Annotated in this window: 420 protein-coding genes, 5 tRNA genes, 1 other RNA gene, 5 pseudogenes and 1 riboswitch (2 of these 432 running past the window's edge); of the genes and pseudogenes, 243 read left to right on the plus strand and 188 right to left on the minus strand. The window is 72.3% G+C overall.

Going from position 1 to position 458,442, the window contains the following annotated elements:
• Positions 1-25 carry the final stretch of a sensor histidine kinase gene (locus ACQPZA_RS03600; RefSeq protein WP_169396065.1) on the plus strand. 1,001 nt of this gene lie to the left of the window's left edge, so 25 of the gene's 1,026 nt are visible here — the last part of the coding sequence; its start codon lies beyond the left edge, outside the window; its stop codon occupies positions 23-25.
• A 25-nt stretch (positions 26-50) separates the two neighbouring features.
• Here ACQPZA_RS03600 and ACQPZA_RS03605 read toward each other — a convergent pair whose 3' ends face one another.
• On the minus strand, positions 51-1,115 hold the full coding sequence (locus ACQPZA_RS03605; RefSeq protein ID WP_433278357.1) for an NAD-dependent epimerase/dehydratase family protein: 1,065 nt from the start codon (positions 1,113-1,115) through the stop codon (positions 51-53).
• 121 nt (positions 1,116-1,236) lie between these two features.
• Between ACQPZA_RS03605 and ACQPZA_RS03610 the strand changes: the two genes are divergently transcribed.
• Positions 1,237-1,725 (plus strand): MogA/MoaB family molybdenum cofactor biosynthesis protein, encoded by a 489-nt coding sequence (locus tag ACQPZA_RS03610; protein WP_407692205.1) that lies wholly within the window; start codon positions 1,237-1,239, stop codon positions 1,723-1,725.
• A gap of 33 nt (positions 1,726-1,758) precedes the next feature.
• On the opposite strand, the gene ACQPZA_RS03615 is transcribed toward ACQPZA_RS03610, so the two are convergent.
• A complete protein-coding gene (locus tag ACQPZA_RS03615; protein ID WP_433278359.1) occupies positions 1,759-2,241 on the minus strand; it encodes an Rv0909 family putative TA system antitoxin in 483 nt (160 codons plus the stop codon).
• Between the two features lie 36 nt (positions 2,242-2,277).
• Between ACQPZA_RS03615 and ACQPZA_RS03620 the strand changes: the two genes are divergently transcribed.
• Positions 2,278-2,439, plus strand: coding sequence for a hypothetical protein (locus ACQPZA_RS03620; protein WP_246266316.1), 162 nt, complete (start codon positions 2,278-2,280; stop codon positions 2,437-2,439).
• 9 nt (positions 2,440-2,448) lie between these two features.
• On the opposite strand, the gene mscL is transcribed toward ACQPZA_RS03620, so the two are convergent.
• The 4 genes from mscL to ACQPZA_RS03640 all read right to left on the minus strand — a co-directional run bounded on the left by mscL (position 2,449) and on the right by ACQPZA_RS03640 (position 4,641).
• Positions 2,449-2,847, minus strand: coding sequence for a large conductance mechanosensitive channel protein MscL (gene mscL, locus ACQPZA_RS03625; RefSeq protein ID WP_433278361.1), 399 nt, complete (start codon positions 2,845-2,847; stop codon positions 2,449-2,451).
• 1 nt (position 2,848) lies between these two features.
• On the minus strand, positions 2,849-3,487 hold the full coding sequence (locus ACQPZA_RS03630; RefSeq protein ID WP_433278363.1) for an SAF domain-containing protein: 639 nt from the start codon (positions 3,485-3,487) through the stop codon (positions 2,849-2,851).
• Between the two features lie 109 nt (positions 3,488-3,596).
• The gene (locus tag ACQPZA_RS03635) at positions 3,597-3,938 is read right to left on the minus strand and encodes an FmdB family zinc ribbon protein (protein ID WP_433278365.1); all 342 of its coding nucleotides are present in this window, start codon (positions 3,936-3,938) and stop codon (positions 3,597-3,599) included.
• A 70-nt stretch (positions 3,939-4,008) separates the two neighbouring features.
• Positions 4,009-4,641, minus strand: coding sequence for a 5-formyltetrahydrofolate cyclo-ligase (locus tag ACQPZA_RS03640; protein ID WP_433278367.1), 633 nt, complete (start codon positions 4,639-4,641; stop codon positions 4,009-4,011).
• 36 nt (positions 4,642-4,677) lie between these two features.
• Between ACQPZA_RS03640 and ACQPZA_RS03645 the strand changes: the two genes are divergently transcribed.
• From ACQPZA_RS03645 to ACQPZA_RS03670, 6 genes are all read left to right on the plus strand, one after another.
• Positions 4,678-5,592: a UTP--glucose-1-phosphate uridylyltransferase gene (locus ACQPZA_RS03645; protein ID WP_433278368.1), complete on the plus strand. Its 915-nt coding sequence runs from the start codon at positions 4,678-4,680 to the stop codon at positions 5,590-5,592.
• A gap of 6 nt (positions 5,593-5,598) precedes the next feature.
• On the plus strand, positions 5,599-6,825 hold the full coding sequence (gene glp, locus ACQPZA_RS03650) for a molybdotransferase-like divisome protein Glp (protein WP_169396056.1): 1,227 nt from the start codon (positions 5,599-5,601) through the stop codon (positions 6,823-6,825).
• Between the two features lie 7 nt (positions 6,826-6,832).
• Positions 6,833-7,498, plus strand: coding sequence for a GNAT family N-acetyltransferase (locus tag ACQPZA_RS03655; protein WP_433278370.1), 666 nt, complete (start codon positions 6,833-6,835; stop codon positions 7,496-7,498).
• Between the two features lie 209 nt (positions 7,499-7,707).
• Positions 7,708-8,700 carry a gephyrin-like molybdotransferase receptor GlpR gene (locus tag ACQPZA_RS03660; RefSeq protein ID WP_433278372.1) on the plus strand — a complete coding sequence of 331 codons (993 nt, stop codon included), beginning with the start codon at positions 7,708-7,710 and terminating at the stop codon, positions 8,698-8,700.
• Between the two features lie 43 nt (positions 8,701-8,743).
• Positions 8,744-8,816: transfer RNA gene (locus tag ACQPZA_RS03665), tRNA-Ala, on the plus strand.
• A gap of 128 nt (positions 8,817-8,944) precedes the next feature.
• Positions 8,945-9,514 carry a hypothetical protein gene (locus ACQPZA_RS03670; protein WP_169399088.1) on the plus strand — a complete coding sequence of 190 codons (570 nt, stop codon included), beginning with the start codon at positions 8,945-8,947 and terminating at the stop codon, positions 9,512-9,514.
• Here ACQPZA_RS03670 and ACQPZA_RS03675 read toward each other — a convergent pair whose 3' ends face one another.
• Positions 9,515-10,150 carry a helix-turn-helix domain-containing protein gene (locus ACQPZA_RS03675; RefSeq protein ID WP_211174978.1) on the minus strand — a complete coding sequence of 212 codons (636 nt, stop codon included), beginning with the start codon at positions 10,148-10,150 and terminating at the stop codon, positions 9,515-9,517.
• 109 nt (positions 10,151-10,259) lie between these two features.
• On the opposite strand from ACQPZA_RS03675, the gene ACQPZA_RS03680 reads away from it, so the two are divergent.
• Positions 10,260-11,156 (plus strand): EamA family transporter, encoded by an 897-nt coding sequence (locus tag ACQPZA_RS03680; protein WP_433278375.1) that lies wholly within the window; start codon positions 10,260-10,262, stop codon positions 11,154-11,156.
• 7 nt (positions 11,157-11,163) lie between these two features.
• On the opposite strand, the gene ACQPZA_RS03685 is transcribed toward ACQPZA_RS03680, so the two are convergent.
• Positions 11,164-12,699 (minus strand): dolichyl-phosphate-mannose--protein mannosyltransferase, encoded by a 1,536-nt coding sequence (locus tag ACQPZA_RS03685; protein ID WP_433282666.1) that lies wholly within the window; start codon positions 12,697-12,699, stop codon positions 11,164-11,166.
• A gap of 105 nt (positions 12,700-12,804) precedes the next feature.
• Between ACQPZA_RS03685 and rsmI the strand changes: the two genes are divergently transcribed.
• The 4 genes from rsmI (at position 12,805) to ACQPZA_RS03705 (ending at position 17,052) form a co-directional block, all read left to right on the plus strand.
• Positions 12,805-13,656, plus strand: coding sequence for a 16S rRNA (cytidine(1402)-2'-O)-methyltransferase (rsmI, locus tag ACQPZA_RS03690; RefSeq protein ID WP_433278378.1), 852 nt, complete (start codon positions 12,805-12,807; stop codon positions 13,654-13,656).
• An 84-nt stretch (positions 13,657-13,740) separates the two neighbouring features.
• Positions 13,741-14,844, plus strand: coding sequence for a hypothetical protein (locus tag ACQPZA_RS03695; protein WP_433278380.1), 1,104 nt, complete (start codon positions 13,741-13,743; stop codon positions 14,842-14,844).
• Entirely contained in the window at positions 14,841-16,457 is a 1,617-nt protein-coding gene (locus ACQPZA_RS03700) for an extracellular solute-binding protein (RefSeq protein WP_433278382.1), read from the plus strand. The genes ACQPZA_RS03695 and ACQPZA_RS03700 overlap by 4 nt, the downstream gene beginning before the upstream one ends.
• Positions 16,450-17,052: a hypothetical protein gene (locus ACQPZA_RS03705; RefSeq protein WP_433278384.1), complete on the plus strand. Its 603-nt coding sequence runs from the start codon at positions 16,450-16,452 to the stop codon at positions 17,050-17,052. The genes ACQPZA_RS03700 and ACQPZA_RS03705 overlap by 8 nt, the downstream gene beginning before the upstream one ends.
• A 91-nt stretch (positions 17,053-17,143) precedes the next feature.
• On the opposite strand, the gene ACQPZA_RS03710 is transcribed toward ACQPZA_RS03705, so the two are convergent.
• Both ACQPZA_RS03710 and ACQPZA_RS03715 read right to left on the minus strand, forming a co-directional pair.
• The gene (locus tag ACQPZA_RS03710) at positions 17,144-18,340 is read right to left on the minus strand and encodes a cation:proton antiporter (RefSeq protein ID WP_169399093.1); all 1,197 of its coding nucleotides are present in this window, start codon (positions 18,338-18,340) and stop codon (positions 17,144-17,146) included.
• Between the two features lie 6 nt (positions 18,341-18,346).
• A complete protein-coding gene (locus tag ACQPZA_RS03715) occupies positions 18,347-18,823 on the minus strand; it encodes a cation:proton antiporter regulatory subunit (protein ID WP_169399094.1) in 477 nt (158 codons plus the stop codon).
• 39 nt (positions 18,824-18,862) lie between these two features.
• Between ACQPZA_RS03715 and ACQPZA_RS03720 the strand changes: the two genes are divergently transcribed.
• The 8 genes from ACQPZA_RS03720 (at position 18,863) to ACQPZA_RS03755 (ending at position 29,319) form a co-directional block, all read left to right on the plus strand.
• On the plus strand, positions 18,863-19,417 hold the full coding sequence (locus tag ACQPZA_RS03720; protein WP_433278387.1) for a Uma2 family endonuclease: 555 nt from the start codon (positions 18,863-18,865) through the stop codon (positions 19,415-19,417).
• 43 nt (positions 19,418-19,460) lie between these two features.
• Complete coding sequence (gene metG / locus ACQPZA_RS03725) at positions 19,461-21,254, plus strand: methionine--tRNA ligase (protein ID WP_433278389.1); 1,794 nt, start codon at positions 19,461-19,463, stop codon at positions 21,252-21,254.
• A complete protein-coding gene (locus tag ACQPZA_RS03730; RefSeq protein WP_433278391.1) occupies positions 21,251-22,135 on the plus strand; it encodes a TatD family hydrolase in 885 nt (294 codons plus the stop codon). Before metG ends, ACQPZA_RS03730 begins: the two co-directional genes overlap by 4 nt.
• Positions 22,136-22,425: 290 nt before the next feature.
• Positions 22,426-24,021, plus strand: coding sequence for a transglycosylase family protein (locus ACQPZA_RS03735; RefSeq protein WP_433278393.1), 1,596 nt, complete (start codon positions 22,426-22,428; stop codon positions 24,019-24,021).
• A gap of 34 nt (positions 24,022-24,055) precedes the next feature.
• Positions 24,056-24,928: a 16S rRNA (adenine(1518)-N(6)/adenine(1519)-N(6))-dimethyltransferase RsmA gene (rsmA, locus tag ACQPZA_RS03740; protein ID WP_433278396.1), complete on the plus strand. Its 873-nt coding sequence runs from the start codon at positions 24,056-24,058 to the stop codon at positions 24,926-24,928.
• A gap of 36 nt (positions 24,929-24,964) precedes the next feature.
• Positions 24,965-25,924: a 4-(cytidine 5'-diphospho)-2-C-methyl-D-erythritol kinase gene (locus tag ACQPZA_RS03745; protein ID WP_169399100.1), complete on the plus strand. Its 960-nt coding sequence runs from the start codon at positions 24,965-24,967 to the stop codon at positions 25,922-25,924.
• Positions 25,924-27,729, plus strand: coding sequence for an ABC-F family ATP-binding cassette domain-containing protein (locus ACQPZA_RS03750; RefSeq protein WP_169399101.1), 1,806 nt, complete (start codon positions 25,924-25,926; stop codon positions 27,727-27,729). Before ACQPZA_RS03745 ends, ACQPZA_RS03750 begins: the two co-directional genes overlap by 1 nt.
• 99 nt (positions 27,730-27,828) lie before the next feature.
• On the plus strand, positions 27,829-29,319 hold the full coding sequence (locus ACQPZA_RS03755) for a glycosyltransferase family 39 protein (protein ID WP_169399102.1): 1,491 nt from the start codon (positions 27,829-27,831) through the stop codon (positions 29,317-29,319).
• 8 nt (positions 29,320-29,327) lie between these two features.
• Here the strand turns inward: ACQPZA_RS03755 and ACQPZA_RS03760 are convergent, their stop codons facing one another.
• Complete coding sequence (locus ACQPZA_RS03760) at positions 29,328-29,765, minus strand: nuclear transport factor 2 family protein (protein ID WP_433278399.1); 438 nt, start codon at positions 29,763-29,765, stop codon at positions 29,328-29,330.
• An 86-nt stretch (positions 29,766-29,851) separates the two neighbouring features.
• Between ACQPZA_RS03760 and ACQPZA_RS03765 the strand changes: the two genes are divergently transcribed.
• The 3 genes from ACQPZA_RS03765 to ACQPZA_RS03775 all read left to right on the plus strand — a co-directional run bounded on the left by ACQPZA_RS03765 (position 29,852) and on the right by ACQPZA_RS03775 (position 33,072).
• Positions 29,852-30,409, plus strand: coding sequence for a TetR/AcrR family transcriptional regulator (locus tag ACQPZA_RS03765; protein WP_312859434.1), 558 nt, complete (start codon positions 29,852-29,854; stop codon positions 30,407-30,409).
• An 855-nt stretch (positions 30,410-31,264) separates the two neighbouring features.
• A complete protein-coding gene (locus ACQPZA_RS03770) occupies positions 31,265-32,233 on the plus strand; it encodes an ATP-binding cassette domain-containing protein (RefSeq protein WP_433278401.1) in 969 nt (322 codons plus the stop codon).
• Positions 32,230-33,072 (plus strand): ABC transporter permease, encoded by an 843-nt coding sequence (locus ACQPZA_RS03775; RefSeq protein WP_169399328.1) that lies wholly within the window; start codon positions 32,230-32,232, stop codon positions 33,070-33,072. The genes ACQPZA_RS03770 and ACQPZA_RS03775 overlap by 4 nt, the downstream gene beginning before the upstream one ends.
• A gap of 55 nt (positions 33,073-33,127) precedes the next feature.
• Here ACQPZA_RS03775 and ACQPZA_RS03780 read toward each other — a convergent pair whose 3' ends face one another.
• The 4 genes from ACQPZA_RS03780 to ACQPZA_RS03795 form a co-directional block, all read right to left on the minus strand.
• The gene (locus ACQPZA_RS03780) at positions 33,128-36,376 is read right to left on the minus strand and encodes a BTAD domain-containing putative transcriptional regulator (RefSeq protein ID WP_433278403.1); all 3,249 of its coding nucleotides are present in this window, start codon (positions 36,374-36,376) and stop codon (positions 33,128-33,130) included.
• Positions 36,377-36,418: 42 nt separating this feature from the next.
• Complete coding sequence (locus ACQPZA_RS03785) at positions 36,419-37,789, minus strand: dipeptidase (RefSeq protein ID WP_433278405.1); 1,371 nt, start codon at positions 37,787-37,789, stop codon at positions 36,419-36,421.
• A 114-nt stretch (positions 37,790-37,903) separates the two neighbouring features.
• Positions 37,904-39,601, minus strand: a complete 1,698-nt coding sequence (locus ACQPZA_RS03790) for a class I adenylate-forming enzyme family protein (RefSeq protein WP_433278407.1) — start codon at positions 39,599-39,601, stop codon at positions 37,904-37,906.
• Complete coding sequence (locus ACQPZA_RS03795) at positions 39,598-40,575, minus strand: SMP-30/gluconolactonase/LRE family protein (protein ID WP_433278409.1); 978 nt, start codon at positions 40,573-40,575, stop codon at positions 39,598-39,600. Before ACQPZA_RS03795 ends, ACQPZA_RS03790 begins: the two co-directional genes overlap by 4 nt.
• A gap of 90 nt (positions 40,576-40,665) precedes the next feature.
• Here ACQPZA_RS03795 and ACQPZA_RS03800 point away from each other — a divergent pair, with 90 nt between their 5' ends.
• The gene (locus ACQPZA_RS03800) at positions 40,666-42,339 is read left to right on the plus strand and encodes a fatty acyl-AMP ligase (protein ID WP_433278412.1); all 1,674 of its coding nucleotides are present in this window, start codon (positions 40,666-40,668) and stop codon (positions 42,337-42,339) included.
• Positions 42,340-42,350: 11 nt separating this feature from the next.
• Here the strand turns inward: ACQPZA_RS03800 and pth are convergent, their stop codons facing one another.
• From pth to glmU, 4 genes are all read right to left on the minus strand, one after another.
• Positions 42,351-42,941, minus strand: coding sequence for an aminoacyl-tRNA hydrolase (pth, locus tag ACQPZA_RS03805; protein ID WP_169399332.1), 591 nt, complete (start codon positions 42,939-42,941; stop codon positions 42,351-42,353).
• A complete protein-coding gene (locus ACQPZA_RS03810) occupies positions 42,938-43,570 on the minus strand; it encodes a 50S ribosomal protein L25/general stress protein Ctc (RefSeq protein WP_433278414.1) in 633 nt (210 codons plus the stop codon). Before ACQPZA_RS03810 ends, pth begins: the two co-directional genes overlap by 4 nt.
• 214 nt (positions 43,571-43,784) lie before the next feature.
• A complete protein-coding gene (locus ACQPZA_RS03815; protein WP_211175040.1) occupies positions 43,785-44,756 on the minus strand; it encodes a ribose-phosphate diphosphokinase in 972 nt (323 codons plus the stop codon).
• A gap of 5 nt (positions 44,757-44,761) precedes the next feature.
• Entirely contained in the window at positions 44,762-46,270 is a 1,509-nt protein-coding gene (glmU, locus tag ACQPZA_RS03820) for a bifunctional UDP-N-acetylglucosamine diphosphorylase/glucosamine-1-phosphate N-acetyltransferase GlmU (RefSeq protein WP_433278416.1), read from the minus strand.
• A 418-nt stretch (positions 46,271-46,688) separates the two neighbouring features.
• Here glmU and ACQPZA_RS03825 point away from each other — a divergent pair, with 418 nt between their 5' ends.
• On the plus strand, positions 46,689-47,126 hold the full coding sequence (locus ACQPZA_RS03825) for an OsmC family protein (protein WP_169399320.1): 438 nt from the start codon (positions 46,689-46,691) through the stop codon (positions 47,124-47,126).
• 279 nt (positions 47,127-47,405) lie between these two features.
• Here ACQPZA_RS03825 and tsaA read toward each other — a convergent pair whose 3' ends face one another.
• Both tsaA and ACQPZA_RS03835 read right to left on the minus strand, forming a co-directional pair.
• Positions 47,406-47,819, minus strand: a complete 414-nt coding sequence (gene tsaA / locus ACQPZA_RS03830; protein WP_433278418.1) for a tRNA (N6-threonylcarbamoyladenosine(37)-N6)-methyltransferase TrmO — start codon at positions 47,817-47,819, stop codon at positions 47,406-47,408.
• 240 nt (positions 47,820-48,059) lie between these two features.
• A tRNA-Gln gene (locus ACQPZA_RS03835) sits at positions 48,060-48,130 on the minus strand.
• Positions 48,131-48,352: 222 nt separating this feature from the next.
• Here ACQPZA_RS03835 and ACQPZA_RS03840 point away from each other — a divergent pair.
• The 6 genes from ACQPZA_RS03840 (at position 48,353) to ACQPZA_RS03865 (ending at position 53,694) form a co-directional block, all read left to right on the plus strand.
• Positions 48,353-49,318: an acyl-CoA desaturase gene (locus tag ACQPZA_RS03840; RefSeq protein ID WP_433278420.1), complete on the plus strand. Its 966-nt coding sequence runs from the start codon at positions 48,353-48,355 to the stop codon at positions 49,316-49,318.
• Positions 49,319-49,529: 211 nt separating this feature from the next.
• The gene (locus ACQPZA_RS03845; protein ID WP_433282668.1) at positions 49,530-50,756 is read left to right on the plus strand and encodes a methyltransferase domain-containing protein; all 1,227 of its coding nucleotides are present in this window, start codon (positions 49,530-49,532) and stop codon (positions 50,754-50,756) included.
• Positions 50,753-51,589 (plus strand): glucose-1-phosphate cytidylyltransferase, encoded by an 837-nt coding sequence (locus ACQPZA_RS03850; RefSeq protein WP_433278422.1) that lies wholly within the window; start codon positions 50,753-50,755, stop codon positions 51,587-51,589. Before ACQPZA_RS03845 ends, ACQPZA_RS03850 begins: the two co-directional genes overlap by 4 nt.
• 4 nt (positions 51,590-51,593) lie before the next feature.
• Positions 51,594-52,265 (plus strand): PIG-L deacetylase family protein, encoded by a 672-nt coding sequence (locus ACQPZA_RS03855; RefSeq protein WP_169400468.1) that lies wholly within the window; start codon positions 51,594-51,596, stop codon positions 52,263-52,265.
• A 38-nt stretch (positions 52,266-52,303) separates the two neighbouring features.
• Complete coding sequence (locus ACQPZA_RS03860) at positions 52,304-53,329, plus strand: NAD-dependent epimerase/dehydratase family protein (protein ID WP_433278424.1); 1,026 nt, start codon at positions 52,304-52,306, stop codon at positions 53,327-53,329.
• A gap of 92 nt (positions 53,330-53,421) precedes the next feature.
• Positions 53,422-53,694 (plus strand): DUF2277 domain-containing protein, encoded by a 273-nt coding sequence (locus tag ACQPZA_RS03865; protein ID WP_169400465.1) that lies wholly within the window; start codon positions 53,422-53,424, stop codon positions 53,692-53,694.
• A gap of 99 nt (positions 53,695-53,793) precedes the next feature.
• Here the strand turns inward: ACQPZA_RS03865 and ACQPZA_RS03870 are convergent, their stop codons facing one another.
• Together ACQPZA_RS03870 and ACQPZA_RS03875 are read right to left on the minus strand one after the other, a co-directional pair.
• On the minus strand, positions 53,794-54,678 hold the full coding sequence (locus ACQPZA_RS03870; RefSeq protein ID WP_433278427.1) for a hypothetical protein: 885 nt from the start codon (positions 54,676-54,678) through the stop codon (positions 53,794-53,796).
• A gap of 137 nt (positions 54,679-54,815) precedes the next feature.
• On the minus strand, positions 54,816-56,075 hold the full coding sequence (locus ACQPZA_RS03875; RefSeq protein ID WP_433278429.1) for a PQQ-dependent sugar dehydrogenase: 1,260 nt from the start codon (positions 56,073-56,075) through the stop codon (positions 54,816-54,818).
• Between the two features lie 123 nt (positions 56,076-56,198).
• On the opposite strand from ACQPZA_RS03875, the gene ACQPZA_RS03880 reads away from it, so the two are divergent.
• Entirely contained in the window at positions 56,199-59,564 is a 3,366-nt protein-coding gene (locus tag ACQPZA_RS03880; RefSeq protein ID WP_433278431.1) for a S41 family peptidase, read from the plus strand.
• A gap of 7 nt (positions 59,565-59,571) precedes the next feature.
• Here ACQPZA_RS03880 and ACQPZA_RS03885 read toward each other — a convergent pair whose 3' ends face one another.
• Both ACQPZA_RS03885 and ACQPZA_RS03890 read right to left on the minus strand, forming a co-directional pair.
• Positions 59,572-61,086, minus strand: coding sequence for an amino acid permease (locus ACQPZA_RS03885; protein WP_433278433.1), 1,515 nt, complete (start codon positions 61,084-61,086; stop codon positions 59,572-59,574).
• Entirely contained in the window at positions 61,083-62,249 is a 1,167-nt protein-coding gene (locus tag ACQPZA_RS03890) for an agmatinase family protein (protein WP_433278435.1), read from the minus strand. Before ACQPZA_RS03890 ends, ACQPZA_RS03885 begins: the two co-directional genes overlap by 4 nt.
• Before the next feature lie 52 nt (positions 62,250-62,301).
• A riboswitch (guanidine-I (ykkC/yxkD leader) is annotated at positions 62,302-62,411 on the minus strand.
• A 200-nt stretch (positions 62,412-62,611) separates the two neighbouring features.
• Between ACQPZA_RS03890 and mfd the strand changes: the two genes are divergently transcribed.
• From mfd to ACQPZA_RS03915, 5 genes are all read left to right on the plus strand, one after another.
• Complete coding sequence (mfd, locus tag ACQPZA_RS03895; protein WP_433278437.1) at positions 62,612-66,190, plus strand: transcription-repair coupling factor; 3,579 nt, start codon at positions 62,612-62,614, stop codon at positions 66,188-66,190.
• A gap of 111 nt (positions 66,191-66,301) precedes the next feature.
• Positions 66,302-66,790 carry an RDD family protein gene (locus tag ACQPZA_RS03900; RefSeq protein ID WP_169396496.1) on the plus strand — a complete coding sequence of 163 codons (489 nt, stop codon included), beginning with the start codon at positions 66,302-66,304 and terminating at the stop codon, positions 66,788-66,790.
• An 89-nt stretch (positions 66,791-66,879) separates the two neighbouring features.
• Positions 66,880-67,812, plus strand: coding sequence for a SurA N-terminal domain-containing protein (locus tag ACQPZA_RS03905; RefSeq protein WP_433278439.1), 933 nt, complete (start codon positions 66,880-66,882; stop codon positions 67,810-67,812).
• A gap of 3 nt (positions 67,813-67,815) precedes the next feature.
• Positions 67,816-68,808 (plus strand): MazG family protein, encoded by a 993-nt coding sequence (locus tag ACQPZA_RS03910; protein ID WP_433278441.1) that lies wholly within the window; start codon positions 67,816-67,818, stop codon positions 68,806-68,808.
• Positions 68,809-68,826: 18 nt separating this feature from the next.
• Entirely contained in the window at positions 68,827-69,597 is a 771-nt protein-coding gene (locus ACQPZA_RS03915; protein ID WP_433278442.1) for a lytic murein transglycosylase, read from the plus strand.
• Positions 69,598-69,619: 22 nt separating this feature from the next.
• On the opposite strand, the gene efeB (ACQPZA_RS03920) is transcribed toward ACQPZA_RS03915, so the two are convergent.
• The 3 genes from efeB (ACQPZA_RS03920) to efeU (ACQPZA_RS03930) are packed head-to-tail and all read right to left on the minus strand — an operon-like array spanning position 69,620 to position 72,886.
• The gene (gene efeB / locus ACQPZA_RS03920; RefSeq protein WP_433278444.1) at positions 69,620-70,882 is read right to left on the minus strand and encodes an iron uptake transporter deferrochelatase/peroxidase subunit; all 1,263 of its coding nucleotides are present in this window, start codon (positions 70,880-70,882) and stop codon (positions 69,620-69,622) included.
• Positions 70,879-72,021, minus strand: a complete 1,143-nt coding sequence (gene efeO, locus ACQPZA_RS03925; RefSeq protein WP_433282670.1) for an iron uptake system protein EfeO — start codon at positions 72,019-72,021, stop codon at positions 70,879-70,881. The genes efeB (ACQPZA_RS03920) and efeO (ACQPZA_RS03925) overlap by 4 nt, the downstream gene beginning before the upstream one ends.
• A gap of 31 nt (positions 72,022-72,052) precedes the next feature.
• The gene (gene efeU, locus ACQPZA_RS03930; protein WP_433278446.1) at positions 72,053-72,886 is read right to left on the minus strand and encodes an iron uptake transporter permease EfeU; all 834 of its coding nucleotides are present in this window, start codon (positions 72,884-72,886) and stop codon (positions 72,053-72,055) included.
• A gap of 443 nt (positions 72,887-73,329) precedes the next feature.
• Here efeU (ACQPZA_RS03930) and efeU (ACQPZA_RS03935) point away from each other — a divergent pair, with 443 nt between their 5' ends.
• Genes efeU (ACQPZA_RS03935) through efeB (ACQPZA_RS03945) form a run of 3 tightly spaced genes read left to right on the plus strand, consistent with a single transcriptional unit; the run spans position 73,330 to position 76,625 of the window.
• On the plus strand, positions 73,330-74,187 hold the full coding sequence (gene efeU / locus ACQPZA_RS03935) for an iron uptake transporter permease EfeU (RefSeq protein WP_433278448.1): 858 nt from the start codon (positions 73,330-73,332) through the stop codon (positions 74,185-74,187).
• Positions 74,188-74,240: 53 nt separating this feature from the next.
• On the plus strand, positions 74,241-75,386 hold the full coding sequence (efeO, locus tag ACQPZA_RS03940) for an iron uptake system protein EfeO (protein ID WP_433278450.1): 1,146 nt from the start codon (positions 74,241-74,243) through the stop codon (positions 75,384-75,386).
• A gap of 3 nt (positions 75,387-75,389) precedes the next feature.
• Complete coding sequence (efeB, locus tag ACQPZA_RS03945) at positions 75,390-76,625, plus strand: iron uptake transporter deferrochelatase/peroxidase subunit (protein ID WP_169396488.1); 1,236 nt, start codon at positions 75,390-75,392, stop codon at positions 76,623-76,625.
• An 11-nt stretch (positions 76,626-76,636) separates the two neighbouring features.
• Here the strand turns inward: efeB (ACQPZA_RS03945) and ACQPZA_RS03950 are convergent, their stop codons facing one another.
• Positions 76,637-77,035 (minus strand): tetratricopeptide repeat protein, encoded by a 399-nt coding sequence (locus ACQPZA_RS03950; protein WP_169396487.1) that lies wholly within the window; start codon positions 77,033-77,035, stop codon positions 76,637-76,639.
• 205 nt (positions 77,036-77,240) lie between these two features.
• Here ACQPZA_RS03950 and eno point away from each other — a divergent pair, with 205 nt between their 5' ends.
• The 3 genes from eno (at position 77,241) to ACQPZA_RS03965 (ending at position 79,649) form a co-directional block, all read left to right on the plus strand.
• Positions 77,241-78,536: a phosphopyruvate hydratase gene (gene eno / locus ACQPZA_RS03955; RefSeq protein ID WP_433278453.1), complete on the plus strand. Its 1,296-nt coding sequence runs from the start codon at positions 77,241-77,243 to the stop codon at positions 78,534-78,536.
• 64 nt (positions 78,537-78,600) lie between these two features.
• Positions 78,601-79,122, plus strand: coding sequence for an FtsB family cell division protein (locus ACQPZA_RS03960; RefSeq protein WP_433278455.1), 522 nt, complete (start codon positions 78,601-78,603; stop codon positions 79,120-79,122).
• Positions 79,119-79,649: a DUF501 domain-containing protein gene (locus tag ACQPZA_RS03965; RefSeq protein WP_433278456.1), complete on the plus strand. Its 531-nt coding sequence runs from the start codon at positions 79,119-79,121 to the stop codon at positions 79,647-79,649. The genes ACQPZA_RS03960 and ACQPZA_RS03965 overlap by 4 nt, the downstream gene beginning before the upstream one ends.
• A 6-nt stretch (positions 79,650-79,655) precedes the next feature.
• Here the strand turns inward: ACQPZA_RS03965 and ACQPZA_RS03970 are convergent, their stop codons facing one another.
• Positions 79,656-81,314, minus strand: coding sequence for an acyl-CoA dehydrogenase family protein (locus tag ACQPZA_RS03970; protein ID WP_433278458.1), 1,659 nt, complete (start codon positions 81,312-81,314; stop codon positions 79,656-79,658).
• Positions 81,315-81,458: 144 nt separating this feature from the next.
• On the opposite strand from ACQPZA_RS03970, the gene ACQPZA_RS03975 reads away from it, so the two are divergent.
• Complete coding sequence (locus ACQPZA_RS03975) at positions 81,459-82,412, plus strand: exopolyphosphatase (RefSeq protein ID WP_433278460.1); 954 nt, start codon at positions 81,459-81,461, stop codon at positions 82,410-82,412.
• Between the two features lie 13 nt (positions 82,413-82,425).
• Here ACQPZA_RS03975 and ACQPZA_RS03980 read toward each other — a convergent pair whose 3' ends face one another.
• Complete coding sequence (locus ACQPZA_RS03980) at positions 82,426-83,877, minus strand: S10 family peptidase (protein ID WP_433278462.1); 1,452 nt, start codon at positions 83,875-83,877, stop codon at positions 82,426-82,428.
• 61 nt (positions 83,878-83,938) lie between these two features.
• Between ACQPZA_RS03980 and ACQPZA_RS03985 the strand changes: the two genes are divergently transcribed.
• From ACQPZA_RS03985 to ACQPZA_RS03995, 3 genes are all read left to right on the plus strand, one after another.
• The gene (locus tag ACQPZA_RS03985; RefSeq protein ID WP_433278464.1) at positions 83,939-84,610 is read left to right on the plus strand and encodes a uracil-DNA glycosylase; all 672 of its coding nucleotides are present in this window, start codon (positions 83,939-83,941) and stop codon (positions 84,608-84,610) included.
• Between the two features lie 29 nt (positions 84,611-84,639).
• Positions 84,640-86,076, plus strand: a complete 1,437-nt coding sequence (locus tag ACQPZA_RS03990; protein ID WP_169396482.1) for an NAD(P)/FAD-dependent oxidoreductase — start codon at positions 84,640-84,642, stop codon at positions 86,074-86,076.
• A 44-nt stretch (positions 86,077-86,120) separates the two neighbouring features.
• Positions 86,121-86,194: transfer RNA gene (locus tag ACQPZA_RS03995), tRNA-Leu, on the plus strand.
• A gap of 566 nt (positions 86,195-86,760) precedes the next feature.
• Here ACQPZA_RS03995 and ACQPZA_RS04000 read toward each other — a convergent pair.
• Positions 86,761-87,263, minus strand: a pseudogene (locus tag ACQPZA_RS04000) (replication initiator).
• Between the two features lie 740 nt (positions 87,264-88,003).
• On the opposite strand from ACQPZA_RS04000, the gene ACQPZA_RS04005 reads away from it, so the two are divergent.
• From ACQPZA_RS04005 to ACQPZA_RS04015, 3 genes are all read left to right on the plus strand, one after another.
• Positions 88,004-88,306, plus strand: coding sequence for a hypothetical protein (locus ACQPZA_RS04005; protein ID WP_433278466.1), 303 nt, complete (start codon positions 88,004-88,006; stop codon positions 88,304-88,306).
• A gap of 2 nt (positions 88,307-88,308) precedes the next feature.
• Positions 88,309-88,812, plus strand: coding sequence for a hypothetical protein (locus tag ACQPZA_RS04010; RefSeq protein ID WP_433278468.1), 504 nt, complete (start codon positions 88,309-88,311; stop codon positions 88,810-88,812).
• Between the two features lie 174 nt (positions 88,813-88,986).
• Complete coding sequence (locus ACQPZA_RS04015) at positions 88,987-92,052, plus strand: NACHT domain-containing protein (RefSeq protein WP_433278470.1); 3,066 nt, start codon at positions 88,987-88,989, stop codon at positions 92,050-92,052.
• 589 nt (positions 92,053-92,641) lie between these two features.
• Here the strand turns inward: ACQPZA_RS04015 and ACQPZA_RS04020 are convergent.
• A pseudogene (locus ACQPZA_RS04020) lies at positions 92,642-92,878 on the minus strand (helix-turn-helix domain-containing protein); the annotation flags it as partial.
• Positions 92,879-94,528: 1,650 nt separating this feature from the next.
• Between ACQPZA_RS04020 and ACQPZA_RS04025 the strand changes: the two are divergent.
• A complete protein-coding gene (locus ACQPZA_RS04025; RefSeq protein ID WP_433278472.1) occupies positions 94,529-95,002 on the plus strand; it encodes a hypothetical protein in 474 nt (157 codons plus the stop codon).
• Here the strand turns inward: ACQPZA_RS04025 and ACQPZA_RS04030 are convergent.
• From ACQPZA_RS04030 to ACQPZA_RS04045, 4 genes and pseudogenes are all read right to left on the minus strand, one after another.
• Complete coding sequence (locus ACQPZA_RS04030; RefSeq protein ID WP_433278474.1) at positions 94,999-95,469, minus strand: VOC family protein; 471 nt, start codon at positions 95,467-95,469, stop codon at positions 94,999-95,001. The two genes, ACQPZA_RS04025 and ACQPZA_RS04030, sit on opposite strands and share 4 nt — an antisense overlap.
• Before the next feature lie 103 nt (positions 95,470-95,572).
• Complete coding sequence (locus ACQPZA_RS04035; protein ID WP_433278476.1) at positions 95,573-96,391, minus strand: DDE-type integrase/transposase/recombinase; 819 nt, start codon at positions 96,389-96,391, stop codon at positions 95,573-95,575.
• A 14-nt stretch (positions 96,392-96,405) separates the two neighbouring features.
• Positions 96,406-96,555, minus strand: a pseudogene (locus ACQPZA_RS04040) (leucine zipper domain-containing protein); the annotation flags it as partial.
• A gap of 332 nt (positions 96,556-96,887) precedes the next feature.
• Entirely contained in the window at positions 96,888-98,219 is a 1,332-nt protein-coding gene (locus tag ACQPZA_RS04045; RefSeq protein WP_433278478.1) for a DUF222 domain-containing protein, read from the minus strand.
• A 144-nt stretch (positions 98,220-98,363) separates the two neighbouring features.
• Between ACQPZA_RS04045 and ACQPZA_RS04050 the strand changes: the two genes are divergently transcribed.
• The gene (locus ACQPZA_RS04050) at positions 98,364-98,618 is read left to right on the plus strand and encodes a hypothetical protein (RefSeq protein WP_433278481.1); all 255 of its coding nucleotides are present in this window, start codon (positions 98,364-98,366) and stop codon (positions 98,616-98,618) included.
• Here the strand turns inward: ACQPZA_RS04050 and ACQPZA_RS04055 are convergent.
• Complete coding sequence (locus ACQPZA_RS04055; RefSeq protein WP_433278483.1) at positions 98,615-99,004, minus strand: VOC family protein; 390 nt, start codon at positions 99,002-99,004, stop codon at positions 98,615-98,617. The genes ACQPZA_RS04050 and ACQPZA_RS04055 overlap by 4 nt on opposite strands.
• Positions 99,005-99,094: 90 nt before the next feature.
• Here ACQPZA_RS04055 and ACQPZA_RS04060 point away from each other — a divergent pair, with 90 nt between their 5' ends.
• The 4 genes from ACQPZA_RS04060 to ACQPZA_RS04075 all read left to right on the plus strand — a co-directional run bounded on the left by ACQPZA_RS04060 (position 99,095) and on the right by ACQPZA_RS04075 (position 102,349).
• Positions 99,095-99,538, plus strand: a complete 444-nt coding sequence (locus ACQPZA_RS04060; RefSeq protein WP_433278485.1) for a MarR family winged helix-turn-helix transcriptional regulator — start codon at positions 99,095-99,097, stop codon at positions 99,536-99,538.
• A gap of 73 nt (positions 99,539-99,611) precedes the next feature.
• Positions 99,612-100,103 carry a hypothetical protein gene (locus ACQPZA_RS04065; RefSeq protein WP_433278487.1) on the plus strand — a complete coding sequence of 164 codons (492 nt, stop codon included), beginning with the start codon at positions 99,612-99,614 and terminating at the stop codon, positions 100,101-100,103.
• Positions 100,104-100,284: 181 nt separating this feature from the next.
• Positions 100,285-101,592, plus strand: a complete 1,308-nt coding sequence (locus ACQPZA_RS04070; RefSeq protein WP_433278489.1) for a cytochrome P450 — start codon at positions 100,285-100,287, stop codon at positions 101,590-101,592.
• A gap of 55 nt (positions 101,593-101,647) precedes the next feature.
• Positions 101,648-102,349: a TetR/AcrR family transcriptional regulator gene (locus ACQPZA_RS04075; protein ID WP_433278491.1), complete on the plus strand. Its 702-nt coding sequence runs from the start codon at positions 101,648-101,650 to the stop codon at positions 102,347-102,349.
• 177 nt (positions 102,350-102,526) lie between these two features.
• Here ACQPZA_RS04075 and ACQPZA_RS04080 read toward each other — a convergent pair whose 3' ends face one another.
• Positions 102,527-103,612 carry an ice-binding family protein gene (locus ACQPZA_RS04080; RefSeq protein WP_433278493.1) on the minus strand — a complete coding sequence of 362 codons (1,086 nt, stop codon included), beginning with the start codon at positions 103,610-103,612 and terminating at the stop codon, positions 102,527-102,529.
• A gap of 611 nt (positions 103,613-104,223) precedes the next feature.
• Here ACQPZA_RS04080 and ACQPZA_RS04085 point away from each other — a divergent pair.
• On the plus strand, positions 104,224-105,051 hold the full coding sequence (locus ACQPZA_RS04085; RefSeq protein WP_433278495.1) for a putative protein N(5)-glutamine methyltransferase: 828 nt from the start codon (positions 104,224-104,226) through the stop codon (positions 105,049-105,051).
• 19 nt (positions 105,052-105,070) lie between these two features.
• Here ACQPZA_RS04085 and ACQPZA_RS04090 read toward each other — a convergent pair whose 3' ends face one another.
• The 5 genes from ACQPZA_RS04090 to ACQPZA_RS04110 are packed head-to-tail and all read right to left on the minus strand — an operon-like array spanning position 105,071 to position 110,000.
• Entirely contained in the window at positions 105,071-106,069 is a 999-nt protein-coding gene (locus ACQPZA_RS04090; RefSeq protein WP_433278497.1) for an acetamidase/formamidase family protein, read from the minus strand.
• An 11-nt stretch (positions 106,070-106,080) separates the two neighbouring features.
• A complete protein-coding gene (locus ACQPZA_RS04095; protein ID WP_433278499.1) occupies positions 106,081-107,289 on the minus strand; it encodes an amidase in 1,209 nt (402 codons plus the stop codon).
• A gap of 13 nt (positions 107,290-107,302) precedes the next feature.
• Positions 107,303-108,193 carry an ABC transporter permease gene (locus ACQPZA_RS04100; protein ID WP_433278501.1) on the minus strand — a complete coding sequence of 297 codons (891 nt, stop codon included), beginning with the start codon at positions 108,191-108,193 and terminating at the stop codon, positions 107,303-107,305.
• The gene (locus ACQPZA_RS04105; protein WP_433278503.1) at positions 108,190-108,945 is read right to left on the minus strand and encodes an ABC transporter ATP-binding protein; all 756 of its coding nucleotides are present in this window, start codon (positions 108,943-108,945) and stop codon (positions 108,190-108,192) included. Before ACQPZA_RS04105 ends, ACQPZA_RS04100 begins: the two co-directional genes overlap by 4 nt.
• Entirely contained in the window at positions 108,942-110,000 is a 1,059-nt protein-coding gene (locus ACQPZA_RS04110; protein WP_433278505.1) for an ABC transporter substrate-binding protein, read from the minus strand. Before ACQPZA_RS04110 ends, ACQPZA_RS04105 begins: the two co-directional genes overlap by 4 nt.
• 536 nt (positions 110,001-110,536) lie before the next feature.
• Between ACQPZA_RS04110 and ACQPZA_RS04115 the strand changes: the two genes are divergently transcribed.
• Complete coding sequence (locus ACQPZA_RS04115; RefSeq protein WP_433278507.1) at positions 110,537-111,121, plus strand: TetR/AcrR family transcriptional regulator; 585 nt, start codon at positions 110,537-110,539, stop codon at positions 111,119-111,121.
• Positions 111,118-112,389 carry an FAD-dependent oxidoreductase gene (locus ACQPZA_RS04120; RefSeq protein ID WP_433278509.1) on the plus strand — a complete coding sequence of 424 codons (1,272 nt, stop codon included), beginning with the start codon at positions 111,118-111,120 and terminating at the stop codon, positions 112,387-112,389. The genes ACQPZA_RS04115 and ACQPZA_RS04120 overlap by 4 nt, the downstream gene beginning before the upstream one ends.
• 18 nt (positions 112,390-112,407) lie before the next feature.
• Here the strand turns inward: ACQPZA_RS04120 and ACQPZA_RS04125 are convergent, their stop codons facing one another.
• The 7 genes from ACQPZA_RS04125 to ACQPZA_RS04155 form a co-directional block, all read right to left on the minus strand.
• Positions 112,408-112,791, minus strand: a complete 384-nt coding sequence (locus ACQPZA_RS04125) for a hypothetical protein (protein ID WP_433278511.1) — start codon at positions 112,789-112,791, stop codon at positions 112,408-112,410.
• A complete protein-coding gene (locus ACQPZA_RS04130) occupies positions 112,788-113,264 on the minus strand; it encodes an OsmC family protein (RefSeq protein ID WP_169396469.1) in 477 nt (158 codons plus the stop codon). The genes ACQPZA_RS04125 and ACQPZA_RS04130 overlap by 4 nt, the downstream gene beginning before the upstream one ends.
• A gap of 31 nt (positions 113,265-113,295) precedes the next feature.
• Positions 113,296-113,988, minus strand: a complete 693-nt coding sequence (locus ACQPZA_RS04135; RefSeq protein ID WP_433278513.1) for an alpha/beta fold hydrolase — start codon at positions 113,986-113,988, stop codon at positions 113,296-113,298.
• Positions 113,989-113,992: 4 nt separating this feature from the next.
• On the minus strand, positions 113,993-114,235 hold the full coding sequence (locus tag ACQPZA_RS04140) for a hypothetical protein (protein WP_433278515.1): 243 nt from the start codon (positions 114,233-114,235) through the stop codon (positions 113,993-113,995).
• Positions 114,236-114,351: 116 nt separating this feature from the next.
• Positions 114,352-115,194 carry a TIGR03621 family F420-dependent LLM class oxidoreductase gene (locus tag ACQPZA_RS04145; protein WP_433278517.1) on the minus strand — a complete coding sequence of 281 codons (843 nt, stop codon included), beginning with the start codon at positions 115,192-115,194 and terminating at the stop codon, positions 114,352-114,354.
• Between the two features lie 142 nt (positions 115,195-115,336).
• Positions 115,337-115,792 (minus strand): (2Fe-2S)-binding protein, encoded by a 456-nt coding sequence (locus ACQPZA_RS04150; protein ID WP_433278519.1) that lies wholly within the window; start codon positions 115,790-115,792, stop codon positions 115,337-115,339.
• 11 nt (positions 115,793-115,803) lie between these two features.
• Complete coding sequence (locus tag ACQPZA_RS04155; protein ID WP_433278521.1) at positions 115,804-118,077, minus strand: molybdopterin cofactor-binding domain-containing protein; 2,274 nt, start codon at positions 118,075-118,077, stop codon at positions 115,804-115,806.
• Between the two features lie 245 nt (positions 118,078-118,322).
• Here ACQPZA_RS04155 and ACQPZA_RS04160 point away from each other — a divergent pair, with 245 nt between their 5' ends.
• Together ACQPZA_RS04160 and ACQPZA_RS04165 are read left to right on the plus strand one after the other, a co-directional pair.
• Positions 118,323-118,745: a hypothetical protein gene (locus ACQPZA_RS04160; RefSeq protein ID WP_433278523.1), complete on the plus strand. Its 423-nt coding sequence runs from the start codon at positions 118,323-118,325 to the stop codon at positions 118,743-118,745.
• Positions 118,746-118,843: 98 nt separating this feature from the next.
• Entirely contained in the window at positions 118,844-119,665 is an 822-nt protein-coding gene (locus ACQPZA_RS04165; RefSeq protein ID WP_433278525.1) for a Bax inhibitor-1/YccA family protein, read from the plus strand.
• Between the two features lie 73 nt (positions 119,666-119,738).
• Here ACQPZA_RS04165 and ACQPZA_RS04170 read toward each other — a convergent pair whose 3' ends face one another.
• Positions 119,739-120,959, minus strand: coding sequence for an acetyl-CoA C-acetyltransferase (locus ACQPZA_RS04170; protein ID WP_169399768.1), 1,221 nt, complete (start codon positions 120,957-120,959; stop codon positions 119,739-119,741).
• A gap of 116 nt (positions 120,960-121,075) precedes the next feature.
• Between ACQPZA_RS04170 and ACQPZA_RS04175 the strand changes: the two genes are divergently transcribed.
• The 3 genes from ACQPZA_RS04175 to ACQPZA_RS04185 all read left to right on the plus strand — a co-directional run bounded on the left by ACQPZA_RS04175 (position 121,076) and on the right by ACQPZA_RS04185 (position 123,241).
• A complete protein-coding gene (locus ACQPZA_RS04175) occupies positions 121,076-121,531 on the plus strand; it encodes a pyridoxamine 5'-phosphate oxidase family protein (protein ID WP_169399769.1) in 456 nt (151 codons plus the stop codon).
• A gap of 103 nt (positions 121,532-121,634) precedes the next feature.
• Positions 121,635-121,994 (plus strand): YciI family protein, encoded by a 360-nt coding sequence (locus ACQPZA_RS04180; RefSeq protein ID WP_433278527.1) that lies wholly within the window; start codon positions 121,635-121,637, stop codon positions 121,992-121,994.
• Positions 121,991-123,241 carry an RNA polymerase sigma factor gene (locus tag ACQPZA_RS04185; protein WP_433278529.1) on the plus strand — a complete coding sequence of 417 codons (1,251 nt, stop codon included), beginning with the start codon at positions 121,991-121,993 and terminating at the stop codon, positions 123,239-123,241. Before ACQPZA_RS04180 ends, ACQPZA_RS04185 begins: the two co-directional genes overlap by 4 nt.
• 10 nt (positions 123,242-123,251) lie before the next feature.
• On the opposite strand, the gene shbA is transcribed toward ACQPZA_RS04185, so the two are convergent.
• Positions 123,252-123,884: an RNA polymerase sigma factor ShbA gene (gene shbA, locus ACQPZA_RS04190; protein ID WP_433278531.1), complete on the minus strand. Its 633-nt coding sequence runs from the start codon at positions 123,882-123,884 to the stop codon at positions 123,252-123,254.
• 302 nt (positions 123,885-124,186) lie between these two features.
• Here shbA and ACQPZA_RS04195 point away from each other — a divergent pair, with 302 nt between their 5' ends.
• A complete protein-coding gene (locus tag ACQPZA_RS04195; protein ID WP_433278533.1) occupies positions 124,187-125,551 on the plus strand; it encodes a cystathionine beta-synthase in 1,365 nt (454 codons plus the stop codon).
• Positions 125,552-125,671: 120 nt separating this feature from the next.
• Positions 125,672-126,820, plus strand: a complete 1,149-nt coding sequence (locus ACQPZA_RS04200) for a cystathionine gamma-synthase (RefSeq protein ID WP_433278535.1) — start codon at positions 125,672-125,674, stop codon at positions 126,818-126,820.
• A 9-nt stretch (positions 126,821-126,829) separates the two neighbouring features.
• Here ACQPZA_RS04200 and ACQPZA_RS04205 read toward each other — a convergent pair whose 3' ends face one another.
• Positions 126,830-127,057, minus strand: a complete 228-nt coding sequence (locus ACQPZA_RS04205; RefSeq protein WP_169399775.1) for a hypothetical protein — start codon at positions 127,055-127,057, stop codon at positions 126,830-126,832.
• A 102-nt stretch (positions 127,058-127,159) separates the two neighbouring features.
• Between ACQPZA_RS04205 and ilvA the strand changes: the two genes are divergently transcribed.
• Positions 127,160-128,404 carry a threonine ammonia-lyase gene (gene ilvA / locus ACQPZA_RS04210; RefSeq protein WP_433278537.1) on the plus strand — a complete coding sequence of 415 codons (1,245 nt, stop codon included), beginning with the start codon at positions 127,160-127,162 and terminating at the stop codon, positions 128,402-128,404.
• Between the two features lie 48 nt (positions 128,405-128,452).
• Here the strand turns inward: ilvA and greA are convergent, their stop codons facing one another.
• Positions 128,453-128,938, minus strand: a complete 486-nt coding sequence (gene greA / locus ACQPZA_RS04215; RefSeq protein WP_312859528.1) for a transcription elongation factor GreA — start codon at positions 128,936-128,938, stop codon at positions 128,453-128,455.
• 590 nt (positions 128,939-129,528) lie between these two features.
• On the opposite strand from greA, the gene mca reads away from it, so the two are divergent.
• From mca to ACQPZA_RS04235, 4 genes are all read left to right on the plus strand, one after another.
• Positions 129,529-130,401, plus strand: a complete 873-nt coding sequence (gene mca, locus ACQPZA_RS04220) for a mycothiol conjugate amidase Mca (protein WP_433278539.1) — start codon at positions 129,529-129,531, stop codon at positions 130,399-130,401.
• Between the two features lie 21 nt (positions 130,402-130,422).
• Complete coding sequence (locus ACQPZA_RS04225) at positions 130,423-130,800, plus strand: hypothetical protein (RefSeq protein WP_433278541.1); 378 nt, start codon at positions 130,423-130,425, stop codon at positions 130,798-130,800.
• A 12-nt stretch (positions 130,801-130,812) separates the two neighbouring features.
• Positions 130,813-132,831 (plus strand): thioredoxin domain-containing protein, encoded by a 2,019-nt coding sequence (locus ACQPZA_RS04230; RefSeq protein WP_433278543.1) that lies wholly within the window; start codon positions 130,813-130,815, stop codon positions 132,829-132,831.
• 218 nt (positions 132,832-133,049) lie between these two features.
• The gene (locus tag ACQPZA_RS04235) at positions 133,050-133,670 is read left to right on the plus strand and encodes a hypothetical protein (RefSeq protein ID WP_425563876.1); all 621 of its coding nucleotides are present in this window, start codon (positions 133,050-133,052) and stop codon (positions 133,668-133,670) included.
• Positions 133,671-133,805: 135 nt separating this feature from the next.
• On the opposite strand, the gene trhA is transcribed toward ACQPZA_RS04235, so the two are convergent.
• Entirely contained in the window at positions 133,806-134,477 is a 672-nt protein-coding gene (gene trhA / locus ACQPZA_RS04240) for a PAQR family membrane homeostasis protein TrhA (protein ID WP_433282672.1), read from the minus strand.
• A 148-nt stretch (positions 134,478-134,625) separates the two neighbouring features.
• On the opposite strand from trhA, the gene ACQPZA_RS04245 reads away from it, so the two are divergent.
• Together ACQPZA_RS04245 and ACQPZA_RS04250 are read left to right on the plus strand one after the other, a co-directional pair.
• Entirely contained in the window at positions 134,626-135,381 is a 756-nt protein-coding gene (locus ACQPZA_RS04245) for an isoprenyl transferase (RefSeq protein ID WP_211175213.1), read from the plus strand.
• 456 nt (positions 135,382-135,837) lie between these two features.
• Positions 135,838-137,175 carry a PhoH family protein gene (locus ACQPZA_RS04250; protein ID WP_312859538.1) on the plus strand — a complete coding sequence of 446 codons (1,338 nt, stop codon included), beginning with the start codon at positions 135,838-135,840 and terminating at the stop codon, positions 137,173-137,175.
• A 90-nt stretch (positions 137,176-137,265) separates the two neighbouring features.
• On the opposite strand, the gene ACQPZA_RS04255 is transcribed toward ACQPZA_RS04250, so the two are convergent.
• From ACQPZA_RS04255 to glpX, 10 genes are all read right to left on the minus strand, one after another.
• On the minus strand, positions 137,266-138,705 hold the full coding sequence (locus ACQPZA_RS04255) for a GuaB1 family IMP dehydrogenase-related protein (protein WP_433278546.1): 1,440 nt from the start codon (positions 138,703-138,705) through the stop codon (positions 137,266-137,268).
• Positions 138,706-138,717: 12 nt separating this feature from the next.
• A complete protein-coding gene (locus ACQPZA_RS04260; protein WP_433278548.1) occupies positions 138,718-140,226 on the minus strand; it encodes an ATP-dependent DNA ligase in 1,509 nt (502 codons plus the stop codon).
• A 127-nt stretch (positions 140,227-140,353) separates the two neighbouring features.
• Entirely contained in the window at positions 140,354-141,346 is a 993-nt protein-coding gene (locus ACQPZA_RS04265; protein ID WP_169399875.1) for an ABC transporter ATP-binding protein, read from the minus strand.
• Positions 141,343-142,134, minus strand: coding sequence for an ABC transporter permease (locus ACQPZA_RS04270; RefSeq protein WP_169399874.1), 792 nt, complete (start codon positions 142,132-142,134; stop codon positions 141,343-141,345). The genes ACQPZA_RS04265 and ACQPZA_RS04270 overlap by 4 nt, the downstream gene beginning before the upstream one ends.
• Positions 142,131-143,033, minus strand: a complete 903-nt coding sequence (locus ACQPZA_RS04275) for an ABC transporter permease (protein WP_169399873.1) — start codon at positions 143,031-143,033, stop codon at positions 142,131-142,133. The genes ACQPZA_RS04270 and ACQPZA_RS04275 overlap by 4 nt, the downstream gene beginning before the upstream one ends.
• A gap of 8 nt (positions 143,034-143,041) precedes the next feature.
• Positions 143,042-144,181: an ABC transporter substrate-binding protein gene (locus ACQPZA_RS04280; RefSeq protein WP_433278552.1), complete on the minus strand. Its 1,140-nt coding sequence runs from the start codon at positions 144,179-144,181 to the stop codon at positions 143,042-143,044.
• Positions 144,182-144,395: 214 nt separating this feature from the next.
• Positions 144,396-145,592, minus strand: coding sequence for an EAL domain-containing protein (locus ACQPZA_RS04285; RefSeq protein ID WP_433278554.1), 1,197 nt, complete (start codon positions 145,590-145,592; stop codon positions 144,396-144,398).
• A 128-nt stretch (positions 145,593-145,720) separates the two neighbouring features.
• Positions 145,721-147,127, minus strand: a complete 1,407-nt coding sequence (locus ACQPZA_RS04290; RefSeq protein WP_433278555.1) for a class II fumarate hydratase — start codon at positions 147,125-147,127, stop codon at positions 145,721-145,723.
• A 67-nt stretch (positions 147,128-147,194) separates the two neighbouring features.
• A complete protein-coding gene (locus ACQPZA_RS04295) occupies positions 147,195-147,839 on the minus strand; it encodes a L,D-transpeptidase (RefSeq protein ID WP_433278558.1) in 645 nt (214 codons plus the stop codon).
• A 159-nt stretch (positions 147,840-147,998) separates the two neighbouring features.
• Positions 147,999-149,075: a class II fructose-bisphosphatase gene (gene glpX / locus ACQPZA_RS04300; protein ID WP_433278560.1), complete on the minus strand. Its 1,077-nt coding sequence runs from the start codon at positions 149,073-149,075 to the stop codon at positions 147,999-148,001.
• Between the two features lie 155 nt (positions 149,076-149,230).
• On the opposite strand from glpX, the gene ACQPZA_RS04305 reads away from it, so the two are divergent.
• On the plus strand, positions 149,231-149,890 hold the full coding sequence (locus tag ACQPZA_RS04305) for a DUF4245 domain-containing protein (RefSeq protein ID WP_433278562.1): 660 nt from the start codon (positions 149,231-149,233) through the stop codon (positions 149,888-149,890).
• 57 nt (positions 149,891-149,947) lie between these two features.
• Here ACQPZA_RS04305 and ACQPZA_RS04310 read toward each other — a convergent pair whose 3' ends face one another.
• The 3 genes from ACQPZA_RS04310 to ACQPZA_RS04320 are packed head-to-tail and all read right to left on the minus strand — an operon-like array spanning position 149,948 to position 152,132.
• Positions 149,948-150,172, minus strand: a complete 225-nt coding sequence (locus ACQPZA_RS04310) for an exodeoxyribonuclease VII small subunit (RefSeq protein WP_433278564.1) — start codon at positions 150,170-150,172, stop codon at positions 149,948-149,950.
• Positions 150,169-151,509: an exodeoxyribonuclease VII large subunit gene (gene xseA, locus ACQPZA_RS04315; protein WP_433278566.1), complete on the minus strand. Its 1,341-nt coding sequence runs from the start codon at positions 151,507-151,509 to the stop codon at positions 150,169-150,171. The genes ACQPZA_RS04310 and xseA overlap by 4 nt, the downstream gene beginning before the upstream one ends.
• Entirely contained in the window at positions 151,506-152,132 is a 627-nt protein-coding gene (locus tag ACQPZA_RS04320) for a lipid droplet-associated protein (protein WP_433278568.1), read from the minus strand. Before ACQPZA_RS04320 ends, xseA begins: the two co-directional genes overlap by 4 nt.
• A 98-nt stretch (positions 152,133-152,230) precedes the next feature.
• Here ACQPZA_RS04320 and ACQPZA_RS04325 point away from each other — a divergent pair, with 98 nt between their 5' ends.
• A complete protein-coding gene (locus tag ACQPZA_RS04325; RefSeq protein ID WP_433278570.1) occupies positions 152,231-153,202 on the plus strand; it encodes a 4-hydroxy-3-methylbut-2-enyl diphosphate reductase in 972 nt (323 codons plus the stop codon).
• Here the strand turns inward: ACQPZA_RS04325 and ACQPZA_RS04330 are convergent.
• The 8 genes from ACQPZA_RS04330 to ACQPZA_RS04365 all read right to left on the minus strand — a co-directional run bounded on the left by ACQPZA_RS04330 (position 153,117) and on the right by ACQPZA_RS04365 (position 160,022).
• Positions 153,117-153,692: a DUF6542 domain-containing protein gene (locus tag ACQPZA_RS04330; protein WP_169400408.1), complete on the minus strand. Its 576-nt coding sequence runs from the start codon at positions 153,690-153,692 to the stop codon at positions 153,117-153,119. The genes ACQPZA_RS04325 and ACQPZA_RS04330 overlap by 86 nt on opposite strands.
• A complete protein-coding gene (locus tag ACQPZA_RS04335) occupies positions 153,689-155,215 on the minus strand; it encodes a DNA recombination protein RmuC (RefSeq protein ID WP_433278572.1) in 1,527 nt (508 codons plus the stop codon). The genes ACQPZA_RS04330 and ACQPZA_RS04335 overlap by 4 nt, the downstream gene beginning before the upstream one ends.
• A gap of 190 nt (positions 155,216-155,405) precedes the next feature.
• On the minus strand, positions 155,406-155,909 hold the full coding sequence (locus ACQPZA_RS04340) for a methylated-DNA--[protein]-cysteine S-methyltransferase (protein ID WP_433278574.1): 504 nt from the start codon (positions 155,907-155,909) through the stop codon (positions 155,406-155,408).
• A complete protein-coding gene (locus ACQPZA_RS04345; protein ID WP_433278576.1) occupies positions 155,906-157,435 on the minus strand; it encodes an AlkA N-terminal domain-containing protein in 1,530 nt (509 codons plus the stop codon). The genes ACQPZA_RS04340 and ACQPZA_RS04345 overlap by 4 nt, the downstream gene beginning before the upstream one ends.
• Before the next feature lie 78 nt (positions 157,436-157,513).
• On the minus strand, positions 157,514-158,032 hold the full coding sequence (locus tag ACQPZA_RS04350; protein WP_433278578.1) for a hypothetical protein: 519 nt from the start codon (positions 158,030-158,032) through the stop codon (positions 157,514-157,516).
• Between the two features lie 118 nt (positions 158,033-158,150).
• Positions 158,151-158,717, minus strand: a complete 567-nt coding sequence (locus ACQPZA_RS04355) for a hypothetical protein (protein WP_433278579.1) — start codon at positions 158,715-158,717, stop codon at positions 158,151-158,153.
• A 79-nt stretch (positions 158,718-158,796) separates the two neighbouring features.
• Entirely contained in the window at positions 158,797-159,432 is a 636-nt protein-coding gene (locus ACQPZA_RS04360) for a DedA family protein (protein WP_433278581.1), read from the minus strand.
• Positions 159,426-160,022, minus strand: coding sequence for a class I SAM-dependent methyltransferase (locus ACQPZA_RS04365; protein WP_433278583.1), 597 nt, complete (start codon positions 160,020-160,022; stop codon positions 159,426-159,428). The genes ACQPZA_RS04360 and ACQPZA_RS04365 overlap by 7 nt, the downstream gene beginning before the upstream one ends.
• 133 nt (positions 160,023-160,155) lie before the next feature.
• On the opposite strand from ACQPZA_RS04365, the gene ACQPZA_RS04370 reads away from it, so the two are divergent.
• Genes ACQPZA_RS04370 through ychF form a run of 3 tightly spaced genes read left to right on the plus strand, consistent with a single transcriptional unit; the run spans position 160,156 to position 163,082 of the window.
• Positions 160,156-161,379, plus strand: a complete 1,224-nt coding sequence (locus tag ACQPZA_RS04370) for a sensor histidine kinase (protein ID WP_433278585.1) — start codon at positions 160,156-160,158, stop codon at positions 161,377-161,379.
• The gene (locus tag ACQPZA_RS04375) at positions 161,310-161,984 is read left to right on the plus strand and encodes a LuxR C-terminal-related transcriptional regulator (protein ID WP_433278587.1); all 675 of its coding nucleotides are present in this window, start codon (positions 161,310-161,312) and stop codon (positions 161,982-161,984) included. Before ACQPZA_RS04370 ends, ACQPZA_RS04375 begins: the two co-directional genes overlap by 70 nt.
• A gap of 24 nt (positions 161,985-162,008) precedes the next feature.
• Entirely contained in the window at positions 162,009-163,082 is a 1,074-nt protein-coding gene (gene ychF, locus ACQPZA_RS04380) for a redox-regulated ATPase YchF (RefSeq protein WP_433278588.1), read from the plus strand.
• A 48-nt stretch (positions 163,083-163,130) separates the two neighbouring features.
• Here the strand turns inward: ychF and ACQPZA_RS04385 are convergent, their stop codons facing one another.
• The 9 genes from ACQPZA_RS04385 to ACQPZA_RS04425 form a co-directional block, all read right to left on the minus strand.
• Positions 163,131-163,964, minus strand: coding sequence for an SCO6745 family protein (locus ACQPZA_RS04385; protein WP_433278590.1), 834 nt, complete (start codon positions 163,962-163,964; stop codon positions 163,131-163,133).
• 84 nt (positions 163,965-164,048) lie between these two features.
• Positions 164,049-165,068: an LLM class flavin-dependent oxidoreductase gene (locus ACQPZA_RS04390; protein WP_433278591.1), complete on the minus strand. Its 1,020-nt coding sequence runs from the start codon at positions 165,066-165,068 to the stop codon at positions 164,049-164,051.
• A gap of 87 nt (positions 165,069-165,155) precedes the next feature.
• Entirely contained in the window at positions 165,156-165,539 is a 384-nt protein-coding gene (locus ACQPZA_RS04395) for a VOC family protein (RefSeq protein WP_433278593.1), read from the minus strand.
• A 289-nt stretch (positions 165,540-165,828) separates the two neighbouring features.
• Complete coding sequence (locus tag ACQPZA_RS04400) at positions 165,829-166,545, minus strand: hypothetical protein (protein ID WP_433278595.1); 717 nt, start codon at positions 166,543-166,545, stop codon at positions 165,829-165,831.
• 705 nt (positions 166,546-167,250) lie between these two features.
• A complete protein-coding gene (locus ACQPZA_RS04405) occupies positions 167,251-169,017 on the minus strand; it encodes an MOSC domain-containing protein (protein WP_433278596.1) in 1,767 nt (588 codons plus the stop codon).
• Between the two features lie 151 nt (positions 169,018-169,168).
• Positions 169,169-169,576: a rhodanese-like domain-containing protein gene (locus ACQPZA_RS04410; protein ID WP_433278598.1), complete on the minus strand. Its 408-nt coding sequence runs from the start codon at positions 169,574-169,576 to the stop codon at positions 169,169-169,171.
• Complete coding sequence (locus tag ACQPZA_RS04415; RefSeq protein WP_433278600.1) at positions 169,573-170,718, minus strand: LLM class flavin-dependent oxidoreductase; 1,146 nt, start codon at positions 170,716-170,718, stop codon at positions 169,573-169,575. The genes ACQPZA_RS04410 and ACQPZA_RS04415 overlap by 4 nt, the downstream gene beginning before the upstream one ends.
• Positions 170,715-172,100: an NtaA/DmoA family FMN-dependent monooxygenase gene (locus tag ACQPZA_RS04420; RefSeq protein WP_433278602.1), complete on the minus strand. Its 1,386-nt coding sequence runs from the start codon at positions 172,098-172,100 to the stop codon at positions 170,715-170,717. The genes ACQPZA_RS04415 and ACQPZA_RS04420 overlap by 4 nt, the downstream gene beginning before the upstream one ends.
• Before the next feature lie 26 nt (positions 172,101-172,126).
• A complete protein-coding gene (locus ACQPZA_RS04425) occupies positions 172,127-173,311 on the minus strand; it encodes an LLM class flavin-dependent oxidoreductase (protein WP_433278604.1) in 1,185 nt (394 codons plus the stop codon).
• A 433-nt stretch (positions 173,312-173,744) separates the two neighbouring features.
• On the opposite strand from ACQPZA_RS04425, the gene ACQPZA_RS04430 reads away from it, so the two are divergent.
• A complete protein-coding gene (locus ACQPZA_RS04430) occupies positions 173,745-174,353 on the plus strand; it encodes a DsbA family oxidoreductase (protein ID WP_433278606.1) in 609 nt (202 codons plus the stop codon).
• Here the strand turns inward: ACQPZA_RS04430 and ACQPZA_RS04435 are convergent.
• Together ACQPZA_RS04435 and ACQPZA_RS04440 are read right to left on the minus strand one after the other, a co-directional pair.
• A complete protein-coding gene (locus ACQPZA_RS04435) occupies positions 174,328-175,443 on the minus strand; it encodes a sensor histidine kinase (RefSeq protein WP_433278607.1) in 1,116 nt (371 codons plus the stop codon). The two genes, ACQPZA_RS04430 and ACQPZA_RS04435, sit on opposite strands and share 26 nt — an antisense overlap.
• A 32-nt stretch (positions 175,444-175,475) precedes the next feature.
• Positions 175,476-176,150, minus strand: coding sequence for a response regulator transcription factor (locus ACQPZA_RS04440; RefSeq protein WP_433278608.1), 675 nt, complete (start codon positions 176,148-176,150; stop codon positions 175,476-175,478).
• Between the two features lie 136 nt (positions 176,151-176,286).
• On the opposite strand from ACQPZA_RS04440, the gene ACQPZA_RS04445 reads away from it, so the two are divergent.
• The 4 genes and pseudogenes from ACQPZA_RS04445 to ACQPZA_RS04460 all read left to right on the plus strand — a co-directional run bounded on the left by ACQPZA_RS04445 (position 176,287) and on the right by ACQPZA_RS04460 (position 179,320).
• Positions 176,287-176,874, plus strand: coding sequence for a M15 family metallopeptidase (locus tag ACQPZA_RS04445; protein WP_433278610.1), 588 nt, complete (start codon positions 176,287-176,289; stop codon positions 176,872-176,874).
• 96 nt (positions 176,875-176,970) lie between these two features.
• Positions 176,971-177,669 (plus strand): alpha/beta fold hydrolase, encoded by a 699-nt coding sequence (locus tag ACQPZA_RS04450; protein ID WP_433278612.1) that lies wholly within the window; start codon positions 176,971-176,973, stop codon positions 177,667-177,669.
• 78 nt (positions 177,670-177,747) lie between these two features.
• The gene (locus ACQPZA_RS04455) at positions 177,748-178,083 is read left to right on the plus strand and encodes a YciI family protein (RefSeq protein WP_433278614.1); all 336 of its coding nucleotides are present in this window, start codon (positions 177,748-177,750) and stop codon (positions 178,081-178,083) included.
• A pseudogene (locus ACQPZA_RS04460) lies at positions 178,080-179,320 on the plus strand (RNA polymerase sigma factor). The gene ACQPZA_RS04455 and the pseudogene ACQPZA_RS04460 overlap by 4 nt, the downstream one beginning before the upstream one ends.
• Before the next feature lie 72 nt (positions 179,321-179,392).
• Here ACQPZA_RS04460 and ACQPZA_RS04465 read toward each other — a convergent pair.
• The gene (locus ACQPZA_RS04465; protein ID WP_169399307.1) at positions 179,393-180,451 is read right to left on the minus strand and encodes a 3-deoxy-7-phosphoheptulonate synthase; all 1,059 of its coding nucleotides are present in this window, start codon (positions 180,449-180,451) and stop codon (positions 179,393-179,395) included.
• Positions 180,452-180,607: 156 nt separating this feature from the next.
• A complete protein-coding gene (locus tag ACQPZA_RS04470; RefSeq protein ID WP_433282674.1) occupies positions 180,608-181,297 on the minus strand; it encodes a DUF2848 domain-containing protein in 690 nt (229 codons plus the stop codon).
• 104 nt (positions 181,298-181,401) lie between these two features.
• Between ACQPZA_RS04470 and ACQPZA_RS04475 the strand changes: the two genes are divergently transcribed.
• Positions 181,402-182,766, plus strand: coding sequence for an MFS transporter (locus tag ACQPZA_RS04475; RefSeq protein WP_169399306.1), 1,365 nt, complete (start codon positions 181,402-181,404; stop codon positions 182,764-182,766).
• On the opposite strand, the gene ACQPZA_RS04480 is transcribed toward ACQPZA_RS04475, so the two are convergent.
• Positions 182,738-183,397, minus strand: a complete 660-nt coding sequence (locus ACQPZA_RS04480; RefSeq protein ID WP_433278616.1) for a GntR family transcriptional regulator — start codon at positions 183,395-183,397, stop codon at positions 182,738-182,740. The genes ACQPZA_RS04475 and ACQPZA_RS04480 overlap by 29 nt on opposite strands.
• 31 nt (positions 183,398-183,428) lie before the next feature.
• Between ACQPZA_RS04480 and ACQPZA_RS04485 the strand changes: the two genes are divergently transcribed.
• Entirely contained in the window at positions 183,429-184,217 is a 789-nt protein-coding gene (locus ACQPZA_RS04485) for a carbon-nitrogen hydrolase family protein (RefSeq protein WP_433278617.1), read from the plus strand.
• 10 nt (positions 184,218-184,227) lie between these two features.
• Here the strand turns inward: ACQPZA_RS04485 and ppk2 are convergent, their stop codons facing one another.
• Together ppk2 and ACQPZA_RS04495 are read right to left on the minus strand one after the other, a co-directional pair.
• The gene (ppk2, locus tag ACQPZA_RS04490; protein WP_169399303.1) at positions 184,228-185,022 is read right to left on the minus strand and encodes a polyphosphate kinase 2; all 795 of its coding nucleotides are present in this window, start codon (positions 185,020-185,022) and stop codon (positions 184,228-184,230) included.
• A gap of 26 nt (positions 185,023-185,048) precedes the next feature.
• Positions 185,049-185,375 carry an ArsR/SmtB family transcription factor gene (locus tag ACQPZA_RS04495; RefSeq protein WP_433278619.1) on the minus strand — a complete coding sequence of 109 codons (327 nt, stop codon included), beginning with the start codon at positions 185,373-185,375 and terminating at the stop codon, positions 185,049-185,051.
• A gap of 89 nt (positions 185,376-185,464) precedes the next feature.
• On the opposite strand from ACQPZA_RS04495, the gene ACQPZA_RS04500 reads away from it, so the two are divergent.
• Entirely contained in the window at positions 185,465-186,652 is a 1,188-nt protein-coding gene (locus ACQPZA_RS04500; protein WP_433278621.1) for an MFS transporter, read from the plus strand.
• A 198-nt stretch (positions 186,653-186,850) separates the two neighbouring features.
• On the plus strand, positions 186,851-187,147 hold the full coding sequence (locus tag ACQPZA_RS04505) for a 4a-hydroxytetrahydrobiopterin dehydratase (protein WP_433278623.1): 297 nt from the start codon (positions 186,851-186,853) through the stop codon (positions 187,145-187,147).
• A gap of 186 nt (positions 187,148-187,333) precedes the next feature.
• Here ACQPZA_RS04505 and ACQPZA_RS04510 read toward each other — a convergent pair whose 3' ends face one another.
• The 3 genes from ACQPZA_RS04510 to ACQPZA_RS04520 are packed head-to-tail and all read right to left on the minus strand — an operon-like array spanning position 187,334 to position 190,256.
• Complete coding sequence (locus ACQPZA_RS04510; RefSeq protein WP_433278625.1) at positions 187,334-188,194, minus strand: ABC transporter permease subunit; 861 nt, start codon at positions 188,192-188,194, stop codon at positions 187,334-187,336.
• Complete coding sequence (locus tag ACQPZA_RS04515; RefSeq protein ID WP_433278627.1) at positions 188,191-189,174, minus strand: ABC transporter ATP-binding protein; 984 nt, start codon at positions 189,172-189,174, stop codon at positions 188,191-188,193. The genes ACQPZA_RS04510 and ACQPZA_RS04515 overlap by 4 nt, the downstream gene beginning before the upstream one ends.
• The gene (locus ACQPZA_RS04520) at positions 189,171-190,256 is read right to left on the minus strand and encodes a LolA family protein (protein WP_433278629.1); all 1,086 of its coding nucleotides are present in this window, start codon (positions 190,254-190,256) and stop codon (positions 189,171-189,173) included. Before ACQPZA_RS04520 ends, ACQPZA_RS04515 begins: the two co-directional genes overlap by 4 nt.
• Before the next feature lie 74 nt (positions 190,257-190,330).
• Between ACQPZA_RS04520 and ACQPZA_RS04525 the strand changes: the two genes are divergently transcribed.
• From ACQPZA_RS04525 to ACQPZA_RS04575, 11 genes are all read left to right on the plus strand, one after another.
• Entirely contained in the window at positions 190,331-191,014 is a 684-nt protein-coding gene (locus tag ACQPZA_RS04525) for a response regulator transcription factor (protein WP_433278631.1), read from the plus strand.
• Positions 191,015-191,030: 16 nt separating this feature from the next.
• Positions 191,031-192,455, plus strand: a complete 1,425-nt coding sequence (locus tag ACQPZA_RS04530; RefSeq protein WP_433278632.1) for a sensor histidine kinase — start codon at positions 191,031-191,033, stop codon at positions 192,453-192,455.
• A gap of 135 nt (positions 192,456-192,590) precedes the next feature.
• The gene (locus tag ACQPZA_RS04535; RefSeq protein ID WP_433278634.1) at positions 192,591-193,451 is read left to right on the plus strand and encodes an NUDIX domain-containing protein; all 861 of its coding nucleotides are present in this window, start codon (positions 192,591-192,593) and stop codon (positions 193,449-193,451) included.
• Positions 193,452-193,505: 54 nt separating this feature from the next.
• Positions 193,506-194,468 (plus strand): DUF559 domain-containing protein, encoded by a 963-nt coding sequence (locus ACQPZA_RS04540; RefSeq protein WP_433278635.1) that lies wholly within the window; start codon positions 193,506-193,508, stop codon positions 194,466-194,468.
• 474 nt (positions 194,469-194,942) lie between these two features.
• Positions 194,943-196,871 (plus strand): translational GTPase TypA, encoded by a 1,929-nt coding sequence (typA, locus tag ACQPZA_RS04545; RefSeq protein WP_169396810.1) that lies wholly within the window; start codon positions 194,943-194,945, stop codon positions 196,869-196,871.
• An 83-nt stretch (positions 196,872-196,954) separates the two neighbouring features.
• Complete coding sequence (locus ACQPZA_RS04550) at positions 196,955-198,835, plus strand: ABC transporter family substrate-binding protein (protein WP_433278637.1); 1,881 nt, start codon at positions 196,955-196,957, stop codon at positions 198,833-198,835.
• 227 nt (positions 198,836-199,062) lie between these two features.
• The gene (locus ACQPZA_RS04555) at positions 199,063-200,820 is read left to right on the plus strand and encodes an ABC transporter family substrate-binding protein (RefSeq protein WP_433278639.1); all 1,758 of its coding nucleotides are present in this window, start codon (positions 199,063-199,065) and stop codon (positions 200,818-200,820) included.
• A 141-nt stretch (positions 200,821-200,961) separates the two neighbouring features.
• Positions 200,962-201,942 carry an ABC transporter permease gene (locus ACQPZA_RS04560; RefSeq protein WP_433278642.1) on the plus strand — a complete coding sequence of 327 codons (981 nt, stop codon included), beginning with the start codon at positions 200,962-200,964 and terminating at the stop codon, positions 201,940-201,942.
• Positions 201,935-202,876: an ABC transporter permease gene (locus tag ACQPZA_RS04565; protein WP_433278644.1), complete on the plus strand. Its 942-nt coding sequence runs from the start codon at positions 201,935-201,937 to the stop codon at positions 202,874-202,876. The genes ACQPZA_RS04560 and ACQPZA_RS04565 overlap by 8 nt, the downstream gene beginning before the upstream one ends.
• Positions 202,873-203,991, plus strand: a complete 1,119-nt coding sequence (locus ACQPZA_RS04570) for an ABC transporter ATP-binding protein (RefSeq protein ID WP_433278646.1) — start codon at positions 202,873-202,875, stop codon at positions 203,989-203,991. Before ACQPZA_RS04565 ends, ACQPZA_RS04570 begins: the two co-directional genes overlap by 4 nt.
• Positions 203,992-204,002: 11 nt before the next feature.
• On the plus strand, positions 204,003-205,043 hold the full coding sequence (locus ACQPZA_RS04575; RefSeq protein ID WP_433282676.1) for an ABC transporter ATP-binding protein: 1,041 nt from the start codon (positions 204,003-204,005) through the stop codon (positions 205,041-205,043).
• A gap of 43 nt (positions 205,044-205,086) precedes the next feature.
• On the opposite strand, the gene ACQPZA_RS04580 is transcribed toward ACQPZA_RS04575, so the two are convergent.
• The 5 genes from ACQPZA_RS04580 to ACQPZA_RS04600 form a co-directional block, all read right to left on the minus strand.
• Positions 205,087-206,103, minus strand: a complete 1,017-nt coding sequence (locus ACQPZA_RS04580) for an ABC transporter ATP-binding protein (RefSeq protein WP_433278648.1) — start codon at positions 206,101-206,103, stop codon at positions 205,087-205,089.
• Entirely contained in the window at positions 206,100-207,101 is a 1,002-nt protein-coding gene (locus tag ACQPZA_RS04585; protein WP_433278650.1) for an ABC transporter ATP-binding protein, read from the minus strand. The genes ACQPZA_RS04580 and ACQPZA_RS04585 overlap by 4 nt, the downstream gene beginning before the upstream one ends.
• A complete protein-coding gene (locus tag ACQPZA_RS04590; protein WP_433278652.1) occupies positions 207,101-208,063 on the minus strand; it encodes an ABC transporter permease in 963 nt (320 codons plus the stop codon). Before ACQPZA_RS04590 ends, ACQPZA_RS04585 begins: the two co-directional genes overlap by 1 nt.
• Complete coding sequence (locus ACQPZA_RS04595; protein WP_169396819.1) at positions 208,056-208,982, minus strand: ABC transporter permease; 927 nt, start codon at positions 208,980-208,982, stop codon at positions 208,056-208,058. Before ACQPZA_RS04595 ends, ACQPZA_RS04590 begins: the two co-directional genes overlap by 8 nt.
• 101 nt (positions 208,983-209,083) lie before the next feature.
• Positions 209,084-210,685, minus strand: a complete 1,602-nt coding sequence (locus ACQPZA_RS04600; protein ID WP_433278654.1) for a peptide ABC transporter substrate-binding protein — start codon at positions 210,683-210,685, stop codon at positions 209,084-209,086.
• A gap of 247 nt (positions 210,686-210,932) precedes the next feature.
• Between ACQPZA_RS04600 and mshB the strand changes: the two genes are divergently transcribed.
• The 3 genes from mshB to ACQPZA_RS04615 are packed head-to-tail and all read left to right on the plus strand — an operon-like array spanning position 210,933 to position 212,959.
• A complete protein-coding gene (gene mshB, locus ACQPZA_RS04605) occupies positions 210,933-211,817 on the plus strand; it encodes an N-acetyl-1-D-myo-inositol-2-amino-2-deoxy-alpha-D-glucopyranoside deacetylase (protein ID WP_433278656.1) in 885 nt (294 codons plus the stop codon).
• The gene (locus ACQPZA_RS04610; RefSeq protein ID WP_433278658.1) at positions 211,801-212,199 is read left to right on the plus strand and encodes a hypothetical protein; all 399 of its coding nucleotides are present in this window, start codon (positions 211,801-211,803) and stop codon (positions 212,197-212,199) included. Before mshB ends, ACQPZA_RS04610 begins: the two co-directional genes overlap by 17 nt.
• Positions 212,192-212,959, plus strand: coding sequence for a hypothetical protein (locus tag ACQPZA_RS04615; RefSeq protein ID WP_433278660.1), 768 nt, complete (start codon positions 212,192-212,194; stop codon positions 212,957-212,959). Before ACQPZA_RS04610 ends, ACQPZA_RS04615 begins: the two co-directional genes overlap by 8 nt.
• A gap of 19 nt (positions 212,960-212,978) precedes the next feature.
• Here the strand turns inward: ACQPZA_RS04615 and ACQPZA_RS04620 are convergent, their stop codons facing one another.
• Complete coding sequence (locus ACQPZA_RS04620) at positions 212,979-213,941, minus strand: GNAT family N-acetyltransferase (protein ID WP_433278662.1); 963 nt, start codon at positions 213,939-213,941, stop codon at positions 212,979-212,981.
• A gap of 115 nt (positions 213,942-214,056) precedes the next feature.
• Here ACQPZA_RS04620 and fdxA point away from each other — a divergent pair, with 115 nt between their 5' ends.
• Genes fdxA through ACQPZA_RS04635 form a run of 3 tightly spaced genes read left to right on the plus strand, consistent with a single transcriptional unit; the run spans position 214,057 to position 216,713 of the window.
• Entirely contained in the window at positions 214,057-214,383 is a 327-nt protein-coding gene (fdxA, locus tag ACQPZA_RS04625; protein WP_169396823.1) for a ferredoxin, read from the plus strand.
• 30 nt (positions 214,384-214,413) lie between these two features.
• On the plus strand, positions 214,414-215,511 hold the full coding sequence (gene dapC, locus ACQPZA_RS04630; protein ID WP_433278664.1) for a succinyldiaminopimelate transaminase: 1,098 nt from the start codon (positions 214,414-214,416) through the stop codon (positions 215,509-215,511).
• 44 nt (positions 215,512-215,555) lie between these two features.
• A complete protein-coding gene (locus ACQPZA_RS04635; protein ID WP_433278666.1) occupies positions 215,556-216,713 on the plus strand; it encodes an MFS transporter in 1,158 nt (385 codons plus the stop codon).
• Between the two features lie 12 nt (positions 216,714-216,725).
• On the opposite strand, the gene dapD is transcribed toward ACQPZA_RS04635, so the two are convergent.
• Positions 216,726-217,676, minus strand: coding sequence for a 2,3,4,5-tetrahydropyridine-2,6-dicarboxylate N-succinyltransferase (dapD, locus tag ACQPZA_RS04640; RefSeq protein ID WP_433278668.1), 951 nt, complete (start codon positions 217,674-217,676; stop codon positions 216,726-216,728).
• Positions 217,677-217,846: 170 nt separating this feature from the next.
• On the opposite strand from dapD, the gene dapE reads away from it, so the two are divergent.
• From dapE to ACQPZA_RS04685, 9 genes are all read left to right on the plus strand, one after another.
• The gene (gene dapE, locus ACQPZA_RS04645; protein WP_312859190.1) at positions 217,847-218,920 is read left to right on the plus strand and encodes a succinyl-diaminopimelate desuccinylase; all 1,074 of its coding nucleotides are present in this window, start codon (positions 217,847-217,849) and stop codon (positions 218,918-218,920) included.
• Between the two features lie 97 nt (positions 218,921-219,017).
• Positions 219,018-219,797 (plus strand): TIGR00730 family Rossman fold protein, encoded by a 780-nt coding sequence (locus tag ACQPZA_RS04650; RefSeq protein ID WP_169396828.1) that lies wholly within the window; start codon positions 219,018-219,020, stop codon positions 219,795-219,797.
• Complete coding sequence (locus tag ACQPZA_RS04655) at positions 219,794-220,399, plus strand: TIGR00730 family Rossman fold protein (RefSeq protein ID WP_433278671.1); 606 nt, start codon at positions 219,794-219,796, stop codon at positions 220,397-220,399. The genes ACQPZA_RS04650 and ACQPZA_RS04655 overlap by 4 nt, the downstream gene beginning before the upstream one ends.
• Positions 220,400-220,461: 62 nt before the next feature.
• Positions 220,462-221,277: a dihydropteroate synthase gene (folP, locus tag ACQPZA_RS04660; RefSeq protein WP_433282678.1), complete on the plus strand. Its 816-nt coding sequence runs from the start codon at positions 220,462-220,464 to the stop codon at positions 221,275-221,277.
• A gap of 160 nt (positions 221,278-221,437) precedes the next feature.
• Positions 221,438-222,367, plus strand: coding sequence for a glucosyl-3-phosphoglycerate synthase (locus ACQPZA_RS04665; RefSeq protein ID WP_433278673.1), 930 nt, complete (start codon positions 221,438-221,440; stop codon positions 222,365-222,367).
• A 27-nt stretch (positions 222,368-222,394) separates the two neighbouring features.
• Positions 222,395-222,739: a DivIVA domain-containing protein gene (locus ACQPZA_RS04670; RefSeq protein ID WP_169396829.1), complete on the plus strand. Its 345-nt coding sequence runs from the start codon at positions 222,395-222,397 to the stop codon at positions 222,737-222,739.
• The gene (locus ACQPZA_RS04675; RefSeq protein WP_433278676.1) at positions 222,736-223,230 is read left to right on the plus strand and encodes an SRPBCC family protein; all 495 of its coding nucleotides are present in this window, start codon (positions 222,736-222,738) and stop codon (positions 223,228-223,230) included. The genes ACQPZA_RS04670 and ACQPZA_RS04675 overlap by 4 nt, the downstream gene beginning before the upstream one ends.
• A complete protein-coding gene (locus ACQPZA_RS04680) occupies positions 223,223-223,789 on the plus strand; it encodes a DNA-3-methyladenine glycosylase I (RefSeq protein WP_433278678.1) in 567 nt (188 codons plus the stop codon). The genes ACQPZA_RS04675 and ACQPZA_RS04680 overlap by 8 nt, the downstream gene beginning before the upstream one ends.
• A gap of 143 nt (positions 223,790-223,932) precedes the next feature.
• Complete coding sequence (locus ACQPZA_RS04685) at positions 223,933-224,100, plus strand: DUF3117 domain-containing protein (RefSeq protein WP_084211001.1); 168 nt, start codon at positions 223,933-223,935, stop codon at positions 224,098-224,100.
• A gap of 125 nt (positions 224,101-224,225) precedes the next feature.
• Here ACQPZA_RS04685 and ACQPZA_RS04690 read toward each other — a convergent pair whose 3' ends face one another.
• Positions 224,226-224,411 (minus strand): hypothetical protein, encoded by a 186-nt coding sequence (locus ACQPZA_RS04690; RefSeq protein WP_433278680.1) that lies wholly within the window; start codon positions 224,409-224,411, stop codon positions 224,226-224,228.
• Between the two features lie 76 nt (positions 224,412-224,487).
• Between ACQPZA_RS04690 and ACQPZA_RS04695 the strand changes: the two genes are divergently transcribed.
• On the plus strand, positions 224,488-225,057 hold the full coding sequence (locus ACQPZA_RS04695) for a CGNR zinc finger domain-containing protein (protein WP_169396832.1): 570 nt from the start codon (positions 224,488-224,490) through the stop codon (positions 225,055-225,057).
• Positions 225,058-225,062: 5 nt separating this feature from the next.
• On the opposite strand, the gene glgA is transcribed toward ACQPZA_RS04695, so the two are convergent.
• A complete protein-coding gene (gene glgA / locus ACQPZA_RS04700; protein WP_312859188.1) occupies positions 225,063-226,232 on the minus strand; it encodes a glycogen synthase in 1,170 nt (389 codons plus the stop codon).
• A gap of 188 nt (positions 226,233-226,420) precedes the next feature.
• Between glgA and glgC the strand changes: the two genes are divergently transcribed.
• Positions 226,421-227,671 (plus strand): glucose-1-phosphate adenylyltransferase, encoded by a 1,251-nt coding sequence (glgC, locus tag ACQPZA_RS04705; RefSeq protein ID WP_246266474.1) that lies wholly within the window; start codon positions 226,421-226,423, stop codon positions 227,669-227,671.
• A gap of 56 nt (positions 227,672-227,727) precedes the next feature.
• On the opposite strand, the gene ACQPZA_RS04710 is transcribed toward glgC, so the two are convergent.
• Positions 227,728-228,378 carry an O-methyltransferase gene (locus ACQPZA_RS04710; RefSeq protein ID WP_433278683.1) on the minus strand — a complete coding sequence of 217 codons (651 nt, stop codon included), beginning with the start codon at positions 228,376-228,378 and terminating at the stop codon, positions 227,728-227,730.
• Between the two features lie 242 nt (positions 228,379-228,620).
• Here ACQPZA_RS04710 and sigE point away from each other — a divergent pair, with 242 nt between their 5' ends.
• The 4 genes from sigE to tatB all read left to right on the plus strand — a co-directional run bounded on the left by sigE (position 228,621) and on the right by tatB (position 232,129).
• Positions 228,621-229,253 (plus strand): RNA polymerase sigma factor SigE, encoded by a 633-nt coding sequence (gene sigE / locus ACQPZA_RS04715; RefSeq protein ID WP_169396835.1) that lies wholly within the window; start codon positions 228,621-228,623, stop codon positions 229,251-229,253.
• Positions 229,250-230,011 carry an anti-sigma factor family protein gene (locus ACQPZA_RS04720; RefSeq protein ID WP_433278686.1) on the plus strand — a complete coding sequence of 254 codons (762 nt, stop codon included), beginning with the start codon at positions 229,250-229,252 and terminating at the stop codon, positions 230,009-230,011. The genes sigE and ACQPZA_RS04720 overlap by 4 nt, the downstream gene beginning before the upstream one ends.
• Positions 230,012-230,099: 88 nt before the next feature.
• A complete protein-coding gene (locus ACQPZA_RS04725; protein ID WP_433278688.1) occupies positions 230,100-231,620 on the plus strand; it encodes a S1C family serine protease in 1,521 nt (506 codons plus the stop codon).
• A gap of 101 nt (positions 231,621-231,721) precedes the next feature.
• Entirely contained in the window at positions 231,722-232,129 is a 408-nt protein-coding gene (gene tatB, locus ACQPZA_RS04730; protein ID WP_169396838.1) for a Sec-independent protein translocase protein TatB, read from the plus strand.
• A gap of 3 nt (positions 232,130-232,132) precedes the next feature.
• Here tatB and ACQPZA_RS04735 read toward each other — a convergent pair whose 3' ends face one another.
• Together ACQPZA_RS04735 and ACQPZA_RS04740 are read right to left on the minus strand one after the other, a co-directional pair.
• Positions 232,133-233,572 (minus strand): amidase, encoded by a 1,440-nt coding sequence (locus ACQPZA_RS04735; RefSeq protein WP_433278690.1) that lies wholly within the window; start codon positions 233,570-233,572, stop codon positions 232,133-232,135.
• Positions 233,569-234,528 carry a D-2-hydroxyacid dehydrogenase gene (locus ACQPZA_RS04740; RefSeq protein ID WP_433278692.1) on the minus strand — a complete coding sequence of 320 codons (960 nt, stop codon included), beginning with the start codon at positions 234,526-234,528 and terminating at the stop codon, positions 233,569-233,571. The genes ACQPZA_RS04735 and ACQPZA_RS04740 overlap by 4 nt, the downstream gene beginning before the upstream one ends.
• 105 nt (positions 234,529-234,633) lie before the next feature.
• Here ACQPZA_RS04740 and ACQPZA_RS04745 point away from each other — a divergent pair, with 105 nt between their 5' ends.
• The 6 genes from ACQPZA_RS04745 to ACQPZA_RS04770 all read left to right on the plus strand — a co-directional run bounded on the left by ACQPZA_RS04745 (position 234,634) and on the right by ACQPZA_RS04770 (position 239,201).
• Complete coding sequence (locus ACQPZA_RS04745; RefSeq protein ID WP_433278693.1) at positions 234,634-235,140, plus strand: DUF3830 family protein; 507 nt, start codon at positions 234,634-234,636, stop codon at positions 235,138-235,140.
• Between the two features lie 6 nt (positions 235,141-235,146).
• A complete protein-coding gene (locus ACQPZA_RS04750; protein WP_433278695.1) occupies positions 235,147-235,914 on the plus strand; it encodes a maleate cis-trans isomerase family protein in 768 nt (255 codons plus the stop codon).
• Positions 235,911-236,705: a maleate cis-trans isomerase family protein gene (locus ACQPZA_RS04755; RefSeq protein ID WP_433278697.1), complete on the plus strand. Its 795-nt coding sequence runs from the start codon at positions 235,911-235,913 to the stop codon at positions 236,703-236,705. Before ACQPZA_RS04750 ends, ACQPZA_RS04755 begins: the two co-directional genes overlap by 4 nt.
• Positions 236,696-237,385 carry a GntR family transcriptional regulator gene (locus tag ACQPZA_RS04760; protein ID WP_344016844.1) on the plus strand — a complete coding sequence of 230 codons (690 nt, stop codon included), beginning with the start codon at positions 236,696-236,698 and terminating at the stop codon, positions 237,383-237,385. The genes ACQPZA_RS04755 and ACQPZA_RS04760 overlap by 10 nt, the downstream gene beginning before the upstream one ends.
• Positions 237,386-237,505: 120 nt before the next feature.
• On the plus strand, positions 237,506-237,859 hold the full coding sequence (locus ACQPZA_RS04765) for a cupin domain-containing protein (RefSeq protein ID WP_433278700.1): 354 nt from the start codon (positions 237,506-237,508) through the stop codon (positions 237,857-237,859).
• A gap of 85 nt (positions 237,860-237,944) precedes the next feature.
• Positions 237,945-239,201 carry an aspartate aminotransferase family protein gene (locus ACQPZA_RS04770; RefSeq protein ID WP_433278702.1) on the plus strand — a complete coding sequence of 419 codons (1,257 nt, stop codon included), beginning with the start codon at positions 237,945-237,947 and terminating at the stop codon, positions 239,199-239,201.
• 140 nt (positions 239,202-239,341) lie between these two features.
• Here ACQPZA_RS04770 and ACQPZA_RS04775 read toward each other — a convergent pair whose 3' ends face one another.
• Positions 239,342-240,493: an Mrp/NBP35 family ATP-binding protein gene (locus ACQPZA_RS04775; RefSeq protein ID WP_169397425.1), complete on the minus strand. Its 1,152-nt coding sequence runs from the start codon at positions 240,491-240,493 to the stop codon at positions 239,342-239,344.
• A gap of 170 nt (positions 240,494-240,663) precedes the next feature.
• Here ACQPZA_RS04775 and ACQPZA_RS04780 point away from each other — a divergent pair, with 170 nt between their 5' ends.
• On the plus strand, positions 240,664-241,092 hold the full coding sequence (locus ACQPZA_RS04780) for a MarR family winged helix-turn-helix transcriptional regulator (protein WP_169397458.1): 429 nt from the start codon (positions 240,664-240,666) through the stop codon (positions 241,090-241,092).
• On the opposite strand, the gene ACQPZA_RS04785 is transcribed toward ACQPZA_RS04780, so the two are convergent.
• Positions 241,070-241,600 (minus strand): DUF1003 domain-containing protein, encoded by a 531-nt coding sequence (locus ACQPZA_RS04785; RefSeq protein ID WP_433278705.1) that lies wholly within the window; start codon positions 241,598-241,600, stop codon positions 241,070-241,072. The genes ACQPZA_RS04780 and ACQPZA_RS04785 overlap by 23 nt on opposite strands.
• Positions 241,593-242,885, minus strand: coding sequence for a magnesium transporter MgtE N-terminal domain-containing protein (locus ACQPZA_RS04790; protein WP_169397427.1), 1,293 nt, complete (start codon positions 242,883-242,885; stop codon positions 241,593-241,595). The genes ACQPZA_RS04785 and ACQPZA_RS04790 overlap by 8 nt, the downstream gene beginning before the upstream one ends.
• A 23-nt stretch (positions 242,886-242,908) precedes the next feature.
• On the opposite strand from ACQPZA_RS04790, the gene ACQPZA_RS04795 reads away from it, so the two are divergent.
• The 11 genes from ACQPZA_RS04795 to ACQPZA_RS04845 all read left to right on the plus strand — a co-directional run bounded on the left by ACQPZA_RS04795 (position 242,909) and on the right by ACQPZA_RS04845 (position 253,924).
• On the plus strand, positions 242,909-243,784 hold the full coding sequence (locus ACQPZA_RS04795; protein ID WP_433278707.1) for a PhzF family phenazine biosynthesis protein: 876 nt from the start codon (positions 242,909-242,911) through the stop codon (positions 243,782-243,784).
• Between the two features lie 94 nt (positions 243,785-243,878).
• On the plus strand, positions 243,879-244,886 hold the full coding sequence (locus ACQPZA_RS04800; RefSeq protein ID WP_407692220.1) for an HpcH/HpaI aldolase/citrate lyase family protein: 1,008 nt from the start codon (positions 243,879-243,881) through the stop codon (positions 244,884-244,886).
• 150 nt (positions 244,887-245,036) lie between these two features.
• On the plus strand, positions 245,037-246,230 hold the full coding sequence (locus ACQPZA_RS04805; RefSeq protein ID WP_433278709.1) for an acyl-CoA dehydrogenase family protein: 1,194 nt from the start codon (positions 245,037-245,039) through the stop codon (positions 246,228-246,230).
• Positions 246,231-246,435: 205 nt separating this feature from the next.
• Entirely contained in the window at positions 246,436-246,954 is a 519-nt protein-coding gene (locus tag ACQPZA_RS04810) for a general stress protein (RefSeq protein WP_169397430.1), read from the plus strand.
• Positions 246,955-247,195: 241 nt separating this feature from the next.
• Entirely contained in the window at positions 247,196-248,482 is a 1,287-nt protein-coding gene (locus tag ACQPZA_RS04815; protein WP_433278711.1) for an ABC transporter substrate-binding protein, read from the plus strand.
• The gene (locus ACQPZA_RS04820) at positions 248,479-249,441 is read left to right on the plus strand and encodes a carbohydrate ABC transporter permease (RefSeq protein ID WP_169397432.1); all 963 of its coding nucleotides are present in this window, start codon (positions 248,479-248,481) and stop codon (positions 249,439-249,441) included. Before ACQPZA_RS04815 ends, ACQPZA_RS04820 begins: the two co-directional genes overlap by 4 nt.
• A gap of 2 nt (positions 249,442-249,443) precedes the next feature.
• Positions 249,444-250,283, plus strand: coding sequence for a carbohydrate ABC transporter permease (locus ACQPZA_RS04825; RefSeq protein WP_169397433.1), 840 nt, complete (start codon positions 249,444-249,446; stop codon positions 250,281-250,283).
• 6 nt (positions 250,284-250,289) lie between these two features.
• Positions 250,290-251,507 carry an ABC transporter ATP-binding protein gene (locus tag ACQPZA_RS04830; RefSeq protein ID WP_433278714.1) on the plus strand — a complete coding sequence of 406 codons (1,218 nt, stop codon included), beginning with the start codon at positions 250,290-250,292 and terminating at the stop codon, positions 251,505-251,507.
• Positions 251,508-252,109: 602 nt separating this feature from the next.
• A complete protein-coding gene (locus tag ACQPZA_RS04835) occupies positions 252,110-252,535 on the plus strand; it encodes a catalase (RefSeq protein WP_433282679.1) in 426 nt (141 codons plus the stop codon).
• Positions 252,536-252,539: 4 nt separating this feature from the next.
• Positions 252,540-253,664: an anion permease gene (locus ACQPZA_RS04840; protein ID WP_433278716.1), complete on the plus strand. Its 1,125-nt coding sequence runs from the start codon at positions 252,540-252,542 to the stop codon at positions 253,662-253,664.
• Between the two features lie 23 nt (positions 253,665-253,687).
• Positions 253,688-253,924, plus strand: a complete 237-nt coding sequence (locus tag ACQPZA_RS04845; protein WP_433278718.1) for a hypothetical protein — start codon at positions 253,688-253,690, stop codon at positions 253,922-253,924.
• A 69-nt stretch (positions 253,925-253,993) separates the two neighbouring features.
• Here ACQPZA_RS04845 and ACQPZA_RS04850 read toward each other — a convergent pair whose 3' ends face one another.
• Positions 253,994-254,857: a ParB N-terminal domain-containing protein gene (locus tag ACQPZA_RS04850; protein WP_169397438.1), complete on the minus strand. Its 864-nt coding sequence runs from the start codon at positions 254,855-254,857 to the stop codon at positions 253,994-253,996.
• A gap of 130 nt (positions 254,858-254,987) precedes the next feature.
• Here ACQPZA_RS04850 and ACQPZA_RS04855 point away from each other — a divergent pair, with 130 nt between their 5' ends.
• From ACQPZA_RS04855 to ACQPZA_RS04865, 3 genes are all read left to right on the plus strand, one after another.
• Positions 254,988-255,857, plus strand: coding sequence for a class I SAM-dependent methyltransferase (locus ACQPZA_RS04855; protein WP_433278720.1), 870 nt, complete (start codon positions 254,988-254,990; stop codon positions 255,855-255,857).
• A gap of 231 nt (positions 255,858-256,088) precedes the next feature.
• Complete coding sequence (locus ACQPZA_RS04860) at positions 256,089-256,994, plus strand: DMT family transporter (RefSeq protein WP_433278722.1); 906 nt, start codon at positions 256,089-256,091, stop codon at positions 256,992-256,994.
• A gap of 119 nt (positions 256,995-257,113) precedes the next feature.
• A complete protein-coding gene (locus tag ACQPZA_RS04865) occupies positions 257,114-258,730 on the plus strand; it encodes an AMP-binding protein (RefSeq protein ID WP_433278724.1) in 1,617 nt (538 codons plus the stop codon).
• On the opposite strand, the gene ACQPZA_RS04870 is transcribed toward ACQPZA_RS04865, so the two are convergent.
• Both ACQPZA_RS04870 and corA read right to left on the minus strand, forming a co-directional pair.
• The gene (locus tag ACQPZA_RS04870) at positions 258,713-259,699 is read right to left on the minus strand and encodes a DUF5914 domain-containing protein (protein WP_433278726.1); all 987 of its coding nucleotides are present in this window, start codon (positions 259,697-259,699) and stop codon (positions 258,713-258,715) included. The genes ACQPZA_RS04865 and ACQPZA_RS04870 overlap by 18 nt on opposite strands.
• A 72-nt stretch (positions 259,700-259,771) precedes the next feature.
• Complete coding sequence (gene corA, locus ACQPZA_RS04875) at positions 259,772-260,866, minus strand: magnesium/cobalt transporter CorA (RefSeq protein ID WP_169397441.1); 1,095 nt, start codon at positions 260,864-260,866, stop codon at positions 259,772-259,774.
• A 279-nt stretch (positions 260,867-261,145) separates the two neighbouring features.
• Between corA and ACQPZA_RS04880 the strand changes: the two genes are divergently transcribed.
• Entirely contained in the window at positions 261,146-261,649 is a 504-nt protein-coding gene (locus ACQPZA_RS04880; protein ID WP_433278728.1) for a MaoC family dehydratase, read from the plus strand.
• Between the two features lie 18 nt (positions 261,650-261,667).
• On the opposite strand, the gene ACQPZA_RS04885 is transcribed toward ACQPZA_RS04880, so the two are convergent.
• Complete coding sequence (locus ACQPZA_RS04885; RefSeq protein WP_433278730.1) at positions 261,668-262,063, minus strand: NUDIX hydrolase; 396 nt, start codon at positions 262,061-262,063, stop codon at positions 261,668-261,670.
• A 92-nt stretch (positions 262,064-262,155) separates the two neighbouring features.
• On the opposite strand from ACQPZA_RS04885, the gene ACQPZA_RS04890 reads away from it, so the two are divergent.
• Genes ACQPZA_RS04890 through ACQPZA_RS04910 form a run of 5 tightly spaced genes read left to right on the plus strand, consistent with a single transcriptional unit; the run spans position 262,156 to position 264,972 of the window.
• Positions 262,156-262,326 carry a hypothetical protein gene (locus ACQPZA_RS04890; protein WP_433278732.1) on the plus strand — a complete coding sequence of 57 codons (171 nt, stop codon included), beginning with the start codon at positions 262,156-262,158 and terminating at the stop codon, positions 262,324-262,326.
• 4 nt (positions 262,327-262,330) lie between these two features.
• Positions 262,331-262,867 (plus strand): PH domain-containing protein, encoded by a 537-nt coding sequence (locus ACQPZA_RS04895; RefSeq protein ID WP_169397444.1) that lies wholly within the window; start codon positions 262,331-262,333, stop codon positions 262,865-262,867.
• 20 nt (positions 262,868-262,887) lie between these two features.
• On the plus strand, positions 262,888-263,760 hold the full coding sequence (locus ACQPZA_RS04900; protein WP_433278734.1) for a PHP domain-containing protein: 873 nt from the start codon (positions 262,888-262,890) through the stop codon (positions 263,758-263,760).
• A 34-nt stretch (positions 263,761-263,794) separates the two neighbouring features.
• A complete protein-coding gene (locus ACQPZA_RS04905; protein ID WP_433278736.1) occupies positions 263,795-264,685 on the plus strand; it encodes a RecB family exonuclease in 891 nt (296 codons plus the stop codon).
• On the plus strand, positions 264,682-264,972 hold the full coding sequence (locus ACQPZA_RS04910) for a hypothetical protein (RefSeq protein ID WP_433278738.1): 291 nt from the start codon (positions 264,682-264,684) through the stop codon (positions 264,970-264,972). Before ACQPZA_RS04905 ends, ACQPZA_RS04910 begins: the two co-directional genes overlap by 4 nt.
• Positions 264,973-264,976: 4 nt before the next feature.
• Here the strand turns inward: ACQPZA_RS04910 and ACQPZA_RS04915 are convergent, their stop codons facing one another.
• Entirely contained in the window at positions 264,977-266,296 is a 1,320-nt protein-coding gene (locus ACQPZA_RS04915; protein ID WP_433278740.1) for an Rv3212 family protein, read from the minus strand.
• Between the two features lie 10 nt (positions 266,297-266,306).
• Positions 266,307-268,175 carry a DEAD/DEAH box helicase gene (locus tag ACQPZA_RS04920; protein WP_433278742.1) on the minus strand — a complete coding sequence of 623 codons (1,869 nt, stop codon included), beginning with the start codon at positions 268,173-268,175 and terminating at the stop codon, positions 266,307-266,309.
• A 262-nt stretch (positions 268,176-268,437) separates the two neighbouring features.
• Here ACQPZA_RS04920 and ACQPZA_RS04925 point away from each other — a divergent pair, with 262 nt between their 5' ends.
• The gene (locus tag ACQPZA_RS04925) at positions 268,438-269,106 is read left to right on the plus strand and encodes a ferritin-like fold-containing protein (protein WP_169397450.1); all 669 of its coding nucleotides are present in this window, start codon (positions 268,438-268,440) and stop codon (positions 269,104-269,106) included.
• A gap of 96 nt (positions 269,107-269,202) precedes the next feature.
• A complete protein-coding gene (locus ACQPZA_RS04930; protein WP_169397451.1) occupies positions 269,203-269,430 on the plus strand; it encodes a DUF3107 domain-containing protein in 228 nt (75 codons plus the stop codon).
• A gap of 85 nt (positions 269,431-269,515) precedes the next feature.
• Here the strand turns inward: ACQPZA_RS04930 and ACQPZA_RS04935 are convergent, their stop codons facing one another.
• Entirely contained in the window at positions 269,516-269,848 is a 333-nt protein-coding gene (locus ACQPZA_RS04935) for a DUF4873 domain-containing protein (RefSeq protein ID WP_433278744.1), read from the minus strand.
• Positions 269,841-270,524 (minus strand): TetR family transcriptional regulator, encoded by a 684-nt coding sequence (locus tag ACQPZA_RS04940; RefSeq protein WP_433278746.1) that lies wholly within the window; start codon positions 270,522-270,524, stop codon positions 269,841-269,843. Before ACQPZA_RS04940 ends, ACQPZA_RS04935 begins: the two co-directional genes overlap by 8 nt.
• A gap of 63 nt (positions 270,525-270,587) precedes the next feature.
• On the opposite strand from ACQPZA_RS04940, the gene ACQPZA_RS04945 reads away from it, so the two are divergent.
• The 4 genes from ACQPZA_RS04945 (at position 270,588) to ACQPZA_RS04960 (ending at position 273,923) form a co-directional block, all read left to right on the plus strand.
• Positions 270,588-271,487, plus strand: a complete 900-nt coding sequence (locus ACQPZA_RS04945; protein ID WP_433278748.1) for an SDR family NAD(P)-dependent oxidoreductase — start codon at positions 270,588-270,590, stop codon at positions 271,485-271,487.
• 2 nt (positions 271,488-271,489) lie between these two features.
• Positions 271,490-272,377, plus strand: a complete 888-nt coding sequence (locus tag ACQPZA_RS04950) for an AurF N-oxygenase family protein (protein WP_433282682.1) — start codon at positions 271,490-271,492, stop codon at positions 272,375-272,377.
• Positions 272,377-273,270, plus strand: a complete 894-nt coding sequence (locus tag ACQPZA_RS04955; RefSeq protein ID WP_433278750.1) for an alpha/beta fold hydrolase — start codon at positions 272,377-272,379, stop codon at positions 273,268-273,270. Before ACQPZA_RS04950 ends, ACQPZA_RS04955 begins: the two co-directional genes overlap by 1 nt.
• Before the next feature lie 92 nt (positions 273,271-273,362).
• Positions 273,363-273,923, plus strand: coding sequence for a ClpP family protease (locus ACQPZA_RS04960; protein WP_433278753.1), 561 nt, complete (start codon positions 273,363-273,365; stop codon positions 273,921-273,923).
• A gap of 298 nt (positions 273,924-274,221) precedes the next feature.
• Here the strand turns inward: ACQPZA_RS04960 and ACQPZA_RS04965 are convergent, their stop codons facing one another.
• From ACQPZA_RS04965 to ACQPZA_RS04975, 3 genes are read right to left on the minus strand one after another with little or no spacing between them, the layout of a single operon-like run.
• Positions 274,222-274,845 carry a TetR/AcrR family transcriptional regulator gene (locus ACQPZA_RS04965; protein WP_433278756.1) on the minus strand — a complete coding sequence of 208 codons (624 nt, stop codon included), beginning with the start codon at positions 274,843-274,845 and terminating at the stop codon, positions 274,222-274,224.
• A gap of 45 nt (positions 274,846-274,890) precedes the next feature.
• Positions 274,891-277,248: a heavy metal translocating P-type ATPase gene (locus tag ACQPZA_RS04970; protein ID WP_433278758.1), complete on the minus strand. Its 2,358-nt coding sequence runs from the start codon at positions 277,246-277,248 to the stop codon at positions 274,891-274,893.
• Positions 277,245-278,183, minus strand: a complete 939-nt coding sequence (locus tag ACQPZA_RS04975) for a hypothetical protein (RefSeq protein WP_433278760.1) — start codon at positions 278,181-278,183, stop codon at positions 277,245-277,247. The genes ACQPZA_RS04970 and ACQPZA_RS04975 overlap by 4 nt, the downstream gene beginning before the upstream one ends.
• Before the next feature lie 175 nt (positions 278,184-278,358).
• On the opposite strand from ACQPZA_RS04975, the gene ACQPZA_RS04980 reads away from it, so the two are divergent.
• The 4 genes from ACQPZA_RS04980 (at position 278,359) to ACQPZA_RS04995 (ending at position 284,702) form a co-directional block, all read left to right on the plus strand.
• Positions 278,359-279,372, plus strand: coding sequence for an alpha/beta fold hydrolase (locus tag ACQPZA_RS04980; protein WP_312859608.1), 1,014 nt, complete (start codon positions 278,359-278,361; stop codon positions 279,370-279,372).
• A gap of 93 nt (positions 279,373-279,465) precedes the next feature.
• The gene (gene moeZ / locus ACQPZA_RS04985; protein ID WP_169400509.1) at positions 279,466-280,638 is read left to right on the plus strand and encodes an adenylyltransferase/sulfurtransferase MoeZ; all 1,173 of its coding nucleotides are present in this window, start codon (positions 279,466-279,468) and stop codon (positions 280,636-280,638) included.
• A gap of 452 nt (positions 280,639-281,090) precedes the next feature.
• A complete protein-coding gene (locus ACQPZA_RS04990; RefSeq protein WP_433278763.1) occupies positions 281,091-283,787 on the plus strand; it encodes a hypothetical protein in 2,697 nt (898 codons plus the stop codon).
• 84 nt (positions 283,788-283,871) lie between these two features.
• Positions 283,872-284,702, plus strand: a complete 831-nt coding sequence (locus ACQPZA_RS04995; protein WP_433278766.1) for a TIGR02569 family protein — start codon at positions 283,872-283,874, stop codon at positions 284,700-284,702.
• Positions 284,703-284,712: 10 nt separating this feature from the next.
• Here ACQPZA_RS04995 and ACQPZA_RS05000 read toward each other — a convergent pair whose 3' ends face one another.
• The gene (locus ACQPZA_RS05000) at positions 284,713-285,708 is read right to left on the minus strand and encodes a M28 family peptidase (RefSeq protein ID WP_433278768.1); all 996 of its coding nucleotides are present in this window, start codon (positions 285,706-285,708) and stop codon (positions 284,713-284,715) included.
• A gap of 257 nt (positions 285,709-285,965) precedes the next feature.
• Between ACQPZA_RS05000 and ACQPZA_RS05005 the strand changes: the two genes are divergently transcribed.
• The 7 genes from ACQPZA_RS05005 (at position 285,966) to ACQPZA_RS05035 (ending at position 295,886) form a co-directional block, all read left to right on the plus strand.
• On the plus strand, positions 285,966-287,345 hold the full coding sequence (locus ACQPZA_RS05005) for a nitrate/nitrite transporter (protein WP_433278770.1): 1,380 nt from the start codon (positions 285,966-285,968) through the stop codon (positions 287,343-287,345).
• Positions 287,342-289,438 (plus strand): molybdopterin oxidoreductase family protein, encoded by a 2,097-nt coding sequence (locus ACQPZA_RS05010; protein WP_433278772.1) that lies wholly within the window; start codon positions 287,342-287,344, stop codon positions 289,436-289,438. Before ACQPZA_RS05005 ends, ACQPZA_RS05010 begins: the two co-directional genes overlap by 4 nt.
• Positions 289,439-289,623: 185 nt before the next feature.
• Positions 289,624-291,090 carry an FAD-dependent oxidoreductase gene (locus ACQPZA_RS05015; protein ID WP_433278774.1) on the plus strand — a complete coding sequence of 489 codons (1,467 nt, stop codon included), beginning with the start codon at positions 289,624-289,626 and terminating at the stop codon, positions 291,088-291,090.
• Positions 291,087-293,621, plus strand: coding sequence for a nitrite reductase large subunit NirB (gene nirB, locus ACQPZA_RS05020; RefSeq protein WP_433278776.1), 2,535 nt, complete (start codon positions 291,087-291,089; stop codon positions 293,619-293,621). The genes ACQPZA_RS05015 and nirB overlap by 4 nt, the downstream gene beginning before the upstream one ends.
• Positions 293,618-294,004: a nitrite reductase small subunit NirD gene (nirD, locus tag ACQPZA_RS05025; RefSeq protein ID WP_433278778.1), complete on the plus strand. Its 387-nt coding sequence runs from the start codon at positions 293,618-293,620 to the stop codon at positions 294,002-294,004. The genes nirB and nirD overlap by 4 nt, the downstream gene beginning before the upstream one ends.
• An 8-nt stretch (positions 294,005-294,012) precedes the next feature.
• Positions 294,013-295,203, plus strand: coding sequence for a uroporphyrinogen-III synthase (locus tag ACQPZA_RS05030; protein WP_433278780.1), 1,191 nt, complete (start codon positions 294,013-294,015; stop codon positions 295,201-295,203).
• The gene (locus ACQPZA_RS05035) at positions 295,200-295,886 is read left to right on the plus strand and encodes a sirohydrochlorin chelatase (RefSeq protein WP_433278782.1); all 687 of its coding nucleotides are present in this window, start codon (positions 295,200-295,202) and stop codon (positions 295,884-295,886) included. The genes ACQPZA_RS05030 and ACQPZA_RS05035 overlap by 4 nt, the downstream gene beginning before the upstream one ends.
• Before the next feature lie 91 nt (positions 295,887-295,977).
• On the opposite strand, the gene ACQPZA_RS05040 is transcribed toward ACQPZA_RS05035, so the two are convergent.
• Together ACQPZA_RS05040 and ACQPZA_RS05045 are read right to left on the minus strand one after the other, a co-directional pair.
• Entirely contained in the window at positions 295,978-296,280 is a 303-nt protein-coding gene (locus ACQPZA_RS05040; protein WP_433278784.1) for an MGMT family protein, read from the minus strand.
• Positions 296,281-296,284: 4 nt separating this feature from the next.
• The gene (locus tag ACQPZA_RS05045) at positions 296,285-297,058 is read right to left on the minus strand and encodes an alpha/beta fold hydrolase (protein WP_433278787.1); all 774 of its coding nucleotides are present in this window, start codon (positions 297,056-297,058) and stop codon (positions 296,285-296,287) included.
• A 157-nt stretch (positions 297,059-297,215) separates the two neighbouring features.
• On the opposite strand from ACQPZA_RS05045, the gene ACQPZA_RS05050 reads away from it, so the two are divergent.
• The 3 genes from ACQPZA_RS05050 to ACQPZA_RS05060 all read left to right on the plus strand — a co-directional run bounded on the left by ACQPZA_RS05050 (position 297,216) and on the right by ACQPZA_RS05060 (position 305,106).
• Entirely contained in the window at positions 297,216-300,611 is a 3,396-nt protein-coding gene (locus ACQPZA_RS05050) for an ATP-dependent helicase (RefSeq protein WP_433278789.1), read from the plus strand.
• A gap of 179 nt (positions 300,612-300,790) precedes the next feature.
• Positions 300,791-301,729, plus strand: coding sequence for a glycoside hydrolase family 16 protein (locus ACQPZA_RS05055; protein WP_433278791.1), 939 nt, complete (start codon positions 300,791-300,793; stop codon positions 301,727-301,729).
• Positions 301,730-301,770: 41 nt separating this feature from the next.
• The gene (locus ACQPZA_RS05060) at positions 301,771-305,106 is read left to right on the plus strand and encodes a UvrD-helicase domain-containing protein (protein ID WP_433278793.1); all 3,336 of its coding nucleotides are present in this window, start codon (positions 301,771-301,773) and stop codon (positions 305,104-305,106) included.
• Positions 305,107-305,136: 30 nt separating this feature from the next.
• On the opposite strand, the gene ACQPZA_RS05065 is transcribed toward ACQPZA_RS05060, so the two are convergent.
• Complete coding sequence (locus ACQPZA_RS05065) at positions 305,137-305,670, minus strand: DUF1697 domain-containing protein (protein WP_433278795.1); 534 nt, start codon at positions 305,668-305,670, stop codon at positions 305,137-305,139.
• Between the two features lie 156 nt (positions 305,671-305,826).
• Between ACQPZA_RS05065 and ACQPZA_RS05070 the strand changes: the two genes are divergently transcribed.
• Complete coding sequence (locus ACQPZA_RS05070) at positions 305,827-306,936, plus strand: saccharopine dehydrogenase family protein (protein ID WP_433278797.1); 1,110 nt, start codon at positions 305,827-305,829, stop codon at positions 306,934-306,936.
• Between the two features lie 153 nt (positions 306,937-307,089).
• Here ACQPZA_RS05070 and ACQPZA_RS05075 read toward each other — a convergent pair whose 3' ends face one another.
• Positions 307,090-307,464: a DoxX family protein gene (locus tag ACQPZA_RS05075; RefSeq protein ID WP_433278799.1), complete on the minus strand. Its 375-nt coding sequence runs from the start codon at positions 307,462-307,464 to the stop codon at positions 307,090-307,092.
• Positions 307,465-307,608: 144 nt separating this feature from the next.
• On the opposite strand from ACQPZA_RS05075, the gene ACQPZA_RS05080 reads away from it, so the two are divergent.
• Entirely contained in the window at positions 307,609-308,607 is a 999-nt protein-coding gene (locus ACQPZA_RS05080; protein ID WP_169400557.1) for a potassium channel family protein, read from the plus strand.
• Between the two features lie 17 nt (positions 308,608-308,624).
• Here ACQPZA_RS05080 and ACQPZA_RS05085 read toward each other — a convergent pair whose 3' ends face one another.
• Together ACQPZA_RS05085 and ACQPZA_RS05090 are read right to left on the minus strand one after the other, a co-directional pair.
• Positions 308,625-310,037, minus strand: coding sequence for a HAMP domain-containing sensor histidine kinase (locus ACQPZA_RS05085; RefSeq protein ID WP_433278801.1), 1,413 nt, complete (start codon positions 310,035-310,037; stop codon positions 308,625-308,627).
• Positions 310,038-310,097: 60 nt separating this feature from the next.
• On the minus strand, positions 310,098-310,775 hold the full coding sequence (locus ACQPZA_RS05090; protein WP_433278803.1) for a response regulator transcription factor: 678 nt from the start codon (positions 310,773-310,775) through the stop codon (positions 310,098-310,100).
• Positions 310,776-310,903: 128 nt separating this feature from the next.
• Here ACQPZA_RS05090 and ACQPZA_RS05095 point away from each other — a divergent pair, with 128 nt between their 5' ends.
• Positions 310,904-311,668 (plus strand): hypothetical protein, encoded by a 765-nt coding sequence (locus ACQPZA_RS05095; RefSeq protein WP_433278805.1) that lies wholly within the window; start codon positions 310,904-310,906, stop codon positions 311,666-311,668.
• A 79-nt stretch (positions 311,669-311,747) separates the two neighbouring features.
• Here the strand turns inward: ACQPZA_RS05095 and ACQPZA_RS05100 are convergent, their stop codons facing one another.
• Genes ACQPZA_RS05100 through xylA form a run of 3 tightly spaced genes read right to left on the minus strand, consistent with a single transcriptional unit; the run spans position 311,748 to position 315,540 of the window.
• Positions 311,748-312,962, minus strand: a complete 1,215-nt coding sequence (locus ACQPZA_RS05100; protein WP_433278807.1) for an ROK family transcriptional regulator — start codon at positions 312,960-312,962, stop codon at positions 311,748-311,750.
• Complete coding sequence (gene xylB, locus ACQPZA_RS05105; RefSeq protein WP_433278809.1) at positions 312,959-314,356, minus strand: xylulokinase; 1,398 nt, start codon at positions 314,354-314,356, stop codon at positions 312,959-312,961. The genes ACQPZA_RS05100 and xylB overlap by 4 nt, the downstream gene beginning before the upstream one ends.
• The gene (xylA, locus tag ACQPZA_RS05110) at positions 314,353-315,540 is read right to left on the minus strand and encodes a xylose isomerase (RefSeq protein WP_169397705.1); all 1,188 of its coding nucleotides are present in this window, start codon (positions 315,538-315,540) and stop codon (positions 314,353-314,355) included. Before xylA ends, xylB begins: the two co-directional genes overlap by 4 nt.
• A 56-nt stretch (positions 315,541-315,596) precedes the next feature.
• Here xylA and ACQPZA_RS05115 point away from each other — a divergent pair, with 56 nt between their 5' ends.
• The 3 genes from ACQPZA_RS05115 to ACQPZA_RS05125 are packed head-to-tail and all read left to right on the plus strand — an operon-like array spanning position 315,597 to position 318,599.
• On the plus strand, positions 315,597-316,451 hold the full coding sequence (locus tag ACQPZA_RS05115; protein ID WP_433278813.1) for an exodeoxyribonuclease III: 855 nt from the start codon (positions 315,597-315,599) through the stop codon (positions 316,449-316,451).
• Positions 316,452-316,502: 51 nt separating this feature from the next.
• The gene (locus ACQPZA_RS05120) at positions 316,503-317,198 is read left to right on the plus strand and encodes a hypothetical protein (RefSeq protein WP_433278815.1); all 696 of its coding nucleotides are present in this window, start codon (positions 316,503-316,505) and stop codon (positions 317,196-317,198) included.
• 30 nt (positions 317,199-317,228) lie between these two features.
• Positions 317,229-318,599, plus strand: a complete 1,371-nt coding sequence (locus ACQPZA_RS05125) for an aldehyde dehydrogenase family protein (protein ID WP_433278817.1) — start codon at positions 317,229-317,231, stop codon at positions 318,597-318,599.
• Positions 318,600-318,679: 80 nt separating this feature from the next.
• Here ACQPZA_RS05125 and ACQPZA_RS05130 read toward each other — a convergent pair whose 3' ends face one another.
• On the minus strand, positions 318,680-320,041 hold the full coding sequence (locus ACQPZA_RS05130; RefSeq protein WP_433278819.1) for an MFS transporter: 1,362 nt from the start codon (positions 320,039-320,041) through the stop codon (positions 318,680-318,682).
• Positions 320,042-320,099: 58 nt separating this feature from the next.
• Between ACQPZA_RS05130 and ACQPZA_RS05135 the strand changes: the two genes are divergently transcribed.
• The 7 genes from ACQPZA_RS05135 (at position 320,100) to nudC (ending at position 328,437) form a co-directional block, all read left to right on the plus strand.
• Positions 320,100-321,224, plus strand: a complete 1,125-nt coding sequence (locus ACQPZA_RS05135) for a cobalamin-independent methionine synthase II family protein (protein WP_433278821.1) — start codon at positions 320,100-320,102, stop codon at positions 321,222-321,224.
• A 79-nt stretch (positions 321,225-321,303) separates the two neighbouring features.
• Positions 321,304-322,566: an aldehyde dehydrogenase family protein gene (locus ACQPZA_RS05140; protein WP_433278822.1), complete on the plus strand. Its 1,263-nt coding sequence runs from the start codon at positions 321,304-321,306 to the stop codon at positions 322,564-322,566.
• 140 nt (positions 322,567-322,706) lie between these two features.
• A complete protein-coding gene (locus tag ACQPZA_RS05145; RefSeq protein ID WP_433278824.1) occupies positions 322,707-323,552 on the plus strand; it encodes an SDR family NAD(P)-dependent oxidoreductase in 846 nt (281 codons plus the stop codon).
• A 57-nt stretch (positions 323,553-323,609) separates the two neighbouring features.
• On the plus strand, positions 323,610-324,716 hold the full coding sequence (locus tag ACQPZA_RS05150) for a hypothetical protein (protein ID WP_433278826.1): 1,107 nt from the start codon (positions 323,610-323,612) through the stop codon (positions 324,714-324,716).
• Positions 324,717-324,725: 9 nt separating this feature from the next.
• Complete coding sequence (locus tag ACQPZA_RS05155) at positions 324,726-326,018, plus strand: M16 family metallopeptidase (protein ID WP_433278828.1); 1,293 nt, start codon at positions 324,726-324,728, stop codon at positions 326,016-326,018.
• Positions 326,015-327,442: a M16 family metallopeptidase gene (locus ACQPZA_RS05160; protein WP_433278830.1), complete on the plus strand. Its 1,428-nt coding sequence runs from the start codon at positions 326,015-326,017 to the stop codon at positions 327,440-327,442. The genes ACQPZA_RS05155 and ACQPZA_RS05160 overlap by 4 nt, the downstream gene beginning before the upstream one ends.
• Positions 327,439-328,437: an NAD(+) diphosphatase gene (nudC, locus tag ACQPZA_RS05165; RefSeq protein ID WP_433278832.1), complete on the plus strand. Its 999-nt coding sequence runs from the start codon at positions 327,439-327,441 to the stop codon at positions 328,435-328,437. Before ACQPZA_RS05160 ends, nudC begins: the two co-directional genes overlap by 4 nt.
• 73 nt (positions 328,438-328,510) lie before the next feature.
• On the opposite strand, the gene ACQPZA_RS05170 is transcribed toward nudC, so the two are convergent.
• Positions 328,511-328,759 carry a mycoredoxin gene (locus ACQPZA_RS05170; RefSeq protein ID WP_169397714.1) on the minus strand — a complete coding sequence of 83 codons (249 nt, stop codon included), beginning with the start codon at positions 328,757-328,759 and terminating at the stop codon, positions 328,511-328,513.
• A 55-nt stretch (positions 328,760-328,814) separates the two neighbouring features.
• Here ACQPZA_RS05170 and ACQPZA_RS05175 point away from each other — a divergent pair, with 55 nt between their 5' ends.
• The 3 genes from ACQPZA_RS05175 to ACQPZA_RS05185 all read left to right on the plus strand — a co-directional run bounded on the left by ACQPZA_RS05175 (position 328,815) and on the right by ACQPZA_RS05185 (position 331,703).
• Positions 328,815-330,899: an ATP-dependent DNA helicase UvrD2 gene (locus ACQPZA_RS05175; RefSeq protein ID WP_433278834.1), complete on the plus strand. Its 2,085-nt coding sequence runs from the start codon at positions 328,815-328,817 to the stop codon at positions 330,897-330,899.
• Positions 330,900-331,014: 115 nt separating this feature from the next.
• A complete protein-coding gene (locus ACQPZA_RS05180; protein WP_169397716.1) occupies positions 331,015-331,221 on the plus strand; it encodes a hypothetical protein in 207 nt (68 codons plus the stop codon).
• 104 nt (positions 331,222-331,325) lie between these two features.
• Entirely contained in the window at positions 331,326-331,703 is a 378-nt protein-coding gene (locus tag ACQPZA_RS05185) for a WhiB family transcriptional regulator (RefSeq protein WP_407692225.1), read from the plus strand.
• Between the two features lie 493 nt (positions 331,704-332,196).
• Here ACQPZA_RS05185 and ACQPZA_RS05190 read toward each other — a convergent pair whose 3' ends face one another.
• The 3 genes from ACQPZA_RS05190 to ACQPZA_RS05200 all read right to left on the minus strand — a co-directional run bounded on the left by ACQPZA_RS05190 (position 332,197) and on the right by ACQPZA_RS05200 (position 336,591).
• Positions 332,197-333,537 (minus strand): ABC1 kinase family protein, encoded by a 1,341-nt coding sequence (locus ACQPZA_RS05190; RefSeq protein ID WP_169397717.1) that lies wholly within the window; start codon positions 333,535-333,537, stop codon positions 332,197-332,199.
• A 443-nt stretch (positions 333,538-333,980) separates the two neighbouring features.
• On the minus strand, positions 333,981-335,291 hold the full coding sequence (locus ACQPZA_RS05195) for a Ca2+-dependent phosphoinositide-specific phospholipase C (RefSeq protein ID WP_433278837.1): 1,311 nt from the start codon (positions 335,289-335,291) through the stop codon (positions 333,981-333,983).
• 271 nt (positions 335,292-335,562) lie between these two features.
• Positions 335,563-336,591 carry a TOMM precursor leader peptide-binding protein gene (locus ACQPZA_RS05200; protein WP_433278839.1) on the minus strand — a complete coding sequence of 343 codons (1,029 nt, stop codon included), beginning with the start codon at positions 336,589-336,591 and terminating at the stop codon, positions 335,563-335,565.
• 118 nt (positions 336,592-336,709) lie between these two features.
• Here ACQPZA_RS05200 and ACQPZA_RS05205 point away from each other — a divergent pair, with 118 nt between their 5' ends.
• The gene (locus ACQPZA_RS05205; protein ID WP_169397719.1) at positions 336,710-337,270 is read left to right on the plus strand and encodes a M48 metallopeptidase family protein; all 561 of its coding nucleotides are present in this window, start codon (positions 336,710-336,712) and stop codon (positions 337,268-337,270) included.
• Positions 337,271-337,335: 65 nt separating this feature from the next.
• Here the strand turns inward: ACQPZA_RS05205 and ACQPZA_RS05210 are convergent, their stop codons facing one another.
• Positions 337,336-338,850 (minus strand): zinc-dependent metalloprotease, encoded by a 1,515-nt coding sequence (locus ACQPZA_RS05210; RefSeq protein WP_433278841.1) that lies wholly within the window; start codon positions 338,848-338,850, stop codon positions 337,336-337,338.
• Between the two features lie 123 nt (positions 338,851-338,973).
• On the opposite strand from ACQPZA_RS05210, the gene ACQPZA_RS05215 reads away from it, so the two are divergent.
• From ACQPZA_RS05215 to ACQPZA_RS05230, 4 genes are all read left to right on the plus strand, one after another.
• Positions 338,974-340,002 (plus strand): YlbL family protein, encoded by a 1,029-nt coding sequence (locus ACQPZA_RS05215; protein ID WP_433278843.1) that lies wholly within the window; start codon positions 338,974-338,976, stop codon positions 340,000-340,002.
• 185 nt (positions 340,003-340,187) lie between these two features.
• On the plus strand, positions 340,188-343,163 hold the full coding sequence (locus ACQPZA_RS05220; protein WP_433278845.1) for a UPF0182 family protein: 2,976 nt from the start codon (positions 340,188-340,190) through the stop codon (positions 343,161-343,163).
• A gap of 132 nt (positions 343,164-343,295) precedes the next feature.
• Positions 343,296-343,372: transfer RNA gene (locus ACQPZA_RS05225), tRNA-Met, on the plus strand.
• 305 nt (positions 343,373-343,677) lie between these two features.
• Positions 343,678-344,265: a biotin transporter BioY gene (locus ACQPZA_RS05230; protein WP_433278847.1), complete on the plus strand. Its 588-nt coding sequence runs from the start codon at positions 343,678-343,680 to the stop codon at positions 344,263-344,265.
• A gap of 160 nt (positions 344,266-344,425) precedes the next feature.
• On the opposite strand, the gene ACQPZA_RS05235 is transcribed toward ACQPZA_RS05230, so the two are convergent.
• Both ACQPZA_RS05235 and ACQPZA_RS05240 read right to left on the minus strand, forming a co-directional pair.
• Entirely contained in the window at positions 344,426-345,184 is a 759-nt protein-coding gene (locus ACQPZA_RS05235) for an SDR family NAD(P)-dependent oxidoreductase (RefSeq protein WP_433278849.1), read from the minus strand.
• Positions 345,181-345,606 (minus strand): nitroreductase/quinone reductase family protein, encoded by a 426-nt coding sequence (locus ACQPZA_RS05240; protein ID WP_433278851.1) that lies wholly within the window; start codon positions 345,604-345,606, stop codon positions 345,181-345,183. Before ACQPZA_RS05240 ends, ACQPZA_RS05235 begins: the two co-directional genes overlap by 4 nt.
• Before the next feature lie 84 nt (positions 345,607-345,690).
• Here ACQPZA_RS05240 and ACQPZA_RS05245 point away from each other — a divergent pair, with 84 nt between their 5' ends.
• Positions 345,691-346,266 (plus strand): TetR family transcriptional regulator, encoded by a 576-nt coding sequence (locus tag ACQPZA_RS05245; RefSeq protein ID WP_433278853.1) that lies wholly within the window; start codon positions 345,691-345,693, stop codon positions 346,264-346,266.
• A 240-nt stretch (positions 346,267-346,506) separates the two neighbouring features.
• Here the strand turns inward: ACQPZA_RS05245 and ACQPZA_RS05250 are convergent, their stop codons facing one another.
• Positions 346,507-347,454: an aldo/keto reductase gene (locus ACQPZA_RS05250; protein ID WP_433278855.1), complete on the minus strand. Its 948-nt coding sequence runs from the start codon at positions 347,452-347,454 to the stop codon at positions 346,507-346,509.
• A gap of 456 nt (positions 347,455-347,910) precedes the next feature.
• On the opposite strand from ACQPZA_RS05250, the gene ACQPZA_RS05255 reads away from it, so the two are divergent.
• Positions 347,911-348,750 (plus strand): CPBP family glutamic-type intramembrane protease, encoded by an 840-nt coding sequence (locus ACQPZA_RS05255; protein WP_433278857.1) that lies wholly within the window; start codon positions 347,911-347,913, stop codon positions 348,748-348,750.
• Complete coding sequence (locus ACQPZA_RS05260) at positions 348,747-349,097, plus strand: winged helix-turn-helix transcriptional regulator (RefSeq protein ID WP_433278859.1); 351 nt, start codon at positions 348,747-348,749, stop codon at positions 349,095-349,097. Before ACQPZA_RS05255 ends, ACQPZA_RS05260 begins: the two co-directional genes overlap by 4 nt.
• Before the next feature lie 15 nt (positions 349,098-349,112).
• On the opposite strand, the gene ACQPZA_RS05265 is transcribed toward ACQPZA_RS05260, so the two are convergent.
• Together ACQPZA_RS05265 and ACQPZA_RS05270 are read right to left on the minus strand one after the other, a co-directional pair.
• Positions 349,113-349,871 (minus strand): SDR family oxidoreductase, encoded by a 759-nt coding sequence (locus ACQPZA_RS05265; RefSeq protein ID WP_433278861.1) that lies wholly within the window; start codon positions 349,869-349,871, stop codon positions 349,113-349,115.
• Positions 349,872-350,016: 145 nt separating this feature from the next.
• Positions 350,017-352,290, minus strand: coding sequence for a UvrD-helicase domain-containing protein (locus ACQPZA_RS05270; RefSeq protein WP_433278863.1), 2,274 nt, complete (start codon positions 352,288-352,290; stop codon positions 350,017-350,019).
• A 337-nt stretch (positions 352,291-352,627) separates the two neighbouring features.
• On the opposite strand from ACQPZA_RS05270, the gene ACQPZA_RS05275 reads away from it, so the two are divergent.
• On the plus strand, positions 352,628-353,857 hold the full coding sequence (locus tag ACQPZA_RS05275) for a glycosyltransferase (protein ID WP_433278865.1): 1,230 nt from the start codon (positions 352,628-352,630) through the stop codon (positions 353,855-353,857).
• Positions 353,858-353,881: 24 nt separating this feature from the next.
• Here ACQPZA_RS05275 and ACQPZA_RS05280 read toward each other — a convergent pair whose 3' ends face one another.
• From ACQPZA_RS05280 to ACQPZA_RS05295, 4 genes are read right to left on the minus strand one after another with little or no spacing between them, the layout of a single operon-like run.
• Positions 353,882-354,856, minus strand: a complete 975-nt coding sequence (locus tag ACQPZA_RS05280; protein ID WP_433278868.1) for a DMT family transporter — start codon at positions 354,854-354,856, stop codon at positions 353,882-353,884.
• Between the two features lie 60 nt (positions 354,857-354,916).
• Positions 354,917-355,123 (minus strand): hypothetical protein, encoded by a 207-nt coding sequence (locus ACQPZA_RS05285; protein ID WP_433278870.1) that lies wholly within the window; start codon positions 355,121-355,123, stop codon positions 354,917-354,919.
• Positions 355,120-355,326, minus strand: a complete 207-nt coding sequence (locus ACQPZA_RS05290) for a helix-turn-helix domain-containing protein (RefSeq protein ID WP_169397080.1) — start codon at positions 355,324-355,326, stop codon at positions 355,120-355,122. Before ACQPZA_RS05290 ends, ACQPZA_RS05285 begins: the two co-directional genes overlap by 4 nt.
• Positions 355,326-355,805: a DUF2975 domain-containing protein gene (locus ACQPZA_RS05295; RefSeq protein ID WP_433282684.1), complete on the minus strand. Its 480-nt coding sequence runs from the start codon at positions 355,803-355,805 to the stop codon at positions 355,326-355,328. The genes ACQPZA_RS05290 and ACQPZA_RS05295 overlap by 1 nt, the downstream gene beginning before the upstream one ends.
• Positions 355,806-355,950: 145 nt before the next feature.
• Here ACQPZA_RS05295 and ACQPZA_RS05300 point away from each other — a divergent pair, with 145 nt between their 5' ends.
• The gene (locus ACQPZA_RS05300; protein WP_433278872.1) at positions 355,951-356,328 is read left to right on the plus strand and encodes a VOC family protein; all 378 of its coding nucleotides are present in this window, start codon (positions 355,951-355,953) and stop codon (positions 356,326-356,328) included.
• 93 nt (positions 356,329-356,421) lie between these two features.
• Here ACQPZA_RS05300 and ACQPZA_RS05305 read toward each other — a convergent pair whose 3' ends face one another.
• Positions 356,422-356,850 (minus strand): Fur family transcriptional regulator, encoded by a 429-nt coding sequence (locus ACQPZA_RS05305; RefSeq protein ID WP_433278874.1) that lies wholly within the window; start codon positions 356,848-356,850, stop codon positions 356,422-356,424.
• A 57-nt stretch (positions 356,851-356,907) separates the two neighbouring features.
• Positions 356,908-357,546: a TetR/AcrR family transcriptional regulator gene (locus ACQPZA_RS05310; protein ID WP_433278876.1), complete on the minus strand. Its 639-nt coding sequence runs from the start codon at positions 357,544-357,546 to the stop codon at positions 356,908-356,910.
• Positions 357,547-357,646: 100 nt separating this feature from the next.
• Here ACQPZA_RS05310 and ACQPZA_RS05315 point away from each other — a divergent pair, with 100 nt between their 5' ends.
• Positions 357,647-359,236: an FAD-dependent monooxygenase gene (locus ACQPZA_RS05315; protein WP_433278878.1), complete on the plus strand. Its 1,590-nt coding sequence runs from the start codon at positions 357,647-357,649 to the stop codon at positions 359,234-359,236.
• Here the strand turns inward: ACQPZA_RS05315 and ACQPZA_RS05320 are convergent.
• On the minus strand, positions 359,157-360,404 hold the full coding sequence (locus ACQPZA_RS05320) for an MFS transporter (RefSeq protein WP_433278880.1): 1,248 nt from the start codon (positions 360,402-360,404) through the stop codon (positions 359,157-359,159). The genes ACQPZA_RS05315 and ACQPZA_RS05320 overlap by 80 nt on opposite strands.
• Before the next feature lie 121 nt (positions 360,405-360,525).
• On the opposite strand from ACQPZA_RS05320, the gene ACQPZA_RS05325 reads away from it, so the two are divergent.
• A complete protein-coding gene (locus tag ACQPZA_RS05325) occupies positions 360,526-361,488 on the plus strand; it encodes a LysR family transcriptional regulator (protein WP_433278882.1) in 963 nt (320 codons plus the stop codon).
• Between the two features lie 60 nt (positions 361,489-361,548).
• Here the strand turns inward: ACQPZA_RS05325 and ACQPZA_RS05330 are convergent, their stop codons facing one another.
• Both ACQPZA_RS05330 and ACQPZA_RS05335 read right to left on the minus strand, forming a co-directional pair.
• Positions 361,549-362,730 carry a hypothetical protein gene (locus ACQPZA_RS05330; protein WP_433278884.1) on the minus strand — a complete coding sequence of 394 codons (1,182 nt, stop codon included), beginning with the start codon at positions 362,728-362,730 and terminating at the stop codon, positions 361,549-361,551.
• On the minus strand, positions 362,727-363,098 hold the full coding sequence (locus ACQPZA_RS05335) for a hypothetical protein (protein ID WP_433278886.1): 372 nt from the start codon (positions 363,096-363,098) through the stop codon (positions 362,727-362,729). Before ACQPZA_RS05335 ends, ACQPZA_RS05330 begins: the two co-directional genes overlap by 4 nt.
• A gap of 70 nt (positions 363,099-363,168) precedes the next feature.
• On the opposite strand from ACQPZA_RS05335, the gene ACQPZA_RS05340 reads away from it, so the two are divergent.
• A complete protein-coding gene (locus ACQPZA_RS05340) occupies positions 363,169-363,693 on the plus strand; it encodes a helix-turn-helix domain-containing protein (RefSeq protein ID WP_433278887.1) in 525 nt (174 codons plus the stop codon).
• Positions 363,694-363,783: 90 nt separating this feature from the next.
• Positions 363,784-364,179, plus strand: coding sequence for a VOC family protein (locus ACQPZA_RS05345; protein WP_433278889.1), 396 nt, complete (start codon positions 363,784-363,786; stop codon positions 364,177-364,179).
• A gap of 29 nt (positions 364,180-364,208) precedes the next feature.
• Here the strand turns inward: ACQPZA_RS05345 and ACQPZA_RS05350 are convergent, their stop codons facing one another.
• Positions 364,209-364,991: an E3 ubiquitin ligase family protein gene (locus ACQPZA_RS05350; protein ID WP_433278891.1), complete on the minus strand. Its 783-nt coding sequence runs from the start codon at positions 364,989-364,991 to the stop codon at positions 364,209-364,211.
• Between the two features lie 327 nt (positions 364,992-365,318).
• Between ACQPZA_RS05350 and ACQPZA_RS05355 the strand changes: the two genes are divergently transcribed.
• From ACQPZA_RS05355 to ACQPZA_RS05370, 4 genes are all read left to right on the plus strand, one after another.
• Positions 365,319-366,023 carry a GntR family transcriptional regulator gene (locus ACQPZA_RS05355; protein WP_433278893.1) on the plus strand — a complete coding sequence of 235 codons (705 nt, stop codon included), beginning with the start codon at positions 365,319-365,321 and terminating at the stop codon, positions 366,021-366,023.
• Positions 366,024-366,063: 40 nt separating this feature from the next.
• Positions 366,064-367,071 (plus strand): 1-aminocyclopropane-1-carboxylate deaminase, encoded by a 1,008-nt coding sequence (locus tag ACQPZA_RS05360; RefSeq protein WP_433278895.1) that lies wholly within the window; start codon positions 366,064-366,066, stop codon positions 367,069-367,071.
• A gap of 143 nt (positions 367,072-367,214) precedes the next feature.
• A complete protein-coding gene (locus ACQPZA_RS05365) occupies positions 367,215-368,171 on the plus strand; it encodes an anti-sigma factor RsbA family regulatory protein (protein ID WP_433278896.1) in 957 nt (318 codons plus the stop codon).
• Positions 368,172-368,258: 87 nt separating this feature from the next.
• On the plus strand, positions 368,259-368,489 hold the full coding sequence (locus tag ACQPZA_RS05370) for an RNA-binding S4 domain-containing protein (protein ID WP_312859216.1): 231 nt from the start codon (positions 368,259-368,261) through the stop codon (positions 368,487-368,489).
• 59 nt (positions 368,490-368,548) lie between these two features.
• Here ACQPZA_RS05370 and ACQPZA_RS05375 read toward each other — a convergent pair whose 3' ends face one another.
• From ACQPZA_RS05375 to ACQPZA_RS05385, 3 genes are all read right to left on the minus strand, one after another.
• Positions 368,549-369,184 (minus strand): transglycosylase SLT domain-containing protein, encoded by a 636-nt coding sequence (locus ACQPZA_RS05375; RefSeq protein WP_433278899.1) that lies wholly within the window; start codon positions 369,182-369,184, stop codon positions 368,549-368,551.
• A 383-nt stretch (positions 369,185-369,567) separates the two neighbouring features.
• Positions 369,568-370,662: an S-adenosylmethionine:tRNA ribosyltransferase-isomerase gene (locus ACQPZA_RS05380; protein ID WP_433278901.1), complete on the minus strand. Its 1,095-nt coding sequence runs from the start codon at positions 370,660-370,662 to the stop codon at positions 369,568-369,570.
• On the minus strand, positions 370,659-371,390 hold the full coding sequence (locus ACQPZA_RS05385; RefSeq protein WP_433278903.1) for an SDR family NAD(P)-dependent oxidoreductase: 732 nt from the start codon (positions 371,388-371,390) through the stop codon (positions 370,659-370,661). Before ACQPZA_RS05385 ends, ACQPZA_RS05380 begins: the two co-directional genes overlap by 4 nt.
• 48 nt (positions 371,391-371,438) lie before the next feature.
• Here ACQPZA_RS05385 and soxR point away from each other — a divergent pair, with 48 nt between their 5' ends.
• Complete coding sequence (gene soxR / locus ACQPZA_RS05390) at positions 371,439-371,909, plus strand: redox-sensitive transcriptional activator SoxR (protein WP_169397098.1); 471 nt, start codon at positions 371,439-371,441, stop codon at positions 371,907-371,909.
• A gap of 23 nt (positions 371,910-371,932) precedes the next feature.
• Here soxR and ACQPZA_RS05395 read toward each other — a convergent pair whose 3' ends face one another.
• On the minus strand, positions 371,933-373,057 hold the full coding sequence (locus ACQPZA_RS05395; protein WP_169397099.1) for a polysaccharide pyruvyl transferase family protein: 1,125 nt from the start codon (positions 373,055-373,057) through the stop codon (positions 371,933-371,935).
• Between the two features lie 189 nt (positions 373,058-373,246).
• Between ACQPZA_RS05395 and ACQPZA_RS05400 the strand changes: the two genes are divergently transcribed.
• Positions 373,247-373,582, plus strand: coding sequence for an NIPSNAP family protein (locus ACQPZA_RS05400; RefSeq protein ID WP_433278906.1), 336 nt, complete (start codon positions 373,247-373,249; stop codon positions 373,580-373,582).
• A gap of 64 nt (positions 373,583-373,646) precedes the next feature.
• Positions 373,647-374,402, plus strand: coding sequence for a tyrosine-protein phosphatase (locus ACQPZA_RS05405; protein WP_433278909.1), 756 nt, complete (start codon positions 373,647-373,649; stop codon positions 374,400-374,402).
• A gap of 114 nt (positions 374,403-374,516) precedes the next feature.
• Here ACQPZA_RS05405 and ACQPZA_RS05410 read toward each other — a convergent pair whose 3' ends face one another.
• Both ACQPZA_RS05410 and ACQPZA_RS05415 read right to left on the minus strand, forming a co-directional pair.
• The gene (locus ACQPZA_RS05410) at positions 374,517-374,909 is read right to left on the minus strand and encodes a hypothetical protein (protein WP_169397102.1); all 393 of its coding nucleotides are present in this window, start codon (positions 374,907-374,909) and stop codon (positions 374,517-374,519) included.
• Positions 374,910-375,038: 129 nt separating this feature from the next.
• Positions 375,039-375,281: a hypothetical protein gene (locus ACQPZA_RS05415; RefSeq protein ID WP_169397103.1), complete on the minus strand. Its 243-nt coding sequence runs from the start codon at positions 375,279-375,281 to the stop codon at positions 375,039-375,041.
• A 222-nt stretch (positions 375,282-375,503) separates the two neighbouring features.
• Between ACQPZA_RS05415 and ACQPZA_RS05420 the strand changes: the two genes are divergently transcribed.
• Together ACQPZA_RS05420 and ACQPZA_RS05425 are read left to right on the plus strand one after the other, a co-directional pair.
• Positions 375,504-376,673, plus strand: coding sequence for an acyl-CoA dehydrogenase family protein (locus ACQPZA_RS05420; RefSeq protein ID WP_169394515.1), 1,170 nt, complete (start codon positions 375,504-375,506; stop codon positions 376,671-376,673).
• A 9-nt stretch (positions 376,674-376,682) separates the two neighbouring features.
• Entirely contained in the window at positions 376,683-377,702 is a 1,020-nt protein-coding gene (locus tag ACQPZA_RS05425; RefSeq protein WP_433278913.1) for an acyl-CoA dehydrogenase family protein, read from the plus strand.
• Positions 377,703-377,785: 83 nt separating this feature from the next.
• Here ACQPZA_RS05425 and tnpA read toward each other — a convergent pair whose 3' ends face one another.
• The gene (tnpA, locus tag ACQPZA_RS05430; protein ID WP_433278915.1) at positions 377,786-378,202 is read right to left on the minus strand and encodes an IS200/IS605 family transposase; all 417 of its coding nucleotides are present in this window, start codon (positions 378,200-378,202) and stop codon (positions 377,786-377,788) included.
• 25 nt (positions 378,203-378,227) lie between these two features.
• Here tnpA and ACQPZA_RS05435 point away from each other — a divergent pair, with 25 nt between their 5' ends.
• Positions 378,228-379,424 (plus strand): RNA-guided endonuclease InsQ/TnpB family protein, encoded by a 1,197-nt coding sequence (locus ACQPZA_RS05435; protein WP_433278917.1) that lies wholly within the window; start codon positions 378,228-378,230, stop codon positions 379,422-379,424.
• Positions 379,425-379,467: 43 nt separating this feature from the next.
• Here ACQPZA_RS05435 and ACQPZA_RS05440 read toward each other — a convergent pair whose 3' ends face one another.
• From ACQPZA_RS05440 to ACQPZA_RS05455, 4 genes are read right to left on the minus strand one after another with little or no spacing between them, the layout of a single operon-like run.
• A complete protein-coding gene (locus ACQPZA_RS05440; protein WP_433278919.1) occupies positions 379,468-381,141 on the minus strand; it encodes an ABC transporter family substrate-binding protein in 1,674 nt (557 codons plus the stop codon).
• Positions 381,142-381,172: 31 nt separating this feature from the next.
• Positions 381,173-383,245 (minus strand): dipeptide ABC transporter ATP-binding protein, encoded by a 2,073-nt coding sequence (locus ACQPZA_RS05445; RefSeq protein WP_433278921.1) that lies wholly within the window; start codon positions 383,243-383,245, stop codon positions 381,173-381,175.
• On the minus strand, positions 383,242-384,180 hold the full coding sequence (locus ACQPZA_RS05450; protein ID WP_433278923.1) for an ABC transporter permease: 939 nt from the start codon (positions 384,178-384,180) through the stop codon (positions 383,242-383,244). The genes ACQPZA_RS05445 and ACQPZA_RS05450 overlap by 4 nt, the downstream gene beginning before the upstream one ends.
• A complete protein-coding gene (locus tag ACQPZA_RS05455) occupies positions 384,177-385,124 on the minus strand; it encodes an ABC transporter permease (protein WP_433278925.1) in 948 nt (315 codons plus the stop codon). Before ACQPZA_RS05455 ends, ACQPZA_RS05450 begins: the two co-directional genes overlap by 4 nt.
• A 255-nt stretch (positions 385,125-385,379) precedes the next feature.
• Between ACQPZA_RS05455 and ACQPZA_RS05460 the strand changes: the two genes are divergently transcribed.
• The gene (locus ACQPZA_RS05460; protein WP_433278927.1) at positions 385,380-385,934 is read left to right on the plus strand and encodes a DUF2087 domain-containing protein; all 555 of its coding nucleotides are present in this window, start codon (positions 385,380-385,382) and stop codon (positions 385,932-385,934) included.
• 7 nt (positions 385,935-385,941) lie between these two features.
• On the opposite strand, the gene ACQPZA_RS05465 is transcribed toward ACQPZA_RS05460, so the two are convergent.
• The 5 genes from ACQPZA_RS05465 to ACQPZA_RS05485 all read right to left on the minus strand — a co-directional run bounded on the left by ACQPZA_RS05465 (position 385,942) and on the right by ACQPZA_RS05485 (position 392,861).
• On the minus strand, positions 385,942-386,907 hold the full coding sequence (locus ACQPZA_RS05465) for a hypothetical protein (RefSeq protein ID WP_433278929.1): 966 nt from the start codon (positions 386,905-386,907) through the stop codon (positions 385,942-385,944).
• Positions 386,908-386,927: 20 nt separating this feature from the next.
• Positions 386,928-388,622 (minus strand): ABC transporter family substrate-binding protein, encoded by a 1,695-nt coding sequence (locus tag ACQPZA_RS05470; protein ID WP_433278931.1) that lies wholly within the window; start codon positions 388,620-388,622, stop codon positions 386,928-386,930.
• A 93-nt stretch (positions 388,623-388,715) separates the two neighbouring features.
• Entirely contained in the window at positions 388,716-390,878 is a 2,163-nt protein-coding gene (locus tag ACQPZA_RS05475) for an ABC transporter ATP-binding protein (RefSeq protein WP_433278933.1), read from the minus strand.
• A complete protein-coding gene (locus tag ACQPZA_RS05480) occupies positions 390,875-391,864 on the minus strand; it encodes an ABC transporter permease (protein ID WP_433278935.1) in 990 nt (329 codons plus the stop codon). Before ACQPZA_RS05480 ends, ACQPZA_RS05475 begins: the two co-directional genes overlap by 4 nt.
• Positions 391,865-391,883: 19 nt before the next feature.
• A complete protein-coding gene (locus ACQPZA_RS05485; RefSeq protein WP_433278937.1) occupies positions 391,884-392,861 on the minus strand; it encodes an ABC transporter permease in 978 nt (325 codons plus the stop codon).
• Between the two features lie 918 nt (positions 392,862-393,779).
• Here ACQPZA_RS05485 and ACQPZA_RS05490 point away from each other — a divergent pair.
• The 8 genes from ACQPZA_RS05490 (at position 393,780) to ssrA (ending at position 400,417) form a co-directional block, all read left to right on the plus strand.
• Positions 393,780-394,295, plus strand: coding sequence for a PadR family transcriptional regulator (locus ACQPZA_RS05490; RefSeq protein ID WP_433278939.1), 516 nt, complete (start codon positions 393,780-393,782; stop codon positions 394,293-394,295).
• A 25-nt stretch (positions 394,296-394,320) separates the two neighbouring features.
• Complete coding sequence (gene prfB, locus ACQPZA_RS05495; protein WP_433278941.1) at positions 394,321-395,427, plus strand: peptide chain release factor 2; 1,107 nt, start codon at positions 394,321-394,323, stop codon at positions 395,425-395,427.
• 215 nt (positions 395,428-395,642) lie between these two features.
• Positions 395,643-396,332, plus strand: coding sequence for a cell division ATP-binding protein FtsE (ftsE, locus tag ACQPZA_RS05500; protein WP_169394502.1), 690 nt, complete (start codon positions 395,643-395,645; stop codon positions 396,330-396,332).
• A gap of 3 nt (positions 396,333-396,335) precedes the next feature.
• Complete coding sequence (ftsX, locus tag ACQPZA_RS05505; RefSeq protein ID WP_433278943.1) at positions 396,336-397,238, plus strand: permease-like cell division protein FtsX; 903 nt, start codon at positions 396,336-396,338, stop codon at positions 397,236-397,238.
• 67 nt (positions 397,239-397,305) lie between these two features.
• Positions 397,306-397,791 (plus strand): SsrA-binding protein SmpB, encoded by a 486-nt coding sequence (smpB, locus tag ACQPZA_RS05510; RefSeq protein ID WP_169394500.1) that lies wholly within the window; start codon positions 397,306-397,308, stop codon positions 397,789-397,791.
• Complete coding sequence (locus ACQPZA_RS05515; RefSeq protein ID WP_433278947.1) at positions 397,788-398,717, plus strand: amidohydrolase family protein; 930 nt, start codon at positions 397,788-397,790, stop codon at positions 398,715-398,717. Before smpB ends, ACQPZA_RS05515 begins: the two co-directional genes overlap by 4 nt.
• Before the next feature lie 43 nt (positions 398,718-398,760).
• Positions 398,761-399,975 (plus strand): hypothetical protein, encoded by a 1,215-nt coding sequence (locus ACQPZA_RS05520; RefSeq protein ID WP_433278949.1) that lies wholly within the window; start codon positions 398,761-398,763, stop codon positions 399,973-399,975.
• Positions 399,976-400,045: 70 nt separating this feature from the next.
• Positions 400,046-400,417, plus strand: a transfer-messenger RNA (tmRNA) gene (ssrA, locus tag ACQPZA_RS05525).
• Between the two features lie 219 nt (positions 400,418-400,636).
• On the opposite strand, the gene ACQPZA_RS05530 is transcribed toward ssrA, so the two are convergent.
• The 3 genes from ACQPZA_RS05530 to ACQPZA_RS05540 form a co-directional block, all read right to left on the minus strand.
• Positions 400,637-401,038: an SRPBCC family protein gene (locus ACQPZA_RS05530; RefSeq protein WP_433278951.1), complete on the minus strand. Its 402-nt coding sequence runs from the start codon at positions 401,036-401,038 to the stop codon at positions 400,637-400,639.
• A gap of 43 nt (positions 401,039-401,081) precedes the next feature.
• Positions 401,082-401,504, minus strand: coding sequence for an AtzH-like domain-containing protein (locus ACQPZA_RS05535; protein ID WP_246265807.1), 423 nt, complete (start codon positions 401,502-401,504; stop codon positions 401,082-401,084).
• 87 nt (positions 401,505-401,591) lie between these two features.
• The gene (locus tag ACQPZA_RS05540) at positions 401,592-402,323 is read right to left on the minus strand and encodes a VIT1/CCC1 transporter family protein (protein ID WP_169394497.1); all 732 of its coding nucleotides are present in this window, start codon (positions 402,321-402,323) and stop codon (positions 401,592-401,594) included.
• Positions 402,324-402,464: 141 nt separating this feature from the next.
• On the opposite strand from ACQPZA_RS05540, the gene ACQPZA_RS05545 reads away from it, so the two are divergent.
• The 3 genes from ACQPZA_RS05545 (at position 402,465) to ACQPZA_RS05555 (ending at position 404,199) form a co-directional block, all read left to right on the plus strand.
• On the plus strand, positions 402,465-402,890 hold the full coding sequence (locus tag ACQPZA_RS05545; RefSeq protein WP_433278954.1) for a VOC family protein: 426 nt from the start codon (positions 402,465-402,467) through the stop codon (positions 402,888-402,890).
• Positions 402,891-402,968: 78 nt separating this feature from the next.
• Positions 402,969-403,445 carry a MauE/DoxX family redox-associated membrane protein gene (locus ACQPZA_RS05550; protein ID WP_433278956.1) on the plus strand — a complete coding sequence of 159 codons (477 nt, stop codon included), beginning with the start codon at positions 402,969-402,971 and terminating at the stop codon, positions 403,443-403,445.
• A gap of 1 nt (position 403,446) precedes the next feature.
• Positions 403,447-404,199, plus strand: coding sequence for a DsbA family protein (locus ACQPZA_RS05555; protein ID WP_433278958.1), 753 nt, complete (start codon positions 403,447-403,449; stop codon positions 404,197-404,199).
• Positions 404,200-404,253: 54 nt separating this feature from the next.
• Here the strand turns inward: ACQPZA_RS05555 and ACQPZA_RS05560 are convergent, their stop codons facing one another.
• Positions 404,254-406,275: a prolyl oligopeptidase family serine peptidase gene (locus ACQPZA_RS05560; RefSeq protein WP_433278960.1), complete on the minus strand. Its 2,022-nt coding sequence runs from the start codon at positions 406,273-406,275 to the stop codon at positions 404,254-404,256.
• 83 nt (positions 406,276-406,358) lie between these two features.
• On the opposite strand from ACQPZA_RS05560, the gene ACQPZA_RS05565 reads away from it, so the two are divergent.
• Both ACQPZA_RS05565 and ACQPZA_RS05570 read left to right on the plus strand, forming a co-directional pair.
• A tRNA-Ala gene (locus ACQPZA_RS05565) sits at positions 406,359-406,431 on the plus strand.
• A 231-nt stretch (positions 406,432-406,662) separates the two neighbouring features.
• On the plus strand, positions 406,663-406,896 hold the full coding sequence (locus ACQPZA_RS05570) for a CGNR zinc finger domain-containing protein (protein ID WP_433278962.1): 234 nt from the start codon (positions 406,663-406,665) through the stop codon (positions 406,894-406,896).
• Positions 406,897-406,930: 34 nt separating this feature from the next.
• Here ACQPZA_RS05570 and ACQPZA_RS05575 read toward each other — a convergent pair whose 3' ends face one another.
• Both ACQPZA_RS05575 and ACQPZA_RS05580 read right to left on the minus strand, forming a co-directional pair.
• On the minus strand, positions 406,931-407,677 hold the full coding sequence (locus ACQPZA_RS05575) for a DUF4386 domain-containing protein (protein WP_433282686.1): 747 nt from the start codon (positions 407,675-407,677) through the stop codon (positions 406,931-406,933).
• 298 nt (positions 407,678-407,975) lie between these two features.
• Positions 407,976-408,569, minus strand: a complete 594-nt coding sequence (locus tag ACQPZA_RS05580) for a TetR/AcrR family transcriptional regulator (protein ID WP_433278964.1) — start codon at positions 408,567-408,569, stop codon at positions 407,976-407,978.
• Positions 408,570-408,664: 95 nt separating this feature from the next.
• On the opposite strand from ACQPZA_RS05580, the gene ACQPZA_RS05585 reads away from it, so the two are divergent.
• The 4 genes from ACQPZA_RS05585 (at position 408,665) to ACQPZA_RS05600 (ending at position 413,673) form a co-directional block, all read left to right on the plus strand.
• Positions 408,665-409,603: an ABC transporter ATP-binding protein gene (locus ACQPZA_RS05585; RefSeq protein WP_433278965.1), complete on the plus strand. Its 939-nt coding sequence runs from the start codon at positions 408,665-408,667 to the stop codon at positions 409,601-409,603.
• The gene (locus ACQPZA_RS05590) at positions 409,600-410,358 is read left to right on the plus strand and encodes an ABC transporter permease (RefSeq protein WP_433278967.1); all 759 of its coding nucleotides are present in this window, start codon (positions 409,600-409,602) and stop codon (positions 410,356-410,358) included. The genes ACQPZA_RS05585 and ACQPZA_RS05590 overlap by 4 nt, the downstream gene beginning before the upstream one ends.
• Positions 410,359-410,605: 247 nt before the next feature.
• Positions 410,606-412,183, plus strand: coding sequence for an FAD-dependent monooxygenase (locus tag ACQPZA_RS05595; RefSeq protein ID WP_433278968.1), 1,578 nt, complete (start codon positions 410,606-410,608; stop codon positions 412,181-412,183).
• A 5-nt stretch (positions 412,184-412,188) separates the two neighbouring features.
• Positions 412,189-413,673 (plus strand): MFS transporter, encoded by a 1,485-nt coding sequence (locus ACQPZA_RS05600; protein ID WP_433278970.1) that lies wholly within the window; start codon positions 412,189-412,191, stop codon positions 413,671-413,673.
• Positions 413,674-413,826: 153 nt separating this feature from the next.
• Here the strand turns inward: ACQPZA_RS05600 and ACQPZA_RS05605 are convergent, their stop codons facing one another.
• The 4 genes from ACQPZA_RS05605 to ACQPZA_RS05620 all read right to left on the minus strand — a co-directional run bounded on the left by ACQPZA_RS05605 (position 413,827) and on the right by ACQPZA_RS05620 (position 418,259).
• Entirely contained in the window at positions 413,827-414,741 is a 915-nt protein-coding gene (locus ACQPZA_RS05605) for a GNAT family N-acetyltransferase (protein ID WP_433278972.1), read from the minus strand.
• A 286-nt stretch (positions 414,742-415,027) separates the two neighbouring features.
• Positions 415,028-415,681: a response regulator gene (locus ACQPZA_RS05610; RefSeq protein WP_433278974.1), complete on the minus strand. Its 654-nt coding sequence runs from the start codon at positions 415,679-415,681 to the stop codon at positions 415,028-415,030.
• Complete coding sequence (locus tag ACQPZA_RS05615; protein WP_433278976.1) at positions 415,678-416,772, minus strand: sensor histidine kinase; 1,095 nt, start codon at positions 416,770-416,772, stop codon at positions 415,678-415,680. Before ACQPZA_RS05615 ends, ACQPZA_RS05610 begins: the two co-directional genes overlap by 4 nt.
• A gap of 32 nt (positions 416,773-416,804) precedes the next feature.
• On the minus strand, positions 416,805-418,259 hold the full coding sequence (locus ACQPZA_RS05620) for an alpha/beta hydrolase (RefSeq protein WP_433278978.1): 1,455 nt from the start codon (positions 418,257-418,259) through the stop codon (positions 416,805-416,807).
• 946 nt (positions 418,260-419,205) lie between these two features.
• Between ACQPZA_RS05620 and ACQPZA_RS05625 the strand changes: the two genes are divergently transcribed.
• Both ACQPZA_RS05625 and ACQPZA_RS05630 read left to right on the plus strand, forming a co-directional pair.
• Positions 419,206-419,772, plus strand: coding sequence for a CHRD domain-containing protein (locus ACQPZA_RS05625; RefSeq protein ID WP_433278980.1), 567 nt, complete (start codon positions 419,206-419,208; stop codon positions 419,770-419,772).
• Positions 419,773-420,039: 267 nt separating this feature from the next.
• Entirely contained in the window at positions 420,040-420,357 is a 318-nt protein-coding gene (locus ACQPZA_RS05630; RefSeq protein WP_433278982.1) for a hypothetical protein, read from the plus strand.
• A 94-nt stretch (positions 420,358-420,451) separates the two neighbouring features.
• On the opposite strand, the gene ACQPZA_RS05635 is transcribed toward ACQPZA_RS05630, so the two are convergent.
• Positions 420,452-420,634, minus strand: a complete 183-nt coding sequence (locus ACQPZA_RS05635) for a YegP family protein (protein WP_433278984.1) — start codon at positions 420,632-420,634, stop codon at positions 420,452-420,454.
• A 270-nt stretch (positions 420,635-420,904) separates the two neighbouring features.
• Between ACQPZA_RS05635 and ACQPZA_RS05640 the strand changes: the two are divergent.
• Both ACQPZA_RS05640 and ACQPZA_RS05645 read left to right on the plus strand, forming a co-directional pair.
• Positions 420,905-421,167, plus strand: a pseudogene (locus ACQPZA_RS05640) (thiamine pyrophosphate-dependent enzyme); the annotation flags it as partial.
• 105 nt (positions 421,168-421,272) lie between these two features.
• Entirely contained in the window at positions 421,273-421,743 is a 471-nt protein-coding gene (locus tag ACQPZA_RS05645) for an NUDIX hydrolase (RefSeq protein ID WP_433278986.1), read from the plus strand.
• A 64-nt stretch (positions 421,744-421,807) separates the two neighbouring features.
• On the opposite strand, the gene ACQPZA_RS05650 is transcribed toward ACQPZA_RS05645, so the two are convergent.
• Positions 421,808-421,984 carry a hypothetical protein gene (locus tag ACQPZA_RS05650; RefSeq protein ID WP_433278988.1) on the minus strand — a complete coding sequence of 59 codons (177 nt, stop codon included), beginning with the start codon at positions 421,982-421,984 and terminating at the stop codon, positions 421,808-421,810.
• A gap of 219 nt (positions 421,985-422,203) precedes the next feature.
• Between ACQPZA_RS05650 and ACQPZA_RS05655 the strand changes: the two genes are divergently transcribed.
• Together ACQPZA_RS05655 and ACQPZA_RS05660 are read left to right on the plus strand one after the other, a co-directional pair.
• The gene (locus tag ACQPZA_RS05655; RefSeq protein WP_433278990.1) at positions 422,204-423,697 is read left to right on the plus strand and encodes an SWIM zinc finger family protein; all 1,494 of its coding nucleotides are present in this window, start codon (positions 422,204-422,206) and stop codon (positions 423,695-423,697) included.
• Complete coding sequence (locus ACQPZA_RS05660; protein ID WP_433278992.1) at positions 423,694-426,144, plus strand: hypothetical protein; 2,451 nt, start codon at positions 423,694-423,696, stop codon at positions 426,142-426,144. Before ACQPZA_RS05655 ends, ACQPZA_RS05660 begins: the two co-directional genes overlap by 4 nt.
• A gap of 43 nt (positions 426,145-426,187) precedes the next feature.
• On the opposite strand, the gene ACQPZA_RS05665 is transcribed toward ACQPZA_RS05660, so the two are convergent.
• The 4 genes from ACQPZA_RS05665 to ACQPZA_RS05680 all read right to left on the minus strand — a co-directional run bounded on the left by ACQPZA_RS05665 (position 426,188) and on the right by ACQPZA_RS05680 (position 431,134).
• Entirely contained in the window at positions 426,188-427,531 is a 1,344-nt protein-coding gene (locus tag ACQPZA_RS05665; protein ID WP_433274076.1) for an IS30 family transposase, read from the minus strand.
• Positions 427,532-427,631: 100 nt separating this feature from the next.
• Positions 427,632-428,792: an NAD-dependent formate dehydrogenase gene (locus ACQPZA_RS05670; protein ID WP_433278993.1), complete on the minus strand. Its 1,161-nt coding sequence runs from the start codon at positions 428,790-428,792 to the stop codon at positions 427,632-427,634.
• 319 nt (positions 428,793-429,111) lie between these two features.
• Entirely contained in the window at positions 429,112-429,576 is a 465-nt protein-coding gene (gene cynS / locus ACQPZA_RS05675; protein WP_433278995.1) for a cyanase, read from the minus strand.
• Positions 429,577-430,126: 550 nt separating this feature from the next.
• Complete coding sequence (locus ACQPZA_RS05680) at positions 430,127-431,134, minus strand: methyltransferase (protein WP_433278999.1); 1,008 nt, start codon at positions 431,132-431,134, stop codon at positions 430,127-430,129.
• A 277-nt stretch (positions 431,135-431,411) separates the two neighbouring features.
• Between ACQPZA_RS05680 and ACQPZA_RS05685 the strand changes: the two genes are divergently transcribed.
• The 3 genes from ACQPZA_RS05685 (at position 431,412) to ACQPZA_RS05695 (ending at position 432,641) form a co-directional block, all read left to right on the plus strand.
• Positions 431,412-431,717, plus strand: a complete 306-nt coding sequence (locus ACQPZA_RS05685; RefSeq protein ID WP_433279003.1) for an RGCVC family protein — start codon at positions 431,412-431,414, stop codon at positions 431,715-431,717.
• Positions 431,718-431,949: 232 nt separating this feature from the next.
• The gene (locus tag ACQPZA_RS05690) at positions 431,950-432,486 is read left to right on the plus strand and encodes a DUF5994 family protein (protein ID WP_433279004.1); all 537 of its coding nucleotides are present in this window, start codon (positions 431,950-431,952) and stop codon (positions 432,484-432,486) included.
• Complete coding sequence (locus ACQPZA_RS05695) at positions 432,483-432,641, plus strand: DUF6307 family protein (RefSeq protein WP_169394461.1); 159 nt, start codon at positions 432,483-432,485, stop codon at positions 432,639-432,641. The genes ACQPZA_RS05690 and ACQPZA_RS05695 overlap by 4 nt, the downstream gene beginning before the upstream one ends.
• 11 nt (positions 432,642-432,652) lie before the next feature.
• Here ACQPZA_RS05695 and ACQPZA_RS05700 read toward each other — a convergent pair whose 3' ends face one another.
• The 3 genes from ACQPZA_RS05700 to hpf are packed head-to-tail and all read right to left on the minus strand — an operon-like array spanning position 432,653 to position 433,428.
• Positions 432,653-432,829: a hypothetical protein gene (locus ACQPZA_RS05700; protein WP_169394460.1), complete on the minus strand. Its 177-nt coding sequence runs from the start codon at positions 432,827-432,829 to the stop codon at positions 432,653-432,655.
• 36 nt (positions 432,830-432,865) lie between these two features.
• A complete protein-coding gene (locus tag ACQPZA_RS05705) occupies positions 432,866-433,069 on the minus strand; it encodes a hypothetical protein (protein ID WP_433279007.1) in 204 nt (67 codons plus the stop codon).
• Positions 433,066-433,428, minus strand: a complete 363-nt coding sequence (gene hpf / locus ACQPZA_RS05710; RefSeq protein ID WP_433279008.1) for a ribosome hibernation-promoting factor, HPF/YfiA family — start codon at positions 433,426-433,428, stop codon at positions 433,066-433,068. The genes ACQPZA_RS05705 and hpf overlap by 4 nt, the downstream gene beginning before the upstream one ends.
• 427 nt (positions 433,429-433,855) lie before the next feature.
• On the opposite strand from hpf, the gene ACQPZA_RS05715 reads away from it, so the two are divergent.
• From ACQPZA_RS05715 to ACQPZA_RS05750, 8 genes are all read left to right on the plus strand, one after another.
• A complete protein-coding gene (locus tag ACQPZA_RS05715; RefSeq protein ID WP_433279010.1) occupies positions 433,856-434,989 on the plus strand; it encodes a glycosyltransferase in 1,134 nt (377 codons plus the stop codon).
• The gene (locus ACQPZA_RS05720) at positions 434,986-437,106 is read left to right on the plus strand and encodes an amylo-alpha-1,6-glucosidase (RefSeq protein ID WP_433279012.1); all 2,121 of its coding nucleotides are present in this window, start codon (positions 434,986-434,988) and stop codon (positions 437,104-437,106) included. Before ACQPZA_RS05715 ends, ACQPZA_RS05720 begins: the two co-directional genes overlap by 4 nt.
• Positions 437,107-437,252: 146 nt before the next feature.
• On the plus strand, positions 437,253-438,617 hold the full coding sequence (locus ACQPZA_RS05725) for a lysine N(6)-hydroxylase/L-ornithine N(5)-oxygenase family protein (protein ID WP_433279014.1): 1,365 nt from the start codon (positions 437,253-437,255) through the stop codon (positions 438,615-438,617).
• Between the two features lie 40 nt (positions 438,618-438,657).
• Positions 438,658-438,894, plus strand: coding sequence for an MbtH family protein (locus tag ACQPZA_RS05730; protein ID WP_433279016.1), 237 nt, complete (start codon positions 438,658-438,660; stop codon positions 438,892-438,894).
• On the plus strand, positions 438,887-440,281 hold the full coding sequence (locus tag ACQPZA_RS05735) for a salicylate synthase (protein WP_433279018.1): 1,395 nt from the start codon (positions 438,887-438,889) through the stop codon (positions 440,279-440,281). Before ACQPZA_RS05730 ends, ACQPZA_RS05735 begins: the two co-directional genes overlap by 8 nt.
• Positions 440,278-443,805: an amino acid adenylation domain-containing protein gene (locus tag ACQPZA_RS05740; protein WP_433279019.1), complete on the plus strand. Its 3,528-nt coding sequence runs from the start codon at positions 440,278-440,280 to the stop codon at positions 443,803-443,805. The genes ACQPZA_RS05735 and ACQPZA_RS05740 overlap by 4 nt, the downstream gene beginning before the upstream one ends.
• Complete coding sequence (locus ACQPZA_RS05745) at positions 443,802-445,436, plus strand: (2,3-dihydroxybenzoyl)adenylate synthase (RefSeq protein ID WP_433279021.1); 1,635 nt, start codon at positions 443,802-443,804, stop codon at positions 445,434-445,436. Before ACQPZA_RS05740 ends, ACQPZA_RS05745 begins: the two co-directional genes overlap by 4 nt.
• A 50-nt stretch (positions 445,437-445,486) precedes the next feature.
• Positions 445,487-458,442 carry the 5' portion of a non-ribosomal peptide synthase/polyketide synthase gene (locus ACQPZA_RS05750; RefSeq protein WP_433279025.1) on the plus strand. It continues 8,491 nt past the right edge of the window, so 12,956 of the gene's 21,447 nt are visible here — the first part of the coding sequence; it begins with the start codon at positions 445,487-445,489; its stop codon lies beyond the right edge, outside the window.

Genomic DNA, 458,442 nt, shown 5'->3' on the forward strand with positions numbered 1-458,442 from the left:
GGCGTCGGTGGGCGGCGGCCGCTGACCGCGGCCGCCCCCCGCCGACGGCGTCAGGCAGGAGCGACGGAGCGCCGCAGCGGCTCGGCGGCGAACGCCCGCACGCCGTCGTCGAACGACACGGCGGCCCGGAAGCCCAGCAGGGCGCCGGCACGGGCCGGGTCGGCGACGACGTGCCGGACGTCACCGGGCCTGCTGCCCCCCGCGATGACCGGCGGGGGACCGTCCACGGCGGCGGACAGCGTCCTGGCCAGGTCACCGATGGTGTGCGGCTCGCCGGAGCACACGTTGACCGGCACCAGCACACCGGCGGCCGCCGGCCGCCCGAGAGCCAGCGCGTTGGCCGCGGCCACGTCGGTCACGTGCACGAAGTCGCGGCGCTGGCGGCCGTCCTCCAGCACCCGGGGTGCCTCCCCGCGCGCCAGCGCCGACCGGAAGATCGACGCGACGCCCGCGTAGGGGGTGTCGCGGGGCATCCGCGGCCCGTAGACGTTGTGGTAGCGCAGCGACCAGACGGAGCCGCCGGTCTGGCGGGCCCACGCGGCGGCGAGATGCTCCTGGGCGAGCTTGGTGGCCGCGTAGGTGGAGCGGGGGTCGAGCGGGGCGTCCTCGGGGACGAGACCGGGTGCGAGCGCTCGCCCGCACAGAGGGCAGGGGGGCTCGTACCGGCCGGCGTCCAGATCCTCGTTGCGTCGGGGGCCGGGGCGCACCGACCCGTGTTCGGGACACTCGTAGTGCCCCTCGCCGTACACCACCATCGACCCCGCCAGCACCAGCCGGGCGATCCCGGCCTCGTGCATGGCGGCGAGCAGCACCGCGGTGCCGTAGTCGTTGTGGCCGGCGTACGCAGGCGCATCCGACGGGTCGACGCCGTGTCCGACCATCGCCGCCTGGTGGCACACGGCGTCGACGCCGGGCAGCAGGCGGGCCAGCAGTGCGTCGTCGCGCACGTCACCGCGGACGAACTCGTGGTCGCGCGTCCACTCCGGTGCCTCCGACCCGCCGTGGGCCTGGGGGAGGAGTGCGTCGAGCAGGACGATGTCGTGCCCCTCGGCGGCGAGCAGGTCGGCGATGTGCGAGCCGATGAACCCGGCTCCGCCCGTGATCAGGATGCGCACCTGACGATGCTAGGTGGCTCGAGCCGCGCTCCCGGCCGTGTGCGTCCCCCCGTTCGCGGTCGGTAAGAAGACGGGGTGGCCGGGCGCTCCTGCGGGTCCCGCTACGGTGAGCGCCATGGAGATGGCGCCGCCCCAGATCGGTCGAGCTCTCGTGGTGATCGTGGACGACCGGGTGAGCCACGGGGAACGTGAGGATGCCATCGGACCGCTCGTCACCGAGCTGCTCGAGGAAGCCAAGCTCGTGGTCGACGCGGTGGTGGTCGTGCCGGGAGACCCGGTGGCGATCCGCAACGCGCTCAACACCGCGGTGATCGGCGGGGTCGACCTGGTGGTCACCGTCGGAGGCACCGGCGTGTCGCCGCGCGACGTCACCGCCGATGCCACCGCGGGCGTGCTCGACCGCCCGATCCCCGGCATCGCCGAGGCCATCCGCGCCTCCGGGCTCGCCGCGGGAGCGGTGGACGCGGGGCTGTCGCGCGGGCTCGTCGGCGTGTCGGGCAGCACCCTCGTGGTGAACCTCGCCCCGTCACGCGCGGCCGTCCGTGACGGGATGGCCACGCTCACCCCGCTCGTGGGACACGTGATCTCGGAGCTGTCCGGGCTCGGTTGAGCGCGCCCGCGCAACGGGAGCGTCGACCGGCGGTCAGCCGGTCGGGCCGGGGATGGTGCCGGGTCCACCGGTGCCGCGACCGTCGGTGTCGGTGGCCTCCGGGTTGGTGGCCGCCGGCGTGATCGGCCCGCCGGTGTGCCCGGTGACGTCGTCCGGCACGGGCGGCACGATCACAGGGCCGGGCGGCTCGGTGGCGCCGGTTCCGGGTGCGGTGGTTCCGGGCGCCGTGGTGCCGGGCGCTGTGGTGCCCGGCCGCCTGTCGAGCGACTCGCCCACCTTCGCGGTGACGCCCTCGATCTTCTCGTGGTAGCGGCCGCCGGTGGCCTTGTCCACCTTGGCGGCCGCGGTGTCGACGGCCCGGCCCGCCGCGTCGGCGGCGCGGTCGAGATAGCCGGGCGCCTTCTCCCGTGCCGCATCGGAGAGCTCGACGGCCTTGACGGCGGCCTTCTCCGAGTACACCCCCGCCTTCTCCAGAGCGACGTCCGCGAACTCCTTGGCCTTCTCCGTGAGTCCCATCCCCCCATGGTGGCATCACCGGTGCAGGATGGTGGGGTGGAGATGTCGGATCGGGCGCGACGCAGGCTCGACGAGGTGTTCGGGGACGTCCTGCCGTCCACCACCGCCGACGAGCGGGACGACCGCGACGAGCCGGCTGCTGCGGTCGCCGACGAGGAACTGCTCGTCAACCGGCCGCCGCACCACGACCGGGACTGACCTCGGCTCTCAGCTGCTGCGCTGCTGGGCGCGGAGCAGGTCGCGGATCTCGGTGAGCAGCTCGACGTCGGTGGGCGCGGCAGGCCCGGGCTCGATCCCGCGCCTGCGCCGTTCCTGCAGGGCCCGGAGCGGGTAGACGATCACGAAGTACACCACCGCGGCGACGATGAGGAAGTTGAGCGCCGCGCTGAGGACGGCCGCGAAGTCGATGTAGGTGCTCTCCTTGCCACCGACCAACTGGACCCCGAAGCCGGGGCTGCTCGGTGGCGTGACCGCGTTGATCAACGGCTGGATGATGCCGCTGGTGAAGGCGGTGACGATCGAGCCGAACGCGGCGCCGATCAGCACGGCAACGGCAAGGTCGACGACGTTGCCGCGCAGGACGAAGTCCTTGAAACCCTTGATCACGCTAGCGGAGGGTAACGGCGACCTGTTCGGTGAGCGAGGCGGCCGCCACTCGCGCCGCCTGCCCCGGTGGCGCGCCGACGAGCACCAGCCGCCCGGAGGATCCGCGGTCCTCCGGCAGCACGGCCAGCACCGTGGCGCCTGCGGCGAGCACGAGCGGCTCGTCGGTGTGCGCTCCGACGGTGACGACGTCGACGCGGTTGCCCGGCACGAGCACCGCAGCAACTCCGGCGTCGGCCAGCCGGACGGGCACGGCCGCTCCGCGATCGCCACCCGCGGCGATGCCCGCGCCGGCGAACCGCACGTCGGTGAGGGGCTCGCCCGGACGGGCGCCCCCGACGAGCACGCGGCCCTCGGCGTCCGACACGTCGCGAACCGAGCCTGTGGGGGCGAGCCCGGCGGGCCACTCGCGCACGGCGAGGTGCTCGGCCCGCAACGTGCTGCCGGCCGGGATGTCGGCCGTGGTGACCACCAGCGGGACGCCGCTCGCGCCGGTGCGGGGCGCGAGCGCCAGTACGAGCGCAGCGGCGGCGAGCACTGCCGCTGCGGTGCGGCGGAGCAGGGCCAGCCTGCGCCACCCCGGCCCGGCCGCCAATGCGCCCAGGCGATCATGCAGGCGCGGGGCGAGCCGGGCTCTGGTCATGGCACGACGCTAGAGCGCCGTCACTGCCGGACCCGGCCGATCACCGGACCTGTGGACAACAGGACCGGGATGTGGACAACCACCCGGCCGGACCGGTCAGAAGGCTGCGTCAGGAGGCTGCGGCGGCCGGAGCGCTGCTGGAGGACGAGCTGCTCGACGAGGAGCTCTCCTTGCTGCTGCTGCTGGACGCGCCGGAGCCGTTGGACTCGGACTTGGCCTCGGTCTTCGTCTCGGTCTTCGTGTCGCTCTTGGCCGACTCGGACGCGGTGGTGCCCGCCCGGCTGTCGGTGCGGTAGAAGCCGCTGCCCTTGAACACGATCCCGACGGACGAGAACACCTTGCGAAGGCGCCCGGTGCACACGGGGCAATCGGTCAGCGACGGGTCGCTGAAGGACTGCACTGCCTCGAACCGGTGGTCGCAGGCGGTGCAGGCGTACTGGTAGGTCGGCACGTGTCCCTCCGGACTGGCACTCGACGAGCTGGCACTCGAACGCACTGAGTGCCAGCATAACTCTCCCGGATCACTCCCTGTTCCCCAGAGGAGCCCCACCGAGCGGAGTGTGACCAGCGTCGGCGAGGAGCGCTGCCGTCACCAGCCGGTCGTGCGGTTCGGCGGGCAGCTCGGCCACCAGTTCCTCGTCGTTGAGCACCACCACGAGCGGGACCCCGGCGGTCGCCAGCGGCAGCGTGCGGTCGTAGTAGCCGCCACCCCGGCCGAGCCTGCGGCCGCTGCGGTCCGCGGCCAGCGCCGGCACCAGCACCAGGCGGGCCGCGGCGATCGCGACGACCCCGCGCCGCGGTCCGGTCGGCTCCCGCAGCCCGAGCGGGCCGGCGGCGATGCTCTCCGCGCCGTCGTACCGGGCCCAGTCGAGCGGTCCCGCCGCCGCGGGCACCACCGGGAGCAGCACCTCGTGGCCTGCCTCGTGCAGGGCGGCCACCAGCTCGGGCGAGCCGGGTTCGAGACCCACCGGCAGGTACGCGCAGACCGGGCCGCCCGTGATCGCGGCGAGCCCCACCGCCGCCTCGGCGAGCGCCACCGCCCGGGCGGCGCGCACCTCCGCCGGAAGAGCCCGGCGAGCCGCGACGATGCGGGTGCGCCAACGGTTCTTCTCCGCGACGACCGCCCGTTCGGTCCGATTCGCGCGTGCCGTCACGCGGCCACGCTACCGGCGCCGATAGGCTCGCCGACCATGGATGAGGCTACGACCGACCCTTCGGCACAGACCGCGCTGCCGTTCCGCTCGGCCGTGGTTCCGGCCGCGGGTCTGGGCACTCGGTTTCTGCCCACGACCAAGACCGTGCCCAAGGAACTGCTGCCCGTCGTCGACACGCCGGGCATCGAGCTGGTGGCGGCCGAGGCCGCCGAGGCCGGAGCCGAGCAGCTGCTGATCGTCATCTCCCCGGGCAAGGACGCGGTCGCCGCGCACTTCGCCGACTCCTCCGAGCTGGAGAAGGAGCTCCACGCGCGGGGCAAGGAGAAGCTGGTGGCGAAGGTCCGCCGCGCCCACGAGCTGATCGCTGTGCGCACGGTCACCCAGGACGAGCCGAAGGGCCTCGGCCACGCCGTCGGCTGCGCGCGCGACGCCATCGGCCCCGACGAGGAGGCCTTCGCGGTCCTGCTGCCCGACGACCTGGTCCTGCCCACGGGCGTGCTCGCGAAGATGGCGGAGGTGCGGGCGCAGTACGGCGGAAGCGTGCTCTGCGCGTTCGACGTCCCGCGCGAGCAGATCTCGGCGTACGGCGTGTTCGAGGTGACCGACACCGGCGACGACGACGTCAAGCGCGTGCACGGGATGGTGGAGAAGCCCGAGCCCGAGGAGGCACCCTCCACCTACGCCGCCGCCGGGCGCTACCTGCTGGACCGCGCAATCTTCGACGCCCTGGACCGCATCACCCCCGGTTCCGGCGGGGAGCTGCAGCTCACCGACGCGGTCGCACTGTTGATCTCCGAGGGGCACCCCGTGCACGTGGTGGTGCACCGCGGCGGCCGGCACGACCTGGGCAACCCGGGCGGCTACGCGCGGGCGTTCGTCGACTTCGCCCTGGACGACCCGGACTACGGTGCCGACCTCCGCGCCTGGCTGACCAGCCGCCTGAACGGCTGACCTCCCGTGCGATCGGTCGACGAGCAGCTCGAGCGGGTGCTGACGAGCGCGGTCAAGCCGGCTCCCGTGCGGGTGGCCATCTCCGAGGCGCACGGGCTGCGGTGTGCGGAAGAGGTCGTGGCGGCGCGACCGTTGCCCGGCTTCGACCAGGCGGCGATCGACGGCTACGCCGTGCGCAGCGTCGACCTCGCCGGAGCCACCGAGCACGACCCGGTCTCGGTGCCGGTGGTCGGGGAGATCCCGGCCGGGTCGCGCCAGCCCCTGCGGCTGCAGCCGAGGCAGGCGGTGCGGGTGGCGGCCGGGGCGCCGCTGCCGACGCTGGCCGACGCCGTCGTCCCGATCGGGTACACCGACGCGGGCAGCGCCCGCCTGTCGGTGCACCAGGGCGTGCCGTCGGCCGCGTTCGTCCGGCGGGTCGGTGAGGACGTGCAACCCGGCGACGTGGTGGTGCGCCGCGACTCGGTGATCGGCGCGGCGCAGGTGGCCATGCTCGCCGCGGCGGGCCGCGACAAGGTGCTCGTCCACCCGAAGCCGCGGGTGTCGGTGATCTCCGTGGGCGACGAGCTGGTGGACCTGGCGCGCACCCCCGGCGCCGGGCAGGTGGCCGACGTCTGCTCCCATGCGCTCACCGCCGCCGCCCGCGAGGCCGGAGCGGAGACGGCGAGGGCCGGTCTCGTCCGTGCCGACGCCCGCGACGTCAGCACCGCGATCCAGGGCAGGCTCCCGTTCAGCGACGTGATCGTCGTGTGCGGGTCCGTCGGCGGGGCAGCGGGCGCCGAGGTGCACGCCGCGTTCGCCGGGCTCGGCGACCTCGACATCACGCGCGTCGCGATGCACCCGGGGTCCACCCAGGGGTTCGGGCGGCTCGGCCCGGACGGCGTGCCGACCTTCCTGTTCCCCTCGTACCCGGCCACGGCCCTGCTCCTGTTCGAGGTGATGGTGCGTCCGCTGGTGCGGCTGGCGCTCGGTCGCAGCGACCCGCACCGGCGCACGCTGTCGGCCAGGCTCACCTCACCGGTCAGCTCCGTCGCGGGGCGCCGGGGGTACCTGCGCGGCAGGCTGCTGCGCGAGGAGGCCACCGGTGACTACCTCGTTCAGCCGCTCGGCACGTCCGGTACGCACCTGTTGTCGTCGATCTCCGATGCCAACGGGCTGATCATCTTGCCGGAGCACATCACCGAGGCCACAGTGGACGAGGTGGTCAGTGTGGCGTTCCTGCCGGCTCCGGCCTGAGCCTGCGATGGCGCATGCCTACCCGGCTCCGATCACCGGACGCCACCCCGGCTGGCCCGCGTCGTTCGGCGCCCTCCGGGTCCCCGCCGGGGTGGTGGCGCTGCGACCGGTACGGCTGCGCGACGCCGGGACGTGGTCGGAGATCCGGATCCGCGACGAGGGCTACCTCGCGCCGTGGGAGCCGACGACGCCGGGGGGCTGGGCCCAACGGCACGCCGTGAGCGAGTGGCCGGCGCGCTGGCTGCAGCTGCGGGGGGCGGGCAGGCGAGGCGCCGTGCTGCCGTTCGCGATCACGCTCGACGGGCGGTTCGTCGGGCAGGTGATGGTCGGCAACATCGTGCGCGAGCCGCTGCTCTCGGCCTACGTCGGATACTGGGTCGACTCCACCGTGGCGGGCCACGGCGTCACCACGGCCGCCGTGGCGCAGGTGGTGGACCACTGCTTCAGCCGGGTCGGCCTGCACCGGCTGGAGGCCACCGTCCGGCCGGAGAACGTCGCGAGCCTCCGCGTGCTGGCGAAGCTCGGGTTCCGCAGGGAAGGCCTCTTCCAGCGCTATCTGGACGTCGACGGCGCCTGGCGGGATCATTGCTGCTTCGCGCTGACGATCGAGGAGCTCGGGCCGGGCGGCCTCACGGCCCGGGTGGTCGCCTCCGGCCGGGCCGAACGGGTCTGACCACGCTCTGCGACCAACGCGTGGTCTTCATGTCCTCACAATGTTCACATCCGTCACAAGGACACCCTGCTGCACAGGAGTGAACCCGGCCGCCACGGCGCGTCGCCGCCCGTACCCCGCTCCGCCTCACTACCGTTGGACGTTGGGGAGCGATCTTGGTTGGGGAGACCGGGATCGTTACCGGACTGCGCCGTGGGGAGGAAGCAGCCGTGCCGAGCTCGATGATCTTCGCGAGCCTGGTTGTGCTCTGGTTGCTGATCCTCGTGCCCGCTGTCGCGCGAGCCCGCCAGGAGGTGGCGCGCCCTAGTGTGGCAGCGCTCTCCGGGCGGGTGCTCGAGCGGCCGCGGCAGCGTCACGGTCCGGATGTGAGCCGCGAACTGGAGGTGGACGTGGACGACGTGGACGAGGTGGAGGACGAGGACACCCCGACCGCCCGGACGGACCACGAGGACGCCGACGAGGACCGGGACGACGAGGCGTACGTCGACGACCGCGAGTGGGAGCGGCCGCCCCCGCGGTACCGGCCCGGCCGGGGCGGGTTCGACCCCGAGGCCGCTGCCCTCGCCGCGCGTGCCCGTTACGCGTTCCGGCAGCGGGTCGTGCTCACGATGCTGATCGTCGCGCTCGTCACCGGTGTGGTCGCCGCGATCTCCGTGCCGACGGTCTGGTGGCTGCACGGTGTGGTCGACGTCATGCTGATCGGGTACCTCGTCTACCTGCGCCGCCAGGTGCGTCTCGAGGAGGCGATCCGCGAGCGCCGGGCCGCGAGGATGGCGGGCACCCGGCGCCCGCAGTCCGCCGACGACCCCGAGCTGGACGAGTGGGCCCGCCGAGGGCGCGAGGCGATCCGGCGGCCGGCGCCCGACCGGCACGACGACGAGCACGACCGGTACGACGAGGACGGCTACCACACCGAGCACCACGAGTCCGATCCCGACGACATCGATCCCGGGCCCGACGCGGACGGACCGGGCTCGGAGCGGGTGCGCGGGGCGGGAGAACCGCTGGGCCGCCACGGCGACGCGGCCGACCCGCTCCCCGACCCCGTGGAGGGCGAACCCGCGCTGCCCCGCCTGCGCCCCGCTCCGCCCCCGCCGCTCCCGGCGGGAACGGCGCTGGTCGATGCCAGCGAGGCCGATCTCGAGCTGCACGACCTCGCCGGGCCGACCCGGCCCGACTACCGCCGTGCGGCGGGGGAGTGACCGGCTGATAGGGTTTTCTTCGTCCGGCGGAGACGGCGGACACGGGGCTGTGGCGCAGTTGGTAGCGCGACTCGTTCGCATCGAGTAGGTCAGGGGTTCGATTCCCCTCAGCTCCACCGAGTCGACCGAACCCGGCAGCGGAAGCTGCCGGGTTCTCTGCGTCGGCGGGGTGGCTGACCAGCCCTGCGCGCACGGCGCGGCATCTGCGAGGAGGCCCTCGGGTGCCGTCCGGGAGAATCATCCGGTGCCGAGATTCCGCCGTACCGTCATCCTTGCCGTGCTCGCCCTGATCGTGGGTGGGCTCGCCGCGCTGGCGGTCGCCGATCCGTTCCACCTGCGCCATGCGCGATGGTTCACGGCGGGGCTGGTGCTGCTCGCGCTGCTGCTGCTCACCTCGGCGTTCGCCGTGGCCGTCCGCCGTGGCCTGGCGCGCGTGCTCGTGCTGGCGGTGGGTGCGATCGCCGTACTCGGCTGGGCGACGGTGGTGTGGACGGCGTCGCAGGTGGCGGGGATCGACCAGACGGTGTCCGAGGTGGCCGACGGTGGCCGGCGCCTGGTGGTGGTGGAGGGGGCGCCCTACGCCATCGACCCCATCTACGCCGTGGTGATCCGCGCCGGCAGTGGGCCGTTCGAGCAGGAGTCGATCGTCTACCAGGGGGTCGAGGAGGCGCCGGCGCCCGCCGACGTCCGGTTCGTCGACTCCGACACCGTCGAGGTGCGCACCGCCGGCGGGTGCATGTACCGCTCGGAGGTGGAAGGGGTGACGCTCGCCGTCGACCCGGTGCACCGGCCGTTGCGGGCCGACGGCTGCTGATCACGGGAGTGGGATCTCGGCCTCCGCGATGCTCGTGGGCGGGACGAGGCCGGCATCGCCGGGTTGCAGGACGACCATGACGAACCGCACGGGGGCGGCGCCGGAGCCAGCAGGCGCCTCGTTGCTGTAGCGGTGCGGGGCGTGGGCCTGGAAGAGGACGGAGTCGCCCGCCTCCAGGTGCTGGACGGTGCTGCCGACGCGCACGGTCAGGCGGCCGGAGAACACCGAGAGGACCTCGCGGGTGCCCATCGGGTGTGCCTCGCCGTCGAAGCCGTCGCCGGGCTGCAGCGTCCAGTCCCACAGTTCGACCACGTCGGGTGGGTCGGTGCCGATCCGGAAGACGGCGTTGCTGCCCGCGGCGCTGCTCCACAGCCGGGCCGCCTCTGCCCCGCGGCGGACGACGACCCGCGGCTCGGCGTCCCCATCGACGAGCGAGGCCACCCCGACCCGCAACGCCGCGGCCAGCCCGACCAGGGTGGCGATGCTCGGGTTGCCCCGGGCCGTCTCGATCTGGATCACCGTGCCCCGGCTGACGCCCGCCGCGGCGGCGAGCGCGTCGATGGTCATCCGCCGCTGCTGGCGCAGGGAGCGGACGTTGCGGCCGACCGTGGTGGCCACGTCCTCGGGAGACTGCACGCCGGTCAGTATGCCGTACTGCGTCGGATAGTTAATTGTACTTCTCGCATTCTCGAACTACCGTCCAGTGTGTTGACCTGATGGGTACGTTCTACTGAACTGAGGTCCGATGTCCGTCCCTGTCGCGCTCCCGGCGGCGCTCTCCTACGGCGTGGCCGACTTCGCCGGCGGGCTCGCCGCCCGGCGCGCTCCCGTCCTCGTCGTGACGCTGGTGGCGCAGGCCGCCGGGCTGCTGACCCTGCTGCCGGCGGCGTGGCTGCTGCCCGGGCACCCGTCGGCCGCCGCGATCGGCCTGGGTGTGCTGGCCGCCATCGGCGGGACCAGCGGGTTGCTGCTCTACCTCCGCGCGCTCGCGGTCGGCCCGATGGGCGTGGTCGCGCCGCTGTCCTCGGTGGTCGGCGCCGGACTCCCGCTCGCGGTCGGCGTGCTGACCGGGGAGCGCCTCGGGACGCTCACGGTGGTGGCGATCGTCGTGGCGCTGGTGGCCATCCTGATGGCCACCGCGGGCACCCGGCGGGACGCCGCGGCGACCACGGGCATCCTGCTCGGGCTCGCCGCCGGCGTCGGCTTCGGCCTGTTCTTCGTCGGCCTCGGGTCGACACCGGACGACTCCGGGCTCTGGCCGCTGCTCGCGGGCCGGGTCGTCTCCGTGATGGTCGTGGGCGCGCTGGTGCTGCGGCACCGGCTGCCGCTGCGCCCGGGCGTCCGCCCGGTCGTCCGGCTCCGCCAGACGGTCGGCGCGGCCCGGCCGGTGACCGAGCAGGCGCCCGCGCCGTTGCCCGCGCGCTGGATGATCGTCAGTGGTGTCTTCGACAGCGCTGCCAATGTGCTGTTCCTGCTCTCCGCGCGGCTCGGCGACCTGGCCGTGAGCGCCGTGGTGGTGTCGCTCTACCCGGTGGTGGTCGTGCTGCTGGCGCGCGTGGTGCTCCGCGAACGGCTCACCGTGATGCAGCTGGTGAGCGCCGCGCTCGCGCTCGGGGCGAGCGTGCTGCTCGCGGTGGCATGACCGTCGGTCAGGCGCGCCAGGACGGCAGCCACAGCTGCGCGTCCCACATCTCCGCGGTGATCGGCTCGCCGACCAGGATCGGCCACAGCCAGATGAAGTTGGCGACGACCCCGCCCACCCACAGGCCGACGACCAGCAGGCCCGTCTGGCGGCGCTCGCGCGACGCGTTCGACCTGCCCAGGATCTCGCCCATCACCAGCGCCGTGCCGAGGATCAGGAACGGGACGACGGGGGTCATGTAGAAGAAGTACATCTGGCGGTTGATGTCGGCGAACCACGGCAGGATGCCGGCCGCGTAGCCCACCACCACGGCGCAGTAGCGCCAGTCGAAGCCGGTGAAGATGCGCCACAGCGACCACGCGAACACCCCGAGCGACGGCCACCACAACGCGGGCGTGCCGATCAGCATCACCGCGCTGATGCACGACGAGGCGCCGCAGCCCGTGATCTGGCTGCCCGAGGAGTAGTAGTAGAGCATCGGACGCAGGCCCATCGGCCAGGTCCACGGCTTGGACTCCCACGGGTGCACGCCGCTGGCCTGGGTGGTGAGGCCGGTGTGGAACTCCAGCACCTTGCCGCTGTAGTACCAGAGCCCGCGCAGCGCGTCGGGGACGAACGACCAGGGTCCGCCGGTCCCCACCTTCACGCCGACGGCGTACCGGTCTATGGAGGTCTCGCTGCCGAACCACGCCCACCACGCCGCCAGGTAGGCCACAACCGGGATCAGGGCCAGCGCCCAGAGCGCGGGCGCGAGGTCGCGCCGCAGCGTGCCCAGCCACGGCCGCTCGACGCCTGCGGCGCGCCGGGCCGCGAGGTCCCAGAACACGGCGAGCACGGCGAAGGCCGCGAGCCAGTACACGCCCGACCACTTGACCGCGCACCCCAGCCCGAGCAGCACGCCGGTGGCGAAGCGCCACCACCGCACGCCCAGCCGTGGACCGTACGGGGAGTCGTGCATCCGGCCCTCGGTGATCACGATCGCCAGCCGGGCCCGCACGTCGTCGCGGTCGCGCACGAGCGTGGTGAACGCCGCCAGCACGAACAGGGCCGAGAACACGTCGAGCATGCCCATCCGCGACTGCACGTGCGACAGCCCGTCGCAGATCAGCAGCACCCCGGCGATACCACCGAGCAGCGTGGAGCGGGTGAGCCTGCGCCCGACCCGCACGATCAGCAGCACCATCAGCGTGCCGGCCAGTGCCGCGGCCGCGCGCCAGCCGAACCCGTCGTAGCCGAAGAAGAACTCCCCGAGCGCGATGAGCTGCTTGCCCAGCGGCGGGTGCACCACAAGCTCGTACCCGGGGTTGTCCTCGACGCCGCCGTTGCGCAGCATCTGCCAGGCCTGCGGCACGTAGTGCTTCTCGTCGAAGACGGGGGTGCCGCCGTCGGTGGGGCGGCCCAGCCCGGCGAACCGCACCGCCCCGGCGACGAGCGCCAGGGTGATCGCGACGATCCAGCCGCGGAGCCGGTCGGTCGGTGGGGGCGCGCCCAGCCGGACCGCCGGGTCGGCCGGGTGCAGGCCGGGCGCGGGGGCGTCGCCGATCGGCCGGTTGCCCGTGGGGGCGTCGGCGGTGGCTCGGGTGGCTGTGCCAGCTCGCGAGCGGTCGTCGCTGCGGGTGGCCACGTCGCCGATCGTAGGCTGCCAGCCATGTCTGCTGACCCGGTGTCCGGCCGTCTCGTGCTCGCGGCCACCCCGTTGGGTGACGCCGGGGACGCGTCGGCGCGCCTGCTGACCGCGCTTGCCACGGCCGACGTGGTGGCCGCCGAGGACACCCGGCGCCTGCGTTCGCTCGCCGCAGCGCTCGGTGTGACGGTGTCGGGCCGGGTGCTGAGCCACTACGACGCGGTGGAGGCCGCCCGCCTGCCCGGGCTGCTCGACGACGTCCGCGCCGGACGCACCGTGCTGGTGGTGACCGACGCGGGGATGCCCGCGGTGTCCGACCCCGGCTACCGGCTGGTCGCGGCGGCGGCGGCCGAAGGGCTGCCCGTCACGTGCCTGCCCGGGCCGTCCGCGGTGACCACGGCGCTGGTGCTCTCCGGCCTGCCCTGCGAGCGGTTCTGCTTCGAGGGCTTCGCGCCCCGGCGCGCCGGCGAACGCCGGAGGTGGCTCACCACGCTGCTCACGGAGCCGAGGGCGATCGTGTTCTTCGAGTCGCCGCACCGGCTGGCCGAGACGCTCGCCGACGCGGTCGACGTGCTGGGGCCCGAGCGCGGCGCCGCCGTCTGCCGGGAGCTGACCAAGACCTACGAGGAGGTGCTCCGCGGCCCGCTCTCCGAGCTCGCGGAGTGGGCGGCCGAGGGACCCGTGCGCGGGGAGATCACGGTCGTGCTGGCCGGCGCCGCGCCCTCCGCCGCGCCGCCCGTCGAGTCGCTGGTGGGAGCCGTCGAGGAGCGGGTGGCCGACGGCGAGCGGCTCAAGGACGCGGTGGCGGTGGTGGCGCAGGCGGCAGGCGTGCCCAAGCGGGACCTCTACGAGGCCGCCCTCGCCGCCCGCTCCTGAAGCCGGCTGTCCGCACTGTCCATGGCGCCCGATTCGGGGCCTCGCGTTCACTGTGCGTTCAGACTCGAACGAGATCATCACACCATGACCGCTCCGAGCGGCCGGCGCTCCGGCAGGCGGGTTCTCAGCTGGCTGCTCGCGCTCGCCCTGCTGGGAGTGGTCGGGTTCGTCGTGATCCGCGACATCGGCGGCGACCAGCCGCAACCGGCGGCCCCGATCGTCGTCACCGGCGTGATCGGATCGGAGAAGCTGGCGTTCTTCGCCGACCAGCGCGTGCGCGACGTGTTCCGCTCCAACGGGCTCGATGTCCGCGTCGACCCCGCGGGTTCGCGCCAGATCGCCACCACCGTCCGGCTCGACGACTACGACTTCGCGTTCCCCTCCAGCTCCCCGGCGGCGGACAAACTGCTGGCCGAGCGCCCGGCCGCGCGTACGTACGCCCCGTTCTCCTCGCCGATGGCGGTGGCCACGTTCACCCCGATCGTCGACGTTCTCACACAGGCGGGCGTCGTCGCGCCGGGGACCTCGGCGTTCGACGTGCACCGCTTCCTGGCCCTCGCAGCCGCGGGCACCCGGTGGGACCAGCTGCCGGGCAACACGGCCTTCCCGGCGCGCAAGAACGTGCTGCTGTCGACGACGGCGCCGTGCCAGTCCAACTCCGCCGCCATGTACCTCGGGATCGCCTCCTACGCCGCCAACGCGGACTCCGTGGTCGCCGACCCGGCCGCGGCAGCGGCGGTGGTGCCCGCGGTCCAGCCGCTGTTCCGCGACCAGGGCTACCTGCCGCCGTCGACCGAAGTGCTCTTCGAGGACTACCTGTCGGCCGGGATGGGCCGAGTCCCGATGGCGCTGGTGTACGAGGCGCAGTACCTGGCGGAGGCGCTGTCGCCGGACCCGGTGCTCCCCGCCGACGCGCGCCTGCTCTACCCGAGGCCGACGATCTTCTCGCGGCACACGCTCGTGCCCCTCACGCCCGAGGGCGACCGGGTCGGCTCGTTGCTCACCACCGACGCGCAGCTCATCGCACTGGCCGCTGAGCACGGCTTCCGCCCCATCGACCCCAGGGCGTTCGCCGAGGCGGTGCGGAACCGCGGTCTGCCGGAGCCCCCCACGCTCGTCGACGTGGTGGAGCCGCCGTCGTACGACACATTGGAGGGGATGTTGACGAGCCTCGGGTGCACCCCGTGAGGCGGCTGACCGTGGCGGGCGCTGTGGTGGTCGCCCTGCTGGCCGGCTGCACGAGCGGGAGCCCGGCCGGCCCGGGGGCCGGACCGTCGGGCGAGCCGGTGACGCTGCGGGTACTCGCCGGGAGCGAGCTCGCGGACCTCGGCCCGGTGCTCGACGAGGCGGCCGCAGCCACGGGCGTGCGCGTCGCGCTCGACCCGGTCGGCACGCTGGACGGGGCGGAGGCCGTGGTGTCCGGAGCGGCGGCGGCCGGCCACGACGCGATCTGGTTCTCCTCCAACCGCTACCTGGCGTTGCAGCCCGAGGCGCAGGCCCGGCTCGGCACGGCCACCGACGTCATGTCCTCGCCCGTGGTGCTCGGTCTGCGGCGCTCGGTGGCCGAGCGCCTCGGCTGGGTGGGGCGGCCGGTGACCTGGGCGGAGATCGCCGCTGCTGCCGGTGCCGAGCAGTTCACCTACGGCATGACCGACCCGTCTGCGTCGAACTCGGGGTTCTCGGCCGTCGTGGCCGTGGCGACGGCGCTGGTCGGGGCCGGTTCGGCGCTCACCGCCCCGCAGGCGGCGTCGACTGCTCCGGCGCTGCGGGACTTCTTCGCCGCCCAGACGCTCGCCGCCGGGTCGTCCGGCTTCCTCCAGGACGCCTACGTCCGCCGCGCCACCGGTGCCGATCCGGGGGAGCCGGTGGACGGGCTGATCAACTACGAGTCGGTGCTGCTGGCGATGAACGCAGCGGGCGACCTCCCCGAGCCCCTCGAGCTGATCTACCCGGCCGACGGGGTCATCACGGCCGACTACCCGTTCACCGTGCTCGCCGGGGCCTCCGAGGAGGTGCGGGACGCGTACCGACGGCTGACCGAGTACCTGCGCACGCCGGATGTCCAACGCACGATCGCGAATCGCACGCACCGCAGGCCCGCCGTGCCGGGCGTCGCTCCAGCGCCGTCGTCGGCGCTCGTGGAGCTGCCGTTCCCCGGACAGGCCGACGTGGTCGACGCGCTGCTCACGAGCTACTTCGACAAGCTGCGGCGCCCGTCGCGCACCGTCTACGTCCTCGACACGTCGGGCTCCATGGAGCGCGAGGACCGCATCGGTGCGCTGCGGCGCTCGCTCGCGGGCCTGGCCGGGGCCGACCCGTCCCTCACCGCGCAGTACCGCCGGTTCCGGGGCCGCGAGGAGGTGACGCTGCTGCCGTTCAACAGCCTCGCGGGCAACCCGCAGACGTTCACCGTTGCCGAGGACGACCCGGGCCCGGACCGGCAGCAGATCGCGGACGCGGGCGCGGCGCTGCAGGCAGGCGGCGACACGGCGATCTACGACAGCCTGGAGAGCGCGTACCGGCTGGCGGAGCGACAGATCGCCGCCGACCCCGACCGGTTCACCTCGATCGTGCTGATGACCGACGGCGAGAACACGAGCGGCGCCGACATCGCAGCGTTCCGCGCCTACGTCGGCTCCCTCCCTGCGCAGCTGCGTGGCGTTCCGGTGTTCTGCGTGCTCTTCGGCGAGAGCAGCACGGCGGAGATGGAGGAGGTCGCGGAGCTGACCGGCGGCCGGACCTTCGACGCGCGCACGGTGCCGCTGGCGGAGGTCTTCCAGGAGATTCGCGGGTATGTCTGACCGTGCGGGTGGCGCGCGCCGCTACCTGGTGTCGCGGAAGAACATCGCCGGGATGGTCGGCGCGCTGGCCGGTGTGGGGCTGCACCTCGCCGGCGTGATCGGGGACGTCTGGCCGGTCGTGGCGGTCGGGCTGTACGGGGTGGGCGCGCTGGTCGGGCCCGCCGACCCGGCCGCGTCACCCCGGTTGACCGACGCGCTGCGCTACGACGCCGCGGCCCTCCTCACCCGCATCACGCCACGGTCCGAGGCCCTTCCGGCGGGCACGGTCCCCGCCGTCCGACGGATCGTCCAGGTCATGGGGCTCGTGCTCGACCGGCTCGACGAGGTGGGCGATCGGCCCGCCGACCGGGCGGCCGCTCCCGAGCGGCTCGCACTGGCGGCCGAGATCGTGCGGGTGGACCTGCCGATGTGCCTGGACACCTACCTGGGCCGCACGCCGTCGACGTCGGCGGAGCGGGCAGCCGGGGAGTTCGTGGCCCAGCTCCACCTGATCGCGGCGGCGGCCGACCGCCTCGCGGCCGAGGTCCCGGACATTCACGTCCAGCGCGCGGAAGACCTGACACGCGAGTTGCGCCGCCGTCACGGAGAACCGTGACGGGCGACCGCCCTCACCGCGACATGGTCACGTATCGCTGGTGAAAGGCCGACGAATCCGCGTCAGGTGACCATGTCGCGGAGGCTCGGGGTCAGTTGCCGGCCGAGGGGGCCGGCGCGGTGGACGGGCGCTTCGCGCGTGTCCAGCGCACCGCCGGCTCCACCACGCGGGCGGCCACCGGTCCGATCACCGCCATGAGCAGCACGTACGTGGTGGCGAGGGCGGCGAGGCGTTCGTCAACCGCCGCGTAGCCGACGGCCAGCCCGGCGATGACGATCGAGAACTCCCCGCGCGCCACCAGCGCCGCCCCGGCGCGGGCCCGGCCCAGTGACCCGATGCCCACCCGGCGCGCTGCCCACCACCCCGTGGCGAGCTTCGTCAGCGTGGTGGACACCGCGAGGACGACCGCCCAGCCGAGCACCGGCGGGATCGACGCCGGGTCGGTGTTGAGCCCGAACACCACGAAGAACACCGCGGCGAACAGGTCGCGCAGCGGCTCCAGCAGCTTGGTGGCGTTCTCCGCCGTGGAGCCGGAGATCGCGATGCCCAGCAGGAACGCTCCGACGGCTGCCGAGACCTGCATCGCGGAGGCGAAACCGGCCACCAGCAGCGCGGCACCGAGCACCTTGAGCAGGAAGACCTCACGGTCGGGGGAGTCGACGAGTGCGGACACGAACCGTCCGTAGCGCAGCGCCACCACGAGCACGACGGCGAGCACCGCGACCGAGATCCCGACCGCGGTCAGGCCGCCGACGAGGCTCACACCGATCAGCACCGCGGTGAGGATCGGCAGGTAGAGCGCCATCACGAGGTCCTCGAACACGAGGATCGACAGCACCACGGGCGTTTCGCGGTTGCCCAGCCGGCCCAGGTCCGAGAGGACCTTCGCGACGATCCCCGACGACGAGATGTAGGTGACGCCGGCCAGCACCAGCGCCCCGACCGGCCCCCAGCCCAGCGCGAGCGCCACGGCCGCCCCCGGCGCGGCGTTGAGGACGATGTCGAGGATCCCGGCCGTCCAGGACCGGCGCAGGCCGGTGACGAGCTCGGCTGCGGAGTACTCCAGCCCGAGCAGCAGGAGCAGGAGCACCACGCCGACCTCGCCCGCGAGGCTGGTGAAGCCTTCGATACCGCTGAGCGGGACGAGCCCGCCTGCGCCGAAGAAGAGCCCGCCGAGCAGGTAGAGCGGGATGGGGGACAGCCCGATCCGCCCGGCGAGGCGGCCCAGCAGTCCCAGTCCGAAGAAGACGGCCCCGAGTTCGATCAGTTCCAGCGCGGTGTGGTCCACCCGCGGTCAGCCCCGCTTGAGGATCTTGACAGCGTTGTCGAGCCCCTCCGACGTGCCGACCGTGACCATGAGGTCTCCGGCGGTCAGGGTGAAGTCCGGGGTGGGGCTCGGGTGCACCTGCCCGGCGCGCATCACGGCGACGACGGAGACGCCGGTGCGGGTGCGCAGGGCCGTGTCGCCCAGCGTGCGCCCGTCGAACGGGGGGCCGACGGGGATCTGGCGGGTGTGGATGCCGGGCAGGTCGCGGTGCTCCTCGGTGAGCTGGGCGACGAGCTGCGGGGCACCGAGCAGGTTGGCCAGGGCGCCGGCCTCGTCGACGGTGAGCGGCAGTTCCGCGAGGCAGGCGTCGGGGTCGTCCGACTTGGAGATGATCAGCTCGATCCTTCCGTCCCGGTGCGTGACCACGCCGATCCGTCTGCCGCCGCGGATCGCGAACTCCTTGCGCACACCGATTCCGGGCAGGGGCGTGACCTCAACGTTCACCCTGTCCACGGTAATGGAAGGGATCGCTACCCTGGGCACATGCGGGTCCTCATGCTCGACGCGCCCCAGGCGATGCTCGATGAGCGCCGCCGGTTGGGTCACGACGTGCGCGACGAGATGTGGGACGGGGTACTGCACATGGTTCCGCCCCCGGGTGGCGCTCACCAGCATTTCGGGGCCACCTTCCTGATGCTCGTCGGCCCGGTCGCGTTGGCACGGGGTCTGCGGGCCCAGTACGAGACGGGGCTCTTCCGCACCGCCACCGACTACCGGGTACCTGACCTCGTCTTCTTCCGCCCCGAACATTTCTCCGAGCGAGGGGTGGAGGGCGCCGACCTCGTGCTCGAGATCCGCTCCGAGGACGACGAGACCTACGACAAGATCGACTTCTATGGACGCGTCGGGGTCCGCGAGATGATCGTCGCCCACCCCCACGAGCGGCGGGTGGAGCTGTTCCGGGCCCTCGGCGGCCGGCTCGTCCCCGTACAGCCCGGTGCCGAGGGCGAGCTCACGAGCGAGGTGCTCGGGATCGTCCTGCGCACCGTCGACGGGAAGCTGGAGATCTCCTGGTCCGGGGGCTCGGCCACGGTCTGAGCGCCCGCGGAACCCGGTGGCGCGCTGGGCCTAGTCTTGACCCATGAGTTCCCCCGTGCTGACCGCCGTGGCCTGGCCCTACGCCAACGGCCCCCGGCACATCGGCCACGTCTCCGGTATCGGTGTGCCCTCCGACGTCTTCTCGCGCTACCAGCGGATGGTCGGCAACCGGGTTCTCATGGTCTCCGGCAGCGACGAGCACGGCACCCCGATCCTGGTGCAGGCCGAGAAGGAGGGCCTGACGCCGCAGCAGACCGTGGACAAGTACCACCGCGTCATCGCGGAGGACCTGCGCGGGCTCGGCGTCACCTACGACCTCTACACGCGCACCACCACGGGCAACCACGCCGACGTCGTGCAGCAGATCTTCCTGGCGCTGCACCGCAACGGCTACATCGTCCCGAGGACCACCACCGGCGCGATCAGCCCGTCCACCGGACGCACCCTGCCCGACCGCTACGTCGAGGGCACCTGCCCCATCTGCGGTTACCCCCAGGCCCGGGGCGACCAGTGCGACAACTGCGGCAACCAGCTCGACGCCGCCGAGCTGATCAACCCGCGGTCGCGGATCAACGGCGAGGTGCCGGCGTTCGTCGAGACCGAGCACCTGTTCCTCGACCTGCCCGCGTTCACCGAGGCCCTCGGCAAGTGGCTGTCCACGAAGACGGGGTGGCGCCCCAACGTCCTGAACTTCACCAGGAACCTCGTCGACGACATGAGGCCGCGGCCGATCACCCGGGACCTCGACTGGGGTGTGAAGATCCCGCTCGACGGCTGGCGTGACCAGCCGCTCAAGAAGTTCTACGTGTGGTTCGACGCGGTGATCGGCTACTTCTCCGCCAGCGTGGAGTGGGCCCGGCGCACCGGCGACGCCGACGCGTGGAAGGCGTGGTGGAACGACCCCGACGCCGAGCACGTCTACTTCATGGGCAAGGACAACATCACGTTCCACGCCCAGATCTGGCCCGCTCTGCTGCTCGGCCACAACGGCCAGGGCGACCACGGCGGCGAGCCCGGGCCCTACGGCGTGCTCGACCTGCCCACGGAGATCGCCTCGAGCGAGTTCCTCACGATGAGCGGTTCGAAGTTCTCCACCTCGCGGGGCACCGTGATCTACCTCGGCGACGTCCTGCGCGACTTCGGTCCCGACAGCCTGCGGTACTTCATCTCGGCGGCCGGGCCGGAGACCCAGGACGTCGACTTCACGTGGGACGAGTTCGTCCGCCGGGTCAACTTCGAGCTGGCCAACGAGTGGGGCAACCTCGTCAACCGGTCGATCTCGATGGCGCACAAGAACAACGGCGCGATCCCCGCGCCCACCCGGCCGGCGGCGGCCGACGCCGAACTGCTTGCGCTGTCGAAGGCCGCCTTCGACACCGTGGGCGCGCATCTGCGCCGTTCGCGGTTCCGGGCCGGGATCAGCGAGGCGATGCGGGTGGTCTCCGCGGCCAACCGCTACCTGTCGGAGCAGGAGCCGTGGAAGCTCAAGGACGACCCGGACCGGCGCGACGCCGTGCTGCACACCGCACTGCAGGTCGTGCAGGACGCCAACACGCTGCTCACGCCGTTCCTGCCGCACTCGGCGCAGAAGGTGCACGAGGCGCTGGGCGGCACCGGGGTGTGGGCCGCCCAGCCGGAGCTGCTGGACGTCCCCGACCTGGACATCCCGGGCCGGATCAACCCGATCCTCACCGGCGACTACACCCGCGAGCAGGCGCGCTGGCAGTCGGTGCCGATCGAGGTGGGCCGCCCGCTGGCCAAGCCCACGCCGATCTTCACCAAGCTCGACCCCGAGCTGGGTGAGACCGGCCCCGAGTGGGCGCCGATCCTGAAGTGAGCGGCGCGCACGGGCGGCGCGAGCGGCCGCCCGCCCCCGAGCCGCTGCCCGCTCCGACCGTCGACGCGCACACCCACCTCGACGCCTGCGGGTGCGAGGACGCCGCCGACGTGGTGGCGGCGATGGACCGGGCCGCCGCCGTCGGCGTCACGCGCGCCGTCACGATCGCCGATGACCTCGCGTCCGCGCGCTGGGCGGTGCAGGCGGCGCACTGGGACGAGCGGGTGACCGCCGCGGTCGCCCTGCACCCGACCCGGACGGCCGCCGTGCCGGAGGAGTGGTTCGCGGAGATCGAGCGCCTCGCCGGCGACCCGCGGGTGGTCGCCGTGGGGGAGACGGGCCTCGACTACTACTGGGACCACTCCCCGCCCGCCGCGCAGCAGGAGTGGTTCCGGCGGCACATCGACCTCGCCAAGCGGATCGGCAAGCCGCTGATGATCCACGACCGGGACGCCCACGAGGACGTGCTGCGGATCCTGCGCGAGGAGGGGCCGCCGGAGACCGTCGTGTTCCACTGCTTCTCCGGCGACGCGGCGATGGCGCAGGAGTGCGCGGCGGCCGGGTACGTCCTGTCGTTCGCCGGCCCTGTGACCTTCCGCAACGCCCGTGACCTGCAGGAAGCGGCGGTCGTCGTGCCCGAGGAGCAGCTGCTCGTGGAGACCGATGCCCCGTTCCTCACCCCGCACCCCCACCGCGGCCGGGCCAACGAGCCGTACTGCCTCCCGTGGACCGTGCGCGGTCTCGCGGCGTTGCGCGGGGTCACGGACGAGCGGCTCGCCACGAGCGCTCGGCGTAACGCCGAACGGATCTTCGGCCTCGCCGACGTGCCACCTGCTGCGCACCCGTGGACGGGCGGCACGGACGGTGCTCGTTCGGCGTAGGCAGCGGGCCATTCGGCGCTGGCAAGTCATTTCGGTGAGCCATCGACCGTGACCGCCCGTTACGGTTCCGTGATCGCTAAAGCCGGGGTGGGGAACGCTCCCCAGCACAGCGGTCACGGTGGTCCGGGGCGCTCCCCCTGATCCATGCCTCCGGGCCACCGTGACCGGTGATTCCTCCCCTGCCCGGTCCGAACGAGGTCTGGATGCCAGTGGTCGACGTCTCTACTCGCGCGCGGCACCGTGCCCCGCGTGCTCGTGGGGGTGAGAAGGTCACCGCACCCCCGGTCGCGGTGCCGACGGAAGACCCCTACGCCGATTGGTACGGCGGCGGGGACACCGGCACGTTCCCCGCGTCGCCTGCCGAGCTGCTCGAGCAGTCCCGCAAGCCGGTCGCCGCCCCTGGCGAGTCCGCCACGGAGCGCACCACCAGGATCGCGGCCAGGAGCGCCGCCGGGCGGCACCAGGCGCCCGTGATGACGCGCCCGGCGCCCGGCACCGGCACGATCGACGCCAGGGCCATCGACGCCGGTGCCGATCCGGCGACCGGCCCGTTCGCCGTGATCCCCGCGCAGGAGGTCACCAGCCGGATCCGGCCGATCGACGACGACGTGACCGGGCCGATCCCGGTGGTCCCGGCCGTCGCGTCCCGGGTCGAGGCCGAGCCCCTCACCCAGCCGTTCGCAGCGGTGGTCGCGCCGGAGGCCGTCCCGGCCGCGGCGCCCGCGCCCACCCGGGCCGGTCGGCGCCGGCAGGCGGCCGCCCCCCGGCGGGCCCCGGCCCGGCTGCTGGTCCGCGGCACCGTGCTGGCCGTGCTCGTCGCGCTGGTGGGTGGCAGCGCCACCGCGCTGGCCATGGACAAGACCGTCACGATCACGGTCGACGGCCACGACCGCACCGTCCACACGTTCGGGTCCGACGTCGCCGCGGCGCTGGAGTCGGCCGGGCTCACCCCCGCCCCGCAGGACCGCGTGGAGCCCGCGCTGCCCACCGGGCTGAGCAACGGCGACCACGTCATCCTCAGCCGGGCCCGCAAGCTCACCCTGGTGGAGGGCACCTCCGAGCGTGAGGTCTGGACCACCGCCGCATCGGTGGGCGACGCGCTGAAGGTGCTCGGCGTCGACGCCACCCCGATCCAGATGTCGGCCGCTCCCGCCACCAGCATCCCGCTGGCCGGTCTCGCGCTGAAGCTGAACGTGCCGCGTTCCGTGTCGATCACCGACGGCACCGGGGCTCCCGCGGACGTCACCACCACGGCGGGCACCGTGGCCGGCCTGCTCGCCGAGCGCGGCATCCAGCTCGGCCCGGACGACGTCAGCGTGCCGCCCGGCGACACGCCGCTCACCGACGGCACGTCGGTGCAGGTCGTGCGCAACGGTGTCGGTGAGGTCGTCGTGGTCCGCGACATCCCGCCGCCGGAGGAGCTGATCGAGGACCCCGACATGCCGCGGGGCAAGCGTGTGGTCGTCGACAGGGGCGAGTCCGGCGAGCAGACGGCGATCATGCGGGTCTACGTGCAGAACGGCAAGGAGGTCCGGCGCGAGCAGGTGCGGGCCGGGAGCAGCACCGCGCCGAAGCCCCGCGTCGTGAAGGTCGGCACCAACGACGACATCCCGCAGGCACCGGCCATCTCCGACGGCAGCGTGTGGGACAGGCTCGCCGACTGCGAGGCCACCGGCAACTGGGCGATCAACACCGGCAACGGCTACTACGGCGGTCTCCAGTTCGACGCCGGCACCTGGCGCGCCTACGGCGGCGACGACTACGCGCCGCTGCCCCACCAGGCCAGCCGCGAGGAGCAGATCGCCGTCGGCACCAAGGTCCGCGACGACCGCGGCGGCTACGGCGCCTGGCCGGCCTGTGCCAGCAAGCTCGGCCTGCCCCGATGACACGGGCCGGTGCGGCCCGGTGCACGCTCCGAGGGTGACGGACGAACAGTCGCGGTTGCTGGGGCCCGCCGAGGTGCGGGCTCTGGCCGGGGAGCTGGGGCTGCGGCCGACGAAGCGGCTCGGGCAGAACTTCGTGCATGATCCCAACACGGTGCGCCGCATCGTCCGGGCCGCCGACCTCACGCCCGACGACGTCGTGCTCGAGGTCGGGCCGGGCCTCGGGTCGTTGACGCTCGCCCTGCTGCCCGCCGTGCGCGCGGTGCACGCCGTGGAGATCGATCCCGTGCTCGCCGCGCGGTTGCCGATGACCGCCGCCGAGCGGGCTCCGGCGCTGGCCGACCGGCTCACCGTCACCACGGCCGACGCGCTGCACGTGCTGGCCACCGACCTGGCCGGTCCCGTGCCCACCGCGATCGTCGCGAACCTCCCGTACAACGTCGGTGTGCCCGTGGTCCTGCACCTGCTGTCCCAGCTGCCGCAGCTGCGGCGCGGGCTGGTGATGGTGCAGTCCGAGGTGGCCGAACGGCTCGCCGCGCCGCCCGGCAGCAAGGCCTACGGGGTGCCGAGCGCGAAGCTGGCCTGGTACGCCTCCGCTCGCCGGGCGGGTCCGGTGCCGCGCGCCGTGTTCTGGCCCGTCCCGAACGTCGACTCCGGGCTGCTGGCCTTCGACCGCCGGGACCCGCCACCCGGCGACCGGGCCGAGGTGTTCCGGCTGATCGACGCCGCTTTCGCACAGCGCCGCAAGTCACTCCGGTCGGCCCTCGCCGGCTGGGCCGGCTCTCCCGCCGCGGCGGAGGACGCACTCCGAGCAGCGGGGATCGACCCGTCGGCACGGGCCGAGACGCTGGGTGTCGAGGCGTTCGCGGGCCTCGCCGCCGCCCGTGCCCGATCGTCACAGGGGCACTGACGGCGCGCCGCCACGGCGCGCACGTAGTGTTGGCGGGTGCTCGCAGCCGTCCCTCCCCCGGTCACCGTGCGCGTACCTGCGAAGATCAACCTGCATCTCGCCGTAGGACCACTGCGGGACGACGGCTACCACGACCTCGTCACGGTGTTCCACGCCGTGAGCCTCTTCGACGAGGTGTCCCTCGCGCCCAGTGACGCCCCGGGCATCGAGGTGCACGGAGAGGGCGTCGCCGAGGTGCCCGCCGACGAGACGAACCTCGCGTGGCGGGCCGTCCAGCTCCTGGCCGAGCGCGCCGACCGGGATCCGGACGTGCGGCTGGTGCTGCGCAAGGGCATTCCCGTCGCCGGTGGCATGGCGGGCGGCAGCGCCGACGCGGCCGCCGCGCTCGTCGGGTTGTCGTCGCTGTGGAAGCTCGACCTCTCCCGCGACGAGCTCTCGGTGCTGGCGGCGGAGCTCGGCAGCGACGTCACCTTCGCCCTCTACGGCGGCACCGCGCTGGGCACCGGCCGCGGCGAGCGGATCGTGCCGGTCCTGTCCCGACACCCGCAGCACTGGGTGATCGCCCTGCACCGCGGAGGGCTCTCGACACCGAGCGTCTTCCGGGAGCTCGACCGGCTGCGCGGTGACGAACCGCCGCCGGACCGCCCGGTCGAGCCGGTGCTGGAGGCGCTCGCCGGTGGCGACCCCCGCCAGCTCGCCCTCAGCCTGGGCAACGACCTGCAGGCGGCCGCCGTCAGCATGGCTCCCGACCTGCGGCGGACGCTGCGCGCCGGGGTCACGGCGGGTGCGCTGGCCGGGCTCGTCTCGGGTTCCGGGCCGACGTGCGCGTTCCTCTGTACCAGTGCCGACGCGGCCATCGACGTGGCCACCGAGCTGGCCGGCGTCGGCGTCTGCCGCACCGTCCGGGTGGCTCACGGACCGGTTCCCGGCGCCCGCGTGGTCGACCTGCACGAACCGCCGGGCCCGCCCACGTCCTGGCCTCCGGTGCGCGCCTGATGGCCCCGCGCGTATCGGCCCAGAACCTGGTGAACCTCGAGTCGGTCACCGCCCACGTCCCCGGTGACGCCTCCCGGGTCCTGCTCGACGCCGTGTCGCTGGGCGTGGAGCGCGGGGAGCGGGTCGGTGTCGTCGGGCTCAACGGTGGCGGCAAGACCACGCTGCTCGACATCATCACCGGCGACCGAGCCCCCGACGGCGGGCGGGTCAGCCGCGTCGGCGGCCTGAATCTCGCCCACCTCGCGCAGGGCGACACCCTGCCGAAGGGCGCCCGCGTCCGTGACGTCGTGCTCTCCGCGTGGGACGGGGCAGCCGACCACGAGTGGGCTGCCGACGCCAAGGTCCGCGACGTGCTCGACGGACTGGGCATCGGCGACCTCGAACGCAGCGTCGAGGGACTGTCCGGAGGGGAGAAGCGGCGGGTGGCGCTGGCCGCGGCCCTCGTCGGCGACCCCGACCTCGTCGTGCTCGACGAGCCCACCAACCATCTCGACGTCGAGGGCATCGGGTGGCTCGCCGGGCACCTGCTGTCGCGCCGCTGCGGCGTCGTGGTCGTCACGCACGACCGGTGGTTCCTCGACGCGGTCTGCACCCGTACCTGGGAGGTCGCGAACGGGCGCGTGGAGAGCTACCTCGGCGGCTACGCCGACTGGGTCTACGCGCGCGCCGAGCGCTCCCGGCAGGCGGACGCGGCAGAGGCCCGCAGGCAGAACCTCGCCCGCAAGGAGCTGGCCTGGCTGCGCCGCGGCGCGCCCGCGCGCACGTCGAAGCCGCGGTTCCGGATCGAGGCGGCCGAGGCGCTGATCGCCGACGTCCCACCGCCCCGCAACTCCGTCGAGCTGCTCGGGTTCGCCACCAACCGGCTCGGCCGCACGGTGCTGGAGCTCGAGGACGCCACAGCCGAGATCGCCGGACGCACGCTGCTCGACCACGTCACCTGGCGCCTCGGGCCCGGCGACCGCGTCGGCATCGTCGGCGTCAACGGCTCCGGGAAGACCACCCTGCTGCGCACGCTCACCGGTGAACGTCCGTTGCAGGGCGGCAAGCTGGTCAAGGGCACCACGGTGCAGCTGGCGGAGCTCAGCCAGGAGCTCGTCGACCTGCCGAAGGACATGCGCGTGCTGGAGGCCACCGAGCAGGTGGCGAAGTACGTCCGGCTCGGCAAGCTGGAGCTGACGGCGTCGTCGGTGCTGGAGCGGCTCGGGTTCCCCGCGGCCCGGCAGTGGACGCCGGTCGGGCAGCTCTCCGGTGGCGAGCGCCGCCGCCTGCAGCTCACCCGGCTGCTCATGGCGGAGCCCAACGTCCTGCTCCTCGACGAGCCCACCAACGACCTCGACGTCGACACGCTCTCGCGGCTCGAGGACCTGCTCGACGGCTGGCCGGGCACGCTCGTCGTCGTCAGCCACGACCGCTACCTCGTGGAGCGGGCCTGTGACACGGTGGTCGCCCTGTTCGGCGACGGGAAGATCACGCACCTGCCCGGCGGGATCGAGGAGTACCTGCAGCGTCGCGCCGCGGCCGGCAAGCAGGCCACGGGCCTGTCCGCGGTCCCGGCCGGGTCGGCGCCTGCGAAGCCGGCGTCGAACGCCGCCGACCAGCGCGCCGCGCGCAAGGAGGCCTCCCGGCTGGAGCGCCGGATGACGGCGCTGAGCAAGCGCGAGAAGCAGCTGCACGAGGAGCTGGCCGCCGCCGCCACCGACCCGGCCCGGCTCCTCCAGCTCGACGCCGAGCTCAAGGCGGTGCTCGCCGAGCAGGAGACGGTCGAGCTCGACTGGCTGGCCGCTGCGGAGATCGCCGAGTCCTAGCGTCTCTCCGGTCCGGTTGATCCGGAGATCCGCCGATCGATCGATTCGGCCTGATGGGCCGCCCCCCTAGCGTCTGCCGTGGACCTTGGGGGGACGAAGATGACGACGATCACGAGCCCGGCACCCGCGCGGGCGCTACCGGCTTTTGCCCGCGGCCCGGTGCTGCTGGTGGCAGCCGCAGTCGGGGTGCTGCTCACCGCGGTGAGCGGCCGCTACGGCTACTTCGGCGACGAGCTGTACTTCATCGCGGCGGGGCACCACCTGGCCTGGGGCTACGCCGACCAGCCGCCGCTGCTGCCGCTGATCGCGCTGGCGATGGACACCATCGCTCCGGGGTCGGTCGCGGTGCTGCGCATCCCGGCCACCCTCGCGACAGTGGCCGGGGTCGTGCTCGCGGCACTGCTGGCCCGCGAGTTCGGGGGCGGCAGGCGCGCCCAGCTGCTCGCGGCAGGTGCCTACGCGCTGTCGCCGAACTTCCTGGCCACCGGGCACCTGCTGGCCACCTCGACGCTCGACCCGGCGCTGTGGACGGCGCTGACCTGGTTGCTCGTGCGGTGGGTGCGCACCAGGGCCGACGGGCTGTTGATCGCCGCCGCGCTCGTCACAGCGGTCGCGCTGCAGGTGAAGTTCCTCGTCGGGGCGTTCTGGGTCGTCGCGATCGTGGCCGTGCTCGTGTTCGGTCCGCGCGACCTGCTGCGCAGGCCCGCGCTCTGGCTGGGCGGTGCGGTCGCGGTGCTCACCACCGTGCCGACCCTCGTCTGGCAGGCGCAGAACGGATGGCCGCAGCTGGGCATGAGCCGTGCGGTGGCCGCCGAGAGCGTCTACGCCGGCGGGATGATCGGCTTCCTGCCGGTGGGGCTGCTCATGGTCGGGTTCCTGGTCGGCTCGGTGCTGGCCGTGCACGGAGTGGGACGGCTGCTCGCCGATCCGGCGTACCGGTTCCTCGGGGTCACGGCGCTCGGTGTCACCCTGATCTTCCTGGTGAGCGGCGGGCGCCCGTACTACATCGCCGGGATGTTCCCGGTGCTCTGGGCGGCGTCGGCGGCCGCGATCGAGCAGCGCAGGCCGGCCGTCTGGTGGCGGTGGGTGCCGACGTGGCCGGTCTACGCGGTGACGGCGGTCCTCGTCCTCGGAGTCCTCCATGTGCTGCCGATCAAGCCGGTCTCGGCCCACGCCGACCAGCCGCTGATGATCGGCAACTTCCAGCTCGACGAGATCGGCTGGCCGCAGACGGTGGACGACGTGGTGGCCGCGCACCGCGCGCTGCCCCCGGAGACCGCGCGGAACGCCGTGGTGGTCACCGGGGACTACTGGACGGTGTCGGCGATCCAGCACTACGCGCCGGACCTGCCCGCATACAGCGCGCACCGGGGCGCCGCGTGGTTCGGCACGCCGCCGGAGGACTCCGGCGCGGTGCTCGTCGTCGGTGACCCGACCTCACTGGCACCGGCCTTCGACCGCGTCACGCAGGTGGGCGCCATGGACAACGACGTGCGCGTCACCAACCTCGTGCAGGGGACTCCGATCTTCCTGCTCGAAGGGCGGAACCGCGCCTGGGCCGAGATCTGGCCGACGATCCGGCGGCTCTGAGCCCGTGGTCAGGCCGCCGAGAGCGCGGCCACCAGGTCGGGGGTGCGGCCGAGCAGCACGGCCGTCGCGATCGGGTCCATGTAGTCGTCGTAGCTGATGATCTCGCCGTCGCGCACCCGGATCACGCCGAGTGCGCGGAACCGGTACGGGCCGCCGGTGGCGTGCGAGTGCCCGTGGTGCTCGATCTCGGCCACCACGACCTCGGGGTCGTCGGTGTCGCGGACCACCACGTCGACGCCCTCGATCCGGAACATCTCCCGCCGCCCGGAGGCGGCGCCGTGATAGGCCCGGATCGCGTCCCGGCCGCGCAGCTCGCGCGGCATCCCGGGCGGGGCGAAGGGATAGGTGAGCACCCCGTCGGCGGCGAAGAGGTCGGCGAACACGACGCCCTCCCCGGCCACCATGCGACGTACCTGCTCGACGACTTCCCGAGGACTGCGGCTCATGACTCCTCCTAGAATCGGAACGGTGACCCCGCTTCGACGATACGGAACGTGCGCCCCGCTTCGCTACCCACCTGCGGCGTGCGGTCGTGGCTGACCGGCCGTTGCGCGCGGACGCCCGCCGCAACCGGGACCGGGTGCTCGCAGCCGCCGACGCGGCCTTCGGAGAGCGGGGGTTCGGCGTGCCGCTCGACGAGATCGCGGCAGCGGCTGGCGTCGGCCCGGGCACGGTCTACCGGCACTTCCCGACGAAGGAAGCGCTCTTCGAGGCCGTCTCCCTCGCCCGGGTGCAGGACCTCGTGGCGGACGCGCAGGCCCGCGCCACCGCCACCGATCCCGGGTCGGCCTTCGACGGTTTCCTCACCCGGCTCGCCGAGGAGGCCGACCGCAAGCGCGACCTGCCCGACGCGCTCGCCGGGGCCGGGGCGCGTGGAATGTCCGATGCCGTCGCCGAACTGCAGGCTGCGCTGGATGTACTGCTGGCGCGGGCCCAGACGGCCGGAGCCGTACGCGGCGACGTCACCGTCCCGGACCTGATCGCGCTGCTCAAAGGGCTGTTGCAGGTGGTCGGGACCGACTCGGATCCGGCGCTGGGTCGACGCGTCTTCGCAGTGGTGCGGGACGGGCTGAGACCTCAGCAGGGATGAGGATCAACCTTTCGACCGATCCGCGCCGAGGGGGACTGTCCTAACGTGACAGCGGTGCGGCCGGGTCGGGGGACCCGGAGGGGAGCACCGCACAGCACGACCGGCCCACCGCCGATCGACGGCGGCGGCGGGCCGGTCGGCACCCCCGCGGCACAGCCAGAAGAACCCCGCGGCGACGCGAGCCCCCACCCCCGCGAGTCGCCCGAAATCGGCGCGCGAGTCGCCCGAAACGAGCCCGCGAGTCGCCCGGAATCGTTCCGCGAGTCGCCCGGAACGGTCCCGCGAGTCGCCCGAAACGGGCCCGCGAGTCGCCCGGAACGGTCCCGCGAGTCGCCCATTCCTGCGGCGTTGGCATCTGCCCGAAGCAGCCGACCGACCCGCTGCGTGCCCATCCCGCTGGCGAGTCGTTCGGTGACGAGTGGGGCAGCGTGTGCGGTGGAAGGGCGACTCGGCCTCCCGATCGGGGCGACTCGCGGGTTCAGATGGCGGTGATCGATCCGAGATCCGACTCTTGGCCCTGTGGAGGGCGGATAGCCGGATCTCGCGACGATCATCGGGAGAAGGCCGCAGGATCGGGGCGACTCGGGCGCGAGAACTGGGCGACTCGCGGGTGCGGCGGGGCGAAGCGCGCGCCGGGACGGGATCCGGGCGACTCGCGGAACCAGACCGGGCGACTCGCGGTACCAGACCGGGCGACTCGCGGTACCAGACCGGGCGACTCGCGGGCTGGGATCGGGCGACTCGCGGGCTGGGATCGGGCGACTCGCGGGCGGGGGAGGGGTGAGGTCAGGGGGGTGTCAGGGGGTGTCAGGGTGGTGTGGGTGGCGTGTCAGCGGTCCGGCGCACTGTCACCGCATGGAATCCGTCATCCGGGTCGAGGGCCTGGTCAAGAGGTTCGGGGGAACGACGGCACTGGCCGGCGTCGACCTCGTCGCGAAACAGGGTGGTGTGCTCGGGCTGCTGGGACCCAACGGCTCCGGCAAGACCACCACCGTGCGGGTGCTGTCCACCCTGCTGCGGCCGGACGCGGGTCGCGCGAGTGTGCTCGGGCACGACGTCGTCGCCGAGGCGGCTGCCGTGCGCAGGCAGATCGGGCTGACCGGGCAGTACGCGGCGGTGGACGAGGCGCTGTCGGGTACGGACAACCTCGTGCTGGTCGCGCGTCTGCTCGACCTGCCCCGGCGGGTCGCCCGCGCCCGCGCCGCGGAACTGGTGGAGCGGTTCGGGCTGACCGAGGCGGCCGGCAGACGGGTCCGCACCTACTCGGGCGGTATGCGGCGCAGGCTCGACCTCGCTGTCAGCCTGATCGGCCGGCCGCGGGTCCTGTTCCTCGACGAGCCGACGACCGGCCTGGATCCGCGGCACCGCAACGAGGTGTGGGACAGCGTGCGGGCGCTCGCCGCCGAGGGCGTGACGGTGCTGCTGACCACGCAGTACCTCGAGGAAGCCGACCAGCTCGCCGACGACCTCGTCGTCCTCGACCGAGGCCGGGTGATCGCTGCGGGCACGCCCGCCACCTTGAAGGCGGAGGTCGGCGGGCAGCGCTTGCACGTGCGACCGATGCACCGGGCCGACCTGCCGCTCGTGACCGCGTTGATCGCCGAGCTGGCCCCCGGGCTCGAGCAGCCCACCGTCGATCCCGGCGGCGAGGTCATCGTGCCCGCGGGCGACCCCGGCCTGCTGCACCGCGTCGGAGCCCGGCTCGACGAGGCCGGTGTGACCGTCGCCGAGCTGGGTCTGCGGCTGCCCAGCCTCGACGACGTGTTCCTGACCCTGACCGGACGAGCCGCTGACGCGGCCGCCATCACCGAGGAGGCGGCATGAGCACCGCTACCACCGCTACCACCGCGCGACCGGCCCCGCCCCACCCGAGGGGCGACGTGGTCGAGACCCCGGTCCGCCATGTCCCCTCGGCGCTGCGCCACGGCGTGACACTCGCCTGGCGTGGTGTCGTCAAGACGATCCACTCGCCGGAGGCATTGCTCGACGTCACCCTGCAGCCGGTCATCTTCCTGCTGCTGTTCGTCTACGTCTTCGGCGGCGCGATCTCCGGCGACACCAGCACCTACCTGCAGTTCGCGTTGCCCGGCGTGCTCGTGCAGACCATCGTGTTCGCCTCAGCGGGCACGGGTGTGGCGCTCGCGGAGGACCTGCACACCGGCATCTTCGACCGGTTCCGCAGCCTGCCGATCTCGCGTACCGCGCCGTTGCTGGGTGCGATCGGCGCGGACCTGGTGCGCTACCTGACCTCGGGCGTGATCATGCTGGTCTTCGGTGTGATCCTAGGCTTCCGGTTCGGCACCGGGCCGGTTGCCGTGGTGGCCGCGCTCGGCCTGGTCATGGTGTTCGCCTTCGCGCTGTGCTGGGTGTTCACCGCGCTGGCGATGGTGGTCAAGTCGCCCCGGTCGGTGCAGGGTCTCGGCGCGCTGGTCATGCTGCCGATCACGTTCGGCAGCAACGTCTTCGTCCCGGCCTCGACGATGCCCTCCTGGCTGCGCTGGTTCGTCGAGCTCAACCCGGTCTCGAAGATCGCGGACGCCGTGCGGGGGCTGCTCGTCGGTGGCCCGGTCGCGGTCCCGGCGACGGCCGGGCTGGTCGCTGCCGCGGTCATCGTCGTGATCTTCGCGCCGCTCGCGGTGGCGCTCTACCAGCGCAGGACCTGACCGGCGCCTGGCCGTTCCGCCACGTCGAGGGGGCGTGGCGGGACGGCCGCACCGGTCACGGTCGGCGAGCCTCGACCTCGCTCCGGGCATCCCTGCGTTCCCCGCCCGTCTCCTCCGCGTGGTTCGACGACCCGAGGACGGCGGGCAGCCCCCGCAGCTCGGCCGCCCGGGCGACGACCTCCGTCAGGGCCGCCAGCCCGTCGGCGCGTGGCAGGTCCCGGCCGCGCCGCATCAGCTGGTCCGCGGCCTCCGGCCCCAACGCGTCACTGACGCCGTCCCGGACGGCCAGCACCTCGGGGTTGCCGCGGTCGATCGCCCCGCGCTGAGCGGCCGCGATCCCGAGCAACAAGCCGGCGCACTCGGCATCCCCGTCGGCCAGTACGACCTGCGCGGCGACCTCGGCCACCGCCGCGGCGACGGGGCCGTCGCGGCTCTCCACCGCCGCGGCGACGGCATCGCGGAGCGCTGCTCTGGACGCCTGCCGGTCACCGGCCGTGAGCTCGACGGCGGCCCGCGTCATCGCGAGGAACGCCCATCGCTGCGGTGCTCCGGGGCCCGCGGAGCCCATTTCGGTGGCGGCACCGGCGAGGTGTGCCCGTGCCGCGTCGAGGTCGCCTGCCAACCGTTCGACCTGCGCCGACGAGATCGCCAGGACACCTCCCAAGCCGAACGGCCCCTTGGTCAGCGCTCTCGCCTGCTCCAGCACCTTCCGCGCCGTGCCGAGGTCGCCGCGCCGGGCCGCGAGCGACGCACGCTTGGACATGAAATGGGGCAGGTCGTCGTCGTTGCCCAGCTCGGTTGCCAGCGCGATCGCCTCGTCGTACGCGCGGGCGGCGGCGTCGTGCTCGCCTGCGATGTCCTCCAGCTCGCCGAGCGAGTGGACGACCATGCCCAGCCCGAAGCGGTCTCCCGTACGGATGAACAGCTCGTGCGCAGCGCGGACGTAACGGCGCTGGTCGTCGAGCAGGCCATCGTTCTCGGCGATCTGGGCCCGCATCTGCAGCGCGAAGGCCCGCACCCACGGATCGGGGGAGACGGCGGAGAGTTGTTCGATCGGGGCGGCGTCGGCGCGGGAGAACAGCGTGGAGACCGGTCCGAGCAGCTCGAGCAGGGGTGGCAGTGGGCGGGGGAGCCCGGCGGCGAGCGCGAGCGCCGTCTCGACGGCCTGTGCCGCCGCAGGCAGGTTGCCCCGGCCCACCCGGACGAGCGCGAGGAACGCGGTGTTCATGGCTCGGGCCCGCAACGGGGCCGGGCCCGTGAGCAGCTGCACCGCCTCCACCCAGCGCTCGACCTCGTCGAACAGGCCGCGCTCGATCCACGACCACGCCATGGCCGCCACCAGCCGGTGGGCGGTGGCCGCGTCGGAGGCGGTCACGGCTCGCCGCAGCACGATGTCGATCTCGTCGGCCTCGGCCCGCAGCCGTACCAACCAGTGGAGCTGCTCGGCGCCGCGCAGGAGGGGCTCGGCCGCCTCCGCCAGCTCGAGCACGACGGCAGCATGGGTTGCCTGCGCGGCGGCGCGCTCGCCCGCCTCGTCGAGGCGCTCGCCCGCGTACTCCCGGATCGTCTCCAACATCCGGTAGCGCGTGTTCCCCTCGTTCTGCGGGACGGCGACGACCAGTGACTTGTCGACGAGCGCCGCGAGCAGCTCGAACACCTCGCCCGGAGCAGGGCCGGGCGCCCCGGAGCAGACCCGCTCGGCCGCGGTGACGGTGGCCCCGCCCGCGAAGACGGCCAGCCGGCGGGCCACCGCACGCTCCGGCTCGGTGAGCAGGTCCCAGCTCCAGTCGACCACCGCGCGCAGCGTCTGGTGGCGGGGCAGCGCCGTCCTCGAACCGGAGGTGAGCAACCGGAACCGGTCGTCGAGCCTGGTGGCGATCTCCGCAGGGGCCAGGGAGCGCAGCCGGGCCGCGGCCAGCTCGATGGGCAGCGGCTGCCCGTCGAGCCTGCGGCAGATCTCGACGACGGCCTCCTCGACGTCCGGGGTCAGGGCGAAGCCGGGACGCACCGCGGTCGCCCGGTCGACGAAGAGCCGGACGGCGTCGGAGGGGGCCAGCGCCTCGACGGGGTGCAGGACCTCTCCGGGAACTCCGAGCGGCTCCCGGCTGGTGGCCAGCACCCGCAACCGCGGGCACGCGTGTAGCAGCGTCTCGGCGAGTACCGCCACGCCGTCCACGAGGTGCTCGCAGTTGTCCAGGACGAGCACGAGGTCGCGGCCGCCGAGCACCGTGACGAGCCGGTCCGTGGTCGGCGGCCCGACGTCGTCCTGGGTGCGCAGCTGCAGCTCGGGGCCACCGGCCGCGGTGAGCACGGCGGCCGGGAGCTGGTCGGCGGTGGTCAGCGCGGCGAGCTCGGCGACCATCGAGCCGGAGGCACCGGAGGCGACGGCCTCCCGCGCGAGCCGCGTCTTCCCGGCGCCTCCCGGACCGGTGAGTGTCACCAGTCGTGTGGTGCGGAGCAGGTCGCGGATCCGGTCGACGTCGCGGCTCCGGCCGACGAAGCTGCTGATCGGGGCGGTCGGCTGGGGCGGTGGAGGTGCGGCGACCAGCGGTTTCCGCGCCGGGGTGGCATCGCCGCGCAGTACGGCGAGGCGGGCCGCCTCGAGCTCGGCGCCCGGATCGACGCCGAGCTCATCGGCGAGGCGGGACCGGGTGCCGTCCAGCACGGCGAGGGCGTCGGCCTGCCTCCCGTCGGCGTGCAGCGCGCGGGCCAGCAGCACCGCGGTGCTCTCGCGCAGCGGAGCGGCGTCGAGCTGGACGCGCAGGGCGTCGATCTCGGCGGCCGCGTTCCCGAGCCGCAGCCCGAGCCGCGCCCGCCGCTCGACGGCCACGGCTCGGCGCTCGGTCAGCCGGTGGGCCACCGGCCGGGCGAACGGCAGGTCGAGCACGTCGGCGAGCGCGGGCCCGTCCCACAGCGCGACGGCCTGTCCGAGAAGGGTGTGCGCCTCCGTCTCGCCTGCCGCGTCGGCCGCCGTGACCAGTGCCGTGAACCGCAGCGCGTCGACGGCGTCGGGTGGCACCCGCAGCCGGTAGCCGCGGGCCGCGGTGTCGACGAGGTCGGCCCCGATCGCGCGCCGCAGCCGGGACACGAGCGCCTGCAGCGCGTTGACCGCCGCATCGGGCGGGGTCTCGCCCCACAGGTCGTCCACGAGCTCGCTCGCCGCGACCGCTCGCCCGGCGTCGAGCGCGAGCCGGGCCAGCAACCCGCGCAGGCGCGGGCCGCCGAGCGGCACCGGCCCCGGATCGCCTCCGTGGTCGGTGCCGTCCGGCCACACCTCGACGGCGCCGAGCAGCGTGATCCGCACCCGATCAGTGTGCCTGGGCGGTTCCGGGCGGTTCGTTCCCGGTCAGGGGGTGTCGGGGGCGAGCTCGGCCAGCAGGAGGGCCTCGCCGAGCACCCCCTTGCCGAACATCGCCAGGTCCAGGCTCTCGTCGATGCCGTGCCAGCGGCTGGCCGGGTCGCCGACGCCGGTGACCAGCACGGTGGCGCCGGGGAAGGTGCGCGCGAACTCCGCGATGAACGGGATCGAGCCGCCGACTCCGGTCTCGACGACCTCGTTGCCGTACGCCGCCGCGAAGGCGCTGCGGGCGGCGTCGTAGGCGGTGCCGGTGGTGCTCAGCGAGTACGGCTCCGCGATGCCCGCCTCCGGCGTGATGGTGACCTGCGCGCCCCACGGCACGTTGGCCTGGAGGTGCTCGGTCAGCGCCGCCTGTGCCTTGAGGGCGTCGTCCCCCGGGGCGAGCCGCATGCTCACGAAGGCACGGGCGCGGGGGAGCAGCACGTTCGACGCGTCGTCGACGCGCGGCGCGTCGAGGCCGAGCACGGCGACCGCGGGCTTGTGCCAGAGCCGCTCCGGGATGCTGCCGGTGCCGAGGAGCTCGACGCCGTCGAGCAGCCCGGCGTCCGAGCGGAAGGTGGCCTCGTCGAGGTCGGGCGCCTCGGAGCTGCCGCGCGCGAGCCCGGGGACGGCCACGTCGCCGTTCTCGTCGTGCAGGGCGGCGAGCGCGTGGCAGAGCGCGGTGAGGGCGTCGCCGACGGGCCCGCCGTACATGCCGGAGTGCCCCGGCCGCTCGAGCATGGCGACCTCGACGATGACGCCCACGAGGCCGCGCAGGCTCGTGGTGACCGCGGGGACGTCGACGGACGGGTTGGCGGAGTCGGCGATCACGATCACGTCGCTGGTGAGCAGGTCGTGGTGCTCGCGCAGCAGCGCGGCGAGCGTGGGGGAGCCGGACTCCTCCTCGCCCTCGATGAACAACGTGACCCCGACCGGCGGCCTGCCGTCGTAGGCGCGGAGCACCGCGAGGTGGGTCATCACGCCGGCCTTGTCGTCGGCCGCGCCCCGGCCGTAGAGCCGGCCGTTCCGCTCGGTCGGCTCGAACGGCGGGCTCGTCCAGTGCTCGTCGCCGCCGGTGGGCTGGACGTCGTGGTGGGCGTAGAGCAACACGGTGGGCGCGCCGTCGGGGGCGGGCCAGTGCGCGACGACGGCGGGAGCGCCACCGTCGGCCGCGATGATCGTGACGTCGGCAGCGCCTGCGCCCCGCGCGAGCTCGGCGACGGCCTCGGCGCTGCGGCGGGTGTCGTCGGCATGGGCCGGGTCGGCCCAGATGCTCGGGATGCTGACCAGGCGCTCCAGGTCGGCGCGGGCGCCGGGGAGGGCTGCGGTCACGGCGGCGGTGACGGGCGTGGCGGGGAGGGCTACAGGCTGCTCGGGCACGGAGCCCGATGCTAGTTGCGGCGGATGGACCCGGCGAGGTCGACATCGGCGTGGTTCACGGGCGAAAACCACCACTCCCACGTCGATCTCGACGGCTCGCGACGGCCGTCGGCGTCAGCGGCCGGGGTGCTGCCGCAGCTCGCCCTTCAGCACCTTGCCCGTGGCGGTACGCGGCAGCGGCTCGGTTCGCCAGACCACCTGCGACGGCACCGCGAACGGGGGGAGCCGCGCTGCGCTGTGGGCGAGCAGGGCGGCGGTGTCCGCATCGGCGCCGGGCGCGGCGCGCACCACGGCCGTGACCTCCTCCCCGAGCGTCGGGTGCGCCACCCCCACCACGGCGGCCTCGGCGACGGCCGGGTGCTCGTGCAGCACGTCCTCCACCTCCACGCAGTAGACGTTCTCGCCGCCCCGCACGATCACGTCCTTCAGGCGGTCGACCACATGCACCCAGCCGTCCCGGCGGAAGCCCAGGTCACCGGTGCGGAACCAGCCGTCGACGAAGGCCGCCGCCGTCGCCTCCGGGTTGTTCCAGTACCCGCGCACGATGTTCGGTCCGCGGAACCACAGCTCGCCGATCTCACCGTCGGGCCGTTCGGCGCCCGATGCGGGATCGGCGATCCGCAGGTCCGTGCCCGGGGCGGGACGCCCGACGCTGTCGGGGTGTGCGGCGTAGTCGGGCCCGGTGTTGGCGCACACCGCCGACGTGGTCTCGGTGAGGCCGTAGCCGTTGGCGGCCGTCACGCGACCGCGCAGTTCGGTGGCGATCCGGGTGACGAGCACGGGCGGGATCGGGGCACCGCCCATGCCGATGCGGGTGAGCGAGGCCATGTCCTCGGGGTGGGCGATGGCCAGCTCGGCGACGTCCCGCATCACCGTGGGCACCCCGGCGGCCGTGGTGAGCCGCTCGCGGCGGACGAGCTCGCGGGCCTCCTCGACGTCCCAGCGGTACAGGGTGGCCAGCTTCGCGCCGGTGAGCACCGCGCCGTAGAGCGAGTTCAGGCCGGCGACGTGGAACAGCGGGTAGGCCAGCAGCGTGCCCGGCCGGCCCGCGTCCGGTCCGGGAGCGGGTGGCGGCCCGCCGTGGGCGAGCCACGCCGACGCGCGGGCCTGCAGCAGGACGTTCAGCGCGTTGGTGCAGTGGTTGCGGTGGCTGGCGACGGCGCCCTTCGACCGGCCGGTGGTCCCCGACGTGTAGAGGATCGTGGCGTCGTCGTCCGGGTGCGGTGCGACGTCGGGCAGCGCGGCTTCCGGGTCCAGCCCCGCCACCACGGTGGCCCACTCCTGCACGCCGGCGGGCGCCTCTCCTTCCCCGCGAACCCGGACGACCGGCGGCCGCTGCGCCTGCTCCATGGCCCGGACCCGCTGCCCGTCGGCGACGAGCAGGCGGGCGCCCGAGTCCCGCAGCGCCCACGCCAGCTGCGCGCCGGTCCACCAGGCGTTGAGCGGCACGACGACCAGGCCCGAGACCAGCGCCGCCCAGAACACCGGGCTCCACTCGGGGTAGTTGCGCATCGCGATGGCGACCCGGTCGCCGCGGGTCAGGCCGTGCTCGTCGCGCATCCACGCGGCGAGACCGGCGACGAGCCGCAGGTGCTCGGCGTAGCTGCGCCGCTCGTCCCGGTAGACGGAGAAGGTCGCGTCGCCGAACGCCGCGGAACCGGCGAGCAGGTCGCGCAGCGTGGCGGGCCCGCGCCGGTAGACGCGCATCGGGATGCCCCGCACCACCTCGTCGACCAGCTCGAACTCCGCGCCCGGCGCGGTCAGGGCGGCGACCACCGGACCCAGCCCGACGTCGTCGGCGTGCTCGGTCATGCCGTGAACTGCAGGGGCAGGCCCGGCCGGTCCCACTCCGCCGCGTACAGCACACCGCGGCCGGACGACGTCACGTACGCCGTGCGCAGGTCGGGGCCGCCGAAGCAGATGTTCGTGACCCAGATGTCGTGCTCCGGCGGCCGCACCACGTCGAGCAGCTCGCCGTCGGGGGAGACGACGCTGATCGCGCCCGTGTAGAGCGTGGCCACGCAGACGTTGCCCGCCGCGTCGACGGCGAGCGAGTCGAGCGTCTGGTAGCCGGGGAAGCCGTGCAGCAACGTGACGCCGTGCAGCGCCAGAGGCGGGTCCGGGTCGCGCCGCACCCGGCCGGGGCCCTCGATCTCCCAGTACCAGAGGCGTCCGGTGGAGGTCTCCGCCACGTACACGCGCGAACCGTCCGGGGACAGGCCGACGCCGTTCGCGGTGACCAGCGGGTGGACGACCTCGACGATCGACGACCCGTCCGCCGTCGCGTAGTAGAGGCCACCGTGGTCGATGTCGCGGGACCGGACCTTGCCCAGGTCGGTGAACCAGAAGCCGCCGTCGGCATCGAACACGATGTCGTTGGGACCGCGCAGCGGGTGCCCGTCGACCTCGGTGTAGAGATCGGTGACCTCGCCGTCGAGGGTCACCCGCTGGATGCGGCCGCCGATGTAGTCCGGTGGCTGGTGGCCGGGGGCGGTCAGCCCGCGCCGGGTACCCCACGTGAAGCCGCCGTTGTTGCAGACGTAGATCGCGCCGTCGGGGCCGACCGCCGCCCCGTTGGGACCACCCCCGCACTCGGCCACCACGGAGGTGGTGCCGTCAGGGGCGACCCGCGTCAACGTCCCGCGCTGGATCTCCACGACGAGCACGGAGCCGTCCGACAACGCGACCGGCCCCTCCGGGAACCGAAGGCCGCTGGTGATCTCCCGAAACCCGCCCGCCATCTGTGCGCCCCCTCTTCCGGGCACCGGCGCCCGGGCGAGATCCACCCTGCCACCTCCCGCTCGGCAGGTCCCGGATCAGCGTGATGGTCATGACCACATGGTCCTGGTTGCGGAGTTCGCCGTACGCTCCCGACCATGTCCCGGTTCCTGGCGATGTTGTTGGAGTCCGCCACCAGTTCCACGAAGGGGATGACCACCGGGGAGCCCGCAGGCGCTGTCCGGCGCGGCTGGCTCGAGGTGCACGCCTCCGCGCGACGCATTGCGGCCGCCTTGCAGCACGGCACCCCTGACGTGGCCGGGCTGCAGCGCGGCGCAGCCGTGGGCATCCTCGCGGGCGAGCCCGCGTCGATCGCGCCCGTCGCCCAGGCCGTCTGGTTCACCGGCGGCAGCGTCACGATGCTCCACCAGCCGACTGCGCGCACCGACCTGGCGGCGTGGGCCGAGGACACCGTGTCCGTCCTCCGCATGATCGACGCGAAGCTCGTGCTGCTCGGGGCCCCGTTCGACGCGCTCGCGCCGGTGCTCACCGAGCGCGGCATCGCGTTCCGCACCATCGACTCCCTCCACGCGGACGGTGAGGGCGTCGTCGCCGACGCCGCGGTGGCCGACGAGGACGACACCGCGCTGCTGCAGCTCACCAGCGGATCCACGGCAGAGCCCAAGGCGGTGCGGATCACGCACCGCAACCTGCACGCCAACATCGCCGGGATGGTCGTGGCCTCCGCGCTCGACGTCGAGCGGGACGTGATGGTGTCCTGGCTCCCGCTGTTCCACGACATGGGCATGGTCGGGTTCCTGACGGTGCCGATGACCACCGGGCTCGAGCTGGTCAGCGTCACCCCCAGCGACTTCCTCAGCCGCCCGCTGCTGTGGGCCGAGCTGATCTCGAAGTACGGCGGCACCGTCACGGCGGCGCCGAACTTCGCCTACGCCGTGCTGGGCAGGCAGCTCGTGCGCGCCGACGACGGGTCGCTGGACCTCTCGTCGCTGCGCATCGCCATGAACGGCGCCGAGCCGATCGACCCGGACGCCGTGGAGGCGTTCACGGCGGCGGGGGCCCGCTTCGGCCTGCGGCCGGAGTCGGTGGTCGCGGCCTACGGGATGGCGGAGACGGCGCTGGGGGTGTCCTTCGCGCCGGTCGGGACGGGCCTGGAGGTCGACCGGATCGACGCCGAGCAGCTCGAGTCGCACCGGCGCGCGGTGCCGGCTGTCGACGGGCCGTTCCGCCGGTTCCCGAAGCTGGGTCCGCCCCTGCCCGGCATCGAGGTCCGCGTGGTCGGTGACGACGGTGCGGTACTGGGCGAGCGGGAGGTCGGCGTCCTGCAGCTTCGCGGCGAGTCGGTGACCCCGGGCTACCTCACGGTCGACGGGCCGGTCTCCACCCTGGACGCCGACGGCTGGCTCGACACCGGCGACGAGGGGTACGTCGTCGACGGAGCCGTGGTGGTCTGCGGCCGTCGCAAGGACGTGATCATCATGGGGGGTCGCAACATCTACCCCACCGACATCGAGCGGGCCGCTGCCCAGGCCGCCGACGTGCGGGCCGGCAACGCGGTGGCCGTCCGGATGCTCAGCGGGACAGAGGGAGCCCGGCACCGCGAGTCGTTCTTCGTGGCCGTCGAGTCGCGCAAGGCGGGGGACCCGGAGGCCGAGCAGGTGATCCGCAAGGACGTCACCCGGCGCGTGGTCTCCGAGGTGGGGGTGCGCCCCGCCGAGGTCGTGGTGTTCGGTCCCGGCATCCTGCCCAAGACCCCGTCGGGCAAGCTGCGCCGGGCCGCCACGGGTGAGCTGCTGCGGGCCCGCGTCTGACGCGGCGGGGATCAGCCGGAGAGGGCGTGGAACTTGTTCTGCGCCGCCTCGAGGCCGTCGGCGAGCAGGGCCTCGGCGGCGTCGGCGGCGAGGTCGACGGCGAACTCCAGCTCCTTCTTCTCCGAGCCGGAGAAGCGCTTCAGCACGAAGTCGGCCGGGTCCTGCCGGCCAGGGGGACGGCCGATCCCGAACCGGACGCGCAGGTAGTCCTTCGTCCCGACGGCGGAGCTGATGGAGCGCAGCCCGTTGTGGCCGCCCTCGCCCCCGCCCCGCTTCAACCGGACGACGCCGAAGCCGAGGTCGAGGTCGTCGTGGACGACGACGAGATCCTCGACCGGCACCGAGAAGTACTTCGCGAGCCCGGCGACCGGGCCGCCGGAGACGTTCATGTACGTGCGCGGCTTGGCGAGCACGACCCGCCGGCCGGCGAGCCGGCCCTCGAGCACGTCGGCGTTGGTCCGGTGCCGGGAGAAGCGGCCTCCGCCGGCCCGCGCCGCGAGGAGCTCGACGACGCGGAAGCCGACGTTGTGCCGGGTCTCGGCGTAGTCCGGACCCGGGTTGCCGAGCCCGACCACCAGAGCGGGGCCCGGCGCCACGGTCAGCTCTCGGAAGGAGCGGCCGGGGTCTCCGGGGCGTCCTCGACGACGCCGGCACCCTCGGTGTCGATCTCGGCCTCCATCTGGGCCTCGGTCGGGGAGGCGACGATGTTGACCACGAGGATCTCGGGCTCGGCGCGCAGCGTGGTGCCCTCGGGCAGCGGCACGTCCGCGGCCTGGATCTGGGTGCCGACCGCGAGGCCCTCGACGGACACCTCGATCTGCTCCGGGATGTTCGAGACGTCGGCCTCGACCTCGATGGCGTTGAGCTCCTGCGTGACGAGGGTGCCCGGGGCGGCGTCGCCGACGACGACGATCTGGACCTCGACCGCCACCTTCTCGCCGCGGCTGATCACCAGCAGGTCGACGTGCTCGATGTAGGGCCGGATCGGGTGCGACACCACGGTCTTGGTCAGGGCGAGCTGCGGGGTGCCGCCGATGTTGAGCGTGAGGACAGCGTTACGCCCCTGCTCGCGGACGACCCGCTTGAACTCCAGCTCGGGGAGCGAGAGATGCTGCGGTTCGGTGCCGTGCCCATAGAGCACAGCGGGGATCTTGCCGGCGCGACGGGTGCGGCGGGCGGCGCCCTTGCCGAACTCCGTGCGGGTCTCGGCGTCGATACGGGCCTCGGCCACGGTACTTCTCCTCGATCAAAGCGTGCTGCGACATGGACGCGCGCGACGAGGCAGGCCGGCCGGGCCGGGGCTGCGTCGATCACGGCGGGCTAGAGACAACACCCGCCCTCGCCGCGGAACTGCCGTAGACGATACGCGACGCGTACCGGCGCCTGCGCCAGACCCTCGCCCTTCCGGGGGTCACCCGCCGGAGTGCTCCGTGCCCGCAGGTGTCCTACGCGTTGCCGTCGAAGAGGCTGGTGACCGAACCGTCGTCGAACACCTCGTGAATGGCGCGGGCCAGCAGCGGTGCGATGGAGAGCACCGACATCGACGGGAAGCGCTTCTCGTCCGGGATCGGGAGCGTGTCGGTGAAGATCACCTCGCGGGCCCCGCAGGTGGCGAGGCGCTCGGGCGCCGGCCCCGAGAGCACCCCGTGGGTGGCCGCGACGACGACGTCGGAGGCACCTTCCTTGAGGAGCACCTCGACGGTCTTGGCGACCGTGCCACCGGTGTCGATCATGTCGTCGATCACGACGCAGAGGCGGCCGTCCACCTCACCGACGACGCGGTTGGCGACGGCCTCGTTCGGCTTGCGCGGGTCGCGCGTCTTGTGGATGAACGCCAGCGGCGTGCCACCCAGGATCTCGGCCCAGCGCTCGGCCAGGCGGACCCGGCCGGAGTCGGGGGAGACGACGGCGAGCTCGTGGTCGGCGTAGGTGCGCTTGATGTGCTCGGCCAGCACCGGGAGCGCGAAGAGGTGGTCGACGGGCCCGTCGAAGAAGCCCTGGATCTGGGCGGTGTGCAGGTCGACGGTCATGATCCGGTCGGCGCCCGCGACCTTGAACATGTCGGCGACGAGACGGGCCGAGATCGGCTCCCGGCCGCGGTGCTTCTTGTCCTGGCGCGCGTAGCCCCAGAACGGCATGACGACGGTAATCCGTTTGGCCGAGGCCCGTTTGAGGGCGTCGACCATGATCAGCTGTTCCATGATCTGGTCGTTGATCGGCGCCGAGTGTGACTGCAGCACGAACGCGTCGCAGCCCCGTACCGACTCCTCGAACCGGACGAAGATCTCCCCGTTGGCGAACGAGTACGCCGACTGCGGGGTGATCGTCACGTCCAGGTGCTTGGCGACCTGCTCGGCCAGCTCGGGATGAGCTCTCCCCGAGAAGAGCATGAGGTTCTTCTTGGGGGTTGCCGACATCGCGCTCACCGTGGTGTGCCTCCATGACCGTCGTTCGCCGGGTCGTTCGCTCGTGCGGCGGCCTCGGCAGCGGGGGTGTCGGGTCGTTTCTTCTCGACCCATCCCTCGATCGTGCGCTGTGCTCCCGCCGACACCGCGAGCGCCCCCGGTGGGACGTCCTCGCGGACGACGGTGCCGGCGCCCGTGTAGGCACCGTCACCGATCTGCACCGGGGCGACGAAGGTGTTGTCCGAGCCGGTCTTGACGTGCGAGCCGACGACGCTGCGCTGCTTGCGCACGCCGTCGTAGTTGACGAACACCGAGGACGCGCCGATGTTGCTGTACTCGCCGATCGTGGCGTCCCCGACGTAGCTGAGGTGCGGCACCTTGCTGCCCGCCCCGATGTCGGCGTTCTTGACCTCGACGAACGTGCCGATCTTGCCGCGCTCACCGAGCCGGGCTCCCGGACGCAGGTAGGCGAACGGCCCGACCGACGCGCCCGCCCCGATGCTGGCGCCGGTGCCGTGCACCCGGATGACGCTGGCGCCTTCGCCGATCTCGCAGTCGGTGAGCGTGGTGTCGGGGCCGACCTCTGCTCCGCCCGCGACGGAGGTGGCGCCGTGCAGCTGGGTGCCCGGGTGCAGCACGACGTCGGGCGCCAGCCGGACCTGGACGTCGGTCCAGGTGGTGTTCGGGTCGACGACGGTGACGCCGCTGCGCATCCAGCGCTCGAGCAGCCGCCGGTTCAGCTCGGCGCGGATGGCGGCGAGCTGGACCTGGTCGTTGACGCCGCGCACCTGCCACCCGTCGGCGCACCGGACGGCGCGCACGTCGACATCGTCGTCGTGGGCGATCTTGACGAGGTCGGTGAGGTACAGCTCACCCTGGCTGTTGGTGGTGCGCAGCCTGCTGATCGCGGCCATGAGGTACTGGGCGTCGAACGCGTACACCCCGGAGTTGACCTCGGTGACGGCCCGCTGTTCCGGCGAGGCGTCGGCCTCCTCGACGATCCGGGTGACGGTGCCGTCCGACTCGCGCAGCACGCGGCCGTACCCGGTGGGGTCGGTGAGCTCGGTGGTGAGCAGCGTGAGCGCGGCCCCGGAGCGGGCGTGGGCGCCGAGCAGCGCGCCGAGGGTCTCCGGTTCGAGCAGGGGGACGTCGCCGTAGGTGACGAGGACGGGGCCGGTGATCGTGGCGGGCACGACGTCCAGCGCGCACCGGACGGCGTGCCCGGTGCCGAGCCGCTGCTCCTGCACGGCCGCGAGCACCGGCCTGGCCAGCTCGTCACCGAGTGCGGCGACGGCGTCACCGACCTGGCGGCGGCCGTGGCCGACGACCACGACGAGGTGCTCGGGCCGCAGTGCGGCCACCGCGTGCACGGCGTGGCCGAGGAGGCTGCGGCCGGCGATCGCGTGCAGCACCTTCGGCAGTGCCGAGCGCATCCGGGTGCCCTCGCCCGCGGCCAGCACGATCGCGGCGGCCGGCCGCACGGGTGCGGCGTCACCGGCGTATCCGGGCTCGTGACTGTCGACCATGGAGCCCACTCCCTGGTTCTACTGCTCGTGGTCAGCTCGGCGAGCGGACGGCGAGGCCGTACCGGCGCGTAGGAACGCTCCGATGTCGGCGTCGGGGACCCGGAAATCCTACGGGGTCCGCAGGTACCGCGCCGTAAGTCCCACTGGGCCGACCCCGTCACCTGCACCGATGCCGTCCGTCCCCGTGCGGACCCGCCGCCGTGGCCGGCACCGGATCTTCGATCCGCGTAACGGCGTCCCGATGTTCGACGACTTCCTGGCGAAGCAACCCCGGAGGTGGTGACTCCCCGATCGCGGACAGACCGTTCGCCGTCGATCCGCCACCGGTCGTCTCAGAGAACGCTCCCAGGTGAACGGTTTTCCTGTCTCAGGGGTTGTGCCAGACGGAAGATCACAACCCCGCTCTCCGGAGGCTCAGATGCCCACTCGCACCGCCCGCACGGCCTGGAACGGCACCCTGGAACAGGGAGCCGGCCAGGTCGAGCTCACGAGCAGCGGTGTCGGCACGTACGACGTCAGCTTCCCGAAGCGGACGGCGGACGAGGCGGGCGGCACCACCAGCCCGGAAGAGCTCATCGCGGCAGCGCACTCGTCCTGCTACGCGATGCAGCTGTCCGCGCTCATCGCCCAGGCGGGCGGCACTCCGCAGTCGCTGGACGTCACCGCCGCCGTGACCCTCGGACCGGACCCCAAGGGCGGGTTCGCGATCACGGGCATCACACTCACCGTCCGCGGCGAGGTCGAAGGCCTCGACGCGGAGGGGTTCGAGAAGGCCGCTCAGGCGGCCAAGGAAGGTTGCCCGGTCAGTAAGGCGCTGGCCGGCACGACGATCACTCTGGACGCCGGTCTGGAGTGATCGGGGATCCCGCGAACCCGCGGGATCCGAGGGGGAACGACGAACAGGGGAAAGCATGAGGTGCACGGGGAACGGGCGTCCGCCCGAGCCGCCGCCGCAGCCGCCGAACGGGCGCTAGCGGAGGCTCGCGAAGCGAGCATCCGCGGCTGAGCGGAGCTTGCGGAGCGAACAACGGAGTTCAGCGGAGCTTGCCGACCGAACACCAGTAACTGATCGACGACCCGGGGCGGTCCTGCTGAGGCGGGGCCGCCCCGGAGTCGTGTCCGGCCGCCGCCCGGCTCAGCGGTCGAAGGGGTGGAGCACCGGTTTGAGGTCGAGGACCGGAGTGCCGTCGAGTGCCTCGAGGTCGTGCACCTCGATGGTCGAGCCGGTGATCGCGCTGATCGTCACGCGGTGCAATCCGATGGGGTTCGGCCGATCGGCGGAGCGGGTGCTGAACACCCCTCGCTCGGGGTTGCTCCGGTCGTCGCGGGGATGGACGGCGAGCACGTCGCGCCGCGCGCGGTCGAGCCACGTCACCACGATGATCTCGGCACCGACCTGCAGGTCGCGCATCCCGTCGGCCACGGCGCCGTCGAGGACCAGCCGGGCGACGGGCGAGCCCTCGCTGCCCTGCTTCGGGGCGGCATCGCGATCGTCGAGGGGCGACTCGACGCGGCCGATCGGGCGCAGGACGTACCGGTCCTCGCTCACGAGATCCTCCCGGGAACAGCATCTGCGCCGGTCGGTAGGGTACCGGGCCTCCCGGCTCCGGTTCGTCCTGTTTCCCGCGGACGTGACGCCCGGATTTCATCGATGTGACGAAAACCGCTCCGGTGTCAGGTCGCCGCCCTGGTCGTCCCGGCTCCGGGCGGGTCCCGCCGGGCGGCCACCGCAGGCGCGGCGCGTCCGGCCGATGCCGGTATGGATCTCCATGGGGGCCTTGACCTGCTGCTCCGCCGCCAGGATTCGAACCTGGACCATCGGAACCAAAATCCGAGGTGCTGCCGTTACACCACGGCGGACAGACCTTCATCCTGTCACGCAGCGGGAACGGGGTTGCGCCGGACCGTGGCCGGGTACGCGGGGGAGGGCGTGGCGAACCGGGCGATTCGCCTGTTGTTCCCGTTGCGGGGGCTGTGTGGTCGGTCCCGATCACCTAGCCTCCGGGACGGGATGTGGTCCGCGGTCCGTCGCGCGGGTCGGTCCGGCCGTCACCCCCTGAACCCCCAGCCGCGAGGAGCCCCATGACCGCCACCGTCGAGGATGCCGACGCCGGTCGGCCGATATCGGACCCCAACCCGGTGATCTCCGGCCGGCGCACCGCGTTCCAGCACTCGATGATCTACGTGTTCGTCGCGATGCCGATGGTCGCGCTCGCGGCGGCCGTCCCCCTGGCCTGGGGCTGGGGCGTGGACTGGCACGATCTCGTCCTCCTCGGCGTGTTCTACGTCCCCGCGGTGCTGGGCGTCACGGTGGGCTTCCACCGCCACTTCACGCACAAGTCGTTCAAGGCCAAGCCGTGGCTGCGGGTCGCGCTGGCGATCACCGGTTCGCTGGCCGTGCAGGGCAACGTCCTGAACTGGGTGGCCGACCACCGCCGCCACCACGCCTTCTCCGACCGCGAGGGCGACCCGCACTCCCCGTGGCTGTTCGGCACGTCGCCCGCGGCCGTGGCCAAGGGCTTCCTGCACGCCCACATGACCTGGTTCTTCGACCGCAACGAGACCAACCACCGGCGGTTCATCCCCGACCTGCTCGCCGACCGGGCGATCGTCAGGGTCAGCCGCACGTTCGGGATCTGGGTGGCGGTGAGCCTGCTGCTGCCCGCCGTGCTCGGAGGGCTCATCTCGTGGTCGTGGGTCGGGGTGCTCACCGGGTTCTTCTGGGGCGGCCTGGTGCGCCTCGCGCTCTCCAACCACGTCACCTGGTCGATCAACTCGATCTGCCACATGATCGGCAAGCGCCCGTTCCGCTCGCGGGACAGGTCGCGCAACTTCTGGCCGCTCGCGGTGCTGTCCATGGGCGAGTCGTGGCACAACCTGCACCACGCCGACCCGACGTGCGCGCGGCACGGCGTCCTGCCCGGCCAGATCGACATCTCCGCCCGGCTGATCTGGATCTTCGAGAAGCTCGGCTGGGCGTACGACGTGCGCTGGCCCACCCCGAAGCGGCTCGCCCGGCTCAGCAGCCAGGAGACGGCGACTTCCTGACCACCCCTCCGGAAGGGGCCCGTTCCGGGGGTGGCGGCGCCTGCGCTGGCCCACGCGGGTGACCCACCCCCGGGGGAGGGCAGGGCTGTCGTGGAACACTGACCCCCGTGCGCAGACTGGAGAACGGTCGCCGGCGCGACACGATCGGGGGGGCGCCGCAGTGCTGACCGAGAACGCGGTCCAGGCGGGTGACGCGCCCCCGGCAGCCCCGCTGATCACCTGCCGGCTCTGCGGATCCGCGGAGCTCAGGAGCTTCCTCGACCTCGGCGCCACCCCGCCGTGCGAGCTGTTCCTCACGGCCGATGCGGCGGAGGGTCCCGAGGTCACCTACCCGCTGCACGTGCGGGTGTGCAACCAGTGCCTGCTCGCGCAGCTACCTCCGCTGATCACGCCGGAGGAGACCTTCACCGAGTACGCCTACTTCTCGTCGTTCTCCAGCTCCTGGGTGCAGCACGCGAAGCGCTTCGTCGACGACTCCGTCGAGCGGCTGGGTCTCGGGCCCGACTCGTTCGTCGTCGAGGTGGCGAGCAACGACGGCTACCTGCTCCAGCACGTGGTCGAGCGGGGCATCCGCTGCCTGGGCGTCGAGCCCTCGGTCAACGTGGGGGAGGCGGCCCGCGAGAAGGGGGTGCCGACCCTCACGGCGTTCCTCACCCCGGAGACCGGCGCGGCCGTGCGCGCCGAGCACGGTGGGGCCGACCTCGTCTGCCTGAACAACGTCTACGCCCACATCCCCGACGTCGTCGGGTTCACCCAGGGGCTGCGGGCGATGGTGGCCGACGACGGCTGGGTCTCGATCGAGGTGCAGCACCTGCTGACACTGGTGGAGCGCACCCAGTTCGACACGATCTACCACGAGCACTTCCAGTACTACACGCTGCTCACCGGGCAGCGCGCGCTCGCGTCGGGCGGCCTGACCCTCGTCGATGTCGAGCTGCTCGACACCCACGGCGGCTCGATCCGGATGTGGGCCCGGCCCAGCGAGATCGCCGGTGAGCCGTCCGAGCGGGTGCGTGCCGTGCTCGCCGCCGAGGAGGCCGCGGGGCTGCACACACCCGAGGGCCACGACGGCTTCGCCGTAGCGGTGTCGCGGGTGCGTGACGACCTCGTCGCGTTCCTCATCGAGGCACGCCGGGCCGGCAAGACGGTGGTCGGCTACGGGGCCCCCGGCAAGGGCAACACGCTGCTGAACTACTGCGGCATCCGCCCCGACCTGCTGGCGTACACGGTGGATCGCAACCCGTACAAGCACGGGCGGTTCACGCCCGGCACGCGGATTCCGGTGCTCCCGCCGGAACAGATCGCGAAGGACCGGCCGGACTACGTCCTGATCCTGCCGTGGAACCTGCGCGACGAGCTCATCGAGCAGCTGTCCTACGTCCGCGAGTGGGGCGGGCGGCTGGTCTTCCCGATTCCGGCGCTCGAGGTGGTCGCGTGAAGGTCGTGCTGTTCTGCGGTGGTTACGGGATGCGGATGCGGGACGGGGTCTCGGATCTGCCGAAGCCGATGCATCCGGTGGGGCCGCGGCCGCTGATCTGGCACGTGATGCGGTACTACGCGCACTTCGGGCACAAGGATTTCGTGTTGTGTCTGGGGTACGGGGCGCATCACATCAAGGACTTCTTCCTGAACTACTCCGAGACCGCGTCCAACGACTTCGTGCTCCGCGGGGGGAGTGTGGAGCTGCTGGGTTCGGACATTCAGGACTGGACGATCACGTTCGTGCACACGGGGTTGGACTCGCCGATCGGGGAGCGGTTGCGGCGGGTGCGGGCGTTGGTGGAGGGCGAGGAGATGTTCCTGGCCAACTATGCCGATGTGCTGACCGACCTGCCGTTGGACGACATGGTGGGCAAGTTCGCGGCCTCGGATGCGGTGGGGGCGTTGCTGGCGGTGCCGCCGCAGTCGGCGTTCCACTGTGTGGATGTGGCGGCTGATGATCGGATCTCGTCGATCACGACGTTGCAGCAGCTGCCGTTGTGGGAGAACGGGGGGTACTTCGTGTTGCGGCCGGAGATCTTCGACTACATCCCGGAGAACGGGGATCTGATCGAGGACGGGTGTGCGGTGCTGGCGAAGGAGGGCCGGATGATGGCGTTCCGGCATCGGGGGTTCTGGCAGCCGGCCGACACGGTCAAGGAGCGCACCGCCCTGGAGGCCGCCTACCAGAGCGGCACCCGCCCGTGGATGCTCTGGGAGGGCCCGGCCGCTGACCGCGACCCCTTGCAGGCAGCCATCGCGGCGATGAACGACGCCAACATCGAGCGATGAGATCGTGCTGAGCCTGCTGCCGGAACGCATCGACCGGATCCTGCTGCTCGGCGCCCATTGCGATGACATCGCGATCGGCGCAGGCGGGTCCCTCATCGAGCTCTGTCGCGCGCATCCCGGAGTGAGCGTCTCCGCGCTGGTGCTCACCGGCGGCGGCTCGCTGCGGGAGGAGGAGGAACGCGCCGCGCTGGCCGCCTTCTGCCCGGGTGCCCAGCTGGAGGTCGCCGTCCTCGACCTGCCCGACGGGCGCGTCCCCACGCGGTGGGAGCGCGCCAAGCTCGCCGTCGAGGAGCTGCGCACCCTCGGTGAGCCGGACATCATCTTCGCGCCGTCGCCGCACGACGCCCACCAGGACCACCGGACGCTCGCGAAGCTCGTGCCCACGGTCTTCCGCGACAACCTCACGCTGGGCTACGAGATCCTCAAGTGGGAGAGCGACCTCGCGCAGCCCACCGTGTACCTGCCGCTGGCCGAGCCGGTGCTGCGCGAGAAGGTCGCCAAGCTGCACGAGCACTACGGGTCGCAGCGCGACCGCAGCTGGTTCGACGCCGAGACGTTCGGCGGCCTGGCCCGCATCCGCGGTGTGCAGTGCCATGCGCGGTACGCCGAGGCGTTCCACACGTCGAAGCTCGTGCTCGGAGTCGCTCCCCTCACCGGGCTCGACCCGGTGGACTAGGTCCCACCCCGCCAGACGAACCACTCGAAGGGATCCCCGTGCGAGTTCTGCTGACCGGTCACCAGGGCTACCTGGGCACCGTGATGGCCCCGATCCTCACCGCGGCAGGCCACGAGGTGACCGGGCTCGACAGCGGCCTGTTCGCCGACTGCGTGCTCGGCTCGCTCGACACCCCGGACGTGCCCGGCCTCAGCACCGACCTGCGGGACGTCACCGTCGACCAGCTGCAGGGCTTCGACGCCGTCGTCCACATGGCGGCTCTCTCCAACGACCCCCTGGGTTCGCTCGCCCCCGAGATCACCTACGACATCAACCACCACGCGTCCACCCGCCTCGCGCGGCTGGCCAAGGAGGCGGGCGTCGCCCGCTTCGCCTACGCCTCCACCTGCTCCGTGTACGGCGCGCAGTCCGGCGACAACCTCGTCGACGAGGACGCGCCGCTCAAGCCCGTCACCCCGTACGCGATCTCCAAGGTGCGCGTCGAGGACGACCTGGCCGAGCTCGCCGACAGCGACTTCGTGCCGTTCTCGCTGCGCAACGCCACCGCGTTCGGGTTCTCGCCGCGGCTGCGTGCCGACATCGTGCTCAACAACCTCGTCGGCCGGGCCATCCTCACCGGCAAGGTCACCGTGCTCTCCGACGGCACGCCGTGGCGTCCGCTGGCACACGCCGAGGACATCGCCGGCGCCGTCGTGGCCGGGCTCGCGGCGCCCGCCGACGTCGTCCGGGCGCGGGCGTTCAACGTGGGTACCGAGAAGAACAACCGCACCGTCGCCGAGATCGCCCAGGCCGTGGTGGAGGCCGTGCCGGGAGCCGAGCTGGAGATCACCGGCGAGGCCGGCAACGACCCGCGCTCCTACCGCGTGGACTTCTCCCGGGCGCGCAAGGAGCTCGAGTTCGAGGCTGCGTGGAGCATCCCGGACGGCGCGGAGCAGCTCGCGAAGGAGTACCGCGCCCGCGGCCTCACGCAGGACGCGTTCGACAACGAGTTCACGCGCCTGGCAGTCCTGAACCGCCGCCAGAAGGCAGGGGAACTGGACGAAAGCATGCGGGTACAGGCCTGACGAGGTGACTGTGGAGCCGTAGTGCTGCTGGAGACCCCTCCGTAGCAGCATTCTGGCTCCGAAATGCGGCGGCCTGGGGCAGGATTGGGGGTATGTGTCGGAATATTCGGACTCTGCACAACTTCGAGCCGCCTGCCACGCGGGATGAGGTGCACGGCGCGGCTCTCCAGTACGTGCGCAAGATCAGTGGCAGCGCCACGCCCTCGCAGGCCAACGCGGAGGCGTTCGCCAGGGCCGTCGAGGCGGTCACCGCTGCCACGCACCGGCTGCTCGACGAACTGGTGACCGCGGCGCCGCCGAAGAACCGTGAGGTGGAGGCGGCGAAGGCCCGTGAGCGGGCCGCCGCGCGCTACGCCACCGGCTGAGGCCCGCGCACCGGGCCACCAGCGCTGCGCGACCGGTGGGGGTCGGCGGCCGCCACCGCGCGCTCGCCCCAGGGCGGCAGCGCGCGGCGGCGGGTGGTGCTACTGCGCGGCCGCCAGGGCGTCGGCGAACTCGTCGGCCTTGAGGGGGGCGAGGTCGGAGACGCGGAGGAAGTCGCCGAGGGTGGTGCCGGTGGCACCGCTGTCGACGTTGCGGGGGCCGCGGCCGGCGCGGACGTCGTCGATGTTGATGGTGCGCAGGTCGTAGGAGAAGCGGGTGACGCCCGAGAGGTTGGGCGCCGACGCGTGGAGGTGGTTCGAGGAGAACATCATCACGTCCCCGGCGCCACCGGCGATGCGGATCTCGCCGCGGGAGTCGATCTCCTCGAGCGGGAGCGGGTGGGGGCGGTCGTCGGTGGTGGTCTTCTCGGCGGCGGCGTGCCGGTGCTTGGCCACCCACTCGTCGTAGTCGTACTGGTTGGACCCGTTCTTGACGGGCTTGTCGAAGAAGTCGGTGTACATGCTCATGACGTTGTCACCGACGACGGGGAAAACTGGCACCCAGTAGTTGACCAGTTGCTGCGGGTGGCCGTACCACATGTCGCGGTGCGCCTTGTAGTTGTAGCTGACGCCGGCGGTGAGGTAGTTCTCGGCGGGAATCACGCGCAGCCGGGGGATATCGAAATAGGTGCGGTCGGGGTCGACCCCGAAGTCGACGGCGAACTGCTGGCACAGTTCTTTGGTGCGCTGTCCGTTGGTGAACTCGGACTTGAGCGGGCCGACCCGGGTGATGAACTCGTCGACACCCATCTCGAACTGGGCACGCTCGGGGTCGAGGTCGCCGAAGGTCTCGGCGATGAGGTTCTCCGCGTGCTTCACCAATGCAGCCGCGCCGGGCAGGCCGGTGTAGAGGTAGAAATCGCCGGAGAACAGCGATTCACGTCGGCGGTCGTCGGCGATCTGTCGGTTCAGGTAGAGCGTGATCACGCAATTCCTCACTTCTCCGGTCGATTGCCCTGCAACTTCGCGTATGGAGGTTACCGCACCAGCCGGACGACCAGCCCTACGAGGGAACATAGTAGGTCACAGCACTAACAATGGTAGTAGTTGCCGACCGGAAACGGTCAGACGGGATCTATCCGGAGCACGCGGTCGTCCGAGCCGTTGGACGTGGACACCAGCAGCGCGCCGTCCGGGGCGAGGCGCACGGCGCGGAGCCGCCCGTACGCGCCGTCGAGCGGGGGCGGGACCGTCACCTCGGTCACCGACCCGTCCGCCCCCACCCGCATGAGCAGGAGCTTCTCCCCGCGCAGCGCGCCCACCGCGAGTGCGCCGTCGAGATCACCCCACTGCGGCCCGGAGAGGAACGCCGCGCCGGACACCGCTTCCACGGGGCTGCCGGAGCTCCAGGCGGCGGGCACCGTGTCGGGGAAGCGCTTGAGGTCGGTCATCGGTACCGACTCGTCGTACCCGCCGACGGTGCCGCCCTGGGAGGGGTCCCAGCCGTAGTTGGCGCCCGGCCGCAGGAGGTTGACCTCGTCGTCGGTGGTGGGGCCGTGCTCGGCGGAGTACGCCCAGCCGGTGCTCGGCGAGACGGCCACGCCCTGGACGTTGCGGTGCCCGTAGCTCAGGACGAGCCGCTGCGCGGGGTTGCCGGCGTCGGCGAACGGGTTGCCCGGAGCCGGCCCGCCGGTGGCGAGGTCGATGCGGAGCACCTTGCCACCCAGCGACGTGAGGTCCTGGGGGATGGTGCCGCGCGCGGTGTCGCCGGTGCCCACGAGCAGCGCGCCGTCCGCGCCGACCGTCGGCCGGCAGCCCGAGTGACGGCCGGACTGATTGATCGGCATGCCCCCGACCAGCGGGTCCGCCACCCGCGACGCCGAGGTGCCGTCGGTGGAGAGCTGCCAGGTGACCAGCCGGACGTCGGTCGGCGTGCTGCCCTGCATGTGGGTCTGGCACGTGGTGAACCGGCGGGTCTGGGCGAAGTCGGGGTGCACGACCATGCCCATCATGCCGCCCTCGCCGCGGACGAACACGTCGGAGACGTCGGCGGTCACCCGCGTGACCGTGGCTCCGGGCCGGGCGCTCGACAGCAGCGCGATCCGGCCGTCGCGCTGGGTGACCAGCACGCGGCCGTCGGGGAGGACCCCCACGTCCCACACGTGCGACAGGCCCCCCGCGACCTCACTCACCTGCAACTGCGGGGTGCCGGTGCGGGCGGGGCCGACCGGGGCGGCCGCCGGTGGGCTCGGGGCGCCGCCCTCCACGGAGCCGGCCTCCGGTGCCGTGCATCCGGCCAGCCCGAGCATCGCGGCCGCGGTGGCGGCAACGGCGTATCGGATGGTCGTGGTCCGCCCGGTCGGTCGTGCCGTGCACCCCAGCATGAGCGGCATCCTGCCGCCGTCCGGGTGAGAGTGGCGTGTGCAACGCCCAAAGACGCAGGAAGACTCACTATTCGGACGATCTACGGGGTCCCTGCGCCGTCGGTGATCGCTACGGTCTCGACCATGCCCCGCAGTTACCTCCGCTTTCCGCACCTGCATGCCGACACCCTCGTGTTCGTGGCCGAGAACGACGTCTGGACCGCGCCGGTGTCCGGGGGGAGGGCCTACCGGCTCACGGCGGACGACGTACCGGTCGCCACACCTCGCCTCTCCCCGGACGGCACGCGGGTCGCGTGGACGTCGTGGCGCGACGGCGCTCCCGAGGTGTTCGTCAGCGACGTCGACGGCGGGGGTGGGCGCCGGCTGACCTACTGGGCCGACCCGCGGGCCCAGACGATCGGGTGGACGCCCGCGGGCGAGGTGCTCGCGGTGAGCACGGTGGGGCAGGCGTCGCCGCGCCGCGGGTGGGCCTACGCGATCCCGGCGACGGGCGGCACGCCGCGCAGGCTGGACCTCGGACCGGTCTCCGACGTCGCGCTGGCCGCGGACGACAGCCCGGCGGTGGTCGTCACCAGCGTCATGTCGCGGGAGGCGGCCTGGTGGAAGCGGTACCGGGGCGGCACGGCGGGCAAGCTCTGGTGGGACCCGACCGGGTCCGGCGAGTTCGTGCGGCTCGCCGGTGACCTCGACGGCCAGCTCGCGTCGCCGATGCTCGTCGGCACCGGCGACGGCCTGCGCATCGGCTTCATCTCCGACCACGAGGGCTGGGGCAACATCTACTCGCTCGGGGCCGACGGCACCGGGCTGCGGCGCCACACCGACCACGGTGGTCCCGACGCGCCCGCCTTCTACGTCCGGCACGCGAGCACCGACGGTGAGCGGGTGGTGTACGAGTCGGCGGGCGAGCTGTGGATCCTCGACTCGCTCGACGGTTCCGCCACCCCCCGGCGGCTCGACGTCCGGCTCGGCGGCCCGCGCACGGCCCGCGACCCGTTCCGCGTGCGCACGGCCGACGAGCTGGCCTGGGCCGCGCCCGACCGCACCGGGCGCACGAGCATCGCGCTGGTGCGCGGCACCGTCCACCGGCTCACCCACCGCGACGGGCCGGCGCGCACGCTGCTCGCCCAGCCGGGCGCCCGGGCCCGGCTGGCCCGCCCGCTGGGCGAGGACCGGGTGGTCTGGGTGGACGACGTCGAGGGGGAGGACGCGGTCTGCGTGGCCCCGCTGGACGAGCGGGCCGACGGCGCGCAGCCGCTGCGCCGCCACGGCGTGGGGGAGGTGGGCCGCGTGCTGGAACTGGCCGCCGCCCCCGACGGGTCGAAGGTGGCCCTGTCCGCGCACGACGGCCGGCTGCTGGTGCTCGAGCTCGCCGGGGACCGCGCCGGGGAGCTCCGCGAGCTGGCGCGGGGCGCCGACGGTGAGATCAGCGACCTCTGCTGGTCGCCCGACAGCGCGTGGCTGGCCTACTGCGACCCCGTGGAGTCCGGCCTCACGCGGATCATGATGGCCCGGCTCGCGGACGACACGCTGGTGGCCGTCACCGAGCCGCGCTTCGCCGACACCGACCCCACGTTCACCTCGGACGGAAAGTACTTGGCCTTCCTGTCCCGCCGCACCTTCGACCCGATCTACGACGAGCACTCCTTCGACCTCACCTTCGCGGCGTCGTGGCGACCGTTCGTGGTGCCCCTGGCCGCCCGCACGCCATCGCCGTTCGGGGCGAGCCCGGACGGGCGCCCCGTCTCGCCGAAGGAGGAGGGCCCCGAGGACCCGCCCGCCCCGGCCGACACGGACCCGTCCGCCGAGCCGGCCGCCGACGGCGAGGGCGTCACGGCGAAGCCGGAGAAGAAGACGGACGACGCCCCGCCGGAGGTGGTGGTCGATGTCGACGGCCTCGCGGCCCGCGTGGTGCCGGTGCCGGTCGTCGCGGCCCGCTACAGCGGGATGCAGGCCGGGAAGGACTGCCTGCTGTGGTACCGCAGCCCGGTCTCCGGGGTGCTGGGCGACACCCGCGCCGGCACCGCCGAGAAGGCCGAGCGGCCGGTGCTGGAGCGCTACGACCTGGTGCGCCGCAAGCTCGACGTGATCGCCGATCCCGTCACCTGGGCGGCCGTGAGCGGGGACGGGTCGCGGCTCGTCGTGCGGGACGGGGCGTCGCTGCGGGTGCTGCGCACCGACCGGCCCGGCTCCGCGGCGCCCGGTGAGGGCGACGGCGACGAGTTCGAGATCGACACGCGGCGCATCGTCGTCACGGTGGACCCCGCCGCCGAGTGGCGCCAGATGTTCGACGAGGCCGGCAGGCTGATGCGCGACCACTTCTGGAGCCCCGACATGGCGGGCGTGGACTGGGACGCGGAGATCGCCCGGTACCGCCCGCTCGTCGACGCCGTGGGCAGCCACGACGACCTCGTCGACCTGATGTGGGAGCTGCAGGGAGAGCTCGGCACGTCGCACGCGTACGTGGTGGGCCGTGGCGGCGGCGACCACACCGGCCAGCCGGGGCTGCTCGGCGCCGATCTCGAGCCGGCCGACGACGGGTGGCGGGTGGTGCGCGTGCTGCCCCCGGAGACGTCGGCGCCCGCCGCGCGGAGCCCGCTGTCGGGTCCGGGTGTGGACGTGCGGGCGGGTGACGTGATCCTCGAGGTCGGTGGCAAGCAGGTCGACCCCGAGTACGGGCCGGCGCCGCTGCTCGTCTCCCGGGCCGACGAGCTCGTGGAGCTCACCGTGCGTTCCGGGCCCGACCGCGAGGACGCGGGCGAGGTGCGCCGGGTCGTGGTGCGACCGCTGCGGTCCGAGGCCTCCCTGCGCTACCAGGACTGGGTGGCGGGCAGGCGGGCGTTCGTGGCCGACCGGTCCGACGGCAGGCTCGGCTACCTGCACGTGCCCGACATGATGGCGCCGGGCTGGGCGCAGCTGCACCGGGACCTGAGCCGGGAGACCAGCCGCGAGGGGCTGATCCTCGACGTCCGCGGCAACAGCGGCGGCCACACGTCCCAGCTGGTGGTGGAGAAGCTCGCACGCAAGGTGATCGCGTGGGACATGCCGCGGCACCGCCAGCCCACGACCTACCCCGAGGACGCCCCCCGCGGCCCCGTCGTGGCGCTGGCCGACGAGTTCTCCGGCTCCGACGGTGACATCGTCACCGCGGCGATCAAGCGCCTCGGCATCGGCCCGGTGGTCGGGGTGCGCACCTGGGGCGGGGTGATCGGCATCGACAGCCGCTACGCCCTCGTCGACGGCACCCGCGTGACGCAGCCGCGCTACGCGTTCTGGTTCGACGACACGCAGTGGGGGGTCGAGAACTACGGGGTCGACCCCGACGTCGAGGTGGTGATCGCGCCCCAGGACTGGGTGGCGGGGCGCGACCCCCAGCTGGAGCGGGCCGTCGACATGGCGCTGGAGGCGCTGGCCGAACGGCCCGCCGTGCGGCCGCCCGACGTCGCCACCCGGCCGAGCCGTCGCCGCCCGGAGCTCCCGCCCCGCCCCTGACCGGCGGTCAGCCCTGCGCCGGCTCGTGGCGTACCGGGCGCTGCCTGCGCATCCCCCGGTACGCCACGAGCCCGAGCGCCACCACGACCACCACCGACAGCGGCCCCGCGTACTGCAGCACCCAGCTGTGCCCGTCGGGGTCGAAGACCTCCTGCCGCGGCCAGCCCACGTTGACCAGCATGAACACGCCGAACACGACGGCCACCACGTTCACGGGCAGGCCCCAGCGGCCCAGGGTGAAGTAGGCGGGGTCGGGGACGTGGCCGGGGTTGCGCCGCAGCCGCTGCCACAGCAGCGGCACCGTCACGAACAGGTAGGCCAGGTAGACGATCACGACGGACACGCTCGTGACGGTGGCGAAGACGCTGGTCTGGCCCAGGTTGATCAGCAGCACCCCGATCGAGAGCACCCCGACGACGACGCCGGGCAGGATCGGGGTGTGCGTCCGCGGCGACACCGCGGACAGCGCTGCGGAGAAGGGCAGCCGCCCGTCTCGGGCCATCGAGAACATCACCCGGGTCGCCGACGCCGAGATGGCCAGCGCCGCCGAGAAGATCGAGATCGCGACCACCGCCAGCACGATCCGGCCGAGTACGTCGCCGAGCTGGGCCGTCACGACGTAGGAGATGCCCTCCGCCGACAGCTGCGGCGACATGATGTCGGGGGCCGCCATCAGGGTGGCGAGGATGAGCAGCCCGCCGCCCGCCCCGGAGATCAGCATGCAGCGCGTGATCGCCTTCGGCGCGGTGCGGCGGGGGTCGTTGGTCTCCTCCGACAGCTCCGCGGCGCTGTCGAAGCCGTACATCACGTACGCGGCCATGAGCATCGAGGCCAGGAACGGGAAGACGTAGGGCCCGTCGCCCTGCACCCCGTTGGTCTCGAACACCACGGACGGGCCGCGCTGGGCGTGCAGGAACAGCAGCACGATCACCAGCAGCACCCCGGCGATCTCGAACGTCACGCCGATCCGCGTGATCAGCGCCATCCTGGTGACGCCGAAGGACGCGATCGCGACGCACAGCGCGATGCAGACGGAGCCGAGGATGATCGCGTTCCGCGCCCCGTCGGGCGAGGTGGGGGAGGGGTCGGTGCCGACCAGCTGGAAGCCGCTCCACACCGCGGGCAGCACGGCCTGCAGCGCGATCGCGATCGCGGCGACGCTGATGATGTAGCCGATCTGCATCAGCCAGCCGGCCATCCAGCCCACCGGGTCGGTGGCGACGCGGCGCGACCACTGGTAGATCGCGCCGGCCACCGGGTAGCGGGCGGCGAGCTCGGCGAACACCAGGCACACGGCGAACTGCCCGACGAAGACGATCGGCCACGTCCAGATGTAGGCCGGGCCACCGAAACCGAAGCCGATGGTGAAGAGCTGGAACACCGTGGTCAGGATCGAGACGAACGAGAACCCCGACGCGAACGAGGAGAACGGGCCGAGCCCGCGGTGCAGTTGCTGGGAGTAGCCCAGCGCTGCCAGGTCGTCGGAGTCGGGACGCGCGGTGCCGGGCGCGACGGCGGTCACGAGTTGCGGTCCTTGCGGGCTGCCGGCAGGTGCCCCGAGCGCACGAGGCAGCCGAGGGTGTCGCAGATGACCCGGGTGGCGATCAGTGCCGTGATCTCGGCGTTGTCGTAGGGCGGGGAGCACTCGACGACCTCGATGCCGGCGAGCGGACGCGCGTCGGCGATGATCTGGATGAACTTCAGCACCTCGCGCGGCAGGAAACCGCCCGGCTCGGGCCAGCCGGTGCCGGGCACGAACGCCGCGTCGAGGCAGTCGACGTCGAACGAGAGCCAGACGGCGTCGGCGCCGTCCCACGCCACGTCGAGCGCGCGTTGCGCGGCGTCCTCGATGCCCATCTCGACGCAGTCGGTGACCGTCATGATCGTGGTGCCGCGCTCGCGGCCCACCTTCACACCGGGCCGTGGGGCCTGCCAGCCGCCGATGCCGATCTGCACCAGGTTCTTCGCCGGGACGTTCGGGAGATCCGTGGCGTGGAACCACGGCGTGGTGTGCATCCGCTCGTCGAGGTCGGTCTCCTGGGTGTCGACGTGGCGGTCGAAGTGGATGATCCCGAGATTGCCGCCGTTCAGGTGGGGTGCGACGCCGCGGGTGGTGGGGTAGCCGATCGAGTGGTCGCCGCCCAGCACCACCGGGAACGCGCCGCTCTCGTACACGTGCGACACGGCCTTGGTGATCTGGTCGAACGTCTTCTCGATGTTGCCGGGGATCGTGAAGATGTCGCCGAGGTCGCCGATGGTGATCGACTCCCGCAGGTCCACCCCGAGCTCGAAGCTGTACGGCCCGTAGAGCGCGGAGATCTTGCGGATGCCCTGCGGCCCGAAGCGGGTGCCGGAACGGTAGGTCGTGCCGCCGTCGAACGGGGCGCCGAGCACGGCGACGTCGTACTCGCCGCAGCGGCGCACGTCCTCGACGTAGGGCGCCTTGAGGAAGGTGTTGATTCCGGCGAAGTGCGGCAGCTCGCCACGGGAGAACGTGGGGATGCGCCGGTCGACGATGGAGTCGGCGCCCTGCAGCCCGAGCTCCAGGCCGCGGGCCACCTCCTCCTCCCACTTCGTGGAGGGCAGGCCCGCCTCGGCCTGGACGGCGAACGCCGCCTCGGGGCCGTAGTTGTCGTGGATCTGGCCGTCGGTGGTCCGATCGGGCTGCTGGGGGTGGTAGTGCACGACGCTCCTCACGGTGGGGGGAACCGACCGCGAGCAGCCGGTGCCACCAGCTGTCTCCCGGGCTTTTGTCCCGCCGTGGGGGCGGCCGCACCTGCCGCGACCGCCTGCGTCTCTCGGACCAGACCCCCCGTGACCGGGGGCGGAACCCTAGACGCGCCTCACGCGTGTGAGTCCCGACCAGTAGAGGCACGCCGTGTTGCCGACATGCGCCGCCACCGTTACCCGCTTGTGAATCCGATCTCCGGCCGGGGCTCGTGGGGGCGGGCGTAGGCTGAGGGCGTAGGCCCCGCCGGGGGCGATCGTCCCGGGTAGGGGTCTGTCTGCGTTGCCCACCTCCACCTCCGCGAGGGGTATCCCGAACCGTGGCCAAGCTCTCCGGTCTGCTCCGCTCCGCCCTGTCCGACCCCGATCTGCGCGCCGTGGTGGACGCCGCACGCGACGCCCGCACCACCACCGCCGAGGTGCCCGCCCTCCGGATCGAGGGCCCCGCAGCCTTGCGCCCCGTCCTCGCCGCCGCCTTCGGCACCGCGGCGGACGCGGGCGGCGCGGGCCGCACCGTCCTCGCCGTCACCGCCACCGACCGGGAGGCCGAGGACCTCGGCGCCGCCGCGGCCGACCTGCTCGACGCCGGTTCCGTTGCCGTCCTCCCGTCGTGGGAGACGCTGCCGCACGAGCGGCTCTCGCCCCGTCCGGACACGGTCGGCAGGCGGCTGTCGATCTTCCGCAGGCTGGCCCGCCCCGAGACCGCGCCCCGCGTGGTGGTCACCGCGGCCCGCAGCCTCATCCAGCCCATCGCGCCGGGCCTGGGCCGGCTCGACCCCGTCCAGCTGCGGGTGGGCGACACCGCCGACTTCGAGGCGCTGCTCGTCCGGCTCGTCGAGCTCGCCTACACGCGCGTCGAGATGGTCACCACCCGCGGCGAGTTCGCGGTGCGCGGCGGCATCATCGACATCTTCCCGCCCACGGCGGAGCACCCGGTCCGCGTCGAGTTCTGGGGCGACGAGGTGACCGAGCTTCGCTACTTCGCCGTGGCCGACCAGCGCTCCGTCGCGCCCGTCGAGGAGCTGCTCGCGCCGGGCTGTCGGGAGCTGCTGCTCACCGAGCCGGTGCGGGAGCGCGCCGCCGCGCTGGCTCGTGCCCACGAGAACAACCCGCAGCTGCGTGAGCTGCTGGAGCACCTGGCGCAGGGCATCCCGACGGAGGGCATGGAGTCGCTCGTCCCGGCGCTGGTCGGGGGCGAGCTGGAGCTGCTCACCGACCTGCTGCCGGCGGACGCGGTCGTGCTGCTCGCCGACCCGGAGCGGATCCGCACCCGCAGCGCCGACCTGGTCCGCACGGGGCAGGAGTTCCTGGAGGCGAGCTGGTTCGCCGCCGGTACGGGTGGCTCGGCGCCGATCGACGTCGGTGCGTCGGCCTACCGCGACCTCGACGACGTCCTCGACCACGCCACGGCCACCGGGCGCCCGGTGGTCACCCTCAGCCCGCTGCTGAGCGGGCGCGAGGACGCGCTCGCGCCCGCCGTCCACGAGGTGGAGTCCTACCGGGGCGACACCGACCGCGCGCTGGTCGACCTGCGGGCCCACGTGACGGCGGGCGGCACCGCCGTCCTCGTGGTCGGCGGCCAGGGCACCGCGCAGCGCTCACTGGAGCAGATGCGGGAGGCCGACGTCCCGGCCACGCTCGTCGACCGGCTGGCAGAGGCGCCCGAGGCCGGCCTGGTCACGGTCACCTGCGGACGGCTGACCGAGGGCTTCACGGCCACCGCGAGCTCGCTCGCCGTGCTCAGCGAGGCCGACCTCACCGGCAACCGCACCGGGCAGGCGGAGACCCGGAAGCTGCCGAGCAGGCGGCGGGTCACCGTCGACCTCGTGACGCTCAAGCCCGGTGACCACGTCGTGCACTCCCAGCACGGCATCGGCAAGTTCGTCGAGATGCGCGAGCGCACCGTCGGCGGCGCGACCCGCGAGTACCTCGTGCTCGAGTACGCGTCGTCCAAGCGGGGCCAGCCCGCCGACCGCCTCTTCGTCCCCACCGACTCCCTCGACGAGATCAGCCGCTACGTCGGCGGCGAGGTGCCCACGCTCAACAAGCTCGGCGGCGGCGACTGGGCCAAGACGAAGGGACGCGCCCGCAAGGCCGTCCGGCAGATCGCGGCGCAGCTGGTGCAGCTCTACGCCGCGCGGCAGTCCTCGCCCGGCCACGCGTTCGCCGGCGACACCCCGTGGCAGCGCGAGCTCGAGGACGCCTTCCCGTTCACCGAGACCCCCGACCAGCTCGCGGCGATCGAGGAGGTCAAGCAGGACATGGAGCGCCCGGTCCCGATGGACCGGGTGATCTCCGGCGACGTGGGCTTCGGCAAGACGGAGATCGCGGTCCGGGCGGCGTTCAAGGCCGTGCAGGACGGCAAGCAGGTGGCGGTGCTCGTGCCCACCACGCTGCTGGCCACCCAGCACCTGCAGACCTTCTCCGACCGGATGCGCGCCTTCCCGGTCACCGTGCGCGGTCTCTCGCGGTTCACCGACGCGGCCGAGGGGAAGCAGACGATCGAGGGCCTCGCCGACGGCACGGTCGACGTCGTGGTCGGCACCCACCGCCTGCTGCAGACCGGCATCCGATGGAAGGACCTCGGCCTCGTGATCGTCGACGAGGAGCAGCGCTTCGGCGTGGAGCACAAGGAGCACATCACCGCCCTGCGCACGTACGTCGACGTGCTCACCCTCAGCGCCACGCCCATCCCGCGCACGCTGGAGATGAGCCTCGCCGGCATCCGGGAGATGTCCACGATCACCACCCCGCCCGAGGACCGCCACCCCACGCTCACCTACGTCGGCGCCTACGACGACAAGCAGGTGGGCGCGGCGATCCGGCGTGAGCTGCTGCGCGACGGCCAGGTGTTCTACGTGCACAACCGCGTCTCCACGATCGACCGCGCCGCGCGGAAGATCCGCGAGCTGGTGCCGGAGGCGCGCATCGCCGTGGCGCACGGGCAGATGAACGAGGACCTGCTGGAGCGCACCGTCGCCGGGTTCTGGCACAACGAGTTCGACGTGCTCGTCTGCACCACGATCGTCGAGAACGGCCTCGACATCTCCAACGCCAACACGCTCATCGTCGAGCGGTCCGACACCCTCGGGCTCTCCCAGCTCCACCAGCTGCGCGGGCGCGTGGGGCGTGGCCGGGAACGCGGGTACGCGTACTTCCTCTTCCCCCCGGAGCACCCGCTCACCGAGACCGCGCACGACCGCCTCGCGACGATCGCCCAGCACAGCGAGCTCGGGGCCGGCACGGCGGTGGCGATGAAGGACCTGGAGATCCGCGGCGCGGGCAACATCCTGGGCGCCGAGCAGAGCGGCCACATCGCGGGCGTCGGGTTCGACCTCTACATCCGGCTGGTCGGCGAGGCCGTCGCCGCGTTCCGGCAGCAGGCGGGCGCGGGCGAGGGCGAGGACGTCGAGCAGCTCGCCGACGTGCGGGTGGACCTCCCGGTGGACGCGCACGTCCCGCACGACTACGTCACGGGCGAGCGGCTGCGGCTGGAGGTCTACCGCAAGATCGCCGAGGCCGGCGACGGCCAGGCGCTCGACGCGATCGTCGAGGAGCTCACCGACCGCTACGGGGAGCCGCCCGCGGCGGTGCGCAACCTGCTCGCCGTCGCGGCGTTCCGCCAGACCTGCCGATCGCTGGGCGTCGCGGAGGTGGCGGTGGCGGGCAACGGCATCCGCATCGGTCCGGTGGACCTGCCCGACTCGGCGCAGATGCGGCTCAAGCGGTTGCACCCGAAGGCCGTCTACCGCCCGGCCGCGCGGGCGGTCGTCGTGCCGAAGCCCGTGGAGAGCGGCCGGATCGGCGGAGCGCCCCTGCGCGACGTCGAGCTGTTGGAGTGGTGCGCGAAGCTCCTGCGCGACCTCTTGTCCCCGGCAAAGGTGCCGGCCGCCGTCTGACCTTTCCCGAACGGGGGACGGGCGGTAACGCCGGCCGTCTCCCGGGAGAGGTTCCAGACAGGAGCCCTCCTGGGAACGGCCCGGGGCAGGGCATGACATCCGGAGCGTCGCGTGTCCGTTCCCCACCCGGAGCCCCGGCCGTCCTCCGGCCCGATGCTCTCGCGTCGCGCCGTGCAGACCGGGGCCCCCGCCCTTGCCACCTACGGCCAGCGGGTGGGTGCGTTCCTCATCGACGTCGGCATCCCGACCGGCCTGCTGATCACCGTCCTGATCGCCGCGCTGCTCACCCGCGACCTGCGGATGATCACTGTCGTCTACGTCCTGGCCGCGGTCGTGTCGATCGTCTTCCTGCTGTGGAACAGCGGGTACCGCCAGGGCACCTCCGGGCAGAGCATCGGCAAGATGGCGCTCGGCGTGCGGCTCGTGGCGACGGACACCGGGCTGCCGGTGGGGTTCCGGCGCGCGGTCGGGCGCCAGTTCGCCCATCTGCTCGACGGGCTGCCGCTCGGCCTCGGCTACCTGTGGCCGCTCTGGGACGAGGAGCGGCAGACCTTCGCCGACAAGGTGTGCTCCACGCTGGTGGTCCAGGCCGACTTCTGACCCGTCCCGCCGCGTTGTGAGGTCACCGACGGGGCCGGACGGTACGGGCGCCGGTGGCCGGGGGTCGAGGCCGTGAAAGAGTGTGGCCCGTGCGCAGGCAGGTGGGGCGCGTCGCAGTGGCCGTAGCGGTCGTGGGCGCAGTGGTCAGTGGGTGCGGCGGGCCGGATCAGGCGGGGTCGGCGGTGATCGTCGGCAGTGATGCCGTGCCGCTCGGGCAGGTCCAGTCGCAGCTCGACACCGCGCTGGCCAAGACCGACCAGATCGCCCAGATCACCGCGCAGGGGGGCACGACGGCCGACCTCGCGCGCAGCATCGTCACCCGCGAGGTGCTGCACGACCTGCTGCAGCGGCGCGCCGCCGCCGAAGGCATCGTCGTGACCGACGCCCAGATCGACGCCGAGCTCGCCGGCAGCGGCGGCACGGACGCGGTCGTCGACGGGTCGCTCTACGACGCCACGACCCTGCGCCAGCGGGTGCGCGACGACCTCACCGCCGCACAGCTGGCCCAGCGCTCGGTGGGTGGCCTCGCCGTCACGGTCGACCTGGTGGGAGCCACCTCCCGCGCCGACGCCACCGCGAAGGCCCAGACGCTCGCGGCGGGCGGCCCGGCCGCCGACGCGCTGTTCAACGATCCCCGCATGTCCGAACGGGGCACCAGCGTGCAGGCCGCGTCGAACCCGAACGAGGCGAGCAGCGTGCTGTTCGGGGTGCCCAAGGGGTCCGTGGTCGCGTTCCAGCCCAACCCGCAGGAGAGCACCTGGATCGTCTTCCGGGTGACCGACCGGCGCACCGACGCCCCGTCCGACCCGGCCACGGTCAGCAACATGAGCCAGTCGCAGCTCACCGCCATCGGCGAGCGGCTGCTGCAGCCCGACGCCGAACGGGTGGGGGTCCGGGTCAACCCGCGCTACGGGGTGTGGGACCCGATCCAGCTGCGCGTGGTCGCCGAGGACCAGCAGGCGGGCATCGTCCTGCAGCCGGGGTCCACCGCGCCGGCCGCAGCTCCGGCCACCGCGGGCTGAGCGGTGGCCTCGCGCACCGTCGTCGTCCTCTCCGCCCGCACGCCGCACGCCGTCCCGGCCGCCGCGCTCCCCGCGCTGCGGGCCGCTGCGGTCGTGGTGGCGGACGCGTCGGTCTCGGACGAGGTGGCCGCTGCCGCCGGCGCGTCCCGGGGCGAGGACGTCCCGGACGGCGGGGTCCTGCTCACCACCCACGACGCGCACCCGATGCTCGCGGTGGCCGACACCGTGATCCGGGCGCCCGAGGTGCCGGGCGCGGCGCTGCTCGACGCCGTCGCCGTGATGGACCGGCTGCGCTCGCCGGGAGGCTGCCCCTGGGACGCCGAGCAGACCCACGCGTCGCTGCTGCAGTACCTGGTCGAGGAGTGCTACGAGCTCTACGAGGCCATCGAGGACGGTGACCGGGACGCGATGCGTGAGGAGCTCGGCGACGTCCTGCTGCAGGTGCTGTTCCACGCCCGGATCGCCGCGGAGCCCGGCCTCACCGGGCAGGCGGCTCCCTTCGACATCGACGACGTCGCGGCCGACCTCGTCGCGAAGCTCGTCGGACGGCATCCGCACGTCTTCGCCGGAACCGAGACGATCGACACCGCGCAGGGCCAGGAGCACCGCTGGGAGGAGCTCAAGCGCGCCGAGAAGCGCCGGGAGTCCAGCGTCGACGGCGTGCCGCTCGGCCAGCCCGCCGTCGCGCTCGCGGCGAAGCTGACCAGCCGCACCGCGCGCGCCGGCCTGCCCGCCGAGCTGCTGCCTGCCGGGCCGGGTGTGGGCGAGCAGCTGTTCGCGGCGGCCGCTGCGGCCAAGCTCGCGGGCATCGATCCCGAGGCCGAGCTCCGCGGCGCCGCCCGCCGCTTCGCCGACGACGTGCGGGCCGCCGAGCGGGCCGCCGCGGCGGCCGGTGCCGACCCGCACTCGCTCGACACGGCCGCCTGGGAACGCCACTGGCCGCGCCGGCCGGGCAGGTCGTCGCGTGGAACCGACGGCGACCCCACGACCGCCTGAGATCGATAACCTGATCGGGTGGCTGTCCGGAACGCTCCGAATGCTCCCCGTCGCCGTTCCGGTGTCGCCGTGCTGGTGCTGGTCCTCGCGGTGGTCGGGCTCATCGCCGGGGTCGTGCTCGTCGGGTGGGAGGACGACGGTGCCCGGCGTGCCGACAACTCGCTGACACCGGCCGACGTCGCCCGCAACACGCCTGTCCCGCAGCCGGCGCCCCTGCAGTCGGGTCTCGACCTCACCGCATGGGCGGCGGGAGTCGCCGAGCGCAGCCACGTGCCCGCCCGGGCGTTGCGGGCCTACGGGGCGGCCGAGCTGTCGGAGCGGGCCGCCACGCCGGGCTGCCGGCTCTCCTGGACCACCCTGGCCGCGATCGGCCGCGTCGAGTCCGACCACGGACAGCTGGGCCGCGCCGCCCTCGGCGCCGACGGCGTGCCCCGGCCGTTGATCATCGGCGTGCCGCTGGACGGCGCGCGGGGCACCAAGGAGATCCGCGACACCGACGGCGGCCGCCTCGACGGGGACCGGATCTACGACCGGGCCGTGGGGCCGATGCAGTTCCTGCCCACCACCTGGACCCGTTACGGCGCCGACGGCAACGGCGACGGCGTGCGCGACCCGTTCCAGATCGACGACGCCGCCGCGGCCGCCGCGGCCTACCTGTGCGCCGACGGGCGCGACACGGCCAGCGGAGCGGGCTGGTGGGACGGCGTGCTGACCTACAACCGGTCGGTCTCCTACGCGCGGCTGGTGTGGGCGGCGGCGGACCGCTACGCAGGAGCGGCCGCCCCCTGACCGCGCCGCCGCCATCCGCCGGTCAGACCTCCAGCAGGTGCTGGCCCCAGTAGTCCCCCTCGGCGAGGCCCGCGGGGCAGGCGAACACCGCTGAGCTCGTGTGCTCGATGTACTCCATCAGCACGTCGGACTTGGCCAGCGCCCGCTGCATCGGCACGAACTGGCTGTGCGGGTCGCGCATGAACGCGAGGAAGAACAGGCCGGCGTTGAGGTGTCCCTGACCGTCGCTGCCGTCGACGAAGTTGTAGCCCCGCCGCAGGATCTTCACCCCGCCCAGCGACTCCGCCGACGCGAGACGGATGTGCGCGTCCACCGGGATCCGGGGCTTGCCGTCGGTGCCGGTCGCGGCGAAGTCGATGGGGTCGAACTCCGCGGTGGCTCCCAGTGGAGCACCCTCGCCCTTGGTCCGGCCGATGATCACTTCCTGCTCGGCCAGCGACGTGCGGTCCCAGATCTCGATGTGCATGCGGATCCGGCGGGCCACCAGGTAGGTACCGCCGTCGAGCCACGCGGGGCCGTCGCCCGGCTGCACCCACAGCTGCCGTTCGAGGTCGGTGGGGTCCTCGGCCTTGAGGTTCCTGGTGCCGTCCTTGAAACCGAACAGGTTGCGGGCCGTGGCCTGCTCCGTGGAGGTCGACGAGGTGCGCCCGAACCCCAGCTGCGACCAGCGCACCGTGGTGGTGCCGAAGCCCATCCGGACGAGGTTGCGCACCGCGTGTACCGCCACCTGCGGGTCGTCGGCACACGCCTGGATGCACAGGTCACCGCCGGACAGCGCGGGGTCGATCTGGTCCCGGGTGAAGCCCGGCAGCTCCGCGAGCCCCGCCGGGCGCCGGCCAGCCAGCCCGAAGCGGTCGACGCCGTCCTTCTCGAACAGCGACGCGCCCACGCCGAACGTCAGGGTCAGGGACGACGCGGGCAGCCCGAGCGCCTCACCGGTGTCGGCCGGGGGCGCCTGCGGGTTGAGGTTGACCGCACCACCCGGCGCCGCCTCGGCGCCCGCCGTCATCCGCTCCGCCGCGGTGGTCCACTTCTGCAGCAGCGACCGCAGCCGCTCGCGGTCGCCGGTGGTGACGTCGAGGGCGACGAAGTGCAGCCGGTCCTGGGCAGGCGTGACGATCCCGGCCTGGTGCGCGCCGCGGAAGGGCACCACCCCCGGACGGGGCGGGGAGTCCGCGGCCGACCCCGCCGAGCCGACCGCGAAGCCGGTGGCGGCGCCGACGCCGGCCAGCGCGGCGCCCGCGCCCGTCCAGCCCAGCAGCCGCCGTCGGGATATCGGTGTCACGACGTGACGACCCCGGCGACCTGGCTCACCGGCTCCCCGAGCGCGTCGACGGCCTCGGCCATCTTCCGCGTGTCGTCCGGGGTGAGCCGGGTGTAGAGCACGTACCCGTCGCCTGCGCGGTAGCCCTCCAGCAGCGTGTCGACCGCGGCGAAGCGCTCGTCGAGCGTCGGGCCGAGGGTCGGGTCCTTGTCGTCGAGCACCGGACGCAGCGCGGCGACCGCGGCCTGCGAGCCCTCGACGTTGGCCTTGAAGTCCCACAGGTCGGTGTGCGAGTAGCGGTCCTCCTCACCGGTGATCTTCCCGGTGGCCACCTCGTCGAGCAGTTCCTTCGCGCCGTTGGCCAGCTGCACGGGTGTGAGCTCGACGGTGCTCACGCGGCTCTGCAGGTCCTTGATGTCCGCCAGCAACCGGTCGGCGATCGCCGCCGAGTCGGGCTGCAGGCCGTCGACCCAGAGGTCCTTCTCCAGGCGGTGGTACCCGGTGAACGCGACGCCGGGGTCGCGTTCGTCGTCCTCACGGCCGTCGATCTTGGGGTCGATGTCCCCGAACGACTCCGCCACCGGCTCGATGCGCTCCCAGTAGGTGCGCGAGACCGGGAAGAGCGCCTTGGCGCCCTCGACGTCCTGCCGCTTCACGGCGTCGACGAACTCCTGCGTCTTCGGCACCAGCGCCTCGATCTGCGAGGTGACGTAGCGGTGGTAGCCGGCGGTGGCCTCGGCGAGCTTGGTGTTCTCGTCGACGGAGCGCGCGGCCGTGCCGGTGACGGTGAAGGGTCCCCGGATGCCGTCGCCGACCATCCCCGGCTTGCACGCGGTGGTGTACGTGCCGCCGTCGGGCACCTCGACGATGAGCTGGCGCGTGAGGCCGGGACCGACGTTCTCGACCTCACCCATGATCCGGTCGCCGGTGCCGAGGAGGTAGAACTCGGTGACCTTGCTGCCGGTGTTGTTCACCGTGAAGGTGATCTTCCCGGCGGGCGCCTCGGTGGCGCCGACCTCGCAGGCGTCGTCGGCGGCCCGGACGGCGATGGGGCCGCCCGCGGCGCCGGCGTTCGTGGCCGGTGCCGTGCTGGTGCAGCCGGCGAGGGCGGCCACGGCCAGCGCGGCGGTGGGGATCCCGGCGCGGACTCTGCGGGACATCATGCTCCTAGACGATCGGGGTGGAGAGCGGTCACGACGGGCTGGTGGCCGCCGCGGCGGGCCGGGCGCTGCGCTGGGGCAGCAGGAACAGGGTGAGAACGACGGCCACGTACGCGACCCACACGATCGCCTCGAGCACGGTGGTCTGCGGGGAGAAGTTGAAGACGCCCTTGAGGAGGGTGCCGTACCAGGAGTCCGGCGGAACGGCGGCGCTGACGTCGAAGGCCAGGGTGGTCAGCCCCGGGAGGATGGCGGCCTCCTGCAGGTCGTGCACGCCGTAGGCCAGGATCCCGACGGCCACGAAGATCAGCAGGATGCCGGTGACGGTGAAGAACCTGGCCATGTTCAATGTCACGGCGCCGCGGTAGATGAGGTACGCGAGCACGATCGCCACGGCGATCCCGAGCAGGAACCCGATGAGCGGCTCGGTGGTCTCGCCTGCGGCCTGGGCCGCGGCGAAGAAGAACACCGCCGTCTCGAGGCCTTCCCGGCCCACGGCCAGCGCGGCCATGACGACCACGGCGGCGGGTCCCATCCGGATCGCGTCCTCCAGGCGTCCGCGCAGATCGGCCGAGATGGAGCGGGCCGCGCGGCGCATCCAGAAGATCATCCAGGTGACGAACCCGACGGCGATGATCGACAGTCCCCCGCCGAATGCTTCCTGTGCCTCGAACGTGAGTGCCTGCTGAGTGAGGGTCAATGCAAGCGTGACGCCGCCGCTCACCACGACGGCGACAGCGACCCCGAGCCACACCTTCGGCAGTTCGGAGCGCCGTCCGGTGCGCACCAGGAATGCGACGAGAATGCTCACCACCAGAGCTGCCTCGAGGCCTTCCCGAAGGCCGATGAGGGCATTTCCGAGCAATGGGATTCCCTTCTCCGCACGGCGTATTAGGTCAGGCTCGCCAGAATCGGACCGAGGGTAGCCTCAGCGAACCTGGGGAGGAAAGGGGCAGCCGGGTGTGAGCTGCGCCAACCGCCCTCACCTGTCCGAGTTGCACGTTTCGGGTGGGTTCAGGGCGCTCTGCGATGCGCGATCGTTACGCCGTGAAGATCAACTGCTCGGCTCGACCTGGCCGGTTGGTGGGGTGGTCCGAGGCGCCGGCGGACCGGCTCTCGCCTGCGGGCGGCGGGGGAGCCCGGCGACTGCCGTCCGAATGATCCAAACCTGGGCTCAGCTGTGTATTTGTGAAGAATGGCCCGGAATTGTTCTCGCGTTGACACCCAGCTCAGGGAAACCTAACTTGGGTTCGAGATAGGTAACCCTGATCTCCGTTCCGCACGCCTTTACGAAAGTGGGTCGACGCTGTGCTCGCGACCTTTGTGATCGGCCTTCGGGAGGGTCTCGAAGCCGCTCTCATCGTCGGCATCATCGCCGGTTTCCTGGCCAACCAGGGCCGCCGCGACGCGCTGCGCCAGGTGTGGCTGGGGGTGGGTGCCGCCGTCGTCATCTGCCTGGCCGTCGGCGTGGTGCTCGAGCTCGTCACCGCCGACCTGCCCCAGGCGGGGCAGGAGGGCCTCGAGACGCTCATCGGCCTGTTCGCCGTCGCCATGGTCACCTACATGATCATCTGGATGCGGCGGCACGCCCGCTCGATGCGCCTGGAGCTCGAGACGTCCGCCACCGCGGCGCTGGCCCGGGGCTCGGCAGGCGCACTGGTCGGAATGGCGTTCCTCGCCGTGCTCCGGGAGGGCTTCGAGACCGTCGTGTTCCTGCTGGCCGCCTTCCAGGCCAGCACCTCCCCGCTGGAGGCCGGCGGCGGCGCCCTCATCGGGGTGCTCGTCGCGGTCGCGCTGGGCTACGGCATCTACCGCGGAGGTCTCCGGCTCAACCTCGCCCGGTTCTTCCGGGTCACCGGTGCGGTGCTCGTCATCGTGGCGGCGGGCCTGCTCATGACGGCCGCGCACACCGCCCACGAGGCGGGCTGGCTCGACATCGGGCAGCAGCGCGCGGCGGACCTGTCCGTGCTCGTGCAGCCCGGTACGCCCATCTCCTCGCTGGTCACCGGCGTGCTCGGGATCCAGCCGTTCCCCACGGTCGTCGAGGTGCTCGTCTGGGTGCTCTACGCCGTGCCCCTGCTCGCCTACGTGCTGTGGCCGCAGCGGCGGCCCACGCGCCGGTCCGCGGCGGAACCGCAGCCCGCACCCGAGCCGAGCCGCGGCTGAGCCCTGACCTGGGCGCTCCCTGCTCGTCCCCCACGTTCAAGCGAAGGTTTGGTATGTCCTCCACATCGTTCCGTCCCCGCCTACCGGGAGCTGTACTCGCAGCGTTGTCGGTGGGCCTGCTGGCCGCGGCCTGCGGAGGATCCGGGGGTGGCGCCGCCGCCCCCGGCGGCCCGAACGCGGGGGTACAGGTCGCGCTGTCCGACGGCGGCTGCCGGCCGACGCCCGAGACGGTGGCGGCGGGCCCGGTGACCTTCACGGTCACCAACTCCGGCACGGCCAAGGTGACCGAGGCCGAGCTGCAGAGCAACGGCCGGATCCTCGGGGAGAAGGAGAACATCACCGAGGGCCTGAACGGCGACTTCTCCCTCCGCCTCGATGCCGGCTCGTACACCGTGTACTGCCCCGGCGCGGCGCAGGACACCTGGACGTTCACCGTGACGGGCGCGGCCGCGCCTCCGACGGCCCCCGCCGACACCTCGCTCACGAAGGCGACGCAGCAGTACCACGACTACGTCGTCTCCGAGGTCGCCGCGCTGGTGCCGGCGACGAAGGAGTTCGACGACGCGGTCCGGGCGGGCGACATCCCCAAGGCGAAGTCGCTCTACGCGCCTGCCCGCACGCACTACGAGAGCATCGAGCCGGTCGCCGAGAGCTTCGGCAACCTCGACCCCGACATCGACGCCAGGATCAACGACGTCGCCGACCCGACCAAGTGGACCGGGTTCCACCGGATCGAGAAGGCGCTCTGGGCCGACAACTCGCTGTCCGGGATGACACCCATCGCGAACAAGCTCGACGCCGACGTCGCCACGCTGCAGAAGAACGTCGCGACCGCCACCTACCAGCCCGCGCAGCTGGCCAACGGCGCCAGCGACCTGCTCGACGAGGTCTCCACGTCGAAGGTCACCGGCGAGGAGGACCGCTACTCGCACACCGACCTCTGGGACTTCGCGGCCAACATCGCAGGCGCCCGCAAGGCCTTCGAGCTGCTCCAGCCCGCGCTGACGGCGAAGGACCCCCAGCTCGCGCAGCAGCTCGAGGCGCGCTTCACCGACGTCACCTCCGGCCTCGCGAAGTACCGGCAGGGCAACGGCTACGTCGACTACAGCACCGTCCCGCCCGACCAGCGGCGCCAGCTCGCCGACGCGGTCAACGCATTGGCCGAGCCGCTGTCGCAGGTGGCCGGAAAGGTGGTCTGAGGCATGGCTGAACTGTCCCGGCGCCGCTTCCTCGGCAGTCTTGCCGGTGCGGGAGTGGCGGGTGCCGGTCTCGCCGTCGCGGGCACGTCGATCGCCGCAGCGGCGCCCGCGGCGCCTGCGGCACCCGTGGTGGCCTTCCAGGGCGAGCACCAGGCCGGCATCAGCACCGACGTCCAGAATCAGCTCGCGTTCGCGGCGTTCGACGTCACCACCCCCGACCGCGACGACCTGGTCTCGATGCTGCAGAGCTGGACGACGGCGGCCGCGGCGATGGCCCAGGGCGCGCCCGTGCCGGGCAGCTCGGCGACGCCCGATGTCCCCCCCGCCGACTCCGGCGAGGCCGACGGGCTGACGCCGTCCCGGCTGACCATGACGATCGGGTTCGGGCCGTCGATGTTCGACGACCGGTTCGGGCTCGCCTCCCGGCGTCCCGCGGCGCTGCAGCCGTTGCCCGCGCTGCCGGGCGAGCTGCTCGACGGCTCCAGGAGCAACGGGGACATCGCCGTGCAGGCGTGTGCCGACGACCCGCAGGTGGCGTTCCACGCGATCCGCAGCCTGGCCAGGCTCGGCCGCGGCACCGTGGTCAACCGGTGGACCCAGCTCGGCTTCGGCCGCACCTCCACGACCGGCGCGGGCCAGTCCACGCCGCGCAACCTGATGGGGTTCAAGGACGGCACCCGCAACATCCGGGGCGACGACACCGCCGCGCTCGACCAGCACGTGTGGGTCGGCAACGGGGCGGACCAGGCGTGGATGCGCGGTGGCACCTACCTCGTGGCCCGGCGCATCCGGATGTTCGTCGAGAACTGGGACCGCGACTACCTGTCCGACCAGCAGGAGGTGTTCGGACGCACGAAGTCGGCCGGGGCCCCGCTCACCGGCACCGCCGAGTTCGACACCCCCGACTTCGGCGCGACCGGCCCCGACGGCACCCCCGTGATCGCCGACAACGCCCACATCCGGCTCGCCGCGTTCGAGAACAACAACGGCCTGCGGATCCTGCGCCGCGGGTACTCGTTCAACGACGGGATCGACCCCACCACGGGCGATCTCGAAGCGGGCCTGTTCTTCATCAGCTTCCAGTCCGACCCGGCGACGTTCGTGACGCTGCAGCGCAAGCTCGGGTCGAGCGACGCGCTCAACGAGTACATCCAGCACGTCGCGTCGGGCCTGTTCGCGTGCCCGCCCGGCGTGACGCGCAACGGGGACTACTGGGGCAGCGGACTGTTCGAGGCGTGAGCCGGCTCGGGTCAGGCCGGTTCCGCGCCCTCCACCGCGATGCGGGCCAGCACCTCTCCCAGCGCCTCCTGGTACTCCGGGCGCGGGTCCATGGCCGCCGCCATCTTGAGCTGGGCCTGCGCCTCGGCGAGCCGTCCCTGCCGGTGCAGCGCCTTGCCGAGCGCGAAGCGCGCGTAGTGGTCGGACGGATCCAGGTCGAGCACGCGGGCGAAGGCCTCCTCGGCGCGGTGCAGCTGGGCCGAGTTGAGGTAGGCGCGCCCGGCGAGGAGCTGGACGGACACGTCGTTGGGCTGGCTCTCGAGCACGGGGCCGAGCGCCTGCAGCGCGTCGAGCGGACGGCTCCTGGCGATCAACATCTCTGCCCGGCGGAACTGTTCGAACAGGCCGTCGGACGCGGGCTGGCTCGTCATGGTCGTCCCTACGTTAGGTGGACGGGACGCGATCTGCGAGGGGTTGACACGGGTCGTGGCGGCAAACTATCGAGGACCCGGGCGACCGGTGGCGAGTTCCTGCGCCGGTGGAGAAGGGGCGGCGACTACGCTGAGCCACCGGACACGGCGCCCAGCCCCGGCTGAGCGCGAACTGGCGTCATAACGAGCCCGGACGGGAGCACTGGTGGCGGTCATCGAGCAGGTCGGCGCGCGGGAGATCCTCGACTCGCGGGGCAACCCGACGGTGGAGGTCGAGGTCGCGCTGGACGACGGGACGCTGGCGCGCGCCGCCGTTCCGTCGGGCGCGTCCACGGGTGAGCACGAGGCGGTGGAGCTGCGCGACGGCGACCCGCTGCGCTTCGGCGGCAAGGGTGTCGAGAAGGCCGTCGCGGCGGTGCTCGACGAGATCGGGCCGGAGCTCACCGGCATGGAGGCCATCGACCAGCGCCTCGTCGACCAGCGCCTGGTCGACCTCGACGGCACGCCGGACAAGTCCCGCCTCGGGGCCAACGCACTGCTCGGGGTGTCCCTCGCCGTGGCGAAGGCCGCGGCGGAGTCGTCGGGTCTCGAGCTGTTCCGCTATGTCGGCGGCCCGAACGCCCACGTGCTCCCGGTGCCGATGATGAACATCATCAACGGTGGCGCCCACGCCGACAGCTCCGTCGACGTGCAGGAGTTCATGATCGCGCCGGTCGGCGCCGACTCGTTCCGCGAGGCAGTGCGCTGGGGCGCGGAGGTCTACCAGGCGCTCAAGTCGGTGCTGAAGGGCAAGGGCCTGGCCACCGGTCTGGGCGACGAGGGCGGCTTCGCGCCCGACCTGCCCGGCACCCGTGCGGCGCTGGACCTCATCGCCGAAGCGGTGGAGAAGACGGGCTACACGCTCGGCCGGGACATCGCGCTCGCCCTCGACGTGGCGGCCACCGAGTTCCACAGCGAGGGCGTCTACTCCTACGAGGGCCGGAAGCTGTCCTCACAGGAGCTTTCCGCCGTCTACTCCGAACTGGTCGACGCCTATCCGCTGGTGTCCATCGAGGACCCGCTGTCGGAGGACGACTGGGACGGGTGGGTGGCGCTCACCGAGGCTCTCGGCGACAAGGTCCAGCTCGTGGGCGACGACCTGTTCGTCACCAACCCGGAGCGGCTCGACGAGGGCATCAGCCGCCGCGCGGCCAACGCGCTGCTGGTGAAGGTCAACCAGATCGGCACGCTGTCGGAGACCCTCGACGCCGTCACGCTCGCGCACTCCTCGGGCTACCGCTGCATGATGAGCCACCGTTCGGGCGAGACCGAGGACGTCACCATCGCCGACCTGGCCGTCGCCACCGGATGCGGGCAGATCAAGTCCGGGGCCCCGGCGCGCTCGGAGCGCGTGGCGAAGTACAACCAGCTGCTGCGCATCGAGGAGGCACTGGGCGACGCCGCCCGCTACGCCGGCGACCTCGCCTTCCCCCGGTTCACGGTGGCGGAGTCAGGAGCCTGACGTGCCAGCTGGTCGCCCCCTTCCCGTGCGCGAGTCGCTCGCGCGCGGGGCCTGAGGCGGCGTGGTGGCAGAGGAACGGACCAGGGTCCGGGGCGAGCGGACGCCCCGGACGCCACCGGCGCCACGCCGGTCGGGCACCGGGGCGTCGCGCCGCCGGAGCCGCGAGCCGAAGCTCAACCGGCTGACCCGCACGCGCGGTGTCGTGGCCGCCACCACCGGGATGCTCGGGGTGTCCTCCACGCGGCGCGCCGCCGTGCTGGCCCTGGTGATCTGTGCGCTGGCGCTCACCGTGTCGGTCCCGCTGCGCAACTACGTGGCCCAGCGCCAGGAGCTGGCTGCGGTCTCGAAGCAGCAGCAGGCGCTCGCCGCGGAGGTCGACGAGCTCACCAGGCAGCGGGCGCGCCTGTCGGACCCGGCCGAGGTCGAGGCACAGGCCAGGACCAGGCTCGGCTACGTCACCCCGGGAGAGGTGCCCTACGTCGTGCAGCTCCCGACCGGGCCGGACGACGACGGGTCGGGGGCCGACGACGGCGGCGAGCCGTGGTACCGGAACCTGTGGCGCGAGACCTTGGAGGGCTCCCGATGACGCCGAGTCCGGAGACGCGCGGAATCAGCCCCGGAATCGACACCGCCGACGCGGCCGCGGTGGCCGCGCAGCTGGGCCGCGCCCCCCGCGCCGTCCGCGGGGTGGCCCACCGCTGCCCCTGCGGGCTCCCGTCGGTGGTGCAGACCGCTCCCCGCCTGGAGGACGGCACCCCGTTCCCCACGCTGTACTACCTGACGTGCTCCCGGCTGAACTCCCGGATCGGCGGCCTCGAGGCCGACGGCCGGATGCGCGAGATGACCGAGCGGCTGGCCGATGACCCCGAGCTCGCCGCGGCCTACCAGCGCGCCCACGACGCCTACCTCGCCGAACGGGACGCGATCGAGCCGCTGGGCACGGACGTCAGCGCGGGCGGCATGCCGAGCCGGGTGAAGTGCCTGCACGTGTGCGTCGCGCACGCACTGGCTGCCGGTCCCGGCGTCAACCCGTTCGGCGACGAGGCGCTCGCGGAGCTGGGCGAGTGGTGGCACGCGGGCCCCTGCGCCCGGCCGCAGGCCACCGACGGCTGAGCCGCCTCAGCGGGGGGTGACCCGCTCCAGGAGGGCCGCCGCGGGCACGTCGGGCGGCAGGGTGCCCGCCGTGCGCCACGGACCGTCGGAGCCGAAGCGCGAGGCGACGAACGCCGACGAGACCTCGTCGGGCGCGTACCGCAGCAGGAGTGCTCCCTGCAGGCACAGGGCGAGCAGCTCGGCGAGGCGCCGGGCCCGTCGCTCGTCGCGCCCCTGCAGCTCGGAGCGCAGCTCCCGGACGCCGCGGTCGAAGCGGGTGTCGGCTCCTGCGGCCGCGTCCACCTCCGCCAGCACCGCGTCCACGGAGCCGGGGGAACGGGTCACGGCGCGCAGCACGTCGAGCGCGGTGACGTTGCCCGAGCCCTCCCAGATCGAGTTGAGCGGGGCCTCCCGGTAGAGCCGCGGCAGCGCCGACTCCTCGACGTAGCCGTTGCCGCCGAGGCACTCCAGCGCCTCGGCCACCACGGCTGGCGCCCGCTTGCACACCAGGTACTTCGACGCCGGGAGCGCGAGCCGGAGCAGGGAGCGCTCACCACGGTCGACGGCGCCGGCGAGCCGCAGGGCGAGCGCGGTGGCGGCCTCGGACTCCAGCGCGAGGTCCGCGACCACGGCCTGCATCAGCGGGGCGTCGGCGAGCCGGGACCCGAACGCGCTGCGGTGGGCCACGTGGTGCGCCGCCTCCGTCAGGGCGGCCCGGGTGAGGGCGGCGGAGCCGAGCACGCAGTCGAGGCGGGTCATCGAGACCATGTCGATGATCGTGGCGACGCCCCGTCCCTCGTCGCCGAGGCGCCAGCCCGTCGCTCCGGTGTACTCGATCTCGGCCGAGGCGTTGGACCGGTTGCCGAGCTTGTCCTTGAGCCGCTGGAGCCGGATCGCGTTGCGGGTGCCGTCGGGGAGCACGCGGGGCAGCACGAAGCAGGTGAGCCCGCCGGGGGCCTGGGCGAGCGTGAGGAACAGGTCGTTCATCGGTGCGGAGGTGAACCACTTGTGGCCGACGAGGCGGTAGGTCCCGTCCGGCGCGGGCGTGGCCGCCGTGGTGCCCGCGCGGACGTCGGAGCCGCCCTGCTTCTCGGTCATGGACATGCCGGCCAGCAGCCCCGCCTTCGTCCCGGGCTCGGCGAGCCCGAACTCGTACGACGTGGAGAGCAGGCCCGGCTCGTACACCGCCGCGAGCGCGGGGTCGTGGCGCAGCGCGGGGACCGCGGCGTAGGTCATCGAGACCGGGCAGCCGTGCCCGGACTCGAGCTGGCTCATCAGGTAGAAGCCGGCCGCCCGCCGCACGTGGGCGCCCGTGCCGGGCTCCGCGGCCCACGGGGTGGCGTGCAACCCCGCCCCGACCGCGGTGCGGAGCAGCCAGTGCCACGACGGGTGGAACTCCACCTCGTCGATCCGGTGGCCGTACCGGTCGTGGGTGCGCAGCACGGGCTCGTGCACGTTGGCCAGCCGCGCGTTGTCCTGCGCCTCCGGCGAGGTGATCAGCGCGCCCAGCCGTCCGAGGTCCGGCAGTGCGTCCTGCGCACCCTCCCGGCCGACGGCGTCGATGAGGGCGGGATCGCAGGCCAGCGGGTCGTGACCGGCCAGGGGAGGCGGCTGGTTCGAGACGCGGTGAGTCTCGCTGCCGACGGCCCCGACGAACGGCGCAAAGGCACTCAACTGGTCGACCACGACCCGAGGCTAGCCGGGGGGCCACCCCGGAGGTTCAGGAAAGCCACTTTCAGGCCCTCTGCGGGCAGCAAAGTGGCTTTCCTGAACTCCCGGCACCCGCCCGCGTACGGTTGGCGCATTCCCCGATCCGACCTTGGAGGGTGCATGTCGCGCGTGGCCGCCATCGACTGCGGGACGAACTCGATCCGCCTGCTCGTCGCCGACATCACGACCGGTGAGGACGGCGCCACCGAGCAGCGCGACGTGCACCGCGAGATGCGGATCGTCCGGCTCGGGCAGGGCGTCGACGCCACCGGGGAGTTCGCTCCCGAGGCGCTGGAGCGCACCCACGCGGCGCTGGTCGACTACGCGGAGGTGGTGCGCCGCGAGGGCGCCGAGCGGGTGCGGATGGTCGCCACCAGCGCATCGCGCGACGCCCGCAACCGCGAGGCGTTCTTCGCGATGGTCCGCGACACGCTCGGCGTCGAGGCCGAGGTGATCTCGGGCGACGAGGAGGCGAACCTGTCGTTCGTCGGGGCGGTGGGTGACCTCGATCCCGGCGACGGCCCGTTCGTCGTGGTCGACGTGGGCGGCGGCTCCACCGAGCTCGTCGTCGGCACGCTGGAGGACGGGAAGGCCACCGTGCAGGCCGCCCGCTCGGTCGACGTGGGGAGCGTGCGCCTCACCGAGCGGTGCCTGCAGGGCGACCCGCCGTCCGAGGACGAGGTGGCGGAGGCCCGCCGGGTGACCACCGGCATCCTCGACGAGGCGTTCGCCGCCGTGCCGGTGGAGGGCGTGCGCACGTGGGTCGGTGTCGCGGGCACCGTCACCACGCTGTCGGCCGTGGCGCTCCGCCTGGAGGAGTACGACCCCGAGGCGGTGCACCACTCCCGGCTCGCGACCGAAGACCTGCACCGGGTGGCCGCCGAGCTGCTGGGCATGTCCCGCGAGGAGCGCAAGGCCCACCGTGCCATCCACCCCGGCCGGATCGACGTGATCGGCGCCGGGGCCCTCATCGTCGACGCGCTGGCCCGTGAGCTCGCCGACCGCGCCGGTGTCACCGAGCTCGTGGTGAGCGAGCACGACATCCTCGACGGGATCGCGCGCTCGATCGCCTGATCCCCGCCGCGCGCTACCGGTTCTCCGTCACGAACGCCGCCAGGTCGGCCGACTGGGCCAGCCTCGAGGGCTCGTGCACGTACATCATGTGGCCGGCCTCGTAGTACCGGACCTCGATGCGGTCCCGCAGCTCATCGGGGATCGGCAGCTGGGCGAGCACCTGCTCGGCAGCGGCGTACGGGGTGGCGCCGTCGTGGTAGCCGCAGGCCACGTGCACGCGCAGGTGGGGGTTGGCGCGCATGGCCGCGGAGAGCTTCCCGACGACCGACACCCCGCGGCCCTCGAACTCCTTGTACGACCACGGCTGCACCCGTCCGCTCAGCACCTCGTAGGGCAGGTCGCTGGCGTAGCCGAGGCTGCTGCGGACGTGCGAGTTGAGCGCCGCCGTGTACGGCCCGGTGATCGCGGCGATGGACGGGTCGTAGCTGGGCCGCTCGCCGCCGCCGTCGTCCTCCCAGCCGGTGAACCGGCCGTCGATGCGGCCCACGGTGCGGCCCGAGGTGCGCAGCAGCTCCCGGAAGAACCGGTGGTGCTCGATCCGCAGCCGCACGCGGCGCACGTAGCCCTCGTCGAGACCGGTCAGCGTGGCGAGTCTCCCCGCCACCCGGTCGAGGTCCTCCGCGGGGAGCCGGGCGCCACTGGCGAGCGCCGCCGGGTACTCACCCGCGGCGAACTCCTCGGCGTCGGCGAGCACCTCCCGAAGCTCACGTCCCGGGTGCAGTCCGTGGTGGTGGGCGATCGCCGCGTAGGTGGGCAGGAAGAGCGGGAAGGGCCGGTCGTTGCCCTCGGTGAAGCGGATCGACCCCATGTCCAGCACGCTGGAGATCAGCATCAGGCCGTTGAGGTACATGCCGTGCCGGTCCTGCAGGTGCTGGGCGAGCGCGGCGGCGCGCAGCGTGCCGTAGGACTCCCCGGCGAGGTACTTCGGCGAGAGCCACCGCTCGTTGCGGGTGACCCACAGCCGGACCACCTCCCCGATCGTCTCGACGTCGGAGGCGTAGCCGTGGAAGTCCTCCGGCTTGCCGCCGGTGACCGCGCGGGAGTAGCCGGTGGAGACGGGGTCGACGAAGACGAGGTCGGAGTGCGCGAGCAGCGACTCCTGGTTGTCGGTGAGGCCCCACGGGGGTGGGGTGAGCGCGCCCGCGTCACCCATCACGACGCGCCGCGGCCCCAACAGCCCGAGGTGCAGCCACACGCTGGACGACCCGGGGCCGCCGTTGAAGGCGATCGTGACGGGGCGGGTGGCCGGGTCGGCGCCGTCGAGGGTGTAGGTGACGACGAAGACCTCGGCGTGCGGTTCGTGCCCGTCGAACCGGCCGTCGGTGTGCTTCTCGTGACGCAGCACGATCCGCCCGGCGGTCGCCGTGTAGACCAGCTCACCCGCAGGCGTGCGTAACGTGTGGGACGTGGTGACGAGGTCGTCGACGGGCGGTGCGGGCTTCTCCGGTGCGCTCTCCTCGGACACGTTTCCGACCCTAGATCACCTCGACGCGGCGCTGGTCGACTGCCGGGCCTGCCCCCGGCTGGTGGCCTGGCGGGAGCTCGTGGCCAGGGAGAAGCGCGCCGCGTACCGCGACGAGGAGTACTGGGGCCGTCCGGTGCCCGGGCTCGGTCCCGCGGACGCATCGCTGCTGGTGGTGGGGCTCGCGCCGGCCGCCCACGGCGGCAACCGCACCGGCCGCATGTTCACCGGCGACCGGTCCGGCGACGTCCTGTTCGCGGCCCTGCACGCGGTCGGGCTCGCGAACCAGCCGACGGCCGTGCATCGCGGTGACGGCCTCGAGCTGTTCCACACCCGGATCACCGCACCGGTGCACTGCGCGCCGCCGGACAACAAGCCGACCCCGGCCGAGCGCGACACCTGCGGCGCGTGGCTGCGTGCCGAGCTGGCGCTGCTGCGCCCGCGCGCGGCGGTGGTGCTGGGGGCGTTCGGGTGGCAGGCGTTGCTGCCGGTACTGGCCGGGGCCGGCTGGCAGGTGCCGCGTCCGCGGCCGCGGTTCGGGCACGGGGTCCACGTCGAGCTGGCGGGCGAGCGGGGGCCGCTGCACCTGTTCGGCAGCTACCACGTCAGCCAGCAGAACACGTTCACCGGCAAGCTCACTCCGGCCATGCTGGAGGACGTGCTGCGGCGCGCCGCACACGCTGCAGGTATTACGTTTGAGGGTGGGTTGCCCTCGTCACGCGCACTCGGGCGGTAAAGGCGCCGTGAGAGTGGGAGCATGGGCTCATGGCGCGCAACACGAGGATCGTCGTGGTAGGCGGCGGCTACGTCGGCATGTACACAGCCCTGCGGCTGCAGAAGAAGCTGCGCCGGGGGGAAGCCGAAGTGACGGTGATCGACCCGCAGTCACACATGACGTACCAGCCGTTCCTGCCCGAAGCCTCGGCCGGATCCATCGAGCCGAGGCACGTCGTGGTGCCGCTGCGCAAGGTGCTGAGGAAGTGTCACCACCTCACCGGCCGAGTCACCCGCATCAACCACGCAACGCGTGAGGTCACCGCCGAGCTTGCCGCAGGCAACATGACCACGGTCGGCTACGACGTCCTGGTCGTGGCCCCCGGCTCGGTGGCCCGCACGCTCCCGGTCCCGGGTCTGGCCGATGTCGGCATCGCGTTCAAGACCGTCGGTGAGGCCATCTACCTGCGCAACCACGTGCTGTCCCGGCTCGACGCCGCGGCCACCACGCTCGACCCGCAGCTACGCGAGCGCTTCCTCACGTTCCTGGTGGTGGGCGGCGGCTACGCCGGCATCGAGGCCCTCGCCGAGCTGCAGGACATGGCCCGCTACGCCACCCGCTACTACGAGAACATCACGCCGGAGGACCTGCGCTGGGTTCTCGTCGAAGCCGCCAACCGGATCATGCCCGAGGTAGGGCCCAAGATGGGTCGCTACACGGTGGAGCGCCTGCTCGAGGCCGGTATCCAGGTCAACCTCGACACCCGCGTCAAGTCGATGGTGGACGGCCACGTCGTCCTCGACGACGGCAACGAGTTCGACGCCGACACGATCGTCTGGACCGCGGGCGTCAAGCCCAACCCCATGCTCGAGCACACCGACCTGCCGCGCGACAACCGCGGCCGTATCGAGTGCACGGCCATGCTCCAGGTCGTCGGCATGCCCGAGGTGTTCAGCGCCGGCGACTGCGCCTCGGTCCCCGACCTGTCGAAGGACGACCCGGAGGCCAAGACCAGCCCGTCGGCGCAGCACGCGGTGCGGCAGGCCAAGGTGCTCGCCGACAACATCGTGGCCCACCTGCGGGGGCGTCAGCTCACGCCGTACAAGCACAGCTACGCCGGTTCGGTGGCGAGCCTCGGGCTGTACAAGGGCGTTGCGGAGATCTACGGCATCAAGCTGCGCGGAATCGTCGCCTGGTTCATGCACCGCACCTACCACGTGAGCCGGATGCCCACCTGGAACCGGCGCGTCCGCATCGTCCTCGACTGGACCGGCGCCTTGTTCCTGGGCCGGGAGGTCGTGGCCCTGGGCCAGATCAACGACCCGAAGGCGGAGTTCGACCGCGTCGCCCGCGACCCGTCCTCACTGCCCGCCGCACCCGCCCCGCCGGCCCCGCCCGCAGCGCGGCCCGGTGCGGAACAGGCAGGCGCTCCCCCCGGCCCCGGCCAGGGGGAGGAGGCCGTCTCACCCGGCCTCCGGGGCGCGTGACCGGGTACGTGCCCACAGGGGTCTGATCCGTACGCTGGGCGTGCGCCCCCGTAGCCCAACCGGCAGAGGCAGGCCCCTTAAAAGGGTTCCAGTGTGGGTTCGAATCCCACCGGGGGCACCTCGCCTCGACTCGCAGAACCGCCCGCTGACCAGCAGTGACACAGTCAGCGGGCGGTTCTGTGTTGTCCGGCTGTGTGCGGGCGACTCGCCCCAGCCCTCAGCCGGCAGAGCGAGGTTCGACTTCCGCAGCTCAAAATCCGGTGGGCGGCCACGAGTCCCGACAATGAGGGAAATGTGGCGTTCGTGAGGGCCCGTGCGGTGTTCCGCCGCGAGTTCGGCGCCAGGTGCGGCCACTTCATTGCCACGTACTCGCGGGCGAACACCAGCCAGTTGACCTGGCGCTCGGCACGCTCCATCGACGCCGGCCGCCCAGTCTCCACGACGAACCCTCACCACGCCGAGAGGCCCGCAGCAGGTCCGAGCGGAAAGCGTCGGCCAGGGCCGCAGTGCGAAACGGTTCTCGCCAGCGACGGCCGGCCACCGACCAGCGGACGGTGTGGGATGTCGCCTTAGTCCCCTCATAGACGTCGACCTTGAACACCCGCACGTCGTAGCTGGTCTCCATCAGGCCGCGTCCTCGTGCGCGTCGAGCCACCGGTCAAGCTCCGCCCGCCGTTCTGCAGGTCACCGTTCGGGAGCTTGATGCACCGCGGCGCCCCTTCTTCGCCCGCCACTCGTAGAACGTCGACCGTCATCGACGGCGTAGCCGGGCCGGACTCCGGCGCGCTGGAGCAGTTGCCGAACGAACGCGGAGCGCCCGGCGCGGTGGTCGTCGAGGGTCTTGCCCGACCACTTGCGGGAGACGAGGACGCGGCGTCCGGCGATGCCGAGGTGCTCAGGCTTGTGGGCCTTGCCCTTGCACTGGCCGGGGATGGTGGCGAGCCGGGCGCCCTTGGGTTGGATCCCGTAGAGCAACCATACCCAGCAGCGCGGCGAGCAGGGTGTCTTGCGGAGTTCGCGACGAGCCGGTCCCGGTGGCGGCGTTGCCGGTCGGTGGCGTCGTCGGCGAGGCCGGCGGCGTGGGCGACGTCCTTTGTGAGGTACTTGGTCAGGTACCCGACATGGCGCCCAGCTTCCTCGGGACCGCCGAGGGTGCCCTTGACATGCACCTGGCCCCCGAACGTCATTACGTGCGCAGGCGCGGTCAGGTCCTCACACGCGTCGTCGCACGCTCCGCACTTCCACGCCGCCCTCGCGGAACAGGTAGCCGACGCCGGGTCGCTCGGGATCACCAAAGGCCGGGTGATCCAGATCCGCAGCTGGGCGCCGGCCCGCGAACGCGCGTTCTTCGGCGTCGGCCCCGTCCGCGTGGGCGTGCCGCTGCGCGAGGGCAGCGACGATCGGATGCGCAGCTACGTCGGATGCCGCCGACCTGGCGACCCAGTATGCCGCCGACACCCTGCTTGGCACCGTCGCCCTGACCGCGGAGCCGTTCACGATCCCGCCCAGCACTACGACCGTGCCCGGGGGCGACGCAGTGGTGATCTGGGGTCCCAAGTCCGCCCCCATCGGTGCCGAGCTGCTCGACACAGACCCCGGTTAGGTATGGTCGGGCGGACGAACGATGGTGGATCGCGGACAAGACGACGGGGGAGCGGTTTGGGTCTCCGATGTCCGTGCAATCCCCCGGTGATGCGGACCTCGGCTACTTATTCTGGCGGGTGGACGGCGACCGCATGATAGTGCACATTGCTGGCATTCACAGCCCCGGATCACGTGGAGTCGTGCACTACCTCGCCCACCATCTCGCCGAGCTGCATGGCCGGACCGATAACACCTCGTTCAGCCTGGTCGTGCGCTGCACCACTCGACGGACTCACCGTCGTGGGCAGCGCGCTGCTCGCCGGCCGATACCGCTGGTGATCTGATGAAGGTCCACACCGCGACTCTCGCCGGTGGCGGCAGCAATGCCGACCGTGTGTTCGTCACCGATAACGCCGTGATCATGCTGGACGGCGCGACGGCGTTTGAGCCCGTCGACATCGACCCCGGTACTTGCGCCGAGATTCTTGGATCCGTCATCGCCGATCAGCTTGACCAACATTCGAAGGTAGACCCTGCGGGGGTCGTGGCCGCAGCCATCAGCCGCACCGCCAAACAACTCCGACTGACACCCGGCAGGTCTCCATCCAGCACCGATGCATCCTGCGCGTCCGAAACGATGCCGTAGACATGTACGCGCTCGGACACAGCCCGATCTACTACGCCCGGCCGGGGCCGATCCACCGCCTTACCGACGATCGCCCGGCAAAGGTTGCTCAGTCTGAACGCGAGCACTACACCACCCGCCTCCGCGCAGGCCACGGCTACGACGACGAGCACTCGGCCGCAATGGCCACGTTGCAGCGCGCCCAACGATCGTTCCGCAACACCGGCGGTGGCTACTGGGTAGCCGAGGCTGACCCGATCGCAGCCCGTCATGGCATGACTGCCACCGTGCCACGCGATGCGATCGCATGGGCAGTACTCGCCACCGATGGCGTCGCCGAGTTCATTGATCAAGCAAGCCGCGGCGAGGACTGGCCCGCTCTCGCGCAGCTAAACTCCGACCAGCTCGCACAAGTCCTCGTGCGCATCCACGACTGGGAAGCCAACTCAGATCCGGACGCGCGGATCCAACCACGCGCCAAGCGGCACGACGGCAAGACCATCGTGGCGATTCCTCTGGTCAAGTAGGCAGGTGCCGGTGCCGCCGACGGGTTCAGAGCTTCGGTTCCTGATCAAGCGATCCCTCCGACGCCAGCCGTGCAGGCCTGCGGCTACCGCCTGGTCCCCGTGCAGCACTTCACTAAGCGACGTGTTTGACCGCCAATTAAAGTTCGATCTACCAAACCAGCAGAAGGGCCACGCGTGATCAAGGTCATCGCCTTCGACGTCAACCGCAAAGGTGACCTCTTTACCGAGCGTATGAGCGACTTGATCCATGCTATAGGTTTCGAGATAGAGTCGGTCAATCTACACCGTTCAGGCCGGGAATTGGATATACTTGCCAATCATCGCCTAGAGAAGCGCCGCGCACTGATCGAATGCAAAGCTCAGGACCAACGGGTGGGTGGCGCTGACATCAACAAGTTTGTTGGAGTTCTGGACGCAGAGCGACGACGAATTCCTGGGCTTCCGGTCGCTGGGTACTTTATCTCCCTTTCCGGGTTTCGCGACTCAGCGAAGGCCCAGGAATCAGAACTAGGTAACGACAGGTGCGCACTCCTCGGCGAGCAGGAAATAAGGACAGAGCTTGAGGCGGCCAAGATAATCGTGCCGCTTCCGCGAGCAATAGCAACCGCCTCTACCCTGTCTCCGGACGCTCGGTACGAGGCCTCCCTGTCCGGACAGCTTCTTGCTACAGAGTACGGCTGGGTGTGGCAAGTCTACTTTGATCTGGACAATGTTAGATCAGCTTATGCATTGATTCATGCTGATGGTTACTCAATGCCCGAGATTCAAGCGTCAACCTTGGCCGCAGCCCTCACCGGCGACGCCGGACTCACTTTGTTCACCGCCGAACCAACAGGGCCAAATCTAGAGGACCTGGAGCAGGAGTACCTCACGTACATCCGAAGTGAATGTGGAACTGTTACACATGAGGGACTCCCTGCCGATACTCAAGTTAGCGCCGGTGTTGACTTGGTACAACTTTACGTACCTCTATACGTTGAAGTGTGGCGTGACGAGAAGGAGTTAGGCGATCCGACAACAGGTCGGATACCAACCGAGCTTCCTGGGAAAAGAATCAGCATCGGCTCTGCATTACAGGTAGGAGGTCACATCAGCGTGGTCGGCGCGCCCGGTTCGGGCAAGTCAACCTTGTTGAATCGCATAGCACTTTCCTATGCCAATGTCCGCGACAGCTTTCGAGATAGTGCCGACCTCCCCCCGGGAGACTATCTTCCCATCCTGCTTCGATGCAGAGACGTCACTGCTGTGGGCGCGACCTTCATGGACTTGGTCTCCTCCCTGCCGGAGCAATTCGGGCGACCGGAGGCGGCAGTTGAGTTCAAGACGATTGTCATGTCTGCGATGCGTAGAGGTCGAGCACTTATACTTGTCGATGGACTTGACGAGATCGCGTCACCTGGCCAGAGAGTCTCGTTTGTTCGAAATCTTAGGAATCTGCTAACGACCTATCCTACAAATCACCTTGTCCTTACCTCGCGCGAGCCTGGTTTTCGTCCTGTCGCTGGGGCGCTAGCTGACTATTGCGGGCGATATCGATTATCAGACATGGACGACCGTTCGATCTCAATGCTCGTCTCGAGGTGGGACAGCCTCATTCCTCGGCGCTCACAGAGCCGCTCCAGTCATGCCCTGACCGCACAAATACTGGGAAACGACAGAATTCGCCTTCTCGCGTCGAGTCCCCTATTGTTGACTACGCTTCTCCTTGTTGAGCGCTGGGTAGGAGACCTGCCTCGACGGAGGTCCGTCCTATACGATAAGGCGATTGAGGTTCTTCTCATGACCTGGAACGTAGAAGGTCATGAACCGCTCAACCTCGACGAAGTACTCCCCCAACTTTCATACGTCGCGTACGAAATGACTACGAGTGGACTCCAGCGCTTGTCGGCGTCTCAATTGACGGACCTACTCCGAAGAGCGCGCAACGATATGCCTGATGTACTTGGTTACGCGCGGCTTAGCCCTAATGAACTGCTTGAGAGGATCGAACTTCGAAGCAGCCTCATCGTTCAAGCAGGACTAGTGGTAGAAGCTGGCCGCCTACAACAGAACTTCGAGTTTCGCCATCTCACTTTCCAGGAGTACCTGACGGCATTAGCGTGTGTAAAAGGATGGAACGCGAACGAACTCACGACCTCAGACCCCAAGTCTTGTCTTTCTCCTCACTACGGTGATGAGTCCTGGACGGAAGTAATACCACTGGCGGCGGTCTTATCGGGACGATCAGGTACGGATGTCATACAGAGCCTCCTGGAGTACGCTGACGAGGTCCTTCGCGAAGAGAGCGATGACTCCCCTGAGGAGGTGGTGGACGAGAAGTGGCAGAGAGTGCAAGATTGTCTCGGAGTCCTTGTATCGTGCCTTGTCGATGAGGTCACATGTCGACCGGAGACCGCACGAGAAGCATTCGCAACTTGTGTGGAGTTGGGTGCGATTGAAGGCATCGATGACCAGTACGTCGGCCTCCTGCTAGCAGGAAAATTCGCACCCGACTTCCGCGATGTTGTGCGCCACGGGGCTCTGGAACACAAAGCCGGTTCACTCGACTACGCTTCAGTTGCCGGCCAAATCCTCGAACACGACCTTCAAATCGGCACGCTTGAGGCCGGCGAACTAGTTGGCCAGATTCGCTCGCTTCTGAACGGTAACGATCTCTACCTGCAGATTTCTGCATGCGGCTTACTCCTATCTTTCGCATATCTCGGGTCGCAAAATGATCTTGTCGCTTACACTGAGCAAACGATCGCGGAGATTAACCAGGTCGTTGAATCACTGACATCCGACGTAATTGATCTATACACGGATGCGAAAACCCCCTCCAACTTGACCAGCATCGCGTCCTGGGCTTTGGCATGGATGCTGGACAACACCGAGATCTCAAATCCTTTAAAGCAACGTCTGATCGACCGCGCGCTCAATATTGTCTTCAAGGGGGATGGCAGCCGGGATGGCGGCTTCAGTTGCTGGCTGATTAGTCAGAACTGTCTCACTCGGCGCGGTAAGCTCGAAATTCGTCTTGACAGCGTCCAGAAGGGTCAAATTCGCGATACGATAGTCAATCTCGATCCCACCAGTAATCTGGATCATCGCGGTCGAGCCGCGTTCGTTCTTGCCTATATGGCAGAGGTTGTTTCAGACGTCGAACTCACGCAAGCGCTTAGGGCGCGTACAGATGCCCTCGGTAAGACAGGGCATCCCGAGCAGGAGGTGATCAAGCAGTTGCTAAGGGTGGAACGCTAACGCAACGCCGCCGTCCCGATCGAGCCTCTCAGTTGCCGTTTGAGCTGTCTCGACTGATGTACCATCTCATCGACCTCCCCGGGGCTACCACGCGACCGCCAGGAGCAGACCTTCAGGAGGTACGCGTTCACTGCGCCGAGGCTGCCCACGGGCGGTGGCGCGGTTGGGCTGCAGGCGGGCACTGACGCTCGACCCAAAGGTCCATGACGAAGGCATCACCCACCCAGCAAGGCCTGGCACAGCCGGCACAGGGTGCCCCCGTTGACCAGCTGGACGGCCTTGTCGAACCCCTCTGTATTCGGAATCTGCTCTCACCCGAAGCGCTCGGAATGCCGGACATCACACGGTCAATCTGGGCTGACTCGCATGTCTTGGTCTCATCTGATGTTTGACGTTTGAGTCCCAGCTGATCTTTGACGTTCGGGCTAGGAAGCTGAGGGTATGCGGGGTTTCTGGGCTTTCCAGCTGCGGACCGGTTGGTCGGTGCTGCGGCGTCCGCCGTCGGCGAAGCCGACGGTGATCGTGTGCTGGGCGACGTGGGCGTTGGTGAGACGGGCGAGTTTGTGGACGATGCAGTGTGCACCCCGCCTGGGTGCTCTCGGCGCAGCTCACACACCCACACCTCGATCTCTGCGGTGGTGTGGTGCGGGCACGACTCGGGCCGGTGCGAGCGGTCCATCAGCCCGGCCAGCCCGTCGGCGGCGTAGCGGACGCACCAGTTGTGCACGCTCTGGCGCGAGACTCCGAACTGGGCCGCGACGTCGGTCTTCTGCTCACCGCGTTGCACGGCGAGGACTGCGCGGTAGCGCTGCTCGACCGCGGTCATGTCCACCAGGGCAATCCCCGGCCTCCCCACCACGTCCAACCAGGATGGAGATCAGAGGCCGATCTCAGGCCCGAACGTCAAGTATCAGGTGACCTGAGTGCCAAACATCAGCCGGGATCAGACAGATGCATCGACGCCGGTACTGCCGAACCGCCTCTATGAGATCAAGGCGCCGCCTCCGGCGGCGCGGGCCGGCCACGCCGGCCCGCCGACCAACCCTCTACCTCCGGCCCGGGACGGCCGGCGGGTCTACCCGGCCCCTTCGCCAAGAGGTCAGCCGCTTGTCTCAGGGGCCGACCGTCATCCGTCGTTCGTCACACGTGCTCTTCTTACGTCGGCGGATGTTGAAGGTGTGGCTGCTGGTCGCTCAGCGCGAGATCATTCGGAAGGCCAGCCTGTCGTGCAACTTCTTCGACTCGCGCCAAGTCTGGCCGCCCTACGCGCATTCTCTCCAGGGCGTCTAGTGCCAGCACGGCCGAGAGGCCCAACGCCTGGTCGGTCGAATGAAGTGTTCTGAGGCTGCCCGCGCGATTGAGCGTCGGAGACGCATCTTGCGCTAAAGAAATATGGGCTTGAATCATCCCGTACGACGGATGGATAGCTTGAGCGAGATCTCGGTACAGATCGTAGAAGAGTCCTTTGTCGCTGAATCGATCGAACATCTGTGTGATACTCCAGCTTCGAAGCTCGCCTGGAGCTGGCTCCGTTGCTACGGCATCCGCTAGCTCCGGTGGATGTCCCAACGCTGACGAGAGACTCACCGCCCTGGTGATCCACTGGTACTCGGCTGCGCGTACGAGCTGATCCTCTCCGCCGTGTGTAAGTAGAACCCACTGAGCAGACACAGAACATTCCAGTGCAACGCGACTGCTGCTCGATGCGACGAGCGGTAGCCGAGCTCGAACTGACAATGCGGTCTCAACATGGTTCAGCGCGTGTGTCAAGAGTGGAAAGCATACGCGAAACTTGCGTTCGAAGGTTGACGAGATATCAAGTGGAAAGCTTAGCTCATTCCAAAGATCGATACATTTGCTTGCGGCGTCGGTATAACTATTGCCGGCGCTCGCCGAGCTGTCCGTCATGGGTGCAGCGTACTGACGAGGGGCAAGTCACTATCCGGAACGACCTGCGCGTGTGGCTCCCTCTGCCTCGATCGTCCACGCCGCGCCGGCTGCCTCAAGGGCGGCTTTGCCGTCGCTCCGCGATGCCTGCGGGCCCCCTTGACCCACCCGACACGACGAGGAGAGCGGCACCTACGAGGGAGCCGGAGGGGAGTAGGCACCCGGGGCGAGCGGACTGTCCAGTCCCGCGGCTGGGCGTCAAGCTCGCGTTGACAGTGGATCGCCGGAGGCCAGACCGACCGCCTGCGTGCCGAATACGCGCCAAACTTCGTGCCAGCGCGATCTTGGAGGCCGGGTAGCGGCAGGTCAGGGGCATGATCACGCCGGGGGAGCGGCTCCCCTTAAAAGGGTTCCAGTGTGGGTTCGAATCCCACCGGGGGCACCTCGCCTCGACTCACAGAACCGCCCGCTGACCAGCAGTGACACGGTCAGCGGGCGGTTCTGTGTTGTCACCGGCCGTGCTCATTGACTCTCGACCTACCTGAGGTGTGACCCTTGAACAGATCGAACCGTCAGACAGGGGCCGCAGATGAACGACGACGTGATGGCTCGCCTGAACGCGGCTGTCGAGCGTGGGCGCACAGGTGACAGGGCGGCCGCTCGGGCTGCCCTCGAGGCGCTCTGGACCGAGATCGGGGAGGACGACGGCGATGCCTTCCACCGCTGCGTGATCGCGCACTTCACGGCAGATGTCCAGGACGACGACCGCAGCGAGCTGCTGTGGGACGAACGGGCGTTGGCTGCCGTTGCCGCGGTGACCGACGAACGCGCACAGAAGTTCGACGAGTCGTTGCAGGTCCGCAGCTTCATGCCGTCGCTCTACCTGAGCATCGCCGACGACCACCGGCGCCTCGGCGATGCGGAGCGGGCCGCCTTTTTCCTCGCCCGGGCCCGGTCGGTCAGTGACGCACTTGGTGATGATCCTTACGGCGCGTTGGTCAAGAACGCAATGGAGAACATCGCCGCGGCACTCGCCGCCGGGTCGACGGAACGCCTTTCCTAGCCATCGGCACCGTGTACGTCCGGGCTCGTGGCGTGCGGAGGGCCTGCCGCCGTCTGCGTCGCGACGTCACGCGTCCAGAACTCCACGACGTGCCCGTCGGGATCCGTGACGTAGGCCGAGCGCTGACCCGGCGCTGTTGGATCGTCGCCGAAGTAGACCTCGTCGACGTGCACCCCGTGAGAACGGATCTGGGCCACGACCGCGTCGTAGTCACCCTCCGCGACAGTCATCGCGAAGTGAACATGCACGCCACCGCGCGAGCCGGCGATGCCGATCTGCGGCTTCCACAGACCGATGCGGGTCTGACTTCCCGACTGCAGCCAGACGGCTTCCCGCCCTCGGAACGCCTCTCCTTCCCAGCGTCCTACGACCGGCAAGCCGAGTACGCCGGTGTAGAACTGCTCGGACGCCGCAAGATCACGCACTTCCATGACGAGCTCGGTCACACCCGTCGTCGGGACTGGCATCTGCTTCTCCATCACGTCAACCGGACTGTCACAAGGACAGTCGCCCCTGAAGCCCGGTTGAGGTCAAGAGTGGCGAGTGAGTCGGCGAGCGCGTGCTGGCCGGCTAGGTGTACCTGGCCATCAGGTTGGTGGCAGTCGGCTCGTCGGTGGGAGTCCGCCGAGTGCGCTGTGGCGGCGTCGAGTGTTGTAGTACTCGATCCACGGAGCAAGCGCTGCCCGGCGTTCGGTGTTGCTGCGGAAGACCTGTTTGTAGGCCCACTCGTTCTGCAGGGTCCGGTTGAGTCGCTCGACTTTGCCGTTCTGCCACGGGCAGCGGTTTGATGAACACCTGCCGCGCGCCGAGTTGGTTGATGATCGCGCGCAGGGACCACTTGTAGGCCCAGGCGTTGTCGGTCATCACGCGCTCGATCCGGATGATGCCGTACGAGGCGAAGTAGGCCGCCGCGCGGGCGAGGAATCCGGCGCAGGTGGCGCCCTTCTCGTCGGTCAGGACCTCGGAGTAGGCCAGCCGCGAGTGGTCATCGACCACGGAGTAGGCGTAGTCGAACCCGACTTTGGTGCTGCGGTCCCGAGCGATACTCGCAGCTCCGCGGCCGTGGGCGCGCCATCCCCCGCCGTCGGGGATGCGCCCGATCTTCTTGACGTTCATGTGCACGAGCTCCCCGGGCTGGTCGCGTTCGTAGCGCACCGCGGTGGTCTTGCTGGCCCGGATGATCTGCCCGGTCAGTGGGTCGCAGTCGCGCAGGTAGGGCAGCTGTTGGCGGCGCAGGATCCGCGACACCGTCCGGGCGGGGACGCCGAGTTCAGGGCCGATCCAGTCCTGCCCGCGACGGGTCTGTCGTCGCAGCTGGACCACCTGCTGCTCGAGTTGGGGGCTGGTGCGCCTCGATGAGGAGAGCGGCCGGGACGAGCGGTCGCGCAAGCCGGACTCACCTTCGGTCTCGAGCGCCCTACCCAATGCGCGACCGTCTTGCGGGAAACGCCCATCTCCTTGGCCACGTGGGCCTTCGGCCGCCGCTGCCCGACAACGCGATCAACAATGGTCCGGCGGCCATGGAAGGTCAGCCGGGCATTACCGTGGGACACGAGAACCTCCGGTCGGAGTGGGTCCTAGACAAGCCACGCCCCAACCGGAGGTTCTCCTCAGGTCAACGACCTGACCGGGCGTGTCCCACGAACCCGGCTGTCACCAACGTCCTGGCCGAGTACAGCTAGGTGTAGTGACCATAAGCGTTGTTGACGGCGTATCGGCCTGAAGATGGGAGACCTTCGGGCGAGGTGTGACGTCGCCGCTAGACCGCGTATCTCGCGAGCCACCGGCTACAAGTGGCTGGCGCCGGCCAGGTTCGCAGCGCGGGCACATGTGTCCCCCAGTGATCACAGGGGCTCCACCGAACCACGCCCATTTGTTCGACCTCTTATGCGGCGAGGTGCAGGAGTGGTTTTCGGCGTGGTCTTCGCTGCGGGTCGATCCAGGCGGGTGGGATCAGCTCGGGGAGCCCGTCGCGGATGCGTACTTCCCACTCGGAGTGGTGCTGCAGCCGGTGACACGCGCGACACAGCATGACGCAGTTGTGCAGGGCCGTGTCACCACCGTCCTGCCAAGCTCTGATGTGGTGGACCTCGCACCACGACGGCGGCCGCCCACACCCGGCGCAGCCACGATCGCGGGCGGCGATCGCGCGGCGCAGACCATCGGGGATGGTGCGGGTGACCCGCCCGACATCGAGGGGTTGGCCTTTCCCGTTCAACACGACCGGGACGACCGCGGCATCGCAGGCCAGCATCCGCAGTGATTGCGGGCTCAGGGTGCCGCCGAAGTCCAGGCAGGCGGCGCGGGCCCGGTTCTCCAGGTCCTCCAGCCGGATCAGCACGGTCAGGTGTGGGCGGCGTCCGCCGCATTCGGGGACGTCACCGTGGTCGAGCACATACCCACACACGTCGGCCAGGGCGTCGGCCTGCCGTTGCGCGGCGCTGCGGTGCTCGTCACCGGTGGTGGGTCGGGCGTGGGCGTCGATCACGGTGGCAATGGCATCGAACATGGCCGCGTCGTCGAACCGGCCTTTGAGGGTGCCGCCCGCCTTTCCGCGGTGCCGGAGCAGGTGCAGTTCGTTGACCGGCGCGGGTGGGCGGTCGTCGGGCTCGGGGCCGTCCTCGTCGAGGGCCTCGACCAGCGCGATACCCCAGGTCTGCAGCTCCGAGGGCGTATATACCGCGGCTTTGTCGGCCAGTTGTGCTTCCGCACCGGCCCACACTTCCGGAGCGAGCCGCTCGGCGGCCGGGCTGGCGAGCACGCGGGCGATCACCGCGACGTACCGCAGCCCGGTGTGCCCGGCGGCGAACACCGCGGCGGTGGCAGGCAGCTTCGCGGGTAGTGCGGTGCCGTCGAGGCTCACCCGTGGGCAGACCTGTTCGGCGGCGACCACCCGCTGGCGGGCTTCGAACCGTTCCCATCCGAGTAGATCCGCCAACGCCGCCGGGGTGGACGTGTAGCCGCGCTCGGCGAACGTGCCGCGCCGTTCCAGGGTGGCCACGGTGGCAACGGTGAGTCGGTCCAACCGCCTGCTGGTGCCCTCGCACAAGGTGAGGACAGACAGCAGGTCGTCGTCGGTGGCGCAGGACTCCGCGGCCGCGGACAGCGCGTCGATCGCCTCGACCAGGAGGCGATGCGCGGTGGTGAGCGGGCTGTCCGACACCTCCTCATCATACTCGAACACATGTTCGAATCGATGTTCGTCGTCGCAGGTCACCAGCCGTTCAGCGCTAGTGGCAGTGCCGCTGGACTTGCCGATCGCTCCACGCCGTCCGCCACGGACTCGCGCGGCCGGCCTGGCTCGACCGCCCCGCCGGCATGGTGATCCGCCGCTGCGAACGCGCCCGTCCCGGGCGAGCCGGTGCACGTGGATGTGAAGAAGTCCGGCCTGCTCCGCGACGGCGGCGCCGGCGGGTGCCCGCGACAGCGACCGGTCCCGCCAGACCCGCACCGGCCACGGGTCGGGTTCAGCTCCGTCCACGCGGCCATCGACGACCACACCCACCTGGCCTACGCCGAGATCCACCCCGACGAGAAAGCCCACCACGGCCACGCCGCGCTCGGCGGCCACCCACTCATCAGCCGGGTCAACAACCCGGCTGGGCATGGCAGCTAGTCCGCGTGGCCGACGATGTTGACCACGATGCCGTGGGGGTCTCGGACGAAGAAGCGCCGTACGCCCCAGGGCTCGTGGGTGAGGGGGTGGACGATCTCGTAGCCGCGGCGTTGGGCGTCGGCGTAGGCGGCGTCGACATCGGCTACGGCGACGCTGAGCGACGACGGCTCCGGCGCGGTGCGGTCGCCGGAGACGAGGCTCACCTGCACGGTGGGGTTCGTCGGTGACCGGAAGCTGGCGACCCAGCCCATGTCGAACTCCTTCCGCAGCCCGAGGAACTCCTCGTAGAACTCGTGGCCGGTGGTGGCGTCGTCGACGTTGAGGTTCGGCACGATGCGGCGGTGGATCATCGACGCGCTCCCAGGGTTGATGGTCGGGAGGATCATCCTGCGCACACCGCGCACCAGGTCAAGCGTTGACGACCGTGCACTGTGGCGCAGTTGTCGGCCGTCGAGGCGCTACGGGAAACTGGATGCGTGACTCGCGAGGACGTCCCGGCACCGCCGACGGTCAGCCCGTCCATCGTGCTGCTCACGTTGGCGCACCGGATCGAGTCGGAGTTGGCCGCCGCGCTGGCGCCGCTGGGCCTGACGGTGAGCAGGCTGAGCCTGCTCGGGCACATCTCGGGTGTGCCCGGTGCCTCGTTCAGTGATCTGGCCCGGATGTCCGGGGTCGCGGTGCAGAGCGTCCACGCGGCGGTGAAGTCGCTGGTCGGTGCCGGGCTGGTCCGCGACACCACCGCGCGCGCCGGGTCGGCGTCGAACATCGAGCTGACCCCGGAGGGCGTTCGGCTGCTCGGCGAGGCCATGGCGGGGGTGGCACGTGTCGACGCGCTGCTCTTCGGGCCGGACGCCGACCCGATCCAGCAACGGGTCGCCGCCGCCCTGGACGGTGTCTTCGGAGAGCGCGCGCGGCCCTGACCGTCAGCTTCAGCCGCCCTGAAGGTCCTGTTAGGCTTCAGGCACTCTGAAGGTTGAGGGACGGGGTCTGGCTGTGGAAGCTCTGTTGCTGTCGGTGCACGTGCTCGCCGGCATCGTCTTCGTCGGAGGGTCGGCCGTCGCGGCGAGCCTGTTCTCCCGCTACGCGCCGGTCACCGCCGGGGTGGTGGTGGGGCCGGACGCGGCGGGCGTCGACGCCGGGTCGCCGTCCGACGGGGAGGGCGGACGCAGTCGGTCGGTCGCCGTCGCGCTGCACCGCATCACCCGGGTCTACGGGGTCTTCGGCATCGCCGTGCCGGTCGTGGGGATCGCGCTCGCCGTCGTCCAGGGGCGGATGGGGGAGATCTGGATCAACATCGCCATGGTCCTCACCCTGGCTGCCGGCCTGTTGCTCGCCCTGCTGATCGTGCCGGGGCAGCGGGATGCGCTCGCCGAGCCCGACGACGGTAGCCGGCTGCGCAGGCTGAGCATGTTCGCGGGCATCTACAACGTGTTGTGGGCGGTCGTCGTGGTGCTGATGATCGTCCGGCCGGGCGCGTACGCGTGACGCGGCGCTGACCCCCACCAGACGCCGAGCGCATTGGTTCAGAGGCGGTCATGAACCGTTGCGCGATCAGGGTGCAGCAATGTGACACGACGTGCATTGATGCGCGTCGTGCACGTTTGTAGGCTGGCGGCGCCCTCCCGCCACGGGCGGCCACCCGACGGCGTGCCTGGAAAGGACGTTGATGAGCGCGACCAGCGAACAGACTTCGAACGAGTCCCCGGCGGGGTCGGTGACCGCGATGACCCGGGTCCTGCCCGCGGACATGACCGAACGCGGGAAGTGCCCGTTCGATCCGGCGCCCGGATTGGAGCGGCGCCGGGGGGACGGGCCGGTGCAGCCGTTGACGCTGCTGAACGGCGCCCGTGCCGTCCTGGTGAGCGGGTTCGAGGAGGCCCGGGCAGTGCTGGCCGACCCCCGGTTCAGCTCTGACCGGGTACGCCACCGCGACGCCTCCCAGCTGCAGCCGCACGAGGTCGCCGAGATGGCCGCTGCTGCCGAGCGGGGCGAGGCCCCGGCCGGGACCGGGGTGGAGAGCCGTACCGACGGGATGTTCGTGTTCATGGACCCGCCTGAGCACACGCGGCTACGGCGCCTGCTCACCGGCCAGTTCACCGTGCGGCGGATGAAGGCTCTGGAGGCGCGGCTCACCGAGATCGCCGTCGAGCACATCGAGGCCATGCAGGCGAGGGGCACCGAGGCCGATCTGGTGGCCGCCTACGCGCTGCCGATCCCCTCGCTGATGATCTGCGAGCTGCTCGGCGTCGACTACGCCGACCGCGAGGAGTTCCAGGCGAACACGGCCATCGCGTTGAACATCAACTCCGGGGACGAGGAGCGGGCGCGCGCCGGCGCGGCGCTCTACGGGTTCATCCAGCGCCTGGTGAACGAGAAGCGGGAGAACCCGACCGACGACCTGCTCTCCGGCCTCGTCCACGACTCCGACCCGCCGCTCACCGACGCCCAGCTGGTCGACATGGCACTGGTGCTGCTCGGGGCCGGCCACGAGACCACCGCGAACATGCTCGGTCTCGGCACGCTCGCACTGCTGGAGAACCCCGACCAGCTCGCCGCGCTGCGCGCCGACCCCACGCTGATCGACAACACGGTCGAGGAGCTGCTGCGCTACCTGAGCATCGTCCAGCTCGGGGTCACCCGGGTGGCGACCGAGGACGTCACCGTCGGCGGGGTCGACATCCCTGCCGGAACGACCGTGGTGATCGCGATGCCCGAAAGCAACCGCGACCCACGGCAGTTCCGCGATGCGGACCGGCTCGACGTGCACCGGCACCGCACCCCGCACCTGGCCTTCGGCCACGGCGTTCACCAGTGCCTGGGCCAGCAGCTGGCCCGCATCGAGATGCGCATCGGGTTCAGCGAGCTGCTCACCCGCCTGCCGAACCTGCGGCTGGCCGTCCCCGCCGCGGAGGTCCCGCTGCGCAACGACATGCAGATCTTCGGCGTCCACGCGCTGCCGGTGACCTGGGCCTGAGCCCGGGCGGCGATACTCGGGCAGCACCGCATCCGGCGACCACGAGGGGGACAGGATGGCCGTTTCCGTGCCGCCGGGCACGCAGTCCCGTGCCGGCGAGACTGCGGCGGTGGTGGGGCGTCGCGAACGGAAGAAGCTGGCCACCCGGGCCGCCGTTCGCGAGGCGGCGCTGCGGCTGTCCGTACGGCACGGCGTCGAGAACGTCACCGTCGAACAGATCGCGGCGGAAGCCGACATCGCGCTGCGAACCTTCTTCAACCACTTCCCCAGCAAGGAAGACGCGGTGGTGGCCGCATCGGCGGCCGGCGCCGACGCGGTCATCGTGGCCTTCCGGGCCCGGCCGCGAACGGAGTCGGTGCTCCAGGCGATCCGCGAAGCGGTGCTCGTCGTCATGGACCAGAGCGACGCGGCCGGCCGCGACCACATCGAGGCACTGCGGCTGATCCGCAAGGCGCCCTCCCTGGTCCCGCACCAGCTCGCCATCCTCGCCGTGGCCGAGAAGGCGCTCGCCGAGGCGATCGCCGAGCGCCTCGACCCCCATGGGGACCCGGCCGGGACAGCCGTTCCACCCGCCGGGCCGATCTACCCGGCTCTCTGCGCCGCAGCAGCGTTCGCGGCTCTGCGTCTCGTCGTCGACCGGTGGCTCGACCAGGCCACCGGGTCCGACGACGCCCCGCCGCTCGACGCCTTGCGCGCGGAGATCGACCAGGCGATCACCGAGCTCGCGGCCGGCCTGGACCGGCCCGGCACCTCCTGAGCAGAGGAACCACCCACAACGAGCGCCACCCCCGGCGGAACCCGGAACCGGGATCCGACGGGGGTGGCGTGTGAGGCGGTGACGAATCAGGCCTCGTGACGTCCCGTGCGCTGTGTCAACGTGCGACGCGCGGTGGATGTGGCGGCTCCGCCGAAGGTGGCCGGAGCAGCCCCGCCACTAGTGGGACTCGTGGGAGTCCTTCTTGTCCTTGTCCTTGTCGTGGTCCTTGGACTCGGCGTTGTCGTAGGACTTGTGGGAGTCCTTCTCGTGGCCGTTCTGGTCGCCGTACTTGTCCTTGTCCTTGTCCTTCTGACCCTCGTCGCGGCCGCGGTCATCGCCGCGATCACCTCTGTCACCGCGGTCGTCGCGGTCACCGGGGAAGCCCGGGAAGCCGGGGAAGTTCGGGAAGTTCGGCCGGTCGTCGCCAATTCCCGGAATGGTGATTCCCGGAATGGTGATCGGGCCGATGACGATCGGCGGAATGACGATCGGGGGGATGACGACCGGCGGGATCGGGGGCGTCACCGTCGGGCTGGTGGTGGGCGGCGCGGTGGTGGTGGTCGTCGGCGGGACGACGTCACAGTCCGGCCGGGTGATCGTGTTGGTGTCGAGGGTGACTGCACCGTTGCGGGCCAGCAGTCGTCCCTCCACGTCGGCGCCGGTCTGGGCGGTGATCGAGGTCAGCGCCAGGATGGTTCCGACGAAGTCCGAGCCGGTGCCCAGGGTGGCCGAGCTACCCACCTGCCAGAACACGTTGCAGGGGTCCGCTCCGTTGATCAGCGAGACGTCACTGGCCGACGCGGTGATCAGCGTGGAGGCCGCCTGGAAGATGAAGACCGCGTTCGGGTCGCCCTGCGCGTCGAGGGTGAGCGTGCCGGTGATCTGCAAGGTTCCGCCGCCGTACACGCCCGGAGCCAGGGTCAGACCGCCGAGCTCGGGGCCGACCGCGGTGACCGGGGAGCGCCCGGCGGCGTCGTTGTAGGCCGTGGTCAGGTCGTCCTGAGCCTGTGCCGCGACGGCGTCGGCCGCGTGGAAGACCCCGTTGACCACGATTCCCGGCGGGAAGCCGACGATCGCCGATCCCGGGCTGACGCCCACGTCACCGGAGATGACCGAGGGGCCGGTGTTGGTCACCGTCGAGCCCGCGAGCACGGCGAAGGACGTGGCCGTGCCCAACCCGACCGGCGCCTGGGCCGATTGCGCCGATGCCGGCGACATCCCCGCGACACCCACCATGAGCACCATGACTGCGGCAGTTCCCACCGCCAGGACGGCTCCCAGCGAGGCACGCAGCCTGTTTGGGTGAGCCGAATGTTTTGCCGATGTCACGAAGTTTCTCCCTACCGGTGAACGTCCCGAAGGCCGGCCCCGAATGAATTCGGGGCCGTCGGAAACGGATCTGACTCCTCAGCGACTTAACGAACGTCGCTCGATGCGGCAACGGCAGGAGAAGACAGTTACACTTCTTTCACACCTGTGTTCAGGAATACCCATTCGGGTGGAGAAAATGCTGGATCGGCAAGCACGGTGCGTGACGAGAATCCGGGGTGAGAGCGGTCTGGGTTAGCCCGCTCGCGCCGGACCGCCACTCGTAGCGCCCAGCGCGGCCGTCGCAGGAGCGATGACGGCGCGGCAGACGGGTGGCCGGGCCCCCCGATCGGCCGTGCGGGCCGCTCCGGGACGGAAAGACTTCGCCCTCGTGGATGAGGATCCCCGCCGGTGGTTAGGGTGGACGCCGCAGCGAGAACGTGCGCAACTCGAGGAGGTGGGACCGATCACTGCTCGTTCAGGCCGGGTGCTCCCCCTCCACGGCCGTGCGGTCGACCCGACGTAGGTCACCGAGGGAGCGCCCACGGGCATCTCGAAAGGCTCCTATGTCGGCTCCACCGTCAGCTTCTTCCTCCTCCGTGCCTCTCCCGGAACCCGAGTCCGCCACGGTCAGCACGCTGCGCGCCGCAGGCTGCGTCTACGCCGAGGACGAGGCGCGCCTGCTCCGCTCGGCGGCCCGGACCCCGGCCGACCTCGTCGCGATGGTCGACCGGCGGGTCGCCGGCGTGCCCCTCGAACAGGTCCTCGGCTGGGCGGAGTTCTGCGGTCTGCGGATAGCCGTGGATCCCGGGGTCTTCGTGCCCCGCCGCCGCACCGAGTTCCTCGTCCAGCAGGCCGCCGCGCTCGGACGGGTCGCCGGGTCCGGCGCCACGGTCGTCGTCGACCTCTGCTGCGGGTCCGGTGCCGTGGGCGTCGCGCTGGCCGCGGCCCTGGAGCGGGTCGAGGTGCACGCCGTCGACATCGACCCTGCCGAGGTGCGGTGCGCCCGGCGCAACCTCGCCGACGCCGGTGGTCACGTCTACGAGGGCGACCTCTACGAGCCGCTGCCCCTCGTGCTGCAGGGCCGGGTGGACGTGCTGGTGGCGATCACGCCCTACGTGCCCAGCGAGGCGATCAGGTTGATGCCGCCGGAGGCCCGGCTCCACGAGCCGCGAGTGGCGCTCGACGGCGGTGCGGACGGGCTCGACATCCTGCGGCGGGTGGCCGCCGCGGCGCCGCTGTGGCTGAGGCCGGGTGGCCACCTGCTGACCGAGACGAGCGAGCGCCAGGCGCCGCAGGCCGCGGCCGCACTGGCGGAGCAAGGGCTGATTGCGCGGGTGGTCGCCTCCGAGGACCTGGGCGCCACCGTCGTGATCGGGACCCGACCCGGCTAGCGGAGTACGCCGGACGCCGTCAGAGGCCGGCGGCCACTGCGCGCAGGTGCTGGTGCACCCCGTCGTACGCCTGCACCGGGGGCAGCAGCGCCTTGGCGACCTTCACGACGGCCGTGAAGTTCGGGTCGACCATGTTGGCGATCGGCGACTCGCAGATCTGGGTGAGCAGTTGGTAGGCGTCCATCTTCCCCATGCCCAGCAACCGGCAGAGCCAGCCGATCATGTCGACCTGGGCGGCCCGCCACGCGTCGTCGAGCGGCCTGCCGGAACCGACCGTCATGAGGTAGCCGTCGTCCTCGATCCGCGGCCAGGCGGGCGCGCCGCCCTTGATCAGGTCGACGATCAGGGTCACGTCCATGGCGGTCTCCACGGCGACCCCGCAGCTCTCGCCTTCGCCCTGCCTGGCGTGCCCGTCGCCGATGGAGAAGAGCGCCCCCTCGACGTTGACGCCCAGGTAGCAGGTGGCGCCCGCCCGCATCTCCGGCGTGTCCATGTTGCCGCCGAACGTGTCCGGGACGGCCGTGGAACGCACCTCGCCGCGTTCGGGTGCGACGCCGACGGTGCCGAGCATCGGCTCGAGGGGGAGCAGGATCCGGTGGTCGGTGTCGTGCGCGGCGAAGGTGACGGTGCGGGCAGCGGCGTCGATCTCGTACACCCAGGTCAGTTCGGGCAGCGGATCCTGCAGGGTCGCCGTGCGGGTGGTGCCGGTCAGTCCGCCGAACAACGGGAGAGTGGTGGACACTCCCCAGTCCCTGGCCGGTTCGATCGACACGAAGTGCAGCGCGAGGGTGTCGCCGGGCTCGGCGCCCTCGACGTAGAACGGGCCGGTCTGCGGGTTGGTGTAGCGGGTGTCCAGCAGCGCACCGGCCCTGTCCTCGGTGCGTCGCAGGCGTCCGGAGAAGGCGTCGTCGGACCACAGCCGGAGCACCGAGCCCGGCCGGACCCGCCGGACGGGTGCCGTTCCGCCGAAGGTCCAGCCGTACTCCTCGCGCGTCGGTGCGAACTCGATGACGTCCATGATCCTCCGTGTCACGTGGCGAGCCGTTCGTAGTTCGGGGCGAAGCCCAGTAGCTCCTCCACCGACAGGGCGAGGCGCAGCAGCCGCGCGTCCGTGCCGCGCCGGCCGACGAGCTGGACGCCCAGGGGCAGGCCGTGCTCGCCCAGCGCCGCGGGCAGGCAGACCGCCGGGGTGCCGGCCAGGCTCCACCTCGTGCAGAAGCGGGGGTCACCGTTGTCGCCGGCCGGTGGGGCGGCGCCGGCCGCCGGAACGGTGAGCACCGCGTCGACGGCGGAGAGCGTGCCGTCCAGTTCGGCGAGGAGGTCGGTGCGCCGGTCGAGCGCGTCACCGTAGGTCTCGGCGCTGATCGTGAGGGCGTGCTCGAGGAGTTCGCGGACCTTCTCGCCGAGCAGGTCGCTGCGCTCGATCCCCAGCCGTCCGATGCCGGCCGCGCCCTCGAACTCCGAGATCGTCCGGTGCAGGGAGAGGCCTTCCCCGCCGCAGAGCGGGGTGGTCAGCTCGTCCACCTTCGCGCCGGCGTCCGCTAGCAGCCGTGCCGTGCGCTCCAGCGCCGCGCGCATCTCGTCGGTGGTCATCGACCAGTCCTGGGTGCGGACCACCGCGATCCGCAGGCCCGCGGGGTCGAGCGGCCCGGAGGCGCCGTCGAATCCCAGACGACCAGCGGCCATCACGTCGGCGGCGGTGCCCGCCAGCGAGACCGTGCGGGCGAACGCCCCCACCGTGTCGAAGCTCGGTGCGAACAACCACAGTCCCTCGGTGGGGATGGAGCCGTACGTGGGCTTGAATCCGACCACCCCGCAGTAGGAGGCGGGCCGGACCACCGAGCCGTTGGTCTGTGTCCCGATCGCCAGTGGCACCTCGCCTGCGCCCACCGCGGCTGCTGATCCCGTGGAGGAGCCGCCCGCGCTGAAGGCGGGATGCCACGGGTTGCGGGTGGCGCTCGCGCCGAAGTACGCGAACTCACTGGTCACGGTCTTGCCGACGACTACGGCCCGCCATTGTTGGAGCGCAGTCACCGCTGCGGCGGTGCGCTCCGCCTGCCGCGCGGGCACGGCCGCGGTGCCGAGCGAGGTCGGCAGGCCGGCGACGTCGAACAGGTCCTTGACGCCCAGCGCGAGTGCATCGGGCCGATCGTCGGAGGCGCCCGGGGACGTGCCGACGCACGTGAACGCCCGAAGGCTCCGGTCCAGCTCGGACACGCGGTCGAGTCGGTCGGTCATCGTTATCCGCCTCTCACTCTCCGGACAGCGCAAGGAACCGCCAGTGCAGGATCACCCGCTCCATCCTCCCGACAGCGCTCAGCAGAGCCAGCGAGAGGAAACCGACGACGATCAGGTTCGCCAGCACGGTCGGGACGTCGTAGAGGCTCCCGGCGATCAGGATCGCGTGCCCGAGCCCGGAGTCGGACGAGATGAACTCCCCGATGATCGCCCCGATCAGCGCCAGCCCGGCGGTCAGCCGCAGGCCGCCGCAGATGTTGGTCACCGACGACGGCAACACGAGCAGCCGGAAGATCCGCCGGGTCGGGGCTCCCATCGACCGCAGCATCCGGATCTGCAGCGGGTCGGTGCCCCGGGCCCCGTCGAAGGCCAGAACCAGCGCAGTCACCACCACCGAGGCCGCCGACATCACCACCTTGGACGACTCACCGGTGCCCGCCCAGACGATGACGATCGGGGCGAGGGCGGCGATGGGCGTGGCGCCGAGGAAGGCGATCGCGGGCCGCAGCATCTGCTCCACCAGCCGCGAGTACCAGAGCCCGACCCCGACGGCGGCGCCGATCACGTTGCCGATCACGAAACCGGCCACCGCCTCGACCGCCGTGGTGCCGGCGTCGCGGAGCGTCGCGCCCGAGCCGACACCCCGCACGAGGGTCTGCCAGATGAGCTCGGGGCTGCCGTACAGCAGCGAGCTGACCGACCCGCTGTTCACCGCGTACTGCCACGCTCCCAGCGCGACCGCGAGCAGCACGACGTCGAGGACGATCGCCACGCCGAGCGAGCGGTGCCGTCGCCCGGCCGCGTCCTGACGGCGCGCCGGCCGCCGTGCCACCGCTGGCTGCTCCGGCGCCGCGGGCCGGGACAGCTCCTGCGTGGTCTGCGCGGACGTACCAGTGGGTCTCACGACTCGATCTCCTGCCAGATGGTGCGCACGTAGTGGCCGAACCCCTCGACCTCGCGAACCTCGAACGGCGCGAGGCCGGTGGCGGCGAACGGCACCTCGTGCACCGCGGCGATCCGCCCCGGACGCCCGGACATCACCAGCACGACGTCCGACACGGCGACGGCCTCGTCGATGTCGTGCGTGACCATGAGCGCGGTGCCGCCGGAACGCCGGAACACCAGGAGGAGCTCGGCTTCGAGCTTCAGCTTGGTCTGGTAGTCGAGCGCGGAGAACGGCTCGTCGAGCAGGAGCAGGGCAGGCTCCGTGCTCATCGTCCTGGCGAACGCCGCCCGCTGCCGCATCCCACCGGAGAGCTGGCACGGGTAGTAGGACTCGAAACCGGCCAGCCCGTAGGTCGGGAGCAGCTCGGCCGCCTTCGCGCGGGCCGCCCGCCTCGGCGTGCCCTGTGCCTCCAGGCCCAGCGCCACGTTCTGCGTGACCGTGCGCCAGTCGAGCAGCAGGTCGCGCTGGAACATGTACCCGATGCGCTTCCCGTCGGCCAGTATCGCGTTGTGGACGGTGCCGCTCGCCGGTCTGCCCAGGCCCGACACCAGGTTCAGGAGCGTCGACTTCCCGCACCCGCTCGGCCCGACGATCGACAGGAACGTGCCGTGAGGCACCTCGAAGGAGACGTCCTCGACCGCGGTGTAGTCGCCGAACCGCACGGTCACGGCGTCCAGCGCCACCGGAGCGGGCGCCACGGTGGCGCTCACTGGCCCGTCATCGAGGACTGGGCCTTCTGGGCGAAGGAGTTGTCGACGATCTGGCCGAACGGCACGTTGCAGCTGCAGTTGCCGAGCTGGCGGCCCAGGGTCATCAGGGTGTTCCAGCCCTGCTGGGAGACCGGAGTGCTGTCGGCCGGGATGTGGTTGTCGATCTGTCGCTGGATGGCGGCGTCGACCACCGCGGGCGGGAGGTTCGGGAACTCCTGGCGCGCCACCGCCTTCGCGTCGTCCGGGTGCTGGTAGACGTGCTGGGCGCCCATCTCGAGGGCGTTGACGACCTTCTGGGTCACCTCGGGGTTGGCGCGGACGTAGCTCTCCCTGGCCTGCAGTCCGGTGTTGGTGAACTCCCCGATGGCGTCGGCCCAGCTGTAGAGGACGTGCGCGCCGTCCTGCTGCACCGCCATGTCGACGTTGGGTTCGTAGGCCACCGCCACGTCGGCCTGGCCGGCCAGCACCGGACCGATCTCCGTGCCCGGTGACACCGTGGTGATGTGCACGTCCTTCGTGGGATCCAACCCGGCCTGTTTGATGCTGTTCGTCAGCACGCTGTGGTTGGTGTTCGGCGGCGGCGAGGTGACGAAGGTCAGCCCCGCGAACTGCTTGGGACTCGTGAACGGCGTGCTGATCTTCTTCGACACCGCGAAGTACTGGGCCCGCGACACGAGCTCGGCCAGCACAAGTCCGTCTCCACCCTTTTCGCGCGAGATCTCCGAAAGCGTGGCATCGCCGAGGGCGAACTGTGCCGAACCGCCCAGAACTGCGGCGAACGCCTGCGAGTCGCCGCCGGCAGCGGAGAGGTCGAGGGCGATTCCCTGCTGCCTGAAGTACCCCTCGTGCTGGGCGACGTAGAGATCGATGTAGCCGAGGTTGTGCACCGCTTCGGACAGGTTCACCCTGGTCATCCCATTGGCGGAGGTTGCGGCCGGTGTGTCGCCGGCACCGCAGGCGGTGAGCGCCAGTGTCGGGACGAGCGCCAACGCGGCGAGCCACGGTCGGCGCAGCGCACCGTGCGGTGCGCCGCCGAACATCCTCCACAGGGACACATATCCTCCACGGATCATGAGAAGTAGATCGGACGGGACTCCGGTCGGCCTCCCGCCGTGTTCGACCTATGCCGATCCTTTGACACCGGGCTACGGAAGTCGAGTTAAGCTCGTGTGACCGGGAAGTTTCCGCTCGCACTCTCTCGAATGTTTCGAAGTGCGGAGAATGGAACGGCTCTCGAATTCGATATCCCGGGCCGACGGAAATGCTGAGAACCGGCGGAGCTCTTGTCGTGTTCCGTCGTCGAGGCCGGCACGCTCGGTGATGAGGCTCCTCGACGAGGGCGCGGAGCAGGGACGACGGGCGACCGGCCGCCGTCGCGGACGGACGGAGTCCGGCTGTGCCGGCGCAGGCGACAACCGTCCCGGCTGCCGTCCGCGGCCCCATCCGGCAGCGGCGCGCGGCCGGGCGGGTAATCCGGCACCCGGCTGCGGGCGCCGAATCCCCGGGTGGCCCGGGAAGGCAGCCGGTGTGATTGCCGCAACTGGCCTGCGCGGCCGACGGGCCTGTTGACCGATGCCGTACTGTCAACCAAGTGGTTGGTGGAGTGCAGGGGGAGCGACGCGACCAGCTGGTCGCCGCGGCGTTCCGGCGTGTTGCCGAGATGGGGTTCGAGGGGCTGCGGCTGCGGCAGGTCGCCGAGGACGTCGGTATCGACCACTCGACGCTGCACCACCACTTCGCCACCAAGCAGGACCTGGTCGGGGCGGTCGCCGAGTACACGACGAGGCACTTCTGGGCGGCGGCGCCGCAGAGCGCCGAGCCGGCCGCCGCGCTGCGCGAGCACCTGGCGGCGCTCCGCCGGATGATCGAGGACCGGCCCGACCTCCTCGTCGTCACGGCCGAGCTCGACCTGAGGGGGCGCCGCGATCCGGCGGTAGCCGCGGCGATGGAGCACCACGAGGCCGGGTGGCGCGAGGTGCTGACGGGAGTGCTGGCCGCCGGCGCCGCGCAAGGGGTGTGGGCGACGCCCGTCGAACCGGTGGTCGCCACCGAGCTCGTGATCGCGACGGTCAAGGGTGTCCGGCTCACCCCCCGGGTCGCGGCACAGGCGTTCGAACAGCTCGAGGCCCTGCTGATCGGCGGGGCATCCGGGAACGCGGAGAGGGAGCGGCAGTGAGCGCACCAGGACGGGTGATCATCATCGGCGGCGGCATCGGCGGTCTGTGCCTCGCCCAAGGCCTGCGCCGGGCGGGCATCGACGTCGCGGTCCACGAGCGCGACCAGGCCGTCGGCAGCCGGTGGGAGGGGTACCGGATCCACGTCAACCCGGTGGGGGCGCGGGCGCTGCACGCCTGCCTCCCCGAGGCCGGTTGGCGGGAGTTCCTGGCCACCACCGGCTCCGGCGGCGACTTCGGCTTCCTGACCGAACAGATGGAGGAGCTCGTCGTCGTCGAGGAGTCGGTCATGTACCCCGACGGCGCGGACCCGGCGGAGAACCACTACGCCGCCGACCGGGCCACGCTGCGGCGGCTCCTGCTGACGGGCCTGGAGGACGTCGTGCAGTTCGGTGCCGAGTTCGTCGGCTACGAGCAGCGCCCGGACGGCACGGTCGAGGCGTCCTTCGCCGACGGCCGCACCGTGGTCGGGGACGTGCTGGTCGGAGCGGACGGGGCCGGGTCCCGGGTGCGCCGGCAGTACCTGCCCCACATCCGCACGGTCGATGCCGGCGCGGTCGGGGTGGCGCACAAGCTCTGGCTCACCGACGAGGTGCGCGCCGCACTCCCGTCACGGCTCGGCACGGGGATGAACATCGTCAACGTGAACGCGCCCTGTTTCCTGTTCACCTCGGTCTTCGAGCCGCCAGACGGCTCCTCCCCGCCGTACCTGCTCTGTGCACTCGTGGCGCGTCCCGACCTGCTCCCGCCCGACGTCACCGAGCTCGACAGCGATGCGCTGCGGGCCGTGGTCGACGTGCTCGTGGCGGGCTGGCATCCGCAGCTGCGCCGCGCGCTGGCCGAGTCGGACCACGGCAGCCGCAGCGCCATCGCCTTCCGCACCGCGGAGCCGGGGGAGCCGTGGCCGGCCACCCCGGTGACGGTGATGGGCGACGCGATCCACCTCATGCCGCCTGTCGGGGGGCTCGGCGGCAACACCGCGCTGCGCGACGCGCACCTGCTCAGCCGCCTGCTGGCCGCAGCCGCCCGCGGCGAACGCGACACGGTCTCGGCGATCGGCGCGTACGAGTCCGACATGCGGGAGTACGGCACCGCGACCGTCCGCTACGTGCTGGCGCAGAAGGAGCAGGCGCTGTCCCGGGGCGTGCTGGCGACGGCAGGGGCCCGCGGCTGGTTCCGGCTGTGTGCCGCGGTGCCCGCGCTGCGTCGCCGCAGCCTCGGGAGCAGCTTCGCGGGCCCGGCCACGGCCCGTGCCTGGGAACGGGTGTGAGTGCGAGCGAGCCGGACGTCAGCGCCCGCCGGTCGGGAGGCGCCGCGCCAGCGCGGCGATGACCGCGACGCCCGCTGCCAGTGGCACGGCGAGGAAGAGGGCGCCGACCGGCCACAGGTTCGCGCCGACGACCTCGGCGGCCGCGCTGTAGACGCAGAACAGCACCACCGCCGGCGCGGCGACGCCCACCAGCGCCACCCGCACCCCCCGCAGGTATCCGGCGGCTCCCGACAGGACGGCCAGCCCGGCGCCTGCCGTCGCCCAGTGGCTCACGCGCACCGGCGATGCGAGGGTGTTCGGGTCGCGGGTGGGCACCACGCTCCAGTCGGCGGGGAACACCGCCCACCACAGGACGGCCGTGGCCAGGGCGAACAGCGCCGTGACACCCGCGGTCCGGATCATCCGGCAGCCACGAACTCGATCTCGGGCTCCACGCGCACGGGGGTGGCGAGGCTGTTGGCGATGAAGCACTCGCGGTGCGCCACCTCCACGAGGTGACGCACGCGCTCCTCGCTCGGACCGGCGGCGAGCACGATCCGGGGCCGTAGCACGATCTCCGCGAGCCGGATCGGGCGCTGCGCCTCCGGCATCGTGGCCGTCGCGTCGTCGCGGTAGTCGCGCACGTCCAGGCGCGCCCTCGCGGCGACGGCCAGGAACGACAGCAGCTGGCAGGACGCGGCGGCGAGCACCACGAGCTGCTCGGGGTTGAGCAGGGCCGGGTCGCCACGGAACGCCGGGTCGGACGACAGCGCCAGCTCCGCCCCGGCGGGTGGGGCCGAGCCGGTGTGAGCCCGTCCGTAGTGGTCGTAGCCCGCGGCGGTGGAGCCGGACCACGAGCAGAGGGCGCGGTATCGGTGGACGGGCGGCTCATCCATGATCAGACCCCATGATCAGAATCTAGCCCGCTCAGGCGAGCGCGCCGAGCAGTGCGGCGAGCTCGGCGGGCCGGTTCTCCGGGACCATGTGGTTGGTCGCGATCTCGTGGTAGCGCCAGGCCGGGCTCTCCCGCGCGTGCCGGGCCGGTATCTCGAAGGGGCCACCGGGGTCGGCGGTCGCCCGGATGTACGTGCGGCCGAGACGCTGCTCCTCCAGCGGCACGGGGAGCCGGACCGGCTCGGTGAACGTCCCGACCGGCTGCGCCGTGCGGCGCAGGTTCGACCACGCCCCCGTCGCCGGGTCATCGAATTCCCGCGGCTCGGCCGGGACGAGCCACGGCGCTCCGATCTCCGCCACCGGTCCCGCGGGGGGCCGCCCGCTGAGCGAGGCGATGCTGTCGCCGTCGGCGGGCACGAACGCGTCGAGGTAGACGAGCTCGCGCACGCGGTCGCCGATGTGCTCCAGCGCGCCCGTGACGACCATGCCCCCGTAGGAGTAGCCGAGGAGCACGACGTCGTCGAGGTCCTCGTAGCGCACCACGTTGACGACGTCGAGCACGTGCAGCGACAGGTCGACGTGCGGGCCGGTCAGGTGTGAGCGTTCGCCGATGCCGGTGAGGGCGGGGGTGAACACCTCGTGGCCGTCGGCCTGAAGCAGCCGCCGTACGAGCCGGAACCCGTAGGAGCCGCCCCAGGCGCCGTGTACCAGGACGTAGCAGGCCACCTGGTCAGCGCGTGGGAAGGCCGGCGTCGCGGCTGCCGGTGCGGTCGGCGGTGGGCCGGGGAGCGAGCGGGCCACGCGAGCGGCGCCCCAGGAAGTCGCGGCCCTTCTTCAGCATCCGGCTCGTCGAGGTCGGTCCCCGCCGAGCCTCGATGAGGTCGCCGATGCGTCCGAGCAGCCAGCCCACGAGCGGTGCCGCGACCGCCAGGATGAGCCACATCCGCAGTCGCGCCGAGAAGAACGCCCACATCGGGCTCACCTCCATCGAGCCGGTCGGTCCGGCCCGGCGGCGGGGAGCCTATGCGGGTGTGACCCTTCCCGCACGATCAAGCGCCACCGTCATCGGGCCCCGGACGGACCCGAGCGTCAGCGCAGGTGCTTGATGACCTCGGCGAACGCGGCCATGTGCGGCTCCAGGACGCTGATGTAGCTGAGGCCGAACTCCTCGCGGTAGCGCCGCAGCCGGTCCGCGATCTCGGCGGGCGAGCCGATCAGCACCCCGGGAAGCTGGGTGAGCTGGTCGTCGTCGAGGCCGCTGGCCTGGCGGATGATCTCGAGGTCGACCTTCTCGGCGCTCTCGCCGAGCGCCGCGACGAACAGGTTCAGCTCGATGTCGGCGAAGCGGTCGCCTGCGGCGTCCCGCAGCACCTGAATGCGGCGGGCGAGCGCCTCCTGCGGGGCCACCCCCGGGGTCACCCCGGCCATGATGGAGAAGCTGAAGATGTCGGCCTCGCGGCCGGCGAGACGCAGCATGCGCTCGCCCGCGCCCCCCAGCATGATCGGCGGCTGCGGGTGGTCGGCCTCCGCGGCCAGCAGCGCCCGCGTCTCGGCCAGGGTCGTCTCCAGCTTGCGCAGTCGCTCGCCCGCGGTGCCGAACGGCACGCCCGCGGCCTCGAACTCGGTCGGGACGTAGCCCGTGCCGAGCCCCAGCTCGAGGCGGCCGTCGGTGAGGCGGTGCACGTCGGCGACGTCCCGGGCCAGGTATGCGGGGCTGAGGATGCCGGCGTTGAGCACGAACGTGCCCAGCCGGATGCTCGTCACGTCGGCCGCGGCCACCAACGCGGGGAACGGCGCAGTCAGACCCAGGTGGTCGGCCACCTGGAGCACGTCGTACCCGAGGTCCTCCACTTCCTTCACACGCGCACGCCAGCCGGATCGGGAGCCGACGGTGAGCAGAGTGACGCCGAAGCGGAACGGGTGGTTGGTCATGACTGCCTTTCGTGCTGATCAACGGGTGAGCCGCCGAGGCGTCCCGAATGGAGTACGTACGCCAGCACTGCCGGGTTCACGATCTTCGTGTCGACCGGAACGGGTTCGACCCTCCGGACCCTGTCCGCCGTTCGGAACGCGATCACATCTTGGCCGCGGCGCTCTTGATCGCCTCGCGGATGCGGAAGTAGGTGCCGCAGCGGCAGACGTTCTCGATCTCGTCGATCTCCGCGTCCGTCGGGTCGGCGGTCCTGTTGAGCAGGGCGACGGCGGCCATGATCTGGCCCGGCTGGCAGTAGCCGCACTGGGCGACGTCCTGCTCCAGCCAGGCCTCCTGCACGGGGTGCAACTCGTCGCCGTCGGCGAGGCCCTCGATCGTGGTGACGTCGCGGCCCTCCACCTCCGACACCGGCGTGACGCAGGGGTTGAACGCCTCGCCGTCCAGGTGGCTGGTGCAGGCCTTGCAGACGTCGATCCCGCAGCCGTACTTCGGACCGGTGACTCCCAGCTTGTCGCGCAGTGCCCAGAGGGTGGGCAGGTCGGCCGGGGCGTCGACGGTGACCGAACGCCCGTTGACCGTGAAGCTGTAGCTCGGCATGGCGGTGCCTCCTAGCGGGGGAAGGGCTCGAAGTCGACCGGGAAGTTGATCGGGAAGCTTCGGGGGGTGATGCCGGTGGCGCGGGCGTAGGCATTGGCGATCGCGCCGGCCGCGGCGGGTACACCCAGCTCGCCGGCTCCGCCCGGCTCCGACTCTCCCGGCAGGATGAAGATCTGCACGTCGGCGGGGGAGTCCGCCTGGCGCGCGTAGTGGAACTGCGAGTAGCTTCCCTCCAGCGGCAGCCCCTTGTCGATGTGCAGGCCGGCCCGCAGCGTCACCGAGATCGCGTCGGTGAGACCGCCGAGCAGCTGCGCCTTCAGCCCCCGGGGGTTGACCGGCAGCCCGTAGTCACCCGCGATCACGGCCTTCGTCACGCGCGGTGCGCGCGGGTCACGGCCGTCGACCTCCACCAGGCAGGCGGTTCGGGACCGGTACTCCTCGTGGAACGCGATGCCCTGGGCGAAGCCGTCGTCCATGGAGCGGCCCCAGTCGCCCTCCTCGGCGACCTTGTCGAGCACCGCACGCTGCGCGTCGGTCTTGAGGAAGGCGCGGCGGAACTCGTAGGGGTCCTTGCCGAGCTTCTCCGCAACGGCGTCCACGACGATCTCCTCGCCGCACCGCGAGCTCACCGAGTACACCGAGCGCCATGCGCCGGTGTGCACCCTGATCGGTGCCTCCGTGAGCACCTGCTCCACCGCCCCGAAGTTGTAGGGGCTCTTCACGGTGAGCAGGAAGACGCTCTGCGCGAAGCCGAGGTTGCCGCCCGGCAGCTCGGCCGCGGTCGCGGAGAGGATCTCGCCGAGGCCGTGGGTCCAGTCGGTCTCGACGAACGCCGTGTGGTGCTCGAGCCGCAGCACGGTGTCGGGCCCGAGAGTGGCTCGGAAGCGGTGGTGGGCGGGTGGTCTGGCCCGGCCGTGACGCATGTCGTCGGTGCGCGACCACATCAGCTTGACCACCCGGCCGGTCGCCTTCGAGATCCGCGCCGCCTCCAGCGGACCGTCCCAGAAGAGCCTGCGCCCGAACGACCCGCCCGCCTGCACCACGTGGCAGACGACCTTGCCCGGCGGCAGGCCCAGCTCCTTCGCGATCTGCTGCTGGGCCACGATCGGCGACTTCATGCCGCCCCAGATCTCGGCCTTCCCGGCGCGGACGTCGGCCACCGCCGAGTTGGTCTCCATGGGCGCGTGGCTGATGGGGGCCCAGTCGAACTCGAAGTCCAGCTGGTCCGGCAGGGAGATCGGGGGGACCAGTGGAACGGTGGCCCGGCGCAGCTCGTCGCGGATCGTCGCGTCGGACAGGTCGTCGACCGTGCCGGGGCCCCAGCTGACGTCCAGCGCGGTCACCGCGTCCAGGGCCTGGCCGAACGTCTCGGCGAGGACGGCGACGCCGGTCTCGATCACCGCGATGTCGACGACGCCGGGCATGGCCCGCACGTCGTCCTCGTTGTGCACCTGCTCGACCGTGCCGTTGATCGTCGGGGGGCGGCGGACCATGGTGGGCGTGGCACCCGGGATGTCCAGGTCGAGCGTGTAGGTGAAGGCGCCGGTCACCATGGCGCGGGCGTCCACCCGTGGCTGCGGCGTGCCCACGAGCGTGAACTCCGACGGGGACTTCGGCCGGGCCACCAGCTCACCGAGCGGCAGGCTCGCCGCGAGGCGGGTGAGCTCGCCGTAGCCGGCGCTGCGTCCGTCGGGGGCGAGGACGCGGCCGCCTTCCGTGCGCAGGCCCTCTGCCGTCACGCCCCACCGCTCGGCCGCGGCGCCGCACAACCGGGCGCGGGCCGCCGCTGCTGCCGCGCGCACGGGCCCGTAGACCGACCGGACCGAGTTCGACCCACCGGTGAGCTGGTTCATCAGCAGCTCCGGCCGCGCCGGCGCCAGCGGCATGTCGACCCGGTCGAGCGGCAGGTCGAGCTCCTCCGCGATCAGCATCGCGACCGCCGTCGTCAGGCCCTGGCCCACCTCCATCCGGGGCAGCTCGGCCCGGACCCGGCCGTTCTCGGTGACCTCGACCGTGAACAGCAGTGCATCCGTCGGCCTGCCCGCCAGGATCAGGACGTCGCCGAGATCCTGCAGGTCGGCGGGCTGAGGCAGGCTGGGCGTCGGCACGGCGGACGCCGACCCGGGGGCGAGGGTGTCGATGCCGAGCTTCGCGACGACCGTCAACGTCGAGCCCGCCACCAGGTAGGTGAGGAACCTGCGCCGGTCGACGGCGTGGTCGCGAAGCCGGGGGCGGACCGTGCGGTGCCGTCCGCGGGTCGGCTCGTCCGTGGGGTGTGCTGCCATCCGGGCTCCTCCTGAGGGCACAGCGGTGTGCCCCTCATCGCGGGGTGGGGGTAGCGGGTCGGACAGGGAAGGCCGCGCCGGCGGCGGTTCGGGACGGAGTGGCCTGGGTCACCAAGATCAAGCTCTCGTGCCACTCAACGACGACCGCGATGATCGGAAACGCCGGGGAAGCCGGATAGGCGCGAATTCCGGGTTTCGCCTGTTGGGGGCTTTCCGGGCCCTCTCGGCCAGGTAGCCTCGTCGAGGTGACGGGCGACCGTCCGGTCCTGCTGGGCCTGCTGCTGTACCTACTCCTCGCGGCGACGCCGACAGTCCTGTTCTGGGTGGTGTCGCGGGTAGTGCCTGCTGTGCTCGACCGGCTGGCCGAGCGGCGTCACCGCAACCGCGTCGAACCCGCCGGGCCCACACTGGAATGCGTGGTGGCCAACCTGCGGCGGTTGCGCCGCGAGGTGTGTGCCCGCTCGCAGCCCACGCACGTCCGACGCGTCGCGGTGCTCGCCGCCTACGACGACACGCTCGTGCAGACCTGCGGGCTGGTGGACGTCGACGCCCCGCTGGCCTCGGCGGCGGGCCCGGATCGGGCCTTCGCCCGGCTCCTCACCGAGGCCGCACTGGAGGACGCAGGGATCGCCCTCGACCCGCCGGAGGACGGGACTGCCGCCGCCTGAGGAGAACACAGTAAAGTCCGCTTTACGAACCGGGAACGCCGGAGCCCGCTTCGGCGTTGGACATCACGGATGCCCAAGACGCTTCCGAGGAGGAACAGGTGCGCACCAGTAGCAACCCGGCGTTCCGCAACCTGCCCACCGGGCAGGGCGGCGGATACGCCACGTTCGACCGCCGCGGCGGCGCGATTGGCGGGGCGGCCGCCTATGGCGACGCCCAGGCCGCGCAGGTCGGATACGGGCGTGCCGAGATCGGTGAGCGCCCGCTCACGATGGACGACGTCGTCACGAAGACGGCACTCACGGCTGGTGTCGCTCTCGTCACCGGCGTGCTCACCGCGATCAGCGGTCTTTTCGGACTCGTGCTCCCGGCGTTCATCGTCGGGATCGTGCTGTCGTTCGTCCTGATCTTCAAGCCGCAGTGGGCCAAGGCGCCGCTGGTGCTGCTCTACTCGGCGGCGATGGGTGTGGCGCTCGGTGGCATCACCGGCGCGCTGGAGCTGTCGGGCACGCAGTTCCAGGGCATCGGCCTGCAGGCCGTCATCGGCACCGCCGGCGTGTTCGTCGGCATGCTCGTGGTCTACAAGACCGGCGCGGTGCGCGTCACGCCGAAGTTCACGAAGTGGCTGATGGGCGCCCTGATCGGCGTCACGGTGCTGGCCGTCTTCAACCTCATCTTCAGCTTCTTCATCCCCGGCGGTCTCGGGGTGCGGGAGCCGTCGCTGATCGGCTACCTGTTCAGCATCGTGTGCATCGGCGTCGCCGCGTTCAGCCTGCTGCTCGACTTCGACATGGCTGACCGCGCCGTCCGCGACGGTGCCCCGGCGAAGTTCGCCTGGTACATCGCGTTCGGCCTGATGACCACGCTGGTCTGGCTGTACATCGAGATCCTGCGGCTGCTGAGCTACCTCCGGCAGGATTGACCTCAACGTTCCACCACGCGTCGCGGCCCGGCACCCCTGAGGGATGCCGGGCCGCTGTCGTTGTCGTGCCGGGTCAGCTCAGGCGCTCGAGCACCATCGCCATGCCCTGGCCCCCGCCGACGCACATCGTCTCCAGCCCGATCTGCTTGTCGTGGGTGCGCAGCCCGTTGAGCAGCGTGGTGGTGATGCGGGCCCCGGTCATGCCGAACGGGTGCCCCAGCGCGATCGCGCCGCCGTTGACGTTGAGCTTGTCCTCGGGGATGCCGAGCTCACGGGCCGAGGGGATGACCTGCGCCGCGAACGCCTCGTTGATCTCGACGAGGTCGACGTCGTCGATGGTCATGCCGGCCCGGCCGAGCGCCTGCTTCGACGCCTCGATCGGCCCGAGGCCCATGATCTCCGGCGAGAGGCCGGAGACCCCGGTGGAGACGATCCGCGCGAGCGGCGTGATGCCCAGCTCGGCCGCCTTCGTGTCGGACATGATCACCAGGGCCGCTGCGCCGTCGTTGAGCGGGCAGCAGTTCCCGGCGGTGACCCGGCCATCGGGGCGGAACACCGGCTTGAGCTGGCTGACCGCCTCGTACGTGACGCCGGACCGCGGTCCGTCGTCCACCGAGACGACGCTGCCGTCGGGCAGGGTCACCGGCGTGATCTCCCGGGCGAAGAACCCGTCGGCTATCGCCTTCTCCGCGAGGTTCTGCGAGCGGACGCCGAAGTGGTCCATCTCCTCGCGGCTGACGCCCTTGAGGAGCGCGACGTTCTCCGCCGTCTGACCCATGGCGATGTAGACGTCGGGCAGGTGCTCGTCGGGGCGCGGGTCGCTCCACGAGTCGGCGCCGTTCTCGGCGATGTGCCTCGTGCGGTCCGCGGCGTCGCCGAAGATCGGGTTGCGGGTGTCGGGCAGCGAGTCGGAGCTGCCCTTCACGAACCGGGACACCGTCTCCACCCCCGCGGAGATGAACACGTCGCCCTCGCCTGCCCTGATCGCGTGCAGGGCCATCCTGGTGGTCTGCACCGACGACGAGCAGTAGCGCGTGACGGTGGTGCCCGGCAGGGTGTCGTAGCCCAGCAGCACCGCGACGACCCGCGCCATGTTGAAGCCCTGCTCGCCACCGGGCAGGCCGCATCCGAGCATGAGGTCGTCGACGTCGGACGGGTCGAGCTGCGGCACCTGGGCGAGCGCGGCGCGGACGAGCTGCACGGTCAGATCGTCGGGGCGGATGCTGGTGAGCGACCCTTTGTGCGCACGACCGATCGGTGATCGGGCCGCTGCGACGATCACGGCTTCGGGCATCGTCTTCTCCTCTGGAGTGGCTACCGCCGGACAATACCCGCGGGTAATGGCCGCGAAGGTGAGTCGGCCGTCCATATCTGACTCGATGTGTCAGGTTCTCCCTCCATGCTGTCGGCATGGCCACGTGGAACGACATCGAGACCGCTGAGCCCGAGTTCGCCGCCCGGGTCCGTGGCCTATTCGACGCGCACAAACACAAGACGATCGCCACGCTGCGGGCCGACGGGTCGCCGCGCATCTCGGGCATCGAGGCGGAGTTCGCCGACGGTGAGCTGACGTTCGGGTCGATGCCGGGCGCGCGCAAGGGGGCGGACCTGCGCCGGGACCCACGGTTCGCGCTGCACAGCGCGTCGGTCGACCCACCGGAGGGGAACGAGTCGGCCTGGGCGGGTGACGCGAAGGTCGCGGGGCGTGCGGTGTTCGCCGGTCCGCTCGACGGGGACGTGTCCGGCGACCTGTTCCGCACCGATCTGGAGGAGGTCGTGGTCATCGGCCTCAACCCGGACGCCACCGCGCTGGTGATCGAGACCTGGACGCCGTCCGGAGGGTTGCACCGCGTAGAACGCGCTTAGGAGGGCGCGCACCCGTGCTGTCGATACCGCGCGTGGCCGTTCGTCGTCATGCTGTGTGGCACCTCGCCACCGGAGCGCCACCGTGACGACAAGGAGCATTCGATTGAAGTACATGCTGCTGCTCTACGGCGCCCAGCCGGCCGAACCGCAGACCGAGCAGGCCATCCAGGAGGAGATGGACGAGTACTGGCCCTATGAGAAGGCCATCACCGACGCGGGTGTGAAGGTGGCGAGCGACGCGCTGCAGGGTGTGGAGACCGCCACCACCGTGCAGGTCCGCGACAACGGCGAGCGCGTGGTGACCGACGGGCCGTTCGCCGAGACCCGCGAGATCCTCGGCGGCTACTACGTGATCGACGCCCCCGACCTCGACGCGGCGCTCGACTGGGCGGCCCGCTGCCCCGGCTCACGCCGCGGCGGCAAGGTGGAGGTCCGCCCGATCCTGGAGTTCGAGGCACCGTGACCCTGGGAGCAGCCGGCTCCGTCGAAGCTGTGTTCCGTGAGGAGCGGGGCCGGCTGCTCGCCACTCTCGTACGCCAGTTCGGCGATCTCGACCTGGCCGAGGAGGTCGCCTCCGAAGCCGTTGCGGCGGCGCTCGAACACTGGCCGGTCCACGGGGTTCCCGGGAGACCCGCCGCGTGGTTGCTCACCACGGCGCGCCGGAAGGCCGTCGACCGGTTGCGGCGCGACAAGGCCTACGCCGCCCGGCTCGCCCTGATGCACGCCGACGCCGAGCGCGAGGCGGTCGCCCTCCCCACCGAGGAGGACGACGTCCCCGACGAGCGGCTCCGGTTGTTCTTCACCTGCTGCCATCCCGCTCTGCCGATCGAGGCGCAGACGGCGCTGACCCTGCGTTGCCTCGCCGGGCTGTCCACACCCGAGGTGGCGCGCGCGTTCCTCGTCCCGGCCGCGACGATGGCCCAGCGCATCGTGCGGGCGAAACGCAAGATCCGCGACGCGCGCATCCCGTTCCGCGTGCCGGACGCACACGAGCTGCCCGGCCGGCTCCCGGGCGTCCTCCGTGTCGTCTACCTGATCTTCACCGAGGCCTACGCGGCGAGCGCAGGGCCCGAACTGGTCCGCGCGGACCTCGCCGAGGAGGCGATCCGCCTGGCCCGGATCCTGCACCGGCTGCTCCCCGACGAGCACGAGGTGATGGGCCTGCTGGCGCTGCTCCTGCTCGTCGACGCCCGGCGGGCGGCCCGGACCGACGCCGAGGGCGCACTGGTGCTGCTCGACGAGCAGGACCGGTCGCTCTGGGACCGCGACAGCATCGCCGAGGGGCGCACGCTGGTCGTCGCCGCGCTGCGCGCCCGGGCGCCGGGGCAGTACGGGCTGCAGGCGGCGATCGCGGCAGTGCACGACGAGGCCGCCGACGTGGCCACCACCGACTGGCCACAGGTGGTGGAGCTCTACGGCGTGCTCGCGCAGGTGGCGCCGTCGCCGTTGGTCGACCTCAACCGGGCGGTGGCGGTGGCGATGCGCGACGGTCCGGCCGCCGGTCTGGAGCTGATCGACGCGCTGGCCGACGACGAACGGCTGCGCGGCTACCACCTGCTGCCCTCCGCACGGGCCGACCTGCTGCGCAGGCTCGGACGGCATGGGGACGCCGCCGTGGCCTACCGGCTGGCGTTGGAGACGGTGGGCAACGAACCGGAGCGGGCGTACCTGGAACGCCGGTTGTCCGAGATGGTGCGCGCCCAGCGTTGATGCCCCGGCGTCATCCGGAGCGCTTCGCGGCGAGCTCGCGCAGCTTGTTCAGCGCCCGGTGCTGGGTGACCCGCACGGCGCCCGCCGTGGAGTCGACGATGCGGGCGGTCTCCTCGGCGCTCAGCCCCAGCGCGATCCGCAGCACCAGCACCTCGCGGTGATGCTCGGGGAGCTGCTCGAGGAGCTGTCGCAGCTCGGCGATCTGGGTGCCGAGCACGGCGATCGTCTCCGGGCCCGCGCCGGAGTCGGCCGCGTCGGGAAGGACCTCGGTGGCGACGGAACGGTTGCGCCCGGCCGCGCGGTAGGCGTCGACGACCTTGTTGCCCGCGATCCCGTAGACGAAGGCCATCACCCGCGTCTCGCCAGGGCGCCAGCGCTCGAGCGCGTGGAAGAGCGCCAGCAGGACGTCCTGCGTGACGTCGTCGGGAGTGGCCATGCCGGTCGTCCCGCTCCCGATGCGCGCCCGGCAGTAGCGCACGACCAGCGGGCGGACGTGCTGCAGCAGCTTGTCCAGCGACGCCTTGTGCCCACCGGCGGCCCGGGTGGCGAGCTCGTCCAGCTCGGCATCGCGCCTGGCCAGGCGACGGGCTTCGGCTCGGTCGGATTCCTCCGCCCCGAACTCGTCGTCCCCGACCGATGGCACCGGTGCGCCCCTCCTGCTCATCGGTCGGAACCGGGAACGGTCGCGGACGCGGGACCTCAGAAGGTTCCGGCCCGACCACTCCCGGGGAGTCGTGGGTCAACCGGCCGCTGCACGCTCAGCCGGGTGAGGTTTGTCCGTGCTGACGAAGACTAGTCCGTTCGCCACGTTTTGTACTCCCGATCGGCCGGACGGCTGAGAGCGCAACGACCTTGCGTGGTGGGCCCCGGGCGGCGCCTCGCCCGTCGGGCGGCCGATGCGCGGTGTCCACCGACCGTTCGGCGGCAGGGTGGGAGCATGGAGCCATGCGTTATGTCGAGCACGTCGCCGACCTGGTCGGGAACACTCCGCTCGTCCGGCTCGGCACGGTAGCGGAGGGCGTCGCCGCGCCCGTCCTCGCGAAGGTGGAGTACTTCAACCCCGGCGGCAGCGTGAAGGACCGCATCGCGCTGCGGATGGTGGAGGCGGCCGAGGCGGCCGGTGAGCTGCGGCCCGGCGGCACGATCGTCGAGCCGACGTCGGGCAACACCGGCGTCGGCCTCGCCATGATCGCCCAGCGCAAGGGCTACAGCTGCGTCTTCGTCTGTCCCGACAAAGTGAGCGACGACAAGCGCAACGTGCTGCGCGCCTACGGCGCCGAGGTCGTGGTCTGCCCCACCGCCGTCGAGCCCGACCACCCGGACTCCTACTACCGGGTCTCCGACCGGCTGGTCAGCGAGATCGAGGGCGCCTGGAAGCCCAACCAGTACGCCAACGTGAACAACCCCGAGTCGCACTACCTCGGCACGGGACCGGAGATCTGGGAGCAGACCGAGGGCCGGATCACCCACTTCGTGGCCGGCATCGGCACCGGCGGCACCATCAGCGGCACGGGGCGCTACCTGAAGGAGGTCTCCGCGGGCCGGGTCCAGGTGATCGGCGCCGATCCCGAGGGCTCCGTCTACAGCGGTGGCGGCGGCCGGCCCTACCTGGTGGAGGGCGTCGGCGAGGACTTCTGGCCCACCACCTACGACAAGGACATCTGCGACCGGATCGTCGCGGTCTCCGACGCCGACTCGTTCCACATGACCCGCCGGCTCGCCCGCGAGGAGGCGCTGCTCGTCGGTGGCTCGTGCGGGATGGCGGTGGCGGCGGCGCTGGTCGTCGCCCGCGACCTCCCGGCGGACGCGGTGGTCGTCGTGCTCCTGCCCGACGGCGGCCGCGGCTACCTCGGCAAGGTCTTCAACGACTCCTGGATGGCGAGCTACGGCTTCCTGCCCCCGGCGCAGGGCGCCACCGTGGGTGACGTGCTCCGCCGCAAGGACGGCGCGATCCCCGCCCTCGTGCACGCCCACCCGAACGAGACCGTGGCCGACGCCGTGCAGTACCTGCGCGAGTTCGGCGTCTCGCAGATGCCGGTCGTCCGGGCCGAGCCGCCCGTGATGGCGGCGGAGGTGGCGGGCGCGGTGGTCGAGCGCGACCTGCTCGACTCGCTGTTCACCGGCCGCGCGCAGCTGTCGGACCGGCTGGAGAAGCACATGTCCCCGCCGCTGCCCACCATCGGTGCGGGCGAGGCGCTGGACACGGCAATGAGCGCGTTCGCCACGGCCGACGCCGCGCTGGTGCTCGTGGACGGCAAGCCGGCCGGTGTCGTGACCCGCTCCGACGTGCTGGCGTTCCTGGGCAGCTGAACTGCGGCCGCTCGTTGCAGCAAAGCCACTTTCACGCAACCGGGTGGCATGAACGTGGCTTTGCTGCAACAGGGGGCTACCGCGCGGCTCGGCCGGTCGCGGTCCGCGTAGCGTGCTCTCATGCGCGGCTTCTCCACCAACGCCATCCACGCCGGCCAGGAGCCGGACCCGACGACCGGTGCGGTGATCACGCCGATCCACCAGTCGTCCACCTTCGCCCAGGACGGGGTGGGCGGGCTACGTGGCGGCTACGAGTACTCGCGCAGCGCCAACCCCACCCGCACGGCCCTGCAGGAGTGTCTCGCCGCCCTCGAAGGCGGACGGCACGCGCTCGCGTTCGGTTCCGGCATGGGCGCGTCCGACGTCCTGCTGCGGGTGCTGCTGCGCCCCGGCGACCACATCGTGATCCCGCACGACGCGTACGGCGGCACGTTCCGGCTCGTCGACAAGGTGCTGGCGCCGTGGGGCATCGAGTACACCCCGGCCGATCTCGCCGATGTCGACGCGCTGCGCGCCGCGCTCCGGCCCACCACCCGCGTCATCTGGTGCGAGACGCCCACCAACCCCCTGCTGGGGATCGCCGACATCGCGGCGCTCGCCGACGTCGCGCGGTCCGCAGGCGCGCGGCTCGTCGTGGACAACACCTTCGCCTCGCCCTACCTGCAGAACCCGCTCGGCCTCGGCGCCGACGTGGTGCTGCACTCCACCACCAAGTACGTCGGTGGCCACTCCGACGTGGTCGGCGGCGCGCTGGTCACGAGCGACGAGGAGCTGGCCGAGAAGCTGCGCCTCACCCAGAACTCCGTCGGGTCGGTCCCGGGGCCGTTCGACGCGTGGCTCACGCTGCGCGGGGCCAAGACCCTCGCGGTGCGGATGGAGCGCCACAGCGACAACGCGGAGCGCGTGGCGGAGCTGCTCACCGGGCAGAAGGGCGTGGAGAGCGTGCTCTACCCCGGCCTGCCCGAGCACCCGGGACACGAGGTCGCGGCGAAGCAGATGCGCCGGTTCGGCGGGATGGTGTCCTTCACCGTGGCGGGTGGCCGCGAGGCGGCTCTGCGCGTGTGCGCGGCCACGGAGATCTTCACGCTGGCCGAGTCGCTCGGCGGTGTCGAGTCGCTGATCGAGCACCCCGGTGCCATGACGCACGCGTCCGTGGCCGGCTCGGTCCTGGAGGTGCCCGACAACCTGGTGCGCCTCTCGGTGGGCATCGAGGACGTCGAGGACCTGGTGGAGGACCTCAGGCAGGCGCTGGCCGCCGCCACCCGCTGACCGGGCGGATCAGCTCTTCGCCGGGGTGCCCAGCTCCGTGGGCGCCGGGGGCTGCTGGCCTGGTTCGGGCACCACGAGGTCGCCGGGGGCGATGCAGCCTCCCACGAGCTCGTAGCCGTTGACACCGAGCTCGTAGCGGCCCGGGTCGTCGCACCCGGCACCCTCGACGGTGGCCACCGCCACCGCTGCCAGCACCGCGGCAACGAGCAGTGGAGCCACGGCCCGCAGCCGAGTCATCCGACCTCCCTGCCCGTGGCGCCCTCGGAGCGCCGCCCACCATCTGTCCACAGGTTACCCGGGGGACGCCGACGGTCGCTCCCACGGTGCGAGGATGGACGCATGGTCACCGCCGGTCCCATCGCCTCGCCGCCCGTCGGGTTGGCAGACGTCCGCAGCGCCCAGGAGCTACTGCGCGGGGTCGTCGCGCCCACCCCGATGGCCGGTTCGCGTGCGCTGAGCGAGCTGTGCGGCGGGCCGGTGTGGCTGAAGTGCGAGAACCTGCAGCGCACCGGATCGTTCAAGATCCGTGGCGCCTACACCCGCATCGCCCGCCTCGACGACGAGCAGCGCGCCCGCGGAGTGGTGGCCGCGAGCGCGGGCAACCACGCCCAGGGGGTGGCGCTGGCCGCCCAGATGCTCGGCATCGAGGCCACGGTGTTCATGCCCGAGCAGGCGGCGATCCCGAAGGTCGGCGCCACACGCGGCTACGGCGCCCGGGTGCACCTCGTCGGCGAGCACATCGACGGAAGCATCGCCGCGGCCACCGAGTTCGCGGAGCGCACCGGGGCCGTGTTCGTCCACCCGTTCGACCACCCGGACATCATTGCCGGGCAGGGCACGGTCGGCCTGGAGCTGCTCGAGCAGGTGCCGGACGTGCGCACCGTGCTCGTGTGCACCGGTGGCGGTGGGCTGCTCGGCGGCATCGCCGCAGCCGTGAAGGCCCAGCGGCCCGACGTCGCGGTGGTGGGGGTGCAGGCGGCGGGGGCGGCGGCCTGGCCGGCGTCGCTCGCGGCCGGCGTGCCCACCGCGCTCGCCTCGATGCGCACGATCGCCGACGGGATCGCCGTCGGACAGCCGGGAAAGGTCACTTTCTCGCAGGTGGCAGCCCTCGTCGACGAGATCCTCACCGTCGACGACGATGCGCTGTCCCGGGCCCTGCTGCACTGCCTCGAGCGGGCGAAGCTGCTGGTCGAACCGGCAGGCGCCGCCGCGGTGGCCGCGTTGCTCGAGCACCCGCGCCGGTTCGCCACGCCCGCGGTGGCCGTGCTCTCCGGGGGCAACGTGGATCCCCTCGTACTGCTGCACGTGATCCAGCACGGCATGGCCTCTGCGGCCCGCTACCTGTCGCTGCGGGTACGGGTGGGCGACCGGCCCGGCGCACTCGCCGAGCTGCTCGCCCACGTGGGCTCGCTCGGCGCCAACGTGCTCGACGTCGAGCACTCGCGGATCTCGGGCACGCTGCCACTCGGTGAGGTGGAGGTGGCGCTGGCGCTCGAGACCAGAGGCACCGAACACTGCACCGAGCTGGTGCAGGCACTGCGCAGTGCCGGCCACGCCGTCGTCGAGGTGGCCGGCCCGCGCTGAAGCCTGCTCGGCCGGAGCCGGGCAGTGTGTGGTCGAGCAGGCTGTGGGTCAGCCCCGGAACGGCTCCGCGGAGACCAGCGAGACCTTCATGTTGCCGCCGTCGGGCAGCTGGTACTCCCGCGTCTCGCCGGCACGCGCGCCGAGCAGTGCGGCCCCGAGCGGCGAGTTCGGCGAGATCACCTGCAGGTCGCCGTGGCTGCCCTCTTCACGGGAGCCCAGCAGCACGGTCTCAGAGTCCTCGTCGTCGTACCGGATCTTCAGCACCATGCCGGGGGCGGCGACGTCGGAGGACGTGGGCGGCGTGCCCACGTGCGCCGTGCGCAGGAGCTCCTGGAGCTGGCGGATGCGCGCCTCCTGCTGGCCCTGCTCCTCGCGCGCGGCGTGGTAGCCGCCGTTCTCCTTGAGGTCACCCTCCTCGCGGCGGGCGTTGATCTCGGCAGCGATGACGGGGCGGTTGGCGATCAGCTCGTCGAGTTCCTGCTTGAGCCGGTCGTAGGCATCCTGGGTCAGCCAGGTCACCTGGGTGTCCGTCACGGTCATCACTCCTCCAGCCTGTCCAGGTCCATGCAGCCACGGACCGTTCGCCCGCGGGGAACGAGGTCCGCCGGCAGCGCGGCCCCGGTCTCGTGGGCGGCATAGCCCCGAGTAAGGAAAAACACGACCCGCCTGCGGGCCGTGTGCGGGCAACGGTAACACGGTGGCAGCCGCTCGTCGCAGCCATTCGACGAACGGTTGGGGTGTTCGAGAAGTTCCCGGAGGTCTCATCACCGCAGGTCAACGGCCCCGCGAAGCTGCTGTGTCGCGCACGAGCCGTACCCCGCAGGCGCCCCGGTGACCGCTCACCGTGACCGGACTCCCCGCCTTGGGCGTGTGGTAGAGCCCAACGGGGTGTCGACCATCCGGTGCCGCGGGTGACCTTACCCGTCACAAGGTGGCGGCGCGCACCAATCGGAGGGGAAGCACTGGCGCGTCAACGGTGTTGACCAGGGGAGGAAAGGAGTGTCGGGGTGATCTGCCACCATCGGGACCCGGCACGTTCCTCTGAACCGTTCCGTTCATCCCGGAAGGACCGCCCGACCCCCATGTCCTCTCTTGCTCCGTACAGCGGCGGACCACTACGGCTCATGACAGTGCACGCCCACCCCGACGACGAGTCCAGCAAGGGCGCTGCCACCAGCGCTCGTTACGTCTCGGAAGGCCATGAGGTCATGGTCGTCACCTGCACCGGCGGGGAGGCCGGGAGCATCCTCAACCCGGCCATGGACCGTCCCGGGGTGCTCGACGACCTCCCCGCGGTCCGGCGCGCCGAGATGGCCCGCGCGGCCGAGATCCTCGGCGTGCAGCACCGCTGGCTCGGGTTCGTCGACTCGGGGCTCCCGGAAGGCGACCCCATGCCGCCGCTTCCGGAGGGGTGCTTCGCGCTGCAGGACCTCGACGTCGCCACCAAGCCGCTCGTGGCCCTGATCCGCGAGTTCCGACCGCACGTCGTCGTCACCTACGACGAGACGGGCGGCTACCCGCACCCGGACCACATCCGCTGCCACGAGATCTCCGTGGCGGCCTTCGACGCGGCAGGCGACCCCGACCGCTTCCCCGGCACCGGTGCACCGTGGCAGCCGCTGAAGCTCTACTACTCCCACGGCTTCTCACGCACTCGGCTGGCGGCGCTCCACGAGGCACTCACCTCGCGCGGCCTCGAGTCGCCCTACGCCGAGATGCTGACCAAGTGGCCCGAGGGCCGCCGCGATCCCGGTGAGCGCGTCACCACCCGCGTGGAGTGTGCCGACTGGTTCGACGTGCGCGACAAGGCCCTTCTCGCACACGCCACGCAGATCTCCCCGACCGACCGCTGGTTCATCATCCCGCTCGACATCCAGCGCGAGGTGTGGCCGTTCGAGGAGTACGAACTGGCGCGCAGCTTCGTCGACACGCCCGAGCCGGAGGACGACCTGTTCGCCGGTATCGAGGCGGGGGTGGCGGTGCGACCCGCCGTCTGACCGGCGCGTATCGTTCAGGCCGTGAGTCCGCTGGCGGCCGTGCCGTTCCTGATCGGGCCGCTCCTGATCGGTCAGGGTGGCGCGGCTCCCGTCATGCCCGCGGTCGTCACGGTGCTGGCGCAGGACCCGGCGCCACCGCCGGGCAAGGGCCCCGAGTTCGGTGAGGCGTCGCCGATCGCGCTCGTGGTCATCGTCGTGCTGGCGATCGTCACGGCCGTGCTGATCCGGTCGATGACCAAACGTCTCAAGCGGCTGCCGCCGAGCTTCGATCCGGTCGACGAGACGGCCGAGGACCGGCCCGGCGAGACGCCCGACGGCCCCGGTGAGAAGGCCGGCACCGAGCGCGGTGTGAGCCCGGCCGGGCGTCGCCCAGAGGATGCCGGGGGCGGCCGGCCCTGACAGGCTGGTGACATGCCGAACCGGCTCTCCGTCGCCACCAGCCCGTACCTGCTCCAGCACGCCGACAACCCTGTCGACTGGTGGGAGTGGTCCGACGAGGCGTTCGCCGAGGCGGCCCGCCGGGACGTTCCGGTGCTGCTGTCGGTGGGCTACGCGGCCTGCCACTGGTGCCACGTCATGGCCCACGAGTCGTTCGAGGACGAGGCCACCGCCAAGCAGATGAACGCGGACTTCGTCGCGGTCAAGGTCGACCGCGAGGAGCGCCCGGACATCGACGCCGTCTACATGTCGGCCACCCAGGCCCTGACCGGTCAGGGTGGCTGGCCGATGACCTGCTTCCTCACCCCGGCGGGCGAGCCGTTCCACTGCGGCACCTACTACCCGCCGACCCCGCGCCACGGCATGCCGGCGTTCCGCCAGCTCCTCGACGCCGTCACGCGTGCGTGGCGGGACGACGGCGAGCGCGTCCGTCGCTCGGCGGGCGAGATCGCGGCCCGGCTGGCCGACAGCGCGGCCGCGGCCCTGCCGCCCTCAGCCGTCGAGCCGGACTCCCTGGACCGGGCCGCGGCCACCCTCACGGAGCTGTTCGACGAGCGCGCCGGCGGGTTCGGGGGCGCCCCGAAGTTCCCGCCGTCGATGGTGCTGGAGTTCCTGCTGCGCAACCACGAGCGCACCGGTTCCGACAGCGCGCTGCGCCCCGTCGTCCTCACGTGCGAGCGCATGGCCCGCGGCGGGATGTACGACCAGCTCGCCGGTGGGTTCGCCCGCTACAGCGTCGACGCCGAGTGGGTCGTGCCGCACTTCGAGAAGATGCTCTACGACAACGGGCTCCTGCTGCGCGTCTACGCCCACCTCGCGCGGCTCACCGGAGCGGCGCTGCCCCGGCGCATCGCCGAGGAGACCGCCGCGTTCCTGCTCCGCGACCTGAGGACCGCCGAGGGTGGCTTCGCGTCGGCCCTCGACGCCGACACCGACGGCGTCGAGGGCCTCACCTATGCGTGGACCCCGCAGCAGCTGCGCGACGTGCTCGGCGACGACGACGGGATCTGGGCGGCGGGCCAGCTGACGGTCACCGACGGCGGCACGTTCGAGCACGGCTCGTCCACCCTGCAGCTGCTGATCGACCCCGACGACCCCGAGCGCTGGGAGCGGATCAGGGCCGCGCTGCTCGTGTCACGCAACACCCGGCCCCAGCCTGCCCGGGACGAGAAGGTGATCACGTCCTGGAACGGGATGGCGATCCTCGCCCTCGCCGAGGGCGGCGCCGCGTTCGGCCGCACGCACTGGGTCGACGCCGCGGCCGAGGCGGCCGACCTCCTGCTGCGCCTGCACATGGTGGACGGGCGGCTGCGCCGTTCGTCGCGCGACGGCGTGGTGGGCCACGCCGCGGGCGTGCTGGAGGACCACGGTTCCCTGGCCGAGGCGCTGCTCGCGCTGCACCAGGCCACGGGCGCCGCGCGGTGGCTCACCGCGGCCACGCACGTGCTCGACATCGCGCTCGAGCACTTCGCCGACCCGGAGCGCCCGGGCGCCTTCTACGACACCGCCGACGATGCGGAGGCGCTGCTGCACCGGCCGCGCGAGTTCACCGACAACGCCACGCCCTGCGGCAGTTCCGCGCTCGTCTCCGCCCTGCTCACGGCGTCGGTGCTGGTGGAGGACCCAGCCCGGTACCGCGAGGCGGCGGAGGCCGGCCTGCGCGGCGCGGGCACGCTGGCCGAGCACCACCCCCGGTTCGCCGGGCACTGGCTCACCGCGGCCGAGGCGATGGTCCGGGGGCCGCTGCAGGTGGCGGTCGTCGGGGCCGACGGCGACCCGGCCCGGGACGCCCTGCTCGCGCACGCCCGCCGGATCGCACCCGGGGGCACCGTCATCGTCCCCGGCGAACCCGGAGCGGTAGGAGTCCCGCTGCTGGCCGACCGCCCCCTCGTCGACGGCGGGGCGGCGGCGTACGTCTGCCGTGGCTTCGTCTGCGACCGCCCCGTGTCGACGGCCGAGGAACTCACCGCCGGCCTCGGCCTCCGCCCCTGACCCCCACCCACCCCCTCCACCCGCCCCACCCGCGCCGAGCCCCCACACCCCCGCGAGTCGCCCGTTCCCGCTCCGCGAGTCGCCCGCTTCGGGTGCGCGAGTCGCCCCGCTTTCGCTCCGCGAGTCGCCCGCCTACACGGTTCGCTCCCGGTGAAACCATCCCGTTCACCTCTCTTGCTGTGTAATCTCGTAATCAGTTCACACAGGAGGTGGCGTTGATGACCGGAAGGATGCACCGCGGGTGGCCAGGGGCCGGCGGACGAGGCGGTCGCGGCCCGGGGCGGGGTGGCTGGCAGCAGGCCGACCTGCCCGGTGCCGAGGACGCGTCGGCCTGGCTGCAGGGCCGGCTGCCCGATGGGTGGTTCGTGGCTGTGCCGGAGGTGACCGTCGACCGCGAGGAGATCCTCATCGTCGGGGAGCTGCCGCCGTTGGAGGGGGAGTTCGCCGACACCGAGGCCGGCCGGGCCGACCGCGCGGCGGCAGTGGCCGGGCGCATCTCCCGGTTCCGGGAGAGCACTCGGGAGGAGCGCATCGAGATCGCCCGGCAGGCCGAGCACCGCTACCAGCGCAAGGTGGCCTGGGGTGCACGCCTCGGCGACACCGTCGAGCTGTTCACCGTGGCGTCCGTTCCGGTCATGACGCGGCTGCGTCAGCCGGAGCGCATCGTGCTCGACACGTTGGTCGACTCCGGCGTCGCGCGGTCACGATCCGACGCGCTGGCGTGGGCCGTGCGCCTCGTCGGGCAGCACGCCGACGAGTGGCTGGGCGAGCTGCGTGACGCGATGGCGAAGGTCGACGAGCTGCGGGCGAAGGGCCCCACCGGCGGCGACGTCTCCTGACCGCGCGCCGGACCGGCGACTCGCGCACGCGAAACGGGCGACTCGCGCGCCCAGAGGGGGCGACTCGCGCGCCCAAAGCGGGCGACTCGCGGACGCGGAACGGGCGACTCGCGGGGCGGGGCGGGTGGGGTCGGGTCAGAAGAGGATGAGCCAGATCGCGATGTAGTGGCAGATCGCGGCGAGGACCGTGGCCGCATGGAAGAACTCGTGGTAGCCGAACGTGGCGGGCCACGGGTTCGGCCTGCGGGTGGCGTAGAACACCGCGCCCACCGTGTAGAGCAGTCCGCCGGTCAGGAGCAGCACGAGCGCCGCGACCCCGCCGCCTCTGAGCATGGCGGGGATCACGAACACGGCGACCCAGCCGAGCGCGATGTAGATCGGCACCCCGACCCACGCCGGGGCGTGCGGCCACACCGTCTTCAGCGCGACGCCGGCGAGCGCGCCCGCCCAGACCACGATCAGGACCCAGCGGGCGGTGCCTGGGTCCATCGCCAGCGCGGCGACCGGGGTGTAGGTGCCCGCGATGAACAGGAAGATCATCGAATGGTCGAGCCTGCGCATCACGGCCCGGCTGCGCGGGGTGCGCCAGGTGCGGCGGTGGTACAGCGCGCTGGTGCCGAACAGGCCCAGGATCGTGACGCTGTAGACCGAGGTGGCCAGCGCGGCGCCCCTGCCCACCAGTGCCGCCGAGACGGCGATCAGCGTGGCACAGGCAGCGATCGACACGGTGAACGACCAGAAGTGCAGCCACCCGCGCATTCGTGGCTTGACCAGCGGCGCGCCGGGAGGCACGGGGACCGTCCGCATGCTCACCACGTCGAGGCTACGGCACGGCGAGTGCTCCACATGTGTACCGGTTTGTGAACAACACCATGCGGTTTTCCGGAGTGGCCGTGCGCCGCAGGGGGCTGTGGCGCCGGGCGTACGCTGACGGCCCGTGGGCGTCCGTGACGTGCTGTACTCGCTGTACGAACGCAAGCTGAGCCACGAGTTGAGCAGGGGCACGGCGGCGAGACCGCGGCATGTCGCACTGATGCTCGACGGGAACCGGCGGTGGGCGCGCGGCGAGGGTTTCACCGACGTCAACGACGGCCACCGGGTCGGTGCCGCCAAGATCGTCGATCTGCTCGAGTGGTGCGACGAGGCCGGCGTCGAGGTCGTCACGCTGTGGCTGCTGTCGACCGACAACCTCAACCGGCCGGCGGACGAGCTCGAGCCGCTGCTCGAGATCATCACCAACGTCGTCGACGAGCTGAGCAGCCCCACCGCCCGGTGGCGGCTGCGGATCGTCGGGGCGCTGGAGATGCTCCCGGGCGACATGGCCCACCGGCTCACCGCCGCGGCGGCCCGCACGGTCGGACGCCCCGGCCTGGAGCTGAACATCGCCGTCGGCTACGGGGGGCGCCAGGAGATCGCCGACGCCGTCCGCAAGCTGCTGCTCCAGCACGCCGAGTCGGGCACCTCGATCGAGGAGCTGGCCGAGGTGCTGGACGTCGACCACATCGCGGCGCACCTGTACACCTCGGGCCAGCCGGACCCGGACCTGGTGATCCGCACGTCGGGCGAACAGCGGCTCTCCGGCTTCCTGCTGTGGCAGTCCGCTCACTCGGAGTTCTGGTTCTGCGAGGCGTACTGGCCCGCGTTCCGCCGAGTCGACTTCCTGCGCGCCCTGCGTGACTACGCGGCGCGCCACCGCCGCTTCGGTTCGTGACCTTCGCCCCGGTCTGTCACCGGCTCGAGCGACCTCCAAGTCCGGATAAACGGACAAATGCCGCAGCGTTGACGACAGGCGGTGTTCATTGGGCGATGAGCGGTAGTCCGTTCTGTTAATTCTCACTGCGAAGTCTCAGGCCGACACGCTGTTGCTGTTGACCGCACCCGGGTGACCGCCGGTAGCGTTCTCGTCAGCGGCCCGTACCCGATGCGGACCGCTCGGGAGGCCCTGGTCGTGGTGTCACTTGCACCCGAGGGGGCCGGCACCCGGCCCTCGCGGGCGTGGTCGGCGGCGAGCTCCAGGCCGTCGGGAACGCCCCGGCCAAGGCCCGCCGGCCCAACGGTGATGTGGGCGCGGTGTCGCGCTCACCAGGGAGCAATCGTCGGCCGTACCCCCGGTGTCGCCTCGAACGACCCGGGACTCGGCTGAGACGAGCGCTAGCGAGGAGCCTTCGTGACCGACCGTCGTACTGCCCCCGCTTCGCATTCCACCCGCTGCTACGTGCTCGACACCTCCGTGCTGCTGTCCGACCCGTGGTCGCTGACCCGGTTCGACGAGCACGAGGTCGTCCTGCCGCTAGTGGTGATTACCGAACTCGAGGGCAAGCGGCACCACCCGGAACTCGGGTGGTTCGCCCGCACGGCACTGCGCATGCTGGACGAGCTCCGCATCGAGTACGGCCGCCTGGACGCTCCGGTGCCGATCGGCACCGTGGGTGGCACCCTGCACGTCGAGCTCAACCACACGGACCCGGAGGTGCTCCCGGCCGGATTCCGTACCGACTCCAACGACAGCCGCATCCTCGCCTGCGCGCTGAACCTCGCCGCGGAGCGCAAGCTCGACGGCCGGGGTGAGGTCGTGCTCGTCAGCAAGGACATGCCGCTGCGCGTGAAGGCGGCCGCCGTCGGGCTGCAGGCCGACGAGTACCACGCGCTCGACGTGGTGCCGTCGGGCTGGACGGGGATGACCGACCTGGAGGTGACGTCCACCGATGTGGACGCCCTGTTCCGGGACGGCGTGATCGACCACGACGCTGCGCGCGACCTGCCGTGCAACACGGGCTTGCGGCTCACCGGCGGCGGTTCGGCCGCCCTGGGCCGGGTGACGTCCGACAAGCGCGTCCGCCTGATCCGCGGCGACCGCGAGGCCTTCGGGCTGCACGGGCGCTCGGCGGAGCAGCGCATCGCCCTGGACCTGCTGCTCGACCCCGAGATCGGGATCGTCTCCCTGGGTGGCCGGGCCGGCACCGGGAAGTCGGCGCTCGCGCTGTGCGCGGGGCTGGAGGCGGTGATGGAGCGCCAGCAGCACCGCAAGGTGGTCGTCTTCCGGCCGCTCTACGCCGTCGGCGGGCAGGAGCTGGGATACCTGCCCGGCAACGAGAGCGAGAAGATGGCGCCGTGGGCGCAGGCCGTCTTCGACACGCTCGGTGCGGTCGTCAGCCAGAACGTGCTCGAGGAGGTCATGGCCCGCGGCATGCTGGAGGTGCTGCCGCTCACGCACATCCGTGGGCGCTCGCTGCACGACAGCTTCGTGATCGTCGACGAGGCGCAGTCGCTGGAACGCAACGTGCTGCTCACGGTGCTCTCCCGGCTGGGCACGGCGTCCCGGGTGGTGCTCACCCATGACGTCGCGCAGCGCGACAACCTCCGCGTCGGGCGGCACGACGGCGTCGCGGCGGTGATCGAGAAGCTGAAGGGCCACCCGCTCTTCGCGCACGTCACGCTCACCCGCAGCGAGCGGAGCCCGATCGCCGCGCTGGTGACCGAGATGCTGGAGGGCCCGGCGGCGTAGCTCGTCACGGATTGCAGCAAAGCCACTTTCACGCAACTACGTTGCATGAAAGTGGCTTTGCTGCAACTCCCCGGGCGGGGGCGGGCCGGGTTACAGGCCGTGCGGGGTGCCTTCCGTGAAGCCGGCCGTGGTCTGCACGCCTACCATCGCGCGCTCGTGCAGCTCGTCGAGGGCGCGGGCGCCGGCGTAGGTGCACGCCGAGCGCACCCCGGAACAGATGCCGTCGAGGACGTCCTCGACGCCGGGGCGGGCGGGGTCGAGCAGCTGCCTGGAGCTCGAGATGCCCTCCTCGAACAGGGCCTTGCGGGCCCGGTCGAAGCTGCCGTCGCCGCGGGTGCGGGCACCGACCGCGCGCTTGGACGCCATCCCGAACGACTCCTTGTAGGGGCGGCCGTTCTCGTCGCGCAGCAGGTCGCCGGGTGACTCGTAGGTGCCGGCCAGCCAGGACCCGATCATCACGGCGGACGCGCCGGCGGCGAGGGCGAGCGCGACGTCGCGCGGGTGGCGCACGCCGCCGTCGGCCCAGATCCGGACGCCGTGGTCGCGCCCCGCAGCGGCGCATTCCAGCACCGCGGAGAACTGGGGGCGCCCCACGCCGGTCATCATCCGGGTGGTGCACATGGCACCGGGGCCCACGCCGACCTTGATGATGTCGGCACCCGCCTCGGCGAGGTCGCGCACACCCGTGGCCGTGACCACATTGCCTGCCACGATCGGTACCGCCGAGCCCGCGTCGGCGACGACCTTCCGGACGGCCCGCAAAGCGTCCAGCATCTTGTCCTGGTGACCGTGGGCGGTGTCGACGACCAGCACGTCGACGCCCGCCTCCAGCAGCGCCGCGGCCTTGACGGCGACGTCGCCGTTGATGCCGACCGCCGCCGCGGTGCGCAGCCGTCCCTGCGCGTCGAGCGTGGGGGAGTAGATCGCCGAGCGCAGGGCCCCGAGCCCGGTGAGCAGGCCCGCGAGGCGCCCGTCCGCGTCGAGGCCGAGGGCGACCCGCCGCGTGCCGAGCGCGTCGAACACCTCACGGGGCGGCGTGTCCATCGGCAGGGTGAGCGGCGAGGGGTCGAGCACGTCGCCCAGCCGCGTGAACCGGTCGACGCCGCCGCAGGCGGCCTCGTCGACCGTGCCGACCGGTCGGCCGTCCTCGTCGACCACGACGATCGCGCCGTGGGCGCGTTTGGACAGCAGGTTGAGCGCGTCCGCCACCGCGTCGGCGGCTGTGAGTACGAGCGGGGTGTCCCAGACGGGGTGCCGCTCCTTGATCCAGGCGACGATCTCGGCGACCGCGTCGGAAGCGACGTCCTGCGGCAGCACGGTGAGCGCTCCCCGGCGGGCCAGGGTCTCGGCCATCCGCCTGCCCGCGACCGCGGTCATGTTGGCCGCGACGACCGGGACCGTGGCGCCGGAGCCGTCGGCGGTGGTGAGGTCGACGTCGAACCGCGAGGCCACGGATGACCGGCCCGGAACGAGGAAGACGTCGTCATAGGTCAGGTCGTGGGACGGCTGCTGGCCATCGAGGAAGCGCACGGTAAGAGGATTCTACTCGCGCAACAGGCTGCGCACCGCGTCGATCGTGTCGGCCTCCGCTGGGGTCTTGTCCGGCCGGTAGCGCAGCACCCTGGCGAACCGCAGCGCGACGCCGCCCGGGTAGCGGGGGCTGCGCTGGGCGCCGTCGAGCTCGATCTCGACCACGAGCTCGGGCCGCAGCAGGACCACGTGGTCGGACCGCTCCCGAGCCAGGGCGGGGAACGTGCTGGTCTGCCAGGCGAGCAGCTCGTCGGTCATGCCCTTGAAGGTCTTGCCGACCATGATCGGCTCGCCGCCGTCGGGATCGCGGGCGCCGAGGTGGATGTTGGAGAGCTGCCGGGAGCGGCGGCCGTGGCCCCACTCCGCGCCGAGCACCACGAGGTCGAGCGTGTGCACCGGCTTGACCTTCTGCCACGCCCGGCCCCGACGGCCCGCGGCGTACGGCGCGTCGAGCGATTTGACCATGACGCCTTCGTGGCCTGCGGCGATCGCCTCGTCGAGCAGTGCGGCGGCCTCCTCCGGGGTGGGGGAGAGCAGGCCCGGCATGCGGTGGGCGCCGACCGCGGCGGCGAGGGCGTCGAGCCGCTGGGAGAGTGGCGCGTCGAGCAGGTCGGTGCCGTCGAGGTGCAGGCAGTCGAAGAAGAACGGCTGCAGCAGCAGCTCGCCCGCCGCCGCGCCGAACCGGCTCATCGTCTCCTGGAACGGGCGGGGGCCGCCGTCGTCGCGCAGCGCGAGCGTCTCCCCGTCGAGCACCACGGAACGGCACGGCAGGGCGCGCACCAGCTCGACCAGCTCGGGGACGCTCGGCGTGATCTCGCGCAGCGTGCGCGTCCACACCCGAACGTCGGCGCCGTCGCGATGGACCTGGATGCGGGCGCCGTCGAGCTTGTACTCGACGCTCGCGCGGGGCCCGATCTCTGCCAGCGCGGCGTCGAGCGCCTCGGCGGGCGAGGCCAGCATGGGCCGCACCGGCCTGCCGACCTGCAGCGTGACGGCGTCGAGGCCCGCGACGCCCTCGGTGAGCGCGAGCCGGGCGGTGTCGGGGAGCCGCCCGGAGAGCATGAAGGCGCGCCGGACCGCTGCCGCGGGGACCTCGGCAGCCGCGGCGACGGACTCCAGCATGACGCCCTCCAGCGCGCCCTGGCGCAGCTCGCCGGTGAGCAACCGGCGCAGGAACGCCTGCTCATCGGCGGTGGCGGCGCCGAACAGCTCTGCGAGCAGCGCGGCTCGCCGGGCCGTGGAGCCGGCCCCCGTGGTGGCGGCGAGGGCGTCGAGGGCGGCCTCGACCGCAGCCACCTCCAGCCGCGGCTCGGCGGCGGGCGCGGCGTCGATCCCGGCGAGCGTGCGCCAGCCGATGCCGAGGCGGCTCTGGCGGGGCTCGCCCGCCAGCCAGGCGGTGGCGGGCTCGACCTCGTGGGGCGCCGCGCTACGCAGGAGGGCGGCCAGCGTGGCCGTCTTCGCCGTGCGGGAGCGCGTGGCCCCGACCGCGGCGGAGGCGGAGACGACGTCGGCGAGCAGCACGGACCCATCCTGGCAGCGCACACCGACACTCGCCGGTGCGCGCGGGGCCTCCCCGTGGTTCAGGAAAGCCACTTTCCTGCCCGCAGAGGGCCTGAAAGTGGCTTTCCTGAACTTTGGGTGGGGACTCCTACGGGGCCAGGGTGACCGTCGTCGGTTCTCCTGCTGCCGGGAGGTCGGGCCGGCTCGTGACGTCGACGATCAGCTCGCCGACCTCGGTGGTGACCACGAGCCGGGTGACCGCACCGAGGAACGTGCTCGTGAGCACGGTGCCGGACAGCCCGTCCGGGTCGCCGACGGTGAGCCCCTCCGGGCGCACCTGACGCGTGTCCGCGCCGGGCCGGATCCGGCCGTCCTCGACGGGGACGTGGTTGGTGACCCCGACGAACTCGGCGACGAACTCGGTGGCCGGCCGGGTGTACACCTCCTGCGGGGTGTCCACCTGCTCGAGGCGTCCCTTGTTGAGCACGGCCACGCGGTCCGCCACGGCGAGCGCCTCCGCCTGGTCGTGCGTGACGAAGAGCGTGGTGATGCCCTCGGCCAGCTGCACGCGCCGGATCTCGTCGCGCAGCTGGACGCGCACCCGCGCGTCGAGTGCCGAGAGCGGCTCGTCGAGCAGCAGCACCGACGGCGAGACGGCCAGCGCCCGGGCCAGCGCCACGCGCTGCTGCTGGCCCCCGGACATCTCGTGCGGGTACGAACCGCCCCGGTCGCCGAGCCCCACGACCTCGAGCAGCTCGGCCGCCCGGCGCGCCCGCTCCGCCGCGCCCACACGGCGCATGCGCAGCCCGAACGCCACGTTCTCCGCGGCCGTCATCGTCGGGAACAGGCTGTAGGCCTGGAACACCATGCCGGTGTCACGCTTCGACGCCGGGATGCCGGTGACGTCCTTGCCACCGATCAGCACCTGGCCCGATGTAGGGGTGTCGAAGCCGGCCAGCAGCCGCAGCGCGGTGGTCTTCCCGCATCCGGACGGCCCCAGCAACGCGAGCAGCTCACCGGGCTTCAGCGCCAGGTCGAGCCCGTCGAGGGCGTGGGCGCTGCCGTAGGTGCGCCGCAGGGCACGGAACTCCACGGCGGTGCCGCGTTCCGTCGCCTGTGGTGCAGTGATGACGTCGGTCATGCGGAGGTCCTCCTCGAACGGGTGCGGCCGCCACCGGCGAACGACACCGCCAGCAGCAGCACCCAGGTGAACAGCAGGCTGGCCAGTGACAACGCCACCGAGACGCCCGCGGCGCTGCGCCCCACCTCGACGACGGCGATGGGGAACGTGTCGGTGTAGAGCAGGATGCGGGCGATGACGATCTCGCCGAGCACCAGGGCGAGGGTCAGGAACGCGGCGCCGAGGACGGCGGTGCGGATGGCCGGCAGGACCACGCGCACCAGCGCCGACGGCAGGCCCGCGCCCAGGTTGCGGGCCGCCTCCACGAGTGTGCGCAGCGGGATGGCGGCGAGCCCGTTGTCCACCGCCCGATAGGCGAAGGGGAGCGCGAGCACCACGTAGAACGGGGTGAGCGCGGTGGTGGACGAGGCGAACAGGGTGCGGAACACCGGGCCGCCGAGGTTGGCCTGCACGAACGCGATGCCGGCCGCCATCACGACCGGCGGGACGACGATCGGCAGGATCGTGGCGCTCTCCAGCAACCCGGCCACCGAGGGGAAGCGCAGCCGTACCCACACCGCTGTGGGCACCACCAGCACGAGCACCACCACGGCGGTGAGCACGGCGATCTGCAGCGACGTGAGCAGCGAGGTGAGCAGCACGTCGTCGTGGGCGATCGCCAGGTAGTTGCCCAGCCCGTAGCCACCGCCCGGGACGCGGAGGCTGAACTCGGCTGCCGACAGCAGCGGCACCAGGAAGTAGATCGCCGCGATCGTGAGGACGACGACGCGCCAGCGCCGCCGCCTCACCGTGAGCTCCAGCGGGCGGCCCGGCGCTGCAGGAACAGGTAGCCGACCATCACGACCGCGATCACGACCACCATGTCGAAGCCGAGCGCGAGCCCGACGTTCTGCTGGTTGGCGAGCACGTTGCCCGACAGCGCGGACGCGATCGCGGTGGGCAGCAGCGGGATCGAGCCGCTGGTGAGCGCCAGCGCGGTGGCGTAGGCCGCGAAGGCGTTGCCGAACAGCACGAGCGTCGCCCCGCCCAGCGCGGGAGCGAGCACCGGGAACGCGACGTGGCGCCAGTACGTCCACGCCGACGCGCCGAGGTTCTCCGCCGCCTCGCGCCACTGTGGGAGCAGCCCTTCGAGAGCCGGCGTGATCAGGATGACCATCAGCGGCACCTGGAAGTAGACGTAGGTGAGACCCAGGCCGGTCAGCGAGTCGATCCGGAAGCCACCCGCGTAGAGGTCGATGCCGATGCCGCGCAGGAAGACCGTGGCGAGCCCGGTCTGGCCGAGCGCGGCGATGAAGGCGAAGGCGAGCGGCACGCCACCGAAGTAGGCGAGCACGCCGGACGCCGTGGCGACGATCCGGCGCAACGGGCTGTCGGGACGCCCGATGAGCACGGCCTGGGCGAGGAACGTGCCGAACACGGCGCCGATCACGGCCGTGACGGCCGAGAGCACCAGGCTCGACAGGAACGCCGCCCGGTACTGCGGCTCGGTGATCGAGGCGAGCACGTTGGCCGCGGTGGGGCGCCCGTCCGGGTCGGAGAAGGCACCGCTGATCACGAAGAAGAGCGGGCCGCCGAGGAACACGAGCATGTAGCCCAGGAACGGCAGCAGCCCCAGCGCCGCCGCCCAGGAACGGGTGGATCGCACCCGTTCCGGGGGAGCGGCGGGAGCCTCGAGCAGTGCGGTCATCTCTGCTCCTAGGAGGTGGCCCCGGACCAGCCCTCGGCGACGATCTTCTGTGCCGCGTCGGTCTGGGCCTGCGTCGGGAACTTCGGCTCACCGCTCACCGGCGGCAGGGCCGCGGCGAGGTCCTTGTCGACGGTGCCGGCGTCCGTCATCGCCTGCAGCCGCACCGGGCGGGCCTTGCCGGCCAGCCAGAGGTTCTGGCCCTCGTCGGAGTAGAGGAACTCCTGCCAGAGCCGGGCCGCGGCGGGGTGCGGCGCGTTCTTGTTGATCGCCTGCGTGTAGTACTGCGCGAAGAGACCGTCCGACGGGACGGCGACCTTCCACTCGAACGACGCCTTGACCTTCTCGGCCTGCGCGACGTTCAGGTAGTCCCAGTCGAGGACGATCGGGGTCTGTCCACTCTCGACGGTGGCCGGGGTCGGGTCGACCTTGAGGAGGTTGCCGCCCTTGGCGAGCTTGCTCCAGTACGCGACGCCGGGGGAGATGTCGTCGAGCGAGCCGCCGTTGGCCAGCGCTGCCGCCCAGACACCCGCGAAGGCCGCCGCGGCCTGCGTGGGGTCACCGTTGAGCGCGACCTTGCCCGCGTAGTCCGGCTTGGCGAGGTCGGCGAAGGTGGTGGGGCAGACCGGCACCAGCTTCGCGTTGCAGCCGATGGACATGAAGCCGCCGTAGTCGTTGACCCAGGCGCCCCCGGCGTCCTTGTTGCCGGCCGGGATGGAGTCCCAGGTCTGCACCTGGTACGGCGCGAAGAGCGGGGTGTTGCCGGTGGCGAAGGACTGCCCGAGGTCGAGCACGTCGGGCGCCCGGTCCTGGGTGCCCAGCTGCTGGACGGCGTTGATCTCGTCCTGGCTGCTCCCCTCGGGGTTCGCCGAGTTGACCTTGATGCCGTACTTGTCGCCGAAGGTCTTGATGATGGCGCCGTAGTTCGCCCAGTCGGGCGGCAGTGCGATGACGTTGAGCTGGCCCTCGGCCTTGGCGGCGGCGACGAGGGCGTCGAACCCTCCGCCTGCCTGGGCCGACGCGGCAGTGGCCCAGCCGGTGCCGCCGCCCGCGGCGTCCGTGCTGGCCGAGCCGCCTGAGCTCACGCATCCGGCCGCGCTCAACGCCAGCGCGGCGCCGATCGCGGCCACCAGTACGCGGCGTGCGGTCATGGGGAGCTCCTTCTTTACTGACTGACTGGTTCACCCGATGGAGACGCCGCAGCCTGCACTGTTGACATTTCGGCCGTGTGGCGATCACCCGTCCGGGGAATGTAGCGGCGGATACAGCCCGATTGCGAGAGCCGTCCCGTCCGGTATCCCGTCGTGACCTGGCGAAGCCGGACGTGCGGAGGGGGCGGCCCGGCGACGGCGGCCCGGGCCGTGGTCAGGCGGCGGACGGGTTCCCGGTGGCTTCCTGCAGCAGGTCGGTGACCCGCACGATCCCGCTGCAGACGCGGCTCGCGTCGAGCAGCACGAGGTCGTCGTAGCTGCGGCTGCGGTCACCGGAGAGACAGAACTTCAGCGCGCTGCGCACGTCCGTGGTGGCGGGGATCGTGCGCGGCTCCTCCGCGAGCGCGATCGCAGGCCGGTTGGCGTACAGGGCGCGGCCGAACGGGCCCGAGATGGCCAGCATGAACCGGTTGCGGTCGAGGAAGCCGGTGGGCTGCCCGTTCGGGTCGAGCAGGACGACGCTGCCCGTCTGCGGGTGGTCGGCGAGCGCCTGGCGCACCTTCTCGGCGGTCACCGACTCCGGCAGCGCCACCGCGGCCTGCGCGAGATCGGCCACGGACTGACGTGGCCGCTGCTGCTCGAGGGGCGCGGTCTCCGGGCCGCCCGGCGGTGGCTGCGGGGCCCGGGACCGGGGCATGAGCTCCACCGGGAGCAGGATCCCGCTCGTCGACGGGCGCCTGCGCGGTTCGGCGAGCAGCGGTCCCTGGGCCCAGGGGATGCCGTGGTCGCGCACGGCGGCGAGCTGCTCCGGCGTGCTGACGCCGGTGGCGGACACCCGCACGCCGACCACGCGGCACACGTCGAGCAGGGCCGACACCACGGCACGCGCGCGCGGTGCGTGCGGCATCCGCGCCACCAGTGCCGGGTCGATCTTGACGAGGTCCGGTTCGAGCTCGGCGATGAGATCGAGCCCGAAGCCCCGGCTGACCGCGTCGAAGCCGATGCCGAAACCGTCGGCCCGCAGCTCGGCGACCCCCTCGGCGAGGGCGTCGGGCGGCGCGGCCGACAGCGCGGGGTTGATCTCCAGCAGGATCGGCGGGGTGAACCCCGCGGGGTCACGGTTGCGGAGCGAGGTGCGCACCTGCGCCACGCGCCGCCTGGCCGCCACCACCGTGTCGGCCAGGACGTCCACGTGCAGCGGCACCGTCGCGTCGTACTCCGTGCCGTACAGCACCGAGGCGATCGCGATGCCCGAGTCGAACTCCGCGAGCTGCCGGGTGCCCCACACGGACTGGCGGGCGACCACCTCGATCTGGTCACGCGCCTGGCAGCGGCGCACCTCCATGCCCACCGGGCGGCCGTTCACGAGGTTCAGCAGCGGCTCGAACGTGAACCTGCCGTAGTCGCTCACCAGGTTCTCCCTCCGCTACTTGCCTCCGCATGCAATCACGTGGCGTAGCGAGAAGGGTGAACATCGGGTGAATCATCACGCAGCGCGACGAGCTTCGAGCCGTGTGGGTGATACCTCCCCCTGCGGCGTCAGGACGTCTTGCTGCCGCGGGCCATCGTCAGGACGTCGAGAGCGGCGTCGAGCTGGTCGCCCGTGAGCTTGCCCGACTCGACGTGCCCGCGCTCCAGCACCACCTCACGGATCGTCTTGCGCTCCTTCAGCGACTGCTTGGCGATCGACGCCGCCTCCTCGTAGCCGAGGTAGCGGTTGAGTGGCGTGACCACGGAGGGCGACGACTCCGCGAACTCCCGGGCCCGGTCCACGTCGGCCTCGGCGCCGGCCACCACCTTGTCGGCGAGCAGGCGGGCCGCGGCGGCGAGCAGGCGTGCCGACTCCAGCACGTTGCGCGCCATCACCGGCATCATCACGTTCAGCTGGAGGTTGCCCTGGCTGCCCGAGAAGGCGACGGTGGCGTCGTTGCCGATCACCTGGGCGGCCACCATCATCGTGGCCTCGCAGATCACCGGGTTGACCTTCCCCGGCATGATCGAGCTGCCCGGCTGCAGGTCCGGCAGGTGCAGCTCGGCGAGACCGGTGCGCGGGCCCGACCCGAGCCAGCGGATGTCGTTGGCGATCTTGAACAGCGACACGGCGACGCCACGGAGCGCACCGGAGGCCTCCACGAGCCCGTCGCGCGCGCCCTGGGCCTCCATGTGGTCGCCCGCCTCGGACAGCGCGTCGAGCCCGGTGGCCGCCTTGAGCTCCTCGACGACCGCGCCGCCGAACCCGTCGGGCGCGTTGAGGCCGGTGCCCACCGCGGTACCGCCGATGGGCAGCTGACCGAGCCGGGGCAGCGTGTCGCGCAACCGGGCGGCGCCGTACTCGGCCTGCGTCGCCCAGCCGCCGGCCTCCTGGCCGAGGGTGATCGGCACGGCGTCCATCAGGTGGGTGCGCCCGGCCTTGACGACCTCGGCCCAGTCCTCGGCGCGCCGGCGCAGCGTGGCCGCGAGGTGCTCCAGTGCCGGGATGACGTCGGTGCTGAGTGCCTCGGTGGCCGCGAGGTGGATCGTCGTCGGGAACACGTCGTTGGACGACTGCGACGCGTTGACGTGGTCGTTCGGGTGCACCTCGACGCCGGCCCCGGCCGCGACCGAGGCGATCACCTCGTTGGCGTTCATGTTGGAGCTGGTGCCCGAGCCGGTCTGGAACACGTCGACGGGGAAGTGGGCGTCGTGCTTCCCCGCGGCCATCTCGTCGGCGGCAGCGGCGATGGCCTCGGCGAGCTCGGGTGCGAGGACCCCGATGCGCCCGTTGACGCGCGCGGCGGCGCCCTTGACCAGGCCCAGCGCGCGGATCTGGGCCCGCTCGAGGCCCCGGCCGGAGATGGGGAAGTTCTCGACGGCACGCTGGGTCTGAGCCCGCCACAGCGCGTCGGCGGGCACCTTCACCTCGCCCATCGTGTCGTGTTCGATGCGGAAGCCGGCGTCGTCGCTCATGTGGCCCAGTCTTCTCGTACCGGTAGGGACGCGCAGCGGAGAGTGCTCCACGGCACCGAACGGGCCGCTAGCGCACCACCTGCACGACGTCACCGACACCCAGGTTGCCGAAGAACTTCTGCGCGGCGGCGCGCGAGAGGTGGATGCAGCCGTGCGAGAGCTGCTTCAGGCTGCCCTGGTGGAAGGCGATGCCGCCGTTGAAGAACACCGAGTACGGCATCGGGGCGTTGTCGTAGATCGAGCTGCGGTGGTTGATGTTCTTGAACGAGACCTTGAAGGTGCCGGGCGGTGTGCGGTAGCCGGCGCGGCCGTGGGTGATCGCGACGGGGCCGTACTGCACGGCACCGCCACTGATCAGCCAGGCGCGGTTGGCCGACAGGTCGACGCAGGCGTCGGCGGTGGACATGCAGGGGGTGCCGGGCACCGCGCGCGGCTTCACGGGGACGGCCGCGGGGGCAGGACGAGGCGGGGCTGCCGGTGCGGCGACGGGGGCGGGGGCAGCTGCCGGTGCCGGAGCGACGGCCTGTGCGGCCGGGGGAGCGACGGCGTCCCGCTGCACGACGGCCCCGGCGGTGGAGACGGAGTTGGCGGGCACCATGAGGGCCGCCGAGACGATCGCGACGCTGGTGGGCGCGGTGCCGGCCGCCGCGCCGCTGAGCAGGGCCGTGAGGACCACCGCCCCGATGATCCCCAACAGCTTCAGCGCGCGCATGCCGAACTCCCGTGCTCGATACCCCAGCTGACCGGCCGTAGGCCCCCGTGCGCACCCCAGCGCGGCCGGTCCATTGAGCATCGGTCGTCGGCCCGGCCTGATCAAGCCTGGGGGTGCGAGTGCCTGCTCACGATTCCATTACGGAATGCATTGTTTCAGCTACGGAAGAGGAGGGGCAGAGTGCTCGACGGCGGCGAGCTGCTCATCGGACAGGTCGAAGTCCACTGAGGAGTACTCGCGCAGCTTGGTCAGCCGGTGGTAGCCGTCGATCATCCGGACGGTGCCGGACTTCGACCGCATCACGATCGACTGCGTGGTGCAGCCACCTGCGCGGTAGTGCACGCCGCGCAGCAGGTCGCCGTCGGTGATGCCGGTGGCGCAGAAGAACACGTTGTCGCCGCGCACGAGATCGTCCGTGGTGAGCACCCGGTCCAGGTCGTGGCCCGCGTCGACGGCCTTGGCGCGCTCCTCGTCGTCGGTGGGCCAGAGCCTGCCCTGCATCGCGCCGCCCATGCACTTCATCGCGGCCGCCGTGATGATGCCCTCCGGCGTGCCGCCGATGCCGTAGAGCAGGTCGACGCCGGTGTTGGGGCGGGCGGCGGAGATCGCGCCTGCCACGTCGCCGTCGGAGATGAAGTGGATGCGCGCGCCCGTGCGCCGGATCTCCTTCACCAGCGACTCGTGGCGCGGCCGGTCGAGCACGCACACCGTGACGTCGGTGACGTCGAGGTGCTTGGCCCCCGCGACACGGCGGATGTTCTCCCCCACCGGGACGGTGATGTCGATGACGTCCGCGGCCTCGGGGCCCACCGCGAGCTTCTCCATGTAGAACACGGCCGACGGGTCGAACATCGCGCCGCGTTCGGCCACGGCGAGCACGGCGACCGAGTTGGGCATGCCCTTCGCCATCAGCGTGGTGCCGTCGATCGGGTCGACGGCGACGTCGCACCACGGGCCCTCGCCGTTGCCGACCTCCTCGCCGTTGAACAGCATGGGCGCCTCGTCCTTCTCGCCCTCGCCGATCACGACGACGCCGCGCATCGACACGCTGCCGATGAGCTGGCGCATGGCGTCGACGGCCGCACCGTCGCCGCCGTTCTTGTCGCCACGGCCGACCCACCGCCCGGCGGCCATGGCCGCGGCCTCGGTGACGCGGACGAGCTCCATCGCCAGGTTGCGGTCGGGCGCCTCTCGACGCCGTTCGCGCCCGGTGGTCCCGTTCTCCGAAGGACTCATCTGCGGCTCCTCCTCCCGATGGCGAGCACGTGCGGTGCCCGGTGGGGCCGTTGGGATCGGTCCTGATCCTGACAGATCGGCCTCCCCAACGGTGGTCAAGGCGCCGGAAAGCGGCGCAGCTGAGACGATGCGCACGTGCTGGGACGATGGGTGCCGTGACCACCGAGCCGAACCCGCCGCCGCGGCCGACCGGCCGCCCCGACCCCGGCCCGCCGTCGAAGCCGCCGCGGTCGGCGATGACCATGCGCGACATGCTCGTGGCGCTGGGCGTGCTGATCGCCGTGGTGATCGCCATCGGCGGGCTGCAGGGATCGTGGTCGTTCGCCCCCGCCGGCCCGTCGGTCGACCCCGCCGCGGTCCCGGTCGTCGATGCTCCTGCCGAACTGCGCGAGCTCGCGCCGCTGGTGCCGTTCGCCGTGCGGATCCCGGCGGTGCCGCCGGACTGGCGGTCGAACTCCGTGGACCAGGACCCCGTCGACGGGGGCGGCCGGGCCGTGCGCACCGGCTACATCACCCCGGACGGCCGCTACGTGAGCCTGCTGCAGAGCGACGCGTCCGAGCAGGCGCTGCTGGCCGGCGAGACCGGCAAGGTAGCCGTGCCGGGACGCGGCCCGGTCGACGTCGACGGGCAGCAGTGGGTCGCCTACGGCGGGCAGGGCACGTCGGGCGGGCGGGACGAGCCGATCTGGATCACCGAGGTCCCGACGCCGAACGGCGCGCCGGTACGGATGCTGATCACGGGCAGCGGAAGCGACGAGTCGTTCCGCACGCTGGCCGAAGCAGCACAGACGAGCACCCCAATCCCTCCCCGCTGAGCGGCCCCGGCCGCGACATGGTCACGTTTCGCGGCCGGAACCGGCCCTCGAACAGCGTCATGTGTCCATGTCGCGCTCGGTCGCGTCCAGGACCTTCTGGACGCGTTCCCGGGCGCCCGCAAGCTGCTGCTCGCACCGGCGCGCGAGGGCCTCGCCCCGCTCCCACAACGCCACCGACTCGTCCAGGCCGAGCCCGCCCGTCTCCAGAGTGCGCACCACCTCGGCGAGCTCGTCGCGGGCCTGCTCGTAGCCCAGCCCGTCGACGCCAGGCTGTTCGGTCATGTCGTGCTCGCCTTCCTCTTCCGGGTACGCGGGGGCGTCGGCTTCGCCGTTTCGCCCTCGGCGGCCCCGTTGCCTGCGCCGCGGTCGGCCCCGCCGGGTGCGCTGTCGTCCGCCACGGTGGCCGCGACCGCCCCGTCGGCCACCCGGATCCGTAGCCGGTCGCCCGGCTCGACCTCTGTGGTCGACCTCAGGACCGGCAGCACCGCCCCCGGCTCGGCGCCGTCGGGCACGCGCTGCACCACGGCGTATCCGCGGGCCAGCGTCGCGGCCGGGCCGAGCGTCGTCAACCGCGCCCTGACGTGTTCCAGGTCGCTGCCGCGGCGGTCGAGGCCGCGCAGCAGGCAGGCACGGCCCGCCTCGCGCAGCCGCTCGACCTCCGCGACGCGTCCGTCGAGTGCCTGCAGCGGGGCGGCCAGCACCGGTCGTCCGCGCAGCGCGGTGAGCAGCCGCTGTTCGCGGTCCACCCAGCCGGCCAGCGCGCGCCGGGCGCGGTCGCGCAGCCCCGCGATGCGCGCGGTCTCCTCGGCCAGGTCCGGTACGAGCCGGCGCCCCGCCTCCGTCGGCGTGGAGCACCGGACGTCGGCGACGTGGTCGACCAGCGGGGTGTCCGGCTCGTGCCCGATCGCCGACACCACAGGCGTGCGGCAGGCCGCGACGGCCCGGCACAGCGTCTCGTCGGAGAACGGGAGCAGGTCCTCGACACTGCCGCCGCCGCGGGCCAGCACGATCACGTCGACCTGCGGGTCGCGGTCCAACGCGCCGAGCGCGTCGACGATCTGCGGAACGGCCAGCGCGCCCTGGGTGGCGGTGTGCTCGATCCGGAAGCGGACCGACGGCCAGCGTGCCGTCGCGTTCGACACGACGTCGTGCTCCGCCGCCGACGCCCGGCCGGTGACGAGCCCGATGCAGCCGGGCAGGAACGGCGGGCGGCGCTTGCGGGCCGGGTCGAACAGTCCCTCGGCCGCCAGCAGCTTGCGCAGGCGCTCGATCCGCGCGAGCAGCTCCCCGATGCCGACGGCGCGGATCTGGTCGACGCGCAGGCTGAGCGTCCCCCGGCCGAGGAAGAACGACGGCTTCCCGTGGACGACGACCCGGTTGCCCTCGGCCACCGCCGGGCCGCCCTCACGCACCAGGCCGATCGGCGCCGTCAGCTGCAGCGAGACGTCCGCGGCCGGGTCGCGCAGCACCAGGAACGCGGTGCCGGTGCCGGCGCGGGCGGTGACCTGGGCGAGCTGGCCCTCCACCCACACCGCCCCGAGCCGGTCGACCCACTCGGCGATCTTCCTGGCGACCGTGCGGACGGGCCACGGCTGCTCGGGGGAGTTCGGCTGGGTCACCCTTCGGTGACCGTGGTGATCCGGTTCGAGAGCATCGTGACGAACGGCGGACGGTTGTCGTGGGCGGTCTCCCATTCCAGGAGCGTCCGCAGGTCGTCGACGTCGAGGTGGCGCAACCGGCCGCGCAGCTGGGGGATCGTCAGGTCCCGGTAGCCGGGCAGGACGTTCGGTCCCGCACTCCCGGCGCCGGTGCCGGACGTCGTGGGAGTGGCGTGGGCTGCTTTGGCGGCAGTGGTCTCGGCCGCGACCTCGGCGGCCTTCTCGACCACCTTCTCGGGCTCCGCGGGGGCCGGTGCGGGCTCGGCGGCGATCGTGACCACGGCGTCCCGGGCCCGCTGGTGCAGCTCGCTGACGTTGCTCCCGCCGTTGCGTTCCGCCGGCTCCTCGTCGTCGAAGACGGCCCAGCTGGGCCGTTCCTCGACCGGACGCAGCGTGCCGAGGGCGCGATCACCCTTGATCGCCAGCTCGGTGACCTTCTGCTGCACGCGCATGGACGCCTGCAGGGCCTGGCTCACGGCGGTGACGGGGAGCTCGACAACGAGTCGGGGCAGGTCACGGGCCTGCTCCACGGCGGTGGCGACAAGACCGGCGGCAATCCGCACCGGCAGCGGCAGCGGGCTCATGCCTCCAGTCTCCCCTGCCCGGTGCCGGGGAGCAGCCTGGGGGTTTCGCGTGGTGCACGACGTCTGCGCGATCGGGCGGGGGCCGTACGCTGGGGGACATGTCCGGAGCGAACAAGCGCGTACTGCTGGCCAAGCCGCGCGGTTACTGCGCAGGTGTTGACCGGGCCGTCGAGGCCGTGGAGCAGGCGCTGGAGCAGCACGGCCCGCCGGTGTACGTCCGCAAGCAGATCGTCCACAACGTGCACGTCGTGGAGACGCTCACCGAGCGCGGTGCGATCTTCGTGGACGACGCCGACGAGGTCCCCCACGGTGCGCTCGTGGTGTTCTCGGCCCACGGGGTGTCCCCCGCGGTGCGTGACCAGGCGCGATCGCGCGAGCTGCGCACGATCGACGCCACCTGCCCGCTGGTCACCAAGGTCCACCAGGAGGCCAAGCGCTTCGCCCGTGAGGACTACGACATCCTCCTCGTCGGCCACCACGGGCACGAAGAGGTGGAGGGCACGGCCGGGGAGGCTCCGGCGCACATCCAGCTCGTCGAGACCGCAGCCGATGTGGCAGGCGTCACGGTCCGGGATCCGGAGCGGGTCGTCTGGCTCTCCCAGACCACGCTGTCGGTCGACGAGACCATGGAGACGGTGCGCGCGCTGCGGGAGCGCTTCCCGTCGCTGCAGAACCCGCCGAGCGACGACATCTGCTACGCCACCCAGAACCGGCAGGTCGCCGTCAAAGCGATGGCCGCCCAGTGCGACCTCGTGCTCGTGGTGGGCTCGAAGAACTCGTCCAACTCGGTGCGGCTGGTCGAGGTGGCGCTGCAGGCCGGGGCCGGAGCGGCACACCTCATCGACTACGCCCGCGAGATCGACGAGAGCTGGCTCGACGGCGTGGGGACGGTCGGGCTCACCAGCGGAGCATCGGTGCCGGAGGTGCTGGTGCGGGGCGTGCTCGACCACCTCGCCGAGCGCGGCTGGACCTCCATGGAGGAGATCACGACCGCCGAGGAGACTCTGACGTTCTCGTTGCCCCGCGAGCTTCGCCCCGCTCGGACCGCGCAGAGCTCCGCCGGGCGCTGACCGGCGGTTTCGTGGGCGGGCCTGCGTCCGCCTTCGGGGCGGCGTCGAGTGGGCGCTGCACGATCAGCCGGAACACGCCCAGGGCCAGCACGATGCCGGTGGTCCAGGCCATCGTCGGGAACGCGTTGACCAGCGGTGCCCCCACCACGAGCAGGCGCTCGCCCACGCCGGCGCCCGGCTTCGGCGACCCGGCGGCCAGCACCACCACCGGCACCGCCACGGCCACCAGCAGCGGCGGCTGGACCATGGGCCCGAACAGCCCGTCGCGGCGCACCCAGGCCACCGCGAGCACACACCCGGCGATGTAGCAGATGGTGAAGACCAGATCGAGGCTGCCGACGCGGACCAGGTCGACGAACACGCCCACCGCGGTCAGCACGGCGCCGAGCCCGACCGCCGCGATGGGCGGGACCCCGAGCACCGTGGCCAGCAGGGACCGGTCGGCCATCGGCCACCTGCCCCCGGAGCCCCGTACGCCGCGTTCGCTCACCTGGTCACGGTAGCTCTGTTCTCCGGGCGACCGTCGCCGGCAGGCCGCTCGGTGCGGCTGAGCTCGTGGAGGGCGACCAGTGAGTCGGCCGCGGACGCCACGAGCTCGGGCGCGGCCACGGTGCGTGGCGCGCGTTCGACCTGGGCGGGGGCGGCGATCTCGTCGTCGGCCACCTCGAGGTCGGTGAACTTGCGCGCGGTGACGAGCACGCGCGCCTCCAGCGAGGAGACCGTCTGGTTGTAGCTGGCCACGGCCGAGTCGAGGCTGCGCCCCAGCTTGGCGACGTGGGTGCCCATGGTGGCCAGGCGGCTGTGGAGCTCCTTGCCGAGTTGGTGGACCTGGGCGGCGTTGCGGGCCAGCGCCTCCTGCCGCCAGCTGTAGGCGACGGTGCGCAGGAGCGCGATGAGCGTGGTGGGTGTGGCGACCACGACGTTGTGCGAGAACGCGTGCTCCAGCAGCGCCGGGTCGGCCTGCAGCGCGGCCTCGAGGAACGGGTCTCCCGGCACGAACAGCACGACGAACTCGGGCGACGGCTCGAACGCCGCCCAGTAGCTCTTGGCCGACAGCGCGTCGACGTGCTGGCGCAGCTGCCGGGCGTGGGCGGCGAGCCGCTCGCGGTGCACGTCGGGGTCGCGGCTCTCCACGGCCTCCAGGTAGGCCGCGAACGGCACCTTCGCGTCGACCACCACCTGCTTGCCCCCGGCCAGGTGCACGACCATGTCGGGCCGGACCGCGCCGTCCTCTCCCTGGCCGGTGACCTGCGTGGAGAAGTCGCAGTGCTCGACCATGCCGGCCAGCTGCACGATCCGCTCCAGCTGCAGCTCGCCCCAGCGGCCGCGGACCTGGGGGGCGCGCAGCGCGTTGACGAGCTGCTTGGTCTCGTGCTGCAGCTGCTCCGAGCTGAACCGCATGGCGCTGACCTGCTCGCGCAGCCCCGCGTAGGCCGACTCGCGCTCCTTCTCGACCGTGCGCAGCTGCCCCTCGACGCGCTGCAGCGTGGACGCCATCGGGTCGAGCAGCTGGGCGATGGCCTGGGCGCGGCTCGTGGCGTCGCCGTCGGCCTTTGCGGCCAGTGCCGCCGTGGCCTCCTTGATGCGGCCCTCGGCCAGCGCCACGAACTGCTCGTTGTTGCGGGCCAGCGCGTCGGCCGAGAGCGCCTGGAACGCCTGCTTGAGCTCGGCGTCGCGGCGCGTCAGCAGCTGCTCGCGCCGGCCGCCCGCCTCCCGCTCGCTCTGCAGCGCGGCCAGTGCCGCCGCCGCCTCCGACTCCGCGTGGCGCAACCGCTCGGAGGCCCGTTCGTACTGCTCGGTGAGCTCGCGGAGCCGCTCCAGCAGCCCGGCGCGCTCCGCGCGCAGACCTGCCGCGTCGGCCCTGGCCATGGCGGAGGCGTCGGCCGCCGCCCGCCCGGCCTCGGCGGTGGCCACCCGCGACCGTGACGTGACGAGCAGCCAGACGGCGCCCGCGCCGAGCGTGGCGCCCACGACCAGACCGATGAGCAGCACGGAGACGGTGGCGGTGTCCACCGAGTCAGCGTGCACCGCGCCCCCGACGGAACCGGGACAGGCGCGCCGGGCCCGCGGACCAACGGACCGCACCAATCGCCGAGCGGTCGAACAGATGGTCGAGCAGCGCGGGGCGGCCCCCCGAGGTTCAGGAAAGCCACTTTCCTGTCCCCAGAGGGCAGCAAAGTGGCTTTCCTGAACTTGCGCGGGCTCAGGCGACCGGGGACTCGTGGTCCAGGAGCCAGCGCTTCGCCGGAACGCCCCAGCGGAAGCCGCCCAGCGTGCCGTCCGTGCGCAGCACGCGGTGGCAGGGCACGAACAGGGCTGCGGCATTGCGCGCGCACGCCGACGCCGCGGCCCGCACCGCCAACGGCCTGCCTGCCTTGGCCGCGTACTCGGTGTAGGTCACCGGAGCGCCGGGCGGCACCGTGCGCAGCACGTCCCAGGCGTGCTGGAGGAACTCGCCCGACCGCTGCCGCACCGGCACGTCGGCCACGGCCGACAGCTCGCCTTCGTGGTAGCGGATCACCGCGTCCCCGACGGCGCCGAGGTCGCCTGCGACCAGCTCGGTGGGCCGCAGGGACAGGTGGACCTGCGGGAGCAGCTCGTCGACGGACGCCGTCCAGCCCGAGGTGAGGACGGCCCCGTCCTCGTCGACGACGGCCGTGAACGGCCCGATCGGTGTGTCGAGCGTGGACCACACGGCAGTGCTCATGACGTCCTCCCGGACGATGTGGTGGCGGCGGTCCGCCACAGGTGGGTGGCGGCGTAGGACCGCCACGGCTTCCAGTTCTCGGCGCGTGCAGCGAGCCCGTCCACGTCGGACGGAAGTCCGAGCGCGGCGGCTCCGCGGCGCACCACGAGGTCGGTGGCGAGCAGCTCGTCGGGATCGCCGAGCAGTCGCATCGCGAGATAGCCCGCCGTCCACGGCCCGATGCCGGGAAGGGCGGTGAGGGCGGCCCTCAGGTCGGCGGGGTCGCGCCCCGCGTCGAGGACGAGCGAGCCGTCCGCCACCGCCTCGGCCAGCCGGAGCACGGTCGCGACGCGGGTGGCCGGGCCGGTGAGCACCTCGGCACCGCGTTCGGCGATCGCGGCGGCGGTGGGGAACAGCAGGTCCGGCGGTTCGCGTTCGGCGTCCGCGGATGCGGCACCGGTCAGCTGGGGCGGCAGCCGTTCGCCGAGCGCCGCGGCCAGCCGTGATGCCGCCGTGCGCGCCGCGGCCACCGACACCTGCTGTCCGAGCACGGTGCGCAGGGCCGTCTCGACGCCGTCGACGGTGCCGGGCAGCCGGATGCCCGGTGTCGCGGCCACGGACGGGGCCAGGTCGGGATCGGCACCCAGCAGGGCGTCGACGGCGACCGGGTCGGCGTCGAGGTCGAGCAGCCGGCGCAGCCGGGCCACCGCGGGTCCCAGGTCGCGCGGGTCACCGAGCCGCACGGTGGCCACGACGTGGCCGGTGGTGGCGGTGCCGCGGCCGGTGGGCCGCAGGTCCAGCGCCACCGTGGCCGCGGCGTGCGGCAACCGCAGCGTCCGGTGGTACGTGCCGTCCACCACGGACTCGACGCCGTTCAGGGCACGCGCGGAGAAGAACGCGAGCAGGCCGTCGCCGTCGAACGGCGGGCGGTACGGCAGGCGCAGCACGAGCGTCCCCGCGGCGGCGGGCACCGCTCCACGGCGTCTGCCCGCCTCCGTGCGGAGCGTCGTCGGAGGCACTCCGTAGACCTCGCGCACGGTGTCGTTGAACTGCCGGACGCTCGCGAACCCGGCTGCGAAGGCGATGTCGGCCATCGTCAGCGGGGTGGTCTCGATCAGCAGCCGGGCCGTGTGCGCCCGGTGCGCCCTCGACAGGGCGAGCGGCCCGGCGCCGAGCTCGGCGGTGAGGACCCGGTTGAGCTGGCGCTCGGAATACCCGAGCCGCGTGGCGAGCCCCACGACACCATCCCGCTCGACCACACCGTCGGCGATCAGCCGCATCGCCCGGGCGGCGAGGTCTGCGCGGATGTTCCAGTCGGGCGAGCCGGGCACCGCGTCGGGCTGGCAGCGGCGACAGGCGCGGTAGCCGCGCTGCTGCGCGGCACCCGCGGTCGGGAGGAACTCGACGTTGGCGCGCTTGGGCGTCATGGCCGGGCACGACGGCCGGCAGTAGATGCCGGTCGTGCGCACGGCGGTGATGAACTGCCCGTCGAAACGGGCGTCGCGGGCGGCGACGGCGCGGTAGCAACGTTCCTGATCCAGCAGCACGGCACCGACTCTGCCACCGCAAACGCCTCTGCACTGGCGGAAATCGGACGCGACCAGCGGGGCCCGTGGAGCGGACGGTCAGGTGCCGCGGCAGATCGATCCGCGCAGCCGCCCGTCGTCGCACGCCTCGCTGATCCGGGCGTGCATGCGCTGGTAGGCCTCGTGGCGCGGGTCGGGCGGCGGCTTCGCGGCAGCGGCGCGCTGGGCCTCGGCCCGGGCCGCTGCGGCCTTCGCGGCCACCTCCCGCGCCACCTCCTCGGCCCGCGTGCGCTCGGCGAGGATAGCGGCGACGCGGTCGCGGGCCGGGTTCAGCGCGAGCCCGGCGATCTGCGCACCCGTGACGGGCGGGGCGGCGATCGGGGTGGCGGGGTCTCCTGGGGCGGGGAGGGTGCTGTCGAACTCGGGCACCTTCACGGCGGCGGGGGCCGTGCCGGCGGGCTCGGGGGTGTGGACGGCGGCGGCCGCTGTGTCGTCGAACCGTGGCGTCTTCTCGGCGGCGGTGGCGGTGCCGCTCGTCGCGATGAGCATCGCTCCGCCGCTCGCGGTCACGAGCCCGAGTACCGAGCTCGCGAGCAGCAACCGGGACGGGATCCCCACGACTATCCCCACTTCTTGCGTGCCGACGGTGACATCAGGACCATCGACACGCGGTCATGAGTGTTAGCCGGTACACCCGATCGGGTGAAGCATTCGGGCGATGGTGACGAATCCGTGATCAGCGGCAGACGAGGCCGACGAGCGGCAGTCGCTCGCACGTGTCGATCAGCGGCCGGGTGAGCTCGTCGAGCACGTCACCGTCATGATGACGCCGCGGTCCGTCATCGCGAGGCCGGCCGGCGGCGTGGTCGGGGCGCTCGTCGTCGTGGGCCGGCTGGGGCGAGGTGGTCCGCACGGTCTCGGGGAGCGCAGTGGGGGAAGGGGCCGAGGGAGCTGAAACCGCGGCCGGCCGGGCGGACGGGGGCCGCGCCGGTTCCGCCCGGGCCGTGGGCGCGCGGAGGACGGAGCGACCTGCGGGTTCGCGCACCACCGGCGCCACCTCCCGGCCGGGTCCTGCCGGGGTGGCCCGGGCCTCGGTCGTCGCCACAGCAGACGGTTCGGCGGCCTCGGAGGTGGGAGGCGCGGTGGTGCCGGCGGTCACGGGTGCGGGCGGGGCGACGACGGCCGTATCCGGAGCGGCCACCGGAACGGGGGCGGGCGCGGTCAGCGTGAACACCGCGCTCCCGCTCGCGACGATCGCCGCACCGACGGCGGCAGCGAGGAGTGTCCTGATCGTCGAGCGCACTGCTGCCTCCGCGGGTCGGCTGCGTCCGGAGCAGCGAGCGCGTTCCGTTGCCGCCCAGCTCCATCCGGGTGGCGGCACGCTACCGAACGGCGGAGCCGGTGGCGACCGATCGCCGCCGGGACTGCAGCAGCAGTCCCCCGATCAGCAGCACGACGAGCGCGATGGGCGCCCACGTGCCGTGGGTGAGCACGTGCGCGCCGACGCTGTTGCCGAGGAGGACGAACGTCGCCGCCCATGCGGTGCCCGACGCCACCATCGCCGGACCGGCGATCCGGTAGGGCACTCCCGCCCCGCCGGCGATCCGCGGCATCAACGGGCGGGCGGCGGCCGCCCAGTGCCCGCACGCGAGGAGCACGGCCGTCGCCGCCGGACTCCGGCCCGCCAGCCAGTGCTGCGCCCGGACCGCGCGGGCCTGCACGGCCCGCCGCCACCGCCCGGGGGAGCCGGACGCCGACCCGAGGCCGTCCTGGTGCGACCGGCCCCGCCACCGGGAGACGTGGGCGCCGGTCACCGTCCCGGCCGCGGCGACGGCGATGGCGGGGAGCAGCGCGTCCGGCGCCGTGTGCGACCACAGCCCGAGCGCCACCAGGAGGGTGCTGCCCGGCAGGGCGATCCCCACGAGCGTGCCGCTCTCGGCCACCAGAACCAGTGCCGCGACCAGGAGCACGAGGGGCGCGGGCAGGCTCGCGAGGGCGTCGAGCAGCGCGGTCAGCACGATCGCGGCCCACGGCAGACGTAGAGGCGCGACGGCGGGACGTTGCGCCACACCGGCGCCGTCGCGACGACCTCGGCGAACGCGGAGTCGAGGCTGCGGCGCAGCTCCCGGACCCTGGTGGGCAGCGCGGTCAGGGTGGAGATGGTGGTGAAGACGCCGCCGGGGGCGAGGGTGGACGCGATCCCGGCCAGCATGTCGCGCTGCTGTGCCGGGGGCAGCAGCGTCCACGGCAGCGACGAGACCACCGCGTCCACCGGCCCGACCCCGGCCCCGTCGAGCAGCGTCGCGAGGTCGGCGGCGTCGCCGTGCAGCACCTCGAGCCACGGCATCCGCCGGCGCAGATGCGCGACGAGCTCGCCGTCCACCTCGACGGCGACGTAGCGCGACCCCGGCGAGAGCCGGCTCCGGATCGCGGGGGAGAGCGCGCCCGTTCCGGCCCCCAGCTCCACCACGGTCGGCGTACCGGTGCCGGGCAGGACCGCGGCGATCTCCGCAGCCAGCGTCGCCCCGGTCGGAGCGGGTGCGCCGATCAGGGCGGGCCGGCGCAGAGCGCGGCGCAGGAAGGTGCGGTGGTCGGTCCATGCGGTCATGGCGATCACGCTCCCGTCACCGCGGCCGGAGGGCGATCGGGCTGGACCGCCCTTCCACCCACGGGCCAGCCGCAGGCCGGAGGTAGGGCCAGACCCCCTGCGCCCACCCGTCGTGATCGGCCAGACTGCTCGCGTGACGCGTGTCGGAGACTGGCTGCTCGCGGCCTTTCGGCTGGTCGCCGCGGCCGTCACGGCGCTCGTCGCGCTGGTGCTGCTCCTCGCGCTGCTCACCGGCCTGGTCCTGGTGCCGGTGTTCGGGGTGGGCGTGCCGGTCGTGGCCGGGGCACTGGGGGCCATCCGCGCGCTCGCCGAGCTGCACCGCCGCGAGGCCGGCCGGGTGCTCGGCGTGCCGCTGGCCGGCTCGTACACCTCGCAGCCGAGCTGGTCGTGGCGCGACCTGCTCGCCTGCCTGCGCGACCAGCAGAACGGTCGCGACGCGATCTGGCTGGCGGCGCACGGCGTGGCCGGTGTGATCGTCTCCTGGGTGGCCTATGCGCTGCTGGCCGCGCTGTCGAGCCTGCTCGTCGGGGCCGGTGGCCCCTTCTCCGTCTTCACGTTCCCCGTGCTCGTGATCGCCGCGGTGATCTGGTGGCTGGTGCCGTGGTCCGTCCGCGGGTTCGCGCTGCTGGCCCGCGTGCTGCTCGCCCCGTCCGACGCGGCGCTGACCCGGCGCGTCGAGCAGCTCACCGACTCGCGCGCGGCGGCCGTGGACGCGCAGGCCGCCGAGCTGCGCCGGATCGAGCGCGACCTGCACGACGGCGCCCAGGCGCGGCTCGCCGCGGTGGGGATGACGCTGGGGCTGGCCGCCCAGGCCGTCCGCTCCGACCCCGACCAGGCCGCCGCGTTGCTCGAGGAGGCCCGCACCGACGCGGGCAAGGCGCTCGCCGAGCTGCGCGACCTCGTCCGCGGGATCCACCCGCCGGTGCTCGCCGACCGCGGTCTCGTCGGCGGTCTCGAGGCCGCGGCCCTGCTGTGCCCGGTGCCCGTGGCGCTCGACATCGACCTGCCGGTCCGGCCGCAGGCCCCGGTCGAGTCGGCGCTGTACTTCGCCACGGCCGAGGTGCTGGCCAACGTCGGGACGCACTCCGGGGCGACCACGGCCTGGCTGCGGGTGCGCTACGCGGGCGGCGTGCTCTCCGTCGTCGTCGGTGACGACGGCCGCGGCGGCGCCGACCCGCGTCGCGGCACCGGGCTGCGGGGCATCGAGCGCCGCCTCGCCGCCTTCGACGGCACCCTGCGGGTGACCAGCCCGTCCGGCGGTCCGACCGAGATCACGATGGAGCTGCCGTGCGCACTGCCCCCACCGGCCTCAGGACCGTCATCGCCGAGGACCACGTCCTCCTCCGCGACGGCCTGATCCGGCTGCTCGGCGCCAACGGTTTCGACGTCGTGGAGGCGGTCGACAACGGCCCGATGCTGCGCGAGGCGTTGCTGAGGCACCGCCCGGACGTCGCGGTGGTCGACGTACGGCTCCCGCCGACCTTCACCGACGAGGGCCTGGTGGCGGCGATCGCGGCCCGCCGGGACGTCCCGGGGCTGCCGGTGCTCGTGCTCTCGCAGTACGTCGAGCAGCTCTACGCCCGCGAGCTGCTGGCCGACCAGGCCGGCGGGGTCGGGTACCTGCTCAAGGACCGCGTCGGGAACGTCGACGAGTTCGTCGCCGCGGTGCGCCGGGTCGCGGCGGGGGGCACCGCGATGGACGCGGAGGTGATCGGCCAGCTGCTCGGCCGCCGCTCCGCGCCGCTCGCCCGGTTGACGGCGCGGGAGCGGGAGGTGCTGGAGCTCGTCGCCGAGGGCCGGTCGAACACCGCGATCGCCTCCGCGCTGTTCGTCACGGAGAAGGCGGTGGGCAAACACATCACCGGCATCTTCACGAAGCTGGACCTGCCGCCGTCCGACGACGACAACCGCCGCGTCCGGGCCGTCCTCGCGTACCTGCAGGCGGCGCCGGGGGGACGCTGACCGGCGCGACTACCCTGGACCCTCGTGTCACTCACCCTCGGCATCGTCGGCCTGCCCAACGTCGGCAAGTCGACCCTGTTCAACGCCCTGACCCGCAACGACGTGCTCGCCGCGAACTACCCGTTCGCCACGATCGAGCCGAACGTCGGGGTGGTGCCACTGCCCGACCCCCGCCTCGACGTGCTCGCCCGCATGTTCGCCTCGGCGAAGGTCGTGCCCGCCGTCGTGTCGTTCGTCGACATCGCGGGCATCGTGAAGGGCGCGTCCGAGGGAGCGGGGCTGGGCAACAAGTTCCTGGCGAACATCCGTGAGTCCGACGCGATCTGCCAGGTCGTGCGCGTGTTCGACGACCCCGACGTCGTGCACGTCGACGGGCGCATCGACGCCGCCGCCGACATCGAGACGATCTCCACCGAGCTGATCCTCGCCGACCTGCAGACCCTGGAGAAGGCCGTTCCGCGGCTCACCAAGGAAGCCCGCATGCAGAAGGACCGGCGGGTCGTGCTGGAGGCCGCCGAGGCCGCCGTCGAGATCCTCAACTCCGGTACCACCCTGTTCGCCGCGGGCGTCGACCGCGAGCCGCTGCGCGAGCTGACGCTGCTCACCACGAAGCCGTTCCTCTACGTCTTCAACGCCGACGAGGGCGTGCTCTCCGACGAGTCCAAGCGCAAGGAGCTCACCGAGCTCGTCGCGCCTGCCGACGCGGTCTTCCTCGACGCCAAGGTGGAGGCCGAGCTGCTGGAGCTCGACGAGGAGTCGGCCCGCGAGCTCCTGGAGTCGATCGGCCAGGACGAGCCCGGTCTCCACGCCCTCGCGCGCGCCGGCTTCCACACCCTGGGCCTGCAGACCTACCTGACCGCTGGCCCCAAGGAGTCGCGGGCCTGGACGATCAAGAAGGGCGCCACCGCCCCCCAGGCCGCCGGCGTCATCCACACCGACTTCGAGCGCGGCTTCATCAAGGCCGAGATCGTCTCCTACGAGGATCTCGTCGAGGCCGGCTCGATGAACGCGGCGAAGGCGGCCGGGAAGGTGCGGATGGAGGGCAAGGACTACGTCATGGCCGACGGTGACGTGGTGGAGTTCCGCTTCAACGTCTGACGGGCGCTCGTTCGCCCAGGTCAACGGCCTACGCAGCCGGGCCGTTCGTCAGCGCGATCCCGCAGCCACCAGTGTCGCGGTGATGGGTTCGAGCTCGGCGATCAGCTCGTCGAGCTCGGCGGGGGAGAGGGCGTCGTACGGCGGGACGGCGAGCTCGTCGGTCAGGGCTTCGATGCGTTGCTTGGTCTCACGGCCGGCGTCGGTGAACCAGCCGTCGGCGTCGACGAGCCCGCGCTCGCGCAGGCCGGCCATGACCTCGGCCAGCCGCTCCTTCGGCAGGTGGTGGATGCGCCCGAACGACTCCGGCGGGTGGATGCCCTGCTCCAGCGCGGACAGCACGTGGGCCTCCGCACCGCCGATGCGCGCGCCGAGGAGAGCGGCGACGTGCCCGTCCCCGCGGTGCTCGCGGAGCATGGTCGCGGAGTGCCACAGCCGGGTGACCGGGTCGCTGGGCACCGGAAGGGCACGCCACCCGGCGTACAGCACCCGACCTTGGGTCGGCGCGCTCGTAGCGGCCGTGGTGGTCAGGTCGGCGGCGCGCGCCAGGCCGGGGGACTCAGCCAGCTCCTCGCCGACGATCCGCCGTAGGGAGGCTGCGCTGCCTCGTTGCCACGCGGCGAAGGAGACCTCCGGCGGGACCGTCTCCCACGCGCTCGGGATGTGCCGCGCTGCCTCCCCTTCGGCGAAGCTGTAGAAGGCCGCGTGCACGACCTGTGCCGGCACCCGTCCCAGTGGCGCGGCGCGGCTGGCGAAGTAGCCGTCCCAGTAGGTGCGGTGGCCGAGCGCGGCCAGCTCCTCGTTGGATTCGTCGGCGAAGTAGGTGACGAGGCAGATCGGCTCGAGGAGTTCGAACATGCGGCGGGCCGTTGTCGTGGTGGGCATGACTGATCCGACCCGGCGAGCGCCCCGGACTCATCGGTTCCGTCGGGGAGAAGTCGACCACTGCGCCGCCTGCTCAGCGCCGGATCAGCGCCAGCCCAGCTCGGGGGCGAGGTGGGTGAGGACGCTCTCGATGACGTGGGCGTTGTACTCGACGCCCAGCTGGTTGGGCACCGTCAGCAGGAGCGTGTCCGCAGCGGCGATCGCCTCGTCCTCGGCGAGCTCGGCGACCAGCTTGTCCGGCTCACCCGCATACGTCCGGCCGAACCGGGCGTTGCCGCCGTCCAACCGGCCGACCTGGTCGGTGCTGTCCCGCTGCTGCCAGAAGAGCTGCCGATCGAGGTCGTTGACGATCGGGAAGATGCTGCGGCTGACCGAGACGCGCGGCTCGCGGTTGTGCCCAGCGGCCTCCCAGGCGGTCCGGAACCGCTGGATCTGCTCGGCCTGGAGCTGGTGGAAGGGGACGCCGGTGTCCTCGGTGAGCAGCGTCGAGCTCATCAGGTTCAGCCCCTGCTCGGCCGTCCACTCCGCGGTCGCCCGGTTTCCCGCGCCCCACCAGATCCGGTCCCGCAGACCCGGCGAGTGCGGCTCGACCCGCAGCAGGCCCGGCGGGTTGGGGAACATCGGGCGCGGGTTGGGCCGGGCGAAGCCCTCGCCCTTGAGCACCTCGAGGAACACCTTGGTGTGCTCGCGCGCCATGTCGGCATCGCTCGTGCCCTCCGGCGGCACGTGCCCGAAGTAGCGGAAGCCGTCGATCACCTGCTCGGGTGATCCGCGGCTGATACCCAGTTGCAGCCGACCACCGGAGATGAGATCGGCGGCACCGGCGTCTTCCGCCATGTAGAGCGGGTTCTCGTACCGCATGTCGATCACGGCCGTGCCCAGCTCGATCCGGTTGGTCCGCGCCCCGGCCGCGGCCAGCAGCGGGAACGGGGAGGCGAGCTGCTGGGCGAAGTGGTGGATCCGGAAGTACGCGCCGTCGGCGCCCGCCTCCTCCGCGGCGACTGCGAGCTCGATCGACTGCACCAAGGCATCCGCCGCTGACCGCACCATCGAGTGCGGCTCCGCCGACCAGTGCCCGAAGGAGAGGAACCCTATCTTCTTCACCCTGCAATCAACTCGGCAGCGACGAGCGGCATTCCGCGCCCCAGCCCCACCATGTCGATCTCGTTTGCTCGCCCCGATGAATCGGGATCAGCCCTCGTCCAGGCAGAGGCAGAAGGGGTGGCCCGCCGGGTCGAAGAGCACCCGGACGTTCCCCTGCGGTTGCTCGTCTGCCTCCGTCGCTCCGAGAGCGAGAGCATCGGCGACCGCCGAATCCAGGTCGCCGACCTGGAAGTCGAAGTGCATCATCGGGCGCTGCTGCCCGTCCACGGGCGGCCAGACGGGGGCCCGGTAGTCGCTCGCCTGCTGGAACACGAGGTAGACGGAGCCTTGGGGGGCGGCGATGATCGCCGTTCCCGGTTGCTCGTGACCGATGGGCCAACCCAGCAACTCGGAGTAGAACCTCGCCAGGACGCCGGGATCAGGCGCTTCGATGGAGGTCCCCCACCACATACCGGCCATTCGAGAGCGCACCCGCGCAGCCTGGCGCTGTGGATCACACACGTCAACAGGAAGTCCTGGTCGAAGCCGAATTGTCGCCGGACCTCGGCCGACATCCGCTACCGGTCGACCGCCGCCGGTTTCGGCGAGCCCGGCGAAAAGCGCCGGCACGGCTCGTTCGTACGGTCGTTCCGCCAGCGCCGTGCGGTAGAGATCGGCATAGCTGTCGGCCACCGTGTCGTAGGAGTCGCGGGTGTCGGACAACCATCCGTCGGTGATCACCGGTCGATGCTAGATGCGTGCCGGTGATCGTTTCGGGGCGTCAGCAGGCCAGGTTGGAGTCGAAGCCGCCGTCCTGGCTGAACTGCACCAGCTTGGTCCGGCCCCCGGTGAAGCTCGTCGTGCACGTCGTCCTCGCCCTGTCGCTGGTCCCGTACGTCGCGATCCACAACGGTGCGTCGTCCAACGGGAACAGTGGCGTGAACTGCGGCTTCCACGCCGCTCGGTAGCCGTCCGCGGAGGCGGCGGTGTACCCACCGGTGATCTGGCGCCACTGGTAGGCGGTGGAGTACAGCCCGACCTCGGTCACTCCGTGGCTCAGGAGGAAGTCGGCCATGCCCTGCAACATGGCGGTGTTGGAACTGCCGTCGCCGTTCCATTTGTTGGCGATTTCCACGTCGAGCCACCAGATGTGCCTGGTCACCGAGCCGTCGAGCTGTGTCGCGCTGTCGAACGCGTTTGCTGCCGCATGCCAGCCGTAGTCGTAGGAGCACCCGGGATCCGTTTTCGAGGTGCCGTCGTTGCAGAGCACCGGATCGGCGGCACCGGAGTGTGGCCAGTAGTCGGAACTGCTCGGGGCCGGATTACTCGTATTGACGTAGACCGCCGCTTCGAAAGGCCGGCCGGCAGCCCACTGGTACTGCGCGGCGAAACAGGGGTTGATGGAGAACGGGCGCCCTTTGTTGATCCCGACGATGCCGAAGGCGCTGTTCGAGGGGAGCGTGCCGCCGCACTGGGGGTGGGACACGTCCTGCCCCACGCCGCCGGAGGGAGTGTCGTTCCGGAGATCACGGACGGGAGCGGCGGGGCCGACGGGAGTTGTCGCTCGGGCTGGGGAGGCCTGCGTGTCGCCGTGGGGGGGAGCCGTGGGTTGGCCAGGGGAAGCCTGAGGGCTGACGGGAACGGGCGAGGGCCGGCTCGGCGGGGTCTGCGGCCGGCCGGGGGGAGCGGTGGCGCCACCGGTCGGGGGATCGGCCCATGCGGCCGACGCCACGAGCGCCGTGCTCAGCGTCGCCAGCGCCACCATCAGCACGATCGTCCGTGTCCACATTCGAACCAGGGCCCGACGCATCTTGTCCATTCCCCTACCGCCAGCAGCGGGCGGGCGGTCTTTTCGCCGTCGCGATGCCGATCGGGTCGGGAGTGCGGATGTGTTCCCCACGGGGTGGCCGGGTGGACGGAATCATGGGTCAAGAGGTTAATCCCGAAGGCCGCCCGCGGACGGTCGGCGTGGCCCATTTCATCTGAACTTCGACGTTCTGCTGCGCGGTGTCAGGTGCTAGTGCCGACCGGGACGATTCGATCAGAAACGTGCACACCGGCCGCATTTGCTTCCATATCGAAAACGTATCGGGATATCCGCAGATGGCGCCTGTTTCACCGAGAACAGCGACGTGGACACATGTCGCTGTTCCAGCACTCGTTCAGCACCCACATGTGTCCATGTCGCGGGGCGGGCGCGACCTCAGAGGTCGAGGACGACGTCGTCCTCCGGCCGGGAGCAGCAGATCAGGAGGTTGCCGGCACCGGCCGGCTCCACCGGTTCGGGCGAGTAGGCGACGGTGCCGGACAGCAGCCCCGACTCGCAGGTATGGCAGATGCCGGTGCGGCAGGACCAGCGGGTGGGCACGTCGCACGCCTCTGCCAGTTCGAGCAGGGTGGCGTGGTCGCCGTCCCACCGCACGGCGAGGCCGCTGCGGGCGAAGGAGACGGAGGGCCCGGTGCCGGGTGGGCCCGGGGGCGGGTGCGGCGCCCGGGTGGCGCCGGCGGCGATGCCGGGGGTGAGGGCGGCGCCTGCGCCGAAGAGTTCCGTGTGGGTCCGGGCGGGATCGATGCCGAACTCGGCCAGCGCCGGGACGAGGCCCTCCATGAACGCGGACGGCCCGCACAGGTAGGCGTCTGCCGTCCGGGGCACGCCGAGGCGGTCGAGCAGGTCGACGGAGAGCCGTCCAGCGCTCTGGTAGTCGATGCCGGGACGGTCCTCGGGCGCCGGTTGGCTGTAGGTGACATAGCCGTGCGCACGGGGCAGCGCGTCGAGCAGGGTGCGGCTCTCGCGGGCGAAGGGGTGCTCCGCGCCGTTGCGCGCGCCGTGCAGCCACCACACCTCACGGTCGGAGTGCTCGGCGGCCAGTTCGTGGAGCATCGCGAGGACGGGGGTGACGCCGACTCCGGCCGACAGCAGCAGGACCGGTGCGTCGCCGTCGCGGAGGGTGAAGGTGCCGCGCGGCGCGGCGACGTCGATGGAGTCACCGGCACGGACGTGCGTGTGCACGTAGGCGCCTGCCACCCCGTGGGGCTCCCTCTTGACGCTGATGCGGTACTCCGGATCGCCGGGACTACCCGAGAGCGAGTAGCTGCGGATGACCGGCGGACCGTCCGGGTCGGGGCGCAGGCGCACGGTGAGGAACTGGCCCGGTTGTGCGGTCGGCAGGGGGGACCGGTCGGTGGCCGCCAGCCGCAGCGACACCACCTGGCGGCTCTCGGCGTCGACGCCGACCACCTGCAGGGGGCGGAACCCGGACCAGGCGGGCGGCGGGCTGCCGGCAACGCCCGACAGCCCGGGGTTGCCCGCTCCGGCGTGGTCGCCGTCGGCCTGGTCCAGCAGTGCCTGCATGGACGTCCGCCAGCCGGGGCTGAGCGCGGGGATCCGCAGGGCGCGTTCGAGCTGCGGGCGCGGGTGGTCGTGCAGGTAGAGGAGGGCGTCGATGTCCGCCACGGTCATGCGCTCGGGGCCGGACGCGAGCTTGACGATCTCGTCGCCCGCCTGCACCTCCCCTTCCTCCACGACGCGGAGGTAGAAGCCGGGCCGGTGGTGGGCCACGAGGAGGGCGGGCATCTGCGGCTCCCCCAACCGCAGGCCCACCCGGTAGCAGGTGACCCGCGGCTGGGTGACCTCGAAGACCGCCTCCCCGATCCGGTAGCGGTCGCCGATGCAGACCTCGTCGTCGGGCAGCCCGTCGACGGTGAAGTTCTCACCGAACTGCCCGGGCACGAAATCGTCGCGCCCGAGCACCTCCTGCCAGTAGCGGTAGGAGTCGAGCTGGTAGACGAGCACGGCCCGGTACTCACCGCCGTGCCCGCCCAGGTCGCCCTGGCCGTCCCCGTCGATATTGGTCCGGCGGGCCATCCGCGGCCCCTCGACCGGGTGTTTCCAGACGCCGGTGTACACCGTGCGACCCTGCCACGGCACATCCTGCGGCAGCCCGACGTTCAGCGTGGACAACGTTGGCATCGGGGCCCTCGCAGCGTGGTTGCGGATATCCTCGGAGCAGTCCGATCAGCACATATCGTGCATTTCCCGATACGGCGTGTGCATTCATTACCGCCGAGAACCCGGACAGTATAATTCGCCGAACGATCCGCTGATCGCAATATCTGCGAGCTCAGTCCTGCGGTGTCGCGGCGGGTTCCAGTACGGGAAGTCCCGCCGCCTGCCACGCAGGGAAGCCGCCTTCGACGTGCACGACGTCGCGGAAGCCCATGGCCAGCAGGGCGGCGGCCGATGGCCCGGAGCCCAGCACGGAACCGCAGATCACCACGATCGGGAGGTCGAGGGACGTCACGGCGGGCAGGTGCGTGTCGGACGCGAGGTCGAATGCGGAGGCGACCGCGGACTTGTCCACCACGGTGGCGCCCGGGATCTCACCGGCGCCGGCCCGGCCGGCTGCGCTGCGGACGTCGACGAGGAGCGCGCCCGCGTCCACGCGCCGCGCCGCCTCGGCGGCGGTGACGAGCGGGGCGAGGGCACCGGCTTCCTCGAGCGTGGGCCCAGCCTGGCTGGTGTCGGTCATGCTCGTGCTCCTTGCCGGCGGGGTGCGTTGTTGTCGTCGGGGTGCTCGACGGCGGTGAAGCCGGCCGCGCGGCCGCGGTCCTGCGGTCCCCACAAGGTGGTGGAGACCTCCCGGCGCACCAGTGGCATCACTTCCTCGGCGAACCGCGTGAGCACCTCCTGCTGCTGCTCGTAGGGCAGCATCGGGAACACCGAGACCGACTGGACGTCGTGGCGGTAGGCCTTGTGGTAGTCGAGGATCTTCGCCGCCACCCGCTCGGGGTTGCCCACCAGCGCGGGCCCGTGCGCCACGGCCTCCTCGATCGTCGCGAACGAGGTGGCCTTGCCGGGGCGGTTGTCGCCTGCGTGCGCCGCCCGCATCCTGGTGGCGATGGCCTCGTAGATGGGCCGGTACTGCTCGATCGCCTCCGCGTCGGTGTCAGCGAGGAAGAGGCCGCCGGACCCGGAGCCCACGTAGCCGACGGCCGGGTCGTGCCCGTTGGCCTCGAGCTGCTCGCGGTAGCGGTTGATCAGCACCAGGTAGTTCTCACGGGGCTGCAGCGCGTTGGCCGAGAAGATCGGGTCACCCCACTTGGCGGCGAGGTCGACCGCCGCTGTCGAGGTGGCCGACCCGTGCCAGATGCGGAACGGCCCGGAGAACGGCCGCGGGTACGTGGTGACCTCGTGGAGGTCGGCGTGATGGGTGCCCTGCCAGGAGACCTTCTCCTCCCTCAGCAGCAGGCGCAGCAGCTCGTAGTTCTCGGTGAGGTACTCGTACTGCTTCTCGAGCTGCAGCCCGAAGAGCGGGAAGTGCTTGTCCTCGTTGCCCTTCCCGATGACGATCTCCAGCCGGCCCCCGGAGAGCTGGTCGATCGTGGCGTAGTCCTCGGCGACACGCACGGGGTCGAGCAGCGACAGCACCGTGACGCCGGTGCTCAGCAGGATCCGGTCGGTGGCGTTGGCGAGCGCCCCGAGCAGCACCGTCGGCGCGGACGAGACGAACTCACCCGCGTGCCGCTCACCCACGGCGTAGGAGTCGAAGCCGAGCCGCTCGGCGAGCACCGCGGTCTCCACCACGCGCCGGAGGCGCTCGTGCACGCTGATGATCTCGCCCGTCACGGGGTGGGGGGTGTGCGGGACGATGTCGAGAATCTGGAACCTCACGAGCGGACCCCTTCTGCGGCGGACCTTTCTGCGGCGGAGCGGACAGGAGCGAGCCCCAGGTGCTCGCGCAGCGTGGTGCCCTCGTACTCGGCGCGGAACGCGCCGCGCTCCTGCAGCAGCGGGACGACCGTGTCGGCGAACTCGTCGAGGCCGCCGGGCGTGATGTGCGGGACCAGCACGAACCCGTCGCTCGCGTCGGTCTGCACGAACTCGTCGAGCGCGTCGGCGACCTTGGCGGGAGTTCCGATGAACGACTGCCGGCCGCTGACCTGGATGATGAGCTCCCGGATCGAGAGCCCCTTCTCCTCGGCCAGTGCGCGCCACTCGCGCGCGGTGGCGATCGGGTCCCGGTGCTGGCGCACGCTCGCCCGGCCGCGCGAGATGTGGCTCTCCCCGACCAGCGGGTCGCTCTCCGGGAGCGGGCCGTCGGGGTCGTAGGCCGAGAGGTCCCGGTTCCACAGCTGTTCGAGGAACTTGATCGCGGTCTGCCCGCTCACCTGCTGGTGGCGGATGACGTCGGCCTTCTCGTGCGCCTCGGCGTCGGTGTCGCCGAGCACGAACGTCGCCGCCGGCATGATCTTGAGGTCGTCGGCTGAGCGGCCGTACTTCGCGAGCCGGGCCTTCACGTCGGCGTAGAAGGCCCGACCGGCCTCCAGCGTGCCGTGCCGCGTGAAGATGGCGTCCGCGCCGGACGCGGCGAACTCGCGGCCCTCCTCGGAGTCGCCCGCCTGCAGGATCACCGGGCGCCCCTGCGGGCTGCGCGGCACGCTGAACCGGCCGCCGATGTCGAACTGGTCGGACGTGATGCGGAACCGGCCGGCGTCCGGGTCGGCGAGGAAGGTGCCCGACGCGGCGTCGGCGACGATCTCGTCGCCCGACCAGGAGTCCCACAGCTCCTGGGCAGCGGCCAGGAACTCCTTCGCCCGCAGGTAGCGCTTCTCCTGGGGTAGGAACCCGCCCCGGCGGAAGTTCTCCCCGGTGAACTCGTCCCACGACGTCACGACGTTCCACGCTGCTCGTCCGCCGGAGAGGTGGTCGAGCGAGGCGAACTGGCGGGCGACCTCGTACGGCTCGTTGAAGGTGGAGTTGATGGTGCCGGCGAGCCCCAGCCGGTCGGTGACCGCGGCGAGCGCGGCCAGCACCGTGAACGTGTCCGGGCGGCCCATCACGTCGAGGTCGTAGATCTCCCCGTTCTGCTCGCGCAGCCGCAGCCCCTCGGCGAGGAAGAGGAAGTCGAACTTCGCCCGTTCGGCCGTGCGCGCGAAATGGGTGAACGACCGGAAGTCGATGTGGCTGCCGCCTGCCGGGTCACTCCACACCGTGGTGTTGTTGACGCCCGGGAAGTGGGCGGCGAGATGGATCTGCTTGCGTGGCGTGCTCATCGTCGCGTGTCCTCTTCTCGTGGCTCTCAGGCCGCCGCGTACCGGTTGGCGGGGCGGGACAGGCCGAGCAACCCGCGCAGGGTGTCCGCCTCGTACGCGGTGCGGAAGGCGCCGCGGCGCTGCAGTTCCGGCACCAGGCCGCCGGTGATCATCGGCAGGTCGTGCGCGACCCCGGCCGGGCGCAGGCGCACCCCGCTCAGCCCGGCGTCGCGCCACTCCAGCACCACGTCGGCGAGCTGCGCCGGAGTGCCCGTGAAGATCCGCGCGTCACTGGTGAGCTCGGCACCGGCCAGCTCGTCCAGGCGGGCCTTCCGGTCGGTGGCCGCGGCCGCGTCCTCGTCGAGGAACACCAGCAGGTCACCCAGGACGTGCACCGTGTCGTCGGCGCGGCCCGCGGCGGCCTGTTCGGTGTGGATCTCCCGGAGGATCGCCTCGATGTCCGACGGGCCCTGCGGGGTGACGAACCCGACGTCGGCGGCGCGGGCGAGCAGCCGGTAGGCGACGGTCCGGTGGGCGAGCGCGCTGACGATGGGTTGACCCTGCGGCGGCCGTGGCGTGATCGACGGCCCGCGGACGGAGAACTGCGCGCCGTCGAAGTCGATGTAGTGCAGCTTGTCCCGGTCGACGAACCGCCCGGTGGCGACGTCACGGATCTCCGCGTCGTCCTCCCAGGAGTCCCAGAGCCTGCGCAGGACCTCGACGTAGTCGGCGGCCTCGTCGAACAGGTCGGCGAGCGCGTCGTCCTCGAGCCGGACGGGCGGGATCTCGCGACGGCCGAACAGCGCGGCCTCGTCGGGCCGGGCCGAGACCCGGACCCGCACCCCGGCGCGGCCCGTGCTGACGTAGTCGAGGGTGGCGATCGCCTTGGAGACGTGGAACGGCTCGGTGTGGGTGGCGACCGCGGTCGGGACGAGGCCGATGTGCTCGGTCAGCGGTGCCACCCTGGCCGCGACGAGCACCGCGTCCAGCCGGCCCCGGACCCGGTCGGTGCGCGCGTCCGGTTCGAACCGGTGCTCGGACTGCAGCACGAGGGAGTCCTCGATCGTCACGAGATCCAGGAGTCCCCGCTCCGCCTCCTGCACCAGGTCGGTCCAGTACGCGGCGGTCAGCAGCTCGGCAGGCCGGGCGCCGGGCTCGCGCCAGGAGGCCGGATGCCAGCCGGTGCCGTCGAGTGCCACGGCGAGGTGCAACGTGGACTGTGGTTCACCCATCGAGATCATCGCTCCTCTGTGCGATGCGGACGCGCGCAGGAGCGGGGACGGACGTCCCGGTCGTGCGACGCGCACTGGAAGAGCTGGAGTCGTGGCTCACGGGCTCGGATGAGCGGGAGCGGTCAGCCCCGACAGCTCGCGCTCGCCACCCGGAGGAGATCGACGTGCAGTCTGTGAGCCGCACAGAACGACCTGTGTGCGCGCACCTGCGGCCTCCATCGCTTCCGGCGCGAGCACCCGCTCCGGCGGGGTTGTCGCGGCGTCGTCGAGCCGGGTCTCCCGGCCGCTCCGAACGGGTCCGGCCGGCAGGCCCTGACACGACTGTAGGGATCCGAGCCTGCTGCTTGTCAACCATCGAGTGTCCGCGTCACACGGGGTGGTCGGCAATGCGCGATCGGGGAATATCGGGGACGGCGCGCTGCGATCTCGAGGTATGACCACTGCTTTCGCCGTGACCTGGGACTACCGGTGCCCGTTCGCGCGCAATGCGCACGAGCACATCCTCACCGGCCTGGCCGCCGGAGCCGACTGGGACGTCCGGTTCCTGCCGTTCTCGCTCGGTCAGGTCCACGTGGAGGAGGGCGAGCCCGACGTCTGGGACGAGCCGGAGAAGGACTCCGGTCTCCTCGCACTGCAGGCCGGTGTCGTGGTGCGTGACGAGTTCGCCGAGCAGTTCCCCGAGGTCCACCGGGCGCTGTTCGCGGTGCGCCATGACGAGGCACTGCACCTCGACGACCGCGAGGTCGTGGCGCGAGCGCTCACCGAGCACGGCGTCCCCGCCGACACGGTGCTCGAGCGGATCGACTCCGGGGCGGCACTGGCCACCGTCCGCGCCGAGCACGAGCAGTTCGCCGCGTCCCACACCGTCTGGGGCGTGCCCACGTTCATCGCGGGCGATCAGGCCGCCTTCGTCCGGCTGATGGACCGGTCGCCCGCCGGCGCCGAGGCCGCCGTCTCCGTGCGGGCGGTGGAGCGGGTGGTGGACACGCTCACCGGCTGGCCCGACCTCAACGAGTTCAAGCACACGTCGATACCGCGCTGACCGGCGCGGGGGTGTGAAGGACGGCGGTGACGACGAGTCCGCCGCCGGGCCTCGGCTCCAGGGCGAGCGTGCCGTCGTGGGCGGCCACGATCCGTTCGACCAGGGCCAGCCCCAGCCCGTGGCCGGTCACCTGGCCCGCCACCCTGACGCGTCCCCCACCCCGGAGGAACGGCTCACTGAGCCGAGCGGCCGACTCGGGGGAGTACTCCGGTCCCGGGTTCTCCGTGCGGAGGACCACGGCGCCGGAAGCGGGGTCACGGCCGGTGCTGACGTATGCGGTTCCCGGCCGTGTGTTGTGGCGTATCGCGTTCTGGACGAGGTTGGTGACGAGCTGCTCGAGCAGGACGGGGTCGCCGAAGGTGGGCGCCGGTTCCAGCCGGCCGTGAACGGTCACCTGGTGGCGCGCCGCTTCGGTGTGCTGCTCGGTGAGCGACCGGTGCGCGACGCCGGCGAGATCCACCGGCACCGACGTGGCCCGGATGGAGGCGGCGTCGGCGTCGGCGAGCCGCAGCAGGGCGTCGGTGATCCGGATCGCGCGGTCGTTGGTGACCTGGAGCTGCTCGAGAAGCCTCGGGTGGTCCGGCTGCTCGGGACTCGACCGTGCGACGTCGAGCAGGGTCGCGGTGACGGCGAGCGGCGTGCGGAGCTCGTGCGAGGCGTTGGCCGCGAAGCGCTGCTGGGCGTCGAACGCGTCGCTCAGCCGGGTGAGCATGTGGTCGAAGTTGTCGGCCAGCTGACGGAACTCGTCGTTGCGGCCCACCAGGTTGATGCGGTGGTCGAGGTGACCGGTGGCGGCGATCTGCGCGGCCTCGTTGATCTGGTGCAGCGGCCGCAGCACCCAGCCGGCGAGTGCCCAGCCGCCGCCGAGGCCGATCGCGGCGAGAATCAGCAGGATGCCCCAGGAAATACTGAGCAGAGCGTCCAGGATCTCCCCACGCGCAGGCGCCCACGACGTGTCACGGGGGTTGGAGGCCGTGAGCGGATAGTTCGGGATGTACTTGATGATCACGTACGCCGCCGCCGCCGTGACGATTCCCGCGGCCACGAGGAACCCGGCGTAGCTCAGGGTCAGCCGCAGGCGGGCGCTCACCGGCCGCCGGTTCCTCACCCCCGCGGCCGGCGTCACGGCGTGGGGACCGGACGAGCGAGCCGGTAACCGACTCCGGAGACCGTCGCGATGAGATCGGGGTCGCCCAGCCGCTTGCGCAGCGTGGAGATCGTGACCCGCGGCGCGCTGGTGAAGGGGTCGGCGTTCTCGTCCCAGACCTTCTCCAGCAGTTCTTCGGCGCTGACCACGCCGCCGCGGGCGCGCATCAGGAGTTCGAGCACCGCGAACTGCTTTCTCGTCAGCTGGACGTACCGGCCGGCGCGGTACACCTCGCGCCGGTACGGGTCGAGCCGGACGTCCTGGTGCTCGAGTACCGGTGGCGCCGTCGCCGCCGGGCGGCGGGCCAACGAGCGCAGCCGGACCACCAGCTCCTCCAGCGCGAACGGTTTCGTCAGGTAGTCGTCGGCGCCGCTCTCGAACCCGGCCACCTTGTCCCGCAGCGTGGCCGCCGCGGTGAGCATCAGAACCCGCACCGTGGGGTGCTCGCGGGCCACGACGGCGCACACCTCGTCGCCGTGCGTCCCGGGGATGTCGCGGTCGAGCACGACGATGTCGTAGTCGTTGACGCCCAGGTGTTCCAGCGCGTCGTCGCCGTCGAGCGTGACGTCGGCCGTGATCGCGGCATGACGCAAGCCGGTCTGCAGCGCCTCCGCGAGGTAGGGCTCGTCCTCGACGATCAACACGCGCACACGGACCTCCAGGCCGACCCCGCTGACGCCGCGGCACGCTACCTCCGGCGATGTTGCGTCGATGTTGTGAAAGGAGTCGACGGTGGCGCAACAACAGCCATGTTGTGCTCCGGGAACCACCACAGGAGGTTCCTCAGTGCGACTGCCGATCCCGTTCCCGGCGCGTCGCCGCCGGCCGTTCGCGGTTCTGCCGGCCGCACTCGTGATCGTCTGTCTTGCCGCCGGGTGCACGGCGAAGGTCGACGGAACAGCAACCGCCGGGGCCGGGCCCGATTCGGCCTTCTCCGCTGCCGACGGGCTCATTCCGCAGGGGGAGACGGTGTCGCCGTTCGCCGATGTGCCGGCGATCGCGAATCTCGATCCCGCGCTCCGCGCGGCCGTGCAGCAGGCGGCCGGGGATGCCGCGGCGAAGAACGTCGAGATGCGGATCTCCTCCGGGTGGCGCAGCGAGCGCTATCAGAACTTCCTGCTGCAGCAGGCCACGAGCAGGTACGGCGGCGAGGAGGAGGCCCGCCGTTTCGTGCGGACCGCGGAGACGTCGAGCCATGTGACCGGGCACGCCGTGGACGTCCTGCCGACAAGGGCGGACGACTGGCTCATCCAGCACGGCGCCGCCTACGGCCTGTGCCAGTCCTACGCCAACGAGATGTGGCACTTCGAGCTGTCCGTCGCCCCCGGTGGCACCTGCCCCGCGCCGGCGTCCGACGCCGATGCCGCGGAATGAGCCAGAGTCGCGATCGACCCGCCGGTTCGCCGATGAGTTCCGGGTGCCCGGGTTGTCTCCTGTACGGCCCGGCCACCCGACGACGAGGACCTCCGCATGCGCACCCACGCGAGCCCCACCTTCGTACTGATCCCCGGTGCCGGGGGGAGCGCCTTCTACTGGCACCGGCTCGTCGAGGAACTGGCCGGCCGGGGGCGCGAGGCCGTCGCGGTCGAACTGCCCGGCGCGGACGACTCGGCCGGGCTCGCGGAGTACGCGGATGCCGTGGTGGCCGCGATCGGCGGCCGCACCGGGATCGTCCTGGTGGCCCAGTCGATGGGCGGGTTCACCGCGCCGCTCGTGTGCGAGCGCGTGCCGGTCGACCTGCTCGTCCTGCTCAACGCGATGGTGCCGGCGCCGGGCGAGACACCGGGAGAGTGGTGGGAGAACACCGGCCAGCCGCAGGCCCGGGCCGCCTACGCGGCGAGCGAGGGCAGGCCGGCAGACGGCGAGTTCGACGCCCTCGTCGAGTTCTTCCACGACGTCGCGCCCGAGGTGACGGCCGCCGTGCTCGCCCGGCGCGAGCCCGACCAGTCCGGCACACCGTTCGAGAAGCCGTGGCCGCTGGAGCGGTGGCCGGACGTTCCCACCCGGTTCCTGCAGGGCCGCGACGACCGTTTCTTCCCGCTGGAGTTCCAGCGGCGGGTGGTGGCGGAGCGGCTCGGCATACCCGTCGACGAGATGCCCGGTGGTCATCTCGTCGCGCTGAGCAGGCCCCGGGAGCTGGCCGACCGCCTGGAGACGTACCTGCTCTGAGATTTTCCGCCCGGGCTGTCGATCCCGGCGTCTCCCGATTGTCGTTGTGGCGACCGGACGGAAACGATGGAGGATCCCGTGCAGTACATGCTGTTGATCTGTGGCACCGACGATGCGCAGCCGGCGCCCGACCTGGACATGGCCGCCGCCACCGAGGCGTGGGTGAAGGAGATGGACGGCCGCGGCGTCCGCCTGCAGGGCAACCGGCTGCGCCCCGTCACGGACGCGACGACGGTCCGGGTGCGGGAGAGCGAGGTGCTGATCTCCGACGGCCCGTTCGCGGAGACCAAGGAACAGATGTTCGGCTTCGACCTGATCGAGTGCCAGGATCTCGACGAGGCGATCGAGGTGGCCTCGAAGCACCCCGTCGCGCAGTTCGGGATGATCGAGGTGAGGCCGCTCTGGACGGAGTGAACGGCGTCGCGGCGGCGGCAGAGGCCGTCGCCGCGACGTTCCGCGAGGAGTGGGGCCGGATCGTCTCCACCCTGATCCGGCTCACGGGCGACTGGGATCTCGCGGAGGAGTGTGCCCAGGAGGCGCTGGCTCAGGCGGTGGCCCGCTGGCCACGGGACGGCGTCCCCCGCAGCCCGGGAGCGTGGCTCACCACCACGGCGCGCAACCACGCGCTGAACCGCCTCCGCCGCAGCGCCCTGGAGGCGACCAAGCTGCGGGAGATCGCGCGAGAGCCCGTCGCTCACGAGGAGGCGGAGGGAAGTGCCGTGCAGGACGACCGGCTCCGGTTGATCTTCACCTGCTGCCATCCCGCACTCCCGCTCGAGGGCCGGGTGGCGCTCACCCTGCGCACCCTGGCCGGGCTCACCACGGCGGAGATCGCCAGGGCGTTCCTCGTGTCGGAGCCGACGATGGCGCAGCGCCTGGTGCGCACCAAACGCAAGATCCGGGAGGCCGGGATCCCGTTCCGCGTGCCGCCCGACCACCTACTGCCCGACCGGACGGCCGCCGTCCTCGGCGTGATCTACCTGCTGTTCAACGAGGGGTACGCCGCCGCGGCCGGTTCGGAACTGGTGCGCCACGACCTGTGCGCCGAGGCGCTCCGGCTCGCCCGCACGCTCGCCCGGCTGATGCTCGACGACCCCGAGGTCCTCGGCCTCACCGCACTCCTGCTCCTCCAGGACTCCCGGCGCGGGGCGCGGCTGGACCGCACCGGCGAACCGGTCACGCTGGAGGACCAGGACCGTTCCCTGTGGGACGGCGCCGCGATCGCCGAGGGGCTCGCGCTCCTCGACGCCGCGCTGCGGCGCGGGCAACCCGGGCCGTACCAGGTGCAGGCGGCGATCGCGGCCTGCCACGCCCAGGCGGAGCACGCAGCCGACACCGACTGGCCGCAGATCGCGGCGCTCTACGGGCGGCTCGTCGAGCTGATGCCGTCGCCGGTCGTGCGGCTCAACCGGGCCGTGGCCGTCGCCATGGCATATGGCTCGGGCGTCGGGTTGGAACTGGTGGACGAGCTGGCGGGCGAGCTCGCGGACTACCGCCTGCTCCCTGCCACCCGCGCCGACCTCCTCCGCCGCTCGGCCGCCACACGGAGGCGGCGGAGGCGTACCGGGCGGCACTGGAACGCACGGAGAGCGCGACGGAACACCGCTTCCTCACCCGCCGCCTCGCGGAGGTGACCGGGCCGCCGGGCTGACGGCCGCGCGGTGAGATGGACACCAGCGTTGTTGGCGCCGGAGACAGCAACGCTGGTGTCCATCTCGACCGGCTATCGGCGCGCGGCCACCGCTTTCGCGAGCTCGTCCAGCAGGTCGGCCGTGGTCGCCCAGTCCATGCAGGCGTCGGTGATGCTCTGGCCGCGGGTCATCGAGGGGCCGAGGTCCTGGCGGCCGGCGACGAGGAAGCTCTCCATCATCACCCCGGCCACGCCCGTCTCGCCGTGGGCGATGCGCCCGGCGATCTCGCCGACCACCTCCGCCTGCCGGACGTGGTCCTTGCCGCTGTTGCCGTGGCTGGCGTCGATGATCACGCGGGCGGGGAGGTCGGCGGACCGCAGCCGGTCCAGGGCGGCGGCCACCGAGGCGGCGTCGTGGTTCGGGCCGCCCGAGCCGCCACGCAGGATGACGTGGCAGTCCGGGTTGCCCGCCGTGGTGATCAGAGCGGCGAGGCCGTCGGGGTTGATCCCCATGAACACGTGGCTCGCGGCGGCGGCGCGCACCCCGTCCACCGCGACCTGGACGTCGCCCTCGGTCGAGTTCTTGATCCCCACGGGCATCGAGAGCGCGCTGCACAGCTGGCGGTGCACCTGGCTGGCCGCCGTCCGGGCGCCGATCGCGCCCCAGCTCACGGTGTCGGCGAGGAACTGCGGGGTGATCGGGTCGAGGAACTCGCAGCCCACGGGGAGGCCGAGCGCCGAGACGTCGAGCAGCAGCCGTCGCGCCGTCCGCAGCCCGGTGTTGACGTCGAACGTCTCGTCGAGCCCCGGGTCGTTGATCAGGCCCTTCCAGCCGACGGTGGAGCGCGGCTTCTCGAAGTAGGCCCGCATCACGACCCGGAGCTCGCCCGAGACGCGCGACGTGTGCTCGGCGAGGCGGTGGGCGTAGTCGAGCGCGGCGTCGGGGTCGTGGATCGAACACGGACCCACGACGACGATCAACCGGTCGTCACGGCCGTCGAGGATGTCGACGACCTCGGCGCGAGCCCGGGTGACGGTCTCGGCCACGACGGAGTCGATGGGGAGCTCGTGGCGCAGGAGGGCCGGGGACAGCAGGGGACTGATCCGGGTGGTGCGGTGCTCGTCCAGCGCGGGGACGGCGGCGAGGGTCATGACGTGGGCTCTCTTCTCAGCCGAGCCCGCCCGTCGAGATTCCCGCCGAGCCGGCTCGTGTCCGGCTCGTGGGGTGGAGGTCAGCGCAGCGGTTCGCCCGCCGACCCGTCACGGGCCGGAGCGGTAAACCAGTACAGGCGCTGCACGACGGCGACTCTAGCCGATCGGATCGAGCATGCGCTCGACGCGGTAGGAGAGCTCGAGCACCTTGCCGGTCACGGAGTCGGCGAGCTCCACCCGCCAGCAGTCGGCGAACTGGTCGACGCCGGGGAGCATCGCGACCGTTCCCGACAGCAGGACCGTGCCGGGCACCAGGAGGTCACCCAGCTCGTCCAGCCAGTACTTCGGCGGTAGCAGCGCGGCCAGCGTGGCCTCCTGGATCAGCTGCTCCTGGCCGCCGTCCCTGGTCACCCACGCGCGCAGCCACACGTCGTCGAGATGGTCCTCGACGTCGACGAGCCGCCAGGCGCCTCGGCCCAGGACGTCGAGGCCGGCGTTCTTGCTCCACGCGACGCCGTGCACCTCGAGCTCCCGGTCGGTGTGGTCAGAGGCGACGGTGAGCAGGAGGTCCTGCGGTGTAGCGCCCGCCACGACGAGCGCCCACTCGGCCTCACCGGAGGTTCGCTCGTGCTGGACAGGCACGTTGCCGACCTGCGCGGCGAGGTAGGGCGCCACCGGATAGAGGGCAGGTGTGGTCTTGGGCGCCGGCACGCCGAGCTCGGCCAGCTCGGCGACATGGGCCGCGACCTCGTCCTGGTCGCTGCCCGCGTAGCCGGCGTTGAGCAGCCTGGTCACGGTGACCGCGACGGTGGTGTCGTCCGGTAGGTGGAATACGAGGTCATTCAGCACGACTTCTCCAAAAGCTTGCGCATGCCGCTTGTATACAGCAAGTATTGCGGCTCCGGCGATCGCGTGTGCGTCTGCGCACCCGCCACCGACAGGAGGATTTGATGCCCGACCCCACACCCGGGGCCCCGGCACCGGAGATCGATCGGCGTTCGCTGACGCGAGCCTTCGCCGCGAGTCTCACCGGCACGTCGCTCGAGTGGTACGACTTCGCCGTCTACTCCGCGGCCGCTGCCCTGGTCTTCCCTCAGCTGTTCTTCCCCGGCTCCGACCCGCTCACCGGCACGCTCCTCGCGTTCTCGACCTACGCGGTGGGATACGTCTCACGCCCGCTCGGGGGGCTCGTCTTCGGGCGCCTCGGCGACGTCATCGGGCGCAAGCAGGTGCTCGTGCTCACGCTGCTCCTGATCGGGGTGGCGACGTTCCTGATCGGTCTCCTGCCCACCTACGCCTCGATCGGCGCGGCGGCCCCGGCCCTCCTCGTGGTGCTGCGGTTCGCGCAGGGCGTCGGTGTGGGCGGGGAGTGGGGCGGCGCGGTGCTGCTCTCCAGCGAGTTCGGCGAGCCGCGCAAGCGGGGGTTCTGGTCCTCGGCCGCCCAGATCGGGCCGCCTGCCGGCAACCTCCTGTCGAACGGCGTTCTGGCCCTGCTGACCCTCGCGATGTCGAACGAGGCGTTCCTCGCGTGGGGCTGGCGGATCGCGTTCCTGCTGTCGGCGGTGCTGGTCGCCTTCGGGCTGTGGATCCGGCTCAAGCTCGAGGACACCCCGGTGTTCCGCGCGATCCAGGCGCGGGGCGACCAGCCTGCGGCGCCGGTCGGCGAGGTCTTCCGCACGCAGCGCCGCGCGCTGGTCGCCGGGGTGCTCTGCCGGATCGGGCCCGACGTCACCTACGCGCTGTTCACCGTCTTCGTGATCACCTACGCGACCGGCGAGCTGGGCATGAGCCGCGGTCAGGTGCTCACGGCCATCCTCGTGGGCTCGGTGTTCCAGCTCGGGCTGATCCCGCTGGCGGGTGCCGTCTCCGACCGGGTCAACCGCCGGGTCCTCTACGCCTCCGCCGCGGTGTGCGCCGGGATCTGGCCGTTCCTGTTCTTCCCCGCCATGGGCGACTCCTCCATGCCGATGCTGGTCATCGGCACCATCGTGGGGCTGGGGCTGCACTCGTTCATGTACGGGCCGCAGGCCGCGTTCGTCACCGAGCAGTTCTCCACCAGGCTTCGCTACACCGGCAGCTCGCTCGCGTACACGATCGCGGGCGTGTTCGGCGGTGCCGTGGCGCCGCTGGTCTTCACCGCGCTGCTCGGCACCTCGGGATCCTGGGTGCCGGTGGCGGTCTACGTGCTGGTGGCGTCACTGCTGACGCTGGCCGGTCTGGCCATCGGGCGCGACCCCGACCCGGCGGAGGACGAGGCCTACCTCGTCCTGCGCGGCGAGGCGGCGGTCATGCCTCCAGGAACAGCCGCAAGGTGATCGCCAGGTGATCCTCGATCGCCGTGTGGGCCGCGGCCTCGTCGCCGGACTCCAGCGCGGCGACGATGCGGGCGTGCTCGTCGCACACCCCGCGCTGCCGATCGGCGGTGCGGAACATGGCCGCGACGCCCACCCGTACCTGGCGGGTGCGCAGGCCCGCGTAGGTGCGCGCGATGAGATCGTTGCGGGCGGCGTCCACGAGGACCTGGTGGAAGCGGCGGTCCCACTCGATGAACACCTGCGCGGTGGCCGGGTTGGCCACCGCGTCGGTGAACCGCTCCTGCTCCGCGAGGGCTTCGCGCATGGCCGCCAGCGGCACCGTGCCTTCGGTGAGGGTGACGGAGGCGGCGTGCCGTTCCAGCAGGCCGCGCAGCTCCATCAGCTCCTTGATCTGCCGTCCGGACAGCGGGGGCACGTACGCTCCCCGTTTCGGCACCATTTCGACCAGGCCCTCGGCGACCAACAGCAGCAGGGCCTCGCGCACCGGCGTCCGGGACACGCCGATGGCCTGGGCGAGCACACCCTCGTTGAGAAAGGTCCCTTGCACTGCCGGATCGATCAGCACCGTTTCCCTGAGGTGACGGTAGGCGCGATCGCGCCCCGACTCGGGGGACGGGTCCGCTGCTTGCATGCAACATGTATACAGTAACCGGAGGCTTCCTGTGCGTATTGCGCTCGCCCAGATCCTGTCGACGCCCGACCCGGACCACAACCTCGCCCTGATCGAGGACGGAACCCGCCGCGCCGCCGAGGCGGGAGCTGCTGTCGTGGTCTTCCCGGAAGCGACGATGTGCTGCTTCGGGGTACCGCTCGGTCCCGTCGCCGAGCCGCTGGACGGGCCGTGGGCCGATCGCGTGCGGTCCATCGCCGCGGCCGCCGGCATCACCGTCGTCGCCGGCATGTTCACCCCCGCCGACGACGGCCGCGTGCACAACACGCTGATCGCCACCGGCGGTGGCGTGGAGGCCTCCTACGACAAGATCCACTTGTTCGACGCCTTCGGCTTCGCCGAGTCGCGCACCGTCGCCCCGGGATCGAAACCGGTGAGCATCGCCGTCGGTGGCGTCAGCGTCGGCCTGGCCACCTGCTACGACCTGCGCTTCCCTGGGCTGTTCCAGGAGCTCGCCGACGGCGGCGCCGGTGTCGTGCTGGTGCCGGCCTCGTGGGGCGCCGGACCGGGCAAGCGCGAGCAGTGGGATCTGCTCGTGCGAGCCAGGGCGCTCGACAGCACGGCCTTCGTGGCGGCCTGCGACCAGGCCGACCCCACCACCGCGGGCCGTGAGCCGGGCAGCGCGCCGACCGGGATCGGGGCGAGCCTCGCGGTGGGGCCGCTGGGTGCGGTGCTCGACCAGCTCGGGGCGGAGCCCGGCCTGCTGGTGGTCGACCTCGCCCTCGACGAGGTGGAGCAGGCGCGCCGTGCCGTGCCGGTGCTCGCCAACCGCCGGTTCTGACCTGTCCGGCTCAGCCTTCCAGGGCGGCGGCGTGGTCGGGCACCTCGTGGAAGCGTTCCCGGGGCGGGCGCTGGTAGCCCCGCCGCGCGGGCCGGGCCGGGAGCTTCAGGTCGCGTGACGGCACCGGCTCCCACGGGACGCTGCCCAGCAGGTGCGCGATCATGTTGATCCGCGCCCGCCGCTTGTCCTCGGCCTCCACCACGTGCCACGGCGAGGAGGCCGTGTCGGTGTGGGCGAACATCTCGTCCTTCGCCCGTGAGTAGTCCTCCCAGCGGGTGATCGACTCGAGGTCCATCGGGGAGAGCTTCCACTGCCGCATCGGATCGGACATCCGATCGCGGAAGCGTCGCTCCTGCTCGGCGTCGCTCACCGAGAACCAGTACTTGCGCAGGAGGATGCCGTCCTCGACGAGCAGTTCCTCGAACACCGGGCACTGCCGGAGGAACCGGGCGTACTCGTCAGGCGTGCAGAAGCCCATCACCCGCTCGACGCCGGCGCGGTTGTACCAGCTGCGGTCGAGCAGCACGATCTCCCCGGCGGCGGGCAGGTGCTCCACGTAGCGCTGGAAGTACCACTGCGTGCGTTCCCGCTCCGACGGTGCGGGTAGGGCGACGATGCGGCAGATGCGCGGGTTGAGAAACTCCGACACGCGCTTGATAGCGCCGCCCTTGCCTGCGGCGTCGCGGCCCTCGAAGACCACCACCAGGCGAGCGCCGCTGGTGCGGACCCACTCCTGCATCTGCACCAGCTCGCCCTGCAGGCGCAGGAGTTCCTTCTCGTACGGCTTGCGGGGCAGGCGCGTCATCCCGGCATCGTGCCAGGTCGGCGCCCTCAGTGCGGAGCGTCGAGCACCGCGTCGAGCAGGCCGGGGTACAGCGTATCGAGGTCGGCGCGGCGCAGGGTGCTGATCCGTCGGGTCCCTTCCGCCCGCATGGTGACCACCCCGGCCTCGCGGAGGATCCGCATGTGGTGAGTGCGCGTGGAGTTGGTGACGGGCAGGGGGACCGCACCGCAGGCCAGGCCGTCGGTGGCCAGGGCGAGCGCCCGCACGATCTGCAGGCGCACCGGGTCCCCGAGTGCTTGGAGCACCTGTTCGATCCGGATCTCCGCCGGCTCGGGGTGGGAGTGGGCGGTCTGCACCGCGGCCCTGGGCGACATGGAGCAATAGTACGACGCATGTCGTACTTCGACCATTGTCGTAGTACGGTCATCGTCGTAAGAGATGACATCACCTCGGAAGGTCCTCGATGTCCGCACGCACCTACCTGCTCGCCGCCGGTGCCTTCGCCGTCGGCACGAGCGCCTACGTGGTGTCGGGCGTGCTGCCCGCCGTCAGCGACGAACTGGGCGTCTCGCTGACGGCCGCGGGTCAGCTCGCCACGGCGTTCGCCCTCTCCTACGCCATCGGTGCCCCACTGCTCACCACCGTCACCGGACGCTGGGACCGGCGCACCGTCCTGCTCGCCGCGCTCGCCGTCGCCGCGATCGGGAACGGGATCTCCGCCCTCGCCACCACCTACCCCCTGCTGATCGCAGGCCGGATCATCGCCGCGCTCGGCGCGGCCGCCTACACCCCGGCCGCGACCCTCGTCGCCACCGCGCTGCTCCCACCCGCCCAGCGGGCCCGGGCCGTCGCCATCGTGTTCGGCGGCCTGACCGTGGCGCTCGCGGTCGGCGTTCCCGCCGGTGACCTGCTCGGGAGCACCATCGGCTACGGCGGCGTGTTCGGAGCGGTCGCCGTGGTCTGTGCGCTGGTCGCCGCCGTCGTCCCGGTGTTCCTGCCCCGCATGGCGGCGCCGCCCCCCGTACCCCTCCGCAAGCGCTTCGCCGTGGCGGCCGACCCGCGCGTCCTGATCGTGCTGGCCATGACGGTGATCGGCGTCCTCGCCGTGATGGTCGTCTACATCTACGTGTCGCCCCTGCTCAAGGCCACCGCCGGGCTCGACGGCACCGGCGCCACCATCGGGCTGCTGCTGCTCGTCTACGGCCTCGGCGCGGTGGTCGGCAACACCTGGGGCGGCCGCGCCGCCGACCGCTTCGGCACCATGCGCACGCTCTTCGTCGTCCTCGCCGGGATCGCCGTCACTCTCGCCACGCTGACGCTGACCGCGAGCACCGTCGTCGGCGCGGCGGCGGGCCTGTTCCTCTGGAGCATCTTCAGCTGGGCGTTCAACCCCCCGCTGCAGTCGCTGCTCCTGGAACTGGCGCCCACCGGCGGCCTGGTGCTGTCGCTCAACGCCTCCGCGATCTACCTCGGCACCGCGATCGCCGGCGTGGTCGGGGGCCTCGTGATCGGCATGGGCGGCGTGCTGGTGCTGCCCATCGTGGGCGGGGGCCTCGTGCTGGTCGTGATCGGCCTGCTGCTGACCCTGCACCTGGGCTCGCGCAGGGCGGCGCCGGCCCTGGCCCGGGTGGAGCTGGCACCGGCGAAGTAGGGGTCCGGGCGGGCGTCCCGCGCGCGAGTCGCCCGCCCCGTCCCGCGTGTCGCCCGCCCCCGCCCCGCGTGTCGCCCGCCCCCGCCGCGCGAGTCGCCTGGTTCCGCTGCGCGAGTCGCCCCATTCCTGCCGGCGAGTCGCCCGAGACGGGGGCGCGAAATCGGTACCGGCTCACAGGGTGCGGTGCAGGATGTCGCCATGGCCGAACTGCTGGACGACGCCGCGATCGCCTCCGCCCTCACCGACCTGCCCGGCTGGGAACGCGAGGGCGACGCGATCGTGCGCACCGCGACACTGCCGTCGTTCCCCGCCGCGGTGGCGGTGGTGGTCCGGGTGGCCGAGATCGCGGAGGACCGCAACCACCACCCCGACATCGACGTCCGCTGGCGGACCCTCACGTTCCGGTGTTCGACGCACTCCGCGGGTGGGATCACGGAGAAGGACGTGGTGCTGGCCGCGTCGATCTCGGAGCAGATCGACGCAACGGCCGACTGACCCTGGTCGGCCTCCGAGGTTCGGGAACTGGGCGACTCGCGCGGCGGAACCGGGCGACTCGCCGGCAGGAATCGGGCGACTCGCGGGGTGGAATCGGGCGACTCGCGCGCGGGAATCGGGCGACTCGCGGGCAGGAACCGGGCGACTCGCGGGCGGAATGCGGGCGACTCGCGGGGGCGGGGCGGGTCAGGCGTCTCGGCGCAGCATGCGGTGGACGGTCAGCCCGGAGCCGATGGCGGCGTAGCAGAGGGCGCGCAGCGAGCTCTCCGCGATGCCGCCGAGGGGGAGGGGGTCGCGCAGGGCGTCGGCCCCGGCCGTCCACCCGCTGGTGAGCAGGTAGGGCTGGAGCCAGTCCAGCGAGGGGATCGCGGTGAGCACCCCGAACACGATCAGGCCGCCGAGCACCGACGCCAGCACGACGAGCGGGTGCTCCGTGTACGAGGAGATCGCCAGCGCGATCGCGCCGACGGCGGCGAGCTGCCCCACCGTCCAGACGACGACGAGCGCCACCCGGGCCAGGGCCTCTCCGACGCCGACCGTGGTGCCGGAGAGCGTGACGAGCTGTCCGTCGGCCCCGCCGACCACGACGAGGCCGGCCACCACACCGACCACCGCGAGGGCCAGCGTGGCCAGCGTGGCCACGACGAGCACCCCGTACGCCTTCATCACGACCAGCCGCAGCCGCCCGACGGGTGCCACGAGCAGGCCGCGCAACGTGCCGTGGGACGTCTCACCCGCGATGGCGTCGGCCGCCGCCATCGCCACCGCCAGCGGCAGCAACAGGGCGAGGGCCAGCGTCATCGCCGCCACCGGCAGCACCAGCCCGTTGCCGGCGACCGCCCCGACCAGGCCGGCTCCCGGACCGGAACCGCGACCGGCGACGGCCACCCCGACCGAGATGAGCACGGGCACCAGCGCGAACACCGCGAGCATCACCAGGGTGCGCGGGCGTCGCAGCACCCAGCGCAGCTCGGCGCCGAGCAGCCTGCCGAGCGGGGCGCTGCGCGGCGCGTCGACCGGAGTGGCGGTGAGAGCGGTGCCGGTCATGTGGACTCCTCGGTCAGCCGGGCGAACAGCTCCTCGAGGTTGGCATGGCTGCGCCGCGCCTCGTGCACGGCGACGCCGGCGCGCACCAGCAGGGCGATCACCTCCGGGGCCGGTGGCCCGCCGTCCTCCACGACCACCGCCTGTTCCTCACCGGGTGCCCGCTCGGCCCGGTAGGCCTTCGCGCCCGCGCCGCGCAACGTGAGCAACGCGAGGTCGACGTCGGGCGTGGCGACCACGAGCCCGCCGTTCCCCGCCTGCAGCAGGGTGCGGAGCTCTCCCGCCGCGACGAGCGACCCCGACTGCAGCACGGCCACGTGGGTGCACGTGGCCTCCACCTCGGCGAGCAGGTGCGAGGACACGATGACCGTGGCCCCTCCGGTGTGCAGCTCGGCGATGATCCGCCGGACGTCGCGGGTGCCTGCCGGGTCGAGCCCGTTGGTCGGCTCGTCGAGGACGACGAGCGAGCGGGGCAGCAGCAGCGCGGCGGCCAGGCCGAGGCGTTGCTTCATGCCGAGGGAGTAGCCGCGGAACCGCCGGTCCGCGGCGTGGCCGAGCCCGACGCGCTCCAGCGCCGCGTCGACCGCCCCCGTGATCTGCCGGCTGCCGAGCAGCGGTTCGGTGGCCGCGGCCCGGCGCAGGTTCTCTCGGCCGGACAGGAACGGGTGGAACCCCGGCCCCTCCACCAGCGCGCCGACCTGTGGCAGGGCCTGCGCCGACTCGTCGGGGACCGGGTGGCCCAGCAGCTCGGCGGCTCCCGCGGTGGGCCGGGTCAGGCCGAGGAGCATGCGGATCAGGGTGGTCTTGCCCGAGCCGTTCGGCCCGAGCATGCCGAGCACCGCACCGGCCGGGACGTCGAGGTCGATCCCGTCGACCGCGACGGTGCGGCCGAACACCTTGCGCAGCCCGAGGGCGCGCGCGGCAGGCGGCCGGTCGGGCTCGTGCCGGACGGGAGCCGCGTCGAGCCGGGGGGTGGCGGTCACGCGGAGAGCGCCTCGGCGAGGACCGGCTCGGGCACGGCCCCCACCGCGATCCGGCCGTCGTCGGTGATGATCGCGCCACCCAGAGCCGTGGTGATCAGGCGTCCGCTGCCCCACGGCCCGCTGACCGGCGTGCCCAGGGCGGACAGGTCGGGAACGTCGGAGCGGCGGCCGTCGGCGCCCTCGCTGCGTGCGGGTGCCTGCATCTTCCCGACGACCACGGCGTCCCAGCCCGTGCCGACGACGGTGTGCTCCCCCTCCGGCTTCGCCGGCCGGGCGTCGTCCCGGTGCTGGTCGTCGCGCACGGTGGAGCCGGGCGGAGGGGTGAAGGTGAACAGTGCCGGGTCCTGCGCGCCGAACGTGAGGTCGGTGAACCCGAGCTGCACCGCGGGGTCGGACGACCCGGTGGCCAGCACGGTCAGCCGCAGCGGTGCGCGCGTGGCGGCGTCGACCGCGATCCGCACCTCGCGCAGCAGCGTGCGCTCCGACGGCAGCGGGGAGAGCACGAGCTCGTAGGCCGGGCGGCCCGCCACCTCAGCGGTGCCGTCGACACCGATCTCGCTGCTGGACCGGAGCGCGGCGAGGGCCTTGGTGGCCGCCGCCGTGGGGTCGGTGGCAGCGTCGGGGGAGCCCTCGGTCCGCTGCCCGGTGTGCTCCGGCGCCCGGGTGACCGTGCGGTCCTCGGAGTTCCAGGACCAGAACGTGGTGCCGTCCGACACCAGCGTGCGCTCACCCGAGTCGGTCGGCAGCTGGATCCGGCCGCGACCCTCGCCGTCGGACCACACCCGTGCGGTGCTCGTGCCGTCGGCGGCCTGCGGCATGTTCGGCAGCGACGGCAGGCCGAGCTGGTTGTCCAGCTCGACGGTGCCGCCGAACGGCCCGGGGTGGGCCGCCAGTACCGAGCTCACCAGTGCCTCCGCCGTGATGGGCGGCAGCTCGGGTGCCGCCCCGGCGCCTGCCGGGATCGTCAGCAGTCCCAACCCCACCGCTCCGGCGACGGCCACTCCCGCGGCGACCGCTCGTCCGGTCGTCCGTCCGCTCCGACGTCCCGCCATGTCCCGCCCCGGCCTGATCCGCGCTGCCATGTGCACAGCCTGACTCATGTCTGCTGAGAGTGTTCTGAGGTGATGATCCGCTCGGGCCGGTAGCGTCCGCCGTGATGGCACGCGTGCTGGTGGTGGACGACGAACCGGGCATCCGCACGGCCGTGGCACGCGGGCTGACCGCCGAGGGCATGGAGGTCGTGGCCGTCGCGGACGGGCCGACCGCCCTGCGCGCCGCGCTCACCGGCGGCTTCGACGCGATCGTGCTGGACATCATCCTCCCCGGCCTCTCCGGCTACCGCGTGATCGAACAGCTGCGCGCGGCCGGCGTCGACACGCCGGTGCTGGTGCTGTCGGCGAAGGACGGCGAGTTCGACCAGGCCGACGGGCTCGACCTCGGAGCGGACGGGTACCTCCCCAAGCCGTTCGCGTTCGTCGTGCTGGTCGCGCAGCTGCGCGCGCTGCTGCGGCGGCGCGACGCCGCGCTCGGCCGCACCGGGCAACGGGTCCGGCTGGGGCCGCTGATCGTCGACCCCGTGGCCAGGGCGGTCAGCTGGGAGGGCGCCTCGGTGGAGCTCTCACCGCGGGAGTTCGCGCTGCTGCACGCGCTCGCCCGCCGGCCCGACACGGCCGTCGCGAAGGATGAGCTGCTGCGCCTGGTCTGGGGCGACGAGCAGGCGGCCAGCCGCAACGTCGTCGAGGTGTACGTGGGGTACGTGCGCCGCAAGCTCGACGCGGTCGGGGCCGGTCACGTCCTGAAGACGGTGCGCGGGTACGGCTACATCGTCGAGACGCCATGAGCGGGGTCGGCCCGCCGTGAACCGGCGGCTGGAGCGGCTGCGGCGGTGGTGGGCCGCGCGGCCGCTGCGGTTCCGGATCGCGACCGTGGTGGGCGTCGTCGCCCTCGTCGCGCTGCTGGCGCTGAGCCGGCTGGGCGTGGGGCTGCTCTACGGGACGATGCTCGGTGCGGCTGACGCCGAGCTGCGTGGCACGGCCATGGGAGTGGCGGGGCAGCTGGCAGGCGGAGCCACTCCTGCGCTGGTGCGCGGTCCGGAGGTGCGTGTCGTCGACAGTGCCGGTGATCCCGTCGACGGCGGACCGGACCTGCCGCTGGGTCCCAAGCAGATCCGGGAGCTGGCGGCAGGCGAGGCGCTCACCGCCGGCCGCTTCACGGAGCTGCGGCGCTGGCTCGCCGTGAGCGCCGTGACGCCGGACGGCTCCACGCGCCTCGTCGTCGTGACGGCCGACATCGTCGGCGGCGCGATCCTGCTGGCGCACGCGGCGGTCGGGTTCCTGGTGGGCGCGCTCGTGGTGGCGGGCGTCGTCGTGCTCGCGGCGTGGGTGGCCACCAGGGCGGCGCTGCGTCCGGTCGACCGAATGCGCACCGCGGCCGCAGCGCTGCCTCCGGGGGAGCGCCTGCCGGTCCCCGTGCCGCGCGACGAGCTGCGCGCGCTGGCCGAGGAGATCAACCTCCTGCTGGCGAGGCGGGACGAGGCCGTCGCGCGGCTGGAACGCTTCACCGGCGACGCGGCACACGAGCTCAGGTCGCCGGTCGCGGCGATCCGCGCGCAGGCCGAGGTGGCGGTGGCGCACCCCGATCCGGACCTGGCGCAGGAGTCGCTGCGTTCGGTGGCCGAGGAGGCGGCCCGGCTCTCGACGCTGCTCTCCGACCTGCTCGCACTGGCCAGGGCCGATGCCGGCCAGCGGCTGCGGGCGCGGCCGGTCGACCTGGTGGCCGCAGCCCGGGCGGCGATGGCCAGGGCCGGGGAGGGCGACAGCGACGAACCGGTGCTCCAGCTCGTCGCCCCCGCTCCGGCCCATGCCGCGGCGAGCCCGTCCGAGGTCGATCTGGTGCTGGACAACCTCATCGCCAACGCGCGCCGCTACGCCCGCTCGTTCGTGCGGATCGGGGTGCTCCCGGCGAGCCGGTCGGTGCGGCTGGTCGTGGAGGACGACGGCCCGGGCATCCCGGAGGCCGACCGGCAGCGGGTCTTCGACCGCTTCCTGCGCCTGTCACCGGAGGCGGGCGGGGGCGCGGGCCTGGGATTGGCGCTGGTGGCGGCCCTGGTCCGGGGCCGAGGCGGCTCCGTGACGGCGGGCGCCACCCCGTCCGGCGGCGCCCGCATCGAGGTGCGCTGGCCGACCCCCACCCCCGCGAGTCGCCCGGTTTCCGAGGGCGAGTCGCCTCCCGCGCGCGTGGACGGCCCCGCGGCGCCGGAAGCCGGTCCCGGCCCGGAGTGACCCTCGCGCAGAGCCGCGAGATCGACGTGCCGGGGGAACTCCGGTCCGGGAACCCCGCGGAGGTCGATCTCGCGGCGCTTCTGCGGAACGGACCGCGGTGCGGGGCGGCCGCGGATTCGCTGGGAACATCGCGGGGTGCCCGTCCTCAGGTCGACCGTGCTCATCGACGCCCCGCCCCGGACGGTGGCCGGGTTGCTCCGCGACGCCGACGTGGCAGCGGCGGCCCTGGAGCGCTGCGGCCACCGGCTCACCGCGCCGGTGCGGTTGCTGACCCCGGGCACCCGGGTCCGGATCGGTGTGCGCGTCGGGCCGGGTGTCCGGGTGCCGGTGCACACCCGGATCGACGCGGTCTCACCGTCCGGGATGACCTCGACGCTGGTCGCGGGCCCGTTGCGGGAGCTCGTGCACACCGTCGTCCTCACCCCGACCGGAGCCGGCACCCTCGTCCTCGACGAACTGCGGTGGACGGCGCCGTTCGGATGGCCGGGCCGGCTCGCCGACGTGCTGCTCCTGCGCCGGCTGATGCTGCAGATCCTCGCCGCCCGGTCGGAGGTGCTCGTCGAGCGGGCGGCTGCCCTCGCCGCCGGGCCGGTGGTCGTCGCCACCGCCGCAGTGCGCGCCGGCCTGCTGCTCATCGCCCAGCGGACCCGTCCGCCTGCCCTCGCCGGCCGGTGGGAGCTGCCCGGCGGGCGGGTGGAGCCGGGGGAGTCGGAGCCGGACGCCGTCGTGCGGGAGTGCCGGGAGGAGCTGGCCACCCAGGTGCGGGTGACCGGGAGGCTCGGCACCGACCTGCCGATCGACGCCGGGGTGCTGCGGGTGCACACCGCCGAGCTCTCCTCCGGTGCCCCCGAGCCCCAGGCGCTGGAGCACGCCGCCGTCCGTTGGGCCGGGCCGGACGAGCTGGCGGAGGTGGACTGGGTGGACGCCGACCGGGCCGTGGTCGCCGACCTCGTGGCGCTGCTGCGGTCGGACGTCCCCACGGCGGAGCGCGCGTAGCGGCGGGCCCCCGGGTTCAGGAAAGCCACTTTCCTGCCCTCTGCGGACCTGAAAGTGGCTTTCCTGAACCTCGGCCGGGCGGCGGGCGTTCCCCATCGCAACGGCCGTGGCCACCGGTGGAACCGGCGCGGGGGCGGCGCCGTCGATGGGGGCGTGTCCATCGACGACATCCTCGCCCGGCAGGCCGGTGTGATCGGTCGTGACCAGGCGATCCGGGCGGGCCTCTCCCGCGACTCCGTCGACCACCGGCTGCGGCTGCGGCGCTGGCACCCGCTGCATCCCCGCGTCTATCTCGCGGGCGGCCACCGCTACGACGACGAGGCGCGGGTGCGGGCGGCCGTGTTGTGGGCGGGCGACGGCGCGGTGCTGTGCGGCGGCGCCGCCGCCTGGTGGCACGGCATGGCCGAGCGGCCCCCCGCCACGGTGGCGGTCACGGTGCCCCGCCAGCGCCCACCCCGGTCGCGCCCCGGGGTCACGGTGCGCTGCCGGGACCTCGCGCCCGAGGACGTCCTCGAGCGGCGTGGGGTCGCCGTCACCGCGCGGCCACTCACCGTGCTCGAGGTCGCCGTCGAGCTCGGCGCCGGCGGGGGGCCGCTGCTCGACCGCGCGCTGCAGTGCTGGGTGGGGTTCCGGGAGGTGCACGCGGTCCACTGCCGCCACCTCGGCTCGCCGGGGTCGGCCACCGCCGGTCGCCTGCTGGTGGCCGCGGCCGACCGGTCGGCCGCCGTGGCGGAGCGCCTGCTGGTGCGGATGCTGCGGGATTCGGGTGCCACGGGCTGGCGGTGCGGCTTTCCTGTCGCAGGGCAGCTGATCGCCCTCGCCTTCCCCGCCTCGCGGGTGGCGATCGAGGTGGACGGCTGGGCGTGGCACCTCGACGCGGAACGAGCCCGGCGCGACCAGCGTCGTCGGGATGCGGTGGCCGGGCAGGGCTGGAGGGTCCTGCGCTTCACCTGGCTCGACCTCACCAGCAGGCCGCGATCCGTGCTCGCCGAGATCGCACGGGCGGTGGCAGGGTGACGGCGCAGCGGGCCGCAACCGCTGATCATGAGCCGCGCGACGTCGGCCATCCGAGTGATCCTCGACACGTTGCCGGTGCCGTCGTGCCCCTGCGCGCAGGGCACCTCCCGGGGAGCGGGGACCGCGCGGACGGCGTCTCGCCGGGATTCACCGTCGCCTGCCCATCCGCACCGGCTGATCCCGGCTTGTTTCCCTGGTTGTCACTCCCTGGTGCCACTGGGACCGTTCGACCCTCGGACGCTGCCGCTCGGCGCACCGATCTGGCCGAATCGGTTCAGTACGGCGGACCGGGTGCCACCGTTCGTCGCACAGGCTCGCTGGTCGATGCCACCGAAAACGGGTCGCTGCTCCCGCCACGCAGGCGAGGAGCGGAGTGACCCGAGGCGTCGTCACCGCCTCCCGGAGGAGCGGGGGCAGGTGAGGCTGCGCTCACGCCTGCGTCCGGACGGGGGTGCGGGCGGGCTACCCTGAATTGTGAGCACAGCAGCATCTACTCTCGCGGCCCCCGCGGACAGTCCTCGCGCGACCCGCGGGACGGACGCCTCGCTCCGCAACGTCGCCATCGTCGCCCACGTCGACCACGGGAAGACCACCCTCGTCGACGCCATGCTCCGCGCCTCGGGTGCATTCGGGGAGCGTGCCGCCCTCGTCGACCGGGTCATGGACTCCGGCGACCTGGAGCGGGAGAAGGGCATCACCATCCTCGCCAAGCACACGGCGATCAACTGGCACGGCATGACGGTCAACGTCGTCGACACCCCCGGCCACGCCGACTTCGGCGGCGAGGTCGAGCGGGGTCTCTCGATGGTCGACGGCGTCGTACTGCTCGTCGACGCGAGCGAGGGCCCCCTTCCGCAGACCCGCTTCGTGCTCCGCAAGACCCTGATCGCCGGGCTGCCCGTCGTGCTGGTGGTCAACAAGACCGACCGGCCGGACGCCCGCTGCGCCGAGGTCGTGAACGAGAGCCTCGAGCTGCTCCTGGAGCTGGCCGACGAGCTGGAGCTCGACGAGGCCATCACCTCCCGCCTGCTCGACCTGCCCGTCGTCTACGCGAGCGGTCGCGCGGGGCGCGCATCCCGCAACCGGCCCGCCGACGGCGACCTGCCCGACGAGCCCGGCCTCGAGTCGCTGTTCGACGTGATCGCCGAGACGGTCCCGCCGCCTGCCGACGACCCGAACGCGCCGCTGCAGGCCCACGTCACCAACCTCGACGCCACCCCGTTCCTCGGCCGCATCGCGCTGTGCCGCGTCCGCGCCGGCGTGATCCGCCGTGGCCAGCAGGTCGGCTGGTGCACCGCCGACGGCAAGGTCACGCGCGTCAAGATCACGGAGCTGCTGCGCACCGAGGCCCTCACCCGCGTCCCGGCCGAGTCGGCCAGCGCGGGCGACCTCGTCGCCGTCGCCGGCATCCCGGACGTCACGATCGGCGACACTCTCGCCGACCCGGACAACCCGGTGGCCCTGCCGCGGATCCACGTGGACGAGCCGGCCATCTCGGTCACGATCGGCATCAACACCTCGCCGCTCGTGGGCCGCGACCCGCACCCGGGCACCAAGCTCACCGCCCGCCAGGTGAAGGGCCGGCTCGAGTCGGAGCTGATCGGCAACGTCTCCCTGCGCGTGCTGCCCACCGAGCGCCCGGACTCGTGGGAGGTGCAGGGCCGCGGTGAGCTGGCGCTGGCCATCCTCGTCGAGACGATGCGCCGCGAGGGCTTCGAGATGACCGTGGGCAAGCCCGAGGTCGTCACCCGCATGGTCGACGGCAAGCTGCACGAGCCGTTCGAGCAGCTCTCGGCCGACGTGCCCACCGAGCACCTGGGCGCCGTCACCCAGCTGCTGTCCGCGCGCAAGGGCGAGCTCGTGCAGATGGTGCACGGGGAGACCCGTGTGCGCATGGACTACCGCGTCCCGAGCCGCGGGCTCATCGGTTTCCGCACGGAGTTCCTGACGATCACGCGCGGCGCCGGCATCGTCAGCCACGTGTTCGACGGCTACGGCCCCTGGGTCGGTGAGATCAACAACCGCCTGCGCGGCTCGCTGATCGCCGACCGCAGCGGCCCGGTCACCGGCTACGCCGTCGACGCGCTGTCGGACCGCGGCGTGCTGTTCGTCGGCCCGGGCACCATCGTCTACGACGGAATGGTGATCGGGGAGTACACCCGCGCCGAGGACCTCGAGGTCAACATCGTCCGTGAGAAGAAGCTCACGAACATGCGCAAGTCCACGAGCGACGAGCTGGTGAAGCTCACCCCGCCCACGGTGCTCAACCTCGAACAGGCGCTGGAGTTCTGTGCCAACGACGAGTGCGTCGAGGTCACGCCGGAGTCGGTGCGGATCCGTAAGGTCGAGCTCGACTCGCACACCAGGGCGCGGATGCGCTCGCGGGCGCGGTCAGTCTCCTGACGGCCCGGTTCGCCGCACCTGACGGCGGTGCGAGGATGACCGCCCGCGGGCGGAGCGCCCGCCGGACCAGGTGGAGGTCGAGGGTGCCCGAGCACGCCCCGTTGGCGCGGCGTACGGGGGCGGTGCTGTGCCTGCTGCTCGCCGTGTTGCTGACGGCGTGCACGAACAGCCCTGTGAGCGGCCCGGTGCAGCCTCCGCCGCCCGCGCCGATCCCGACGGCGCAGCCCGAGCCCACGCGGCTCGTCGTCGGCGTGGGGGAGCTGGGTGCCGGGTTCAACCCGCACCTGCTCGCGGACCTGTCCCCGGTCACCACGGCGCTGGCGACGCTGGTGCTGCCGTCGGTGTTCCGGCCAGATGCGGCCGGTGTGCTGCAGCTCGACCAGACCGTCGCGACCAGCGCGAAGGTCGTCTCCACCGCACCGTTCACGGTGAACTACGAGCTCAACCTCGAGGCCTCCTGGTCGTCGAACGCGCCGATCGCCGCCGAGGACTTCGTCTACCTGTGGGAGCGGATGCGCAGCGAGCCGGGCGTCGCCGACGCCGCCGGCTACCGGCTCATCACCGACGTGCGCTCGCGAGCGGGGGGCAAGGCGGTCGACGTCGTGTTCTCCCAGCCCTACCCGGCGTGGAAGACCCTGTTCTCCGACCTGCTGCCCGCCGCCATCCTCAAGGACGCGCCGGGTTCGTGGACGGGCGCCCTGACCGACGGTCTGCCGGCCTCCGGGGGCCCGTTCCGCATCAACTCGGTGGACCGGGCGCGCGGCGAGATCGTCCTCGAGCGCAACGACCTGTACTGGGACACGCCCACGGTCCTCGACCGGCTCGTGCTGCGCCGACTGGACGGGCCTGTGCTCGCCGACGGTCTGGCCAGCGGTGACGTGGACGTGGCCCTCCCCGAGTCGACTCCGGCGATCCGGATGATCCTCGGTGGGCTGCAGCCGCCTCCGCGGTTGCAGCCGGCACCGGAGCCGGTGGTCACCCAGCTGGGTATGCGTTCCGACTCCGGCCCGCTCGCCGACCCGCGGGTGCGCCGGGCCATCGCGTTCCTCGTCAACCGGGACGCGGTACGCACCGCCGTGGCTCCCGAGTCGCTCCCGGCCGACTCCTTCGGGCTCGCGCCGTCCGAACCCGGCTACGCCTCCACCGCACCCCCGGACGCCCCGTTACGGCCCGACCCGGTGGCGGCGGCCCAGCTGCTGACCGCCACGGGATGGACCCGCAACCAGGCCGGGCGCTGGACGGTCCACGGTTCGCCTGCCCAGCTCGTGCTGGCCGCCGCCGCCGAGCGGCCCGAGGACGTGCGCGTGGCCCAGACGATCGCCACGCAGCTCGACGCGGCCGGCATCGACGTCTCGGTGATCGCCCCGCCCGGGGTGGCGCTGTTCGGGCAGCCGGAGGTGCCTGCGGTCCCGCCGACGACCACGGCGCCCCCCACCCCGACGCCGACCCCGACGCCACAGACACCGTCGGCGACGCGGTCGGGCACGCAGCCGGTCGACCCCACGCAGTCGGTGCCGCGCTCCGCCAGGGCGACCCCGTCGACCACGCCGTCCGCGACGCCGAGCGCCACCCCGACGCCGTCCGCTCCGGGGGGCAACGTCGAGGCGGACATGGTGATCCTCCCGCGCACGGTCGGCGGCGACCCGGGCACGGAGCTCGCGTCCGATTTCGGCTGCCCGGCCCCGACGGCTCTCGTGCCCGACCCCCCGCGTTCACCGACGGGATTCTGCTTCCCGGCGCTGCAGCCGTTGTTCGACGAGCTGGTTTCGGCCTCGCCGCGGCCCACCACCGCGGCAGCCGTGGAGCGGGTGCTGTGGGCGCAGCTGCCGGCGCTTCCGCTGTTCCAGCCGGTGAACCTGCTGGTCAGCACCTCGGCGGCCGACGCGGCCACGCATGTCGGGCCAGGTCCACTGTCGACCGGACCGCTCACCGGGGCCCAGGAGTGGCATCCCACGAACGGGTGACATGATGCCGCGGCGCTCGGGTTACCGATAGGTAATCTGGTTGTGTCGGTCTGTTCAGACCTGATCACCCTTTGGTCACGATCGGTGGGCCGCGGGTGACGGGTGCGACCTCGGTTTCTACCGTGCCCTGGGTCGGTGTGCCCGGTTCGTCGACATGACCGGGTCAGCCGCCGTGCGCACGCAGGGCGTCCGACCGGACGATCCAGGTAGAGAGAGGTCAGAATTCCATGAGGAGAACGAGGGCTGCGTCCCTTGCCGCCACAGTGGCGGCGGCGGCGCTGGTGCTCGCCGCATGTGGCGGTGGCGGCGGTGGCGGTGGCGGAAGCCAGGACGCTTCCGAGGGCGGTGTCTTCGCCGACTGTGCGACCAGCCCCAACACCTGCAACTCGGCACCGGCCGACCAGCTCCAGCAGGGTGGGACGGTCACCGTCGCGGCCGAGAAGAACATCGACAACTGGAACACGATCTCCTCTGAGGGGAACGTCGACTGGACGGCGATGATGACCAAGCCGCTGGTCCCGTACACCTTCTACACGGCGCCCGACCTCAAGTCGACGATGAACACCGACCTGCTCACGTCGGCCGAGGTCACCAGCGACAGCCCGTTCACGGTCACGTACAAGATCAAGCCCGAGGCCGTCTGGAACGACGGGACTCCCGTCTCGGCCGACGACTTCATCATGAACTGGAAGTGGCAGAACGGCCGCGACTGCCCCGAGTGCGAGACCGCGGGCAACGGCGGGTACGACCTCGTCACCAGCGTCGTCGGATCGGACGGCGGAAAGACGGTCACGGTCACCTACAGCAAGCCCTACACCGACTGGGAGGGCCTCTTCGGGTCGAGCAACCCGCTCTACCCCGCGCACATCGGCGCCCAGCAGGGTGACCTCAACACCCCGGCAGGCGAGAAGGCGGCGTTCGACTACTTCGGTGCCAACGTGCCGAACTGGTCCGCCGGTCCGTTCCAGGTGCAGAACTGGCAGAACAACGTCGCGCTGACGCTGGTGCCCAACCCCAAGTGGTACGGGGCCACCAAGCCGAAGATCGACCAGCTGATCTTCCGCGTCATCACCGACGCGACGCAGGAGCCGATCGCGCTGCAGAACAACGAGGTCCAGGTGCTGTTCCCGCAGCCCCAGGTGGACCTGGTGTCGCAGCTGCAGCAGATCCCGAACGTCTCGCAGTTCCAGAACCAGGGTCTCACCTGGGAGCACTTCGACTTCAACCTGCAGAACAAGTTCCTGGCCGACAAGTCGCTGCGCCAGGCGCTGTTCACCGCGGTGAACCGCCAGGAGATCATCGACAAGACCGTGGGGCAGTTCAACAAGGACATCAAGCCGTTGAACAACCACATGTTCATCCCGCAGCAGGACGGCTACCAGGACAACATCACCGCCACGGGCCAGGGCGCCGGTGACGTCGAGAAGGCCAAGAAGATCCTCACCGACGCGGGCTACACGGGCGTGGGCACCGCGCTGGTGGCGCCGGACGGCCAGCCGGTTCCGACCCTGCGGATGCGCTACACCACCGGCAACGCCGTGCGGCAGAACGAGTGCGAGCTGTTCGCCGGCTACGCCAAGCAGCTGGGTGTGAACGTCGACATCTCCACCACCGACTCGCTGGGCGACACGACCTCGTCGGGTGACTACGACGTGATCGTGTTCGGCTGGATCCAGTCGCCGTACGCCTTCAACGGCGCGCAGCAGCTGTGGCTGTCGAGCTCGGGCAGCAACTACGGCAAGTACCAGAACCCGGCGATGGACCAGCTGATCAACGAGGCGGCGGCGTCCACCGACCCGGCCGACGCCACGGCCAAGCTGAACAAGGCCGACGAGATGCTGTCGGCGGACGCGTACGTCCTGCCGCTGTACCAGAAGCCGACGCTGGCCGCGGTGCAGAACAACATCGGCAATGTCCGCAACAACTCCTCCCTTGACGGAATCAGCTACAACACCTCGGAGTGGGGTATCAAGTCGGGCAGCTGACCCGGTAGCGCGGCGTCCCGGGCGGGCCAACCGCCCGGGGCGCCCCGCCGGGTAGCTACCCTTGATTGGTCAACAAGGGCGGTGCTCACCTGCTGCCGCCCCCCGGCCGCCCCTCCGCCCGGAAGAAGCAGGACGACCTCCATGCTCGCCTTCGCCGTGCGCAGGATCCTCATCTCGATCCCGATCCTGCTGCTCGCCTCGTTCATCGTGTTCGCGCTGGGCGTCAGCTCCGGCAACCCACTGGCTCCCCTACTCGAGAAGAACCCTCCGGCGCCCCCCAACGTCATCGCCGCCGAGACGGTTCGCCTCCATCTCGACCAGCCCTTGATCCCGCGCTACTTCTCCTGGCTAGCCGGCTTGATCCACGGGGACTTCGGCCCGTCGGTCGTCTCCACCATGGACATCGGCTCGGAGCTGGGGGCCCGGTTCTGGGTGACGATCCGGCTGATCGCGCTCGCGATGGTGATCGCGCTGGTCCTCGCCGTCGTCGTGGGCGTGCTGAGCGCCGTGAAGCAGTACACGGTCACCGACTACACCACCACGTTCCTGGGCTTCCTGTTCCTGGCCATGCCGTCGTTCTGGCTGGCGATCCTGCTCAAGCAGGGCGGCATCGAGTTCAACAAGGCCGTCGACGCGCAGGTGATCTACACGATCGGTGCCACGTCGATCCCCCCGCCACCCGGCGCAGGCGCGCAGATCGTCGACGTGCTGGGGCACATGGTGCTCCCCACGATCGCGCTGGCGCTCATCTCGTACGCGTCCTGGAGCCGGTTCACCCGTGCGTCGATGCTCGAGGTGATGAACAGCGACTACGTGCGGTTGGCCCGGTCGAAAGGACTGTCGCGGCGCACCGTGATGGTCAAGCACGCGCTGCGCACCGCGCTCATCCCGTTGACCACCGTCACCGCGCTCGACATCGCGTCGATCATCGGCGGGGCCGTCGTCACGGAGACCGTGTTCCAGTGGAAGGGCATGGGTGACTTCTTGCTGACCGCAATCCGCACCGAGGACGTCTACGCGGCCTCGTCCTGGCTACTGCTCACCGGCGTCATCGTCGTGATGTTCAACCTGATCGCCGACCTGCTCTACGGCGTCCTCGACCCCAGGATCCGCTATGCGTGAGGTAGCCCCGACGCCCGAGACCACGCCGGTGCCCGCCCCGGCCCCCGGCGGGCAGCCCACGGTGGAGCGCGAGTTCACCGTGGCCGAGCGCAGCCAGGCGCAGCTGGTGCTGCGGCGCTTCCTGCAGCACCGGGCCGCGATGATCAGCCTGGTCATCCTGGTGATGGTGGTGCTGCTCGCGTACGTGGGTGGCCTGCTGTGGCACTACCAGGCGGGCGACATCACCCCGGACAACTCCCAGCCGCCGTCTCTCGACCATCCGTTCGGCACCGACTCCGTGGGCAAGGACCAGTTCGCGGAGGTGCTGCGCGGCACCCGGATCTCGCTCCAGGTGGCGGTGTCCGTCGCGGTGTTCGCCACCGTCGTCGGCACGATCTGGGGTTCGCTCGCCGGCTTCTTCGGTGGCCGCACCGACTCGTTGCTCATGCGCTTCGCCGACCTCATCCTGACCCTGCCGCTGATCGCCGTGGCGGCGATGCTGGCGCACAACTTCGGCGGCACCTGGTACCTCATCGCGCTGGTCGTCGCGGTGCTGTACTCCCCGTACGTCTCGCGCGTCTCCCGCGGTGTCGTGCTCTCGCTGCGGGAGAAGGAGTACGTCGAGGCCGCCAGGGCGCTCGGTGCCACGAACACCCGCATCATCGTGCGGCATCTCGTGCCCAACGCGCTCGGCTCGATCCTCGTCAACCTGACGATCCTCGTCGCGCTGGCGATCCTGCTCGAGACGGCGCTGTCCTACCTCGGCTTCGGTGTGCAGACCCCCGACACGTCGCTCGGCCTGCTCGTCAGCCAGGCGCAGACGGCGCTGACCACGCGGCCGTGGCTGTTCTACTTCCCCGGCCTGTTCATCATCGTCATCGCACTGACCATCAACTTCATCGGCGACGGTCTTCGCGACGCGCTCGACCCGCAGCAGAGGAAGGTGCGCCAGTGACGGAGGATCCTCTCGCCGTGTCGACCACCCCGTCCGCCTCGAGGAACGGCGCCGCATCCGACGTCGTGCTGGAGGTCAGCGACCTGACGGTCGGCTTCCCGAGCGACGACGGGCTGGTGCAGGCCGTGCGCGGGGTCAGTTACGAGCTGCGCGGGGGCGAGGTGCTCGGGATCGTCGGCGAGTCCGGCTCCGGGAAGTCGGTCACCTCGCTCGCCGTGATGGGACTGCTCCCGGGCAACGCCCAGGTGTCCGGCTCGGTGCGCTTCCGCGGCAAGGAACTGTTGGGGGCCCGGGAGTCCGAGCTGAACTCGGTGCGCGGCCGCAGCGTGGCGATGATCTTCCAGGACCCCATGACCTCGCTGAACCCGGTGTACTCGATCGGCTACCAGATCGCCGAGGCCGTCCGCGCGCACCACAACGTCAGCAAGGCCGCTGCGCTGGACCGGGCCGCGGAGCTGCTCGAGCTCGTGCGCATCCCCAACCCGCGCCAGCGGCTGGAGAACTACCCGCACGAGATGTCGGGCGGCATGCGCCAGCGGGTGGTGATCGCCATCGCGATGGCCAACAACCCCGACGTGATCATCGCCGACGAGCCGACCACCGCGCTGGACGTCACCGTGCAGGCGCAGATCATGGACTCCCTGCAGCTCGCGCAGCAGGAGACCGGCGCGGCGATGGTGCTGATCACCCACGACCTCGGCGTCATCGCCGGGCAGGCCGACCGCGTGATGGTGATGTACGCGGGCAAGCTGGTGGAGGTCGGCACTGCCGAGGACGTCTTCTACACCCCGCGGATGCCCTACACCGTCGGGCTGCTGGGCAGCCTGCCGCGGCTCGACCGCCCCAGCGAGCGGCTGACCCCCATCGAGGGTGCACCGCCGTCGGTGGTCAACATGCCGCCGGGCTGCCCGTTCACCCCACGCTGCCCGCTCGCGGTGGCCGTCTGTGAGGAGATCGAGCCGGAGTTGGCCCCCACCACCGGACCGGGCCACCTCGCCGCCTGCCACCGCTCCGAGGAGCTCGTCGGGGCGAGTGCCGGCGACGTGTTCGATACCGAGGTCGTGGACACGGAGGCGCTCGCGCACTTCGTGCGCGAGAACGAGGGGCAGTCGTGAGTGCGCCTGTGATGCACGAGAGCGGCTCGTCCGCCGCCGGTTCCGAGCCGATCCTGTCGGCCCGCAACTTGGTGAAGCACTTCCCGATCCGCTCGACGGGCCTGATCCGCCGCCAGGTCGGCATGGTGCACGCGGTCTGCGACGTCTCGTTCGACCTCGGCCACGGAGAGACGCTGGGGCTGGTCGGTGAGTCGGGCTGCGGCAAGTCGACCACCGCCCGGCTGGTCCTGAACCTCATCGAGGCCACGTCGGGCGAGGTGCTCTACGAGGGCACCGACCTCACCGCGCTGTCCCCGAAGAAGATGCGCGAGCTGCGCCAGGACCTGCAGATCGTGTTCCAGGACCCGTACGCGTCGCTCGATCCGCGGATGCCGGTGAACGAGATCGTGGCCGAGCCGCTGCGCATCCACGGCCGGTACGACCGGGGCGGGCGCACCGCGGTGCAGGACCTGTTGCGCACGGTCGGGCTCAAGCCCGAGCACGGCAACCGGTTTCCGCACGAGTTCTCCGGCGGCCAGCGTCAGCGGATCGGGGTGGCGCGGGCACTGGCCCTGCGGCCCAAGGTGCTCGTGCTCGACGAGCCGGTCTCCGCGCTCGACGTGTCGATCCAGGCGGGCGTGCTCAACCTGCTCGACGAGCTGCAGGCCGAGCTGGGCCTGTCCTACCTGTTCGTCTCCCACGACCTGTCGGTGGTGCGCCACATCGCCGACCGGATCGCGGTCATGTACCTGGGCCGGATCGTGGAGACGGGCACGGCGAGCGAGCTGTTCGAGGGCCCGGCGCACCCCTACACCCAGGCGCTGATCTCGGCGATCCCGCTGCCCGACCCGCGCAAGCAGCGGGCCAGGGAGCGGATCACGGTGGTCGGTGACGTGCCGAGCCCGGCCGACCCGCCCAGCGGGTGCCGGTTCCGTACCCGCTGCCCCAAGTTCGCGGCCGAGCTGAGCGACGCCGAGCGCAGCCGGTGCGTCGACGAGATCCCGGAGCTGGTGGACCGCGGCCAGGGCCACCCGGCGGCGTGCCACTACGCGGAGCGCAAGACCCTGATCTGACGTGCGCGCCGGCCGGGTGCGGTGCGCCCGGCCGGCGCGCGGGTCAGCCGGGGAGCAGGTGCTGCTCCTCGGCGTGGTGACACGCGCTGGGGTGGTGGCCGCCCTGCCGTACCTCCAGGGCAGGCTCCTCCTCCGCGCAGATCTCGGTGGCCTTCCAGCACCTCGTCCGGAAGCGGCAGCCGCTGGGCGGGTTCACCGGGCTGGGGACGTCGCCGGTGAGCCTGATCCGCTGCCGCCCGGCGCGGACCGACGGGTCCGGCACGGGCACGGCGGAGAGCAGCGCCTGGGTGTAAGGGTGTGCCGCCCGGTTGTAGATCTCGTCCTCCGTGCCGAGCTCGACGATCTTGCCCAGGTACATCACCGCAACCCGGTCCGACAGATGCCGGACGACCGACAGGTCGTGGGCGATGAAGATGTAGGACAGCCCGAACTCGGTCTGCAGGTCGCCGAGCAGGTTCATCACCTGCGCCTGGATCGACACGTCCAGCGCCGAGACCGGCTCGTCGCAGATGATCACCTCGGGGCGGAGCGCCAGCGCCCTGGCGATGCCGATCCGCTGGCGCTGGCCGCCGGAGAACTGGTGCGGGTACCGGTTGATGTGCTCGGGGTTCAGCCCGACCACGTCGAGCAGCTCCTGCACCTTCCGCCGCCGCTCGCCCTTCGGAGCGACCTCGGTGTGGATCTCGAACGGCTCGCCGACGATGTCGCCGACGGTCATCCGGGGGTTGAGCGACGTGTAGGGGTCTTGGAGCACGATCTGGATCTGCCGGCGCAGCGCCTTCAGATCCTTGCCGCGCTTGCCGAAGATGTCCTCGCCGTGGAACCGCACGGCTCCCGCCGTCGGCGGCTCGAGGCGCATCAGCACCTGCGCGAGGGTCGACTTGCCGCAGCCGGACTCGCCGACGACGCCCAGCGTCTCGCCGCGCCGCAGGTCGAACGACACGCCGTCGACGGCGCGGACGTGCCCCACCGTGCGCTTGAACACCACGCCCAGCTGCACCGGGAAGTGCTTGACCAGGTTTTGGACCTGCAGGATCGGCTCGGTCCCTGTGGAGCTCATCGGGTCACCAGCTCATCGGCGAACAGGCAGGCCGAGGACCGGCCGCCGGGCAGTAGCGCCAGCGCGGGCACCACCTCCCGGCAGACGTCCACGGCCATCGGGCAGCGCGGGTGGAACGGGCAGCCCGGCGGGATGCGGGTGAGGTTGGGCGGCAGGCCCGTGATCGCCCGCAGCTGCGTGCCCTTCGTGTCCTCCCGCGGGATCGACTCCAGGAGCGCGTGCGTGTACGGGTGGCACGGGTTGGAGTACAGCGTGTGGACGTCGGCGTGCTCGACGATCCGGCCCGCGTACATCACGGCGATCCGGTCGGCCACCTCGGCGACCACACCGAGGTCGTGCGTGATGAGGATCAGGCCCATGTGGCGCTCGGCCTTGAGCTCGGCCAGCAGGTCCATGATCTGGGCCTGCACCGTGACGTCCAGTGCCGTGGTGGGCTCGTCGGCGATGAGGACGTCGGGGTCCAGGGCGAGCGACATCGCGATCATCACGCGCTGGCGCATGCCGCCGGAGAACTGGTGGGGATGGTCGCGTACCCGCTGCCGGGCGGCCGGGATGCCGACCTGGTCGAGCAGCTCGACGGCCCGCCTGCCGGCGTCGCGACGGCTCATCCCGCGGCGGGTGCGCAGCTGCTCGGCGATCTGGAACCCCACGGTGAACACCGGGTTCAGGGCCGAGAGGGCGTCCTGGAAGATCATCGCCATGTTCTCGCCGCGCAGGTCGCGACGCCGCTCCGGCGTGGCCGTCAGCAGCTCCTCGCCCCGGTAGCGCACCGACCCTGCCGTCACGACGCCCGGCGGGCTCTCCAGGATCCCCATGATCGTGTTGGCGGTGACGCTCTTGCCCGAGCCCGATTCGCCCAGCACGGCCAGCGTCTCGCCCGCCTCGACGCGGTAGTCGACGCCGTTGAGGACCTTGGCCACGCCGTCGCGGGTGCGGAACTCGACGTGCAGGCCCGCCACTTCCAGCAGGGGCGCGTCCAACGGGGGTGGGATCGTCATCAGCGGCCCTTCGGGTCGAACGCCTCGCGCACGGCGTCACCCAGCATCACGAAGGCGAGCACGGTGACGGCCAGGAAGGCGGCGGGGAACAGCAGCAGGAACGGGGCCACCCGCAGGTAGTCGCGGGCCTCACTGATCATCACGCCCCAGGAGACGACCGGGTCGCGCAGCCCGATCCCGAGGAACGACAGCGTGGCCTCGGTGCCGATGAACGCACCCAGCGCGATCGTGGCGTAGACGAGCACCGGGGCCAGGCAGTTGGGCAGCATGTGCCGCCAGACCACGCGGGGCGCGCTCGCCCCCAGGCCCCGCGCCGCGCGGACGTAGTCCTGGTTGCGCGCGGCGATGGCCGCCGAGCGCATGATCCGCATCGTCACCGGCCAGGACAGCGCCGACATGGTCAGCACCACGAGCGCGGTGATCCCGACGGGCCCAGCGCCGACCGACTCGCGGAAGGTGGACAGGATCACGATCGCGCCCAGCACGAACGGCAGCCCGAAGAAGACGTCGGCGAAGCGGGACAGCATGCCGTCGATCCACCCGCCGTAGAACCCGGCGAGCAGCCCCATGGAGCCGCCGATCAGCACCGTGAGCGTGGTGGCCAGCACTCCGACGATGATCGACACACGCGTGCCGTGGATCGTGCGCGCGAAGACGTCGCGTCCCAGCAGGTCGTAGCCGAACCAGGCCTGCGCCGACGGCGCCTGCCGGCTGCGGGCCAGGTCGCCGGCGCTCGGGTCGACCGAGGTGAACAGCTGGGGCACCGCGGCCAGCACCAGCAGCACGGCGATCAGACCCACCGAGAGCAGGAACAGGGGGCGGCGGCGCAGGTCGTGCCACGCGTCGGCGGCGAGGCTGCGGGGCCGCTCCGGGCCGTCGGTGGTGGCGGCGGGGCCGGCCACGAGGTCGTGGCTCGCCTCGGCGAGCGGGCCCGCCGTTCCGAGCGACGCGGGGTCAGTCATAGCGGATCCTCGGGTCGAGAACGGCGTAGAGCACGTCCACCAGCAGGTTCATCAGCAGGTAGACGACCACGAGCAGGACGACGACCCCGGTGACGGTGGCGCCCTCCTTCGTCTGGATGGACCGGAAGATCAGCCCGCCGACCCCACGGATGTTGAAGATGCCCTCGGTGACGATGGCGCCGCCCATCAGCGACCCCAGATCCACGCCGAGGAACGTGACGACCGGGATGGCGGAGTTGCGCAACAGGTGCACGCCCACCACCCGGCGCGGGGTGAGGCCCTTCGCCACGGCGGTGCGGACGTAGTCGGTGCGCCGGTTCTCCGCGATCGACGTGCGCGTGAGGCGCGCGACGTAGGCCATCGAGAGACTGCCGAGCACGAAGCCGGGCACGATCAGCTCGCCGAACCCGGCAGCCGGCGACACGGTGGGGGAGATGAGCCCGAGGCGCAGGCCGAGCACGGTCTGCAGCACGTACCCCGTGACGAACACCGGGATCGCGATGAGGAACAGCGTGGACACCAGCACCAGGTTGTCCAGGTACCCGCCCGAACGCAGGCCGGTGAGCACGCCTGCCGCCAGGCCGATCACCGCCTCGATCAGCAGCGCGACCAGCGCGAGCCGCACCGTGACGGGATAGGCGGCGGCGATCAGCGCGCCGACGGAGGTGCCGTTGAACGTCTGACCGAAGTCGCCCTGCACGAGGTTGCCCAGGTACCGGGCGTACTGGACGACGACGTTGTCGTCGAGGTGGAACTCCGCCCGCATCCGCGTGATGTAGGCGTCGGGACAGGGGCGGTCACCGCACTTGCCGGCGAACGGGTCGCCGGGGATGGCCCAGACGAGCAGGTAGATCAGGAACGTCGTGCCGAGGAACACGGGCACGAGCTGGACCAGTCGGCGCAGGACGTAGCGCCCCACGGTTCACCTCCATGGGCTGGGCGTGGCCTCGTGGGCCGACGCCGGCCTGCGGTGGCGGCGGCCGGGACGGGTGGTCCCGGCCGCCGTGACCGTCGGCGTTGCTACGACGTTGCGGTGACGCTGAAGAGGTCGAGCTCGCGGAGCTGCGTGACCGTGACATTGGCGAGCCGCGGCGACCAGCCGGCCTGCACCGACTGGAAGTACAGCGGGATCGCCGGCATGTCCTGGATGATCAGCCGCTCCGCCTCCTGGTAGAGGGCGTTGCCCTCCTCCGTGGACGGGGCGGCGTCCGCCCGCGCCAGCAGTGCGTCGACGGCCGGGTTGGAGTACTCGCCGTCGTTGGTGGACCCGCCGGTCCGGTACATCGGGTTGAGGAAGTTCTCGATCGACGGGTAGTCCGCCACCCAGCCGGTGCGGTAGATCCGGCTCATCTCGCGGCCGTTGATCGCCGTGCGGAACTCGCCGAACGTCGGGACGGGCACGAAGTTGCACTCGCGGCCCAGCGCCTGGGTGATCGTGACGCAGGTGGCCTGCATCCACTCGGCGTTGCCGGAGTCGGCGTTGGAGGTGAGCTCGATCGGCCCCTGGAACCCGGTGGCGTCGAACATCTGCTTCGCCTTGGCCGGCTGGTAGGTGCAGAGCTCACCGCACTGGCCCCCGATGCGGCCCGGGACGTTGGGCGCCACGAGCCCGTCGGCCGGCGGCTTGAGACCGTTGAAGATCTGCTGGTTGACCGCCTCCCGGTCGATCGCCATCGAGAGGGCCTGGCGCAGCTGCGGGTTCTGGAAGCGCGCGTCGTAGAGCGGGAAGCCGATGCGTTGCAGACCGAGGTAGGTCTGCGACACGCTGCGGCCCGGCAGGTCGGTCTCGAACAGGTTCCCGGCGATCGCCGAGGGCGGGATGATCTCGAGGAAGTCCAGGTTGCCCGACACGACGTCGGCGTAGGCGGCCTCGACGCTCTCGTAGAAGCGGAACTCCACCCTCTTGACGCTGGGCTTGCGCTCCCCACCGAACTCCTCGTACCGCTCCAGCACGATGTTGGCACCCGGCTGGCGCGACACGAAGCGGAACGGCCCGTTGCCGACCGGGTTGGCCTCGAACGCCGCCCGGTCGGTGAAGAAGGCCTGCGGCAGCGGCATGAACGCCTGGTAGCCGAGCTGGGTGGGGAAGACCGAGAACGGCTCGGCGAGGGTGACCTCCAGCGTCCGGTCGTCCACCGCGCGCAGCCCCGACATCGCCTGGGCAGGCGGCTGCGGAGCCTGGAGCGGTCCGCTCGTGCCGTCCGGGTCCTCGGTGTTGACCTGGTCGAAGCCGGCGATCTGGGCGAAGAAGCTGGCGTTCTGCTGGCCGTTGGGGGAGTAGGCCGTGTAGTTCCAGGAGTCGACGAAGCTCTGCGCGGTGACGGGGGTTCCGTCGTGGAACGTCCAGGGCTTCAGCCGGATCGTGTAGACGCGGGAGTCGGTGGTGTCGATCGACTCCGCCACGGCGTTGCTCGGCTCCGCGGTGCGGGGGTCGTACTCGACGAGGCCGGTGAACAGGGCGTCGACCACCTTGCCGCCGCCGGTCTCGTTCGTGTTGCCCGGCACCAGCGGGTTCTCCGGCTCGGTGCTGTTGACGCTGATGGTGACGTCGGTCTGCTCGCCACCGGACCCACCGCCGTCGGTGCCGCCGCCGGACCCACCGCATGCGCTCGTGAGCAACACGATGGAGATCGGAAGGGCGAACCAAGCGGTACCACGACCTGTGCGCATGGGCTCCCAAATCCTGGATACGACACAGGGGTGACCCGGGTCGTATATCGGGTGATGTTCGCGCACGGACAGTAGCTGTCCGGATCGTTACAGCGATCCGCCCGAACATCACAAATAGGTTTCCGATCGCGGGAGGGCCAGAACCGGCGGAACCAGGCGGACCCAGCGGAGTGCGTGACGCCGCACGTAGAGTGCGCTCGTGACGCCCGCTCCCCGGCGCCGGCTGCTCCTGGTGCACGCCCACCCGGACGACGAGACGCTCACCACCGGCGGCACGATCGCGCGCTACGCGGCCGAGCCGGACACCTCGGTCACCCTGGTGACCTGCACCCTCGGGGAACAGGGCGAGGTGATCCCGCCGGACCTCGCACTGCTCGCGCCGGACGAGGGCGACCAGCTCGGTGGCTACCGGATCGGCGAGCTCGCCCGCGCCTGCGCCGCGCTCGGGATCAGCGACCACCGTTTCCTCGGCGGGCCCGGGCGCTGGCGCGACTCCGGCATGGCGCTCAGTGGCCAGGGCGTCCGGGCCGCCGTCCCCGAGCGGTTGCATCCCCGCGCGTTCGCCCGCCCGGAGGCCGTCGACGAGCAGGTGGACGCGCTGGCCGCGGTGCTGGAGCAGGTGCGTCCGCAGGTGGTGGTCACCTACGCCGCCGACGGCGGCTACGGCCATCCCGACCACGTCCGGGCCCACGAGATCACCGTGGCGGCGGTGCGGCGGGTCCCGGCCAGGCTCTACTTCACGGTGATCGGCCGCTCGACGCTGGCGGCCGGGTGCGCGGCACTGGCGAACGCCCACGGGCTGCCGTTCCGCATGCCAGGGCCCGACGAGCTGCCGAGCGTCCCGGATGCGGAGATCACCGCCCGCCTCGACGTCACGGCGCAGCGCGCGGCCAGGATCGCGGCGATGCGGGCGCACGCCACCCAGATCGCGCTCTGGGAGGGCGAGGGCATGATCGCGCTGGCGATGAGCAACCTCATCGCCCAACCGCTGCTCGACGTGGAGGAGTACGTGGCGGCTCAGGGTGCAGGCGACCGATCTGCGCGGGAACCGATCGGGGACCTGTTCGATGACGACGATGAATGAGCCGGAGCCGCCCGCGGTGTCCGACGGGACCCTGCTCGGGCTGCTCGTCCTCGACGGGGTGCTGGTGGGCGCGCTGGGTCTGGTGTTCACCCCGCTCTACCTGGGCGGCGTGCCCGCGCCGCTCGGGGTCCTGCTCTCGGTGCTGGTCCTGCCGTGGCTCGTGTTCCGGGCAGGTGAGATCGACGTGCGGCCGTCCCGGGCGGGTGCCCCGCTGCTGGCGTGGGTGCTCACCGTCGGGGTGCTCGGCCTCGTCGGGCCCGGTGGCGACGTGATGCTGCCGCCCACGTGGCAGTCGCTGCTGCTGGCGGTCGGCGGCATCGGAGCCGGGCTATGGGCTCTGCGCAGTGTGCTCAACTCCGCGTACCGGAGGAACGGTGGCTGATCCGGTCTCCGACGGGCCCATCCCCGACAGCGCGATCGTCGGCGTGCTGCGGCCGTTCGTACGGGCCACCCGCCCGGTGCTCGACGGGTTGCGCGAAGCCGACCCGTTCGGCCTGCGGGCGCGCGTCCGGTCGTCCGAGTTCCCCGCGCTGGGGATGCGGGAGCGGCTGCTCGACATGGTGGCCGGCGTCGAGGTGCCCGGCACCTCGGCTTGGGCCGCGATGGACGTCGAAGGCCGTTCGCGCTGGTGGGTGCGCCGGGTGGGCCGCTTCACCACGCTGGTCGCCGCCGTGCCCGGGCTCGGCGGAGCGCTGCTGAGCAGGCTGCCGGTGTCCAAGGTGCTGGGTGCCGCGGGGCAGGGGTTGCTGCTGGTCGCGATCGCGGGGGAGCACGGGATCCGCGAGGAGGACGAGCTCGTGGCCCTGCTGGGCGCGGTGATGTTCCGGCGTGAGCTGACCGTGCGCCCTCCCAGCACGGCGGACGACGCCGCCGCCGACGCCCGTGCCGCCGAGCTGACCGCCGACCTCGCGGAGCCCGGCGACCAGCAGCCCATGGTGAAGCGTGTCGCGAAGGTGGTGTGGCGGCTCGGCCGGGCGCTGTTCGCCGTGGAGGACGAGCTCGACAAGCGCCCGCACGGGAACTTCCTGCACGAGGGTCTCGGGATGCTGCCGGTCGTCGGGGCGTTCGGGAAGTACCTCGGGGAGTGGTCCGGGCTCAAGCGCGCGGCGCGGGAGGCCGAGAAGCGGTTCCACGGCCGGTGAGCCGGGGTCGGTGCCGGCATCAGGCCGGGGGCACCAGATAGCGGTACTGGTGGTGCTCGACGTAGCCGACGCGGTCGTAGAGCGCCCGCGCGCCGGTGTTGTGCAGCGCCACCTGCAGTACCGCCCAGCGGGCGCCGTGCTCCCGCCCCCACGCGGCCACCGAGGCGAGCAGCGCCGTCGCGAGTCCCTGCCGGCGGGCGGTCGGCGCGACCTCCAGCATCGACACGTGCAGGTGGTCCTCCACGACGGTGGCGCGGACCGTGCCGGTGACGGTTCCGTCCGGGGCCGGGACCTGGGCGAACACGGTGCGGGGGCGACCACCCGGATCGAGGACGTGTCGCTGCGCCGCCGTCGGGGGGCCACCCAGCCCGAGCTCCCACCACGCGTCGGACGGCCGCTCCGGCAGCTCGACGCGCGGGTCGCGGGTGCCGTCGAGGGGCGCCACCAGCACCGCGACCTCGGCGCCGCGCTGGTGGGCGACGTCGAGCACCCAGCCCTGCGCCGTCACTGCCCGGTCCCACGGCGAGCCGACAGGCACGTGCACCCGCGGCCGGATCGCGTGCTCCCCGGCGAACGAGCGCACGGCCTCGAGCGCGGCCGGGACCGGCATCCCGGGGTCCCCGATGGCGAGGCCGGCGTTGGCGCGACCGGTCCAGCCCGCTGCGGCGCGCAGCCGCCAGGCCCCCAGCGGCCGGTCGACCACGGCGGGCCAGGCGTCCGCGCAGAGGCCTTCCAACCGGGCGATCGCGGTCAGGGACGCCCGGCGCGGCGGGGCAGGCGGCACCGAGCGCACGGCGACCACGGCGGCGCGGTCGACGTGGACGGGGCCGCGCCGGGTCTGCACCAGCACCGTGCCCGGACCGGACGCGCTGAGCTCGCCGACCGCGTCGGTGTAGAGGAGGCGGCCGTCGCGGTGCCCGATGCGGTAGCGCAGGGCCACCCGCTGCCCGATGAGCTCGTCGGAGATCTCCACCTGCTCCATCCTGGTGCAGGATCCCGTCGCCGGTACGAGCCTTGTCACACCGCCCCGGCTCCCGGTTACCTCAGCTACAGGGACATACTGAGAAGCATCTGAACGCCCGAGTGGAGGACCACCCGTGACCTACGTGATCGCCGAGCCCTGCGTCGACCTCTTGGACAAGGCGTGCATCGAAGAGTGCCCGGTGGACTGCATCTACGAGGGCGGCCGGATGCTCTACATCCATCCTGACGAGTGCGTCGACTGCGGTGCGTGCGAGCCCGTCTGCCCTGTCGAGGCGATCTACTACGAGGACGACGTCCCCGAGCAGTGGAGCGCGTACACCAAGGCGAACGTCGACTTCTTCGATGAGCTGGGCTCGCCCGGTGGTGCGTCGAAGATCGGCAAGGTCGAGCGGGACGTCGAGCCGGCCCTGAGCCTGCCGCCGCAGCAGCACGACGAGTAAGGAGACCTACGCAGTGACGGTCGCTGCCGCATGGTGAAGATCGAACTCCCGGACTTTCCCTGGGATTCCCTCGCCGCCGACACGAAGCTCGCCAAGGCCCACCCCGACGGGATCGTGGACCTATCGGTGGGCACTCCGGTCGATCCGGTTCCGGCCGTGGTGCGGGCGGCTCTCACCGGTCCCGCTGCAGATGAGCCCGGCTATCCGACCACCCACGGCCCGGACTCACTGCGCGAGGCACTCGCCGGCGCCCTGTCCCGCCGGTTCGGTGTCACCGTCGACCCGGTCTCGGTCCTCCCCACGATCGGTCTCAAGGAGACCGTCGCCTGGCTGCCCACCCTGCTCGGGGTCGGAGCGGGGGACCTCGTGGTGATCCCGGAGCTCGCCTACCCGACCTACGAGGTCGGCGCGCGGCTGGTCGGAGCCGACTTCGTCCGCTCCGACTCCACTGCCCGGCTGGGTCCGCAGCGGGTGGCGATGGTCTGGCTGAACTCGCCGTCGAACCCGACGGGGAAGGTCCTGCCGCGCGAACACCTCCGCAAGGTCGTCGAGTGGGCCCGCGAGCGCGGAGCGGTGGTGGCGTCCGACGAGTGCTACCTCTCGCTGGCCCCCGCGGACCAGGATGCGGTCTCCGTGCTGCATCCCGACGTCTGCGGCGGCTCCCACGAGAACCTGCTCGCCCTGCACTCCATGTCGAAGTCCTCGAACATGGCGGGCTACCGGGCGTCGTTCCTCACGGGCGACCCGTCGCTGGTCGCGAGCCTGCTGGAGCTGCGCAAGCACCTCGGCATGATGGTCCCGCGTCCGGTGCAGGCGGCGTTGGCCGCCGCGGCGTCCGACGACACCCACGTGGCGGCGCAGGCCGAGATCTACGTCCGGCGCCGGGCGCAGCTGCGCGCCGCGCTGGAGGCCGCCGGGATGCGTGTCGACCACTCCGAGGCGGGGCTCTACCTGTGGGCCACCGCGGGTGAGGACGGCCGGGCCACGGTGCACCGGCTGGCGAAGCTGGGTGTCCTGGTGGCACCGGGGGAGTTCTACGGACCGGCGGGCACCCAGCACGTGCGGGTGGCCCTCACCGCGTCCGACGAGCGGATCGCGGCGGCGGCGGAGCGGTTGCCCGCGGCGTGACCCCAGGCTCCGGGACAGCGTCGTCCTCGGGGGCCGGAACGCAGGTGGTCCGGCCCGGCGTCGTGCTGCTCGGGCTGCTCGCGCTCGCGATCAACCTCCGTGCGGCGCTGGCCGGTTACCCGCCGCTGCTGGAGACCGTGCGCGACGATCTCGGCACATCGTCGGGCGTCGCCGGGTTCGTCCAGGCCGCTGCCGTGCTCATGATGGCCGCCGGCTCGTTCGCCGGTTCCGCGCTCGGGGCCCGGTTCGGGCGTGAGCGCGCCCTGGGCGGCGCGGTCGGGCTGGTGGCGCTGGGCAGCGCGGTGCGCGGCATACCCGCGCTGGCGAGCCTGATCGGCGGGAGCCTGCTCGCCGGACTCGGCATCGGGCTGGCCGGGGTGCTGATCGCCGGCGTGGTCAAGGAGCACCTCGCGGAGCGGGCCGGCGCCGTGACCGGTGCCTACGTGGTCTCGATGATGGTCGGGGCCACCGTCGCCAGTGCCGCGGCGGTCCCGCTGGCCACCGCGCTGGGCGGCTGGTCGTTCTCGCTCGCCGTGTGGGCGGTGCCCGCCGCGCTCGCCGTGGCCGTCTGGGTGCCGGTGGCGCGGCGGACGGCCGTGCCGGACCGAGCCGCCGCGCGTGCACCGCTGCCCTGGCGCCACGGGTTCGCCCGGCTCACGGCGTGCTACCAGGCCGGCACCTCGCTGTTGTTCTACGGCTGGCTGACCTGGCTCTCGCCGTACTACGAGGGGCAGGGCTGGAGCCCCCAGCGGGCCGGGCTGCTGCTGGCCGTCTGGAGCGTCGCGCAGATCCCCGCGGCCCTGCTCGCCCCGGCACTCGCGGAACGGCGCCGCCGCTGGCGGTTCTGGGCCGGCCTGACGCTGGCGTGCGGCGTGGTGGGCACGGTCGGCGCGATGCTGCTGCCGATGCCGTCGGGTCCCGCACCCTGGGTGTGGGCGGCGCTGCTCGGGATCGGGGTGGGGGCGGGGTTCCCGCTCGGCCTCACCGTGATCGCCTGGCGCACCCCGGACGGCGCCGCCAGCGCGGCCACCAGCGGGCTGGCCCTGGGCGTCGGTTACGTCAGCGCGGGCCTGGGCCCGTTGCTGATGGGCGTGCTGATCGACCTGACGAAGGGGTTCCCGGCCGCGATCGCCGTGCTGCTGGCGGCGGCCGCGCTCCAGGCCTGGGCGATCTGGCGGATCGGCGACCGGCCCGCCGCCTGACCCCCAGGGGTGTCAGTTCGCGTGCAGGGCGCTGTTGAGCTCGATGCCCTCACCGGTGCGGGCCAGCACCTCGACCGCCCCGGTCACCGAGTTGCGCCGCAGCAGCATCCCGTTGCGTCCGGAAAGGGTGCGCGCGGCCACCTTCTCACCGGTGGGGAGCACCACCTTCGTGCCCGCGGTGACGTACAGGCCGGCCTCGACCACGCAGTCGTCGCCCAGTGAGATCCCGATCCCCGCGTTGGCCCCGATGAGGCACCGCCTGCCCACCGAGACCACCTCCTTGCCGCCGCCGGAGAGCGTCCCCATGATCGACGCTCCGCCGCCGACGTCGGAGCCGTCGCCCACGAGCACCCCGGCCGAGATCCGGCCCTCGACCATGGACGCGCCGAGCGTTCCCGCGTTGTAGTTGACGAAGCCCTCGTGCATGACCGTGGTGCCCTCGGCCAGGTGGGCCCCCAGCCGTACGCGGTCGGCGTCGGCGATCCGGACGCCCGTGGGGAGGACGTAGTCGACCATCCGCGGGAACTTGTCCACGCCGAGCACCGTGACCGGGCCGTCGGCGCGCAGCCGGACGCGGGTGAGCTCGAAGCCCGGCACGGCGCACGGGCCGCGGCTGGTCCACACCACGTTGGCGAGCAGCCCGAAGACGCCGGCGAGGTTCACCTCGTGCGGGACGACCAGGCGGTGGCTGAGCAGGTGCAGCCGCAGGTAGACGTCGTGCGCGTCGACGGGCGGGTCGGCCAGGGACTCGATCGCGGTGCGCACCACGACGGTGCGTACGCCACGGACGTCGTCGGTGCCGGCCAGGTGCTCGAGGTCGGCTGCGACGTCCGGCGCCTCCGCGCCCAGCGCGGGCGATGGGTACCAGGTGTCGAGGACGACGCCGTCGCCGCCGTCGGCCGGCACGGTGACGGTGGCGAGGCCGGTGCCGGAGGCGCCTTCCCGGCGGGGTGCGGTGCTCACGACACCACGGTATCCGCCCGCAGCACCGAACCCTCGGCCCGCACCACCGCCCCGGGCGGTTCGCGAGGTTCAGGAAAGCCACTTTGCTGCCCTCACAGGGCCGGAAAGTGGCTTTCCTGAACCTTCGCGGGGGGTGGTGACGGCGGCAGGTAGCGTCGGTCCGCGTGACGATCCCCGCGTTGGACCTCACCGCCGACCCCGTCGACCTGTGTGCCGCGCTCGTCGACGTGCCCAGCGTCTCGGGTGCCGAGGGCCCGCTCGCCGACGCCGTGGAACGGGCGCTGCGCGAGCAGGCCCCGCACCTGGAGCTCCTGCGGTCGGGGGATGCGGTGCTCGCCAGGACGAACCTCGGACGCGAGCGCCGCGTGCTGCTCGCCGGGCACCTCGACACCGTCCCGATCGCCGACAACGTCCCCAGCCGCCGCGACGGGGACCTGCTCTACGGCTGCGGCACCACGGACATGAAGTCGGGCGACGCCGTGATCGCGCACCTGGCGGCCACCGTCACCGAGCCGCGCCACGACCTCACTGTCGTGTTCTACGAGTGCGAGGAGGTGGAGGCCGCCCGCAACGGGCTCCTGCGCATCGAGCGCGAGCACCGGGACTGGCTGCAGGCCGACCTCGCGATCCTCAGCGAGCCGACCAACGCGGGCGTGGAGGCCGGGTGCCAGGGCACGCTCCGCGCCGAGATCACCACCCGTGGCCGCCGCGCCCACTCCGCGCGGTCCTGGCACGGCACCAACGCGATCCACGCCGCCGCCGCCGTGCTCGACCGGCTGGGCGCCTACACCGCCCGCGAGGTCGACATCGACGGCTGCGTCTTCCGCGAGGGGCTGCAGGCGGTGCGGATCGGCGGCGGCGTGGCCATGAACGTGGTGCCCGACGAGTGCGTCGTCACGGTCAACTTCCGGTTCGCCCCCGACCGGGACGCGGCGGCGGCCGAGGCACACGTGCGCGAGGTGTTCGACGGGTTCGACCTCGCGGTCACCGACCTGGCGCCCGGCGCCCTCCCCGGGCTGGGCGAGCCCGCTGCCGGCGAGTTCATCGCGGCGACCGGAGCCACGCCGTCGGCCAAGTTCGGCTGGACCGACGTCTCGCGCTTCGCCGCGCTCGGCATCCCCGCGGTGAACTACGGCCCCGGCGACCCGAACCTCGCCCACACCCGTGAGGAGCACGTCGACACCCGCCAGATCACCGACACCGCTGCCGTCCTGCGCCGGTTCCTTTCTCCCCAGGAGCGCTGAGAGCGCGCGCACCGTTGACGGAACGGCGGACGCCGCGGGGCGCCCGGCGCGGCGGCGCCCCGGCACGGTGGGCATCGGTCTCATTACTCTGGCGACCATGACCGCCAGCGGGAACCGGCGTCCTGACGACAAGCAGCCCGAGCAGAAGCAACGGGGCCCTGTGGTGTTGCGGGGTGAGTACCGCAACGAGACCTCCACCACCGACCAGCGACTTCTGGACTCACGCGGGCCCAGCGACTGGGTGCACACCGACCCGTGGCGGGTGCTGCGGATCCAGGCCGAGTTCGTCGAGGGCTTCGGCATGCTCGCCGAACTGCCGCGCGCGGTCACCGTGTTCGGCTCCGCCCGCACCCCGCGCGACCATCTCGAGTACGCCCAGGGCCGCGCACTGGGCACCGCGCTGGCCGAGGCCGGGTTCGCCGTGATCACCGGCGGTGGTCCCGGCGTGATGGAAGCCGCCAACAAGGGCTGCTCCGAGGCGGGCGGGCTCTCGGTCGGGCTCGGTATCGAGCTGCCGTTCGAGCAGGGTCTCAACGACTGGGTCGATCTCGGCATCAACTTCCGGTACTTCTTCGCCCGCAAGACGATGTTCGTCAAGTACTCGCAGGCGTTCGTCTGCCTTCCGGGCGGCTTCGGCACGCTCGACGAGCTGTTCGAGGCGCTCACCCTGGTGCAGACGAAGAAGGTCACGAAGTTCCCCGTGGTGCTGCTGGGCAGCGAGTACTGGGGCGGCCTCTACGACTGGATCTCCAACACGGTGCACACGAGCGGCAAGGTCGGGGAGAAGGACCTGGCGCTCCTGCACGTCACCGACGACGTCGACGACGCGGTGAAGATCGTCCAGGAGGCGTGGCGGGCGTGGGAGGAAGCGCATTGAGCCAGCCGGCGAGCGAGACGTCGCGCTCGTCCGCGCGTCGGCTCGCGGTCTGCGTCTACTGCGCGTCCATCGAGGGCATCCCCGCGCACTATCTCGAGCTCGCCGCCGAGGTGGGCCGCCAGATCGCCGCCCGCGGCTGGGACCTGGTGTCCGGTGGTGGCCGGTCCTCGATGATGGGCGCGCTGGGCATCGCGGCGCGCACCGCCGGGGCGCGCACCACCGGGGTCATCCCGCGCGCGCTCGTGGAGCTCGAGTGGGCCGACCACGACTCGGACGAGCTGCTCCTCGTCGACACCATGCGCGAGCGCAAGGCGTTGATGGAGGCCCACGCCGACGCCTTCCTGGCCCTGCCGGGGGGCATCGGCACCTGCGAGGAGCTCTTCGAGGTGTGGACGGCGGGCTACCTGCGGATGCACCCCAAGCCGGTGGTGCTGCTCGACCCGGACGGGCACTACACGGGCCTGCTCGACTGGGTGCGCGGGTTGGGCGAGCGCGGGTTCGTGCGCCCGGAGGCGCTCACCCGACTGGTGGTCGTCACCGACGTGGCCGCCGCTCTCGACGCCTGCGCCCGCCCGGTGGACATGTCACGATCGCCGTCGTGACGGGTACGGCCGGCCTCATCCGGTTCGGGAAGCGCGTACCGGCCCAGGACCGTGCGCTGGTGATGGCGATCGTCAACCGGACCCCCGACTCGTTCTACGACCGGGGCGCGACGTTCGCCGACGATGCCGCGATGCGGAAGGTCGACGCCGCGCTCGCCGAGGGCGCGGACATCATCGACGTGGGAGGCGTGAAGGCCGGCCCGGGCCCCGAGGTGGACCTCGGCGAGGAGATCCGCCGCGTCGTCCCGTTCGTCGCGGCCGTCCGCGAGCAGTATCCGGACATCGTGATCAGCGTGGACACCTGGCGTGCCGAGGTCGGGAGGCTGGCCGTCGCCGAGGGAGCCGACCTGATCAACGACACGTGGGCGGGCGCCGACCCGGCGCTGGGCGAGGTGGCCGCGGCCACCGGTGTGGGCATCGTGTGCTCGCACACCGGTGGTGCGGTGCCGCGGAGCCGGCCGCACCGCGTGCGCTACACCGACGTCGTGGCCGAGGTGCTGGCCGACGTGTGCGGCCAGGCGGAGCGGCTCGTGGGGCTCGGGGTGCCCCGGGAAGGCATCCTCGTCGACCCGACGCACGACTTCGGCAAGAACACCTTCCACGGGCTCACCCTGCTGCGGCGCTGCAGCGAGCTGGTGGCCCCCGGCTGGCCGGTACTGATGGCGCTCTCCAACAAGGACTTCATCGGCGAGACGCTGGGCGTCGCGGAGGTGACCGACCGGCTCGAGGGCACCCTCGCCGCCACGGCGCTGGCCGCCGCCGCCGGTGCGCGGGTGTTCCGCGCCCACGAGGTGGCCGCCACCCGTCGAACCGTCGACATGGTGGCCGCGATTACGGGTACCCGGTCACCGTCCCGAACGGTTCGCGCACTGGCGTGACGCGCCGCGTCACCGACACGGCCGGGCAGGTGACCACCAGAGCCGTTGATCACCACTAGCCTCCCGGACCACCACCACCGACGATCGGAACGACGCGTCACCGGCACCACAGCATCAGTCGGCAACGAGGCCGCCCCCTTCGAGCGCGTAGGAGAGGCCCATGGACCGCACCGCGGAGGACTGGTTCCGCCGTCGTACCTGGCAGGAACCGTGCTGGCACGTCGACGAGCTGGTGGCGGCGAAGGCCGGCCGTCGCGTGTCGGTCGTGCTGCCCGCCCTCGACGAGGAGGCCACGGTGGGGGCGATCGTCGCGGCGATCGTGCCGCTGACGCGCGGGGCGTCGCCGCTGGTGGACGAGCTGGTCGTGGCCGACTCCGGGTCCACCGACCGCACGGTCGAGGTCGCGGCGGCGGCCGGGGCCACGGTGGTGCTGCGCACCGACGTCCTCCCCGATCTCGCGCCCCTGCCGGGCAAGGGGGAGGTGCTGTGGCGCTCGCTCGCCGCCACCACCGGTGACGTCATCTGCTACCTCGACTCCGACCTGATCGACTTCGACGCCGGTTTCGTACCGGCGCTGCTCGGCCCGCTGCTCACCGAGCCGGGCGTCGAGCTGGTCAAGGGCTTCTACCGGCGTCCGCTGCGGCTGGAGGCGGTCGAGGCCGACAACGGTGGTGGCCGGGTCACCGAGCTACTGGTGCGGCCCTTGCTCGCCGCGCTGCGACCCGAGCTCGCCGCCGTGGTGCAACCGCTGGGAGGGGAGTACGCCGGCACCCGGGAGCTGCTGGAGTCGGTGCCCTTCGCTGCGGGGTACGGGGTCGAGATCGGGCTCCTGCTCGACACCTACGCCACGGCCGGGCTGGACGCGCTGGCACAGGTCAACCTCGGCGTGCGGAAGCACCGCAACCGCTCGCTGCTGCAGCTGGGGGTGATGGCGCGCCAGATACTCGCGGCGGCACTCACCCGATGCGGTGTTCCGGACACGGGGGCGCCCCTCACCCAGTTCCTGCAGGTCGACGGCGAATGGCTGCCCTCCTACACGAAGGTCGCGGTCGCCGAGCGACCCCCGATGCGTGAGGTCTTGGTGCGCTGACCGGGGACCCGTGGTGGGATTGCCCAGGTGGGGACCGCGCTGATCTATCTGATAGTCGTCGCTGCGGTGGCCGCGGCACTGTTCGGGCTGGCCGCGGTCGTGTTCGGGCGCGGCGAGGAGCTGGCACCGCTGCCTCCCGGCACCACGCCGACACGACTGCCCGCGGGTGAGCTCGACGGCGAGGACGTCCGGGAGCTGAGGTTCCAGCAGGCGGTGCGCGGCTACCGGATGGACGAGGTCGACTGGGTGCTCGACCGGCTGGCCGACGAGCTCGACCGCTCCGGCGTGGAACGTGACGGACTGCTGGCCCGCGTCGCGGAACTGGAGGCCGAGCTCGCGTCCGCCGGGATGCCGGCCGAGGGCGAACGGTGAGCGAGCGTGCGGGCTCCCGGGTCGAGCTGACGATCCCGGTCGACGTCGGGGCGCCCGCCGAGGCCGTCTGGCGGATGGTCACGGACTGGGAGGGCCAGGGCGAGTGGATGCTCGGCACCCGGGTCGAGGTCATGAGCGCGGGCGACGGGCGGGAGCTGGGCGCCCGGCTGCGCGCCGTGACGGGTGCCGGGCCGGTCGCGTTCGCCGACACGATGGAGATCGTGGAGTGGACGGTGCCCGCGCAGGGCGGTCCCCGGCGGTGCGTCGTGCGGCACACCGGCAAGGTGGTGCGCGGCGACGGCGTGTTCGAGGTGGTCGAGCTGGCGCCCGGACGCGCGCGGTTCGTGTGGTCGGAGCTGCTGGACCTGCCGTTCGGTCCGGCCGGCCGGTTCGGCTGGGTGCTGGTGCGGCCCGCGTTCCGCGCCGGTGTCGCCCACTCCCTGCGCCGGATGGCCAGGCTGTGCGAGTCGAGGTACGGCACCGGTGCCTGAACCCGACGGGCGGCAGCGGTGCGGTTGGGCAGGCACCGCCCCGGAGTACGTCGCCTATCACGACGACGAGTGGGGCTGTCCGCTCCGCGGGATACCCGCGATGTTCGAGCGGTTGAGCCTGGAGGCGTTCCAGTCGGGGTTGTCCTGGCTGGTCATCCTGCGCAAACGGCCGGCGTTCCGCGCGGCGTTCGCGGGCTTCGACCCGGTCACGGTGGCCGGCTTCGGCGCTGCGGACGTGGAGCGGCTGCTGGCGGATGCCGCCATCGTGCGCAACCGGGCGAAGATCGAGGCCACCGTGAACAACGCGCGCCGCGTCCTGGAGCTGGACCGGCCCCTCGACGAGCTGCTGTGGTCGTTCGCGCCGGAGCCGGCCGCCCACCGGCGGCCTGCGACGCTCGCCGAGGTGCCGGCCACCAGCGTGGAGTCCGTGGCGATGGCCCGCGAGCTGAAACGCCGTGGGCTGCGCTTCGTGGGACCCACCACCTGCTACGCGCTGATGCAGGCCGCCGGGCTCGTGGACGATCACGTAGCGGGGTGTTGGCGTGCCTCGTCCCGGTGATGCCGCAGGGTCCATCCGGGAGAGTTGATCGCTCCGGTTACACCCCGGCCCGGTCGATGAGGAAAGATGTTCGCAGCATCCCCGCCGCGCGCTTCCCCCGGCGCAGCGGCGCACCCTGCAAACGACGACGGAGGGAGCAGGAGATGGCGGCGATGAAGCCCCGGACCGGCGACGGTCCCCTGGAGGTGACCAAGGAGGGTCGGGGCATCGTGATGCGCGTCCCCCTCGAGGGCGGCGGCCGTCTGGTCGTCGAGATGTCGGCCGAGGAGGCCAGTGACCTCGGCGACGCGCTGAAAGCCGCCTCTGGCTGAAACGAGTACGAGCCCCTGGCACCACGGGGCAGCGCCCGGTTCCTGAACGGCACCGACGAACGGAACGCACCGTCCGCCGGTGCCGTTCGTCGTTCCTCGTTCGGGGGACGCCTGGACGGGTACGGCTAGCGGGTGCCTGCGGACCCGGCCGCGGGCGCGGCGACCGTGCCGGAACTCCCACCGGGAGTGACGAGCTGGATCGACAGCGTGCCGCACACGCAGCGCCGGTAGCGCACCCACCCCTGAGATGTCGAGTGGGTCGACAGCACCGGCGCCTCGTCGACGGGCCATCCGCAGCGCTCGCACCTCATGATCTGCGGCTCCCTTCCGGTAATAGGTATCCTTCGTTGGCATGTTACACAGCGAACGGGCCGGAGTAATAGACCAATGAACTTCATCGGTTACCGCAGCGACGCGCTGGGCGCCGCTGTCGCGCTCGTCAACGAGGTGGGCGCGGGATCCGGCGGAGAGGCGCAGGCCGGGGACGAGCAGGCCGACCGGATGCGGTCGGTGCTCGTGGCGCACGGCTACCTCGCCGAGCAGGCGCCCGACTCGGTCGAACCCGCGCTGCGGGCGTGGGCGCGCCGGCTGCGCACCGTGTTCGACGTCACCGAGGTGGAGGAGGCGGCCGTGGCGGTCAACGCCCTGCTCGCCGACGTCCGCGTCGAGCCGCACCTGTCCAATCACGACGGCCAGGCGTTCCACCTGCACTACACGCCGCCGGAGGCCGATGTGGTCGACCGGCTGCGCACCAGCACCGCGTTCGCGCTGGCGATGCTGGTGTCGGAGTACGGCGTGGACCGGCACGGGCGCTGCGCAGCCGAGGGATGCGCCCGGGTCTACGCCGACACCTCGCGCAACGCCGCCCGTCGCTACTGCTCGTCGGCGTGCGCCAACCGCTCAGCGGTGGCCGCCCACCGGGCCAGGGCCCGGGCGTCGGGCTCCGGCGTGCGCTGAGGCGGTCAGCCCACGGCGCGGTAGATCTCCACGGTGCGCGCCGCCGCCTGCTCCCAGGCGAACTCCCGCTCGGCCCGCACCCGGCCGGCCGCCCCCATCGCGGCGGCCCGCTCCGGGTCCGCCAGCAGCGCGTTCACCGCAGCGGCCAGGCCCGCCCGGAACTCGTCGACGGCGTGCTCGTCGAAGTGCACCAGCAGCCCGGTCCCGCCGTCGTCGACGACCTCGGGGATGCCACCCACGTCCGAGGCCACCACGGCGGTGCCGCAGGCCATCGCCTCGAGGTTGACGATCCCGAGCGGCTCGTAGACCGACGGGCAGACGAACACCGTGGCTGCCGAGAGCAACTGCCGCACCTCCGTGGTCGGGAGCATCCGGCGGACCCACACCACCCCAGGACGCGATGCGCTGAGCTCGGCGACGGCCTTCTCGGTCTCCTCGGCGATCTCCGGGGTGTCGGGTGCCCCGGCGCACAGCACGATCTGGGCCTCGTGGTCGATCTCATGTGCCGCGGCCACGAGGTGCGCGAGCCCCTTCTGCCGGGTGATGCGCCCGACGAACACCACGCTCGGCCGGTCCGGGTCGACCCCTGCGGCGCGGACGGCGTCACGGGCCGGGTCGGGGTGGTAGAAGGCGGTGTCGATGCCGTTGTAGACCACGTGCACGCGAGCGGGGTCCAGTGCCGGGTAGCAGTCGAGGACGTCGCGTCGCATCCCCTCGCTCACCGCGATCACCGCGTCGGCGTCCTCGTAGGACGTGCGTTCCACCCACGACGAGAGCCGGTACCCGCCGCCGAGCTGCTCAGCCTTCCACGGCCTGCGCGGCTCGAGGGAGTGGGCGGTGACCACGTGCGGCACGCCGTGCAGGATCTTGGCCAGGTGCCCGGCCATGTTGGCGTACCAGGTGTGGGAGTGGACCAGGTCGACGGCGGGCGGCCCGGCCAGCGCCGCGACCATCGACAGGTCGACGCCGAGGGTCTGCAGTGCCGGGTTCGCACCGGCCAGCCCGGTGGGTGGGACGTGCGCGTGCGTGTGGGGCTGCTCGGGGCGCGGCTCGCCGAAGCAGTGCACGTCCACGTCGATCAGCGCACGCAGCGCGGGCACGAGATGGTCGACGTGTACGCCGGCACCGCCGTAGACGTCCGGGGGGTACTCGCGGGTGAGCAGACCGATGCGCACATCGGGACGGTAGGGCATTGCGGGCCGCATGGCATTGACCAGGAGTGTGGCGGGTACATCGGAGGCATGATGTTCGCCGGTTCGACTCTTGCCAACGGTGGCCCGCCACGGTGTGAGAGCACTAGGGTCGGCGGCGTGACGATGCTGCCGGCACGCCAGGGCCCCGTGCCCACCGACGGAGCGCCGGAATGACCGCGGCCCGTCTGTCGCCCGCCTCGCCCCGAGCGATGGCCGCCAACGTGCTCGGCATCGTGCTCGCGGGTGGCGAGGGGAAGCGGCTCTGGCCGCTCACCGCCGACCGGGCCAAGCCCGCCGTGCCGTTCGGCGGCCACTACCGGTTGATCGACTTCGTGCTGTCGAACCTGGTCAACTCGGGGATGCACCGGATCTGCGTGCTCACGCAGTACAAGTCGCACTCGCTCGACCGCCACATCTCCACCACGTGGCGGCTCTCCAGCGTGCTCGGGCAGTACATCACCACCGTGCCGGCGCAGCAGCGGCTCGGCAGGCGCTGGTACACCGGGAGCGCCGACGCCATCTTCCAGAGCCTCAACCTCGTCTACGACGAGCGGCCGGACTACATCGCGGTCTTCGGCGCCGACCACGTCTACCGGATGGACCCCGGCCAGATGCTGGCCCGGCACATCGAGAGCGGCGCGGGCGTCACCGTCGCCGGCATCCGGGTGCCCCGGGCCGAGGCGAAGGCTTTCGGCGTGATCAACTCCGACCCCGGGGGCCGGATCACCGAGTTCCTCGAGAAGCCGTCCGACCCGCCGTCGGTGCCCGACGACCCGGACGTCACCTTCGCGTCGATGGGCAACTACATCTTCACCACCGAGGTGCTGCTCGACGCGCTGCGCGTCGATGCCGAGGACGGCGACTCCGACCACGACATGGGCGGCGACATCATCCCGAGGCTGGTGAGCCAGGGTGACGCCGCGGTGTACGACTTCGCCGACAACGTCGTGCCCGGCGCCACCGACCGCGACTCCGGCTACTGGCGCGACGTCGGCACCGTCGATGCGTACTACGAGGCGCACACCGACCTCGTCTCGGTGCACCCGATCTTCAACCTCTACAACGACCGCTGGCCCATCCGCACCGCCATGGCGCCCCTGCCGCCCGCCAAGTTCGTGGAGGGTGGCATCGCGCAGGACTCGATCGTCGGCGCCGGCACGATCATCTCCGGCGCCATCGTCCGCCGCTCGGTGATCAGCCCGAACGTCCGCATCGAGGCCGGGGCGGAGGTGTCGGACTCCGTGGTGCTGCCCGGCGTCCGCGTCGGACGCGGGGCCGTGGTGCGGGGCGCGATCCTCGACAAGAACGTGGTGATCCCGGACGGGGCGCTCGTCGGCGTGGACCTCAGCCTGGACCGCGCCCGCTACACGGTCAGCCAGGGTGGCGTCGTCGTGCTGGGCAAGGGCGCCACCGCGCTCTGAGCGCTGCTGCGCCCACCGGCGCCACCGGGTCACCGGGGACCGGGGCGCACGGGCCCTCAGGCCGTCTTGACCGCCGCGAGCAGGCCGCCACCCAGGGGCAGCAGCACGGGCGCCAGCCGGTCGTCGTCGCGGACCTGACGGGCCACCTCGCGCAGGGCCACGGTGCCGGCGTCGGTGACGTCCGGGTCGAGGACGCCGGGCGAGAGCACCCCGTGCAGCGCGATGATGCCGCCACCGCGCAGCAGCCGGACGGCCTCGTCGAGGTAGCGCGGGTAGTCGGCGGGGCCCGCGTCGACGAACACCAGGTCGTAGCCACCGTCGGTGAGCCGCGGTAGCACCTCGAGACCCAGCCCGTTGATCAGCCGGAGCCGGGACGGCCCGTACCCGGCAGCGGTGAACGACTGCCGTGCGGCGCGCTGGTTCTCCGGGTCGATGTCGATCGAGGTGAGCACTCCGTCGCCGGCCATCCCGCGCAGCAGCCACAGCCCGCTGACGCCCATCCCGGTGCCGACCTCCACTACCGCCCTTGCGGCGGTGCCGGCCGCGAGGAAGCGGAGCCCGGCTCCCGCTCCGGGGCCTACCGGAGCGTTGCCACGCCGCGCCGCAGAGGCTCTCGCCGCGAGGAGTACGTCGTCCTCGGGGAGGTAACCTTCGACGTGGTCGCGCAACGCCCACGGGTCGGGAGCGCTGTCCGGGCGGCCGGTCATGGTCAAAAGGCTACTGTGCTGGCTCTTTTCCGCGCTGCGGGCCCGTCGGTCGGGATCGTCGGCCCTCGGAGGGCCGGTTGGTTTCACAGGTTTCTCTCAGTCGCCTCTCACACCACGTTCACGGCCATCAGGCACGGTAGGTTGCATCGGTCGGGGTCGTCGACCGCTGAAGGGCCGGGGGAACGTCTATCCCCGGTGCTTCGTTGGTCGGAGGCACGCCCGCCGCAGGAGGTTGACCCACCATGACCGACGGCTCCGCCACGCTGCTGAGCGGTACGGTGCTGCCCGGTGAGGGAGCCGAATGGACGCCCCCGAGCTGGGACGACGTCGTCCGGGAGCACGCGGACCGGGTCTACCGCCTCGCGTACCGGCTCACCGGTAACCCGCACGATGCCGAGGACCTCACCCAGGAGACGTTCGTCCGGGTCTTCCGGTCGCTCGCGGCCTACAAGCCGGGCACGTTCGAGGGCTGGCTGCACCGCATCACCACCAACCTGTTCCTCGACATGGTGCGCCGCCGCTCCCGCATCCGGATGGAGGCGCTGCCCGAGGACTCCGACCGGCTGCCCGGCCGGGGCCCGGAGCCGGAGCAGGTCTTCTCCGAGACCCACCTCGACCCGGTGCTGCAGGCCGCGCTCGACGAGCTGCCTCCGGAGTTCCGGGCCGCGGTCGTCCTGTGTGACGTGGAGGGTCTCTCCTACGAGGAGATCGGCGCCACCCTCGGCGTGAAGCTGGGTACGGTGAGAAGCAGGATCCACCGTGGCCGGGCTGCCCTGCGCAGCGCGTTGGAGCGCCATCGTGCGGCCGAGGTGCAGAGCGCCGGAGCCACCGCGGAGGATTCCGACGTCGGTGTGCTGGAGGAGGTTCACGGGTGAGCGAAGGGCGCTGGCGCATCACGGTGACCCCCCCGGACTGGGGGCAGGATCACCTGTCGTCCGACGCCATCGTCGCCTATGTCGACGACGAGCTCGCCCAGGGTCCGCACGAGCGAGCCACGCAGCACATCGCCGGGTGCGCGGAATGTGAGGCGCAGGTCCGCGCCCAGGGCCAGACGCGGTCCGCGTTGCGCACCGCGGGGGGTCCGGTTCCGCCGTCCACGCTGCTGAGCACCCTGCGCTCGATACCGGAGAGCGCCGAGCTCCCGCCTCCGCCCGCAGGGCTCGCGGTCACCCCCGACGGTCAGTTCGTCTCCGTGCTCCGCCCGCAGTCCGACATCCTCGCCCTCGCAGGCGCCGAGACCCCACCGGCCGACCACGGCAGGCGCAGGCCGCCGAGCCGGTCCCCGGTACAGCGGCGCATCCGGCTCGGCACGGGGGTGGCGGTGTCCGGCCTCGCGCTCGGCGCGCTCGCCTACGGCCTCCCGCCCGCCTCCACGGACCCCGGCTCGTCCACCAGCGGACCGTTCGGCGGCTCCGTGCTCGGTGGCGGCACGGCGAGGACGGTCGTCGACGGGCCCGGTCTGCTCGACGCGCAGATGCGGCTGGAGCGCGCCGTGCGCCGCGACTCCGACCCGGACCCCGGTGGCACGGACTCCGACTCCGACCCCGGCATCACCTCCGGCTCCGAGTTCGAGCCCGATCTCCTCGAGGGCCGGCTCGACGTGGTGCCCGGCTCCTTCATCGGTATGCCCTGAGCCGTCTCGACCCGGCTACGCGGACTTCACCGCCGCTGGGGCAGGCTGATGGACGTACGGTCGGCACACCTCAGGAGCCTGCAGCGCGATGAACGAACGCAGCCCTGCGACGCGTTCGAGTGACCGCGCGGGCGGTGAGCCCCCGCGGCTCGGACCGCGCCCGCTGGAGCGCACACCGGTCGATCCCGGTGCGGCGGAGATGTTCGGGCGCCCGAACGGCGTGGAGGGCGGCTTCGCGGCCCCGCGGGGTGACACTCCGGGCCGTTCGCCCGCCACCATGGCCGCTCCGCCGCCTGCCGCGCTCGCGAGTGCCTTCGGCAGGCCGGCCACCGATGCACCGGCGCTGCAGCGGCCCCCGGACAGCACCACCAACGGCGCCGAGCCCGACGCCGCGTTCTGGGTCGACGGCGCCGACCGCGACCCGTGGCGCGACCCGGAGAGCGCTGTCGCACTCGGTCCGCCCGCGGCGCCGGACCGCGCGGCCGGATCCCCGCCACGCGGCGAGGGCCCCCGGCTCAGCCTGCGGGAGCTGGTCTTCGGCCGGCGGGTCGATCCGCGGGCCCTGGCCGCGCTGGCACTCGTCGCGGTGCTGATCGGTGCGGCGGGCGGGTTCATCGGGCGGCTGACGGCCGACGGAGCCAGCGGGCTCACCGATCCCGACCCGACGATCACCCAGACCGTCGACGCGAAGGAGCGCCCACCCGGCTCCGTCGCCGACATCGCCAGGCGCACCGTGCCCGCCGTCGTCTCGATCGAGATCAGGGTCGGCCAGGAGGGTGGCACGGGTTCCGGGGTCGTGATCGACCCGGCCGGCTACATCCTGACGAACAACCACGTGGTGGCCCCGGCCGCCGATGCCAACGGTGCCCAGATCGAGGCGATCTTCCACGACGGCACGCGCACCGCCGCCCGGATCGTCGGGCGGGACCCGAAGACCGACCTGGCCGTGGTCAAGGTGGACGTCGCCAACCCGGTGGTGGCCACCATCGGTTCCTCCGCCGGGCTCGTCGTCGGTGACGGCGTGCTCGCCATCGGCTCGCCGCTCGGCCTCGTCGGCACGGTCACCGACGGCATCGTGAGTGCGCTCAACCGCCCGGTCCGGCTCGACGGCAGCGGCGCCGACGCCAACGCGGTGATCGACGCGATCCAGACCGACGCCGCCATCAACCCGGGCAACTCGGGAGGCCCGCTCGTCGACTCCACCGGCGCCGTCGTGGGCATCAACACGGCGATCCGCAGCCTCGGCATGGGGGAGGGCGGCTCGATCGGCCTCGGCTTCGCCATCCCCATCGACGACGCCCGCACGATCGCCGAGGAGCTGATCCGCACCGGCGTGGTCACCCACGCCGAGATCGGGATCAACGCCCGGTCGGTCAGCGACGGCACCACCGACGGCGCCCAGGTGCAGAACGTGCAGCAGGGCGGTGCGGCTGCGGCGGCCGGCATCGTGGAGGGCGACGTGATCGTGCGCGTGGGGGACCGGCCGATCGCGGGGGCGGACGAGCTCGTCGTGGCGGTCCGGGAGCACAACCCGGGCGACACGCTGCCGGTCCAGCTGATCCGGGACGGCAGGCCGCTCACCGTCTCGGTGGTCCTGACGTCCGACTGAGCGCTGCTCAGGACGTCCCCCGAGCTGAGAACGTCACAGTCTGCGCTCGTGTTCACACGCTGTCGGCTCTCCGGACGCGTGTTGGCCCGTACGATGGTCAGGTGTTCGAGAGCGTCGGCTGGGGCGAGATAGTCGTGTTGGTCGTGGCCGGGTTGTTCATCCTCGGTCCCGAGCGGCTTCCGTCTGCCGCGGCGTGGGTGGGCCGTTCGGTCCGGCAGGTCAAGGAGTTCGCCAACGGGGCGCGCGATCAGCTCCGCGGTGAGCTCGGCCCGGAGTTCGACGAGCTGCGCAAGCCACTGGAGGAGTTGCGCGGGCTGCGCGACCTCCACCCGCGCAACGCCGTGCGCCGCACGCTCTTCGACGACCCCGAGCCGAAGCCCAACGGCTTCGCGCCCGGCCCGAACCTCACCAAGAGCAACGGCACCCCGCAGGCCCACCCGGCCGCGCCGCAGCCCCCGGCGCCGCTGGCCCGCAACGAGCGTCCGCCGATCGACCCCGACGCCACCTGACCATCAGCCTCCCGGCGCCCCGCCGGCAGCCGGGCTCCGCCGGTGCCACGCGGTGGCTTCCTGGAAGGCGTGCGCGGCCGCCAGCACCGCGTTGTCGGCGTGGCGCGGGCCCACGATCTGGAGCCCGACCGGCAGCCCGGCCGAGGTGACGCCGCACGGCACGCTCGCCGCCGGCTGCTGGGTCATGTTGAACGGGTAGGTGAACGGCGTCCAGGACGTCCAGCGCTTCCGTGGCCACCCCGGCGGGACCTCCCGGCCCGCCTCGAACGCGGGGATCGGCAGCGTCGGGGTGAGCAGCAGGTCATAGCGGGAGTGGAACTCGCCCATCAGCGTGCCGAGCTCGTTGCGCACGCCCATGGCGTCGACGTACTCCTGGGCAGTGGCGCCCGCCGTCGCCTCGGCGCTCTCGATCAGTCCCTGGTCCATCAGGGCCCGCTCGGCCGGACCCAGGTGCCTGATCGCCTTCGCCGCGCCGACGAACCAGAGCAGCTCGAACGCCTCCACGGGGTCGCCGAAGCCCGGGTCGGCCTCCTCCACCTCGGCGCCCATCGCGCGGAACACCTCGACCGCGGCGGTGAACGCGGCCACGATCTCGGGGTCCGGCTCGACGTAGCCGAGCGTGGGGCTCACCGCCACCCGCAGGCCGGTGACGGGCGTTCCCAGCGCGGCGACCGCGGACGTGGTGGGCGCCAGCGCCCAGGGATCGCGGGCGTCGAGGCCGGAGACGACGTCGAGCAGCAGCGCGGTGTCGGCCGCGGTGCGCGCCATCGGCCCGATGTGCGCGAGCGTGCCGAACGGGCTCGCCGGGTGTGCGGGGACCCGGCCGTAGGTGGGCTTGTGTGCGGTGATGCCGGTGAACCCGGCCGGGATCCGCACCGAGCCGCCGCCGTCGGTGCCGAGGCTGAGTGGCCCCATCCCGAGCTGGATCGCGGCCGCGCTGCCGCCCGATGAGCCCCCCGCCGTGCGCGTCGGGTCCCAGGGGTTGCGGGTCACCCCGGTGAGCGGGTTGTCGGTGACGCCCTTCCAGCCGAGCTCCGGGGTGGTGGTCTTGCCGAACAGGACGGCACCGTGGGCGCGCACCCTGGCGACCGGGGGACCGTCCACGGTCCACGGGCCGCTCGGGTCGATCGTGCGGGAGCCGCGCAGCGTGGGCCACCCCTCGGTGAGCATCACGTCCTTGATCGAGACGGGCACCCCGTCGAGCAGACCCACGGGCTCGCCCCGCGCCCAACGCTCCTCGGAGCGCGCGGCGCTGGCCATGGCCGTGTCCGCGTCGACCAGGCAGAACGCGTTGACCTCGGCGTCGCGCTCGGCCACCCGGTCGAGCACGGCCCTGGTGGCCTCCACCGGGGAGAGCTCCCCGGCCCGGTAGGCGGCGAGCAGCTCGGTGGCCGTGAGGTCGGCGGCGGTGCGGGTGCCGGTCCCGGTGGTCGTGCCGGTCATGAGGCTCCTCCGGTGACGTAGCCGAGCGTCTTGTCCACGACGTTGCGCAGCGGCTCCCCCGCGCGGTAGCGGGCGAGGTTGTCGGCGAACACCTCGACGAGCTCCTCGCGCCAGCCGAGCACGTCGCCGGACATGTGCGGCGAGACGATCATCCCGGGCAGCTCCCACAGCGGGCTGTCCGAGGGAAGCGGTTCGTGGGCGAACACGTCCAGCGCCGCCCCGGCGAGGCGGCCGCCGCGCAGCGCGTCCACGAGGTCGGGTTCGACGACGAGCGCTCCCCGCCCCACGTTGATCACGCGCGCGGACGGGCGCAGCGCGGCGAGTGCCACCGCGTCGAGCATGCCGCGGGTGGCCTCGGTGAGCGGCGCGGCGAGCACGAGCCAGTCGGCCCGGGGCAGCAGTTCCGGGAGCGCCCCGGCCGCGTGCACACCCTCCGACGCGCGGCGTCCGACCAGCTCCACCCGCATGCCGACCGCTGCGAGCAGCCGGGCGATCGCGCGCCCGATCGGCCCGCCGCCCACCACCACGGCGCAGGTGCCGGCGACCCGCTCGCTCTCGCGGTGGCGCCACTCCCGTCGCAGCTGGGCGGCCACGGTGGCCGGGAGGTCCTTGGCCATCGCCAGCACCAGCCCGAGCACGTACTCGGCCATGGGTGCGTCGAAGACGCCGCGGGAGTTGGTCAGCACCACCGGGGAGTCGAGCAGCTCGGGGAAGATCAGCCGGTCGACGCCGGCGCTGGCGGTGTGCACCCAGCGCAGCGCGTCGGCGGCGGGCCAGGAGTGGCGCACCGCGTCGGAGGTGAAGTCCCAGACGAGCAACACCTCGGTGCCGGGCAGGGCATCGCGCAAGGTGTCGCCGGTGGCGAAGCGGATCCCGTCGGCCACGAGGCCGGGCGGACGGTCCTCGGAATGGAGAACGGTGATCGTCGGATGCCGCTGATCAGCGGAAACGGGCAAATCCGGCCACCTTCCGAGGCATGAGCGGAGTATTGACACGCTAGGAAGCCATCGTATTATTGTCAACAATCCGCGGCGTTGCGGGATCCGTCGGATGGAGTGCCCATGACGAGTTTCCTCCGCATCAGCCTCGCCCGCCGCGGTGTCTCCTGCGTGGCCGAGCTGCTCGAGAAGGACGCCCCACGCACCTGCGCCGCCGTGTGGGACGCGCTGGCCCGCGGGCCGCTCGGCGGCGACGCCCAGCATGCCAAGTACGCGCGCAACGAGGTCTACACGATGGTGCCGCGCTTCGCGCAGATCGGCCGCGAGAACCCCACCGTCACGCCCATCCCGGGCGACGTCGTCCTGTTCGACTTCGCCGGCGGCATGCTCGACAGCGCGTTCAAGGCCGACCAGGGGATCGACGCCGAGGAGGGCGCCATCGATCTGGCGATCTTCTACGGCCGCAACAACCTCCTGATCAACGGGGACGTCGGCTGGGTGCCCGGCAACGTCTTCGCGTCGATCGTCGAGGGCCTCGCCCCGATGGCCGAGGCGTGCCACGACGTGTGGCGCTCGGGCAGCACGGGCGAGCGGCTCGTGTACGAGCGCCTCGACGCGGACCCCCGGTAGGCCGGGATGCCCGCCGAGCTGTCGGTGGGGCTCGCCGAACCCGCCCACCAGCACGGGATCGGCGTGGTCGCACCGTTCGACTTCGCGCTCGACCGTGAGCTCTGGCGCTGGGTGCCGGAGGACGTCTCCCTCTACCTCACCCGGCTGCCGTTCTTCACCACCCCGGTCACCGTCGAGATGGCGGTGGCGTGCGGCGACCGGCGGGCGGTTCGCCGGGCCACCCGTGACGTCCTCACCCCGGAGCCTGCCGTCGTCGCGTACGCGTGCACGTCCGGGAGCTTCGTCGACGGTGCCGCAGGCGAGGAGGTGCTGCGCCGCACGATGGTGGGTGCGGGAGCGCCCGCGGCCTGCACCACGTCCGGGGCGCTGATCGACGCGCTGCGGGTGCTCGGCGTGTCGCGGCTCGCGATCGCCACCCCGTACGTCGAGCCGGTCACGCGCCGGTTGGTCGGCTACCTCGCGGAGCACGACGTGCGGACGATCTCCTGCGAAGGGCTGGGGCTGCTGGGCAACATCTGGCGGGTCACCTACGCCGAGATCGTCGAGATCGTGCGCACCGTCGACGCCGACGACGCGGAGGCACTCTTCATCAGCTGCACCAACGTGCCCAGCTACGACCTCGTCGAGCCGCTGGAGATGGCGCTCGGCAAGCCGGTGCTCACGGCCAACCAGGTCACCATGTGGGCGGCGCTGCGGGCGATGGGCCGGGATGCCGTCGGCGGTGGCCGGCTGCTGCGCGCCGGGGTGCCCCATCTGGAACCGGGGGCGGCATGACCCGGGAACCGGCGGCGGTGACCGTCGGCGTCCTCTACCCCGGCTTCTCCGCCGAGGACGACTACCCGCGCGCGGAGGCGCTGCTGGGGGGCTGGGCCCGGCTGCCGCTGGTGCACACCGAGATGCGGGAGGACGCCCACCGTGTCGACGCGCTGCTCGACATCGGTGCCGACGACGTGCTCGCCGCGGGGGTGGGGGCGCTGCGGGCCAACGGCTCGGCCCCCCTCGACGCCATGATGTGGGCGTGCACCAGCGGGAGCTTCGTCTTCGGCCGCGACGGAGCCGCCGCGCAGGTCGCCGCGTTGGAGGCAGCGGCAGGCGTACCGGCGTCGAGCACCTCGTTCGCCTTCGTCGACGCGTGCGCGAGCCTCGGCGTCACCCGGGTCGGCGTGGGCGCCACCTATCCCGACGACGTGGCCGGGCGGTTCGTCGCGTTCCTCGGCGCGGCCGGCATCGAGGTGCTGTCGCTGTCGGCGCGCGGGATCGTCACCGCGGCCGAGGTCGGCACCCTGCCGGCCACCGCCGTGCTGGAGTTCGCCGCCGCCGCCGACCATCCCGACGCGCAGGCCGTGCTGCTGCCCGACACGGCGCTGCACACGATCGGGCTGCTCGACGCGCTCGACGCCCGCGTCGGCAAGCCGGTGCTGACGGCCAACCAGGTGAGCATCTGGCAGGGCCTGCGACTGGCGGGCGCGGACGTCGCGCGGGCCGGGCTGGGTAGCGTGTTCGCCCACACCGCCACCGGTCCGACGGGGCGGGCGGGACCAGGGGGAATGAGCGCGTGGACCTGAGCGACCTGGAACCGGTGGAACGCCGTTCGACCGCCGCCATCGTCGCCGACAGGCTGCGGGAGGCGATCATGCGCGGGACGCTGCCGCCCGGTACCCAGCTGGGCGAGGTGGAGCTGGCCACCCGCCTCGGGGTCAGCCGCGGCCCGCTGCGGGAGGCCATGCAGCGGCTGGTCGCCGAGGGGCTGCTGCGCAGCGAGCGGCACCGCGGGTTGTTCGTACGCGATCTCGACGCGGCGGACGTGCGCGACGTCTACACGGCCCGCACCGCCGTCGAGCGGGCCGCCGGCCTGCTCCTGATGGCCGGTGACCGCGCCGAGGCCGCCCGGCGGCTGACAGCGGCACTGACGGTCATGGAGGAGGCCGCGGGCGACCCGGTGGCACTGGCCGACGCCGACCACGCGTTCCACGCCGAGTTCGTCGCCGCGTCGGGCAGCCCGCGGCTGCGGCGGATGGCCGACGCGCTGCTCGTGGAGACCCGGATGTGCCTGGCCGCGCTGCAGGACACCGCCCCGCCCGCCGATGCGCTGCTGGCCGAGCACCGGGAGCTGCGCGACGCCGTGCGCGACGGGGACGCCGACCGGCTGGGCGCCGTGCTGGAGGCGCACATGGCCGATGCCGTGGAGCGGATCCTGGCGCCGCTCGCCGTGGCCGCCCCGCCCTCGCCCGCCGTGCCCGCCTGACGGGATCCCTCGACCACGCACACCTGGTGGCCACCGCACCCACGTCAGGACGTGTGCACGGTGGCCACGGGATGTGTGCGGTCCGCGATGAGTTCCCGTCGCGGCCGGGGTCCTACCGGCATGAGCATCTCCGACGCCGCCCCCTACCAGGTGACGACGGTCCTCGAGGCCGGCGCCGGGTCGGGCCAGCTGCAGGGCCGCGAGCACGGCGGCACGGTCTCCGTCATCCTCGTGAGCACCGACGAGCCCGGGGCCGGCCCCGCGCTGCACCAGCACCCCTACGACGAGACGTTCGTGATGCACGGCGGCGAGGCCGAGTTCACGGTGGCGGGTCAGGTGCTGGTGGCGAGGGCGGGCCAGGTGGTGGTCGTGCCGCCGCAGACCCCGCACAAGTTCCGGAACGTCGGGTCGGACCGGCTGGTGATGACCAACATCCACGCGAACGACGTGTTCATCACGGAATGGCTGGAGTAGCCGGCAGCCCTGTTCGCTTGTCTCGGGCCCGCGTCCGTGCTTCCATCGGTGATTGTCGACAATTGGACAAGATCGAGGAGACGGTATGGCCCAGCTGTCCCCGGCCCTGAAGCAGGCGACCCCGGTGCAGGCCGCCAGGGGAGAGGGCGTCCACCTGATCGACACGCAGGGCCGCCGCTACCTGGACTTCACCGCCGGCATCGGCGTCACCAGCACGGGCCACTGCCATCCCCGGGTGGTCGCGGCGGCTCAGGAGCAGGTGGCCACCCTCATCCACGGGCAGTACACGACCGTCATGCACGAGCCGCTGCTGCGGCTGGCGGAGCGGCTGGGGGACGTGCTGCCTGCGGGGCTCGACAGCGTGTTCTTCGCCAACTCGGGCAGCGAGGCCGTCGAGGCGTCGGTGCGGCTGGCCCGCCAGGCCACCGGACGGCCGTTGGTCGTCGCGTTCGAGGGTGGCTTCCACGGACGCACGATGGGCGCGGCCGCACTCACCTCGTCCGGGGCGAAGATCCGCGCCGGCATGGGCCCGCTGATGGGCGGGGTCGAGTTCGCACCGTTCCCCTACGCCTTCCGGTACGGCTGGAGCGAGGAGGAGACCGTCGCGTTCTGCCTGCGTGAGCTCGACCGGCTGCTCGTCACCGCCGCACCCGCCGCCGACGTGGCGGCGTTCCTGGTGGAGCCGGTGCTGGGGGAAGGCGGCTACGTGCCCGCTCCGCAGGCCTTCCTCACCGGGCTGCGGGAACGGGCGGACGCCCTCGGGGTGCCGCTGATCGCCGACGAGGTGCAGACCGGGTTCGGGCGCACCGGGCGGTTCTGGGGCCACCAGCACACCGCCGGCCTCACCCCGGACGTCCTGGTCACCGCGAAGGGACTCGCCAGCGGCTTCCCCCTGTCCGGTATCGCGGCGTCTTCCGAGCTGATGGCGAAGGCGTGGCCCGGCTCGCAGGGCGGCACGTACGGCGGCAACGCGGTGGCCTGCGCGGCCGCGCTCGCCACCCTCGACGTGATCGAGGACGAGGGCCTCGTCGCCAACGCCGCCGAACAGGGCGGGCGCCTGCTCGAGGGACTGCGGAAGGTGGCTGCCGACCATCCGGGCATCGCCGACGTCCGCGGGCTCGGGCTCATGGTGGGCAACGAGTTCTGCACGCCGGACGGCGCGCCCGACGCCGCGGCGGCCGGCCGTGCGCAGGGCGCCGCGGCGGAGCTGGGGCTGCTGCTCCTGACCTGTGGTCCGTACGCCAACGTGGTGCGGATGATCCCGGCACTGATCGTCACCCCCGGGCAGGTGGACGAGGCCGTGGGACTCTGGGCCGAAGCGGTTCGCTCCGCCGGGCGGTAGTCCGGAGGTGTGACAGGACGAGCGAGATCGACGCCAGGGGGCTTTCCCGCCGACAAAACCCTGCTGGTGTCGATCTCGCGGCGGAACGGGCGTCCAACCACGCACGGCCGCGCACGATCTACGGCGGAGCTTCCCGGCCCCTACTTCCGGACAGGGGAGATGTTCAGGCTCATCCCGGCGAGGCCGCGGGCGCGGGTGGTGAGCCTGTCGGCCACCCCGCGCAACGCGACGGCGGCGGGCGACTCCGGGTCCGCCAGCACGATCGGGGTGCCGGAGTCACCGCACTCGCGCACGCGGGTCTCCAGCGGGACCTGACCGAGCAGCGGCACCGGCGCCCCGATGATGCGGGTGAGGGAGTCGGCGACCGTCTGGCCGCCGCCCGAGCCGAAGACCTCCATGCGGGTGCCGTCGGGCAGCTCCATCCACGACATGTTCTCGACGACGCCGGCGAGCCGCTGACGGGTCTGCAGCGCGATCGTGCCGGCCCGCTCGGCCACCTCGGCCGCCGCCATCTGCGGGGTGGTGACCACCAGCAGCTCCGCGTTGGGCACGAGCTGGGCGGTGGAGATCGCGATGTCGCCGGTGCCGGGCGGCAGGTCGAGCAGCAGGACGTCGAGGTCGCCCCAGAACACGTCGGCGAGGAACTGCTGCAGCGCGCGGTGCAGCATCGGGCCGCGCCAGACCACCGGGTCGTTGCCCGGGGTGAACATCCCGATCGAGATGACCTTCACGCCGTGCGCCTGCGGCGGCATGATCATGTTCTCGACCTTGGTGGGGCGCGCGTCGGCGGTGCCCAGCATCCGCGGCACCGAGTGCCCGTAGATGTCCGCGTCCACCACGCCGACCGAGAGGCCCTTTGCCGCCATCGCGGCCGCCAGGTTGACGGTGACCGACGACTTGCCGACCCCGCCCTTGCCCGAGGCCACGCAGTAGACGCGGGTGAGGGAGCCGGGCTGGGCGAAGGGGATCACCGGCTCTGCGGCGTCGCCGCGCAGGCCCTTGCGCAGCTGCGTGCGCTGCTCGTCGTTCATCACGTCGAGCTCGACGTCGACCGCCGTGATGCCCGCGACGGCGGACACGGCGTTGGTGACGCGCTTGGTGATGGTGTCGCGCATCGGGCAGCCCGCGACGGTGAGGTACACCCCGATCCGCGCCCGACCGTCAGGCAGCACCTGAACGCTCTTCACCATCCCGAGTTCGGTGATCGGCCGGTGGATCTCCGGGTCCTCGACGGTGGCGAGCGCCGCATGGACGGCCTGCTCGGTGGTTGTGGTGTTACCGGTGGTGGACATCTGAGTTTCCGCTGCACCTTCCTGCGATTTTGCCCGTACGTGACCTTGGTGCGCCCGAATCCATGTTACGTCCGTGCCCTGAGGGCGTGACGTCCGTAGCATCGTCCGCCGTGACGGACACCGCCGCCCACGCATCACCTTCTGACGCCTCCACCCGGGTGGCCCGCAACATGCCGACCCGCGAGCAACTCGAATCCTGGCGCTCCTTCCTCCGCGCGCACGCCACGATCGTCCGCGCGCTGGAGACCGAGCTGGTCGCCGAGCAGAAGCTGTCGCTCGCTGCCTACGACGTGCTGGTGCAGCTCGCCGAGGCCCCCGAGCGGCGGCTGCGGATGACCGAGCTGGCCGAGGCGGTGCTCCTGTCGCGATCGGGGGTCACGCGCCTCGTCGACCGGCTGGAGAAGTCGGGCCTGGTGGCGCGCTGCCCGGTGGAGAGCGATGGGCGCGGTGTCGCCGCCGAGCTCACCCAGGCGGGCCTGCACCGCCTCCGCACGGCGTCGCGCACCCACCTCAGCGGGGTCGTGCGGTACTTCGTCGAGAAGCTGGACGGCGAGGATCTCGACACCCTCGAGCAGATCAGCCGTCGGCTGGCCGAGTGACCCTCGGCCGGACGCGGTCGGTCTCGGGACCCGCGACCGGCCGGTCCCCGTTGATCTTCTCGGCAAGCTTGTCGAGCTCGCTGCGCAGGTAGTCCCGCGTGGTCATCTCGCCGACGGCGATCCGCAGGGCCGCGAGCTCCCTGGCGAGGAACTCGGTGTCGGCCTTGGTCCGCGCCGCGCGGGTGCGGTCCTCCTCGAGCGACACGCGGTCGCGGTCGTCCTGCCGGTTCTGCGCCAGCAGGATCAACGGAGCGGCGTAGGCGGCCTGGGTGGAGAAGGCCAGGTTGAGCAGGATGAACGGGTAGGGGTCCCACCGCCCGAGCACCGCCGTCAGGTTCAGCACGATCCAGATGAACACGATCACGGTCTGGATCGCGAGGAAGCGGCCGGTACCGAGGAACCGGGCGACCCGCTCCGACAGCCGCGGGAACCAGTCGGGGTCGACCTCGAACCGGGCGCGGCCGCGCCGTGGCTGGTCGAGCCTGCGGTACGTCGTGTTCTCAGGCATCCGCCACCTCGGGGTTCGCGTCGTCGGACTCCCGGTCCGGTGCACCTTCGGGCTCCGTCAGCCGGTCGCGCCAGTCGGGGGGAAGCAGGTGGTCGAGCACGTCGTCCACCGTGACCGCCCCGAGCAGATGGTCCTCGCTGTCGACCACGGGCCCCGCCACCAGGTTGTACGCCGCGAAGTAGCGGGTGATCTCGCCGAGCGTGGCGTCCGGGGTGAGCCGGGCCAGCTCGGCGTCCACCACACCCGCGACGAGCTCGGACGGGGGCTCCCGCAGCAGCCGCTGGGCGTGCACGCAGCCGAGGTAGGGCCCCGTCGGGGTCTCGGACGGCGACCGGCAGACGAACACCATGCTGGCCAGCGCGGGCGGGTAGTCGGGGTTGCGGATCCGGGCCAGCGCCTCGGCCACCGTGGCGTCCGGGCGCAGGATGATCGGTTCGGGGGTCATCAGGCCGCCCGCCGTGTCGGACGAGTAGCTCATCAGCCTGCGCACCGGGGCCGACTCGTCGGGCTCCATCAGCGCGAGCAGGGCGTCGGCGTCGGCGTCGGGCAGCTCGTGCAGCAGGTCGGCGGCGTCGTCGGGGGACATCGCCTCCAGCACGTCGGCCGCGCGCTCGACGTCGAGATGTCCGAGCAGCGCTCGCTGGTCGGACTCCGACATCTCCTCGAAGACGTCGGCGAGCCGCTCGTCGTCGAGGGAGTCGATCACCTCGTGCTGGCGCTTCTCGGGCAGCTCCGAGAGCGCGGTGGCGACGTCGGCCGGCCGCATCGTCTCGAACACGGCCAGCAGGCCGGCTGTGCCCTGCCGGTCGGACAGCGACAGCCCGGTGACCGCGTTCCACGGCACCACCTGGATCGGTCCGCGGCGGGTGAAACCGTGCCTGCGCGTGCGCAACGCGAGCCGGCCGACGACCCAGTCACGCGACCGGGTCGGCTCGATGGCCGCGTCGACGACGACGACCTCCTCGCCGCCGTCCACCATCCGGACCCGGGCGTCGATCAGCTGGCCGACGAGCAGGGTCTCGTTCGGGCGCTGCGCGAAGCGACGCAGGCTGACCGATCCCGTGGCGAGCGTGACGGCACCGGGGTCGATCGTGGTGACCCGCAGCATCGGGACGAAGATGCGCCGCCGGGTGGCCAGCTCGACCACCATGCCGAGCACGCGCGGCGGGCTGGCGTCCACCCGGAGCGTCGCCACGAGGTCGCGCACCTTGCCGATCCGCTCCCCATCGGGCCCGAAGACGGCAAGGCCCGCCAGTCGTGCCACGAAGACGCGGTCGATGCCCATGTACGAAAGCCTAAGCTGCGGGCGTGATCCAACTCCGGTACGACGTGGTCGACGTATTCACCGACACGCCATTCGCCGGTAATCCGCTCGCCGTGGTACACGGCGCCGTTGATCTCGACACCGCTCAGATGCAGGCGATCGCGGCGGAATTCGGCCTCTCCGAAACCGCGTTCCCGCTCCCGCCGACCGAACCGGGTGCGGACTACCGGTTGCGCATCTTCACTCCGGCGCGAGAGCTGCCCTTCGCCGGGCACCCCAGCGTCGGAACGGCGTGGGTGCTCGCCCGGGCAGGGTTGATCGACACCGGTGAGGTCGTGCAGGAGTGCGGCGCCGGGCTGCTGCCGGTGCGGGTGGACGACCACGGTGCGCAGGTGACCGGCGGCACGCCCGTGGTCGGTCCCGCGCTCGACGGGGCGGCGCTCGCCGCGGCCGTGGGCCTCGGACCGGAGGACGTCGACGGCGAGGTGCCGGCCGGCGTGGCGGCAGCGGGCGTGCCCTACGCCGTCCTCCCGGTGCGCGCCGACGCGGTGGCACGCGCCACGCCCGACGCCGCGGCACTGCGGGGACTGGTGGCGGACCTGGTCGGGCTGGTGGTCGTGGCCTACGACCGCGCGGGCTGGCGGGCGCACATGCGGATGTTCGCGCCCGAGGCCGGGGTCGACGAGGACCCGGCCACGGGGTCGGCGGCCGTGGCGCTCGCGGTGTTCCTCGTCGACCGCGGGGTGCTGCCGGGCGAGGGCCAGTCCGGCTTCATCGTGGACCAGGGCGCGGAGATCGGCAGGCCGTCGCAGCTGGGGGTGCTCGTGCGGGCCGACGGCGGGGCCGCGCAGGAGGCCTCGGTGTACGGCGGCGTCGTGGCCGTGGCCAGGGGCGAGCTGCTCGCCCGTCCCGGTGATTGAGAAACCGATCACCCCGATCCGCGCAGCCGCTGGGGTCGTGTCAGCATCGTCGCAAGCCGTGCCGCTCGGTGCCGACCTCGACGAGGAGTCGCTCGTGAATGAGCCCGCGAACTCAGCAGACACCCCGACCCGACCCGCCGCGGGTGCCACCCGGGCCCGGGCCCGCCGTTCCTGCCTCGCCGTGCCCGGGTCCAGCCAGAAGTTCATCGACAAGGCCCGCACACTGCCTGTCGACCAGGTGTTCCTCGACCTCGAGGACGCGTGTGCGCCACTGGCCAAGCCGGGTGCCCGCAAGACGATCGTCGCGGCTCTCAACGAGGGCGGCTGGGACGAGAAGATCCGCGTGGTCCGGGTGAACGACTGGACCACCGAGTGGACCTACCGGGACGTCACCGAGGTCGTCGAGGGCGCGGGGGCCAACCTCGACGCCATCATGCTGCCGAAGGCGCAGACGGCCGAGCAGATCGTCGCGCTCGACATGCTGATCACCCAGATCGAGAAGACCATGGGTTACGAGGTCGGTCGGATCGGGATCGAGGCGCAGATCGAGAACGCGCTCGGACTCGTCAACGTCAACGCGATCGCCACGGCGTCACCGCGGGTGGAGACGATCATCTTCGGCCCGGCCGACTTCATGGCGTCGATCAACATGAAGTCCCTCGTGGTGGGGGAGCAGCCGCCCGGCTACGACGTGGGCGACGCCTACCACCACATCCTGATGAGCATCCTGATGGCGGCCAGGGCGTACGACAAGCAGGCGATCGACGGCCCGTACCTGCAGATCAAGGACGTCGAGGGCTTCCGGCGGGTGGCCGCGCGCTCCGCGGCGCTGGGGTTCGACGGCAAGTGGGTGCTGCACCCCGGCCAGATCGAGGCGGCCAACGAGACCTACAGCCCCCGCCAGGAGGACTACGACCACGCGGAGAACATCCTCGACGCGTACGACTGGTACACCTCCGAGGCGGGCGGGAAGCGCGGGGCCGCGATGATCGGCGACGAGATGATCGACGAGGCCTCCCGCAAGATGGCACTGGTGATCTCGGGCAAGGGCCGCGCCGCCGGCATGGAGCGCACCGACCGCTGGACCCCTCCGGAGTCCTGAACGATCGGGCCAACCGGTAGCGGGTGAGGACCTTCACATCCCGAGCACGCGCTAGGTATGTCATGCAGGTGGATACTTCTGCACCAGCAGCCCAGCGCCGGGACCTTCTGCACCGCCCGGCGGCCCGAGACGCCTGCCAGGAGGACCACCATGGCCCGACTCGCCCAGACCGCCGGTCTCACCGAGATCCAGCAGGAGATCCTGTCCACCGTCAGGACGTTCGTGGACAAGGAGATCATCCCGCACGCCACCGCGCTCGAGCACGCCGACACCTATCCCCAGGACATCGTCGACGGGATGAAGGAGATGGGCCTGTTCGGGCTCACGATCCCGGAGGAGTTCGGCGGTCTCGGTGAGTCGCTGCTGACCTACGCGCTGGTGGTCGAGCAGATCGCGCGCGGCTGGATGAGTGTCTCCGGTGTGATCAACACCCACTTCATCGTGGCGCACATGATCACCCATCACGGCACCGACGAGCAGAAGCAGCGCTACCTGCCGCGGATGGCGGCCGGGGAGGTGCGCGGCTCGTTCTCCATGTCGGAGCCCGACCTGGGATCCGACGTCGCGGCGATCAAGACGAAGGCTGTGGCCGACGGAGCCGACTTCGTCATCGACGGCGCCAAGATGTGGCTCACCAACGGGGGTACGTCCAACCTCACCGCCGTGCTCGTGCGCACCGACGAGGGCGCGTCCCGGGCGCACCAGAACCTCACCTGCTTCCTGGTGGACAAGCCGGAGGGCTACGGCGAGGTGGCGCCGGGCCTCACGGTGCCGGGCAAGATCGACAAGATGGGCTACAAGGGCGTCGACACCACCGAACTGGTGTTCAGCGGGCACCGGGTGCCGGCGGGCCAGATCCTCGGCGGGAAGCGCGGCGGCGGCTTCGCCCAGATGATGGACGGCGTCGAGGTCGGGCGGGTGAACGTCGCGGCGCGCGCCTGCGGCATCTCGATCCGGGCGTTCGAGCTCGCCGTGGAGTACGCGCAGCAGCGCCGCACGTTCGGGAAACCGATCGCCGAGCACCAGGCCATCGCGTTCAAGCTGGCCGAGATGGCCACCAAGGTCGAGGCCGCGCACCTGATGATGGTGAACGCCGCGCGGCTCAAGGACTCCGGCGAGCGGTTCGACGTCGAGTCCGGGATGGCGAAGCTGCTGGCGAGTGAGTACTGCGCCGAGGTGACGCAGGAGTCGTTCCGCATCCACGGTGGCTACGGCTACTCGAAGGAGTACGAGATCGAGCGCCTGATGCGCGAGGCGCCGTTCCTGCTGATCGGCGAGGGCACGTCGGAGATCCAGAAGACCATCATCAGCCGGGGGCTGCTGAAGGAGTACCGGCTCCGCTGACCGAACCGGTTCCCATTTCCCGCCCTGGCAAGCCGGAGTGCGGTATCGCATCGATCCTGAAACCGCGTCGTGACCTGAGGTAGTCTCCGCCCACCGGCGTTTCGTGTGATGATCGAATGAACGGGCACTTCGTCCCCCGTTCATGCGTTGACACGATGTGGACCCGTGAGTATCAGGCGTCCCGCGATCTGGAAGAGGAGGCCCCGTGACCACACCGTTCGGCGGCCCCGCGCGCACCGCGCCCGGCCTGCCCAACCTGCCGACCCCGCCCACCGGGTGGCCGGTCGGTTCCTACGCCACGTACGAGGAGGCGCAGCGGGCAGTCGACCACCTCGCCGACGCCGACTTCCCCGTCCGCGACGTCACCATCGTCGGTGTCGACCTGATGCTGGTCGAGCGGGTGATCGGGCGCCTGACCTGGGGCCGGGTGCTGGTCTCCGGCGCGGCGTCCGGCGCGTGGTTCGGTCTGTTCGTGGGCCTGCTGCTCAGCCTGTTCAGCCCGGCCGGCACGTCCTTCGGACCGATCCTGGTCGGCCTGGCCAGCGGTATCGTGTTCGGGCTCGTCTTCGCCGCCGTCGGCTACGGCGCTTCGAAGGGCCGCCGGGACTTCACCTCGGCCAGCCAGATGGTGGCCGGCCGCTACGACGTCCTGTGCCAGCCGCGCAACGCCGAGAAGGCCCGTGAACTGCTCGCCAAGCTGGCGATGGGGAACCACCCCGCCTGACATCGTTCGCGTCGACGGTTGATGTACATATCGTTCCCGTCTCGGAGCGCGTCCCGCATTGCGGGTTGCTCCCGGCGCGCATAGCGTGGATCACCCGGTGCTATCAGTGACCGGCATCACACTATGGGCGACGTGGCCGACTCATGCGTCGGCCGGGACGGGAGCACGTATGCGGGGTCCGGTCCATCCGGGTCGGCGGCGAGGACGACGCCGACCTCTCATCGCCGGGGCCTGTGCGGTATTGGCCGCAGCCGCGATCGCGGGGTGCAGTTCGGGGGCCACCGGGCCTCCTGTCCTGAACGTCTACGGTCCCGCCGACGGCGCCGAGCAGTACAGCGCCGCGGCGAAGGACTGCACGGCAGCGTCCGGCGGCCGGTACTCGGTCGTCTACCAGACACTCCCCAAGTCGGCCGACGACCAGCGCCTGCAGCTCGCCCGCCGCCTCGTGGCCGGCGACTCTGAGGTCGACATCGTCGGCATCGACGTCACCTGGACCGCGGAGTTCGCGGCAGCCGGCTGGATCGAGAAGCTCCCCGAGGACGTCGCCGCGCAGGTTCGCCAGGGCACCCTCGACGGCCCGCTGCAGACGGCCACCTACCAGGGCGCGCTCTGGGCGGCGCCGCTCAACACCAACACGCAGATCCTCTGGTACCGCAAGGATCTCTCACCCACACCGCCCGCCACCTGGGACGAGATGATCTCCGCTTCGGAGCGCCTCCACCAGCAGGGCCTGCCGTCCTACATCGAGGTGCAGGGCGCCCAGTACGAGGGCCTGGTGGTCTGGTTCAACACCTTGCTCAACAGCGCGGGCGGCCAGATCGTCGACGAGGACGGCAACGTCCTGCTCGGCCGGGGCGACGCGGCGCAGAAGGCGCTGTCGGTGATGCAGCGGGTGGCGGCGTCGCCCGCCTCGGACCCGTCGCTGTCGGTGAACAAGGAGAACGACGGCCGGCTCGCGATGGAGGCGGGCACGGCCGCGTTCCAGATCAACTACCCCTTCGTCTACGCCTCGATCCACACGCCGCCACCGGACGGCGGGGGAGGCGGCACCTTCATCGACCCCCAGGGCAAGCCCACGAGCGCCGACACCGGCCGCCGCGTGGTCGACGAGTTCGCCTGGGCGCCGTACCCGAGCGTCGTGCCGGGCCAGCCGGCCAAGCCCACCATCGGCGGCATCAACCTCGCCGTCAGCACCACGGGCCAGCACAAGGACCTCGCGTTCGCGGCGATCCAGTGCCTGCGCAACCGCGACAACCAGCTGCGCAACGCCGTGGAGGGCGGGGTGCCCCCCACCCTCGCCGACCTCTACACCGACCCGTCGTTCCAGGCCAAGTACCCGGCGTGGGAGGCGATCAAGAACTCGCTCGACAACGCGAGTGTCCGCCCGTTGACCCCGGGATACACGAGCATCTCGATCGTGCTGTCGGATCTGCTCAACCCGCCGGCCGCGATCGACCCGGCCACCGCGGTCCCGATGCTCGCCGACGAGGTCCAGGGCGCCGCCAACTCGGAAGGACTGGTGCCATGAGTCTCCAGAGCGGTGCTCTCGCAGCGTCCACCGAGCAGGTGACGCAGCGTCCTGGCGGGCCCACCAAGGCCCAGATGTCGGAGGGCAAGCGGGCGGAGCGGAACCTCGGGCTGCTGCTGTGCGCGCCGGCGGCGATCATCATCGTGCTGGTCACCGCCTACCCCATCGGCTACGCGATCTGGCTGTCGCTGCAGCGCTACGACCTGCGCTTCCCCGCGGAGCAGGCGTTCGTCGGGCTGAGCAACTACGTCACCGTGCTCACGTCGGGCTACTGGTGGCAGGCGTTCGGCGTCACGATGTTGATCACCGTGATCTCGGTGGCGATCGAGTTCGTGCTGGGGCTCGCCCTCGCACTGATGATGCACCGCACGCTGGTCGCCCGCGGCCTGGTGCGCACGGTCATCCTCATCCCCTACGGGATCGTCACGGTGGTGGCGGCGTTCAGCTGGCAGTTCGCCTGGACCCCGGACAAGGGGTACCTCGCGGCGCTGCTGCCCACGGGCAGCGCGCCGCTGACCGACTTCGGTTCGGCGCTGGCCATCGTCATCGGTGCCGAGGTGTGGAAGACCACGCCGTTCATGGCGCTGCTGCTGCTCGCGGGTCTCGCCCTCGTGCCCGACGACCTGCTCAAGGCCGCGCAGGTGGACGGGGCCGGCCCCTGGCAGCGGCTGACGCAGATCATCCTGCCGATGATGAAGCCGGCGATCCTCGTGGCGCTGCTGTTCCGCACGCTCGACGCGTTCCGCGTGTTCGACAACATCTACATCCTCACCCAGGGCTCCAACGGCACCGGATCGGTGTCGATGCTGGGTTACGACAACCTGTTCAAGGCCTTCAACCTCGGCATCGGATCCGCCATCAGCGTGCTGATCTTCATCTGCGTCGCCCTGCTCGCCGTCCTGTTCATCAAACTGTTCGGCGCAGCGGCGCCGGGCTCCGAGCCGAGCGGGAGGCGCTGACGATGGCGACCACGACGGGTGACCCTCGTACGAGGGTCTGGTGGGGCGTCGCCGGCCTGGTTGTCGTCCTGTACGCGCTGGTGCCGGTGCTGTGGATCCTGAGCCTCTCGTTCAAGACCACCGACACGATCACCGACGGCAACTTCATCCCGCGCAGCTGGACCCTCGACAACTATGCGCAGATCTTCTCGCTCGACATCTTCACGAGCGCACTCGTGAACTCGATCGGTATCGCGATCATCTCCACGGTGCTGGCGGTGGTGATCGGCACGATGGCGGCCTACGCGATCGCCCGCCTCGATTTCCCCGGCAAGAAGGTCCTTGTCGGGGTGTCGCTGCTGATCGCGATGTTCCCGCAGATCTCGCTGGTCTCGCCGCTGTTCGACATCGAGCGCGCGGTGGGCCTGTTCGACACCTGGCCCGGGCTGATCCTGCCCTACATCACGTTCGCGCTGCCGCTGGCGATCTACACGCTCTCGGCGTTCTTCCGGGAGATTCCGTGGGAGCTGGAGAAGGCGGCCAAGATGGACGGGGCCACGCCGCTGCAGGCGTTCCGCTCGGTGATCGTCCCGCTGGCTGCGCCCGGGGTGTTCACCACGGCCATCCTGGTGTTCATCTTCTGCTGGAACGACTTCCTGTTCGCGATCTCGCTGACCTCCACCCCGCGGTCCCAGACCGCCACGGTGGCGATCGCGAACTTCACCGGTGCCTCGCAGTTCGCCGAGCCGACCGGCTCGATCGCGGCGGCAGCGGTGCTGCTCACCATTCCGATCATCATCTTCGTTCTGTTGTTCCAGCGGCGCATCGTCGCCGGCCTGACGTCCGGTGCAGTGAAGGGCTGAGATCACGTGGCTGACATCGTTCTGGACCACATCACCAAGCGCTACCCCGACGGCACCGTCGCGGCCGACGACATCAACATCGAGATCGCCGACGGCGAGTTCATCATTCTCGTGGGGCCGTCGGGCTGCGGGAAGTCCACGGCGCTCAACATGATCGCCGGGCTGGAGGACATCAGCGAGGGCGAGCTGCGGATCGGCGGCGAGCGGATGAACGAGCGGGCGCCCAAGGACCGCGACATCGCGATGGTGTTCCAGTCCTACGCGCTCTACCCGCACATGACCGTGCGCGAGAACATGGGCTTCCCGCTCAAGATCGCCAAGGTGGACAAGGCCGAGATCAACCGCAAGGTCGAGGAGGCCGCGAAGATCCTCGACCTCACCCAGCACCTCGACCGCAAGCCCGCCAACATGTCCGGCGGGCAGCGTCAGCGGGTCGCGATGGGCCGCGCGATCGTGCGCAGCCCCAAGGCCTTCCTCATGGACGAGCCGCTGTCCAACCTCGACGCCAAGCTGCGTGTGCAGATGCGCACGATGGTCTCCAAGCTCCAGCAGCGGCTCGAGACCACCACCGTCTACGTCACACACGACCAGACGGAGGCCATGACGCTCGGCGACCGCATCGTGGTCATGCGGGGCGGGCACGTCCAGCAGATCGGTTCGCCGCAGACGCTCTACGACACCCCGGCCAACCTCTTCGTCGCGGGGTTCATCGGCTCGCCCGCCATGAACTTCCTGCCCGCGAAGCTCGAGGGCGGCACGTTCCGCACCCCGCTGGGCGATCTCGCGCTCACCGACGAGCTGCGCCGCACGCTCGAGGGGGCCGACGCGCAGCGCGACGTGATCGTCGGCATCCGGCCGGAGCACTTCGAGGACGCCTCGCTCGTGGAGGACCACCAGCGGGCCCGCGGGTCGGTGTTCACCGCCCAGGTCGACGTGCTGGAGTCGATGGGATCGGACAAGTTCGCCTACTTCAGCATGGAGGGCGAGCAGGCGATGTCCGCCGACCTCGCCGACCTCGCGGCCGATGCCGGCACCGCCGACGTGCCCGGTGGCGACAGCGGCACGCTGGTCACCCGGCTGTCGGCCACGTCCGGCGTCCGCGAGGGCGTGCGGGCCGAGGTGTGGGTGGACACGGGCAAGATCCAGGTCTTCGACCCGTCGAGCGGGAAGAACCTGACCGCGGGCGCCGCGGTCGGACATCCCGTCACCACCGACAGTGTCTAGCCCGATCCTCACGCACCTGGTCGGGACGCCGCGGACCACGTGACCCGTGGTCGCGCCGGCGGCCATCCCGGCGGCGTCCGAGGCAGGGAAACACGAGGACGAAGTCGAAGAAGAGCTCGACTGATCGGACGCCGGGTAGCGGTCGTGCGCGGCCGTGAGGGTGACCACCCCGGATCCGGATGACCGTACAGCGGGTTTCCCGTCATCGCTGGTCGCCGAAGTCGGCGCCTACGAGGAGCGCGGACTCGACAGGCTGAAGCGCGGGGGTGTGTCGGTGTGTGCTGACGCGGGCTGAGAGCGGAGATCGCGGTACCCCATGCGGGTGCCGCGATCTCCGTGACCGCTCAGGGGCACCCATTAGCGGCTGGCAGGTAGTCAGCTCTTCCGGCTGGCGGGGGGCGCAGATAGGCGTTGGCCGTGGCGACTTGAGTCCACCGGGAGGCAATTGTCTTCGCCATGGATGTCGCCGCACCTCCGGAGATCACGGCGGTACCTCTTTCTCCCGCCTGCCACCGGTGCGGCTCTCATGATCTTCATCTACGGCGGTGAACACACCTGGGCGTCCACCACACCCTGACGGCCCGGTGACCGGTTCCACCGTCGTGGCGGAGCCGTCGCGGCCCGCGGGCGTCGGTGGCGAGGTCCACCCGGCTCTCGCCCGCGAGGGGCTGCACCGCGAGGGCGACTGCCCCATGGTCGGCAACAACACCCCGGTGCTTCTCCTCCGGGGACCCGATGGAGTTCCAGCACTTCATCCGGTCGCAGGAGCGCCGCGCGACAGCAACCTGCGAGACCACGACATGCCATGGCACATCTGGACCCCGTCCCCGGAGTCGGCGCCCCAGGTGACCCGGCTGATGGGCGACCGCCGCATCCCGCGGACCTGGCGGCACATGCAACCGGCGACGGGGGGACGACGCCGTCGGCTCGGTCGTCACGGGCACCCGCGGTCGTCCCGGGCGCGAGCGGCGTTCATGCGCCGTTCGCCGACTCTTCGCAGCGTCATGCCCGGAAGCTGGAGGAACTGACGGTATGGATTTTTCGATCATCGTGGTGGTAGTGGTCGCCGCGCTCGTGTTCGACTTCACGAACGGCTTTCACGACACGGCCAATGCCATGGCCACGTCGATCGCCACGGGCGCATTGCGCCCCAAGCTGGCAGTCCTGATCGCCGGGGTGATGAACCTCGTCGGTGTCTTCGTCTCCGTGCAGGTCGCCAAGACGATTTCCGATGGCCTTGTTGATGAGGCTCGCATCACCCCCGTGGTGATCTTCGCCGGGCTCGTCGGCGCGATCCTCTGGAACCTGCTGACATGGCTGTTCGGCCTGCCGTCCAGCTCGTCGCACGCGCTCTTCGGTGGGTTGATCGGCGCTACGTGGGTCGCCGCCGGCGTCGACGCGATCCAGTTCGGGCAGCTGCTCAGCAAGATTTTACTGCCCGCGTTGCTCTCCCCGATCCTCGCCGGGGTGGTCGCGCTGACGGCCACCCTTCTCGCTTATCGCATCACCGCCCGTGCGGGTCGAGCCACGGTCAGCAGCGGATTCAGGATCGGCCAGATCGTCTCGGCGTCGATGGTGGCGCTCGCCCACGGCACGAACGACGCGCAGAAGACGATGGGGGTGATCACCCTCGCCCTCATCACGGCAGGCACTCTGCCTACCGACGCGGGGCCGCCGCTCTGGGTGATCTTGACCGCTGGCCTGTCGATCGCGCTCGGAACGTATGTCGGGGGTTGGCGGATCATCCGAACCCTCGGCAAGCGGGTGACCGAGATCCAGACCGCTCAAGGTTTTGCCGCCGAGGTCAGCAGCGCTGCGGTCATTCTCGCCTCATCGAACCTGGGGTTCGCGTTGTCCACCACCCAGGTCGCGACCGGCTCGATCTTCGGTGCCGGCGCGGGTCGCCGCCTCGCGTCGGTCCGCTGGGGCGTGGCCGGGCAGATGGCGCTCTCCTGGCTGGTGACGCTCCCAGCGGCCGCCGCGGCCGGAGCGGTGGCCGCGTACACGGCCTGCTTGGGCACCATCGGTGTCGTCATCGTCGCGGTGGTGGGCGTCGCCCTGGCCGCGGGTATCTACGCCCGTTCGCGGCGCCAACCCGTCACGGCCGAGAACGTCAACGACACGCCTGCGGCAACGCCCGTGGCCGCCAACGTCTGACGCCGATCCAGGGAGGAGCGGAGATGGACATCGACTGGAGAGCGCTGTTCCTGGTGGGGATCGTTTCGCTGGCGGTGGCCGTAGTCGTTGTCGTGCTCGTCGCCTTCGCCCTCGTCGGGCTCTCCGCACGCTCCGGGGCGGCGCGCCATGGCGGGGAAGCGAGCGCGCCCAGCGCATCTGTCGGTACGGCTACGGCCTGCGTGTGTCTGGTCGCGGCGGCCGCGATCGTCGGCTTCGGCCTCTATCTGGTGGTCGTCTGACGGTGAGCGCCGCGGGCCGACGCGCATCGCAGCCCGACCGTCGGGACCGTTGCACTACCGGACCGGCCGCTACACCCGGCTGCCGCGTGGTCGGTCAGGGTGGTCGGCCCGGAGCCGGTCGACCACCTCGTCGTCCCACCGGTGCGTGCGCAGCAGCCGGTAGCGCTGGCACGCCAGGTGCAGGTAGGCCTCCGCCTCCGTGCGGTTGCCGATCAGCGAGGCCTGGTCGAGCATCCGCACGACCGGGCGGTACTCCTCGGAGTACCAGCGGCGGGCCACCGTCTCGCGGTCGAGGTACCGGTTCTCGTGCTGCATCAGCCGGAACCCCCACGCCTCGACGGTCTCGCTGAGCTCGGCGTAGGACCACGCGTCGGTGACGAGGATGGTGCACAGCGCCGGGCCCGGCAGGGGGACGCGGTCGAGGAACACCCGGCGCAGGTCCTTGGTGATGAGGTCGCCCCGCCGGGAGATCCCGGTGGCGTCGATGCGGGTGGTCACCTCGGTGACGAACGCGTCGATCGACCGCAGCCCGAGCGCGTGCGCCACCGAGACGCGGTGGTGGCCGTCGCGGACGAAGTAGAGCTCGCCGACCTGGTAGAGGTCGATCGGCGGGATCGGCTCGCCGCGCCGCTGTGCGCGCGCCAGCCGCTCCCACCGCTCGCGGGTGCGCTGCGAGCTCGGCCGGAACCAGCGGTCGAAGTCGCGTGTGCGGTCGACGCTGCCGACGATCGACTCCAGCGCGACGACCCGCAGGCCGAGCCTGCGCTCCCCGGTTCGCCCCAACGCGGCGACGACCTCGTCGAAGGGCAGGATCTCGGACACGTCGTCCGGTTCGCGCCGCAGCCACGCGGCCAGCCGGGAGAGCACCTGTCTGCGGCGTACCCGCAGGAAGTCGTTCTCGGCATCGGCGGTGGGGAAGCCGGTGGCGGGCATCACGCCTCCTCGGGTGGGGGTCGCTGCTGCCTGGCCTCGAACGCCGTCGCCGTCCTCGGTGGCCGGGCCACCGGCGTCAGAGTACGTGTCATGGAGACGAGATCGACCGGAATGCGCCAGGATGCAGGATGTGCCTCCCTCGTCGAAGCCGGGTCCCGTCGAGCGCGGAGGAGTACCCCGCTCGTTCGACGCCCACGCGCGCACCTACGACAAGCTCGTCGGGGCCAACCCCGGATACCACGAGCACCTGCGGCTGACGACGAGACGGATGGGCCTGCCGAACCGGGGGGCCGGGCTGCGCCTGCTCGACCTGGGCTGTGGCACCGGCGCGTCCACGGCCGCGCTCCTCGACTCGGCGCCGGAGGCCCAGATCATAGGGGTGGACGCCTCGGGCGAGATGCTGGCGCAGGCCCGGGGCAAGACGTGGCCGCCCAACGTCGAGTTCGTGCACGGCAACGTCGAGAACCTGGCGATGACCGGGATCACCGGACCCTTCGACGGCATCCTCGCGGCCTACCTGGTGCGCAACCTCGTTCACCGGGACGCCGCCCTGCGGCAGTTCCACCGCCTGCTGCGGCCCGGCGCGCCGATCGCGCTGCACGAGTACTCGGTGCGTGACTCGCTGCGCAGCCGGGCGGTGTGGACGACGGTCTGCTGGGGCGTGATCATCCCGATGGGGAAGATCCGGACGGGCTCCGCCGACCTGTACCGGTACCTGTGGCGCAGCGTCCTGCGGTTCGACGGCGTGGAGGAGCTCACCCGGCGGATGGCTGCCGCCGGGTTCGAGGACCTGCGGGTACAGACCGTGCCGGGCTGGCAGCAGCACATCGTGCACACCTTCCTCGGCCGCCGCCCCGCGACAGAGGAACTCGTCACCGGCCGTTTCGGCGACGCCGACCCCGCCCACGTCGATCCCGACGCCGCGACCCCGCCCGAGGGCATCGACCTGCCCACCCCGCCGGAGGGCAGCGCCGTGACTCCGCCGCCCACCAGCACCTGACACCCGCAACCGACGTGCCCGGGCCGGGCAGGTCGCCTACGCTGCCCTTCGTGCACCGCACGTTCCCGATCACCCCGCCGCCCCGCTCCTAGCGGGGCCGCCCGCGCACCCCTCTGATCAGGAGTGCGCCACTCGGTCGTCCGACCGGTAGTCCCACCCACCGGGTGACGGCTCGGACCGGCCCCGCTTCCGCGACCCCTTTCCCCTCCGTCGCAGGAGCGCAGAACAGCCATGCCCGTCGTCCGTACCACCCCCGTGTCCGGGGTGTCCCTCCTCGTCGTCGCAGGAGTCCTCTGGGGCACCGGGGGCCTGCTCGGCCGAATGCTCGCCGACGCCACCGGTCTCTCGTCGCTCGCCGTGGCGGCCTACCGGCTCGCCGTCGGCGGGCTCCTCATCGTCGGCTACCTCCGGCTCTCCGGCCGCAGGCTGCCGCGCGGCTCCGCGTCATGGCGGCGCATCGCGGCCGTCGGCGTGCTCGCGGCCCTCTTCCAGGGTTGCTACTTCACGGCCGTGTCCCTCACCTCGGTCAGCCTCGCCACGCTCGTGGCGATCGGTTCGTCGCCGGTGCTGGTGCTGCTGGCGCGTCCCAGGGCGGCGGGGCGACGGCAGGTCGGTGCGGTCGTCCTCGCCGTGCTCGGGCTGGGACTCCTCGTCGGGTCGCCCGCCGAGGCGTCCGGTCTCGCCGGCCCGGTTCTCGCCGGCACGGTGTTCGCGCTGCTCTCCGCGGCCGGGTTCACCGCGATGACGCTGCTGGCGGCGCGGCCCGTCCCGGGTCTGGACGACGCGACCACCACGGGCGCCGGGTTCACCCTCGGCGGAGCGCTGCTCGTGCCCGTCGCTGCGGCCACGTCCGGGCTGGGGTTCACGCCCGGCGTCGGCTCGGTCGGGCTGCTCGTCGCTCTCGGTGTCGTCCCGACCGCGGTGGCCTACACGTGCTACTTCCGTGGGTTGCGGACCTCGCCCGCGGCGCTCGGTGTGCTGATGGCGCTGTTGGAGCCGCTCACCGCCGCGGTGCTCGCCGCCCTGCTGCTCGGGGACCGGCTCGGCGCCGTCGGGGTCACGGGGGCGGTGCTGCTCGGGGGCGCGGTCGTGCTGGCGGGCCGGGGGAGCAAACATCAACACCATGGCTGCTCCTGAACATTCCATGGTGTGCTGCGCGGCACGTTGATCGGTCAGTCTATCTACAGGACTGTGAGGCTCAGAGCGCCTCGGGCTCCGAGTGGACGCCGGCGGCCACGCCTCAGGGAGAAGCAGAATTGATCATCCGTAGTCCGTACCCCGACCTCGACATCCCCGAGGTCGGGCTCCACGAGTTCCTGCTCGGCCACCTCGACCCGCAGGACGCCGAGCGGCCTGCCACCGTCGCCGCGGCCGGCGGGTCGGGGTACACCTACGGCGAGCTCGTCGCGACCGTCTCCGCTGTGGCGACCGGACTGGGCGCGCGCGGCGTGGCGCGCGGGGACGTCGTGGCGATCTTCGTGCCGAACATCCCCGAGTACCCGGCGGTGTTCCACGGCGTGCTCGCGGCCGGGGCGACGGTGTCGCCCGCGAACGCGCTCTACACGCCGGGCGAGCTCGCCCACCAGTTGCGCGACTCCGGGGCGCGGGTCCTGTTCTCCGTGCCGGAGTGCCTGGACCGGGCTCGGGTGGCCGTCACGCACGACGGCGTGAGGGTGGACGAGATCGTGGTGCTGGGTGAGTGTGCCGGTGCCGGCGGCCTGGTGCGGGAGACGCCATGGGGTGAGTTCCTGGGGACCGTGGACTACGGCGCCGGCGCCCACCCCACGGTCTCGCCGGACGACGTCGCGGCGCTGCCCTACTCCTCAGGCACCACAGGCCTGGCGAAGGGCGTGCAGCTCACGCACCGCAACCTCGTTGCGAACCTGCTGCAGGCCATGCCGTTCGGCTGGAGCAAGCCCCATACGCGCCATCTCGCCGTGATCCCGATGTCTCACATCTACGGGGCGGCTGCCGTCATGAACAGGGTCCTGCTCCAGCGAGGCCTCATCGTGACGATGCGGCGATTCGAGTTCACGGCGTTCCTGCAGGCGGTCGCCGAGCACCGCATCGAGCACCTCAGCGTGGTCCCGCCGATCATGCTCGCGCTCGCGCACAGTTCGCTCGTGGACTCCTACGACCTGAGCAGCCTGGGCGTCGTGGCGTCGGCGGCCGCGCCGCTCGACAGCAACCTCGCCAGGGCGGTCGCCGACCGGCTGCACGTCACCGTCCTCCAGGGCTACGGGCTCACCGAGTCCAGTCCCTCCATCATCGCCATTCCCGTCGACCGGCCCGACATCGACCGCGGCAGCCTCGGAGTGCTGATGCCGAACATCGAGGCCAGGGTGGTCGACCCGCAGACGGGTGAGGACGTCGAGACGGGGGAGCCGGGCGAGCTGTGGGCCCGGGGTCCGAACATCATGCGCGGCTACCTGAACAACGCCGAGGCCACGGCGGCCACCCTGGATGCCGACGGGTTCCTGCACACCGGCGACATCGTGACGGTCTCCGATGACGGCGTCTTCCGCGTGGTCGACCGGCTCAAGGAGCTCATCAAGTACAAGGGCAACCAGGTCGCTCCCGCGGAGCTGGAGGGGGTGCTGCTCACTCACGAGGGCGTCGTGGACGCCGCGGTGGTCGGCGTGCCCGGCCCGGACGGCGAGGAGTGGCCGAAGGCGTTCGTCGTGCCGCAGCAGGGCTACGCACCGTGCGTGGCCGGGGGCCTGGCCGAGGACGTGATGGCCTTCGTCGCGGAGCGGGTGGCGCCCTTCAAGAAGGTGCGGGAGGTGGAGTTCGTCGACCGGATCCCCAGGTCGAGCGCGGGCAAGATCCTCCGCAGGGAGCTGCGCGAGCGGGAGTCAGGAACGGGCGCGTAGCTCGTAGCGACGCTCGGCGTAGGCGATGTCGTCGCGCCAGAGCCGCCGCGCGGCCATCCCGATGAGCGGGCGCAGCGCACCGGCGGCGCGACGCGTGTACCCGAACCCCGGGCGGTCGGAGTGGGCCACCACGGCCTCGATGACGGCCGTGCGCGGCACGCCGTCCGGGCCCGGTCGCAGTGGCGAGGCGTGGGTCTCGACGACGCTGCCCGTTCCCTCCCCGTCGACGATCTGCATGGTGATCGTGCGCGCGTCGGGGCAGCTGAACTCCGCCCGCACCGGCACCCCGAAGCGGGTGCCCACGGTGAACGTCACCTCGATGAGGAAGCGGTCCTCCGCGGCGGTGCAGTCGATCGGTGGCGCGCTCAGCACCTCCAGCGCCGTGAACGAGTACGGGTGGAACCAGGCGCCGTGCCACGGGTCGAGCCGGTTGGCGATGACGTCCTCCGGCTCGCAGCGGCCGATCACCGTGGCCACCGCGGCGAGACCCTGGTCCGCGGGACGGGGGCCGAGCACCGGGGCGTCGGCGGGAGGGCCGTCCGCCGTGTCGTCGAGCCGCACCCAGGCGAGCACGCCGTCGTCGTGGGCGGGCAGCGTGCGCCAGCCGGGACGGCCGCCCGGCTCGAGCGCCAGGCCGTGCCACCGGCACACGAGCCGCCCGTCGTGCACGGGGGCATCGCACAGGGCGGCCCCGAGGTGGGGGCACGCGCCCGGCCCGACGTGCAGCCCACCGGTGCCGTCGCGCCACGCCACGAGCTCCCGCCCGGCGACGACGCGACCGAACGCCCGGCCGGGCCGGACCTCGCGGCTGGCGGCGAGCACGAACCAGCCACCGGGCGAGCGCTCCCGCGCCCGCTGCAACGCGGCCCCGATGAGCGCAGGCTTCGCGTCGGCCCACGTCGGCTGCTGCTCGGCCCAGCGCGGACGCTGCAACCGGCGCAGCGGGTTGACCGGGCGGTGCTCGTTCACGGTCACCAGGCTAGGACGGCCGAGAGCACCCCGCCCGGTGATGGCTGCGCCCCGCCGGGTGGAGTGCGGGTGTCAGAGCCACTCGTTGCGCCGGAACACCCGGAACAACCCCGCGCAGATCACGACGATCGTCACCAGCACCAACGGATAGCCGAAGCGCCAGTGCAGCTCGGGCATGTGGTCGAAGTTCATGCCGTAGATGCCTGCGATCATGGTGGGCACGGAGACGATCGCGACGTACGCGGAGATCTTGCGCATGTCGTTGTTCTGCCGCATCGTGATCTTGGCGAGCACGGCGTCGACGAGCGTGGTGAGCAGCTCGTTGAAGCCCGCGATCCGTTCGGTGACCGTCGTGAGGTGGTCGTCGACGTCGCGGAAGTAGGACCGTACGTCGTGCGGCACGAGCGAGCTGTAGCCCTCCGTCAGCTTCCGCACCGGAGCCCCCAGCGGCACCACGGCGCGGCGCAGCTCGAGCACCTCGCGCTTCATGACGTAGATCTGCTCGGAGTCGACCGCCGACCGGGGCGCGAAGACCTCGGTCTCCATCTCGTCGATGTCGGTCTCGATCGCCTCGGTGACGCCGAGGTAGGTGTCGACGATGTGGTCGGCGATCGCGTGCAGCACCGCCGCGGGCCCCAGCGCGAGCTGTTCGGGGTCGGCTTCCAGGTCGTTGCGCACGTCGCGCAGCGAGGAGTGCTCGCCGTGGCGCACCGTGATCACGAAGTCCGGTCCGAGGAACACCATGACCTCGCCGGTCTCGACGACCTCGTTCTCCGCCGACGGCTGCGGCTTCCCCGTGTAACAGACCGTCTTGAGCACCATGAAGAGCGTGTCGTCGTAGCGCTCCAGCTTCGGGCGCTGGTGGGCCTGCACGGCGTCCTCGACGGCGAGCTCGTGCAGACCGAAGACGTCGGCGATGCCGGTGATCTGTTCCTCGTCGGGCTCGTGCAGGCCGATCCAGACGAAGCCGTCGTCGCGCGAGCGCACCTCGGCGAGCGCACGGTCGTGCGACCAGTGGCCGGGGAGGCGCCGGCCGTCGACGTACACGGCACAGTCGACCACGTACGCGGAGATGGGGACGCGCAGCTTGGGGAGCAGCGATGCGCTGCCCTTCACGGAGAGCCGACCGGCACGGATGGCGGGCCGGAGTGAGGACAGGGGCGGCACGAGGTACCTCCGGAGAGTTCGGGACGCGCGGGCGTGCTCGTCGCGCGGACACGTGGAGCTCGCGTCCCGACCGGGGTGACCGTCAGCAGGTCGCCATGTCGAGAACGCGGCGACTACTGCAACCGGGTGCCGTGGGCACCGCGCTCACCTCCTCGTCCACTGCTCGATCCGTTGATCATGGCCGGCCGCGCACCGACGGGATTCCATCGGTGGGGGTTCGCGGGGCCCTGCGTCTAGATTACGCCTACCACCTGGCTATCGACGATGGAGGCGGCAGCGTTGCAGTTCGGTCGGTACTACGAGGAGTTCGAGGTCGGGGCCGTCTACAAGCACTGGCCGGGCAAGACGGTCACCGAGTACGACGACCACCTCTTCTGCCTGCTGACCATGAACCATCACCCGCTGCACCTCGACGCCAACTACGCCGAGGAGACCACGGAGTTCAAGCGCAACGTCGTGGTCGGCAACTACGTCTACTCGTTGCTGCTGGGGATGTCGGTGCCCGACGTCTCCGGCAAGGCGATCGCCAACCTGGAGGTGGAGTCGCTCAAGCACACCCGCCCGACGTTCCACGGCGACACCATCTACGGCGAGACCGAGGTGCTGGGCAAGACCGAGTCGAGGTCGAAGGACGACCGGGGCGTCGTCCACGTCGAGACCCGCGGGTACAAGCAGGACGGCACGGTCGTCTGCACGTTCCGCCGGAAGGTCATGGTGCCGAAGCGGTCCTACGGGGAGGCGCGCGGCGGCGAGCAGCCGGGCCGCCCGGAGCCGCAGTCCTGACGCGTGACCGCCGCCCCGTCAGCGGGGCAGCGCGTCCCACTCGGTGAGGGTGTCGAGGAGCTGCGCGACGAGCGGGAGCTCGGCCAGCGTGGCGGCGTCACACCACCGGGCGTCAAGCGCATCGTCACCGGCCCGCAGCTCGCCACCCACGATCGTGCACCGGTAGTCGGCGATGCTGTAGGGCCCGCGTTGCACCCGGCCGACCAGCGGCCCGGGCCGGACCACCAGGCCGGTCTCCTCCGCCATCTCCCTCACCAGGGCGGCAGCGTCGTCCTCACCGGGCTCGACCCGGCCTCCCGGGAGCGACCACAGCCCGCGCCCGGGCTCGTTGCCGCGGCGGATCAGCAGCAGTCGGCCACCGTCGTCGTATGTCAAGGCCCCCACACAGGGGACATGTTCACCTTTTTGGATCATGCTCGTCGACCATACGGCCCCGCGTGCCGGATACCCTGGGGCTCGCTGGTGCGGTACAAATCAGTTGCAACCGGTCCTCTTACGCCAGAACGGTGGGTGTGGTGAACCTCAAGAAGATCGTCGGGTTCCTTGCGATCGCGTTGGTCGTCTTCTACATCTTCACCCAGCCGGACAGCGCGGCCGGTTCCATCGAGAGCATCGGCACCACCCTTCGCAACGGCGCGGAGTCCGTGATCCGGTTCTTCAACCAGCTCGTCGTGTAGCCCCGTGCTTGCACCCCGCGAGATCGACGAGTACCTCCTCCCGACCGAACGTCGGGTCATCCGGGTGCGGCAGCACTGGGCGTTCATGTGGAAGCACGTCGTACTGACCGCCCTCTTCCTGCTCGCCATGGTGCTGCTCGAGCGCTACCTGCCCGACAGCGTGCTCATCGACAACCTCACGTTCTACCTGGCGCTCGTGGCGGTGCTGCGGTTCACGGTGCTCACCATCCTGTGGTGGATCGAGCGCATCGTGATCACCGACAAGCGCGTGATGCTCGCCCAGGGCATCATCGTGCACAGCGTCGGCATGATGCCGCTCGGGAAGGTCACCGACCTGACGTTCGAGCGCTCGCTCGGCGGCCGGATCATGGGTTACGGCACCCTGATCGTCGAGTCCGCCGGCCAGATCCAGGCGCTCAACCGCATCGACTACATGCCCCGCCCCGAGGAGATCTACGAGGCGCTCTCCGAGCTGGTCTTCGGTGAGAAGGGCAAGACGAGGGCCACGGGCATGCTCGCCCGAGGCCGCTGGCGGCGCTAACCGGCGCGTTAGCCTCAGGTGTGGCCCGCCTTCGCATCGACCTGCACACCCACTCCACGGCATCCGACGGCACGGACAGCCCGGCCGGGCTCGTCACGGCCGCGGCTGCCGCCGGCGTCGATGTACTGGCGATCACCGACCACGACACCACCGCGGGCTGGGCCGAGGCCGCCGCGGCGCTACCCGGTGGGATGTCGCTGGTGCGCGGAGCGGAGCTGTCGTGCATCAGTCCGACGGGCCGGGACGAGCGCGACGTCGCGGTGCACCTGCTGGGCTACCTCTTCGACCCCGAGCACCCGGCGATCGTCGCCGAGCAGAGCCGGCTGCGGGCCGAGCGCGTGGAGCGGCTGCAGCGCATGGTCGAGAAGATGGCCGCCGACGGTTACCCCGTCGACGTCGAGACGGTGTTCGGCCTGCTTCCCCCCGGTGCCAGTGCCGGGCGCCCGCACCTGGCGCGGGCCCTCGTGGTGGCCGGTGTGGTGGAGTCGGTGAACGAGGCGTTCGCGACGTTGCTCTACAACGGCAGCCCGTACTACGTGCCCAAGGCCGACACCCCGATCCACACCGCGATCGAGATGGTGCGGGCCGCGGGTGGGGTCACGGTGTTCGCCCACCCGCTCGCCCGCAAGCGGGGACGGGTGGTGGAGCCGTCGATGATCGTGGAGCTGGCGGCGGCCGGGCTGACCGGCGTCGAGGTGGACCATCCCGACCACTCCGCGGAGGACCGCGACCTGCTGCGCGGGCTGGCGGCGGACGCGGGCCTCGTGGCCACGGGTTCCAGCGACTACCACGGCACCAACAAGACCACCCCCATCGCGGCCGAGACGACGAACGAGGACGCGCTCGGGGCGCTGGTGGCCGGCGCCACCGGCGCCGAGGTGCTCACCGGCTGACCGGGCCCGGGTGCCGGGCATTACGGTGCTCAGCGTGAACGGCGGTGTGCAGCTCGGGCTCGACTTCGCGACCACCCGGCTGGTAAGGGTGACGCCGTCGAGGCTGGCCACCTGGACCGACTGCCCCCGCCGGTACCGGCTGACCTACCTGGACCGGCCGTCCCCGCCGCGGAGCGGGGGCAGGGCGCACAGCACTCTCGGCGCCGTCGTGCATCTCGCGCTGCGTGCGCTGTTCGAGCTGCCACCGGCGGAGCGCACCCCACGGGCGGCAGCGGCGCTGGTCGACCGGCACTGGACGAGCGAGGGTTTCCGTGACGCCGCCCAGGCCGCGGAGTACCGCGAGCGGGCGCGGGGGTGGGTGGCGGAGTACGTAACCGAGTGGAGCGCAGGCGGAGCGAGCATCGATGCCGAGTGGAGCGCCGACTCGCCTGACGGCCAGGACGTCGATGTCGTCGGGCTGGAGCAGTGGGTGTCCGTCGCGACCGACCGGATCGTCGCCGAGGGCCGGGTCGACCGGATCGACCGGCGGAGGGCGGACCTGGTGGTCGTCGACTACAAGACAGGTAGGTGGGTCCCCACCGCCGAGGACGCGAGGTCCTCGCAGGCGCTCGCGCTGTACGCCGTGGCCACCGAGCACACCCTGCGGCGCCCCTGCACGCAGGTGGAGCTGCACCACCTGCCGAGCGGGCAGGTGGCGGCCTGGGAGCACGACCGGGCGTCGCTGAGCGGGCACGTCCGGAGGGCCGAGGAGACGGCGGCGGAGCTCGCCGGCGCGGCCGACGAGCTCGCCGCGGGCGGCGACGCCGAGGAGCTCTTCCCGGCCCGGCCCGCGGCGCGGTGCGGGGCGTGCGAGATGCGCCGCAGCTGCCCGGAGGGACGAGCCGCGGCCCCGGAGCGGGACCCATGGGCTCTGCTCGCGCCGTGAACGCCCGGCGCCGGGGAGCCGGGGGAGTGCTGCGAGGCCTGTCCGGCCTGCTCGCGGGCGGGTTGGTGGCGCTGCTGGTGGCGCTGGGCATCGCCTGGTACGTGGCGGACCGGACCGGCACGTCCGGCCCGGGCGTCCCCACCCTCGTGTGGCACGCCGTCGCGGCGGTGGCGGCCGTGGTGGCGCAGCGGTACGCCGACCGGCACCGGGGAGCCGGTGGGGTCGTGGCCGCCGCTGCAGTGATCGTGATCGCCGCGGTGCTGCTCACCACCCAGTGGTTCTTCTGACGGGTCAGCCGCCCGGCCGCAGCGCGACCACCTCGGTGCCGCGTTGCTCGAGCAGCATGTTGCCCGCCGCCGCGAGCCGCACCGGAGCGTCGGGATCCGCGCGGGCGACGGGGAGCGTGCGCAGGGCAGTGCCCCGAGCGGGGTCGAGCACCTGCAGACCGGCGGGGACGGGAACGAGGAGGCCGCCGCCGTACGGCTGAGCGGGCCCGAGGGTCCCGTCGGCCGTCCACAGCGGAGTGAGATCGGTGCCGTCGAGGGCGATCGTCCGGGAGCCGGTCCACCAGTAGACGCGGTCGTCCCGGTCGCCGCTTCCGTCGGTGCTGCCGAGGGTGGGCCCGGTCGTCGCGGCCGGGGCGGTGGAGTCGGCCGCCAGGTCGGCGTCGGGCACGTCGAGGGAGACCAGGCCGATCTGCTGCCCGGTGGCGTCGAGCACCTGCAGCCGCGGCGGGTTCTGCAGGGCGACCGCCACCCGGTCGGCCGTCAGGGCCACGAGCGTCGCCCCGGCTGCCGGCAGCGGGACGGAGAACTGCACGTCCGGGGCGTCGGCGCCGTCCTCACCGTCGGCGGCGAGCACCGTGAGCCGGTCGGTCTGCTCACCGGGACAGCGTTCGATGACCCCGACCCGGCCGGAGCCGACGGCCGCCGGGCCGTAGGTGCAGTCGGGCCTCGGCTGGCGGCCGGTCTGCACGGGGGTGGTGACGTCGCCGTACTCGGCGGTCCGGACGAGGTCGCTGCGCCAGACCTCCAGGTAGTCGGCGCCGGTCGCCAGCACGTAGGTGTTGTCGGCCAGCAGCCGGGTGCCGGGCCGTACGTCCGGGTTGCTCGCGGTCAGCCGGGTGCCCGTGTCCGGGCGCAGCGCCGTGAGCTCGCTGCAGTAGCCGGTGGTGCCGGCGAAGAGCGCGAGCAGGCGCCCCGGGCCGCCGTCGGGGAACGCGAAGTCGACGGTGCAGAGCGACCGGTCCCGCGTGTAGCTCCAGCTCTCGGCGCCGGTGGCAGCGGTGCGCCCCACGACGCGCGAACCGTCGGCGGTGACCACCGCGGGCCCCGCGACGACCGGATGGTCGGTGGCGCCGCTGGGAGCCCGCCAGGCCTCGCTGAACGCGGTCGGCACGCCGCCGGCGGGTGGCGGCGGCACGATCGGGGCGGCGGCCGGGTCGTCGGTGGTGCCGGCCACGGGGCTCGTGCGCCACACGGCGATCCCGCCGCCGATCAACACCAGTGCCAGGACGGCCGCCGCAACGACGTCGCCGGGGCGACGCCGTTCCGGACGCAGGCGCGGCTTCGGCTGCGGGGACCGCAGCCGCTCGCTCGGCTCGACAGGCACCGGAGGCAGGTCAGCTGGCAGCGGCAGCGTCGGCTGCCGGCCCGTCACTGCTCTCGCCGCCTTCACCGCCACCGCGACGACGCGAACCTCCGCGGCGCCGACGACGGCGCGGGCGCTCGCCTTCGCCGCGCGGAGCGGCTGCGGTGTCCGGGCCGGTGGCCGGCTGATCGGCGGGTGCGTCCGCGGTGCCGCCGGTGGCGACAGTGGAGGTGGCCACGGTGGGCTCACCGGTGGCCTGGTCGGGGGCGTCACCGGTGCCGGTGCCGGTGCCGCCTGCCGCCCCGCCCGACCTGCTGCGGGTACGGACACGGGGCTTGCGCACCCGGGGCTGCTCCGGGCCGTCGTCCTTGGTGTCGGGGCGGGCGCCGGCGGAGCGGGTGCCGCGGGCGGACTTGTCGCCCCGCTTGCGGCCGCCGTGGTCGCCCTCGGTGTCGACGTACTCGGCGTCCAGTCCGGCCCGGGTGCGCTGGGAGCGCGGCAGGCGTCCGGTGGCCGACGTCGCAATGGCCAGGTCGGAGTAGAGGTGATCGGACGTGGAGTACGTCTCCACGGGCTCCGGCATCCCGAGGCTCAGGTCGTCGCTGATGAGCTTCCACCGCGGGATCTCGTCCCAGTCGACCAGCGTGACCGCCACGCCCTCCTTGCCGGCCCGGCCGGTGCGGCCGATCCGGTGGACGTAGGTCTTCGAGTCCTCGGGGCACTGGTAGTTGACCACGTGGGTGACGTCGGTGACGTCGATGCCGCGGGCCGCGACGTCGGTGGCCACCAGCACGTCGACCTTGCCGGAGCGGAACGCGCGCAGCGCCTGCTCGCGGGCGCCCTGGCCCAGGTCGCCGTGCACGGCTGCGGCCGCGAAGCCGCGTTCGGCCAGGTCGTCGGCGACGCGCTGCACCGTGCGCTTGGTGCGGGCGAAGATCATGGTGAGCCCGCGCCCGTCGGCCTGGAGCACGCGGGTGAGCAGCTCCACCTTGTCCATGGCGTGGGCGCGGTAGACCAGCTGCCGCGTGCGCTCGTGGATCGAACCCTGGTCGGCCTCCTCCGCACGGATGTGCGTGGGCCGGTTCAGGAACGCGCGCGACAGCGCGATGATCGGGCCGGGCATGGTGGCCGAGAACAGCATGGTGTGCCGCTTCTCCGGCAGCATCCGCATGATCCGCTCGACGTCGGGCAGGAAGCCCAGGTCCAGCATCTCGTCGGCCTCGTCGAGCACGAGGGCCTTGACGCGGCCCAGCACGAGGTGGCGCTGCTCGGCGAGGTCGAGCAGGCGGCCGGGCGTGCCGACCACGACGTCGACGCCCTTGCGGAGGGCGGCCAGCTGCGGCTCGTAGGCGCGGCCACCGTAGATCGCGGTGACCCGGACGCCGAGGTGCTTGCCCGCGTCGGCGATGTCCTTGGCGACCTGCACGCAGAGCTCGCGGGTTGGCACCACCACGAGGGCCTGCGGCACGTCCTTCGTGCGGTCGGCGGCCTCGCCCTCGGCGTTGGCGGCGGGCTGCTCGGACGGCGGCACGACGCGCTGCAGCAGGGGGACACCGAAACCGAGGGTCTTACCCATACCGGTGCGGGCCTGGCCGATGATGTCGTCGCCCGCGAGCGCGAGCGGAAGCGTGAGCTCCTGGATCGCGAACGTGCGCTCGATGCCGGCCTCGGCCAGCGCTCGGACGATCTCCGGGCGCACGCCGAGCTCGGCGAAGGTGGGAGAGTCCGGGGCAACGGGGGCGCCGGCCTGCAGCGGGTGCGCCTCGACGATCTCGTCGGCAGCAGCGTCGGTGGAGTTATCGGGGGAGTCCGTGGGGGACTCGCTGAGTGTGTCGTTCTGAACGGACAGGATGATCGCCTCTCTCCGCGCACAGGAGCCCGGGGCCGGCTCGTCGACCACCGGCTGCCCGTACCGTGAAGGTCACGGCGCGCCCTGATGGGAGAACCGACGAGGCGCTGCACGCACCAGGTCGTTGCGGCTCCGGTCCTGTGGCTCCCGGTTCCGGGAGCTCCGGGCGGTGGCCGCGGGTAGGCGCGCACCCGTGCGGGCGCTGCGCTGGGCCTATCCTACCCGGTGCCCGCTTCCGGGGTCAGCCCGGCGCGCCGGGCGGTAGGGTGACGTGCACCGCCCCCCGACTCAACATGACCTCTAGGCTCGGCGCATGGTGACTGCGCGGGCGGTGGATCCCGCCGGAGCGGGGCGGGCGACCATCGACCTGCTCGGTGTGCTGGCGTACGGCGAGCTGTCCGCGTTCGACCGCCTGGCCGAGGACGCGAGGACCGCACCGACCCTCAGTGGCCGGGCCGCCCTTTCGGCCATGGCGGCGGCCGAGATCGGCCATTTCCGGATGCTCGAGGAGCATCTCCGCGGCCTGGACGTCTCCGTCGAGGACGCCATGCGTCCTTTCGTGGCGCAGTGGGATGCCTACCACGCGTCCACCGCGCCCCGGACGTGGCTGGAGTCGCTGGTCAAGGCCTATCTCGGCGACGGGCTGGCGGCCGACTTCTACCGGGAGATCGGGGGCTGGCTCCCCGGCCCGACCGGCGAGCTGGTGCAGCAGGTGCTCGCCGACACCGGGCACAGCGCGTTCGCCGAGCGTGAGGTCAGGGCGGCGTGCGCGAGCAGCAGGCAGGTGCACGACCGGCTCGCCCTGTGGGGTCGCAGGCTGCTCGGGGAGGCCGTCACCCAGGCGCAGCACATCGTGGCCGAGCGCGACGAGCTGGCCGAGTTCATCGTCACCGGCTCCGGTGATCTCTCCGGGCTCGCCACGCTGCTCAGGCGGCTGCAGTCCAACCACGGCAAGCGGATGGCCAAGCTCGGGCTCACCTGAGTTCGCCCAGGGCGGACCGCCCGTCCCCGCCCGGGGCGTTCACCTGCACTAGCCTGGGCCGAGCCAGTTCGACAAACGTGACCAGGAGGTCAACCGGTGGAGGTCAAGATCGGCATCGCGGAGTCCGCGCGGGAGCTCGTGGTGTCCAGCGACCAGACGCCGGACGAGGTCCAGGCGCTGGTCGACGAGGCGTTCACGAGCGACGACGGGCTGCTGCGCCTCGTCGACGACAAGGGGCGCCGTTACCTCGTCCGCGCGTCGCAGATCGCCTACGTCGAGATCGCGCCCGCCACGGCGGGGCGCGTCGGCTTCGCGATCGGCTGAGCCCGGCCTCCGGCCGACCGCACACACCTCCTGGCCACGGTGCACACGTCCTGACCTGTGCACCGTGGTCGGTTGGTGTGTGCGGTCAGCTGTCGAGGGGTGGCTCGGTGAGCGGGAACGGGGGAGTGCCCACCCCCGTCACGCGGTAGCGGCCCCACGGATCGACGTCGCCGACCCGTGCCGTGGCCGTGCTGCCGCCGGCGTTCAGCGCGATGTGGCTCGTCGGCGCGGTGAGCGCCGCGTGCAACCCCGGATCGGCCGCGCCGTCGAGAGCGACCCTCCCGAACCAGTGGAGCTTGCCGTCCTGCGGCTCGTGGCGGGCGTCGAGGATCGCCAGTACCGGCACCTCGCGGCCGTCGACGGTGAGCGTCGCCGGCCCGCGGTAGCCGTCGTCGTCATCCCCTGTTCCGTCAGGCACGGTGTCCTCCTGCGCCGGGCTCGCGGGGGACCAGCCGGAGCGAGGCCGGTGCGGCGGGTGCCACGCCGAGCGCTCCGGAGATGCCGCCCCAGATGAGGGTGGTCAGGTAGTCGGTGAGGGCGCTGCGGCTCATGGTGCGCCGCTCCAGCCACCAGTCGCCCGCGCTCTGCACCATCCCCACGAGCCCCTGCGCCCACGCCTCCGCGCCTCCGGAGTCGAGGCCGAGGCTGCGCTGCCGCTCCCCGATGAGGGTGGCGAGCGTCCGCGCGATCTGCTCCCGCGCGTCGTCGACGACCTCGGCGCCGGGCGCCCGCTCGATCGGGTGGTGCACGACGAACCGCCAGAGCTCCGGCTCGTCCTCGATGCCGGCGAGGAACGCGTCGACGACCCCGCGGATCAGCTCGGCCGGCTCCCTCTCCGGATCCATCTCGGGCGCCATCCGGGCCATCAGGAGGGCGGCCGCCTCCCGGCCGACGGCGCGCTGCAGGTCGGCGCGGTCGGTGAAGTGCCGGTAGAGCACGGGTTTCGTGATGCCGGCCTGCGCGGCGATCTCGGCGACGGAGACGCCGGGGCCGAGTGTCCGGACGGCGTCGATGGCCGCCTGCACCATCTCGGCGCGTCGCTCGGTGCGGCGATGCTGCCGGTCCGGTGGGGGTCCCGGCTTGACAGGTGGCATGTCGTTCGGCACCGTACCAGTGGTAACAGTTACCGCGGGTAACAGCAAGCGTCAGGGGGCGCCATGGCGGGAACCGGAGCGGAACCGGGAATCACGGCGGGCGACCGGGTGCTGGTCACCGGGGCCGCAGGCGGACTGGCTGCCCCGGCGGTCACCCGGCTGCGGGCGCGCGGCGTGCAGGTCGTCGGCCTCGATCTCCAGGCGGACGAGCACACGATCGCCTGCGACATCACCGACGACGCCGCAGTCACCCGTGCCGTCGACGAGGCCGTGGAGCGGCTGGGCGGCCTGGACGCCGTGGTGCACTACGCCGGCATCGGCGTCCCGAACGATGCGGGCGCCCCGCTGGCGCCCGACGCCCTGCGGGTGATCGACGTCAACCTGCTCGGCGCATGGCGGGTCACCGCCGCCGCGTTGCCCGCGCTGCTCGAGGGCCGCGGCGGACGGAAGGGCCGCGTCGTCTTCGTCGCCAGCGAGCTGGCCTACCTGTCGCTCCCGTTCGTGTCCGCGTACAGCGTCGCCAAGCGCGGGATGACCGCCTACGCCGACGCGCTGCGCCTCGAGTACGGCACCGACCTGCACGTCACCACCGTCTACCCCGGCTACGTCCGTACCCCGATCCACGCCGCGGCCCGCGAGGTCGGCCTTGCGCTGGAGGGCCAGGTCCGTCGGGAGGAGGTCGAGGACGTGGTGGCCACCGTGCTGCGCGTCCTCACCGCGGGCCGGCCGCCGCGCGACACCGCGTGCACCCGGGGCGGAGCGGTCGAGCTGTGGGCCGGGCGGCACCTGCCCGGCCTCCTCGGGTCCGCCGTCGCCCGGCGCATCCGCAGGCGCGCCGCCGCAGGCCACTTCGACGGCTCGCCGATCGCCGCCGGCCTCGTCCGCAGGCTGACCCGCCGCAGCGCCGGCACCGAGTCCACCACCGACCCCACCACCCCCGTCAGGGAGAGGAGCGCGTCGTGACCGTGAAGACCCGCAACGACCGGGAGGCCACCGCCGAACGGTTGCTCCGCTCGTCACTCGACCACTCCTACGAGCCGAGCATCGACATCGACTGGGACGCGCCGCTGGTCGAGGGCAGTTGGGGGCTCCCCGAGCACCGGGTGTCGCTCTACGGCACGCAGCTGTGGGAGGGGCTCAGCGACGAGCAGCGGCGCACGCTGTCGGTGCACGAGCTGTGCAGCATCGCCCGCATCGGGCTGTGGTTCGAGATGATCCTCATGCAGATGCTGCTGCGGTACTCCTACGACCGCGACCCGCGCCGCCGCCACATCCAGTACGCGCTCGTCGAGATCGCCGACGAGTGCCGCCACTCGGTCATGTTCGCGAAGATGACCGAGCGCTACGGGGTGCCGGACTACGCGCCCCGCCGCCTCACCCACGAGCTCGGCAGGCTGTTCAAGACGATCGCCTCCGGGCCCGCGATGTTCGCAGGCACGCTGTTCGTCGAGGAGATCCTCGACCAGCTCCAGCGCGAGGCCATGCGGGACGAGACGGTCCAGCCGCTCACCCGGATGGTCAACAAGATCCACGTCACGGAGGAGGCACGGCACGTCCGCTACGCCCGCGAGGAGCTGATGCGGATCATGCCCGGCACGAACGCGGCGGAGCGCACCGTCGCCCGCTACCTCTCCTCCCGGGTCGCGTTCGTCGTGGCCCGCAACCTGATCCACCGCGACGTCTACCGCTCGGTGGGCATCGACCCGGCCGCCGGGCACCGGGCGGCGCTGGCCAACCCCCATCACCAGGAGATGCTGCGCTGGTCGGCTCGCAAGCTGGTGCCGTTCCTGCGGGAGCAGGGCCTGATCGGCGGCCCCACCGAGATCCTGTGGCGAAAGGCGCACCTGATCTGATGTCCGTTCGACGATCCGTTCCCGCAGCGGACGGCGTGGCTCTGAACGTCGAGATCGACGGTCCGGCCGACGCGCCGGTCACCGTCGTGCTCGCCCACGGCTGGACACTCGACCTGCGCATCTGGGAGCCGGTCGCCCGGTCGCTCGCCGACGGCCCGGCCCCCGCCCGCGTGGTGCGCTACGACCACCGGGGGCACGGGGTCTCGGCCGCCGTGGATCCGGCGACGATGACCATCGAGCAGCTCGCCGACGACCTCGCCGAGGTGATCGCCGCGACCGCGCCGCACGGCCCGCTGGTGCTCGGCGGCCACTCGATGGGTGGCATGACGCTGATGGCGCTGGCCGAGAGGCACCCGGACGCCCTCGACCGGACGGCCGGTGTCGCGCTCGTGTCCACGGCCAGCGGCGGGCTCGGCGACGGCATGCTCGGCCTGTCCCCGCGCACGGCGCCGCTGGCGCGCCGGTTCGAGGAGCGGGTGTACGGGTCACGCCGGTGGTCCACCCGCTCCCGCATCGGCCGTCCGCGGCTCCTCGCGCCCGCGCTGAACTGGCTGCTGCTGGGCCGGGATGCCGACGCCGAGGCACGGCGGATCACCGCCGAGATGGTCTGCTCCTGCCACCCGCTCACCGTGTCCGGCTTCCGACCCACCCTGAACGCCCACGAGCGGGACGCCGCCCTCGAGGCGTTCGCGTCGATCCCGACCGCGGTGCTCGTGGGATCGCGGGACCGGTTGACGCCGGTGGCCGCCACGCGGCGCATCGGAGCGGCGCTGCCGTCGGCCGAGACGACCATCTACCCGGGTGCGGGGCACATGCTGCCGCTCGAGCGGGCGGTGGGAGTGGGCGGCCGGATCAGCGCGTTGGTGGCGGGCGCGGTACTGGCCGACCGCTGAGCGGCTGCGCCTCCCGTTCGCCGTGGGCGGAAGGTTTCGCCCGGCGTGAAGAAGCCACTGACGACGGACCTGCCGCCGTTAGCGTCCGCGCCATGACCACGCCGAACGGAGCAGTAACCCTCGACGACTCGGTGTTCGACCGGCTGCTGCGGGAGCGGATCGTGCTGCTGCGCGGGGAGATCGACGACGCCGTCGCCACCCGGGTCGTCGCGCAGCTCCTGCTGCTCGCCGCGGAGGACCCGGCCGCCGACATCACGCTCTACATCAACTCACCCGGCGGCTCGGTGTTCGCCGGGCTGGCCATCTACGACACGATGCACGCCATCGAACCGGACGTGTCCACAGTGGCCACGGGGATGGCGGCGTCGATGGGTCAGCTCCTGCTCACCGCCGGCGCGCCCGGCAAGCGGTTCGCCCTGCCGCACGCCGACGTGATGATGCACCAGCCGTCGGGCGGCGCCGGTGGGCCCGAGTCGGACATCGTGATCCGCGCCGGGATGCTGAGCGCGTTGAAGCGCCGGATGGCCGAGCTCACCGCCGAGCACTCCGGGCAGCCGTTCGAGAGGGTCGTGGCCGACTTCGACCGCGACAGATGGTTCACCGCCCGGGAGGCGGCGGACTACGGACTGATCGACCGCGTGATCAGCCGGTAGCGCCGGGGCGACTCGCGGGACGAGAACGGGCGACTCGCGGGGCCAGGGCGGGCGACTCGCGCGCCGGGAACGGGCGACTCGCGGGGCGGGGCGGGCGACTCGCGCGGCGGGAACGGGCGACTCGCGGGGCGGGGCGGGCGACTCGCGCGGCGGGAACGGGCGACTCGCGGGGCGGGGGCGGGCGACTCGCGGGGCGAGAACGGGCGACTCGCGGGGCCGGGGCGGGCGACTCGCGCGCCGGGAACGGGCGACTCGCGGGGCGGGAACGGGCGACTCGCGGGGTGGGGGTCGCGGGGGGTCAGGACTGGACGAGGGGGAAGCCGGCGAGCCCGCGCCAGGCCAGGCTGGACATCAGCGCGACCGCTTCGTCGCGCGGCACGGCCTGGTCGGAGTCGAGCCAGTAGCGGGCGGCCACCTGGCTGAGCCCGACGAGCCCGACGGCCAGCATCCGGGCGCGGGCGGCGTCGAGCCCGGCGTCGGTGGTGACGGCGTCGGCGATCGAGTCGATGCAGCGGGTCAGGGCTCCGTCCACCACGGCGGCGGCCTCCGGCTCGCTGCGCAGGTCGGACTCGAACACCAGGCGGTAGGCCTGGCCCTCGCCCGCCACGAAGTCGAAGTACGCGCTGACCGCGCCGTGGACGCGCTCCTGGTTGTCGGTGGTGGTGCCGATGGCCTGCTCCACGCGGGTCACCAGTTCATCGGCGTAGGTGGTGAGCAGCGCCCGGTAGAGCTCGAGCTTGCCGGGGAAGTGCTGGTACAGCACCGGCTTGCTGACCCCGGCCCGCTCGGCGATGTCGTCCATCGCGGCGGCGTGGTAACCGTGGGCTGCGAACACGTCACGGGCGGCCAGCAGCAGCTGGGCCCGTCGTGCTGTGCGGGACAACCGGCCACCGCGCTGCGCCGGCGCCGACGTCTCGGACATGCGGATCGCCTCCGTTCGTCCGCCCGGCTGGGCGGAGTGCACACCCTACCGGTGGGTAGGGCGGAATCCACGCAACCGAAGGCTGTTGGTCACCACGAACACCGAGCTGAACGCCATGGTGGCTCCGGCGATCATGGGGTTCAGCAGCCCGGCGGCGGCCAGCGGCAGGGCGGCGACGTTGTAGGCGAACGCCCAGAACAGGTTGCCCTTGATCACGGCGAGGGTGCGCCGCGACAGCCGGATGGCGTCGACGGCGTCCAGCAGGTCGCCGCGCACCAGCGTGAGGTCACTCGCCTCGATCGCGGCGTCGGTGCCGGTGCCCATGGCCAGGCCGAGGTCGGCGGCGGCCAGCGCCGCTGCGTCGTTGACCCCGTCACCGATCATCGCGACGACCTTGTCCTCGGCCTGCAGCCGCTTCACCACGGCGGCCTTGTCCTCCGGCGCCACCTCCGCGATCACCGCGTCCGCGGCGATGCCGACCTCGGCCGCCACGGCGCGTGCGGCGGCCCCGTTGTCGCCGGTGAGCAGCATCGCCGTGAGGCCGAGCCGGTGCAGTTCGCGCACCGCTTCCGCGCTCGTGGGCTTCACCGTGTCGCCCACGACGACCAGCGCCCGCGCGACGCCGTCCCACGCCACCCCGACGGCCGTGTTGCCGCCGGCCTCGGCCGCGTCCCGGGCCGCCGCGAGGTCGGGGGGCAGCGCGATGGCGTGCTCCGCGAGCAGCGCCGGACGTCCGACGAGCACCGCGTGCGCCACCACCTCCCCGGTCGCGTCGCCCTTCGACAGGACCTCCGCGACCACACCGCGTACGCCGAGACCGGGCAGGCTCTCGAACTCGGCCACGTCGGGGAGGGACCCGGTGGCCGTCTCGGCGGCTGCGGCGATCGCCCGGCCGATCGGGTGCTCGGAGGCTGCTTCCACGGCGCCGGCGAGACGCAGCGCGGTGTCCTCCTCGACCCCGTCGACGGTGTGCACGCCGCGGACCACCATGGCGCCGGTGGTGACGGTGCCGGTCTTGTCCAGCACGACGGTGTCCACCCGCCGGGTGGACTCGAGCACCTCCGGGCCCTTGATGAGGATGCCGAGCTGCGCGCCGCGACCGGTGCCGACCAGCAGAGCCGTCGGTGTGGCCAGCCCCAACGCGCACGGGCAGGCGATGATCAGCACGGCGACCGCGGCGGTGAAGGCCGGGGCGGCGCCGTCGCCTGTGCCCAGCCAGAACCCCAGCGTCGCCACCGCGATCGCGATCACCGCCGGTACGAATACCCCCGAGACCCGGTCGGCGAGCCGCTGCACCGCGGCCTTGCCGTTCTGCGCGTCCTCCACGAGCCGGGCCATCCTGGCCAGCTGGGTGTCGGCTCCGACCCGCGTGGCCCGCACGACGAGCCTGCCCCCGGCGTTGACGCAGCCGCCGACGACCGCGTCGCCGGGACGGACCTCGGCGGGCACCGACTCACCGGTGACCATCGACGCGTCGACGGCCGAGCTGCCGTCCTCCACCTCGCCGTCGGTGGCGATCGTCTCGCCGGGGCGAACGACGAACCGGTCGCCGACGCCGAGCCGGCCGACGGGGATACGTACCTCGGAACCGGCACGCAGCACCGAGACGTCCTTGGCGCCCAGGTCGAGCAGGGCCTGCAGCGCCGCGCCGGCCCGGCGCTTCGAGCGGGCCTCGACGTACCGCCCGGCCAGGATGAACACCGTGACCGCCGCGGCGACCTCGAGGTAGATCGCGTCCGCCCCGGCGCCCGGGGCGACGGTGAAGGTGAACGGGTGGGTCATCCCCGGGGTGCCCGCGGTGCCGAGCAGGAGCGCGTACAGCGACCAGCCGAGCGCGGCCAGCGTGCCCATCGAGACGAGCGTGTCCATGGTGGCCGCGCCGTGGCGCAGGTTGGTCCACGCCGCCCGGTGGAACGGCCACGCCCCCCACGCGACGACGGGCGCGGCGAGGGTGAGCGAGATCCACTGCCAGTAGGTGAACTGCAGCGCGGGCACCATCGCGAACGCGAGCACCGGTGCGGCCAGGACGGTGGAGAGGACCAGCCGGTGGCGCAGCGCGCGTGTCGGGTCGGGGGCATCGGCGGGTGGCTCACCGGGTTCGGACGAGGGCGGCGCAGGCAGCGCGGCGGTGTAGCCGGCCGCCTCCACCTGCGCGACGAGCGCCGTCGGTTCGAGGTCGGCCGGGTAGTCGACGCGCGCCTTCTCGGTGGCGTAGTTGACCGAGGCCGTGACGCCGGGGAGCTTGTTGAGCTTCCGCTCCACGCGGTTGGCGCAGGACGCGCAGGTCATGCCCCCGATGCTCAGCTCGATCCGGCTCAGGGCGGCGGGCGGTGCGCCGTCGGTGGTCGTGGTGGGGGAGACCAGTGCCCGGTCCGTCGACGGTTCGCTGGCCAGGTTGCTCATCGAGCCTCCCTCGTCGGGACGGTGAACTCGGCGGTGCGCACGGCGCCGTCGTGCCGGAAGTCGAGGAAGAGCCGGTAGGTGCCGGCGGTGGGCACGTCGGCGGTGAACGCGATTCCCGGCCCGGAGCGGTCGGTGGGTGTCGGCGTGGCGGCGTCGGGATGGACGTGCAGGTAGGTCAGGTCGCTCTGGCGCAGCGCGACGAGATGGCCGAACGCGCCCAGGTAAGGCTCGAGGTCGGTGACCGCCGCGCCGTCCTTGCTGACCGTGGCGAAGACCTGCGACGGGCCGCCGGGGACGAGATCGCCGTCGAGACGGACCTGGTAGCCCCCGACCTGCGCCACCCGGGAGGGAGCTGACGGGACCGGCTCGAAGTCGCCTGCGGCGAACAGGTCGGTGCCGAGGACGAGCTCGGGGCCGCCGGTGGGGACGAAGTCGGCGTAGACGCGGTAGACCCCGGCCTCGGGGAGCGTGATCGGGACGCGCCAGACGCCGCCGGGGCCGAGCGTGGGATGCAGGTGCTGGAAGCCGGAGGTGTCGCGCCGCACGACGATGAGGTGCAGCCGCTTCTCGTGCTCGACGTCGAACGCCGTGACCGGGCTGCCGTCCGAGCCGGTGATCGTGAAGGCGAGCTCGCCGGAGGTCCGGGGACGGTACGTGGTGGTCTTCGGGACCAGTGTGTACCCGGCCGCCGTGTCCACGAGCCCGGCGGACACGATCTCGCCGGCCCGGTGGGAGTGCCCGTCCGCGGCGGTGGGGGCGCCGACGGTGGTGTGGCCGCCTGCGCCGTGCGCGTCGGGGCCGGTCGGCAGCGGCGCCGCCACGGCGGGTGCGGGCGCGGGGGCGGGCCCGCCAACGGCTGCGCCGATGCTCCAGGCCGCCCCGAAGGCCAGCGCCAGCGCCGCTGCGTAGGCCGACAGCCGCACCGCTGCGTTCATCCCCCGCCTCCCGTTGCTCCCGCCTGTACAACGGGCGCGACGCCCTTTCGGTAGCGCCATTGGTGGTAAAGATACCAGAGGGGGGTATAGAACGTAGGCTTTCGCACCCCACTGCGGAGTGGCAGCGAGGGCTCGAGGGTGGCCGCCGCGCAGTCCATCAGGTATTCCTCGGTTCGTGTCCTCCGCCGCGCATGCCTTCGTCCGACCGTTCGTCGGCCGGACCGCGCCGCCTGCTCCGGTGGCCCCGGAGGTGGCGCCGCTCGCCGATCCCGCCACCATGCCCCGCCGCGATCCGCTCGGGCGGCCGTGGCCTGGCCGGGAGGTCACCTCGGGCGGCGTCACGTTGCACGTGCGCGAGACGCCCGGCCCCGACGGGGTGGCGGCCGTGTACGTCCACGGGCTGGCCGGCTCGGCCACGAACTGGACCGACGTCGCAGGCCTGCTCGGCACGCGGGCGGAGGGGGTCGCCGTCGACCTGCCCGGCTTCGGGCTGTCGCGTCCGCTCGCCTCGCGCGACTACTCACCCGCCGGCCACGCCGACGCGCTGCTGTGCTTCCTGGCAGGCCGGGGCCGTCCGGTGCACCTGCTGGGCAACTCCTTCGGCGGCGCCGTCGCGATGACCGTGGCGGCGCGGCGTCCCGAGCTCGTCCGCACCCTCACCCTGATCTCGCCCGCGGTGCCGGACCTCAGACCTGATCCGCGACGGCTGTCGGACCCGCGGATGGTGCTCGCGATGATGCCGGTGCTCGGCCGGTGGGCCCGCGCGGAGCTGGCGGCGCAGAGCCCCCGGACCCGGGCCGACCAGGTGGTGCGGCTGTGCTTCGGCAACCCGAGCCTCGCCACCGAGCACCGGCTCGCGGAGACGGCCGCGGAGTTCGAGGCCAGGGCCCGGCTGGAGTGGGCGCGGGAGGCCGTCGAGCTCACCGGGAAGGCGATGATCGCGAGCTGGCTGCGCAAGGGGTCGCTGTGGTCCACGGCGGCCCGGGTGAAGGCGCCGACGCTCGTGGTGTGGGGCGACCGGGACCGGCTCGTGGCGCCCCGGCTCGCCCGGCGCACGGTCGCGACGGTGCCCGGGTCGCGGCTGCTGATGCTCCCCGGCGTCGGGCACGTCGCCCAGATCGAGGCGCCTGACGAGGTGGCACGCGCCGTGGCCGGCATGTGGGATGCCGTTGCCGCGGGTCGCTGGTAGGACTGGTCGTACGGGAAGATTCGGCCCGGCCCCGGTGTTGCCAACAGCAGGTATCGAAGATCTCGCAGGACGACCGAACGAGGAGTTCCCACCATGGCGTTACCGCCGCTCGTGGAGCCGGCCGCCGAGCTGACCAAGGAAGAGGTGGAGCGCTACAGCCGCCACCTCATCATCCCCGACGTCGGGATGGCCGGTCAGAAGCGGCTGAAGAACGCGAAGGTGCTGGTGGTCGGGGCCGGCGGCCTGGGCAGCCCGGCGCTGCTCTACCTCGCCGCCGCGGGCGTCGGCACGCTCGGCATCGTGGAGTTCGACGTCGTCGACGAGTCCAACCTGCAACGGCAGGTCATCCACGGCCAGTCCGACGTCGGCCGGTCCAAGGCGGAGTCGGCACGCGACTCCATCAAGGAGATCAACCCGTTCGTCGAGGTGCGGCTGCACGAGACGCGGCTCGAGAGCTCCAACGTGCTCGACATCTTCCGGGACTACGACCTGATCCTGGACGGCACCGACAACTTCGCCACCCGCTACCTGGTGAACGACGCCGCGGTCCTGCTGGGCAAGCCGTACGTCTGGGGCTCGATCTTCCGCTTCGAGGGCCAGGCGTCGGTGTTCTGGGACGACGCCCCCAACGGCAAGGGCCTCAACTACCGCGACCTCTACCCCGAGCCGCCCCCGCCGGGAATGGTCCCCTCGTGCGCCGAGGGTGGCGTGCTGGGTGTGCTGTGCGCGTCGATCGGCTCGATCATGGTCAACGAGGCGATCAAGCTGATCACCGGCATCGGGGAGCCGCTGCTCGGCAGGCTGATGGTGTACGACGCCCTCGAGATGAGCTACCGCACCATCAAGATCCGCAAGGACCCGAGCTCGCCGAAGATCACCGAGCTGATCGACTACGACGCGTTCTGCGGCGTGGTCTCCGAGGACGCGCAGTCCGCGGCGGCCGGCAACACGATCACCGCCCTCGAGCTCAAGGAGATGATCGACGCGGGCAAGGACTTCGCGCTGATCGACGTCCGGGAGCAGAACGAGTACGAGATCGTCAGCATCCCGGGTGCCACGCTCATCCCGAAGGACCGCATCCTCTCGGGAGAGGCGCTGTCGGAGATCCCGCAGGACAAGCCGGTGGTGCTGCACTGCAAGTCGGGCGCGCGGTCCGCCGAGGCGCTGTCCGCACTGCACAAGGCGGGCTTCAAGGACGCCGTGCACGTGGGCGGCGGGGTGCTGGCGTGGGTCAAGCAGGTCGACCCGTCGCTGCCGTCGTACTGAGGTGCGCCGGGATATCACCTCAACACGTGCGGTGAGGCCGATACCCGAGCAGTAGCACCGAATGTCGTAACAGAGAGGGCCGGGTCGCCAGTGCGACCCGGCCTTCTCTGTACGGAGCGTGACCCTGACCTGGGGCAGCGCGCCGGATGGAGCAGTGACAAAAGATCGTCCGTCCGGGTACCGTTCCGATCTCGGAAAGATCAATCGGATCCTGCGGCGCCGTGGCGTTGGGGTGCGCGCACGTGCGCAGCAACGGTGGCCTGACGGAGCGGCCGCCGTTTCGGCGTGTCGTCCGTCACCCGGCGATGGGGGTCGCACTGGTGGACGACAACGCGAGACGCTGCGCCCTGCCCGGGTGCGAAACGACGATCGAGGACATCCCAGGACGCCCTGCCCGGCGCTACTGCTCGGCGGCGCACCGCGCTGCTGCCCGCCAGGCCCGACGCGCTTCGATGCGACCCGATCAGAACGCGCGTCTGGCGGAGACCCTGCCGTGGCTCGTCGAACCCGTCGACGAGGTGCCGTCCACCTACCCCCGGCCCCGGGCCGGGCGGGTCGAGACCCCGCACGTCGAGGTGGCCACCACCCCCGTCCGCGGGTCCCGGGCCGGCGGCGGCATCGCCGCCCGGGTGCGGGCCGGGCTGGCCCGCGGCGCGGACGAACCGCCGACGCGGAGACGGCGCGCCGTGGCCGTGCTGGGGGTCGCGGGGATCCTGGCCGGGGGTTACGCCGTCACGGCGTCGGAACCGGCGAGCACGGTCCGCGCGGTGCCCGCCCAACCCGTACCGGGCCCGGAGTCGGAGACCGAGTGGGTCGCCCGCGCGCAGGTCACCCTGACGTCGGTGAACCGCCAGCTCGACACGATCGCCCAGACCGAGGACGCCTGGAACCGGCTGCCGGAGGAGCGCCGTGCCACCGTGCCGGCGGAGCCCGTGCAGGCGTTGAAGGAGCGCAAGGCACTGCTGGAACGGCGCAAGGCCACCCTGCAGTCCCAGATCGACACCTATCGCTCCCTCGACCGCACGAAGGACGACCTCAAGCTCACCGAGCAGCACCTCGACGCGGTCGAGAAGGCGCTGCAGGACCCACCGGCGGAGCCGCAGCGATCCCCGGAGCAGGCGTCGGTGATCGCCGCCCTCGACGAGCAGCGCGACCTGCGGCTGCGCCAGCGGGACGCGAAGCGCGAGGAGCTGGAGAGCCTGGAGAAGGGGGTGGAGAGCGCGCTGCGCGCCCCCCTGCCCGACGACGGCCAGGCCACCGCCGAGGTGAGCAACGAGGTCCTCGACGTCATCCGGACCGGCGGTCGCGGTGACGACGACGAACGCAAGCGTGGTGCCGCCCCGCGCCGGCCGGACGTGCTCGCGCGGGAGGAACGGCAGCAGCGGGAACGGCAGGACACCCCGACCGGCGGTCCTCCCGACCCCCGTGGACCGGGCGACGAGACGGCGAAGCGCAGCGGCGACCCGGATCGGCGCGCCGACGGGGCCGACCGCGACCGGCAGAGCGGCGACAACCGTCTCGGCCCTGTGGTCGGGCTCGGTGGCACCGTGGCCGACCTGGTGACCGGTGGCGGTGAGCGCACCCGTGACAACGGTGGGGCTCGCGGCGGCGCCGCGGCTGGCGGCGCCGACCCTCGCGCCGCAGGCACCAGAGGCGACCGGAGCGACGGCCCCGGTCGTGCCGGTGCCGGATCGGCGCCCGGAGCCGACGGCGGTGTCCGGTCCGGTGTGGCGTCGGCTGCGTCCGGTGCGGTGAGCGGGGTCGCGGGTGCCGTCGGCGGTGTGCTGGGTGGTTCCGGGGCGGGCGCCGGTGAGCGTGGGCGTGGTCAGGACAGCAGCAGCGGCAGTAGCGAGCGCGGCGGTGACCGGCAGGACGGTCGCCGGAGCGGCGCTGAGGGTGTCCGGTCGGGTGTGGCGTCGGCTGCGTCCGGTGCGGTGGGCGGGGTCGCGGGTGCCGTCGGCGGTGTGCTGGGTGGTTCCGGGGCGGGCGCCGGTGAGCGTGGGCGTGGTCAGGACAACAGCAGCAGCCGCAGCAGTGGCCGCGACGGTGGCCGGGAGAGCAGCGGCCGGGCGAGCGGTGGCCGGAGCGGCGCTGAGGGTGTGCGGTCGGGTGTGGCGTCGGCTGCGTCCGGTGCGGTGGGCGGGGTCGCGGGTGCCGTCGGCGGTGTGCTGGGTGGTTCCGGGGCGGGCGCCGGTGAGCGTGGGCGTGGTCAGGACAACAGCAGCAGCCGCAGCAGTGGCCGCGACGGTGGCCGGGAGAGCAGCGGCCGGGAGAGCAGCGGCCGGGAGAGCGGTGGCCGGGAGAGCGGTGGTGCGACGGCCGGTGGTCGCTCCGGGGGCAGCGACTCCTCCGGAGGCGATCGGGCCGCCGGCCTGATCCGGCAGGTCAGCCGGGTGATCGGCGGCGAGGGGTCGGGGAGCCGGTCCGGCGGGCAATCGGACGAAAGCAGCGGGAGCCGCGGCGACCGGAGCGGCGGCGACAGCGGCCGCGCCCGGTCGGGCGGCAGTGACGGCCGGAGCAGCGGCGAGAACGGCCGGGCCCGGTCCGGAGCCGAGGGCGGTGGCCGGAGCGGCGGCGAGTCGTCGGGCGGCACCAGGTCGGGTGGCGGGTCGTCGCGCGGCTCGAGCGAGCAGGGTTCGGGCGGGAACCGTGGCGGCTCGTCGTCCGAGGCGAAGCTGGCCCGGGCCGCGCTCGGTGTGGTCGGGGCGGCCCGGCAGATCGACTCGGCTCTGCGCAACCGCGGGGGGTCCGACGGCGACAACGGCTCCGACCGCTCCGAGAAGTCGGCTCGCTCCGGCTCCCGCGAGAGCGGCGGGTCGCAAGGCTCCGGGCGGAGCCAGAACGCGAAGCGCAGCGAGTCGTCGCGGTCGGGGTCGTCGGAGTCGACGGCCTCCGAGTCGCGGTCGTCGCGGTCGGAGTCGTCGCGGTCGGGGTCGAAGGCTCCCCAGTCGAAGGCCCAGCGGCAGAAGTCCCAGGAGTCGGGCCAGAGGTCCTCGGGCGGGCGGTCGAGCAGCCAGGAGTCGGGCCGGCAGCAGTCCGACGGGTCGTCGGGGCGCGGTCAGGGCGGCGGATCGAAGGCCGAGAAGTCGTCCCAGAAGTCCTCACAGCAGTCGAGCCGGCAGTCGTCGTCCGGCTCGTCGGACGACTGATGACCATGGCCGATACCATGCGCAACAGGATCAGCTCCGCGTGGCGGTCCCGATCCACACCGGGTCGCAGGTAGCGTGCCGACCGTGACAGGTGTCCCCGTCCTCCCGCAGGTCGCCCTGGTCGGGAGCGCCCTGCCACAGCACGTCCGCACGGCGTTCGGCGTGGGGGAGTCCGAGCCACGCCCGGTGGTCTGGGCGGGCCGACGTGCGTGGCACTGCGGAGACGTCCTGGTCCGGCCGGTTGCCGACAACGCGGTCGCCGCGTGGTCGGCCCGCGTGCTCGAGGGGCTCGAGGTGGAAGGGCTGCGGCTGGCGCGCCCGATCCGCTCCTCCGACGGCCGTTGGGTGGTGGCAGGCTGGGCCGCGAGCCGGTTCGTCGCAGGCACCATCGAACCGCGTCACGACGCGGTGGTCGAGGTCGCCACCCGCCTGCATGCGGCCACCGCCGCCCTGCCCCGGCCGCGGCTGCTCGACGATCGCGACGACCTGCTCACGCGCTCCGCGGCGGGGGCGTTCGGGGAGCGCAGGCTGGCGCTCGACCAGGCGAAGGGCGGCGAGCTCTACACCGCGCTGGCCACGTACCGCAGGCCGGTCCGCAGCGCCCCGCAGGTGGTGCACCCGGAGCTGTTCGGCGCCGTCCTGTTCGACCACGACGGCAGGCCCGCGCTGATCGAGCTGACGCCCGCCTGGCGGCCGAAGGAGTGGGCGGCGGCCGTCGTGGTGGTCGACGCGCTCGCGTGGGGCGGCGCCGACGACGAGCTCATGAAGAGGTGGGCGCACCTGTCGGAGTGGCCGCAGATGCTGCTGCGCGCGCTGCTGTACCGGCTGGCGCTGCACGCCCAGCACCCGGAAGCCTCGGCGCGCACCCTGGCCGGTCTCGACCGGGTGGCGCGCCTGGTGGCTCCGCTGCTCTGACGAGCAGGCGTCAGCGGGCCGGTACCTCCGTCGACGTGGCGAACCTGGCGATCGTGCCGGCGATCGCATTGGTGAAGTTGTCGAGCGCCGTCTGGTCGAGGTTGTCGACGCGGTCGCAGGCCGAGTGGTAGCAGACGTCGTAGACCTGCCCGGCCTGCCCGCCCCACGCCTGGGCCTGCTCGGGCGTCTTGGTGCCGGCGTCACCGGCGAGGACGCCACCCGAGGGGATCCCGGCTTCGACGAACGGGGCGAAGTCCGAGTCACCCTCGAACGGGTAGAGCTCGGCCGTGATGCCGGTGGCGGCCATCTCCTCCATGAGCACCCGGCCTACCGCGGCCGACCCGGGCGGTCCGGACCGGGAGCCCCGGCCGCTCGCGCCGCCCTGGACGAAGTAGGCGGCGTTCGGTGAGGCCAGCATGTCCAGGTTGAGATAGAGGGCGATCGCGGCCCGGTCCTGTTCCGAGAGCCCCTCGACGTACTCGGTGGAGCCGACGAGGTCCTCCTCCTCCGCTCCCCAGAACGCGAAGCGGACGGCGTTGGTGACCTGCGGGGAGCCGCCCATCCGCGTGGCGATCTCCAGGAGGGTTCCCACCCCTGAGGCGTTGTCGTTGATCCCTGGACCTTCCTCCACGGAGTCGAGGTGGGCCCCGGCCAGCACCACGCGGTCGGGCGAACCGGTGCGGGTCTGCGCCACCACGTTGCGGATGAGGCTCTGCTCTCCCCGGCTCCGGAACCTGAAGGTCGGTGTGGTGACGTCGAAGCCGGCGTTGCGCAGAACCCCGGCCACGTAGTCGACGCTCGCGTCGTAGCCCGGCCCCGGCGAGGCGCGATTTCCCCCGTTGCGGTCGGCGATCTGCTCCAGCGCCGAGGCGTGGGTCATGGCGCCCGGCCCGGTCGCACCCTCCACCAGCTGGGCGCGCAGCGGACCGGCGCCCGAGGGCACGGGCCCCGGGGTCGAACCGGTCGACGTGCAACCGGCGAGAACGGCGGCGACGACCGCGAGCACACCTGCGGTCCACGCGGCGGATCGGTGCCGGGCCCCGGACGGGTGCGCCGGCACCTGTTCAGCGCTGTTGGCGGCTCCACGCACTTGTGCCTCACATCCGCGCCCAGGGTGAGTGAGCGCTGCTTTGCGTTCATGTCACACGGAACCGACTGCGTGGTAACGCGCTGTTCCTAGCGTTGCCCGCGACGGCAGCGACGCCTACGGACGCCCCGAGTGGCGTTCGCCCTACTCGACCTCAGCCCACCCGGAGGCCCGGCGTGACGACGTCACCTGACGCACATCCTGCCCGAAACCGGCTCGCCGGGCGCTGGATCGACCATTGGGACCCCGAAAATCCCTCTTTCTGGGAACGCACCGGCGCGAAAGTCGCTAACCGTAACCTCTGGTACTCCATCCTCAGCGAGCACATCGGATTCTCGATCTGGTCGATCTGGTCCGTCCTGGTGCTCTTCATGGGCCCGGAGTACGGGATCGACGCCTCCCAGAAGTTCATTCTGGTGGGGGTCCCCACGCTGGTGGGCGCGGTGCTGCGGTTGCCGTACTCGTTCGCCGTGGCCCGTTTCGGCGGCCGGAACTGGACGATCGTCAGTGCCGCCCTGCTGCTGCTCCCGACGATTTTCGCCGCGATCGTCATCCAGCCGGGAACATCGTTCACGACGTTCCTCGTGGCGGCCGCGGTCGCGGGTGTCGGCGGTGGCAACTTCGCCTCGTCCATGACCAATATCAACACGTTCTTTCCCGACTCCCGTAAGGGCTGGGCGCTCGGTCTGAACGCGGGCGGCGGCAACATCGGGGTGCCGGTGATCCAGCTCGTCGGGTTGCTGATCATCGCGACTGCGGGCGCCGGGGCGCCGCGGATCCTGCTCGGTGTCTACATCCCGCTGATCGTGGTGGCCGCGCTGCTCGCCGCGCTGAACATGGACAACCTGACGTCGGTGCGCAACGACACCGGTGCCTTCCGGGAGTCGATCCGGGAGAGCCAGACGTGGGTGATGTCGCTGCTCTACATCGGGACGTTCGGGTCGTTCATCGGCTACAGCTTCGCGTTCGGGCTGGTGCTGCAGAACCAGTTCGGCCGCACGCCGCTGCAGGCGGCTGCGGTGACGTTCATCGGGCCGCTGCTCGGCTCGCTGGTGCGTCCCTACGGGGGGAAGCTCGCCGACTCCTACGGTGGCGCGAAGATCACCTTCTGGAACTTCATCGCCATGGCGGTGGCCACGGGAGTGGTGCTGGTGGCCTCGGCGATGCACTCGCTCGCGCTGTTCACGGCCGGGTTCGTGCTGCTGTTCGCGCTCAGCGGGGTGGGCAACGGCTCGACCTACAAGATGATCCCGGCGATCTTCCGCGGGCAGGCCAGGATCGCGATCGCCGGCGGTGCCGATGAGCAGCCGGCACTGCTGCGGGCGCGGCGGATCTCCGGGGCGGTGATCGGCATCGTCGGCGCGGTCGGTGCGCTGGGCGGGCTGTTCATCAACCTCGCCTTCCGGGAGGCCTTCCTCACGGCGAAGTCCGGCGACCCCGCGTTCTGGTCCTTCCTCGCCTTCTACGTGGTGTGCACCGTGGTCACCTACGCCGTCTACCTGCGACCTGCCGCGGCGGAGGCCACTCACCCGCGGTTCGCGCACGCCGGCGTGTGAGCCCGGCAGCGGTTCTGGCGACGTCGAAGGGCGTCGCCACCCACTGCCCGTACTGCGCGCTGCAGTGCGGGCAGTGGGTCGACGGCAAGGGGAGCGTCGAAGGGCGCGAGTTCCCCACCAACCGGGGCGGGCTCTGTCAGAAGGGCTGGACGGCGGGCACGCTGCTCACGCACCCGGAACGGCTGACGACCCCGCTCCTGCGCCCGTCGCGGTCGGCCGATCTCGCGCCGGTCGGTTGGGATGCCGCGCTGGCGCACGTGTCGCGGCAGCTCGCCGCGCTGCGCGCCGAGCACGGCCCCGACTCGGTCGCGGTCTTCGGTGCCGGTGGCCTGACAAACGAGAAGTCCTACCTGCTGGGCAAGTTCGCACGGGTCGCGCTGGGCACGTCGCAGATCGACTACAACGGCCGGTTCTGCATGTCCTCGGCGGCTGCCGCCGGCAACCGCGCGTTCGGCGTCGACCGGGGCCTGCCGTTCCCGGTCACCGACCTGGACGACGCCGAGGTCGTGGTGCTCGCGGGGGCGAACGTCGCGGAGACGATGCCCCCGCTGATGGGCCATCTCGGCGGGGCCCGGCTCGTGGTCGTCGACCCGCGGCGTACGCCCACGGTGGAGCGGGCGATCGCCGGCGGCGGGATGCACCTGCAGCCGGTGCCCGGCACCGACCTGGTGCTGGCACTGGGGATGCTGCACGCCGCCGTCACCGACGGCTGGCTCGACGCCGACTACCTCGCCGACCGCACCACCGGTTTCGACGACGCGTGGCGGGTGGCGGCGCAGTGGTGGCCCGAGCGGGCCGAACGGGTCTGCGGGGTGCCCGCCTCCGACATGCGCACGGTGGTGGGGTGGCTCGGGGCGGCGTCGCGGCGCTACGTCCTCACCGCGCGGGGCGCCGAGCAGCACGCACACGGCGTCGACACCGTCACCGCGTGGATCAACCTGGCGCTCGCGCTGGGCCTGCCGGGACGTCCGGGCTCGGGCTTCGGGACGATCACCGGGCAGGGCAACGGGCAGGGCGGGCGCGAGCACGGCCAGAAGTCCGACCAGCTGCCGGGCTACCGCTCGATCACCGACCCGGCCGCCCGGGAGCACGTCGCAGGCGTGTGGGGGGTGGCGCCCGACGCGCTGCCGGGGCCGGGACGCAGCGCCACGGAGCTGCTGGCCGCGCTGGGTCGCCCCGGCGGTCCGAAGGCGCTGCTCGTGTTCGGCTCCAACGTGCTCGTGTCCGCGCCCGACGGGAACTCCGTGGCCGATCGGCTCGCCGCGCTCGACCTGCTGGTGGTGGCCGACGTCTTCCCCAGCGAGACGGCGATGGCCGCCGATGTCGTGCTGCCCGTGGCGCAGTGGGCGGAGGAGGAAGGCACGATGACCAACCTGGAGGGCAGGGTGCTGCGCCGGCGCCGGGCGCTGCGCCCACCGGCCGGGGTGCGCACCGACCTCGAGGTGATCGCGGGGCTCGCCGCCGAGCTGGGAGCCGCGGGATTCCCCGCCGACCCCCGTGCCGTGTTCGACGAGCTGCGCGCGGCGTCGGCGGGTGGGACTGCCGACTACTCCGGGATCAGCTACGACCGGCTCGACGCGGGCGAGGCCCTGCACTGGCCCTGCCCCGCACCACTGCCGGGTGCGCCGGTCCATCCGGGCACCCCGCGGCTGTTCACCGAGCGGTTCGCCCACGCCGACGGGCGCGCGCGGGTGGTCGCCGTCGAGCACACCGAGGCCGCCGAGCTGCCGGATGACGAGCATCCGCTGCGGGCCACCACGGGCCGGGTGCTGGTGCACTACCAGTCCGGAGCGCAGACCCGGCGGGTGGAGGAGCTGGCCGGGATCGCGCCGGAGTCGTTCGTCGAGGTGCACCCCGACACCGCCACGCGGGCGGGGCTGGCCGACGGGGAGTGGGCGCGGGTCGTGTCGCGGCGCGGCACGGCGACGGCGAGGGTGCGCTGCGTGCCGTCGCTGCGGCCGGACACCGTGTTCCTGCCGTTCCACTTCGGCGGGGAGCAGGCGGCGAACCTCCTCACCAACCCGGCGCTGGATCCGATCAGCCGGATGCCGGAGTTCAAGGTGTGCGCGGTGCGGCTGGAGCCGATGGCCTGAAGGACCACCACCCACATCCGGTGGCCACCGTGCACATGTCAGGACGTGTGCCCGGTGGCCACGTCCTGTGTGCGGCCGGCCACGGGTTCCGCTCACGTGTGCAGCCTGCCGATGTGCGGTCCGGTTTACGCCCGCGTCACGCGCCGTCCCGCCCATGTAACTGGGGCTGCCTACCGTCGGTGGCCGTGAGCAGGCGAATCGTTGTGGTGGGGCACGGGATGGTCGGCGCCCGGTTCGTCGAGGAGGTGCGCCGCCGCGACCCGCACGGAGCGAGGGTGCGGCTCACGGTTCTCGGTGCCGAGCCGCGCCCGGCGTACAACCGCGTCCTGCTCTCCACGGTGCTGGCGGGCGGGCTGTCGGCGCGGGCGGTGGAGCTGCACCCGGCCGGCTGGGCGGCGCGCCAGCGGGTCGACCTCCGCCTCGGCGTCACCGCCACCGCGATCGACCGGAGTCGCCGCGCCGTCCACACCGGGTCCGACGGGATCGAGCCCTACGACGAGCTCGTGCTCGCCACCGGCAGCCGGGCCTGGCTGCCCCCGATGGACGGTCTCGACGACGCGAGCGTGGCGACGTTCCGGGACATCGCCGACTGCGAGCGGATCATCGGCCTCGCCCACCCCGGCGCGCGGTTCGTCGTGCTCGGCGGCGGCCTGCTGGGCTGCGAGGCGGCCCGGGGGCTGGCCGGGCGCGGGGTGCGCGTCACCCTCGTGCACCCGAAGCAGCACCTGATGGAACGCCAGCTCGACGCCGGTGCGGGCGAGGTGCTGGCGGCCACGCTGCGCCGGCTCGGCGTCGACGTCCGGCTCGGGGTGGAGGCGCAGGCCTGGGAGCCCGGCTACGGGCTGCGCTGCGGCGACAACGGCGTCGACGAGCTCGTCGCCGCCGACGCGCTGGTGGTCGCCGCCGGAGTGCGGGCCGAGACCGACCTCGCGGTCGCTGCCGGCATCGCGGTGGACCGTGGCGTTCTCGTGGACGACCGGCTGGCCACGTCGGATGCGCGGGTGCACGCGATCGGTGACTGCGCCCAGCACGCCGGCACGGCCGCCGGCCTGGTGCAGCCGGGCTGGGAGCAGGCCGCGGTGCTCGCCGACCTCCTCACCGGAGCCGACCCCGTGGCGCGCTACGGGGGGACGCCGTCGGTCACCCGGCTCAAGGCCCGTGGGGTGGACCTCGCCACCGTGGGGGATCCGGCGGCCCTGGACGGGCCCGGCGCCGAGGTGCTGCGCTTCGCCGACCCGGTCGGCGGCCGCTACGCCACCCTGGCGCTTCAGGGCGACCGCGTGGTCAGCGGCGCCATGATCGGTCTCCCCGACGCGGCGGCGTCCATGATCCAGTTCTACGACACCGGCTCGCCCGCCCCGGCCGACCGGCTCGGGCTGCTGCTCGGCCGCGCCCTCCCCGGGGCTCCGGAGACCGCCGACCCCACCCGGCTGCCGGCGTCCGCGGTGGTGTGCCGCTGCAACACGGTGACGAAGGGCGCGCTCGTGGCCGCGTGGCGGGGCGGGGCCACCGACGTCGCCGCGCTCAGCCGGGCGACCCGCGCCGGCACCGGATGCGGGAGCTGCGGCGACGCGGTCCAGGGGATCTGTACGTGGCTGGCCGAGAGTGACCCCCCGGTGCTCAGCCCGGTTCGACAGGAGGGTGCCGCATGAACAGCATCGACCACAGGGAGCTCGTCGTCGTCGGCCACGGGATGGTCGGGCACCGGCTCGTCCAGACCGTGCGCGACCGCGACCCCCAGGGCACCTGGCGGATCACGGTCCTCGGTGAGGAGGGCCGGCCCGCCTACGACCGCGTCGCCCTCTCGTCCTATGTGGACGGGGTGAGCGCCGAGGAGCTGACGCTCCCGGCCGCGCCCGACCCGCTCGTGCGGCTGCACCTGGGCGACGCGGTGGTCGAGGTCGACCGGGACGCCCGGCTCGTGCGCACGGCGTCGGGCCGGGAGCTGCGCTACGACGCGCTCGTCCTCGCCACCGGCTCGGTGCCGTTCGTGCCGCCCGTCCCCGGCCGCGAGCTGCCCGGCTGCTTCGTCTACCGCACGCTCGACGACCTCGACGCGATCACCGCCGCCGCGCGCGACGCGATGGTGGCCGAGCGCCCGGGTCGTCGCTCGGCCGTCGTCGTCGGTGGCGGGCTGCTCGGGCTGGAGGCGGCGCGGGCGCTGCGCTCGCTCGGGCTCTCGCCGCAGGTCGTCGAGATCGCGCCCCGGCTGATGCCGGTGCAGGTCGACGAGGGTGGCGGCGCGCTGCTGCGCAGGCTGGTGGAGAACGAGGACCTCGCCGTGCGGTGCGGGGTGTCGGTCACCGGGATCGCCGAGCAGCGCGGGCGGCTCGTGGCCACCCTCTCCGACGGCATCGAGCTCGACGCCGACGTCGTCGTGTTCTCCGCCGGGATCCGTCCCGCCGACACGCTGGCCCGCGCGGCCGGCCTGCCGGTGGGGGAGCGCGGTGGCGTGCTGGTCGACAACCGCTGCCGCACCGCCGACGAGCACGTCTGGGCGATCGGTGAGGTGGCCGCGCTGGAGGGCCGCACCTACGGTCTCGTGGCTCCCGGGTACGCGATGGCCGAGGTGGTGGCCGACCGGCTGCTCGGCGGCACCGCGACGATGACCTCCGCAGCACTGGACATGTCCACCCAGCTCAAGATGCTCGGCGTCGACGTCGCGAGCTTCGGCGACGCCCACGCCACCACGGCCGGTGCGCTGGAGGTGGTGGTCAACGACCCGGTCGCCGGCAGCTACGCCAAGCTCGTGGTGAGCGACGACGCGCAGACGCTGCTCGGCGGCGTCCTGGTCGGTGATGCCTCGAAGTACGCCACGCTGCGCCCGCTCGTCGGTGCCGTGCTGCCTGCCGACCCGGTCGCGATGATCGCGCCCGGCGGCGTGGAGATCGGCGCCGACGCCCTGCCCGACACCGCGCAGATCTGCTCGTGCAACGCCGTCACCAAGGGCGCTGTCTGCGACGCCATCGGCGCCGGGGCCCACGACGTGCCGGCGATCAAGGCCTGCACGCGCGCCGGCACCAGCTGCGGGTCGTGCGTCCCGGTCCTCAAGAAGCTGCTCGCGCAGGCGGGCGTCGAGCAGTCCACCGCGCTGTGCGAGCACTTCACCCACAGCCGGGCCGAGCTGTTCGAGATCATCGCCGGCACGGGGATCCGGACGTTCTCCGAGGTCGTCGAGAAGCACGGGACGGGCCGCGGCTGCGACATCTGCAAGCCCGCCGTCGCGTCGATACTGGCGTCGCTGGGCGGCGGCCACGTCCACGACGGTGAGCAGGCGGCCCTTCAGGACACCAACGACCACTTCCTGGCGAACCTGCAGCGCAACGGCACGTACTCGGTGGTGCCGCGGATCCCGGGCGGCGAGATCACGCCGGAGGGCCTGATCGTGATCGGCGAGGTGGCTCGCGACTTCGGCCTCTACACGAAGATCACCGGCGGGCAGCGGATCGACATGTTCGGCGCCCGCGTCGAGCAGCTCCCGGCGATCTGGCGCCGGCTGGTCGACGCCGGGTTCGAGTCCGGGCACGCCTACGGCAAGGCGCTGCGCACGGTGAAGTCCTGCGTGGGCACCACGTGGTGCCGCTACGGCCAGCAGGACTCGGTGGGGCTCGCCGTGGCGCTGGAGCTGCGCTACCGGGGGCTCCGCGCCCCGCACAAGTTCAAGTCGGGCGTCTCGGGCTGTGCACGGGAGTGCGCGGAGGCCCGGTCGAAGGACTTCGGCATCATCGCCACCGAGCACGGGTGGAACCTCTACGTCGGCGGCAACGGCGGCTTCACCCCGCGCCACGCCGAGCTGCTCGCGTCCGACCTCGACACCGACGATCTCGTCCGCGTGATCGACCGGTTCCTGATGTTCTACATCCGCACCGCCGACCGGCTGCAGCGCACCGCGGCGTGGATCGAGGCCATGGACGGAGGCCTCGACCATCTGCGCGCGGTGATCGTCGACGACTCACTCGGAATCTGTGCCGACCTGGAGGCCGCCATGGAGACCCACGTCGCGGGTTACGCCGACGAGTGGCGCGGGGTGCTGGACGACCCCGCGAAGCTGGAGCGGTTCGTGTCCTTCGTCAACGCGCCGGACGCACCGGACCCGACGATCACCTTCGTCACCGAGCGGGGGCAGCCGGTGCCCGTGCCGCGGGAACCGGTCGCCGTCGGGATGCCGGGGGTGCGGCGATGACGATCTCGATCTCGCCGACCGTGACCGAGCGGGACAGCGCGCCCACCGCGTCCCCCGGGCCGCGCTGGCAGGCCGTGTGCCGCTACGACCGGCTGCTGCCCGAGCGCGGTGTCGCCGCCCTGCTCGGCGACGTGCAGGTGGCCCTGTTCCGCACCCACGACGGCACCGTCCACGCGATCGGCAACATCGACCCGTTCTCCGGTGCCGCCGTGCTCTCGCGGGGCATCGTCGGTGACCGCGCGGGTGTGGCGACCGTCGCATCACCGGTGTACAAGCAGGCTTTCGACCTGGTCACCGGGCGATGCCTGGACGATCCGGACGTCGCGGTGCCGACCTACCCGGTCCGGGTGGCCGATGGGCTGCTCGAGGTCGGGTTACCGTGAACAGCGCCGTGGCAATCGACCCCCCTCTCACCGAGGTACCGCCCCTGGCGGGTTTCACCGTCGGGGTCACAGCTGCGCGCCGGGCCGACGAGCTCGGCGCGATGCTGCAACGGCGCGGCGCGGTCGTCCAGCACGGCGCCGCACTGCGGATCGTCCCGGTTGCCGACGACACCGAGCTGGCCGACGCCACCCGCGGCCTCATCGCCCGTCCGCCCGACATCACCGTGGCCACCACCGGCATCGGCTTCCGCGGCTGGGTGGAGGCCGCCGACGGCTGGGGGATCGGCGAGGAGCTGCTCGCCGCTCTGGGCGCGGGGAAGCTGATCGCCCGCGGCCCGAAGGCGCGCGGCGCGATCCGCGCGTCCGGGCTGATGGACACCTGGTCGCCGCCGTCGGAGTCCTCCGCCGAGGTGCTCGACTACCTGCTCGACGGCGCCTGCGACGGCCGCGGCGTCGACGGGCTGCGCATCGCCGTCCAACTGCACGGCGAGCCCCTCCCCGACGTGGTCGAGGCGCTCACGGTGGCGGGTGCCACGGTGATCGAGGTGCCGGTCTACCGCTGGATGCCGCCCGTCGACATCGGCCCGCTCGACCGGCTGATGGACGGCGTGCTCACCGGCTGCGTCGACGTACTGGCGTTCACCAGCGCGCCCGCCGCGGCCAGCCTCCTCGCCAGGGCCGCCGAGCGCGGAGTGCGCGACGAGCTGCTCACCGCGCTGCGCGGGCCGGTCCTGTCGCTCTGCGTCGGCCCGGTCACCGCGGCGCCCCTCGAAGCTGTCGACGTGCCCACGGTGCAGCCCCAGCGTTCCCGCCTCGGGGCGATGGTTCGGCGCCTGGAGGCCGAGATGCCGGGGCGCGCGCGGCGGCTGCCCGTGGCCGGGCACTGGCTCGAGCTGCGCGGACATGCCGTGCTCGTCGACGGGGTGCTGCGCGGGGTGCCGCCCGCGGGGATGGCGCTGCTGCGCGCGCTCGCCCGCCGCCCGGGCCGGGTCGTGGCACGAGCCGAGCTGCTGCGCGCGCTGCCGGGGGGTAGCGGCGACGAGCACGCCGTCGAGACGGCGATGGCCCGGCTGCGTACCGCGCTGGGTGAGCCCAAGCTGGTGCAGACCGTCGTCAAGCGGGGGTACCGCCTCGCGCTCGACCCCGCCGCCGGGCCCGTCCCCGTCGGGGGGCACTGCCTGCACGGGGACAAGCGGTGAACCTGCTCCTCGCCGCGCACGGCACCCGTGACCCGGCCGGCGCGGTCGTCACCGAGCGGGTGGCGGCGCAGGCCGCCGAGGCGCTGGGGGTGCGGGTGGCGGCGTGCTTCGTCGACGTGCGGCGGCCCAGCCCGGCCGACGCTCTCGCCGAGCTGCCCGGCCCGTGCGTGGTGGTGCCGATGTTCCTCGCCGCCGGCTACCACGTGCGCGTCGACGTGCCTGCGCAGCTCGACGCCATCGGCCGCCACGACGTGCTCCTCGGCCAGGCCTTCGGCCCCGACCCCGCACTCGTCGCCGCGGCCGCCGACCGGCTCGCCGCGGCCGGAGCGCGTGCCGACGACGCCGTGGTGCTGGCCGTGGCCGGCTCCAGCGACCCCCACGCCCAGGCCGACGGCGCCCGGGCCGCGCGCAGGCTCGGGCGGGTGCTCGGGCGCCCCGTCACGCTCGCCACGATCGCCACCGGCGGTCCCCGGGTGGGCGAGGCCGTGGCCGCGCTGCGGGCCGGTGGGGCGCAGCGGGTGGCGGTGGCGTCGTGGCTGCTCGCACCGGGGCTGTTCCAGCGGCACCTGGACGGGTGCGGCGCGGACGTCGTCGCCGCGCCCCTGGCCGACCACCCGGCCGTCCTGAACCTGGTGCTGGACCGCTACGAGACAGCCCTGACGGCAAGAACCCGCACGGCGTAGGCCCCCGCGGGGCGACCCCCCAGGTTCAGGAAAGCCACTTTCAGGCCCCCTCCGGGCAGGAAAGTGGCTTTCCTGAACTTCAGGGGGGCGCTCAGCGGCGGGCGGTGCGGGGGCGCGGGGGGCGGGAGGGGCGGGGGAGGCGGCCGTCCACCAGGAGGACGCCTTCCGCTCTCAGGCGCGCGCTCTGCTCCACCGCGATGTGCGGGGCGCAGCTCCCGTCCGCCCGCAGGACCCGGTGCCAGGGGATGTCGTGGCCGTCCATCGCGAGGATCCGGCCCACGAGCCGTGGTGAGCGCAGCCCGGCGCGGGCGGCCACCTCGCCGTAGCTCGCCGTCTCGCCCGGCGGGATCGCCACCACGACGGCCCTGACCCGCTCGACCGTCTCGTCGTCCATGGGGTCAGGGTGTCAGGAACTCGCGCATCGCCTGCGCGACCTCCGCAGTCCGCTCCAGGTAGACCATGTGGCCCGCGTCGACCTCGGTGACGGTGAGCGCGTCGCCCAGCTCGGCGCGGCAGGCGTCCACCCAGGCGGGGCTGACGAAATCGGCCTTCGTGGCCGGCAGCAGCAGCGTGGGCGTGCCGGCGGGCGGGGTCAGGGCCGGGCGCGCCATCTCGGCCCACGCCACGACGGCGGTGGAGCCGCAGTAGCGGTAGCGGTAGCGGTCGCCGTCCCGGACGAGGTGCTCGGCGATCTCGGCGTCCACGAGCTCGTCCGCGATGCCCTCCCAGCGCTGCGCGCGGTCGGCCCGGGCCATGGCGATGTCGGGGAAGGACTCGTCGGCGCGGCTCGACTCGGCCGTCTCCAGCATGTCCTGCGGGTCGAGGCCGATCGCCGGGTCGAGCAGCACCAGCCGCTCGACCCGCTCCGGCGCGGTGCGGCTCAGGTGCACGGCGATCGCGCCGCCGTAGGAGTGCCCGGCGATCCGGACCCGCTGGAGGTCGAACGCGTCGAGCACGCCCAGCGCGTCGGACACGTGCTGCTCGATGTTCCACGGCGGGGTCCACGGTGAGCGCCCGTGACCGCGCAGGTCGACCGCGATGAACCGGAACTCCGGCAGCGCCTCGGCCAGCACCCGCCAGCGCGCGGAGTGGCCGGTGATCCCGTGCAGGGCGAGCACGGGCACCCCGTCGGACGGCCCGAAGGTGCGGACGTGGAGCGGCGCAGCAGTCATCCCCCCGATCCTGCCACCCGCCGCTGCGTGCCCCCGGGAGCACAGCCGGGATTGCAGCAAAGCCACTTTGATGCAACGTGGTTGCCGCAACGTGGCTTTGCTGCAACTCGCCGGGCCGCCCGCGAGCGGTGTCGGGGCCTCGTGGTTGCATCGCCGCGTGTCCCGTCACGATCGCCCCGCCGGGCCCGCCGCGCTCGCGCCGGGCCTCGTCCGCAGACCGCGGGCGGTGCCGCGCGAGCTGGTCTGGGACGACGCCGCGCGGCGCGTGCTCGCCCACGAGGCAGGGCCGTTGCGGGTGGTCGGCGGGCCGGGCACGGGCAAGACCACGCTGCTCCTGGAGAGCATCGCCGCGCGGATCCGGGCCGGGGCGGATCCCGAGCGCACCCTGCTGCTGGTCGGCAGCAGGCGCGCGGCGGGGGAGCTGCGTGAGCGGATCGGGGACCTGGTCTACCAGGACGACGCTGTAGCGGAACGCACGTCCCGGGAGCCGCTGGTGCGCACCGTGCACTCCTACGCGTTCGGGGTGCTGCGGCTGCACGCGGCGCGCAACGGTGATCCGCCGCCCCGGTTGCTGGCGAGCGCCGAGCAGGACGCGGTGGTGCGTGACCTGCTGGCCGGCGAGCTCGACGGCCCCGAGCGCGGTGGAGCGCCCGACTCGGGCTGGCCGGAGCGGCTGCGCCCGGCGCTCGGGCTGCCGGGGTTCGCCGCCGAGCTCCGCGAGCTGCTGCTGCGGGCGGCCGAGCGCGGCCTCGGGCCCGAGGAGCTCACCGAGCTGGGCATCCGCCACGGCATGCCCGAGTGGGCCGCGGCGGGGCGGTTCTTCCGCACCTACGAGCACGTCATCCTGCTCCGGGGTGCTGCGGGCCGTGGCGCGCCGCAGGCCACCGCCCCGGCACTGGACGCGGCGGAGCTGGTGTCGGCTGCGCTCGACGCGCTGGCGTCCGACCCCGACCTGCTCGCCGCGGAGCGGGAGCGGGTCCGGCATCTGGTCGTCGACGACGCGCAGGATCTCGACCCCCAGCAGATGGAGCTGGTGCGCGCGCTGGGTTCCACCGCCACCAGCGTGCTGCTCGCGGGCGACCGCGACCAGGCCGTGCTGACGTTCCGCGGTGCCGATCCGGGCGGCCTGCGCGCCGTCCGGGCCGAGACGGTCCTGCTCACCGTCGACCATCGCAGCGCGCCCGCCGTGCGGGCGGCCGGTGCGCGGCTGGTGGCGCGGCTGTCCGGATCCGGCTCGGGACGGGAGCGGGTGGCGCCACCGGGCGAGCCGGACGGCCCGGAGGGCACGGTGGCGGTCCGGGTGTTCGGCTCGGCGTCGCAGGAGGCGGGCTGGGTGGCCGACCAGCTCCGCCGCGCCCACCTGTCCGACGGCGTGCCGTGGTCGCGCATGGCGGTGCTGTCCCGGTCCACCCGCCTGTCGCTGCCCACGCTGCGCCGGGCTCTGCTGGCCGCGGGGGTGCCGGTCGCCGCGCCCCCCGACGAGCTGCCGCTCGCGCGCCAGCCCGCGGTCCTCCCGCTGCTGATGGTGCTGCGCTGTGCCACCCGCCCCCAGGAGCTGGACGCCGACGCGGCCACCGCCCTGCTCACGTCGCCCCTGGGCTCTGCGGACCCCATGCGGATGCGGAGGCTGCGGCGGGGCCTGCTGCGGCTCGACGCCGGCACCCGCCCGGTGGACGCGCCACCGGAGCCGGAGCCGCCGGACGAGGGCGAGCACTCCGTGCGCCCGGTCGACATCGAGCGTTCGGGGAGCGATCCGTTGCTCGTCGCGGCGCTGCGGTCGGCGGCGGAGGGGCGTCCCGACCCACTCGTCGCGCTCCCACCGCAGGACACGTCGCCGCTGCGCCGCGTCGGCACGCTGCTGGCCATCGCCGGGCACGCCGCACGCGACGGGGAGAGCGCCGAGGAGGTGCTGTGGCGCGTCTGGCAGGCCTGCGGGCTCGGGCCGCGGTGGAGCGAGGCCAGCGCCCGCGGCGGCCCGGTCGGTGCCGCGGCCGACCGCGACCTCGACGCCGTGCTCGCCCTCTTCGACGTCGCCGCCCGCCACACCGACCGGTTGCCGGGCGCGGGCGTGGCGAGCTTCCTCGAGTACCTCGCCGACCAGCAGCTGCCCACCGACTCGCTCGCGCCGCGGGCGCCCCGGGGCGACGCGGTCTCGCTGCTCACCGCCCACGCCGCCCGCGGACGCGAGTGGGACGTCGTGGCCGTGCCCGGCGTGCAGGAGGGGAGCTGGCCCGACCTGCGGCTGCGCGGCAGCCTCCTGGGCAACGAGCGGCTCGTCGACCTCGTGGGCGGCGTGGCCGAGCCCGGGGAGACCGTCTCCCGGATCGCGCCCCTGCTCGCCGAGGAACGCCGCCTGTTCTACGTCGCGTGCACCAGGGCCCGGCACACGTTGCTGGTCAGCGCGGTGCAAGGGGAGGACGAGCAGCCCTCGCGCTTCCTCGACGAGCTCGACCCCGTGCCGGCCACCCAGGCCGACCGCCCGGTCTACCGGCCGGGCCGCTCGCTCGTGCTGGCCGAGCTGGTGGGTGAGCTGCGCAGGGCCGTGTGCGCCGACCCCGGTGACGACCCGGCGGCCGCGGAGCGCCGTCGTCGCGCGGCGGTGCAGCTGGCCCGGCTCGCCGCCGCCGGGGTGCCCGGCGCCCGTCCCGACGACTGGTACGGGCTGGCTCCCGTGTCGAGCGACGCTCCGCTGCGCACGCCGGGGGAGGTCGTGCCGGTGTCGCCGTCGGACGTGGAGAAGATCGTCCGGTGCCCGCTGCGGTGGGTGCTGGAGCGCCACGGCGGCGGCGAGGTCGGGGCGCTGGCCGCCGTCACCGGTTCGCTGGTGCACGCGCTGGTGCAGGCGAGCGCGGCCGGTGCGGAGGACGCCGAGCTGGAGGTGGCCCTGCGGTCGGCATGGTCGCGCCTCGACGCGGGGGCGCCCTGGTTCGGTCGCCGCGAGCTGTCCCGGGTGCAGGGGATGCTGGCGGCGTTCGACGGCTGGGTGCGGGCGAGCCGGGCGGAGGGGCTGCGGCTGGTGGCCGTGGAGCAGCCGGTGCAGCTCGACCTGGCGGGCGACGAACCGGGCCTGCATCTGGTGGGCGGTCAGGGGCCGGATGACGAGGCGTCCGCCCGGGGCGCCCCGCGTTTGCGGCTGCGGGGGCGGGTCGACCGGCTGGAGGTCGACCCGGAAGGGCGCCCGGTGGTCGTCGACGTGAAGACGGGCCGCACGGCCGTCAGCGGTCGGGCGGCCGCCGAGCATCCGCAGCTGGCCGTCTACCAGCTCGCGGCTGCGCTCGGCGCGTTCGGTGAGCTGCTGGAGCCGGGAGCGCGCCCGGGCGGAGCGCGGCTCGTCTACCTCGCCGACCAGAAGGCGAACGGGCAGGTGAAGGAGCCCGTCCAGCCACCGCTCGACGACACCGAGCTGGCGCGCTGGGAGGACGTGCTGCGCCACTGCGCGGACGAGACGTCCGGGGCGCAGTTCATCGCGCGGGTCGGCCCCGACTGCGACCGCTGCCCGGTGCGGGTCAGCTGCCCGCTCAGCGAGGCCGGCCGGCAGGTCACCCAGCCGTAGAGCCGGAACGCGGGCGCCTGACGCCACCGTGGTCACGCTGTGTGAGACCTGCTGTTCGAACCGGTGATCCCGGCCCGCCCGGGTGGTTGGTTCGAGCGGAAGGATCACAGCGGGTACGGTGCGTCGGCACACCGGCGCTCCCGCGGCTCCCCTCCCCGGTGTGCTTGCCAGGAGGTGGGATGTCCCGGATCGCGAGGCGGATGCGCTCATCCGTTGTCTGCGCCGGACTCGTCGTGGTGCTCGCCGCCTGTGCGGGCGGCCCGGGGCCGAGCAGCGCCGCGCCCGACAACGCGCCCGACCTGTTCGAGGCGCTCCCGCCCACGTCCACCGTTCCCACGCCGACGCCGACCACCTCCGCCCCCACCACGACGCCGAGCCCCACGTCCGGCCGTCCGTCGGCCACGCCGGGCCCCCATTCCGGCGGTTCCCGGGGCGCGTCGGGAGCGCACGTCGCGAGCGGCTCGGGAGGCGGCGGGACCACGTGGCACCCCGCGGGGGGCGACGAGTTCAACGGCCCGGTTCTCGACTCCAAGGGCTGGGACCTCTACGACAGCGTCGGCGGCTTCGGCACCGGCTACCGCAAGCCGGAGGCGATCAGCCAGTCCGACGGCACGCTCAAGATCACGGCCAAGGGTGACGTCTCCGGCGGTATGGGCCAGACCACCGGGCAGCTCTACGGGCGCTGGGAGTTCCGGGCCCGCACCGACGCGGGACGCGGGTTCGGCTCGGCGATCCTGCTCTGGCCCGACTCCGAGAAGTGGCCGGAGGACGGCGAGCTCGACATCATGGAGGTGCCCGGCGAGAACCGGGACCTCGCGCACTTCGTGGTGCACTGGGGCCCGGACGGCACCGACAACGTCAACGGCACGTCGGTGCCGGGGGACTACACGAAGTGGCACACGTTCGCCCTCGAATGGCTGCCCGACCGGATCACCTGGTACGTCGACGGGGTCAAGAAGTACGAGAACAAGGACAAGACGGTGATCCCGACGAAGCCGATGCACCTCACGATCCAGCTCGACCAGGGCCCGAAGAAGGACTGGATCCCGCCGCGCGACGACACCACCCCTGACGAGGTCAACCTCGAGGTCGACTGGGTGCGGATCTCCAAGATGTAGCGGCGCGGCCGGGTGTCGTGGCGCTGCGGTAGAACTCTCGCGTGGAGCTCACCCCGCACGCCCTGGCCATCGCGCTCGGGCTGCCGGCGCCCACCGACGAACAGGCCGAGGTGATCGCGGCGCCCGCCCGCCCGGCGCTGGTCGTTGCCGGGGCGGGAGCGGGCAAGACCGAGACGATGGCGGCCCGGGTCGTCTGGCTCGTCGCCACCGGTCAGGTGCTGCCCGAGCAGGTGCTGGGGCTCACGTTCACCCGCAAGGCCGCCCAGCAGCTCGGCGCCCGCGTGCGCTCGCGGTTGCGCCGCCTCGCCGGCTCCCGGCTGCTCGACGAGCTCGACCCCAGCGGCGAGCGGCGCGCGGCCGTGGTCGCGGGTGAACCCAGCATCTCCACCTACCACGCCTACGCCGGACGCCTGGTTGCCGAGCACGCGCTGCGGCTGCCCGCCGAGCCGGCGTCGCGCCTGCTCGGGCAGACCGCGTCCTGGCAGGTCGCGCACCGGGTGGTCACGAGCTGGGCCGACGACCTCGAGATCGACCTCATGCCGGCCACGGTCACCGAGCGGCTCCTCTCGCTCGCCGGGGAGCTGGGCGAGCACCTCGTCGACCTCGAAGCGGTGCGCCGGCACGCCGAGCAGCTCGTGTCCGTGCTGTCCTCGGCCCCGCCGGGCAAGCGGCAGCGGGCGGAGCCGTCGCAGACCTACCAGCGGTGGGTGGGCGCCCAGCGCCAGCGGGCGGCGCTGCTGCCGCTGGTGGAGGCGTTCGCGGCGCGCAAGCGATCGGAGCGGGCCGTCGACTTCACCGACCAGCTCGCGATCGCCGCGCGCGTCGCCGCGGAGCACCCCGAGGTGGGGGAGGCGGAGCGGGCGCTCTACCGCGCGGTGCTGCTCGACGAGTACCAGGACACCGGGCACGCCCAGCGGGTGCTCCTGCGCGCCCTGTTCGGCGCTCCTCCCGGGGAACCGCTGCGCACCGACGGGCCGGCGGTCACCGCTGTCGGCGACCCGTTCCAGTCGATCTACGGCTGGCGGGGCGCGAGCGCGGGCAACCTCGTCCGGTTCCGCACCGACTTCCCCGCCGGGGACGGACCGGCCGACGAGTACGGGCTGCTCACGAGCTTCCGCAACCCGCCGGAGGTGCTCACGCTCGCCAACGCGGTGTCCGCGCCGCTGCGCGCCGCGCCGGGAGCGGTCGGGGTGGGGGAGCTGCGGGCCGGGCCGGGCACGCGGACCGGGGACGTGCGGGTGGCGCTGCTGCCCGACATCGCGGCCGAGCTCGACTGGATGGCCGACGGCATCGCCACCCACTGGCGCACGGCGGAGGAGGCCGGAGCCGAGCCCCCGACGTCGGCGGTGCTGGTGCGGCGCCGCGCCGACATGGACGCGATCGCGGCGGCCCTGCGCTCCCGCGGGCTGCCCGTCGAGGTCGTCGGGCTCGGGGGCCTGCTGGACACCCCGGAGGTCCGCGACCTGGTGAGCGCCCTGCGGCTGGTCGCCGACCCGCTCGCCGGGCCCGCCGCCGTCCGGCTGCTCACCGGGGCCCGCTGGCGGCTGGGCGTCGCCGACCTCGCGGCACTGTGGCAGCGGGCCAGGGAGGTGGTGCCGCCGCAGCCCTCGCGTCCGGGGCCGTTGACGCCTGCCGAGCTGGCCCTCGGCGCGCTGCCCGGCGAGCAGGCCGAGCAGGCCGGGCTCGTCGACGCCCTCGACGACCCCGGCCCTGCCGCGCGGTACTCGCCGGAGGGCTTCGAGCGGATCACCCGGCTCGCCCGCGAGCTGGGCTGGCTCCGGGCCAGGGGCGCCGCCCCGCTGACCGACCTGGTGGCCGACGCCGAGCGGGTGCTGCTGCTCGATGCCGAGAGCGCGGCCCGACCGGGCCCGGTGGGCCGCGCCCACCTCGACGCGTTCGCCGACGTCGTGGCCGACTTCGCCGCGGGTGCCGAGGTGGCCACGCTGCCCGCGTTGCTGGACTTCCTGGAGACGGCGGAGAAGGCCGAGGACGGGCTGACCCCCGGCGAGGTCGAGGTCGCGCCGGACCGCGTGCAGGTGCTCACCGTGCACGCCGCCAAGGGACTGGAGTGGGAGGTCGTCGCCGTCCCGCACCTCGTCGGGCAGGTCTTCCCCGGCCGCAAGATCGGCGGCACCTGGCTGACCAGCGCGGCCGAGCTCCCCGTCGAGCTGCGGGGGGACGCTGCGGACCTGCCCGTCCTGCAGCTCCCCGACGGCGGCGACCGCAAGGAGCTCGAGGGCGCGCTCAAGGAGCACTCCGACGCGCTCGACGAGCGGCGGCTCACCGAGGAGCGCCGGTTGTTCTACGTGGCGCTCACCCGCTCCGAGCACGTTCTGCTCGCCTCCGGCCACCGGTGGGGTGCGGCCGGGGACCGCCCGCGGGAACCGTCGGAGTTCCTCGTGGAGATCGCCCGCGTGCACGGCGCGGAGCAGTGGGCCGAGGAGCCGGCCGGCGACGAGGTCAACCCCGCGACCCTCGAGCAGCCCACAGCACTGTGGCCCACCGACCCCTTGGCGGAGCGCTCGGAAGCGGTGCACGCCGGGGCGGCACTCGTGCGCTCGGCGCTGCGCGAGCTCGACGAGGTGCACGCCGTCCGGGCCGACGCGGCCGAGCCGGGATCCCAGCTCGCGCTGATGGGCTCGTTCGACGAGCCGCCGCCGGAGGACGACGAGAGCGACGACCCGGAGGCCTGGGCCGATCCGGAGGGCTGGGCCGCCGACGTGGACGTGCTGCTCGCCGAGCGGGCGGCCGCCAGGGCCCGGCCCACCGCGGCGCTGCCGCCGCAGCTGACGGTGAGCCAGCTCGTCGAGCTCGCGGGCGATCCCGCAGCGCTGGCGGCCCGGCTGCGGCGCCCGCTCCCGTTGCCGCCCAACCCGCACGCCCGTCGCGGCACCGCGTTCCACGCCTGGCTGGAACAGCGGTTCGGGGCGGCGCAGCTGCTCGACCTCGACGAGCTGCCCGGTGCCGCCGATGAGGGCGCCGCTCCCGACGACGCCCTCACCGAGCTCCAGGACGCCTTCCTCGTCTCGGAATGGGCCGACCGGCGTCCCGTCGAGATCGAGGTGTCGTTCGAGACCGTGGTGGCGGGCATCGGGGTGCGCGGCCGGATGGACGCGGTCTACGCCGACCCGGACGGCGGTTTCACGGTGGTGGACTGGAAGACCGGCGCGTTGCCCGACGAGTCCCGGATGCCGGCCCTCGCGGTGCAGCTGGCGGCCTACCGGCTGGCGTGGGCGGCGCTGGCGGGATGCGCGCCGGAGCAGGTCCGGGCGGCGTTCCACTTCGTGCGCCACGACGTCACGCTCCGCCCGGCCGACCTGCTCGACGCGGCGGGGCTGCGGGAGCTCGTGCTGTCGGTCCCCGCCGTGCCGACCTAGACCCTCGACGACGCGTGCAGAGGTTCCGGTCTAGAGCAGCTCGACGAGCTTCGTCATCGTGTTCCAGTTGCGGGCGGTCACCGCGACGCGGAGGTGCTTCTCCGCGAAGCCACCCACCGGCGGCGCGGCGAGCACCCCGTCCGGGCACCACTGGTAGATCACGCGCTCGCCAAGGCGCGCGTTGTCCGGGTCGAGGCCGACCGGGTCGTTCTCGGCGAGCAGGGGCGGGTCGGGCGCCGTCGCGAGGATGTGGGCCATCATCCGGGACCCGTTGGTCGCCACGTCCGGGAACGGGTGGCCGTCGACGATCGCGCGCAGCTCGTCCGCGGTGAGGACGACGCACCGCACGTCGAGGCCGAGATCCGCGGCGATGGCCGTCTCGATCCGCTCGGCGTGCTCGGCGGGGGTGGCGTCGTCGCCGGTGAGGACTGCGTTCCCGCTGTTGAGGTGCGTGCGGACGTCGGTGTAGCCCAGACCGGTCAGCAACGCGCGCAGGTCGGCCATGGCGATGCGCTTGTGGCGTCCGACGTTGATCCCGCGCAGGAGTGCGACATGTCGGGGCACGCGGGCACGGTACCGGCACTCCCGTCGTCGTCCGGGAAGCGCGAGGGAACGGGCGACTCGCGGGTCGGGAATGGGCGACTCGCGGGTCCGGATCGGGCGACTCGCGGGTCGGGATCGGGCGACTCGCGGGCGGGTGGGGGCGGTTAGGGTCCGGGCGTGAGCGCGAGGATCGTCCTGTTCGGCGCCACCGGCTACACCGGTGGGCGGGTGGCCGAGGAGATGGTGGCGCGGGGGCTGCGCCCCGTGCTGGCCGGACGTGATCCGGCCCGGCTGGCGGCCCTCGCCGACCGGCTCGGAGGCCTGGAGACGGCCACGGCGGACGTCACCGACGAGCGCTCGGTCGCTGCGCTAGTCGGGCAGGGCGACGTGCTGGTCAGCACGGTCGGGCCGTTCCTGCAGCTCGGCCGACCCGCGGTGGCCGCGGCGGTCGGAGCCGGGGCGATCTACCTGGACTCCACGGGCGAGCCGCCGTTCGTCCGCCAGGTGTTCGAGCAGCACGGCCCGGCGGCCGAGCGGGCGGTGGCGACGCTGCTCACCGCGTTCGGGATCGACTACGTGCCGGGAGTGCTGGCCGGGGCGCTGGCGCTGCGGGACGCGGGTGCGGCCGCCGTGCGGGTGGACGTCGGCTACTTCATCACGGGCGCGGGGCGGGGGCAGGCGTTCTCGCGCGGGACGTTGCGGTCGGTGGTGGGTACGGCGGTCGAGCAGTCGCACGCCTGGCGCGACGGCGCGCTGCGGACCGAGCCGGCAGGCGCCCGGCTCCGCACGTTCGACGTGGCCGGTCGACCGCGGCCGGGGGTGACGGTCGGTGGCAGCGAGCAGTTCGCGCTGCCACGGCTCGCCCCGGGGCTGCGGACGGTGGACGTCTACCTCGGCTGGTTCGGCGCGGCCAGCCAGGCCGTGCACCTCGGATCGCGGGTCACGCCGCTGCTCGGCCGGGTGCCCGGCGCGGGGCGGGCGCTGGCCGCGGTGGCCGGGTTCGTGACGCGCACGGCGTCGGACGCACCCTCGCCCGAGGCGCTGGCCGGGATGCGGTCGCACGTCGTGGCCGAGGTGTTCGACGGCACCGGCACCCTGCTCGCCCGCACCCAGATGACCGCGCCCGACGCGTACGCGTTCACCGCGCGCCTGCTCGCCTGGGCGGCGGGCCGGGCGGCCGGGCACGGGGTCCGCGGCAGCGGCGCACTGGACCCGGTGACGGCGTTCGGTCTCGACGAGCTGACCGCGGGAGCCGCGGAGGCCGGGCTCGTCACAGATCTGTCCTAGGAGCGCGCTGAACAACTCGGCTCTATTGCGCGGCGCCCAGGCGGCGCCCTCGCGGCGTTGTCGGCGGGCCCGATACAACAGCGGCCCCTCCTCCGCCTGGCGATGCCACCACCTGGATCACCGCTCGCTACGAGCGGAGTGTTCAGCACCCTCCTAGCGGGCGTCCCGGCGGACCCGCAGGGCCCAGAGGACCAGCGGGACCTGCAGCGGCAGCCGCCCGTAGGCGATCGCCCGCTCGCGGGGGGAGCGGTGCCTCCAGTCGATCGCCATCTGGACGTTGGCGGGAAACACCGCGGCGAACAGGCCGGCCGCCGCCAGGCCCCCGAGACGCCGGGTGCGTGGCACCGCGACCGCCGCGGCCACGCCGAGCTCCACCGCCCCGGACACGAGGGTCCACGACCGCGGCGACCCCGGCACCCATCCGGGCACGATCGCGTCGAAGTAGCGCGGCACGGCGAAGTGGAGCGCTCCCGCGGTGGTCAGCAGCGTGGCCAGGCCCACCGCGGCATGTCGCTCTCGTGCCCGCATCGGCAGATCATCCCGTGAACGACGCGACGCCTGCCACGCCAGGGTCGGTCGACGAGCGTGTCCCCGGGTCCGACAGCTACTCTCCGCGCCGTGACCGATCAGCGCCGGCCGCTGGCCGACCCCTCGCTGGTGGGGCTCATCCGGATGCCCGACACCGCCGCCAGCCCGGTGGTGGCACTGCTGCGGCGGCTCGCTGTCGCATTCGGATCGCTGGCTGCCGCCGCGCTGGTCGTCTACTTCGGTGGCAACGGGTACGTCGACAACAACAGCAACACCCCGATCTCGCTGGGCGACGCCTTCTACTACGCCACCGTGTCGCTCTCCACGACCGGTTACGGTGACATCGTCCCCGTCACGCCACAGGCACGCCTGCTCACGACGGTGGTCATCACGCCGCTGCGGCTGCTGTTCCTCATCGTGCTGGTCGGGACCACGGTCGAGCTGCTCACCGAGCGCTCCCGACAGGCAGTTCGCATCGAGCGCTGGAGGTCCCGCGTGCGGAACCACACCGTCGTCGTCGGGTACGGCACGAAGGGCCGGGCCGCGGTCGAGACGCTGCTCGGCGACGGGGCACAGCCCACCGACATCGTCGTCGTCGACACCGACCGCACCCGGCTCGATGCCGCGTCGGCGCTCGGGCTGGTGACCGTCACCGGCAACGCCACCCGCTCCAGCGTGCTGCGGATCGCCGGCCTGCAGCAGGCCACCGCGATCATCGTGGCCACAAACCGGGACGACACGGCGGTGCTCGTCACGCTCACCGCGCGGGAGCTCGCGCCGGACGTCCGGATCGTGGCAGCGGTGCGGGAGTCGGAAAACGTGCACCTGCTGCGTCAGTCCGGCGCCAACTCCGTGATCGTCTCGGCGGAGACGGCCGGCCGCCTGCTGGGGATGGCCACCACCACGCCGAGCGTCGTCGACGTGGTGGAGGACCTGCTGACCCCGGACGCCGGGTTCGCGATCAGCGAGCGGCCGGTGGAGGAGTCCGAGGTCGGCGGGTCGCCGCGCCACCTGCCCGACATCGTGCTCGGCGTCGTCCGCGGTGACCACCTCCACCGCGTGGACGCCTCGGCCGTCGACGCCCTCGAGCGTGGCGACCGGCTGCTCTACGTCCGCAAGGCCACCCTGCCCGACGACGACTGACCTCGGAGCGCGCCGGCTCAGGCGGTCGGCAGGGTCAGCGCGAACGCCGCACCCACCCCGCCCGGCGGCTCGACGCAGCGCAGGTCGCCCCCGTGGGCCCGCGCGATCCCGCGGGCGATCGCGAGCCCCAGCCCGGCACCGCCGTCGTCCGCACTGCGGGCCTCGTCCAGCCGCACGAGCCGGTCGAAGACGCGTTCCCGGTCGGCGGGTGGCACTCCGGGACCCGTGTCGGCCACCAGCACCGTGGCGATCCCCCTCCCGGTCGCCGTCACGTCGACGGTGATCCGGCTGGTTGCGGGTGTGTGGCGACGCGCGTTGTCGAGCAGGTTGCCCACCACCTGGCCCAGTCGGGCCGCGTCGCCCGGGACGACGGTCGGCTCACCGTGGACCTCGACCTCGCGGTCCGGCGCGAGCAACCGGATCCGGTCCGCCTCCGAACGGGCCAGCTCCAGCAGGTCCACCGGCTCGCGGCGCAGCTCGATGCCCGCGTCGATGCGCGCCAGCGCGAGCAGGTCGTCGACCAGCCGGCCGGCCCGGTGGCTCTCGCGCAGCAGCAACAGGTGCAGGCGGTCGCGCTCCTCGGCGTCCAGACCCGGGGCGATGGCGGCCTCGGCCACGGCCTGCACCCCGGCCAGCGGGGTGCGCAGCTCGTGCGCGGCGTCGGCGACGAACCGCCGGGTGCGTGCCTCCGACGCCCGCGCCGCCGCCTCGGCGCCCTCCAGCTCGTCGAGCATCGCATCGAACGCGGATGCGGCCCGGCCGAGCTCGGTGTCGGTACGCGACGGAGCGAGCCTGCGGCCGCGGTTGCCCCGCGTGATCGACCGGGCCAGTGCGGTCATGGAGTCGAGCGGGGCCAGCGCGACGCGGGTGGTGAGCAGCGTGACCACCCCGGCGACGGCGAGCGCCGCGATGCTGAGCAGCAGCAACGTGCGCCGCAGCAGCCGCTGCGCCGCCGTCACCGGTCCGCCGTCGGCCACCAGCGTGAGCCGGGAGCCGTCCGCCAACGGCTGCTGCAGCGTCTGGTCGCCCGGCCCGGCGTCCGCGTCGGGACCCCCGCCGGGGCGGCCCGGACCGTGCTGCCACGGCGGCCGCGGACCGCCCGGACCGCCCGGCCCGTGCCACGGTGGTCTCGGCGCGTCCGGCCCGCCGTCGTACACGCTCCCGTCGGGCGCGACGACGACGGCGTAGATCCCGGGCGCCTCCACCTGGCGAGCCACCTCCGCAGCCGGGACCCGCTGCGCGACGAGCTGACCGGCCAGCGCGGCCCGGACCGCCAGCTCGTCGCGCAGGCCGGAGCGGGTCTGCGTGGAGAACACGACGTCGGCCAGGACGGTGACCGCCACCAGTACCGCGGCCAGCACGAGCATGCTCAGCGCGGTGACCCGGCGGCGCAGGGACACCGTGCGCAGCCGGGACCCGGCGCCCGTCACGCGGGCGCTCCCGGCCCGGTGGCGCTCTTCACGCCGGAGCCTCCGGCCCGTCGGTGCTGTTCACGCCGGAGCCTCCGGCCCGTCGGTACGCAGCACGTACCCCAGCCCCCGCACCGTGTGCACCAGCCGCGGCTCGCCGAGCTTGCGGCGCAGCGCGGAGACGTGCACCTCCACCAGGTTCGGGTCGTAGTCCGTGTAGCCCCACACCCTGGTGAGGATCTGGCCCTTGCTCACGACGCGGCCGCGTTGCGCGGCGAGGTAGTCGAGCAGGCGCAGCTCCGTGGCCGTCAGCTCGATCGGGACGCCACCACGGCGCACCGAACCCGCGGTGGCGTCAACCAGCAGGTCGCCCACCTCCACGGTGGACGGTGTGCGGCCGGTGCGCCGGAGGACGGCCGTCACCCGCGCGACCAGCTCGGCCAGCGCGAACGGCTTCATCACGTAGTCGTCGGCGCCGCCGTGCAGCCCGCGCAGCCGGTCGTCGACCGCGTCCCGGGCGGTGAGCATCACGACCCCGGCGTCGCTGCGTCGGCGCACCACGTCGAGCAGTGTGAAGCCGTCGCGTCCGGGAAGCATGACGTCGAGCACCACGAGATCGGGCCGGAACGCCTCGAGGTCCTCCTCCAGCGTGCGGCCGTCGGCGCGTCCGCACCCGGCGAAGCCCGCCTCGGCGAGCCCGGCGAGCACCGCGGCCCGGATCGCCTCGGCGTCCTCCACCACGAGTACGCGCGCGGTCACCACACCATTCTGCGCTGCTCCCGGCGCCGGCCGGCTGAAGATCGGCTGAAGGTGTGGCCCGGCTTCAGGTCCGGTTCAGGATCGGGCGCAACCGTCGGTGGCACCGGATCGAGCCACCAGGAGAAGCGATGACCACCCCGACCGACCCTCCCACCGAGCAGCACCCCCTCCCCCCACCGCCGCCGCCGCGGCCCTGGCGCTCCCGCATCCGCAGCCGGGGCGTGATCATCGGTGCCGTGATCGTCGCGCTGCTGGTTGCCGGAGGCGTGGCGGCCGCGCTGCTGATCCCGGACCGCGGCCGGTTCGGCCCGGGCTTCGACCGGCACGGGCCCATGGGCGAGCTGGGCGCCCCCGGCGCACCCTGGCACGGCCCCGGCAACGGCGGCCCCTGGCACGGCCCGGGGCCCGGTGGCCCGGGGCCGGGCGGCCCCTTCGGCGGCCCGCCCCGCGGGGGCGGCCCCGGACTCGCGAACGCGCCCGTGCTCACCGGCACCGTCGTCTCGGTCGCCGACGGCACGCTCGTCGTGAACGTCGACGGCGGGGCCCAGCGGACGTTGCGCACCGACGGCGACACCGTCGTGCAGGGTGCACAGAACAGCGCGCTGGGCGACCTGCAGACCGGTGAGCGGGTCGTCGTCCAGGTGCAGGGGACGGGCGCCACGGCCGTCGCCCGTGCGGTCTGGACGCCGCAGGCGAGCGTCACCGGCACCGTGACCGCGCTGACCGGCGACAGGGCCACTGTCACCTCGGTCGACGGGCTGACGGTCACCGTGGACGTCACCGCCCTGTCCCAGAAGCCGGTGGTCGGTGACGTCGTGGTGCTGACGGGCGTGGCCGCCGACGCCACCACGATCCGCGCCGACGGGATCCGGGTGCTGCCGCGGGCGTCGTAGCCCCGCCCCAGGTTCAGGAAAGCCACTTTCAGGAACTCTCAGGGCAGGAAAGTGGCTTTCCTGAACTTCCCCGTGGCCCTCAGGGGCGCTTCGCTGCTGCCGGGTCGGCCAGCAGGTCGTGCACCACCGCCGTGGCCGCGCCGCGCAGGGCGGCGTCGGCACCCAACGTGGAGAAGCGGACGTCGACGGCCGGGCGGGAGACCACCCTGGCGGCCAGCTCGGCGCGGACCGCGTCGAGCAGCGCGGCCCCGCACCGCGGGTAGCTGCCTCCGAGCACCACCGCGGGCACGTCGAGGAGGTTGACCGCTCCGGCCAGCGCCACGCCCAGCGCGCGTCCGACTCGCGCGAGGACGTCCGGCGGGGGTGCGGCGACCAGCGACTCCAGGTCGGGGGCGCCGGCGGCCCGCAGCATCGCCTCCAGGCCGGCCGCGGTCTCCAGACAGCCCCGGCCGCCGCAGCTGCACGGCGGACCGTCCGGTTCGACGACGACGTGGCCGATCTCCCCGGCCCGGCCGCCTGCACCCCGGAAGAGCGTGCCGCCGAGAAGGATCCCGGCGCCGACGCCGATGCCGCCCGAGACGTGGACGGCGTCGGCGGGCCCGCCCGACCACAGCTCGGCCAGCGCGGCGAGGTCGGCCTCGTTCCCGGCCTGCACGGGCAGGCCGAGGCGGCCGCCGAGCTCGTCGCCCACCGCCACGTCGACCCAGCGGGGCAGGTTCGGTGCCCGCACCAGCACCCCGTCCGTGCCGACGACACCGGGCAGCGCGACGGCCGCTCCGGCGATGACCAGCCCGGCCTCGGCGACCACCTCGGCGGCGAGCGCCTCGGCCGTGGCGAGCCCGACGGCGGGCACGTCGTCGCGATGGTCGGAGCCGACCACCCGCCGGGCCCGCACGGCTCCCGTCAGGTCGACGACGCACACGCCGACGGAGTCGACGCCGATCTCGACGCCCAGCCCGGCCGGCCCGGACGGGTCGAGCCGCAGCGGGCTGGCCGGGCGCCCGGTGCCGCCGCGCGCGGCCTCCAGCTCCGTGACGAGCCCGGCCGAGATGAGCTCCTCCACCAGCGACGACACGGTGCCGCGGGTGAGCCCGGTGCTCGCGGCGACCGCCGCCCGGGACACCGGGTGCGGCCCGGCGACCTCCCTCAGCACGAGTGCGAGGTTGTGCCGCCGGACCGTGTGCTGCCCCGCGCCGTGGCGTGCCACCACCTCCCCGCGAGTCGCCCGTTCCGACCCCGCGAGTTGCCCGCCAGGTGTGCGCGAGTCGCCCGCGTCGGCAGGAACGGTGCTCACGTGAGTCGGTGCGCCGTCATCTCGCGGACCTCCGCGTACCGCTCCCGCACCGCGGGCGTCGGCTCGCCCTCGAACGAGACGGTGTCGGCCGCGGCCCACACCGGCGGTTCCGCGTTGCCGGACAGCACCCACGCCGCCTGGCGCGCGGCGCCGTCGGCCACGTACTCGCCCGGCGTCGGCAACAGCACGGGACGGCCGAGCACGGCAGGAGCGATCCGGGCCACGGCCTCCGACCGGGCACCGCCACCCACGAGGAACGCCCGCTGCACCGGCACCCCGGCCGCCACCAGGGCGTCCAGGGCGTCGGCGAGGCCGCAGAGCAGCCCCTCCACAGCGGCGCGCGCGAGGTGGGCAGGCGTGGAGCTCGCCAGCGTCAGCCCGTGCAGGGCACCGGTGGCGTCGGGCCGGTTCGGCGTGCGCTCGCCCTCCAGGTACGGCACGAGCACCAGCCCGCCCGCCCCGGCCGGCGCGGACAGTGCGAGCCGGGAGAGCTCGGCATGATCGACGCCGAGCATCCGGGCGGTCGCGTCGAGCACCCGCGCAGCGTTGAGCGTGACGACGATCGGCAGGTTCTCCCCCGTCGCGGACGCGAAGCAGGCGATGGTCCCGGTCTCGTCGCTCACGACCGTCGGGGTCACCGCGGAGACGACGCCCGACGTGCCGAGCGAGACCACGACGTCACCGTGGCCGGCGCCGAGGCCGAGCGCCGCCGACGCGTTGTCGCCAGCGCCCGCGCCGAGCAGCACCCCGTCGGCCGTCCGCCCCGCGGCCTCGGCCGGCCCGAGCACGCGGGGCAGCCGGACGTCGGAGCGGCCGAACGCGCGTTCCAGCAGGTCGAGCCGGTACTCGCCGGTGAGGTCGACGTAGCCGGTGCCGCTCGCATCGGACCGGTCCGTGACGAGGTCGTCGAAGGACGAGGTGCCGCGCAGCTTCCAGGTGAGCCAGTCGTGCGGAAGGCACACGGCCGCCGTGGCGGCCGCGTGCTCCGGCTCGTGCCGGGCCAGCCAGCGCAGCTTCGTCACCGTGAACGACGCCACGGGCACGCTGCCGACCGCCTCGGCCCACTCCTTCGCGCCCAGCTCAGCGACGAGGTCGGCGGCCGCGCCTGCGGAACGGGTGTCGTTCCACAGCAGCGCGGGCCGCACGACCTCGCCGTCGGCGTCGAGACAGACCATGCCGTGTTGCTGCCCGGCAACGGCCATCGCCTCGACGCCATCGAGCCCGCCAGCGTCGGCGATCGCGCCCTGTAGGGCGTCCCACCACGCGTTCGGGTCGACCTCCGTGCCGGGCGGATGTGGTGCCCGGCCGGAGCGGACCAGTTCGCCCGTCATCGCGTCGCGGATCACGACGGTCGACGACTGCGTCGACGAATCGACCCCCGCGACGAGAGTCATGAGCGAGCGCCGAGAAGGTGCTCGAGTGCCAGCTGGTTGAGGCGGACGAAGCCGTAGCCGCGCTCGCCCGCCTTCACCGCGTCGTAGTCCTCGTAGGCGCCGCGGTCGGCCTTCAGGTCGGCCACGGTCTCGCCGGAGTTCAGCGTCGGCTTGGCCAGGTCGGCCACCCCGGACACGGCCAGCGCCTCGGCCACCTCGGGGTCGGCCCGGAACGCCGCGGCGCGCTCCTTGAGCAGGAGGTAGGTGCTCATGTTGGCTGCGGCCGAGGCCCAGACGCCGTCGATGTCCTCGGTGCGCAGCGGCTTGTAGTCGAAGTGGCGCGGCCCGTCGTAGCGGGGGCCGCCGCCCGGGGCGCCGTTCTCCAGCAGGTCGACGGTGGAGAAGGCGTTCATCAGGTCGCCGTGGCCGAACACGAGGTCCTGGTCGTACTTGATGCCGCGCTGGCCGTTCAGGTCGATGTGGAAGAGCTTGTCCGCCCACAGCGCCTGCGCGATGCCGGCGGTGTAGTTGAGCCCGGCCATCTGCTCGTGGCCGACCTCGGGGTTCACGCCGACGATGTCGCCGTGCTCGAGCTGCGCGATGAACGCGAGCGCGTGGCCGAGGGTGGGCAGCAGGATGTCGCCGCGGGGCTCGTTCGGCTTGGGCTCGATGGCGAAGCGGATGCCGTAGCCCTGCTCCTTGACGTACGCGGCGAGCAGGTCGATGCCCTCGCGGTAGCGGTCCAGCGCGGCGGCGATGTCCTTGCCCGAGTCGACCTCGGCGCCCTCGCGGCCACCCCAGAACACGTAGGTCTTCGCACCCAGCTCGGCGGCGAGATCGAGGTTGCGGATCACCTTGCGCAGTGCGAAGCGGCGCACGCCGCGGTCGTTGCTGGTGAACGCGCCGTCCTTGAAGACGGGGTGGGTGAAGAGGTTGGTGGTCATCATCGGGACGACCAGCCCGGTCTCCTCGAGGGCGGCCTTGAACCGGGTGACGACCCGGTCGCGCTCGGCCGCGTCGGAGCCGAAGGGAATGAGGTCGTCGTCGTGGAACGTCACGCCCCACGCGCCGAGGTCGGAGAGCCGGTGCACCGTCTCGACGGGGTCGAGCGCCGGCCGGGTCGCGGTGCCGAACGGGTCGGCGGCTGGCCAGCCGACCGTCCAGAGCCCGAAGCTGAAGCGATCCTCGCGAGTGGGCTGCGGCATTGGGAAACCCCTTTGTTCGGCCATCGTACAAACTCGATCACGGTAGCCTCCCTGAGGTGCGTCTGGCTACATGGAACGTGAACTCGGCCCTCTCCCGGCTGCCCCGGCTGCTGCCGTGGCTGGACGAGCGCGCTCCCGACATCGTGTGCCTGCAGGAGACCAAGCTCTCCGACGAGGCCTTCGCCGAGACGTTCACGGATCCGCTCGCCGAGCGCGGGTACGCGGTGGCGCACCACGGGGAGGGCCGCTGGAACGGGGTGGCGCTGCTGTCGCGCGTCGGGCTCGACGACGTCGTGCGCGGGCTGCCCGACGAGCCACGGTTCCCGGCACCCGACTCGCCCGCCGAGGCCCGCGCGATCACGGCCACCTGCGCTGGCCTGCGCGTCACGTCCGTGTACGTGCCCAACGGCCGCGCACCGGACGATCCTCACTACCTGTACAAGCTGGAGTGGCTCCGGGCCCTGCGCGAGTCGGTGACCACGCCGGCCACCGCCGTCATCGCCGGGGACGTGAACATCGCGCCCACCGACGAGGACCTGTGGGACCCATCGCTGTTCGTGGACTCCACGCACGTGACGCCGGCCGAGCGCAAGGCGCTTGCCGAGATCACGGGGCTCGGGCTCCACGACGTCGTGCGCGACCGCTGGCCCGCCGACCGCGTGTTCAGCTACTGGGACTACCGGGCCGGCCGGTTCCACAAGGACCTCGGTATGCGCATCGACCTGGTGCTGGCAGGCGCCGATCCGGCGGGTCGCGTGCAGGCGGCGTGGGTGGACCGCAAGGCGCGCAAGGGCACCGGGCCGAGCGACCACGCCCCGGTGATCGTCGACCTGGACACCGCACCGGACGGTGACATCGGTCCGGTCGTGCCCCCGCCGTCGACGCCCGCGAAGCTGCCCCACCGGAAGTAGCCCGTCGCCGCGTGCTTTGCGGCGTTCGTTCCGGCTGTCACACTCGATCGAATGTCGGGGGTGCACCTACAGCCACAGTTCGGCCCGCCGGATGCGGCACCAGGGGTGCCCCGGCTGATCGCCGCCGGGCTGCTGGTGGTGTCCGCGGCGCTCGCGGTGGGCGGGAGCTTCCTGGCGCTGTCGGTCCGTCGCTACGAGTTCAGCCTCAGCGGTCCGACGGTCGTCGTCACCACGGCGTGGGGCGTCGGCATCGATCCGCCCCCCGAGGCGCCCACCTCCGTGGCGGCGGCCGCCCCTCTCGGCATTCCGCTCGTGGTGGCGGCCGGGGCAGCGGTGGTCGCTGCGATCCTGCTGCTGCTCTCGGCCCGCAGGCCGGGTGACCACGTGCCCGCCCGGATGCTCGGGGTCGTGTCGGCGGGGCTGCTCGGGGGCAGCATCTGGATCATCTGGATCGAGCTCACCACCCAGGCGAGCAATGCGCGGGCGGCCGCAGAGGGCGGCATCGACAGCGGGTTCCGCCCCACGGTCGGCTACGGACCCGGCGCCTGGCTCCTGCTCGGAGCCGCCATGGTCGCGCTCGTCGCCGTCCCGCTCCTGATGGTGCGTCCCGACGATCCACCCACCGGGCCGCCGGCGGGGCCCTACGGTCCGTGGCCGCAGTTCCCGCCGCCGTCCGGTGACCCCCGATCCGGCGGTCCCGGGCCGTGGTGGCCGCCCCGGCAGGGTGACCCGCCCCGTCAGGGATGATCGAGCCCTGCTGCGGGGTACTGCTCCGTCGTGACGTTGGTGGAGAACCGTGAACTGATCGTCCTCGACCCCCGCACCGGCGAGCTGGTCGGGCGCACCCCGGTCGCGTCCGCGCCGCGCTGCGACGAGGCCGTGGCCTCGGCCAGGGCCGCGGCCCCGGGTTGGGCGCGCACGCCGGCTGCCGACCGCGGCGCGGCTCTGCACGCGGCCGCGGCCGCCGTGCGGGCTGCCGCCGATGAGCTCGCGCAGCTCAACGCGCGGGAGACCGGCAAGCCTCTCGACGACGCCCGGGGCGGCGTCGAGGCCGGGGTCGGCACCCTCGTGCAGTACGCGGAGCTCGGCCCGGTGCACCGCGGCCGGAGCCTGCACGGCGCGTGGGACGCCACCGACCTCATGGTTCCGGAGCCGCGCGGTGTGGTTGCCGTGCTGACGCCGTGGAACGACCCGGTCGCGGTCGCCGCCGGACTGATCGGCGCCGCGCTCGCCACCGGCAACTCCGTGGTGCACAAGCCGAGCGAGCGCTGCCCGCAGACCGGACGGCGGTTCGCCGAGATCGTCGCCGAGCACCTGCCTCGTGGCGTCCTGGAGATCGTCGACGGGGACGGGGCGGTGGGCGCGTTGCTCGCCGAGGCCCCCGTCGACGTCGTCGCGCACGTCGGGAGCACCGCCACCGGCCGGTCCATCGCCGCGACCTGCGCGCGTACCGGCGCCCGCGCCCTGCTGGAGAACGGCGGCAACGACCCGCTGATCGTCGACGACGGCGTCGACCCGGAGTGGGCCGCGGCGCAGGCCGCCCTCGGTGCGTTCGCCAACGCCGGCCAGATCTGCGTCGCGGTGGAGCGGATCTACGTGCACGCCTCCGTGGCCGACCCGTTCCTCGCCGCGCTGACGCGGGAGGCGCAGGAGTGGGCCGAGCGGATCGGACCGCTCGTCGACCGCGAGCACCGCCGGCACGTCGACGGGCACGTCGCCGGCGCGCTGGAGGGCGGGGCCCGCGCACTCACCGGCGGGGCGATCCCCGACGGGCCCGGGGCGTTCTACCCGCCGACGGTGCTGATCGGGTGCGTGCCCGACATGGCCGTGATGAGTGAGGAGACGTTCGGCCCGGTCGCCCCCGTGCAGGTGGTGCCGGACTTCCCGGAGGCCCTGCGCGAGGCCTGCGACGACACCTACGGGCTCGCGGCCACGGTGCTCACCGCCGACATGGCCCACGCCCAGACCGCGTGGCGGGAGCTCCCCGTCGGCACGGTGAAGATCAACAAAGTGTTCGGTGGCGCCCCGGGCGGCGCGTCCCAGCCCCGGCGCGCGAGCGGCTCCGGCTTCGGGTTCGGCCCTGAGCTCCTGGACGAGATGACCGCGGTGAAGGTGGTGCACCTGGCCCCGCCGCCCGCGCCCCACTGACCGGCGCGACATGGACACATATCGCTGTGAGAAGTCGCTTCGAACAGCGTCACGTGTCCATGCCGCGCCTGGGGGAGGCGTCAGGCGGGCGTCGTGCGGGCGGCGACCACGGCGCCCGTGACGGCCAGCGCTGTCAGCAGCGCGACCAACACAGGGAGCGCGGCCGCCGGGGTGCCGAGCAGCGCGAGGAAAGCGCCGCCCGCCCCGATCATCGCGGCGGTGGTGAGCTGGTCGGCGATCTGCGCGGCGGAGGAGTGGAACCCGACCTGGCCCGCCCCCGACTGCTGCAGCAGCAGGAAGGACATCGAGGAGAAGCCGAGCCCCATGCCGAGGCCCGCCACCACCCAGAACGGGAGGGCCAGCCACGGCACGCCCCATCCCGGGGCCACGAGCAGCATGCCCGCCGTCCCGACGGCGAGCGCGCAGAACCCGATGCGCAGCAGTAGGGCGCGAGGCAGGTCGGGGTGCCTGCCCTGCCACGCCGACGCCGCCGACCAGCCCAGTGAACCGACGATCAGCGGGAGGCCCGCCATCGCCAGCGACCAGCCGTGGGTGCCGTTGAGCATCAACGGCAGGTACGCGTTGACGGTGAAGAACACCCCGGCCAGCAGCCCGCGGGAGAGCACGACGGTCGGTATCCCGCGTCCCGCGCGGAACACCCCGCGGGGGAACAAGCGCACCAATGCCGGTGCCAGCACCACGATCGCGACCCCGGCCACCACGGCGGCGACGACGCCACGCTGCTGTGACGCCCAGCTGAGCGCGGCCACCCCTACCGCGGCGCCGAGCGCGGCGGCCACCAGCCCGCGCCGGGGCGGGGCGACCTCACGGTGCGCGTCCGGCGGTCCCAGCCTGCGGACCGCCGGAACGACGAGACCCACCGCCAGCACCACGAACGGCACCAGCCCGAGGAACACCCAGTGCCACGAGACCGTCTCGGTCACCAGGCCGGAGACGGGCGGTCCGAGCAGCGCGGGCAGCACCCAGGCCGAGGAGATCAGCCCGAAGACCGCCGGGCGGGCCCGCTCCGGGTAGACCGCTGCCACCAGCACGTACACGGCGACCGCCTGCGTTCCCGCGCCGAGCCCCTGCAGCACGCGCCCGAGCAGCAGCTGGGGCATCCCCGCGGCCGTCCCGGCGACGACCAGCCCGATGCCGAACAGCAGCGGTGCCCCGACAAGAGGGATCCGCGGACCGGCCCGGTCGCACCACCGCCCGCCCAGCACCGTGGCGAACACGGCGGCCGCCATGAACGCGACGAACGGCCACGCGTAGAGCGACACCGCCCCGAGGTCGGCGACCAGCGCCGGCATCGCGGTGCCGACGCCCATCGACTCGAACCCCACCAGGCTGATCAGCAGCACGATGCCGATCGTGGTGGCGCGGCGGTCGGGTCCGAACAGCTCGGTGCGAACGGCGGTGGGCGCGGCGGCTGCGGTCACGCCGAAGATGGTGCAACCTCACCACGGGTTCAGGTCAACTCGGTTCGAGGGGGAACGGATGGAGCGGATCAGGACGACCCACACCGGCAGCCTGCCGCGGCCCGCGCCGATCGTGGCGGCCATCGCCGAGCGGGAGCGCGGCGGCTCTCCGCTCGACCCGGACGCGGTGCGCGACGCCGTGGCCGGTTGTGTGCGGCGGCAGGTGGAGACGGGACTGGACGTCGTCAACGACGGAGAGCTCGCCAAGATCAGCTACGTCACCTACGTGCGGGGTCGCCTCACGGGGTTCGAGCCGGTCGAGACGCCGTGGCCACGTCCGAGCCCAGCTCTCGACGGCTTCCCCGAGTACGCCGAGCGGCTGGCCGGGCGCGGCGGCTTCCGCGACGTCCGGATTCCCGTGTGCCGCGGGGACGTGACCTACCCGGACACGGGCGCCGTCGAGGCCGACATCACGACATTGCAGGCTGCCGCCACGGACGCCGGTGCCCAGGAGGCCTTCCTGACGGCCGCATCGCCGGGCGTCATCGCGATGTTCATGCGCGACGAGCACTACGGCGACCGCACGGCCTACCTCACCGCGCTGGCCGAGGCGATGAAGACCGAGTACGACGCCGTCCACCGCGCCGGGTTGGTGCTGCAGGTGGACTGTCCCGATCTCGCGGCCTCCCGTGCCGAGTTCCCGGACGACGCCGAGGGCCTGCGCGCGTTTCGCGGTCTCGTCGAGGAGAACGTGGCGGCGTTGAACCGCGCACTGCGCGACGTGCCACCGGATCGGGTGCGGCTGCACATGTGCTGGGGCAACTACGAGGGTCCGCACCACCGCGACGTCGCGTTGCGTGACGTGCTCGACATCGTGCTCACCGCCCGGGCCGGGACCATCTCCTTCGAGGGTGCGAACCCGCGCCACGGCCACGAGTGGACGGTGTTCGACGAGGTCGCGCTGCCGGACGACCGGGTGATCATGCCGGGTGTGATCGACACGACGACCAACTTCGTCGAGCACCCGGAGCTGGTGGCGCAGCGGATCGGCAACTACGCGCGGCTCGTCGGCCCGGACCGCATACTGCCGGCCACCGACTGCGGGCTCGCCACGGTCGCGGTCGGGGAGGGTGGTGTGGACCCGCGGATCGCGTGGGCGAAGCTCCGCTCGCTGGTGGAGGGCGCGGAACTGGCGAGCAGATAGGGCACTGCTCCGCGATCAAGGACGGTCGGCAGTGCGTATCGGTGCGCGGTGCGACGGGCGTGCGTGGCAACCTTTCCCCGTGAGCACCAGCACCGCCGCGCAGACCACGACCCCCGAGGCCACCGCCGTGCGGGAGGCCGCCCAGCGAGCCGCCGCCGCTGCGCCGGGCGTCCGGGCCGCGGGGGGCGCCGCGGTCGACGCCGCGCTGCGGACGGCCGCGCAGCTCATCCGCGAGCGCACCGGCGACCTGCTCGCGGCCAACGCCGCCGACGTCGAGGCCGCGGAGCGCGCCGGGATGGCGCCCGGGCTGCTCGACCGCCTGCGCCTCGGTCCGGAGCGGCTCGCCGACGTCGCCACCCAGCTCGAGGTGTTGGCGGCCACGCCGGAGCCGCCGCTCCAGCGTGAGGTGCGGACGCTGCCGACCGGTGAGCGCGTGTTCGAGCGGCGGGTGCCGGTCGGTGTCATCGGTGCCGTGTTCGAGGCCCGTCCGAACGTCACCGTGGACGTCGCGTCACAGGTGCTCAAGGCGCGCAGCGCCGCGGTCCTGCGGACGGGGTCGGCCGCGCTGGGCTCCGCCCGCGCCCTCGTCGACCTGGTCATCGCGCCGGCACTGGAGCGCCACGGTGTTCCGGCGGCCGCCGTGCAGCTCGTCCCGACGCCAGGGCACGCCGGCGCCGAGGCGCTGGTCGGGCTGCCCGACCTCGTACCGCTCGTCGTGGTCCGGGGCAGCGGCGAGGTCACCCGGAAGCTGTCGACGCTCGGCGCGGCCGCCGGCACCAGGGTGCTCGCCCACGCCGACGGTGGCGGCGTGCTCTACCTCGACGCCAGCGCCGTCGAGGCCGACGTGACGCGGCTGGTCACCGAGAGCACCGACCGGCTCGGGGTCTGCAACCGGCTCAACCTGCTGCTGATCGACCGCCCCGCCTACGACCGGCTCTGGCCGGTGGCCGAGGCGGCCCTGCTGGCCAGGGAGATCACCCCGAGCCTCCCGCCGCACGCCCACCGGCTCGGCCACGAGTGGGCCCTCGACTCCGGCGCCGAGGCCCACGTCACCGTCGCCACGGTCGACGGCCCGGTCGACGCGGCGCTCATCGCCGCCCGGGAGACGTCCGGGCTGGCGGCGACGGTCTGCGCGTCCGACCGCACCGCGGCCGAGGCGTTCATCGACGCCTACACGGGCACGGGCGTGTTCTGGAACGCCACCACCCGCCTGCTCGACGGCTACAAGCTCCTCGGCCTGCCCGAGACCGGTATCAACGTCGACCACACGCCGGGCCCCCGCGGGCCGGTGACCTACCTCGACCTGTCGCTGCGCCAGTTCGTGGTGCTGCCGCCGGCCTGACCCCGCCGGGCTTCGGCAGGTTCAGGAAAGCCACTTTCAGGCCCTCTCAGGGCAGCAAAGTGGCTTTCCTGAACTACGGGGGTGGGGGCCGAGGGGGATGCTCGGGTGGGTAACTCGCCGCGTCTCGGGAGGCATCACACATGGTTGACGTCGACAGCTCGGCCCACCGCACCTGGTTCGTCACCGGGACGTCATCCGGTGTCGGCCGCGCGCTGGTGGTCGCCGCGCTCGAACGCGGTGACCGGGTGGCAGCCACCGCCCGCGACACCGAACCCCTCACGGACCTCGTCGGACGCTTCCCCGACCAGCTGGTCGTCGCCGAGCTCGACGTCCGCGACGAGGAGGCGGCCCGGGCCGCAGTGCAGCGGACTGTCGACGCCTTCGGCCGGATCGACGTGGTCGTCAACAACGCGGCGTACGGGCTGTTCGGCGCGGTCGAGGCGACCACGGACAAGCAGGCGAAGGAGCTCTTCGACACCAACGTCCACGGGGTGCTGAACGTGCTGCGCGCGGCCCTGCCGGTGCTGCGGCGGCAACGAGCGGGCCATGTCGTGCAGATGTCGGCGCTCTTCGGGCACATGGCCTGGCCCGGCTGCGGGATCCTCGCCGCCACCAAGCACGCGGTCGGCGGGCTCACCGAGGCGCTGGCGATCGAGCTCGCTCCGCTGGGGATCAGCTGCACCATGATCGAGCCCGCTCAGCTCGCCACCCCGTTCGTGGCCAACGCCGTGCTCGCCGAGTCCATCCCCGACTACGACCAGACCGTCGGGGCCCTGCTCCAGTCGCTGGGTGCGGCGAGCCCGGAGTCGCTGCCCGACGCGGCCCGGGTGGCGGCGGCGGTCCTGGGCGTGGTGGACGCCGACCGGCCTCCGTTGCACCTGGCGCTGGGCAGCACGGCCGAGACCGAGATCCGCAAGGCGCACACGACGCGGCTGCGCGAGCTCGACGACTGGGCCGCGACGAGCCGGGAATTCGACGTATCGTGACCGAACACTCGGGAAACCCTCATACCGGATCAACCGCACTGCTGCCAAGCTGACCACATGGCGACGACGGTGGGGGCGCAGCCGACCTGGTACCTGTTCCGCAACTCGGGTGAGACGCGCCCACGCGCGTCCCTGCGCACCAACGTGGTCACCACGGTGCTGTCGGTGTGGTTCACGCTCGGGCTGTTCCTCGACGCCTACGCGCACGCCAACTTTCCCCAGCTCGAGAGCTTCTTCACCCCGTGGCACGCCGTCTTCTACAGCGGTTTCGCGGCCACGGCCGGCTGGATCCTGTGGACGGTGTGGACCCACGTCCGCCACGGCAGGCGCGGGGTCGCCGCGGTGCCGGCGGGCTACGGGATGACCATGGTTGCCCTGCCGGTGTTCGCGGTGTCGGGCGGCATCGACCTGGTGTGGCACGAGGTGATCGGCATCGAGACCACCACCGACATCTTCTTCAGCCCGAGCCACCTCGGCCTCATCGGCTCCATGGTCGTCATCCTGACGAGCCCGCTGCGCGCCGCGTGGGCCGATCCCGACCTCCCGGCGCGTCCGTCGCTGCGGGCGCTGCTCCCCTCCGTGCTCACCCTGTCGTTCGCCGCGAGCCTCGTGCTGCTGTTCCTCACCTACGGCAACGCGCTGCTGTTCTCCTCGCGCAACGTCGTGGCCATGTTCTCGAGCGTCAGGGACAATGGCCCCGGCACACTCGCGACGCGCATCGTCCTCACCAACCTCGTGCTGCTCGCGCCCCTGCTCGTGATCGCCCGCCGCTGGCACCTGCCGTTCGGCACGGCCACGATCGCCTACACGATCGCGGCGCTGATCTCCGCCGTCCTCATGGGCTTCGAGCTGATCACCCTCCCGCTGGCGATCGTCGTGGCCGGTGTTCTCGTCGACCTGCTCGCGGTATGGCTGCGGCCCAGCGCCGACCGGCGGGCCGCCTTCTGGATCTTCGGTGCTGCGGCGCCGCTCGTCACCTGGGCGGTCTACCTCGGGGCTGCGTCCCTCGTCGAGGGCGCGCTGCCGGCCGTCGTGGAGTTCTGGACGGGTATGCCGGTGATCGTGGCTCTGCTGGGTTGGACACTCGCGGCGCTGATGCTGCCGAACGCGATCATCGCGGGGGAGTCGACCGGTTCCGAGCGGGCCGCCGCCACCTCGGGCTAGATTCGGGTCGTGCCTGCCGTAGAACTACACAGGACGACGCTGGCCAACGGCCTGCGGGTCCTCGTCGTCCCCGACCCCGCCACCCCCGTCGTCGGCGTCGCGCTGCACGTCGACGTCGGCTTCCGATCGGAGCCGGAGGGGCGCACCGGCTTCGCGCACCTGTTCGAGCACCTGATGTTCCAGGGCAGCGAGAGCCTGGAGAAGCTGGCGCACTTCCGGCACGTGCAGGGCTCGGGCGGAGTGTTCAACGGCTCCACCCACCAGGACTACACCGACTACTTCGAGGTGCTGCCCGCGGCGGCGTTGGAGCGGGCGCTGTTCCTGGAGGCCGACCGCCTGCGCGCACCGAAGCTCACGGAGGAGAACCTCCGCAACCAGGTGGACGTCGTCAAGGAGGAGATCCGGCTCAACGTCCTGAACCGGCCCTACGGTGGCTTCCCCTGGATCCTGCTGCCGCCGGTTCTCTACGACACGTTCCCCAACGCCCACAACGGCTACGGCGACTTCTCCGAGCTGGAGCAGGCCTCGCTCGACGACGCCGCGGCGTTCTTCGACACCTTCTACTCACCGGCCAACGCGCAGGTCACCGTGGCCGGCTACCTCGACGTCGACGAGACGTTGCGGCTCGTGGAGAAGCACTTCGGCGACATCCCGGCCCGCCCGGCGCCCGTCCGGCCGTCGTTCGCGGAGCCGCTGCCGACCGCCGACCGCCGCCAGGCCGTCACCGACGCCCACGCGCCGCTGCCCGCGCTCGCCCTCGGCTACCGGCTCCCCGACCCCGCGGCCGACCTCGACGGCTACCTCGGCCACGCGCTGCTGGCCTCCGTGCTCGCCGACGGCGAGGCCGCCCGGCTGCAGCGACGGCTCGTGCACGCCGACGGGCTCGTCACCGACATCTCGGCGAGCGCCGGGCTGATGGGCCCGCTCGACGCCCGCGACCCGGACACGTTCACGATCACCGCCGTGCACCCCGCCGCGGTCGCTCCCGACCGCGTGCTCGCCGCCGTCGACGAAGAGCTCGACAAGCTCGCCGCCGCGGGCCCGAGTGCCGACGAGCTCGCCCGGCAGGTGGCCCGCTGGTCGGCCGGGCTGCACCAGGAGAACGACCGGGTGATGTACCGGATGCTCGGCCTCGGTGCCCGCGAGCTGCTCTACGGCCGGGCGGAGATCGCCGTCGAACTGGCCGACCGGCTCGCCGCCGTCACACCGGAGCAGGTCCGCGCCGCGGCGGAGAGCCTGCGCTCGTCCGGGCGGGGCGTCCTGCTCGTCGAGCCGACCGCCCCCCAGGAGGGCAACGAATGACCACCGCAAGCCAGGACACCTCAGGGCAGCACACTCCCGGCAACGCCGTTCCGGGTGAGAACCCCCGCCACCGCAGCGCCGAGGAGATCGGCCGCACCGAAGCCGGGCCGCGCCCGCTGCCGCCGCTGGGCCCCACCCGCGCCGTCCCGCTCCCCGACGTGGAGGAGCACACGCTCGACTCGGGGCTGCGGGTGCTCGTCGCCCACCGCCCCGGCGTGCCGATGGTGGAGCTGCGGCTGCGGGTCCCGTTCGCAGGCGACGAGCCCGAGCACTCCGCCGTGAGCGAGCTGTTGTCGTCCACCCTGCTCACCGGCACCACGAGCCGTGACCGCGTCGGCATCGACGACGAGATGGCGGCCGTCGGCGCCGACCTCGGGGTGAGCGTCGACCCGGAACGGCTCCAGATCGGCGGCCACGGGCTCGCCGAGGGACTGCCCGACCTCCTCTCGGTGCTCGCGGACGTCATCACCTCGGCCACCTATCCCGACGCCGAGGTCGCGCGTGAGCGGGACCGCCTGATCGAGCGGATCTCGGTGGCCCGTTCGCAGCCGCGCACCATCGCCAGGGAGGCGCTGCAGCGCAAGCGGTTCGGCGACCACCCGATCACCCGCGAGATGCCCACCGGGGACGACGTCGCCGCCGTCACGGCCGACCAGATCCGGGCGCTGCACGCCGCGGCACTCGTGCCGCGGGGGTCCATCCTCACGCTGGTCGGCGACATCGACACGGCCGCGGCGATCGCCCAGGTCGAGAAGGCGCTCGGGGGCTGGACGTCGGACGTCGCGGCCCGGGAGCTGTCCCCGCCGCCCGCGATCTCCCCCGGCGACCTCCAGCTGGTGCACCGGCCGGGATCCGTGCAGTCGCAGCTGCGGCTCTCGGCGCCCGCGCTGCGCCGCCACGACCCGCGCTACGCGGCACTGCAGCTGGCCAACCTCGTGTTCGGCGGCTACTTCTCCTCCCGGTTGATGGAGAACATCCGCGAGGACAAGGGCTACACCTACGGTGCCCACTCGGGCGTCGAGTTCGTGCCCGGTGGCGCGGTGCTCGGCGTCGAGACCGATGTGGCGAGCGACGTCACCGCGGCCGCGCTGCTCGAGACCCGCTACGAGCTGGGCCGGCTCACCGCGGTTCCCCCCACGGAGGCGGAGGTCGAGGCCGCGCGCAGCTACGCCGTGGGCTCGCTGCTCATCTCCCTGGACAGCCAGGGCGGCCTCGCGTCCTCGCTGTCGGCGCTGGCCGCCGACGGGCTCGGCATCGACTGGCTGCGGGCCCACCCGGCGCGGCTCGAGGCGGTCACCACGGAGCAGGTCGCCGAGGTGGCACTGGAGTTCTTCGCGCCGTCCGCGTTCACCGGCGTCGTCGTGGGCGACGCCGACGTGATCGGGGCCGGAGTGCGGGCCCTCGGCGGAATCACGGGCCCGTGAGCGGCTCCTGCGCGGTCGGATCCGCGCTCGACTTCACGCTGCTGGTTCCCCCTGTGCTCTCCCGCTCGGCCGTGCTCCGCGACGAGCCGTTGCGCAACGACACCGCGCGGCAGATCGAGGGGTGGCCACAGGCTCGCCTCGTGGTCGTCGACGCCAGGGGCCGCACGCCCGTGGACTGGGACGGCGGGCCTTCCGACGCCACCTGGGACGCGGTCACCGGCGGCGGCGCCCGCCTGCACACCCGGCCCACCACGGGCGACGTGCCGTCGGAGGGCGCGGTGCTGCTGGGGGAGGGCGACGGCGTCGCGTACTGGGGGGTGCGCGGCGAGCCCGACCCGGACGCGGGCGAGGACCCGAGCCGCTGGCTGGACCTGCGGATGGCCGGAGCCGCGCTCGACTCGTTGGGCGCCGGCCTGCTCACCACCGCGGTCGCCGTCCTCAACTGGCACGACGCCGCCCACTTCTGCGCGCGTGACGGCTCCCCGATGCACCCGCGCCAGGCCGGGTGGCACCGGCACTGCGAGGCCAACGGGCACGAGGAGTACCCCCGCACCGACCCCGCCGTCATCTGCCTGGTGCACGACGGCGCCGACCGCGTGCTGCTCGCCCGGCAGCCGTCGTGGCCGGAGGGGCGCTACTCGGTGCTCGCCGGGTTCGTCGAGGCGGGGGAGTCGCTGGAGGCGTGCGTGCTGCGGGAGATCCACGAGGAGGTCGGCGCCACCGTGCGCTCGGTGCGCTACCTCGGCAGCCAGGCGTGGCCGTTCCCGCGCTCGCTGATGGTCGGCTTCCACGCCGAGGCCGACCCGGACGTCCCGCTGGTACCTGCTGACGGCGAGATCGCCGAGGCGATGTGGGTGCGCCGGGCCGAGCTGCGCGCCGCCCTCGACCACGGCGACTGGGCCGCCGACGGGCAGCAGGGCGCGCGTCCCCTGCTGCTGCCCGGCCGGGTGTCGATCGCGCGCTCGATGCTGGAGTCCTGGGCCGCCCTCGACTGACCGCACACGGCTGGTGGCCACCGTGCACACGTCCTGATGTGTGCACGGTGGCCACCTGATGTGTGCGGTGTGGCTAGGCCGCCAGGTCCGCCACCTTCTCGGCCACCACCGCGAACGGCGGGTTCGTCAGTGCCGTTCCGTCGGCGAAGACGACGGTGGGGACGGTCTGGTTGCCGCCGTTGACGCCCTCCACGAAACGGGCCGCCTCGGGGTCGCGCTCGATGTCGACCTCGTCGTAGGGGATGCCGGCCTGGTCCATCTGCAGCTTGAGCCGGCGGCAGTAGCCGCACCACGTCGTGGAGTACATCGTCACGTCAGCCATGGTCGATTCAACGACCGGCGGCGTTCTTCTCTTCCTCGGGTGTCAGGATGGTCAGGTGACTGCTCGCCTCGTCCCCGACGCCCCGGAGTCCGGCCTCGACGACGAGCAGCTCGCCGCGGTCACCGCACCCCGGGGCCCGGTGTGCGTGCTCGCCGGGGCCGGCACCGGCAAGACGCGCACCATCACCCGGCGCATCGCCCACCTCGTGCGTACCGGCCACGTCGCGTCGGGCCAGGTCCTCGCGGTCACGTTCACCGCGCGCGCGGCAGGGGAGATGCGCACGCGGTTGCGCACGCTCGGGGTGGCGGGCGTGCAGGCCCGCACGTTCCACGCGGCGGCCCTGCGCCAGCTGCGCTACTTCTGGCCGCGCGTGATCGGCGGCGACCAGTGGCAGCTGCTGGAGGGCAAGCTGCGGATCGTCGGGCAGGCGGCGGCGCGTGCGAAGGCCGGCACCGACGCGGCGTCGCTGCGTGACCTCGCCGGCGAGATCGAGTGGGCGAAGGCAACTCTCGTCACCGCCGAGGGCTACCCGGCGGCGGTCGCGAAGCTGCGCCGCGACACCCCGGGCCCCGCCGAGCAGGTGGCCACGGTGTACGCGGGCTACGAGGAGCTCAAGAACCGCGCGGAGCTGCTCGACTTCGACGACCTGCTGCTCCACGTCGCCGGGGCGCTGGAGGAGCACGGCGCGGTGGCCGAGGAGTTCCGCGACCGCTACCGCTGCTTCGTCGTGGACGAGTACCAGGACGTCACGCCGCTGCAGCAACGCGTGCTCGACGCCTGGCTCGGGGAGCGCGACGACCTCACGGTGGTGGGCGACGCCAACCAGACGATCTACACGTTCGCCGGCGCCAGCCCGCGCTACCTGCTCGACTTCCCGCGCCGCTTCCCGGAGGCGGCCGTCGTGCGGCTGCAGCGCGACTACCGGTCCACCCCGCAGGTCGTGGCGGCGGCCAACACGCTCATCGGCTCGGCCCGCGGCCGCGTGGCCGGCAGCCGGTTGCAGCTGGTCGGGCAGCTCCCACCCGGGCCGGAACCCGACTTCTCGGAACACGACGACGAGCCGGCCGAGGCCGCCGCCGTGGCTGCGCAGATCAAGCGGCTGGTCGCCGACGGCACCCCGGCCGCCGAGATCGCGGTGCTGTTCCGGATCAACGCGCAGTCGGAGGTCTACGAGCAGGCGCTCACCGAGGTCGGCGTGCCCTACCAGGTGCGCGGAGGGGAGCGGTTCTTCTCCCGGCCGGAGGTCCGGCGGGCGATGACGGTGCTGCGCTCCGCGGGCTCCGGGCGGCCCGACGACGGCACCCCGCTCGTCGACGCCGTGCGCGCCGTCCTCGCTCCCGTCGGACTCACCCCGGAGCCGCCCGGCGGTGCCGCGCAGCGGGCCCAGTGGGAGTCGCTGCTCGCGATCGTCGAGCTCGCGGAGGAGCTCGTGGCGGTGGAGCCCGAGGCCGATCTGCGCCGCTTCGCCGCGGAGCTCGAGACGAGGGCCGACGCCGCGCACCCTCCCACGGTGCAGGGCGTCACGCTCGCGTCACTGCACGCCGCGAAGGGCCTGGAATGGGATGTCGTGTTCCTCGTCGGGCTCGTCGACGGCACGCTCCCGATCCAGCACGCCGACGGCGACGACGAGGCGATCGAGGAGGAGCGCAGGCTGCTCTACGTCGGGATCACCCGGGCCCGGCGCCGGCTCGCCCTGTCGTGGGCGCTGTCCCGGCAGCCGGGTGGCCCGCGCCGCAGGCGGCGGAGCCGCTTCCTCTACGGGCTGATTCCGGAGGAGCACGCGGCTTCGCGGATAGCGAACGGGTCGAGCCGCGGTGGCCCGCGGCCGCGCTGCCGTGTCTGTGGTTCCCCGCTGATGGGCGCCGACGCGCTGAAGATGCGCCGGTGCGCCGACTGTCCGTCCGATGTGGACGTCGAGCTGCTCGACAGGTTGCGCGGCTGGCGGAGCGAGGAGGCCAAGGAACAGCAGGTTCCGGCCTATGTGGTCTTCACCGACGCCACCCTCACGGCGATCGCCGAGCAGCGGCCCGCCGACAACGCGGCACTGGTACGGATCCCGGGTATCGGCGCGCGCAAGCTCGACCGCTACGGGCCTGCGGTGCTGGCGCTGGTCACCGACCCGGATGTATCTGATAGTTGATCCGAGAAGTTCCCCGTAAATCAGTTGTGCGGTCTGTCCGGGTGTCTCTAACGTATCCGTCGACGGTCCTCATCAGCCCGTCTTCTGCTGCGACCTCACGCGAAGGGGGTGTCCTGTGATCACGATGATGCTTCCCATCTCCGGGATCTACGGCGCCCGCGTGCGCGTCGAGTCCGGTATCGCGACGGTCGGCTCCCCGCGCCACGCGCACGTGTGGCAGAAGCGACCGGCAGGCACGGCTCTCGGTGCCTTCGTGATCAAGGGCGTCAGCGTCACCGATAACAGCACAGGTGTGTCCGAAGTGGAGTGTCGCCCAACCTAGGCGGCGACCTCGCCACCGGCCCGAAGAACCAAGGCCGCGGACCCACACCGGGATCCGCGGCCTTTTTGTTTGTCCTGCCTGACCACATCACTCAGGAGGTAGAGGTGTTAGTCCGATCAGTTCCGTTGGACGGCGGAGCGATCAGTCCCGACCAGCTCGGTGGCGACCCGGTCACCGGTCTGGGGTCCCTCCTCGACGCGGCTCCCCGCGCCGGGTTGGACCTTCCGTGTCGTTCGGGCGATGCGGACCTGTGGTTCGCCGAGGCTCCTGCGGAGCTGGAGCGGGCCAAGGAGCTGTGCGGCCACTGCCCCATCCAGGCCGAGTGCCTGGCCGGCGCGGTGCGCCGTGAGGAGCCGTGGGGTGTCTGGGGCGGCGAGATCTTCTTGCGCGGGGCAGTCATCCCGCGCAAGAGGCCCCGTGGCCGTCCGAGCAAGGCTGCACTGGCCCGCGACCGCGAGTATGCCGCGGCCGTGTCCGCCTGATCCACGCCCCACCCGTCGGCCCTTCGAGGGCCACACCGACAGGAGACCGATTCCGATGACCGACTTCAACCCGCCGACGGCTGCTCCCACCCAGCCGCGATCCATGGTCCTGCACCGAGAGGGAACCCAGATGTTGCTCCACGAAGCCCTGGCCAGATCCCGACAGCGGGAAGCCGAAGAGGCAGCCCGTCACTACACACTGGCCCGCCGGTTCACGGCGGGCCGCCGGTGGGCGTCGCTCGCCGGCTTCGCCGACAGGCGCGCGACCCGTGCACGGGCGAGCGCAGGCGCGGCTCAGCTGCACGGGCACTCCCGTTCCGCGGTGAACGGGCTCCGTGCCGTATGAGCGGTGCCGACGAAGAGAACAGGTAAGTAACCGACGTCCCCGGTCGACCGGCCATCGGCCGGGGCGCCGTCGGCCTCCGATACCGAACCCACCTCTGGACCCGGCCCGGCCCGCTCCACGCCACGATCAGCGGGACCGGGGCCGGGTTCAGAGGTGGCGGCCGGCCGACTCGTCCTCGGCGTCGAAGATCCACGGCTGCCAGTGCCCCACGATCCCGCGCAGCGGCACATCGGCGTCGAGCTGGCACAGCACACCGAGCGTGCCCATCGTGACGCGGTGCACGAGCAGGTACTGGGGCGGCAGGTTGAGCTCGCGACCGGTGTTGAAGTCGGGGCTCCGCAGGTCCCCCACCCGTTCGGCCTGCCGCTGCAGCCACCGCCGGTTGAAGCGGAAGGTGTCGGTGCGCAGCGGTTCGGTGAACGGTGCCAGGTAGGTGACGGCGTCCTCGGCGCGCAGTGGCGAGCCGGCCCGCACGAACCCGTTGTCACGCAGCAGCGTGAGGAGCTCCTCCGGCTTGTCCTCCAGCGCGAGCCGGACCATCACCGACAGCGGCCGGGGGAGACCCTCGGGCAGGCGCGCCACGGCGCCGTAGTCGATGACGAGGAGCCTGCCGTCGTCGAGAACCTGGAAGTTGCCGGGGTGCGGGTCGGCGTGCAGCAGCCCGACCCGGGCCGGCGCGGAGTAGTGGAACTCGGCGAGCAGGGCGGCGGCCTTGTCGCGCTGCTCCTGCGTGCCGCCCCGGATGACGTCCGACAGCTTCCGGCCGGTGACCCACTCGGTGACCATCGCCCGCGGGGCCGACGCCACCACGCGTGGCACCTTGACCTTGTCGTCGCCGTCGAACGCCGAGGCGAACGCGCGCTGGTTCTCGGCCTCGTCGCGGTAGTCGAGCTCCTCCTCCATCCGGTCGCGCAGCTCGGCGATCAGTGGCTTGATCTCCAGGCCCGGCACCAGCGGCTGCATCAGCCTGCTCATCCGCGACAGCTGCCGCAGGTCGGAGCGCAGCGCCTCCTCCGCGCCGGGGTACTGCACCTTGACGGCGACCTCGCGCCCGTCCTTCCAGATCGCGCGGTGGACCTGGCCGATGCTCGCGGCCGCGGCCGGTGTCTCGTCGAAGTCCTGGAACCGGTTGCGCCAGCCCCGGCCGAACTGCTCGGCCAGCATCCGGTGCACGTCGGCAGGGGGCATGGGTGGGGCCGCGGACTGCAGCTTGACGAGCGACTCGCGGAACGGCGCCGCGTACTCGTCGGGGATGGCGGCCTCGAACACGCTCAGGGCCTGGCCGAACTTCATGGCGCCGCCCTTGAGCTCGCCGAGCACGGCGAAGAGCTGCTCGGCGCTCTTGGCCATCAGCTGGGCCGAGATCTCCTCGCCGTCGCCTCCGACGAGCCGCCTGCCCCATCCGGCTGCGGCTCGCCCGGCAACTCCGAGCGGGAGACTGGCCAGCTTGGCCGTGCGCGAAGCCGTACGCCGCGGGATGTCGGTCACGCTGTTTCCTTTGTGGGGTGCGGTGCCGCCGTGGCGAGCGGCGGGATCGCCGACGCGAAACGCTCGCCGGCCGTGGCATCCCTGTCGATGGTCGTCGGTGGGTCGGGCCGTGCACCGTCCGATGGCGGGCTTGCGGGCTCCTTCACCCCCTGATTGTGTCCCGATCTCCCCCTTGCGCGCATGTTGCCTTCGGTCACGAACGCGGATTCACTCGCGGCCGAACACGGCTGGGCCGTGGTGGAGGTCCGTTGACCGCACCATCACATGACGGGCGGTCGGGGCGGCGACGAGATCACCGGGATCTCGCCGGCCGTCGAGGAAAGGGCCGGGGCGCTGCGGAAACGGCTGCCCAGCGATCCGGGTGCCGAGAGGACACCTCCGACAGCCCGCCCTCAACGGATCACCGTACGGGGCGGGCTGTGGAGGACCTCACGCCAGACGCGTCAGTGCTGTCCGGCCTTGTCCAGGTCGGCATCCTTGCAGGTGGCAGGCGCGTTGATGGGGTTGCATCGGGCCACCGTGTTGCCGGCGAGCGAGGCGTAGTAGCCCGAGCCGAATCGGGCGGCCATCCCGGGAACCGGGTAGTCGGTGCTGACGACCTGGGCGCCGCTGGTCAGCGCGGCCTCGCGACGCGTGGGGTCGCCGGAGCGCGCCTCGCCGGTGGGCGCGTCCGCCCGGGTCCGGATCATGTAGCCCTGCTTGACCAGGTCGATGATCGTGTCGTGCAGTTGCGGCGCCTCGTCGCGGATCATGAAGGCTGCGTCCGGCTTGTCGCCGTTGTCCTGGGCGTTGGTGAAGAACAGCCGGCCCGCGAGGCTCGGGTCGTTGCCCTGGAGGTACTCGGGCCGGAGGTTGTCCATCGCGAACATGACCTTGCCACGGGCGTCGCGCAGGGTCGGCCAGCCGTACTTCAGGACTGAGTCCCGCAAGGTCATCCCGTTGTGGCGGACGTCGTCGGGCGTGATGACGCGGTCGCGGGGGAACACCGACAGCACTTCCTGCTCGGCATTGGTGAAGCTGTCGTGCGCCCAGGGCAGCATCGGTTGTGTCGGGTGGCCCGGGAAGTTCGGGCCGTTGCCCTGGTCGAACTGCAGCAGGATGGTGATCGGCACGGCGTTGGGGTTCTTGTCCAACCAGTCCTTGACCTGCTTGAGGCAGTCGACGAAGGTCAGGCAGCTGGTGTGGTAATCAACATCCTCCTCGTGGAGGACCTTGATGCCGGGCTTGTTCATCACCTCCGGGTGCCACGGTCCTTCGCCCGAGATCTGGCGGAGGATCGGATTGGTGAACCGGCCTCCATCGGGATCCTGGGCAAGGTCAAACTCGAGACTACGAACCTTTTGGCCGTCGAGTTGCTGCTGGATCGGGGCGTGGGAGTACTCCTCGCCACCGGTGCCGGAGCCGGGCTGGGCCTGCTCCCGGATGGCCTTCTCCGGGTCGGTGATCTCCACGTGGAAGCTGTTGTGGGTGCCGACGGTCTGGATCTGGTTGATCCGGACCTGGTTGTCGTGGCCCACGCCCGCGGCGACGTCGGTAGGCGGTGGAACAGGGGTCGGTGAATTCCCGATACTCGGGGGAACGACGTCGGACGAATCTGTGTCGTTGTTCGGGGGAACGGGGGTGGGCGTATCCACTCCAGCGGTCGGAGGAGCGGGGGCAGCCGAATTCCCACCAGTGTTCGGGGGAACGGGGGTGGCAGCAGCGGCGATTCCGATCGGGGTGATCAGCGCCGAGGTGACGGCAATGACCAACACGGACCGCGAGAGTAGACGCACGCAGGTCTCCATAAAGTGGGCGAATGGTGCGGCCCCAAGATTCCAGCGTCTTCACTCGATCGAGTGGTCCGCCGCTGAACACTGGACGAACCAGATCTGTCCATCGTCGATGAATCGGGAAATTCCGACAAATCTGTTGAGTATGAATAATTCGCTGTTCCGGACCGATCACCGGCACCGGTGCTCCGCGCGCCTACCCCGCGGCGAGCCCGCACCGGCTGCTCGACGGGCAAGGAGGCCTGCTTCAGGATCACGCGCGAGCCGAGTCGGGAGGAGTTCGCCGAGGTGGCGGCACCCGCTCGCTGCTCGCCCCGCACCCGCAGCCGGGCTGGGGTGACCAGGTGCGCCGCACCAGCGTGCCGGCGACGACGTCGAGCTCGATCGTGGTGTCGAGGGTGGGGGGTGGCGGCCCGCCGCCCGCGGTGGCGTCGAGCGCGGCGAGAACCTGCGCGGCGGCGAGTGCGGCGGTGGCGCGGACCGCCGCCGGATCACCGCGGCCCGCCCTGCCCACGAGCTGCGCGGCGACGGTGGGCCAGCCGGGGTCGTGGGCGCTGCGCAGCAGGTCGAGGCAGCCGAGACAGGCCGTGCGACCGGGCAGGACGAGCGGCCCGACGACGCCGATGCCGTCGCGCATCCGGGTGGAGAGGTGGGCGGTGCCGCCCGCGTGCAGCTCCGTGACCCGTTCGGGCTCGGGGGCGAGAGCATCGGCGAGCACGACCAGGTCGGGCACCAGCCGCTGCGGTGGCGGCCCGGTGGTGACGCCGGGGCAGAGCCGGCGCACCGCCGCCCGCGTGGCGGCGAGCCGGTCGTGGCCGCGGTCGGTGTCGAGGAACCCCGTGCCCAGGTCGGCCGCGAGCACCGGGCCCGAGGTCTCGACGTGCACCGCGCCGACCCCGGCCTGTGCGAGACCGACCACGACGCCGACCGACAGCGGCCCGCAACCGGTGACGACGACGGTGCTGGTGGCCCGGTTCCGGGTCGTCCGGTCCAGCGCCGTGGCGTCGACCAGGGCCCCGGCCGCGACGAGCTCGCACACCAGCGCGTCCGCCTCGGCCGCCTCCACCCCGCGATGCACCGCCCTGGCGACGAGCTCGGCGTGGCCCACCGGGCCGTCCAGCTCGTCGAGCATCGCCGCCAGCGCGGGCGGGAGGTCGTCGACGGCGACGGCTGTCGCCGGGTCGAGGCCGAGCAGCCGGGCTCGGGGGCCCAGCCGGAGCACCGACCGGTGCGGGGACAGGCGGAGCATCACCGGTGGGGAGGGGCGCGCTGCGGTCGGCATCGGCCGATGGTGCGCCGTGGCCGGGACTGCTGCATCCGGCTGTCCACAGACCCGAGCTCGGCTGTGGACAACTCCGGGAGTCGCCCCGGCGCCCAGGCCCGGGGCTTAGGCTGGAGTGATGGCGCAGCCCGCGGTCGTTGAGGTCCGGCGCAGTGACCGCCGCCGGCGCATGGTCAGTGCCCGGCGCGAGGGCGACACGGTGATCGTGTTCATCCCGGGGTGGATGAGCGACTCCGAGGAACGGCGCTGGGTCGACGAGATGGTGCGCCGGCTGGAACGCAGCGAGGCCCGCCGCCGCTCACCCGCCCGCAAGGGCGACGACGAGCTGCGCCGTCGCAGCATGGAGCTGTCCCGCCGTTACCTCGACGGTCGCGCGGAGCCGAGCACCGTGCGCTGGGTGGCCCCGATGCGCACGCGCTGGGCGTCGTGCACGCCTGCCGATGCCACGATCCGGATCAGCGACCGGCTGCGTGACGTCCCCGGCTGGGTGGTCGACTACGTGCTGATCCACGAGCTCACCCACCTGCTGGAGCCCGGGCACGACGACCGGTTCTGGACGTGGGTGCACCGCTACCCGCGCGCTGAGCGCGCCATGGGCTACCTCGAGGGGCTCTCCGCCGCCGCCGGCCTCGGCCTGGTGGGCATCGACGGCGACGAGCCCGACGCCGAGGCGGGCTGACGAGCCGCCCGGCACCGCCGACCGCGGTGCCGGGCTGCCGGTGTTCCCAGGTGCCGGTCCGCGGATCAGGCGGTGGGCCTCGGCCCGTCGGACTCGGGTCCGTCGGACTCCGGACCGTCGGACTTCGGCTCGCCGGACTCCGGTCCCTCGGACTTCGGGGTGTCGGTGCTGTCGCTGCGCCCCTTCTCGGGGTCGTCGGCGGCAGCCTTGCCCGCCAGCTTCTCCAGCTCCGCGATCGGGTCGCCGATCTCGTCCCGCCCGACGAACCCGGCCGGGTCGTCGAGGTCGTCGGCCGACGGGATCAGGTCCGGGTGGGCCCAGAGTGCGTCGCGGCCCGCGGTGCCGCGCTGCTCACCGAGCAGTCGCCAGAGCTCCGCGGCGGCGCGTAGCCGGCGCGGCCGCAGCTCGAGGCCGACCACCGTGGCGAAGGTCTGCTCGGCGGGGCCGCCGGAGGCGCGGCGGCGGCGCAGGGTCTCCCGCAGGGCCTCCGCCCCCGGAAGGCGGTCGCCCACCGCGTCGGCGACCACGGCGTCGACCCAGCCCTCGATCAGGGCGAGCAGGGTCTCGAGGCGGGCGAGCGCCGCCTCCTGCTCCGGGGTGGTCTCGGGCTCGAACATGCCCGACTGCATGGCCTCCTCGATGGCGGCCGGGTTGGACGGGTCGATGCCGCGGGCGAGCTCCTCGATCCGGGAGGTGTCGACCCGGATGCCGCGTGCGTACTCCTCGACGGTGCCGAGCAGCCGCTCCTTGAGCCAGCCGACGTGGGCGAACAACCGGTGGTGCGCCGCCTCGCGCGCGGCCAGGTAGATCATCACCTCGCTGGCGGGCCGGTCGAGGTCCTTGGTGAACTTCTCGATGTTCTCCGGCAGCAGCGCCGCCACCCGGTCGGGACCGACCGGCACGCCGATGTCGGTGGAGGTGAGCACCTCCGCGGCGAGCTGGGCCAGGCCGCCGCCCAGCTGGCTGCCGAAGGCGAGCCCGCCCATCTGGCCGAGCATCGCCAGCATCGGGCCTGCGGCGGCGCGTGCCTCCTCGGGCACGGCGTCCACCCACGACACGGAGACCCGCTGGGCGACCGGGTCACACAGCCGCTTCCAGGTGGGCATGCTGGCGGTGACCCACTCACTCGCCGACCAGGCCTTGGTCTCCACGGCACCGGCGGGGAAGTCGGTGGCGGCGTCGAGCCAGAGCTCGGCGAGCTTCACCGCGTCACTCACCGCGGCGCGCTGCGCCCCCGTGAGCGAGGACGTGGTGGCGGCGAGGCGCTGCTGGGCGAGCTGCGCCGCGAGGTCGTAGTTGACGGGGCCGCCGCCCGTGTTCTGCGCCTGGCTGAGCATCTGCCCGAGCTGGGTGAGCATCTGCCCCAGCTGGCTGACGTCGAACCCACCCGCGCCTCCGGGCATACCCGGCATGCCCGGCAGGCCGGGGAACCCGCCGGGGGGCATGCCCGGCAGGTTGCCGAAGCCGAACGGATCCTGCGGCCCGTTGCCCGGGCGATCGGGCTCGCGCCCGCGGTCGTTCTCGTCGTCGCGGTCGCGGTCTCGGTCGGACGGCCCGAATCCGAACGGGGTATCGCTCATATCACTACGGTACGCGGGTCCGCCCTGCTCAGGTGTTCGCGCTCGGCAGTAAAACTGCTGCCCGTGGTGCCTCGTGCCGACCGTTCGAGGGCGTCGCAGGCGGTCCACATAGGCTGTGAGATCGTGAACCGCCGGACGTGGACGCTCGTCGTCGCAGGCATGCTCGCACTGGCGCTCGGCGTGCTCGCCGCGGCAGTGCCGGTACCGATGGTGGCACTGGGTCCGGGGCCCACGTACGACACGCTCGGTGACGTCGACGGGAAGCCGGTCGTGGCCGTCGACGGCCTCCAGGTCTTCCCGACGTCCGGGCACCTGAACATGACCACGGTCTCGGTGACCGACCGCCTCACGCTGTTCTCGACGCTGGGCCTGTGGGCCGCGGGTGACCGCCAGGTGGTGCCGCGCAGCGACGTCTTCCCCCCGGAGAAGACCGACGAGCAGGTCCAGCAGGAGAACACCGAGCAGTTCGCGGCCTCGGAGGCGAACGCCGAGGTCGCCGCACTGACCGAGCTGCGGGTGCCCACGCGCGTGGTGGTGGGCGATCTGGTGCCCGACTCGCCTGCCCAGGGCCGGCTGGAGGTCGGCGACGAGATCGTCGCGGTGTCGGGGCAGGCCGTCGACTCGCCTGCCGCCGTGTCGAGCGCACTTGCGTCGACGAAGCCGGGGCAGTCGGTCACGATCACCTACCGCCGGGCGGGCCAGCAGCGTGACGCCGACGTCGTGCTCGGCTCGAGCCCCGACCGGCCGCAGGGGCTGCTCGGCGTCCGCCCCGGCATCGAGCCGCAGGCGGGCGACATCAGGATCAGCCTGGGTGACATCGGCGGTCCGTCGGCCGGCCTCATGTTCGCGCTGGCCGTGATCGACAAGCTGACTCCCGGCAACCTCGCCGACGGGCGGTTCGTCGCCGGCACCGGAACGATCGCGCCGGACGGCCAGGTCGGTCCGATCGGCGGCATCCCGTTCAAGATGCGCGCGGCGCGGGACGCGGGGGCCACCGTGTTCCTCGTCCCGGCCGACAACTGCGCAGAGGCCGCCGCGAACGCGCCAGCCGGGTTGGAGCTCGTGCGCGTCGCGAACCTGCAGGACGCTCTCACCGGCCTCGATGCGCTCTCAGCCGGCCGGACGCCGGTTTCCTGCTCACCTGCTGCCTGAATCGGGCGACTCGGACATTTGAGGCCCCCACGGGAACCCCACACCCCCTCCGTAGAGTTGGATGAGCAGGGCGCATCGACGGGCCGGCTGCAGGAGGCGATCGGGCAGGTCGCCGCGGCACCGGACCGACCCGTTGCCCGCGCCCGGCGCCCGACCCCGCGAAGACTGGAGTGTGCCCTGTGGCCATGCGGCCCCCGGTGGGAGCACCGACGTTGAGCCGCCGTACCCGGATCCTGCTCATCCTTGCGGGAATCGTGGTGCTGCTACTCCTCGGCGGCTCGCGCCTCATCAACTTCTATGTCGACTGGCTGTGGTTCGGGGAGGTCGGTTACCGGGGCGTCTTCGCGACGGTCCTGTTCACCCAGATCGTCCAGTTCCTGGTCGCCGCGCTGCTGATCGGCGGCCTGGTGGCGCTGTCGCTGTGGATCGCCTACCGCTCGCGCCCGGTCTTCGTGCCCGTCACCGGGCCGGAGGACCCGATAGCGCGCTACCGCACGGTGATCATCCAGCGGCTGCGGCTCTTCGCCATCGGTATCCCGCTGATCATCGGGGTCATCGCGGGTCTCGCGGCGCAGGGCGACTGGCAGACCGTCCAGCAGTTCCTCAACTCCACGCCGTTCGGGGTCACCGACCCCGAGTTCGGCATCGACGTGGGCTTCTACGCGTTCCAGCTGCCGTTCTACCGGTACGTGCTGGACTGGCTGTTCGTCGCGGTGGCCATCTGCTTCGTGGTCTCGCTGATCACCCACTACATCTTCGGCGGGATCCGGCTCAGCGGGCGCTCGGGCCAGGTCTCGGCCGCTGCGCGCGCCCAGCTGGCGATCCTCGCCGGGGTGTTCGTGCTGCTCAAGGCGGTGGCGTACTACTTCGACCGCTACGAGCTGCTGTTCAGCAACCGCAGTGACATCTTCACCGGTGCCACCTACACCGACCTCAACGCGGTGATGCCCGCCAAGCTGATCCTGCTGTTCATCTCGATCATCTGTGCCGCGGCGTTCTTCGCGGCGGTGTTCCGGCGCAACCTGCAGCTGCCCGCGATCGCCACGGTGCTTCTGGTCCTGTCCAGCGTGCTGATCGGTGCGGCGTGGCCGCAGGTGCTGCAGCAGTTCGTGGTGTCGCCCAACGCCAACGAGCGTGAGTCGGTGCCGATCGAACGCAACATCGCGGCCACCCGGCAGGCGTTCGGGCTCACGGACGACAAGGTCACCGAGGTGCCCTACAGCGGCACGTCGGAGGCCACGCCCGCCGCGGTCCGCAACGACACCGCCACGGTGCCGAACATCCGCCTGCTCGACCCGGCCAAGGTCGGCGACACGTTCACGCAGCTCCAGCAGCGGCGTACGTTCTACGGCTTCCCGCAGAAGCTCGACATCGACCGGTACAACATCAACGGGAAGATCCAGGACTACATCGTCGCCCTGCGCGAGCTGAACAGCGCGGGCCTCACCGGCAACCAGACCGACTGGATCAACCGGCGGCTGGTCTACACGCACGGCAACGGGATCGTGGTGGCTCCGGCCAACCAGGTGAACGCGGTGCTGGACGAGGCGGGTGGCCAGGGCGGCCTGCCCAACTTCACCAGCATCGACATCAGCAACTCGAACTCGCCGTCGTTGCCGCCGAGCCTGCGCGTCACCGAGCCGCGGGTGTACTACGGCGAGCTGATCGACGGGTACTCGATCGTCGGCGCAGAGCCGGGTGCCACCCCGCGGGAGTACGACTCCGACACGCAGAGCTACACCTACACGGGCAAGGGCGGTGTGCCGCTGGGCAACATCGTCAACCGGCTCGTGTTCTCGCTGTTCTACGGCGAGCGCAACATCCTGTTCAACAACTCGATCAACGCCGACTCGAAGATCATGTACGTCCGCGACCCGCGTGACCGGGTGCAGGCGGTGGCGCCGTGGCTCACCACGGACACCGACCCGTACCCCGCGGTGGTCAACGGGCGGATCGAGTGGATCGTCGACGGCTACACGACGCTGCAGAACTACCCCTACGCCGAGCGGATGGGCCTGGGGCAGGCCACGGCCGACGCACTGCAGCCGTTGCAGCGGGCGCAGCAGGACAAGGACATCAGCTACCTCCGCAACTCCGTCAAGGCCACCGTCGACGCCTACGACGGCACGGTCACGCTGTACGCGTTCGACGAGTCCGATCCGGTGCTGAAGACCTGGATGAAGACCTTCCCGGGCACCGTGCAGCCGGCGTCGGCCATCAGTCCGGACCTGAGAGCGCACTTCCGGTATCCGGAGGACCAGTTCAAGGTGCAGCGCGAGCTACTCACGCGCTACCACGTGGACAACCCGCTGGAGTTCTACGGCAACGTGTCCTTCTGGGACGTGCCGTCCGACCCGACGGTGCCGGGCGGTGGCGGAGCAGGCGGCGCACCACAGCCGCCGTACTACATCCTGGCGGGTGAACCAGGGGCCGCGGGCCAGGAGGGCACCACGCCCACCTTCCAGCTGACCAGCGCGCTGGTGTTCCGCAACCGGGACATCCTCTCGGCCTACGTCACGGCGAGCTCCGATCCGGCCAACTACGGCAAGATCACGGTGCTCCAGCTACCACCGGACACCCAGACGCTAGGCCCGCAACAGGTGCAGACCCAGTTCGTCGGTTCACCCAACGTCAGCCAGGACCTAGGACTGCTATCGAGGGGTGGGCAGAGCACCGTCGAGTACGGCAACCTGCTCACCCTGCCCGTGGCCGGCGGACTGCTCTTCGTCGAACCGGTATACATCGAGCGCGCCAACCAGCAGTCGAGCTATCCACAGCTGGCGAGAGTGCTGGTGTCCTACAACGGGCGGGTCGGCTACGACGCGAACCTGTCCGTGGCGCTCGATCAGGTGTTCGGGGCTGGGGCCGGGGCGGCGGTAGCGCCTCCGGCCGGGGGAGCACCAGCCGGCACGCCACAGCCGGGGAATGCGCCGCCGGCAGCCGGTGGGGCCGCCGCGCCAGCGGCCAGTCCCCAGGTCGCCGCAGCAGCGGCGGCGATCCAGAGCGCGATCACCCAGCTCCGCGCCGCGAACCAGAGTGGTGACTTCGCGGCGCAGGGCCAGGCGCTCCAGCAGCTGGACTCGGCGGTCCAGCAGTTCCAGCAGGCGCAGGCGGCCGCCGGCTCGACGCCGACGCCACCACCGCCTGGTCCCGGCGGCTGATTCACGGCCCGAACGCCACCGCCCCGCCGACCTGACCAGGTCAGCGGGGCGGTGGCCGTTAGGGGGACCCCCCGCTGCAGGCAGGTTTCGGAGGGGTGTAATGTCTTCAACAGCAAGACAGCAACATGGCAACGCGGGGTGGAGCAGCTCGGTAGCTCGCTGGGCTCATAACCCAGAGGTCGTAGGTTCGAATCCTACCCCCGCTACCAGCGGAAACGGCCCCCGGACATCAGTCCGGGGGCCGTTTTCATGCCCGCGGTAGCAAGGATCGTAGTAGGCCTCGGTCGGTAGGCCTCCGGAGCGGGGTCCTCGGGGCCGGTGACGGCCCGCTCGATCAACTGGCTGATGAGCTCGGCGGCGGCAGGCTATCCCGACCGGCCGACTGGCTACCGCTGATCTGCTCGTGGCCCCGCCGACTGCAGGCTGAGCAGCGGTACGCAACGTCCGGCCTCTGGATCCACGCCCTCGAAGCGTTTAGCGTCATGATCGACATTCATCGTCGACGGGGGACCGCATGACCAGCATCGGAATCGCAGGCCCGAGAAGAGTACTAGCCGACGTGCTGCCCGGCGGCGGCGTCCGTGACCTCGCCCTGGTGGTGGGCTCGGCGGTCTTCGTCGGCTTGTCCGCACAGGTGGCGATCCCCCTCGGGTTCACCCCGGTGCCCCTGAGTGGGCAGACCTTCGCCGTGCTGCTTGCCGGCGCGGTGATCGGACCTGCCCGCGGCCTGCTCGGGATGGGTGTCTACCTGGCTGCCGGCGTCGCGGGGCTTCCGTGGTTCACCCAGCACACCTCTGGATGGGGCGGCGCCAGCTTCGGCTACATCGTCGGTTTCCTCCTGGCCGCGGTGCTCGTCGGTGACCTCGCTCGTCGGGGAGGAGACCGCACCCCGACCCGTACGGTGGGCATCATGATCGTCGGAAACCTCGCGATCTACGCGGTCGGCGTGCCGTGGCTGATGGTTACCGTCGGAATCGGGTTCGGGCAGGCGCTCGCGCTCGGTGTCCTCCCCTTCCTGATCGGTGACGCGATCAAGATCGCGGTTGCCGCCGGGCTCCTGCCCACCGCATGGCATCTCGTCCATCGGGCCGAGCGGGACTAGCCAGGAAAGGCACCTCTCGGGCTCCGCCCGAACCCGCACCGCTCGGAGGTCAGGGGAGTGCGGCATGGGTGATGATCTCCTTGCGGCACGGGATGCCGTCAGTGTCGGGGGGCGGTGCCAGGCTGACGCCGCAGCCAGCAGGCGGGAGTGCTGCTGGTGTTCAGAGGAGGGCGCCCCCGGAGACTTCGAGGCGTTCTGCGGTGACCCAGCGCATCTGGTCGGAGACGAGGGCGGCGATCGCGTCCCCGATCTCCTCGGGCCGACCGACCCGTCCGAGAGCGGTCTGTGTGGCCAGGTAGCCGCGTAGTTCGGCGTTGTCTCGCATCGCGCCGCCGTTGAAGTCGGTTGCGGTGGGTCCGGGGGCGACGGTGTTGATGCGGATTCCGCGGGGTCCGAGTTCCACGGCGAGGGTGCGGGTGAGGGCTTCGACGGCGGATTTCGCTGCCGTGTAGATCGACGTTCCGGGGCTCACGTGCCGGGTCAGGGACGTCGAGATGTTCACGATCCGGCTGCCGTCGCCCATGAGTGGCACGAGTGCCTGGATCAGGAAGAAGGTGCCGCGGAAGTTGGTGCCGACCAGCAGGTCGAATCGTTCGGGTGTGACCTCTGTCAGCGGGTCGAACAGCCCGATGCCTGCGTTGTTGACCAGCACGTCGAGCCGGCTCGCTCCCCAGCGGGCGGTCAAGCCCTGCTCCAGGTCGGAGACGAATGCGGAGAAGGCGGAGACGTCGCTGATGTCGAGCGGCATGGTCATGACGTCCCCGCCTGCGGCTTCGATGAGCCGAGCCGTGTCCGTGGCCTCACCGCCCGGACGGTGGGTGACCACGATGCGGTATCCGGCAGCGGCGAGGGACCGTGCGGCGCTGCGGCCCAGGCCTCGGTTGCCGCCGGTGATCACGGCGACGCGGGGGTCGGTCATGTCAGGGCTTCCTTCGTGAACGTGACGTGGACGAGCGGGCTGCCTGCCATCCACTGCTCCAGCGGCTCGACCGGCTGGGGGATCCCGGCGGGATTCCAGGCCTGGTCGAGGTCGGCGATGATCGCGCGGAAGACCCTCGTCCGATGCGCGGCGTCGCGGATCGGTGTTCCCACCGCATCCAGGTCGGCGCGCACTCCATGCTTCAGATGGAAGGTGAAGCCGGGGTTCTTCACGATGTTCGCGTACCAGTCGCGGCGTGCCGGCTGGGTCGACAGGTAGATCTCGCCATCAGCCCGGTAGAACCACACCTCGATCCGGTGGTGCCTGCCGGTTCGGGCACCGGTCGTCGTGATGTCGATCGTGCGTTCCCGCGCGCGAGACGCTGGGGTGATCGCCAGCGCGTTCTGTATCGACGTGTCCATGACCGCTCCAATGTAAGTAATTGATTACTTACAAGCTAGGGTCATCGTGAACCCTTGTCAACGTGACTGACCAGGAGGTCCCCCTTGCCCGCCAGAAACCCGGAAGCGACGAAGGCCCGGATCCTCGACGCCGCGGTCGGCGAGTTCGCCGCGCACGGCTTCGCCGGTGCCCGTGTCGAACGCGTCGCCCGACGGGCGGGGACGAACATCCGGATGATCTATGCCTACTTCGGCAGCAAGGACTCGCTGTTCGACGCCGCGCTCGTCGATTCCGTCCGCTCCATGGCCGCGGCCGTGCCGCCGACGACAGAGGACCTGCCGGGCTGGGCAGGCAGGCTGTTCGACTACCACGGGCGTGCGCCGGCAGCGATGCGCATCAGCTTGTGGGCTCAACTCGAACGCCCTCAGGCGGCATCCGAACCCATGGAGAGCTACCTGGCCAAGACGGCACAGGTCGCAGATGCCGTCAGCTCACCCCTCCCCGCAGTCGACCTGCTCACGATCATCTACGCCGTCGCCCAGGCGTGGTATCTCACACCGGTCGGGCTGCTCTCTGCGGACGGCTCAGACCCCTCCGACGACGTGCGCATCGCCGCGCATCGAGCGGCACTGGTGACGGCCATCCGAAGAATGGTGGAAGGCCAGACGGAACACGGATAGGGCCGCAGTTGCGAGGGGCGCCTTGCTGAACCTGCGAGGCCGGTCTCGCGTATGCAGCGACGGACCCGGCGAGCTGGTCGTCGGTACCCCCTGTCGCAGGACCACCGTAGGTTCGAGTACTACCCCCACTACCAGCGGAAGTGGCCCGCGGACATCAGTCCGGGGGCGTTTTCAGGTCCTGGGCACTAAACCTCGGTCGGCCGGCCGATGAGCTCCCCGGCGCGTCCACTGCTCTCTGGGTCAGGTCGTCATCGACCACGCGTTGTCGAGCCGGGTCAGCTCGGCGGGCGCCAGGTTGATCGATGCCGCCGCGATGTTCGCCCGAGCGTGACCGACCCGGGTTGTGCCGGGGAGGGGCACCACGTCGGCGCCGTATGAGGGGCCGCGGCTGTGAACCCAGGCGAGCGCGATCTGTCCGACGGATGCCTCGTGAGCCGCGGCGATCTCACGCAGGGTCTCCTGCTTCGCGTCGTCCGTCCGGACGTGGCCCCTCGGCTCGTGCAGCGCGCCGTGGCTGGTCGGTGAGTGCGCGACGATGGTGATGCCGAGGGCTGCCGCGGTCTGGGCGAGTGTGCTTTCGATGCTGCGTGCGGACAACGACCACTGTTCCTGGAGCGCGGTGACCGGGTGGACGGCATGGGCACGCTTCAGGTCCTCGGCCGTCACGTTCGAGAGGCCGATGGCACCGATCTTGCCCGCGTCGAGCAGGCCGGTCATGGCGACGATCGTCTCCTCGATGGGGACCGTGTCGCTGCGATGGTGCAGGTAGTAGAGGTCGATGCGATCGGTCCGGAGGCGCCGGAGGCTGGCTTCGCATGCCTGGCGTACGTACTCGGCGTCGGCCCGGACGTCGAAGCCCTCCGCGACGTCGTCGTGCCATACCAGACCGAACTTGCTCGCGAGGACCACATCATCCCTGCACCGGGCGATCGCGCGGCCGACGAGGTCCTCGTTCTGGTAGGCGTCGGCGGTGTCGATCATCCGGACGCCTGCGTCGAGCGCGGCATCGATGACGCGGAAAGGGTCCCGGTCGGGATCCGCCGAGTCGGTCACGCGTAGGCGCATCGCGCCGAACCCTTGATGGCCCAGGTTGATGGCGCCGAGAGCCGTTCTGCTGCTGGTCACGAACCGAACGGTAGGGCCTGAACCGGACTTCAGGTCCAGTCGTCGAGTGGATCCGCCCGCCACCGCCTGATCTATCCCGTCGCGAGGCTGGGGACGGTGCTCATCTCAGCTCTCAGCCGATCGAGCCGGGGAGTACGAGTCGGAGGCGCCTCCGTCCAGCGCTGTGCGCCACAGTGACAAACCTGCCGCCAGTTCCGCGGCGCCTCCAGGCAGCAGGTGAAGCCGTCGTAGATCCAGTCGTGCCGGCCCCGGTCGAGGCACGCCCAGTAAGCCTGCCGGGCATCGTCCGGCACGTCCGGCGGGAGCCGGGGGCAGCGGCACGGCCCGGGTGCCGCGTCGTCATCCGTCTTCATGGAGACCTCAGGCTCTCAGTGCACGTGCGTCGACACCCTCGTCGGACGGTGGCCGTCAGGATGGCACCACCGGCCCGTCGACTCCCGGGCCGGTGGGGTTCTCCCCACCTCGGCCCGGAGGCGCACAGGCGTGTCCCTCCGGGCGGGCCGCGATTGACTGCCCGGCATGATCACGCGCCCGACCCGCGGGGTCGAGGACTCCCGGTCCCTGGTCCGCGACGTCGCCCCGTTCGTTGCGCTGACGTTCACCATCAGCTGGGGGCTCTGGGCGGTCGCCCTCGTCCTGGGCGGGAACATCGCCGACCCGGCCGTCTTCGCCTGTTACGTGCTCGGCGCCCTCGGTCCGAGCCTCTCCGCCGGGATCCTGCGGCTGTCCGGACGACCGGGCGGGCGGCAGGCGCAGTGGGCAGCGGCGGCCGGGTGGCTGCCGGCGGCCGTGCTGCTGGGTGCCGGGCCCGCGGTTGTCGCGGTCAGCGCGGCGCCGCTGTTCGGGGCCGCGGCGGCCGACCCGGGGGTGCTCCTCGTGGCGGTGGCCGGTGCCGGCGGGCTGCTGCCGTACCTGGCCCTGCATCTCGTCGCAGGCCCGCTGGCCGAGGAGTTCGGCTGGCGCGGGTACCTGCAGCCGCGGCTGCGCCGCCGGCTCACTCCGGCCCGGACCGCCGCGGTGCTGGGCACGCTCTGGGCTCTGTGGCACGTGCCGCTGTTCCTGCTGGTCGGGACCGTGCAGTCGCAGATGGGCCTGTTCACCCCCGTGGCACTGGGGTTCTTCGCTGCGATGCTCCCGCTGTCGGTCGGGTACTGGTTCGTGTCCGAACGGCTGCGGGGCGGCGTGCCGGCCGCCGTGCTCATGCACATGAGCGGCAACATCGCGCTGACCCTGATCTTCGCCGCCCCGTCGGTCGCCGTCGGTGCCTGCTACCTCGGGGCGGTCCTGGTGATCGCCGCACTTCTGCTGCGGGTCGGGCCGGGTCCGGCCTCCGCTCGCCGCGCTACCATGGCCGGGTGAGTCTGGATAGCGAACCGACGAATCTGGGGGCGCCGCGGGTCTGCTCCATCGCCGACGCGCTCAAGTTCGTCGGCGAGCGCTGGAGCCTGCTCGTACTGCGTGAGCTGGGCTTCGGGGTCCATCGGTTCAACGACATCCAGACCAACACCGGCGCTCCCCGCGAGACCCTCGCGCTGCGGCTGCGCAAGCTCGAAGACGCCGGGCTCATCGAGCGCCGCCAGTACTCGAAGCACCCGCCCCGCGACGAGTACCTGCTCACCGCCGCGGGCCGGGACCTCGCACCCGTCCTGCGCTCCCTGCGGGAATGGGGCGAACGCCACGCCACCCCACTGCGCCGCACCTCCTGAGCGGGACGGCCGCGCTCACGAACCAGGGACGAAGGCGACGTTCTCGGGCGCGGCCTTGCGGGCGGCGAGGAGCGCGGTGGCGGTGGCGCCGATCGGCAGGCGCAGCGGCGGCGCGTCGAGTTCCGCGGCGTCGGCGACGGCGCGCGCGACCTCCTCGGGGGTGAGGGAGTAGCTGCGTTCCATGTGATCGGTGGCCAGTGCGCCGGCGTAGGGATCGTCGGGCAGCCGGTAGGCCAACGGGTCGTCGAGCGCACCTGAGCTCACCGAACCGGGCTCCAGCAGGGTGGTGTGGATTCCGAACGGGGCGGTCTCGATGGCGAGGGCTTCGCCGAGCGCCTCGAGTGCCCACTTGCTGGCCGCGTAGGCGGCGTCGCCCGACAGGACGATGCGGCCCACCACGCTGGAGAGGAACAGCAGCCGCCCGTTCTTGCGCTCCCGCATCTGCGGCAGCACGGCTTGCGCGACGCGGATCGCGCCGGAGGTGTTCTGCGTGAACAGCCGCTCGATCTCGGCCACCGGGCTCGCCTCGACCGCACCCACGAAGATCACGCCCGCGTTGGACACCAGCACGTCGACCTCCCCGGCGGCCGCGACCGCTTCGTCGACACTGGCCTGGTTGGTGACGTCGAGGCGCAGCCGTTGCGCGACGTCGAGGTCCTCGAGCGTGCGCGGGTCGCGGGCGGTGGCGATGACGCGGTAGCCGCGGGCGGCGAACTCGGCGGCGGTGGCCCGGCCGATGCCCTTGGAGGCCCCGGTGATCAGGACAGATGGCATGGACTGCTCCTGTGAGTACGGAAATCGAACTTGCTTGACGCTGTCACTGTAGACGTGTGAGTCGGAAAAGCGAACCCACTGGCAGGCGCCAGGGCCCGGACACCGCTCACCGCGGCGGTGTCCGGCCCCTGGCGGCGTGGTCGCCTCAGTGCTCGACGTGCAGGAGCCCGAGCCGCTGGGTGGCGCGGGTCATCGAGACGTAGAGGTCGGCGGGATTGTGGGCCCGTATCCGCTCCGGGTCGACGATCACGACGGCGTCGAACTCGAGGCCTTTCGCCGACACCGGGGTGTGCACCTGCGCGGGCAGACCGGTGAGGCCGGCCAGGCCGTCTCCGTCGGCGGCGATCACCGCCAGCGTCCCGCGGCCCAGCTGGGCCACCTCCGCCTCGACGGCCGTGCGCACCTCCGCTGCGAGGTCGGTGGCCGCCACGGTGCGCCGCCACGGCTCCTCGCCCGTCGCCCGCACCGATTCGGGCGGCTGCCGGTCGGGCGCGAACTCGGCCAGCACGCCGGCGGCCACCGCCATGATCTCGGCGGGCGTCCGGTAGTTCACCGTGAGCGTCCGGTAGGTCCACCGGGAACCGAGGTGCGGGCCGAGCACGTCCGCCCACGCATCCGCTCCTGCGGGCGCGCTGCGCTGCGCGAGGTCGCCCACCGCGGTGATCGAACGGGCCGGGCAGCGCCGCAGCAGGACGTGCCAGTCCATGGCCGAGAGCTCCTGCGCCTCGTCGACGACGAGATGCCCGTACCGCCAGTCCCGGTCGCCGGCGGCCCGCTCGGCGACGCTCGCGAGGTGGTCGGGCACCTGCCGGGCAGCGAGCACGTCGGCGGTGACGAAGTCGGTCGGGCGCAGCTCGTCGGGATCCTCCCCGGCGAGACTGCGGTCGGCCGACTCCAGGATGCTCAGCACCTCGTTGGCGTAGACGCTGTCGGGCTCGCGCTCGGACGGGCTCGGCCGGACCGGCGGGGGACCGAGCAGCTCGGCCAGCTCGTCGAGCAGGGGCGCGTCCGACACCGTCCACGGGGAGCCCTCGGCGCGGTACAGCCCGGAGAGGTCGATCCCGCCGCCTGCCGAGGCCAGCCGCTCCGGGGACGCGAAGAGATCGGCGAGGAGCCGCTCCGGGGTCAGCACCGGCCAGAGCTGCTCGACCGCCGCGTGGAAGTCGAGGTTGGAGCGCAGCTCGTCGCGCAGCTCGTGGCGCATCTCCGCCGAGACCTGCGCTGCGCCCGCCTGGGCGAGCTCCGGGAGGTCGCCGAGCTCCCGGAGGAGCTCGGCGAGCTCGGGCGGGTCCTCCAGGTTCTTGTCGAGCTGCTCGATGCCCTGCTGGACGAGCAGGCTGCCGAGCGTGTCGCGGAACGTCGTCCGTGCGGTGTTGTGGAGCAGGCCGGCCGTCCGGGCGCGCCTCCTGGCTTCCCTCGCTGTCGCCCGGTCGATCGTGACGGTGACGTCGTCGAGCTCGATCGAGATCGGCGACGCGGGTAGCTCCTGGCGGTCGGCGACGGCGCGGCGCAGGACGTCCAGCATCGCCAGGCCGCCCTTCGTGCGGGCCACCTCGTCCTCGTCCACGGCGGTCGCGACGACGCCCTGCGCCAGCCGTCCCGGGGTGGTGAACACCACCGCCGACTCGCCCAGCGCGGGGAGCACGCCGCCGACGTACCGGATGAAGCCCGCGCTGGGGCCGACGACCAGCACGCCGCTGCGGGCCAGCCGCTCGCGGTGGCTGTAGAGCAGGTACGCGACGCGGTGCAGCGCGACCGCGGTCTTCCCGGTCCCCGGGCCGCCCTCGATCACGACGACGCCGGAGAGCGGCAGCCGGATGATCGCGTCCTGCTCGGCCTGGATCGTCGTCACGATGTCGCGCATCGTCGCTCCGCGCGGCGCCTTCAGCGCGGCGAGCAGCGCCGGATCGGAGGCGGACTTGGAATCCGCCTCGGTGAGGAGCGCCTGGTCCAGCACGTCGTCGTGGAACGTGGCGACCCGCTCGTCGGGCGCCGTTCCGGCGATCTGGAGATGCCGTCGCCGGGTGATGCCCAGCGGTGTGGCCAGGGTTGCGCAGTAGAACGGCTGACTGGCGGGCGCCCGCCAGTCGATCAGCGCGCTCTCCCCGTCCGACGGGTCGGTGAGCCCGATGCGGCCGATGTAGCTCGTCGACCCGTCGGTGCGGTCGAGCCGGCCGAAGCACAGCCCGGAGCGGGCTGCGGTCAGCGCGGCCGCCCGTTCCGACCAGCGGTGCACGGAGACGTCGCGCTCCCAGAGGGCGCTGAGCTCCCCGCCCGTCGGTGCGGCAAGTACGCCCTGTGTCTGGGCCTTGGCGGCCGCGAGTTCGGTGGCGAGCAGCGTATGTAGCCGGCGGATCCGCTCGGTCTCCGCTGTCAACTCCTGCTCGAAAGGGGGTATGTCCACGCTCTTCCCGCCCATGCTATCCTTAGGTTGCGGAGTTACGGATTCCTTCTCTGAACGCACCCTTCAGAATAACTTTCCGCATATCACTGTGCACAGTCACATCGGGTGAATCGCAAGAGCGCGCACTGTGGTACGCCACCTACCGGCGCCGCGCGCCCGGTCCCACGTCGACGGCTTGCGAACACGTCATTGCGAACGTCTGGTCGGGCCGACGGCCACGGGGATGGGAAATGGAGAGCACTCTCTCCTGCCCTCTTCAACTTATAGCGCGCCGGGGGGCTTGCGGCAAGACCCGGGTGGTGCCGCAGAATCGCCGGCCGGAGCCCGGACCTGCAGAAATAGGAGTCGCGAAGTGCGTGTGTTGTTGTCGACGTATGGGTCGCGCGGTGACGTCGAACCGCTGGTGGCACTCGCGTTGCGATTGCGGGAGCTCGGCGCGGAGGTGCGGGTGTGCGCGCCGCCGGACTTCGCGGAGCGGCTGGCCGGCGTCGGCGTGCCGATGGTCCCCGTCGGCCCGTCGGCGAGCGCGCTGACGGCTGCGGCGCCGCCGCCGTCCGGCCTGCCCCAGCGTGCAGCCGGGTTGATCGCCGGCCAGTTCGATGCGGTCACCCGGGCGGCCGAGGGATGCGATGCGATGGTGGTGACCGGCATGATGCCTGCCGCGGCCGGCGCGCTGTCGGTGGCCGAGAAGCTGGGCATCCGGTCGGTCTCCGTGACCTTCCAGCAGCTCACCCTGCCGTCGCCGCACCGTCCGCCGCTGGCGTATCCGGGCCGGCCGTTCCCGCCTGAGGTGACCGACAACCGGGTGCTGTGGGAACTGGACGCCCGGAGCATCAACGCGCTGTTCGGGGAGGCGCTCAACACCAACCGGGTGTCGAACGGCCTGGCGCCGGTGGCCGACGTCCGCGACTACGTCGTCGGTGACCGGCCGTGGCTGGCGACCGACCCGATCCTGGACCCGTGGCAGGAGACGCCGGACCTCGACGTCGTACAGACCGGCGCGTGGATCCTGCCCGACCTCCGCCCGCTCCCGGCCGACCTGGAGGCGTTCCTGGATGCCGGCGCACCTCCGGTCTACGTGGGCTTCGGGAGCATGCCCATGCACGGCTCGGCGGACGTCGCCCAGGTGGCCACCGAGGCGATCCGGGCGCAGGGCCGCCGCGCGGTCGTGCTCCGCGGCTGGGCCGACCTGGCCCTGATCGACGACCGGGACGACTGCTTCGTCGTGAGCGAGGTCAACCAGCAGGCACTGTTCGGCCGGGTGGCCGCCGTCGTGCACCACGGCGGCGCGGGCACCACGACCACGGCCACCCGGGCCGGCGCGCCCCAGGTGGTGGTTCCCCAGCTCGCGGACCAGCCCTACTGGGCAGGCAGGGTCGCCGACCTGGGCATCGGCGCGGCTCACGACGGTCCGGCTCCGACCGTCGAGTCCCTGTCCGCCGCGCTCAGGACGGCGTTGACGCCCGAGACCCGCGCCCGAGCGACCGCCGTGGCCGCCACGATCCGCACCGACGGCGCGACGCTGGCCGCGACGTTGCTGCTCGACGCGGTCAGCCGGGAGAGGCCACCGGTGTCCGCGTGAACCAGGTGGGATCGCGAGCCCGAGCTACGCCCTCGGTTCTCGACGACTGCTCGGGCGAGCCGCCAGCGCCACGGCGCCGAACGTGACAGCGGTCCCGATCCAGGTGGCGACTGAAGGCCTCGGACCGGCGGTCAGGGCGTCCAGGGCGAGCGCGCCGAGTAGCTGCCCCGCAACGCCGGCCAGGCTGAAGACCAGCACGCCGATCCGGCCGACGAAGTGCGCTGCTGTCGCGATCACGACGATGCCGACCAGGCCGGCGGCGTAGAGCCACGGCTCGGCCGGGAGCCGGCCGGCCGGGACACCTCGCACGGCCAGCACGACCAGCAACGCGAGGCCGAGCGCGACCTCGGCAACGACGAAGCTCACCAGGGTGGCGGGCCACGGCGACCGGGCCGCCGCCCCCACCCGGCCGTTGAGAGCAGACTGGACGGCGGCCGCGACGCCGGCCAGTAGTGGAAGCCCGAGCAGCAGCACCGTGCCCTGGCTGCCCAGCCGGTCATGAGCGGCGATCGCAACCGCCGCCACGCAGGCCGCCGCGCCGCCGATGCGGGCAGTGGTGATCGGGTGCCGCCCGCCCGGCCCCAGTCCCGATCGGTCGGCCACGAGGCTGCCCACCGCAGTGCCCCCGACGACGGCCACGGTGAACACGGCGACCCCCAAGGTGCCGACGCTGACCCCCTGGCCGGCGACGAACAGCGCGCCGCCGACCCCACCGCAGCAGTGCCACCAGCGCAGGCTGCCGGTGCGCAGGGCGGCCCCGACGAACCGCAGTCCACGCCGCCCGGTCGCCACGGTGGGCACGAGTGCCAGCAGCACCAGCACGCCGGCCGTGGTCGAGGCCAGTGAGGCCGCGACTCCGTCGCCGAGTCGGGCCCCGAGCTCCCCGTTCAACCGTGCCTGTACTGCCAACCCGGCGCCGGCGGCCACCGCCGCCCCTATCGCCACGACACGACTGCGGCCGCGCGACCGCGGCTCGATCTCCTCGTCGAGAGCACTCACTTACGGAGATTCTGACCGCTCCGAACCGGCATCACAATCAGTGGCGCGGCGGCGGTGTTGCTACCTCCTGCGTCGGGCGATACGCACCCCGAGCACAACCGCACCGACGACGAGCAGAACGCCCAGCAGCTGCAGGCCCGGTGAGTCGTCGGCCTCCCCGTACACGACGCCGGCGACGCCGAGCGCGAGGACCAGGACGGCGACGATGGCGCGGAGGTACGTCGCCGGGGGTTTCCGTTCGGCGGCCCGATCCCCGTCGCCGCTCATTCCTCGACCCATTCGAGCAGGTCACCGGGCTGGCATTCGAGCACCCGGCACATGGCTTCCAGGGTGCTGAAACGAACGGCCTTGGCACGACCGTTCTTCAGTACCGCCACGTTCGCCGGCGTGAGCCCGACCCGCTCGGAGAACTCCCCGACGGTCATCTTGCGTTTGGCCAGCTCGACATCGATGCGGACGACGATGGGCATCAGATGACCGCTTCCATGTCGGTGCGCAATGTCGTGGCCTGCCGCAGCAGCGCGCGCATCACCACCATGAGGAGTCCCACCACGGCGATGCCGGTCAGCATCAGGAACAGCAGGACCGGTAGTCCGGGGTCGTCCGCCTTGAAACCGAAGTAGAGGAACACGCCCAGTAGCACCACCCACGCCGCAACGATGGCCCAGACGATCGCATCCACCCACACCAAGGAGGCGTCGCTGAAGATGCGGTCCTTCTTGACCATGGTGAGCAACTTCCAGGTGGCCACGATCACCACCTGGACGCACACCACCCAGAACACCGTCACGGCGGTCAACGGCCACCTCAGGTACGCAAGGTCCGGGGACTCCTCGGCCATGTGCGCGAACTGTCCGGGAAGCGAGAGGGTCTGGAACGGGACCAGGACCACGAACAGCAGCACGAGGAAAACTCGGAGAGGGGCTACGGCCCGATGCTCGGTGAACACCAATCGAGTATCGATCATCTTGTATCGATAGTCAATAGGTCGTCGGGTCGGCCCGTTGCCGGCCGCTGACCGGCCGATGATTTCCGGCGGTCGCCGACGTCTCTGGATGAGAGCCGTGGGACAACGGCCCGGAGAGGGACTCGCCATGGGGCAACCAGTTGTGCACTTCGAGATCATCGGACGGGATCCGGCGACGCTACGCAGCTACTACGGCGAGCTGTTCGGGTGGGAGTTCGCCGTCGGCGACGCGACCACCGACACGATCTCCCCGCCGGGCAACTACGGGTTTGTGGACGGCAGCACCACCGGTAACGGGATCAACGGTGGCGTGGGCGGCGGCGAGGGCTACGAGGGACGCGTCCTGTTCTACGTGGACGTCCCCGATGTCGAGGCCGCGCTCACGAGGGCCGAGAGCCTCGGCGGGAAGCGCGTGATGGGCCCGGAGGGCACTCCCGGATCCCTCGTGGTCGGGCAGTTCACCGATCCCGAGGGGCATCTGATCGGCGTAGCCGGCACGAAGTAGCCGACTCGCGGCCGCCTGCGCGCGCCCGTTGTGGTCCTCGCAGTGCCCACGGGCCCTGCGAGGACCACGACCAGCGCGCGGAGCGGGCGGAGGTCAGGCGGCTGCGGTGGAGCAGTCGGGACACATGCCCCAGTAGATGACCTCGGCCTCGTCGATCGCGAAGCCGTGGTCGTCGGACGGGGCCAGGCAGGGTGCGGCGCCGACGGCGCAGTCGACATCGGCGATGGCACCGCACGACCGGCAGACGACGTGGTGATGGTTGTCCCTGACCCGCGCCTCGTAACGTGCCGGGGAGCCCGGTGGCTGGATGCACCCCAGCAGGCCTGCGGTGGTCAGCGCGCGCAGCACGTCGTAGACCGCCTGGTGGGACACCTCGCCCAGATCCTCGCGCACGGCGCTGATGATCGTGGCCGTGTCGGCGTGCGGGTGGCGGTGCACCGCGGAGAGCACCGCAACCCGGGGACGCGTCACGCGGAGAGCGGCCCCGCGCACCATGCGCTCGAAGTCCGAGGTCGTCGACACGGCCGAAGTGTGGCCCATATTCTTGAATTGCTCAAGATTTCGGGGCCGGCGTCACTGTCAGAAGCCGAGGCTGCCGACGCCCTGCCGGAGTGCGGTGAACGCCATGTCGGCGTCGGCTGCCGCCTGCGGGTGAACCTCGTCCGCCGTGCGTCCTCCCGCCAGCTTGGCCCAGTTCTCTCGGGCCAGTACGTGCTGGGCGGTGATCACCTGCGCCGCGACGAGCCGCGGGCGGAGGTCTTCCGCGGTTGTGCCGACGCCGTCCCGGAGGGCCGCGGCAAGGGCGTCGACGTCGGCGGCGCTGAACTCGGCCAGGCGGGCGGCGACCGTCGGGGTGGTGAAGACGAGCCCGTGAAAGGCCAGGACCTCGGCGTCGTCGCACAGCCCGGTGATCGGGTCGTGCTGGGCGAGGCGTTCCCGGTAGTGGCGGTGCAGTGCGTCGAGCGGCGCCTCGCCGCTGCGTCGGGCCTGCACCACGCGTGCGGCTTCGCCCTGGTGGTCGGCGAAGCGGTGGATCAGGAGGTCCTCCTTCGTGGGGAAGTAGCGGAACAGGGTGGGCTTGGAGACCTCGGCCGCCGCGGCGATCTGGGCGACGGTGACGCTGTCGAAGCCGTGGACGAGGAAGAGTCCGATCGCCGTGTCCGAGATCGTCTCCCGCGTGCGCTCCCGCTTCCGCTGTCGCAGGCCAGGTCCACTCATGCGGGCAGCTTAGAGCAACCGGGATAGATTCGTTACCAGGTTGCATATGTAACCCGGTTGTGTTTGGGTGCCGGTACCGCACTGACCGAGAGGACGAGACATGACCACCGTGTTGATCGTGGGTGCCGGCCCCACAGGACTGACCCTCGCCTGTGACCTGGCGCGTCGCGGCGTCGAGGTCCGGATCATCGAGAAGTCGCCCGCGTTCCAGACGGGGTCCCGGGGCAAGACGCTCAACGCCCGCAGCCTGGAGGTGTTGGGCGACCTCGGTGTCGCAGACCAGGTCCGTGCCTCCGGGATCACCCATCTCAAGTTCCGCAAGTACTTCCAGGGCGAGCTGGTCGAGGAGACCGACCCCTTCGAGGACCGCATGCTGTTCGTGCCGCAATGGCGGACCGAGCAGGTGCTCCGCGACCGGCTCGCCACCTGGGGCGTGCAGGTCGAGCTGGCGACGGAGCTGACGGACTTCACGCAGGACGATGTGGGCGTGCACGTCACCCTTGCCGACGGCGGGCGGATCGAAGCGGACTACCTCGTGGGGTGCGACGGCGGCCGCAGCCCGGTCCGGAAGCTGCTCGGGGTGGCCTTCGAGGGGGAGACCGCGCCGGAGCAGGCGATGGTCTGCGGGGACGTGGTGGTCGACGGCCTGGTCGATGAGGCGTGGCACCAATGGTTCGCCGAGGACGGGGCGATCCTGCTGTCCCCGTTCCGCGGGACGGACTCCTGGCAGCTCCAGGCCAGCCCGGAGCGGGATGCCGCGGGGGAGGTCCTGCCGCCCTCGCTGGAGAGCTTTCAGCGGCTGTTCGACCGGTACGCCCGCCTCCCCGGTGTGCGGCTGCGCGATCTCACCTGGAAGTCGACCTGGACGGTCAACGTCCGCATGGTCGACCGCTACCGCGTCGGGCGGGTCTTCCTTGCGGGCGATGCCGCCCACGTCCATCCCATCGCCGGCGGACTCGGCATGAACACCGGGATCCAGGACGCGTGGAACCTCGGGTGGAAGCTCGGGCTCGTGGCGACCGGCCACGCCGGTCCCGCGCTGCTCGACACCTACGAGGAGGAGCGGATGCCGATCGCGGCGTGGACGCTCGACCTCACCAGTGAGCGCCTCCGCGTGGTCCTCGACGACATCCGGATCCGCGGCGAAGGTATGGACGCCGTCGCCGTCCCGGAAGGCAGCGGGCTGGGGATCAACTACCGCTGGAGCGTCCTCGCCGAGGATCACGCTCCGGGCGAGAGAACGACGAGGGCCGGTGACCGTGCACCGAACGTCCCGCTGCGCGGCAGCCCTGAGCACACTCCGCGGCGACTGTTCGACCTCCTCGCCGGTGGACGGTTCGCACTCCTCGGCTTCGCCCCCGAAGCCGGACCTCACCTCCGTGAACTCACCGCGGCACACGCGGAACTCGTGGAGAGCCATCTCCTCAGCGCCGGTCCTGGTGGCCTGGACGACGCCGAGCAGGTGAAGCGGGCCTTCGACGCGGACGACGACACCCTCGTCCTGGTCCGGCCGGACCATCACATCGCACTGACGACCACGACAGCCGGCGTCGTGGAGGTCTCCGGCTACCTCGACCGCCTCTCTCGACGGCCGGCGATCCCCGGGAGGGTCAGTGGCTCCGGGACGGCTCCCGCTCCCGCTGCTGTGGCCGGTCGTGGCGGGGGAGCAGGAGCGGGGTGGTCAGGATGAGGAGGCCGGCGATCACGATCGCGGCGCGGGGGCCGGTGACTCCGGCGAGCAGGCCCCACAGCGCGGTGAGGGCCGCGATGGCCACCTTGCTGGTCACCGACCACGCGGACAGGGTGCGGGTCACCCGGTCCGTCGGGATCTGGGTGAGCCGGTAGGTGGCGAGCACCGGGTTGAACACGCCCATGCAGGTGATCAGGCCCAGCTCGACGGCCATGACCAGCACCAACCCGGCAGCGCCGGGACCGACGAAGGCCAGCCCGAGCAACCAGCACGCGCGCAGTGTCCCGGCGGTGAGCATGATCGTGTGTTGCCCGTACCGGGCGACGAGCCTGCGGGCCAGCCGGGAGCCGATGAGGCCGCCGATGCACGGCGCTGCGAACGCGAGGCCGTACTGCCAGGGTGCGAAGCCGAGGGGGCCGAGCATGAGGACGATGAGCAGCGGTGAGGTCGCCATGATGAGGCCGTTGACCATGAGCGAGTTGACGAACAGCAGGCGCAGTGTCGGGTGGGTCAGGATGAACCGCCACCCGTCGAGCAGCTGGCCTGCTCGAAGCCTCGGCGCATCGGCTCGCGCGGGGTGCGGCTCCCTCCCGCCCGTTCCGATCGCCGCCAGCCCTCCTGCGGAGAGCAGGTAGCTGACGGCGTTGGCCACGACGGTCGCCACCGGGCCGAACAGCCCGATCGCGGCCCCGCCGAGCGGCGGTCCGAGCATGGTGGCGGTCCAGGTCGTGGACTCGAACCGCCCGTTGGCGACGAGCAGGTCCTCCGGGCGCACGAGCGCCTTCAGGAATGCCCCGCCGGCCGCGGTGAAGGTGAGGTCGGCGCCCGCGACGATGATCGCGACGACCAGGAGCTGGGTGAAGGTGAGCAGGCCGAGCGCGTAGGCGACGGGGATGCTCAGCAACGTCGCGAACCGGATCAGGTCCATCGCCACCATCACCGGCCGCTTGCGGCGCAACTCCACCCACGGGGCGAGCGGCACCGCCACCGCCGCGCCGACCGCCAGCCCCGCCGCCGCCAGCACCGACACCTCGGTCGCCCCGGCGTGCAGCACGAGTACCGCGATCAGTGGGGTCGCGTCGAACGCGAGCCACGTGCCGAACGTGCTGGTCGCACAGGCCGCCCAGAGCCATCCGAACTGCCGCCCCAACGACCGCGTACCTTCCATCTCCGGCACCACCCTCGCTCTCGACGACCACCGCAATCACAGCGATCGGCAGGGCGGCGGATCAAACAACTGCGCTGGTGGCGAGCCACAACGAGACGTTGTGCAACTACGGTCGGGCGCCGTGGATCTCGATGCCGTGCGCACCTTCGTCGCCGTGACGGACGCGGGCCGGTTCCAGCCGGCCGCCGACGAGCTGGCGATCACCCAGCAGGCCGTCTCCAAGCGCATCGCGACGCTCGAGAAGAACCTCGGTGTGCGCCTGCTGCGCCGCACCGCGCGGGGAGCCCGGCTCACCGCTGACGGGGAGGCGTTCCTGCCGCACGCCCGCGATCTCCTCCACGCCGCGGAGAGGGCGGCCGCCTCCGTCCGGCCCGGCGGCCGCGCGCTACGCGTCGACGTGATCACCACCCGGAGCGCGCCCGCACGGCTGCTGCGCGAGTTCCACCGCTCCCATCCCCGGGCGGAGCTCGACGTCGTGACGCACCTCCGCGACGCCGACGCGGCGATCGCCGCCGTCCGGTCCGGCACGATCGACGCGTCCTTCCGCGCCGTCACCGTGCCCACGCGGAAGCTCCCCGCCGGCATCGAGGCCGTCCGCGTCTTCGACGAACCCCTCCAGCTCCTCACCGGACCGGCCCACGAGCTCGCCGCCGCCCGCGCCGTCACACCGGCCCAGCTCGCCGGGCACAGGATCTGGATGCCCGGAATCCTCACCGGGTCGGAGTGGGCCGCCTACTACGACGAGCTCGCCGCCGAGTTCGGGCTCACCATCGACCCTGTCGGCCCCAACTTCGGCACCGACGCCCTCCTGGAGGCGATCGCCGGCTCCCCGGCACTGGCGACCTTCGTCAGCGAGGAGATCCGGCTGGTCTGGCCCGCCGACTACGACCTGCGGCGCATCGCCGTGCACGATCCGGCGCCGGTCTACCCGCACTCCCTGATCTGGCGCAGTGACAACCCGCATCCCGCCCTCGCCGCACTGCGCACCCAACTGGGCTCCGTCCGGCCCTGCCACAGCCAGGCCGGGAGCTGGACACCGACATGGGCACCGCGCTCGACATCACGGCGCCGACCGAGCCCATGACGTGAGCTGCCAACTCTCGTTCGCTGGAGCTTCCAGCGAACGGGACTGGCCGGTCGTTTCTCAGCCGCCGGCGGGCACGAGTTCGAGCTCGGGTAGTTCGCGTGCGTCCTGCCGGGCGTCGCCGCCGAGCAGTTGGCTGACAGTGGAGTGCAGGACGGCGGTCAGGACGGCGTGCATCCGCTGCGGGGCAATGGAGCCGGTGCCGGAGAGCCCGCCGAGGGGTGGGGCGACGAAGTAGTGGACCGGGTCGCCGAAGGCGTTGTGCCCGGCTCCGGTGATGGTCGCGATCGTGCTCGGTGGCGTCGCCGTCCGTCGCCGGCTCAACCAGTCGACGTAGCCAGCGGACTGACCCTGTTCGGTGCAGGGTGTGACGGCGGCGCAGCTGTGGTCCGAGGCCAGGAGCAGCGCGGGTCTCGTCGGCGCGCCGGCGGGAAGGGCGGGTTGCGGCCCGTCCATGTTGATCGATCCGGCGCACCGGGGGGCGAGCTCGCAGGCCAGGACGGCCGCGCCGCCGCCGAGGGAATGGCCGCCGAACACCGTTCGGTCCGTGTCGAGGCTCCCGGCAAGGGTCCCGTCGGTTGCCGCGACCAGGGTGTCGTGCAGGGCCACCATGTCCGCGGCCTCCTGCTGGAGCAGCAGGTCGATCTCGGCGGGGGTCGGCGGCGTGGAGGAGGCCGCGGTCGTGCGGGGGTGCCCGTCGACGACTCGCGCCGGCGTGGTCGGCGGAACGAGGACCGCCACGACGACGCCGCGGCTGGCGAGCTCCTCGCCCAGGGTGCTGTACATCCACGGCGCGTTCTCGTATCCGGGGGCGAGCACGACGACGGGGTGCCGACCGGATGCGGGAGCGGCATCACGACGTGCCCACGACCGGACCGCGTCGACGTCCTGCAGGAGCCAGCCGAGGCCGACGGCGGGCGGCAACGAGCCCGGGCCGAACCAGCCATCCGGCACGTACTCGGCGGGTGGGGCGGTGTCGGCCGATCGGGAGTCGGCCGGATACCAGACCCAGGTTGCCCGGCGAGCCCCGTCCTCGGTTCCGCCGCCGGCGGCGACGGTGGTGATGGTGCGTCCCACCGGGTGCGGACCGGTCGGTGCGGGCAGCATCAGGGTTCGCGACCGCAGCACTCCGACCACGACCAGGTATCCGAGCAGCAGCGCAACGATCACCAGCGCCGTGACGCCAACCCGGCTGCGGATCCGGCGCCGCCGCACCGTCGCACCGACGGCCGCCCCGGTCACCGCGGTGGCCCGAGAGTGGCCGTGATGTGGTCGACGTCGTGGGTGCTGATCAGGAGCTCGTCGTAGCCCAGCTGCTCGGCGGTCGCGTTGTCGACCGTCAGTCGCAGGGCCGGGACCCACCTGCGGACGCTGACGAACCGGCTCGTCCGGGTGCCGACGCCCCAGCGACCCAGCTTGAGAACTCCGGTGATGAGGAGGCCGGCGCGCCCACCCGGGGTTGCCGCCCGGCGCGTCGGCTGATCGACCCGCTCACTGGCTTGCACCGCGCTCCGCGGGACCACGATCCGCGTGCGCCCTCCGGCGAACGGCCGCTCCCACCTCGACAGCGTGACGTTCACCGCCTGCTGGTCGACCTGAACCGCCGCCATGCCGCCTCCTGACCTAAGTTGTTACCAACGACAGCATTATTACCAGAAATGGAAACGAAGGTCCAGGCTGATGCCCTCCAAGCCCTCGCTCGTGGATCTGCTGCACCACCCCGTCCGGTGGCGCATCACGCAGGCGCTGATCAACCGCTCGCTGACGACCGCCGAGCTCGCCGAGCTGCTACCCGACGTGCCGACGACGACGCTCTACCGCCACGTCGCGGTCCTGGTGAAGGCCGGCGTTCTGGTGGTGGCCGAGACGCGGCAGGTGCGGGGCACGGTCGAGCGCACCTACGAGCTCAACACCGCCGCCGGTGACCCCGGTGACGACACCGTCGACCCTGACCGGCTGCGGACGATGTTCACCGTCTTCGTCGCCGGGCTGGCCGGCGACCTCGACCGCTATCTCGAGCGCGACCACATCGACCCGGCCCGTGACGGTGTCGCGTTCCGGCAGGCCGCGATCTGGCTCTCCGACGAGGAGTTCGAGCAGTTCATGGTGCAGTTCCAGAAGCTGCTCGCAAGCGTCGTCGACCACCGGTCCGGACCGGGCAGAACCCGGCGCATCCTGTCGACGGTCCTGATCCCCGACGGGTGACCGAGCCGGGTTTGCCCGATGACTCCGGACCGGCGTCGTGGTCTTCATGTCGACAACACGAGCTGGCGCCTCACGGAACAGGACCGATGCATGCCAGAGCCCACCTCCCGCATCAGCGGCATCCGCACCATCGGCGTTCCGGTCACCGACCAGGACAAGGCCGTCGACTTCTACGTCGGCACGCTCGGCTTCGAGAAGCGGATGGAGATGCCGCTTCCGCAGCTCGGCTCCCGCTGGATCGAGGTCGCCCCGGCTGGGGCGGCGGTATCCCTCGCGCTCGTCCGGGCAAACGACGGCCTGCCCAGTGGCGGCGAGAGCGGCGTCCGGTTCACCACCGGCGATGCGGCCGCTCTACACGCCGACCTGACCGCTGCCGGCGTGGAGGTCGGTGAGCTCCTGAACTGGCCCGGCGTCCCACCGATGTTCACCTTCCGTGACCAGGACGGCAACGGCCTCGAGATCGTTCAGGACCCCGCCGACCAGTAGCCGGCTCGCCGTCGTCCTGGCCGACGAGGTCAGCGCACGGCGGCAACCACCAGCAGTGCGATGCCCACGACCGCGGCGGCGAGCCCCACCCACATCAGGATCCGTTGCGTCCGCTGGGCGGAGCTGCGCAGCTCCGCCTCGCTGCGGGTGGAGATGACGAACATGCCGCCGTCGGCGGGCTTGCCGACCGTCAACTCGCCGTTGCGGTCGTTCGCCTCGCCCAGTACGTAGAGCCGGGTGTCGGGGCGGACGACCCACTCCTCGTACTCGTAACCGATGGTGTCGTTCCCGCGGTTGCCGAAAGTGAGGCCGCCGATCGAGAGACTGAAGGTGCTGGCGGCCTGGGCCGCCGGCTCGAACCGCTCGACCACTCGCTCGGCGTGGTCGATCGCCAGAGTGCCCGGCTCGATCAGCACACTTCCGGTCCCGTCCGTCAGCCGGAACGGCTGCGAGCTGGACAGTTTCGCCACCGATTCCTTTCGCTCCGAGCGGCTGGTGCGGCCCTCGGAATCGGTGGTGGTGTACCAGTAACGGCGCCGGACCTCGTACCGGAACCAGACGCACGACAGCCCGGCCAGCTCGGACGTCAACTCGCCAACGGGCCCGATCGCCGCTGCGCCGGTCACCTCGGCGATCCGCTTGAACCCCCCGCCCCCGAGCTGGTGCACGGTGGCCCGCTCACCGGCCAGTTCGGCCACGGTGGACGTCTCGGTGCCCAGCATTGCCTGCCAGCGCCGCCTGCCGCGCAATGCGAAGCCGACCGCAACGGCCGCTCCCACCAGAAGAACGACGCCGATGATTGCGAGAGCCACGGGCGGAGGTTACAAGGCGGCTCGCTGGGCAATTGGGGCGAGTTGATAATGCCTATCCGGTACTTTCGCACGCAAAGTTCGATTCAGTATGATTTGCGTGGTTTAGATTGTTCGGTCCGAGGGGGCGACGCGACACTGCAAGATCACGCCGAGATCCGGCTGTTCGCCCTCGCCGGGGCGGATCGGGGGATCTCGTGGCGATCATGGTGCTCGGCAGCGGGGTCGCCGCGGCGGCCGACGACGTACTCTGCCCACCCCTCGGTGGCAGAGCACGCCGACGTGCAGTCGCGCTTGACAGCGATCAACATGCCGCGTGCAATATATCGCATGCCGGTCCCGCAGAGCCACGGTCTCGTCTCCCGATCCCTCCTCCGGGAGAACGCGTACCGGGCCATCCGCGACGCGATCGTCGACGGCACGCTCGCGCCGGGCGAGCGGCTCAACGACGCCGACCTGGTGGAGTGGCTGGGGGTCAGCCGGACCCCGGTGCGGGAGGCGTTGGCCCGGCTGGAGCAGGCCGGGCTGGTGCAGACCAAGCCCGGGCGCTACACCATCGTCAGCCCACTGGACGTCCGTGCGGCCCGGTCCGCGCAGTCGGTGACCGCCGCCGTGCACGAGCTCGCCGTGCGGGAGTCGCTGCCGAACCTGTCCGCCGTCGAGCTCGACGCGATGCGCGCGGCCAACGCCCGGTTCGCGGACGCGCTGCGACGCGGCGATGTCGACGCGGCGGTCGTGGCCGACGACGAGTTCCACGGCGTCCCGGTCGCGGCCAGTGCCAACGGTGCGATTCGCAGCGTCCTCGAGCAGTTCACCCCGCTGCTGCGGCGCGTGGAGCACCTGCGTTTCTCCTCGCTGAGCGGGCGCAGCTCGGTGGCGCAACACGATCGGATCATCGCGTTGTGCGAGGCGGGGGACGCCGACGGCGCCGCCGCGGCCGTCCGCGCCAACTGGGAGACGCTGGCGCCGCTGCTCGACACGCTGACCCCCGACGGCGACCGCCCGGCCGACGCAGCCGACGCGTCCCCGCGCTGACCACGCCGGCGCCACCGCGACCACTCACCCGAGGAGCCACATGCCCATCGCCGACTTCGAGCGGTACCCGCTGCTGTTCGGCCCCAGCCCCGTCCATCGTCTGGAGCGGCTCACCGCGCACCTCGGCGGGGCCCGGATCTGGGCCAAGCGGGAGGACTGCAACAGCGGGCTCGCGTACGGGGGCAACAAGACGCGGAAGCTGGAGTACCTGGTCCCCGACGCGCTGGCGAAGGGCGCGGACACCCTCGTGAGCATCGGTGGCGTGCAGTCCAACCACACCCGGCAGGTGGCTGCCGTCGCCGCCCGGCTCGGCCTCAAGGCCGTGCTCGTCCAGGAGAGCTGGGTGGACTGGCCGGACGCGGTCAACGACAAGGTCGGCAACATCCTGCTGTCCCGCATCATGGGTGCCGACGTGCGCCTGGTCCAGGCCGGATTCGGCATCGGGTTCAAGGACAGCTGGAACCAGGCGCTGGAGGACGTCCGCGCGGCCGGAGGCACCCCGTATGCGATCCCCGCCGGAGCGTCCGACCACCCGCTCGGTGGCCTCGGGTTCGCCAACTGGGCCTACGAGGTGCAGGAGCAGGAACGCGAGCTCGGCGTCTTCTTCGACACGATCGTGGTCTGCAGCGTCACCGGCAGCACGCAGGCCGGGATGATCGCCGGCTTCGCAGGCCAGGACCGGCCTCGCCGCGTCCTCGGCATCGACGCCTCGGCCAAGCTCGCCGAGACCAGTGCCCAGGTGGAGAAGATCGCCCGCCACACGGCCGAGCTCCTCGGCCTGGGACGAGACCTGCGCGACGACGAGATCACCCTGCTGGAGGGCTGGGCAGGCGCCGAGTACGGGATCCCTGTGCCGTCCACCCTGGACGCGATCCGGCTCACCGGACGACTCGAAGGCATGATCATCGATCCCGTGTACGAGGGGAAGTCGATGGCCGGGCTCATCGACCTCGTCCGCCGGGGTGACATTCCCGAGGACTCCGACGTCCTCTATGTCCACCTCGGCGGCCAGCCGGCACTGAACGCCTACAGCGGCGCGTTTCACTAGCCGGGAGTCGGATCGGTCCTGGTCTGCCCCGAGGTCGGGATGCTGCAGAATGTCGGGGAGACCTTGATGCCGGGGCTGACGGGTCTTCGGGTGCCTGCGGTTCGGAGACACCCGTAGAGCGCGGCACAGCTGGAGGCGGCACCGTGAGTGCGACGATCGCGATCGAACCGGTGTCATCTCGGGAGGATCGGTTCGGTCACCCGGCGCTGTTCTACCGCGGGCTCGACGAGTACCTGGCCGGCACCCTGCCGTTCGTCCACGACGGCTTGGCCGCGGGCGAGCCGGTCGCCGTCGCCGTGCCTGCTGCTCGCCTGGAGCCGCTGCGCGGGGAGCTTGGTTCCGCTGCGGAGCGGGTGCGGTTCCTGGACATGGGCGAGGCCGGACGCAACCCCGGCCGGATCCTGCCGAGCGTGCTGCTGGCCTTCGCGGAGGAGCACGCCGGGGCTGCCCGCGTCCGCATCATCGGCGAGCCGATCTGGGCAGGCCGCAGCGCCGTGGAGTACCCGGCGTGTGTGCAGCACGAGGCCCTGATCAACCTGGCTTTCGCGGGCCGACCCGCCACCATCCTGTGCCCGTACGACGCCGTGGGTCTGTCCGCCGAGGTGCTGGCCGACGCCGAGGCCACGCACCCGGTGGTGGTGGACGCCCGCGGCTCCCGGGCCAGCGCGGCCTACGCGGCCGACCGCGTGCTCGCCGAGTTCAACCGCCCGTTCCCGGAGCCGGAGCAGCACCGGCCGTTGCTGGTCGACGCCACGGTGCTGGCCCGGGCCCGGCGTCTCGCCGAGGCGGCGGCCATCGACGCCGGTCTCGACGAGGACCGCGTCGCCGACGTCGAGATGGTGGCCAACGAACTGGTCACCAACAGTGTCGAGCACGCCGGCGGCACGGGCGTGCTCCGCATCTGGACCGAGGATGCGCTTCTCGTCGTCGAGGTCCGCGACTCGGGGCAGTTGCTCGACCCCCTCGTCGGCAGGCGCCGGCCCGACCCGCTGCAGCGCCGCGGGCGGGGGCTGTTCGTGGTCAACCAGCTCGCTGATCTCGTCCGCCTGCACACCGCGGTCGACGGCACGACCGTCCGGGCCTACTTCCGGCTTCCATGATCACCGTGCACCTGGTCGTTCCCGATCATGAACGGGTGCACGTTCGCGGCTGACGGGACCGGAACGGGCATGCGTCATGATGTGCGGGTGCCGAGATCACCGATTCTCGATGTCCCGATCGCCGAGGACCCCATCCGGCTCGGCCAATTCCTCAAGCTCGCCGGTCTCGCCGAGGACGGCGGGCACGCCAAGGCGCTGCTGGAGGCCGAGGAGGTGCTGGTGAACGGCCGGGTGGAGACGCGAAGGGGCGCACAGCTGCGGGCCGGGGACGTCGTTGCGGTGGACGACCGGCGAGCCCGGCCGGTCACGCCCGGCTGAGCCGCTCGTCGGCCTGGCGCCGGATCTCGTGAGACCGGCGCCGGCCGTGGTGGGTCTGCTCAGTAGCCGACGTAGTCGCCGGAGCTGTTGCTGCGGCCGCCGGCCTTGAGGGTGGACACCCCGTACTGCGCGATCATGTACCGCACGCCCGCGGTGATGTTGGCGACCGGGTCGGTGATGGACCGGCCGGCCAGCGAGGGGTGCACGTAGGCGCGGAAGGTGGACGGGATCGTCTGCATGAGGCCCTGCGACGGGGTGCCCCGGCGGGCGTTGCTGTCCCAGGTGTTGATCGCGCGGGGGTTGCCGCCGGACTCGGACATGATGATCTTCTTGAGCCCGGAGGCGTAGGACTGCGGCAGATCCATGATCTGCAGGGCCTCGGCGATCCAACCGTCCAGGCCACCGCGCTTGATCAGGGCGTCGATCCGGTCGTTCTCGGCCTGTTCACGCGCCTGCTTGGCGTGCAGTTCGGCCAGCTCCGCGGCCAGGGAGGCCGCCTTGTCGAGCCGGGCCAGCTGCTCGTCCTGACCGTCGGTCGTGTCGGTCGTGTAGCTCACCGGGAGCAGGGTGGCGGCGGCACCGGAGTAGAGCGGCGAGCTGCTCGCCGCGAGCTCGGTGTCGAGCTCGTCGGCGGCGGCGGTCGGGGTGCTGCCGCCCGGGTTGGGGACGAGAGCGGTGAACGTGCCGGTGGCCACCGCGCCGACGGCGGCAGCTGTGGCGAGAACGGTCGTGCGGAGTGCCGGTCCGGAGTGCGCCGGCGCCGAAGCCGTCTTGTGTCGCGCGGACGCGGGGTCGAAAGTCCACTGTGCGCGACGACCACGGGGGGAGCGGTGTCCTGCCAACGAGAGCCCTTTCAGCGCGGGGGAGCGAGCCGTTCACGAGCAACCGGTCGGGGGTCCGGCGAGCCGGGTGGGGAGTCCCGGCTCGGTTGCGCTCATGATCGGATCGTGACGCTGGCGTGACTGTATTGGCGGGCGTCGGTGGCGAGCAAGGCGAGGGGTGCCCGGTCACCGCACCCCACCTGCCGCTCGGCTCCAAAGGGCTCCAGGAATGAATATCTGCCGCATCCGATGAACGTTCACTCCATGCGGTGAACGGTCCTGGTCGGGAGAAGAAGGCACGAATCACCGAATTCGTGCCAGAGGTAGCCGCGGTCGACGGCAGCGGCGCACGCCCGCCCGACGAGCGCCGTCCCGGCCACGGCCTCGAGAAGCAGCAGGTGGGACGCCGTCGGCTCGTGCCATCCCGTCACGAGCCCGTCCACCACGCGCGCCGGACGGTCCGGGCCGAGCACGAGGTGGGTCCAGCCGGCTCCCGGCCGCACCAGACCCCCCGGATCGGCCACCGTCTCCAGCGCTCGCGTGACCGTGGTGCCGACCGCGACCACCCGCCCGCCGGCGGCTCTGGTGGCGTTCACGAGGTCGGCCGTGGCGGCGGGTACCCGGTAGCGCTCGGGGAGCGGCACCTCGCCGGCCTCGAGCGACGACACCCCCGTGTGCAGCACCAGCTCCGCGACGCCGACGCCGCGCCTGCGCAGACCCGCCAGCACCTCGGGGGTGAACGGGCGGGCGGCACTGGGCATCTCGGCGCTGGCGAACTCCGGGCCCGGGGTGGCGAAGACCGTCCGGTACGCGTCGAGCGGCCAGTCCCCCCGGAGGTAGGAGTACCGGATCGGCCGGCCCACCTCGGCCAGCCATGCCCGCAGCCCGCCTGCCACCGCTATCCGGGCGCGCCACAGCCTGCTCCCGGTGCTCACCCGGGGGTCCGGGTGCCCGGCCATCAGCGTGGCCACCACGCCGCCGGGCAGCCGGATCGACTCGCCGGCGCGGCCGTCGAGGACCCGCCGTCCGTCCGGGGTCCGCAGCTCGACGACGAACAGCTCGTCGGGTGCGGGACCGGAGATGTGCAGGGTGACGGGTGGCGCGTCGGCCGACGGCGCGTCCGGCCGGTGCCCGTCCACGGCGGCGGGCTCGGTGTCGGTGGTGTTGACGACCACGAGGTCGCCACGGCGCAGCGCCGAGGGCAGGTTGCGGAAGGTCGTGTGCCGCAGCGGCCCGTGGCCCCGGGCCACCAGGAGCCGCACGCCGTCCCTGGGCACCCCCCGGACCTCGGGTGGCTCGGCGGCGGAGAGCTCGGGCGGCACCGTGAACGTCGTGGCCGCGGCAGCCCTCACGTCGTGCTCCCGGCCGGCTGGGCCGTCGCACCGGCACCGGGCGTCGGCGCACCGTCGGAGAGGTCCGCAGCGCGGTACCGGCCGCTCTCCGGCCGCCTGTCGAGCAGGCGCAGGAGCGCCGGGGTGACCGACTCCGGCTCCGGGCGGTCGGAGATGTCCTCGCCCGGAAAGGCCCGCTGGTGCATCGCCGTGCGCATGTCGCCCGGGTCGAAGGCGTACACCCGCAGTGCGGGCTCCTCGACGGCGAGCACCGCGGCCAGGTGGTCGAGCGCAGCCTTCGCGGAGCCGTAACCGCCCCAGCCCGGGTAGGCCTCGACGGCGGCGTCGGAGCTGAGGGTGATCACGGTGCCCGTTGCCGAGGCGCGCAGCAGGGGTAGTGCGAGCTGGGTGAGCGCGAGTGGGGCCAGCACCGTGGTCTCGAGTACTCCGCGCAGGGCGTCGAGCGGGTAGCGCCCGAGCACGGGCAGCGGGGACGGGCCGAGCTCGCCGGCGTTGTGCACGAGCAGGTCCAGCCGCCCGGCTGCGCTGACGAGCTCCTTCCGGAACCGCGGATCGGTGACGTCGCCGGGCAGGGCGACCACGCCGGGCAGGCCCGCGGTGGCGGCTCGCAGCCTGCCGCCGTCGCGAGCGCAGGCGAACACGGTGGTGCCGCGAGCAGCGAGGGCGGCGGTGAGGGCGAGCCCGAACCCCTGCCCGGCACCGGTGACGATGGCGGTCATATCGGTCATGCGACTACCGTGCGACCTGAAGTCAGCTTCAGGTCAAGGGGGACGCGGATGGAGACGACCGACCTGCTCACCATCGGAGAGGTGGCGCACCGGAGCGGCTTTCCGCCGTCGGCGCTGAGGTACTACGAGCGGGAGGGGCTCCTGCGCACCACCCGCACCTCCGGTGGTCAGCGGCGGTACGAACGCTCGGTGCTGCGGAGGCTCGCGTTCATCCGGGCGGCGCGCACCATCGGCGTCGGTCTGGACGAGGTGCGCCAAGGCCTCGACCAGCTCCCGGACGGCCGGACCCCGACCAAGTCGGACTGGTCACGGCTGTCGCGGTCGTGGCGAGGGCGCCTCGACGAGCAGATCCAGGCTCTCGTCGCACTGCGGGACGGACTCGACTCGTGCATCGGCTGCGGGTGTCTCTCCCTGCAGCGCTGCCGCCTCTACAACCCCGGCGACCAGGTGTCGGAGTTCGGCCCCGGCGCGAGGCTGCTGCCACCGATGCTGCGGCGCACCCCGGCAGAGGGTGTCTGAGCAGCGCTGCCGGGGCGCGCTGGCTACGAGGAGAGCAGCCGCGGGCGGGCGGACCAGCGCGCGGGCAGCGAGCGGTCGACCCAGGCGTGGAGCTCCTCGGCGGGCGGCCGGGTGCTGATCGCCGACTGCTCGTGCTCGGCGAGGAAGGCGGTGGTGCGCTCCTCCCAGCCGACGCCCAGGCAGGGCACGCCGGTGGACACGGCGAAGATCAGCGCGTGGATGCGCAGGCCGAACAGCGCGTCGGCCTCACTCACCACCGCCTTGGCCAGCGCCGGCGGCAGCTGCGGGCCGAGCACCGGGACCGGCCGTCCGAGCCGCTCGCCGAGCTCCTGGATCAGCACCTCGTCGCGCCGGGCGAGCCCGAGCCCGTAGTCGGCGTGGGTGCTGATGGCCAGCCCTGCGACGGCGCCGCCCCGCTCGATCCAGCGGCGCGCGAGCGTCTCGGCGGCGTCCTGCAGGCAGTCGACGAGGATCGGGTTGGGCAGTGCCTTGGGTGCGACGAGCAGCAGCGGCACCGCCGGGTCGACGCCGGCGGCCGCGAGTGCGCGCCGGGCGTCGGCGTCGGGGGCGGGCGTGAGCCCCATCGCGAGGTCGCCCACGACCGGCGCCACGATCGCCTTGCCCAGCGTGGCTGCGGACACCTCGTCGCGCACGGTGATGCGGCCGGGCTTGCGGACCGAGCGGCGCAGCAGGTCGAGCACCCGCTCCGGGGTGCCCGGGTAGACGCCGATCGCGACGTAGGCGATGTCGCGGCCGCGGGCCGTGGCGGCCCAGACGATCGCCGGGAGCGCCTTGACCAGAGACGACGCGCCGGTGCCGAAGAGGCCGCCGCCCACCACCGCGATGCCGTCGCACCACTTGAGCGCCTTCGTGAAGGGGATGCCCTCCATCGCCACCGCGGGGACCCGGTGCAGGGCCTCGACCATCCGCGGGTTGCGCGACACCACGCGCACCTCGGTGTCGTCGGGGAGCTCCTGCAAGGTGCGGGCGAGCATCGCCTCGTCGCCGGTGTTGCCGTTGCCGAAGTTCCCGATGATCAGGACGCGGGTGGCGCGGGGCGTGGTGGCGCCACGGCTCTCCTCGGCAGCGTGGCGCCTGCCGAGATCGGCAAGCTGCTGGCGGATGAGGCTGGTGCGGGGATCCGTCATCGAGTTCCTCGGGTCGGCGCAACTCTCCGTGACCATCGACCTGAGTTGCGGGGAGCTGCATGGCCGCGGTCACTCGTTCGACGCAGCCTACGACGTCTCCGGGACTGCTCGGTCGGGGTGTTCGCCGAACGGCCCCTGTGACGCGGTCGCCGACCGGCGTCCCACCGACTGCTCTACCCATATGATCGTATGATGATCTACGAGATCCGCGAGTACACCACCGTCCCGGGACGCCTGCCTGCGCTGGTCAAGCGCTTCAATGACCACACGCTGGGCTACTTCGGCAAGCACGGCATGGAGGTGGTCTTCCTGTCCGTCACCGAGCTCGGCGAGAACTCCAACAACGAGCTGGTCTACGTGCTGCAGTTCGACTCCTACGACGACATGTCGTCGAAGTGGGCGGCGTTCCAGGCCGACGCCGGGTGGCGCGAGGCACGCAGCGCGAGCGAGGCCGACGGCCCGATCGTGGCGAAGATCAGCAGGCGCGTGCTCAGCACCGCGCCGTTCGCCCCTGCGGGGTCGTGAACTTCGCCTATCGGTCAGGCGCAGATGGGTGCGGATGTCGATCCGATGAGCGAGGGTTGAGGACGTGTCTGCATCCGTGGAGCGCTGGCTCACCCTCGAGGGACTCGACAACGTCCGGGACGTCGGCGGCCTGCCGCTGCGTTCCGGCGGCAGCACGCGGCCGGGCATCCTGCTCCGCAGCGCCTCGCTGCACTACTGCACCCCGGCCGACGTCGACCATCTGATCGACGTGATCGGGCTGAAGCTGGTGCTGGACCTGCGCACGCCCCGGGAGATCGACCGCGACGGGCCCACCGCCGTCGCCCGCGCCGGGGTCGAGACGGTGGCGCTCGACTTCCTCCCCGACGGTGGCCGGACGCTTCCCGAGACCGACGACGACACCGACCCGATGGTGCGCAACTACCTCGGTTACCTGTCCGACCGTGGGGAGAACGTCGTCGCCGCGGTGCGGCTGCTGGCCGCACCGGACGCCGGGCCGACGCTGGTGCACTGCGCGGCGGGCAAGGACCGCACCGGGACGCTCGTTGCGCTGGTGCTCGACGCGGTCGGCGTCGAGCGTGATGCGGTGGTGGCCGACTACGCGCTCTCCGCCGAGCAGGTGGAGGCGTTGTTCCGCCGCTGGACCACGGCGTCGGGTGAGCCGATGCCCGACGACATCTCCCGGCACCTCCCGCGGGCCGAGGTGATGACCACGGTGCTCGACCACCTCGACGCGGAGTTCGGGGAGAACGGCACGGGCGGGGCGGCCGGGTGGCTGCTGGCCAACGGCCTGGACGAGGAGTCGTTGGCGCGCCTGCGCGCCCGGTTCACGGCCGAGTAGCGCCCCGCTCGGCAGGCGGCTCGCGGGGTGGAACCGGGCGACTCGCGGGCGCGATTCGGGCGACTCGCGGGGTGGGATCGGGCGACTCGCGGGTGGCCGCGGGTGGCTCGTGGGTCAGGGAAGCTCTTCGATCGTCACGGTGGTGTCGAGCTTGCGCAGGGCGGCGGGTTCGCCGGTGACCGCCGGCCAGCCCCGGCGACGGGCGCTGGCGGCCACCTGGCCCGCGACGATGTCGTCCTGCCCGGACGCGGCCAGCAGCAGCCCGGACTCCAGCGCGGAGGCCGGGCCGAGCTCGTCGATCACGGTGTTGGGCAGGTCCAGCAGCACCTGCAGGGCCGGGTGGTGCTCGGGTTCGAGCAGGGCCCACGCCCGGCCGAGCGCGGCGCTCGGGACGGCCAGCACGATGTTCTCCTCGACCGCGGCCCAGACCAGGGCACGCACGTAGACCGGCCGGCCGATGGCGAAGGCGGCCAGCGCGGTGGCGTCGAGGACGCGTCCGCCGATCATGCGGCGCCCGCCGGGGCGCCGCCCGGGTGCCGGGTGGTCATCAGGCGGCGCCCGCACGGGCGTTCGTGGCCGGGCGGGGCCGGGCTGCGCGGGCGGCCGTCATCGCGGCGCCCCCAGGCTCAGGACCCATCAGACCGCGGCCGCGGGAGGTACCAGGCGCAGCGTCCGGCGCGCCTCGGCCAGCTCGGCGGGCGGGGGCGGACCGCCGTAGAGGTCGGCGAGGGTGGCGAGGGACCGGTCACGGAGCTGGCGGGCGGAGACGGCGTCGGCGACGTACGCGGAGATGCTTCTGGCCGCCCCGCGCCGCACGGCGTTGCGAGCCTCGTCGACCAGCTCGGCCGGGAGGCTCACCGTGACACGCTCAGTGCGCATGTGCGGAGCGTACCGGCCGTTGGTCTGGCGCTCACCCACCGTCAACCTCTGCCGGTGGCCGCGGTTCGCGTGGGGGGCGGTGCGCCGGGCGACTCGGGCCCGTGGATCGGGCGACTCGCGGGTTGTCGGGGTCGGTGTCGGTGTCGGTGTCGGGTGAGGGGTACGCAGGTTACTCGTCGGTATGCCAAGGTGATCCCAGCGCGATCGTGACGAGGAGGCCGCATGGACCTGACGTACACCGCAGCGGAGGAGGAGTTCCGCAGCGAGCTGCGGTCCTGGCTGCTGGCCAACATCGCGGAGGAGTGGCAGCGGCCGGGCTTCTGGGAGTCGCTCGGCGACGACGAGAGCTTCCGGCTGCGCCGGGACTGGGAGCGCGACAAGGCGCTCGCCGGCTTCGCGGGCATCGAGTGGCCCACCGAGTTCGGCGGCCGCGGCGGCACCCCGGGCATGCGGGCGATCTACGACGAGGAGATGGTGCTGGCGCGCGCCCCGCGCACCGTCAACCCGCTCGGTCTGTCGTTCCTCGCCCCCACCGTGATGGCGATCGGCACGGACGCGCAGAAGAAGGAGATCGTCGGGCCGCTCCTGCGCAACGAGGTGATCTGGTGCCAGGGCTTCTCCGAGCCCGGCGCCGGCTCCGACCTCGCGGCGCTGTCCACGAGAGGCGTGCGTGACGGTGACGACTTCGTGGTCAACGGCCAGAAGGTGTGGACCACCAACGCCGTGCACGGCGACAAGATCTTCACCATGGTGCGCACGGAGGCAGGCTCCGCCAAGCACCGTGGCATCTCGATGCTGCTGATCGACATGCACCAGCCCGGCGTCGAGGCGAGGCCGCTCAAGCAGATGAGCGGGGCCAGCGAGTTCGGCGAGGTGTTCTTCACCGACGCGCGGGTGCCTGCCACCGACTGCCTCGGGGAGATCGGGGACGGTTGGCGCACGGCGATGCTGCTGCTGTCCTTCGAGCGCGGCGCGTCCGGCATCGCGCAGTACACCGAGTTCCGCCGCCAGTACGACGAGATCGTCGCGGTGGCGAAGAAGCTCGGCCGCGACCGCGACCCGGTGGTGCGCGACAAGCTCGCCCGGGTCCTCACCGAGCTGGAGTGCCTGCGCCTGCACGCCATGCACGTCCTCACGCAGGTGGAGCAGGGGCGCGACCTCGGCTTCGAGGCGTCGATGACGAAGCTGCAGTGGTCGGAGACCTTCCAGGACCTGTGGGAGGTCTTCGACGACGTCCTCGGCGAGGACGCCACGCTCGACGCGATCGACGGTCTCGACATCCGGCCGCTGCACGCCCAGTCGATGTGGTCGCGGTCCGTCACGATCTGGGGCGGGTCCTCGCAGGTGCAGCGCAACATCACCGCCGAGCGCGTGCTCGGCCTCCCGCGATAGGAGCTGGTCATGTTCTTCGCCCCGACCGAGGACCAGCGCGAGTTCGGTGCCGCCGTGCGCGGCTACCTCGCCGATCGGTTCGACCTGGAGGCGGTCCGCGCGGTCGTCGAGGATCCGGCGGGCGACGGGCACCCCGCGTCACTCTGGAAGGCCGCCGCCGAGCAGGGCTGGCTGGCGGTGCTCGTGCCCGAGGAGCACGACGGGCTCGGGCTCGGGCTGGTCGAGGCACAGGTGATCGCCCGCGAGCTCGGCGCCGGCGCGGCCCCGGGACCGTGGCGGGGCACCGTACTGGCCGCGGAGGCGATCCGGCTGGCCGGGTCGGACGAGCAGCAGGCGGCCTGGCTCCCCAGGCTCGCCGGTGGTGACGCCGTGGGCGCGCTGACCCTGCGGGGCAGCGCCCCGGGCACGCTCCCGACGGTGGAGTACGGCGAGATCGCCGACGTCGTCGTCGCGCGGTCGGGCGACGGGCTCGTACTGGTCGAGGGCGCCCCCGCCACGCGGCAGGGCTCCTACGACGGCACGGTGCGGCTCGCCGCGCTGGAGGCGGGCGCGGGTCAGGCCCTGCCGGGGGCGAGCGCCGAGGTGCTCGACGAGCTCGCTGCGCGCGCCACCGTCCTCGCCGCCGCCGACCTGGTCGGGATCGCGCGCGAGGCGCTCTCCCGCACGGTGGCCTACGACCGCGAACGGCAGCAGTTCGGCGTGCCGGTCGGGTCGTTCCAGGTGATCAAGCACGCGCTGGCCGACCTGCACATCGGCGTGACCATGGCCGAGCACGCCGTGCTCTACGCCGCCCATGCCGTTGACACCGGGTTGCCCGACGCCCCGCTCGCCGTCTCGGTGGCGAAGGCCAAGGCAGGTGACGTCGCCGTCGACGCGACCGCCGCGATGATCCAGTACCACGGCGGCATCGGATACACCTGGGAGCACGAGTCGCACTTCTACTACAAGCGCGCCAAGCGGTTGGCCGGCCAGTTCGGCGACTCCGCCGCCCATCGCGGGAGGATCGCCGACCTCACGATCACCGGCTGATGCGGACGGGCGCTACCGAGAGGCGGGCCAGTGCGGCGCCGTTCACGGCGGTGGTGGAGGCCCGCCAAGGGCCGAGCCGTGCCCTAGACGGGACGGTTCTGCTGCTCGATGTACTGCCGCACGATCGAGAGCGGCGCGCCGCCGACTGACCCGGTGAAGTACGACCCGGACCACAGGCGCTGCGCGCGCCAGTAGTGGCGGACCAGGTCGGGGAACTCCTGCCGCAGACGCCGCGAGCTGACGCCTTTCAGGCTGTTGACCAGCTTCGAGACGGCAACCTTGGGCGGGTGGTTGACCAACAGGTGCACGTGGTTGGCCTCGCCGTTGAACTCGACCAGCTCGGCCTCGAAGTCCGCGCACACCGAGCGCATGATCTCTTCCATGCGGCGCAGGTACCGGTCGCCGAACACGCGGTGCCGGTACTTCGTCACGAAGACCAAGTGCACGTGCATCAGGAACGCGCAGTGCCTGCCAGTGCGGATGCTGTCGTATTCGCCCATAACCCAACATGGCACCCTGATCTTTGTGCAGCTCCGGTACGCTTACCGCCTCAACCCGACCCCGGCTCAGCGCCGGGCGTTGGCGCGGGCGTTCGGGTGTGCCCGGGTGGTGTTCAACGACGCCATCGCCGCCCGGCGGGCCGCGCACGAAGCGGGGGCGCCGTTCCCGACCGACGGCGCGCTGTCGAAGGCGTTGACGGGCGCGAAGCGGACCCCGCAGCGGGCCTGGCTCGGCGAGGTGTCCGCGGTGGTGCTTCAACAGGCCCTGGCCGACGCCTGTGCCGCGTACCGGAACTTCTTTGCCTCCTGCACGGGCACCCGCAAGGGACGCAAGCTCGGCGCGCCCCGGTTCCGCTCCCGAAAGGACCGGGCGCAGTCGATCCGGTTCACGAAGGCGGCTCGGTTCCGGGTCACCCCGGCCGGGCGGCTGCGCCTGCCGGGGATCGGGGACGTCCCGGTCCGCTGGTCGCGCGAGCTGCCGTCGGAGCCGTCGTCGGTGACGGTGACGGTCGACGCGGCCGGGCGGTACCACGCCTCGTTCGTCGTCGACGTCCCGGACGTCCCGCTCCCGCCGGTGCCGCGGGAAGTCGGCATCGACCTGGGCCTGACGCACTTCGCCGTCCTGTCCGATGGGTCGAAGGTCGACGCCCCCCGCATCGCGCGGAAGGCGCAGGCCAAGCTAGCGAAAGCGCAGAAGGAACTCGCCCGACGCCAGAAGGGCAGCAAGAACCGGGAGAAGTCCCGCCGGAAGGTCGCCCGCGCCCACGTGCGGGTCGCGAGCACCCGTCGGGACTGGTTGCACAAGCTGTCCACCATGATCGTCCAGGAGAACCAACTGGTCGCCGTGGAGGACCTGGCCGTCTCGGGTCTGGCGCGCACCAGCCTGGCCCGGTCGGTGCACGACGCCGGGTGGTCGACGTTCGTCGGCATGCTGGCGTACAAGGCACAGCGGTCCGGCCGAACGCTGGTCAAGGTGGGCCGCTGGTTCCCCTCCACCCGACTGTGCTCGTCGTGCGGAGCCATCGGCGAGGCCAAGCCCCTGCACGTCCGCGAGTGGACCTGCGGGTGCGGCGCCGTCCACGATCGGGATATCAACGCCGCGAAGAACATCCTGGCCGCCGGGCGTGGCGGACAGCAGACAACGCCTGTGGAGCCGGTGTCAGCCGGGACCCCGGTCCCGCAACTGGCTGTGAAGCAGGAACCCACCGGGAGCGCGGCCTGAGCCGCACAGACCGGAATCCCCGCCGTTCACGGCGGGAAGGACGTCAATTCTGCCAGCCGATGTTCTCCGGTGTGGTGCTGAAGTAGCGCCCCGGCCCGTAGTTGGCCAGGCCGGTCCTGACCGCGTCGATCTCCGGCAGGTTGACGGTCGGCATGACGCCGTAGGTCCGGAACGTCGCGATCTCCGCCTCGGACGCCCTCGCGTACTGCTGCTGGGCGGTGGGCAGCGTGTTGACGGACCGGACGAGGGCGTCGTTCGCCGGGCTGTTGACACCGGACTTGAGGAACTGGGTGTCCGAGCAGTACAGCTGGCAGATCTGCGCGATCCCGAACGGGCTGCCGTCCACGGCGCCCGAGTAGAACATGTCGAACTGCTGCCCGGTGATGATCTTCGAGAAGTCGCTCGAGGGAACCTGCCGGATGTCCAGCTTGATGCCGACGTTCTTCAGCATCGCCGCGGTGGCACCGGCGATCGCCTTGCCGATCGGGTCGTCGCCGGTGTTGACGTAGCTGAACTCCAGTGGCTTGCCGTTCTTGGTCCGGACGCCGTCCGGACCGGGCGTCCACCCCGCGGCGTCGAGGTCCTTCTCCGCCTGCCGGGGGTCGAAGCGGATGACCTTGCCGAAGTCGTCCTGGTAGCCGTCCTGGAACGGCAGCAGGATCAAGGAGCCCGCCGGGGCCGTGGTGTAGCCGAGGCCCTGGAGCTGGACCTTCGTGATCTCGTTGCGGTCGATGGCCTCGAGTACCGCCTTGCGCACCAGGACGTCGGACAGGACGGGGCTGGTGCCGTTGAGCGTGAAGTAGTCGACCTGCAGCGAGGTGCTCTTGCGGATCTCGGTGCCCGGTTGTCCTGACAGCTGCGCCAGCCGGTCCTTGGTGCCCGCCGACACCGCGTCGATCTGGCCGTTCTTGAACGCGTTGAGGGCGGCCGAGTCCTCCATGACGACGAAGGTCCGCGAGTCGAGCTTGCCCTTCCGGCCCCACCACCTCGGGTTGCGCTCGAAGGTGATGATGCCGTTCTGCTGGTCGAACTTGCTGATCGTGTACGGGCCTGCGCCCCATTCCGGGTGCGGGTTGTTGATGTAGCCCTGGTTGAACACGGCCGGGGAGAGGGCCTTCGGGTGCAGCAGCGAGCCGAACAGGTTCTGCCACCACAGGTTGATGCCCCTGAACGTCACCACCACCTGGCGGGAGTTCACGCCGGGCGTCAGCGACGAGATGCGGTCGTAGCCGTCGGTGGACGCCACGAGGTAGGCCGGATCGGTGCCCCGGTCGGCCTTCCACACGGCGTCGAAGGAGGTCCAGTCGATGGGCGTGCCGTCGTTGTAGACCGCTTTCGGATTGATCGTGTAGGTGACCCGGGTGTTCCCGTCGACGGTCTCCTGCTTCACGTCCGTGAGGTAGTCCGGGTCGAAGACGGCCTTGCCGTCGGCGGTGAACGTGATGAGGTCCGGGTTGTACCAGCTCCAGACCTGCGCGCCGTCGACCGTGGCACCGTCGCTCTGCCAGTTGTTGAACTGGGGGGTGAGCTCCGGCAACGAGGTGGTGAGCGTGCCCCCGTCCCTGATGTTGTCGTAGGGCTGCGGGTTGTACGCGACCTGGGAGGCGAGCGACTGGGCGCTGACCTCGCCGCCGTTCGACGTGGTGCCGCAGGCCGCGAGCGCCACCGACAGCACGGCGGCGGCCGCGAGTGCGGCGGGGCGCTTCAGGACGTGCATGGTCGGTCTCCCCTCGACGAGCTGCCGGGCATCAGCGGAAGTGACAGGCGTTCAGGTGATCGGAGCCGCCCGCACCGGTCAGCTCGGGGGTCTCGGCCACGCACCGCGCGCGCTGCGTGGCGTCGAGCGTGGGGTGCAGCGGGCACCGGCTGACGAACCGGCAGCCGGGGGAGGAGTCGGTGGGGCTGGGCAGGTCGCCGCGCAGGACCACCCGTTCCCTGGTGCGCTCGACCTGCGGGTCGGTCACCGGGATCGCCGAGAGCAGCGCGTGGGTGTACGGGTGGCGAGGGTCGTCGAAGACCTCGTCGACGGTGCCGATCTCGACGATCCGGCCCAGGTACATCACCGCGACCCGGTCCGAGATGTGCCGCACCACGGCGAGATCGTGGGCGACGAAGAGGTAGGACAGCCCGAGCTCGGCCTTGAGATCGTTCAGGAGGTTGATGATGCCCGCCTGGATGGAGACGTCCAGTGCCGAGACCGGCTCGTCCAGCACCACGAGCGACGGGTTGGTGGCCAGCGCACGGGCGATGCCGATGCGCTGGCGCTGTCCTCCGGAGAAGGCGGTGGGGAACCGGTCGCTGTGTTCCGGGTCGAGCCCGACCAGCTCCATCAGCTCGTCGACCCGGCGCCCGATCGTCTCCCGGTTCGCCTCACCGACCGCCCGCAACGGCTCGGCGAGGATGTCGAAGATCGTCAGCCGCGGGTCGAGGGCGCCCATGGGGTCCTGGAACACCATCTGCAGCTTCCGTCGCAGAGCCCGTTCCTGGCGCCGGTCCGCCAGGTCCGACACGTCGACGCCCGTGACCCGGATGCTGCCCTGCTCCGGCGTGCGCAGGTTCATGATCTCCAGCAGGGTGGTGGTCTTCCCGCAGCCCGACTCGCCGACCAGCCCGAGCGTCTCACCTTCGCGGATGTCGAACCCGACCCCGGAGATCGCGTACACCGAGCCGACACGTCGTTTCAGCAGCGTCCCCTTGAGCAGGGGAAACGTCTTGCTGACGCCGTCCAGTTCGAGCACGGCGGGGCGCCGCTCGCGGGGGACCGCGGCCGCTCGCGCCACCGGCGCGGGCGGCACGGGGTAGATCGCGACGCCGTCGACCCGGCCGTCGGCGATGTGCCGGGCGCGGATGCAGGCCGCGGCATGCTCCCCGTCGGGGGAGACCGGCGTCGGCACGGGCTCCTCGACGGCGCATTGCGCCACGGAGATCGGGCAGCGCGGCTCGAACGGGCAACCCGCGGGCAGATCGACCAGGAGCGGTGGGTTGCCGGTGATCGGCAGGAGCGGACGGCGCTCGGCGCTGTCCACCCGCGGGACGGCACCGAGCAGCCCGATCGTGTACGGCATCCGGGGCCGCGCGAACAGCTCGCCGACCGGGGCCCGCTCCACCGGGCGGCCCGCGTACATCACGAGCACGTCGTCGGCGGTGCCGGCGACGACGCCGAGGTCGTGGGTGATCAGGATGAGCGCAGCGCCCGTCTCGGCGCGGGCGAGCTGGAGGACGTCGAGGATCTGCGCCTGCACCGTGACGTCCAGTGCGGTGGTCGGCTCGTCGGCGACGAGGACCCGTGGACCGTTGGCGATCGCCATGGCGATGACGACGCGCTGGCGCATCCCGCCGGAGAACTCGTGCGGGAACGACCGGGCCCGTGCCGCCGCGTTCGGGATGCCGACCAGGTCGAGCAGTTCCACCGCCCGTTTCCAGGCCGCGTTCCGGTCGAGGTCCTGGTGGATCTGCAACGCCTCGACGACCTGGCGTCCCACGGTGAAGATCGGGGTCAGCGCCGCGAGCGGATCCTGGAAGACCATCCCGAGCTCCCGCCCGCGGATCTCGGACATCTGCCGGTCGTCGAGGCCGAGCAGCTCCCTGGTGCCGAGCGTGACGGAGCCGCGCACCGCCGCGTAGTCCGGGAGCAGGCCCATCACCGCCATCGAGGTGACCGACTTGCCCGAGCCCGACTCCCCGACGATGCCCAGGGTGCGGCCCGGGTACAGGTCGAAGTCGACGCCGCGGACCGCGTGCACGCGGCCGGCTTCGGAGGGGAAGGAGACCTCGAGGTCGCGGACGGAGAGCACGGGATCGGCGTGCGCTGCTGTGGTCACGCCCCACCGCCGGATCGGGACGTCGGATCGAGCGCGTCGCGCAGCCCGTCGCCGATCAACGCCATCGAGACGGTCAGGAGGGTGACGAGCACCGCCGGGACGTAGAACAGCCAGGGCGCGCTGGAGACCGTGTCGGCACCGTCGTTGAGCATGGTGCCCAGCGAGACGTCGGGCGGCTGCACCCCGAACCCGATGAACGACAGCGCGGTCTCGCCCTGGACGGTCGCGACCACCCCGATGGTGAACGTCACGACGAGCAGCGACCCGATGTTGGGGATCAGGTGGCGCAGCACGATCCGCACCCGGCCGACCCCCATGAAGCGGGCCGCGAGGACGTACTCCCGCTCGCGCAAGGAGGTGGCCAGCGCCCACACCACGCGCGCGTTGTACATCCAGCCGAACACCGTGAGCACGACGATGAGCACCCTCCAGTCGCCGCCGGCCTTCTGCGAGACCAGGGCGAGGATCAGGAACGAGGGCACCACCAGCAGGAAGTGCACAATCCCGAGGACGACCTTCTCGGTGGTGCCGCCGAGGTAGGCCGCGACGGCACCGACGAACGCCGAGATGACCGTCGTGAGGGCCGACACCGACACGGCGATGACGAGCGACCGCTGCAGGCCGTGGACGGCCTGGGCGAACGTGTCGTTGCCCGCGCTGTCGGTGCCGAGGATGTGGTCGGGTGACGGTGGCGCCGTCAGGGCCGCGAAGTCGACGTCGCTGTACGAGTACGGCGTGAACTCGCCACCCGCCACGGCGAACAGCACGAGGAGGCCGAGGATCACCAGCCCGGCCACGGCGCCCTTGCTCCGCAGGAACCGGCGCAGGTAGAGCCGGCGCCTGCTCAGCCGGCCGCGGGTCATGCGCTTCTCGGCGGGGGAGGGCTCCGCGCCGAGATCGACCGTCGGGACCGGGCCCGGCAAGTTGGCGGTCATGAGCCGGCCATCCGGACGCGCGGGTCGAGCACCACCACCGCGATGTCGGCGAGGATCGCCCCGATCGCGGTCATCAGCGCGCCGACCGCGGCGACGGCGACCACACCGTTGATGTCGTTGTTGCTGATCGTCGACGTGAAGTACTGGCCCATGCCCTGCCAGCCGAAGATCGTCTCCGTGATCACGGCTCCGGTGAACAACGCAGGCACCGCGAAGGCGACGGAGGTGGCGACCGGTATCAGCGACGTGCGCAGGCCGTGGCGCCGGATGGCCTCCTTGCGGGTCAGGCCCTTGGCCCGCGCCGTCCGCACGTAGTCGGAGTTGATGGTGTCGAGCAGCAGTGAGCGTTGCAGCAGGTGGTAGCCCGCGTAGCTGATGAGCGTGAGCGCGACGGTCGGCAGGACGAGGTGCCGGATCCGGTCGAGTACCAGCGGCCAGAACCCGCTGACCGTCGGCGACTGCGCGCCCGCGACGAAGAGCAGGGTGGTGCCGAGCGACTGGTTGAGCATGATCGCGAGCAGGACCACCACGAGCGAGGCGACGACGGTGGGAACGTTGATCGTGATGATCGACAGCGCCTGGTGGAACCGATCGGCGAAGCGGTACTGGCGGGCCGCGGTATAGACGCCGAGGGCGATACCGAGGACCGTGGAGAGAATCATCGACAGCAGCACGAGCTGTGCGCTGACACCGATCCGGAAGGCGATCTGGGTGTTGACGCTGACGCCGACCGGTGAATAGCCCCAATTCCAGTGCAGAACGATGTCACTGATCCAGTGCCACCAGCGGTCGAGGAGCGGGGTGGCCGGGCTGAGGTTGTACTGGGCCAGCGAGCGGTCGATCTCCTCGGGGGATCGCGGTGGCCTCAGCTGCAGGTAGTTGGCCCGCGGATCCAGGAAGAGGCTGGCCAGGAAGTACGTGAGGTTGGTGGCCACGACGATCATGAGTAGCCAACCGAGACTCTTCTCGAGAAGGTGTCTCAACACGCGGTCGGGGCTCGCTCTCTCGCACGGCTCGGCGTCGGATCAATCCGCCAGGGTACCTGCGAGAACTGATCATGGACGCCTTCTCGGGAAATGTTCCCATTCGCCCGCTGGAACGATTCCTACGATTGGTCGCCTCGCACGAGGTCGTGCCGTCTCTGCGTGGATTCGGGCGCTCCGGCGTCCCTGTCCGGAGAACCGGTAATCTCGACGGCCGTGACTCCTGCCGAGATCGTCGGGCTGCTCGCGGAGCCCGACCGCCTGCGTGTCGTGGCCGCACTCGTGCTGGGCGCCCGCACGCCCACCGACGTCGGCGCCGCCACGGGCCTGGCCCCCCGCGAGGTCGGGCGGGCGCTGCAGAAGCTGCAGGCGGGCGGGCTCGTGGACGACGGGTTCGAGGTGCGGGCCGAGCTGTTCAAGGAGGCCGCCCGCTCCGCGGCGCCCGTCGTCCCCGTCGAGGACCTCGGCTACGCCGATCCCGGCGTCGAGCAGGTCGTCGGCCGGTTCGTGCGCGAGGGGCGGCTGCTGTCGTTCCCGGCGCAGGGGCCGAAACGCCGGATGGTGCTGGGGCACGTGGCGCAGAGCTTCGAGCCCGGCCGCCGCTACCCGGAGCGGGAGGTGGACGCGGTGCTGCGGGCGTGGACCGACGGTGGCGCCGCCGACCACGCCACCCTGCGCCGCTACCTGGTGGACCACCAGTTGCTGGCCCGTGACGCCGGCGAGTACTGGCGCTCCGGTGGCTGGATCGACGTGCTCGACGAGCGCGACTGATGGCGGGTCAGGTGGGGTCGGAGCCCCGCACGGCGCCGAGCCACAGGCCGAGTGCTGCCGTCAGGGCCGTGACGGCCACCCAGGTCAGCAGCCCGCCGCGGTCGACGTAGGTCCACAGCAGGCCGATGAACGGGGCCGGCACGACGAGCGGCAGGTCGGCCTGCAGCTGCCGGGTCATCCGCGCCAGCGTCGCGGCGCGGGCGCCGACGGTGGCGTCGGGCCGCGACGGGTTGTCGGTGCGGTGCCCGCGTGGCTCCTCCAGGCGCACCGGCCCGGACGGGACGAGCAGGTGCTCCCCGTCGGAGTCGGTGACGGTGGCGGCCACCAGGCGGTCCCGCAGCGGGTCACCGTGCAGGCGGACGACCGTGGGAGAGGGGAGGCCGACGAGCACCGGGTCGAAGTGCACGGGGATCCAGCGCCCCGGGTGGGTGTCGGTCTCGAGGTAGCTGCGGGTGGCCAGACCGGCCTGCCAGCGCACCCGGCGTACGGGGACGGATCGCACCGGCTGCGCGAACGCCCGCCTGCGGGTGACCATCTGCCAGGCCAGCACGCCGACCACGAGCAGGGCGACGACGAGGCTGAACGCGAGCGTCGTGAGCGCCCGGTCGGCGTCGGCGAGGATCAGGGCGCCGGGAATCAGCGGATGCGCGGGGTCGGCGGGGTCGAACGCCACCTCGGTACGCGCGCCGGGCGCGGGGGGCGTGCCGGCCGGCTCCACGGCGTCGACCCGTTCCGCCTGCCCTGGCGGGGTCCAGCGGACCAGCACCGATGACTCGTCACGACCTGCCTCGACCACACCCTCGGCCCGGCCGGTCGCTGCGCTGATGTGCGCCGACGCCGCAGCGAACTCGGTCGCCGCGACGCCGGCCAGCACCCCGCACACGGCGAGGACGACTGCGGTGGTGAGCAGGGCATGGCGCAGCGGGCGGAGGGTGCCGAGGCGCCCTCCGTCCGCTGCGCTGCCCCTGGTCAAACGACTACGACCTCACTTGCTCACTTGGCGAACCCGATGAGGGTGTAGTTGTAGTCGGCGAAGCCCCTGGCGCCGAAGTTGACGATGTTGGGCTTCAGAGCGAAGGCGTCCGGGCGCTGGTAGAGGAGCAGCGAGTGCCCGGTGTTCCACACTTCCTGGTCGAGCTCGTTGACGATCGCGCGCTGCTTGGCCGGGTCGAGCTCGGCGTTAGCCTGCACCAGCAGGTCGTTGATCTTCTGGTTGCCGATCCGGCCGTAGTTCTGGGCGACGGTGCCGTCGACCAACCGGTAGATCCCGCTCGACGAGCTGATCGGTGACGGGGTGCCCAGCCACGCGAAATGGGTGATGTCGAAGTTGCCCACGTACACGAACTGCTCGAAGAAGTTGTCCACGGGCACCGTGTCGATGTTCACCTGCACGCCGATCGCGGCGAGCTGCTGCTGCACGATCCGCGCCTCCGCCTCGCTCACCGGCGTGCCGGTGGGGATGACGTCGCGGATCACCAACTGCTTGCCGTCCTTCGCCCGCACGTTGCCCTGCAGGGTCCAGCCCAGGGCGTCGAGCTCGGACTTGGCCTTCTCCGGGTCGAAGGCGACCACGCCGGAGTGGTCCTCGTAGCCCTCCTGGCCCTCCACGTAGAGGTGGTTGCCGAGCGGCTTGGCGCCGGGGACGATCGGGCCGATCTGCGACTGCGTGATGACGTTGCGGTCGATGCCCTTCATGATCGCCAGTCGCAGCTTCGGGTCCTCCAGGATGGAGCCGGGGGCGCCGTTGAACGTGATGTGGCGGTAGTTGAGCCCGTTCGCCTTGCGGATCACGGTGTCGGGCACCTGCTGGGCGCGCTGGAAGGTCGCCACGCTCGGGCCGATCTCGAGGAAGCTCAGCGAGCCGTTGGCGTATGCGTCTGCCTGCGCGGCCTGGGCCAGGGCGACGTAGACGATGCGGTCGAGCTTGGCCGGCTTACCCCACCACTTCTCGTTGCGGACGACGGTGAGCCGCTTCGCGGTGGTGTCGATGCTCTCGAACTTGAACGGGCCGGCCGAAGTCAGCGGCTGGTTGATCCAGCCCTCGTTGAAGACCTTGGGGTCGGAGTTCGTCTCCCGTGGGTAGAGCGGGACGAAGTTTCCGCGCCAGTCCGCGAACGGAGACTTGTAGGTGACCACCACCTCCTGCGGTGTGGCGCCCTGCGTCACCGACTGGATCACGTCGTAGCCGGTGGTGCCGGAGACGATGTAGGCCGGGTCGGAGCCGTTCAGCGCCTTCCACTGGGCCTCGAAGTCGGTCCAGTCGATCGGTCGGCCGTCGTACCAGGCGGCCTTGGGGTTGAGCTTGTAGGTCACCACCTGCGGGTTCGTGCTGGTGAGCTCCACCGACTCGAGGTAATCGGGGTCGGGCTGGTAGACGCTCTGTGCGTCCCCCTTCATGATCTTCGGGATCATCGAGTCGATGATGTCCGCGTTGTCGCGCTCCGTGCCGTCGAGCTGGTTGTAGTTGAACTGAGGCGGCAGGCTGTCGATCGACCAGAGGAAGTCGCCACCGTCGCGCACCTGGTCGTACGCGACCGGGTTGATGTCGTTGCCGGCCGCCGGCGGCGCGCCGCCGGTGACATCGCCGGCCGTGCCGCTGCCACCTCCACTTCCGCCACAGGCGCTCAGCACGAGCGCGGTGGCCGCGGCGAGCGCCACCAACCCCGCTCCTCGACGTGACGGTTTCATTGTTCCTCCTGGTTCATCCGCAGCTCGTGGAGTCGCTACGGGGTGGGGCCGTCACTCGGGGATGACGGACGTTCGGGGGCGGGCGGAGCGGGGCTAGACGACGGTCTTGATCCGGGCCCAGTGGCAGGCCGCTTCGTGGTCGACCACGGCCGTGCCCGGCTCGGCGGGCTGCGCCGGTCGGCGCGGCGGTTCCTCGCCGACGCACCGCGCCTGCTGGTCCGCATCCAGCGTGAGGAACAGCGGGCAGCGGGTGCGGAACCGGCAGCCGGACGGCGGGTTGGCCGGGCTGGGCATGTCGCCGTGGAGCAGGACGCGCTCGCGGCGGCGCTCGACCTCGGGGTCGGGCACGGGGATCGCCGAGAGCAGCGCCTGGGTGTAGGGGTGCTGCGGGGCGGCGAACACCTCGTCCACGCTGCCGATCTCGACGATCTTGCCCAGGTACATCACGGCCACGCGATCGGCGATGTGGCGGACCACCGACAGGTCGTGCGCCACGAACAGGTAGGCGAGCCCGAGGCGCACCTTGAGCTCGTCGAGCAGGTTGAGCACCCCGGCCTGGATCGAGACGTCGAGTGCGGAGACCGGCTCGTCGAGCACCAGCACCTTCGGCTCCAGCGCGAGCGCGCGGGCGATGCAGATGCGCTGGCGCTGGCCGCCGGAGAACTCCCCGGGGTAGCGGTTGATCTGCTCGGACCGCAGCCCGACCAGCCGCATCAGCTCGGGGACGCGCTGCGCGATGTGCTCCTTGGAGAAGCCCTGCACCTCGAGCGGCTCGGCGATCAGGTCGCGCACCGGAAGCCGCGGGTCGAGCGAGGCCATCGGGTCCTGGAACACGATCTGCAGGTCGCGCCGGATCCGCCTGCGGTCAGCCTTCGACAGGCCGGCGATGTCGGAGCCCAGCACCTGCACCGAGCCGCCCATCGGCGGCTCCAGGCCCATGATCTCGAGGATCGTCGTCGACTTGCCGCAGCCCGACTCGCCGACCAGGCCGAGGGTCTCCCCGGCGCGCACGTCGAACGTCACCCCGTCCACGGCCTGCACCGCGCCGACCTTGCGCCGGAAGACGCTGCCCGTGCGCACCGGGTAGTGCTTCACCAGCTCGTCCACCCCGAGCACCACCTCACGGTCGGTGCGGGGCACGGTGTGGAGCGCCGAGGTGTCCACGACGTGGGCGTCGAAGACCTCGGCGGCGAGCTCGCCGCCCTCGGCGTCGGCCTCGGCCAGCTCGGCCGTGCGGATGCAGGCGGCGCGGTGGTCACCGGAGGCCCCCGGCGCCACGAGCAGCTCGGGCTCGCCCTGGTCGCAGGCCTCGACGTGCAGGGGACAGCGGGGACCGAACGGGCAGCCCGGCGGCAACGCGACCATCGACGGGGGCTGGCCCTCGATCGGTACCAGCGGCTGCCCGCGCCCGACGTCGAGGCGGGGGATGGAGCCGAGCAACCCGAGCGTGTACGGCATGCGGGGGGCCGCGAAGATCTCGTCGACGGTGCCCGTCTCCACCGCCTTCCCCGCGTACATCACGACCACGCGGTCGGCCGTGCCCGCGACGACCCCGAGGTCGTGCGTGATCAGCACGATCCCCGCGCCCGTCACCTCCTGCGCGGTCTTGAGCACCTCCAGGACCTGGGCCTGCACCGTGACGTCCAGGGCGGTGGTCGGCTCGTCGGCGATGATCAGGTCGGGGTCGTTGGCGATCGCCATCGCGATCACGGCCCGCTGGCGCATCCCGCCGGAGAACTCGTGCGGGAACGCGTTCACCCGGTCCGTGGCGTTCGGGATGCCGACGAGGTCGAGCAGCTCCACGGACCGCTTCGCCGCGGCCTTCGCGGTCATCGAGCGGCCACCGTGCACCAGCAGCGCCTCGGCGATCTGGTCGCCGACCGTGTAGACGGGGGTCAGGGCCGAGAGCGGGTCCTGGAACACCATGGCGATCTTCCGGCCGCGGATCCGCGACAGCTCGGTGTCCGACAGGCCGAGCAGCTCCTGCCCGCGCAGCCGGATCGAGCCGCTGATCTTCGCCGACGGCGGCAGGAGCCCCATCACGGCCAGGGACGACACCGACTTGCCCGAGCCGGACTCGCCGACGATGCCGAGTACCTCACCGGGGCCCACCCGGTAGCTGATCCCGCGCACCGCGCGCACGCGGCCGTCCTCGCTGGGGAAGGACACCTCGAGGTCGGAGACCTCCAGCAGGGCGTCATCGGGGCCGGGTGGGAGACCGGGGTCGGCCAGCACGTCGGAGTCGATCATCGTCATGAGGTGGCGACCTTCTTCGTCTTCCTGGACTTCTGCCGGCGGCGGCCTCCGCGGGAGTTCGGGTCGAGCGCGTCACGCAGGCCGTCGCCGATGAAGTTGACGGCCAGCACGGAGATGACCAGCAGGCCGCCTGCGAACAGGAACAGCCATGGCGTGGTGACCGCCGCGTCGCTCCCGGCGCGGATCAGGGTGCCCAGCGAGACGTCGGGCGGCTGCACGCCGAAGCCGAAGTAGGACAGCCCCGTCTCGAGCAGGATGGTGGCGCCCACCGTGATCGTGACGTCGATGATCATCAGCGACGCCATGTTCGGCAGGATGTGCCGCCGGATGATCAGCGACGACGGGGCGCCCATGAACTTCGCGGCCTTGACGAACTCGCGCTCGCGCAGCGTCAGCGTCATCCCGCGCAGGATCCGCGCGGTGATCATCCAGGCGAACACGCCCAGGAGCAGCACGAACCAGATCCAGCTGCTGCCCCGCAGCGCGGGGGAGATCACCGCGATGATGAGGAACGAGGGCAGCACGAGGAGCAGGTCCACCACCCACATGAGACCGCGGTCGACCCAGCCGCCGAAGTAGCCGGCCGAGGCACCGACCAGCGACGCGATGACGATCGAGATCAGTCCGGTCAGCAGGCCGATCGTGAGTGACTTCTGCAGCCCGCGCATGGTCTGGGCGAACACGTCCTCGCCGATCTGCGAGGTGCCGAACCAGTGGCTGGGCGAGGGCGGCTGCAGGAAAGCGGTGTAGTCGTACTGGTTGTAGGCCCACGGCGCGAACAGCGGGCTGAGCAGCGACACCGCATAGAGCAGCACGAGCGTCACGAGCCCGGCGAGCGCGAGCCGGTTGCGCAGGAACCGGCGCAGGACGAGCCGGCCGCGGGTGACGCCCTCGGTCTCCGCGGCAGCGGGGCCCGACGGAACCTCGACGGGTGCTCCGCCGCCCGCGGGGACGTGCGTACCGGCGCCGACATCTGTGGTGGTCATCGGGATCTCCTGTTCGGCGTCAGCGCAGCCGGACCCGTGGGTCCAGAAGGGCGTAGAACACGTCGGACAGCCAGCCCGAGATCAGCACCAGCACGGCGACGAACAGCGTGACGGTCGCCGTGATGTTCGTGTCGTCCTGCTCGATGCCGTAGACCAGCCAGTCGCCCATGCCGTACCAGCCGAAGATCCGCTCCGTGAACGTGCCGCCGGTGATCAGCAGCCCGAACCCGAACGCGAACAGCGTGGCCATCGGCACGAGCGCTGTGCGCAGCCCGTGCTTGAACAGGGCCTTGCGCCGGGTGAGCCCCTTGGCCTGCGCGGTGCGCAGGAAGTCGCTGCCCAGCACGTCGAGCATCGCGCTGCGCTGGTAGCGGCTGTAGTAGGCGATCTGGCCCAGCGCGATCGTCAGCGTCGGCAGGACGAGGTGCTGGAGGCGGTCGAGCAGGGCTGCACCGAAGCTCCCCTGGAAACCCGGGGACGTCTCGCCGGTGAAGACGAGGAGCTGGGCCCCCGCTGCCGTGTTGAGCTGGAGCGCGCCGTACTTGAGGAGCAGCCCGAGCAGGAACACCGGCGTGGACAGGATGACGAACGAGAACAGCGTCGCGAAGTAGTCGCTGAACTTGTACTGCCGGATGGCGCTGGCCACCCCGAGGATCACCCCGAGCCCGATCCCCACCACGGTGCCGAGCAGGAACAGCCGCAGGCTCACGCCGACGCGACGGGGAAGCTCGTCGCTGATGGAGGTGTTGACGACGGTCTGGCCGAAGTCGCCGCGCGCCGCGTCGCCGAGCCAGTGCACGAACCGCGCCGGGATCGGCTCGTCGAGGTGCAGCTCGGCCCGCTTGGCGTCGATCGCGGACTGCGGCGGCGGCGGGTTGCGCTCCTGCAGCTTGGCTATCGGGTCGAACGTCAGTGCGGCGAGGGCGAAGGCCAGGAAGGTGGCGACGAGGCAGAGCGCCACGTAGTTGAACAGTCGGCGCACGAGGAAGCGAGCCATGGATCTCCTTGCTCACGCCGGATGGGTCTCACCGGCCCGTATGTCCGCTCGGCGCGAAAACGGGTGTACCCGCCGGGCTACTGGCGGGTACCTTGAATGCACTCGTGTGTGTTCGGTGTGAGTTTTCGGCGTCCGGTGGTCGCCCGTAACGTGCAGATGCACATTCCTGCGGTGATTGGGCAGGTCTGGGGTGGTGTGACTCGGAATCAGCTCATCTGATCGTTACAGGCGGAGTCGACTCCAACTGGGCTGTCCTGCGCGTTCGCGTCGTCTGCCCGGATCGCGGACGGGACCTGAGGCCGGCCGGGGTGATCGCGGCCGGGAGGTCGGAGCGGCCCCTCGAGGGGCCTCGGCGCGTCCGGTCGGATGTTCCGGGTTCGTTCGAATGCGCGAGATTCGGCTCGAACCATTCTGTACGGTTCGCCGGGCCCGGTGCCGTGATCATCCGAGTCCGACAACCAATGTGGACAAGGGGTGGTGTCGAATCGGTGCCGGGGCGAATTGGTGCCGGGCGGAGCGACGGGGGGTGGGATCGCCGCGCCGGGCTCGGCAGAGGCAGGACGGCTGAGCGTGCCTTCGAGCACGGACGATGCCGGCAGCCGGGAGCCTCGTCACCGTGGCGTCGAGCCCGCTCGGCGCTGTGCCCAGCGCGGTCCGGCGCCTCGTCCGGAAACTGATCCGCGCGATCTCGCGGCATTCGTGAATCGACGTCAAGATCGGCATCCCGTTGTCGACCGATTCGATCAGCCGGCCAGGGGGAGAGGATTTCCGTCGCGTTCGGTCTCGTGCCGGGGGTGCGGTCGGCGAGTGCGCGAGATCGGCGATCATGCTTCGCCCGCGCCGCCGATCGTGCCCACTTCGGACTTCGGGGCCATTGTGGAGGCTGCGCTGGGGGCTCCGGGGTGGCACGGTGTGAGGATGCCGCCCGCGAGAGCGACCGCCGTGAACGCCACTGCCGCCGCGCTGCTCGGACTGCTGCACGACGGGCCGATGACCGGAGGGCAGTTGGTCGCGACCGCGGGTCAGCGGTTCGGCTCCTTCTTCTCCGTCACCCGGAGCCAGGTGTACCGCGAGTTGCCGGTGCTTGCTGAGGCGGGGTTGCTGAAGCTCGGGAAGCAGGGTCCGCGAGCGTCGCAGCAGTACGCGATCACGGCGGCGGGGCGGCGGTCGTTCAAGGCCTGGCTCGCCACGGGAGGCGGGGCCGACCCGCTGCGCAGCCCGCTGGTGCTGCGGCTGCTCTACGCCGGGTCGCTCACCGTGAAGCAGCGCGCCGAGTTGGTGCGCAGCAGCCGGGAGGCGTACGCCGCGCGGCTGGAGGCGGCCCGCGCCACCGCGCGCGGTGAGCCCGACCCGCACCGCAAGGCGGTCGCCGACTTCGCGGTGGCACACGCCCGTTCGATGCTCAAACTGCTGGACGCGATCCCGACGGAGTAAGCGCAACCGCGTAACCTGGAGCGTTGTGAACCCCGACGCCGCAGCCGACCTGAAGGAACTCTCCACCACGCTGGAGAGCATCGAGGCGGTCACCGACCTGCCTGCGCTGCGCGCCGAGATCGCCGACCTCTCCGACCAGGCGGGCCAGCCCGATCTCTGGAACGACGCCGACGCCGCGCAGAAGGTCACCAGCAGGCTGGCGCACGCCCAGGGCGATCTGCGCCGGCTGGAGGACCTGCGGCGCCGCCTCGAGGACCTGCCCGTGCTCTACGAGCTCGCGGAGGACGAGTCCGACGAGGGCGCCATCGCCGATGCCGACGCCGAGCGGGCCAAGCTCCGTGAGGACATCGCCTCGCTCGAGGTGCGCACGCTGCTCTCGGGTGAGTACGACGAGCGCGAGGCGCTCGTGACCATCCGGGCCGAGGCCGGTGGCGTCGACGCGGCCGACTTCGCCGAGATGCTCATGCGCATGTACATGCGCTGGGCGGAGCGCCACGGCTACAGCACCGACGTGTACGACACCTCCTACGCGGAGGAGGCCGGCATCAAGTCGGCCACGTTCCAGGTGCACGCCCCGTTCGCCTACGGCACGCTCTCGGTCGAGCAGGGCACCCACCGGCTCGTGCGGATCTCGCCGTTCGACAACCAGGGTCGCCGCCAGACGTCGTTCGCCGGCGTGGAGGTGGCACCGGTCGTCGAGTCCAGCGACCACGTGGAGATCGACGAGAAGGACCTCCGGGTCGACGTCTACCGCTCCTCGGGGCCCGGCGGCCAGGGCGTCAACACCACCGACTCCGCCGTACGGCTCACCCACATCCCCACCGGCATCGTCGTCAGCTGCCAGAACGAGCGCTCCCAGCTGCAGAACAAGGCCACGGCGATGCTGGTGCTGCAGGCCAAGCTGCTGGCCCGCCAGCGCCAGGAGGAGCGGGCCAGGATGGACGCCCTCAAGGACACCGGCTCGTCGTGGGGCAACCAGATGCGCTCCTACGTGCTGCACCCGTACCAGATGGTCAAGGACCTGCGCACCGACTACGAGGTGGGCAACCCCTCCGTGGTGCTCGACGGGGAGATCGACGGCTTCATCGAGGCCGGCATCCGGTGGCGGCGCAGCCAGTCCGCCGACTCCTGAGGGCCGCGGCGAGAGTGACCGGGGCTGCATGACCGGCGGCCCCGGCCGTCCCCGCTGCTGATCGTCGCCGGCGGCTTTTCCGCCTCCTGACCTGCGCCCGATATGTCGGCATGATCGACGCGAAATACACCGATGTGCCGAGCGGTTGGTCCTGGGCGCCAAGGGGACGGGTCGGATGTCAGCCCGAAGTGCACCCGCCGGTAGCCTCCGCATCCGTGATCCGCCTCGAACGTGTCACCAAGCTCTACAAGACCTCGACGCGGCCCGCGCTGGATCGCGTGTCGGTTGCCGTCGACAAGGGCGAGTTCGTCTTCCTCATCGGGCCATCGGGCTCGGGGAAGTCGACCTTCCTGCGGCTACTGCTCCGAGAGGACGTCCCGACGCGCGGCAACATCTTCGTCTCCGACCTCAACGTCGCGAAGCTGCCACGACGCCGCGTCCCCCGCCTGCGTCAGCGGATCGGCTGCGTGTTCCAGGACTTCCGGCTGCTGCCCAACAAGACCGTCGGGGGCAACGTCGCGTTCGCCCTCGAGGTGATCGGCAAGCAGTCCGCGACCATCAAGAAGGTCGTGCCGGAGGTTCTCGACCTCGTCGGGCTGCAGGGCAAGGCCGAGCGGATGCCGCACGAGCTGTCCGGTGGTGAGCAGCAGCGCGTCGCGATCGCACGGGCGTTCGTGAACCGGCCGCTGGTGCTGCTGGCCGACGAGCCGACCGGGAACCTGGACCCCGACACCAGCCAGGACATCATGCTGCTGCTGGAGCGGATCAACCGCACGGGAACCACGGTCGTGATGGCCACCCACGACCACTCGATCGTCGACTCGATGCGCCGCCGGGTCGTCGAGCTGGATCTCGGGCAGGTCGTGCGCGACGAGTCCCGCGGCGTCTACGGCGTGGGGCGGTAGAAGGTGCGTTCGGACTTCGTCGTCCGCGAGGTCGTCACCGGCCTGCGGCGCAACGTCACGATGACCGTCGCGATGGTGCTGACCACCGCGATCTCGCTCGGGCTGGTGGGTACCGGTCTGCTCGCCGTGCGCACGATCGACCGCACCGAGCAGCTCTACAGCGACCGGGTCGAGGTGCAGGTCGCGCTCACCTCCGACGTCTCGGCCAACGACAAGGACTGCACCCAGCCCGTCTGCGCCGGCCTGAAGGCCACTCTGGAGAACTCACCGCTCGTGGAGTCGGTGCGCTTCGAGAACCAGGAGCAGGCCTACGAGCGCTACAAGGAGCTGTTCGCCGGGCAGTCGCTCGCCGACCTCGTGCGTCCCCAGTCGCTGCCGGCGACGCTGCGGGTGCGGCTGTCCGACCAGCAGGCGGGCGCCGACGCCGTGCGCCAGGCGATGGCGGGGCAGGTCGGCGTGCGCAACGTGATCGACCAGCGCGACGTCGTCGCGAAGCTGTTCGACTTCCTGGGCGGCGTCCGCAACGTGACGTTCGCGCTCGCGATGGTGCAGGCGGTCGCGGCGCTGCTGCTGATCTCCAACACCGTCCAGGTCTCGGCGTTCACCCGCCGTACCGAGGTCGGGGTCATGCGGCTCGTCGGCGCCACACGCTGGTACACGCAGCTCCCCTTCCTCATCGAGGCCGTCGTGACCGGCGTCGTCGGCGCGCTCATCGCCGTCGGGGGGCTCCTGGTCGGGAAGTTCCTCTTCATCGACGAGCTGCTCAGCGGGATCGTGTCCAACGGTGTCGTGCCGCCGATCGAGGTCGCCGACATCATCTGGGTGTCGCCGATCCTGGTGATGATCGGTGCCGGCATCGCGGCCGTCACCGGCTACGTGACGCTGCGGCTGTACGTCCGGCTGTGACAACCGGGGAGACCCGCGCGGCCGCGGAGGGCGGCAATCGGGTGGCCCGTCCGCGTACTCTGGGTAGGTGAAGGAGAAAGGCCGCTCGGTGATCGCGCAGAACCGGAAGGCACGACACGACTACGCGATCCTCGATACGTACGAGGCCGGCGTGGCGTTGCTCGGCACCGAGGTGAAGAGCCTGCGCCTGGGCCGCGCGTCCCTCGTCGACGCGTTCGCCACCGTCGACGACGGCGAGGTCTGGCTGCGCGGGCTGCACATCCCCGAGTACACCCAGGGCAGCTGGACCAACCACGAACCGCGTCGCACCCGCAAGCTGCTGCTGCACCGTGGCGAGATCGAGCGGTTGATCGGCAAGATCCGCGAGGGCGGTCTCACCCTGGTTCCCCTGTCGCTGTACTTCAGCGACGGCAAGGTGAAGTGCGAGATCGCGCTCGCGCGGGGCAAGAAGTCCTACGACAAGCGCACCGACCTCGCCAAACGCGACGCCGACCGGGAGATCCAGCGGGCCTACGGGCGCGCTGCCAAGGGGCGGGCCCGGGAGCTGAGGTGACGGCGGCGCCCGCGGCCGTGGAGGGTGTTCCCGCTCCGCCGCAGGCGGACGACGACGTCCCGCGGTTCCTCGCCGATCTCGGCGTGCCCGGGATCGTCGACGTGCACGTGCACTTCCTGCCCGAGCCGGTGCTGCGCAAGGTCTGGGCCTACTTCGACCAGGCCCAGGCCCACTACGGGATGGACTGGCCCATCCACTACCGCACCTCCGAGGCGGACCGGGTGGCCACGCTGCAGAAGCTCGGCGTGCGGACGTTCGCCCCGCTGGTCTACCCGCACAAGCCGGGCATGGCCCGGTGGCTCACCGACTGGATCACGGAGTTCGCCGCCGCCACCCCCGACGCCGTGGCTACCGCGACGCTGTACCCCGAGCCGGACGTCGCCGACTACCTGGGCGCCGCCGTCGAGGCCGGGGCGCGGGTGGTGAAGGTGCACGTCCAGGTGGGTGGGTTCGACCCGCGCGAGCCGCTGCTGCGCCCGGCGTGGGGGCTGCTCGCCGACGCGGGCGTGCCCGCCGTCGTCCACTGCGGGCACGGGCCCCTGCGGGGGCACTACACAGGGCTCGACGTCTTCGGCGAGGTGCTCGCCGAGCACCCACGGCTGCCGGTGGTGCTCGCCCATGCCGGCATGCCCGACTTCGCCGGCGCCCTGGACCTGGTGCACCGCTACGAGAACGTGCACCTCGACACCACGATGGTCGGCACGCCGTTCAGCCTCCAGATGGCGCCGCTGCCGCCCGACTGGCCCGCGCTTCTCGCCGACGTCTCCGACCGCGTCGTCTTCGGCTCGGACTTCCCCAACATCCCGTACGCCTACGCGGAGCAGGTCCGGGCCGTCGCGGGCTGGGCCGCTGCCGACCAGCGTCTGGGGCCGGCCTTCCTCCGGTCGGTACTGCACGACGCTCCGCGGCGGCTGCTCGCGCTCTGAGCGCTGTCCGGTTGTGGATCGGTACGACCGGGTAGTCCCCGGCATGGACATCGGGGTGCTGCTCGTCATCGTCGTGGTGATCGTCGCGGTGCTGCTCGTCACCGGCCTCAGTGCGATCCGGGCACGGAACCGCCGGCAGGAGCAGCAACGGCTGGAGGCGGCCGAACACCGCCACGAAGCGGAGATCCGGACCGCCAGCGCGGAGCGGCGCGAGGCCGAGGCCGCCGAACGCGCGGCCAAGGCCCGCCACGAGGAGGCACGGGCCAACGAGGAGGCCGCCCGGGCCCAGCAGGACCGTGAGGTCGCCCAGGAGCGGCAGGCGGCGGCCGACCGGATCGACCCCGACGTGCGAGGGAAGGCCCGTCGCAACCACGACGACGCCGACGACGGCACCCCCACCGCAGGCGCCGGCGCCGGCGAGGGCGCGGATCCCGCCGCGAGCACCGACCGGATGAACCTCGACCAGCGCACCGACTCACCGGAGCGCAACGGCGCACTGGGCCGTCCGAACGCGCCGGACACCCGGGACGGCACCGCCTCGGCGCAGGGCGCCGACCCCGTCCATGCGGGTCGGATGGACGCCGGTGAGCACGGCGACCCGGTCCACGACGACGACCCGGCCGCGCGGACGGACCGGATGGACACCGCCGCCGACCGCAACGACCCGGCGCGGGGCGCCGGACCGGTGGCGGGTGCGGGCCGGATGGACGCCGGTGAGCACGGCGACCCGGCCCACGACGTCGACCCGGCCGCGCGTACCGACCGGATGCACTTCGGTGAGCGCACCGACTCGCCGCAGACCCCCGCCGGCACACCCCAGGGCGCCGACCCGGCGGCGCGCACGGACCGCATTCCCGTCGGCGACCAGGGACAAGGGAACGGCCCCACGCACGGCGACACCCGGGCCACCGCTCCGGTGAGCGGAGCCGGGATCTCCGGTGGGGCTCACGCCACCGCCGGGCCGGCGGAGGTCGGCGGCACGGAGCCGGGTCGGCCCGACGTCGCTGCCGGCCCCGAGGGCGGACGCGGACCCGTTGCCGGTGGCGAGACCGGTCAGCCGGATGCGGATCCGGTGACGTCCGTGCCCGGTCAGCGCAGCGGTGAACACGACCGGCCGGGCCACACCGTCCCCGAGACGGAGATGCAGGCCGGTGACCAGTGCACCATCGATCGACCCGCCGGCGAGGCCGACCGCGACCGGTCCGACCGCAGCCCGGTGCGCTCGATCACCGACCGGCTGCTGGGCCGCAACCGCTGATCGCCGAACCGGGATGAAGCCGGACGCCGCAGGCGTTACTCTGTGCGGACGCCCCGCCGCGGGCGTAGAAGGGGGTGAACGGTTTCGACTCCGGACGTCGATCAAGGGGAAGCGTGTCGAGGAAGGCGACGATGATCTCGTTAACCATATGTCGCAACCTTATAAGCGCCGATTCCAATCAGCGCGACTTCGCCCTCGCCGCCTGAGCGAGTGTGAGTCTGTCGGACCGGGTGCGTTCCCCGACCCGGACCCCGGCATCAGCTAGGGGACTTACCTGTCCGCCCGGTCGCGGGGCGGACGGGGACATCAAACAGCGACTGGGATCGTCACACCGGCTCGTCCGCATGACCGGTGGATCCGAGTAGAGGCAGCGCGGACTGCACACGGAGAAGCCCTTGTGAAGCGACGGAGGACCCGGGTTCGATTCCCGGCACCTCCACTCGACCGAAGGCGTGCCTGCTCGGCGGGCACGCCTTCGCTCGTCTCGGACATCGTCATCTCTGCGGGGGCCAGGCCCCCACGCCCCCGGCCGGGGGCGCGCCCCCGGACCCCCATCTGACGGGTGCGGGTTGTGTTGTCGAGTTCCCGGACCCCACCTGTCGGGTGCGGGGTTGTGCTGTCGGTTCAGGTGAGCGGGCAGCGGGCCGTGTCCGGGGCCCTCTCAGCCCTCAGCTACCAGTCGTTCCAGGCGGGTCAGCCCGTCGTCCAGCCACTGCCGCACCTCACCTGCGGCTTTGCCACCGTGGGTCTCGGGCTGGTGGCCGAGGAACGACAGGTGCAGCACCACCGACGAGCGGCCGGGTGCGGCGTGCTCGACCTGCAGCCAGCCCGCGTAGTCGGGCGCGTGGCCCCACTCCACCCGAAGCTGCTCGGGCCGGACCTGCACGGTGCCCTCGCTGTCCACGCCCCGCTTCTCGACGTCGGCGTGCACCTCGCCCTCACCGGTGGGCTGCACGTCGACCGGTCCCGGCAGCCATTCCGGGAGCCGGTCCAGATCGGAGACCACCGCGAAGACCGTGTCCGCGTCGGCCGGCATCCCGCGTTCCGCCTCGAATTCCGCCATGGCGAAAACGTACCCCGGCTCCCGCCCTTTCAGGCGTCGGCGATCACGCTCCCAGCGGTAGCTCCGAGACGTGGGCCTCGACGACGCGCCAGCCCTCGGGGAGCCGCACCCACGTCTGGCTCTGTCTGCCCTCGATCGCGCGGTCGGGGTAGCTGATCAGCGTCGTGACCACCGCCGTCCGGTCGTCGACGGCCAGCACCCGGGTGTCGCGGAGCGTCCGACCCGGCGGCACCGACGGGTGCGTGTGGCGCCAGGCCTCGATCTCGTCGGCGCCCTGCTGCCGGTCGGCGATCCCGAAGCGCACGCACCGGGGGTCGTCCCAGAAGAGCTCGGTCATGACGGCGACGTCCCCGTCGGCGAGCGCACGTTCGTACCGCTCGAACGCGGACCGCACCTCCGCGACCACCTCCGGCCGGTCGAACGTGACCTGCTCCGGGGCCCGCTGGTCGGGCATGTCCTGATCCATACCTCGACGGTAGCGCTGCGCGAGCCCGAAGAGCACGAGCATCCGACGCCTGACCGTCGCGTCCACAGGTCGGCAGGGCGGTGCCCGCTACCCGCCCGCGCTGACCCCGATCGCCATCCCCACGAGGAACGTCGCACCAGCGGCGATCACCCCGAACGCCAGCTGGCGCAGCCCGCTGAAGAGCCAGGTCCGGGTGGTGAAGCGGGACGTCAGCGCCCCGACGACGAACAGGCCGACTCCCCCGACGAGCAGCCCGAGAAGGAGGGACGACGACCCGAGCAGGAACGGGACCAGCGGGATGATCCCGCCGACGGCGAAGCAGAGGAACGACGAGATCGCCGCGGTCCACGGCGAGGGCTGGTCGTCCACGTCGACGCCGAGCTCCTGCGCGACGTGGACCTTCACCGCCAGCTCCGGGTCGGAGTGCACCTCGCGGGCCATCGCCTCGGCCGTCGGGGCGCTCAACCCCATCTCCCGGTACATCTCGGCGAGCTCGGCCTCCTCGGCGCGCGGGTGCCTGCGGATCTCCTCCCGCTCCACGGCCACCTCGTTGGCCACGGCCTCGTTCTGGGTGCCGACCGAGGCGAACTCGCCGAGCGCCATCGAGAACGCTCCGGCGACAAGGCCCGCCATGCCGGTCAGGATGATCACGTGCCTGCTCGCGCCGCCACCGCCGACACCGGAGATGAGCGCGATGTTCGTGACGAGGCCGTCCATCGCGCCGAAGACGGCGGCCCGCAACCAGCCGCCGGAGACGTCGGTGTGGTGGTGGTCGTGCGCGTGCTCGGCGAACTCCGCCGAGCCCGGGAGCTGCGTCATCGGACCAGCGTAACCACGCTCCACCGTCCAGGTTGGACTATGGAGAGCCTGGCCTCGGGTGGGCGCAGCCATACCTCAGCCCGGCGATCTGTCCTTTTCGCCGCATTTACGTGATCGCGCTCGGGCTGCCACCATCGATTCGTGCCACTTACCGTCGGAATCAACCACGTGACGTCGTCCACCGCCGACCTCGACCGGCTCGTGACGTTCTACTCACAGATGTTCGGCGCCCGGAAGGTCTTCGAGAGCGCGAAGACCGACACTCATGGTCGGATGGCGATCGTCGAGCTCGGAGGAACCAGGTACGTGAAGATCGTCGAGGACGAGGCCGGCTCCACTGCCTCGGCACCCAGGACGCCCAGCGCGCACGCGGTGACCGAGCGATTCGGACTTGCCGTCGACTCCTACTCCGCGTTGCGAGACCTCCGGGAACGGATGGTCGGCGCCGGCGCGGATGCCGATGAGATCGAGCGGCTCCCCACACAGTGGGTGCTGCGCTTCACGGATCCGGACGGCACACCGCTCCAGGTCTGCGCGCACGCTCAGCCGGGCGACGATGCCGTCTGACGCGGCGTCACCCGTCCGTCCACCGGGGCGGGGCGTGGCTGACCGATTCGCGGCGGAGGGCGCCGCTAGGCTGATCGCGTGGATCGGGGACGGGTGCTCGACGTCGTCGGGACGGCTGCTCGGCTCGGCCTGGCCGCGGTGTGGCTGACCTCCGGCGTCCTCAAGGCCATCGATCCCGACCAGACCTACATCGCCGTTCGCGCCTACGACGTGCTGCCCCCCATCGGCGTCGAGGTGGTGGCGGGCATCCTGCCGTGGTTCGAGATCGCGCTCGGTGTGCTGCTACTGGTCGGGGTGGGCATCCGGACGGTGGGCGTGCTGTCGGTCCTGCTGCTCCTGGGTTTCGTCGCCGGCGTGTCCCAGGCGTGGGCTCGCGGGCTGCTGATCGACTGCGGCTGCTTCGGCGGTGGGGGTGCCGTGGCGCCCGGCCAGACGGCCTACGTGCAGGAGTTGCTGCGCGACACCGGGTTCATCGTGCTGGCCGCCTGGCTGGTGGTGCGGCCGCGGACGCTGCTGTCGCTGGACTCTCGACTCGAGAACACGGGAAGGACCTGACATGGGTGGGGCGTCGAGAAACGAGAAGAAGCGCCGGCAGGCGGAGGCGAACCGGCGCCTCGCCGCGGCGGGCATCAGCGTCCCCCCGAAGCGCAACCGCACGCCGCTGATCGTGGTGGCGGTGGTCGTGGTGGTGGCCGTGGTCGCCGGGGTGGCGGTGCTGCTGAACCGCACCGGTTCGAGCGCCGACGTCGCCCCCACCTACACCGCCACCGCGTCCGGTGCGGTGATCACCGCAGGCAACGGCCCCGCCACGATCGACACCTACGAGGACTTCCTCTGCCCGCAGTGTGAGCGGTTCGAGGAGCGCTACGGCAACGAGATCACCACCGCCCTGAACAACGGGCAGGTGACGGTGCGCTTCCACACGATCGCGATCCTCGACCCCTCCACCACGCCGCCCGGCTACTCCACCCGCGCGGCGAACGCGGCCCTGTGCGCCGTGCCCGCCGGCATCTACCCGGCCTACCGCGAGAAGCTGTTCGCTGAGCAGCCTGCTGAGGGGAGCGCGGGGCTCACCAACGACCAGCTCATCCAGTTCGGCACCGAGCTCGGGGCCACGGGCGACTTCGCCGCGTGCGTGAACGGCGCGACGAACGCCGCCGCCGTCACCGCGGAGACCGAGGCGTCGGCCGCCAACCCGGCGCTGCAGACCAACGGCCAGTTCGGCACGCCCACCGTGGCCGTCGGCGGCGCCAAGATCGATCTGAACAACACCAACTGGCTCAAGGACGCCATCGCCGCCGGTCGCTGACCAGGCCTTCGACGTGCCGGGCCGCGCGGGCTGCCGCACGGCCCGGCACGTCGGTCAGGCGGTGCGCGCCGGGTGGTCCCAGGCGATCTGAGGCCGTTCGCCGCCGAGGTGGCGGCCGAACCAGTCGAGGATGATCTCGGCGCGCTGCACGCGGTGGCGCGGCGAGCCGCTTCGCGACAGCTCGTGGCCCTCCTCCGGGAACCGCCAGTACTCCACCGTCTTGCCCAGCAGCCGCAGCGCCACGTACAGCTGGTCGGCCTGCTCGATGTGGCAGCGCAGGTCGTCCTCGGAGTGCAGGATCAGCACGGGCGTGGTGATGTCCCGGACGTAGGTGATCGGCGAGATCCGCTGGTAGAGCTCGGGTGCGTCCAGGTGGCTGAGGCCGAACTCGTAGCGGAAGAAGCCGGCAACGTCGGAGCTCGTCTCCAGGGACGACACGTTGTTGACCGCCCGCTCGCTGCACGCGGCGGCGAAGCGGTCGGTGTGCCCGATCAGCCAGCTCGTGAGGTAGCCGCCGTAGGAGCCACCCAGCACCCCGACGCGCTCGGCGTCGAGCGACCGGTCGCGCTCCAGCGCGGCGTCGAGCACCGCGAGCACGTCGTCGGCGTCGATGCCGCCCCAGCCGGTGCCGGGCGCATCGGGTGCCTCGGGCGGCCGGATGGCCCGGCACCACGCGTCGGTGTGGCCGGTGGAGCCGTGCGGGTTGCAGTAGACGACCGCGTACCCGGCGCCCGCCCACAGCTGGAACTCGTCGAACCAGGAGTTCGTGTACTGCGCCATCGGGCCACCGTGGATGGACAGCAGCACCGGAACCCGCGCGCCGTCCGGCACGCCCGGCGGACGCACCACCCAGGCGTCGATGTCGCCGTCGCCCGCGGGGGAGGGGACGGTGAAGTGTTCGGGCTCGGCCACCGGCACGGCCGCGTGGAACGCGGCGCCGACCGAGGTGAGCTGCCGCTCCGTCCCGTCCTCGTCACGGACGAACACCTCGGGCAGCGTGGTGGGGGTGGCGGCGACGAACGCGAACGTGCCGCCAACGTAGTCGAACCCGCTGATCAGCCGCGTGCCGCCGACCAGCAGTTCGGGCTGCCCGGACCCGTCGGCGGGGACGCGGTACACGTGCACGGAGCCGTGCTCCTCGACCGAGAACAGCAGGTTCCCGTCGTGCCAGAGCGGGTCCCGGGCGCTCGGGGGAGCGCACTGACGGTCGAGCGCCGCGGTGAGGATCTGCTGCTCGCCCGTGGCGACGTCGGTGACGGCGAGCTGCGCGTGGGACGGCAGGAGCCGGACGTCCTCGGTGAGGGTGGCGATGCGCGTGCCGTCCGGGCTGAACGAGGGCCGGGAGTGGGACAGGCCGCGGTCGGTGAGCGCGCGGGGGTCGGCGTCGGGTGTGCCTGCCGGTCCGAGGTCGATCAGGTGGATGTCCTGGACGAGGTCGAGATCCCAGTCCTTGCCCCGCGAGGTGGCGACCGCCAGCTGCCTGCCGTCCGGCGACCACGCCGGCCCGCCGTGCTCGTACGGGCCGCCGGCCACCAGACGTGGCGTGCTGGAGCCGTCGGCAGGCACCACGAACACGCTGCGGGGCCGGTCGACGATCCACCCCTCGCCGTCGAGACGCGTGAACAGCCGGTCGATGCGCCGCGGCGGCCGCCCGCGCTCGTCCTCGCCATCGCCGTAGCGACCCGTGCGCTGGCGCGAGGCGAACGCGATGCGCGTGCCGTCGGGCGACCACACCGGCTCTTCGATGGCCTCCTCGCGCTCGCAGACCGTGATCGTCTCCCCTGCGATCCCGACGGGCACCACGTGGAGCGTGTGGAGCCCCTTCTCCTCGGAACGCCTGCTGGTGAACGCGAGCCTGCGCCCGTCCGGCGACCACCTCGGCTGGCCGTCGCCGTGCTCACCGGTGGTGAGCGGGTAGGGCGCCGTGGACCCGTCGGCCGCGGCGAGCCAGACGGCGCGGCGGTACCGGTTCTTCTCCAGGTCGACCCGGGTGACCACGAAGGCGACCAGCCGGCCGTCAGGGGAGACCCTCGGATCGCTGGTGGTGACGAGTTGTCCGATGTCGGCAGGTTTCACCGGTTGACCGTAGATCAGCGTCGGCGGCAGCGGCGACCCCGTTGCCGGGGCCGGACGGGCATCGTGTAACTTCGTTCCCGCAAGGGGCTGTGGCGCAGCTGGTAGCGCACTTGACTGGCAGTCAAGGGGTCAGGGGTTCGAATCCCCTCAGCTCCACCCTTTCTCACCAGCCGATTGCCAAATCGGCGAGGTCATCATTGTCCACGTCCGGGCATTACAAGCCGTTGCTGGGCGACCTGTTCGGGCGCACCGCGGACGAGCTCGGCTTCCCGGGCGACCAGCCCGCGGCAGCTCTGGTCAACACCGTGCAGGACCTGATGGCGCACGTGTTCGCCGGTGGGATCCGCAGCGCGCTGGCGGCGGTGCTGTCCGACGCGGCAGCGCTGAATGCCTGGCAGGTACTCAACGCCGGACAGGTGCAGGGCTTGGCTGGCGTTGATCGAGTGCTTCGACGCGCAGCAGGCCGACACCCGGCGGCGTCTGAAGATCTGCCGCAACGAACGCTGCGAGTGCGCCTTGTTCGACCGTTCCTGCAACGAGACCGGTGTGTGGCACGACGTGCGGGCCTGCGGCAACGCGACGAACCTCCGCGCCTACCGCGCCCGTCGGCGGGCGCGGTAGGCCAACTGACCCGCGCCCGCCGACCAGTCGGTCCTCAGTCGTGGCTCGGGAAGGTGAAGCCCTTGGCGATGAGCCAGATCGGGAGGATCAACTCGAAGAGGCCGCCCGGTACCAGCGCGACCAGTCCGACGCCCTGCGTCACGTCGACCAGGTTGAAGATGTCCAGAACGCATCCCGCCAACAACACCGGGTAGCCGATGACGCCGAGGATCGCGATCCAGCGTGGGATCAGCCTCGATCGGTACAGCAAGGTGGCCATGCACATACCGGCCGCACAGGTGACCAGGTAGATCATGAGAATGGCCACGCTGTGTTGTGCCTGCAACAGCGTGCCAAGGCTGGTCGAGGCAGAGGCATCCACTGTGCCGGCACGCAGTCCGGCTCCGAGCTCGATCGCGAGGAGCGGGACTGCCAGGTAGAACAGGCTCGCCGCGAGTTCGGCGACCCGGAAACCGACGTGCGCCAGGGCCAGCGATTCGCTGTAGCGTTTCAACAGGGGGAACAGCAGGACGGCGATACCCACAACCCCGAACTGCCCGGCCACCAGGAGTGCGCCGGTGGCCAAGGTGGTGGTGCCGGCGAATGCGTCGTTCAGAAATTCCGGCCGGCTCAGAACCCCGGAATTGAGTGTGTTGGCGAAGATGAACGCAATGGTCGCTGTGAGGAACAGTAGTCCAACGAGGACTGCGGTCTTCCTCGTGGATGCCGTTGTTGGTGTGCTCTGCTGCACGGTTGGATCGGTGACGGTCGGCTCGGGCAGTCTTTCTGGTGCAATTGGCATCGAGTTCACCCTTTATCTCATGCCACAAATAGTGCGCCGCGGCTCGCCCGCGATCGATTCTCAGTACAGTCCGTGGCCTGCGCGCCTCAGGCGCGGGCGCGGCGAGATTCGCCGATCACGGCACCTTCCTCCGAAAACGGACGGATGGCAATACGTTGCTGCACGGCGTTCGGGTGCCAGCCGTTGGGGGACGCCGGCGAAGTGCTCCGGGGCCGCGGGTCATCTCGTACTGCTCGGTCGCCTGCTTGAAGTGGCTCACGCGGTTAGGGGTCCACACCAGCGGCCGGGGGCTTCGACGTCAGCGGTAGGCCCGCAGGAATGCGTCCACCCCGTCGCTGATGATCGCGGCGATCTCCGCCTGTCCTGCCGCGGCGGCCGGTTCGTCGTCTGTTGCGTCCAGGGCGAGCGCAATGGTAAGGGCGGTGAAGTGCTGCACTGCCCGCCGCGGGTCGGGCACCCTCAGCTGCCCGCTGGCGGCGAGTCGTGCGAAACGCTCCTCGAGCAGCCGCTCGGGTCGGTCACGCACGTGCTCCGCCGACGGGGGGACCGCGCCGCGTGGGGAACCCAATCGGCGAAAAGTCACGTAGGTCGACGAAGGAAACGTCTCCGTCGCCACGTGTGACGCGAAGGCCGTCAGCGCCTCCCGCAGATCACGGCCCTCGGTGATCTCCTGCTCGATCGCCTCCCGCACGGCTGCCACCAGCGCGTCGTCGACCCGCTCGAGCACGCGCAGGAAGAGCCCCTGCTTGTCCTCGAAATAGTCGTAGACCGTCCGCTTGGATACCACCGCACGGGCCGCGATCGCGTCGACGCTCGTGCGTTCGTACCCCTCGGAAACGAACAGAGCCTCGGCCGCGTCCAGGATGGCCGCTCGCTTGCGCTCGGACCGCATCCGGCGCCGGGACACCTGCGTCCCCTCCATCGTCTCGGCCATGACCTCAGCATAATCTCAGGCGTTACTACACTGCACCGTGTAGTTTTACGAGCGTGCTACTGGCGGATCCGACGACCTCTCCCCCTGGCGTTCATGCGCGCGCCCTGACGAAGTGGTACGGCAACACGGTCGTGGTCGACCGGCTGTCGTTCACCGTGCGGCCGGGTGCCGTCACCGGCTTCCTCGGCCCCAACGGAGCCGGCAAGAGCACGACGCTGCGGATGCTCCTAGGGCTGACCAGGCCGACGCAGGGCGCGATCACGATCGGCGGGCAGCGCATCGCCGACCTCCCCGACCCTGCACGGACCGTCGGCGCTCTCCTCGACGCCCGCGCGGTCCATCCGCACCGCACTGCGTTCGACCACCTGCTCGTCTTCGCCCAGGCCGCGGGGCTGGGCAGGCGACGCGTCGAACAGGTGTTGGATCTTGTTGGGCTGACCGACGCGGGCCGCCGCCGTGCGGGGGAGTTCTCCCTCGGGATGCACCAGCGTCTGGGCATCGCGACGGCCCTGCTCGGAGACCCCGGGGTCCTGGTGCTCGATGAGCCGCTCAACGGCCTGGACCCCGAGGGCATCCGCTGGATGCGCTCCCTGATGCGGAACCTCGCCGCCGAGGGCCGCACCATCCTGTTCTCCAGTCACCTGATGTCGGAGATGGAGCTGACCGCGGACGATCTCGTCGTCATCGACCGGGGCCGTCTCGTCGCCGAATCCGCCCTCGCCGAGTTCGTACAAACCCACACGACTCAGGCGGTCATGGTCAGCGCCCCGGACCTCGACGGCCTCGCGCGGGCACTGGGTCGAGCGCGCATCGCGTTCGAATCCGCTGGGCACGGCCTGCGTGTCACCGGAGCCGACACCATCGAGGTCGGCCGGGTCGCCGCGGCCGAGGGGATCGCCCTTGACGAGCTCGGCCGCGTACGCGAGTCGCTCGAGGACGTCTTCCTCCGACTTACCCACGACGTCACCGACCATGAAAGCCGGGCGGCATGAACCTTCTGCGCTCCGAATGGACCAAGCTCCGCAGCGTCCGCAGCACCTGGATCGCCGCCCTGAGCACCGTCGCCGCCGGTGTCGCGCTCAGCGTGCTCGGTGCGTCTGACCTGCTCGCCGCGGCACAGTCCGGGCTGCCCGACGGCTGGGACCCGACCGCGGCCAGCCTGAAGGGTTTCCTGTTCGCGCAGCTGGTCATCGGCATGCTCGGCGCGCTCGCCGTCACCGCCGAGTACGGCACCGGGATGATCGGCACCAGCCTCACGACTACGCCGTCCCGTTCCCGGCTGCTCGCGGCGAAGACCACGGTGGTCGCCGCCGTTGCGCTCGCCACTGGCCTCGCCACGACGCTGCTTGGCTTCACCGCGGTGCAGCTCCTGCTCGGTGGCGCGGGACTGTCCGCCGCCGGCATCGGCGACCCCGGCGTCGCGGGTGCGCTCGTCGCCGCAACCCTCTACCTGACCCTCGTTGCCCTCATCGGCCTCGCCGTCGGAACCCTGACGCGCTCGAGCACCGGCAGCCTCGCCGTGCTCGTCGGTGTCCTGCTCCTGGTGCCCGCCATCGCTCCAGCTCTGCCCGGGGCCCTCGGCGACGCCTTCGCCCGCTACTGGCCGATCACCGCCGGGCAGGCCGCCTACACCGTCGTACCCGTGGACGGCGCGCTCGCCCCCGGGCTCGGATCTGGACTCCTGACCGTGGCTGCCGTCGCCGCCGTGGCCGCTGCCCACGTCGCGCTCCGGACGCGCGACGTCTGAGTCCACCCTCCAGGAAGGACCTCCTCATGACTGACAACGCCGACGCCGACGACGGCGAGAACGGCGGCGACGACGAAGGCACGGTCAACCCGCAGCCTCACCACGGTCGCCCCGACGACGACCGAGAGGCGCTGGGTGCGGTGCTGCGCGCTCGAACTGCAGGCCGCGACGCGTTCCGCCAGCTCGGCGCGGGGCTGCGTCTCCCCGCCCCAGCGGTGCCATTCACCCACGGAAGGAACAACCAACCATGTATGACGTCGTCGTCGTGGGGTCCGGCCCTGTCGGCCTCTTTCTCGCCTGCGAGCTGCGGCTCGCGGGCGTGCGCCCCCTGGTCCTGGAACGTCTGACCGAGCCGGTCATCACGGACAAGGCCCACGGTCTCACCGGGCAGGTCGTGCGGTTGCTCGACCACCGCGGTCTGTTCGAGCGTTGCGGCGGTCGGGGGTTGCCCATCCCGGCCCCCGGCTTCTTCTTCGGAGCCCTGCCCCTCCGGCTGCGGGTCCTCGGAGATGACAACCCGATGTACCTGCTCCCCTGCTACCAGCGGAAGTTCGAGAGGATCCTCACGGAGCGGGCGACCGAGCTGGGGGTGGAGATCCGACGAGGCTGTGAGGTCCGGTCGTTCGCCCAAGACGCCGCGCAGGTCGACGTCGAGGTCCGCGATCAGGCTGGGACGAGCACGATCTCGGCGCGGTACCTCGTCGGTTGCGACGGTGCGCGCAGTGTCGTGCGCAAGCAGATGGGCGTCGCCTTCCCCGGGATCACCGACGACCACATCGTCAGCCGGTCGGCCATCGTCGCCCCGAGTGACACCTTCCGGTTCACCGCTGCGGGCCGGCTCGTGGTCGCTGGGCTGGGTGAGATCTCCCCGCAGTTCCACCGCACCGAGCGCGGAGTGTTCACACTGGCGCCGTTCGACCCGCAGCGGCCTCATCTGACCACCACGGAATGGGAGGACGAGCCGGCAGGCGACTTCCCCGGGTCTGGCGCCCCGATGACCATGACCGAGATGGAGGACAGCGTCGAGAGGATCCTCTGCGTGCGGCCGTCGCTCGCACCGGCCTCCGGTGACGAACCGGGCCTGCTCCGCCGGTTGTCGGGGTGCAATACCCGTATCGCCGAGCGCTACCGCGCCGGCCGGGTCTTCCTCGCAGGCGATGCCGCCCACGTCCACTCCGCCTCCGGTGGTCCCGGGCTCAACCTGGGCCTGCAGGACGCGGCCAACCTGGCGTGGAAGCTCGCCGCCGACGTCCAGGGATGGGCGTCGCCGGGTCTGCTCGACACGTACGAGTCCGAGCGGCTCGCGATCGGGCGCAGGGTGTTCATGCAGACCCAGGCCCAGACCGCCCTGATGGCGCCGGGAGGCCCGACCACGGCCCTCCGCGAGTTGTTCGGGGAGATGCTCGATCGGGTCGAGAACGTCCAACTCGTCGCCGACCTGATGGCCGGCAGCGACGTGCGGCTCGACATGGGGGACAAGGATCCCGCAGGCCCGACGGGCCGGTTCGCCCCGAATCTCGACCTCTGCACCGCCGACGGCCGACGGCACCGTATTGCCGAGTTCCAGCGCGACGGCCGCGCCGTCCTGCTCGACCTCAGCGACGGCGGTGAGCTCGCCGCCGCCACCTCACACTGGACCGACCGGGTCAAGTACGTCCGCGCGGCCGCTGCGACGACTGGTGCGCCGGCTGCTCTGCTCATCCGTCCCGATGGCTACGTCGCCTGGGCCGGAACCGACGCCGACGGTCTCCGATCGGCTCTCGCGCGCTGGTTCGGCCCAACGGAGCTCCCGGCCTCGTGGGCGACCGATCTCGTCGGAGCCTGATCACGATGGACGCTGGACATGCGCCGGCGAGCACCCCCATCGAAAGACACACGGGGTGGACCCCGGAGCTGATCGGGCATGTCGCGATACTGCTGCTGGTCAACGTGGTGGTTGACACCGTCATCACCGCGCCGTTGCTGGTATTGCCCGAGCTGCTCGAGCAGTTCGGTGCGGGCCAACCCGCCTGGCTCAACGCCAGCGCCATGCTCGCCGGAGCGATGTGGGCACCGCTACTGGGCCGACTCGCGGCCCTGCACGGGAGACGACAGATCCTGGTCCTCTCGCTGGTTCTGGCCGCAGCGGGAGCACTGATCTGCCTGGCCGCGCCCACCCTCTGGGTGTTCGTCATCGGGCGAGTCGTGGAGGGCGCCGCGGTCGCATCGCTGTTCCTCACCGTCGGGATCGTGCGCGAGCTGTGCGCCCCGCGCCTCGGGATGGTCGTGACCGGCGTCGTCACCAGCGGCAACGCCGTGATAGGGATCGTGTTCGCCTTCCTGTTCGCCACGTTGGGCGAGCAGTACGGATACCAGGTCGTGTTCATCACGTCGTTCGTGTTCGCGGTGCTGACCGCGGTCCTGGTGCACCTCCGGCTCCCGAAGACAGCCCCCACGAAGACCGGCCGGGTCGATGTCGCCGGAGCGGTCCTGCTCGGCGCCGGCCTCGCCATGGTGGTCGGCTACATCAGCGTCGGCAACACCAACGGCTGGCTCGCCGCCGCACCGCTGGCCCTGGCCGGGCTCGTTGCCCTCGCCGGGTGGTACGTCCTCGCCCGACGCCGAGCCGACCCCATCATCGACATCAACGGGCTGAACCGGCCCCTGGTGCTCATGCTGCTCGTCGTGGTGTTCGGGACCGGGGCCTACCAAAGCATGCTGCAGCTGTTCAGCCTCATCACGCAGGTCTCACCGGCCCAGGGACTCGGCTACGGCGTCGCAGCCCCGGCGGCGTTGAGCATCCTGCATGCCGTGCCACCGATCGGGATCGTGCTCGGCGGCGTCGTATCCGGGATCCTCACCAACCGCATCGGAGCGGCCGCCACCCTGACCGCCGGAGTCGCCATCGGCACCCTCGGCACCCTCGGGCTCTTCGTTGGGGTGTCCTCGCTACCCGTCGCCGCGGTCTGCTCGCTGCTACTCAGCCTCACCGCTGGCACCCTGGTCACCTCCGGGTTCAACCTCGCCTCGACCCTGGTCTCGCTCGACCGCGACGCGGCGGTCTCGAGCCTGGTCATGACCATGATCGCCATCGGCTCGGTCGTCTTCAACTTCGTCGGTGCCGCCGTCCTCGACGCCACGCACGTCACCATCGCGGGCACCTCCATGAGCTCCGCAGTGGGTGTGCTCACCTACGTCGGCATCGGCACCGCGGCCTTCCTCGTAGCTGGGGGGATGGCCGTCCTGCTCCTCAAAACCCTTCGACGGACAGTCGCCACCCCTACGTCCCCGGTCCCGCGGACAGAGGTCCGGCCTGGCGGCTCACGAAATCGCTGACAACGCCCACACCGGGGCACCGCTCTCGCTCCGAGGCTCCGCCAGGACCCCAGAGCTCACAGCGCAGCCCGTTGGGGTGTCGGTCGGGACCGGTTGTGTGTGCGACGCCGAGCCGGATTGCATGCTGACGCAGTGGGGAGTGCTTGACCCAGATCAGATGTCGAGCCGCCACTCTCGGGTTGTCTCGGTAAGACGGCTGAACCCCGACCGTTCGAGGAACGCCAGCCTGGCCATTTCCTGCGTTGTCGCGTAGTCGAGCAGCCGATCAACCCGGGCCAAGCGGAGCCAATCAGCGGCTTGAGCGACCAGCCAGGTACCGACACCGCGGCGTCGGTGCGCTTCATCTACATGGAGGTTGCCGACATCGGCCCACCCCTCATGACTCGACACGCGGCCGGCGCCGCAGATTCCGGTGTCGATCTCGATGTATCCGACCTCAATTCTGTCCCTGCAGGCGGTGAATCGCGTACCGGACACACCCAGCGTGCGCACCAGGTTGAGACCGTCGTGGTGTTCCGGCGAGCTCGGGAGGGACTCGACGTCGGCCAGCAGGACGACCTCGGTCCGGTCCCCTCGCACGAAGCCGACACGTTCGAGGACCTCGCGGACATGCGGCCACTGCTCGGGCAGGCCGTAGACACCCGGCGCCGGCAGCGACCCGCCAACGGCGATCTTGGTTACCTGCCATCGTCGCAGGACCGCCACAGCAGCCTGGGCAGCAGCCGCGCCGGCAGCCGAGGAGTCCGGCCAGAACGGCGCATCGGGCCAGTAGATCAACCACTGGATCTCGCCCGTCCCGCGTAGTGCTGGACCCACATCGGATCCGCTGCCGTAGCGGACCATGTGAGCGGCAGCAGATACGCGTCCTCGCTGCTCGACGACGAGGGTGGCGCGTTCGCTGACCCATGGGTCGACGATGAACTCTCCGGGCTCGCGCTCCAGCTGGCTCAGGACGGCATTGACCGAGACAGACATTCCCGGGATGACCGCTTGGACGTGCGCGTTCACCAGGGCGGTCAGCTGGTCGCGATCGGTGCGGCGAAACGGCCGTACCTCTCCGATGGACATCACGGCTCTCCTGTTCACGACGTGTGGGAGGAAGCCGCCACCGGTGCGGTACGCCCATCAGGCTAGAGGTGACGCGGGCGAGTGTCGACCACAATGAACAGCGACCGGGGTCCGCCCGAACCCCGACACGCTCGTCCTGTTCGTGCTGCGCACCCGACCTCCCTCCGGTCTCACCGTCGAGCCGGGAAGAACGGGGCGTCCGGAGCCGGCGGAGGGCTCGGCGCAGGGGCAGTGAACATCACGTGGGGACGACGCCCTGGGGTGCTCGCGTACTACGCCTCGGACGTCAGCGTTCCACGAGGCCGTGCTCGTAGGCGTAGATCGCCGCGTGCACGCGGGTGCGGAGTCCCAGCTTGGCGAGGATCCTGGCCACGTGGGTCTTGACCGTGCCCTCCTCGATCCACAGCGCGGCGGCGATCTCCGCGTTGCTCGACCCGGCTGCGATGTGTAGGAGTACCTCGCGTTCGCGGGCGGTGAGCTGGTCGAGGTCGGGTCCGGCGGCGGTCGGGCTCAGCGCGGCGAAGCGCTGCACGAGCCGCGGTGTGACCTTCGGGTCGATGATCCCGTGACCGCCGGCGGCGGCGCGGATCGCGTCGACCAGCAACTGCGGATGCGTGTCCTTCAGGACGAAGCCGACCGCGCCCGCCTGCAAGGCGCCGAAGAGGTACTCGTCCAGGTCGAATGTCGTCATCGCGACGACGGTCGGCCGGTGTGGGGCCGTCGGGTCGGTGAGCCTGCGGATAGCGGCGATGCCGTCCATCCGCGGCATGCGGATGTCGATCACGACGATGTCCGGCCGGTGGACCTGCGCCGCGTGCACGGCCTCGCCGCCGTCACCGGCCTCGCTGACGACCTCCATGTCCGGCTCGGCGTCGAACACGAGGCGCAGCGCCGCCCGGACCGCCTCCTGGTCGTCTACGATCAGCACCCGCACCGTCATGCGCCGGCCTCCGCGACGGGCAGGACCGCCACGACCGTCCAGCCGTGCGGCTCATGCGCCTCGATCCGCAGCGATCCGCCGAGTGCGTCGATACGCTCGCGCATCCCGCGCAGGCCGTGCCCGGCGGTGACGCACTCGGGAGGGCCGGCTTTCCCGTCGTCGGTGACGGTGATGGTGATCTCGCGCAGGCCCCGCCCGATCCGGATGTCGATCCGCGTCGCCCCGGCATGCCGGACCGCGTTCGTCACGGCCTCCTGCAGAACCCGGTACCCGGCCCGCGCGACCGCAGCGGGGAGCCGGACGTCGGGGTCGTCGTCGGTGACGACGATCGGGCACTCGGCGGTGGTGAGTCGCTGGGCCAGCGCCCGGACACCGGCCCGCCCGGCAAGCGTCGGCGCGGCACGCAGGTCGTGGAGCAGGCAACGGACGTCGGTGAGCGCGGCAGCCGCGAGACCGTCGATCGTCGCGAGAGCGGTGCCGGCAACGGGTGGCACGTCGTCGCCGCGCAGCACATGGCGGGCCGCGCCCGCCTGCATGCGGATCGCAGTGAGGTGGTGACCGACGGCGTCGTGCACGTCGCGGGCCACGCGGCCGTTCTCCTCGGCGATCTGGCGAGCGGCCTCCACCTCGTGCAGGCGGGCCGACTGCCGGGCGTGCTCGCGACTCAACCTCAGCGCGTAGCCCGCGGCCACCGGCGCGATGCCCATGACGACCGCCTCGGCGACGGTGCCGGCGCCGCTGACGCGGTTGGCCACGAGGAGGAGAGCCGCGGTCCAGCCGATCGAGAGGTTCAGCAGGAGGACCGGGTGTGGCGCGTGGTAGGCGGCCGAGCAGAACGCCGCGAGCGCGACGAGCCGTCCCGACCACTCCGGGATGCCGGCACCGGCGAGGGCGACGACCGCCGAGCCGAGCGCGGCGGTCACCGGGAACCGCCGCCGGACCAGGAGCGGTGCCGCGACCACGACGCTCAACGGGAGCGCTGCGGCCGCCGGTGCCCCTTCCAGGAGCGCGGCCACCAACACGGCGGCTGCGGCACTCGCCGCGAGCACGACGTCGCGGGTCGCCGCGGACATCGTGCGGAAGACGCCCATCGCTCGTTCCTACCGGAGTCGCTGTTGCGCCGTCATGACACCGCCGCGCAGGTCGCGTCGGGCGGTGGCAGCTCACCCGTGGCCAGATAGTGGTTCACGTGTCCCCGGACGCACGGGTCGCCGGAGAGGTAGACGGCGTGTCCACCGTCTGCCGCAAGGTAGCGCGCGCCGGGGAGCTGGCCGACGAGCCGGCGCCCGTACTCCGGAGGGGTGGCGGAGTCGCTGTTGCCGTTGACGACGAGCACCGATGGCGCCTCGGAGGACACGATCGCGTGCGGCGGGTAGGTCGCTGCGGGAAGGCCGGCGCAGCGGGCGACGAAGGTCCAGGGCTCCGACCACCCGACGCGTGGGGCGATCGCCCGCAGATCCGCCTCGAGCCGGACGAGCTGGTCGTGGTCGATGGGCCCGGTGAGATCGGAGCACGTGGCGAGGCCCATCAGTTCGCCGCCGGGAACGTCGGGGTTGCGCGGTGGCGGGGACGGGACGAACGCACCGGCGTCGCCCCTGCCGGCTGCGGCGAGACCGGCGGCGAGATCGGGCCATGCCCGTTGCCGTCGGATCGACAGCGTCGCGGACCCGACGAGCGCTGCCGCGTCGACGCTCGTACCCGACTCCGGCGCGGCAATGGGGTGCCGGGCGGCAGCCGCGAGGACGCGGTCCCACACCTCCAGCGGATCCTGGCCGTGCAGCGCGCAACGCGTCTCGCCCGCGCACCAACGCGCGAACTCGTGCAGGTTCGCCTCCAGCACCTCGGCCTTGGGCGCGACCTGCGCGTACAGGTCGGATGTGGTGTGGTCGGCGACGCTGTCGAGGTACATCCGTCCGACGTTGCCGCCGAAGAGCTCGAGGTAGGCCTGGCCGTACACGGTGCCGTAGGAGTTGCCGACGTAGGTGAGCTCGTCTTCGCCGAGCACGGTGCGCAGTGCATCCATGTCGTGGGCCACCTGCCAGGCATCGAGCGTGTCCCGCAGCGGGCCGAGGGCCGCCGCGCAGTCGCGGGCGAACCGCTCGTTGCCGGCCGCGTAGGCCATGAACGCGGCACGATCCGGTGGCACGGCGAGCAGCGGCGCCGGCGCCGGTGTGGGGCACGAGACACCGCTGCTCTCACCCATGCCACGCGGGTCGAACACGACGACGTCGAACCACTGCGTCAGGTCCGCGGCCAATGACGCGAGCCGCGGCAGCGCGAACAGCACGGGGTTCGGCCCGCCCGGGTTCATGAGCAACGTCCCGATCCTGGTGGCGGGGTCCCGTGCGGGGAATCGACCGAGCCCGATCGTGACCCGTTCCGAAGCGTCAGGTTCCCGCCAGTCAGCCGGCACGCTCACCGAACCGCAGCTCAGGCCCTCGAAACAGTCCACCCACTGCACCGACTGCCCCGCGACCTCGGTCTCGGTGCTCGGTGGTGCGCTGCTCGCGCCGGCGCAGGCGGTTGCCGAGAGGAGCAGTGCGCTCAGCGCCGACGTCATCATCCATGATCTCCGCACGCGCCCCAGGCTGGCGCGTCCGACGCCTGCGGGTCGTCTGCCTTTCGGCAGACATTCCGAGTCGTCCGGCCCGTGCGCCGCGACCAGATCGACTGCTGCATGAGCTCGCGACCGTCCACGAGTAGACCGACGCTCGCGACGACGACGAGCACGGCCATCGCAGCCACCATGATCATCAGTGGTCGGTGCCACGACCGCACTTGCGCAGTGATGGACGCCGTGTCCGCCAACTGGCTCATGCGACCTCTGCTCCTGCGCATCGGGCACTGCCGGGAAGGGGCCGCCGTGCCGCGGTTTCGCAGCCGCCGGTTGTCGTTGTCATGCGTACACCGTATGAGCGCTGTCGGCCAATTCGCGATCTTGGCAGTTCACTTTTGCAGTGCACTAGTTGACCAGGCTCATCCACGACGTGGAAACCACGCTGGCCGGTCGTTCCGCACCGACTCGTACTAGTACAGTTCGGCCGCGGCGCCGGTCGAGGAGAGCGAGCGGCCCTCCCTGCTGATCGCCGCGGCCATCCGCCACCGCAGCACGTCCGGCGCGCGGCGGACCGGGGCGCTCACGGCCGAGCGGATCGTGGCCGTCGGCATCGCCGTCGCCGCGGAGGGCCCGTGGAGGCGGCGTCGATGCGCCGGCTCGCCGCGGAGATCGACGCGGCGTCTGCCTTCCGATCGTTTGTACCAGGGTTCTCACTATTGCGACTATTGCTTGCGGCAATTCTCGATGATCGGCCCGGGTTGCGCCGCCGAGGGTGTCGTAGACCCTTTCATGGGCTACCGGCCATTCGTCCGATTCCCCGTGCGGAATGGGAGACAATACACGGCCGGTCGACTCGTACAGCATGATTCTCGTCTCCTGTTCCTGCTGAACGCGGCGATACCTCGGGCGCGTGTTCGGGCATGTGAGCTCGTGCGCTGGGCATCGGTTCACCAACAGGAGGATCCACATGATTCGCAGCCTGACCCGACGCGTCCTGGTCGGGACGGCCGCCACCGCGGCGGTCGCCGGACTGGCCCTCGCAGGGTTCACCGGAACGTCCGCGGCCGCGCAACCGGCGGCCGCCACTCCGACGGTCAGCACCGCGGCGGTCGTGCCGACCGCGCTGACCAGCACAGCGCAGAGCGACGCCGTCAAGGCGTGGCACTTCTCGACCGTCATGAAGGGCACGAACGAGGTGCGGGTCGCGAGTGGCCCGAAGAAGGCCGGCGACCGGAACGGCAGCGGAACCGCCCGGGTGAGCATCCAGGGTGACGAGGTCACGTACTTCTTCTCGTGGAAGGGCATCAGCGCGCCGACCGAGGGTCACATCCACCAGGGCCCGATCGGCAAGGACGGCCCCGTCGTGGTTCCGTTCTTCATGAAGAAGGTGGCCGCCGGGCGCAACACGGTGAGCGGCACGGTGAAGGTGACCAACCAGGCGCTCCTGCGGCAGATCGAGACCCACCCCGGCGAGTTCTACGTGAACCTGCACACCGCCGAGTTCCCCGGCGGCGCCATCCGCGGCCAGCTCTAGGTGTAACGGCCGGTCGACCGGGCTGCGCCACACCACCGCCGGCGGGGCTGCGTCGGAGGACCGGACCATCGTCCGGACCCCGATCGGCAGCCCCGCCGGCGTTGTGACCACCCGCGGCGCCGCCCCGACCACCCAGATCCGCACCTGCGACACCGTGTCCGTGTTTCAACGACAGCACCACGATGGCCGGGTCGACGGCGCTAGGCTCGAACTCGCTCTGCGGCCCGGCGTAGAGGTTCTGGCACGGTGACTTCAGGCGGAGGCGAAATGGGAGCGGACGAACTCGACGCCGCCACGAGAGCCGTCCGAGCGGCGTTCGGTGACGAAGTGCAGATAATCGACAGCTTCGCATTCTCGTCCGGCGCACTGTCGATCACAATTCGGCGAGGCACCAGTTTTGCGGTGCTGGACGGGCGCCCTTCGTCCCAATGGGGGGTGTCGTTCGACCCGGATCACGCAGACGGCTTCACCGGGCATGACCGGGTTGTCGACTCGCTGGCCGACGTTGTGGATCTGATCCGACGGCGCTGGGCGACCGGCGCATTGGATGAGGCGGAACAGGCCGGATCTGCGCCGACCACGTGATGGACGTGCGTTCTGGCGTATCGGCTGTCCCGGACGGGGATGGCCGTCGGCCGTGGGCGCCTCCGGGGAGGCGCCCACCCAGTGGTATTGGTTGTCAGGCCCCGGCTTCGACGACGGGTGCCCCGGTGGCGGCCTTGACGACCGATTGGCAGCCTTTCAACGCCGCCGCCTTCGTCTCGTAGGCCTCTCCGGTCGCCACGACCTGGCCGTTGCTGGCCTTGAGACGGAAGCGGTACTTCCCGGATCGATCTTGGTAGACCTCGAACTTGCCTGCCATGGTGATCCTTTCCCTGCCCGTGGGGTGGAGAATATGGATGGCCATGACGTTAGCGCGGTCGTGACGGTTCGATTGTCGCCTCATTGGGGGCTTCTGCCCGACACCAGTGGACGAGCGTCTCGTCCAGGTTTTCTGTTCACCGCGCAGCCGGGTGGGTCGAATGGCGCGGATCCGGCGCGCGTCCGAGGTCTCGTGGCCTGATGTTGAACAGCGCACTCGCGTCGACGCGCGACGACGGGTACCGGGCGGCGAAGTCGTCCGTCCAGTTTGCTCGACGTCACCACGGTTGCGCTCAACAACCGCTCCTACGCCGTCCTGGATCCCAGCTCGAGCGCGTCGGTGCCACCGCCACCGGCTCGGCGGCCCGGCTCCTGGACCTGTCCTCACCTGATCTGGACTTCGTCGCGCTCGCCACCGGGATGGGGGTGCCCGCCACCCGGGCCACCACCGCGCAGCAGCTCGCCGACCAGTTCGCCGCCGCCCTGTCCGAGCCCGGTCCGCACCTCATCGACGCTGTGCTGGAGAACCGGTGAGCCCCCAGCAGGTATGGGCGACTCGCGGGCGGGAAGTGGGCGACTCGCGGGCGGGAGGGTGCCGTTCGGGTTACCGCCGGGGCGCCGGGGTGGTAGCAAGGTCGGGTGCCGAAGATCGACTACCTCGACGACCCGTCAGCGCCGAAGCCCAACAGCCTCGTCGTCGGTGTGACCGCCTTCGTCCAGGACGATGCCGGACGGGTGCTGATGATCGAGCGCGCCGACAACGGCCAGTGGGCGCTGCCGGGTGGCGGGCAGGAGGTGGGGGAGTCCACGCCGTCCGCGGCTGTGCGGGAGACGCTGGAGGAGACGGGTGTCGAGGTCGAGATCGTCGGTCTTGTCGGCATCTACTCACATCCCGGGCACGTCATCGCGTATGAGGACGGTGAGGTGCGGCAGGAGTTCTCCATCTGCTTCCGGGCGCGGCAGGTCGGGGGTGATCTGACGACCAGCGCCGAGTCGACGCAGGTTCGCTGGGTCGAGCCGCAGGCGCTCGATGGGCTCGACGTCCATCCGCGCATGCGGGTGCGGATCGACGACGGGTTGCGGGCCGACGTTCAGCCGTACCTGGGATGACCCGGTCGGCACAGTCCCGAGATCGATGACGTGCGCGGGAGCGCTTGTTTCCCCTTGCCCACCCTCACCGAATGGGGTCGACACGCGGTAGTGCGTCGTACACGGTGCACTGCTCACCTGTGCGCGGTTCCGGGCATGCGCTGCCGTCCACGCCGAGGTCCGTGACGGAGTTGGTGCGGTTGATCCGGCGGATCAGCGACTCCAGCTGGTCGAACAGCTGGTCCGCCTCGGCGAGCTGCACAGGGGTTCTCGGCGGCCTCGGTGCCCTCCTGGTAGATCGCGCTGTCGATGATGCGGGCGCGTAGCTCGTCGATCCGACGCCGCGAGTCGGCGCGCAGCGCGAGCGCCTCAGCAAGTTTCACAGCGGTTCCGTTTCGTGCCCGTCGTGTGCTGTACGAGATCGAGCCCCGTGGACGCGTTCACCCGGAAGTGTCGGTGGGTCGCCCTACCTTCCACGACCATGAGTAGCGAGACGCACACCAGCGGCTATCGGGCCGCCTCCGCGCTGGTGGACCGGAAGCTGGTGTTGCAGACGGCCGGGGGCCGCACGGCACGGGGGCCGTCGGCACATCCGCGGTTCTTCACCGGGTTCGCCACCGCCCCCGCGGCGGCCGCAGCCGGGCTCGTTGCGCTGGCGGATCTCGCACGAACCGACTTCCGCCGGACCGGCCGCATGTCGGACGGGAGAGGAAGGGGCGGGATGGGAAGCGCCTACCGCGATCCGGTGGTCACCGGGGACGGCGAGCGGCTGCGCTTCGAGTCCCTGTCGGGCTGCTGCGGGGTGTACGCGCGGCTGGACGTGCTCGCGCCCGGGCTGGACGGGGAGTGGTTCGACGAGGGCACCACCAACGTCGACATCAATCCGGCGCTGTACACGGCGCTGACCAGGGTCGGTGCCGGTGATCCGCTGCGCCTGTCGGTAGGCCCCGACGACCTGACCGTCACGACGCTGGACGGTGCGCTCGTGGAGAAGCGGGTGCCGCTGCCGGAGAGGTGGCTGCGCGGGCTGGCCGAGGTACCGGCGGTGGCCGCGGAGTTCGAGCCGCGCGCGCAGTTGGGCGCCGCCGAGGCACGCGCATTCTTCCAGCGCCTGCAGGCGGGGCCGGCTGTGCGCTGGGTGCTGCCGGCCGGCCGATCGCTGCGCGCCTCCACCGCAGCGGTGCCCGGAGCCGTGTGCCTGCCCGCGGCTCACCGGCTCGCCCCGCTCCGTCCGCTGCTCAGGTTTGCTCGATCCCTGCGGCTCTACGGCCCGCAGGTGGCCGCGGGCGGCCCGGCGGCGTGCAGCGGCTGGGAGCTGGACCTGGGCAGCATGCGATTCTGGCTGATGCTGTCCCCGGCCACCGACCGGGGTTTCTCGGGCGAAGGTCGGCTGCTCGACGACCTGGTGTTCGCCCCGGCCGGCACCGGTGAAACCCCCGATGCCGGGGGAGCACGCGGGGCGGATCGATCGCTCATCGACGCCGGCCTGATCGCCGGGCTGTCGGCGGGGGCGTCGGTGCTCGACATCGAGGCGCTGGCGGCGCGCGGAGGGATCTCCCCCGACCGCGTCCGCAGCGCGCTCGCCGTGCTGGCCGGATCGGGGCGGGTCGGCTACGACTGCGCGGAGGCCGCCTACTTCCACCGGGAGCTGCCGTACGCGCCCGAACGCCTCGCCGCGCTTCATCCGCGCCTTTCCGGCGCCCGGGCACTTGCCGGTGCCGACGCCACCCGCCGAGTGGGCGAGGACGTCGAGGTCCTATCGGGGGAGCGGCGCTACCTTGTGCACCGGACGTCGGACGGGCGGCTGGGCTGCACCTGCCGGTGGTGGGCCGACCACCAAGGTGGCCGGGGCCCGTGCAAGCACGCACTAGCTGTGTCGATCAGGGAACCGTCCTTTGCAGTGTCGCCGCTACCGGCTCTGCCCTGCTCCTCTCCGTCCGTGTCGGCCCCGTCCATCCTGGAGGAGACCCGATGAGCCTCGACGGCGACGGGCTGCGTGCCCTGCTCTCGACCGCCGGCCCCGGTGCGGTCGCGGACGTGCTGCTCGAGCTCGACGAGCCGGCCCGCCGCGCTCTGGCCGACACGGTCCGCGCCTACCGCGACGAGGTGGACCCTGGGCAGGTCCGGCCGCATCCCCACGTGCCTGCCCTGCTGGTTGCCGGCGCCGCGTGTCTACCGACGGTTGCCGGGGTGGTGGTGTGGTTGCGCCGCAGGGAGCTGCTCCGCAGCGCCGACCCGTCGGTGGCTGTTCACGTCGCACGGGTGCTCGCTGCCCCGGGGCGGCCGGCGATCGCCTCCGTGGCGCGCCAACTGGCCGAGCGCGTGCGGCCGGGCAGCGTCGATCTGCACTGGCCGCTGGCCTACGCGTTGCTGGGCGCCGCCGGAGCCGGTCCGGTGGTGACCGATGCCATGGTGCGGGGCTGGGCGCGCCACGTGCTGTGCGCGCGGAGCGAGCCGTACGTGTCCTCGTCGGACACGTGGTTGCCGGTGATGCTGCCGCACCTGTTCGAGGTCGACGGCGCCGTCGCCGACACGACGTACTGGGGCGGCATGGCGCGCCTGCGGGAGCTGTGCCGCCAGGGCCGGGTCAGTCGGGAGGCGCTGCTCACCGGCTGCCTGTACCGGATGCGGGCCGGCGACCGCCGCGCCCCGATGCGGGACGTGCTGTCCCTGCACGCCGACCTCGGGCCCACCCCCGACGAGGTGGCCGCCCACCGCCAGGAGTACCTCGGTCTGCTGGCCAGCGAGCAGACCGCCGTTGCGGAGGCGGCCCAGCTGGCCCTCCGGTCATTGGACGACGCGGGCCGGCTCCCGGTGTCGGTGCTGGCCGAGGCCGGCGAGGTGGTTCTGCTGCGCCCGGACAAGAAGCTCGTCCGCACCCAGCTGCGCTGGCTGGACGCGGCGGCCCGGCGCGACCCCGCTCACCTGCCCGTCCTGGTGCCGGCACTGGCAGGCGGGTTGGGTAACGCTGCCGTCGACCTGGCCGAGCAGGCGTTGACGGTCGTGGCGCGGCATCTGCCGGCCGCCGGCACCGCCGGGCGGGACGCGCTGCGCGCCGCGGCGGCCGAGCTCACCGGCGACCTGGCCCGTCAGGCCCATGCGTTGTTGGGGGAGGCCCCGCCCGCAGCGTGCGCCGTCGTGGCGCTGAACCCGGCGTCGCCCTGTGTCGCGCTGCCGCTGCAGCCCACCGCCTCGGTCGGGGAGCTCGTCGGCGAGCTGAGACGGGTGCTGCGGGGCACCGTCGAGGTACCGCTCCTGGAGCGGGTGCTGGACGGGTTGGTGCGCGGGTTCCGGGCCGATCGGCACGGCCTCGCCGCGGCGCTGGCGCCGTACATCTCGCCATGGACCGGGCGCTGGTACGGCCTGGTGCGTGCGGCGGCGGGCGTGGACGAACCCCCGTCGCCGCTGCCGTCGTACGACTACGTCCCGAAAGAACCTGCCCTGAGTGCCGTGCTCACCCGCAGGCTGGTCGAACTGGCCGACCAGTTCCGGGCAGGCACCGCCCCGCCGGAGCTGCTGGCCACCCCGGCCACCACCGACGGGCACGTCGATCCGGATCGGATGCTCCGGCTGCTGGCGGCCGCCGAGCGCGACGGCCGGCAACCCGGCGATGCCGACCTGACCCAGGCACTGCTCCGGCTTCCCCGTGACCTCGATCCAGCGTTCACGGCCCGCGCCGCCAGGCTCACCTCACCCGCGGGTCGGCGCCTGCACCACTGGCTCGACACGACACCAGACGCGTGTACCGCCCTTCCGGAGGAGCCGGGCCTCGCGGATCTGCTTGCCCGCGCCGGGTCCACTCAGAGCTTGGACGACGCGGGCCCCAGGTCGGGGGGCAGGCTGGCGCTGTTGTGGCCGGGTGTCCTGCCCTCACACCGGGAGGTCGTGGCGACCTACCTCCGGCCGCACGTGCTGCCCTCGATCGAGCCCGACCGCAATGGCGATCTCTGCAGGGTGCTCCCGACGCTGGCCCGGTGCGGAGGCCCGTTCGGGGCCGACATGGCCGTCTGTCTCGTCTACGGCCTTGCCGCCAGCAGGAGCGCCGACCGGCTCTACGCCGTCGACGCCCTCGTGACCCTGGCCGGCAACGACGATTTCGACGGTGACCTGACGGGCAGGGTGCTCGGCGACCTGGCATCCCGGCGGGTGATCGTGCTGCGACGCGCCGTCGACGCTCTCACCGAAGCCTCGGGGGTCGACGCCGCGGTGTGGGACATCACCGCAGCCGCGCTCCCGGCCCTGCTCGGGATGCCGCTGCCGCGTCCCGCAGGTGTCCCCGACCTGCTCGCACTGGCCGCGGCCACCGCCGCCGCCGGCACGACGCGCCGGGCCGTACCCGGCTTGGCCGAGGTGGCCGGCCGACGGGACCGGAGCCGCTTGGTCGTCGAGGCCCGCAGGTTGTCGCGGGCCGTCGCCGTGTAAGCCGCAACTCGGAGCCGTAGTGCTGCTGTGAGCCACCTTGGGTTCAGGGGGTTCTCGCAACACCGGTAGTGGTTGCGGGTGGGGAGAGTATCCGGGCGAGTGCTTCGGCGGGGGTGTCCCAGCCGAGTGTCTTGCGGGGTCGGGCGTTGATCTCGGCGGCGGCGAGGTCGAGCTCGACGGCGGTGTGGCGTGAGAGGTCGGTGCCCTTGGGGAAGTACTGGCGCAGCAGCCCGTTGGTGTTCTCGTTGCTGCCGCGTTGCCAGGGGCTGTGGGGGTCGCAGAAGTAGATCGGCATGTCCAGGGCGATGGTGATCTCGCCGTGGCGGCTGAGTTCGATGCCTTGGTCCCAGGTCAGCGATCGGCGCAGCGCCGCGGGCAGGCTGTGCATGCTGGTGATCATCGCGTCGCGGACCTGTGGGGCGCCGTGAGTGTCGGGCAGGTGGAGCAGCATGACGAACCGGGTGGATCGTTCGACCAGGGTGCCGATGGCCGAGCCACCGTCCTTGCCGATGATCAGATCACCTTCCCAGTGTCCGGGCACCGCTCGATCCTCGGCCTCGGCGGGCCGTTCGGAGATCATCAGCATGTCGGTGATCCGGGCTCGTTCGCGTCGCTGATCAGCGCGGCGGTGGGGCCGGCGTAGTGCTCGGCCGGTGCGCAGGCAGCGGGTCAGCTCACGGCGCAGCTGGCCGCGTCCCTGCACGTAGAGTTCCTGGTAGATGGTCTCGTGGGACACCCACAGCTCCGGCTGGTCGGGGAAGTCCTGGCGCAACCTGGAGGCGATCTGTTCCGGGCTCCACCGGGCGGTCAGCTCAGCCTGCACCCGGGCGGCCAGTGCGGGGTTGTCGGCCAGCTTGGTCGGTTTCGGTCGTCGGGCCCGCTGCTCGGCCTTGGTCTGGGCCACCCACGCCCGATAACACAGATTCCTGCGCCGGGCGGGTCCCGGGCCCGCCGCGAGGCCTGGGGTTGGCGACTGTCCCGGCCGGCCTGGTTGCGGGTCGTGCCCGGCGCGGGCGCGGGCGCGGGCCGCGCGCTCCCGCGCGGGCCGGGCCCGGGCCGGTCGGTCACCCCACATCATCTGATTGCGCGTGAGCTCACGACCGATCGTGGACCGGTGCCGGCCCAATCGGCGAGCGATCTCGGCATTGCTCAGCCCGGCCGCCACCCCGACCGCGATCTCCTCACGCTCGGCGAGCGACAGGTGCCGTCCCGACGGCTCGTCAAGATCAGGGATCACCCCGCCAGCCTGGGTGACCCAGTGCCGGCCGGTCGTCTCCGACACGCCGGCACAAGCCACCGCCGCCGCGAGCGGCGCACCTGCCTTCCACGCCCGCCAGAAGGCCCACACCCGCACCCTCGACACCCTCGGCCGACCTGTCACCGCCATCACCCCTAGTCAGAAGGGTGTTGCGACGACCCCCAGAATCCGCCCACCTCCCCACAGCACTACGGCTCCGAAATGCTGTGGGGAGGTGGGTGGGGGTGGGTCAGCTGCGGGTGCTGTACGAGTGCGCTCCGGTACCGGCGAGCTTGCCGGCGTCGACGATCAGGTACTCGTCGCGGATGGGTGCGGCGGCGAAGTACGACTCGAGGATCTCCCGGGTGCCTGCGGCGTAGCGGGCCTGGGCCGAGAGCGACGATCCGGAGATGTGGGGGGTCATGCCCTGGTGGGGCATGGTCCGCCACGGGTGGTCGGACGGGGCGGGCTGGGGGTACCAGACGTCACCCGCGTAGCCGGCGAGCTGCCCGCTCTCCAGGGCGCGGACGATCGCGTCGCGGTCGGTGATGAGCGCGCGGGCGGTGTTGATCAGGTAGGCGCCGCGGCGCATCGTGCCGAGCAGTTCGTCGCCGAACAGGCCCTGGGTCTCGGGGTGCAGCGGCGCGTTGATGGTGACCACGTCGCAGTGCGGAACCATGTCCTGGGTGCTGGCGTGGAAGGTCAGGCCGAGCTCTTCCTCCACGGCGGCGGGGAGCCGGTGACGGTCGGTGTAGTGCAGGCGGACGTCGAAGGGCGCGAGGCGGCGCAGCACGGCGAGGCCGATGCGGCCCGCGGCGACCGTGCCGACGTCCATGCCTTCCAGGTCGTAGGAGCGCGCGACGCCGTCGGCGATGTTCCAGCCGCCCCGGCGAACCCACTCGTGGGACGGGAGGTAGTTGCGCACCAGGGACAGGATCATCATCACGACGTGCTCGGCGACGCTGATGCTGTTGCAGAAGGTCACCTCGGCCACGGTGACGCCGTGGGCGATGGCGGCGTCGAGGTCGACGTGGTCGGAGCCGATCCCGGCGGTGAGGGCGAGCTTGAGGTTGGGGGCCTTCTGGATGCGTTCCGCGGTGAGGTAGGCGGGCCAGAACGGCTGGGAGATCACGACCTCGGCGTCGGCGAGGTGGCGGTCGAACTCGGAGTCGGGTCCCTCCTTGTCGGAGGTGACCACCAGTTCGTGGCCCAGGCCTTCGAGGAAGGCCCGCAGGCCGAGCTCACCGGACACGCTGCCCAGCAGCTCGCCGGGGGTGAAGTCGATCGCTGACGGGGTGGGCAGCGTCTGCCCGCCGGGGTAGCCGTTCAGAACCGGCAGACCATCACGGGCATAAGTCTTCGGGTAACCGTCGATCGGGTCGTCGTACAGGACGCAAAGCACTTTCGCCATCGCCGTCTCCTTCGAATTCCGATATTCCCTCTCGGCAATGACCGTGGCGGATTGGCGGCCGTCCGGCAATAGCGGCGACGACGATTCTCGCTATGAGCTCATTCATCGCGTCGATCACCCGAGATCGGGCCGTGCCAGGGCTGCGGCCCTGCTGCCGGGCGGATCGCTGGGGGATCGGCGGTCGGCGCAGCCGTGTGGCGGTGGCGGACGCCGGCTAGTTGCACTGAAACTAGTTGGCCTACGTGCTGCATGCGCGGAGTAGGAGGAAATGGGTGTCGCCGGACGTGCCGGTAATCGCGGCGCCCGTGACCAGTGCCCGTTACCAGGTGCGGTAGGGCAGGAACTTCCCGTTCAGTGTGATCCGGACGCGGTCGCCCTTCGGGTCGGGCACCCGCTCGAGTTCGAGCTCGAAGTCGATGGCGCTGACGATTCCGTCCCCGAACTCCTCACGGACGAGCTCGTGGATCGTGCTGCCGTAGACCTGGACCATCTCCTGCAGCCGGTAGACCAGCGGCTCGGACGTGTCGGCGACGTCCTTGCCGCGGACGGGGGGCAGGGTCAGCGCCTCGACGACGGCGGGGTCGAGATCCAGCACGGAGCCGAGGGTGCGGGCCTGCTCATCGGTCAGCGGGTGCTGGCCGAGCAGGGCTGCGGTGGTCCACTCGGTGGACATGCCGATCGCCTTGCCGAGGTCGGCCCAGCGCACACCGGTGCGCTTCTTTGCGGCAAGCACGGCCGTGGCAGCCTGCCGACGGTCGAGGGGCGGTACGGGGATGCTGCTCATCGGGAGATCCTCACGTCGAAGGGCCCGGGACGGCAACAGTCCCGCCTGAAGGTAGACCGACTGCACAGCTTGATAGGCCACGAGCCCTCCGGTCCGAGCTCGCGACCCGGACCGGAGTCCTTGACCCCGCCGGCGGGAACGGGGCGACTCGTGGGGGTGGGCCGGGTTGGTCGCCGCGAGATGCGTGGTTTCGCCCGTCAGGGGGCTGAGACGCGGGTCCCGCACCGCCCAACGGGCTCCGCGCAGGCGGGGCGTACGACCCGCGCGACCGGCCGCCCGGGCGCGAATCGGGCGACTCGCGCGGTCGGATCGGGCGACTCGCGCGCACGAAACGGGCGACTCGCGGGGGTGGTCCGGTTGGTCGCCGCGAGATCCAGACTTTCACCCTTCGGGGGGCCGACACGTGGATCTCTTCGATCAACGGCTCGACCGGTGCCGTGCTGCGCCCAGGGGTCATGCCGCGTTCGAACGCCCCGGCACGAGGTCCACCTTCGGAAGGACCTCGGCCGCGAACTCACCCGCCGCTGACGACGACGGGGGCGGGACCGCCTCAGGCGAGGGTCGCCTCCAGCACGGAGTAGGAGCCCGAGCCGCTGACGACCCGCTGGAGGGTGAAGCCGCCGTCGGCGAGGAGCCGCCGCCATTCGGACTCGCTGCGCTGGCGGCCGCCGAGCATTCCGAGCATCGTGATGTCGATCATCTTGGTGGGGTGCGGGGCGTCGCCCTCGGGCACCACCATGTCGACGACGACCAGCGCGGCGCCCGCAGGCGCGGCCCTCGCGACGTTCCGCAGGATGCGCAGGGAAGCGGTGTTGTCCCAGTCCTGCAGGACGGCGGACAGCACGTAGACGTCCGCGGTGGGCACGCTCTCGAAGAAGTCCCCGGCGACGATCTCCACTCGCTCGTCCAGACCTGCCGCCTGCACGGTCGGGCGCGCGCCCGCGACGGTGCTGGGCAGGTCGAAGACGATGCCCCGGCGCTCGGGACGTCCGGTGAGCAGCTCCACCAGCAGGGTGGCGTCGGCACCGCCGATGTCGGCGACGGTCCGGCCTTCGGGAAGCTCGTAGACGTCCAGCAGGTCGCCTCTGGCGTTCTGCGTGAAGCCCGCCATCGCGTCGTTCTGCAGGGCGGCCAGCTCCGGGCTCTCCATGACCCAGTCGAAGAAGGGCTTGCCGAGGTACGCCGTCGCGGCGGGCTCGCCGGTCCGCACGGTGTGCAGGAGGCTGCCGAAGGGCGCGTAGTGGGTCTGGTGGAAGTAGCGGGCGACGTTGCGGAGGGAGTCGGCCGGGCCGTCGGCGAGCGTCCGCCCGAGGTCGGTGATCTCGACCGTGTCACCGGACGTGCGGAACACCCCGAGCTGCGCCAGGAACCGGATGATCCGCCCGAGCGTGTCGGCGTCGGCACCCACCGCGGCGGCGACGTCGTTCACCTCGCGAGGCCCGTCGAGCAGGGCGGTCGCCACGCCGAGCTCGGCGACCGCGAAGAGGGCCTGCGACACCTGGAACCCGGTGAGCAGCTCGTGCATCTTCGCTGCGGGGGGTATTTCGACGTCAGTCATTCGTGCTCTCCCTGTTTCCACCGGGCGGATGGCCGACCTTACTGAGAGGCCCGGAATTCAATCAGCCGGGTCGACTTCAAAGAGAGTGAACAGCGGTAGGAATCAGGCCAAGAACGCTAATGGTGCAGGAATGGAGCCGGCTCGCTGCTGCATGGGACCCGCTGCCGACGGCGAGCCTGTGGTGGCGGCGCGGGGCGGCCCGCGGCGTCGTGGCTGCCGGACCGGGCGGGTGGCTCGCGTCCCGAATCGACTGTCCGACCCTCGTGGCGTAGCGTCGGTGGGGTCGGGAGCATTCCGTACGTGGGCGGCCAAGCTCGCGTCGTCCTCGACGAAGGCCCACACCGGACGGATACTGCCGTTCGGGGACGGGAGCACCGACATCACGTCGGCACCCAGCACCCAGACCACCACATCGACCCTCACGGCGCCGCGCGGCACCGCTGACCCGGACGCGACCGAGGTGGCCTGCCTGGCCTGCGAGCATCCGTGGGATGCACACGACGCGATCAGCACGCGGTACTGCACCGCGACGATCAAGGGCGGCGGCACGGGCCGAGGCTGCGTCTGCCGGCTTCCGGCCTGATCCGGCACCGACCGTCAGGTCCGACGGGCCCGGTGTTCGTCCTGCCCCGGTGATCTCCGGTGACGTTCCGGCCTCAGAACCTCGGCGCGCCGCCGATCGGCGTCCTACGCACAGCAACCGGGTGTAATCTCCGGGTGTCGGGCATATTCCGTGCACGGGCGTTCGAGCCCCTGTCGTCCCCGGCGAGAGTCCACGCGGACGGCTGATCGTCGTCCGGGGACGGAGCACCGGCATGACGTCGGTCCGCATCACTCCTGCCAGCCGCAGCGTCGCGCGCGTTCCCCCCGATGACCCTGAGCGCCTCCGGTTGGACCTGAAGCCGGGAGCGCCGACCACCGGCACCGTCGACGGCGGATGGTGGCCCCGTACGCGCGACCTGGCCGCCGAGGCGCCCGCCCTGCTGGCCGGGCTCACCGCTCGCCTCGGCACCGTCGAAGGTGTCAGCTACAACCTCGACGACTGGGGTGCGACCCGTCGCGAGATCACGATCGACGGCGCGCGTGTCCGGCTCGCCGGGTACCGCTCGCAGCACCGCGACACGATCGACGTCTACAGCCGGCGGCAACTCGTCACCCTCCTGGTCGTGGCCCCGGAGGCCACCGCGCCGCACGCGCTCGCCGCGCTCCGGGCTGCGGCTGACCGGGCCAACACCGACAGCGTCGAGGCACTGCTCCTCGCTCCCCCTGCACGCTCCGCCGACGATGCCGCTGACCAGCGGTCGGAGATCGACGGCGCGGCCGTTCACAGCCCGGAAGGGGCCCGATCATGACCACCAGCAGTACGTACGTCTCGCTCTACGACCAGCGCATACAACTCGTCGTCCGCGCACTGAGGAAGAACTCGAAGCTCGGCGAGGAAGAGGCCGTCGAACTCGCCGGGCACGTCCTGTACGCCATTGACCATATTCCGGAGAAAGTGCGGTAGAACGGCGTCGATCAGGATTCCAGATCGCGGCGCTGGCGGCGGCGCGGGGACCCCGAGGCAACTCGCGGGCCGTCCGCGTCCCGCCACACCGGGGTGTACTTCTGGAAGAGACCCAGGCCGCTGTTCCAATCGGCTGCGCCGATCGCGATGACGGTCATGAAGATGATCGCCCCAAGAAAAGTGATCATCCTGGTGCTCCTTTTTCTGCGGTGGTGTCGGTTGGTTCAGGACGAGGCGCGGGGAACCAGGCGGAGCGCCGGTCGAACCGGGCTCCACCGGCTGTCGTCGGGCACCATGTCGTTGGCGGCGCGGAGCCGCGCCAGAATGCGTTCGATGGCCTCGATGTCACTCTTGTCGGCGGGCTCGCTCAGGTCGAGCTCGAACAGCACCGTCAAGTCGTCGAGCTCGAACGCGCGACCCGTCCTCATGCCCGGACCGGTGCGCTCGTGGCCCGCTGGTGCCGGTAGTGGTGGACTTGGTGACGGTCGTGACTGCGCCGCAGCTGGGACTCCAGCCTGCTGACCGCCGCATCGAGCGCGGCGTGGGCGTCGGTGCCGCACGCCTCCGCGCGCACGGCGGTCCCCTTGCCGCGGCCGGTGATCACGACCCGCCGCGACGCCTTCGACTGCCGGGGGTTCTGCTCGTGGTTCAGCTCGACGTCGAACCGGACGATGCGCTGGTTGAAATGTTCGAGGTGTGCCAGTTTGTCGGCGATATGCGACCGGTAATGGTCCGAAACGTCGACGTTGCGACCTGTCACGGCGATCTCGGCGGGAGACTCCATCATGGCCTTCCTGGGTCTGCTGATTACTCGGATGCGCACGACGGCATCGGCAGGCCTGAATGTTCGCTCAGAAATACCCTCAGTAGTCCCACTCTACTCCTGTATTCCGGGGTCAGCGGCGGTGTCGATCAGAAATCTCGGGCCGGCGCCGGCCGGTGTCCGGCTCCCGCCGGCGTGATCTGGATCTCCTCCGGCGCCGGAAAGTTGACGGCAGGTGGCGCCGCGACGCTCACTGGCACAGGAGAGATCGTTCCTGCGCCCTTGACGTGACGGCCATCGAGCCGGTCGGGTGCTCTCCCGGATACGACCCAGCGTGCCGGTCGTACCAGAACGCGTACGCGTAGAGCCCGACGATCGCCAGAGTTTCTCCGACGCCGCACCTGCGGGTCCGCCGGGTGGCTGGGATCCGTCGTCAACCGGAAGAAGAACCGTGCGCATTGGTCTCGTTGCCCCACCCTGGATCCCCATCCCGCCGCCCGCCTATGGCGGCATCGAGCGGGTGGTCGCGGTGCAGGCAGCGGGGCTCGCCGCCGCCGGCCACGACGTGACGTTGTGCGCGGCGCCCGGTTCGGCGGTCGGGGGCGTCCGCGTGGTCGAACCGCTCGACCACCTGCCGGTCCAGATCGGGATGGCCACCGACGAGTGGCAGCACGTTCTCGGTGCCCTGGACGCGCTCGCCGACGTCGACGTGATCGTCGATCACTCCGGTCCGCTGGGGGCGTTGCTCTCCGCGCAGGGTCGGATCCCGTCGATGCACGTGGTGCACGGCACCCTCGAGGGTGAGCTGCTCGGGATCTACGAAGGGCTCGTCGCCCGTGCGCCGCGCCTGCGGCTCACCGCCATCAGCCGCTCCCAGCGGCTCGCGGCGCCGCACCTGCCGTTCGCCGGCGTGTGCCACAACGCGATCGACGTGGACACCGTGCCGTTCGGGGCCACCGCGCAGCCGTACCTGGCCTTTCTCGGCAGGATGGCGCCCGAGAAGGGCGCCGCCGAGGCGATCGTGCTGGCGCGCGAAGCCGGTCGACCACTGCTCATCGCCGCCAAGTGCCGGGAACCCGCGGAGCAGGCGTACTTCGATCGCGAGGTCGCGCCGCACCTCGGCCCGGACGTGGTGTTCCTCGGTGAGCTCGGCAGGGAGGCGACCTACGAGTTCCTCTCCCGGGCGGCCGCCCTGCTGTTCCCGATCTCGTGGCGCGAGCCGTTCGGCATGGTGCTCGTCGAGGCCATGGCCTGCGGTACGCCGGTGCTCGCGACCGACCGCGGTGCGGTGCGCGAGATCGTGCGCGACGGGGTGACCGGGTTCGTCCGTGACAGCGCTGCCGAGCTCGGCCCGCTGATCGACCGGCTCGGCGAGATCGACCGCGCCGCGTGCCGTCGCCACGTCGCGGAGCACTTCTCCCAAGCTGCGCTGGTCGGCGGCTCCGAGCGGTTGCTGGCCCCGCTCGCCGCTGGGCTCGACCCGCTCGAGGTGGGCACGTCGATCATCCGGCCGCCCGTGGTTGCTCTCCACGCCGGTCGGGGAGCGCTCCCGGCCGGTCGCACCCCCGCGCAGGCGAGCGGATGACCGCCGGCATCGAAGCCGAACGGGACGAGGGCCCGACCCAGGGCGTGCTCGCCGGCCCCGGGACGATCACCGCCATCGCCGGGCTGACCGTCGTGATCTCGGACGAGCGCGGCGACATCGCGCCCGGCCCGTTCGGCCTGATCACCGACGACACCCGCCACCTGTCCCGGCTGCAGGTGGCGGTGGACGGCGAACCGTTGCGGCATCTGGGATCGGGCCTGATCAGTCCGGATGTGGCCCGGTTCCGCAGCTACGCCACCCTGCAGGACCGGCTGCCGGATGCGCCGGTCGAGTGCGAGCGGCTGCGCCACGTCACGGCAGGGGCAATGGCGGAGACCCTCACGCTGCGCTGCTGGACGCCCGAGCCGGTGCGGTTGCGCTTCTCGATCCGGATGGACTCCGACTTCGCCGACATCTTCGAGGTACGCCGGCTCGGCGGGGATCCCGGTGTGCCGTCGCCCAGCGTTGCGGTACAGCAGGCATCGGGCCTGCTGTGCTTCGAGGCCGCCGGGACGCCACGCACGACGACGGTGCACCTCGATCCGGCGCCTGACGTGCTGGCCGACGGTGAGGCGGTGTGGGACACGGTCCTGCACCGCGACCGGCCGTGGGTGCTGCGGATCGAGGTGCGGGCGTTGCGCGGCCAGGGCAACGAGCGGCGTGCGACGCTGCCCCAGCGGGTCGGTGCCGCGGCGGTGCCGGATCCGGTGGTGCGCAGCCGGCCCGAGCACCTCGCCCGGGGTTGCCGGCGCTCGCTCGTCGATCTCGACGCGCTGAGCATCCCGGACGACCAGGACAGCTCCCGGAGGCTGCTCGCCGCCGGGATTCCGTGGTTCGTGGCGCTGTTCGGCCGGGACGTGCTGATCTCCAGCTACCAGGCCCGCGCCTTCCGGCCGGAACTGATGCTCGACGCCGTGACGGCACTGGCCGCCCGGCAGGGCCGGGTCGACGACCCGGGCAACGAGGAGCAGCCGGGGAAGATCCTGCACGAGGTGCGCTTCGGCGACCGCCCGTGGTTGGGGGAGGGCACGGTCGGCGGAGCGAAGCCGTACTTCGGCAGCGTCGACTCGACCCCGCTCTTCCTGATCGTCCTGGGCCAGGCGATGCGGTGGGGCGCCCCGCGGGAGGCGATCGAGACTCTGCTGCCCGCTGCCAGGGCGGCACTGGGGTGGCTCCGCGGCCCTGGTGACCTCGACGGTGACGGGCTGGTCGAGTACAGCCCCACAGGATCGCGGTCGTTGGCCAACCAGGGCTGGAAGGACTCCGAGAACGGTGTTCAGTTCGCCGACGGCCGGCTCGTCCGGCCGCCCGTCGCGCTCGTCGAGGTGCAGGGCTACGCCTACCGGGCCCGGCGCGAGCTCGCGGCGGTGCTGGCTCACCTCGGAGACCACGCAGAGGCCGCTGACCTGATGGCGGAGGCGGCCGAGCTGCGGGAGCTGATCCGGCTCCGGTACTGGCGGCCGGGCTCCGGCGGTGCGCCGGGCTCGTTCGCCTTCGCTCTGGACGGTGACAAACGGCAGGTCGACGCGATCAGCTCGAACATGGCGCACCTGCTGTGGTGCGGCGTCCCGTCCCAGGACGAGGCCGAGCAGGTCGCTGCACACCTGGTGAGCCCGGCGATGGCCAGCGGGTGGGGGCTGCGCACGCTCTCCGGCGAGATGGCGGGCTTCAACCCGATCTCCTACCACGTTGGCTCGGTCTGGCCGCACGACACCGTGCTGGCCTGCGAGGGTCTGCGCCGGTACGGGCTCGACGAGCCTGCGATGCAGCTCGCCGGTGACCTGCTCGACGCGCTGGCGGTCTTCGACGACCGACTACCCGAGCTCTTCGGGGGACACCGCCGTGAGCCGGGCGACTTCCCGGTCCCCTACCCGACCGCCTGCCGTCCGCAGGCCTGGGCAGCAGGTGTGCCGCTGGCGATCGTCGCGCTGTGCCTCGGGCTGGATCCCGATGTGCCGGCCGGGACCCTGTCGCTCAGCCCCGTGCTTCCCCGGGGGGTGACCCGGTTCGAGGCCCTCGGGATCAACCTCGCGGGGGGTGAGCTCTCCGTCGTCCATGACGGCGACGGCACCACGCTGATCAACGCTCCCGCCGGGCTGCGCGTCGGCTTCGGCTGAGTCGTCACTGCTGCCCCACTTCACACGGAACGTCATCGGAGGCAACCCGTAGGTAATAAAAATCACTGATTCCGGACGAGGGGGGCGATGTCGACCACGGCTTGTAAGGTAAGCCTACCCAGATCTCCCCGGCCGGAAGGACGACGATGGTGCACCCCCGGCGTGGACACTCCGCCTCGGTCAGGACGGAGATCCTGGACGTCGTCGGGGTCGGCTTCGGCCCGTCCAACCTCGGGCTCGCGATCGCCGTCGCCGAGCACAACGCCACCGCGCCCGAGCGGCTGACGTGCCGGTTCGTCGAGAAGCAGGCCCGGTTCGGCTGGCACCGCGGCATGCTGCTCGAGGACGCGACGATGCAGGTCTCCTTCCTGAAGGACCTGGTGACACTGCGCAACCCCACCAGCCCGTTCAGCTTCCTGGCCTACCTCAAGCGCCACGACCGGCTGGTCGACTTCATCAACTACGGCAGCGTGTTCCCCACCCGCCTGGAGTTCCACGACTACCTGGAGTGGGCCGCCGCGCGCTTCGCCGGGCAGGTCGACTACGGCTGCGAGGTCGTGGCGATCGAGCCCGCCGTCGGGGTCGACGGGAGCGTCGACCATCTGGTCGTCGAGGTCCGCGACTCCGCCGGGCGCACCGTCCGCCAGCCGGCCCGCAACGTCGTGCTCGCCACCGGGCTGCGGCCCCACCTCCCGTCCGGTGCGGTGCTGGGGGAGCGGATCTGGCACAGCAGCGACCTGCTCACCCGGCTCGGTGAGCTGGCCGGCAGGCCGCCTGCCCGGGTCGCGGTGGTCGGCGCCGGGCAGAGCGCCGCGGAGAACGTCGACCACCTGCATCGGACCTTCCCCGACGCCGAGGTCTGTGCCGTCTTCACCCGCTACGGCTACAGCCCGGCCGACGACACCTCGTTCGCGAACCGGATCTTCGACCCCGGCGCCGTCGACGACTTCTACTCCGCGCCGGACGAGGCCAAGCGCCTGATTCTGGGCTACCACGCCAACACGAACTACTCCGTGGTCGACCCCGAGCTGATCGAGACGCTCTACCGCCGGCACTACCACGAGCGCGTGGCGGGCCGTGAGCGGTTGCGGTTCCTCAACGTCACCCGGGCGGCCGGCGCGGTGCAGGTGGGGGACAGGGTCGAGCTGGCGATCGAGTCGATGCTCGACGGCACGCGGGACGTGCTCGTCGCCGACCTCGTCGTCTTCGCCACCGGCTATCGGCCGTGCGACCCGCTGGAGCTGCTCGGCCCGTTCGGCGCCTACTGCCACCGCGACACCGTGGGCCGGCTGGCCGTCCACCGTGACTACCGGGTGGTCACCGCCCCCGAGGTCACCGCAGGTGTCTACCTGCAGGGCCCCACCGAGCACACCCACGGCCTCTCCTCGACGTTGCTGTCCACCACGGCGGTGCGCAGCGGCGAGATCGTCACGTCCATCGCGGCCCGCTCGGCCGCCTCCACCGTGGACCGTCGCGCGGACGGCTTACCCGCCTCCGCCACGTCCCGCTGACCGGGGCCTCTCCAGCTACCCACGAGCACCAGGAGGACCGATGTCCACCAACCCCTTCGACGACGACAGCGGCACGTTCTACGCACTGGTGAACGCCGAGGGCCAGTACTCGTTGTGGCCGACGTTCGTGCCGGTGCCCGAGGGCTGGACGGTCGCCCACGGGCCCGCTGCCCGGCAGGAGTGCCTCGACCACATCGAGGAGACCTGGACCGACATGCGCCCGGCCAGCCTCATCGCCCAGATGGACGCCGACGCGGCGGGCCGCACCCGTGCCTGAGCTCACGCCTCGTCGCACGCCGCAGTACTGCCGGACCCCGGGGCCCACCGGCGTCGACCCGCTCTCGGCGGCGCTGCGGCTCGCCCGCTCCAGCCGGGGCCCCTACGTGCTCTACGAGCGTCCCGACGAGGTGTCCTACGGGGCGGGAGCGCTCGTCGAGGTGCTGCTGGACCGCGACGGCATCCACTTCCGCCACGGCCCGACCACAACGCTGGTGCCGGCCGGCGACCGGCCGCTCGACCGTGTCGCCGAACTGCTCGCCGGCACCGGGATCGAGGGCTGGCGCGCGTACGGCTGGATCGCGTTCGAGCTCAGCTACCTGCTCCACGGCCTGCCCGAGGCGGTGGGTGCGGGCCCGCTGCTGCACCTGGTCGTGCCCGAGCAGGAGGTGCGCCTGTCGGCCGATGCCACCGAACTGCGGGACGTGCGGCCCGCAGGCCTCACCGAGCTCGCCGCCCGGCTCGACGACGCCCGGCTCGACGACGGGGCCGGACCAGCACTGCCCACGGCCCGCGCCACGGTGGACGACTCCGCGGGTGGCGCCGACTACCGGCGTGCCGTGGCCGACGCCGTCGCGGACATCCGCGCCGAGCGGCTGCAGAAGGTGATCCTCTCCCGCGTGGTCCCGGTCGCCGAGGAGCTCGACCTCGCGGCCACCTACGAGGCCGGCCGCCGGGGCAACACCCCGGCGCGGTCGTTCCTGCTGCGGCTCGGGGACCTGTGCGCCGCCGGGTTCAGCCCGGAGACGATCGTCGAGGTCGCCGCCGACGGCACAGTGTCCACCCAGCCGCTGGCGGGCACCCGCGCGCTGTCCGGGGACGCCGCGATGGACCTGAAGCTGCGCCGGGAGCTGCTGACCGACCCGAAGGAGGTCTTCGAGCACGCGGTGTCGGTGCAGGGCGCGCACGACGAGATCGCCGAGATGTGCCGTCCCGGATCGGTGCACGTCGACGGGTTCATGCAGGTCAGCGAGCGAGGCAGCGTGCAGCACCTCGCGTCGAGGGTGACCGGCCGGCTCCAGGAGGGGCGCACCTGCTGGGACGCGTTCGCCGGGCTGTTCCCCGCCGTCACCGCCTCGGGGCTGCCGAAGCCGGCCGCCTGCGCGGCCATCCGCGACCACGAGACCGAGCAGCGGGGGCTCTACAGCGGCGCGGTGGTCGTGGCGGACGCCGACGGCAGCCTGGACGCGGCGCTCGTGTTGCGCACCGTCTTCCAGCAGGGCGGGCGCACCTGGCTCCGCGCGGGTGCCGGGGTGGTGGGGCAGTCGACGCCCGAGCGGGAGTTCGAGGAGACGCGGGAGAAGCTGCGCAGCGTCAGCCGGTACCTGGTGCCGGCGGCCCGCACGGTCCGCGCGGGGGCGGATCCGGCGCCGGCGGTCGCGTCGTGAGCACGCCACCCCCGGCCCCCGACCTGACGCCCGACGGGCTGCGGGCCACGCTCGCCGAGCTCACCGGCGAGGACGTCGAGGACATCACCGACGACGTCTCGCTGTTCGAGCTGGGCCTGGACTCGATCACACTGATGCAGCTGGCCAACGGCTGGCGCCGGGCCGGGCTGGACGTCGACTTCGCCCGGCTCGCGGAGCAGCCCACGGTGGCCGCCTGGGCGGCGCTGCTCACGGGCGGCACAGGGGGTGCCACGGCACCGGCGGAGTTCAGGAAAGCCACTTTCCGGCCCTCACAGGGCAGCAAAGTGGCTTTCCTGAACCGGGCGGATCCGGCCTTCGACCTGGCCCTGATGCAGCACGCCTACTGGGTCGGGCGCACCGAGGGACAGCCGCTCGGCGGGGTCGCCGCGCACCTCTACACCGAGTTCGACAGCCCAGTGTCGGACAGCTCAGGGCCCGGCGTCGACCCCGAGCGGCTCGCCGCGGCGCTGGGTGCCCTGCTCGCCCGGCACGACATGCTGCGGGTGCGCGTCTCCGACGACGGACGCCAGGAGATCGGGCCGGTGGACCCCGACGCCGGCCGCCGCCGGCTCACCGTCCACGACCTGCGCGGGCTCCGGGCCACCGAGGTGGAGGCGGCGCTGACCGCCACCCGTGACGCGCTGTCGCACCAGCAGCTGGACATCGCAGGCGGCGAGGTGCTCACCGCGGCGCTGAGCCTGCTCCCGGACGGGCGCACCCGGCTGCACCTCGACGTGGACATGGTGGCGGCCGACGCGGTGAGCTACCGGATCCTGCTCGCCGAGCTCGCCCGGCTCTACCGCGACCCCGGCGCCGTGCTGCCGCCGATCGGCCTCACCTACCGCGACTACCTGGCCGCCCGGCGGGCGCAGGGCAGCGCGGAGGGCGAACGCGCGGCCCGGCACTGGCGCGAGCGGCTCGCGGAGCTGCCCGGTGCACCCGACCTGCCGCTCGCGGCCGACCACCCGGTGCCCGGACCGGCCCGCGTCGTCCGCAGGCACCTGCTGCTCGACGAGACGGAGCGCGCGGCGCTGGCCGAGGGGGCGCGCCGCCACGGCGTCACCCTGGCCGCGGCGGTCGCCACCGCCTTCGCCGAGGTACTCGGCGCCTGGAGCGCCCAGCCCCGGTTCCTGCTCAACGTGCCGCTGTTCGACCGCGCCCCCCTGCACCCGGACGTCGAGCGGCTTGTGGGCGACTTCACCAGCTCCGTGCTGCTCGCCGTCGACCTCAGCGAACCGATCCCGTTCGCCGACCGGGCCCGCGCGGTCCGCGCCCGGTTGCACGCCGACACCGCGCACGCCGCCCACTCCGGCGTCGAGGTGCTGCGCGACCTCACCAGGGCCCGCGGTGAGCAGGTGCTCGCCCCGGTGGTGTTCACCAGCGCGCTCAACCTCGGCGAGCTGTTCGGCGAGATCGTGCACGACACGTTCGGGGAGGCCGTCTGGATCATCTCCCAGGGTCCGCAGGTGCTGCTCGACGCCCAGGTCACCGAGCTGCACGGGGGCCTGCTCGTGAACTGGGACGTGCGGGTACGCGAGTTCGCTCCCGGCGTGGTGGACGCGATGTTCGCCGCGTTCGCCGATCTCGTGCGCCGGCTGGGTACCGAGCCCTCGGTCTGGGAGGAGCAGGCCGGGGGACTGGTGCCGCCCGGCCAGCTCGCCGTGCGGGCCGCGATCAACGACGCGGCCACCGACCCGGGATGGGAGCCGTCGCGGCGGCTGCTGCACGAAGGGTTCTTCGCCGTGGCCGCGCGGCGTCCGGACGCACCCGCGGTGGTCGGCGACCACGAGACGCTGACCTACGGCGAGCTCGCCGACCGCGCGCTCCGGACGGCCGGGTGGCTCGTCGGCCGCGGCGTCGGGCCGGGCGACCTGGTCGGCGTGACGCTGCCCAAGGGCCCCGACCAGGTGGTCGCGGTGCTCGGGGTGCTGGCGGCGGGCGCCGGGTACGTGCCGGTCGGTGTCGAGCAGCCGCAGGCACGCGCGGAGCGGATCGCGTCCGTCGCGGGCTTCGACGTGGTGCTCGACCGCGCCGCGCTGGCCGCCGCGACCACGGCGGAGCCACTCGCCGCTCCGGTGGCGAGTGATCCCGAACAGATCGCCTACGTGCTGTTCACCTCGGGCTCGACCGGAGAGCCGAAAGGCGTGGAGGTACCGCACCGGGCGGCGATGAACACGGTCGAGGACCTGATCGACCGCTACGCGCTCGGGCCGGCCGACCGCACGCTCTCCATCTCCGCGCTGGACTTCGACCTCTCGGTGTTCGACATCGCGGCGCCCCTGTCGGTCGGCGGCGCCGTCGTCACGGTCGGGGAGGACGGCCGCCGGGAGGCTCATGCGTGGGCCCGGCTGGTGCGCGAGCACCGGGTGACCGTGCTCAACTGCGTGCCGCCGCTGCTCGACATGCTGCTGCGCTCCGGTGAGCGGCTCGGCGAGAGCTTGCGGGTCGTTCTGCTCGGTGGCGACCGCGTGGGCGTCGACCTGCCGGGGCGGCTGCGCGAGCAGGTGCCGGGCTGCCGGTTCGTCGGGCTGGGCGGCACCACCGAGACCGCGATCCACTCCACCCTCTGCGAGGTCGTCGACGCCGTCGTGCCCCCGGACTGGCAGTCGGTGCCCTACGGCAGGCCGCTGCGCGGTGTCCGGATGCGGGTGGTCGACGGCCAGGGCCGCGACGTCCCGGACTGGGTGCCCGGCGAGCTGTGGATCGGCGGCGCCGGGGTGGCCCACGGCTACCGCGGCGACCCCGTGCGCACCGCGGACCGCTTCCTCACCCGCGACGACGGGCGCTGGTACCGCACCGGCGACCTCGCGCGCTACCGGCCGGACGGGACCGTCGAGTTCCTCGGCCGCCGTGACGACCAGGTCAAGATCCGCGGCTTCCGGATCGAGCTGGGGGAGGTCGAGGCGGCGCTGGTCGCCGCGGGCGCCGCGGCGGCGGTCGCCGTGGTCGTGGACGGCTCCCTCGCCGCGGGCGTCCTGCGTCCCGTCGCGGACGGGACGCCGGCCCCCGACGCACTGCGGTCCGCGGTGCGCGCTCTGCTGCCGCCGCACATGGTCCCCGAGCGGGTGGTCGCGCTGTCCGCGCTGCCGCTCACGGTCAACGGGAAGGTCGACCGGCGGGCGGTGCGGCAACTGGTCGGGCAGGCCGGGGCGGGCGGCTCCGGCCGCGTCGCGCCGTCCGGACCGGTGGAGTGGGCGATCGCGACGATCTGGGCCGAGGCGCTCGGGCGGTCCGAGCCCGTCGGCACCACCGAGGAGTTCTTCGCGCTCGGCGGCGACTCCCTGATCGCCACGGAGATCGTCGCCGACCTGCGGGCCGATCTCGGCGCCGCCACCGCGTCGGTGCGGACGCTGCTCGGCGCTCCCACGGTGGCCCGGCTGGCCGCGCGGCTGCTCGCCGACGAGCCGGAGCCCCAGCGGTTGCGGCGGGCCGCGGAGATCTTCTGCGAGCTCGCCGAGCTGTCCGACGCCGAGGTCGCCGCGCAGTTGGCGAACCAGCTATGAGCAGCACCGACAGCGGACGCCTCGACGGCGTCGAGTACTGGCCGGACGAGCTCGTGGCCCGGTACGTGGCGGCCGGCCACTGGCGCGACGAGACCCTCGGGGAGCGGCTGGGCAGCTGGGCCGCCCGCTACGGCAACGCCACGGCGGTCGTGGCGGGCGAGCAGCGGCTGAGCTTCGCCGAGCTGGACCGGCGGGCCGACGCGACCGCGGCCGGGCTGCGCGCGCTGGGCATCGCCCCGGGCGACCGCGTCGTCGTGCACCTGCCCAACACCGCGGAGTTCGTGGTGGTGCTGTTCGCGCTGCTGCGCCTGGCCGCGGTGCCCGTGCTGGCGCTTCCGGCGCACCGGCGCACCGAGATCGAGCACTTCGCGGCGCTGGCCGACGCCGTGGCCTACGTGATCCCGGACCGCCACGACGGGTTCGACCACCGCGAGCTGGCCGCGCAGGTGGCCGCGGCGGTGCCCTCGCTGCGCCACGTCATCGTGACGGGGGAGGCGGGGCCGTTCACCGCGCTCGCCGCGCTCCCGGCGGGGGACTCGGCGCCGCTGCCCACGGTCGATCCCGGCGACGTCGCGGTGCTGCTCATCTCGGGCGGCACCACCGGCAAGCCGAAGCTGATCCCGCGCACCCACCGCGACTACGCCTACAACGCCAGGGCCAGCGCCGAGGTCTGCGCGCTCACCGCGGACGACGTCTACCTGGCCTGCCTGCCGATCGCCCACAACTTCCCCCTGGCCTGCCCGGGCCTGCTCGGGGCGCTGGAGGTCGGCGCGCGGGTGGTGATGGCGCCGGTGCCGAGCCCCGACGTGGCGTTCGGGCTGGTCGAGCGCGAGCGGGTCACCGTCACCGCGCTGGTGCCGCCGCTGGCCCGGCTGTGGGTGGACGCGGCCGAGTGGGACACCCGCGACCGCTCCAGCCTGCGGCTGCTGCAGGTCGGCGGCGCGAAGCTGGACGAGGTGCTCGCGCGCCGGGTCCGTCCCGCGCTGGGGTGCGCGTTGCAGCAGGTGTTCGGCATGGCCGAGGGTCTGCTCAACTACACGCGCCTCGACGACCCCGAGGACCTCGTCGCCGGTACCCAGGGCCGCCCGCTGTCGCCGGACGACGAGCTGCGGGTGGTCGACCGGGACGGCGCCGACGTCGCGGCGGGGACGGTCGGGGAGCTGTGGACCCGCGGCCCGTACACGATCCGGGGCTACTACCGGGCGGCCGAGCACAACGCCGGCGCGTTCACCCCCGACGGCTTCTACCGCACGGGGGACCTGGTGCGGCGGCTGCCGACCGGGCATCTCGTCGTCGAGGGCCGGGTCAAGGACGTGATCAACCGGGGCGGCGAGAACGTCTCGGCCTCGGCGCTGGAGGAGAACCTGCTGGCGCACCCGGCGATCGCGGCGGCCGCGGTCGTGGGCCTCCCGGACGAGAACGTCGGTGAGGCGGTGTGCGCGGTCGTCGTGCTCGCCGCCGGTGCACAGGCGCCGAAACCGCGGCAGCTGCGCGCGTTCCTCGCCGAACGCGGGCTGGCGCGGTTCATGTACCCCGACCGGCTCACGGTCATCGACCGGCTGCCGCTCACGGGCGTCGGAAAGATCGACAAACGTGCTCTGGTGCAGCGGCTGCGCGCCGAGCAGGCATGACCCCGCCGCCAGCGGCGGACGAGCCCGAGCAGAACGAGCAGGGAGCCCACGTGAAGGCGACTTCGGACGGTCCGGCGGACGCGAGCACGCGGCGGGCGCTGCGCAGGGAGCTCCTGCACCGCAGGCTGGCCGACGAGCTGCCGGCCGCCGCGCCCACCGCCGGTGCCGGGCGGGAACCGGGCGTGCCGCAGCCGCTCACGGCCGCGCAGCTGCGCATGTGGTTCCTCGCCCAGCTCGACGCCGAGTCGGGCCGCGCCGCCCACTCCGTGGCCACGGCCTTCACCCTCGACGGGGCGCTCGACGCGGCGGCGCTGCGCACGGCGCTCGACGGCGTGGTGGCCCGGCACGAGGTGCTGCGCACCACCTACCGGCGGCGCCCGGACGGCACGCCCGAGCAGATCGTGCACGCGCAGCTCGCCCCCGGGTGGGTGGAGGAGGACCTGCGGACGCTGCCGCCTGCCGGGCGCGCGGCCCGCACCGAGGAGGTCGCGCAGGAGCTGGCGGGCCGGGTCTTCGACCTCACCGCCGAGGCGCCGCTGCGGATCGGCCTGCTGCGCACGGGCGAGCGCGAGCACGTGCTGGTGCTCGTCGCGCAGCACATCGCCTGGGACGACGCGTCCTGGGCGGTGTTCTTCGGCGAGCTGGCCGCGCGGTACCGGGCCGCGCTGACCGGTGCGCCCGCCCCGGCGACCGACGGTCCGCAGTACCTCGACGCCGTCACGCCCGAACCGGGCCCCGAGGGGCTCGCCCACTGGCGGGAGCGATTGACGCCCCTGCCCGAGCCGATGCCGCTGCCGGGGGCTCGCGCGGAGACCGACGGTTCCCGACCCGGCGACGGCGGGCAGTGCGTCGTGCCGCTTCCCGCCGCGCTCGTGGAGCGCGTGCGCGCCTTCGCCGGCGAGGTGGGGGCGAGCCCGTTCATGGTGCTGCACGCCGCCTTCACCGCGGTGCTGCACCGCTTCACCGGCGCCGAGGACGTCGTCGTCGGCGCGCCGGTGGTCAACCGCGACCGGCCGGAGGCGGCGGCGCTGGTCGGCTACTTCGGCAACACCGTCGTGCTGCGCGCCGCCGTGCGCGGAGCCGACACGTTCCGCGAGCTGGTCGCGGCCTCGGTGGTGACGTGCCGGGACGCGTTCGCGCACGCCGACGTCGACCTGCGCCGGGTGGTCGGTGAGCTGGGCGCGGCCGGCGCCGACGGCGTCACCGGGCTGTTCGACGTCCTGTTCGGGGTGCGCACGGCAGCCGAGGTGGCGCTGGTCCTCCCCACCCCGGACGGGAACGGCGAGTGCACCGCCACCCGCAGGCCGCTGCACAACGGCACGGCGCAGCTCCCGCTGAGCGTCGTGGTGGAGCTGGCCGAGACCGGTGCGCTGATCGAGGCCGTCCACCGGCTCGACGCGCTGAGCACGCCGGCCACGCGCCGGCTGCTCACCGCTTTCGTCCGGCTGCTGGACCTGGTGCTCGCCGCGCCCGACGCCCGGCTGGACCGGCTCGACCTGCTCACCGACGCCGAGCGCGCGGCGACGGGCGGGACCGGCACGCCCGGCGCCGCCACCGTCGACAGTGCGGTGGAACTGGTGGAGGCGCAGGCCCGCCGCACCCCGCACGCGCCCGCCGTCGTGGGCGGCGGCGAGGTACTGAGCTACGCCGAGCTCGACGCGCGGGCCAACCGCGTGGCGCGCCGGCTCGTCGCCGACGGCATCGGCGCCGAGGACGTCGTCGCGCTGGCAGTGGAGCGCACCGCCGATCTCGTGGTGGCCGTGCTCGGGGTGCACAAGGCGGGTGCGGCCTACCTGCCCGTGGACCCCGCCTACCCCGCCGAGCGGGTCGCGTTCCTGCTCACCGACGCCGCTCCCACCGCGCTGCTCACCACCGCCGGGGTGCGGCTCCCGGGTGGACCCACCCCGCTCGTCCTCGACGACCCCGCCACCCTCGCGGCGTTCGACGGCGCTCCCCTCACCGACGCGGAGCGCGTCCGGCCCCGCCGTCGCGCCCACCCCGCGCACCTGATCTACACCTCCGGCTCCACCGGCACCCCCAAGGCCGTCCTCGTCCCGCACGGCGCCGTCGCCACCTTCACCGAATGGGCGGTCGCCGAGCTCGGCCCCGACCGGCTGGCCCGCACCGTGCTGTCCACCTCGCTGAGCTTCGACGTCTCGGTGCTCGAGCTGTTCCCCCCGCTGGCCTGCGGTGGCGTGCTGCGGGTGGTGGACGACGTGCTCGATCCCGCGGTCTCCGCACCCGTGGCGCCGGGGTCCGGCACCCCGACGCTGCTCTCGGCGGTGCCGTCCGCGCTGGCCGCGCTCGTCGCCGACGGTTCCCGCCCGCTCCCGCCGACGATCGTGCTGGGCGGGGAGACGCTGCCCCGCCCGCTGGCCGACCGGCTGCGCGCCGCGGGCCACGAGGTCCGCAACGCGTTCGGGCCCACCGAGACGTGCGTGTACAGCAGCGCCACCGTCGTGGGCGAGGGAACCGGCCCGGTGCCGATCGGCGAGCCCGTGTACGACACGCGCTTCCACGTCCTCGACGCCGCGCTCAACCCGGTGCCGGTGGGGGTTGTCGGGGAGCTCTACATCGGGGGCGGGCAGCTGGCCCGCGGCTACCGGGGACGGCCGGGGCTGACGGCGGCGCGGTTCGTCGCCGACCCGTTCGGGCCGGCCGGGGCGCGCCTCTACCGCACCGGTGACCTGGTGCGGCGCGACGAGGACGGCACCGTGGTGCACCTGGGCCGTACCGATGAGCAGGTGAAGATCCGCGGGTTCCGGATCGAGCCGGGCGAGGTGGAGGCGGCGCTGCTTGCCCGGCCGGAGGTGCGGCAGGCGGCGGTGGTGGCCCGTACCGACGGCCCGACCGGCCCACAGCTCGTGGCCTACGTGGTGGGGCCCGGCGCCGGCCCGGAGGGGTTGCGCGCCGCGCTCGCCGCGCGGCTGCCCGCGCACCTGGTGCCGTCGGCGGTGGTCGTGCTCGACGCCCTGCCGACCACCCCGAACGGCAAGCTCGACCGGCGCGGCCTGCCGGCCCCGGACCGCGGGCCCCGGACCGGTCGGGGGCCCGCAGGGCCGGTGGAGGAACGGCTCGCGGCCCTGTTCGCCGAGGTCCTGGGGGTGGACGGCGTCGGGGCCGACGACTCCTTCTTCGCACTCGGCGGGGACAGCATCGTGTCGCTCCAGCTGGTGGGCCGGGCCCGGGCCTGCGGCCTCGTGCTGTCGACGCGCGACGTCTTCGAGCGCCGCACCGTCGCCGCGCTGGCGGCCGTCGCAGGGCGGGCGGACACGGCGCAGGCGGAGGTCGTCCCCGCCGTCGGCGCGGTGCCGGACACCCCGATCGTCGCGGAGCTGCTGGAGCACGGCGCCCCGATCGCCGGGTACGGGCAGTCGCTGCTGCTCACCGCGCCCGACGGGCTCGACCGGGCCGGTCTCGTCCGCGTGGTGCAGGCGCTGCTCGACCGGCACGACGCCCTGCGCGCCCGGCTCGTCGCCCGGCCCGGCGCGGCGTTGCAGGTGGAGGCGCAGCGGGACGCCGAGCCACTGGTCCGTACCGGCACCGGCCCGGTGGAGCAGGAGCGCCGGGCCGCCGCCGAGCGGCTCGACCCGGCTGCGGGGGTGGTCCTGCAGGCCGTGCTGCTCGACGGGGCCGTGCTGCTGGTCGTCCACCACCTCGTGGTCGACGGGGTGTCGTGGCGGATCATCACCGCCGACCTCGCCGCCGCCTGGTCCGCGCTGCGCGACGGCCGGGAGCCGGTGCCGGCTCCGGTCGGCACCTCGCTGCGGAGTTGGGCGACGCAGGTGCACGCGCTCGCCCCGGACCGGGCGGACGAGCTCGACCGGTGGACCACGATCCTGCGCGGGCCCGATCCGCTGATCGGCAGCCGGGCTCTCGACCCCGCCCGTGACGTCGCGGCGACGGTGGCGGAGGTCCGTACGGAGCTGCCCCCCGAGCTGACCGAGGCCCTGCTCGCGCGGGTGCCGTCGGCGTTCCACGCCACCACCGGCGACGTGCTGCTCGCCGGTCTCGCGCAGGCCGTGGTGGCCTGGCGGGGCGAGACGAATGCCTCGTCGGTGCTCGTGTCGGTGGAGGGCCACGGCCGGGAGGAGGACCTCGTGCCCGGGGCCGAGCTGTCCAGCACCGTCGGCTGGTTCACCACCCGCTTCCCGGTACGGATCGACCTGGCCGGGGCGAGCTCGCCCGCCGCCGCGGTGAAGCACACCAAGGAGCGGCTGCGCGAGCTGCCCGCCCGCGGCGCCGGCTTCGGGCTGCTGCGCCATCTGGTCCCCGCCACCGCCGCCGTGCTGCGTGAGCTGCCGGTCCCACAGCTCGCCTTCAACTACCTCGGCCGGCTCTCCGGCAGCAGCGCGGCGTGGTCACCGGTCCCCGGCGGTTTCGCCGCCACCGCCGAGCCCGGAATGCCCGCGGCGGCGGTACTGGACGTCAACACCGTTGCCGAGGACGGGCCGGCCGGCCCGCGGCTGGTGGCGCACTGGTCCTTCCCGAGCGGGCTGCTCGAGGAGCCGGAGGTGGCCCGGCTCGCGCAGCTGTGGCAGCAGGCGCTCATCGAGATCGCGGCGTCCGGCGGCGGCGGCCGCACCCCGTCCGACCTCACGCTCGCCGGCGCCGCCCAGAGCGACGTCGAGCGCTGGGAGCGCGCGTACCCCACGCTGTCCGACGTCTGGCCGCTCACCCCGCTCCAGCGGGGCCTGCTGTTCCACGCACTGGCCGCGGCCGCCGACGACACCGTGGACGTCTACTCCCTCCAGTACGTGGTCGACCTGGCCGGGGAGCCCGACCCGCAACGGCTGCGGGGTGCCGCCGCCGCGCTCGTGGCGCGGTACCCCAACCTGCGCTGCGCGTTCGTCGCCGACTCCGACACCCCCGCACAGATCGTCGTCGACGGGGTGACCCCGCCGGTCACCGTCGTCGAGGCCGGCGACCGCGACGAGGCCGACCGGTTGCTCGCCGCCGAGCGGCGGGTGCCGTTCGACCTGGCCGCTCCGCCGCTGCTGCGCATCCTGCTGGTCCGCACCGGACGGACCGCCCGGCTGGCGGTCACCGCCCACCACCTGCTGCTCGACGGGTGGTCGATGCCGGTACTGCTGCGGGAGCTGCTCGCCGCCCTCGACGAGCAGGAGTCCGAGCCGGTTGTGCCCTTCACCGCGCTGTTGCAGTGGTTCGCCGAGCGTGACACGGCAGCGGCACGTGCCGCGTGGGCACAGGCGCTCGCCGGCGTCGAGGGGCCGACGTTCCTGGTGCCGGCACCCACCCCGGACGAGCCCGAGCAGGCGGAGATCGAGGTCCCGGGCACCGTCACCGCCGCGCTGGAGGGCCTCGGGCGCGCCCGCGGGCTCACCACGAGCACCCTGGTGCAGGCCGCGTGGGCGGTGCTCCTCGGCCGGCTCACCGGCCGCGACGACGTCGTGTTCGGCACCACCGCCGCCGTGCGGCCTCCCGAGCTCGACGCCGTCGAGACGCTGGTCGGACCGGCCATCACCACCGTCCCGGTGCGGGCCCGCCTGCACCCGGCGCAGCCGCTCGCCGACCTCGCCAGGGACCTGCAGGACCGCCGGACCGGGCTGCTGGACCACGAGCATCTGGGCCTGGCCGAGATCCAGGCGGCCGCCGGGCAGGGAGACCTCTTCGACTCGCTGGTCGTCGTCGAGTCCTACCCGCTCGACGCCGACGCGCTCGCCGCCGCGGCCCGGGGCAGCGGCCTCGAGGTGACGGGACTGTCGGGCCACGACGCCACCCACTACCCCGTGACGCTGGTCGTGGTGCCCGGGACGGCGCTGCGGCTGCGGCTGCAGGTGCGCGGCGCCCCCGACCTACCGGCCGGCGTCCTGCTGGACCGCCTGGTGCGCGTCCTCGCAGCCGTCGCCTCCGGGCCGGACGCACCCGTGGCGCACGTGGACGTGCTCACCACCGAGGAACGCGAGCTGCTGCTCACCGGCACCGTCGAGGAACCCGCCGACGTCGCGCCGTCGACCCTGCCCGCACTCTTCGCGGCGCAGGCGCGCCGCCGTCCCGAGGCGGTCGCGCTCACCCACGGGGACACGAACCTGACCTACGCGGCGCTGGACGACCGGGTGGGGCGGGTGGCCCGCCTGCTCGCCGAGCGTGGCGTCGGAGCGGAGACGCTGGTCGGGGTGGCGCTGCCGCGCTCGATCGACCTGGTGGTGGCCCTGCTCGCGGTGAGCCGCGCGGGTGGCGCCGCGGTGCCGCTCGACCCGGGGTACCCGCCCGAGCGGCTCGCCCGCACCCTCGCCGACGCCGCGCCGGCCTGCGTGCTGACGACCTCGGCGGTGCGGGCCCAGCTCCCGCCCGGCTCGCGGGTGCCCCAGCTCGCGCTGGACGACCCGGCCACGGTCCGCGCGCTCGCCGCGGCCGAGCCATTGGACGTGTCGGCTGCGCTGCTACCGGCCCACCCCGCCTACGTGATCTACACGTCCGGCTCGACCGGGCGTCCCAAGGGCGTGGTGGTGCCGCACGGGAACGTGGTGCAGCTGCTCGGGCAGACCGACCGCCTGTTCCGCTTCGGCGACCGCGACGTGTGGACGATGTTCCACTCGGCGTCGTTCGACTTCTCGGTGTGGGAGATGTGGGGCCCGCTGTGCACCGGCGGCCGCCTCGTCGTCGTCGACCACGCCGTGTCGCGCTCGCCGGAGCAGTTCCGCGACCTGCTGGTGCGGGAGCGCGTCACGGTGTTGAACCAGACCCCGTCGGCGTTCGCGCAGCTCGCCGCGGTCACCCCCGCGAGTCGCCCGTTTCCACCGCGCGAGTCGCCCGGTTCCGCGGACCCGGCCGCGCCGGGTTCCGCGCTCGCCCTGCGATGTGTCGTCTTCGGCGGCGAGGCCCTGGACCTGACGCAGCTCCCGGCGTGGTTCGCCCGGCACCCGGCCGGTTCGCCGCAGCTGGTGAACATGTACGGGATCACCGAGACGACCGTCCACGTCACCGCCCAGGTGGTCGACGAGGAGCTGGTGGCCGCCCGGGCCGGGAGCGTGATCGGGCGGGCGATCCCCGGCCTGCGCGTGCTGGTGCTCGACCGGCACCTGCAGCCGGTGCCGCCCGGCGTCGTCGGGGAGATGTACGTCGGCGGCGGGCAGCTCGCCCGCGGCTACCTCGGCGAGGCGGCGCTGACCGCGTCCCGGTTCGTCGCCGACCCGTACGGGGCTCCGGGATCGCGGCTCTACCGCAGCGGTGACCTCGCCCGCTGGTCGGCCGACGGCCTGCTGGAGTACCTCGGCCGCTCCGACGAGCAGGTCAAGATCCGTGGGTTCCGCATCGAGCCGGGGGAGATCGCCGCCGTGCTGGCCGAGCATCCCGACGTCGTGCACGCCGTGGTGGTGGCGCGACGGGACGGGGGCACGGCGCGGCTCGTCGCGTACGTCGTCCCGCGGGTGTCCGGTGGCGTCGACGGCACGGCGCTGCGCGCCCACGCGAGCGCCCGGCTGCCCGAGCACATGGTGCCCGCGGCCGTGGTGGCGATCGGGTCGGTGCCGCTGACCGCGAACGGGAAGCTGGACCGGGCCGCGCTGCCGGCCCCCGACTTCGCCGCCACCCCCGCCGCGGAGTCCGGCGACGTTCCCACCTCCGCTCAGGAGGAACAGCTCTGCGCGGCGTTCGCCGAGGTGCTGAACCTGCCCCGGGTGGGGCCCGGCGACGACTTCCTGGCCGTCGGGGGCGACAGCATCCTCGCGATCGGGCTGGTCAACCGGCTGCGCCGGGCCGGGCTGCGGGTCAGCCCCGCCGACGTCCTGCGTCACCGCACGCCCGCGGCTCTCGCGAAGCTGCTGCCCGAACCGGGCGACTCGCCCGCGCAGAACGGGCGACTCGCGGGTACTGGTGTGTCCGGGCCGGGCGACTCGGGCGCGGAAAACGGGCGACTCGCGGGGGTCGGGGTGCCTGCAGAAGTGGGCGACTCGCACGCCCAGAACGGGCGACTCGCGGGGAGGGGGGTGCGCTCGGAGGGGGTGGGGGCGGTGCCGCCGCTGCCGATCGTGGAGCGGTTCGCCTCGTGGGGCGGCCCGATCGGCCGGTTCCGGCAGTCGATGCTGGTCACCGTGCCCGCCGAGGCCACGCTCGACCGCCTCGGTGCCGCAGTGCAGGCCCTGCTCGACACCCACGACGCGCTGCGCCTGCGCCTCACCCGGCACGCCCCCGGGCTGTGGGACCTGCACGTCCGGGAGCCCGGTGCCGTGTCCGTTGCCGACGTGCTGCGCCGGGTCGAGGTCACCGGGCCGGCGCCCGAAGCGCTGCGCGCCGCGATCGCCGAGGCCGCCACCGCAGCGGCCGACCGGCTCGACCCCGACGCCGGTGCCGTGCTGCAGGCAGTCTGGTTCGACGTCGGCACCGCCGAACCCGGGCGGCTGCTGCTCGTGGCCCACCACCTCGCCGTCGACGGGGTTTCCTGGCGGATCCTGCTGGAGGATCTGGCCGTCGCGTTCGCCGGTGGTGCGCCCACCCCGGTCGGGACCTCGCTGCGTTCCTTCGCCAGGGCCGCGGCCGAGCAGGCCCACGAACGCCTCGGCGAGCTGGAGCACTGGTGGGCCACGGCCACGCCGGGCGGCGACCTCGTGGCGGGGGTGACGGCGTCGGGCACCGCCGGCGGCACCGCGGACCACGTCGTCGAGCTGTCCCCGGCCGCCACCACGCCCCTGCTGACCGTCGTGCCCGCCGCCGCAGGCACAGGGGTCACCGAGGTGCTCGCCGCCGCACTCGCGGCCGCGGTGGGTCGCCGTCGCGGACCCGGCCCGCTGCTGGTCGACCTGGAGCGCCACGGCCGCGAGCCACTGACCCCCGAGACCGACCTGTCCCGCACGGTCGGCTGGTTCACCTCCGTCGCACCCGTCCGGCTCACCGCCGACCCGGACCCGGCCGTCGCGCTCGCGGGCGCCACCGAGGCACTGGCCGCCGCCCCGGACGGGGGCTTCGGGTACGGCCTCCTGCGCTACGCGAACGCCCGCACCGCCCCGCTGCTGGCCGCCACCGCACCGGCGCAGGTGCTCTTCAACTACCTCGGCCGGGTCGACGCGCGCCCCGGGCCCTGGACGGTGGCTCCGGAGTCGGACCTGCTCGACGACCGCCCCGACGACGACCTCGGCGTCCCGTACGCGCTGATGGTCAACGCGGTGTGCCGGGACACGGGCGACGGCCCCCGGCTGCGGATCCGCCTCACCCACCTGGTCGACGTGCTGCCCGCGGACGAGGTGTCGCGGCTGGGTGCGGACCTCGTGGCGGCGCTGGACGAGCTGGTGGCCGGATCCACCCAGGCGACGGCGCCCGCGGACGCGGTGGACCAGACCGATCTGGTCGACCTGGTGGACCTGACCGACGGCGAGCTCGAACGGGTCCGCGCACTGTGCCCCGGCGGGGTGGAGCAGGTGTGGCCGCTGTCCCCGTTGCAGGAAGGGCTGTTCTTCCACGCCGCGCTGGACTCCGGCAGCGACGCCTACACGGCACAGTTCTCCCTCGACCTCGACCACCGTCTGGACGCCGCCCGGCTGCGCGCGGCGGCCGTCGAGTTCATGGCGCGCAACCCGACGCTGCGTGCGGGGTTCACCGACGCCGGGCTGCGCGCGCCGGTGCAGTTCGTGGCCGCGGCGCTGAAGGCGCCGCTCACCGAGGTCGACCTCGCCGAGCTGCCCGAACCCGAGCGCCTCGAACGGGCGGAGGAGCTCGCCGCGCAGGACCGGACCCGGCCCTTCGACGTCGCGTGCCCCCCGCTGTGGCGGCTGCTGCTGATCCACCTGGGCCCCGACCGGTCGCGGCTGGTGATCAACCGGCAGGTGCTGCTGTGGGACGGCTGGTCGGGCGCGCTGGTGATCGACCAGCTCCTCGGCCTCTACCACCACGGCGCCGCGGCCACGCCCGTCCCGGCGGGCGACTACCGCGACTTCTTGCGCTGGCTGGCCGAGCGCGACGTCCCGGCCGCCGAACGCGCCTGGCGTGATGCGCTGGCCGGGTTCACCGAACCGACCGTGCTGGTCCCGGCGGCCCGTGGCCTCGCCCCGGTCGGGCCGCGGCGGCGCACCACCGTGCTGCCCGACGCCTCGGCCCGGGCCGTCCGTGACCTCGCGCGCCGCAGCGGCGTCACCCTCAACACCGTGCTGACCGGCGCGCTCGCGCTGGTTCTCGGCGCCGTCACCGGCCGCTCCGACGTGGTCTTCGGCACCACGGTCGCCGGCCGGCCGCCGGAGGTGCCCGGTCTCGACGAGGTGATCGGGCTCTTCCTCAACACGGTGCCGGTGCGGGTCACGCTCGACCCGCGCGAGACCCTGGCCCAGCTGCTGCGCCGCGCCCAGGACGAGCGGCTGGACCTGATGGACCACGAGCACCTCGGCCTGGGTGCCGTGCAGCGGGCCGCCGGCCAGACCCAGCTGTTCGACGTGCTCTTCGTCCTGCAGAACTTCATCGACGAGACCGCGAGCAGCCGCTCGCAGGCCGAGTTCGGGATCACCGGCGGCAGCAGCCTCGACCACACCCACTACCCCCTGACGCTGGTGGTGGCGCCGGGGGAGCAGATCGGCGTCCGGCTCGAGTACCGGTCCGACGTCGTCGACGACGGGTACGCGGAGGCGCTGCTCGCCCGGTTCGTCGGCCTCCTGGACACGCTCACCTCCACCGCCGAGCACACCCGCGTCGGCGCGGTACCGGTGCTGGGCGCGGACGAACGCGCCGCGATCGAGCGCACGGCCTCGGGGCCGCAGGGCCCGCAGGACGTCGACACGGTCGCCGACCTGCTCGCCGTCCAGGCGGCCGCCACGCCGGACGCGCTCGCGGTCGTGTGCGGGGACCAGCGGCTCACCTACGCCGAGCTGGACGGCCGGGTCAACCGGCTCGCGCGGCTCCTGCTCACCCACGGTGCCGGGCCGGAGCGGGTGGTGGCCATCGGCGTGCCGCGCTCCGTCGACACCGTGGTCGCGCTGTTCGCGGTGCTGCGCACCGGTTCGGCCTACCTGCCGCTGGAGCTCGACCACCCCACCGACCGGCTGGCCGCGATCCTCTCCGACGCCGAGCCGCTGCTGCTGCTCTCCACCAGCGGAGTGAGTGCCCGCTTCGCCGGCACCGCACCGCTGCTCCTGCTCGACACCCTCGCGGTGCGGACCGAGCTGGCCACTCTCTCTCACACGGCGATCGACGACGCCGACCTCGGCGCGTTCTCCCGGGAGCGGGCGGGCCGGATGCTGCACCCGGCGTACATGATCTACACGTCGGGCTCGACGGGACGCCCCAAGGGCGTGGTCACGCCGTACCGCGGCCTGACGAACATGATGCACAACCACCGCACCGAGATCTTCGCGCCCACGGTGGCGGCGGCGGGCGGGCGGCGGCTGCGGATCGCGCACACGGTGTCGTTCGCCTTCGACATGTCGTGGGAGGAGCTGCTCTGGCTCGTCGAGGGGCACGAGGTGCACGTCTGTGACGAGACGCTGCGCCGGGACGCGCAGGCGCTGGTGGCCTACTGCGACACCCACCGCATCGACGTGGTGAACGTGACCCCGACCTACGCCCAGCACCTCCTCGCGGAGGGCCTGCTGGAACGCGGCGAGCGCCGCCACCGTCCCGCGCTGGTGATGCTCGGCGGCGAGGCGGTGTCGGAGACCGTGTGGAACCGGCTGCGCGACACCGACGACACGGCGGGCTACAACCTCTACGGCCCCACCGAGTACACGATCAACACCCTCGGCGGGGGCACCACGGACAGCGCGACCCCCACCGTCGGGCGGCCGATCCGCAACACCGCCGGGTACGTGCTCGACGGCTGGCTGCGTCCCGTGCCGGACGGCGTGCCCGGCGAGCTCTACATCGCCGGGGACGGCCTCGCCCGCGGCTACCTGAACCGGGCCGAGCTCACCGCGGAGCGGTTCGTCGCCGACCCGCACCGGGCGGGCGGGCGGATGTACCGCACGGGCGACCTCGTGCGCCGTCGCCCCGACGGCATCCTCGACTTCCTCGGCCGCACCGACGACCAGGTGAAGGTGCGCGGCTACCGGGTCGAGCCCGCCGAGGTCAGCGCCGTGCTCGACCGGCATCCGCTCGTCGCCCGCTCCGCCGTCGTGCCGCAGCGCGAGAGCGGGGAGGCGGGGCTGACCCGTCTCGTCGGCTACGTCGTGCCCGCCGCGCTGCCCGCCGACGTGCGCGCCGAGCTGGGCGCGCAGCAGGTCGGTGAGTGGAACCAGGTCTACAGCGACGAGTACACCGAGATCCCGGTCGCCGTGGTCGACGAGGACTTCTCCGGCTGGGACTCCAGCTACGACGGCGAGCCGATCCCGGTGCCCGACATGCGGGAGTGGCGCGAACGCACCGTCGAGCGGATCCGGGAGCTCGCCCCACGCCGGGTGCTGGAGATCGGGGTCGGCACCGGCCTGCTGCTGGGGCGTCTCGCCCCGGACTGCGAGGCCTACTGGGGCACCGACCTCGCGGCCCCGGTGATCGGGAAGCTGCGGGAGGTCCTCGCCGGGGACAAGGAACGGTTCGGCCACGTCGAGCTGCGCTGCCGTCCCGCCGACGACCTCGACGGCCTTCCGGCAGGCTTCTTCGACACCATCGTGATCAACTCGGTGGTCCAGTACTTCCCCGACGCCGGCTACCTCGACCGGGTGCTGCGCGGCGCGCTGGAGCTGCTCGCGCCCGGTGGCGCGCTGTTCGTCGGCGACGTGCGCAACGTGGCGGTACTCCACGCCTTCCACACGGCCGTCCAGCTGCGGCGCACCGACGACGACGCCGCGGCCACGCAGCGGGCCGTCGACCGCGCGATCACCATGGACAAGGAGCTGGTGCTCGCACCGGACTTCTTCACCGGCCTGGCCGCACAGCTGCCCGGAACCACCGCGTCGGTGCGCACCCGCCGGGGCCGGCACGTCAACGAGCTCACCCGGCACCGCTACGACGTCGTCCTGCGCCGGGCCTCCGAGGTCCGGTCGCTCGCCGCGGCGCCCACGCTGGTCTGGGGCGTCCAGCTCGCCGACCTCGACGCGCTGGCCGCGCACCTGGAGCGGCAACGGCCGGCGTT

It is taken from the genome of Pseudonocardia xinjiangensis (genome assembly GCF_050948425.1).
Lineage (GTDB): Bacteria > Actinomycetota > Actinomycetes > Mycobacteriales > Pseudonocardiaceae > Pseudonocardia > Pseudonocardia xinjiangensis.

Coding starts and splice junctions, on each gene's coding strand:
- ACQPZA_RS05240 (WP_433278851.1), bottom strand. CDS start 345,606: ATGGACACGTCGATACAGAACGCGCTGGCGATCACCCCAGCGTCTCGC.
- ACQPZA_RS03645 (WP_433278368.1), top strand. CDS start 4,678: ATGGATGAGGCTACGACCGACCCTTCGGCACAGACCGCGCTGCCGTTC.
- ACQPZA_RS05455 (WP_433278925.1), bottom strand. CDS start 385,124: ATGATCGTCGTGGCCACCAACCTCACGTACTTCCTGGCCAGCCTCTTC.
- ppk2 (WP_169399303.1), bottom strand. CDS start 185,022: ATGACGCGCCTGCCCCGCAAGCCGTACGAGAAGGAACTCCTGCGCCTG.
- ACQPZA_RS05670 (WP_433278993.1), bottom strand. CDS start 428,792: ATGGCGAAAGTGCTTTGCGTCCTGTACGACGACCCGATCGACGGTTAC.
- ACQPZA_RS04590 (WP_433278652.1), bottom strand. CDS start 208,063: ATGACTGACCCCGCGTCGCTCGGAACGGCGGGCCCGCTCGCCGAGGCG.
- ACQPZA_RS04495 (WP_433278619.1), bottom strand. CDS start 185,375: ATGTCGCCCAGGGCCGCGGTGCAGACCGCCCACTCCCACCCCGAGCCG.
- cynS (WP_433278995.1), bottom strand. CDS start 429,576: ATGAGCAGCATCCCCGTACCGCCCCTCGACCGTCGGCAGGCTGCCACG.
- ACQPZA_RS05045 (WP_433278787.1), bottom strand. CDS start 297,058: ATGACTGCTGCGCCGCTCCACGTCCGCACCTTCGGGCCGTCCGACGGG.
- ACQPZA_RS05615 (WP_433278976.1), bottom strand. CDS start 416,772: ATGGGCGTCTTCCGCACGATGTCCGCGGCGACCCGCGACGTCGTGCTC.
- ACQPZA_RS04325 (WP_433278570.1), top strand. CDS start 152,231: ATGTCCGGAGCGAACAAGCGCGTACTGCTGGCCAAGCCGCGCGGTTAC.
- ACQPZA_RS03990 (WP_169396482.1), top strand. CDS start 84,640: ATGGCGCGCAACACGAGGATCGTCGTGGTAGGCGGCGGCTACGTCGGC.
- ACQPZA_RS05135 (WP_433278821.1), top strand. CDS start 320,100: ATGGAGCGGATCAGGACGACCCACACCGGCAGCCTGCCGCGGCCCGCG.
- ACQPZA_RS05575 (WP_433282686.1), bottom strand. CDS start 407,677: ATGCCAATTGCACCAGAAAGACTGCCCGAGCCGACCGTCACCGATCCA.
- ACQPZA_RS05425 (WP_433278913.1), top strand. CDS start 376,683: ATGTTCTTCGCCCCGACCGAGGACCAGCGCGAGTTCGGTGCCGCCGTG.
- efeO (WP_433278450.1), top strand. CDS start 74,241: ATGTCCTCCACATCGTTCCGTCCCCGCCTACCGGGAGCTGTACTCGCA.
- ACQPZA_RS03825 (WP_169399320.1), top strand. CDS start 46,689: ATGCCCACTCGCACCGCCCGCACGGCCTGGAACGGCACCCTGGAACAG.
- ACQPZA_RS04075 (WP_433278491.1), top strand. CDS start 101,648: ATGGCCGTTTCCGTGCCGCCGGGCACGCAGTCCCGTGCCGGCGAGACT.
- tnpA (WP_433278915.1), bottom strand. CDS start 378,202: ATGGGCGAATACGACAGCATCCGCACTGGCAGGCACTGCGCGTTCCTG.
- ACQPZA_RS05630 (WP_433278982.1), top strand. CDS start 420,040: ATGGGAGCGGACGAACTCGACGCCGCCACGAGAGCCGTCCGAGCGGCG.
- ACQPZA_RS04505 (WP_433278623.1), top strand. CDS start 186,851: ATGGCCGAACTGCTGGACGACGCCGCGATCGCCTCCGCCCTCACCGAC.
- ACQPZA_RS04735 (WP_433278690.1), bottom strand. CDS start 233,572: ATGACCGGCACGACCACCGGGACCGGCACCCGCACCGCCGCCGACCTC.
- ACQPZA_RS04175 (WP_169399769.1), top strand. CDS start 121,076: ATGGCCACGTGGAACGACATCGAGACCGCTGAGCCCGAGTTCGCCGCC.
- ACQPZA_RS04990 (WP_433278763.1), top strand. CDS start 281,091: ATGCGACCCGATCAGAACGCGCGTCTGGCGGAGACCCTGCCGTGGCTC.
- soxR (WP_169397098.1), top strand. CDS start 371,439: ATGGAGACGACCGACCTGCTCACCATCGGAGAGGTGGCGCACCGGAGC.
- ACQPZA_RS04755 (WP_433278697.1), top strand. CDS start 235,911: ATGACCCGGGAACCGGCGGCGGTGACCGTCGGCGTCCTCTACCCCGGC.
- ACQPZA_RS04690 (WP_433278680.1), bottom strand. CDS start 224,411: ATGAGGTGCGAGCGCTGCGGATGGCCCGTCGACGAGGCGCCGGTGCTG.
- ACQPZA_RS04790 (WP_169397427.1), bottom strand. CDS start 242,885: ATGGGCATCGACCGCGTCTTCGTGGCACGACTGGCGGGCCTTGCCGTC.
- ACQPZA_RS03705 (WP_433278384.1), top strand. CDS start 16,450: ATGTCTGACCGTGCGGGTGGCGCGCGCCGCTACCTGGTGTCGCGGAAG.
- ACQPZA_RS04280 (WP_433278552.1), bottom strand. CDS start 144,181: ATGACCGCACGCCGCGTACTGGTGGCCGCGATCGGCGCCGCGCTGGCG.
- xylA (WP_169397705.1), bottom strand. CDS start 315,540: ATGCCGCAGCCCACTCGCGAGGATCGCTTCAGCTTCGGGCTCTGGACG.
- ACQPZA_RS05360 (WP_433278895.1), top strand. CDS start 366,064: ATGCCCATCGCCGACTTCGAGCGGTACCCGCTGCTGTTCGGCCCCAGC.
- ACQPZA_RS04520 (WP_433278629.1), bottom strand. CDS start 190,256: ATGGCAGCGCGGATCAGGCCGGGGCGGGACATGGCGGGACGTCGGAGC.
- ACQPZA_RS04620 (WP_433278662.1), bottom strand. CDS start 213,941: ATGGAGCAGGTGGAGATCTCCGACGAGCTCATCGGGCAGCGGGTGGCC.
- ACQPZA_RS04090 (WP_433278497.1), bottom strand. CDS start 106,069: ATGGACGTCATCGAGTTCGCACCGACGCGCGAGGAGTACGGCTGGACC.
- nirD (WP_433278778.1), top strand. CDS start 293,618: ATGACGATCTCGATCTCGCCGACCGTGACCGAGCGGGACAGCGCGCCC.
- ACQPZA_RS04665 (WP_433278673.1), top strand. CDS start 221,438: ATGGACCGCACCGCGGAGGACTGGTTCCGCCGTCGTACCTGGCAGGAA.
- ACQPZA_RS04155 (WP_433278521.1), bottom strand. CDS start 118,077: ATGGCAGCACACCCCACGGACGAGCCGACCCGCGGACGGCACCGCACG.
- ACQPZA_RS05520 (WP_433278949.1), top strand. CDS start 398,761: ATGGACATCGGGGTGCTGCTCGTCATCGTCGTGGTGATCGTCGCGGTG.
- metG (WP_433278389.1), top strand. CDS start 19,461: ATGAGTTCCCCCGTGCTGACCGCCGTGGCCTGGCCCTACGCCAACGGC.
- ACQPZA_RS05530 (WP_433278951.1), bottom strand. CDS start 401,038: ATGGCGGAATTCGAGGCGGAACGCGGGATGCCGGCCGACGCGGACACG.
- ACQPZA_RS04695 (WP_169396832.1), top strand. CDS start 224,488: ATGAACTTCATCGGTTACCGCAGCGACGCGCTGGGCGCCGCTGTCGCG.
- ACQPZA_RS05230 (WP_433278847.1), top strand. CDS start 343,678: ATGACCAGCATCGGAATCGCAGGCCCGAGAAGAGTACTAGCCGACGTG.
- ACQPZA_RS04450 (WP_433278612.1), top strand. CDS start 176,971: ATGCGCACCCACGCGAGCCCCACCTTCGTACTGATCCCCGGTGCCGGG.
- ACQPZA_RS05665 (WP_433274076.1), bottom strand. CDS start 427,531: ATGGCGGTGACAGGTCGGCCGAGGGTGTCGAGGGTGCGGGTGTGGGCC.
- ACQPZA_RS03770 (WP_433278401.1), top strand. CDS start 31,265: ATGGAATCCGTCATCCGGGTCGAGGGCCTGGTCAAGAGGTTCGGGGGA.
- ACQPZA_RS04885 (WP_433278730.1), bottom strand. CDS start 262,063: ATGATCCAAAAAGGTGAACATGTCCCCTGTGTGGGGGCCTTGACATAC.
- ACQPZA_RS04710 (WP_433278683.1), bottom strand. CDS start 228,378: ATGACCGGCCGCCCGGACAGCGCTCCCGACCCGTGGGCGTTGCGCGAC.
- ACQPZA_RS05745 (WP_433279021.1), top strand. CDS start 443,802: ATGAGCAGCACCGACAGCGGACGCCTCGACGGCGTCGAGTACTGGCCG.
- ACQPZA_RS04585 (WP_433278650.1), bottom strand. CDS start 207,101: ATGACGATCCCACCCCCGTTGGACGCGCCCCTGCTGGAAGTGGCGGGC.
- ACQPZA_RS04095 (WP_433278499.1), bottom strand. CDS start 107,289: ATGACCGACCGACTCGACCGCGTGTCCGAGCTGGACCGGAGCCTTCGG.
- ACQPZA_RS04070 (WP_433278489.1), top strand. CDS start 100,285: ATGAGCGCGACCAGCGAACAGACTTCGAACGAGTCCCCGGCGGGGTCG.
- ACQPZA_RS05255 (WP_433278857.1), top strand. CDS start 347,911: ATGATCACGCGCCCGACCCGCGGGGTCGAGGACTCCCGGTCCCTGGTC.
- glpX (WP_433278560.1), bottom strand. CDS start 149,075: ATGAGTCCTTCGGAGAACGGGACCACCGGGCGCGAACGGCGTCGAGAG.
- rsmI (WP_433278378.1), top strand. CDS start 12,805: ATGTCTGCTGACCCGGTGTCCGGCCGTCTCGTGCTCGCGGCCACCCCG.
- ACQPZA_RS04475 (WP_169399306.1), top strand. CDS start 181,402: ATGCCCGACCCCACACCCGGGGCCCCGGCACCGGAGATCGATCGGCGT.
- ACQPZA_RS05490 (WP_433278939.1), top strand. CDS start 393,780: ATGCCGCCCGCGAGAGCGACCGCCGTGAACGCCACTGCCGCCGCGCTG.
- ACQPZA_RS04555 (WP_433278639.1), top strand. CDS start 199,063: ATGAGGAGAACGAGGGCTGCGTCCCTTGCCGCCACAGTGGCGGCGGCG.
- ACQPZA_RS04955 (WP_433278750.1), top strand. CDS start 272,377: ATGTCCGTTCGACGATCCGTTCCCGCAGCGGACGGCGTGGCTCTGAAC.
- ACQPZA_RS04170 (WP_169399768.1), bottom strand. CDS start 120,959: ATGCCCGAAGCCGTGATCGTCGCAGCGGCCCGATCACCGATCGGTCGT.
- ACQPZA_RS05540 (WP_169394497.1), bottom strand. CDS start 402,323: ATGACGCAGCTCCCGGGCTCGGCGGAGTTCGCCGAGCACGCGCACGAC.
- ACQPZA_RS04575 (WP_433282676.1), top strand. CDS start 204,003: ATGCACGAGAGCGGCTCGTCCGCCGCCGGTTCCGAGCCGATCCTGTCG.
- ACQPZA_RS03760 (WP_433278399.1), bottom strand. CDS start 29,765: ATGAGCCGCAGTCCTCGGGAAGTCGTCGAGCAGGTACGTCGCATGGTG.
- ACQPZA_RS04235 (WP_425563876.1), top strand. CDS start 133,050: ATGACCGGAAGGATGCACCGCGGGTGGCCAGGGGCCGGCGGACGAGGC.
- ACQPZA_RS04480 (WP_433278616.1), bottom strand. CDS start 183,397: ATGCAAGCAGCGGACCCGTCCCCCGAGTCGGGGCGCGATCGCGCCTAC.
- ACQPZA_RS05290 (WP_169397080.1), bottom strand. CDS start 355,326: ATGCCCATCGTCGTCCGCATCGATGTCGAGCTGGCCAAACGCAAGATG.
- ACQPZA_RS04425 (WP_433278604.1), bottom strand. CDS start 173,311: ATGGGTGAACCACAGTCCACGTTGCACCTCGCCGTGGCACTCGACGGC.
- ACQPZA_RS04785 (WP_433278705.1), bottom strand. CDS start 241,600: ATGCCTGAGAACACGACGTACCGCAGGCTCGACCAGCCACGGCGCGGC.
- ACQPZA_RS05080 (WP_169400557.1), top strand. CDS start 307,609: ATGCCCGACACCGCCGCCAGCCCGGTGGTGGCACTGCTGCGGCGGCTC.
- ACQPZA_RS05600 (WP_433278970.1), top strand. CDS start 412,189: ATGGACGCTGGACATGCGCCGGCGAGCACCCCCATCGAAAGACACACG.
- ACQPZA_RS05385 (WP_433278903.1), bottom strand. CDS start 371,390: ATGACCGATATGACCGCCATCGTCACCGGTGCCGGGCAGGGGTTCGGG.
- hpf (WP_433279008.1), bottom strand. CDS start 433,428: ATGATGGAGTCTCCCGCCGAGATCGCCGTGACAGGTCGCAACGTCGAC.
- ACQPZA_RS05730 (WP_433279016.1), top strand. CDS start 438,658: ATGTCCACCAACCCCTTCGACGACGACAGCGGCACGTTCTACGCACTG.
- nirB (WP_433278776.1), top strand. CDS start 291,087: ATGAACAGCATCGACCACAGGGAGCTCGTCGTCGTCGGCCACGGGATG.
- ACQPZA_RS05285 (WP_433278870.1), bottom strand. CDS start 355,123: ATGAGCGGCGACGGGGATCGGGCCGCCGAACGGAAACCCCCGGCGACG.
- mca (WP_433278539.1), top strand. CDS start 129,529: ATGACAGTGCACGCCCACCCCGACGACGAGTCCAGCAAGGGCGCTGCC.
- ACQPZA_RS05570 (WP_433278962.1), top strand. CDS start 406,663: ATGCCTGGCAGGTACTCAACGCCGGACAGGTGCAGGGCTTGGCTGGCG.
- ACQPZA_RS05625 (WP_433278980.1), top strand. CDS start 419,206: ATGATTCGCAGCCTGACCCGACGCGTCCTGGTCGGGACGGCCGCCACC.
- ACQPZA_RS05205 (WP_169397719.1), top strand. CDS start 336,710: ATGGCGCAGCCCGCGGTCGTTGAGGTCCGGCGCAGTGACCGCCGCCGG.
- ACQPZA_RS04820 (WP_169397432.1), top strand. CDS start 248,479: ATGAGTCTCCAGAGCGGTGCTCTCGCAGCGTCCACCGAGCAGGTGACG.
- ACQPZA_RS04005 (WP_433278466.1), top strand. CDS start 88,004: ATGAAGGTCCACACCGCGACTCTCGCCGGTGGCGGCAGCAATGCCGAC.
- ACQPZA_RS04365 (WP_433278583.1), bottom strand. CDS start 160,022: ATGACCGCATGGACCGACCACCGCACCTTCCTGCGCCGCGCTCTGCGC.
- ACQPZA_RS04500 (WP_433278621.1), top strand. CDS start 185,465: ATGTCCGCACGCACCTACCTGCTCGCCGCCGGTGCCTTCGCCGTCGGC.
- ACQPZA_RS05170 (WP_169397714.1), bottom strand. CDS start 328,759: ATGGCTGACGTGACGATGTACTCCACGACGTGGTGCGGCTACTGCCGC.
- ACQPZA_RS05395 (WP_169397099.1), bottom strand. CDS start 373,057: ATGACGGATCCCCGCACCAGCCTCATCCGCCAGCAGCTTGCCGATCTC.
- ACQPZA_RS04140 (WP_433278515.1), bottom strand. CDS start 114,235: ATGTGGGCGTTCTTCTCGGCGCGACTGCGGATGTGGCTCATCCTGGCG.
- ACQPZA_RS04275 (WP_169399873.1), bottom strand. CDS start 143,033: ATGACCGCACTGCTCGAGGCTCCCGCCGCTCCCCCGGAACGGGTGCGA.
- ACQPZA_RS05400 (WP_433278906.1), top strand. CDS start 373,247: ATGATGATCTACGAGATCCGCGAGTACACCACCGTCCCGGGACGCCTG.
- ACQPZA_RS04420 (WP_433278602.1), bottom strand. CDS start 172,100: ATGAGCACGCCACGCAAGCAGATCCATCTCGCCGCCCACTTCCCGGGC.
- ACQPZA_RS03865 (WP_169400465.1), top strand. CDS start 53,422: ATGTGTCGGAATATTCGGACTCTGCACAACTTCGAGCCGCCTGCCACG.
- ACQPZA_RS04610 (WP_433278658.1), top strand. CDS start 211,801: ATGACGACGATGAATGAGCCGGAGCCGCCCGCGGTGTCCGACGGGACC.
- ACQPZA_RS04125 (WP_433278511.1), bottom strand. CDS start 112,791: ATGATCCGGACCGCGGGTGTCACGGCGCTGTTCGCCCTGGCCACGGCC.
- ACQPZA_RS04560 (WP_433278642.1), top strand. CDS start 200,962: ATGCTCGCCTTCGCCGTGCGCAGGATCCTCATCTCGATCCCGATCCTG.
- ACQPZA_RS05420 (WP_169394515.1), top strand. CDS start 375,504: ATGGACCTGACGTACACCGCAGCGGAGGAGGAGTTCCGCAGCGAGCTG.
- ACQPZA_RS05265 (WP_433278861.1), bottom strand. CDS start 349,871: ATGCCATCTGTCCTGATCACCGGGGCCTCCAAGGGCATCGGCCGGGCC.
- ACQPZA_RS04230 (WP_433278543.1), top strand. CDS start 130,813: ATGCCGAACCGGCTCTCCGTCGCCACCAGCCCGTACCTGCTCCAGCAC.
- ACQPZA_RS04405 (WP_433278596.1), bottom strand. CDS start 169,017: ATGCCAACGTTGTCCACGCTGAACGTCGGGCTGCCGCAGGATGTGCCG.
- ACQPZA_RS05680 (WP_433278999.1), bottom strand. CDS start 431,134: ATGACTGACGTCGAAATACCCCCCGCAGCGAAGATGCACGAGCTGCTC.
- ACQPZA_RS04010 (WP_433278468.1), top strand. CDS start 88,309: ATGTACGCGCTCGGACACAGCCCGATCTACTACGCCCGGCCGGGGCCG.
- ACQPZA_RS04745 (WP_433278693.1), top strand. CDS start 234,634: ATGACGAGTTTCCTCCGCATCAGCCTCGCCCGCCGCGGTGTCTCCTGC.
- ACQPZA_RS05440 (WP_433278919.1), bottom strand. CDS start 381,141: ATGCACGTCCTGAAGCGCCCCGCCGCACTCGCGGCCGCCGCCGTGCTG.
- ACQPZA_RS05485 (WP_433278937.1), bottom strand. CDS start 392,861: ATGGCTCGCTTCCTCGTGCGCCGACTGTTCAACTACGTGGCGCTCTGC.
- ACQPZA_RS04200 (WP_433278535.1), top strand. CDS start 125,672: ATGCGCGGCTTCTCCACCAACGCCATCCACGCCGGCCAGGAGCCGGAC.
- xylB (WP_433278809.1), bottom strand. CDS start 314,356: ATGACTCTCGTCGCGGGGGTCGATTCGTCGACGCAGTCGTCGACCGTC.
- ACQPZA_RS04340 (WP_433278574.1), bottom strand. CDS start 155,909: ATGAGCACTGCCGTGTGGTCCACGCTCGACACACCGATCGGGCCGTTC.
- ACQPZA_RS05320 (WP_433278880.1), bottom strand. CDS start 360,404: ATGGAAGGTACGCGGTCGTTGGGGCGGCAGTTCGGATGGCTCTGGGCG.
- ACQPZA_RS05310 (WP_433278876.1), bottom strand. CDS start 357,546: ATGAGTGGACCTGGCCTGCGACAGCGGAAGCGGGAGCGCACGCGGGAG.
- ACQPZA_RS04650 (WP_169396828.1), top strand. CDS start 219,018: ATGACCGCCAGCGGGAACCGGCGTCCTGACGACAAGCAGCCCGAGCAG.
- ACQPZA_RS04940 (WP_433278746.1), bottom strand. CDS start 270,524: ATGCCACCTGTCAAGCCGGGACCCCCACCGGACCGGCAGCATCGCCGC.
- ACQPZA_RS05555 (WP_433278958.1), top strand. CDS start 403,447: ATGGGTGGGGCGTCGAGAAACGAGAAGAAGCGCCGGCAGGCGGAGGCG.
- ACQPZA_RS05340 (WP_433278887.1), top strand. CDS start 363,169: ATGCCCTCCAAGCCCTCGCTCGTGGATCTGCTGCACCACCCCGTCCGG.
- ACQPZA_RS03630 (WP_433278363.1), bottom strand. CDS start 3,487: ATGACCAGAGCCCGGCTCGCCCCGCGCCTGCATGATCGCCTGGGCGCA.
- ACQPZA_RS05480 (WP_433278935.1), bottom strand. CDS start 391,864: ATGACCACCACAGATGTCGGCGCCGGTACGCACGTCCCCGCGGGCGGC.
- ACQPZA_RS05590 (WP_433278967.1), top strand. CDS start 409,600: ATGAACCTTCTGCGCTCCGAATGGACCAAGCTCCGCAGCGTCCGCAGC.
- ACQPZA_RS05220 (WP_433278845.1), top strand. CDS start 340,188: ATGCGGCCCCCGGTGGGAGCACCGACGTTGAGCCGCCGTACCCGGATC.
- ACQPZA_RS04290 (WP_433278555.1), bottom strand. CDS start 147,127: ATGAGCGACGACGCCGGCTTCCGCATCGAACACGACACGATGGGCGAG.
- ACQPZA_RS04780 (WP_169397458.1), top strand. CDS start 240,664: ATGCCGACCCGCGAGCAACTCGAATCCTGGCGCTCCTTCCTCCGCGCG.
- ACQPZA_RS04775 (WP_169397425.1), bottom strand. CDS start 240,493: ATGTCCACCACCGGTAACACCACAACCACCGAGCAGGCCGTCCATGCG.
- ACQPZA_RS05720 (WP_433279012.1), top strand. CDS start 434,986: ATGACCGCCGGCATCGAAGCCGAACGGGACGAGGGCCCGACCCAGGGC.
- ACQPZA_RS04945 (WP_433278748.1), top strand. CDS start 270,588: ATGGCGGGAACCGGAGCGGAACCGGGAATCACGGCGGGCGACCGGGTG.
- ACQPZA_RS04055 (WP_433278483.1), bottom strand. CDS start 99,004: ATGATCCTCCCGACCATCAACCCTGGGAGCGCGTCGATGATCCACCGC.
- ACQPZA_RS05535 (WP_246265807.1), bottom strand. CDS start 401,504: ATGGATCAGGACATGCCCGACCAGCGGGCCCCGGAGCAGGTCACGTTC.
- ACQPZA_RS05160 (WP_433278830.1), top strand. CDS start 326,015: ATGACCACCGCAAGCCAGGACACCTCAGGGCAGCACACTCCCGGCAAC.
- ACQPZA_RS03815 (WP_211175040.1), bottom strand. CDS start 44,756: ATGTCGGCAACCCCCAAGAAGAACCTCATGCTCTTCTCGGGGAGAGCT.
- ACQPZA_RS03615 (WP_433278359.1), bottom strand. CDS start 2,241: ATGGGACTCACGGAGAAGGCCAAGGAGTTCGCGGACGTCGCTCTGGAG.
- ACQPZA_RS03720 (WP_433278387.1), top strand. CDS start 18,863: ATGCGGGTCCTCATGCTCGACGCGCCCCAGGCGATGCTCGATGAGCGC.
- ACQPZA_RS05150 (WP_433278826.1), top strand. CDS start 323,610: ATGGCGACGACGGTGGGGGCGCAGCCGACCTGGTACCTGTTCCGCAAC.
- ACQPZA_RS05145 (WP_433278824.1), top strand. CDS start 322,707: ATGGTTGACGTCGACAGCTCGGCCCACCGCACCTGGTTCGTCACCGGG.
- ACQPZA_RS05470 (WP_433278931.1), bottom strand. CDS start 388,622: ATGAAACCGTCACGTCGAGGAGCGGGGTTGGTGGCGCTCGCCGCGGCC.
- ACQPZA_RS05335 (WP_433278886.1), bottom strand. CDS start 363,098: ATGGCGGCGGTTCAGGTCGACCAGCAGGCGGTGAACGTCACGCTGTCG.
- ACQPZA_RS04385 (WP_433278590.1), bottom strand. CDS start 163,964: ATGCCCACCACGACAACGGCCCGCCGCATGTTCGAACTCCTCGAGCCG.
- ACQPZA_RS03695 (WP_433278380.1), top strand. CDS start 13,741: ATGACCGCTCCGAGCGGCCGGCGCTCCGGCAGGCGGGTTCTCAGCTGG.
- ACQPZA_RS03875 (WP_433278429.1), bottom strand. CDS start 56,075: ATGCTGGGGTGCACGGCACGACCGACCGGGCGGACCACGACCATCCGA.
- ACQPZA_RS04805 (WP_433278709.1), top strand. CDS start 245,037: ATGGCCCGACTCGCCCAGACCGCCGGTCTCACCGAGATCCAGCAGGAG.
- ACQPZA_RS04085 (WP_433278495.1), top strand. CDS start 104,224: ATGTCGGCTCCACCGTCAGCTTCTTCCTCCTCCGTGCCTCTCCCGGAA.
- ACQPZA_RS05610 (WP_433278974.1), bottom strand. CDS start 415,681: ATGACGGTGCGGGTGCTGATCGTAGACGACCAGGAGGCGGTCCGGGCG.
- dapC (WP_433278664.1), top strand. CDS start 214,414: ATGGTGAAGATCGAACTCCCGGACTTTCCCTGGGATTCCCTCGCCGCC.
- ACQPZA_RS04770 (WP_433278702.1), top strand. CDS start 237,945: ATGGCCCAGCTGTCCCCGGCCCTGAAGCAGGCGACCCCGGTGCAGGCC.
- glgC (WP_246266474.1), top strand. CDS start 226,421: ATGACCGCGGCCCGTCTGTCGCCCGCCTCGCCCCGAGCGATGGCCGCC.
- ACQPZA_RS04195 (WP_433278533.1), top strand. CDS start 124,187: ATGCGTTATGTCGAGCACGTCGCCGACCTGGTCGGGAACACTCCGCTC.
- ACQPZA_RS05040 (WP_433278784.1), bottom strand. CDS start 296,280: ATGGACGACGAGACGGTCGAGCGGGTCAGGGCCGTCGTGGTGGCGATC.
- ACQPZA_RS04825 (WP_169397433.1), top strand. CDS start 249,444: ATGGCGACCACGACGGGTGACCCTCGTACGAGGGTCTGGTGGGGCGTC.
- ACQPZA_RS04765 (WP_433278700.1), top strand. CDS start 237,506: ATGAGCATCTCCGACGCCGCCCCCTACCAGGTGACGACGGTCCTCGAG.
- ACQPZA_RS05075 (WP_433278799.1), bottom strand. CDS start 307,464: ATGCGGGCACGAGAGCGACATGCCGCGGTGGGCCTGGCCACGCTGCTG.
- glmU (WP_433278416.1), bottom strand. CDS start 46,270: ATGGTCGACAGTCACGAGCCCGGATACGCCGGTGACGCCGCACCCGTG.
- ACQPZA_RS04320 (WP_433278568.1), bottom strand. CDS start 152,132: ATGAGCCCGCTGCCGCTGCCGGTGCGGATTGCCGCCGGTCTTGTCGCC.
- ACQPZA_RS04265 (WP_169399875.1), bottom strand. CDS start 141,346: ATGACCGACGTCATCACTGCACCACAGGCGACGGAACGCGGCACCGCC.
- ACQPZA_RS05200 (WP_433278839.1), bottom strand. CDS start 336,591: ATGCCGACCGCAGCGCGCCCCTCCCCACCGGTGATGCTCCGCCTGTCC.
- ACQPZA_RS04725 (WP_433278688.1), top strand. CDS start 230,100: ATGAACGAACGCAGCCCTGCGACGCGTTCGAGTGACCGCGCGGGCGGT.
- ACQPZA_RS05660 (WP_433278992.1), top strand. CDS start 423,694: ATGAGCCTCGACGGCGACGGGCTGCGTGCCCTGCTCTCGACCGCCGGC.
- ACQPZA_RS04750 (WP_433278695.1), top strand. CDS start 235,147: ATGCCCGCCGAGCTGTCGGTGGGGCTCGCCGAACCCGCCCACCAGCAC.
- ACQPZA_RS04130 (WP_169396469.1), bottom strand. CDS start 113,264: ATGGATGAGCCGCCCGTCCACCGATACCGCGCCCTCTGCTCGTGGTCC.
- ACQPZA_RS04975 (WP_433278760.1), bottom strand. CDS start 278,183: ATGAACGCAGCGGTGCGGCTGTCGGCCTACGCAGCGGCGCTGGCGCTG.
- ACQPZA_RS05605 (WP_433278972.1), bottom strand. CDS start 414,741: ATGTCCATCGGAGAGGTACGGCCGTTTCGCCGCACCGATCGCGACCAG.
- ACQPZA_RS05270 (WP_433278863.1), bottom strand. CDS start 352,290: ATGGGCGGGAAGAGCGTGGACATACCCCCTTTCGAGCAGGAGTTGACA.
- ACQPZA_RS05235 (WP_433278849.1), bottom strand. CDS start 345,184: ATGACCGACCCCCGCGTCGCCGTGATCACCGGCGGCAACCGAGGCCTG.
- ACQPZA_RS05315 (WP_433278878.1), top strand. CDS start 357,647: ATGACCACCGTGTTGATCGTGGGTGCCGGCCCCACAGGACTGACCCTC.
- ACQPZA_RS04030 (WP_433278474.1), bottom strand. CDS start 95,469: ATGCCAGTCCCGACGACGGGTGTGACCGAGCTCGTCATGGAAGTGCGT.
- ACQPZA_RS04685 (WP_084211001.1), top strand. CDS start 223,933: ATGGCGGCGATGAAGCCCCGGACCGGCGACGGTCCCCTGGAGGTGACC.
- efeO (WP_433282670.1), bottom strand. CDS start 72,021: ATGTCCCGCAGAGTCCGCGCCGGGATCCCCACCGCCGCGCTGGCCGTG.
- ACQPZA_RS05410 (WP_169397102.1), bottom strand. CDS start 374,909: ATGATCGGCGGACGCGTCCTCGACGCCACCGCGCTGGCCGCCTTCGCC.
- ACQPZA_RS04580 (WP_433278648.1), bottom strand. CDS start 206,103: ATGAGCTCCACAGGGACCGAGCCGATCCTGCAGGTCCAAAACCTGGTC.
- ACQPZA_RS03755 (WP_169399102.1), top strand. CDS start 27,829: ATGACGACGATCACGAGCCCGGCACCCGCGCGGGCGCTACCGGCTTTT.
- ACQPZA_RS04525 (WP_433278631.1), top strand. CDS start 190,331: ATGGCACGCGTGCTGGTGGTGGACGACGAACCGGGCATCCGCACGGCC.
- ACQPZA_RS05690 (WP_433279004.1), top strand. CDS start 431,950: ATGACGTCGGTCCGCATCACTCCTGCCAGCCGCAGCGTCGCGCGCGTT.
- ACQPZA_RS04410 (WP_433278598.1), bottom strand. CDS start 169,576: ATGACCGACACCAGCCAGGCTGGGCCCACGCTCGAGGAAGCCGGTGCC.
- ACQPZA_RS03880 (WP_433278431.1), top strand. CDS start 56,199: ATGCCCCGCAGTTACCTCCGCTTTCCGCACCTGCATGCCGACACCCTC.
- ACQPZA_RS03840 (WP_433278420.1), top strand. CDS start 48,353: ATGACCGCCACCGTCGAGGATGCCGACGCCGGTCGGCCGATATCGGAC.
- ACQPZA_RS05635 (WP_433278984.1), bottom strand. CDS start 420,634: ATGGCAGGCAAGTTCGAGGTCTACCAAGATCGATCCGGGAAGTACCGC.
- ACQPZA_RS05595 (WP_433278968.1), top strand. CDS start 410,606: ATGTATGACGTCGTCGTCGTGGGGTCCGGCCCTGTCGGCCTCTTTCTC.
- ACQPZA_RS05700 (WP_169394460.1), bottom strand. CDS start 432,829: ATGATCACTTTTCTTGGGGCGATCATCTTCATGACCGTCATCGCGATC.
- efeB (WP_169396488.1), top strand. CDS start 75,390: ATGGCTGAACTGTCCCGGCGCCGCTTCCTCGGCAGTCTTGCCGGTGCG.
- ACQPZA_RS05095 (WP_433278805.1), top strand. CDS start 310,904: ATGACCACCCCGACCGACCCTCCCACCGAGCAGCACCCCCTCCCCCCA.
- ACQPZA_RS05345 (WP_433278889.1), top strand. CDS start 363,784: ATGCCAGAGCCCACCTCCCGCATCAGCGGCATCCGCACCATCGGCGTT.
- ACQPZA_RS05210 (WP_433278841.1), bottom strand. CDS start 338,850: ATGAGCGATACCCCGTTCGGATTCGGGCCGTCCGACCGAGACCGCGAC.
- ACQPZA_RS04025 (WP_433278472.1), top strand. CDS start 94,529: ATGAACGACGACGTGATGGCTCGCCTGAACGCGGCTGTCGAGCGTGGG.
- ACQPZA_RS05725 (WP_433279014.1), top strand. CDS start 437,253: ATGGTGCACCCCCGGCGTGGACACTCCGCCTCGGTCAGGACGGAGATC.
- ilvA (WP_433278537.1), top strand. CDS start 127,160: ATGGTCACCGCCGGTCCCATCGCCTCGCCGCCCGTCGGGTTGGCAGAC.
- ACQPZA_RS04565 (WP_433278644.1), top strand. CDS start 201,935: ATGCGTGAGGTAGCCCCGACGCCCGAGACCACGCCGGTGCCCGCCCCG.
- ACQPZA_RS05580 (WP_433278964.1), bottom strand. CDS start 408,569: ATGCGGTCCGAGCGCAAGCGAGCGGCCATCCTGGACGCGGCCGAGGCT.
- ACQPZA_RS04840 (WP_433278716.1), top strand. CDS start 252,540: ATGGATTTTTCGATCATCGTGGTGGTAGTGGTCGCCGCGCTCGTGTTC.
- folP (WP_433282678.1), top strand. CDS start 220,462: ATGGCGATCGTCAACCGGACCCCCGACTCGTTCTACGACCGGGGCGCG.
- ACQPZA_RS03680 (WP_433278375.1), top strand. CDS start 10,260: ATGTCCGTCCCTGTCGCGCTCCCGGCGGCGCTCTCCTACGGCGTGGCC.
- ACQPZA_RS04860 (WP_433278722.1), top strand. CDS start 256,089: ATGCCCGTCGTCCGTACCACCCCCGTGTCCGGGGTGTCCCTCCTCGTC.
- ACQPZA_RS03655 (WP_433278370.1), top strand. CDS start 6,833: ATGGCGCATGCCTACCCGGCTCCGATCACCGGACGCCACCCCGGCTGG.
- ACQPZA_RS04145 (WP_433278517.1), bottom strand. CDS start 115,194: ATGACCAACCACCCGTTCCGCTTCGGCGTCACTCTGCTCACCGTCGGC.
- ACQPZA_RS04150 (WP_433278519.1), bottom strand. CDS start 115,792: ATGCCGAGCTACAGCTTCACGGTCAACGGGCGTTCGGTCACCGTCGAC.
- ACQPZA_RS04205 (WP_169399775.1), bottom strand. CDS start 127,057: ATGACTCGGCTGCGGGCCGTGGCTCCACTGCTCGTTGCCGCGGTGCTG.
- ACQPZA_RS03790 (WP_433278407.1), bottom strand. CDS start 39,601: ATGACCGAGCACGCCGACGACGTCGGGCTGGGTCCGGTGGTCGCCGCC.
- ACQPZA_RS04850 (WP_169397438.1), bottom strand. CDS start 254,857: ATGCCCGCCACCGGCTTCCCCACCGCCGATGCCGAGAACGACTTCCTG.
- ACQPZA_RS04960 (WP_433278753.1), top strand. CDS start 273,363: ATGACCACGCCGAACGGAGCAGTAACCCTCGACGACTCGGTGTTCGAC.
- ACQPZA_RS03950 (WP_169396487.1), bottom strand. CDS start 77,035: ATGACGAGCCAGCCCGCGTCCGACGGCCTGTTCGAACAGTTCCGCCGG.
- ACQPZA_RS04510 (WP_433278625.1), bottom strand. CDS start 188,194: ATGACCGGCACCGCTCTCACCGCCACTCCGGTCGACGCGCCGCGCAGC.
- ACQPZA_RS04970 (WP_433278758.1), bottom strand. CDS start 277,248: ATGAGCAACCTGGCCAGCGAACCGTCGACGGACCGGGCACTGGTCTCC.
- ACQPZA_RS05355 (WP_433278893.1), top strand. CDS start 365,319: ATGCCGGTCCCGCAGAGCCACGGTCTCGTCTCCCGATCCCTCCTCCGG.
- ACQPZA_RS04965 (WP_433278756.1), bottom strand. CDS start 274,845: ATGTCCGAGACGTCGGCGCCGGCGCAGCGCGGTGGCCGGTTGTCCCGC.
- ACQPZA_RS04295 (WP_433278558.1), bottom strand. CDS start 147,839: ATGCGCGCGCTGAAGCTGTTGGGGATCATCGGGGCGGTGGTCCTCACG.
- ACQPZA_RS05415 (WP_169397103.1), bottom strand. CDS start 375,281: ATGCGCACTGAGCGTGTCACGGTGAGCCTCCCGGCCGAGCTGGTCGAC.
- moeZ (WP_169400509.1), top strand. CDS start 279,466: ATGGCGTTACCGCCGCTCGTGGAGCCGGCCGCCGAGCTGACCAAGGAA.
- ACQPZA_RS05695 (WP_169394461.1), top strand. CDS start 432,483: ATGACCACCAGCAGTACGTACGTCTCGCTCTACGACCAGCGCATACAA.
- ACQPZA_RS03775 (WP_169399328.1), top strand. CDS start 32,230: ATGAGCACCGCTACCACCGCTACCACCGCGCGACCGGCCCCGCCCCAC.
- ACQPZA_RS04310 (WP_433278564.1), bottom strand. CDS start 150,172: ATGACCGAACAGCCTGGCGTCGACGGGCTGGGCTACGAGCAGGCCCGC.
- ACQPZA_RS05705 (WP_433279007.1), bottom strand. CDS start 433,069: ATGAGGACGGGTCGCGCGTTCGAGCTCGACGACTTGACGGTGCTGTTC.
- ACQPZA_RS05055 (WP_433278791.1), top strand. CDS start 300,791: ATGTCCCGGATCGCGAGGCGGATGCGCTCATCCGTTGTCTGCGCCGGA.
- sigE (WP_169396835.1), top strand. CDS start 228,621: ATGACCGACGGCTCCGCCACGCTGCTGAGCGGTACGGTGCTGCCCGGT.
- trhA (WP_433282672.1), bottom strand. CDS start 134,477: ATGCGGACGGTCCCCGTGCCTCCCGGCGCGCCGCTGGTCAAGCCACGA.
- ACQPZA_RS04845 (WP_433278718.1), top strand. CDS start 253,688: ATGGACATCGACTGGAGAGCGCTGTTCCTGGTGGGGATCGTTTCGCTG.
- ACQPZA_RS04925 (WP_169397450.1), top strand. CDS start 268,438: ATGGTGACTGCGCGGGCGGTGGATCCCGCCGGAGCGGGGCGGGCGACC.
- ACQPZA_RS03975 (WP_433278460.1), top strand. CDS start 81,459: ATGTCGCGCGTGGCCGCCATCGACTGCGGGACGAACTCGATCCGCCTG.
- ACQPZA_RS04465 (WP_169399307.1), bottom strand. CDS start 180,451: ATGACCCTCGCCGCCGTCCCCGCGCTGGACGAGCACCGCACCACCCGG.
- ACQPZA_RS05655 (WP_433278990.1), top strand. CDS start 422,204: ATGAGTAGCGAGACGCACACCAGCGGCTATCGGGCCGCCTCCGCGCTG.
- ACQPZA_RS03965 (WP_433278456.1), top strand. CDS start 79,119: ATGACGCCGAGTCCGGAGACGCGCGGAATCAGCCCCGGAATCGACACC.
- ACQPZA_RS05120 (WP_433278815.1), top strand. CDS start 316,503: ATGTCGGGGGTGCACCTACAGCCACAGTTCGGCCCGCCGGATGCGGCA.
- ACQPZA_RS03610 (WP_407692205.1), top strand. CDS start 1,237: ATGGCGCCGCCCCAGATCGGTCGAGCTCTCGTGGTGATCGTGGACGAC.
- ACQPZA_RS04430 (WP_433278606.1), top strand. CDS start 173,745: ATGACCACTGCTTTCGCCGTGACCTGGGACTACCGGTGCCCGTTCGCG.
- ACQPZA_RS03750 (WP_169399101.1), top strand. CDS start 25,924: ATGGCCCCGCGCGTATCGGCCCAGAACCTGGTGAACCTCGAGTCGGTC.
- ACQPZA_RS05475 (WP_433278933.1), bottom strand. CDS start 390,878: ATGACGATGATCGACTCCGACGTGCTGGCCGACCCCGGTCTCCCACCC.
- ACQPZA_RS05450 (WP_433278923.1), bottom strand. CDS start 384,180: ATGACCGCCAACTTGCCGGGCCCGGTCCCGACGGTCGATCTCGGCGCG.
- ACQPZA_RS03800 (WP_433278412.1), top strand. CDS start 40,666: ATGTCCCGGTTCCTGGCGATGTTGTTGGAGTCCGCCACCAGTTCCACG.
- ACQPZA_RS05300 (WP_433278872.1), top strand. CDS start 355,951: ATGGGGCAACCAGTTGTGCACTTCGAGATCATCGGACGGGATCCGGCG.